Source organism: Halobellus ordinarius (assembly GCF_031823395.1).
GTDB lineage: Archaea > Halobacteriota > Halobacteria > Halobacteriales > Haloferacaceae > Haloquadratum > Haloquadratum ordinarius.
The window spans coordinates 57,672-504,094 of sequence record NZ_JAVQKJ010000003.1 but is presented as its reverse complement, the minus strand read 5'-3'; the positions used below and the strand labels follow the sequence as shown (position 1 = coordinate 504,094).

The following is a 446,423-nucleotide window of genomic DNA, read 5'->3' as shown; positions in this document are numbered from 1 at the left end:
CACCAACGCTGTCGTCGTTCTCGCGCTGCTTGCGGCGGCGCTCGATCAGCCGGGCTTTCTCGACGTGGCGATCGTCTACGGCCTGCTGAACTTCCTGATGAGCATCGCCATCTCGAAGTTCACCGTCGAGCGCGGTGGGGTGATCTGAATGACGATCACGGAACTGCTGGTCCTCTTTTTGGTCGCCTCGGGGACGTTCTTCGCGTTCGTCGCCGTCGTCGGGATCATCCGCCTCCCGGATCTCTACACGCGGGCGCACGCAACGTCGAAGAGTGACACGCTCGGGATCCTCCTGACGCTGGGCGGTGTCGCGCTCGTCTTCGGCGCGGATCTCGCGGTCCTGAAGACGGTCCTGCTCGCTCTCCTGCTCTTCGTGACGAATCCGACGGCCGCACACGCGATCACGCGGGCCGCGTACGACCAGGAGATCACCCCCTGGACGACCGACGACGCCACACCGACAACGGAGGGAGAAGAGTGACGCCGGAGTCGCTTGCACTGTACGCCACGCTCACCTTCTCGGTCCTCGCGGCCGTGGCTGCGACGCTCCTCCGCGACGTCCTGAATTCGATCATCGCCTTCGCCGCGTTCAGTTTCGGGATCGCCGTCGCGTGGATCCTGCTTGCGGCGCCGGACGTCGCGCTGACCGAGGCCGCGGTGGGTGCAGGCATTACGACGGTTTTCTTCCTCGTGACGATCGCCCAGACCGTCCGCCCGCCCGGCGAACGGTTGCTCGAACGGATCGAGTGGCGCTCGGTCGCGATCGTCGCCGTCCTGATGGGGTCGCTGCTTGCGACCGTCCGGTCGCTTCCGGCGGTCGGTTCGGCCGACTCGCCTGTGGCGACGTCGCCGATCACGGCGTACTACCTGGATAACGCTTACACCGAAACCGGCGTCGAAAACGCCGTAACCGCTGTGCTGGCTGCCTACCGCGGGTTCGACACGCTCGGGGAGGCGACGGTCGTCATCGCTGCCGGTGTCGCGGTGCTGCTCGTTCTTCGACAGGAGGCTTACGTATGAGTGGATCAGAGCCGAACGGAACCTACGTAGAGAGTACGATCATCATGACGACGGTCCGCGTGGTCGTCCCGTTCGTCTTCACGTTCGGGCTGTTCGTGATGTTCCACGGCGCGGAGTCGGCCGGCGGCGGCTTCCAGGGCGGCGTCCTCGTCGCCGCGGCGATCCTCCTTCTGGCGTTCGCGTTCGGAATCGAGTCGACGCGGATGTGGCTCGAAGGGCCGGGCGTCCGCACGGCTATCGCGGTCGGCGGCGCGACCTTCGCGTTCGTCGGCATCGGCGCGGTTGTTGCGGACGGCGCGTTCCTGGAATACGCCGCGTACGGGTTCGGGACCAAAGGCGTCAAGTACGGAATCGAACTCGTGGAACTCGCGATCGGAGCGGTGGTCTCCGGCGTCATCGTGGCGCTGTTCTTCAGTCTCGCCAGCGGTGACTTCGAGGGCGTCTCCGGCTCCGAAGCCGAGTCGAGAAGTGACGACGGCGACGCCGATGCCGACACGACGGGAGGTGAGGCCGCGTGATAGACCTGCTTTCGACGCATTACAACTACCTCGTGTTCGTTGCGCTCGTGGGGATCGGCCTCTATGCCGTCACCGCTAGCTCGAATCTCGTGAAGAAGGTCATCGGCCTGAACCTCTTTCAGGTCGGTATCTTCCTGTTTTTCGTCACGAGCGGCTTCGTCGACGGCGCCGCGCCGCCCATCGTCGGCCACGGCTCGGGGCCGTACGCGAGTCCCCTGCCACACGTGCTCATCCTGACTGCCATCGTCGTCGGCGTCAGCCTGACTGCGGTGGCACTCGCGCTCATCGTTCGGATCTACGACGCCTACGGGACCCTCGATGAAGACGCGATTCGGGAGGTGCAACTGAATGACTGACGCGCTCGCGTTGCTCGTCGTCGTGCCGATCGTGCTGGCGCTCGCGCCGATCGCGATCGGTCGCCTCTGGGACCGTTCCGGCTGGGTCGCGGCTGCGGTCGCCGCGGTCGCCCATCTCGGGCTGTCGCTTTCGGTCGCGGGGTCGGTGTTCGCGACCGGCCGATCCTCCTATGCGGTCGGCGACTACACGCCGCCGTTCGGCATCGAACTCGTCGCCGACGGCATCTCGGCGACGCTCGTCCTCCTCGTGTCGGCGGTGACCCTCGGTATCGTCCTCTACGCGCGGACCGCGGGCCCCCACTCCAGCGGCTTCTACAGCGGCCTGCTGTTGCTCACCGCGGGCATCTCCGGCGTGTTCGTGACCGGGGACCTGTTCAATCTGTACGTGTTCATCGAGATCACCGGCCTCGCGACGTACGCCCTGGTCGCGACCGGCCGCTCGCCCGCCGCGGCGATGGCGAGCTTGAAGTACCTCCTCGTGGGCACGATCGGGGCCTCGCTGTATCTGCTCGGTGTCGGCTATCTCTACATCTCGACGGGCTCTTTGAATATGGCCAACCTCGCGGAACTGCTGCCGACCGTCGGCTACGACTCGCCGCTCGTGTTGACCGGCTTCGGGCTGATCGTCGTCGGCCTCGCGGTGAAGACGGCGCTGTTCCCGCTGCACACCTGGCAGCCCGACGCGTACGCCGAATCGCCCGACAGCGTGACGGCGTACATTTCGGCGCTCGTCTCGACCGCCGCGGCGTACGCCCTGTTCCGCATCATCTACGTGGTGTTCACGCCCGCATTCGACGCAGCGGTTCCCTTCGCGCTCGATGCGCTCGTGATCCTCGCGTCGGTCAGCGTCGTGGTCGGCTCGGTACTCGCGGTGCTGCAGTCCGACCTCAAGCGGATGCTCGCGTACTCCTCGGTCGCGCAGTTCGGACTGGTGATCGCCGGCTTCGCGGTCATCAACACGACGGCCGCGACCGGGGGACTCGTTCACCTGGTCGGCCACGCGGTGATGAAGGCGGGCCTCTTCGTCGGCGTCGGCGCGCTCGCGGGGGTCGCGGGCGGCCGCACGGTCGACGATCTCGCCGGCGTCGCAGACCGGGCACCGATCACGAGCGGGGCGGTCGCAGTGCTCGCGTTCGCGCTCGTCGGCGTCCCCCCGGCCGTCGGGTTTGCCGGCAAGTGGCACATCGTCCTCGGGGCGGTCGAGGGGGGCCGCCCGATCGTCGCCGCCGTTGCGGTCGTGAGCACGCTCCTGACGCTCGCGTACTTCGCGCGGGTGATAGAGCGGATGTACTTCCGCGACGCGCCCGCGCCCGCCGAGGTGGCTGAGGACGCGGCCGAGACCGCCGTGGCCGACGGTGGATCGCAGTCGGAACCGGACGCCGGCGACGGAGCCGAGTCGTCTATCGAGGACGACCCGCCGTCCGAGATCCCGAGCGTCTCCGTCGAGGCCCGCCTCGTGGTCGTCGCTGCCGCCGTCGGCGCGGTACTGCTCGGGCTGTTCGCGTCCGATCTGATCGCCTTCGTCGACCCCGTGCTGGAGGTGTACTTCCAATGACCGAAATCGACTCTCTCAGGCCGCTTCTGGCGGTGCTCATCCCCGCCGTCGGCGTTCTCGCTATCCTCGCATCGCACCGGAGACCGAACGTCCGCGAGGGCGTTACGATCCTCACGGCGCTCGCGACGCTGGGGACCGTCGCGAGCCTCCTGCCTGCGGCGCTCGCGGGCGACGTCCTCGTCTCGCGGCTGGGGACGTTCGTCCCCGGCATCGAACTGGCGCTCCGCGGCGACCCGCTGGGAATGATCTTCGCGCTGCTCGCGAGCGTGCTCTGGCTCGTCACGAGCTTCTACAGCATCGGGTATATGCGCGGTCTCGACGAGCACTCACAGACGCGGTACTTCGCCGCGTTCGCGGGCAGCGTCGGCGCGGCGATCGGCGTCGCGCTCGCGTCGAACCTCGTCGCGCTATACGTCTTCTACGAACTCCTGACGGTGGCGACGTACCCGCTGGTCGCCCACGACGAGAGCGACACCGCGCGGCGGGCGGGCCGGAAGTACCTCACCTACACCTTCGGCGGCGGCGTCGCGGTGCTCGCCGGGACGGTGCTCGTCTTCTGGACGACCGGAACGGTCGCGTTCACGCCGGGCGGCATCGCCGATCTGGCGACCGCGGATCCGATTCTGGCGCGTGCGGCGTTCGCGCTCCTCGCCGGCGGTTTCGGCGTGAAGGCGGCGCTCATTCCGGTCCACTCGTGGCTCCCGGACGCGATGGTCGCGCCGACGCCCGTCTCGGGGCTCCTGCACGCGGTCGCGGTCGTCAAGAGCGGCGTCTTCGGGATCGCGCGGGTCGTCCTCGACGTCTTCGGGCCGGAGACGGTCTCGCAACTCGGCGTCGGGCTCCCCCTTGCGGCGGTGGCCGCGGTTACCATCCTCGTCTCCAGTATCATCGCGCTCAGGCAGGACAACCTGAAGCGCCGGCTCGCGTACTCGACGATCAGCCAGCTCTCCTACATCGTGCTGGGACTCGGGCTGCTCTCACCGGCGGCGCTGATCGGCGGGCTGCTCCACATCCCGGCGCACGCGTTTATGAAGCTCACCCTGTTCTTCTGTGCGGGCGCGATCCACGTGGAGACCCACACCGACGACATCAGCGATATGGCCGGGATCGGCCGGCGGATGCCGCTGACGATGGCCGCCTTCGGCGTCGCCAGCCTCGGGATGGCGGGCCTGCCGCTGCTGGCCGGTTTCGTGAGCAAGTGGTATCTCCTGATCGGCAGCATCGACGCCGGCAACGCGGTCTTCGCGCTCGTTCTCCTGACATCGGGACTGTTGAACATCGCCTACTTCTGGCCGATCGTCTACCAGGCGTTCTTCCAGACCGCCGAGGACGCGGATCAAAAGCCCCTCGTCGAGTTCCCGATCGGCGGCCGGCCGCTCCGCGCCGACGGCGGTGAACGGACCGACCGGAGGGACGAGGAGACCGGCGACGCGTCCGACGACGTGGAAAGTGACGAACCCGGCGACGCGTCCGACGACGTGGAAAGTGACGAACCCGGCGACGCGTCCAACGATATCGAGGACGTCGAGATCCGCGACGTGTCTGCCGATGCGCCTGCGGACGAATCCCACAGCGCGGACGACGGTGACTCCGACGGCTGGTCCGATCCCGTGGCCGCCGTGGATTCGGTCGGGGGTCCGGACGTGCCGGTCGACGGCGTCGATCGGGTCGAACCCGACATCGAACCGTCCGAGGGGGAGAGTCAAGTCGAGATCGAAGCCCGGATCGAGGGCGACTACGCGGTGGATAGACATCCGAGCGATCACCTCGACGACACGGAGGAGCCAACGTCGGAACCGGACGCCGACGGGCACTCGACCGTAGAGACGGCTGTCGAGGCCGACGAGCACGACAACCACGATCACCACGGCGGCCCGCCGCCGTCCGGGTGGGAGCGCCGCGGACTCGGCGCCGAGAGCACGTGGTTTATGCTCGGGCCGATCACCGCCGCCGCGGCCGGGGCAGTCGCGCTCGGCCTCGCGCCGCGCGGGATGGTCTTCCTCGCGCTCATCGAGCGGGTGGTCTTCGAGGTCACGGGGGTGGTGTTCTGATGAGCGCCGCTTCACTCCCGGCTATAGCGATCCTCGCCGCCGAGAGTTCGGTGTCGCTGCCGACCGCCGACGTGCCGACCGTCGTGCCGCCCGCTTTCGTCGTGCTGGCGGTCGCGCTCGTCGCGCCGCTGCTCTCGCGCCGCCTGGGCCACGCCCTGGGCGTCCTCGCGACCGGCGGCGTGGCCGTCTGGTCGCTCGTCGTCCCCGCCGGCGTGTATCTGGAGACCTCGTTCCTCGGTTTCGATGCGGTGCTGCTCAACGTCGACCCCTTCTCGCGGCTGATGGGCGTCATCTTCGGGCTCATCGGGGCGGCGGCGGTGCTGTACTCCTACTCGTCGGACGCGGAGAACCGCCAGACCGCCTTCGCGCTCGGCTACGTCGGGACCAGCCTCGGCGCTGTCTACGCGGGCGACTGGCTGACGCTCGTGTTCTTCTGGGAGCTGATGGCCGTCACCAGCACGCTCTTAGTGTGGGACTACGGCGGCGAGGCTGTCCGGGCGGGCTTCCGGTACGCCATCTACCACGGCCTCGGCGGGAGCCTGCTGATGGCGGCGGTGGTCTGGCAGTACACGGTGGTCGGCTCGTTCCTCTTCACCGCCGCGGACGGCATCGTCGCCGGCGTGCCGGCCGTCCTCGCGGCGATCGGGATCGGCGTCAACGTCGGCTTCGTGGGCCTGCACACCTGGCTGCCCGACACCTACCCGCGGCCGCACGTCGCGGCGAGCGTCTTCCTGTCGGTGTACACCACGAAGACGGGCGTCTACGGCCTCGCCCGGGCGTTCCCCGACGGCAACCTCGCGATCGCCTATATGGGCGCGGCGATGGCGCTCGTCGGCGTCGTCTACGCCCTCCTGCAGAACGATATGCGGCGGCTCCTGTCGTATCACATCCAGTCGCAGGTCGGCTATATGGTCGCGGGGGTCGGCGTCGGCACGGCGCTCGCGACTGCGGGCGCGTTCGCGCACGTGTTCAACCACATCCTCTACAAGGCGCTGCTGTTCATGACTGCGGGCGTCGTGATCGCGCGGACGGGCAACCAGAGCCTGAAGTACCTCGGCGGCCTGGGGCGGGTGCTGCCGGTGACCGCGCTGGCGTTCACTGCGGCGGCGCTGTCGATCAGCGGCTTCCCCGGGTTCAACGGCTTCGTCAGCAAGGGGATGATCACCGCGGCCGCCCACAAGGAGCACCTCGACGGGATCTTCTACATCCTGCTGGCCGCGGGCGTGGGAACGTTTATGTCCTTCATCAAGTTCGGCTACTACGCGTTCCTGAAGGAGGGGACCGGGACCTGGACGCTCCAGCCCTCGGCCACCGGCCAGCGCGTGGCGATGCTCGGCGTCGCCGCACTGTGTGTCATCCTCGGGCTCTATCCCGACGCGCTCTTTGCGCTTCTGCCCGGCAGCACCGCCGACGCGCATCCCTTCACGCTCAGCCACCTCGGCGAGGGATTCCTCCTCGCCGCCCTCGGCGTCGTCGGCTTTGCGGCCCTGAAAACACCGCTCTCGAAGATCGGGACGGGCATCGACGTCGACGTCGTCGTCGAACCGGCCGCCTTCTACGGCACGCGCGGCCTCGTCCGCGGCGTCACTGAACTCTTCGCGGCCGTCGACCGACTCGTCGTCATCGGGACGACGGCCGCGGTCGACGTCGCATCCGATCCGTATACCGTCGCCCGCGGGACGGTGGGGCGGTTGTTCGGGATCACGGACGACGACATCCGCGACGGGAGCTTCCGTGCGGGTATCGCCACGAGCATACTGCTCGTTCTCGCCGTGCTCGCGGCCACGCTGGTCGGGTTACTCTGAGCCGGTCGTTTTCGCCGATCGCGACACCACTGACAACCGTCGGAGACGACAATGGGCCGAGATGGCACGTTCCGGCGTCACCTCCCCGCGAGCCGTGCCCACCGGTAACGTTCGCGGAGCGAAGCGGTGCTCTCGCTTTCGACACGCGGAGTGAGTACTCGCTTTGCCGCTTTTCTGACTACGAACGGATGACGGATTAATAATTAATATAGATCTCAAGGACAGTTCCGCATCTAAACGAAGTATTTATGCCATTCTGTCCTTTTCTTTCTAGTAGACAATTGTACCGAGTACGACACGAGACACACCGATGATCGACGCACACGTACTGGTCTTCGGCGGGGGACAGGTCGGGCGCCGCCTGGCGGAGGACCTGATCAAAGACGGCGGGGACGGGGTGACGGTCGGGTTCCTCGACGGCGACGAGGCGGCCGTCGAACGGGCGATCGGGGCCGGTGTTCGGGCCGCGCAGGCGCCCGTGTCGGACGCGGACTCGACCGTCGTTGCCGCGACGGCCCGTGCCGACCGCGCGTACCTCGCGAGCGGGAGCGACAGCACGAACCTGCTTTTGGCACAGCGGATTCGGCTCTCGGAGGCGGACATCGAGACCGTCGTCGTGATCAACGACCCCCGGAACCGCGAGGCGTTCGAGGCGCTGGGTGTCGAGACCGTGTGCCTGGCAGCGATCCTCTCGGACGGGATCCGCGAGCAGGTCTCCGAAGGCCTCACGGCCGCTCCCGGACGGTCGGGAGGAGAGGGCGACGCTCGATCAACTCAGGACCGGTCCCCCGACCGGAGGGACTGCTGACGTGCCGAAAGCACTCGAACGCGACCTCGGTCTGCCCGCGGTGTTGGCGATCAGCATCGGTGCGATGGTCGGCAGCGGCATCTTCATTCTCCCGGCACTCGCGATCAAGATTGCCGGACCGGCCGTCATCTTCGCGTACGTTCTCGCGGGTGTTCTCGTCGTCCCGGCCGCCCTCTCGAAGGCGGAGATGGCAACAGCGATGCCCGAGGCCGGCGGCACCTACCTGTACATCGAACGCGGGATGGGCCCGCTTTTGGGCACCGTCGCCGGCATCGGCACGTGGTTCGCGCTGTCGTTCAAAGGCGCCCTGGCGCTCGTCGGCGGCGTCCCGTACCTGCTTCTGTTGTTCGACGTGCCGCCGGGCGTCACGACGCCGGTCGCGCTCGGGCTGGCTGTCCTGCTCGTCCTCGTGAACGTGTTCGGTGCCAAACAGACGGGTCGGTTGCAGGTCGTCATCGTCGTCGTGATGCTCGCTGCGCTCGTCTGGTTCGTGATCGGCGGCGTCCCCGCCGTCCGGCAGCCGAACTACACACCCTTCTTCGAGGGTGGCATCGGTGGACTGCTGGCGGCGACGGGGCTGGTCTTCGTCTCCTACGCCGGGGTGACGAAGGTGGCAAGCGTCGCCGAGGAGGTGTCGAATCCCGACCGCAACATTCCGCTCGGAATCCTCGGCTCGCTGGCCTTCACGACCCTCCTCTATGCCCTCATCGTCACGGTGATGATCGGCGTGACCGACCCGACGAACATCGCCGAGAGCGCGACGCCGATGGCCGTCGCCGCCGAGGCGACGCTCGGTTCCGCGGGCGTCGGCGCTGTCATCCTCGCTGCGCTCTTGGCCCTCGTGAGCACTGCGAACGCCGGTATCCTCTCCTCGTCGCGGTACCCCTTCGCGATGGCCCGGGATCGTCTGGTTCCCGACTCGATGGCGTCGGTGAGCGAGCGGTTCGGGACGCCCTCGAACTCCATTACCCTCACCGGGGTCGTCCTCCTGATTCTGATCGCGTTCGTCCCGATCCTCGAGATCGCAAAGCTCGCGAGCGCCTTCCAGATCCTCGTCTTCGTCCTGGTCAACGTCGCTGTCGTGGCGTTCCGGAACGGCAGCACGACCTACGAGCCGTCCTTCACCGGGCCGTGGTATCCGTGGGTTCAGGTCTTCGGCGTCGTCAGTGGTCTGGTGTTGCTGACGCAGATGGGGGTTGTTCCGCTTGTCGGTGCCGTGGTCCTGACCGTCGCCGGCGTCGGCTGGTTCCTCGTCTACGGCCGGAACCGCGTGGACCGCGAGGGTGCGGCGGTCGACGCGGTCCGTCGGCAGGTCGGCCGCAACGCCGTCGATCGGACACGCAGGGTGATCAACGACGGCGGGGTCGATTACCGGGTTCTCGTCGCGCTCGATCACGAGGTCTCGAAGGCGGAGGAGCGCCCCTTCGTCCGCGCCGCGGCCGCCGTCGCCCGCGCCAACGACGGTGAGGTCGTCGTTACCCGGTTCGAGCAGGTGCCCGATCAGGTGTCGCTGACGTACGCCTCCGAGACGGAATCGCCGGCAGACGTCCAGTTCGAGACGCAGACGGGCGAACTCGACGACGAGTTCGACGTCCCGGTCAGCAGCGGTACGATCGTCTGTCACGACGTCCGCCACGCAGTCGTCAACTACGCCGACCACGCGGACGCGGATCTGCTCCTGATGGAGGACGCCGCACCGTCCCGGGGGCTTCGCGGGCTCCTGTTCGGTTCGGACGTGGAGTGGGTGCTCCGTCACGCGCCCTGCGACGTCGGCCTCCTGAACGTGGGCCCGGAGGGGCTGGGCGACCTCGATATCGTCGGTGTGCTCTCCGACGAGGGCCCCTACGATCCGGCGAAGATCGCCGTCGCCGACGCGCTGGCGGTCGCCGGGAACGGGTCGATCACGCTGGCGTACGCCGGCCGCCCGGACGCCTCGGAGATCGAAGAACAGACGCTGCAGGACTACCACGCCGAGGTCGCCGCGCTCTGTTCGGTGCCGGTCGAGAGCTGTGTCCCGTTCGGGGACACGGAGAACGCCGAGGCCTTCACCGACGCGGACCTGGTCGTCGTCAGTGCCAAAGAGCGGACGAACGACGCGATCGCCGCGTATCTCACGGGTACTGACCGTCCAGTGCTGGTCGTCCACCAGCAGGAGTCCGAAGTACACGGCCGACTCGTCCGTGCGATCGAGCGGCGGCTCTTTTGAGCCGCTCTGCCTGCAAGCGGCGTTGCTTCCGTCTCGAAGCGCGGATACGGCAGAACATAACACATATTTAGTGTACGATATGCACACAGTGTATGGCCGCAGTCGACCTCGACGACCTCGACCGATACATTGTCTACGCGCTCCAGCGTGACGCGCGACATACCTCCAGCAGCGACATCGCCGAGGCGAAGGGCGTCTCGGCCAGCACGGTCCGCAACCGGCTCTCGAAGCTCGAATCGGCGGGGATCATCCGCGGCACCCACGTCGACGTCGACTACGAGCGGATGGGCTATCAGCTCTACACGATCATCTTCTGTACCGCTCCCATCCCCGAGCGCGAACGGCTGGCGGAAGAAGCACTCGACGTCGAGGGCGTGATCTCCGTCCGGGAGATTATGACCGGCGAGGAGAACGTCCACATCACCGCCGTCGGCCGCGACAGCGACGACCTGAGCCGGATCGGCCGCGAACTCAGTTCGCTCGGCTTCGAGATCGTCGAGGAGGAGATCATCCGCAACGAGTACACCAACCCCTACAGCCCGTTCGCCGAGGGCGTCGGCGACGCTGACAACGATCAATAGAATCTCTGCGGAGCGATCGCGGTGGAGACCCACCTCCACCGGCAAATAGAATTGTGATAATACGTAACACAGTTCTATGCGTGGAACCGAACGACACGATCCGACAGACGCCGACGCGGTCACGCTCTCGACGGGGCAGACCCTCGAATTCCCGGTCCCGATCGACAGTACGATCAGCAGCGTCATCCTGCCGGCAGACTGGGATGCCGCCGCCGGACTGTTGCCGCCGGGACTGTCGCCCGTCCGCGCGGGCCTCGGGACCGCAGCGGTCTGGCTGATGGGTGCCCAGCACCGAAATGTCGGCGGCGGCGCACTGGCGGACTACGACGAGTTCGCGCTGATGATAAGCGCGACCGCGGGCGATCCGGCGGGGATCCCCTACGTCTCGCCGCTCCTGCGGACCGAGACCTACGTGTGGTATATGCCGGTAACGACAGAGTCCGCCCGGGCGTTCGGCGACGAACTGTGGGGGTATCCGAAGGTGGTCGCCGACATCGATATCGAGGAGCGAGACGGACGGCGACGAACGCGGGTGACGGTCGACGGCGACCACCTGCTCACGTTCGCGGTCGAGCGGCCGCCGATGATCCCTCGCGACGACACCCTGATCACGTACGCCGTGCAGGACGAGACGCTCCTGCGGATCGAAGCCGATATGGTCGGTGAAATGGGCCTGTGGCCCTACACGACCGCATTCTCGCTCACGCTGGGTGAGCACCCGAAGGCCGAGACACTCCGAAGCCTCGACCTCGGCGACAGGGCGTTTGCCCGGCTCTTTGGCGAGGGGCGCTTGCGGTTTCCGGCCGGCAAACCAGTGGGGGCCAGCTGATGAGCGCTGTCACTGCGCGCGAGGCGCTCGCGTACGCCCTCAGCCGGGAACTGGCGATCCTCTACGCTGTCGTGCTCGGCGGCTACGTGGCGCTGCTTTTGGCCGGGTGGTTCGCGTCGGGGCTGGCCCTCCGCGGGGGCGGCGGCGGGTTCCTCGGGCAACTGCTCGCGGCGGGTCTGTTCCTCGTCGGGTTCGTGGCGGTTCTGGGCGGCCTCATCGGGTTCGTCTACAAGGTGATCGCGGACGCAAACCGGGCCGCACGGACCTGATCCGTCTCATACTGATTTCGCTCGTCTCTTCCCCCCGAGCGTCGCCAACGGGGATGGCGCTCGGCGGTAAAACGTGAGAGTAAGCAGTCTCAACGGTCGAGCGTCGCGGCCAACCGTGCGGCGATCTCAGCGCCGAGTTCGGTCTTCGTCCCCGCGAAGTCGACGGCGTCGTCGGCGTCGACGAACAGCGTCCGCGTCTCCTCTTTGCCCATCACCGAGGCGTCGTTGGCGACGACGAAGGCGAGGTCGGTCCGGTGCAAAATCCCGCGTGCGGCCTCGATCATCGCGTCGTCGTCGCCCGACGTCTCGGCTTTGAAGCCCACGATCGGGAGGTCGGGATGAGTCTCCCGGACGTCGTCGAGGAGTTTCGGCGTCGGTTCGAGCGTGAGCGTCCGCTCCTCGCCCGAGCGGAGCTTCTCCGCGGCGGCCTCGACGGTGTAATCCGAGATGGCGGCCGCCGACACGAGCGCATCGGCCCGCTCCCGGTCGTTGATCGCGGCCCGCTCCCGGTCGTCGACGTCGCCCTGCTCTTGCTCGTCGCCCTCGCCTCGGCCGACGGCCGCCAGCGTCGCATCGTGCATCTCGGCGGCCGATTCGACCGTGACCGTCTCCGCGTAGTGGACGTCGCCGCCGTCGTGGACGAGCGTGACGTCGGCGCCGCGGACGTGACACGCGCGGGCGACGGCGCGGCCGGTCTTCCCCGAGGCGCGGTTCGTGATGATCCGCACGGGGTCGATCGACTCGGCGGTCGCCCCCGAGGTGACGACGACCCGCCGTCCCGCGAGCGTGTCGTCGGTCGTCGCGCGGGCGACCGCGGTCACGATCGCTTCCTCGCTTGCGATCTTCGCCTTCCCCTCTTCGATCCGGGGGTCGACGAAGTCGACGCCCCACGATTCGACGCGCTCGATGGCGTCCAGCACGCCCGGGTGGTCGTACATCGGCTCGTGCATCGCGGGCGCGACGACCACGGGCACGTCCGCGCCGAGGGCGGTCGTCGCACAGGTCGTGACTGGCGTGTCGTCGACTGCGCTCGCGACCTTTCCGACGGTGTTCGCCGTCGCGGGCGCGACCAGGAGGACGTCCGCCCAGCCGTCCCGGCCGCAGAGTTCCACGTGCTCGACCCGGCCGGTGAGTTCCGTCACGACCTCCCCGTCGGTCGCGAACTCGACGGCCCAGGGGTGGATGATCCCCTGTGCGCTCTCGGTCATCACCCCGCGAACCGTGGCACCGTGGCGCCGCAGCTCGTGGGCGAGTTCGACCACCTTCACGGCGGCGATACTCCCCGAGATCCCGAGTGCGACGTTGACGCCGTCTAACATCGATCGCAGTTCGGCGCGGGCGGTGTAAAACTCCCCGGTGTCCCATCGGCGGGGGATCTCGCGTCTACACGGCGCCCGTCAGCTGCACCCAGTACGCACCGGTCGCTGCGGGGGATATGTATACCGTCCGGCCGATTATCACATACTGGAACTGAACACCTGCGATATCAAGGGACGGTGTCTACGCCAGGTTACCGGGTAGACCGCTTTGAGAGAGCTCCGGACGGAGAGTTGCCGGCGTACAAAGAACACTGTAACACGAACCTATCAGATCTTGTAATGGACCTCAAACCGTGGCGCAATCCGCTCGTCGTCGTCGGTGGCGTGATTCTGTTTGCGACAGTCGTCGCCAGCCTCGTTGCGACGGCGTCACTCCGGGCCAGCCTCGCCCAGACGACCGTTCCGTGTCTCATCGGCGTGAGCCTGATCGCCTACGGTCGGTACGCGGCCGACGAGCGAACGGATCGATTCGGGCGCACCATCCTCCGATGGACGGGCTACGGGCTCCTCACGTTCCTCGTCGTCGGGTTCTGGTTCGGGGTGCTCAGCCGGACGTTCGACACGTCGTTCCTGCTCGCGATCGTGGCGTCGCTGGGAACTGGCGCCGCCGTCGGCGCACTCGTCGGACTCTACTCTGCGCGGCTGAAGCGCGCGAACGAGGATCTCGCCGCGAAGAACGAACAGCTGGACCAGTTCCTCAGCGTCGTCAGCCACGACCTGCGGAACCCGCTCAACGTCGCCGAGGGCCGACTCGAACTGGCCGCCGAGGAGTGTGATAGCGAACATCTCGAACCGATCGACCGGTCGCTCGACCGGATGGACACGCTGATCGACGATCTCCTGACGCTCGCCCGGCAGGGCGAGGAGATCGAGGAGATCGAACCTGTCGACCTCGCGACCGTGAGCGAGCGGTGCTGGGACAACGTCGCGACGGCCGACGCCTCCCTGGTCGTGGATGCGGACCGGACGATCGAGGCCGACCGGAGCCGGCTGCAACAGTTGCTGGAGAACCTCTTCAGAAACGCCATCGAGCACGGTGGCGACGACGTCAGGATCACCGTGGGCGAACTGGCGGATGGCTTCTACGTCGCCGACGACGGCCCCGGAATCTCCCAGGACAAGCGCGGGGACGTGTTCGAGAGCGGCTACACCACCGCAAGCGACGGGACGGGGTTCGGACTCGCCATCGTGGCCGAAATCGTGGGCGCCCACGGCTGGGAGGTCGACGTCACCGAGAGCGACGAGGGGGGCGCGCGGTTCGAGATCACCGGCGTCGGCTCGTGAGCGGGACCCAGTTCGGAACTCGGTCCCCGAGAATACGTCCGAACTCCAGCCAGTCAGTACTCCGATCCGGGCTCGTAGAGCCGCTCGTCGTCGGTGGCGTCGACCGAGGCGAGCCCGCCCGGTTGGCCGCCGGTTTCGACGGTGAGTTGCCAGCGACGGTCGCCGAGCGGGGTCGCCGACGCGAACCGGAAGGTCGTCTCCGGCAGCCTGCGGGCGATCGCGATCGACAGCGGGAGCGTGGGCAGCCGCCCCGTCCGCTCGGCGAGAGCGTAGTCGCCGAGCGTGACCGTCCAGCCGTCGCCGTCGGCCGCGGGCGTGACAGTCCCGGACCCGACGAACCCGACGGTTTCGAGGCTCTCGATCGCCGCGCGGATGCCTTCCTCGGGGCGGAGCGACGCCCGCCCGTCGGCGCAGCGGAGCGATGCGGCAGCGACCTCGACAACCGGGACCTGTTCGGCACGGTCTGTGCGCGCTGCAAGTTCGCTCGTCAGGCTCCACAGCATCGTGAGACAGAAGTCGTCGCGGTCGGCGACGACCTCCGCGAGCGTGAGGTACGTCTCCATCGCCGCCGACTCGACCTCCCGAAGCCCGACCTCCGAGAACGCTTCGAGAGTTGCGCCAGCCACGTCGTGACAGAAGGAGAGGTAGCGGAGCCGCGTGTCCGCGTCCGCGGCGGTTGCGACACCGTTCGGCCCGTTGGCGACGTCGTGGACCAGCGGTTCGTAGAAGGGGACCTGCGGGTCGTACTGCCGGAGCGTCGCGCGGTACTCGGTCGCTGCGTCCGCTGCTTCTGCGGCCGTGTCCCGCTCGCCGAACCGGAGTCCGGACACCGGTGAGGGTTCACAGCCCGTCCGCCCGCAGACCACCGCATACGGTCCTTCGGGCGCTGCCAGCCCGTCGACGTGCCGGCGGATATCCAGAAGCGTCGTCCCAACCATCGTCTGTGATATGATCGCTCTGCGACAAGTACGTTCCGATCGGCGACAACGCTTTTTAACCGTACCTCCCAGGGGCCGGTGTGGACGAACTCGTCGTGAGCACGGTGGTCTATTTACCGGCCAGAGAGGTCTACGACTTTCTCGTCGATTTCCCGCGCTACACCAAATACTCGAAGCACCTGCGGAACGTCGTGCGGCGGCAGGGGGACGGCGGCGCGGGCACGCGCTACGCGCTGCGGTTTGCGTGGTGGAAACTCACTTACACCGTCGAATCGGCGGTCACCGAGGTCGACCCGCCCGAACGCATCGAGTGGGAGATCGTGAAGAACCTCGACGCCGGCGGCCGCTGGCGGATCGAGGCACTCGACGAACTCCCCGACGACGCCCCCGACGAGGCCGAGGCTGCCTCGCGGGTCTCCTTCGAGGTCACCTACGATCCCGGATCGGCAAACGAGAGGAGCGTCGATCTCCCGCGGTTTGTCTCCCTCGGGTGGGTTGTCGATCGGATCAAACCCGCGATCACGAGCGAGGCCGAGCGCCTCGTCGAGCGCGTCGTCGCGGACCTCGAAGGATCCCCCCGTCCCGTCGATCTGACCGTCGAGCGGCGATCCTGAGCGACGCGACAGCGGATTCACCCGTCGACCGTGTGGGGCCGACACACGGTGCTGGCCCGATGCCGAAAGATGGATACCCCCTCGGCGGGCAGCATGCAAAAGAATGAATCCGGGTGAGTCTCCGTGCGCGTGATCATTGTCGGCGCGGGGCAGGTCGGATCGAGTATCGCCGCCGATCTGGCCGACGAACACGACGTGATCGTCGTCGACTGCGACGGCGACCGGGTCGAGGAGTTGAACTACTCGCTCGACGTCCTGGCTGTCACCGGCGACGGCACGTCGGTGTCGACACTCGAGGAGGCCGGCATCGACGACGCGGACATGGTGATCGCTTCGACCGACGACGACGAGACGAATCTGGTGATCTGTTCGACGGTGAAGGCGGTCTCCGGGGCGTTCACGATCGCCCGGGTCAAACAGACCGAGTACCTCCGGACCTGGGAGGGCTCCGAGCGGGCTTTCGGCGTCGACTTTATGGTCTGTACGAACTTGCTCGCGGCGGAGTCGATCGTCCGGATGATCGGCCTCCCCGCCGCCCGCGACGTCGATCCGTTTGCGGGCGGGAAGGTGCAGATGGCCGAGTTCGAGGTCGACGAGGGCAGTCCGATCGCGGGCCAGACCGTCGAGGAAGCCGACCGGTTCGACTCGCTGACGTTCGTCGCCATCCTGCGGAACGGGTGTGTGGAGATCGCCCGCGGGAAGACCGTCGTCGAGGCCGGCGACCGCGCGGTCGTCATCGGCTCTCCGGAGAGCGTCCAGGAGTTCGCCCGCTCGGTCGATCCCGAGGAGACCGCCGGTGCCGCCGAAGAGGTGGTCATCATCGGCGGCTCGGAGATCGGCTACCACATCGCGCGCCTGCTGGAGGAACGGGGCTTCAAGCCGCGACTCGTCGAACGGGACGAGGAGCGCGCCCGCGAACTCGCCGAGGAGTTGCCCGGGACCGTCGTGATGAAATCGGACGCCACCGACATCGAGTTCCTGGAGCGCGAACACGTCGGCGACGCCGACATCGTCGTCTCGACGCTGGACTCCGACGAGAAGAACTTGCTGGTCTCCCTTCTGGCCGAGCGGATGGGCGTCGAGCGGACGATCGCCATCATCGACACCGGCGAGTACGTCGACCTCTTCGAGACCGTCGGCGTCGACGTGGGCGTGAGCCCCCGGGGCGTCGTCGCCGAGGAGATCTCGCGATTCACCCGCGAGGACGACGCCGAGAACATCGCCCTCATCGAATCGGACAAGGCGGAAGTCCTCGAAATCGAGATCGGCGAGGAGAGCGTCCTCGCCGGGCGGCCGATCCGCGAGTCGATGGGTGATCTCCCCGACGGCATCGTCATCGGCGCCATCACGCGCGACCGGGAGTACGTCACTCCCCGTGGCGATACCGTCATCGAAGTCGGTGATCACGTGGTGCTCTTCGGCGGGATCGACGTGCTGGACGGCGTCACCGCACAACTATGAACGCGCTCCGTGTCGACGTCCGGGCGAGCCTCAGCCTCGTCGGCTCAGTCCTGAAGTATCTCGCCGTCCCGCTGTGTCTCCCGCTCGTGGTCGCGCTCTACTACGGGGAGACGGTCGTGCCGTTCGTCGCGACGATGGTCCTGACCATCGCCCTCGGTGTGGGCCTCGAACGGCTGGAGCCCGACCCGGACCTCCGCGCCCGCGAGGGCTTTCTGATGGTGGCGGTGACCTGGGGTGCCGTCGCCGTCGTGGGGGCGGTCCCCTACCTGATCGAGGCCCACGGCGTCCCGCCGCTCGTGGCCCCGATCCACCCCGAATCGACGCTCGCGAACCCGGCGAACGCGCTCTTCGAGACGATGAGCGGGTTCACCACCACCGGGGCGACGGTGCTGGGCGACATCTCCTTCGAGTCCCATACGCGATCAATTATGCTGTGGCGGCAACTCACCCAGTGGCTCGGCGGGATGGGAATCGTCGTCCTCGCGGTCGCGATCCTCCCGGAACTCTCGGTGGGCGGGGCCCAGTTGATGGACGCGGAGGCGCCAGGGCCCGGCATCGAGAAACTCACGCCACGCATCGCCGAGACCGCGCGGGCGCTGTGGGGGGCGTACCTCGCGCTCACGCTGCTCGAAATCTTCCTTTTGTACTCGCTATCCGTGGTCGGGATCGACCCCGCGATGACGCTGTACAACGCGGTTGCTCACGGGCTGACGACGATGCCGACGGGCGGGTTCTCCCCCGAAGCGCGGAGCATCGAGGCGTTCAGCGCGACCGCCCAGTGGATCATCATTCCCTTCATGGTCGCCGCGGGGACGAACTTCGCGCTCTTCTGGCACGTGCTCACCGGCGACTCGGGGAAGATGATCCGCGACTCGGAGTTCAAATTCTACCTGGGGGCCCTGGCCGTCGTCACGGCCATCGTGGCTGCGGTCCTCTTCGGGGGCAGCGGCTTCGTCAGTACCGCCCCTGTCGAGGGGACGTTCGACACGGCGTATCTCGAAACGTTCAGTTCGCAGATCTCCGGCCAACTGGAGCCGTCGCTCCGCTATGCCGCCTTCCAGGCGGTCTCGATCGTGACGACCACCGGCTACGCGAATATGGACTTCAACACGTGGGGTGCACCCGCGCAGTATCTGCTCTTCTTCGCGATGTTCATCGGCGGCTCGGCGGGATCGACGGGCGGAGCGGTGAAGATCGTCCGCTGGTACGTCATCCTCAAATCGATCCGGCGTGAGCTTTTCACCACCGCGCACCCCGAAGCCATCCGCCCGGTCCGCCTCGGCGGCCACACGATCGACGAACGCGCGATCCGGGGGATCTACGCCTTCACGCTCCTGTATCTCGTGCTCTTTTTCGTCGCGGCCGGGCTGTTGTTCCTCGATTCGCTGCGGGTCGGTCTGGAACTCACTGTGTTAGAGCTGATGTCCGCGACGGCCGCCACCCTCGGGAACGTCGGGCCGGGCTTCGGTGTCGTCGGGCCGATGGGGAGCTATCTCGCCTTTTCGGACGCCGGGAAGCTCTTCATGTTCGTGCTGATGTGGATCGGGCGACTGGAGATCATCCCCGTGTTGGTGTTGCTGACGCCCGAGTACTGGCGACGCTGACCGTCGCTCCCGCTTCCGTTCCTCGCCATCGCTCCCGAACGAGGAGCAACGGGTCCTGCGCGGGCTGACGGGTCGTGGTACCGCGACTCTCGGAAGGGTTATCCCGCGTCCGGCACTATGTTTGTTTGCAATGGCAAACGGAAAGGTTGATTTCTTCAACGACACTGGCGGCTACGGTTTCATTTCGACTGACGACGGCGACCTCGACGACGACGAAGACGTGTTCTTCCACATGGAAGACGTTGGCGGCGAGGACCTCACGGAAGGTACTGAGGTCGAGTTCGAGATCGAGTCCTCTCCCAAGGGGCCTCGCGCAGCGAACGTCGTTCGGCAGTAACTACCGAGATATCCCGTCGTTCATAGCGACGACCTAACTCGATTTTCACGAAGCTACGACCGAGAGCCGACGGCTCTGCATTCTCTGTTCTGACCGACTGATACCTTGATCTCTCCTGGGAGTGGCAACTGCTCTCTGACGCTTCGGCTGCCGATTTCCCACCACGGAGTGTCGACAGCGATCAGAAACCTCACCCGAGATCCCGGACTGGTGCCCTCCCGGGATCCCGGACTGGTGACACCGCCAGAACGCCCGCTCGACAGTCCCGATCGCGGGTCACGGATCGAGTCCGTAGAGGAGCGCGCGGGCGAAGACGAGGATCGGGATGATCTCCAGGCGGCCGATCCACATGTTCAGCAGGAACATCGCCTCGGCGACGGGGGGCATCGTCGGGCCGGTAATTCCCGTCGAGAGCCCCACGTTACCCTGCGCAGAGGCGACCTCGAAGAGCGCGTCGGCGTAGCCGAAGTCGGCGCCGACGAGGTTGACCAAGACGAGACTCGACGCCACCAACACGACGAGCCACAGGATCGTCACGATAGCCGCCTCGGAGAACTCCCGTTCCATTTCCTCTCGGTCCAGTCGGCGGCCGTTCAACCGGACGCCCACGACGGCGCTGGCCGGCAGGAACACGCGGCGGAACTGCCACTTGATACCGCGCCCGATCACGTAGCCGCGGATGATCTTGATGCCGCCGACGGTCGATCCGGCGGCGCCGCCGAGGACCATCGCCCCCGACACGAGCACTTTCCCGCCTGCGGACCACCGGCCGATCGGCGCGGACTGGAAGCCGGTACAGGTGAGTGCGCTGACCCACTGGAACGTCGAATCGCGCGTGGCGTCGACCGTGAGCGAGTCGAGGCCGAATCCCGCCGTGGTACCGTCGAATGCCCCCTGCGTGGCCGGCAGCGAACTGATGTTCTGCACGGAGAGCGCGACCACGCCCGCACCGAGGAGGAGAAGCAGCCACCGCGTCTGGACGTCCGTCCCGAACAGGCCGATCTCGCGGTCCTTCAGGACCGCGTAGTGGACGGGGAAGGCGATGGCACCGAGGCTCATCACCGGCAGCAGGACCCCCTCGATGAGCGGCGAGTCGTACGTCGCGATCGAGTTGTCGGTGACGGAGAATCCGCCGGTCGAGAGGCCGGTCATCGCGTGATTGAGCGCCTGCCAGGCCGCCTCTCCGAGCGGGAGGGTCGAGCCGTAGGCCGAAAGTCGGATCGCGACGAAGAGGACGAAAATCGAGAGGAGCGTGTAGCCGAGAAAGATCTTCCAGACGGTCCGGACCGTCGAGACGATGCTCGGGTGGATCTTCTTCTCGCGGGCTTCCGATCGGTAGAGCGCGTAACTGCCGCTGCCCGGCCGGGCGAGGATCGAGACCGTGAGGACGATCACGCCGACGCCGCCGACCCACTGGATGAGCGAGCGCCACCACTGGATCCCGCGCGGGAGCGACGGCTCGTGGACGGCCATCGTCAGGCCGCTGCCGGTCCAGCCGCTCATACTCTCGAAGAAGGCGTGCAGCGGATTCGCGAAGTACGTGAGACTCGATTGCGCGTACGTCGCTCCCTGGGGGACGTACGCGGCGGCGACGTCCGGGGGAACGAAGAGTGCGGACAGCAGGAAGGGAAGCGACCCGAAGACGGCGGTCATCAGCCACCCGCCGGCCGCGATGATCATCCCGTGTTTCATCAGCGGGTTGGGGGCGTCCGCGAACGCGCGGCGCGCACCGAGTCCGACCACCGCCGTGATCCCACCCGAGACGAGGAACGCGGCCGCGACGTACCACTCACGGAAGACGGCCGCGACGAGCACAGAGACCGTCATCAGGGTGGCTTCCATCGTCAGCAACGAGCCGACGTCCCGGGCGATCGTGGCGATATCCGTACGCCAACGGGGCGATCGTCGGGTGGCCGGCGACGACATCAGTGGTCCTCGAAGTGCCCGAACACGTCAGTCACCTCGGGTGTCACCCCCTCCGCGGAATAGACGGTCAGGAGATCACCCCCCTTCACAGTCGTCGCGCCGCGCGGCGTGATCGGGTCTCCCTCGCCGTCGCGTTCGATCGCGACGATGAGCATATCGCCCTGGAGATGGCCCGACTGTGCGGCCTGATCGATGGTCATCCCGGTAACAGGCGCGTCTTCCTCGACGCGGATCTCGAAGACCTCCGCCTCCTCGCCGATCCGCATGTAGTCCTCGATGGAGGGGTTTTTGACCGCGCGGTAGAGATACTCCGCGATCAGCCGCTGTGGGTTCTCCATCGTATTCACGCCGATCTGCCGGTAGAGATTCATATGCTCGGGGTTTGCGACCACGGAGACCACGGTCGGTATTTCGAGTTCCTTCGAGAGGAGACAGATCATAATGTTCGTCGCATCGACGTCGGTCGTCGAGATGATCGCATCCGCGCGGTCGGCCCCGGCGTCGACGAGCGTCTCCTTTTCGGTCGCGTCGTCGTTCAAGACGAGACAGTCGAACTCGCTTGCGGCAGCCTCGGCTTTCTCGGGGTCCCGCTCGATGACGACGACCTCGTTGCCGCCCTCGGTGGCGATCTCCGCGAGTGGCGTGCCGGTGCTTCCGGCACCGACGACGATGATGTACATTCGGACCTGTCGACGATCCGACCGCCGCCGTTGAAAACGTACCGTTCCTGTGGTGTTCGGATCGCGACATCGGTTACGGCGGACCGAGCGGGAAGGGACCGCGGTCAGAATCGAGGCCGGAGAATCATTCGACCGTCGTGCCGCCCGCACGGTCGCCTATTCGACCGCCGACGCCGTCCATAGAATCGTCTATTCGACCGCCGACGCCGCCCGCACGATCGCCGCTTCGCCGAATTTCGGTCCGATGAGCTGCAGCCCCACGGGGAGTCCGTCGGCGTCCCCGGCGGGGACGGAGATCGCGGGCAGGTTCGCGAGGTTGACCGGGACGGTGTTCGCGTCCATCAGGTACAGTTGCAGCGGGTCGTCGAGGCTCTCTCCCAGCCGCGGCGGGAGCACGGGCATCGTCGGCGTCGCGAGCACGTCCGCGCGCTCGAAGGCGGCATCGAAGTCCTGTTTCACCCACGCGCGAGCGTCCTGGGCCTTCTTGTAGTACTTGTCGTGATAGCCCGCCGAGAGTGCGTACGTCCCGAGCAGGATGCGGCGCTTGACCTCCTCGCCGAATCCATCCTCTCGGGCCCGGGCGAAGGCGTCGTTCCAGTTGCCCTCGTAGCCCCCGGAGGTTCCATAGCGGACGCCATCGAAGCGGGCGAGGTTCGAGGAGGCCTCCGACATCGCGATGACGTAGTACGCCTGCACGGCGTGTTCGACGGAGTCCAGCGACACCTCGACTGTCTCTGCGCCCTGTGACCGCAGATCGTCGAGGGCGGCCTCGAACGTCTCGACGACTCGGTCGTCCGCGCCGTCGAGCAGGTCGGTGATGACGCCGATCGTCGTGCCCTCCACGTCGCCGTCGGCCGCCGCGGCGTAGGACGCCTCGGTCGCGGGGTGAGTCGAGTTGCCGTCAGATTCTTCGCCTGTCCCACCACCGCTGTCGAAGCGGGTCGTCGCGTCGTTCGGGTCGGGGCCGGCGATGACGTCGAGGAGCGCGGCGGCGTCCTCGACCGTTCCTGCGAGCGGTCCGATCTGTTCGAGGGAGTTCGCGTAGGCGACGAGGCCGTAGCGGGACACCAGCCCGTAGGTGGGCTTGATGCCGACGACGCCGCAGAACGCCGCCGGGTTGCGGACGGAGCCGCCCGTGTCCGACCCCAAAGCGAGGTCGGCCTCGCCCGCGGCAACGGCGGCCGCCGACCCACCCGAGGAGCCGCCGGGGACGTGCGCTTCGTCGACGGGATTTTTCACCGGGCCGTACGCTGAAGTCTCGGTCGTTCCGCCCATCCCGAACTCGTCCATATTCGCCTTGCCGACGATCGTCGCGCCGGCGGCTTTCAGATGCTCGACGACCGTCGCGTCGTAGGGCGGGACATACGACTCCAGCATCGCCGACCCGCAGGTCGTCCGGACGCCCTCGGTGCTGATGTTGTCCTTCACCGCGACCGTCTTGCCAGCCAGCGGGCCCTCCTCGTCGCCTTCGATTGTCGTCTCGGTGATGAACGCGTTCAGGCTCATCACGACACCCGCGGCCCCTTGAAGAAGCCGTCCTCGGTCTCGGCGGCGTTTTCGAGGGCCTCGTCCTGATCGAGGCTCTCCTCGACTTCGTCGGTCCGCATCACGTTCACCAGGTCCGCCTCGGCCTCGACTTCGGGCACCTCGTCGAGGGCCTCGAAGTACTCTAAGATCTCCGCGAACTGCGCCGTGAACGCGTCGACCTCGTCGTCCTCGAGGTCGACACGCGCCAAGTCGGCAACGCGCTTGACCTCCTCGCTGTCGACGGACGTCTCGCTCATACCCGACAGGAACCGTGGCCCGGGAGTAAGGGTTTCGGTGCGCTCTCGACCCCCGAAGCGGTGTTATGGTCTCGTGGCGAACGCGACGCCTGTGATCCCGTACCCTCCTCACGTTCGCAGGTAGTCGTTCAACTCTTGACGAGCAGTATCGACGGTCTGCTCGGTCGCTTCCGCCGGCTGTTGGCTGACCATCGTCTCCTTGAGCGTCGTGACGGACCACGGTGAGACGTATGACTGCCGCGGGAGCTGCCCCCGCTTGATCCGCTCTGGAGTCAGTTCGATCGCTTCGTCCCGAGCCGTCGTCGTTATCACGGCCGCGACGTACTCCTCGCCGTGGAACGGGTGGGTACTGTTCGACAGAATCAGATACGGACGCGTCGCTGTCTGTCCGAACGGGTCAGTCGCGAGGACGATCGCTCCCTGTGAGTACGCCATTCGATCACGCCTCGTCGCTCAGGTCGGGGAGGTCGTCTTCCCACCCTTCGTTGTTCGCGTACCAGTCGTCCTTGTATCGGGAGGCGATCGTCTGAAGTCCGATGACTGAGGCTGCCGCCGCAGCGAGGCGGTCGTCTTCGGCTGCCGCCCAGTACGGCTCTTTGTGACGGACGAGGCCGGCGTCTTCGAGTCGCTGGAGCGTCGGGCCGATACTCCCCCGTGGGATGTCGGTCTCCTCGGCTAACTCCCGGGGAGTGTAGCCGATTCCCCTGTTCTCGAGAAGGAACTCGAGGATAACCCGGGCGTTCGTTCCCTCCGAGAGATCTACCCGCGAATCGCCAGGTGTGTGCGTCTCGAAGTCTACCGGCATAGTACGACTACTGTATTCAAACTGCATTAGTATTTCGGAACCCCATTTACCCACTTGGAGTCCTCCTGGTCGGTCGTTCTCTCTGGAGCAGCGAACGCAGACAGTAAGAGACACGTCACTGCCGCGGGACACCCGTGTATGGAGACGACCCGTCACTTCACGGCGACGGTCTACATCGTTGAGAGCGGAGCGGTCGCCCTGCACCGACACGATCGGCTCGGCATCCGGATTCCACCTGGGGGGCACATCGACCGGGACGAACTCCCCCACGAGGCCGGCCTGCGCGAGGTCCGCGAGGAGACGGGACTCGATCCGACACTGCTCGATGAGACAACACCCGTCGGCGCACCGGCCGGCCGAACGCTCCCGCAGCCTCGAAAGCAGATGCTGTACGACGTCAACGTTCACGACGACGGCACCGCCGGTCACCAGCACATCGACCACGTCTACTACGCCCGGGTCGATTCCCGTGAGATCGACCCCGACGGCGACGACGAGGCCGACCCCGAGGCCTGGACGTGGTACGACGAGACGGACCTGCGGGCGAGCGACATCGATCCCGACACGGTGCAGTTTGCGCTGGAGGCAATCGATGCGGCAGAAACCCTGGCGGACGCCGATTCCGGAGCCGACGCTGACTAGTCGATTTCGGGCTCGCCGCCGTCGACGAGCGAGCGGACGTACCGCTCGACGTGGTTCTCCATCCGGCGTTTGAACCCGGCCTGTCGGGCCAATCGGTCCAGTTCGCGGGAGACGTACGTCCCGTACTGGACGGCCTTCTTGTCGGCCGTCCGAACCGAGTCGGGAACGACGCCGCGAGCCGCTTCTCTGAGGGCGACCTTCCGCCGGTCGCCGTCGACGAGGAGGTCCCCCGGGAGTGCCAGCGCCGCGGCGACGACGTCGTCGTGGAGCAGCGGCGTGACGGGTTCGACGCCCGCGGATCGGAGCGCGAGCACGTCGCGCTCGGCCTGGTCCGGGATCGTCCCGAGCAGTTCGCGGCGTGCGCCGCGGACGGTGTCCGCTTCGACGCGCGGGTCCTCCGGGGCCTTGCTCACCTTCGCGTAGCCGCCGAACAGTTCGTCCGCTCCCTGGCCGAGTGCGAGGCGGTCGAAGCCGTCGGCGGCGGCGCGCCCGGCGACGCGGACCAGCGGGAGCGCGATCGAGAGGTCCATCGGGTTCGTCCGACCCAGGACGTCGACGAGTTCCGGCACCCCCTCCCGGATGTCGTCGTGAGTGAGTTCGACCACGCGGAGATCCCGATTCATCGCTGCCGCGGCGTTGCGGGCGGCCGCGACGTCGTGACAGCCCTCGAAGCCGGCGACGTAGCAGGGGGCGTCCGGGACGCCCGCGGCGACCACTGCCGAGTCGATGCCGCCGGAGAAGGCGACGGCGACGTCGTCGGATTGGCTGCCGTCGCTTTCGCCACTGGCTCCGATCGCCCGAGTCCGATCGAGCACCGCTGCCCGGACTGCGGCGACTGCGTCGTCGGCGTCCGACACTGGATCGGGACTCGGCAGCGCCCAGAAGCAGTCCTCGGGGGCGCTATATTCGGACCCACTGCTCTCTTCGAATCCATCGAGCGCGCGCACGGTCCCCGGGGACACGGATTTCGGATCCCCGAGCGTCCGGCGTTCGAACGCCCACTCGCCGGGGTCGTCGGCGTCGACGAAGAGCGGACGGCGACCGAGGACGTCGCGAACGAACTGACCGTCGACGACACCCGCGAACCCGGCCGTCCCCGGTAGCGGATCGCGGGTCTCGATCGCGTCGCGGACTGTTCCGGGATCTGTCCCGTCGATCGTCTCGCCCGATCCCGCTGCAGGGCCGGCCTCCCGGGACATCTACAGGAATTCCGAGACCGTGCGCTCGATCCGTCGTCTGATGCCGCCGCCGAACTGCCGAAAGGAGATCCGCCAGGGGGTCCGGCTCCCGACCACGCTCGTCTTCCCCTCGACGATCGCATCGAGGATTCCTTCGACCGACCGGTCGTCGGTTCCCACCTCGGTGACGGCCTGTCCGACCATCTCTCCGATGTGGGCGTCGCTACCGGCGGTCTTCGGGAGTCCTCGGGCGGTCGCAAAGCGCTCGGCTTTTCGATTCGCCCAGCCGGTGAAGAGCCGGGAATTGTACACCTCGATCGCGTCCGCTTCGGCGAGCTGATCGCGGCTGATCTGCGCCGCGACGCCGTGTCGCGACGACTGAAACGGATGCGGGACGACCGCGATCCCGCCCTGCTCGTGAATGCGCGTGAGTGTCTCGTCGTAGGAGAGACCGGCTGGCACGAGTTCGTCGATCCCGAACGCGAGAACGTGTCCCGCCGCCGACGTCACCTCCATCCCTGGAATGCCGACGAGCCCGTATTCAGGGGCCAGCTCGGCGGCTTCGAGGCTCGCGTCGATCTCGTCGTGGTCGGTCACCGCGAGCGCGTCGAGGCCGACCGCCTCCGCCTGCGCTAACAGTAGCTCGACGGGGTCGCGACCGTCGTACGAGAGCGACGAGTGGGCGTGCAGCTCGACCGATAGCACGGGCGTCCGTTCTCACCGTGATTAAAAAAGCGGTCCGATCCGCCCCGTCCGATCGCCTCCGGTCGGCCTTCCGTCCCCACCGCCAGCGGAATGCACGTCCGTGCACACAGAAAAGCATTAATCGAACCTTCCTGAACAGGGAAGTGAATGAGCCTGCCGGATTCCGATCGCGAACTCGTGACGGCCGAACTCGGGCGCGACCCCACCCCGACTGAGGCCGCGCTGTTCGAGAACCTCTGGAGCGAACACTGTGCGTACCGTTCGTCGCGACCTCTCCTCTCTGCCTTCTCCTCGGAGGGCGAGCAGGTCGTCGTCGGCCCCGGCGACGACGCCGCCGTCGTCCGCGTCCCGGACAACGACGGCGACTCCGAGACGGAGACGTACGTCACGATGGGGATCGAGAGCCACAATCACCCCTCGTACGTCGACCCCTACGACGGCGCGGCGACGGGCGTCGGCGGCATCGTCCGCGACACCCTCTCGATGGGCGCCTACCCGATCGCGCTCGAAGACAGCCTCTACTTCGGCGGGTTCGACCGCGAGCACACCCGCTATCTCTTCGAGGGCGTCGTCGAGGGGATCGCCGACTACGGCAACGCGATCGGCGTCCCAACGGTCGGCGGGAGCGTCGAGTTCCACGACGGCTACGAGGGGAACCCGCTGGTCAACGTCGCCTGCGTCGGCCTGCTCGACGAGGAGCGCCTCGTGACGGCGGAGGCCCAGGCCGCCGGCAACAAACTCGTGCTCGTCGGCAACGCGACCGGCCGCGACGGGCTCGGCGGCGCCTCCTTCGCCAGCGAGGACCTCGCGGAGGATGCCGAAACCGAGGACCGCCCGGCCGTCCAGGTCGGCGACCCCTACTCGGAGAAGCTACTCATCGAGGCCAACGAGGATCTCGTCGAAGCGGATCTCGTTCAGTCAGCCCGGGACCTCGGCGCCGCAGGTCTGGGCGGCGCCTCCTCGGAACTGGTCGCGAAGGGCGGCTTCGGCGCGCGGATCGAACTCGACGCCGTCCACCAGCGCGAGCCGAATATGAACGCCTTGGAGATCATCCTCGCGGAGTCTCAAGAGCGGATGTGCTACGAGGTCCGTCCGGAGGACGTCGACGCCGTCGCCGAGATCGCCGACAGGTACGATCTCGGCTGTTCCGTCATCGGCGAGGTGAGCGAGGGGAACTACGTCTGCACCTTCGAGGGAAGCGAGGCGCAGGGCGCCTCCGAGGACCCGAGCGGCGAGGGGCGTGAACCGCGAGGGCGCGAGACGGTCGTCGACGTGCCGGCGGAGTTCCTCGCAGACGGTGCGCCGATGAACGACCTCGACGCTATCGAACCCACGCAGCCGGACCGCGACCGGCCCGAGATCGACCTCGATACTGCATTCGAAGCCGTCGTCGGCGCGCCGAACACCGCCTCCAAGCGGTGGGTCTACCGGCAGTACGACCACGAGGTGGGCGCGCGGACCGCGCTCCGTCCCGGCGACGACGCGGCGCTGCTGGCGATCCGCGAGGCCGGTACCGGCCTCGCACTCTCCGCTGGCGCGGTCCCCGCGTGGACCGACTGCGCTCCGTACGACGGCGCGCGCGCGGTGGCCCTGGAGAACGCGACGAACATCGCCGCGAAGGGCGCGACGCCGCTGGCCGCCGTCGACTGTCTGAACGGCGGCAACCCGGAGAAACCGGACGTCTACGGCGGGTTCAAGGCGGTCGTCGACGGCCTCGCGGATATGTGCCGGGACCTCTCGGTGCCGGTCGTCGGCGGGAACGTCTCGCTGTACAACGACTCCGCTGCCGGCCCGATTCCGCCGACGCCGACACTGGCGATGGTGGGCACGAAGCCTGGTTACGACGCGCCGCCCGCCAGTTTCGCCGGGGAGGGGACGCTCCTCCTCGTCGGCGACAGCAGCGACGCCCTCGGCGGATCGGAGTTACTCGCACAGCTTGGCGGCTCCGACCGGTTCCCCGCCCTTCCGGAGAACGCCGACGAGATCGTCTCGACGCTCGCGACGGTCGCCAACCGGGACTCGACGCTCGCCGTACACGACGTGAGCAACGGCGGCCTCGCGGTGACGCTCGCGGAGATGCTCACCGCGGAGACCGGCGCGGACGTCGCCGTCGACGACGCTGTCGCGCTGTTCGAGGAGACGCCCGGTCGCGCGGTCGTCGAGACGACCGACCCCGACGCGGTCGAGGCGGCCTTCGCGGACGTTGCTTCCGTGACGAGGCTCGGCGAGGCGACCGCCGACGGGACGCTGTCGCTGTCGGTCGACGGCACGAACCTGGCGATCGACGCCGAGACGGTCGCGTCGCTCCGGGACGTTCTCACGACGGAACTCGACTGAGACTATCGTCTCGCTCCGGGACGTTCTCACGACGGAACTCGACCGAGGCGGACCGAGCCTGAGAAGCGGTGGTTTCGACGGGCGGATCGATTCTGCACCGCTGATTCAGACGAGGAGCGGAACCCCGAAGACGACGACGAGTCCCACGAGGAGGATCACGAGCCCCGTCGTGACCTGACTCGTCCCGAACGATTGCATCGGCGACGTGACGCGTTCCTCGCCGGCGTCGCTGTCGTGGTGGCTGTCGTCGTGGCCGTGGTCGTCGGTCATACGCGAGAGGTCGGGCGCCCGCACTTTAACGCTCCCGGATCTGCTGTCGGGGGTCGACCGGCTTCGATGCGGTGCGAACGTAGCCGTGGATGGCTGGGTTGCGAACAGGCGACACACTCTCTGCGGAGCCGAGGCTCCGCGTATCCGCGACGCGTCGTGTCGCACACCCGCAGGCGCGTCGCGGCCGCTTTCAGGTCACGGGCTGGCTGGCCGCGGTATCGTATATAAACGCCCGGCCGACGGGTGCCGGATTCCCGACGCGCTCGGGCCGCCCGTCAGTCGAAGATATCGCTGTCCGTCGGCGTCGCCCGTCGTTTCCTGTGGAGGTAATACAGGAAGAACCCGGAGATTCCCGTCGTGTATGGCGTGATGATCGCCGCGCGCGAGAGGACGTCCGCCGGCAGGCCGGGAGCGATCCCGGCCACGCCGCCGACGAAGATCAGCACGGAGACCACGATGACGGCGCCGAAGACGACCTCCGCGGCTCGGAGCAACTGCGGACGGGAGCCGGCGGGTTGATAGCCGCAGATCGGACAGCGCGTCGCGTCCACCGGGATCGGCTCTTCACACCGGCCGCAGGGTGCGGTCGCGTCGGTGTCGCCCTCCTCCGCCATAGCCGGCGGTGAGGATTCCTCGCGGTTCATACTGTCGGCCATCCGGCGGGGCGAACAGCGTTCCGGACCTGCCTCCGACAGTACCAGGCGCTCGACAGCATCGGCTACCCACCGGGGGTCGGACTCCTTTTGAGGACGGAGGTAGTACCCCGAGCCATCTATGTTAACGAAGCGGATCATCCCCTGTATCGACGTCGACCTCGACGACGACGGGAACCCCGCGGTCTACACGGGCGTCAACTTCGAGGACCTGCAGTACACCGGCGATCCAGTCGAGATGGCAAAGCGGTACAACGAGGCCGGCGCCGACGAGTTCGTCTTCCTCGACATCACGGCCTCCGCGGCGGGCCGACAGACGATGCTGGAGACTGTCTCACGCGTCGCCGACGAGGTGTTCATCCCGCTGACGGTCGGCGGCGGCATCCGGACACGGGAGGACATCAAGGAGACGCTCCGGGCCGGCGCCGACAAGGTCTCGATCAACACCGCGGCGCTCGAGAACCCCGACCTGATCGACGAGGGGGCACGCGCCTTCGGCTCGCAGTGTATCGTCATCTCCGTCGACGCGCGGCGGCGCTTCGACGAGGCGGGCGAACACTACGTCGAGGTCGACGGCGAGTCCTGCTGGTTCGAGTGTACTGTCAAGGGCGGCCGCGAGGGGACGGACGTCGACGTCGTCGAGTGGGCAACCGAGGCCGCAGATCGCGGCGCGGGGGAACTCTTCGTCAACTCGATCGACGCCGACGGCACGAAGGACGGCTACGACATCCCGCTGACGAAGGCAGTCTGTGATACGGTCCCGACACCCGTCATCGCCTCCTCCGGCTGTGGCGGCCCGGAGGATATGTACGAGGTGTTCGAGGAAGCAGGCGCCGACGCCGGACTGGCCGCCTCGATCTTCCACTTCGGCGAGTACAGCATCCAGGAGACCAAAGAGTATCTCGACGAACGCGGCGTGCCGGTCCGACTGTAGCAGGTAGACGGGTGGCCGGAGAAAGCGCTCGCGTCCGCGGCATCCGCAATCGAATCTACCGGCGGGACAAGGTGAGTGCCTCGGGGGCTGTCCCCGAGGTACTTCACTGCGCGGCGGCCTCGAACGCCGCCGAGAAGTCGTCAACAGTGTCCTGAACGTTCCGTGACGCCTCGCCGAGGGCGTCCAGCGGGTCGACGCCGGCTTCGGTCTTGATCGAGAGAATCGGCTCGGTCTGGCCGCCAGACTGCTCCGGATTCATATCGTAGGTGGCGGCCGCGACACCCTCGGTTTCCAAAAGCGCACCTTTGATCACGTTCATGAACGTGTGGTCCTCCCCGGCGACCTCGATGCGGAGTTCCTCGTCGGTCTTGTCGATGACCCGCAGTTCCATACCCCTCCATTACCGGTGACGGCGTTTCAGTATTTCGTCTTCGGGAACAACTCCGAGACGTCCGGATCGGACTCGATCAGCCGGTACTCGTCGCCGTCGCGCTCGACGACGCCGGCGTGCGCCAGGTGATCGAGGTGCGCGAACGCTTCGCCGGGGCCGTGCAGGATGTGAATGTTTTCGAGTTCCCCGAAGAGGTGCGCGCTGACCGTCCAGGCGTCCGCGGGGCCGTGCTCGCGGAGGACGTCGACGACGCGCCGCGTCCGCTCGACGTGGTGGGCCCGGATGACCCGCGCCCGCGCTGCGGGGTCCCCGATCGGGTCGCGGTGCCCCGGCCACACACGGTCGAAGTCGCAGTCGATGAGCCGATCGAGGCTCTCGACGTACTGTTTGAGGGGGCGATCGACTCGCAGGTCCGCGCCGCCGACGTTCGGGGTGTACTGCGGCAGGATCGCGTCACCGACGAAGGCCTCCCTGCTCGGGTCCGTCGCGTCCCCGTCGGGCGCTCGCTCGAACGTGAATCCGACCTGTCCCGCGGCGTGTCCCGGCAGGTGGAGCACCCCGAGTTCGCCGTCCCCGGCGGCGACTCGGTCGCCCTCCCTGAGCGATTCGACCCTCTCCACCTCGCCGGTCATCGTCTCGAACTTCGCGCGGAACTCGTCGAGTTCCGCGAGTTTCTCCCCGGGGATGCCCCACTCCCGGAACCGCCGCTCTCTGAGCTCCTCGACGGCCGCTTTCGCGTCCTCGTCGCCGGCGATGAGCGGAACGTCCGCCTCGTGGGCGAACACGGCCGCGCCCGTCTCCGCCTGGAGTTCGCCCGCGAGGCCGCAGTGGTCAGTGTGCCAGTGCGTCAGGAGAATCCGATCGAGGTCCGAAAGCGCCACATCCGCCGCTGCGAGCCCATCGAGCAGGTCAGCGCGTACCGCCGGCATCGACGCCCCGACGTCGATCAGGGTCGTCACCTCGCCATCGAGGAGGTACGCGTTGTTCTGCCCCTCGAAGATGTTGTTCCCCAGCGGAATCCGGTGGACGTCCATACGACCTGAAGGGGAACGAACGACTATGAGAATTGCCATCCCGTTTGCCGAATTCCGCCTTCGATCGGCAGGGGTTCACAGCCCTGCGTCAGAGGATGAATCCAGTCCCGGCGTCGGCGAGGCGGGCCACCCCGGGGTTCGGTCGCCCGTCGATACGTTCAATCCGGACCGTCTCGAACGGGGTGCCAGGGGATGGACGACTTCTACGAGCTACTGGAGGTATCGGAGGATGCCTCGACGGCGGAGATCAACCAGGCCTGGCGCGAAAAGGTCCGGACGTACCACCCGGACCTCAACGACGATACGCGCGCGAACGCGCAGTTCAAGACGCTCAAGAAGGCTCACGAGGTGCTTTCAGACGAAACCGAACGCGCCGCCTACGACCGAATGGGGCACGCGACGTACGTGCAGAAACGGCTCGACGGGCTGCCGACGATGAATCTGTCGCGACCGGCAGATCGCGTCTCGGACGACGAATCCGCCGATCCTTCCGAGCGCGCGGGATCCACCACGGGAAAATCGCCATCGGGCGACAGGCGCGGATCGGCTTCCGACGACAGGGACAGATCGGCATCGGGCGACAGGCGCGGATCGGCTTCCAACGACAGGAATAGATCGGCATCCGGCCACAGCGATCGGTCGCGGGGACGGAATACGTGGCAGACAGCGGGAACGTCGCAAACAGCGGGAACGTCGGCTTCGTCGAACGCGGAGAGGGAACCGGGCGGAGATCCTGCCGAGCGGCGGGCCCGAGTGCGACGCCCGCTTTTGTACGGATGGGTCGGCGTCCTCCTCGCGGGAGCGCTCTATCTCGCCGGTCTCGAACGCTACCTCCGCGCGAACGGCGCCGCGGTGGCGGATCTGTGGGTCGCTGTCGGCGCCGACCCGGTGGCTGGACTGACCGCGACACACGGGCTCCTCGCCCCGGGCACGTTCGTCCTGCGGACTGCGACGGTCGCGGCGCCACCCTCGCTTCTGTTCCCGGCCGGTATCGGGGCACTGGCGCTGGCTTTCACGGCTGTGGTCCTGGCATTCGGTCGGGGAACTGCGTACCTCTATCTATTGGGTGCGGTCGCGCCACTGGCCGGACTCGCGGTCGGCCCGGCGCTTTCGCTCCCGGATGGGGCTGTGATCGCACTCCTCGTCGCGTGTCCGCTCGGCGCGACGGTCGTGTTTCTCGTCGACGCAGGCCGGGTGCTCTTTGGAAGCAATTAAACGGCTCGCGGTGGCACCCTCCGAAGAAGGGGCCACGGTGGCCCCTGACTGACCAAGCCACTGCGGAGAGCACCAGTCTCGCAGGTCCTTCTGTGACGCGCCTGGTGGAGTCGACCACGCGCGTCAAAGCTAGATTTGATAGATGGGCTCAAAAATACTTGGATAGAGCCAATATCGACCACTATTACTACTAGAAGTATCTGAATCTGATGATCTTATGCGGATATGATTCTTGTATTCAAATTCAAATCCTGAAACAGGGTGATCATCGGACGTTTCGGCTCCTTGGCAATCGACCGTGAGGATACCGGGCAGCGTGGGCGACGCTGCGGCGTTGTGTGATCTCCCTCACCGGACGAGATACGGGTCGTTGCCTGCGCTGAACCGGCCGAGATCGGCCTCTCGGCGAAAGTCCGTCTTCTGGAGGGCGGTGAGGGATTCGACGAGTCGATCGTGGTCTGCGTCGTCCCATTCCGCGGGATCCTTGATCGGATAGACGAGGAAACCGCTGCCGCGGATCTCCGTGGCGTGCAGTGTCTCCATATCGATCTCGGTTTTCCACGCCTGGGCAGTGTAGGTCTCGAGCACGTGCGCCGTCGCCCTTGCGCCCACCGGAAGGAGAACGTGGGCGGCGATCGCACGGAGTTCCGCATCGAAGAACCGTTCGAGGTCGTCGTAGGACGCCTCGGACGGCTCGCCGTCCTCGGGCGCGCACATATGTATGTACGAGAGATACGTCCGCGGCGATTCGGGCTGTTCCCCGGCGGTTTCGAGGAGCCCCGCCTCCACCAAGGTCTCCTGCAACCGGCGCCCTGCGTCGTTGGTAAACGGCACGCCAGACTCGACGCCGCCGTGAACCCCGGGGTGATCGCCGACCACGTGGAAATCCGCGTTAGCGTCGCCGTATCCCGGAACGAACCGCTCACACGGCGGCTGCATATCGAAGGGATTGCTTATCCGGTCAGTTACGTTCTCCACGATGGGATCGATAACAGCGGAGGCGTTAAATCGATACTGGGTCGTCACCCCGGCAATCCCGGCGGCTGCTACAGTTCGACGCCCGAGGGGATGAGGCTGTGTGACCGCAGGAGGTTGCCGTCGGCGTCGTAGACGAGGAACGTCTCTTTCTCGTAGACGACCGCCTCCTCGCCGTCGATCCGCACCTCGACGCGGTAGCGGCCGTCGTCGGCGTCGGCGGCGTTCCGCCCGTACTCCCGGGCGGCCCGGATGAAGGTGAGGACGTCGTCGGCGGATTCGTTGAGCTCGAAGACGAAATCACCGGTAATGCGGTTCGTGACGCTGACGACGCCGGTCGCGTCCGATTCATCGACCGGGTCCTGGAGTCGGAATGCGACGTCTGTCTCGCCCGCGTCGAGATACGACCCTGACGGATCCGAAAGCTGCCGCTCCAGTACGCCGCTGGGGCCGTGGAAATCGATCCGGACCAGCGGCTTCTCGGGGTCGCCGTCGTTTTTGACCCACTCGACGTTTTCGACGTCCAACTCGAAGTAGTCACGCCTCATTCCGTACTACGAGATTAGACGTCATCGGGTATGAACGTAACGCCCGCGTCAGACGGGACGTCGCCACGAATGCGAGTGTCCGATCCGACAACGTGTTTTTCGCTCCGGCGCTTGGGTCGGATATGGTCGAGCGATCGATCGCGATCGTCGGCGGCGCCGTCGCGGGACTCGCCGCAGCCGAACGGCTCGCGCCGCACGCCCAGGTGACGCTCTTCGAACGCTAGCCGTACGACGGGAAACGAGTCAACTGCGGGGAAGCGATCAACGACGCGTCGGTCGTTCCGCTGGCGAAGACGCCGGCGAACGGCTTCCGGAACGATGTCGACGGTTTCGATCTCCGGATCTACCGCGACCGGACCCACGGGCCAAGCGATGAACCGATCGCCACGGCCCGGTTCGACTGTCCGCTAGGGTATATCACCGACCGCGACCTCCTCGAACAGCAGTGGGCCGAGCGATTGGCCGACAAGGGTGCCGAGATTCGGGCCGACGAGGCGGTCAGTCCCGACGAGTTCCGGGAGCTGTGTCGGACCCACGACTACGTGATCGACGCCACCGGGCAGCCCTCGCTGTCGGTCCGGACGTTCGCCGATGCCGGCGCATACACGGGCAACATAGTCGCGCTCAACGCCGACGTTGAGGGCGACTTCGCCGGACTGGTCTCGCACCCGCGGACTTTCTTCGAGGGATACGTCGGCTACGCGTGGCTCTTTCCGAAGTCGGAGACACGAGCCAACGTCGGGATCGGGTGGGCCGGCGAGGAGCGACCCGACGACTACTTCGCGGCGCTCTCGGCCGCCTGTCGCCGCAACGGCATTCCCGTTCCGGACCGCGCCGAGACGAACGTCTACACCATCCCCCGGGTCCCAAGTCTCGATCCCGCAGAGACCTACCGTCCCGAGCGGAACGTGCTCCTCGTCGGCGACGCCGCCGGGATCGCAAACCGGTATCAGGGCGAGGGAATCGTCCAGGCGATCAGATCCGCCTACTGTGCCGCCGCCGCCATCATCGAGGGGCGGCCGGAGACGTACCCCGACCGTCTGTACGAGCTGATGCAACCGGAGTACCGGTTGGCACACCTGATGCGCGGCGCGTGGGTCGAACACGAGGATCCGGAGCTGCTCGCGGCCATCACCCGGACCCTCGACGGCCTGACGGTCGAGGCACTCACTCGGTCGCCCCGTCGCGTCGCTGTGCGACTCCTCCGTCACCCGACTGTCGTGTCCGTCGCTCCTGGCCGCGGGATGCTCTCACGCCTCCACGAGGCGTACACCGACAACTGGGAGTACACACGTAACGGCGTGATCCCCTGATTCGGGAAGTTGAGACTACAGTGGGTTTAGCGGGGCTGTGATGCGTGGTTTCGACCGAATTCGCGGCGAGAAACTACGTCAGATCGACTCTCAAGCGGCCTTCCTGTCGTGCTATCAACTATATCCGTGAATTTCTGAGATCACCGGCAGCGTTGCCACTTAGAAAGTCGGCATTAGCCCGGGATGAGCGGCTATCTACCCGATTCCGGTCTCCTTCTTCAGCAGCGTGAGCGTATTGTCGGCCGTCACGATTGGCGCATGTTCGTACTCGCCAGTCAGTTCGACCTGGACGAGCAGGTCAACAGCACGCCAGATCGAGTACAGGAGACACGCGAACGCGAAGTAGAAGAACCGAAGCACGAAATTCTTCGACGTGGTGGCAGCCATGAAGCGTTTGATCGACTTGTAGCCGCTTTCGATTTCCCACCGATAGCCGTACTCAGTGAGGTGTCCACTCCCTCTATTCGTCATGAACACCGAGTACTGCCGGTGATCGTCGTGTTCGGAGTTCTCTTTCCGACGGTAGATCAGCGTCGTCTCGTGCCATTCGTTCTTGCCCAGATGGAGCTTGCGGTCGGTTTCATACCGGTCCTGGTCGCGCTGGAGCAACCGCTTAGCCTGAGCCTTTTCGCTGGTCTGCATCCGCTTCGGAACGACGTAAGAGAGCCCGCGTTGGCTGATCATCTCTAAGACGTGCTGGCTATCGAACTCCCGGTCCATCAGCACGTTATCGACGTGAACGAGGTCCTCAGCCGAATCGAGCAAGTCTTCGACGATCTCCAGTCGTGCCTCCCCCTTTCGGACGGGGCGCGCGTCCAGCACGATTGGGACGGCATTGCCGACCAGCTGGACCGTCGCCCATTGATAGGCGTATTCGTCAGTTTGCTCTTTTGTCCCGATGATTTCGTCCTTGTGGCCCGTTCTATCGCCCGTGAAAGGGTCGGCTTCAGTAATGTCGATGGCGACGATACCGGCGCGGAAGAACTCCTCTGTCTCTGCGACCTCGTCGAGGAGGTACCGGATCGCCTGCCGGTACATCTCTCGAATCCGTTCAATAGAGAAATCTCGAATGTGGTCGCGGTGAGCGTGCCCGAGTGGTGTCCGCTCCCGCGTTGACTCGTGGACGAAACTGCGAGCACCCTCGTTTGCAGCCAGCCGCTCGCGCAGTCCGAGATACGTCTGTAGGTCCCAAAAAGCGTGCTCGTGGACCTCACAGCCCTCGCCACGATTGAGCGAGAACGCAGGGAACACGACACGGCTGACGTGCTCGGTGACTCTATCGGCGTTGTCCAGAATGGCTCGGTCGTCTGGAACCGATTCGTCCACGTCATCGCAACGAGCCGGGAGGATCTGCTCTGGTTCGCGGGGGACGGTGACGTCGGCGTTCTGCGCTTTGATGAGAATCGTTCGAGCCGCTTTCTGGACCGTCTCGCGAAGCTCATCGTTGAAGCGCGTGTGCCAGGTGCGCCAGAGTGTCGATTGGTCGGGAACGGCACCCAGCCCAAGACATTCACAGAGTTCGAGATGGCTTTCGAGGTACTCGCAGAGTGCGGTCTCGTGCTCCCACCCGTGGAGTTCCTTCAGAACGAATAACCGAAATAGTGTGTCAATCTCGTAGCGAGTTGGTCCCACGTAGCGGTCGTGTACGTTGAACTGAAAATACGCTAGCGGAAGTGAGCAAACGAACTTCTCAACTGACTCGTGGTGGACGTGATCGAACCAAGCTCCTGCGACGGCGCGAATATCCGACTCTAATCCGGCAAGTGAAGCGCGGTCATACAGCGGGTTTGAAGTATAGACTGGCCACTTGATAGTCGGTTGGCGAGCAATTCGACGGAAGACAGTCCGGCGTGACTCACGCGTCACACCCACATCAGGAGATAGCTGGAGAGGCTAAAGAGTCCGTCTAATCGGTGAACGAAATCAGTCTATGAAAGCCACCTCAGACCTCTGAAAAATTGATTCGAACTCAGGTCTGGCTCTGATAGAGGAGAACTAGGATGGCAAGTCCGATGAAGAAGTCCGGGAGAAACACGAAAGCGCCGATATTTGGGCGAGGGCGGAAGCCGAAGACGTTGTGTACTACTGGATTTGACGTACCCGCGTATAGGAGCAGCGCGAGGCTTAGCACAAGCAGGCTTGCTGTGTACTTGTTCGGAAGATCGCGATAAAGCTGCACGTAGATGACTGCGAGTGCCACCAGTAACACGAGGTTCAGGGTGGTAAAGAAAACCTCCATCCGAATGAGCAGTTCAACCTGGGAGGACAGAGCCCTCGACGGAGGGCCATGGGACGGAACTGATGTGAATAGTGCGACTAAGAGTGCGATACCACTCGCGGCGGTCGCACTCGCTACTGTCGTTCCAAGTGGACCCTTGATCCAGTTACGAATCATCATCAACTCCGGCCTGTTCCGCCACGTCTTCCATGATGTCGAGGTTGTTCATCATTCTGTCTGAGAGGAAGTACATCTGCCCGTAATTGTCACCCTCCGTGGTCACAATATTGCTCTCCTCGAGGACTTCGAGATGGTGCTGCACTGTTTTGTAGTTCAAACCTAGGTCATTCGACAATTGATTGGTGTTTCGTGGCTGGTCGTTGAGTGCGCGGAGGATACGAAGCCGATTTCGGCCTCCACGAGACCCACCAATGAGCCACCAGAGCAACTGCCGCATCTATCGAGTATTCATTTGGTCGGTGCAAATACATTCTGTCTCGGGCCGAACGATACTACGGCCTCAAATCAGTCACTAATCCAGGAGATAATCCGATCAGCGATTTCACCGTTATTGTCGTCTTGCATCATGAGATGTGTATTTCCGGATATCCCTTCGTCCGGAAGGCTAAGCAGCGTCGATGCGGGACTTGTCTCTCCTGCGAGCTCTGCAGTTGTCTGGGTCGCTTCCTTGCGACCAGTCTGCCCACGCTCGTCGACATAATCGCCATACACGCCCATGAACGGTGCATCACCACCCATCTCCGCCACAGTTTGCGGGTCAGTCGGCGCACCGACCGGCTCAACTGCGACGATCCGTTCAACGAGGTCCGGCGCAGCTTGTGCAACTGTGAATCCGGAACTACCGCCCGCTGAGTGAACGAGCAGCACTGCCGGACCAACACGGTTGAGAAGCGCCTCTAGGGCGGCAGTCTCTTGGGGTGGTGCGAACCGACTCCCACCGCCACCTCCGGTAGTCGACCCAGTCTGGGTTCCAGCTGCTGTCTCAGTGGAATCCGCAGGTGTGGAGTTCTGGTCGCCGCCACGTCCACCCGTCTGGCCCCCACTTTGTCTACCGCCACCTCCGCCACCAGTGCTAACGTATGCGGGGAATGACGCAACGAGTTGGTCGACCGACTCAACCGGGTATCGAACGTCCTCGTATGGGTCACCGACTTCAGGTCCGAACCCCCACGTCGGCCATGCTCGATCGATAGACCACCGAGAGAGTGACGCGGAGTCAGAGTTCTGGAGGGCAGCAGTGTCTAAGCCACCTGAATCGACGTTTCGAGGCGGGTTGAATACATACACTGGATGGCCAGCTTCGGCAAAGTACTCCACCCAGCCGCGTCGACCGTCAGGTGTCGTCCGGTAAATGTACGGTGACAATCCGAGGCCAGGCACCATTACGACGGGTGACTTGTCGGTGGCCGTATCGGGCCGTGTATATACGACTTCAGCACGTCCGTCGATGACTGTACTACTGCTTGTGTTTGCGTTGCCGACGTAGAAATTTCCGAACGTCGGAGAGTCGTCATTCTGTTGTTCGGATTGCGGAGAAGTCTCAGGAGAGGTCTGTGTATTGGTGTTCGGTCCGCTGTTGTCTGTTGTGCTATTGCACCCTGCGATAGTCGCAGCAAGTGCGACTCCAGTTGCGCGAAGAAACGCTTTCCGAGAGATGCCCGATGACATACAGATCGTACTGACCGGGGAACTGACTTAGTCGATTGCCGAAATCGGCCACAGGTTAGGCACAAATTCATTCCAGTTCATGCAGAACGCCCGATATTGACAAATGATGTTGGATTGGGATAATACTGTATCGCCCAGAGCGTATGCATTGAGAGCGCCAGTCTCAACTACTGCCTGATTCGATTTCATATTGCACTATGTAGTTTATTCCACCCAACGATAGTCGAGACCGGCCATTCCCCGGAGGCGCGCTCGGAAGAAGCTATCCGTGGTCGCGGACCGTCTCGAATTCGCCGGCAGCGACGCTGTCGGCGACGCTGTCAGCGTCGATATCGGGGATCTCTGCGGGGTATTTTCGTCTGAAGTACGAAATGATGTTCTCGACGTCCCGCGCGAGCAGTTCCCGGGCGTTTTCGTGATCGGTTGTGACTGCCTGCGGCCAATCGAAGATCGTCACGCCCCCTTCGCCAACGGCGACGTTGTACCCGCTCATATCAGCGTGGACGTACCCCGCATCGTAGGCGGTCGCCATCTCGTCGAGGATGAGATCCAAGACGCCGACGGCCTGTTCTTCCTGCAGTTTCGCCCGCTCCAGTTCGACGCCGTCGAGTTTCGCCATCACGATCGCGTGGCGGTTCTGATCGATCGGTCGAGGGACGGAGACGTCCGGATAGAGCGCTTCCAGGGCCTCGTACTCCCGTTCGGCAGCCTTTCGCGCGGTGTAGAGCCACGAGACGTGCTGGTTGTCGGCCGTGTAGTCGCGCTCCCGCATCACTTCCCGGAAGTTCGTGTACCCCTCGCGGTGAAACTTCAGCGCGAGCGGGCGGTAGGACTGCACCTCCAGCACGTCGCTCTCTTTGCCGACACCCAGGGGTGCGCCGACGCCTTCGATCGTTTCGCGTTCGGAGAAGGTCCGCAACGCGAGGGCGTCGTACCCTTCGGCAGTGAGGGTGTACCCCTCGTATTGAATCGTCTTTCGCTCGATCAACCCCCGGGTGGCACACCGATCGAGCCGATACTCGACTTCCTCGGGTGTGAGATTCGAGAGATCGGGAAGTTTCTCCCGGTTGACCCACTCCGAGAAGCGCATCCCCTGCTCGACGCCGGACAGCACGTAGAAATCCTCGGGTTCGAGTTCGGCCATTATGCCGGCGACGTTCCGCACCATACAGCAGGACAGGGTAGCGACGCGTAAAAGGGCCGCGAGTCCGGCTGCCGACGGAATGTATCGTATACCGCTATATCAAATCTACTCTCGCGTAGATGAGACTAGCATACCGCTCAGTCAGCGTCTCTGCTGGTAAACAGAGGAATGATGACAGGTCTTATTGCCCCCTCGCTCACAACATAGTATTGTGGAAAGCACACAAAACAATTCGGCGAGTCGGATCGGATCACTCACGCAACTCCAGTGGCTGGCAGTTGCGTTAGTCGTTATCACCGGGGCTCTCCACGTGTATGCTGGCGTCGTCGAGGGACGCATCCCCGTTGCACTCGCAGGCGTCGGCTATGCTGGTGCGCTTGTGCTATTTTTCCTCGACTTTCGGCGGCGACTGCTCTCTCTCGTTGGGATTCCGTATACCGCTGTCCAGATCCCGCTCTGGATCGTGGCCAAATCGGAGTATGGGGTGGTCGACTACGTCGATAAGGCCGTTCAGGTCGTCTTGATCCTCGTGTTGCTCTATCTCTACCTGAACACACCGTCCGAATCGGCCGGACACACGCGAACAGCAGCGAACTGAAGGGTCGATAGCGCTCTCAGTTCCAAAATACCGGAGTCGGATTCAGCTGCTTTCCGAAAATCGAGGTTCCGGTACCCGGCCGAAAGCGCGGACTGATTCTGTCGAGTAGCTATCTGTCCCTCCTCAGCACTCCGGTATACCGACGCCAGAGAACGGATGTCCGACAGTATGAACAAGCGAATGACGGTGTCCGAACCGTAGGTGAGGATCCACCGGACGATAGCACGGCTGGATCGTTCGTCGGCCGACGAAACCGCTTTTACACGCCGGCCGTAGCGTCGAGTATGGCTGACACAAGGGCTGGACCGCTCGCCGATCGGGAGTGGCGGCTGATTCGCGAGGATGCACGTAACGGGCCGATGCAGATGGCGCTCGACGAGATCGCCGCCGAGACCGCCGCCGACGGCGGGCCACGTACGGTCCGGGTCTATCGCTGGCAGCCCAGCACCCTCTCTTTGGGCTACGGCCAGGATCCAGAGACCGTCGACTGGGACCACTGCGCGGACGCCGGGATTTCGGTCACGCGGAGACAGACCGGCGGCGGCGGCATCTACCACGACGTCGACGGCGACGTCTCCTATTCGATCGTCGCGCCGAAGGCCGAACTCCCGGGCGATCTGCTCGACGCGTATCACCTGCTCTGTGAACCGATTCTCAATGCGTTCGATCGGCTCGGGATCGACGCCGACTACGTCCCGGAGTCGATTCCGGAGATCTGGTCGCCGGCGTGTTACCTCCGCGCGCTCCATCCCGCCCACGATATCGTCGCCGAGGGCCGGAAGATCAGCGGCAACGCGCAGTATCGTCGCCGCGAGGCGGTCATCCAGCACGGATCGCTGACGTACTCCGTCGGAGCGGCCGCCCACCTCGCGGTGTTCGACGGCCACGACGTCGACCCCGCGGAGTTCCGCGAACGGGTCGTCGGCGTCGACGAACTCGCCGACGTCTCGCGGCCCGAGATGGTCGACGCGGTCGAATCTGCGCTCGGCGAGTGGGCCGACGCCGCAGACGGATCGTGGACCGACGACGAACTCGAACGGGCACGCGAGCGGGCCGACGAGAAGTACGCCACCGACGAGTGGGTCCGGCGTCGGCCGGAAGACCGCTCCTGATCGGTCCGTCGACGGGTCGCTGCCGACTCCGAAGTCGCTTTACTCCCGGGGCGACTGTGACGCGGTATGCGAGTTGGAGCACACGAGTCGATCGCCGGCGGCGTCGCAAAGGCCGTGGATCGACAACTCGACGACGGCGGCAACTGCGGACAGATCTTCACCCACTCTCCCCAGGTCTGGCAGAATCCCGACCTCGACGAGGACGACGCGGCGACGTTCCGCGAACGTAGCGCCGAACACGACGTCGGCCCCTGGGTCATCCACTCCTCGTACCTCGTGAACCTCTGTACGCCCAAAGACGGCCTGCGGGAGAAGTCGATCGATTCGATGCAGCGGGAGGTCGACGCCGCGGCGGCGCTCGAGATCCCGTACGTGAACGTCCACCTCGGAGCGCACACCGGCGCTGGCGAACAGCAGGGACTCGACAACGCGGTGTCGGCGCTCGACGAACTCGACATCCCCGACGACGTCACCGTCCTCGTCGAGTCCGACGCCGGATCGGGCACGAAACTCGGCGACGACTTCGCCCACCTGGGGTACGTGCTCGAAGAGAGCACCCAGGATCTGGAAACCTGTCTGGACACCGCTCACGCCTTCGCCGCGGGCTACGACCTCTCGACGCCCGAGGGCGTCGACGAAACCTTCGAGGAGTTCCACGCGGAGGTCGGCCTCGACAACCTGGCCTGCGTCCACCTCAACGACTCCAAACACGAATGTGGAACCAACAAGGACGAACACGCCCACATCGGCGAGGGGCTGATCGGCGAGCCCGGGATGCGCGCGTTCGTCAACCACTCCGCGGTCGACGACGTGCCGCTGGTGCTGGAGACGCCGAACGAGGACGACAAGGGCTTCGCCTGGAACATCGAGCGGACCCGCGACCTACGCGAGGAGTAGCGCGCGTGCGGCAGTTCTCGCCGGAGTATCTGCGGCGGACGCGTCAAGGACTGTGGGACGGCTCCCGTGAGGCACTCGACCCCCTGTCGCTCGCCGACCGAAAGCGGATTCTCGACGCCGGCGCCGGAACCGGCGAACTCGCGCGCGTCCTCGATGCCGAATCGCCGGGGCAGGTGGTCTGTCTCGACGCCGACCCGGACCTGCTCTCGGTGGCCCACGGGGAGACCGGCCTCGACGTCGTTGTCGGTGACGCCACACGGCCGCCCTTCTTTCGAGACGCCTTCGATCTGGTCGTCTGTCAGGCCCTCCTGGTCAACCTCCCGGACCCGGTGGCTGCGCTTCGTGCGTTCCGGGAGTGCTCGACGGACCTCGTGGCCGCCATCGAACCCGACAATTCGGACGTCGGCGTCGACTCGACCGTCGCCGCGGAAGTCACGCTGGAGCAGCGCGTCCGCGAGGCCTACATCGCGGGCGTCGAAACCGACGTCGCGCTCGGCGATCAGCTCCCCTCGCTGTTCCGCGAGGCGGGGCTGACCCCGGTCGCGACCCGCCGGCACTACCACCGGAAGGTGATCGAACCGCCATACGACGAGGAATCGATGGCGGCGGCCGCCCGGAAGGCACGCGGCGACGCGCTCGTCGAACACGAGACGGAACTCCGGCGGGCGCTATCGCCCGACGAGTACGACGTCCTCCGCGACGAATGGCGGGAGATGGGCCGTGCCGTCGTCGAGGCGATGCGCGAGGGAACGTACCGCCGCGCCGAGGTGGTCCCCTTCGACGTCGTCGTCGGCCGCGTCGACGGCGGGGCGTAGCCCTGACGGCGCGCGGAACGAAGCGCAGACGGGAGACCGTCAGACCACGTCGCCGCGAACGGTCCGCCCGGACTGTGTCGCGCGGTACTCGCGAAGCGTCTCGGCGGCCTCGTCGGCGACCTCGGAATCCAGCCCCAGCATCGACAGCGACTCCGAGAGGGTCGGGAAAACGAGTTCGCCGCCGCGGAGCTTTTTTAATGCCGAGTCCGAATGCTGTCCCTCGGCGTACAGACAGACGCCGCGAGGGTCCAGAATCTCCTCGTAGGCGTCGCGGGCGACGGCGCCTTTCAGCCGCTGTCGCACGTTGTCCTCGAATGAGGCGTTGCACACTTCCAGGTGGATCGGCTCGTCGTCCGGCAGGAGATGCGCGGCGAGACACTTCTCGGGTGCGGCGTGGCCGCTGCCGTTCGTCCGCACGCGGTCGGGGTACGCCTCGGCCCACGCCGCGGAGACGCTCTGGCCGATGCCTTTCACGCCGTGCGTCGCCTCGAACTCGGCGCCGGCCTCGCTGTCCCCGCCGAGGAGTAGATCCTTCGTTACGTACACGTTCAGGCGCTCGACGGGGTCGAGCCCCAGGGCGACGTCGCCGTAGACCCAGACCTCGCGGACGGGCACCGGAAGCGGCTCCGAATCGACGGCGTCGAGAATCGCTTCGACCCGATCCAGCGCGTTCGCACGGTCCATACCCGGGTGTCGCCCCGTGTAGAGGAATGCGTTTCGGCGGCGGCAGGGAGGTTCCCCGTGCATCGTCAGCGCGCAGTTCCGGAGGTGTTTTTACTGACCTTTCCTTAGCCCTACTCGGCACCTCGGGGGTGTCGATCGATCACCGTTTCGGTGACCTCTCGGGGCAACACAGCCCGGGGTGCCTTCCCCCATCCCCCTCTCCCCCCTTTGGTGGGTGTCACACGTTCCCTTTGTCGGATAGACACCCTTTCCGAGACGAAACCGGTATCCTCCCGCGTCGCCAACGCCGAATCGATGGAGTGCGACAAATGCGGCCGCGACGCCGTAATGCACGCCGGCTACTCGGGTGCACACCTCTGTGAGGAGCACTTCCGCGCGTCGGTGGAAAAGCGAGTGCGCCGGCGGATCCGGCGGGACGGACTCGTGCCGCAGGACGCCTCGCCCGACGACCCCGAACAGTGGGTGCTCGGCCTCTCCGGCGGCAAAGACAGCGTCGTGCTCGCACAGATTCTCGACGAGACGTTCGGCCGCGACCCCCGGATCGAACTCCTCGCCCTGACGATCCACGAGGGGATCGAGGGCTACCGCGACGAGAGCGTCGACGCCTGCGTCGAACTCGCAGCGGAGCTGGACCTCCGCCACGAACTCGTCTCCTACGAGGAGGAGTTCGGCGTCCGGATGGACGACGTCGTCGAGGACGACCCCGAGGGGATGGCGCCCTGCGCATACTGTGGAGTGTTCCGCCGCGACCTCTTGGAGACCTACGCCGCGGAGTTCGACGCCGACATCCTCCTGACCGGCCACAACCTCGACGACGAGGCCCAGACGGCGCTGATGAACGTCTTGGAGGGCGACGTCAAGCAGATGGCCAAACACTTCGATGCGAGCCTCGGGCCGTTCGACGAGCGCACCGACGACGCGGGCTTCGTCCCGCGGGCGAAGCCGCTCCGCGACGTGCCGGAAAAGGAAGTCGCGCTGTACGCACAGCTGCGGGAGTTGCCGGCGCACATCACCGAGTGTCCGCACGCCTCGGAGGCGTTCCGCGGCGAGATCCAGGAACTGCTCTTGAAACTGGAGGAGAACCACCCCGGAACGAGACACTCGATCGTCTCCGGCTACGAGGAACTGGCGTCGATGGCGGCCGATCGGTACCGCGGCGAGTCGACGCCGGAGATGGAAGCGTGCGACCGCTGCGGCTCACAGACGACCGGGGACGTCTGTCGGAAGTGTCGACTGCTCGAATCGCTCGCGGCGACCTGAGCGGTTCCGGCAGCAACGTCGGGGACGCTCGCGACGATTTACCCGACGCTGGCGGCGACGGAGACGTCACTCACGACGAGCGGTGCCGAAGAATCCGCGTTGCGACAGCACGAACGGAGTGACCGACTGGAGACAACGGGCCGGATTGCGGTGTCCGTTCGGGGCGTCTCGGATCGTTAGCGGATGACGTCGAGTCCGTGCTGTTTTTCGCGCTTCTGTTCCCCGCCGTCGGACTGCCAGGAGCGACCCGATGCGGTCGAGCCGCCGGAGCCGTTACCCGGCACTTCGACCTCCTTGCCGCCGTCGAACTCCGAAGCCTCGAGGCTCTGTCGGGATTTGTCCGCCTGCTTCTGCGTCGACGGCCCGAGCACCTGCGCCGACTGGACGCCGGTCATGATCGCCATCACACGGACTTTCCCCTTGTACTCGTCCTGGATGCGGGCGCCCCAGATGACGTTGGCGCGAGCTTCGAGCCGTTCCGTGATGTTGTTCGCGATGCCCTCGGCCTCCTTCAGCGTCAGGTCCGGTCCGCCCGTGATGTGGACGAGACCCCCGGATGCGCCCCGGTAGTCCACGTCCAAGAGCGGGTGGTTCATCGCGTCGTTGACGACCTCCTGGGTCTTGTTTTTGTCCTGGGTCTCGCCGACGAGCATCACCGCGACGCCGCCCTGGTCCATAATCGTGGACATGTCGGCGTAGTCCAGATTGATGAGCGAGGGCTGGGTGATGGTCTCGGAGATCCCCTTGACCGTCTCGGCGATGATCTGATCCATCACCGAGAAGGCCTTGCCGATCGGGAGGTTCGGGACGTAGTCGAGCAGCCGGTTGTTGTCGAGGACGATGATCGAGTCGGCCTCGTTGCGGAGCTTCTCGAGCCCCTCCTCGGCTTTGACTGTCCGGGCGCGCTCGACGTTGAACGGCGTCGACACCATCCCGACGACGATCGCACCCTGCTCTTTGGCGATCTTCGAGACGACCGGCGCAGCACCGGTGCCGGTGCCGCCGCCCATCCCGGCGGTGACGAACACGAGGTCGGCCCCGTCGAGGACCTCCTTGATCGTCCCCTGGGCCATCTCGGTCGCCCGCTCGCCCATCGAGGGGTCGCCGCCGGCGCCGAGCCCCTGCGTCAGGGACTTGCCGACGAGGATCTTCGTGTCCGCCTCGACCATCTTGAGGTGCTGTTTGTCGGTGTTGATCGCGACCGTGTCGGCGCCGTCGACGCCGATGTTGTACAGGCGGTTGACGGTGTTGTTGCCGGCGCCGCCGGCGCCGACGATGACGATTCGGGGGCTCCCGAACTCGTCGTCGTTCCCGGCCTCGGCGGCGGTGTCACGCTCCTCCTCGTCGCGCTGCATGGCCTCTCTGACAATATCTTGCATCGTCTTACACCTTGGCCCACGTTCGTTTCGCCGCCGAGTCGCGTCCCTCGGTCTGTTGTTCGTTGAGCATTTCACGGACGGCCGAGCGGATCGCTTCCGATCGGTTCGGGAACTCCCCCGTCTCGACCATCTGTTCGACCTCCTCGATCTGCTGCTTCGGAATTCGTAGTGTCACACGCTCCATTGTTGCATTCCCCCGGTAAGACGGCGCGCACGTCCCGTGCGAACGTCCTACACCTCCGAAAACGGAAGACAGCGGACCTTTCCCCCGCTTCCGTCGGATCTGTAAGACGACCGTCTTACGCAGCAGATACCACAGACCGATGGCTTATAAAGCTAACGACAGTTGTAAGACAAAACCCCGCGACCGGCGCATACGGGAGTTTCAACCCTGTTTACGTCCGTTCCAGGACGTCGGCAGCGGAGGTCCGGCGCCCACAGCTGGGGCAGAACGCCCAGTCGGACCGGAGCTCGTCCCCGCATTCACAGAACACGCGGTGTGACGCTTTCTCCCCGCAGTTCGGACAGTATACGTGGTCGGCGGAAACCGTCTCACCACACTTGTCGCACGTCTTTGATCCGCCCGCAGACGGTTCCGCTTCTGGCGGCGTCTTACGCTCAGGCTCCTGCGCCGTCGACTCCTCGACGGCGGCGTTTTCGTCGGTTTCAGCCGCGTTTACGCCATCGACGGTGACGTTGACGTTGAGATCCCGGGTTTCCGGCGGGCGCCGCCTGGCGACGGGTTCGTCGAGGCGCTCGCTGACGAGTTCATCAAGGCGCTCGCCGACGAGTTCGTCGACGCGCTCCCGTATGACCTCGTCGATGGTGTCGGTCCCGCCGAGGGCCGACTGGTCGGACGGGCCGGGGTCGCCATCACGGTCCGCGCCGTCGAGGTACTCCCGAAGGGCCTCGCGCATCGCCTCGCTTTTCGAGGCGTCGAGCGACTCCAGTCGCTCAACGAGATCATCGTCGGCGCGGAACGTGATCTTGCTCATCGACCGTACCATATGCAACCTACCATATCAATCTTCCCCTCGTGTCTGACAGTTGTCATCCGCGCTGTCGGACAGCCGCGACCCCGTCTGTTTCGCTTGGTTGCCCCCCGTCGACTCCGGCAAATTCAAGTCGGCTTTCGCCGATTCAATCGTCGTGGCAGTAACGTTCGATCTCTTCGGTACCCTCGTCGACGTCGACCGGCCGGAGGACCCCGCGGCCGCAGTAGCGTCCGCGCTCCGCGACCGCGGGGTCGAGGTGCCCAGTGACTGGCAGGCAGCGTACACCGAGCAGCACATCGACGCGCCCGACGGTGCCGAGGTGCTGCTCCCAGTGCACGTCGCCGCCGCGCTCAGGTCCCGGGGCGTCGACACGCCTGATAGCGCTGTCCGGAACGCTGTGGTCGCCGCGTTCGATCCTGCCGTCGACACACGAGCGGGCGCGGTCGACGCCATCGCGGCCGCGGCGGAGGCGGGGCCAGTCGGGCTCCTCTCGAACTGTGCGGTCCCGGAGCTCGTCGGCCGCACTCTGATCCGGTCGACGCTCGATCGGGACGCCTTCGACGCCATCGTGACGAGCAGCGGCTGCGGCTGGCGCAAACCCCACCCGAACATCTTCAGGACGGCCGCCGACGAACTCGGCGTGGCGCCCGAAGCGCTGTGTCACGTCGGCGACGACCCCGCGACCGACGGTGGGATCACGTCCCTCGACGGGACCTTCCTGGACGTGAGCGAGCGGAACCTCGAAGCGCTGGCAACACAACTCAGAAGGGAAGGAGTGCCGGAGGAATGACAGTCGGTGAGACGGCCAGCGACAGAAGGCCGGGCACCGACGGGGGCGAGTCCGGATGCCGGTGACGGCGACAGTCGCCATCGCCCTCGCGGCCGGCTTCGACGCTGTCTTGGGAGAACCGCCGACGCGAGTCCATCCGGTCGCGCTGCTCGGCCGTCTCGTTGCGCGTGTCGACCGCGGCGACGGGGGTGGCGAGAGAAACGACGGAATGGAGAGCGACGGCGACAGACCCGGTGGCGATCCCGTGTGGTCACGCCCGCGACTCGTCGGGCTTCTTGTCGCCTTCGTCCTCCCGCTTTCTTTCGCCGCCATCGCGGCTGGTTTCGTCGCGGTCGGCGCGTGGATAAACCACTGGCTCGGGGCGGTCGTCGCCGCCGGTGTGCTCTTTTCGACGACCAGCCTGCGATTGCTCCTCGCCGAAGCGCGGACGGTGATCAGCGAGAGTGACGCGGACCTCGCGGCCGCCCGCGTCGACCTCCGCGCGCTCGCTGGTCGCGATTCTGATGACCTGAACCCCGCGCACGTCCGCTCGGCAGCCGTCGAGAGCCTCGCGGAGAACCTCGCCGACGGGTTCGTCGCCCCGCTTTTCGCGTTCGCGCTCGGCGCCGTGGCGGCCGCCACGCTCGTCGGTCCCGGCGTCTCCCTCCCACTCGCCGCAGCGGCGGCAGCCTGGGTGAAAGGCGTCAACACGCTCGATTCGATGCTGGGGTATCGCTCGAAGCCGGTCGGCTGGGCGTCCGCGCGACTCGACGACGCCGTGATCTGGCTCCCGGCGCGGCTCACGGCACTGCTCATAGCTGTCGCTGCCGGGGCACCGACGCTCGTCCTCCGGCGTCGAGTTCGCGGGCTCGCTCGTCGCCCCGCGTCGCCCAACTCCGGGTGGCCGATGGCGACGATGGCCGCGCTGTTGCCCGCGCGACTGCACAAACCAGGCGTGTACGACCTCGATCCGCGGGACTCGGCCCCGCTTCCGGACGTCGCGACGGCGGCGCGTGCAGTTCGGATGACGCGGCGCGCGGGGATCATCGCGGTCGGCGCCGCGGGGGTGCTCGCGTGGTTCTGACCGCGCTCCGCGGCGCGCTCGGCTTCCTCACCCGGCTGCCGGTCGGCGGCGACGAACGGTCCTGGGAAGCGTTCCGGCGCACGCCGGTCTCGATCGTCTTGGCGGGCTACGTCGTCGGCACCCTCGCCGCGCTCCCGCTCTTGCTCCCGATTCCCGTGCCCAGCGCGGCCGCGCTGTACCTCGTGACGCTCGTTCTCCTCACGGGCGTCACCCACGCCGACGGCCTGGCGGATCTCGGCGACGCTGCGGCGGTCCACGGCGGCGTCGACGTCGCTCGCCGCCGGGAAGTGCTCAAAGACGCGGCGACGGGTGTCGGCGGCGCGCTCGCGGTCTCGCTCGCCTTCGTGACGCTCGGCCTCGGTGCACTGGGGCTGGCTGGCACCCGACCCCGCGTCGCGTTCGCCCTCGCGCTATCGATCGAGGTTGGTGCAAAAGCGGGCGTCGCGACCCTCGTCTGCGGCGGAGAGGCCGCCCACGAGGGACTCGGGAGCGCGCTGACCGAGGCAGCGACGCCGACCGCCCTGTTGCCGGTCACCGTCGCCGTCCTCCCGCTCTTCGCGCTGGCCTCTCTCACGACGGTCGGCGCGCCGGCCATCGCCGCCGCACTCCTCGCGCCCGTCGCAGTCGCGTGGCTCGTCGGCCGCTGGGCCGCGGGCGCGCTCGGCGGGATCTCCGGCGACGTTCTCGGCGCGGCGAACGAACTCGGTCGGGTCGCGGGGATCCACGCGGGGGTGATCGTGTGGACGCTCTCGTGATGTGCGGCGGGCGCGGGACGCGGCTCCGCGAGGGAGTCGACGGCGATCGATCTGGCGAGGGCGCCAGTGACGGCGAGGGGGGGCACCCGACTGACGACGAGAAACCACTCGTCGAAGTGGCGGGCCAGTCGATGCTCTCGCGGGTCGTCGAGGCGCTACGAGGGAGCCGGGTCGGCGAGTCCGGAACCGTCCACGCGGTCGTCTCGCCGCAGGCGCCGCAGACCGCCGAGCGCGCTCGCGATCTGTCGCTCTCGGTCGTCGAGACGCCGGGCGACGGCTACGTCTCGGACCTCGGTACCGCCCTCGACGCGGTCGGCCGTCCGGCGCTCACCGTTCCCGCGGATCTCCCGCTGCTCGCACCGGAACACGTCGACGACGCCATAGCGCGGGCGCACGAAAGGAGTTCAGGGGGCGGGCCGTCCGCGACGGAACCAACGAAGGGGCACCCAACCTCACTCACCGTCTGCGTCCCGGCCGCGCTGAAACGCCGTCTCGGCGCCTCTGTCGACACCGCCTTCGAGCACGACGGCCGGGAAGTCGCCCCGACGGGGCTGAACGTCGTCGCGGCCGACGACGACACCGTGGCGTTGACGTACGACGCGCGCCTCGCGGTCAACGTGAACCGGCCCGCCGACAGAGCGCTCGCGGAGGCCCTATGCGGGTGATCCTCGTCGCGGGGACGACCCGTACGGCCGAGGTCGACGGCATCAGCGCCGCCGGTGCCTCGCGCGACCTGCTCGTCCACACCCCGAGCGCCGACGCCGAGATCATCACGTACGGCGACACCGTCCGCGCGCCCGTCACGCCAGTGAGTCCGTCAGGATGTCCGACGCCCGCGGTCGTGACGCGCGCTGTCCGGGAACTACTGGGATTCGAGGTGACCGTCGTCGACGGCGGCCTCGCCCGCCCGACGGGCGCGCCGACAGTGTCAGTGGGCGCGCGGCCCGGCCGCGACATCCGCGAGGCAGATCCTGTCCGGACGGCGCCCGGAGCGTTCACCGCCGCCCGGCGGTTCGGTCGAGCGCTCCCGGACGACCGGATCGTCATCGGCGAGACGATCCCTGGCGGAACTACCACGGCGATGGCGGTGCTGCGCGCGCTCGGCGAAGACGTCGTCCCGTCGACGTCCTCTTCGCTGCCGGAGAACCCGGTGGACCTGAAAGAGCGCGTCGTCGCGGCGGCGTTCGACGCCTCCGACATCGAACCTGGCCGGGGCGGCCACACGCCCGAACTGGCTGTCAGATTTGTCGGCGATCCGGTGCTGGCCACTGCGGCAGGGCTCGCCGCCGGGGCGCTCGAATCCGGCACGGCGGTGGTCTTCGGCGGCGGGACCCAGTTGCTCGCGGTCGCCGCGCTCGTCCGCCACGCGGGCGTCCCTGACCGCGCGACCCTCGCGACGACGTCGTACCTGGCCGCGGACGTTCCGGAACTCGCGGACGCCGCGGCGGCGCTGAATCTCGATCTCGTGGTCTCCGATCCGGGCTTCGACGCGCCCGCCGCGGGACCGCTCTCGGCCTACGCCGACGGCGTCGCGAAGGAGGGCGCGGCGATGGGCGGCGCACTCCGCCTCGCCGACGAGGCGGGTCGACTGGGCGACGTGACCGACGCGGCGCGGACGGTCTTAGACCGAGTCGACGGCGACCGGCCGGAGGGAGAGGGGCCGGATCGAGTCGACGGCGATCGACCGGAACGGGAGGAACCCGACCGTGGACCCTGACCGCGTCGCCGCCGTCGACCGCGTGCCCCACGGCGGCAGCGGCGACGCGGACCTCGTGGACTTCAGCGCGAACACGAATCCAGTCCGGCCGGCGGGCGTCGCCGACGTCTACGAGGCGGCGCTGGCAGATGCGACGCGCTACGCCGACGACTTTGCGGCGTACCGCGCGGCAGCGGCTGATTACGTCGACTGCGATCCCGGCGACGTGGTCCCGACGTCCGGCGGCCTCGCGGCGCTGCGGCTGGCCTTCGGCGTCACCGTCGCGCCCGGCGATCGCGTGCTGGTTCCGGAGCCGAGCTTCGGCGAGTACGCCCGTGAGATCCGACTGCAGGGCGGCGACCCCGTCGGCGTCGCCCACGAGGACCTCCTCGCGGCGGATCCGGAGGAGTACGCCGCGGTCGTCGTCTGCACGCCGAACAACCCGACCGGCGACCTCGTCGACCCCGACACGCTCCGGGGGTTCCTGGACGACTGTTGCGCGGCGAACACCCCGCTGATCGCCGACGAGGCATTCCTCGATTTCACTACTGCGCCGAGTCTCGCCGGCGAACCGGGCGCCATCGTCGCCCGCTCGCTGACCAAGATGTTCGGCCTGCCGGGGATCCGCGCGGGCTTCGCCGTCGCGGTCGGCGACCTCGGCGAGCGCCTTCGGGCGGCCAGTCCCCCGTGGGCGCTCTCGACGCCCGCCGCTGCTGTCGGCGAGCACTGTCTCCGCCAGGAGTCTTTCGTCGAGCGAACGCGGGACCGAGTCGACCGCGAGCGCGCCCGGATGCGCGAGGCGCTGTCGGCCGCCTACGACGTCGATCCCTCGGACGCGCCCTTCCTGTTGCTCGACGTCGGGGACGAGTCGGTGGATACCGTGATCGACCGCGCACGCGAGGGCGGCGTCGCGATCCGTGACGCCCGGACCTTTTCAGGATTGGATTCGCACGTGCGCGTGGCCGTGCGCCGCCCGCACGAGAACGATCTGTTGCTCGATGCTTTGGTAGACAGATGATGTGGCTCGACACGCTGGTGGACCGATGACCGACTCCACCGACGCGGATGGACCTGACGGTGACCCGATCTTCGAGTCGACCGTTCGCTCGGAGGTCTGCCGCCTCGCTCGACCTGGCACCCGCTGGCTCTCGACGGGTCACGACGGCGGCGAATCGCGTGCGGACGCCGCCTACCTCGTGTCGGTCCCCGACGGCTGGGACGACGTCGACGTGTCCGACTACGTCCGACGCCGTCGGCGGGAGGCCGGGTTCGACGGGCTCGACGGATCGACCGAACCCCCTCCCGACGTCCCGGTCGACGCCGCTCCGGCGCTCCTGACCGGCGTTTCGATGCGGCACGCCCACCGTGCGCGACTCGGTCCCGCCGAAGCGGTCGTCACCGCGGGACTGAACAACCCCGCGGCGCTCCCGATTCCGGACGCGGCCCGAGCGTCGTCCTCGGACGGCATCCGGAACTCCGCCACCGACGGCGAGGGAACGGGGGAATACCGAGGTGAGGGTGCTGCCGGTGACACAGACCGGCCGCGCCCGGGGACCGTCAACGTCGTCGTCGGGACGACCCGCTCGATGGCACCGGGGGCGCTCGCGAACCTGGTCGCCGTGGCTGCGGAGGCGAAGGCGGCGACGCTGCTTGCGCGGACCGGCTTCCCCGGGACGACCTCGGATGCTGTCCTGGTCGGTTCTGATCCCGCGGGCGAGCAGGCCGGGTTCTCGGGGAGTGCGACCGCAGTGGGTGCAGCTACCCGAGCCTGCGTCCGCGACGCGCTGCTCGCGGCACTGGACTCGCGGTACGTCGAGGAGTCGCCGCCGTCGTCCGTCGAGGCGGCCGCGTACGGCGTCGTGACCGACGAGCGCGCACGAGTGGAACGGGTCGCCGACGGCGAGGTGGAGTCCGCTGTCGGCGAGACAGCGGGCACCGTCGGCGACGCGGACGAAACGACTTAACCGATAGCGCTGCCGATATGTCTCCGATGACGACCGATGCGGTGCCCTCGGACCTCCCTGGCGTCGTCCTCGCCGGGACGGCCTCGGGGGTGGGCAAGACGGTCGCGACGCTCGCGGTCTGCCGCGCGCTCGAACGCGCCGGTCGGACGCCGGTCGCGGCGAAAGCCGGGCCGGATTTTATCGATCCGAGTCACCACGCCGCCGTCCTGGGCCGCCCATCGCGGACGCTCGATCCGTGGCTGTCGGGGGAGGCGGGCGCCCAGCGGAGCTACGCCCGCGGCGCCGAGGACGGCGACGTCTGTGTCGTCGAGGGGACGATGGGGCTCTACGACGGCGACGTGAGCACCGCTGCCGTCGCCGACGCCCTGGACCTGCCGGTAGTGCTCGTGGTGGACGCGACGACAGGAATCGAGAGCGTCGCCGCCACGGCGCTCGGATTCCAGCAGTACGCCGAGCGCGCGGGCCACGACATCGACGTCGTCGGCCTCCTCGCTGCCCGGGCGCGCGGCGGTCGACACGAACGGGGGATCCGCGACGCGGTCGAGGGGCTCCGGTACGTGGGGCGGACGCCCCCGCTGGACGGCCTTGCGGTTCCAGACCAGTACATCGATCCCCGGTTCGACGACGACCCGCCGCTCTCGGACGATCTGGTCGACGCCGCGGCGCGGGGCATCCAGACGGGGACGTTGCTGGATCTCGTTCACGCACCCAGTCTCGACACCGCGCCGTCGCTTCGGGCGGACGACGAGACCGGCCTCACGGTCGCCGTCGCGGCCGACGCGGCCTTCCGGTTCGTCTATCCGAGCACGCGCCAGCGGCTCGCTTCCCGCGCCGCTGTTACGCCGTTCTCGCCCGTCGCCGGGGATCCCGTCCCCGAGTGCGACGTGGTCTACCTACCGGGAGGGTATCCGGAGGACCACGCCGCCCGGCTCTCGGCGTCGGGGACGCTGCTCGAACTCGCGACGCGCGCGGCGGACGGCCTCCCCGTGTTCGGCGAGTGCGGCGGGATGCTCGCCCTGGGGGAATCGCTGACCACGACGGACGGCGACACCCACGGGATGGCCGGGATTCTCCCGATCGAGGCGCGGATGCGGGAGCGACCGGTGGGGCTGGACCACGTCGGGATCCGGGCTCGCGAGGATTGCTTGGTCGCGCCCGCCGGGGAGACGCGTCGCGGACACGAGTTCCACCACTCCTCGGCGACGGCCGCGCCGGACGCAAACTACGCCTTCGAGATGGTTCGTGGGGCCGGACTCGACGGCGTCAACGACGGCGTCTGCGAGTACCGGACGCTCGGGACCTACGCGCACTTTCACGTCGGCTCCGGCGCGTTCGACTACCTGCTGGAAACCGTCTGACACCGGCATCCTGCTGAAGACCGTCTGACATCAGCGTCCTGCAGAGAATTGTCTGATATCAGCGTCCTGCAGAGAATCGCCTGATATCAGCGTCCTGCAGAGAATTGTCTGACTGGGGTCGGAAGTCCCCTACCAGCCGAGTGCATCTCGCAGGGTTTATCCCGCCGCCACGGCTACGTCGCGGTACTATGGCCGACAACAAAGCGCGCTCGACCGGCAGTGCCGGGCGCTTCGGCGCGCGCTACGGGCGTGTGGCCCGCAGACGCGTCAAAGAGATCGAAGCGGAGATGCGGGATGCGACGGTCGACGACGACAGCGTCACCCGTCTGGAACCCGGCATCTGGAAGAACGACGAGACCGGCGAGGTCTTCACCGGCGGCACCTACCGCCCGCAGACCCCGGGCGGCACGCAGGTCCGCCGCTCCATCCGCGCCGCGCTCGGCGAGAGCGAAGAGCAATAACCGAGACCGCTAACGATGAGCTACAAGTGTTCCCGGTGTAAGCGCGACGTCGAACTGGACGAGTACGGCGGCGTGCGCTGTCCGTACTGCGGCCACCGCGTCCTGCTGAAGGAGCGCGCGCCGGACGTCAAAGAAGTCCCGGTCGAGTAACTTTCTTTTCGACGCCGATGGCGACCCCCGAACCCGCGGATTCCGGGGTCGAACACACTGCGGCGGTCGACTTCGAGTACGACACAGAGCGACGCGCACGCGCAGTCGCCGAGAGCATCGCGGTCGAGGTCGACGAGATCGACGACGCCCGCTCCGGTGCCGACATCGTCCGTGACGGTCGCGTCGTCCGTGTCGACGTCGCTGCCGCGGACCTCGTCGCGCTTCGCGCCGGGCTGAATACGTGGTTGCGGCTGGTCGCGGTCGCCGAAGAAGTCGTCGGCCTCGGAGAAAAGTCCGTTTCGAGTAGCGTCCATACCGACGCGACGGCCGAACCTCCGACGAACGATTCCCGGGACGACGAGTCGCCGACGGATGACCCTCCGACGAACGATCCCCCGGACACCGATCCACCGTCGGACGATCCCGCCGGAACGGGCGACTCCGGTCCCGACACGCCCGAACGACAGTAATCACCCCGCGGCGGGAGAATACGGGCCTTTTTCACTCCGCGTCCCCTCGCCGTGAGTATGCAGGGTAATTTACCGCCGGAAGCACAGGAGAAACTCGAGGAACTGCAGGATCTTCAGGAGACCGCCCAGAAGGTCGCCGCCCAGAAGGAGCAGGCCGAGTCGACGCTCAACGAGTCGAAGACCGCGCTCGAAGCGCTCGGGGACATCGACGAGGAAACCACGATGTACCGCGAGATCGGGGAACTCCTCGTCGAGACCGAGTACGACGACGCCCACGATGAACTCGAAGAGAAGGTCGACAGCCTCGAGGTCCGCGTCGAGCAGCTCGGAAAGCAGGAGGAACGCGTCGAAGAGCAGTTCGAGGACCTCCAGCAGGAACTCCAGCAGATGCTCCAGGGCGGCGGTGCCGGCGGCCCCGGCGGCGGTCCGATGGGTCCCGGCGGCGCCGGCGGCGCATAGATCGATGCCGACTGACGAGGAGGTCGTCCAGACGGCCGCCGAGGCCGCGGAGGGCGTGATCCTCGCTAATTACAAGCAATCGGAGCTGACCGACTTCGACGTGACCGTCACGTTCGAAGACGACGTGCTCGACGTCGACGTGTACGTCAACGCCCCCGACGAGGGGGACGATGCTCCGGATGCCGACGCCGTCGCCGACGAGGCCGCGCGGGCGGCCGCCGACGCCGTCGACGAACTGTTCGCGGCCGGCGCGGACGGTTCCGACTAACGGCCGACGGACGACGCGTCCGCGTGGCCGGGGTCACCAGGACTCCGAGGGAGTGCCGTTTGGCCTTCCGGTGGACTCCTGTGACAGAACACCATCGAGCCGCAGGTATCCCCTGGCGTGTTTGGTTCACTACTGCGAGGCGAACGAGTGGGCGTACGCGACGCCGACGGGCGAGTCCGCTCACGCGAAGAGGAAGATGAGGACGCTCACGGCGACCGCAGCGAGGATGACCGAGAGGGCGAACGCCCCGCCCATCGCGACCACCGCGTTCGCGTGGCTGGCGAGGCTCTCTGTCCGATCGTTGCCGAAGACGGTAACCGTCGCGCGTTCGACCGCCACGCCGGCCTCGACGGGTTCGAGATCCGCCCGGGCGTCGTCGACCAGTCCGCAGACGAGCGTCCGGAGGTCGTCCCGGTCGATCGCCGCGCCGACTTGGTTGTCGGCCTCGACGCTGTTGACGATGTGGGTGTCTGTCGTCATCACCTCCGCGGCGTCGACGGGGCCGTCGTCGGCCATCGCCTCGACGAGTTCGCCACGGAGCCCCGGCTCCATATTGTTCCCGTCGACGAGGACGTACGCCGTCTCGCGGCCGTCGACTGCCGTGACAGCGACGCGGACGCCGAGGGGGCCGATACCGTCGGTCGGCGTCCACGGTGTTTCGTCCCACGCGACGCCGAGTTCGAGCGGACCCGAGTCGGACGCCGCGAGCCGTTCTCCGGCGATGCCGGCCGCGCCGATCAGATCGAACGCGCGCGCCGACCCGGGCGTGACGTGGCCCAGGTCCGGGCCGTCGAGCCCGTCGTTGGAGTTGTGGGCGTCGACGAGCACGACGTCGTCGAGGCCGCTCGTGCGGGCCTCCGCCGCCGCCGAGAGCCCGACGCCGTACTCGATGTCGTCGGCGAACCCCGGCGCGTACGTCGACACCAGGAGGGCGTCGTCGCCGAACGCCTGCCCGAGAATCGACGCCTCGCCGGAGTGCGTCCGGACGCTCCGCGTCGCCGCCCTGCCGTAGGTGATCCGGTCTGCGGCCGTCCGCGCCGCATCGAGGATCGTGTCGACCTCCCGCTCGGTCACGAGGTTGAAGTCGTGGCCCGCGGTGGCGTGCGGGGGGAAGACGAGCCCCGGGCAGTCGCGGGCGACGCGCTCGGGGAAGTTGCCGCCGCCGATCTCGCCCATCGGCCCGGGGTGGATCATCGGCAGGACGAAGCGGGCTTTCTCGTCGGGATCGGCTCCAGGCTCGTCGCGGTCGGATCCGGGGTCGACGCTCCCGCCGTCACTCCTGGGACCGTCGTCCGCACCGCCGTCGATCGTCCGGAACGACAGGACCGACACGGGCACGATGGCCTCCTCGCCGAGCTGCTGGAAGAACTCCTCGAGTTCACGGGAGCCCTCCGCGACGTGGCCGACGAACCCGCGGAGGAAATCCAGGAGCGAGACGCCGAGACTCCGCCGCCACGGCCGGTCGACGCCGACGATGAAGGCGTAGACCGCGAGCGCATAGAGGACGCAAGTGACACCGAGGAGGAGGAAATGCTCGATGGAAATCGCCGACAGCTCGGCCGGCGCGCTCTGCGAGCGCGCCAGGTACTCCGTCAGGTAGACGTCGACGAGGGGGCCGCCCACAGACAGCAGTCGGAGAACCCCGCCGTAGACGAAAAGCAGGACGGCCGCGGCGGCCGTCTGGAGGCTCGCCGGCACTGACGCGACCAGCACCGACGACCCGGAGACCGCCATCACGACGAGCAGCCGGAAGGCGAACACCGAGGCGAGACCGACGATCAGCGCGTCGAAGACGAACCGCTGGCCGAGGCCGGTGAACACCGTCACGATCCCAGCGGCCGTGACGATCGCCACCAGGATGATCTCCGAGATCAGGGCCAGAAGCGACGATCGGTTGTGCGTGAGTTTGCCGCCGACGAGCCGGTCGACTCCGGTCGTGCCGAAGGCGGCGACGACCGTCGGGATGCCGATGAAGAAGATCCCCTCCCACGCGTCGCGGCCGAGGAAGAACAGGCCGCGCCACGTGCGAGCGTACGCGCCGGAGTCGAAGGCGGCGACGCCCGCGACGGCCGCAAGCAGGAGCGCGAAGGCGAGACTGGTGTACCAGCTGGGCGCGCGGAAAATGAACCGCGAGAGGTCCGCGAGGTCGCTTTGTGTCGAAGTCATCGTGAGGAGCGGGAAGACGTGGAACGACGGAGGGCTGTCGGGAACGGCGCTACTCGCAGACGGCGACGAAGTTGTGGAACACTTCCTCGCCGCGCTCGGTGTGGGCGACTTCGGGGTGCCATTGCACGCCGTACAGGTCCCGATCGGTGTCGCTCATCGCCTCGACGTCACAGACGTCGGAGGTGGCCGTCCGGGCGAATCCCTCGGGAACCTCCTTGACCTCGTCGGCGTGGCTCGCCCACACGCGCGTTTTGGGTGCGAGCGACCCCACGAGCGGGTCCCCGCCGTCGAGGATGTCTACGTCGACGTCCGCGTAGCCGCCGTAGTCGCCGGCGCCGACCGTGCCCCCGAGTTCCGAAGCGATGAACTGCATTCCGAGACAGATGCCGAAGACCGGGATATCGAGGTCGAGGTACTCGGCGCAGTTGCCGACGCGGTCCATATCGGGCCCCCCCGAGAGGACGAGTCCGTCGGCGTCGATGTCTTCGGGTGGCGTCGTGTTGTCGCGGATCTCGACGTCGACGCCGATATCGCGGAGCGTCCGGTGTTCGAGATGGGTGAACTGACCGTGGTTGTCGATGACGACGATGCGGGTCATCAGTTAGGGTCTCTTACACCGAACGGACGCAAAAAGCGCCCGGTCTGTGGCGGGTCTCCCGGAGTTTGTATCCCGTTTTCGATGACAGGTCTTTGGCCGTCCTGGTGTCCCGGATTGCCGAAATATCCCGATTCGGCCGAGAGTAGTAGCACAGGCTCACAGAATACCGAACAGCTCCGACACGACCCAACCGATTAATACATTAGATACAAATGATACAGTACGGATGCCAATCAGTGCTGATCAGTTTGACTCGATAGACGAGACGGACGACGGTCCGACGCCGGGGACGAACGCCCACGAGATCCTTTCGTTCTTGGAAGCGCACGCTGCGGAAGCGTTCACGCAGAGCGAGATCGCGGAAGCCACCGGGATCAACAAAGGGTCTGTCGGGCCGACGCTCAGTCGGTTGCGGGACAGCGGACGTGTCGATCACAAGGGAATCTACTGGCGGGTGAGCGACCACGTCAGAAGTCTCGATTCCGCGGCAGGCCACGCAGACAACGTCGCCGCGAGTTACGAGGACGAGCCGATGGCGTACGACGACTGGCAGGAACACGCCGTTGACCCCCGCGAGGACCGTGAGTGACGGCTATCAGCGCGGTGACGTCTTCTGGGCTCCCGACCCGTTCAGAGGCGGATCGAACCCCCGGCTCTGGTTGGTCTTGGCGGCCGAGGACCTGCCGTATCCTGGTGAAGAATACATCTGTGCGGCACTCACGACCAGCGACCTGCCCGCGAACTACGAGGTGGGGGACGACTGGGAAATGGGGCGTGATCCGGACAAAACGTCGTACTGTTCCCCGTGGGTCATCGGCACCATCAAACACCGGACAGTCGCGAACCCGCAAGGACGGATTTCGGCGGCGTTCACGGAACGGATGGCCGGGCAGTGCCGAACATTTTTAGCGGATAACTGACTGACCGATCTCGAGCGACCGACACCCACGCCACTCCCGATGTCGACAATCCCTGTCACTCCTCCTCACCATCCCGCCGCTCGCGCGCGGTGGTGAAATCGAGTTCGGCCTGCTCCTTCGCGCGGCGCTCCTCGCGAGCGGCGAACGCCTCGGGGTCGGGTTCGACGTCGTCGTCGATCCGGGCGAACGAGCGGTGGATCTTCGCGTGACACCACCGACACAGCGCGACCGTGATCTCGTGGTTCGGCTCGCCTTCCCCGGCCTCGCTATCGGGCGTGCCGTCGCCCCCATAAGAGAGGTGGTGCTCTTCGAGCAGCGGCCGCGACGCCTCGTGGGCGATCCGGACGGCTTCGAGCCCACAGCGGACGCACTCGCGGCCGTCGGTGGTCGAGCGGTAGTGGGGGCAGTCGCGGAACGCCCGGTCGTCGTCGGCCGCGACGCACTCGTAGTCGGCAGCGCGGCGAGCGGCCGTGAACTCCGGGTCGTGGCCCGCTCGATCGAGCGCGAACCGGCACCGGCCGTCGTCCGTGAGATGATCGCAGACGCCGGCGTGTTCGTAGGGGTCGTCGACGCCGACCGGTGTGCCGGTTGGTGTCTCGCGCACAGACGAGGATGGGTCACGACGCAGTTGATACTATCGGCTGCAAGTCCGTGAAGAATTGCGCGACCCCGGATCGCGAACCTTCTCGAATAGCTACAGCCGACAGTAGGCCAGACTGTCTGGGCCCACCGCTCCTGCCGCGACCGGCTTCGCCGTGAACGCTCGGAGCGGTCACCGATCGGTGAACAGACGTCTCTCAAATCTGTCTTTCAGTCATCAGGACGTCTATATTCCCGGCCGATAGAACGTTCAGCGTACGTATGGACTTGCAGGAGTTCACGCAATCGAACACGCCGTCCGAAGAGGGCACCGGATTTCGGAAAGTGAACAACAGGCTCCTCGATATTCCGGTCGACGGAACGGTGATGGTCAAAGCCGGGTCGATGGTCGCCTACACCGGCGAGATGACGTTCACCGGCCGGTCGTCGGCGGAAGGTGGTATCACCGGATTCGTGAAAGAGGCCGTGAGCGGCGAGGGAACACCGGTTATGGAAGCTGAGGGACGCGGGCATCTGTACGTGGCCGAACAGGGCAAGAAAGTCCAGGTGCTCGATCTCGACCGCGAGGAGTCGATCTCGATCAACGGCGACGACGTGCTCGCATTCGAGTCCAGCGTCGAGTACGAGATCAACACCGTCGGCAGTCTGTCGGGGATGGCTGCCGGCGGCCTGACGAACGTCTACCTCACGGGCCCCGGCGAAATCGCGGTGACGACGCACGGCGATCCGGTCGTCCTGACACCGCCCGTCTTTACCGATCCCGACGCGACCGTCGCCTGGAGTGCGAATCTCTCGCCGTCCATCGAGATGAACAAGAAACTCGAGATCGGACAGACGTCCGGCGAATCGATCCAGATGGCGTTCACCGGCTCCGACGGCTTCGTCGTCGTGCAACCGAACGAGGAGGGTTCCGTCACCCAGAGTCAGAATCAGTAGGGACCAATCCGATTCGTGTACTGATCAATCGCCCCCGCCGGCCACACCACTTCCGATCGCGGCGCCGCAGTTGTTGCAGGCGACGACGTAGAACCGTTTTGACGACCTGAAGAGGCCTGACATTTTGGCGTCCAGATCGATGAATTCGACGTCCGATTCCGCCGCGATTTCTCCCTCACAGTCGGGACAGTGTACCATACGACCGAACAGAGGCGGGGATTCGGAAAGTAGCTTTCCGAAGGTCAAACTCGCGTCGAACCCATCCGGTAGCGCCTCCAGTCGCTCGCACGGCCAGTCGAGTCTTTTAAGAAACCGACCGCCGACCGGCGACGTATGCGGCTCGAACACGTCCGAGACGGCACCCAGCAGACGCTCGCCAGCGACGTCGAGGTCGCCGATACGTTCCTCTCGCGGGCGCGGGGGCTGATGTTCCGGCGGTCGATCCCGGACGACTACGCGCTGGTGTTCGAGTTTCCGGAGGCCGGCGAACGCGACCTGCATATGGTCTTCGTCCCCTTCGCCCTCGACGCGCTGTGGCTGGTCGACGACGAGGTGGTGGCCAAGAAACGCCTCCCCGCGTGGCGCGGACTCGCGGCCGCCACCGCCGACACGGTCGTCGAACTGCCGGCGGGGGCCGCGGCGGACGTCGAGCCGGGTGATACCGTACGGCTCGTAGAGTGATACTGACTGTTGTAACTTTTTACCGGTGCTCGCCACCTCTCGGGCCGGTGAGCACCGGTAAGAGACTACAACAGTCATTATGAGATGACGGCGTACAGTCCTTCTCGATACGACTCAGCTCCGGTGCGGCAGACGGTTCCACGGCGCCAAGATGCGTCAATTTAAATAGCTGCACGATCAGAGGTCCGTGTGAGCACATGACTCGTGGTCGATTTATTCGGGGGTAACCCCGACAACCCCCTAGCATCCATCGTGGATTCTGACGACTCCGTACAGCTTCTGGATACGACACTGCGCGACGGCGAACAAGCCCCGGGTGTGTCGCTGACGCCCGACGAGAAGGCCGACATCGCCCGCGCGCTCGACCGGGCCGAGATCGAGTTCATCGAGGCCGGCAGCGCCTGCACCGGCGAGGGCGAGCGTGAGACCATCCGGCAGGTGACCGCGCTCAACCTCGACGCGACGGTGACGAGTTTCGCCCGCGGCGTCCAGCAGGACATCGACCTCGCGCTCGACTGCGGGGTCGACGGCGTCACCATCGTCGTCCCCGGCAGCGACAAGCACATCGAGCGCAAGGTCGGGACCACCCACGACGAGGTGGTCGAGAAGACCGGCGACCTCGTCGCGTACGCGAAGGATCACGACCTCTGGGTCGAGGTCATCGGCGAGGACGGCTCCCGCGCGGACCTGGACTTCCTCGAACGCCTGATGCGCGAGGCGCTCGACGCCGGCGCCGACCGATCGTGTTACGCCGACACCGTCGGGCACGCCACCCCGGAGACCACCTACGAGTATGTCTCCCGGCTCGCGGAGCTCGGTCCGGTGTCGACGCACACCCACGACGACCTCGGGCTGGGAATGACGAACGTCTGGGCCAGCCTCGCGGCCGGCGCGGATCTGGTGCACGGCACGATCAACGGGATCGGCGAGCGCGCCGGCAACGTCGCACTCGAGGAGGTCGCCATCGCCTTAGCGCACGGCTACGGCGTCGAGACGCTGGCGCTCGATCAGGTGTACGACCTCGCACAGAAGGTCTCCCACGCGACGGGCGTCCCGCTGCCGCCGAACAAGGCGGTCGTCGGCGAGAACGCGTTCACCCACGAGAGCGGCATCCACACCGACGGGACGCTCAAGGACGACGCGATGTACGAGCCGTACCCGCCAGAGATGGTCGGGCGCGAGCGACGGCTCGTCCTCGGGAAACACGCCGGCCGGGCGGGCGTCCGCGCCGCGCTCGACGAACACGACGTCGACGTGAGCGAGGAGGAACTCGCGGACATCGTCGCGCGCGTCAAGCGCCTCGGCGACCGCGACAAGCGCGTCACCGACGCCGACCTGCTGGCCATCGCGGAGGACGTCCAGGGCAGAGAGCGCGACCGGTACGTCGAACTCCTGGACCTGACGGCGGCGTCGGGGGCCGGCACCCCGACCGCCTCGGTCCGCCTCCGCGTCGGCGACGACGAGCGCGTCGCCTCGGGCACCGGCAGCGGGCCCGTCGACGCCGCCGTCGAGGCCGTCCGGGCCGCGCTCGGTACCGAGGCCGACGCGCAACTGGACTCCTACCACGTCGACGCCATCACCGGCGGCACCGACGCCGTCGTGACCGTCGAGGTGGAGATGTCCCGCGGCGACCGGACGGTCACCGTCGCCACCTCCGATTCGGACATCACACGCTGCAGCGTCGACGCGATGGTCGAGGCGCTCGATCGGCTCCTCGCGGCCGACAAAGACGCCCGAACCGAACTCGAATCCGGGGATGCGACACTGGCCGACGACTGATCGTCGGAACGACCGGTATCCGCTGAAAACTCATAATGATTACTCTCACTTTTTACCGCCGAGCGTCACCCCCGGTGGCGGCGCTCGGCGGGAAGAGACGAGAGTAATCATTATCAGGCGCTTCAGCGCTCTTCGATCAGGTACGTCCATCCGCCGCGCCGCTCGAACCGGACGTCGCCGTCGGCCCGGCTCTCGGCGTACTCGGCGACCCGGGCGGTCGAGACGTCCGTGACGTCGATCCGCTGCGTTCCTCCCGTGCGGTCCGCCGTCGGTGTCTCGAGTGCTGTTGCGTGCATACCTGGACATCGATCGGAATCGGTATGTAAGCCAGCCTAGCGGAGTGAAAGTGAAACTGATAGACAGCGGCGGAGGGTGAGAGTAGGTACCACGGACTATCCGCCGCAGTTCGCTTTGTCTGGGCGCACCGCTGGAGAATCGTCGGAAACAGCGCCGAGGGTGAGATTTGAACTCACGTGTCCGAATGGACAGCAGATCTCGAATCTGCCGCCTTGGCCGGGCTAGGCTACCTCGGCTACACAACCACGTCGGCGACGATGCGTTTAATCGGTTTCGGTTTTCCCGGGACTGTCGGGCGGTGGGTGTCGGAGGCAGTCGAGTAGGCCCTGGACGCACATCGCGCGTGCGCCCGGTTCGTGATCGGAGATCCGCGCCGCGATTCCCGCGGTGACGATACTGCCTGCGGGAGCGACTGACACGCTCTACGTATCCAATCCAAAATCGTTCTCAGGAAGCTCACAAGAGGATTAGCGCGACTTTTCCGAGCAGACGGGCGGTAAGATTGAACAGGAACACCGAGACGAGCAGCCCAATTATCCCAATAGGGACAGCAATCACTGCTTCAGCCAACGTATCGATCGTCCAGATACCGAGTTCGATCCCCGTACTGGGAATCGTATAGATGAAGGGTGCCAACAGCAGGCCGACAGAAACACCCAGAGACACAGCGAGTAGACCGAACACTACGATCCCGAGCGGAAGCTTCAACACTAAATAGACCAGCCCCGTCCACGTCGAACGAGCAACTACCCGTGCCCGTATCTGCGGCCAGAGGGCCGTCTCGTCTGTGAGTGCGTCCTCGGGAGGCTGAACGTTGAGCTTCAGCAGTTTGTTCGTGAGTTCTCGCTCGAAGGCACAGAGATAGCGGCTCCCGAGAAGTACGCCGATCAACAGCGGAACTCCCACCAGAACCACTGTCAACCCGACGCCGAGGGCAGTCCCGACAGTCAACAAAACGAAATACGCTACTCCAAGCGGAAACATCACTAATAAATACAGGAAATTCCGATACGTCTGTCCCTGAGTGAGTGGCCTGATTGCGGAGAGTACCGGCGAGCCGTCCCGTTTGGAATCAGTCGTCGTGACTGCTCGATTCATTTCTGAACACCGAGTTCGTCGATAGGCGTGCTTGCAGGCTGGCGGTGCGGACCGCGTCTCGCCCGTCGGTCTTGCCAGAGAAGCCATACTCCGATCGCTCCGGCGAGCAGTACGAACCCGATTGAAATCAGTTCGTAGACCACTGACGTCGTCGCTGCCAGTGAGCCGGTCACATCAACTGCGAAGTGCCAGACGATGAGCGGCCAGAGGCTCTCCAGCCGGAGTGCAATCGCACCGAGACCGATACCTAACGGGATGATGAGCAGCATCTGCGGGAGCCACTCGGCCAGCGAGTTCCCGAGAATGACCTGTGAGATGTGGGCCAGACCGAACATCGTGGCGGGTAATACGACAGCAAGCAGGCGGCTGCGAGGCTCAAGCGCACGGAGCAACACACCGCGGTAGATGAGCTCTTCAGAGATGGCCGCCCCGAGTGCCACCCCCACGATGATCACGAAGAGTGCCGCCCACGGCGGAAGTGTTTGGCCCTGAATGAGCGAGATCTCGGGGATAGCGAGCCCGAACGCAACCGGGACAAAGACGACGGCTGCGAAGGGGAGCAGATAGACAACTGCACGCCGATTGACTGGTGCCGTGAGCCGAATTCTCTCCCACCACCCGAGCCAGGTGACGAGGCCGATACTGACCGCCACGATAAGCCAATTGAGGACGAGCCCGATTCCGTGGAGCGTTAGCTCTGGCACGGCAGCTTCGAGGACAGATCGTGTGAGTAGTGTCAGGACTACAAGTGCGGCTGTGAGTCCGAGCGCAAATCCGACTGGGCGACGTTCGACGAGCGATACCATACAGCCTGTACGTTAGCCTACTATATATAGACGCATTGACATAGTTGACACGATAACTTGTGTCGAGGGGGAAGTCCCGAATACCGTCCGTAATAAGGATTTTTGGAGTCTCTTCCGGCTGTCCACGACCCCCGGTGGCGGCGAGCATCGGGAAAGGTTACAGCAATCAGTATCAGAAGTGTCTCAAGGTAGCCCGAGAGTCATCGCGGAGAGGTTGTACAGCGGCTGAGTGATCGCCGAACCGACTGCTCACTCGTCGCCGCCGTCGGTGACGATCCGGACGTCCTCGGCTTTCTCCATCTCGACGAAGCCGGGTTCGGTTTCTTCTTCCCCTCCTGTCGTGTGCTCATCGGGGAGTGCTTCGAGTCGGTCGTGAGTCGGTTCGCGTGGGTGATCTCTGTCGTGGCACATCGCGGAATCCGACCGTTCGATAGGACCGAGAACAGTTAACAGTGGATACGGTCCGGACCAGACAGGCGACGGCGACCAGTATTCGGAGAGACACCGAGCGGTGCAGAGGCCTCTTCGGCGAGATTGATACTGTCGGCTGTACCTGTTTTAGCTATTCACTACCTGGAGTCGCGAATAGCTTGTCCCTCAGTGACACCGACCCGAATCATCCGCTGGACTGCCGCCCAAAGCCACTTATAAATATCCGTCGATAGTCACGTCTCCGGCAGTGACGGATGAGATGGAGTACCACACAGTCAGCGGATATAACGGGGAATTCAAGCGATTTTAGGCGTTTCAGTTGATCTCGCTGCCAAGCCACGAACACCGACATAGCAAAGGGTTTATATAGAATCACAAACAATCAGACGATGTCTATGAGTCAGCGAATGCAGGGTCAGCCGATGATCATTATGGGCGAGGACGCCCAGCGTGTGAAAGATAAAGACGCTCAAGAATACAACATTCAGGCCGCTCGCGCGGTCTCGGAGGCCGTACGCTCCACTCTCGGACCGAAGGGGATGGACAAGATGCTCGTCGATTCGATGGGCGACGTCACCATCACGAACGACGGCGTCACGATCCTCCAGGAGATGGACATCGACAACCCGACGGCCGAGATGATCGTCGAGGTCGCCGAGACCCAGGAGGACGAGGCCGGCGACGGCACGACGACGGCCGTCGCGATCGCGGGTGAACTCCTGAAGAATGCCAAGGATCTTCTCGAACAGGACATCCACCCGACGGCGATCATCAAGGGCTTCCACCTGGCGAGCCAGGAGGCCCGTTCGCAGGTCGACGAGATCGCAGAGCGTGTCGAACCCGACGACACCGACCTCCTCCAGAAGGTCGCCGAGACGTCGATGACCGGCAAAAGCTCCGAGCTCAACAAGGAGCAGCTCGCGGAACTGGTCGTCGCCACCGTCGAGGCCGTCACCGTCGAGGCCGAGGACGGCTCCCACGTGGTCGACCTCCACAACGCCAACATCGAGACGCAGACCGGCCGCGCGACCGGGGAGTCCGAACTCCTCAACGGGGCGGTCATCGACAAAGACCCCGTCAAGGACGATATGCCGACGGCCTTCGACGAGTCGGACATCCTGCTGCTCGACGAGGCCATCGAGATCGAAGAGGCCGACGTCGACACCCAGGTCAACATCGAGTCTCCCGACCAGCTTCAGCAGTTCCTCGATCAGGAGGAAAAACAGCTCAGGGAGAAGGTCGACAACATCGTCGAGTCCGGTGCCGACGTCGTCTTCTGTCAGAAGGGCATCGACGATATGGCCCAGCACTACCTCTCGAAGGAGGGCATCCTCGCCGTCCGCCGCGTGAAGAAGTCCGATATGGGCTTCCTCCGCGACGTCGTCGGCGCCAACATCGTCTCCGATCTCGACAGCCTGACTGCCGCCGACCTCGGCTCCGGTTCGATCCGTCGCGACGGCGACGACGAACTGTTCTACGTCGAGGGGCTCGGCGACGAGACTCACGGCGTCACCCTGCTGCTCCGTGGCTCTACCGACCACGTCGTCGACGAGATCGAGCGCGGCGTCGAGGACGCACTCGACGTCGTCTCCTCGACCGTCTCCGACGGCCGCGTCCTGGCCGGCGGCGGTGCGATCGAGGTCGAACTCGCCCGTCGGCTCCGCAGCTACGCCGGCTCCGTCGGCGGCCGCGAGCAGCTCGCCGTCGAAGCCTTCGCCGATGCGGTCGAACTCGTCCCGCGTGTGCTCGCGGAGAACGCCGGACTCGACTCCATCGACACGCTGGTTAGCCTGCGTGAGGCCCACGAGAACGGCGACACCCGCGCCGGCCTGAACGTCTTCAGCGGCGACGTCGAGGACACCTTCGAGGCTGGCGTCGTCGAGCCGGCCCACGCGAAAGAGCAGGCGCTCTCCTCGGCTACGGAGGCCGCGAACCTCGTGCTGAAGATCGACGACATCATCGCCGCCGACGAGCTGAGCACCAGCGGTGACGGCGAGGAAGGCGGCGCGCCCGGCGGCGCCGGCGGTATGGGCGGAATGGGCGGTATGGGCGGAATGGGCGGCGCGATGTGACGATCGGGTAACGTCACGCGCTCCGTTTCCACGACCCGCGCTGTACCGCTTGCTCGACGCCGCTCGATTTCCACGCTCGGGCACTTCGGACGACCGACCCATTTTTCGCGTTGTTTCCCGGCGAGCATCGCGTCCGCGCTGCCGCCCAGAACTTCGGGAAAAAGACTTTTTGTTACATACAAATCTCGATTCATCGAGGATTTTGATATCTGATCCGATAATGGTATGAATTAAGTGTGTGACGCGGAATCGTCCGGTATGGAGACGCTCCTTCTCAACGGATCGGACGTCAGAGAGAACGCGGCGATGGCGGAACTGGTCCCCGCCATCGAGGAGGCGTTCGGCGCGTTCGAGCGGGGGGACGCGCAGATGCCGGCGAAGTCCTACATCGATCTCCCGCAGTACAACGGCGATTTCCGGTCGATGCCGGCGTATCTTGCGACCGACGAGTGGGACGCCGCGGGCGTCAAGTGGGTGAACTCCCACCCGGACAACCCCGAGCGGTTCGACCTCCCGACGGTCCTCGGGACGATGATCTACTCCGACCCCGAGACCGCGCTCCCGCTCGCGATTATGGACGGCCGGGAGCTGACTGGACTCCGGACCGGCGCGGCCGCGGCCGTCGCGACCGACCATCTCGCCGCGGCGGACGCCACCTCCCTCGGCATCGTCGGCGCGGGCGCGCAGTCGTACACGCAACTACGCGCCATCTCGCAGGTTCGGGACATCGAGACGGTCGTCGTCGCTGATCGGGACGCCGCACGCGTCGCTGACTTCGTCGAGACCTTCGAAGGCGAATACGACGTCCGCGGCGGGTCGATCGCGGAAGCTGCCGCCTGCGACGTCCTCTCGACTGTGACGCCCGTCGAAGAGCCGATCGTCCCGCGGGACGCCGTCGGCGAGCAAACCCACATCAACGCGATGGGCGCCGACGCCGCGGGCAAACACGAACTCGAAGACGAGATTCTACTCGATTCGAAACTCGTCATCGACGACTACGAGCAGACGACTCACTCCGGGGAGATCAACGTTCCCTGGAGCGCGGGCACGCTGACCGACGACGACATCTACGGCTCGCTCGGTGAGATCGTCGTGGGGAAAAAAGCGGGACGGACTGACGACGACGGGCTCTCCGTGTTCGACTCGACCGGGCTGGCCATCCAGGATGTCGCGGCCGCCCACGTCGTCTACGAGCACGCGACCGAGAACGACGCCGGCTACGCGTTCGATCTGCTCGGCGTGGCGTAGCCGAAACGCGCGGAACGTTCATCGGAGACCGGGTCGCCCGAGGCGTCTCCGGTAGCTTTTACAGAATCGCCGACGCGGCCAACGTATGGTCTGGGTACGCGCCGAGTACGCGGGGCCGCTCGCGGTCGTCTCGACGTGGCTGGCCGCCTTCGTCCCCTGGAACGTCACCTACTCGCCCGACATCGCCGGCGGGTCGGTGCTTTTCGTCCGCTTTCCCTTCTTCCAGGTGCGGTATGCCTTCGACGTGGCCGCCGCTCGGCGCGTTGCGGTGTCCGATCCCCTGTCGGCGACCGCGCTGCAGGCCGGGCAGACGATTCAGGCCGCGTATCAGGCGTGGACGGTCGGCGCCGCGATTCTCGCCGTCGCGGTCGTCCTCGCAGTCGCCTACTACCGCGACGAGGAGTCCGTCGAGTCGTGGCCGGTCGACCCGGTACGGCTGCTCGGGGCGCTGCTGACGCTTTCGGGACTCGTGCTCGTCGTCGCGACGTACCTGCTCGCGACGCGAGGGTTTCCCGGCGTCCCACTGCCGATCGGCGTCGTTTTCCTGCTGCTTTTCGGAGGCATCCTGTTGACTGTCGATCGGACGCCGCCGTCGTCCGCGCCAGAGTCCGAGGCGTGAGCATCCGTTTTCGGCTGTGCGGGCGACAGTATAAGTCGCTCCGCCCAGAATAACCGGTAACGCGACACCCACACGAGATGGCAGGGATCGATTCGGAGCAAGAACGGGGTGGGGGAGCCGAGGCGGAAGCGACAGCTACGGGCGCGGAGGCGGCCGCCGATGGGTCTTCGAGCGGGGACGAAAGCGTCCTCGAGAACCTCCAGCGGCGGATGCAGCGTCTCGCTGAAGTCCTCCGGGGCTCGTCGCTCGAGGTCAGGCCATATCGGCCGGAGGATGGGATTTTCGCCGACTTTGCGGCACCGTCGGGCGAGGAGATCGTCGACCGGTACTGGGTGAACGCGCCGTACGCCTACGTCGTGATCACGTACGACGACGAGGACAGTGAACACTACTACTACGCGGTCGAGCCGGAACTCGACGACTTCGAGGCCGAACTCCTCTCGCGGGTCAAAGTCGACATCCGCGACCCGCTCCTCTACCGGACGAACGAGGAACCGACCGCAGAGGAGACGCTGCGGGACGAACTGCAGACGCTTTTCGAACAGTACGGCGTCGAGGTCTCGATGCGGACCTTCCACGCGATTCTGTACTATCTCTCGCGCGACTTCCGGGACCTCGGCCGGATCGATCCGCTGATGTCGGATCCGCACATCGAGGACATCTCCTGTGACGGGTACGATCTCCCGATCTTCGTCTACCACGACGAGTACACCGATATCGAGACCAACATCGCCTACGCCGCCGACAACCTCGACGACTTCGTCATCCGACTCGCCCAGGAGTCCGGCCGGCACGTCAGCGTCGGCGACCCCGTCGTGGGGACGACGCTGCCCGACGGGTCACGGATCGAACTCGCGCTCGGCGAGGAGGTGACGCCGCGCGGGTCGGCCTTTACCATCCGGAAGTACGCCGACGAGCCCTTTACCCCGATCGACCTCATCAAGTACGGAACCTTCTCGATCGAGCAGATGGCGTACCTCTGGCTCTGCATCGAGAACAACCGGAGCCTGATCTTCGCCGGCGGGACCGCCTCGGGGAAGACGACGTCGATGAACGCCGTCTCGATGTTCATCCCGCCGCGCGCGAAGGTCCTGACTATCGAGGACACCCGCGAACTGTCTCTGTACCACGACAACTGGCTGGCGTCGGTGACGCGGGAGCGACTCCACGAGGGCAGCGACATCGATATGTACGACCTGCTGCGATCTGCGCTCCGCCATCGCCCGGAGTTCATCATCGTCGGCGAGGTGCGGGGTAACGAGGCGGTGACCCTGTTCCAGGCGATGAACACGGGCCACACGACCTTCTCGACGATGCACGCCGACAGCATCGAGACGGTGATCAATCGCTTAGAGAACGAGCCGATCAACGTGCCGCGGGCGATGGTCCAGTCTTTGGATCTGCTCTGCGTCCAGACGCTCACGCGCGTCGACGGCGAGCGCGTCCGCCGCTCGAAGGCGATCGGGGAGGTCGGCGAGATCGATCAGCGGACGGGCGAACTCGACTACTCGCGGGCGTTCAACTGGGATCCGGGCTCTGATACCATCGAGCGCTCTGATCTGAACCTCCTAGAGGAGATCCAGCGGGACCGCGGGTGGACCCGAACGGAGCGGAAAGAGGAGATGAACCGTCGAAAGCGGTTCCTTCAGCGGCTCGTGGAGCTAGACACGACCGACTTCCGCCAGTTCACGGCGCTCGTCAACGAATACTACTCGAATCCCGAGAAGGTGATGAACCGACTCGAGGCTGCCGAGAACCCGTCGAGTGACCTGAGCGACGCCGACGTCTCCGAGGCGGCGGCGTTTGACGGCGACGAGGTCGAGGTCGATGGCGACGATTGATCTCATCGTCGGCTATCTGCCGCTCGTCGTCGTGACACTGCTTGCGGTACCGGTTGCGCTGTTTCCCGTCAGCCGACGCGCCCGGCTGATCGTCTCCCGGGTCGGGCTCCACGTCTTCGGGCAGTACGTCGCAGAGCGGAGTCAGAACCGGGAGGACCAGATTAGGCGGATGCGGGCCGCGTTCGTCGGAGAGAGCCACCGCGTGTTCGCCTCCGAGACGCTCGTCATCGCCGCCGTCTCGGGCGTCGCCGGGAGCGTCTACGGGGTCTATCTCGGGGCGATGGTCCTCCGCTCGCTCGCGCTCGATCCGGAGGTTCTCCGGGAGATTCTGCCGGGACCGGCTGAGTTCCTCGCGACGGTGGCTGGGGTGCCGAACCTCTCGCCGGTGCAGTTGTTCGCGGTGCTTCTGGTCACCAGCGCGACGTTCGGGACGGCGCTCGCCGCGGGCACCTACTGGGGCCGCTGGACGTATCTCGACCAGAAGGCGCGGGCCCGCGGGATCGAAATCGACGCGACGCTCCCGCGGACGGTCGCCTTCGTCTACGCGCTCTCCCGGTCGGGAATCCCGTTTCAGGCGGTCTTGCGGACGCTCTCGCACAACCAGGACGTCTACGGCGAGGCCGCGCGCGAACTCGGCGTCGCGGTGCGGGATATGGACGCGTTCGGGACCGACATCCTGACCGCGCTGGGGGAGACGGCCGAACGGACGCCGAGCGAGAACCTCGAGGAGTTCACCGAGAACCTCGCGAGCGTGCTCTCGTCGGGACAGAGCGTCTCGACGTACCTCCACGATCAGTACGATCGGTTCCAGGAGGAAGCAGAGGCACAACAGCGACGGTATCTGGATCTCCTAGCGACGTTCGCGGAGGGGTACGTCACGGTTCTTGTCGCCGGCCCGCTGTTTTTCATCACGATCCTCGTCGTCATCGGGCTGGTGATGCAGGATACGCTCACCTTAGTCAGGCTCATCAGCTACCTCGCGATTCCGCTTTTGACGTTCGGATTCATCGTTTACGTCGACAGCATCACGGAGGGACTCACCGCACCGGGCGGGGAAACGGAGGACGACACCACCCGGCTCCGGATAACGAAGGGCGCCGGACTGGTCTCTCCGGGCGGGGGCGATGACGCATCGCCGGTAACGGACGGCGGCACAGCCTCCGGGGGGCGGTTGTCGGACCGAGCAAACAGGGAGCGACTCGCGGTGTACGACCGGATCGGGACGGTCCGGGAGACGCTCTCCGATCCCGTCGAGACGATCCTGCGGCAGCCGGTGTACTCGCTTTTCGTCACGGGACCGCTCGGACTGCTGGTGTTTTGGCTTTCGCTGGACGAGGCGGCTCTGGCGGCGGCCGCTGCGTTTCTGTCGGGCCCGTCGTCGACGGAGGCGGTCTGGGAACTGATCGCGGCGATCGACGGCCCGATCGTCCGCGTGGCGCTTTTCGTGCTCGGCGGGATCGCGCTCTCCCACGAGGTTCAAAAGCGGCGGCTCCGCCGCATCGAGGCGGAGGTCCCCGACTTCCTCGAACGGATGGCCAGCATCAACGAGGCGGGCGTGACGATCGTCGGGAGCCTCGAGCGGCTATCGAACGCGGAACTGGGACGCCTCGGCGACGAGATCGACCGGGTCTGGCGGGACATCCACTGGGGATCGAACGTCGAATCGGCGCTCGCCCGGATGGAATACCGGACGGGGAGCCCGATGGTGTCGCGGTCGATGACGTTGATCCGCAACGCGATGGCCGCGAGCGGTAACATCGGCCCCGTGCTCCACATCGCGGCCGACGAGGCACAGGAGACACGGCGGCTCCGCCGCGAGCGGCGCCAGGAGATGCTCACCTACCTCATCGTCATCTACATCTCGTTTTTCGTCTTCCTGGGTATCGTCACCGCCCTGACGGTTTCGTTCATCCCCGCGATCGAAGCGGCAGGCCAGTCCGGCGGCGTCGCTTCCGGGGACGTCGGCGGCGTCGACACCGGGGTATTGGGGGGACTCCAGACCGTCGACACCGAGGCCTACAAACTGCTCTTTTTCCACACCGCGGCGATTCAGGGCGTCTGTTCCGGCACCGTCGCCGGCCAACTCGGCGAGGGGAGCGTCGCCGACGGGGTGAAACACGCGACGATCCTGCTCGGCATCGCATACGTCGTCTTTGCGTTCCTGTGATCGACGCTGTCCGCCTGGGTCGTCTTTGCGTTCCTGTGATCGACGCTGTCCGCCTGGGTCGTCTTTGCGTTCCTGTCATCGACGCTGTCTGCTCGCCTACGTCGCCTCCACGCCCCTGTGATCGTCACTCGGACCGCCGCGGCTTTGTGCGGTCGCCGTCTCCGGGCGACTATGGACGACGAGGCGACACCCCCGCCGGTCGGGGAGACGTACGACCGGATCGCGACGCACTTCGCGTCGACGCGTGAGTACCCCTGGCCGGAGGTGGTCGCGTTCCTCGGGGGCGACGCGGGGGACGGTCTCGCCGACGAGGCGGCATCGATCCTGTCCGGTGCGGCGACGCCCGAAGCGAGCCCGGATAGAGGTACTGACACGTCGACCAGAGGAACTGACCGCGGCGACGACTCCGATACGCCCGCAGATCAGGCCGCACGCGTCGGGCTCGATCTCGGCTGCGGCAACGGCCGCCACGCCGAGGTGCTGGCCGACAGGGTCGAGACCGTCGTCGGTGCCGACGTCAGCGGCGGACTCCTCCGGACTGCCAGGGAGCGGGCACTCGACCGCGGATTTGACGGCGCCCTGGCGCTGCTACAGGCCGACGCCGCGTCGCTTCCGCTTGCGACAGACGCTGTCGACGTTGCCGTCTACGTCGCGACGATCCACCACCTCCGCCCGCGAGACCGTCGCGTCGCCAGCCTCTCGGAGTTAGCCCGCGTCCTCGCGCCGGGCGGCCGCGGGCTCGTGAGCGCGTGGTCGACGGCCCACGACCGGTTCGACGCTGAGGCGGGCTTCGACACGACGATCCCGTGGACGCTTCCTGGCGGCGAACGGGTTCCGCGATACTACCACATCTACGACCCTGCGGAGTTCGAGGCGGATCTCCGCGACAGCGACCTCCGGATCGTCGATACCGTCGTCTCCAGCGGCAACTGTTATGCGGTCGTCGCGCCGGGCGGGTCGGCGTAGCGGGCTGCGGTCCTATGACGATCCGACGGGTGGCCGGTGGGTGCGCACGCGAACTCTGGGCTTAAGTCCGCGCGGTGGATAGTAGGGGTTGAATGAGCGAGACAGCGGACACATCCGAGTACGAGGTGGTCGTCGTCGGGGGCGGGCCGGCCGGCCTGCAGACGGCGCTGTACACGACGCGGCTGGGCCACGACACGGCGGTCGTCGACCGCGGCGGCGGCCGCGCGGCGATGATGCTCGACACCCACAACGTGATCGGCGTCACCGAGGAGACGTCGGGCAACGAGTTCCTCGCGACGGCGCGGGAGCAGGTGGAGTCCTACGGCGGCGACGTCGTCCGCGACTTCGTTACCGAGGCCGACGAGACGGACGACGGCCGTTTCCGGCTCGTCGGCAACGAACGGACGTACCTCGCCGAGCGGGTCGTTCTCGGCGTCGGCTTCAGCGACGAGCGGCCGGAGCCGCCGCTCCCCCGGACAGGCAAGGGTCTGCACTACTGCCTCCACTGTGACGCGTACATGTTCATCGACCGGCCGGTGTACGTGATGGGGACCGGCGAGGCCGCCGCCCACGTCGCGATGATTATGCTCAACTTCACCGACGACGTGGACATTCTGCTCCGCGGGGCAGAGCCCGAGTGGAGCGCAGAGACGGACGAACAGCTCCGCGGACACCCGATCGGGATCGTCGAATCGGAGATCACGGGAATGCAAAAGAGCGACGACGGTTGGCTCGAAGCATTCGAGTTCGAGGACGGCAGCGTCCGCAACTACCGCGGCGGCTTCCCGATGTACGGGTCGGACTACAACACCGACCTCCCCGAGCAACTCGGCTGTGAACTGAACGACGACGGTACGGTCGCTGTCGGCGAGTCGGGGGAGACGAGCGTCGACGGCGTCTACGCCGTCGGCGACCTCACGCCCGGCCACAACCAGATTCCGGCCGCGATGGGCGAGGGCGTCCAGGCCGGTATCGACATCCACTACGGGCTCCGGGAGTTCCCGCGGGATCTCGAATCGATCCGCGCGGACGGCCCCGTCGACGCCGATGCCGTCCCGGGCATCGGCGAGCGCGTCCACGCCGCTGCCGATGACTTCGAGGAGGCGAGCGCGCCGCCGATCGAGCGGCCAGAGGCCGAATCCGCCGCTGACGACTGATACTGATCACTCTTACTTTTTTGCCGCAGAGCGTAGCCCCGTCGACGGTGCTCGGTGGGAAGAGACCGGAGAGACGATATGCGGTCTTCTGATTCGGCACCCAGTCTGACAGCCCGAAAGGGTAAGGTCCTTATTCGGGGACCGGAAAGTGACAGGTGACGGCCGACACCGCTCCGAGTGGTGATCGCCCGTAGCGCGCCGGTGGTCTAGTGGTAGGACCTGAGCCTTCCAAGCTCATGGCCCGGGTTCAAATCCCGGCCGGCGCACTCCTTTCAGTCGTGCACCGGCCGATGTCCCGTTCGCGCTGCTCACGGGACTCCCGGCCGGCGCATTTCTTCTGCGAACGGAGTGAGCAGAGAAATCGCCCTGCCGGCGATTTGAATCAGGGAGCGGCGCGAACGCAGTGAGCAGAGCGACCGTGGTTCACAATCCCGGCCGGCGCAGTTCCCGAACGAGCGTGAGCGGCATCGAAGACGGATTTGATCCCTCGAAGTCCCGGCCGAGGTTGTGATTCGATCGCCCGTGCGATGGTTTTTGTCCGTTCCCACCAATAGGTAGCCGTGTCAGCCTTCGATGCCGTGTTATTCGACCTTGACGGGACACTCTGTCACCGGACACAGGATACGGCGGCTGTGTACGCGGCAGCGTTCGAGCACGTCGGTGCGACACCCTTCGGCGAACCGGCAGACCTCTGGGCCGCGCTCGACGGCTCGCCGGATCACGACGACTGGACGGGGTATATCGGCGCAGGATTTGCCCGTCTCGCCGCCCAAAACAGTCGTACCGACGTCGACCCGCTGGCCCTCGCTGCAGCGCTCCGTGAATTCGTCGACGACTCCGCAGTTGCGTTCACCGAGGGAGCAAAAGCGGCGCTGGACAGCGCCGCTACCTGCGGTGCGGTCGGCGTCGTGACCAATGGGCCGAGACAGCGTCAGGAGCCGAAACTCCGCGCACTGGGTGTCGCCGACCGCTTCGATTCCGTGGTGTACGCCGCCGACTTGCGCCGAAAGAAGCCACACGCGCTGCCGTTCCACCGCGCGCTCGCCGAACTCGAGACGTCGGCCGAACGGGCGCTGTACGTCGGCAACTCACTCGCATACGACGTTGCTGGCGCACAAAATGCCGGACTCCCGGTCGCGTGGCTGCGTAGCGAGGAGAGCGCTGCAGCCCCCTACGAACCCGAATACGTGATCGACTCGCTGTCGGAGTTGCCGACGATACTCGAGGGGCAGCGATGACCGGGAAGCCACCTGGGGGAGCCCTCGGGGACGAGCGACTGCGGGCCGGTGCACGAGCGGCACTCCGAACGCTGGAAGCGACCGTAACTGCCGTGGAGCCGATCCCTCGTGGCAACAGAAAGCGGACCGCGATCGCTCGGTTCGAGAGGCGGGGGCCGGCTGTCGTGCAGGTATGCGCGGAGGTGAGGTGGCTGCGGACCGAGGCGACGCTTTTGTCCCTGATCCGCGACCGGACGGGGGTACCGGTGCCGCCCGTGCTGGCAGCGGGTGAACACGATGGTGTCGCGTATCTACTGACCGCCTACGTCGCTGGGGACGATCTCCACGAGCAGTTTACCGCGGCGGATCCCGAGGTGAGAACGCTGCTCGCGCGCTCGTTCGGAAGTTACCTGGCGCAACTTCACGACGTGTTTCCGTTCGACGGCTACGGCCGGCTCGAATCACCGGGTGAGTTCTCGCCGCCCGGTGACGTGCTTTCGCCAGCGTGCGAGGACTGGGAGGAGTGGTTCCGGGAGTACGGCCTGGGGGCAGTTGACCGCCTTCCGCAGGAGTTCGACCCCCTGCGATCCGATCTGCGAGAACTGTTCGAGCAGCCGGCGATCGACGGGAGCCCACAGGCGCGACTCTATCCGTGGGACTTCCGGCCCGGGAACGCCCTCGTTGCCGACGACCGGGTGACGGCCGTGCTGGACTGGGAAGCTCCGCTGGCCGCTCCAGCAACGCTTTCGGTCGCGAAAGCGGAGTATCTCGTCGCCGATTGGTACGTGAGCGAGCCTGCGCCCCTCCGGGCGGCGTTTCGGACTGGCTACGAACGTGTGCGGCCCTACCCAGACGTCCCCACGGCCCACCGCGTTGCCGCAATCGCCGATAGCGCCGTCGACTCCGCACGGCGAGTGACCAACCCGCGGTATCCGGAGCGAGACCGCGAGGGTGCCGTCGCTTTCCATCGCAACTCACTCGAAGCAGCGCTCGCAGGAACGCACGACGCGGACTGGTGATACCCCACGGGCGCCGCTCTGTTGCTGTCCCTTGCGGCGACGAGTCCCCCAACAGTGTTAATCGTTCTCAATCCCTGGTGATAATATGGCTATCGCACGACACGAAAGTAGTGTCAGTGCGGATGTCCGGGCGCTGCTCTCCCAGATCCATCCCGTATTTATGCTGCCGCCGCTTGCTGCCTCCTGGTTCGGTGCTGCTGTCGCTGGCCAGTTCGCGATCGCCATCGGCGCACTCCATATGACCGCGATGTTCTTCGCCGTGTACACTGCCCACGTGAAGGACGGCTACGTCGACTTCTATCGGCGAGGGGAAGACGACGACCACCCGATGTCGATGCGTGGTTGTCGATTCGCACTCTTCGGTGCAGCCCTCGGGTTCGCAGCCTGTACCCTCTCACTTGGGGTGATCGTGGGGCCGGGAGCGACACTCATCACACTCCCGACCTGGTTCATCGGCTATCTCCACGCGCCACAGTTAGACACGAACCCAGTCACGACGACCCTGGGCTATCCGACCGGAATCGCGCTTGCGATCCTCGGTGGCTTCTACGTCCAGACCGGGACTCTCACTCCGGCGGCGATCGGATTCGCCCTCGTCTTTCTTGTGACCTTGGCCGGTGTCAAGATCATCGACGACGAGCAGGATTACGCGTACGACCGGTCGATCGACAAACGGACCGTCTCCGTGCTACTCGGCCCCCGGCCGGCACGGCGAGTGGCTGCCGCGCTCCTGTTTTTCGGTCTCGTAGGTGTGCTCTGGGGAACGCTCGGCGGGGCCTTTCCACCGGCCTCACCGCTTGCCGCACTCGCGTTTGTAACGATCGCGGTGATCGCGATCCGTGCAGAGCCGACGATCGCGACGATGCTACTGATTCGGGGTGCGTACGTCTTTCTGGCGCTTCTGTTCGTGGCTGTCTGGTTCCGTCCGCTCTCCGGAATCGTGCTCCCGGATATTACGGTACTCGGGCCGTACACCTATCTCACAACGGAGATTTTCTTCGGCGCAATTGCGCTTGGACTGCTGTCCTACGCCGACGCGCTTCGCCGTGCTGCTTTCACGATCGCTGCCCTGTATCCCATCGCGTACGTCTGGGACTGGTACACGCTGGAAGTGGGGGTCTTCGAGATTACACTGCGGACGGGGCACGAACTGTTCGGCATTCCGATCGAGGAACATCTGTTTATGATCGTCGTTCCGGCCCTCGTTTTGGGCATTCACGAGACGATTCGAACTGTGTCCGCGGACTCGACGGTTGCAGACAGCGACGCAACAGCGGACAGTTCGGGCACCGACTCGACAACGGACAACTCCGCCTAAGTATCGACCGCAACCTGGCCGAACAGAGAGTCGGTTTTGTACTTCCGCGCCCTGTGTTCCGATCATATCTCTCTGTTCTATCGGGGCGTCAGATCCAAGAGGGACGTCAGGGCGACCTGTCGCGGTCGTTGCGTTTCCGATACCGGTCGCCTGTCTCGTATCCTCGATCCGCTCGCGTCTTCGACTGCCAAGTGACCGTCACGATCGTTCTTTCCGTTCGTCGCCTGTCGAACGGTAATTCACTCACATTTGTATTGTATTAATGCCCTTATATGTGGTTAGTGTACCCTTATTGTTTGAGGAGAAGACCCTTTAGGACCCACCCCGATTGAGACGTATGACCAAGCCACAGAGAGACACGACCGACGAGTCCGTCGGTCTCGCGGATCCGACGGACGAACGGTCGAACTGCGGTGTCGGCGCCGTCATCGATCTCGACGGCGGTCGATCGCACGAGACTGTTGCAGACGGGATCGAACTGCTGGAGAACCTCGAACATCGCGGGACGACCGGTGCGGAGGAGAACACCGGCGACGGGGCCGGGATTATGGTACAGCGCCCCGACGAGTTCTTCGATGCGGTCGTCGACGCCGATCTCCCCGAGGAGTATGCGGTCGGCTCGATCTTTATGCCGCAGGACGACGCCGCCCGGACCGGCCTCGTCACGATCTTCGAACGCGTTCTCGGTGAACACGGCCTCGACGTCGTTCACTGGCGAGACGTACCGACCGACAATTCGGATCTCGGTGCGACGGCGCTGAACTCCGAACCCGACGTCTGGCAGGCGTTTGTCGTCCCCGAAGAGGACCTCGACGCCGACGCCTTCGATCGCGCGCTGTACGTCTCGCGACGGGCTGTCGAAAACGAGGTCGGGGAACTGGATTCGGAGGCCTCGGCGCGCTTCTACATCTGTTCGCTCTCGCGGAAGACGCTCACCTACAAGGGACTGCTGAAGGGCGAGCAACTCGCGGACTACTACCCGGATCTGAACGACGAGCGGCTGCGGACCACGCTGACGCTTGTGCACGCGCGCTTCTCGACGAACACGCTGGGCGCGTGGCACCTCGCGCACCCCTACCGCCACATCATCCACAACGGCGAGATCAACACCATCCAGGGGAACATCAACTGGATGCGGAGCCGGGAGACGGACCTCGAACACGAGGCCTTCGGCGACGACCTCGAAACGCTGAAGCCGATCATCAACGATCCGAACCAGTCCGACACCGCGTCGGTCGACAACGCGGTCGAACTCCTGCTGCAGGGCGGCCGCGACCTCCCGCACGTCCTCCGGATGCTGATCCCGGAGGCGTTCCGCGGCGACGAGCGGATGAACGACGACCGCCGCGCGTGGTACGACTACCACGCCTCGCTGATCGAGCCGTGGGACGGCCCCGCGCTCGTGGCCGCCACCGACGGCGACCGCGTCGCCGCCGTCCTCGACCGGAACGGTCTCCGGCCGTGCCGGTACGACGTGACGACGGACAACACGCTCGTGATGGCCAGCGAGGTCGGCGCCCTCGACACCGACCCCAGCGAGATCCGCGAACGCGGCCGGCTCCAGCCGGGCCAACTGTTCGTGGCCGACCCCGAGGAGGGGCGCGTCATTCCCGACGAGGAGGTTTTCGAGTCGCTGACCGACGACAAGTACGGCGAGTGGGTCGACGAGGAGCAACGACAGCTCGAAGCGATGGTCGACACCGACGACTACGCCCCCCGCGACGAGTTCGAGCACCTCCGGGCGGCGCAGGCCGCGTTCGGCTACACCCACGACCAGTTGAGCCACCTCATCGAACCGATGGCCAAAGACGGCAAGGACCCCGTCGGATCGATGGGCGACGACACGCCGCTTTCGGTGCTATCGGACTTCAACCGGCCGCTTTTCACCTACTTCAAGCAGCTGTTCGCGCAGGTCACCAACCCGCCGCTGGATTACATCCGCGAGGAACTGGTCACGTCGCTGGAATCCAGACTCGGCGCCCAGCGGAACCTCCTCGACGAGACGCCGGCGCACGCCCGCCAACTCGTGCTCGACTCGCCCGTGCTGACAGACGCGCAGACGGCGGGCATCAGATCCCTGGGCGAGGCCGACGGCGACGCGATGTCATCGACGATCGTCGACATCACCTACGATCGTGAGCGCTCCCTCGAGGCGGCCGTCGAGCGCGTCCGCGAGGACGCCGCCGCGGCCATCGAGTCGGGCGCCGACGTCGTCGTCCTCTCGGACCGAAACCTCGGTCCGGACCGGGTCGCGATCCCCAGCCTGCTCGTCACGGGCGCGGTCCATCACAGCCTCGTCCGCAACGGGCTTCGGAACCACACGGGCCTCGTCGTCGAATCGGGCGACCCCCGCGAGGTCCACCACATCGCGACCCTCGTCGGCTACGGCGCCGACGCCGTCAACCCCTACCTCGCCTACCAGACGATCGCCGACGTCGTCGCCGGTCCCGACGGGGCCGACGAGTCCGAAGCGATCGCGGCGTACAAGAAGGCGCTGGAGGACGGCCTGCTGAAGACGATGGCCAAGATGGGCATCTCGACGGTCGAGTCTTACCAGGGCGCCCAGATCTTCGAGGCGGTCGGCCTCGACTCCGAGTTCGTCGCCGAGTACTTCGAGGGGACGGAGATCCGCACGGAGGGCATCGGCATCGACGTGATCGAGGAGGACGTCCGCACGCGACACACCGTGGCGTTCGGCGACGACCCGCAACTGGAACGCCAGGGCGAGTACGAACACCGCTCGGACGGCATCCACCACCAGTGGAACCCCAAGACTGTCGGGACGATCCAGCAGGCGGTCCGATCGGGCGACTACGAGAAGTACCAGGAGTTCGCGGAGCTGATCAACGACCAGACCGAGGAACTGCAGACGCTCCGCGGGCTGCTCGAGTTCGACTCCGACCGGGAGTCGGTCCCGATCGAGGAGGTCGAGCCGGTCGAGGAGATCGTCCAGCGGTTCTCGACGGCCGCGATGTCGCTCGGCAGCCTCTCGCCGGAGGCCCACGAGAACAACTCGATGGCGATGAACCGCCTCGGCGGCAAATCCAACACCGGCGAGGGCGGCGAACCGCCCGAGCGGTTCGGCACGGAAAAGGAGTGCAACGTCAAGCAGGTCGCCTCCGGGCGCTTCGGCGTCACCTCCGAGTACCTCACGAACGCCGACGAACTGCAGATCAAGATGGCGCAGGGCTCGAAGCCCGGCGAGGGCGGGCACCTCCCGGGCAAGAAGGTCAACGAGATGATCGCCCACGTCCGTTTTGCGACGCCGGGCGTCGGCCTCATCTCCCCGCCGCCGCTGCACGACATCTACTCGATCGAGGATCTCAAACAGCTCATCCACGACCTGAAGGCGGCCAACCCCGAGGCCGACATCAACGTCAAACTCGTCTCGGAGGCCGGCATCGGCACCATCGCGGCCGGCGTCGCGAAGGCCAACGCCGACGTGGTCCACATCTCCGGCCACGACGGCGGGACCGGGGCGTCGCCGAAGACGTCGATCAAGAACGCCGGCCTGCCGTGGGAACTCGGCCTGGCGGAGGCGAACCAGATGCTGCGGGCGACGGACCTGCGCTCGCGGATCCGCGTCACGGTCGACGGCGGAATGAAGACCGGCCGCGACGTCGCGGTCGCGGCGCTGCTCGGCGGCGAGGAGTACGTCTTCGGGACGGCCTCGCTCGTCACCTCCGGCTGTGTGATGGCGCGGCAGTGTCACGAGAACACCTGTCCGGTCGGCGTCGCCACCCAGCGCGAGAAGCTCCGGGACCGCTTCCCCGGCCAGCCCGACCACGTCATCAACTACCTGACGTTCATCGCCCAGGAGCTCCGAGAGATCATGGCGGAACTGGGCTTCCGCTCGCTGGAGGAGATGATCGGCCGTCCCTCCTTGCTCACCCAGCGGGAGACCGACCACGAGAAGGCCAGACACCTGGATCTCTCGGACGTCATCGCCGAGCCCGCCGGCGACGCGCGGCAGAAGACCGAGGAACAGATCCACGCCGGGGTCGCCGCCCAGCTGGATCACGAACTCATCGAGCGCGCCGAACCGGCGCTCGAAGGCGGCGAGCCCGTCGCGATCGACTCGGCGGTCTCGAACGTCGACCGCGCGGTCGGCGCGATGCTGTCGAACCGCATCTCCGCGACGTACGGCGGCGACGGGCTCCCGGACGATACGATCCGCTGTGACTTCGACGGCATCGCCGGCCAGTCTTTCGGCGCCTTCCTCGCCGGCGGGGTGACGATGCACCTCACCGGGGCGGCCAACGACTACATCGGCAAGGGCCTCTCCGGCGGCAAGCTGATCGTCCAGACGCCCGAGAACGCCGCCTACGAGGCCGACGAGAACGTCCTGGTCGGCAACGTGGCACTCTACGGCGCGACGCAGGGCGAGATGTACGTCAACGGCGTCGCCGGCGAGCGCTTCGCCGTCCGCAACTCCGGCGTGAAGGCCGTCGTCGAGGGCGTCGGCGACCACGGTTGTGAGTACATGACCGGCGGTGTCGTCGCCGTGCTCGGCGACACGGGCCGGAACTTCGCGGCCGGGATGTCCGGCGGCGTGGCCTACGTCTACGACCCCGACGACGAGTTCGCAGCGTTGACCAACACCGGGATGGTCTCGCTGTCGGGGACGCTTGAGGACCTCGACAGACAGATGCTTCGCCGGCTCGTCGAGAACCACGCGACCTACACCGACAGCGACCGCGCGGCGTGGATGCTCGACGACTGGGCAAACGTTGTCTCCGACTTCGTGAAGGTGATGCCCGACGCCTACGCGGAGGTCATCGCGGAGCGCGCCCGCGACGACGTCCGGAAGGAGCTTCCGCCCGCGGCGGGGGCGACGCCCGCCGGCGACGACAGCGACGCGGTCGCCCAGACCAGCGACGACTGAGCCGGATTCCGGACGCGTTTTCTCGGTTTCCCCCCGCTCCCGTTCGTCCACGGAGGCACGCGGGAGGGCCGAGCCGCGAACCGATCGTTCGCGCGTCCACAAGGGAAGCGGTATACCTTCGCCAGGGCTAGCTCCGGTATGGTGCGGCGATCCCGGGCTATCTCCTATGTTATTGCTACTATACTTCTAGTTGGCATCGTCGTAATTCTCGCAGCGACGATATCCACCGTGATGTTCGGATTCACCGACGAACTTCGAGAACCTGCGCCGAACGTCGCACAGTCAGACGGAGAGTTCCTCCCGCAGGACGGAAACAGCGGTGGGATCGTCAAGATCACACACGTTTCCGGTGATCCACTCACGATATCGGAGATCGAAATCTCGGTGCGGGCCGAATGCAGCGACGGGACAAGACGGGGGCGGATCGTCAACCTCCCGGCGGGATCGGGGAACGCGATCCGCGAATCCGACGGCCAAATCGAGGGCGACAATATTTTCGACGAACGATCGTTAAACCTGATCGACAATAACGTGGCGGGCGTCGACAACGGTGGGGCGCTGCTCCAGGGTGGACAGTTCACCGCCGGTGACGTCATCCTCTTTCGGATACCGGACAGCAAGTGTTCGCTGACGCAGGGAAGCGAGGTATCAGTAGAGATCGTCCACAAACCGTCTCAGGCGGTCGTTGTCGACAAAGAACTGACCGCGTGACCGTCGCTGACGGCCGCGATAACGACACCTGCTCGTCGGCGTGGCCGGTGGTGCCGAGTTGCCCCTCGCGTGTTCCGATTACAGCAGTCCTCGTGTTGCGATCAAGTATGCGGCTCCCGTCAGCGCACCCCACACGACCGCAGCGGCTATGCCAACGGTCAGCAACGGGCCAGCACCGAAAAATCCGGCGACGATCCAGATCAACACACCAACCCCCGCGAGAGCCTGTATCTGCAGCCCATCGACGGGTGGAGAGCGGTTCGTCACTGTCAGTGCCATTCCGTAGCCGCCGAAAAACAGTGCCAGTAGATAGAACGCCCCTCCGAGTATGCCCCAGGTCGAGTTCAGGCTACCGAGTAGTGTCGGTGCCGAATCCGCCGGTGGTGTCGTTCCCGGCGTTGTGGCTGTGGCCGACGGTGTCGGTGACGTCCCCGTCTCGGCTGCTGACGACGCTGTCGGCGTCGCAGTTGTCGTTGCTGTTCCCGGTTCGATCGTGATCGAGGTAGTGTTGCTGTCGATTCCCAGGTTGTCTTCGACGACGAGGCTCACCTCGACCGGTTCGTCCGGCATCTGGAAACTGTCCGTCGGGCGATCGGTAACCGATTGCGTGTCCCCGTTGACGCTGAACCGGTACCGGACGATCGACCCCTGCTCGCTTGCCGAGCCACTCGCGGAGAGTCGGATGTCATCTCCCGGCCGAGGGTTCATCGGGGCGTCGATCGTCGCAGTCGGACGGGTGTATTCGGTGTCAGGCGGCGTTTCCCGGAACGGAACGAAATCGACCCAGCCACGTTTCGTGACGACCGGATTCCCATCTCCTTCCGGGAGAATTGACGAGTGATACGGGCCACGGCGACTCCCCCAGTAATTGGATTCAGCGTGGACTGTCCGGCTCGATTCGGGGATGATAAGCGCCGTCGTGTTGGCCGTGATGAGCGGCGCGATATCGACTGTCAGGCCGCGGTCTTGCCCGTAGAGGCCGTTGTCCGTGAACCGGTAGCTCCTGTTCGTCGAGCCGGTTTTTTCGATCCCTATTCCGGTGGGGATGTCGCCGCTCACTCGTCGGAGTGTGAGGGCACTCCGCTCGGCGGTCCGGGTTTCACTGGGTCCGTCCGTGCGTAAGACAGCCACCGTTCCTTCCCAGAGCCGCACAGCTCTGAGATCCTCGGTGATTGCTGGATCCGAGATGAGTTCCGAGAGCGGGACGTCGGACTGCGCCTGATTGACGATCACACCGGCAGCGCCTTCAGCGACGTAGCTTCCCGTCCCTGGCTGGACGTCCGGCATCTCGACCGGATCAGCAAAGCGGTTCGTGTTGAACACGATGTCGTTGTCGCGAACCGTCGTCTCCATCACTCCCCGGAGGACCATCCCGTAGGTGTTTGCAGCGATCACGTTGTTCGCAACGGAGAGATTCCCGCGATGAGTGATGGGGCTGGACACAACGAGTCCGGCGCCGGCGTTATTCGTGAGTTGATTTCCACTCACCGTGCTTCCGTGAACGAGGAGGTCCGACTGAACCGTGACCCCGTGTTCGCCACTGTTTTTCACCGTATTGTTGTGGACGTCGAGCGCACGTGCTGCGGCATCGGTACGAATCGCCACACCGTCGGCGGCATTATCTCCGATAGTATTATCGTAGAGCGACAGTTTTGAAACGACGGTGCCATCTATCGCAATACCGTCGTCACCGTTGTCAGCGACCTCGTTACCGCTGATCTCCCCCCGGCGAAGTATCCATCCGAAGACGTGTACGCCGTCACGGCCGTTCTCCCGAACAGTGTTGTTGGAGAGATCGACCGCAAGTTCGAGGCTCCGGGTGCTTATGCCGATGCCGTGGACGACGTTGTTGGTGAGCGTATTTTCCCGCAGTGTGACGTCTCCGGTTCGGTAACTATCCGTCTCAGACTGCCGTATCCGGATTCCAGTTCGGCTGTTGTGAATCCGATTCCCGTGGGCCGTCATCGACGTGGCAGTACGGGTACCGATCCGGATACCGTCATTCGCGGCCGTGATCGTGTTGTACCAGAAGTAGCTCTCGCTTTCCTCTGCACGAACCACGACACCACTGCCGTCTACTCCGTCGATCCGGTTTCGCGAAGCCTGAAAGCGCCGGACGCGATCGGCCGCGACGAAGATGCCGGATCCGTCGACCTCACTGAACGCCGAGTCGACGACGGTAAGCCCCTTCACTCGTGTCGTCGGCTGTTCGGCCTCCGGGCTTCCGTCGGCTGGAGACGTCACATCTCCGACGACAAATGGTGCTTCGACACCGGCGGCGATCTGCGATATTCCCCCTTTTTGCAGCGTGACCGCAACCGGATAGATCCCGCGTGTCGTCGGGTTCACCGCATCCTCGTATTCGACAATCAGCTGTCCGTCGTCCGGGATGTGGACGGACTCGGACAGCGCTATCTGCAGTTGGGCGTCCGTCGACGAAACCGAAGCCACCGAATCGGCAAACGATCGTTCGATGCTGCCGTTTCGGTTCCGGTCGAGACCGATGCGTTCGATACTGTCTGCTCCCACTGATGCGACGGAACCGTCCGAACGATAGTCGAGCTGGATCGAGTCCAGCGAGACACCAACACCGGGCTGATATGCGAACGTATGCTCCGCAGCATCATCTGTCGTGTCCGGTGTGGCCGTCAACGAGACGCGGTCAGTCGGACCAGCGTTCGGACTCGCCTGAATTGCGTGGCTTCCGATGTCGCGAAACGTCGTCCTCCTGACCGTGATCGGTGGTGCTGCCGTCGTCTCATCGATCGCGAGGCCGGCACTGGTGAAATCACGCAGCCTCGAATTGACGACCTCGACTGTCCCCGCATCGCTCGCCACGGTAATCCCCGCGGTGCCGCCTTCGAGGGTCGTATTCCGGATGCGAAGGCTGCTCCTTTCGGTCCCGTTGTACTCGAGGCTTGCCCAGCGACGGTCCGCCGCTGCGCCGTCGGATCGTGTGATCTCCACCGGGCGGGCGGCCGTCCCCCGTGTCTGGAGTGAACCACTCACGGTGACGGTGATATCCTCGGCGAATTCGATCTCCGTCCCCGGTTCCACCGTCAGTGTCGCCCCCGGGGCGATTTCGATGTCCTGAATCACCCGATACGGCCCATCGGCCGGTGTCCAGGTAGTATCTGTCGTAATCTGTGACTCGACGAACGTCACGTCTGCACTCGGTTCCGCAGCCGCGGCTGCAGGCGCGATTAGCGACATCACCAATAATACGCCTACGAACGCGACCCCAACCGCCTGCAGCCAGTCGTCAGTCCCCCGTGTCAATAGTGTCACCCAGCTGCCCCACAACCTGTAACCATTCTCCTCCTATTTATAAAAACACCGGGGCCACGGTTGGATGCATATCTGCAGCGACCCGTATCGATCCGCTACGCGATGATCGGCTCCGCCCCGATATGGGCGTGAATTTCCCCAGCTACCATCCGACGGGAGATGGACACTGTCGGCTGTTCCTATAGTAGCGTTTGCAACTGATTGCTCATCCGATTGCACGCTGTCGTGCGATCGTGTGAGCGAAGACTTGCAAACGCTACGATATTGCAAGATATTTGCGACCCCTGGGTCGCGAGAGTCTTCATAGATTACAGCCGACAGTATGAGCAGCCAGCGCTCGATAGTCGGGAAAGCAATGGACAGCGACGAGGCGCCAGTTTCCTGTACGAACTGTCGCGACGAAGGAACGAAGTTGATGGACCGGACCGGAGAGTTCGTCGCACGGGCGTGTCCCAAGTGTGGACAGGAGACGCTCGGGATATCGAAGCTCTGACCGCCAGTCCCCTTTCACCGAGCGACCGACGCCGAAAAGCGGACGCGTCCCGCCGGGTCGGCGGCTCGTCCGGCAGTATCCTTAACTCCCTCACCGCAAAACCGGAAGTATGAGACGCGACGGCGACGGTGGCTGGCGTACGCCCGCGCGCACCGACCGTGCGGTCAGCGAGACAATCAGCTTCGTCCTGGTCTTCTCGCTCATCGTCGCCTCCGTCGGCGCCGTCTACGCGATCGGCGTCTCGGAACTCGAAGCCACACGCGACGCAGAGCGGATCGAGAACGCCCAGCGCGCGTTCGACGTGCTCGCGGACAACGTCGACGACGTCCTGGAGGGCGCGCCGAGCCGGGGTACCGAGGTCAAACTCGCGGAGGCGACCCTGCGCTCCGCCGACGACGCTTCGATGAACGTGACCGTCGACCCGGCGGGTGGCGGAACCCCCCGAAACTGGGAGTTTTCCCTGTCGCCGCTGGTGTACAATATCGAGGCGGGCGGGGAGATACGCCTCAGCAACGGTGCGGTCCTCCGAGACAGTGCCGGCGGCGGCGCCGCGATGATTCGCGGCCCACCCGTGGTCGTCGACGACGACCACATTCAGCTCACGCTGATCAGACAGGAGCACTCCGGGCCGGTCGCCGTCGGTGGCTCACAGACAGTCCGGATCCGGACGGCCGCGTCGCGTTCCCGGCTGTTCTACGACGACGCTGGCGGCCACGATCTGGTCCGCGTGAACGTCACAACGCCGTATCCGGACGCGTGGGGGCGCCACTACGAGTCGGTCGGCTTCGACTGTTCGGTCGTCGACGCGGCCACCCCCGGAAGCTCCGGGACGGTATCCTGCAACGCCACCGACGTCGACCGCGTCACGATCGTCTGGAGCCGCGTGCGGACCTCCTTCGAGTAGTCCACTTGGCGCCGTCGTGAATCGCCTCGGGGCATTCTCCTTGCAATCTGTAAACCTGTTTCAGGACCGCGTCCAGCCACGAGGCAACGTCGTCGGGCGGACAGTCAAAGAGGGCTTTGAGCCTAAGTTAGGTATTTGACGTTTCTGAGTGAACGCGTAGGTATGTCCCCGAAGCAAGCGAAGCGGCGACGCGGCGGAACCGACGGCGAGGCGACTGGCGCGAGAACGGTCCACGTCCACAGCGAAGACCTCCACATCCGCAGTTACGCCCACAGGGAAGCGTACGACCTTCGGCTCGAAGTCACGACGCTCGACGGCGACACCGTCTTTCAGGACTCATATTACCTGCAGCCCGGCGCGACAGAAAGCGAACTCGACGCGGTTCCGGCCGGCGAGTACGAGATTCGGGCGACCCTGGATGGGCAGCGAACGGAGACTCTCCGCTGTCGACTCGGTCCGCAACCCGACCGAACTGCCCTCATCGAGGTCGGCAACGGCATCCTCAGCCTCACTGAAGGCCTCCGCGCGCGGTAAGATCCAATAGAATCTCTCCGCGTGCAGCAAGCATCCCTGAAGGCCTCCGCGTTCGGTGAGCGCGATACTCCCCCTCAGTTCAGTTCGACGCTCACGTTGTTCTCGGTGACGTGCAGGTAGGTGATGTACGCGCCGCCGCTGGCCCGGTCGTACCGGAGCGTCCCGCCCGATCCGGTCGTGTCGATCTGCGTCGTTCCGCGGTCGCCCGGCCCGTGGAACACCCGGAGATCGAAGTCCTCGCCGAACATCGCGAAGTAGTGGCGGGTGAGGATCCGGACGTTCTGTTCGTCGCCGTAGGTGTACGTGGTGTCCTCGCCGTCATCGCCTATGTGGGCGAACGTGGTCGGATCGGGCTTTGTGGTCGCCGAGTCGTTGAGCGCATCCCAGTCGATGGCGGTCTCTTCAGTGACGTTGCTGCCGCCGTACGTCAAATTCTGCTCCGTGCCGGTGAAGTCGATCCGGATCACCGTGTCGTCGTCCTCGGTGCAGTCCAACTGGACGTCTCCCGAGTCCGAGGGGATGCTGTCGTTCGACCACCGGTGGACGCCCTCCGACGTCCCGTTGTCGTAGTAGTAGACGTCCATCGTCAGCTCCGCGGAGCCGGGCTCGCCGTCCTGACAGTAGCTGTTCCCGATCCCGCTCGGGACCTCGACGCCTGCCTCGTAGGCCGTGTCGCCCCTCTCGGCGTAGAAAGAGACGTAGATGTTGTTGAACGTCCCGCTGTCTTTCTTGACCGATGTCTCGAAGTCCGTGAGCGAGTGACCGGACTGGACACGGCGGACGGGCACCTCCCCGCCCTTCTCGGGGAACTCGAAGGGACCGGCGATGTCTGCGGTCTCCAGAACGACAGTCGCGGTCCGGTTTCCGTCGTCGACGGAGACGTTCCCGGTGGTACGGGCTCGGAAGTAGTCGGCCCACCCCTTGTAATACCGACTGTGGACGGTCACCGATGCGGTTCCGTCCCGGATCGGATTCACGTACGGCTCGCCCGTCACGTCGTACGATTCGGCCTCGTTCGGGAAGATCCGGACCATCTCCCCGTCGCGGCGGATCCTCGCGGTCGCATCTCCAGTCGCGGCGTCGTTCGAGCGGATCCGCAGCACTGGTAGCGTCAGCGTCGTCCCGCGGTAGTGGAACTCCGGCGGCGACACCATCGACGTCCCGCCGTCCTGATGGCGCCAGACGCCGCCACCCTGGTAAGCGATCTCGGTTCCGGCGGTCTGGTAGGTGATCGAGCCGAGGCTGGCGTTGTAGATCGTTTCGTTCTCGTTTGCGGTGTAGTTCTGATGGTCGATCCGCAACCAGCCGGTCTCCGACTCGACGGTGTAGTCGCCGCTGTCGGCGCGGCCGAGTCGGACAGTCTGGACCGAGTTTTCGCCCAGTCCGACGGTTGCCACTCGGGCGTCGAGCAGCGTCATCGAGTGCTCCGCACGGGTAAGCGACGTCTGCTCTTGGACGTCTCCGAGCGCCGAGGAGCCGACCGCGACGATGACTCCCGCCCCGGTGATCGTCAGGGCTAAGAGCAGAATGAAGCCGATATTCGACGACTGTGCCCGGTTGGTCATATCGTAGCTCCCCCCATGTTCGGTTGGCGTAGCGACGGCAACCCTGTCGAGTCGCCCGCCTCGATGACGAGCACCGGTCCGGCCGTGTCCAGTCGGACGACGACCGGCCCCCCTGTCACTGTTCCTTCCTGAATCGGTACGAGCGTCGAGAGGGTAAGCGTGACGCTCACGTCCGACCGCGCCGATCGCAGCGTGAGTTCGTACTGGGCCGGTTGGTCGGGCGGGTTCGCGAGTTCCGTGATTCGGAGCTGATAGGACTCGCCCGCCACCCGCCGCGGGAGATCGACGCCCACACGCACGGAGCGGGACTCTGCGTCCGCCCGCGAGAGCCGGTCGGCGTCGTCGATGCCGGCAGCGAGCCCCTGGCTGATGACGTCGAGTTCCTCACGGACGACGCGGTCGCGCTGACTCTCGACGTACGCGCTGGCGCCGATGAGGAGCCCCGAGATGAGGACGGCGGTGATGCTCAGCGCGATGACGTAGTTCACCGTAATCGACACCGCGCGGTCGGCCCGGGCGCCGTGATCCTCACTCTGCGACCGTCCGCGTCGTTCCGTCACGGCGGCTGCACCTCGATTCGGGCCTCGTAGTCCAGTTCCGGCGTGCGGTAGCGCACCGAGAGATCCGCGCTGTAGATCGCCGGAGTGTCGTAGGGCTGTCCCGTCCCGGCGTCGGCGAGTCCCGGCAGCGTCAGCGCCGACGGTGGCTCGTCGACGACCATCGTGTACGTGCCGCCCGCTTGGTCACCGTACCGGTATCTGATCGCGGCGTCGGTGCCGAGGTCGTCGACGTCGCCGAGCGCCGCACACGGCGCGCCGCCGACGGACTCGTTCGGCACGTCGATTACGAACGTATCGTCAGTGACCGACGCGGCCGGACACTGTGCGACCTCGCTCCCGTCGTCGAACACGCGCACTTCGGGCCCACTGCCGGTATCGTAGACGTAGACGCTCCAGGTTCCCTCGGTGGAGGAGACGTTGACGTGGAAGACGTCGTCGGCGAAGCCGCTGGGGAGCGTCGATTCGTCGACTTCCAGCCGCAGCGACCTGACGCCGGAGAGATCCGTGTCGGCTGCGACCGTCCAGTTCGCCGCGCCGCTCTCGTCGGTGTAGTCCCGCGTGGCGTTGTCCTGCTGGATCCGCGTGCCGTTCTCGACGGCGACGACGCTGGCCGCCGCGCCGTCCCCGGCGACTGCGCGGTGGTGGGATGCCAGGTCGTCCCACCGATCTATCGACGCGTTGAACGCCGAGTTCAGCGCATCCGTCGAGGTGTTGTTCAGGCGGTTCACTGATCGGATGGTGTCGACGCCGGCCGTCCGGGTTTCCCCGACGTACTCGACGGCCGGGACGGCGTCGGCGCCGGTCTCTCTCGTGGCCAGATTGCCGGTGTAGATTGCCGTGTTCAGGAGCAACGCCAGCGCGACGAAAAGCACTGCGAGTGCGAGCGCACCGACCAGAAGCAACTGGGCGCGGTCGTGGTCTGGGGAACGCCCCCCACCTTCACCGTCCCGAGCGGTCACATCCGCCATACGACGATCTCCACCTCCATAACCGAGTACAGGTTCCCCTCCGCGTGCCCATCGTCAACTATGTAGGACGCGTTCGAAAGCGTCGTCGACGAGCGGGTGCCGTCCGCGTTGACGAGGTGATCGTCGTCGGCGAGCGTGACCAGCTGTCGCGCCGTCGAGGCGTGATCGCTCGGCTCGCCGAGGTCGACGATCGCTCGGCTCTGGCGGGTCCCGTCCTCGTCGATATAGTAGACCGTCAGGTCGAAGGCGATGCCCCGTTCGATGAACGTGTCGTTCAATACGCCGCCAAACGTCGTCGGGGGGCCGCCGCGGACATACCCCTCCCGGGTCGCCCCGTGCCAGTTGCTGGCGGACTCGTTCCAGTACAGGATCGTCTCAGCCAACGTTCCGTTCTCTTCGGCCGACGCGAGGACGCCCTCGGCGACGGCTGCCTGCTGGTTTTCGATGTGCTGACTCGAGGTGCTGCCGGTCAACGGCGTGACGGCCGTCACCTGGAGTGCGAACACGAGACTGGATATCAAGATCATCGCGGCGGTGATCGCCTCCAGCGTGTGCGCCTGTGCCCGGTCCATCACCACGTCCTCACGAGCAGCCTGTGTGGTTCGCCGTTGACGTACACGACGCGCGTCGCGGCCGTCACCGAAGTCGTCTCCGTGACCGGCGGTCCTGCCGTGTACTGCACGCCGTCGGTGACGACCGTCCCGTCGAGCGTCCGGATCGAGACGTTGACGTCCCGCGTCGCGCCCGGCGTGAACATCTCGTCGGTCGTGTCAGCAGTCGTGTCGAACCCACACGACGTCGGGGCGTCGGCGCCGCCGTTCAACTGGTCGAAAAAGGCGTTCGTGCAGGTGTCGTTCAGCACGTACGGCGTCGCGGGATCGCCGAGTCGGTCCGTCGACAGCGACGTCGCGATCCGGTCTGCGGTCCCCGGCCCTTCGGCGCTCTGAAACGGGGTGAAGATCGTCGGGACGAAGGCGACGACGAAGGCGACGACGAGCAGGAACACGCCGATGCCGATCGCGAAATCGATCGTCGTCTGCGCCCGATGGCCGACCCGTCCCCGCTCTCGGTTCCGCCGCTTTGCGGCACGCATCACCCGACCACCATCCACACGATCAGCGCGATCGTCTGCAGGATGACCACGAACTTCACTCCCGAGATGATGTCGGCGTTACGGATGTAGCCGCTGATGAAGCCCGACAGCGCCGCCTGGAGCGTCACGGCGTGGAAGAAAAGCACCGACAGCAGGTCGATGTTGATGCCGCCGCCGAAGTTCAGGCCGCCTGCGGCTTCGCCGCCCCCTGACCCGGCCTCGGTGGCGAGTCCAGCCATCACGTCGAGGAACTGCGTCTTCAGGATTGCCATCACGCCGAGCAGCGTCAGATACGTCATCAGAATGATCGCCACCTGCATCCGGGTCCGGGATTTCCGTTCGCGCTCGATGTCGTCCTGGTTTTCGGATGCCTGCGCCGCCGTCGTCAGGACCTCCGTGATCTGACTCGAGGCCTCCTGTGCCTTCGAGATGAGTTTGACTGTTCGTGCGAGTCTGGGAATGTGGTACTTGTTGTTGAACTCCACGAGGGCGCTCCGGAGGCTCATCCCGTAGTTCACCTTCGCGTGCATCACCTCGAACTCGTCGGCGAGCTTCCCCGAGGAGGTCGCTGCGACCGTCTCGATCGATTCCAGCAGGGTCTGGCCGGTGTCGTTGGCGCTCGACAGTTTCCGGAGGTTATCGGAGAGTTTGCCGACGATCGCGTTCCGCGAGCGCACGTTCCAGGTGTGAAAGATCGCGAGCGGGATCCCGATGATGTACACCGGCACGTACCACCAGATGAACGTGCCCCAGATGGGGTTGTTCAGCATCCCTTCCCAGCCCAGCGGCGCCGCCCCGCTCGTGATGGCGACGCCAAGGAGTGCAAGCGACGCCGGCACGGTCAGGATGAGCGTGTACAGCGGGTGATCCCGGAAGAACAGATGCGGTTGCCGAAGCAACTGTTTCGTCTTGTACGTCCCCTCCCGCGCCCGGATGTGTTCGAAGACCCCGAATTCGCCGATGAAGCTCTCTATCAACCCCATGTGGATCAACCCCTCGCGGTTGACCTGTTCCAGCCGATCGGTGCTGTTCGACGGTTGGAGGTAGCCGTCGCCTGGCTCGTCCTGTTTGACGGTCGAAACGAGCACGAGGAATCCAACGCCCGTCAGCGGAATGAGGCCGTAGACGGTCCCGTAGAGGAGCGAGTCCTGGGCCTGCCCCAGCATACTCATGATGACGAGGATGATGATGAGAAGCAGGGGAAACAGAGACAGCGTCATATACATCTCGCCGAACAGTTCCAGCGTCTCCAAAACGGTCTCCTGTTCCTGTTTGGCCGTCCGCAGGTGCTTTTCCTTCTTGTCGTCGAGGAAGCGCTCCATATCGCCGCCGGAGTTGACGATCGACAGCATATCGGTCAGAAACTGCGACAGCTCCTCGGAGGGCGTGGTCATCGCGCCCTCGCGGATCGCGTTCCGGTAGTCGGTGCCGAAGTACTCGGTCTCGCGGACGATGCTCCGGAACTCCTTTGCGACCTCGCCGTAGGTGTCGTCGGCGCGGCCCATCGCTTCCAGGATCTCCAGTTGGTTCAGCCCGCCGACCGAGAGGGCGTACATAAACGAGATCGCGTCGGGCAGCAGCATATTGATCTCGCGCCTGCGCCCCGACGCTTTCGAGTACGGGACTGCCACGAGCGTGCCGAACCCGAGGGCGAACCCGATCGACCCGAACACGAGTCCGGAGACGATCGTGACCGCCGGCACGGTGAGCGCATTCAGTGCTGCCGCCGTCGCGGCGTCGCCCACTGGCAGGCCGATACTGAACACTTCGGGCGCGACCAGGCCGAACTCGAAGATCGCCCAGCCGATGAACGTCCCGAGCAGCCAGAGCGCACCACCCGAGATGACGCCGATCGCCAGCGCGTTCGAGAGATACAGTTCTACCGTTGCCGGCATCCGCGCCTGTTCGAGCTTCCGACCGACGTCCGCGACGAAATCACCCTCCTCGTCGAAGAGAAACTGGAACAGGGGATAGAACGCGTCGCCGAGCGTGTCGGTGCTCCGGTCGAGTTCGCCGCCGTCGCCCTCGCCGACGTCGAGGCTCATTCCTCCGACCCCCGCTCGCCGTCGGTGCTTTCTTCGGCCCCGTCACCGTCGCTCCCCGCCGATCGGGCTTCGTCTCCGCCGTCCGGGCTGATACCCGTCTCGTCGGACTCGTCGCCCTCGTCGGGATCGACCTGCTCGAACTCGCCGAAGTCCCACTCCCCGTCGTCTGTCTCTTCGTCGCTCGGTTCCTCGAGCAGATCCTCGATGCCGAACTCGCCGTCCTCCGCAGCGTCCTCAGCGGCGCTAACCGTCGAATCCGCGCCGAGATCGTTCTCATCTTCGCCGCTGGGGAGGTCATCCTCGGAGTCTGCCTCCTGCTGGGTGTTGCTCTCGTCGACGATGTCGGCGTCTATTGTGCCGGAGGACGCTTCCGCGTCCGTTGGGTCCGGAGACACGTCCGCATCAGCCGAACCGGGTGAGACGTCCGCATCAGCCGAACCGGGTGAGACGTCCGCATCAGCCGAACCGGGTGAGACGTCCGCATCCGCCGAACCGGGTGAGACGTCCGCATCCGCCGAACCAGGTGAGACGTCCGCATCAGCCGAACCGGGTGGGATGTCCGCGTCAGCTGTCGCCTCGGACTGGTCGGCGTTGTCGGGTTCCGCTCCGGTCCCGAACTCGTCGGAGTCGTCGGTCCCCGCGGAGACGCCATCCTCCACGGTGTCGGACGGCTCCTCGTCGACGACTCCATCGAGCGCCGGCGCAGAGGACTCGCCGCTGTCGAGTTCACTGTCGCTCTCGTCCGGCCCGGCATCGAGCGCCGGGGCGTCCGCTTCCGCCGCCAGCGAGTCCAGCTCCGAGTGTTCGCCCGCAGCGGGCGTGACGTCAGGTGCCGGTTCGACGTCGACCAAGGCGTCGGCGACGTCGACGTCTTCCAGGTCGCGGTACTCGGGCCACAGCCTCTCTGCGGCCTCCTCGAGGATCTCCTTACACAGCGCACTGACCTCCTCGCCGGGGTCGGGACGCGGGACCATCTTCTCCTTCTCGGGGTCGACGTCGATCTGCACCGACTCCATCTCCCGGAGGTCCTCGAGGCTGCGTTCCAGTTCCTCGCGGGCCATCAACGCGAGGATCGTCTCCTGGTCGTTGATGAACGCCTGCAGCGTCGCTGCCACCTGCGTGTACGTGTTGAACCCGCGGTCGATCAGGTACGCGAGGACGACGCGCCGCTTGAACAGTTCCTCGTCGAGTTCCTCTCGGGTCCACCCGCGGTCGAACCGGACGTCCTCTAAGGTGTTCGAAGACCCCATCTTGAGGAACTCGTCGCCCTCGGCCTGCCACTGATAGACGTCCTGGACGTTGATCTCGTCGTTCTCGGCGTCGTAGTGGTTGATCTCGGTCAGGGACTTGTTCCGCCTGACCTTGTCGCCCTTGACGCGGGTGGAGGTCTGGATCGACACCAGATCCAGCGCCGTGAACATCGTCTTCGAGACGTTGATCGGGTCGGTGGTGAAGCGCTTGAGCACCTCGCCGACGCTGTCGGCGTGGAAGGTCGTGTAGGTGGTGTGGCCCGTCGACATCACCTGGAAGAGGGTCCGCCCCTCCTCGCCGCGGATCTCGCCCATCACGATGTAGTCGGGGCGTTGTCGCAGTGCGGCCTCCAGGAGGTCGAACTCGTCGACGTCGCCGCGGTCGTCGTCGCTGAACGACGGCCGGGTGACCGAGGCGACCCAGTTCCGCTGGGGGAGTTCGACCTCGCGGGTGTCCTCGATGGAGACGATCTTCGCGTTCGAGGGGATGAAAAGCGACACCGCGTTCAAAGAGGTCGTCTTCCCGGACGCCGTCCCGCCCGCGAAGATCAGGCTCTTGTCGTTCTCGATGCAGAGCCACAGGAACGCCATCTCCTCTAAGGAGAATGTCTTCCAGTTGATGAGGTCGATCGGCGTGTGCGGGACGTCCTTGAACTGCCGGATCGTGTAGTTCGTCCCGTGATCGGAGACCTCCCGGCCCAGCGTCAACTGGGCACGCGAACCGTCGGGAAGTGTCGCGTCGACCTGCGGCCGCCGCTTGGAGATACCCTTCCCGGAGCGCTGGGCGAGTTTCACGACGAAGTCGTCGAGTTCGTCCTCGCCGTGCTCGACGTTCGAGATGATCTGCTCGTAGTCGGAGTGGTAGACGAACACCCGGGAGTTGTACCCGTCACACGAGATGTCCTCGACGTTGACGTCGTGTTTGATCGGGTCGATCCGCTCGTAGCCGATGAAGTCCCGCCGAAGGACGTACAAAAGTTTCTCCACCTGATAGTCGCTCAGTTCGGTCGGATCCTCCGCGAGCACCGCCGGCTCCGGGCGCGCGGCGAGTCCCTCGAGTCCGTCCTCCTCGGCATCGCTCGCGGTCTCGAAGAGCCAGTCGAGTCGTCCGCCGAACGAGCCCTCGTGGAGCCCGAGTTGGCGGGCGTAGGCGGCCATCCGCCGTTCGGACGGCGGCGCTTCCGACTCCCCGGAGTCGTCCTCGTCGTCGCCACCGATCCCGAGGTTCACATCGAGACCGGAGAGCAGGCCTTCCTCCTCCTCGGCCTCGACGGTTCGTTTCGGGAGTATCGACAGCCCCGCGGCCCGCGGATCGTCGGGGGGCTCATAGAGGCCGTACCGTTCGAGGAGTTCCAGCGACTGCTGTTCGATCACGCTCCGTCGGGTGTCCGGCCCCTCCGCTGTGACGCTGTCGTCGTCGTATTTGATCGCCGTCCGGAGCTTCCCCGTGAGGAACTCCGCGAGTTCGCCCTCGATCCGGTTCTGGTGGGGCTGGATCGCGTAGTACTTCTTCTCGTTTTCCTTCCGGGAGTGGAAGATGATCACAAAGGAGTGGGGCTTGTTGACCCAGTAGCGTTCGACCTCCCGGAAGTGCGTCTTCTTCTCGAAGGGGACGGCCTTCTCGAGGTCGTAGCGGTTGACGACGGTCGTCATCCCGCGTGCGTCGGTGAAAAAGGCGTCCTCGTCGAACTCGGGGGCGACATCGACGGTTCGCTCGTCGACGATCTCTTTCAGTTCCGACGCGCGCGTCCCGCCGTGGGCGAGCGTCTCCTCGATCGCGTCCGGATCGAATCCCAGGGCCGCGGCCGGGTCGAACCGTTCGATCTCGCCTTCGTCGTCGCGCGGCCGCGAGCCGTCGTCCTCGTAGTAGTACTGCCGTTTGTAGTGTTCCCAGAGCCAGACGTCCTTGACGACGGGCGTCGTCTCGGGGTCGCAGAACGACTCGAAGGACTGCGACAGGCGGGCCGCAGTTTCCGCGGCCGACTCGACCTCGTCGTCGGCGTCGACGGGGTGAAAGTTCAGATACGACTCGGGGTCGACGCTCACCGAGTCCCAGTCCGCGCGGGTCGGCGTCGGGATCGCCACCTCCTCGCCGTCGTCCCAGCGGCCGCCGCTATCGTCTTCCTCGTCGTGCTCCCGGGGATCGTACCCCCGGTACAGCGACTCGACGTCGCCGTCGCCGCCGTATTCGTCGAGGAAATCCGCCCAGGTGTACTCGCCGACGGCGACCGTCGGTCCCTCGTCGGTGGTCGCACCCGGCGACGCTGCTCCCGCCTCCCCGGCGGCCCCATCGACATTCCCCTCGAGGGTAGACGGCGGTTGCTCCCCGTCCCCCTCTAACGCGTCACCGCCCTCCCCATTGGCGGGGGACGCGTCGTCGTCGGTTGCCATCGTTCAGCAGTGGTCTCCACCACGGAAAAAGACTTCCGCCGCTTCGGCCGTTCAGACGGTCGTCATTCGCCGGTAAACATCCTGAGGGGTTGACACGAGAGGCGCTCAAATCAGAAAAAAAGCAGCGAGAGGACGCCGTAGGCCGCTCCCAGAAGGAGCATCGCCGCGATCAGCACCGCGAACCACGTCCGGCCGTTCCCCGGTACCTCGGGAACGTCCCCGGGGTAGTACGGCGAGAGCGGATCCTTCTGTGGACTATCGTCGTCGGACATCAGCCGGAAGATTCGATCGCCCGCTGCATTATAGTAACGTTTGCAAGTCTTCGCTCATCCGATCACACGACTACGTGCGATCGGATGCGCAATCAGGTGCAAACGCTACGATACCGTTTCACTCACAACCCCCGCAGACGGGGGGTGGTAGTATCACGAACGGTATTTTGCCCGGTTGTTTTATGTGATCAGTTCAGGTAAGGTGGCCTATGAGCAACGAGTCCGACGCCGATCAGACGATCGTCGTGGCGGACGACGACATCCACGTCGAGAAATCGTTCGCGGGCGAGGAGTTCCCCGTGCCGGCGATCAAGTTCCGGCTTCTGTCCGAGAGCGACGAACCGGTCCACATCCGCCTCGTCGATGGGATCCCCGAGGATTTCCCGATGGAAGGAGTCGGGTTCCACCCCGACTACGAGAGCGACAACTGGACCGCCTACAAGGATCACCGCGTCGAATACGAGCGCACACTGGAACCGGGTGAGGCGACGACGACGGTGTACGGGATCCGGATCGAGGACACCTCGGACCTCGAGGGGTTCCTCGGCGAGCCGATCATCGAACGCCCGCCCGTACCCGAAGGGCCCCAAGAGACGCCGGACGGCGCGGACGTCGAGGACATCCTGGGTGCGGATCGCAGTCAACTGGTCCGCGATGCGCTGCAGGGGAACGGCAGGCTCGTCGACGAGGCCGGCGGGGAGGACGTGCCGTCGGACGTCCCTGCGTCGACGGACCCGGACGCCGAACCCGTCGCCCCGGCGGCCGAGGCTGACGATCCCGAGCCGACCGCAGCCGATCCCGACGAGCCCGCGTCGGAACTCGACGAGGAGTCCACCACGACCGAGGACGGCGCCGCCGCGTCCGAGGAGCCAGACTCCGCCGCTGACGATATCGCGGCGGCGACCGAAGACACGCCCGAGACGGAGGCGCCGGCCGAATCGTCCGACGACGAACTGGCCGACGCCGCCGCTGCCGCGGAGGAAGCGATCTCCCCGCGCGAACTCGACGCCGATCTCTCCTCCGCAACGCGGCGGACCGGGGCGGAGGACCCCGCTGTCGAACCACAGTCCGACGAGGACGTCGGAACGGACGCAGCCGACTCGGCGGCTGCAGACGACGCGGACGAGGACGCCCCGACCAGTGAAGTTACCGCAGCTACCGCTGACGAACCCACTGATGAGCCGGCGGATGCGGCCGATGAATCCACTTCGGAACCGACAGATGCCGCCGACGAATCAACTGAGACCGCCGACGAACCCGCCGATACCGCCGACGAACCCGCCGATACCGCCGACGAACCGACTGCGGAGCCGACGCATACTGCCGACGAACCCGCTGCTGCCGAAGCGGACGCGGCTGCCACGGCGGATGCAGACGAGTACGTCGACATCGGAGCCGAGGCCGATGTAGAAGCCAGCGGCTCCCCCGAGGCAGCCGACGACGGGACCACGACGCCGGCGGCCGCTGCCGCCGGTACCGGAGACGCCGCGGAGGACGGACTCGCAGCCACGCTTGCCGCGGAGATTCGCGCGGGTGAGGTTTCCGAGTCCGATCTCGAAACCCTCCGCGACGAACTCGACGCCGGACTGCCCCGGAGTGCCGACGTCCGTATCCGCCGGTTACAGGCGCAGATGGAGGATCTCAACGCCTACGCCGACGCCATCGCGGAGTTCATCGACGAGGAGGGCACCGGCGCGGAACTGGTCGAACGGCTCGATTCGGAACTGGCGGAGATCACAGACGAACTCGCGGACGTGCAGTCGTCGCTCGCCGCCGCCGGCGCGGACCGCGAGGAACTCCGGGACGACGTTCGGGCGGCGCAGGCTGACGTCGACGACGTCGCCGAACGGACCGACGCGATCGAGGACCGAACCGCGGCGACCGAAGACCGCGTCGATCGCGTGGAGGGAGACGTCAAGGACGTCGACGAGAGCCTCGACGATGCGTTCGACGAGATCGATGCGATCGCCGCCGACGTCGACAGCGTCGCCGAGGAAATCGAGACGGTCGCCGACGATGTCGACGCCGTCGTCGAGGAGGTCGAGAACGTGGCCGTAGACGTCGACGAGACCGACGCCCACGTCTCCCGGCTCGACGACGAGATGGGCGAGGTGCGGGAGGATATCGCGGCGCTCGACGGCGACGTCGTCGATGTCCGCGACTCGCTGGAAGCCGAGATCGACGATCTCAGGGCCGACCTGTCGACGCTTTCCGAAGAGCTCGACCGCTTCGAGTCGATCGAGCGCGACATCGAGGAGCTACAGACGTTCCGCGACCGCCTCAACGACGCGTTCGGGCCGACAGGGGAGTAAAGGTGGGCGCTCTGCGGTCGAAGATCGAGCCTGAGCGGCATCAGGCCGAAGCGCAACCGGTTTAGCGCCCCATCATCTTGTTCCAGTAATGACCGAGACGGAGGCGATTCGCGTCGCCGTCCCCCGAAAGGGCCGCCCGCTCGAAGCCGTCCTCGAACGCGTCGCCGACGTCGCGGACGCCGAGGCCGTCGCCGACGAGATCATCTCCACGCTCCGCCACGAGAAGGCGATCACGAAGGACGAACTCGATCCCGACGCGGACGTCTACGATCGGCTCGCGGGGTACTCGGATCTCGACGACGACTACGCGCCGGAGTTTTCGCTCCTCCGTGACGACCGATCGGGGATGCCGCGACGGATCGTCTTCGACAGCCTGACCGTCGACGTGGCCGGCGTTCCCGTCCAGTTCGTCGGCCGCGAGGAGCCGTTCCGTGCGCTCCGCACCCACGAGTTCGGGCTCGGCTTCGACAGCGCCGACCTCGTCTTAGAGGAAGTCGTCGAACTCGAACCCGACGGGATCGGGTCGATTGCCGACGTCAACGCACGGATCGATCCGATGAACACCGACGTCCGCGTCGTCTCAGGGATGGGCGATACGGTGTACCACACGCTGATGGCTCGGCCGGAGATCCTCCCGCCCGGGGCGGAACTCGACCGGGGGTTCGTCGAGGGTTACGAGGGGCCGCTGTGCATCTCCCCGCGCTATGAGCGCCTGGTGGAGGCGGTACTCGGGACGCGGTCGCTCGACGGCATCGACTTCGTGTACCCCGACGGGGAACGCGAGGAGGAAGCCGCAATCGCGGACGCCGGCCTCGGCGTCTATCTGACGATGACCGGCTCGACCGCTCGGAACCACGGGCTGGTCCTCGGCGAGCATCTCTTCCCCTCCGAGACAGTCCTGATGGAGAACGTCGCGGAGACGGAGGGGGCCGCCCCCGATGCCCGCGTTCGTGAGGCGCTCGCGGCGGCGACAGAAGAGACAGAAATCGCGGTTTAGCTCTCCTCGGAGGCGGCGCGCTTCCGCTCATAGTGTTTACTCTCGTCTCTTACCGCCGGGTGCCGCCAACGGGGGTGGCGCCCGGCGGTACACAGTGAGAGCAAACACTATCAGTCGGCGTCGGCTTGCCACTTCCGGACGGTGTCGGGACCGACGCCATCGACGCGATCCGCGAGCGTGTCCGGTTCAGCTTCCTTCAGCGACGCGACGTCGTCGACGCCGGCGTCTTTCAGCTTCGCGGCGGTCTTCTCGCCGATGCCGTCGACGCTCTCCAGTTCGGAGCCGCTCTCGCTCTCTTCGGCCTGGTACTCCCGGTAGTTGCAGATCGGACAGCCGAGTTCCCACGGCTCGCGGTCGTCCTCGTAGGTGATCCGGAGTTCCGGGAGGTCGTGTTCCTCGCAGATTTCCTCTGTCACCTCGACCTCGCCGCGCCGGGGCATCGGCAGCGAGTACTCGCAGTCGGGGTAGCGGGTGCAGCCGACGAGCCGCGATCCCGAGCGGAGGCGCTTGATCGCGAGTTCGCCGCCCGCTTCGGCGGCTTCACCGCCTTCGCCTCGCGACGTCTCCGACGTCGCGCCCTCCTCGGAACCGCAGTCCGGACACGGACCGATCACGAGATCCTCCTGGGCGTCGGCCTCCTCGGCCTTGCAGAGCGGACAGCCGTGCACGAAGGTCTTCCGCCCGGCGAGCATCTTGATGTGGCTGAGGCCGTGTTCCTCGCACTCCTCTTCGAGGATGAGCGGCTTGCCGGTCGACGGCAACGGCAGCGTGTAGGTGCAGTCCGGGTAGGCGTCACAGCCGATGAAGTACGATCCCCCGCGGCTCTTTCTGATCACGAGGTCGCTGCCGCACTCCGGACACTCGCCGACGGTCTTGTCGGCCTTCAGCGACTTCCGCAGGTGTTCGCCGACCTCGTCGCCGGATTCCATCAATCCCTCGAACACCTTTTCGAGGATCTCTCTGGACTCCTCGGTCACTTCAGAAAGGGAGGCCTCGCCGCGTGCGATCGCCTGCATATCCTGCTCCAGTTGTGCGGTCATCTCCTCGCTGACGATCCGGTCTGCGAACTCTTCGGACGCCTCGACGACCGCGCGGGCGAGTCGGGTCGGCCGCGGGGGGTCGCTCTCGATGTACCCGCGGTCGTACAGCTTCTGGATGACATCGTGGCGGGTAGAGTTGTGAACGATGACGCCGCCATCGACGGCGAAGTTGGGTGCCTCGTCGGTAACCGAGAGGTCATACACTGGACCGTCGTAGTCGCGTTCAGTGACCGAACGGACTGTTGCCAGCGATGGACATCCGAGTACTGCCGCGTAGATCGATCTATCGAACCCCGACGCGACGTATCGAATAGTCCGGTTGTCGTCGATGCTCCTGTTGCTCCCATCGATCTCTCTGTTCAAGTATCCGTCCTCGCGTAACTCGCGTATGATCGCGTTCGTTCGGCCTCGTGTGAGGTTGATCTCGGCGGCAAGTTCGTCCGAAGTCTGCGGACGCTCCGCAGTGGATTCCAGGATGTGGGCCTTATGATGGGTGACGTCGTACTCGCGGAGCCCATCGAGTGCCCTGTGGAACTTCTCGTCGGAAGCGACCGGCACGACATCGAAGAACCGCTCCACGTTTCTCCGTCCTCGGATGTGTAGTTTGTGTTGAGCGGGAGATAGCTTCGATTCGATGCCGAACTCGTCGAGCATCCTCCCGACGCCAGCGAGCAGATCGTGGTCGACGTTCGATATAAACGCCTTTCGTTCGCGCGAGATGTGCCCCTCGTCGTCGAAGAGCGCGCCGATGAACGCCGGCGCGAACTCGGTTGGGAGGTCCGGACAGCCGTCGGTTTGGACGGATTTCAGCAGATGATGCAGGACGCGACCGATGCTCGCCGGAACGTTGACTTGATACTTCGTTCTGTGGTATTCCTCGTGTCCGGGATGAGCACTGACCGAAGGAGCCACGCCGAACAGGGTCTCGATATCCGACGTGAACCGATCGATGAGACTCGTGTTGGTGTTGTGATACCGGACATCGACGACGTTCTCTCTCTCGTTGACGTGGACGGAGCCGTCCCCGAGGAGATTACCCAAGACCCGTGCGAGCACAGACGACCATCGTAGCGGAAACGGGTTGCGGAAGCAGACTTCCTGGTTCAGTCCGCGGAGTTCGGTCGGCCGGGTACCGAGTTTGCCGAGAACCCACACTGGAACACCGCGTTTACCGGTTTCCATCGCGGATACCCGTGCCTGGGTTGTGCCCAGTCGCGTCGCGAGTTCCGTCTGCGTTTCCTCCGTGTCCGACCGGATCCGAGCGACCACATCGCCACACTCGACCCCGAAGAGCTTCGTCGACTCGTCCGCGGTCGCCGCGAACTCCTCCCAGGAGAGGACGACCGGTGCGTCACCTCGGTCAGCGGTGGAATCCGACGGCGATGCTCGGGTGGCCAAGAGTTCATCACTGGGCTCGATTTCGGCGGCGGGAACGACACGCCGCGTTCCACCCCTGTTGATGTACAGTGGGTGTTCTTCGGTGACGGAGAACCCTCCGAACTCGGTTTCGATTTCCAACACTCGTTCGTTCGGCCCCAGTGGGCGTTTACTGACGAGTTCGCTCTCGGGTTCGATCGTCCGCCCTGCGCTCTCGGAGAACGAAACCGTTCGTGGACCGCCGGTAGTCGTTCCGATGTCCGTATCGCCGTCCGCGATGACGATCTGTTCCTCCTCGAAGAGTGTGTCGACAGAAGTACGTTTGATCTCCCCGCTTTCCGTCCGGACGAGAACATTCGTATCTTCTGTCAGACACTTTGTCCCGATCTCCATCTCTTCCATCGTCTCGATGAGCCTTGATTGGCCGTAGCGCCGCGGCGGCTGGGTCTGCTTGGCCTCGATACTCGTGTCGGTGACGGTCAGGGTCTCTCCTTCGGTCACGTCGGGCACGAACGACTCGCTGGCGTTCGAGTACGGGTAGACCGCGTGATAGCCCGGCTCGACCAGGCGCTTGCCGTTGGCTTTCAACGAGAGGTCCTCGTCGTCGCCGACGGTCGCGACGACACGGAGGTGCTCCCAGGTCGCCGACTCGGCGACGGTCGCGAAGAAGCGCCGCACCACCAGTTCGTAGACCTCCCACTCGTCTTCTGAGAGCTCGGTGCGGCTCGGCAGTTCCCCCGTCGGGTGGATCGGCGGGTGGTCGGTCGTCTCCTCGTCGCCCTCGGTCGGCTCGATCGACTCCTGTTCGAGCAGCGCCGAGGCGTCGTCGTCGAACGCACGCGTGCCGACGAACGCGTCCAGGAGGTCGCGCGGGTCGAGGTCGTCGGGGTAGACGGTGTTGTCCGTCCGCGGGTAGGTGAGGTAGCCGGCGGTGTAGAGATCCTCGGCGATGCTCATCGCGCGCTGGGCCGAGTAGCCGAGCGACCCCGCCGCGCGGATGAACTGGGTCGTGTTGAACGGGGCCGGCGGGTCGTCGGTTCGGGTCCGGCGGTGGACGGAGTCGACGGTGGCTGCGGTCGCCGCTTCCAGCGTCTCGTACGCAGTCTCGGCGGCCTCTTCGTCCCAGACGCGTTCGGCCTCGTTCCCGTCCTCGTCGAGATAGAAGTACTGCGCCTGGAAGGCGCCCGCGTCGGCGCCGTCGCTGCCGGTCGCGCCCGCATCCTTCGCCAGATCCGCGAACAGCTCCCAGTAGTCCTCGGGGTCGAACGCCTCGATCTCGCGTTCGCGGTCGACGATGAGCTTCAGCGTCGGCCCCTGCACCCGGCCGACGGAGATGAAGTCGTCGCCGAGTTGTCGGGCCGAAAGCGAGAGAAAGCGCGTCAGGGCGGCGCCCCACACGAGGTCGACGATCTGCCGCGCCTCGCCCGCGGCCGCGAGGTCGAAGTCGAGTTCGTCGGGGTTCTCGAACGCCTCGGTCACCTCCCGCTCGGTGATCGACGAGAAGCGCACGCGGTCGACCGGGACGTCCTCGTTGACCTCCCGGACCAGTTCGTAGGCCTCCTTGCCGATGAGTTCGCCCTCGCGGTCGTAGTCAGTCGCGATTGCGACACGCCCGGCCTTCCGGGCGAGTCGGCGCAGCGCCGCGACGATGTTCTCCTGGGTGGCGTGCTTGTCGATCGGCGCGTCGATCAGTTCGACCGGTTCGACGTCGCGCCAGTCGTTGTACTCCGGCGGGAAGTCGACGCCGACGACGTGCCCCGACAGGCCGATGCAGCGTTTGCCGCCCCACTTGTAGACGTTGACGCCGTTGAGACGGTCGGCCTCGGCGGACCCGCCGCTGAGGATGTCGGCGATCCGCCGGGCGGCGTTGTCCTTCTCGGTGACGATGAGTTCCGGGCCCTGGCTCATTGGCCGCCGGTAAGCGAGGGGTCGGCCTAAACCTTTCGCGCCGCGTCGGGGGAAATCGCCGGACAGCGCGCGTGTGCGCGCGGAACGACCGTATAGCGTCTCGGCGTCTCGGTTTCGTCTCGGCGTCGCGGCCGCCCGCCTCGCTCCGCCGCTACTCCTCGAGCCGTTCGCGGAGCAGGCGGTTCACGTCGCCCGGGTCGGCGCTGCCGCCGGTCTTGCTCATCACCTGCCCGACCAGGAAGTTGATCGCGCCTCCTTCGCCGGCGTGGTAGTCCTCGACTGCGTCGGGGTGCTCGTCGATGGCCTCCGCGACGGCGTCGGTGACCTCGTCGTCGTCGGCGGTGCCGAGTCCCTCCGATTCGATGACGGTGTCGGGATCCGTTCCCTCGTCGAGCATCGTCCGGAGGACGACCTCCTCGGCGTTCTTCGTGGTGATCTCCTCGGCGTCGACCAACTCGACGAGGCGGGTGAACTCGTCGAGTCGGTGGTCGACGTCGGTGATCGCCATATCGCGGTAGTTGAGTTCGCCGAGGAGGTTGTCGGCGACCCACGTCGCCGCCAGGTCGGGATCGAACTGCGCGGCGACGTCCTCGAAGAAGTCCGCGACCTCCTTCGTGGAGGTGAGTTTCGACGCCGACTCGGCATCGAGGTCGTACTCCTCGCGGAAGCGCTCGCGGCGCGCGTCCGGGAGTTCCGGGATGTCGATTTTGGCTTTCCAATCCGAGACTTCCAGCGGCGGCAGGTCTGCCTCCCGGAAGTACCGGTAGTCCTTCTCCTCTTCCTTCGAGCGCATCGAGACGGTAATGCCGCGGGACTCGTCCCAGTGGCGCGTCTCCTGTTCGACCGCGCGGCCGCGCTGGACGGCGTTTTTCTGCCGCGTCACTTCGTAGGCGAGCGCCTGCTCGGCGTTCTTGTGACTCGAGATGTTCTTGACCTCAGTCCGGTTCGCAGATTCGAGTGTCTCCGATCCGATCGCGCCCTCGTCGTCGACCGCCTCGGCGGGGACGAGCGAGATGTTGGCGTCGACGCGGAGCGATCCGTCGCGCGTGGAGTCGAAGACGCCGAGATACTCCAGGACTTCCTCCAGTTTCGCGAGGAACGCGCGGGTCTCTGCGGGGCTGCGAAAGTCGGGTTCGGTGACGATCTCCATCAGCGGCGTTCCGGCGCGGTTGTAGTCGACGAGCGTGTAATCGGCGGTGTCGATGCTGCCGCCCTTGTGCTGGAGGCTGCCGGGGTCCTCCTCCAGGTGGGCGCGCTCGATACCGATCTCGCGGCGTTCGCCCTCGACGGAGACTTCGAGCGTCCCCCCTGCGCAGATCGGCGCGTCGTACTGCGTGATCTGGAAGTTCTTCGGCAGATCGGGGTAGTAGTAGTTCTTGCGGTGGAATCGCGTATGGGCCGCGACCTCGGCGCCGAGCGCCTTGCCGACCTTGACGGCGGCCTCGACGGCGCCCTCGTTCAGGACAGGCAGGGCGCCGGGCAGCCCCAGACAGACCGGACAGGTGCGGCTGTTCGGTTCCTCGTCGTCGGCCGGTTCGGTCGAACACCCACAGAAGATCTTCGTGTCCGTCTCCAGTTGGACGTGGACCTCCAGGCCGATGACGGTGACGAGGTCCCCCTCCGAGAGCGCCTTCGCAGTCATTGGCTGCGTTTCGACACAGCGCGGCTAAAGGCTAACGGGAACGGCGGGGCGGACCGCGATCTCCCTGCACCCGCCCGATTCCCCGGGGAGAGTATAAGGAGCTGACGGGGGATAGTGCTCGTACCTGCGGTCCCCCACCGAATTATGGACCTCCCCGACTCCCTCCGACGGCCGCTGGTCAATCACTCCGAGAAGGGCGCACGGGCAGTGATGCTGTTTGCGATCTGGTGGGGCTATCGCGCCTACGACCGCAATTTCAACCCCGAGTGGTTCGGGTGGGCGTGGAATCCCGGCGGCAACGTGGGCGCCAACTTCCGCACCTACCAGTACGCCGCGGAACTGGCGCTGGAGGGGCAGTCCTTCTACGGCGTCGCCCCGCCGGGGCTGGCCGAATGGGCGGTGTACCTCTACCCGCCGATCACCGTCACCGCGTACTACCCCTTCACGGGGCTGGAGTGGATGACCGGCTACTGGCTCCTGGTCGGGCTGAACGCACTCGCCGGGGTCGGTGTGGCGGCCGCGATCGTTCGCTTTCTGGACCGCGTCGACCGGCGGCTCGGGTGGGTCGACGTCGCTCTGATCGTCGGACTATTTCTCGCCTCGCCGTTCACCTTCGGGACGATCTACTACGGTAACATCAACCTCCTCGTCGCCGCAGCGTTCGTTTCCGGCTTTCTCGCGCTCGATGACGGCCGGGAGACGGTCGCCGGGACGGCGTTTGGGCTTGCGGCACTGTTCAAACTCTTTCCGGCCCTCGTCGGGGCGTGGCTGCTTCGGCGTCGTTCCTGGCGGTCAATCGCGGCCGCGACGGTCGTCGGAGTCGGTGGCATCCTCGCGGGCGTGGTCGCGTACGGGTGGGAGCCGACAGCGACGTTCTTTTCGGATGTGGTTGTCGACCGCACCGAGACCGCGGCCTTCGCCGGCGGCTACCCCGTCGACAGCACGTTCTACGTGACGTTCCAGCGGCCGCTGTCGCACCTCCTGTGGGGCGTGTTCCCGGACGCTCCGCCGGAACTGCTGACGCCCCTCGCGGCGCTGCTCGGTGCGGCCGTCCTCGCGGTCTTCTACGTCGACGTCGAAACCCGTCAGGACCGACTCCTCGCCATCTTCGCGACGCTCGTGGTGACGGTCACGGTCGTTCCGGCGCTGCAGTGGTATCTCGTGTTGCTTTTCTTCCCGATGGTTCCGCTCTGGTACGTCTGGGACGGGCCGGGGCGGCGGCTCTTTCTCGTCGGCGGGGTAGTGATGTTCGCGAACGCGACGCCCGGAGGACTGGTGTCGGGGATCCGCGAGTACGGCCTCCCGAACCTCCTCGAATCCGCGCTCGTCTCCGTCGTCACCTTCGCGTCGGTCCCGCTGTACGGGATCGCGATTATGCTGCTCGCCGGCGCGCTCGCGAAGTACGGGCTCCGTCCCGACCGGACGGCACTCCGGGCAGTCGGTCGGATCCGGCGGGCAGTTTCCGGCCAGCAGTCGGGTCGGTCTCGGTGACTCTTCCGGTATGCTGAGGACGGGGCTCTCACCGCGACAAAGTTCTTGTGAGCTGACAGCCTACGCCCGGATGAGATGTCGAACGGGAGTTCGAGTCTAGACTGGCCGAGTGACTTCGCCCGGACGGATCCGGCCGACCGAGAGCCGTATCCGCACAACTTCCGGGTCGACCTCCGGGAGGCGTTCAGGAACGTTCTCGCGGAACTGAACCACAGAGACGTCGAGAACGCTCGCGTCGAGAGCGCGGCGAACCACCTCGCGAACGATCCGAATATACCCTACACGGACGCGAACCCCGACGATCCTGGCGTCGTGGCTTACTACAGCAAGGGCGGCCAGGAGTTCGCCGTGCCCTGTGACCGCTGGGACAATTTGCGGGACAACGCCCAGGCGATCGCGAAGTATCTGAACGCGAAGCGGGCGCTCGAACGATACGGCGTCGAGACGGTCTCCGGCACGTCGGAGATGGTGACGCAGGTGTACTCTTCGGGGTGACTGTCCGCGCGCCCAGTCGACTGCTGGCGTCCCGAGAGTCCGGATTCTCCGGGGCCTCGCTCACCCGTCGATCACCAGCCGTCCCGTGACCCACGCCGCGTCGTTGACTCGGGCGCTGACGTCGTACTCGCCGGCGGAATCGGGATTCTCGGCCGCGCCGTACCGGAGGTGAACCCGGTCGTCGGCCCGGAGTTCGTATCCCGTCTCGAAGGTGACCGTGAGGACGCTGTCGTCGTCGTTCGTGTTCACGCCGCTTATATCGCCTTCCCCGAACGTCTCTTCGAGGTCGCCGTCGGCGTCGGTGTCGACGCCGACCGTCAGGATCTCCTCGTGTTTCGCGGTGTCGAGGTCGACCGCCTCCTTTGGGTACTCGACGGTCACCGACTCGAGTTCCTCGCCCTCGGCGTCCTCGGCGTTCAGGACGGTCGCGTGGACGACGTCGTCGGCCCCTGCGGTGGGGTCTTCAGCGACGACAAGATCCTCCTGAAGGGCTGCGTCATCCCCGAGGTCTCCCTCTACGACGTCGTTCGCGGCCGATTGCGGCAGATCGACGGAGAGGCCGGCCGCAATCACTGTCGCGAGCAACAGCGTGAGAACGATCATCAGCACCGCTCCCACGACGGGGCTGATCCCGCGGTCGGTACGCTCCGCGGTGATGTCGGAGAACGGAACCGTGAGGTCGCCCGTGATATCGATCACGCGACGACCCACTGTCTGGATTCGGTCACTCCCGGCGATAGATCCCGGGGTGAATTGAACCCTCTGATGACGAGCACTATCGAAGGAGTCGTCGCGACTGTCGATTTGCCTTCGAAACGCTTTTTTATATACTGGGCGTCGCTTCGATTGCGCGCCGCCTTAGCTCAGACTGGGAGAGCACTCGACTGAAGATCGAGCTGTCCCCGGTTCAAATCCGGGAGGCGGCACTTCTCTGAACCCGACCGCCGAGCGGAGCGAGCGCGGCGGGTTCTGTCAGTGCGACCCGAACGGATTTGAACGAGACGAGTCACAGCCCGCGCAGCGATGCGAGCAGGAATGTCTCGGCGTGGTTCACAATCCGGGAGGCGGCATTATACTCACAGTTCAAATGCCGGCGGGCGTAGCGTACGCGCAGTAAATGCTAACCGGTTACTCCTCCCTCTCGAATCACGGTGTTCTGGTGAACGAATCTCTGTGTCTCTCAATCGAGGTCGTCCAGCCGATCGCCGAGCGCGTCCATCATCTCCCACAGAAGTCCGGTGACTGAGCGTGCGCCGAACGAGACTAGTTCGTACGTGTACGCGTCGTTCGCGTCCTCCCGTTTCTGGTAGTGGAGCAACCCATCCACGTGCGGATTCGGTTCACAGTGGAACCCGCAGTCGAGCCCGTCCGGTTCGCTGTAATGGAGGGTGTAGTACGCACGAATCGGGGTTCGTATCCAAGTGTCGTTCGCGCGGTCGGATGCTTCGGGGCCGGGTGTCGGATCCGGGATCCACGTTACCCGGAGCGACGCCGTCTCTGTACCGCGACCGAACCACGACGGGTCGAGGGCGGCTCGGAGTTCCCGGTACTCGTCCGACGGTTCCCCTTCGACGGATCGAACAGCGGGATGTCGTACCAACTCGCTGCGTACCTCGCGTAAGATGCGGTGACGATCCCGGCCCGAATTCGCACCTCCATCGGAGCGAACACGTTCCCCACGGGAACCAGAACAAGGGTGGCTGGTTCGGTGATTACCGGTGTCAGGTGAGTTCTCTGGCGTGTCCCGTTCGCTCGTCATACCGTGATCGACGACGGATCCGACGTCCAGGTGTCGTAGTTCTCGATGGCGTCCTGCACGAGCGAGAGCCGATACCGGGCGAGTTCCCAGTCGCTCGCAATCCGTACGAACTCGTACGCTTGCTCGGCGGAAACGTCGTCAGCAGTCGCCCGCTCGCGTAACACGTCAGGCGAGTGGACATCGTACTCTGTCTCCCAGGCCGCGATGTCGTTTTTCAAATCAGCGGCCTGTTCTGAGAGTTCCTGCTTTGTCGTCCCTCGGAGTAACTCTCGAACATCCCGAAGCCGGGTGTACAGTGGGTCCGGATAGTAGCGACGGGTCCCGTCGTTCTCGGTCACCGTTACGACGCCGAGATCGATGAGTCGGTGGAGGTGATCCCGAGCCGTATTCGGGGAGACGGCAGCCTCCTTGGCGATCCACGGGGCGGGCTGTGGCTCCGAGAGCGTCATCGTGACTGACTTCACCCGATCGAACGCCGACGCGTGCTTCTTCCACGTCCCTACCCACTCGGGTTCGTCGTTGGACGCCTCTTCGGGTGACATACGCGATAGTACCCACTCGAACGTAATAGTTCTATTCCTCCGCAAATTATTGCGTACGGATGGCTGCAAGTGAAGACGGAGAGATCGAAGGTCTGCGAGGCGAACTCGAAGACCGTGTCGATGACCTCACAAGATCACGTACCGGATCACAGTTGCAGAACTGAATCGTCTCACCGCTTAATGCTTAGTAGTAATAAAACACTTCGAATGCTGGGAGGCGGCATTTTCCACAGGAAAATATGAGCAGTGAAATAGGGTGGTTACCGTGCCGCCCTTCGACCGAGGATGAACACGAGCAGGGCGAGCATCACTGCCCCAAGAGCCGTCTCAAGCGTTGTCAACAGTCGGCCGAAGCCAACAGGCTGGAAGTCGACAAAGCCGAGAGCAGTGTACGTCAACGTTGAGTAATAAATCGCATTCAGAATTTCGGCGGGATTAGCTGCAATCTGCGCGTAGGTAATCGGGTTTCCGTCGGTCGGTTTCATCCATCCGCCGAGCGGATACAGGAGTGCAAACGAGAAGATGATACCGAGGCTCCACGCAATGACGCGCCACGGACTCTCACCGTACAGGAGTGTCCCACGTGCTACTTTCGCTCTGCTCCACCGAGCGCCTGCTATCAGCCGTTCCTCCCACGAATTCCGCTCCTTAGCAGCTTGCTTATACTCGTTTTTTTGGAGGTCTTGGCGCCGGACGAACGAGCGGGCCTGCAACCGAGGGCGGGCGTGCTTTCCGCCAAGCTCTTCCAAAGATCGGTAGACGCTTTTCGCCTTGTCCACGTCCTGGTCTTCGTTGTCTTCTCCATACGCCGGGTCGTAGATACAGGTCGGTCGAGAGCGGATAGCAACGACTGTATGCGGCGAGATACCGGAGTCATCTGATGGGTGGCCGAGGAATTGCGTCCCTTCATTGATCCGAACATCACCGAGGACTGCTCCATTGAGCTTTGCGCCGCGCAGGTCTGCATCGAACAGTGTTGCTCGGCTCAACAGGGTTGATTCGAAGTTCGCATTCCGGAGACTCGCCCCCGTAAATGTCGAGTCAGTCAAGTCCCCTCCATCGAATTGAACCGCATCGAGAGTCAGGTCTTCGAAAATGGGACCCTCCTCAAACTCTACATCACTAAATACGAGACGATCTCCCGTGAACGCTGCTTCCCTGAAATCGCTCTTTTTCCGGAACTCTGCTCCCCTGAAATCGGCCTTTTCTCCGAACTCTGCTTCCCAGAATTTAGCCTTTCCCCGGAACTCTGCCGAGACGAAGCTGGCCTCTCCCTCGAACTCTGCTTTCCAGAAGCTGGCCCTTCCTCCGAACCCTGCACTTGGGAAGTTGGCCCATCCTCCGAACTCTGCTTCCCTGAAGTAGACCCGTTCTCCGAACGCTGCTCCTCTGAAATCGGCTTCTCCGTTGAACTCCGCTTCCTTGAAGTCGGCCTCTCCTCCGAACTCTGCCCATCTGAAGTCGGCCATCTTCCCGAACTCTCCCCGTTCGAAGGTAGTTTCTCCTCCGAACTGCGTCCTGTGGAAGCGAGTTTCGTCGTCACATTTGATCCCGTTCAGGGTGATTTTTTGGACAGCAAGGACGGTCTCAGACCAGTCTAATACACCAGTAACCGTTGCGTAGTCCAATGCAACCCTCCCGTCCTCAACTGTGAGGGTGGATTCCTCGCGCAGATCGAACATACCAAACTTCGCACCGACGAACTCCAGTTGTCGCGTCTCGGTGTCGTCGCTGGGCGAAGTTTCGTCGACTGCGTCCAGAAAGGCGTCAACGCCTTCATCGTCGGCTTTCTCTTCGATGGGGAGATGGAAAATACACCGGTCCTTGTCCGCCTCCGCATCGTGAGGACAGGCCCAGACACCGTCTTCGTCCAGGATTTCATCATCAATCAAACAATTCTCATCCGCTTTCCCACCCCACGTCTCGGGGTCATTTGGGTCAAGCACGTATTCGCAGGTTCCCTCCGCGTCTGACATACCTCTGCCAAGTACTGAAGTCTTCTTTAAACTGGGTGCCAAAGTGTCGGAGTGTCCCTGTGATTTTGGTGTTGCCTTACGTGCTCCCTGCTTTTTTTCACGCGGAAGCTGGTCGGCGGATTGAGGATGCCCGCGACGGTCCCCATCGAATGGATGATAATCACGAGCGGGGCCAGCGGCAGCGGCAGCGCCCAGCCGATGCTGTCGACGCCGTAGTACTGCACCCCCCGGAGATACCAGAACAGGGTCAAAAGCCCCAGCGAGAACGAGGCGGCGGCGAACAGCCCGCCGGCCCCGACGCCGATACCGAGAAGCGCAAGCGGCACGACGATCAGCGTCACGATCGGCGAGAGCGCCCACGCGTAGTTGCGGACGCGGGTCAGCACTTGATAGCCGAACGGTAACGCGGAGGCAGCCTCGATGTTGCCGGCCGACCAGCGGCGGCGCTGCTGGGTGATCTCGGTCAAGGACGGCGGCGCTTCGTTCCGGCAGGTCGCCGTCGCGAGCTCGAATGAGAAGTCCTCGAGTTTCTGGGCGGCCGCCCACACGAACGCGGTGTCCTCGACGATCGTCTCGCGGTCCCAAGTCACCTCGTCTTCGACGGTTTGCTTGACCGCGATACCGCCACCCCAGGCGAAAAGCGGGATCGAGAGGCGGGCGAACGCGCGCTGCTCGATCTGGACGCCCATCCGGTAGACGTCAGCCAGATACGAGAGCACCGAATCGGTGCGACGGGGCTGTTCGCGAAATTGGACGATATCCGCGTCTGGAAGTCCCTCGAACGACTCGAGGTGGCTGTCCTCGTCGAGGTAGAGGACGAACTCCCGGTCGTTCGTGAGCGTCTGGTGGGCCCACTCGAGCGCCCGTCCTTTCCGGACGGCCGCACACGAGAAATTATCGGGAACGACCTGGACGGTCGCGCCAGCGACGTCGATATCGGCCTCGGCGACGACGTGGACGTCGTCGAACTCGGCCGCAGCGAGTCCACGGTGGCCTGCACGACGTCTTCGGCGTCGACGGTGAGGATGCGAACCTGTATTTCGCTGCCCCCGTAGATAGGAGCCGGCGGTTCGTAAATCACGCCGACGACGTATGTGAGGACGATCCAGACGAACGCGGTAGCGGTAAACAGTATCGTCGTCCCCCAAAGACGGAGCTCGAAGGTGTTGTGCCAATCGACGAAACCGAGGGTCAAAGACGGTGCGAGCACCGCGATCGCGGTGAGAACGAGCACCGCGACGACCCCGGTCAGCGAGAGGCGTTCTGCTGTCATCGTACTTCGGTCGAGAGGTCGGAGCTATTTAGGGCGGCAACACCGTGAGCACGTCTTGCCTGTGAATCGGGCCCATTCAGCCCGAAATGTCCCGACTGGTTTCGGACCAGACGCTAGTTGACCGTTTTGATCCGTAATCGAGTGTCCGTCGTCTGGACGGTTCCGCGGCCGCGCAAGATCCTGGGGAGCGACGATCGAGAACGTGAGCCGCTGTGGGCGCCGTTCAGGCCATCGCCTCTTTCGCGACTGTCTCTACGGTGGAACAGAACGCTTCGATGCAGCCTGCGTGCACCAGTGGGACTGTGTATATGTCCGATACACCGAGAAAGCCGTCCTTACTGTCGATCGACTCACCGCACACGAGACAGGAGACGTCACGGACCGTCGACCTGCTGTCGGACGGTCCTCCGAAGCACTTGAGTTCGATCTCTCTCCGGAAGACCTCTCCCTCGACGGCGGCGATACGTACCGGTTCTGTCTCCTCGAACGACACCCGTTCCAGATCACGGCAGAGCGTCTCGACACCATCGATCGAGACGTAGAAACTCTCTGCCGCATCGTTGGATCGGATCCGCACCGCTTTGGTGCCTCCGGAGAGGTCTTTTCCCGTCACGAAGCACTCGGCACCGTAGACCGCGTTGTCTCCGGTTGCTTCTTCGAGGACGATCGTCCCGCGTTCCGAGAATGTCTGTGTTCCCATATCTTCTGTCTCTGATCGGGGGATCGAACCTGTCGATACGAGGGAGAAAGCCCCGATGAGCGCAGTCATCGCGCGGTGTGAGTGTGTCGCCTTCGATCCGCCCTTCACAACAAATACGAGCGAGAGGCGTCGGATTAACTGCTACTATGAGTGGTATAGACCGCACTGATCGTTATATAGAGGAATATAGACAGGGAGTCATCTCGCGTGACGATCGACCGTGGAAGTGAAGCGTCCGTCGTGGTACAGAGAGCACTCAGTTCACATAGCACCCGATCGCGGCCAGTGGTACCGGTCACCGCGTATTTCGGACTGAACGCTGTCAGTCTCGGACTGGTCACCGTGGGTGTCGTACTGATAGCCGCGGGTGACGATCTGAACCCCGTCCGTCCTGTCTCGGACCTCGTCTAGCCGGACTCCTCGAACTCGAATCGTGCCCCCCCGTCGGTCCCCGCCGTCGCGGAGACGGTCCAGCCGTGTGCCTTTGCAATGTCGGCCACGATCGAGAGGCCGAAGCCGGTTCCGCCGGTGCTATACGTCACGCCGTGATCGAATACGTCCTCCCGCTTTTCGGGTGGAATGCCGTCACCGTCGTCCTCGACGTAGAATCCTGGGGCCCGTTGCAGTTGCCCGACGGTGACCGTGACCTCGTCGCCACCGTGCTCGATGGCGTTTCTGAAGAGGTTCTCGAAGAGTTGCGTCAACCGCCCTTCCTCCCCGGCAACCGTCGGAACCGGATCCTCGACCGTCAGCGTGGCTTCGTCGGTATCGACGTATCCCCACGCTTCCGTCGCGATCGTCCTGAGATCGACCTGTTCCGGATCTTCGATTGTCGTGTCCCCGCGAGCCAATGTGAGAAGATCCGCGATGAGCCGTTCCATCCGGCTGTGTGCCGACTCGACTTTCCCGAAGTGCTGTGCGTTCCCCGTCTCCTCGGCGAGTTCGAGAAACCCTGCCGCCACCGTGAGGGGGTTCCGGAGGTCGTGTGCGACGACGCTCGCGAACTGATCGAGTCGCTCGTTCTGTCGCTGCAGCCTGCGCTCCCGTCGGACACGCGCGAGGGCCGCCTCGACAGTCGCCCCGAGAATTCGGAAGAGATCGGTGTCGGTGTCGGTAAAGGTCTGCTGCGACTGCGAACTCGCGACGAGCAGTCCGTACTCGCCCAGCGGCAGCAGAATCTCGCTTCGGAGATCCGTCTCGGGGTTGTGGAGCGTCTGCTGGGAGTGGATGTCGTCGTACAGTTGCAGTTCGCCGGACTCGAAGGCCTCCCACGCGAGACTGTCCCCGGGCGTGAACCGTGGCGACTCGCCGAACAGTTCCCGGCCTCCTTCCGTCTCCGTGATGGGTACAAGCGCCGTTTGCTGTTCGTCGTACTCCCAGATTCCGGCGATCTCGAACTCGAGTATGTCCTCGGCAGCGGCAACGGCGATATCGCCGACCTCTTCGCTCGACACTGCTCGGCTGAGTTCCTGTGCCGTCTCCTGGAGGTCACGGAGGGTCTTCTCCAACTGTTTCTGTTCGGTGATGTCTTCGAGGACGGCGAGGACGCTCGTCACCGTTCCGTCCGTGTTCGTGAGCGGCGCAACAGACAGCAGTAAATCCAACTGCGCACCGTCTTTTGTCTCTCGCTGAACTTCTTTTCCACGTATCCGTTCACCGCTCAGCGCACGCTGCCGGTGTGTTTTGAACTCGCCTCGCTGATCGTCAGGAATCATCGGATTGAATTCGCCGATGACCTCCTCCGGCGACCACCCGAACATCTCCTCGGCTCCGTCGTTCCAGAGGACCACGGTGCCGTCACTGTCGATCTCCATAATCGTGAGCGGGACCGCCTCGATGAGCGACTCCAGTCGCTGATTCGTGGCCTCGAGTTCCTGTTGTCGTTCGACCTGTTCCGTGATGTTCCGCGCGATGCCGACGATCCGTACGATCTCGTCATCGACGATGACGGGCGCGAGGCTCGTCTCCCAGAACCGCGCGTCGGGAGCGACGTCCAACTCCTCGCGGTACGAGATCGGTTCACGGTTCTCGACACAGCGACTGTAGTTCGCTTCGAGTTCTGCGCCGCGGTCCGCGCCGAAGACGTCCCGCGGTGTCCGGCCGCGAACCGCCTCGGTCGTGAGCCCGGTCTGGTCCTCGTATCCGGGACTGAGCCGGGCGAACTCGAATGTCTCTCCCTCCCCGGTCGAGTCGACGTCGAGAAGGAATATCGCATCTCCCGAGCTATCCAGCAGTGCTTCGTATTCCTCCGCGAGTTCCTGATACTCGCGTCGCTGGGCTTTCCGCACTGTGATGTCCTGGAAGACCCCACGGAGCACGGAGTCCCGCTTTTCTGTCTCGTCGACGCGCTCTCCCCACGCACGCACGTCACGGACTTCCCCATCAGCCCGGACCAGGCGGAGATCGAGATCGTAGGGCTCTCCGTCTTGGATCGCTCGCTCGACTGCGTCCGCCACTGTCTCTCTATCGTCGGGGTGGTAGAATTCGATCGCCTCGTCCAGGGTCGGCTCGTAGTCGTCTTCGACGCCGTGGATCCGACGAACCCCGTCCGACCACTCGAGGTCGCCCCTCGATGGGTAATACTCCCAGACGCCGATCTCTGCGATGTCCTGAATCCGATCGAAGAGGAAATCCTGCCGCTTGAGTTCGGTCCGGTCCCGATCTCGCGAAATCTCTGCGCTCACGAGCTCCGCCAACAGTTCGATGAAGGTTTGTTCGAGCGCGCCGAACGGTGCTGTTCGTGTCGTTGGGCTCGAGAAATTGACCGTTCCGTACCGCTCGCCGTCGACGACGAGTGGCGTGCCGATGTACGATTCCAGCCCGAGTTCACGGTAGGCTGGGTGTGTCGATTTCCCGTCGGCAACCGCATTCGCGAAGGAATAGACACCCTCAGTTTCGACGACGTCCTCGCAGTACGTCGATTCGAGGTCGAACTGGTCTCCGGATTCGATGTCGGCAGCCGGTGCGTGGACGGCCCTGACTGTGTAGTCGCCTTCCTGAATGTGCGAGACGATCCCGACCTCCAGATCCAGCGTCTGACAGCCGACGTCCAGCAGCTGCTGGAGGCGCGTCTCGGCGGAGATGTCGCTCGCTGCCATCGCGGCCTGCAGTCCCCGAAGCGCATCCCGTTCCCGCTCTAACTGTCGTTTGACCTCGGTGTGTTCGGTGACGTCCCGTGCGACGACGAGCACCCGTTGCTTTTCGCTGCTCCGAAACGGGGTGAGACGGACGTCGAACGTCCCCTCTTTCTCCCCGCTCGTCTCGAGATCGAGTTGTAGGTCCGTCTCGTAGAGGTCGGGAAGGCCATCGTCGGCCTCGATACCATCGAGCGTCGAGTCGACTGCCGTCGAGAATCGGTCTCGGTCTTCCTCGGCAACGCGGTCATCGACGACCGTTTCCAGCGACTGTCCCTCGAGTGCCGCCGACTCCTCACCGACGATCAGCCGTTTTGCGGCTCGATTCGCAAACTCCACTACGCCCTCGTCGTCGAGGACGAACACTATGTCGTGGATGTTTTGCAGGATGGTTTCGCTGCGCTCCAGTTCCAGTTCTCGCTCCCGCTCGGCCGTGATCTCCCGTGAAAAGACGGTCAGACCGTCGTCATCCGGGAACACCCGCACTTCGACCCAGTAGTCGAACGGCGGCCCCAGATGCTGTTCGAAGGCCATTGTTTCACCGGTCTCCATCGCGGTTCGATATCGCTCTTCGAGCGCCGTTCCGACGATCGACGGGAACGACTCCCAGAGTGTGGTCCCCACCACAGTTTCCGGGGCCCGGCCGACACGCTCGGCCATCTTCTCGTTCATATACTCGATGCGCCAGTCCTCGTCGACGGCGTAGATCGCGTCAGTCGCGCGCTCCAGCGTCCGCTGGAACCGATCCGACATCCGCTGGGCGACTTGCTCTTTGCGGGCCGCTTCGACGAGTGTCTGAATTCGGTGTGCGAGGCGCTCGAAACTGTTCCCTTCCGAGTGGATCGGAAGATAATCCGATACGCCTGCCTGCGTCGCTTCGCTCGCGATCTGTTCGCTTCCCCGCCCTGTGAACAGGATCGTCGGTACGTCGTGCCCTTCCGCTCGCAACCGGTCCAGCAGGTCGAGGCCCGTTCCGTCCGGCAGCGAATAGGAGGTGACGACACAATCGATCGCAGCGGTCGCGAGCGCCTCGAAGGCATCGTCGGCTGTCTCGACGACCGTGATCTCGAATTCGGGGTCGCTATTCCGGAGCTTTGCCCGGGCCAATTCGGCAAAATCGCTGTCGCCGTTTACATATAAGACGTGAATCGACGAGACAGTTATGGCATTCGACTGAGACATTACTATCCCTAAACAGTGCAACCATATTAATCGGTTGTAGCGGTTCTTACGGGTGACCTTTCGATCCCGATATTGTCATTGGACTTATGATCTGATACTACGGCGAAGTGCGATTCGGCGCTTGCCGTCGAACGTGCGCGAGGAATGACCGCACGAGGAGTCCACGAGCGTGGGACGTCGCTCCCGGCCGGTACTACTCGGCGTCGACAGTCGGTTCAGCGCAGCTTTATATCACTGTCACAACAATCGCGTCCCGTGCCGGTGACCCGCCGAGAACTGCTGGCCGCGCTCGGCTCGGCAACGACAGCGTCAGCCGGCTGTGCGGGATCCCCGGGCGCAGCGACCCATACTGGCACGCCGACTGTGCCGCCCACGGAAGCGAGCTACGCGTACACGCACCTGCAGCCCAGCGGTAACCGGTTTATCCCAGGGCGTAGCTCGATCGCGGACGCCGATCCAGTCGATATCGCTGTCGACGGCCGACCGGCGTGGCTGCTTGCGTTCGGGAACGATGCGAGCTACTGGACGATCGTCACGACGGACGGTACGGCGACGACCCACCGGGTCAGCGAGGGGCGCAGCGAGCGCGTCGGGACACACGACCGCGTGCCGCAACCGCCGCTGGCGTTCCGGGCAGATGGGGACATTGCATTCGTCGACAGGCCCGCAGACTGCGCCGATTTCACCCATCCAGTCGTGAGCGAGGACAGGCTGGTGTACGTCGCGGCGGACGGCGACCTCGTGATCCGCCGGGCGGACGGGAACAGGAGGCTGTCCGCGAACGCGCCGGTGGACGCTCGCCTCGTCGCGGTCGACGCTGACCGGTACGCCCTCTACGGTGCGCAAACCGACCGCTACAGACACGGTGCACTGGGGGACAGCACGGAGGGCGGCAGCCTGCTCGTCGTCGACGCTGCAAGCGGGACTGTCGACGTCGAAGTCACGCTCGATCCGCCGGCGGTGTTCGAGGGGCTGTGGCCGCTCGTGGCCGACGTCGACGGCGACGGCGACAGCGAACTGGTGACGACCGTCTCGGATTCGACCGCCGGCGCGCGTATCAGGGTGTACGGAGCCGACGGACGCGAACTCGCGACCGGTCCCGTCTACGGATCGGGCTGGCGCCACCAGCTCTGTGTCGCGCCGTTCGGCCCGGACGGGCGACCGGAACTGGCGGTGGTCAGGAAGCCCCACGTCGACCGGACGGTCGAGTTCTACCGACTCGCCGACGGCGAACTGACCGTCACCGCGACCGCTCGGGGGTACGCCAGCCACACATACGGATCCAGGAACGTCGACGGCGCGCTCGCTGCTGATCTGGACGACGATGGCCGCCGTGAACTACTGGTTCCGACGACAGACCGACGGACGCTGGCGACAGTGCGCCGCACCGACACCGGCATCGAGACGCCGTGGTCGCTCGCTCTCGGCGGATCGCTCGCGACGAACGTGACCGGTGTCGCACTCGAGGGAGACCGGCTCGCGGTCGGCGCCGGAACACCCGACGGCGTTCGCGTCTGGCAGGGCTGACGAGCGGCCGCGGCCCGCTGAAGTCATCGCCGGTTCAAAGCCCCGTAGACGGCAGGGATCGCCCTTGCACATCATTTAAGCACCGGATGGCTATACTAACCACATATGTTAGACCGGAGTACTATAAGGGACCACCCCGAGGAGGTCAGAGCGTCCCTGGAGAAACGCGGCGACGAGGACGTCGACCTCGACGCGTATCTGGAACTCGACGACGAGTGGCGGGAGCTGAAACAGCGCGGCGACGACCTCCGGCACCGCCGCAACGAGATCAGCGACCGGATCGGCACCCTCCAGCAGGAGGGCAAATCCGACGAGGCCGAGGAACTCATAGAGGAGTCCAAGGAGCTGAAAAGCGAGATCGAGGAGATCGAGGAGCGTGCAGAGGAACTCGAAGCCGAACTGGAGGACCGGCGGCTCCGCATCCCGCAGATTCCCCACGAGAGCGTCCCCGTCGGCGAGGACGAAACCGACAACGTCGAGGGGCGACGCGAGGGGTTCGACGACCTGCGTGACCTCCCAGCGGAGGTCGTTCCCCACTACGAACTCGGCGAGGAACTGGGCATTATTGACGAGGCGCGCGCGCGAAAGACCTCCGGCAGCGGTTTCTACTTTCTGAAGGGCGACGGCTCCCGACTGGAGCACGCGCTGATCCAGTTTATGATGGACATCCATCGGGAGCAGGACTACGTCGACGTCTTCCCGCCGATACTGACGGACTCCGACTCGATGACGGGGACCGGACAGCTCCCGAAGTTCGACGAGGACGCCTACAAGGTCGAGGGTGAGGACCTGTGGCTGTGTCCCACCGCGGAGGTGCCGGTGACGAACATGCACCGCGACGAGATCCTCCTCTCGGAGGACCTCCCGCTCAAGTACCAGGCGTACACCCCGAACTTCCGGCGCGAGGCGGGCGAACACGGGACTGCGACCCGCGGAATCGTCCGCGTTCACCAGTTCAACAAAGTCGAGATGGTGAACTTCGTGACGCCGGAGGACAGCTACGACGACTTCGATCGGCTGCTCGACGAGGCCGAGGAGGTGCTCCGACGCCTCGAGCTCCCCTACCGAACGCTGGACCTCTGTACCGGCGACCTCGGGTTCAAGGCGGCAAAGCAGGTCGATCTCGAAGTCTGGGCTCCCGGCGACGATATGGACGAGGGCCCCGAACAGGGCGGCCGCTGGCTCGAAGTGTCGTCGGTTTCGAACTTCGAGGCATTCCAGGCGCGGCGGGCGGGGATCCAGTACCGGCCGGAACACCACGAATCCGCGGAGTACCTCCACACGCTGAACGGCTCGGGGCTGGCGCTGCCGCGCGTGATGGTCGCGATCATCGAATATTACCAGAACGCGGACGGCACCGTGACCGTTCCGGAAGCCCTCCGCCCGTATCTCGGCGGGCAGGAAGTCATCGAAGGCCGCGGGGACGTCGGCGAGTCGTCGCTGGGCGAGGATTGAACCGATCGAGACTATTCGCGGTCGAATCGAGGTGAGCGCCGTCGAACTTGCATCCGTGTGTCCGACCGCCGCGCCGCCGAACTTGCATCCGTGCGTCCGACCGCCGCGCCGCCGAACCTGCATCTGTGCGTCCCACCGCCGCGCCGCCGATCCAGACGAACAGATTAAGGGCGCAGCAGGCGCCTTCTCGGAATGGTGACCACATATGGGGGATCTGCCGGATCAGTTCAACTGCACGATCACTAACTGGGAGTACATCTACGGGCTCTGCCGCGACGTCAGCGACCAGGTGAAAGAAGCGGACTTCGAGCCGGACGTCGTCGTCGCGCTCGCCCGCGGCGGCTGGTTCGCGGGCCGGTGTCTCTGTGACTTCCTCGGGCTGGACGATCTGACCAGCCTGAAGATGGAACACTACGTCGGCACCGCCCAGAAGTCGGGCGAACCGGAGGTCCGCTACCCGATGCCGGAGGGCAGCGTCGCGGGCAAGGACGTTCTCGTCATCGACGACATCGCCGACACCGGCGGGTCGATCGAGCGCGCCCACGAGTACGTGACCGACCGCGACGCCGACGAGGTGCGGACGGCGACCCTGCAACTGCTGGGAACGAGCGAGTTCGATCCCGACTTCGTCGGCGAGCGGCTGGAGGAGTGGGCCTGGATCGTCTACCCGTGGAACTTCATCGAGGATCTGATCGACCTGACCGCGGGCGTGATGGAGAAAGCCGACGCCGACACCGTCGACACCGAGGAGATCAGACACCTCCTCTCGGAGTACCACAACATCGACCGGATCGAGATGGAGATCGCCCAGCCCGATCGGATGCAGGAGGTACTGACCGAAATGGAGCGTCGCGGGCACATCGAGCAGGTCGACGGCGACGCTTGGCGGCTTCACGACAGCGACGGCGTCGGGACCTGACAGGGCTGGGAACCTGGCGGACCTGCCGTCCCGAGTTCCCGCCGGCTATCGAAGCGTTTGAGTATCGACTCCAAGTCCCTCCGGTGTGGTCTCTCTGGTCTCCGTCTTCGCGACTGCGATCCTCCCGATCGTCGCCGTCGGCGGCGTGGGCTATCTCCTCGGGCGGTTCCGCGAGATCGACACCGACGGCCTGAACACGGTCATCGTCTACGTCCTCGCGCCGGCGCTCGTCTTTCACAGCCTCGCGACGACGACGCTCGCGGGATCGACGCTCACGAAGATCACGCTCGCGGTCGTCGCGTTCCACGCCTTCGCGATCGTCACCGCCGAGGCCGCCGGCCGCCTGTTCGGCGCGTCGGAGACGGCGCTCGTGGCAGTGATCCTCGTGACCGCGTTCCCCAACTCGGGGAACTACGGCGTGCCGGTCTCGAACTTCGCGTTCGGCGACACCGGGCGGGCGACTGCCGTCGTCTACCTCTCCGTGCAGGCCGTCCTCATCTGGACAGTCGGGGTGTACATCGCCTCCCGCGGGAGCACCGACAGCAGACTCGACGGCGTCCGGCGCGTGTTCAGCGTTCCCCTCGTGTACGCCGTTCTTGTCGCGCTCCTCGCGCGCGCGCTGGACGTTGTTCCGCCGGCCGACTCGACCGCGATGTCGACGCTGCAGCTCGTCGGCGACTCGGCGATTCCGGTGATGTTGCTCCTTGTGGGTATTCAACTCGCCCGGACGGACGTCGGCTCGACGCTCTCGGCCGTCGGCGGCGTCGTCGGCCTGAAGATGGTCGTCGCGCCGATCATCGGGCTCGGCATCGCGCTGGTCGCCGGGTTCGGCGATCCCGCGGTGGCGCGGACGTTCGTCCTCGAATCCGCGATGCCCTCCGCGGTGACGCCGATGATCCTCGTCGGGGAGTTCACCGAGGGGGAGGTCGCGGGCGTCCCGATCGTGGAGTTCGTCTCGACGGCCATCTTCGCGACGACCCTCGTCTCCGTCGTCACGCTGACCGTTCTCATCGCCGTCCTGCAGAGCGGCGTCGTGATCTGAGCGTCGGTCCGTCTCGGTCGGGCTGCGGTGCTGCGCCGGTGACGGCTACCCGCCACGTTTTAGCGCCGTCGCGTGCAGACTCCCACTATGACCATCGGATTCATCGGCGGCAGCGGCATCTACGAGGCCCTGCCGCTCCGGGAGACGCGCGACGTCGACGTCGAGACGCCGTTCGGCGAGCCCTCCGCGCCGCTGACGGTCGGGGAGTTCGGCGACACCGGCCGCGAGGTGGCGTTCGTGCCGCGGCACGGCCCCGATCACAGCTACTCGCCGACCACGCTGCCCTACCGCGCGAATATTTTCGCACTGAAACAGCTCGGCGTCACACACATCATCGCCTCGAACGCGGTCGGGAGCCTGCGCGAGGACCTCCCGCCGCAGACGCTCGTGATCCCGGATCAAATTTATGACCGGACGAAACACCGCGAGCTGACGTTCTTCGACGAGGACGTCGTCGTCCACCAGCCGTTCGCGGATCCGTACTGTTCGGAACTCGCCGAGATCCTCGCCGACGCCGCCGAGTCGGCAACCGACGCCGACGTCGCCCGCGAGGGCACCTACGTCTGCATCGAGGGGCCGCAGTTCTCGACGCGCGCCGAGAGCGAGTTCTACCGCGCGCAGGGGTGGGACGTCATCGGGATGACGACGATCCCCGAGGCGAAACTCGCCCGCGAGGCGGAGATAGCCTACGCTACGGTCGCCGGCGTCACCGACTACGACGTCTGGAAGGAGGACAGTCAAGTTACACTCGAGGAGGTGCTGGAGAACGCCGAGAAGAACGAGGTCGCGATCAAGGAGACGGTCGAGGCGGCGATCCGGGCGATCCCGGACGACCACGACTGCGACTGCCACGACGCGCTTTCGGGCACGATCAACACGCCCGACGCGGCGATCCCCGAGTCGACGAAGGCCGATCTGGCGCCGCTGCTCGGGGACTATCTCGGGTAGGAGGACGGCGAGGATGTCATAGAAGACTTCCCACACCCACACAGGAATCGCTCACTACAGCCCACCTTTTTGCTGCGTCGGGTCGCGCTGCGCGCGACCACTCCTTGCAAAAATCTGGACCAAAAAGTGACCGACTCCGCCGCCTTCGGCGGCTTCGTCGGTGAACCGCTCGCTCACTACGTTCGCTCGCGGATGCTCAACTCGCACACAGACGCTTACGGCTGATTCGGTTTCCAGACTGTGAAATAACCATCGCGCCAAGAGTTCCATAACACCCTGAGACGGTGTCAAGATGATTGAATTCGAGTAGACGTCGGCGTCGACCGCGCTCAGTCGTCGTCCGCAGCGGGGATGGGCTCTTCTTTCTCCCCTTCGAGCCTCTCTCCCGCTTCTCCGTCTGCTTCTTCCGTCTCCGCCGCTGCTCCCGCTACGGGGACCTCGTCGTCGCCGTCCTCGGTCACGGCGTCGGGATCCCGGATCCACAGATCGCCGAAGAGGTCGTCCTGGTGGAGGTGCACTTCGCCCCGGTGCGAGAGGAAAAGCAGTGCGAGGTACGTTGTCACAGGTGTTTCGGCGGCCTCGCGGACCTCCGCGAACAGGACCTCCCTGCGGCCGTTGTCGTAGTGGACGTCGATCGCCTCCTCGACGGCCGCGATCGAGCTTTCGATGTCCTCGGCGTGGGTGGTCCCCGTGACGTCGTGGGCGGTCGGCTCGTCGTCCTCGCGGAACTCGTCGGCCGACCGGTAATCCAGCGTCTGCGTCCCGCGGCTGTGGCCGTGGGGCGACTCCGAGGTGTCGTACTCGCGGCGGCGCTTCCACCACGACTCCCGCTCGGCCTCCCGGAGTTCCCGGACGAGTTCGTCCAGCGTCTCCGGCGATCCCCGGGCGGTTTTGCGATCCAGGCGGCGGTCCATCTCCGCCTCGAGGGCGTCGACGGGGTCGAAAGCGGACGCCTCGCCGTTCTCGGCGGCGCCTCCGTGGCTGCCGGCTTCGGCGATCGGATCGCCGCCTTCTAGGGCGGCCTCCCACGGTTCCAGTTCCTCCTCGGCCTCGTCGTCGGGCTCCAACAGCGCGTCGCTTTTCATCCGCAGGAGGACCGCGGCGTAGAACAGCGCGCGCCCGGAGGTCCGCAGGTCCGTCTCGTCGAGTCGGTCGAGGAATGCGTCCGTGGCCTCCACGAGGTCGACGTCCCAGGGGTCGATCTCGCCCTCCTCGGCCAGTTGCACGAGGAGCTCGACGGGTTCGACCTCGTCGTCGTCCGCTGTCCCCTGTCCGGGGGTCGCGCCGTCCCGTGTCGGGAGCGGGTCGTCGTCGGCGGCAGGGTGTCCACCCGGTGCGGAACCTGCGGGATCAGTCATCCGCGGGCACCTCCGGTTCTTCGCCGTCACCGAGTTGAATTCCGGTGACCGCGCTGACGTTGTCGCCCTGCATCGTCACGCCGATGGCGCGTTCGGAGCGTTCGAGCAGCGCAGAGCGGTGGGAGACGACGACGAACTGCGCGTCCGCCGACAGGTCGTCGACCATCTCCCCGACGCGTTCGGCGTTGGCGGCGTCGAGGAAGGCGTCGATCTCATCGAGCGCGTAGAACGGCGCGGGGTTGTGGCGCTGGATGGCGAAGATGAACGCCAGCGCCGTCAGCGACTTCTCGCCGCCGGACATCGCGTTCAGCCGCTGGATCGGCTTGTCCCCGGGCTGGGCTTTCATCGTCAGGCCGCCCTCGAAGGGATCGTCGGGATCCTCCAGGTGGAGTTCGCCCGTCCCATCGGAGAGTCGCTCGAAGATGTCGGTGAAGTTCTCGTTGATCGCGTCGAACGCCCGCATAAACGTCTCCTTCTTCTGCGCCTCGAAGCGGTCGATCCGCTCTTCGATCGCCTCGCGCTCCTCCACGAGGATGTCTCGGCGCTCCTGGAGGTCGTCGAGTTCCGCGCTCACCTCGTCGTACTCGTCGATCGCGAGCATGTTCACCGGTTCGAGTGCCTCCATCTCCTCGGTGAGTCGCTCGATCGCTGACTCGACCTCGTCGTGGTCGGGAATCTCCTCGGGATCGTACTCGCCGACGGCCGCTTCGAGTTCGTCGATCTCCCACGAGAGCCGTTCGGCCTCCTCCCGCAGCGATTCGAGTTTCGCCTCGATCCGGTCGACCTCGTCGCGCTTCTCGTCGCGCTCGCTTTTCGCGGCCCGCAGCGTCGCCTGCAGATCCTCGCGGTCGGATTTCAGCTCCGCGAGCTCCTCCTCCAGTTCTTCGACGGCCTCGCGCTTCTCTTCGAGCGTCGCCTCGCGGTCTTCGATCGCCGCCTCCTTCTCGCGGATGACGTCCCGGGCGTCGGCCTTCTTCTCCTGGGCGGACTCGATTGTCGCTTCGAGGTCCTCGACCGCATCCTCGGCGTACTGCCGCTCTAGCTGGAGTTCGTTCAGTCGGCCGTCGAGGTCGTCCATCCGGGATTCCTTGTCCTCGATGGTCTCGCGGATCTCGTCGGCCTCGGCGGTGAGTTCGGGGATCTTCGAGTCGGCGAGTTCGGCTTCGAGGTCGTCGATCTCCGCCTGGACGGTCCCGATCTGTTCGTCGAGGTCCGCGATCTCTTCGTCGAGGTCCTGCATCTCCGCGTCGACCTCCGCGCGCTTCTCGCGGAGTTCCTCGATCTCGTCCTCGCGGGCGTCAATCTCCGCTTCGGCCTCCTCGATGTCGGCCTCCGCGTCCTCGATTTCGGCTTCGATGGACCGGACCCGGTCGCGGGCGTCGGTAGCGCGGCTTCGAGCGTCCTCGATGTCCTCCTCGAGTTCGCGGATCTCCGCCTGGAGGCTCCGGCGGCGGTCCTCAAGGTCTTCGATCTCCGCCGCGAGGCGCTCGAGCCGCCCGTCGCCGGACTTCGAGAAGGAGTAGCGCGAGCCGCCGCCGGAGCCGCCGGTCATCGCGCCGGAGCGCTCGACCAGGTCGCCGTCGAGCGTCACCATCCGGTAGTCGCCCATCAGGTCGCGGGCGGTCTCCATATCCTCGACGACGAGCGTCGAGCCCAGCACATAGGAGAACACCGACTCGTACTCGGCGTCGTACTCGACGAGGTTCCGCGCGAAGTCGACGACGCCGGGGTAGTCCGGCAGCGACGGGAGCCCGCGGTCCTCCATCTCCGTGATCGGGAGGAACGTCGCCCGCCCGGCGTTGCGGGACTTCAGGTAGTCGATACACGAGGAGCCGACGCCGTCGTCGTCGACGACGACGTGGGCGAGCCGGCCGCCCGCGGCGGTCTCGCAGGCGCTCGCGAACTCGCCTTCGACGGCGCCTAGTTGGCCGACGGTGCCGTGCACGCCGGAGCGGTCGGCGTTGAGGACGGTCGTGACCGCCCGTGGCCAGGAGTTGTCGCCGTCGTCACCCGCGCGGGCTTCGAGGGTGGCGTATTCGGACTGTTTCGACTGGATCTCCTCGACGACCTCGTCGAGTTTCTCCTTCCGTTCGGCCTTCTCGGCCCGGAGGTCTTCCACGACGTCTTCGATCTTCGATTCGTTCTTCTCGGCTTTGTCGAGTTCCGAGTGAAGATCCGAGAGTTCGGCCTTCAGATCGGGGAGTTTCTCGCGGAGCTCTTCGATCTCGGCCTCGGCCTCGGAGATCTCCGTCGCCCGCCGCCGCGTGTCGTCGAGCAGCCGGTCCTTCTCGCGCTGGCGGTCGTTTTTCTCGGTTTTCAGCTCTTCGAGGCGCTCTTTCTTCTCTGCGAGGTCCGCCTTGAGTTCGTCGTACTCGGTGTCGACGTCGTCGATCTCGGCCTGGACTTCGGCGAGGTCCGTCTCCAGGGAGCCGATGTCGGATTTCACCGACGCCTTCTCGACTTTCACCTCCCGGATCTCCCCGTCGAGTTCGTCGATCTCCTCGTTCTTCCGGTCGAGTTGGACGAACGCGTTCCGGCGCTCGCTTTCGGCGTCCTCGATCCGCTCTTCTGCGGCCTCGATCGCGTTCTCCAAGCGATCGATCTCGCCTTTGACCTCCTCGATCTCGGATTTGATCCGGAGCTGTTCGTCCTCGCCCTTCCGCTCGATCTCCCGGGTCAGGTCGTCGAGTTCGTCCTCCAGCCGGCTGACGCGTCCCTGCCGCCGGTCCAGTTCCTCGCGGTGGGCTTCCAGCTTCGATTCGGTCTCGTCGATTCGGCCTTGGGTCGTTTCGAGGTCGTCGCGTTTGTCTTCGAGTTCGGCCGCCTTCTGGTAGCTCTCGTATTCCTCCCGTTCCTCGCGGAGGTCGCGGTACTCGAGGGCAGTCTCGCGTTCGTCGGCCAACTGGTCGAGTCGTGTCTCCTTCTCCTCGATCCGGAGGTCGGCCTCCTCGATTCGGCCCTCGACGGCGTCGAGTTCCTCGAAGGCGTCCTCCTTCTTCGCGTCGAACTCTGCGACGCCGGCGATCTCGTCGATGATCCCCCGGCGCTGGTGGGCGGTCATGTTGATGATCTCGGTCACGTCGCCCTGCATCACGACGTTATAGCCCTCGGGGGTGATCCCCGCCTGCGCCAGGAGGTCCTGGATGTCCGAGAGGTTGCACGCGCGGTCGTTGAGATAGTAATACGAGTAGTAGTTGTCCTCGGTCTCCTTCACGCGGCGCTTGACCGTGATCTCGGAGACGTCGCCGACGTCCTCGCTGCCGGCGGCGTTGACCACTTGCGAGCGGTCCAGCGTCCCGTCGCCGTTGTCGAGGATGACCGTGACCGAGGCTTCTTTCGGGCCGCCGGCCCTGCCGCTTTCCCCGTCTTCGTCGTCGGCGTGGCCGGGATTGTAGATGAGATCTGTGAGTTTCTCGGCGCGGATGCCGCGCGTGCGGGCCAGTCCCAGCGCGAACAGCACGCCGTCGATGATGTTCGACTTCCCGGAGCCGTTCGGCCCGGTGACGACAGTGAAGTCCTCGTAGAACGGAATCCGCGTCGTCCGCCCGAAGCTTTTGAATCCGTCAAGGACGAGCTCTTTGATGTGCATAGGTTGCTCGTAGCGGGCGGACGCCCCGGTTATGCGACGATTATATCGTCGTCTTCGGTCGCCGCCTCGTCGTCACCGTCGGCCTCGTCCCCCTTATCCCCGTCGGCGTCGCTCGCCTCGCTGGGGACGTGATCCTCGGCGTCGGCGTCGATGAAGTCGGCGTCGTCCGCGTGCTGGGCGGAGGCCTCCCGGCGCGACTCCGCCTGTGCCGCCGACTCCCGGTGGGGATCGTCGACGACCGTCTCCGCCTCGGGATCGGCGTCTGTCGCCGCCTCATCGGCCGTGGCGTCGTCAGCCGTCGCGTCCTCGGACCTGTCGGTCCCGTATCCGACCGGTCGGCTGCCCGCGGTGAGGTCGACCTCGACCTCCTCCTCGAGGAGTCGGACGCGTTCTTTCGTCTCGACGAGCTCTTCGGTCAGCCCGTTGACGGCGGCTTGTAGCTCCGCGACCTTCGACTCGAGTTCCTCCACGCGGTTGCTCATAGGGAATATAGCCCGCCTCCGGCCACATAAACGTACGTCAGACATCTACCCGGGATGTGACAGGAGTACGGAACGTCCGCCCGACGGCGAGGGTGGTAGCGATGAGACGATTAGGACCGCCTTACCGGAGGTGTTTGTCGAAGAACCCCTCGGTCCACCCGAACGCGAACGACCGCTGTGTCCGGTGGACGTCGTGGCCCGCTCCAGTGGCGACGACACACTCCGCAGGGACGTCGTTTTCCGCCAGCCGATCGTGGAAGAACTCCGAGGCCATCGCGGGGACGACGTCGTCGTCCTCCCCGTGGAGCAACAGGAGCGGTGGGACGCCGGTCCTTCCGGACCCGCCTCCCGCCCGCTCCCGCAGATACGTCGACGGCGACGCCTGCTTCCAGGCCTCCGGCGCCGACTCGCGATCGCCGCCGAGGAACGCCACGAGCGCGTCGGTTTCCGGCTGATGTTCGAGCGCGTACGTGCCCGCGACGCCGACGACCGCCGCGAGCGCATCGCTCACGTCGATGGCGACACGCTCCGCCACGTCCACAACGACCTCGGGTTGTGGCGCGAACGCCTCGTCGTCCGCCGTCAGCGCCGCGAGCACGGCGAGATGCGCGCCCGCGTCGTGCCCGAACGCCCCGATCCGCCCGGGGGCGACGCCGAGATCGGCCGCGTGCGCCCGGAGCCACCGGATCGCGGCCTTCAGATCGCGGATCTGCGCCGGGAAAGCGGCGACGTTGCTGCCGCGGTACGACGGGACGGCACAGACGTACCCCCGCTCGGCGAGGTCGAGCGCGTACCGCGCCAGTTCTCCCCGGTCGCACGTCCGCCACTGGGCGCCGGGCACGAGCGCGACCGCGGCGCGGCGGGCGGCGGGTTCGGCCGACTTCCGGGGCGACTCCGCCGACGCTGGCGCCGGCCGATAGAGGTCGAGCAGCAGGGTCTCGTCCGGGCGGGCCGCGAAGGGCACTCCGCGGTGGACGTCGATCTCGACGGCGTCGGCGAGCCCCCCGGGCATCGACCGTGGTCTCGACGGCCTCGCCGGAATAGGTTTCGTTCCCGTGCCGTGTGGTCCGTGCGTCCGAGATCGAATCGACGGTGACGGAGCCTTCCGGGTAACTAGCCCATCCGTTCGAGGATTTCTTCTTCGAGCGCCTTCCTGAACTGAATCTCGTGCGGGGTGATTTGCCCGTGCTCGGACTCGATAGCCCGGAACTCGACTGTTGCCCTGTACTCGTCGAGCAGTTCCTCGTCGTCCATCTCGGAGATCTCTTTCATCTACTGGGTGGCCACTCCTGAATCGGGGTTCGATCCGCCGCTCGGAAAATCCTCGGGCTGAGTGGGCTCGGGCGGGATCGAACCGCCGACCTCTTCCTTGTAAGGGAAGCGTCATTACCACTAGACCACGAGCCCGCACCTCGACGGAGACTATACACGGGTAAAACGGTTTCCAATCCCGAGGAGCGGAACCCTTACCACTGCACGCCCGAACGCCCGGTATGGCCGACCGGACGCGACTCGCCGCCCTCGCGGTCGCGGTCGTCATCCTCCTTGCGATCGGGTTCGTTGCCGTCGCCAGCAATCCGGGACTGCTCCCGACTGGCGAGTACGAGCGGACGACCGTCACCGTCGTCGACAACGACTCCGGCGAGCAGCTCGCGGCGGTCGACGTCCGCGTCGCCGACAGCACCGCGAAACGCTACACGGGACTCAGCGAGACCGAGTCACTGGGCGCAGACGAGGGGATGCTCTTCGTCCACGATTCCGAAGACGAGTACGAGTACGTGATGCGCGGGATGTCGTTCCCGATCGACATCGTCTTCGTCGACAGCGACGGGCGGATCACGGCGATCCACCACGCCGAACTCCCGGCGGACGGCGCCGACTCACCCCGGTACTCCGGTCGCGGCCGATACGTCCTCGAAGCCCCGTACGAGTACACCGACGACCACAACATCACCGTCGGCGACCGCGTCCGAATCGCCGGCGACTGGGGACCGACGGCGGAGTAGCCTCCTGTGGCGGGATGCCGACGGCTCCGATCCGAAAAGCCGAGGACCGGGGGGACCGTTCGGCCCGTATGGACGACCGCACCGCCGAACTCGACGCCCTCGAAGGGTGGCACGCCGAAGGGTACGCCGCCCGGGTCCACTACCACGGCGCGGGCGATCGCTACAGCATCGAGTTCTACGGCCCCTCCGAATGTGTCCTCTACTGGAAAGTCAAGGGCGACGGCGAAACCGCCGTGCCCGTCGGTCGCGAGACCGTCCCGGAGCCGCTCCGCGAGCGGATCCGCGAGGATCTCGACACGGCCGGGATCGATCCGGAAATCGAACGACAGTCGCTGTGAGTCGCGTCTTCGCTCTCCATCCCGCACCCTCGGAGAACGAGCGACAGTTACTCTAAGGACTTCCCGCGGTTCTGGAACTCCCCGCCGCAGGCACAGGTCCCCGGGTGTGTCATCGACTCGGTCAGTCTCCCGCACTTGAGACATTCGTACGTCGACTCGGATTCGGGGCTGTTTGCGTCCTCGACATCTTGGTCGTGTGGCATAATTGTATTTGTTTTTCGTGCGAACTATATAAAACATCATAGTTAGTTATATACGCCAGGGGACAGTCGGATCGCCCGTCTTTCCCCGGGACCATATTCCTGTCTTGACTGCGCTGCTGTCACGGGAGCGTTTCACAACTAGTTGCCGTCAGGACGCTCGGCAAACGGCGTTCGATACCGACTGCCTCCACCCAACATCGAAAGCTCCGTTCAGCGGATATCGCCGAAGTCTTTGGCCGGATGGAACCCTTTAGTACCGACGAGCCCCGAACGTCGGTGATGGCGGCCCCCGTCGACGAGGACGACCCGTTCGAGCGCCAGCGTGAGCGTGCGGAGAACCCGATGCGCCGGCTCTTCGGCGAGTATGGCCGCGAGAACGTCCTCGCCTTCGTCGTCGGCGTCACGTCGAGCGTCGTCGCGCGACTGCTGGACCTGCTGCCACCGGTCCTGCTGACGGTCGCGGTCGACTCCATCTTCTTCGACGAACGGCCCTTCTCGCTTTGGCTCGTGCCCGACGCGTGGCTCCCCGCAACACAGACCGGGCAGCTCTATCTGTCGGTGGCGTTGATCGCCGTTGCTTTCTTCGGCGGCGCGGCGTTCCACTGGACGCGCAACTGGGGGTGGAACTCATTCGCCCAGCACATCCAGCACGCGATCCGGACCGATACTTACGACAAGATGCAGCGGCTGAATATGGACTTCTTCGCCGACAAGCAGACCGGCGAGATGATGTCGATCCTCTCGAACGACGTCAACCGCCTCGAGCGGTTCCTCAACGACGGAATGAACTCGGCGTTCCGCCTCGGGGTGATGGTGCTCGGAATCGCGGCGATCCTGCTGTACTGGAACTGGCAACTGGCGGTCGTCACGCTCACCGTCGTGCCGCTGATCGGCTACTTCACGTACCGGTTCGTGCAGACGATCCAGCCGAAGTACGCCGAGGTGCGCTCGTCGGTCGGGCAACTGAACTCGCGGCTGGAGAACAACCTCGGCGGGATCCAGGTGATCAAATCCTCGAACACGGAGACGTTCGAGTCCGACCGCGTCGACGATGCGTCCCAGGACTACTTCGACGCCAACTGGGACGCGATCGGCACGCGAATCAAGTTCTTCCCTGGGCTCAGGCTGCTGTCGGGGATCAGCTTCGTCGTCACGTTCCTCATCGGCGGCGTGTGGGTGCTAACGTACCAGCAGACCGGCACGGCGCCGCTGTTTTTCACCGGCCGGCTCACGCCCGGGCAGTTCGTCGGGTTCATCCTCTTCACCCAGCGGTTCATCTGGCCGATGGCACAGTTCGGGCAGATCATCAATATGTACCAGCGCGCGTACGCCTCCGCCTCGCGGATCTTCGGGTTGATGGACGAACCCGCCCGGATCGCCGAGGATCCGGACGCGGACGACCTCGTCGTCGAGGACGGACGCGTCGTCTACGACGACGTGAGTTTCGGCTACGACGCCGAGGAGACGATCGTCGAGGACGTCTCCTTCACCGTCGACGGCGGGGAGACGCTCGCCTTGGTCGGTCCCACCGGATCGGGAAAATCCACCGTACTGAAGCTCCTGCTCCGGATGTACGACGTTGACGAGGGCGCGATCACGGTCGACGGGACAGATATCCGCGACGTCACGATTCCGAGCCTCCGCCGATCGATCGGCTACGTGAGCCAGGACACGTTTATGTTCTACGGCACGGTCGAGGAGAACATCCGCTACGGGACGTTCGGTGCCGACCACGACGAGGTCGTCGCGGCCGCGAAGGCCGCCGAGGCCCACGAATTCATCCGGAACCTCCCCGACGGCTACGACACCGAGATCGGCGAACGCGGCGTGAAGCTCTCCGGCGGTCAAAGGCAGCGGCTCTCGATCGCCCGGGCGGTGCTCAGGGATCCGGAGATCCTCGTGCTCGACGAGGCGACCTCCGACGTCGACACCGAGACGGAGATGCTGATCCAGCGCTCGCTGGACCGACTCACGGCGGACCGAACGACGTTCAGCATCGCCCATCGCCTCTCGACGATCAAGGACGCCGACAAGATCGTCGTCCTGGAAGACGGGCGTATCGTCGAACGCGGCGACCACGATGAGCTTCTCGCCAACGACGGACTCTACGCGCACCTGTGGGGAGTCCAGGCGGGCGAGATCGAGGAACTCCCCGAGGAGTTCGTCGAGCGCGCCAGTCGCCGGGCATCGCGCCGGGGCGTCGAATCCGACGCCGACGACTGACACCGGTGCCTTCGATGCGCCACTAGGGCCGAAACTGCGCCGGGACCGCTGTGATATCGCTCCGGAGTAGCGATCGAATAGACCGTCTACTCCATCTTGGAATTCCTATGGGTAATAATCAGGTATAGTAAATATTATTTACCTACATCTCGCAGTGGGTAACACGAATGAGCACCACCGAGGTATTCGCCAACGAAGAGGAATCGACGGACCGCTGGGAACCGGTTCGTGAGATGCCGCCGAGCGCGAAACTCGTCGCGAAGGTACTCGACTACAACGACACGCTCACGCAGAGCCAACTGGCCGAGGAGACCCTGCTGCCGCCGCGGACAGTTCGGTACGCGCTGTCCAGACTCGAAGATGCAAACGTCGTCGACTCGCGTTTCTCGTTCACTGACGCGCGCAAGCGCCTGTACACGCTGAATCTCTGACGGCTCGGTCTCTGACGGCTTGGCCTCTGACGGCTCGGTCTCTGACGGCTCGGTCTCTGACGGCTCGGTCTCTGACGGCTCGGTCTCTGACGGCTCGGTCTCTGACGGTCCGGCCACCCGTTTCTGACGACCTGCCGTTCGTACTGTGGGGGACTCCAAGTATCCAGACGTTCAAGTAGGAAGACGGAACCAGGGTCTCCGTGACCGAACAGCCGTCCGCACCTGCCCCGGAATCGCCCTCGACCGAGGCGGTTCGTCGCTCACTGCGCGCACTCGCGACGTCGACCGCGGGCGCGGCGCGTCCGGCGTCGACGACGTCACTCGACGAGCAGCGGCGTGATCGCGGTACGTGCGAGGGATCTGAACGCGATGCCGACCCAACTGGTGAACCTGGACACGCCGTCCGTGATCCCGATCGCGTCGTTCACGACGCCGAACGCGCCGTCTCCGCTGCAACCGCGGCCGCAGCTTACCTCGCTGCGGGTCGCCTCCCGAACCTGTCGGCCGCGATCGAAGCCGCCGACCGCCGGGGCGCGGTCGAGGTTGCCGAACGGGGTCGAGACGCGCGGGCGACGCTCCGCCGGCTGGAGGCTGCACTGTCTGGAGAACAGGCCGAACCGAGGGTTGGGACTGACCGAGCACCGACGGACCCACAATCGCCGTGAGGGCCACGATCCACTTCCGCCGCGCTCGCGGAACCGTTTTACCCCATAGCGATCAACACGCCGATAGATGACACGGGTGATCCACACCGGCGACACCCACATCGGGTACCGGCAGTACCACTCGCCTGAGCGCCGGGCGGACTTCCTCGCGGCGTTCGAGCGGGTGATCGACGACGCGGTCGAGATGGACGTCGACGCCGTCGTCCACGCGGGCGATCTGTTCCACGACCGCCGCCCGGACCTCCGGGACCTGCTGGGTACGATCCGCGCTCTCCGTCGCCTCCGGGAGGCGGACATCCCGTTTCTGGCGGTCGTCGGCAACCACGAGTCGACCCGCGGCGGACAGTGGCTCGATCTCTTTGCGGATCTGAACCTCGGCGAACGGCTCGGCGCCGATCCCCGACGGATCGGCGAGACGGCCTTTTACGGGCTCGACCACGTGCCGAAATCCCGCCGTGCCGATCTCGACTACGACTTCGCGGCCCACGAGGCCGACCACGCGGCGCTCGTCAGCCACGGCCTGTTCACGCCCTTCGCCCACGCCGACTGGGACACGGAGACCGTGCTCGACCGGTCGAACGTCGACTTCGACGCCCTGCTGCTCGGCGACAACCACGCGCCGGGCGTCGAGACCGTCGACGGGACGTGGGTCACCTACTGCGGGTCGACCGAGCGCGCGAGTGCGGCCGAGGAGGAACCGCGCGGCTACAACCTCGTGACGTTCGACGACGCGGTCGACATCCGCCGTCGGACCCTCGAAACGCGCCCGTTCGTCTTCGTCTCGGTGTCTTTGGCGCCGGGTGAGGGCGAAGCGCGGGTCCGCGAGCAGACCCGCCAACACGAGGTGACCGACGCGGTCGTTATCGTCGAGGTGACTGGCGAGGGGGAACCCGTCTCTCCCGCCGCGATCGAGGAGTCGCTGTCGGAGCGCGGTGCACTCGTCGCCCGCGTGACCGACCGCCGCGATCGCGAAACGGATGGGACGGTCGACGTTTCCTTCGCCGACCCCGACGACGCCGTCGCGGAACGCGTCCGCGATCTCGGACTTTCTTCAGCTGCGCTCGAAGTCGACGACACGGTGCGCGAGAGCGCGATCCCCGACTCGAACGTCCGGGAGACGGTCGAACAGCGCGTGTCGGACCTGCTTTCGGAGGGCGGCGACGCCTTCGAGACCGCGGCGGACGTAGACGACGAGGGCGAGGGCGCTGGTTCGGATGCCGATGAGGAAGCCGAGGCCGCTGATTCGGACGCGGACGAAGATCCGGACGCGGACGAAGATCCGGACGCGGACGAAGATCCGGACGCAGGCGACGACACTCCCGCGGAAGCCGGTGAGGAACCGGAAGACGATTCCCAAGGCGAGGAACCGGACGCTGATCCGACAGACGGGATAGTCGGAGCTGACACTGACGCCCCCGACGGCCAGGTCACGATGGAGGACTTCTGATGCGCTTCGACCGAATTCAGCTCCGGAACTTCAAACCGTACGCCGACGCGGATCTCGACCTCCGCGACGGGGTGACCGTCATCCACGGCCTGAACGGCAGCGGCAAGTCCTCGCTGCTCGAGGCGTGCTTCTTCGCGCTCTACGGCGCCCGCGCGCTCGACGAGACGCTTGACGACGTTGTGACGACCGGCGAGGACGAGGCAGCGGTGACGCTGTCGTTCACTCACGACGGTGCCTCCTACCGGATCGAACGCGAACTCCGCCGCTCGGGCGAGCGGATGCAGACCGCCAGCTGTACGCTCGACGGCCCGGACGTCGAGATCGACGGCGCCACCGACGTGCGGGCGTTCGTTGCCGACCTCCTCCGGATGGACGCCGAGGCGTTCGTCAACTGCGCGTACGTCCGCCAGGGCGAGGTGAACAAGCTCATCAACGCCACCCCCGCGGAGCGACAGGATACCATCGACGACCTCCTGCAGCTGGGCAAACTGGAGGAGTACCGCGAGCGGGCGAGCAGGGCGCGGTTGGGTGTCGAGGACGTCCTCTCGGAGCAGCGCGGCGCCCTCTCCAAACTCGATTCCCAGATCGAAGCTAAGGAAGATGCCGGGCTTCACGAGCGCCTGAACGACCTCGAAACGGAACTCTCGGAGGTCGACGCCGAGATCGACCGCTTCGAGGAGAACCAGGCGCGCGCCGAGGAGACGAAAGCGGACGCCGAGGAGGTCCTCGACGCCTACGAGGAGACGAAGGCGGAACTCGACGACCTCGATGCCGACATCGCGGAGTTGCGCGAGACGATCAGCGACGACGAATCCGCGCGCGAGGACCTCCGCGAGGAGGTGCTCGACGCCCGCGAGCGACTCGACGATCTCGAAGCCGAACTGGACGAGGCGCTCTCGGCGACTGATCTGGCGACCGACGGCGTAGGCAGCGGTGGCGACGCACTCGACGACGAAACCATCGAAGCCCACCGCGACACGCTCGACGAACGAGAGGGGGGAGTCCGCGAGGGACTACAGGACGCGCGGCAACGGGAGACGATGCTGTCGAATCAGGCCGAGAAGCTGGACGAACGCGCCGACGAGTTGGCGTCCCGCGCCGAGTCGACCCGCGAACGGGCCGCAGACGCCGACGAGTCGGCGACGGAGGCCGACGAGCGGATCGAAGAGCGGATCGACGAGCGCGACGCGGTCGACGAGGAGATCGAATCACTCCGCGAGCGGTTCGCCGATTCCCCGATCGATGTCGGCGGCGCGGACGAACACCGCCAGTCGGTGCAAGCGGAGTTACAGGAGGTGCGCGAGGACCTCGCCGACGCTCGCGCCGAACTCGAATCTGTCCGCGAGCGACTCACGGAGGCGAAAGAACTCCGCGCTGAGGGGAAGTGTCCGGAGTGTGGCCAGCCGGTCGAGGAGTCGCCGCACGTCGACGCGATCGGCGAGTACGAGGCACGGATCGACGACCTCGAAGCCGAGGTCGAAGAGCTCACCGACCGGCGCGAGGAGCTGTCGTCGACTCTGGAGATAGCCGAGTCGCTCGCGGCGGCCGAGAGCCGCCTCGACGCGCTGCGGGAGAAGCGCTCCCTGATCGAAGATCGGATCGAAGATGCGCGGACCGCCGCCGACGAACACCGATCGGAGGCGGAGTCCCTCCGGGAGGAAGCAGCGGACCTCGAAGCCGAGGCCGAAGAGAAGCGTGATGCGGCGGAGACTCAGGCGGAGGCGGCCGCCGAGGCGGAAGCGCGCGTCGAGTCCCTGGAAGACGACCTCTCGGACGTCGAGGCGGCGCACGACCGGCTCGATCGCGTCGTGGACCTCCGGTCGGAGCTCAGGGAGGTCGACGCCGAGATCGACCGGCTCCGGGAACGTCGCGAGGCGATCGCCGACCGGAACGACGAACGAAGGGAGTTCCTCAAGGAGAAGCGGGACCGACGCGCAGAACTCGCCGAGGCGATCGACGAATCCCGGATCGAGGAAGCACGGACGAACAAGGCCGAAGCCGAGGAGTATCTGGAAAACGTCGCGGTCAAACTCGACGAACTCCGCGAGCGGCGCGACGACCTCCAAAGCGAGATCGGGAGCGTGAACGGCGAACTCTCCCAACTGGAAGAACTCCGATCGGACAGGGACGCGGTCGCGGCGCGGGTCGCGGATCTGGAGTCGCTCCACGGGGAGATCTCGACGCTGGAGTCGACCTACGGCGACCTCCGGGCGGAACTGCGGCAACGCAACGTCGAGACGCTCGAACGGATGCTCAACGAGACCTTCGAGTTGGTGTACGGCAACGACGCCTACTCGCGGATCCGCCTCGACGGCGAGTACGAACTGACGGTCTTCCAGAAGGACGGCACCGCGCTGGACCCAGAACAGCTCTCCGGCGGCGAACGGGCGCTGTTCAACCTCTCGCTGCGGTGTGCGATCTACCGGCTGCTCGCGGAAGGGATCGAGGGGTCGGCGCCGATGCCGCCGCTCATCCTCGACGAGCCGACGGTGTTCCTCGACTCGGGGCACGTCTCCCGGCTCGTCGACTTGGTGGAGAAGATGCGGAGCCTGGGCGTCAACCAGATCCTGATCGTGAGCCACGACGACGAACTCGTCGCCGCCGCCGACGACCTGGTGACCGTCGAGAAAGATCCCACGAGCAACCGCTCGACGGTCACGCGCGCCGACGACGCGTCGCTGGCGGCTGTGGAATCGAGCGCGGACGACTGATCGGCCGCGGTCGGGGGAGCGGCTACTGCCGCCGCCGGCCACACTGACGGAAAGCCGATAGCATCATCAACCACGACGACCACGCCGAGATATGGGCACGCCGCGTTCCGACCGAAAAGCGCAGACTGCGGAGGTTCTCGACCGCCTCACGGCGGAGTATCCGGACTCGACGATTTCGCTGAACTTCTCGAACCGCCTGGAACTGCTCGTCGCCGTCGTCCTCTCCGCGCAGTGCACCGACGAGCGGGTCAACGAGGTGACCGCGGACCTGTTCGAGAAGCACCAGACCCCGGCGGATTACGCCGCGGCCGACGAGGAAGAACTCGCCGAGGACATCTACGGCATCACGTTCCACAACAACAAGGCGGGCTACCTCAAATCGATCGGGGAGACGCTCGTCGCCGAACACGACGGCGAGGTCCCCGACACGATGGCCGAACTCACGGACCTCTCCGGCGTCGGTCGCAAGACGGCGAACGTCGTCCTCCAGCACGGCCACGACGTGGTCGAGGGCGTCGTCGTCGACACGCACGTCCAGCGCATCTCCAGACGACTCGGACTCACCGAAGAGAAGCGTCCCGAAAAGATCGAAGAAGAACTGATGGAACTCGTCCCGGAATCGGAGTGGCAGCAGTGCACCCACCTGTTCATCAGTCACGGCCGCGAGACCTGTACCGCGCGGAATCCCGACTGTGCCGACTGCGTACTCGAAGACATCTGTCCGTCCTCGAAACTCGACAGCGACGTCGACCTCGCATCCGGCGAGCCGTGGGACGGGAATTGATCCCGATTCGAAGCGACCGGATGGCGTGAGGTACGCTTGTGAGACTCGAATTTTCGCCACTACTTAGTGAACGCCGCTGCACTGCCCGATTAATGTCAGACGTCTGTAAAACGTGCGGACTGCCTCGGGATCTCTGTGTCTGTGAGCAGCCTGCCGATGATGCGGGCGCACTCACTGTCGAGATCGAAGAGCGACGCTACGGAAAGGAGGTCACAGTCATCCGGGGATTCGACTCCAGATACGTGGATACGGACGCGCTGGTTGCAGATTTCCGATCGACCTTGGGCTGTGGGGTGACTGCGGAGGACGACACCATAGAGCTTCAGGGCAACCACGCGGGGCGGGCGACAGCATTTCTCCGGGATAAGGGGTTTGCCGTTACTGACGACCCCGCGACCGATGCGGACCCGGAACGTAGCCAGGGAAGCACGGATACGGAAATATATCGGGTCTGTTCGAACTGCGGGAGCGACCTTTCCGACAGCGGAGAGCCAAATTTCTGTCCCGAATGCGGGCAGCGGGACCCGGTTTAGTCCGTTGGAGAGGGTGGCAGCGCGGTCAGAAGCAAGCTGCGGTCGCTATCGGACCGAAAGCCGTCCAAAGCACTCACCCGAGCACGTAGCGCCCGACGAACTGATACAGGCCCAGCAGCCACGCGAGGAACCAGAAGATCACGTAGCCGAAGACGCCGACGCGGAGGCGTCCCCGCCACGCGCCCATATTCGGGTGGAGGTCGTTCAGATCGACGTCCTGCGTGGGGTCCTCGTAGAGGTCGGCCTCCCGTTTGACCTGCAAGATCCGGACGATGCCGGTCAGCGCGAACGCGAGCAGCGCGTAGGCCTGGAGTCCGAGGATGGCGTGGACCACGAGCACGCCGCTGAGTTGGTCCAGCAGGCGGGGGAGCATCCACGCGACCACCGGGATGGTGTTGAGGATCAACCCGGGGACGATGAACCACAGGTGATACACGAGAACGTCCCAGGTCACGACCTCGGCGTCGATCATAATCCACGCGCCGTAGAGGTAAAACGGCAGACTCGCAGTGACCATCAGCGCAGCGATCGTCGCGATGGTCGATTCGGATGCCATCGCCGGGAGTTAGGATCCTCCGCGGGTAAAGTGCCCGACTCGCGGCGGCAGCTCCGGGTCGGGAACCGTTACCCTAAGAAGCGTGCCGCCCCAACCCCCGCACGATGACGGAGTCTCCCAAGGGGTCGTCGGCGGGCGAGGACCGACCGGATTCCGCCGGCGACGACATCGACGCGCTCCGCGAGGAGGTCGAGGAGACCTACGACTTCGAGGACTTCGGCCCCGCGGAGATGGCGGAGATGAGCCTCGAAGAGTGGGAGGCGGCGTTCGACCCGGACACCTGGATCGTCGGGGAGGAACTGCTCGACCGGGTCGAGCAGGAACTGAACGCGCGGGTCGCGATCCGTGAGATCTTCGCGATCATCGAGCGGATCGACGACGACGGGGAGGATCGCGTGGTCGCCTACTCCGACGAGGGCTATGCGGTCATCCGCCCCGACGGGAGCGTCGAGGGTGAGGGAACGGTACTCCGCGACGTCAAACCGACGGTTGCACTCTGCTCGATGGAGGACTACGAGCTGATGGACGCCCCGGCGGACGCCTCCCTCCCCGACCCGGAGGACATCATCGAGGGCAGCGGCGCGCTCGGCAATCTGATGTTGCAGATCGTCGCTGGCGTGCAGATTCTTGCGGGCCTGGGACTGCTGATCGCCTGGATCGCACTGCCCTCACTATCGACGGTCGTCGCGCCCGTCGCCGCGTTCGGCTTCCTCGCGATCGGCGTCTTCCTGTTCGTAGTGGTGGCGAACGCCCGCCTTTCGGATCGGTTCCGGGCGGCGGAGTTCCGCAACCGGCTCCGAGCGCTCGACCTCGTCGACGAGGAGGATCCGGATGTCCTCCCCGAGGCCGTCCGAATGGCGGGACAGGAAACCGCCGCCGCCGCCGACGACGAGGGCGACGAACGAGGCAGTTCGGGAGACCGGTAACACCGTCCACAGGGGGGAGTCGGTGGGTTTAAGCGCGTTCCATCCTGAGATCAGCCTGTATGAAGAGGCGGGACTTTCTGCGCGCAGCAAGCGTCCCTGCTGCCGCCACGACGGCCTCTGCCACCGCCGGACTCGGCGCCGCTCAGGAGACGGAGACGTCGGGCGGGACAGCCACTGGCACGGCAACCGAGACTGGAACCGGCACGGCAACCGGAACTGGGACCGGAACCGAGGCCGGAGGCGGCGGCGGAGGCGGCGAGACCGTAACGGTGACCGTCGGGCCTGGCGGTTCCCTGGTGTACGAACCCGGAACTGAAGAGCCGCTGGAGATCGCCCCCGGAACGACGGTGGAGTTCGTCTGGGACTCCGACAACCACAACATCGTGGTCGACAGCCAACCCGAGGACGCGAACTGGGGCGGCCACGAGCCGATCGAGAACACGGGCTTCGAGTACAGCCACACGTTCGAGACGCTCGGCACCTACGAGTACTACTGTGACCCACACCGCAGCGCCGGGATGGAGGCGACCATCGAGGTCGTCGAGAACCCCAGCTCGGGCGGTGGCGGCGGTGGCGGGGGCGGCGAGAAGGAACTCCACGAGTTCGGCGTCCCGATTCACGCCCACTGGGTCGGCGCGGCCACGATCCTCGGGATCATCGTGACGATCATCTTCACCTTCTACATCCTGAAATACGGTGAATCCCCGCATACGGGCACCGGGAGGAACGGATAATGTCATCGAGTGGCAGCACCTACGGCGATATCCATCGGTACGAACCGGCACGCGAAAGCACGGCAGCAGCCATCGCGATCATCCTGCTGACGATCATCGAGGTCGTGTTCGCGTTCCTGTTCACCTACGGTCTCATCTCCGGCTGGGGCCTGAGCGACACGGGCAATATGTACCTCGGTGCGGTGTTGGCCGTTATTTTCATCGACCTGGCGTTCATCCTTGCACTGTACCGCAAGGAGTTCCTGCCGGACGTCGTGATCGTCAAGAAGCGACGTCGCAAGTGGGAGGACCTCTACGTCCGCGAGGAGGACGTCGACGGCACGCCGTTCGCTGACGGCGCGTGGGACCACGTCAAGCGCGCGATCTACCCGTACTACAAGCGATAACAATGAGCCTCGAAAAGAAAGACGAATACGATCACAAAGGCTGGATGAAGGAGAAGGATCTGACGCCGATCGAGTCGGCCTTCCTCACCACCCTCATCTGGCTCGACACGCGGCTCCGCATCGTCGACTATCTGGAGCTTCTGGAGACCCTCTACTACCGGGTCAACCTCCAGATGCCGAAGAGCCACACCGAACAGTACAACCTCGACAACAAGTTCTGGTACTGGTACCCGCTGTACACGCTGGGGCTGTTCTCGACATTAGCGTACGTCGTCGCCGCCATCTCCGGCGCGCTCCTGGGCTTTTATTACAGCCCCTCGACCGCCGCCGCAGCGGAAGCGACTGTGGCCTACGACAGCATCGCGTTCATTATGCGCGATCTCCAGTTCGGCTTCATGCTCCGGTCGATCCACCGCTGGTCGGCGCAGGTGATGGTCGCCGCGGTGTTCCTCCACATGCTCCGGGTGTACTTCACCGGCGCGTACAAGGAGCCCCGCGAGTTGAACTGGCTGATCGGCATCGTACTGATCAGCCTGACGATGGTGTTCGGGTACACTGGCTACCTGCTCCCGTGGGACCAGCTCGCCTTCTGGGCCGGCCAGATCGGCGTCGAAATGTCGCTTTCGATCCCGCTCGCCGGCGAGTGGGTGGCCCAGCTCCTGTTCGGCGGCTTCTCGCTGAGTCAGGCGACACTGCAACGAATGTACATCCTCCACGTGTTCCTGCTCCCATTCGTGGTGACGACGCTCATCGCGATCCACATCGGCATCGTCTGGGTGCAGGGCATCGCGGAACCCCACTAAACAATGACCGAAGACGACACCACCGACGACGTTCGCACCGACGGTAGCGGCATCGTCGCGCCCGACGACGAGACGCCGACGTGGCGTGAGCGCAAGGAGCGCACGCAGGGGCTCTCGCAGCTCACCTACGAGTACTTCGAGCGCGCACGCCGAGAAGATCAGGATCTCCGACAAGAATCCGACTACGTCGAACGCGACGTGCTGGCGTTCCCGACGTGGCCCCACGAGGTCATCCGGAACCTCGCGATCGCGAGCTTCTTCACGGGAATGTTGCTGTTCCTGTCGGCGACGCTGCCGCCGCACATCGGCGCGCCGGCCAACCCCTCGAGTACGCCCGCGATCATCCTGCCGGACTGGTACCTCTACTGGTCGTTCGGCCTGCTCAAGCTCGGGCCGCTGAACCCCGAGCTGTCGATCCTGGGCGGACAGAAGCTGATGGCCGACCGGACGTACGGCGTCCTCGCGAACCTCGTCGTCGTCGGGATCGTGGCCATCGTTCCGTTCCTCAACAAGGGCAGCGCCCGACGCCCGGTCGAACAGCCCTTCTGGGCGGCGGTCGGCGTCGGCGGCGTGATCTTCGCGTTCACGATCAGCGTCTACTCCGCGAAGAACCTGCTGCCGATGAACACCCACCTGGCCTTTGACCTGACGTTCATCCTCCCGCTGGTGGGCGGCTTCATCACGTGGGCGGTCCTGAAGACGATGCGGGAAGGCTACATGTACGACCTCAACCGCCGGTACTACCGGCTGCGGCCGCCGAAATAGTCGGACCGAGGTCGATTTTTCGATGACCGACGACGACGTAGGTGCCTCTCGCGACGAGCCGACTGACGCCGAGGTTTCCGATTCTGACGCGACTGATTCTGAGGTTTCTCGGGACGAGGAGACCGATAGAGATGGTTCCCGAGACGACGGATCCGATAGTGAGGGTCCCCGAGACGACGAGACCGATACGGACGATTTCCGAGACGACGAGACCGGAACAGCTCCCGCGTCCGACGAGCGGACGGACGCGTCCCACGAAACGACGGCTGATTCGAAATCGCCCAGCGACGAGTCGGCCGAAGACAGCGGCCGCCGCGGCCGCGACGTCGTCGTGCCGATGCCGATCTACAAGGTCGTGACGGTGTTCTCGACGCTGATTGCGGTCGTCGGCGTCGTCTTCGGATTTATGCTCCTCGACGCCGCCACGCTCAACGTGAGCTTTCTGGGCAACGCCGTCCGTGGGGCGTTCACGCTCTTCGGAATCAGCGTGGCCGACGGACTGTTGAGCGCCGTCTTCGCTGCAGTCGGGCTAACGATGATCGCGTTCGGCGCCGGCGTGTACGTGCTCGGCACGCGGTTCCGCGCCCGCGGAATGGGAAACGCTCAAGAGGGCTCCGACGAAGATTCGAACAACGATGGCTGACGAGTTCATCAAGGGACTGGGCATCTTCACCGGCGCAGGGCTCGCGTGGATGGTACTCGCGGGCTGGTACCGGACGCCGAGCTTCGAGAGCCAGCAGCAACTCGTCGCACCGATCGAACTCAGCGACTCGGCGACGATGTTCGACTCCCTCGGCGTCCTGCTGATGGATGCGTTCTTCTGGTTCGCGATCCTCGGCGCCCTGACGTTCTGGGTGCTCATCCCGGTCGTCCGACAGGCCAGCGAGGCCATCGAAGAGCGAGCAGGCTAACCGCGATACTTCTCCCGGCCCCGTTTTCCGCCGATCCCTGCCGCGCCGGATTGGAAAAACTCTAATGAGTCCTGTACGCATCTCCGAGTATGCAACCGTTACAGTTCCTCGTCCCACTTGATGCGCTGGAGGCGGTCGGTCCGATCCTCCCGTTCGTCGTGCTCGCTTTCGCGGTCGCTAACATCGTCACACGCCTGCTCCAGCATAGCCGTCACCGCGATCAGGCTGACGACGACGACGGGACGCCGAGCCGGTGGCTGCCGCACACCCTGACGACGCTCGGGCTCGTGTTCGGGTCGTTTCTCTTTATGATCGTCGAGCCCCACGGCGGGATGGTGATGTCCGTGCTGGCGCTTGCGGTGTTCGTCTCGGACTTCTTCGAGCTCGAATCCCGCCGCGTGGAGGCCCGCTCGAAGAGCAAGGAACTCGAACGACCGACTGCGGCGATCGGCGCGTCGATCTTCGCGCTGCTGTACGCTGGCTACCAGAGCCTCTTTTTCGTCATCGAACCGCTCTGGAGCGCTCTCGTGTAGGCAACGGCTATTCGCGGATCGTTTGCGGGGGGACGAACTGCAGTTCGTGACCGACCCGAACGGTGAGCCGCTCCCCTGTCGGCACCGGCCGAACGACGTCCCCGTCTAACCGGAGCGACACTGCCGCCTCGTCGCGTTCGACCGAAAGCGAGATCGGCGGCCGGAGCACCCACGGGTGGGCGTGCATCGTATAGGGGGAGATCGGGACCGTGACAAGCCCCGTCCCGGGGGCGAGCTGTGGCCCGCCCGCCGCCCGAGCGTAGCCCGTACTCCCGATCGGCGTGGCCGTGACGATCCCGTCGGCCCGGACCGTGTCGAGCCACCCGTCCGGCGTGCCCACGGCGTACTCCGAGATGCGCGCCGGCTCGGTCGTCAGGAGCGTCACGTCGGCGATCGAACGGCCGGCCGTCTCACCTGCGATGTCGACATGGAGGACGGGATGTGCGACGGTCACGACGTCGCCCGTTGCGCAGGCCTCGGCGGCAGCGGCGAGGGACGCAGCCGGAGTCCCGTACCGGTCGCCGTCGATCGCGATCGGAAACACCGGGGCCTCGCTCCCGGCGGGCCACTGCGCGAGTGCGTGGAGCCCGGACTGACCGACGGCGAAGACGAAATCAGGGTCGTCGGTATCGTCGTCCCAGGGCCGGTCTCCGGGTGCGGCCGACTCGGCGACGATATCTTCCGTCTCGACGAGCCTCTCGACGACTTCCGCTCGGGTGGCGGTTGGGTCCCCGATCACGAGCCCGCGCGTGCTGCTCACGGTTCCGCCTCCGTCCCGCCGGTCGACCGTGTGCGTCCGTGGGACCGAAAGAGCATACACTCGGGTAGACCACTGGGGGAAAAAGACCCAGCGGTTCGGCGCAGCCGGCGGCGATCGCTTTCGCGCCAGCAGTCGGACGGACCGCAGCGCGTCACTCGCCCGCGTCGAAAGCGTCGTGAACGACGTCGACGAACTGGCCGGGGAACTCGACGTGGGGGAGGAGTTTCGCGTCGTCGATGACCACGAGTCGGCGGTCGGCCGCCGTGGCCAGCTCGCGCCCCCGCTTCAGTGGGGTGATATCCGCCTCTCGTCCCCACACCAGCGTGACGTCGTCGACGTCGGACAGCGTCGCTTCGAGGTCGCTGTCGGCGTTGAGGTAGCCGCTGACGAACGACGCGGGCGCGTAGCGGGCGTTCGGCTGGTGGGCCGTCTGCCACTCGTAGTCCATCCACTCGTCGGTCACGCGGTCCATATCGTAGTAGCCGTGGTCGGCGTTGAAATAGCGGATCGAGGGCTTCGAGGAGAGGAGGTTAAACAGTCCCTCGCCGACGACCGGCGCCCGGAGGAGTTCCCGCGCGAAGAGGTTGCGATCGGGCCCGCCGCGTTCCGTGGGACAGATCAGGACCACGGACCCGAGATCGAGATCGGGGGCGGCCTCGAGGAGGTAGGCCGCAGTCAGCGAGGAGGCGATCACGTCCGGCGTTTCGGGGACGACCGAGAGGAAGTCCCGGACGAACTCCGTGTAGAACGTCGCCGAATAGCGCAGCGGCGGTCGATCCGAGGTGCCGAACCCGGGGAGATCCGGCGCGAGCACGTGGTGTTCGGTCGCGAGGTCCTCGAACACTTCGCGGAACTCCCCGTTCGATCCCGCCGCGTTGATACCGTGGAGGAGTACGAGATCGTCGTCGTCGGGATCGCCCGCTTCGGCGTAGTTGACGTCGATTCCGCGCCACTCGAACGTCCGGGTCTCGCCGTCGAGTGCGGGCGAAAGCGGCGGCGCGCGTCGCTTGACCGCGGCGTTCGCGAGCGCGACGGCGCCGACGCCCGCGGTGAGGCCGGCCAGAGCCGATCTAACTCTCATACCGAACCGTACGACCGCGACGGTCTTGAGGCTGCTGGGCGCGCTGTCGACGGAACGGTTCACTCCGCTTCGCGATCCTCGCCGGCGGACGAGTCCGGTGGTGTGGCATCCTCCCCTTCGGCCCGTTTCCCCCGGAGACACTCCCGCAGCGGGTCGACGATCGACGCCGCCACGGCGTAGGGGTCGGTTTCGCGATCCCGGATCCGTCGGGCGATCGAGTCCATCCCGCCACGCCGGCCGATCTCGGCTTCGAGGAGTTCGTTCGCGTCGGCTCGGACGAGCCGTCGCACTTCCTCGGCGTAGCGCGACAGGGCACGCTCCTCGCGGAGCCCGGTCTGCCGGAGGTAGTCGGCGTGGGCGTCGAACGCCGCGACGAGGTCGTCGATGCCCTCACCCGCCGTCGCCACCGTCTCGACGACGGTCGGCTCCCAGTCGTCGGTCCGGGTCTGTCCGCCGCTCTGGTTCCGTCCGTCGGTCCGAGTCTGTCCGTCGGTCTGATTCCCTCCGTCGGTCCCGTCCTGCTCGTCGGTCTCAGCTGCGGAGGCTGCCGAATCGCTCCCGTCGCCGAGTCCGATACCGCCGTGGTGGCCGGGCGGCACCCGGGAGACGTCCGCGTCCCGCTCGCGGATCATCTCCTGTAGCTCCGCGACGGTGCGCTCGGTGCCGTCCATATCGGCCTTGTTGACCACGAAGACGTCGCCGATCTCCAAGATCCCGGCTTTCAGCATCTGGACGTCGTCGCCGCTGCCGGGCTGGACGAGGACCGCGACGGTGTCGGCGGTCCGGACGATGTCGACCTCGCTTTGGCCGGCGCCGACCGTCTCGACCACGACGACGTCCTTCCCGAAGGCATCGAGGGCCTTCACCGCGTCCGCGGTCGCGTTCGAAATCCCGCCGAGGCGACCGCGCGCGCTCATCGATCGGAAGAAGACGTCCATGTCGCCGACAGTCGAGGCCATCCGGATCCGGTCGCCGAGGACGGACCCGCCGGAGTACGGCGACGCGGGATCGACGGCGACGACGCCGACGGTGTCGCCGCGGGCGCGGTACGCCTCCGCCAGTTTGTCGACGAGCGTCGATTTCCCCGCGCCGGGGCTGCCGGTGATCCCGACCACGTCGGCCCCGCCGGTGTGCCCGTGCAGCCGGGAGACGAGATCGCGGTGGCCGGGCGCGCGATCCTCGATCAGTGAGATGACCCGCGCCAGCGCCCGGTGTTCGCCCGCGAGGAGAGCCTCGAGGAGTCGCTCGTTGCGCGCTGCCGTCTCCGGCGATGCTTCGGCTTTGGCGTCGGTGACGTCGTCGGCCGACCCTGTCCCGTTCCGGACCATCAGTCGCGTCTGGGGGCGTTCTCGCGGACGAACTCCACGGTCTCTTCCATCGGCGTCCCCGGGCCGAAGATGGCCGCGACGCCCATCTCCCGAAGACCCTCGCGGTCGGCTTCCGGGATGATCCCGCCGACCACTAACAGCGTGTCCTCGAAGGCGTTGTATTCCTTCAGTCCCTCGACGACCTTCGGGACGAGCGTGTTGTGTGCGCCCGAGAGAATCGAGATTCCCAGGACGTCGACGTCCTCCTGGACGGCGGCCTGGACGACCTCCTCCGGCGCCCGGTGGAGGCCGGAGTAGACGACCTCGAAGCCGGCGTCGCGGAACGCCCGGGCGATGACGTGGGCGCCCCGGTCGTGGCCGTCGAGCCCGACCTTCGCGATGAGACACCGGATCGGTCGTTGCGTGCGCCCCTGCTCGGCGTCGGCGCTCATACCCGTATATTCGCCGGGCGACCGTTTGATTCTACCGGACGGATCGCTCGCAGGAGAGGCCGTCTACTGGACAGGTCGCTCGCAGGAGAGGCCGCATTACCGGGCGGATCGCTCGCAGTAGAGCCCGTAGACGCACTCGCGTGCCCCCGGCGGCGCGGCTGGGACGAGATTGAGCGAGAATGTCTGCGACGAGCCGTCTTCACCCGCCCGCTCGACGGTCTCCACAGAGCGTTCGCGGGTTTCGACGGCTCGCTCGTACTGCCGGCGCTCTACGTCCGACACCGCCTCCGCGAGCGGCTGAAAGACTCCGACCTCGTCGAACTGCTCCGTGTAGGCCTCGTTGACCTCCTCGATTTTGGCGTCGCCGTCCCGCCACTCGACACAGAGCGCCGGCATCGGGAGTTCCTCGAAGAAGGTGTGCAGGCGGTCGCGCTCCTCCCGGAGCGTCACCTCGCGTTTGATCCGGGCTAGTGCCTCCTTCGTGTAGCCGGCGAGGATTTCGAGAAACTCCAGATCGCGGGTTTCGAATGCGCCCTGGCGGTCGGAGACGACTTGGATCACGCCCTCGTCGCCGATCGGTACCGCCACCGTCGCGTGCCGACCGTCGTCTTTGTTGACGGCGTCCGGATCGGTCTGCATATCGTCGACGAGCTGTGGTTCGCCGGTTCGGTACGCGCGACCCGCGATGCCCTCCTTGATGCTGATCGGATCCAGACCCGGTTCGGGCAGGGTCGATGCATGCGATACGAGTCGGCCGTCGTGGACGAGTCCGACGACACAGACCTTGAACGCCAGGGCGTCTGTCGTCGCTTCGAGCGTCCGCTCCATTATGGTGTCGACGGTCTCGCAGGCGGTGATATCTCTCGCGTACCGGCTCAGCGCGGTCAGCCGTGCGTTCGACTCCCGCAGTTTGCTCTGATTCCTGTTCGCCCGCATCTCCGAGCAGATTCGGGCTGCGAGTTCGTCGGCGACGTTTTCCTCGGGAACGCTGGCGTCGCTCACCGCGATCACGGTCGAGTCGTAGACGATAATCGGGATCTCTGCCGCTTGGACGAGATCGCGGAACAGGTCCGTGTCGTCGCCGAGGATGACGATACAGTCGAGCGTCGGGCCGAGTTCCGAGACGTACTCCACGGCCGTCCCCGCGCACCGAACGATGAGGTCGGCGTCGATCTGCGCCCGGAGGTCGTCGACGATCGGCGGCTCGTACCCTTGCTCCTGTCGGCCCCATCCGTCGGCGCTCTCGCTGTCGGCCTGTCCCGACCCGTCGCTGGCGGTGCGACTCGCGGCGTCGTCTTCGCCAGCCGAGGTGGTTCCCGCGACCCCATCGCCGACATCCTCTGTTACCCCCCCGCCCTGATCATCTATCGGTACGACGAGAATTCGCCCCCCTCCGGCGTCTCCCGTCATACCACTCGGATTGAGCGTTAAATGCTTAAGACGTTTGGTCGTCTGATGGATATCGAAAACATTCCAGCTTGTTGTGGATCAACGAATGTGACAATTCGTCAGACGATACGTAGCACCCAACCCTCCCCCGTCCCGTGTAGTTCGTAAATCGAATCCTAAACGAAACTGTTTCTCCCGCTCAGTTGACGTGTTCTGCCAGGAACTCGACGATTGCCTCGTAGGCCTCGATTCGGTTCTCCAGTTTCGTGAGGCCGTGGCCCTCGTCTTCGAAGAGCAGTTCCCGGACCGGGACGTGGTCACTTGCGGCCTCGACGAGCTGGTGGGCCTCCGAGACCGGCACGCGGGGGTCGTTTTCGCCGTGCAGCACGAAAAGCGGCGCCCCGATCGACTCGATGGTGTTGAGCGGGGAGATCGACTCGAGGAACTCGCGGTCCTCGGCCAGGGAGCCGTACTCGGCCTCGCGGAGTTCACGCCGCCACTCGCCGGTGTTTTCGAGGAACGTCACGAAGTCGGCGATGCCGACGATGTCGACGCCCGCAGCCCACAGATCCGGGTACGTCGTCATCGCGGCGAGTACCATAAACCCGCCGTAGGAGCCGCCCATCGCCACGATCCGGTCGGGATCGACCGCGGGGTGGTCCTGCAGCCACTCGACGCCGGCCTCGACGTCGGCGACGGCGTCCATCCGGTTTTCGACGTCGTCGAGGTGGCTGTAGGCCTTGCCGTACCCCGCCGACCCGCGGACGTTCGGCTCGAAGACGGCGTAACCGCTGGCGAGGAAGTACTGCGTGACCGCGCTGAAGGAGGGGCGACGCTGTGATTCGGGGCCGCCGTGGATGTCGACGATGACAGGGGTCTCGCCCGTCCCGGCGTCGGTCTCCGGCAGCGAGAAGAACGCGGGAATCTCGCGGCCGTCGAACGTCGGGTAGTGGACGAGTTCGGGCTCGACGAAAGAGTCCCGCGGAATACCGGCGGTCGACGCGTTCGTCCACCGCTCGGCCGCGCCAGTGTCGCTGTCGACGACGTAGACGTTCGCCGGATCGCCGCGCCGGGTGACCGTGACCGCGAACCGGTCGCCGGAGGGGGAAAACGAGACCCCGCCCGCGACGCCCCGCGGGAGATCCGGTGTCGCGGTCGCCGTCACCTCGCCGTCGGCGAGTTCGCCGACGGTCAGTTCGGTGTAGCCGTCGACGTTCGTCGAGTAGACGAGTCGGCCGCCCTCATCGTCGACGGCGACGCCGTCGATCTCCCACTCCGCATCCGATGCGACGAGCGAGAACTCGCTGCCGTCGGCGTCGACCCGCCAGAGGTCGAGCGTGTCGCCCTCGCGGTCGGAGACGAGGTAGACTGCCTCGCCGTCCGGGCCCCACTCGGCGCTCTGAAAGCGGACGGTGCCCTCGTGGGGCGTCAGGTGGGCCCGCTCGCCGGTCGCGACGTCCAGCACCCAGACGTCCTGATCGAAGTTCGAGTACGCTTCCGAGACGATCACCCGCGAGTCGTCGGGCGACCAGCCGCCGAGCGTCAGCCAGCCGTCGCCCTCGAACACCAGTTCGGCGTCCGCGCCCGTCTCATCACGGCCTTGGACGTAAACGTCGAACACCGACTCGTCGCGCCGGTTCGCGGTGAACGCGAAGCGCTCGCCGTCGTGACTCCAGCCGCCCCAGCGGTGTTTCGCCTCGGGCGTCGCCGTGAGAGGCGTGATCTCCCCCGTCGGGAGATTGTAGCGGAACAACTGGCCGCGCTCGTCGCCGCCCTCGTCCATTCCGAAGACGAACTCCGGCCGCTCGGGCGAGAAGGAGACGAACGTGACCCGTTCGTCGAAGAAGGTGCGCTGTTCGGGCCAGCCGCCGGGGTCGGTGACTGTCCACACCTGCGGGACGCCGGTCGTGTCCATCAGGAACGCGACTCGGTCGCCGTCGGGACCGACGGAGGCGCCGTAGGCGCTCCGAACGTTGAGATACCGTTCGATGTCGTGTGGCACACCCCGATTTCGACGGACGAAGAGGAAAGCGTTCGGGTCGTCGTGGTGGGTCGCCGGCCCCGCTCAGATCATTTCCTCGGCCTTGAGCCCCTCGATGACGTCTTCGACGAGCGACTCGACGTCCTCGTAGGGGAAGTCCTGGTGGGGACCGAGTTTCGCCGCCATCTCCATGGCGGTGAGCGTCACGCCGTCGGCCTCGAACGTCGTTCCGGGGCCGTCCGGGAGCGCGGGGACGAGGTCCATCTGGCTGTCGATCGGATAGTCGGCGCCACTGAACGCCTCGGTGAACTGCTGGCGGAGGTCCGCCTCTACGTCTGCCATAGACTGGACGTGCGGGACGATCCGCAAAAACGTTCCGGAAGGCTCACCTGGCGATCCGCAGACCACAGAGCGACTGCGGAGCGCCCGCTGCCGCCCATAGCCCGGCTGTATATCCGTGCATTCATACCCGCCCGTCGGATACCCTCGCGTAATGGGCAACGAGGAGTACGGGGGAGCGATGTCGAAGCCCGAGATCGCGGCGTTTCTCGAACGACAGGGGCACGGGGTGCTCTCTTTGGGCGGCGAGATCCCGTACAGTCTGCCGATCTCGTTCGGCTACGACGTGTTCGAGAACCGCTGTATCTTCCAGCTTCTGTTCCCCACAGACAGCCGAAAACGGGACCGCCTCGAGGACACCACGGGCGTCTCGCTCGTCAGCTACGAGTGGAACGACATCGACGACTGGCGGAGCGTCGTCATCACGGGGCCGCTCTGTCGGATCGACGACGAGAGCCCGGCAGTGATGGGGGCCTCGGAGGTGTTCGCCGAACACGCCTCGGTGGCCGGGCTCTCGGGATTCAATCGACCGATGGAGGAACTCGACGCCGAGTGGTACGAACTGGACATCGAGGAGATGTCCGGCCGGCACTCGCCGCCCGTGGAATGAGCGACGGTGAAGCGGGGTTTCGTTTCAGGTGGTCGGTCTTGGCTGCCGGGACTCGAAGAGCGAAACCAAAGTATTCACTACAGCGGGTTCCCAAGCCCCGAGTATGACTGACGGCAACGCGGAGATGTCCCGTCGCGCCTTCCTCACGACGGCCGCCGGAACCGCGGCAGCTGCCGGTGTGGCCGGCACCGCGACGGCTCAGGAGGGCGGAACCGAGGAGGTAGTCGTCGGCCCGGGCGGCTCCCTGGTCTTCGAGCCGGGCACGGAGGAACCGCTACAGATCACCCCCGGAACGACCGTCAATTTCGTCTGGGACTCCGACAACCACAACATCGTGGTCGACAGCCAGCCCGAGGACGCAGACTGGGGCGGTCACGAGCCGATCGAGAACACGGGCTTCGAGTACAGCCACACCTTCGAGACGCTCGGCACCTACGAGTACTACTGTGAGCCGCACCTGAGCGCCGGGATGGAGGCGACCATCGAGGTCGTCGAGTCGATCTCGACGCCGGAACCCGCGAGCGTCCCGTCGGTACCCGACTCCGCGAAGACGCTGGGTGTCGCGACCACGTTCGCGATGGTCGCCACGCTGGGCCTCGCCTTTTTCTTCCTGAAGTACGGCGGCGACTACGAGGTCGACGAGGAGTAACCGGCGGTCGGCTTGTTCCCGTCCCCACACACGAACCGTTGACGTCGGTTCGAGTCAGAAGAGCCCGTAGTCGTCGCGTTCGGCGGCGTAGAGGTCCTCGTAGGTCTCCATCACGGGGTCGTGGTCGTAGCGGGCGAACGAGCGGTTGATCGACGCCCGCGCGTGGTCGGCGGCGGCGACGACCTCGTCGGCCAACTCCTGGGGGCTCGTCACCCGCACCCCGCGGTCACAGTTCTCCACCAGTTCGTGGGCGCTCGATCGGGCCTGATACTCGACGATGCCGACACAGCCACAGGCCAGCGCCCACAGGAGTTTGCGGGCGAACGGCTGGTCCGTCGCGGTCTGGGCGAACACGTGTGCGCCCTTCAGGATCGGGACGAACTCGGCCGGCGGGAGGTCGCCGAGGAAGGACACCCGGTCGTCGATCCGGAGTTCGGCGGCCGTCTCTTCTGCGGCCTCGCGCTGAGGGCCGCCGCCGATGACGGCCGCGCGCCAGTCGCGGTCGCGGAGTTCCGCAAGCGCGAGGAGAAAGGACTCCACGTTGGCGTGTTCGTCGAGTCGGCGGGCGTAGACGAGGTCCGCGCGGTTGTCGATTTCGGCCTCCGAGACGAGATCGAAGTCGATCGACGACGGCACGACCGTGACGTCGGCCTCCGCCGCACCGTACTCACGGACGTCGGTCTTGACGAGTTCCGAGGGCGCGACCACGCGGTCGGCCTTCCGCACCGCCCGGCGGCGCATCCCCTCGGTGTCGTCGTCGCGGACCGCCCACCAGTCGACGATCACCGGCACCCGAAGGAAGCGGGCGGCGGTCTTCGCGGCGACGACCTGCGAGGGCGGGCTGTTGGCCGCGTGGATCACGTCCGGCTTGGCCCGCCGGAGCGCGAAGGGGAGCTTCGAGGCGAACGTCCGAACCGAAAGGTTCCGGGTGACTGCCACGTACTCGACGCCGTTCTGCTCGAAGGCGTCGAGCGGGCCCTCCCACCACTGCGCACAGAGGACGACGACCTCGTGGCCGTGGGCGGCGAGGCGTTCGGCGATTCGCCGCGTCCGTCTCGTGGCGCCGTCGGACCGGCGCTGATCGGTGTACAGGGAGACGAACGCGAGGCGCATACGCGAGGATTTCGTCGCGGTGATAAAAACCCTCGACATCCGGCCCGTCTCCCTGGGGCCGCTATCGTCTCCTTGGGGTCGCTATCGTCTCCTTGGGGGATCGCGTCCGACTACGCAGGGCAGAAACCGCCGTGACGATCTCAGAAGAGAAGCAGGACCGCCGCGGCGGACTCGACGTATTCCCAGTCGTAGGCGTGATTCAGGAGGAGATACGTCACCACGCCGAGGGCGAGCGAGAGCAGCCACGCGCTCGCGGCGATCCGGCCGACACGGCGGTGGGGCGTCTCCGTTCGCAGTTCCGTCGGCGAGTGGGTGGCGCCGAGGACGAGCGCGTACAGCACCACCGGCACCGCGACGATCGAGAGGATGATGTGGATCGCAAGCATCGCCAGGTACGGATAGTACGCGACTGCCGGGCCGACGAACTCCTTGGTCCCGCCGCCGCCGATCTTCGTCAGATACAGCACGAGGAAGAGTAGGATGAGGACGAACGACGTGACCATCGCGGCGGCGTGTCGCTTCACCTCGTCGCGGCGGATCCACCGCCAGCCGGCGGCGATCACGACGACGTTCACGGCGTTCACCAGCGCGATCGCGTCCGCGAGCCGGTTCACCTGCGACAGCGAGAGGTCGGGGAAGACCCGCGCCGGCACGACCCCGAGAAACGTTCCGATCACGACGGCGTAGCCGACGATCGAGAGGACGATGGTCGCCGCAAGCGGATGCCGCTTGACGGCGTTGTCGGCGCTCGAAGTTGCCATACGCCGCGGTTGGGATGCCGTCCTATTCCGTCTTCGGATCGTGGCTGGGGGACGCCTCGGCGCCTGTCGATGAGGCGAGGCGACGCTCAGATCACGTCGGTGAACGTCGTCGCTTCGCTGGCAGCCGCCTCGCTGACGCCGTCGCCGACGCTTCTCAGATCACGCCGGTGAACGTCGCAGCCTCGCGGGCGGCCGCCTCGCTGACGCCGTCGCCGAGGATCGTATACCGGTCGCGGATCGTGTGCGCAGTCGTCAACGCCTCCAGGAACGTCTCCTCGTCGATCCCGAGTTCCGCGGCAGTCGTGGGCGCGCCGACGTCGTCGAGCGCGTCGCGGATGTCGGCCCACTCGCCGCGCTCGCCCGAGTGGAGATATTCGGTGACGATGGCCGCGACGCCGACCTGGTGGCCGTGGAGCGCGCCGTCGGGGACCAGCCGGTCGAGCTGGTGGGAGATGAGGTGTTCTGCGCCGGAGGCCGGCCGCGAGGAGCCCGCGATCGACATTGCCACGCCCGAGGAGACCAGCGCCTTCGCGACCAGCCACGCCGACTCCTCGAAGCCGGGTTTGATCGCCGCGGAGCTCTCGACGAGCATCTCCGCGGTCATCTGCGAGAGCGCCCCCGCGTACTCGCTGTATTCGACGTTCTTCAGCCGGTGGGCGAGCTGCCAGTCTTTCACCGCGGTGTAGTTCGAGATGATGTCCGCACAGCCGGCGGTCGTCAGTTCCCAGGGCGCCTCCGCCAGCAGTTCGGTGTCGGCGACGACCGCAAGCGGCGGATCCGCGGCGACCGAGTGGCGGGTGTCGCCCTCCGGGATCGAGGAGCGCCCCGAGACGATCCCGTCGTGGCTCGCGGCGGTCGGGACCGAGACGAACCCACAGCCCAGTCGGTCAGAGGCCATCTTCGCGGTGTCGATCGGCTTCCCGCCGCCGAGTGCGACCAGATAGCCCGCGTCCATCTCCTCGGCGGCGTCGACGACGCGCTCGACCGCGTCGAAGCCCGCCGTCTCGACGGTGATGGTCGCCGGATCGTCGAACTGCGAGCGGACCCGGTCGCCGACCAGGCGATCCGGCGACGGACTCGTCACCACGAGCGGGCGGCCGGAGAGATAGAGATCCGCGACTGCCGCCGAGAGGTCCTCGATGACGCCGTGGCCGACGACGACGTTCCGTGGGAGTTTGATCCACGTCGTCTTCTCGAACATACGTTCCCCACGCGGTGGCTGGCTGATAATGATTACTCTCGCTGTTTCCCGCCGAGCGCCACCCCCTTCTTCGGCGCTCGGCGGGAAGAGACGAGAGTGATCATTATGAAAGGGTTTCCCGTTTCGGGGATCCCGAAGCGGACCCGCGCGTTCACCCCAGGAACGTCCCGGCGCTCTGTGCCAGGAAGACGACACCGAAGCCGGCGAGGACGAGGGCGCTGAGCCCCGCGACGATCGGTGCGAACGCGTCGACCCGCCGCTCGGCGCCGACGAGCGCTGCCGGAAAGCCGGTGATCCAGACGACGATGCCGCCGAAGAAGCCCGCCACGAGCGCGGGCGACCCCGTGTCGACGACGACCAGCCCCGCAAGCGACTCGCCGACGTAGGGGGTCTCTGCGAGGACGTCGAGCGTGCCCGGCTGGAGCAGGCCGACGCCGATCGTGAGCCAAAACAGGATCTGGTAGGGATTCGTCAACGCCAACACGAACGCTTTCCGGAACCCGGTGCCGACGCGCGGGTCCGACTCGTCGGGGGCGCCGCTCCCGGCCGTGAACGACGAGCGGACGTCGGTGGCGGCGCCGTACGCGAAGTACAGCATCAGGAAACCGCCGACGCCGATCATCGCCGCACGGACCAGCGGAAACCGCTCGACGAAGGCGACGACACCGAGCGCCGCCAGCACGAAGAAGATCGCGTCGGCGCTCATCGCGCCGAGTCCAGCCTTGAATCCGGCAAGCCAGCCTCTGAGGACGCTTTCCTCGGCGATTATCGCGTTCATCGGCCCGGGCGGGGCGGCCAGCGCGATCCCGAAAAGAACGCCCGCAGAGAGCGTCACGAGCAGATTCGTCATCGTTCACGCCGTGGGTTGGCGGCGAGAAAAAAGGTCCGAAGCGTGTCGGTCGGGCGCTACAGGGCTCCCGCAACGACGACGCCGATCGTCTCGACGATCGTCTCCCAGACCGAAAAGCCGGTCACGATCGACAGGGCCGTGTCGATCCCGAAGAACGCGAAGACGGCCGCAGAGGCGAAGTGCGCTTTCCGCATATCGACCCGATGGGCGAACGCGTGGAAGAAGTACGCGTTCGCGAGGCTGATCGGAATGATCGCGAGCATCTCCCCGAACCAGATCGCGGAGGTCGCCCCGTACTGGACTGCCAGTCCGATCGTGACCAGTTGCGTCTTGTCGCCGAACTCCCCGGTCGCCATCATCACGAAGATCGGGAGAAATCCACCGAACGACTCGGAGAACCGATCCAGCCGCCCCGGGAGACGGACGTCCGTGAGCTCCGCGAAGCCGCCGTCGGTCTCGGTTGCGACCGCCTCGCCCGACGCCGCGCCGGTCGATGGTGCCGACCGGTACAGGAGGACGGCGAAGACGAGAAACAGCGCGGCCGTCACGGCGTCGAGGACGACCGGCGGCAGCGCAGACTGGAGTGCCCGGCCGAACAGGATCTCGACCGCGGTCCAGCCGGCGAAGGCGGACCCCGCGGCGGCGACGACTACTTTCGGATCGAACCGCGTCGAGAGCCCGGCGATGATGAACTGTACTTTTTCGCCGGGGAGGACGGCTAGCTGCGCCAAGAACGCGACGATCAGGATCTCGGCGTAGGAACTCACGCGTCACTCACCCCGCCGGGTTCGTCCGATGACGCCTCGCTGCCGGGCGGCCGGACGGAGATCGCCTCGGCGATCGACGCCGGGAGGCTCTGTTCGTCGCCCGAAGCGGTCCGGACTGTATACATCCCGAACGGCGCGATGTCGACGATGTCGAGTTCCGTTCCGGGTGTGATTCCCGCGTCGGCCAGGTACGCCAGTTCGTCGCGACTCCGGTCGCTGACGCGGGCGACGGTGACGCAATCGCCCACATCGTGCGCTGTCAGCGGCGTGGTCCCCTCGCTTTCGATCGGCGAGAGGTCCGCGGAGGGAATCGGGTCACCGTGGGGGTCGACGACAGGATCGTCGAGCAGTTCCGCGACCCGGCGCTCGAACTCCTCGCTGATGTGGTGTTCGAGCGCGTCGGCCTCGTCGTGAACTTCCTCCCAGGAGTAGTTCAGATGTTCCGCGAGATACGCCTCAAGCAGTCGATGGTGCCGAATGACCTCGAGGGCCACGGTCTCCCCTTCGGCGGTGAGTTCGACACCCTTGTACTTCTCCCGAGTCACCAGGCCGCGCTCTGCCAAGGTGCCCACCATACTCGTCACCGTCGCGGGCGTCTTGTCCAATGCGTCCGCGATTGCAGACGTAGAGACGGGAGGCCCCGAACGGGTCTGGATCCGATAGATCGCCTTCAGGTAGTCCTCCATCACTTCGCTCAACATACCCGGATTAGATTTGTCTAAATTAATAATCTGTTGGTGACAACAATCGACCGAATCGTTCAGACGTGAGGGCGCGGCCCGATCAGATGCCCTTGCCCATCAGGTGGCTCCGGAGGACATCGGCGGTCTTTGTGCCCGACTCCGTGTTGACGACGACGACGTGATCGTCCGGGCCGACGATGCCGTCAGTGGCGAGTTCGCCGGCGGCGGCGACGGCGACGCCCCCAGCGGGACCCACTTCGAGTCCTGCGTGCTGGGCAGCGACGACGGCACTCTCCAGTGCGTCCTCGTCGTCGACAGTACGGATCTCGCCACCGGTCTCCGCGACGGCCGACAGCGCCGCTTGGTCGCCCTTCGGCTCGGGGATCTCCAGTTCGCCGACGATCGTGTCGGGCGACTGCCAGGGCTCTGCGGCGTCGGCGCCGCGCTCGAACGCGGCCGCGAGCGGCGCACAGCCGGACGGCTGCGCGGCGTACACTGGTGGAAGTGCATCGATCAGGCCGATCTCGCGGAGTTCGTGGAAGCCCTTGACGACCCCCGCGACGACCTCGCCGGTCCCCGCCGGGACGACGACGGCGTCCGGCCGGGACCACGAACACGACTCCGCGATCTCGAAGGCGACGGTCTTGATCCCGTCGTGGCGGTGGGGGTTTTCGAACTCTTGGAGCGTGTACCACTCGGATTCCAGTTGCTCGTGGAGGGCGGTCTCCGCCTCGGGATAGCGTCCGCCGGCGACGCGCATATCCCCGCCGTGAACGTTCACCATCGCCTTGTTCGAGAACGGCGCTCGCGACGGGACGAACGCGTACGAGCGGAGATCCGCGATCCCGGCGTAGGAGGCCGCAGACTGGCCCGCGTTCCCCGGCGTCGCGAGCGCGACGAGGTCCGCATCGGCCGCCTGCGCGGCCGTCACCGCCGGAGAGAGGCCCCGGTCGAGGACCGTCCCCGTCGGGTTCCGACTCTCGTCTTTGATCGAGAGCCGACCGATGCCGACCTCCTCAGCGAGGGTGGGTGTCGGCACGAGCGGCGTGCCGCCCTCGTCGGCGGTGACTGGGTCCGCGAAGGCGAGCAGGTCCGCGTAGCGCCACATCGACCGCGGGGCGCCGTCGAGCCTACCGTCTCCCCAGTCGACGGCGTCGTAGTCGTAGGCGGCTTCGAGTCGCGCGCCAGCGTCGCTCGTCCCCGTCGCGGTCGCATCGTAGCGCTCGTCTGTCGCGGTACAGACCAGCCCGCGGAAGGAGTCAGTCGTCGTCATACCTGCTGTAACGCTCCGACCGACTAATCCCTATTCACTTCGCGCTGGCGCAGAGGACTTCTTCTGAGTGTCATCCGTCTAAGAGGATCGGTCTTGCGCGTACCGACGCTCCGTCGGGCACTATTTGTGCCTCTCGGTCGAACAGGCGTTTATGAACGGAGATTCCGTCGTCGTCGCGGGCGCGGGGCTGGCAGGGCTCGTGGCCGCGCGCCGACTCGCGGACGCGGGGGCCGAGGTCACCGTGTTCGAACGCCGAGCGACCGTCGGGGGCCGCGTGCGGACGGAGACCCACGAAGGGTTCACGCTCGACCGCGGATTCCAGGTGCTTTTTACGGCCTATCCCGCGGTCCGACGCGAACTGGATCTGGGTGCGCTCGATCTCCGGTACTTCAGACCGGGCGCGGTCATCGCCCGTCCCGGGTCCCTGTCAGTCCTCTCGGATCCCCTGCGAGATCCACGAGCAGCGCTGGCGTCGCTCCGGAACGACGAGGTCACGACGACAGACAAACTGCGGACGCTGTTGCTCCGCCAGCACGTGGGGAGCCGAACCGAAGCAGAGATCTTCCGGAGCACGGACCGGTCGATCCGGTCGTTCCTCCGGGAGTGGGGGTTCTCGGAGTCGTACATCGAGCACTTCGTCGCGCCGTTCTACGGTGGGATCACGCTCGACCGGTCGCTTTCGACCTCCAAACGCGTGTTCGAGTACACGTTCAAGGCGCTCTCGGCGGGCGGGATCGCGGTCCCCGCCACCGGGATGGGCGCGATTCCCGAGCAGCTCGCCAGCGCAGCCCGGGAGGCGGGCGCGTCGATCCAGCTCTCGGAGGGCGTGGAATCGGTCGCGGACCACGGCGACAGCGTCACCGTCGAGACCGCGGCGACGACGAAAGAGGCCGACGCCGTGGTCGTCGCGACCGACCCGAAAGAGGCGCAGCGGCTCACTGACATCGGGGCCATTCCGACCGACGCGCGGGGCTGTGTGACGCAGTCGTATCGGCTGCCCGAGTCGGCAGCCCCGACGACCCGACGGAAGATCCTGCTCAACGCGAAGGACCCGTCGCCGAACACGGTCGTCCCGATGTCGGAGGTGTCTCCGGAGTACGCGCCCGGGAGCGAGGCACTGTTCGTCGCCACCTTCCTGGGCGACGCCGCGCTGGAACGGGACGCATCGGCGCTTGCCGAGGAGACCCGGCTGACGTTAGAGGCGTGGTATCCCGGCCGCGACTTCGCGGACCTGGAGCCGGTTCGGACCCACCGGATCGAGTTCGCTCAGTTCGATCAGCCGCCCGGCATCCACGAGGGGCTCCCCGACCATCGTGCGCCGGGCGGGCGGACCTATCTGGCGGGCGATTACACGGCGTGGTCGTCTATCCAGGGAGCGATGCGGAGCGGCCGCGAGGCTGCACAGGCCGTCGTGCGGGACCTTTGATATGGCCGACTCCCCGATCTGTGGGCAAGACGCCAGCTACAGGTGCCGCCGCAACTCGCCCAGCGGCGGGAACGTGAGCGGCTCCTCGGCCGCCTCGTCGTAGACGACAGGCCGGGCGTCGTCGAGTCGGTCGAAAAGCGGCGACTGGAGATCACCACCACGGGTGTCGTTGATCTCGACGCCGGCAGCGACCCGCGAGAAGGCCGGCAGCATCACTACGTCCGCACCGCGGTAGGCGTCGGCGGCGACCAGCACACAGGGCCGTCGCTGCCCCTCGATCGTGATCGCCGGGTGGTCGTGGCCGATCACGTACCGTTCGGCGTCTGTATCTGGCTCTTCGTGGCCGTGACAGACGACGACCTGTGGCTCTTCTGCGACCACGTACGCGTCGCGAACGTCGTCGCGGACGGCATCGAGCGCCGTATCGTGGTTCCCGCGGACGAAAACGGCCGCACAGCCAGCCTCGTCGCAGACGTCCACGAGCGCCCCGACCGTCTTTCGGGCCCGCTCGGTGACCGCATCGAACCGGTGGAGCACGTCGCCCGCGAAGATCACCGTCGCGGGGTCGGCCTCGGCGACGAGGTCGCGGAGCCGCGCCAGCAGGTCGCGACGCTCGCCGAGGGGGAAGGCGACGTCGGACGCCGCCGCACGCCCGACGTGGAGGTCGGCGACGACGAGCGCCTCCGCGCGCGGGAGAAACACGCTCCGCGGATGGAACTGGAGGCCGTCCACACCGATCGTAGGTCGGTGGCGGACATATCGGTGACGGCTGGGCTCCCGGCCCACGGACGGTACAGGCGATGACCGACGGGATCACTCAGTGAGGACGAACAGGTGACACCTCGGTTGCGGCCGCGCGCCAGCGCGACCGCGCTCCCACGACGCGCGGTGTCACACACCCGCGAACGCGCCGTGGACAGTCGTCAGCGCACACGCGGCCTGGCCTCGGTTTCGGATAAAAAGGCTCGCGTCACCTCGCCCGGTCAGCCGCGTGTTCCCGCGCCGTCGCGTACGCCTCCTGCAGCCGTTTGAACTCCTCCTGGGAGCCGCCGTGGTCGGGATGGGCGGTCTTCACGCGGTCGCGGTAGGTGGCTTTGACCTCCTCGGGGCTCGCAGCTCGGCTGAGATTCAGGTGGTCGAACGCCGCATCGACGGGGTCCGACCCGCGGCCGACCCCGGAGTCGACTCCCACGTTCGGGACGTCGAACGGCAGTCGGCGGCCCAGCGCGTGGACCGGCATCTCGTGTTCGCACAGCACCGTGTACGTCCCCGCGCGTTCGAGCCTGAAGTACGCCTGCGCATCGAAAGTGAGCGCGACGTCCCGACGCGGCAGATAGAACTCCACGGTCTCTCCTCGAACCGTGTGATCCTCGGCGAAGGGCTCGGAGATCGCCCGGAGGTACTCGCGCATCTCCGCACGTCGGCGGCCCGATCCGTCGATCCGCCCGGCTGACGGCGTCGGTTCGTCCGGGAACAGGCGCCCGCCGACGAGGAAGACACCCGCAACGAGGACGGAGGCGAAACCGCCGCCGATGAGCCCGAAGACGAGCCACGGCGGTAACAGGGAGACCCACTCCGGAAGCACAAACGTAGGGACGGGGCCGTCACTAAAGAATTTCTCGCTCTCCGTACCTGTAGCCGATGCTCACTTCGGGGCGACGTCGTGGCCGACGAGCCACACTGGCCGGCAATCGCATACTCGCTTTCGAGTACCTTTTATTCATCGTTGCGTGCTTCGGAAAGTACTTTAGGGATATCTGTGGATATCTACACGCTAATGGCTGTAGCTTGGCTGGACGACGTGCGGTCCGCCGACATCGACCACGTCGGCGGGAAGGCGGCCTCACTCGGCGAACTTACGGCGGCAGGCCTCCCTGTGCCGGCCGGATTCGTCGTGACCGCCGGAACCTACCGCGAGTTCATCGAGGACGCGGGCATCGACGAGGAACTGTTCGCTGCCGTCGACGTCGATCACGAGGACACCGAGGCGCTCCGTGAGGCACACGAGCGTGCCCACGAACTCATTATGGAGACGCCGGTCCCCGACGACGTCAGGGAGGGAATCGTCTCGGCGTACCGGGACCTCGGCGACGGCGAGCGGTTCGTCGCCGTGCGTTCCTCGGCGACCGCCGAAGACCTGCCGGATGCCTCGTTCGCCGGCCAGCAGGAGACGTTCCTGAACGTCCAGGAGGACGCCCTGGTCGATCGCGTCAAGGAGTGCTGGGCGTCGCTTTTCTCCCAGCGGGCGATCTACTACCGGAACCGACAGGGGTTCCCCCACGACGCGGTCGACATCGCCGTGGTCGTCCAGGAGATGGTCCCCGCCGAGAAGTCGGGCGTGCTCTTCACCTCCCATCCCTCGACCGGCGAATCGCAGATCATCATCGAGGCCGCCTGGGGCCTCGGCGAGGCGGTCGTCTCGGGGTCGGTCTCCCCCGACAACTACGTCATCGACCGGGAGAGCGGCGAGGTCGAGACCATCACGGTCGCCGACAAGAAGGTGATGATGGAGAAAGACGAAGAGACCGGCGAGACCGTCGAACGGGAAGTCCCGGAGGAAAAGCGGAGCAAACGGGTCCTCGAAGACGAGGAGATCGACGAACTGGTCGAACTCGGCGAACGCGTCGAGGACCACTACGGAACCCCGCAGGACGTCGAGTGGGCGGTCTACGACGGCGACGTGTACATGCTCCAGTCCCGGCCGATCACCACGATCTCGGATGCCGACGACGACGAGCGTGAAACGGCCGTCGCCGGCACCAACGGCGGCGGATCGGACGGACCCGAGGTCGACTCCTCGAACTCCGGCGACGTCCTCTTCCGCGGGCTGGGGTCGAGCCCCGGGATCGCCTCCGGAAAGGCCCGCATCATCACGAAACTCGACCACCTCGACCAGGTCGGCGACGGCGACATCATCGTGACCGAGATGACGATGCCGGACATGGTCCCGGCGATGAAACGCGCGTCGGGCATCGTCACCGACGAGGGCGGGATGACCTCACACGCCGCGATCATCTCCCGCGAACTCGGCGTCCCGGCGGTCGTCGGCACGGGGTCGGCGACGCGGGAACTCGAAGACGGCCAGCAGATCACCATCGACGGCGACAAGGGCACGGTCCGCGAGGGGGCCGAACCCGAAGAGGAGCAGCACGAGCCCATCGAGGAGGCCCGCCCGAAGACGCCGGTGAAGCCGATGACGGCCACGGAGGTGAAAGTCAACGTCTCCATCCCCGAAGCAGCAGAGCGGGCCGCTGCGACCGGTGCCGACGGGGTCGGGCTCCTCCGCATCGAGCATATGGTGCTGTCGCTCGGACAGACGCCCTCGAAGTTCATCGCCGAGAACGGCGAGCGCGCGTACGTCGACGAACTGGTCGACGGCATCCAGACCGCCGCCGAGGAGTTCTACCCCCGGCCGGTTCGCGTCCGGACGCTGGATGCGCCGACCGACGAGTTCCGCCAACTCGAGGGCGGCGACGACGAGCCGAAAGAGCACAACCCGATGCTCGGCTACCGGGGGATCCGGCGCTCGCTCGACAACCCAGACCTCTTCGAGCACGAACTCGAGGCCTTCCGCCGAATCTACGAGATGGGCTACGACAACGTCGAAGTGATGTTCCCGCTCGTCAACGACGCCGAGGACGTCTCCCGCGCCCGTGAGTTGATGCGCCGGGCGGGCGTCGATCCGGAGAAGCGCGAGTGGGGCGTGATGGTCGAGACGCCTGCATCCGCCCTGGAGGTCGAGTCGATGGCCAAGGAGGGCATCGACTTCGTCTCCTTCGGGACGAACGACCTCACCCAGTACACCCTCGCGGTCGATCGGAACAACGAGCGGGTCGCCGACCGCTTCGACGAACTCCACCCGGCCGTGCTGAAACTCATCGGCGACACCATCGAGACCTGCCGCGAACTCGACGTCAAGACGAGCATCTGCGGGCAGGCCGCCTCCAAGCCGAGGATGGTCCAGTTCCTCGTCGAGAAGGGCGTCTCGTCGGTCTCGGCGAACATCGACGCCGTTCGCGACGTCCAACACGAGGCAAAGCGGATCGAACAGCGGCTCATCCTCGATTCGGTCCGCTGATCGGTCAAGGGGACGGCGCTGTCCGTTCCAGCCAGCCACCAGCCCGGAGCCGTCGTCCGTGTTTCCGACGGGAGAAATGCCTCGAACCGGAGAACAGAACCCCTAAACGCAACCGGAAAGTACAGACCGATATGCAGCGTGCGGCCCCACAGGAGTTCGACCGCGTGCTCTCTTCGATGTGCACGGTGCCGCACCCCGACGCCAGGGCGGCCGCGGAGCGATTTCTCGCCGTCAATCCCGGCGACCCGGCGACGTACGCCGACGTCTCCGAACTCGAAGCGCAAGCAGTCGCGACGCTCGGCGAACTGACCGGACTCGACGAAGTCGTTGAGGACGTCGACGGTGACGCCGGATCCGACGCCGACGGAGTCGGTGCGGCGCACGGCTACATCACGAGCGGCGGCACCGAGGCGAACCTCCAGGCGGTCAGGGCCGCACGCAATCGCTGCGACGTCGAGGACCCGAACATCGTCGTCCCCGACAGCGCCCACTTTTCGTTTTCCAAGGCCGCGGACGTCCTCGACGTGACGCTGCGGCGGGTGCCGACCGACGACGACCACCGGACGGATCCCGCGGCGGTCGCCGCCGCGGTCGACGAGCGGACGGTACTGGTCGTCGCCGTCGCCGGCAGCACCGAGTACGGCCGCGTCGATCCGATCCCCGAACTCGCTGCGATCGCACACGAGGCCGATTCGTACTGTCACGTCGACGCCGCGTGGGGCGGCTTTCTGCTTCCTTTCACCGACCACCAGTGGAACTTCGCGCACGCGCCGATCGATTCGCTGACGATCGACCCCCACAAGTGCGGCCGAGCGGTCATCCCCGCCGGCGGCCTGCTGTTCAGAGAGCGCGCCGGGATGGACGCCCTCGCCGTCGACACGCCGTATCTGGAGTCGACGTCGCAGGCGTCGCTGACGGGTACCCGGAGCGGCGCCGGGGTCGCGAGCGCCGCCGCCGCCCTGGAGACGCTGTGGCCCGACGGCTACCGCCGCGAGTACGAACGCGCCGCTCGGGTCTCACGATGGTTCGCCGACGAACTCCGCGAGCGGGGATACGAGGTCCCAGCCGTCGACCTCCCGATCGTCGTCGCCGACCTCTCGGCTGCGACGTTCGAGGCGCTCCGCGGGCGGGGCTGGCGGCTCTCCCGGACGGAATCGGGGCTGGTCCGGGTCGTCGTGATGCCGCACGTCACCCGGGAGATGCTCACCGGGGTCCTGGCCGACCTCGACGACGTGCGGTAGCCGGGAGGGCTGACGCCGAAACTCAAGACTTACCATCCCGCCCCCGTCAGTCACGAGTAGACGTGTCATTCGTCCCCGTGGCAGCCGCGCTCGATTCGCTCGCTCCCACGATCAGCATCTTCGGTCCCGCGGTGGCAGCGGACTTCCTCCCCGATTTCGGCTGGCTGTCCTCGGCCGTCGAGACGGCGACCGGCTGGCCCGGCGTGGGCATCATCTTCGTGTACTCGTTTCTCATCGCGTTCGCGCTCCCGGGCGTCAGCGAGGTCGTCCTCGCCGCGCCGCTGGATCTCGGCCTCTCTGAGTACGGCCGCCTGACGGTCATCATCCTCACGAGCGGCATCGGGAAGGCAGCCGGCAGCGTCTTCGCGTTCCACATCGGCCAGGAAGCAAAGCAGGCCGGCCCCGTCATCCGCTTTCTCCGCCGCTCCCGGTTCGACGTGATCGAGTGGTCCGAACGGCGGACGGTCGATGTCGCCCAGAAGTACGGGTACGCCGGCCTCGCGGCCGCGCTGTCGGTGCCCTTTTTCCCCGATACGATCTCGATCTACGCCTTCGCCGTCCTCGAGGAGGACTACGTGAAGTTCGCCGCGGCGACGTTCGTCGGCAGCGTCGGCCGCCTCCTCGTCACCCTGGTCGGCATCGGGACGTTCCTCAGACTGACCTGATACTGATTACTCTCACGTTTTACCGCCGAGTGCCATCCCAGTTGGCGGCGATCGGCGGGAAGAGACGAGCGTAATCAGTATGAGTGGCGGGAGGCGGCGCACCCGCCGACTCCGAACCAGCGGGATTTTGGTGTCCCCGGTTTGACTGTCCCCTATGAGCCACGAGGACTTCCCGACTGCGGACCCGGCGGTGGTGACCTGCGGGCTGCCGTACGCCAACGGCGACCTGCACATCGGTCACCTCCGGACGTACGTCGGCGGCGATATCTACAGCCGCGCGCTGAAGCGACTCGGACAGGAGACGGCGTTCGTCTGCGGGTCGGATATGCACGGCACGCCGGTCGCCGTCAACGCCGCCGAGGAAGGCGTCACGCCCGAGGCGTTCGCACTCCGCCACCACGAACAGTACGAGGAGACGTTCCCGAAGTTCGACGTCGACTTCGACAACTACGGCCACACCCACGACGAGACGAACGTCGAGACGACGCAGGAGATCGTCCGGGCGCTGGAGGAAGCGGGGTACGTCTACGAGAAGGAGATCCCCGTCGCCTACGACCCCGAGGCCGACCACTGGCTCCCGGACCGCTTCGTCGAGGGCGCGTGTCCGTACTGCGGCGAGCACGCCCGCGGCGACGAGTGCGACGAGGGCTGCGGCCGCCACCTCGAACCCGGCGAGATCGAAGACCCCGTCTCGACGATCACGGGCAATCCAGCGGAGTACCGCGAGCGCCGCCACAAGTTCTTCGCCGTCTCCGACCTCCAGGAGTATCTCGGCGAGTTCATCGACCGTCTCGAGGGCACCGCGAACGCACAGAACCAGCCCAGAGAGTGGATCGAGGGCGAACTCAAAGACTGGTGTATCACCCGGGATATGGACTGGGGCGTCGACTACCCCGGCGACGAGGACCTCGTGCTCTACGTCTGGGTCGACGCGCCGATCGAGTACATCTCCTCGACGAAGCAGTACACCGAGCGCGTCGGTCCCGACGTCTTCGACTGGGCGGACGTCTGGCGGGGCGAGGGCGGCGAGATCGTCCACATCATCGGCCGCGACATCATCCAGCACCACACCGTCTTCTGGCCGGCGATGCTCCGCGGGTCGGGCTACGCCGAACCGCGCGCGGTGATGGCCTCGGGATTCATCACGCTCGAAGGCAAGGGCTTCTCGACGTCCCGGAACCGCGCGGTCTGGGCCGACGAGTACCTCGACGAGGGCTTCCGGCCGGACCTGCTGCGCTACTATCTCGCGACCAACGGCGGGTTCCAGCAGGACGTCGACTTCTCGTGGGGCCGGTTCCGCGAGCGCGTGAACAACGAACTCGTCGGGACCGTCGGCAACTTCGTCTACCGCTCTCTGCTCTTCGCCGCCCGCGAGTTCGGCGGCGCGCCCGACGTCGACCTCTCGCCCGAGGTCCGCGAGCGGATCGAGACCGCAATCGAGGAGTTCCAGGCCGGCGTCAACGACTACTCCGTCCGCGAAGTCGGCGACGCCGCGGTCCGACTCGCGCAGTTCGGCAACGAGTACATCCAGCGGAACGAGCCCTGGAAACTCGACGACGACGACCCCGAGAAGGCGCAGGTCATCCGCGACTGCGTCCAGATCGCGAAGGCCGTCGCCGTGCTGTTCGAGCCGATCACCCCGGAAGCCGCCGAACACATCTGGGCGGACTTAAACGAGGCGGGCGACGTCCACGCCGTCGCGGTCGAGGCCGCGCTCGAACCGCCGGCCGGCGAGTTCGCCGAACCCGACGAACTGTTCGAGAAGATCCCCGAGGAGCGCGTCGAGGAACTGAACGCGAAACTCGAAGACCGGGTCGCCGAAGCGAGCGACGACGAGGGTGAAAAAGCGGACGGGGACGCTGAGAAGGGCGCTGACAGCGACGACGCGGCCGACGATACCGGCGAGTCGGCGCTGGACCTCGAACCGGTCGCCGACGGGCGGATCAGCTTCGACGACTTCCAGGAACTCGACATCCGCGTCGGCGAGATCCTCGAAGCCGAAGGCGTCGAAGACGCGGACAAGCTCGCGAAGCTGACGGTCGACATCGGCGTCGAGGAGCGACAGATCGTCGCCGGGATCAAACAGCTCCACGACATCGACTCGCTGCCCGGCACGAAGATCGTCGTCGTCGCCAACTTAGAGAAGGCCGAACTGTTCGGCATCGAATCCAACGGGATGTTGCTCGCGGCGGGCGAGCAGGCCGACCTCCTGACGACCCACGGCGACGCCGAGCCCGGGACGAAGATCAGGTAACGGATCCTCTCCGGACGTTCAACCGGGAAATGCCGCTGTTTTCCCCACGCCTCGCGGCACCGTCGGTCTTTTTAACTCGATCCCGAGTATTGGTTGCTATGAGACGAGCGAAGATCGTCTGCACGCTCGGCCCGGCGTCGGACGACGAATCCACGATTCGGGCCCTCGCGGACGCTGGGATGAGCGTCGCGCGGCTCAACGCGAGCCACGGGACGTCGGAGCACCGCCGCGAGATCATCGACCGGATCCGCTCGGTCGACAACGTGGTCGACCGCCCGGTGGCGGCGATGGTCGACCTCCAGGGACCGGAGGTCAGGACCGCCCCGCTCGAGGAATCGATCCATTTGGAGACCGGTAGCGAGGTTCGCTTCCGCGAGGGCGAGGACGCGACCCCGGAGACTGTCGGCCTCTCGTATTCGATCGCCGCGGCCGAGCCCGGCGACGTGATCCTGCTGGACGACGGGCGGATCGAAGCGACCGTTACGTCGGTCGAGGGCGACACCGTCGTCGCGCGGATCGACTCCGGCGGGGAACTCGCCGGACGAAAGGGCGTCAACCTCCCCGGCGTCGACCTCGGGATCGACCTCATCACCGAACGGGACCGGACGGAACTCGCACTGGCCGCCGAGACTGAGGCGGACTTCGTCGCGGCCTCCTTCGTCCGGTCGGCGGCGGACGTCTACACCATCAGCGACGCGCTCGACGAACTCGGCGCCGACATCCCGGTGGTCGCGAAGATCGAACGCGCGGGCGCCGTCGAGAACTTAGACGAGATCATCGACGCCGCCTACGCCGTGATGGTCGCCCGCGGGGACCTCGGCGTCGAGATGCCCTTAGAGGACGTGCCGATCATCCAGAAGCGCATCATCCGCAAGTGTCACGCCACCGGCACGCCGGTCATCACCGCCACGGAGATGCTCGACTCGATGGTCCACGCCCGGCGGCCGACGCGCGCGGAGGCCTCCGACGTCGCCAACGCGGTGCTCGACGGCACCGACGCCGTGATGCTCTCCGGGGAGACGGCGATCGGCGACGATCCCGTCCGGGTCGTAGAGACGATGGATCGGATCGTCCGGCAGGTCGAAGCCAGCGACGAGTACGCCGAGGGACGAGAGAGACGGATCCCGGCCGCCGACGAGGACTCGCGGACCGAGGCGCTGGCGCGATCCGCGCGGTATCTCGCGCGCGACGTCGGCGCCAGCGCGGTGGTCACCGCCTCGGAGTCCGGCTACACGGCGCGGAAGACTGCGAAGTTCCGCCCCGGGGTGCCGGTGGTCGCGACGACGCCGACCGATCGGGTCCGCCGCCAACTCGCGCTCTCGTGGGGCGTCATCCCGATGTACTCCTCGTACCGGGAGGACATCGATCAGATGATGGACGACGCCGTCGAAGCAGCCCTCGGCGCCGGAGTCGCGCGCTCCGGCGACACGCTGGTGGTCCTCTCGGGGATGATGACCGAACTCGAGGGGACGAACACGACGAATATGCTGAAACTCCACGTCGCCGCCGAGACCGTCGCCACGGGGCGGAAGGTCGTCGCCGGACGCGCTGCGGGGCCCCTCGCCGTCTCCGAGGACGGTGACCTCTCCGCAGTTCCGGAGGGGGCGATCCTGTCGCTGCCGGCGACCTTCGAGGGTGAGTTCCACGGCGACACGTCGAAGATTGCGGGCATCGTCGACGCACGACCCGGGATGACGGGCTATCCCGCGATCATCGCCCGGGAACTCGGCATTCCGATGGTCTCCGGGGCGCCGCTCCCGAAACGGCTGTCTCCGGGGACGACCCTGACCCTGCTCGCCGGCCGGGGCGTGGTCTACGAGGGCGACCTCATCAGTCACCGCGAGCGCGAGATAGCGAATCCGTAGCCGCGAGCGGCAGGCCTTTTTCCGTTGCGGACGTACAGTCGGTAATGACCGATTCCGACGACATCGATCCTGCCTCCGACAGCAGTTTGGCCGGCCGCGGTGACGACTCCGAGAACTCCGCGGACGATGTCGCTCCCCGCCCTATCCCTCACGTGAAGGGGGATTCTGCGGCTGACACTCGCGATGGCGCAGAATCCGACAGCGGGATGGTCGACGACGAGGAGCTCCCGTTCCCCCGCGAGCCGATCGAACCGGAGACGCCCACCGCCGAGAACGCCCTGTTCGTCGTGCTCGGCGTTCTCGGAACGGTGGGGCTGCTGGCGACTGCGATCGTTCCCGGCGTGCTCTGATAGGGATCATCGTAACTATCCATAGATTCTCGTCGGACCGGTCGGCGAGAAATCTATGAGGACTTACGATGATCCCTATGAGTTCCGTTCTCACGGCTCCGTCCCCGCGTTCGGATCGCTCGACGGCCGCCCGAACGGTTATCAGTTCTGATGCTGTGACCGTAGCGCTTTATGTGAGACCGCGGGTAGCGTAGCGTAACGACCGTCTCGCCGATGGCCCACGTCCACACCTTCGTCACTCTCGTGGTGATCGTCGCCCTCCTCGTCAGCGGCGCGGCTCCGGTGTCAGGACTCGTCAGTCGACCGACCGGCGCAACCGACGTCGGCGCCGACCGCCCGGCGCAGGTGGACGACGCCTCCGCGTCCTTCGGCGAGCAGAACGTAAGCGTCACCCGCGGCGACGAGGTGACGATCACCGTCAGCCACTCCGAGGCCACGAACCTCACCGTTGGCGGCCCCGAGTACGGCTTCCACCTCTCGGTCGCTCTGGGCGGGAGCGGTACCACGGAAGTCGTCATCGACACCCGCCGGACGACTGCGGCCGATCCCAACGAGTTCGTCGAGGGCGGGTCGCCGACGCTCCATTCCCGCCCCATCGACGAACCACTCGAACCGGAAGACTACCTGATGCGGGTCGAGATCGACGGCGTCGAGTACGATCTCGGGACGCTCACCGTCGAACCGCGCGGCGAGACGACCGTCGAGCGGTACCGCGCTCCCGGCGCGTTCTCGCCCGAGGAGTACGTCGGCGGCGGCGAGGACGGCGACGCCGACGTGGGGGAACTACAGGGGACGATGACCGAGGGATCGACCGTCGCTCGCGGCGACTACGCCGTCATCCGCATCGAAGAGAGCGGGCTGGAGACGGCGGTGAACGGGAGTGACCTCACCGGGAGCGCGGCCGCAAACGGCCTCAAGGTCAACTTCACCCAGACCGACCCCGGCCCAAACCACCAGCCGCGGGAGTACGTCGCGACCGACGCCGCGGACGTCGCGGTGCTGCCGAACCTCGAAGAGGACGAGATCTACGTCCTCTGGAACACCTCGGGGGTCGACATCGAATCCCAGGCCGAACGGAACCGCTACCGGGCGGAGTTCTCGCTCACCGCCGAGAGCGGCTTCGTCGACTCGACGACCACGCTCGCGGCGACGACGTTCCAACTGGAGCGACAGACCGTGTCGCTGTCGCCCGCAAACGACTCCACGCACTACCCCTGGGAGGACGACGCCTTCGCCGTGACCGGACAGACGAACCGCGCGCCGAACACGGCACTCGAAGTCCGCCTCCGTTCGCCCGATCCGAACGCCTTCCTCCAGTTGCGCGAGGTGACTGTCGGTCCCGACGGCGGCTTCGAGACCTCCTTCGACCTCGCCTCCGTCTCACGGGGGACGAACGCGACGCTTTGGGTCCGCAATCACTTCCTCGAAACCGCACAGGAGGTCCACCTCGTCGCGCCCGATCCGAGCGTTCGACTCGAAAACCAGACCGTGAACGGGACCGCCGTCACTGTCGCCAGCGCCGAAGTCCCCGCGGGCGGATTCGTCCGGCTCGTAGACGAGAACGGCTCACCGGTCGGTCGGAGTGAGTACCTCGACCCGGGGCGCCACGACGACATCGCCGCGGAACTGGGGGGACCGTTGTTCGAGACACAGACGCTCCGCGCGGAACTCGTCCGGGCCGGTGAGGACGGGTCCTACGACGCCGACGCGGAGGCGTACACCGCCAACGGGTCAGTCGTGAGCGACAGCGCCAGAATCGAGTTCCCGCAGGCGCCGACGGAGACTGCGACCGCGACGCGGTCGGCGACGGCCACGGCCACGGCAACTCCGACGGCGACGCCGTACCCCGTGGAGACGCGGACACCGCTGCCGCCGTCGGGGGTCTCCCAGTCCAGCCTCCCGCTGTCGCCGGGTGCCGCGATCGCGGCGCTCCTCGGCGCCGGTGCGCTCCTCGCACGACGGGGTGGTTCGCCGTGATTCCGGAACTCGAACCCGAGGAGTTCGTCTCGTTCCTCGCGGACCTGTGGAGCGAGCGCGGGTGGGAGGTGTCGGTCAAGGAGCGGGCCGACGAGACGCGGTTCGTCGTCGGGAAGCGCGGCGACGGCAAACGCGGGGTGATCTACGTCTTCCCGACGACGACGGCCACCGTGACCGAACGGCATCTGAAGCAGTTCGTCCGCTTCTGCCGGAAGCGGAGCATCGACGTCGCCGTCGTCGCGACGCAGGGTGCGTTCGCGGAGGGTGCCCAGCGGGTCGCCGCCCAGCGGAGCGTCCACCTCCTCGACCGCTCGAAGCTGGCAGACACGGTCGAGGAGGGCGACCTGCAGGAAGTCCTGCAGCGCTACACGGAGACGAGTCGACTCGATGCCCTCACACAGCGGCTCCGGGATCTCGGCGTGCCGGTGTCGACTGACGCGCTCCCGGGTGGGGTCTCGGGCATCGTCGCGACAGTCGCGTCGCTCGTCACTGCCGCCGTCGCGTGGGCGAGCACGAAGATCAGCGGCGACGTGGGCGTCACGTACACGGGGAACGATGACGATGCGGACGAATCCGGGGCCAGATCGCTCGCCTCGCGGTCGGTTCCGCTGGCGGTCGTTCCGGTCGTCCTGATCGTCGCGCTCGTGATCGGCGCGATGGTCGGTCCGGCCGTCGGCCTGGGGGCTGTCAGTCCGTTCGGAGCGGGCAGCGACGGCGGTGTCGAGGTCTCCTCGGTGTCGACGGCCGGCGCGAACGCGACGCTCGATGCCTACTGGAACGCGCGGATCACCGACTCGCTGACGGTAAACGGGACGACGTACGACGCCCCGGAGGGGCAGACGTTCGTCCTCGTGCGGATGAACGTCACCAACGGCGCCGACTCCCCGACGCAGTTCGACCAGACGGCGCTTTCGATCGAGGTCAGCGGCGAGCGCTACGGGCACCAGCCACTCGACGGGGCGACCGGATTCCCGAGCGCCGGACTCTTCGAGCCGGGCGAGAACCGCGAGGTGTGGACCGTCTTCAGCGTCCCGGCGGACACCGAGAGCGCGACCCTGCTGTACGAGGGCGACGGCGGCGTGCGCTTCGAGCGGTCGACGTCGTTGACGCCGGAGGCCACGATGGCGGACAAAAGCGGCTAATCGCCGAGCCGGTAGATTCCTGTGCGGATCCGACGGGCCCACCGTAATTTTTTATCGGTCAGGGTTCTCCCCCGGAGTGTCCGTGTTACACTCGCTCCCGTGGCTGGCGATTGCGGCGCTGGCGTCGGGCGCCATCTCCCTGTGGTTCCTCCGCTACCTCTGGCCGTACCGGAACCGGCTCGGTGGCCGCTTTTTCCTCGCGACGATCGGGTGTGAGGCGCTGTGGTCGCTGTCCTACGGCGTCGCGCTGTTCGTCTTCGATCCGGCGCTCCGGGCGGCGTTCGAGATCCCGATCTGGCTTTCGATCAACTTCATCGGCGTGTTCTTTCTCGCCTTTGCCTTCGAGTACACCGGCCGGGCGGCGCTCCTCCGGTCGAAGGTGATGGCCGGCGTCGTCTCCCTGCAGGTTCTCCATACCCTCATCGTCGTCACGAACCCGATCCACGGCATCGCCTGGAGCAACTACCGGATTGAGCCCGTCTTCGGGCTGGCGACGGTCGCGTACACCCACCAGCCGTGGCTGTTCGTGAACGCGGCGGGCTTCGTCCTGATGATCGCCGTCGCGTCGTTCCTCCTCGCAGATACGGTCTTCAGTTACGGGCCGCTGTACCGGACGCAGGCGGCAGCGATCGCGATCTCGCCGGTGTTTCCGGGGTTGCCCTTCCTGCTCTGGTTGGTCGAGACCGGGACGATGCCGCCGCTGAACCTCACGCCGCTTCTGTTTCCGATCCATCTTGCGTTCGATATGTACGCCTTCTTCTCCCGGGATATGTTCGAGATGGTCCCGGCGGCCCGGCGGGTCGCAGACCACGCCGCGATCGGCAACCTCGGCACTGCGGTCGTGATCGTCGATACCGGGACGCGGATCATCGAACTCAACGACGAGGCGGCGGAGATCCTCGGTGTCGACGCGAGCGACGCGCTCGGCCGACAGCTCTCGGCACACCTGCCCGATATCGACCTCGATGGCGACGCGGAGACACTTGCACGCACCGTCGATGGCCGTCGCCGCGAGTACGCGGTCACGACGTCGCCACTCACGGATTCCTCGGGCACCGCCGTCGGCGACACCATCGTCCTGCAGGACATCACCGAGGAACGGCGGCGCGAACAGCGGCTGGCGGTGCTCAACCGGGTGCTACGACACAATCTGCGGAACGATCTGAACGTCGTCCACGGATATCTGGAGATGGCCGAGGAGCGCGTCGGCGACGAGGGACTGCAGGAAATGCTCCAGACTGCCGAACGCAACACTGCGGCGGTACTGGCGCTGGGCGAGAAGGCGAGAGACATCGAGCGCGCCCTCGTCACCGACGACGATCCCGAACCGGTCGCGCTCCGGCCCATCGTCGCAGGAGTTGCCGCCGAACTCGCCGGCGAGGACTCGCCGGAAGCGATCACAGTCGACCTACCCGCCGACCTCCGCGTGCGGGCGAGTCCGTCGCTTCTGGAGATCGTCTTCGCGAACCTTCTGGAGAACGCCCTCGAACACAACCCGAGCGGTTCCCCGACAGCGACCGTCCGGGTCTCGGCGGTCGACCGGGCCGGGGATCGAGTGACGATCGAGATCCGCGACGACGGACCGGGGATACCCGAGCACGAACTCGGCGTGCTCGACGAAACCGAGGAGACGGCACTCGAACACGGCAGCGGACTCGGCCTGTGGATCGTGAAGTGGGGCGTCGTCTCCCTGGGTGGGGCCGTCAACTTCGACGTCTCGACCGAGGGAACGAGCGTCTTTCTCGACTTCCCGAACGCCAGCGTCGGCGCCGGCTCCGAGGCGTCGGCAGATGTGCCACCCTCCCGTGACAACGCTTAATCGTCCGCCAGCCCTACAGGATGTATGCTCGATGGAGCGCTCTCGGCCGCCCTACAGCTCTCGATTCCCCCGGAGACGCTGCCGCTTTTACTCGTCACTGCGGGGGTCGGAATCAGTGTCCTCGAGGCGCTGGCGCCCGGAGCGCACTTCATCGTCCTCGGGATCGCGCTCCTCGCTGCGGGGCTCGTCGGACTCCTCATCGGCCCACTGGCGTCGCCGATCGTCCTCGGCGCCCTGGTTTTGGTCTTCGGCGCCTTGGCGCTCTACGGCTACCGCGAGTTCGATCTCTACGGCGGGAAAGGCTCCGGTCAGACCAGCGACTCGGCGAGCCTCCAGGGGCGGACTGGCCGCGTCACGGAACGCGTCACGCCCACCGGCGGCGAAGTCAAACTCGACGATGGCGGCTTCAACCCCTACTACTCCGCGCGCTCCGTCGACGGCGAGATCCCGGTCGACACCGAGGTGGTCGTCCTCGACCCCGGCGGTGGGAACGTGGTAACGGTCGAATCGATGTCGGGCGGCTACGACCAGATCGATCGCGAACTGGATCGCGGACGCGAGGCGGAGGCCGCGGATAGTAGTGAAACGACGAATGGACACACTGACGACGAAACCACCTCCGAGCGCGAGGACGAAACCGAGACCGAAACGGAACGGAACTGACCGCTGCGAGGTCGCTGTCACACCGGTTCACTCTCGGATCCACCCCCCTCGCTTTTGCTCTCGCTGATTCCGTGAACGCGGCGTTACCCCCTGACAGGCCAACGCTTATGAGCGCGACAGCCTAACTCCGGGTATGGCATTTGGTCCCGTTCCGCTACAGCCGGCGTTCGGTATTCCAACAGTCGGGATACTCGTGCTCCTCCTGGCGATCGTCACCGTCTACCAGATGGTCGAGATCGTCGATGCCTACGAGAAAAAGGCGCTCACGGTGTTCGGCGAGTACCGGAAACTGCTGCAACCGGGGATCAGCTTCATTCCCCCGTTCGTTTCGCGGACGTACGCCTTCGATATGCGGACCCAGACGCTCGACGTCCCCAGGCAGGAAGCGATCACGCGGGACAACTCGCCGGTCACCGCCGACGCCGTCGTCTACATCAAGGTGATGGACGCCAAGAAGGCGTTCCTGGAGGTCGACGACTACAAGCGCGCGGTCTCGAACCTCGCACAGACCACGCTGCGGGCCGTCATCGGCGACATGGAACTCGACGACACGCTCAACAAGCGACAGGAGATCAACGGCCGGATCCGTCGCGAACTCGACGAGCCGACCGACGAGTGGGGGGTCCGCGTCGAGTCAGTCGAGGTCCGCGAGGTCAACCCCTCGAAGGACGTCCAGCAGGCGATGGAGCAGCAGACGTCCGCCGAGCGTCGTCGCCGGGCGATGATCCTCGAAGCGCAGGGCGAACGGCGCTCTGCGGTCGAGCAGGCCGAGGGTGAAAAGCAGTCGAACATCATCCGCGCACAGGGTGAAAAGCAGAGCCAGATCCTCGAAGCGCAGGGTGACGCCATCTCGACGGTCCTCCGTGCGAAGTCCGCCGAATCGATGGGCGAGCGGGCGATCATCGAGAAGGGGATGGAGAGCCTAGAGACGATCGGGCAGGGCGAGTCGACGACGTTCGTCCTCCCGCAGGAGCTCACGAGCTTGCTGGGGCGCTACGGCCGGCAGCTGACCGACTCCGACGTGCAGGAGTCCGCCGGGCTGGACAGCCTCGAGTTCGATGCGGAGACGCGAGAACTGCTCGGGCTCGACGACATCGAGGAGATTCTGGGCCAGATCGACGCCGCGACCGAGATGGACGTCGAGGAACTCGAACAGGAGGCCGAGGCGATCAAACGCGGCGCGGGGACGGACATCAAAGACGCCGACGACGTCATCACCGAAGTCGACGAGGAGACGACGATGTCCGGTTCCGAAGCCGTCGGGGACGGCACGGTCCCACCGGAGGACAGCGACGACGAGTCCGAGGAGGCAGAGCCGGCTGTCGAAAAGGAACGGGAGTAATCTCCGACGGCCCGCCGGAGCGACGCAGCGGCCCGCCGGCAGGGTCAACCCGAACGAAGCGCTTTTGACTGGTTCACGCCCTACGGGTACCCACTGAATGTCGGGTCAACGTATCGACGAGGACAAGCGGGCGACGCTCCGACGCTTTGCGGCGTTCGGAGCGGCCTCGCCGCTCGTCGGGCTCGGTGCCAGCGAGGGCGCCGACGCCGAATCCGACACCACGAGCGACGCGCGCGACGCCATCGTCGGGTACGTTGCATCGACGCCGGGCGCGCACTTCTCGAAGATCCGTGACGATCTCGGGCTCGGCACCGGCGAGACCCAACACCATCTCCGGACGCTTCTGGACGACGAGGTGCTCGTCTACCGGCGCGACGGCGATTACAAGCGCTTTTTCCCGGCCGATCGGTTCTCGGCGTTCGAGCAGGTCGCGCTGGGCTATCTCCGCCGCCGGACGCCCCGGGGAATGCTCGTCGAACTCCTCCGGACTCCAGGCGCCAGCGGCTCGGCGCTCGCCGATCGGCTCGACGTCTCGCGGGCGACTATCAGCGGCTACGCGCGCGAACTCGACGAGGCGGGCGTGCTCTCACGAGAGGGCGCCTACGCCGTGGAACGCCCGGAAACGCTCCTGACGCTCGTCGTCAGATACGCGGACTCGTTCGGCCCGGACGCGGCAGCCCTGGCCGACGACGCCGACTCGCTGCTCGAATACGATCCGTAGCGGTCGAGAGTTCGGAAACACGCCGACTCGGCCACCCGCCCGACTGTACTCAGTGCCCTTCGAGAACCTCAGCCCTGCGTTTCCGTCCCGGTTCCGACGCTCTCCTCGACGTCAGCGGTCGACACGAGCGCCCTCACGGATTCTGCGTTGACTAGACTCAGGAGGGCGGCCGGCTCACCCGAGACGATGACGGCGCCGAACGATCGGTACTCCTCGTCGACATCCGCGCCCGACGTCTCCGCGACGGCGCCGGTGAGAGCGTCGATCGCCTCGTTCAGGTACTCCTCGCGGATCTCGGCGAACTCCTCTTGGGCCTCCTCCTGGGTGATGTTCCCGTTCTGGAGTTCCTCCTGGAGTGCGACCTGTTCCTCCTGCAGTGCTTTCTGGTCGACGTTCGCGATGGCGGCGACGCTTCCGACGCTCGCGTCGTCGCCGTCGTTCTGTGCGGCAGTGCCGCTCTCGCCGCCGAGGTCGAGTTGGTCCGTACAGCCCGCCAGCAGCATCCCGCCGCCGACGCTAATGCCTTCCAGAAACCGTCGCCGTTTCGGGGTCGTCTCGTCCATTAACGCTGCAAAATTGCCGCTCCGAACGGATAAGACTGTGTTTTGCGTCCGATCGGACCGCTCAGCGTGTTACTTTCCACGTCGTTCCCGAGGAATAGCCCCACTTCTCGACGGTGATGTCGACGTTGCCGTCGATGATCGCACGCATATTGGCGCCGACCTCCTTGGCGGAGAGTTCCAGATGCTCGGCGATGAGCCGTGATTTGAAGTACGTCCGCTCGTCGACGTTGGCACGGAGGTACTGGAGGATCCGGCGCTGCTTCTCGGTGAGATCCGTCGTGGGTGGCGTCGCGGCGGTCGTGCTCATACCTCCCTCTACAGACTGCCGCCGTATGAGGGGTTTGGTACACGAGGTTAACACCGCGCTGTCGTGCGATTCTTGCCGCGAGAGCAGCCCGACCGGCCTCGTAGGCCCCGCCGCTGGGTACGGTCACCTAACTCGTTGAGATTCCGGGGGCAGTAGCCACGCGAAGGCAGAAAGTTGATACCGCCGCCACGGCCATCGTCGGGTAATGGACGGTCGCCGGGAGGACACGGAACCCGACTCGACGCGCGGCGGTAGCGCCGCCGAGGCCGACGTCGAAGTGAGCGTCGTCCTCCCGGCCTACAACGAAGCGGAGACGATCGAAGAGACGGTGGAGACGACGCTCCGGACGCTCGCCGCGTTTCTCCCGGCCGGCACGTTCGAGGTCATCGTCGCCGAAGACGGCTGTGAGGACCGGACGCCTGAGATCGCCGACCGGCTCGCAGCCGCCGACGAGCGGATCCGACACGTCCACAGCGACGAGCGACTGGGGCGTGGCGGGGCGCTGGAACGCGCCTTCGCGGCCGCCGAGGGCGAGACGCTCGTCTACTTCGACACGGATCTCGCGACCGATATGCGGCATCTCGAAGAGCTCGTCGACCGCGTTCGCTCCGGCGCCGCGGATGTGGCGACCGGATCCCGGTGGCTCCCCGGCAACCGGGCCGACCGGCCGGCGAAACGCGGCGTTCCGAGTCGCGTGTACAACGGACTCGTTCGGGCCGTCCTCCGCTCGGATCTCAGAGACCACCAGTGCGGCTTCAAGGCGTTCAGCCGGGACGCGTTCGAGGATCTCCGGACTGACGTCGAGGACGACCACTGGTTCTGGGACACGGAGATGCTCGTGCGTGCCCAGCGGGCCGGTTACGAGGTCGCGGAGTTCCCCGTCGAGTGGACGCCGAAGGGCGATACGAAGGTCGACCTCGTCCGCGACGTCCTGGGGATGGGCAGCCAGATTCTCCGGACGTTCTGGCAGCTTTCGGTCCGGCCGCGGCTCTCGCGACGTGTCAGCATCGGCGCCGGCGCGGTGCTGGCGGTGCTTGCTCTCGCCTTGATGACACAGTATATCGATTTCGGCACGGTGTTCGCCGAGATGCGCGAGGCCGATCCCCTCCTGGTCGGAATCGCCACCTTCGTGTACGTGCTGTCGTGGCCGTTGCGCGGTCAGCGCTACCGTGACATCCTCGCGGAACTCGGGTTCCACGAGAAACTCGGCTTCCTCACTGGCGCAGTGTTCATCAGCCAGACCGGAAACCTGGTCTTCCCCGCCCGCGCGGGCGATCTGATCCGGGCCTACGTGGTGAAGGCCAGACGCGGCATCCCGTATCCGACCGGGTTCGCGTCGCTCGCGGCCGAGCGGGTGTTCGACCTGCTCACCATCGCCTCGATGGCCGGCGTCGTCCTCATCGGCTACACGGCCACGGGACAGACTGCCGAACTCGCCCGGACCGTCGTCGGGGCGGAGGGTGCCGGCCGCGTGGCTGTCCTCGTCGCGACGGCCGTGGGGCTCGCCGCCGTCGCGGCCGTCGTCGTCATCGCGCTCTCGGCGCGGAGCGACCGCGACTACGTCACCGCGCTCGTGTACCGGGTAAGCACCGACTCTTATGCCGACTTCGTCGCGGGCGTCATCAGCCGGTTCGTCAGCGACCTCCAGGCAGTCGCCGGCACCCGGGGCGGCTTCGCTCGCGTCGGCGTGACGAGCGTCGCGATCTGGACGCTCGACGTCGTGACCGCGCTCCTGGTGCTGGCGGCCTTTTCACCCGGTCTCCCGTTCGTCGAACTCGTGGCGGTCTCCTTCTTCGCGGTGAGCGTCGGCAACCTCGCGAAAGTGCTCCCGCTCTCGCCCGGCGGCGTCGGCCTCTACGAGGGCGCGTTCACGCTGCTCGTGGTCGGTTTGACGCCGCTTGGTGCCGAACTCGCCCTCGGCGCAGCCGTGCTCGACCACGCCGTGAAGAACTTGGTCACAGTCATCGGCGGCTACGGCTCGATGCTCGCGCTCAACGTCTCGCTGACGACAGCCGTCGAGGAGACCCGCGAGGTTCGCGAGGCGGGGGACGAGGCGCCAGAACTCGACTGATCGGGTTGCCGGGAGAGAACGTCCGGTCTCCGGCTCAGTAGAGGTCGCTCAGGAACGGCGACGCTGCGGCTGCCACGGCCGCCGCCAGCGCATCCGTCCGCGTCAACTGGCCCGCTGTGAACGCGCCCGCGGCACCCTGTTTCTTCGCGACGTCGGATTCCCCGAGCACGTCGTCCATCACCGGTCCCAGTTCCTCGCCATCGCGGACTCGCTCGCCGATCGAGGCGGGCAGCGGCAGGCTCGGTCCGGAGCCGACGCCCCATCGGTCGCCGTCGGTGACCGCGGCCCACATCACGAGGTGAAGCGCGTCGGCGTCGGTCTCGCGGTCGACCGCGTCGTCCGCTCCGGCCCCGACCCCAGCGACGCCCCCCTCGATGCCGACGCCGAGGTCGGAGGCGGCAGCGTCGGTGTCTGTCCCTCCCACGTCGGCGTCCAGCGCCGCTTCCGCTCGGTTTCTCGCGCCCGCTCGCGTCTCGCTGTGGCCGATCGGCTGTTCACTCACGCCGGACGGAACCGGCGCTGAAACGACCGTCGCGTCCGGGAACACGCGGACCGTCGCGTCGCGTTTCACCGGGTTCCCGCTGCCGACTGCGATTCGCATACCCGCGTGTGGACGGTCCCAGGCGTTACGTGTGTCGCTTCTGGCCGGCGATCTGCCGTGTGAGAATCGTAGCGAACAGTCGACACACTGGCAGATCCCGCGTCGACGTGCCGAGCAACCGCTTCCCGACGCGGGTCAATTTCTACGGCATACGCCCGCTGGCCTCGGCTTCGTATATAAACGTCCGCTCGATCCCGGGAGACCGGTTCCGGGGGCTCACTCGCTCTCGCCGTGTAGCAGGCCCGCGAGCGTCTCGATCCCCTCGACGAGCGCTGGACTCGGCTGGTTCAGGAGGTCGTCGTCGAGCACGTGGACGGCGCTGTCGACGTCCCAGCCGCGGTCGGCGAGGAGGCTCGGATCGGCGCGGTCGCCGTGTCCGCAGTGGTGGATGACGACGTGGTCGGGATCGACGCCTTCGACCCGCTCGCGGGACACTTCCTGGGACCGGTCACCGGGATCGCAGAACGGGTATCGGCCCCCGGCTGTTTCCACCGCCTCGGGGACCCAGTTTCCGGCGGCCATCGGCGGATCGCCCCACTCCTCGCAGTAGACGACCGGGCGCGGCTCGTCCGCAGTGGGTTCGTCCGGTGTGACCCGCGCTTCGACCGAATCGAGCCGCTCGCGACAGTCCTCGGCCAACTGCTCGCCTGCGTCTGGCCGACCGACTGCACGGCCGAGTGTCCCAAAGGAGTCGACGACCGCATCGAGGGAGTCGGGTTCGACGTGGCAGACGTCGTAGCCGCGCTCGCGGAGTTCGGCGGCAATCTCCGCCTGCAACCCGTCGGCCGTGCAGACGAGGTCGGGAGCGAGTTCGGCCAGACGGTCGTACTCCGGGTTCAGCCAGCCGCCGACGACCGGACGGTCGAGCCCACAGTGGGTTGTGACGCCGACGATCAGGTCGCCGGCACCCATCGCTGACAGCGTCGCAGTCGCACTCGGGGCCAGGGAGACAACGCGTCCGATCTCTCGTTCGCCGGCGCCGGACGGTTCCATACCCGCCACTCGAACGGCGACGACAAGTGCGTTGCGGGCTGGCGGACGCGAGCCGCCGTAACCCCTATATAAACTATCACGGTCGTTGTCGATGGACCGCTCGATCGGGGGCTGTGCGCGCGTTTCGGGCGACCGATTCCGAACGCTTTTTATATTCTCCGTCGGTGGAGTTGGTACGGACCGCTCCGGGCCTCTCACATCCGTATCCCTGGCACGGGGCATTCGTCGTATACCGATGAGCGAGAAGAGTACCTACACTCGCGTGAACGCGAGCACGAGAGACGAGTCGCGAACGAACGACGGCCGAGGCGGCGATTCGGCCGGTCAGCGCTGGGTTCGGCCCGGAGAAGAGGAAGAAGAGAGCGAAACCGAGAGCGAAACCGAGGAGCTTCGGTGTCCGGAGTGTGGCGGCAACGTCGTCGCGGACGACGAGCACGGCGAAACCGTCTGTGACGACTGCGGACTGGTCATCACCGAGGACTCCGTCGACCGCGGCCCCGAATGGCGCGCGTTCGACTCCAAAGAAAAGGACCAGAAGTCCCGCGTCGGCGCGCCGACGACGAACACGATGCACGACAAGGGGCTGTCGACGAACATCGACTGGCGCGACCGCGACGCCTACGGCAACTCCCTGTCGTCGAACCAGCGCCAGAAGATGCAACGGCTCCGGAAGTGGAACGAGCGGTTCCGCACCCGCGACTCGAAAGAGCGGAACCTCAAGCAGGCCCTCGGCGAGATCGACCGGATGGCCTCCGCGCTCGGCCTCCCCGAGAACGTCCGCGAGACGGCGTCGGTCATCTACCGCCGCGCGCTCGACGAGGACCTCCTGCCCGGTCGCTCCATCGAGGGCGTCGCTACCTCGTGTGTCTACGCCGCAGCGCGGATGGCGGGCGTCCCCCGCTCGCTGGACGAGATCGCGGAGGTCTCCCGCGTCCCGAAGAGCGAGGTCGCACGGACCTACCGGTACATCGCCCGCGAGCTCTCGCTGGAGGTCAAGCCCGCGGATCCCGAACAGTACGTCCCGCGCTTCGCCTCGGAACTCGGCCTCTCCGACGAGGCCAAGATGCGCGCCCGACAGCTGCTGAAGAACGCCAAGGAAAAGGGCGTCCACTCGGGGAAGTCGCCGGTCGGCCTCGCGGCCGCCGCGGTGTACGCCGCTGCGCTTCTCACCAACGAGAAGACCACGCAGGCGGCCGTCAGCGAAGTCGCGGACATCTCCGAGGTCACGATCCGCAACCGCTACCACGAACTGCTGGAAGCCGAGGAGAGCATCGGAATCGCCTAAAGACGCCGATTTCGCCGCGCTGCTACGGTGACGCGATCGTCACGCTTTTTCCGGACGTTTAAGAGTCGTGACGGTGTCGACTACTGACGTGACCGGAACTCGTCGCCGCGCGCTGATCGCGACGCTCGTTGCTGTCCTCGGTGCCAGCCTCGGCATCGCCGGGGCCGGACACCTGTATCTCCGGCGGTGGCGGCGGGCCGCCGCCTGGTTCACGTTCGTCGTGGGCGCGATGCTCGTGTTGCTCTCGGTCTTCGCCGACCCGGCGATCTTGAGCCTCTCGGATCCTGGCGCGCTCGCGGCGCTGGAACCGTCCGACCTCCCTGCTACCGTCACCGTGCCGCTCTTCGGCCTGTTGCTGCTCAGCGCGTTCGACGCCTATCGACTGGCCGCCGTCGGCCCGCGGACGACTGACGAGCCGCAGTGTCCGAACTGCGGCGGCGAACTCGACACCGAGATCGACTTCTGTCCGTGGTGTACCGTCGAGTTGGAGTGGGAAGACCCCCAGCCCGAAAACTGATACCGAGTACTCTCACTTTTTTCCCGCCAAGGCTACCCCCGTTGGCGGCGCTCGGTGGGCAGAGACGAGAGAATTAATCTGAGCCCTACTTCTCGATGATGCTCTCTTCGACGGCCTCGCCGAAGTGCCGCGCGGTCTGCTCGTAGTATAGCCGGATCTCGTCGCCCTCCGCCAGATCAGTGACGGCCGTCCGGCCCTCGCGAGTGTGGACCTTGATCGTCTCGGCGTTCTGCAGCAGGGTCTCGACGCGGTCGCCGTCGACCTCGGCCTCGATCCGGAACATCGGGCGCTTCTCGATCTTCACGCGGCCGACGACCGCTTCCCGGGTCTTGCCGTCGCTGTCGACGACCTGCACCTCGTCGCCGCTCTTGAGCTCCGAGAGGTACTTCGTGCCGCCGTCGGGCGTCCGGACGTAGGCGTGGACAGCCCCGGCGTTGACCCGGAACGGCCGGGAGGCGACGTACGGCGATTCGGCGGTCTCGGCGTGGACGAAGAAGAGGCCGCGGCTCATACTGCCGACGAGCATCCCCTCGTCGTGGTCCATCAGGTTCCCCGTGTCGACGCAGACGCGGTCGGCCATCCCGGTGCGTTCGACGGCCGTCACGGTCGCCCACTGGAGGTCCAGCGTCTCCCGTTCGGCCTCGTCGCGGATCTCGACGGTCCGTCTGATCTCGTCGGGGTCGTCCGAGTCCAAGAGCACGCCGTCGGCGCCGAGTTCCAGCGTCTCGAAGGCGGTCTTCGCTTCCTCGGCCGTCGTCACGCCGGCGATCAGGTCGGTCTCCTCGCCGATCCGCGCGATGAGGTTCTCCAGCGGGATGATCGTCCAGTCCTCGCCGACGACGATGGTGTACTCGGCCTCGCCGGCGGCCTCCTCGGCGAACGCTTCGTACTCCTCGGAGAAGATCCGGACGTAGGCGCCCTGTGCGCGCTCGTCCTCCCGGCGGAGGGTCGTGAGATCCGCAGAGCCGGAGAAGTCACCGGGGAGGTCGACCGTGCCGTCGCCCTCGCCGTTCTTGCCGACGACGTACGCGTCGGGCTCCCCGCCGAACTCGTCGTCGTAGACGTCCGTGTCCGCCTCGCCGTCGTCGTCGCTCACGTCGTCGATGAGGCTCGTCTCGGCGTTCGTGCGGAACGCGGCCACCGAGACGTCCCCCAACGACTGCACGCGGTCGACGTCGCCCTCGTCGACGAGCACCCAGTCGACCCCGGCTTCCAGTCCCGCGGTGATCCGCCGTTTCCGTGTCTCCCAGTCGCCGACTGTATCGTCGGCTTTGAGCCAGACGCTTCGTGTCATCGTTGTCGGTCCAACTCGGCCGGCGCGCTTGAACGTGGCGACTCTGGGGAGGTTTGCCGCGGGGGTCCTACCCGTCGTCGATCGGCGGGACCGACTCGACGGCCGAGACGGGGCGTGGCTCCGCCGGGTTCGCGTCTCCCGCCCGCAACCGACGGTGATACCAGACGACGTCGTGCCACTCGCCGAGTTTGAACCCGGCGGCGGGGAACCGACCGACCCGCTCGAACCCGTGTCGCTCGTGGAACTGTTCGCTCTCCGGGTTCGGCATCCCGAGCGCTGCGTAGGCCGAACAGTAGCCCTGTCGGCGGAGCGTCCCGAGCAGGCGGTCGTAGAGTGCCGTCCCGACGCCCGCGCGGTGACGCTCCGGATCGACGTAGATCGACGTCTCGACCGCCCAGCGGTACGCCGGGCGTTCGCGGAGTTGGCTGCCGAATGCGTAGCCGACGACGGTGCCGCCGGACTCGTCCGCTTTGCCGCCATCGGTCTCCCCCTCGACCGCGACGTACCACGGATACTCGTCGTGCTCGCGCTTCTCGCGGATGTCGGCCTCGACGGTCGCGACCGACGGAACCTCGGTGCGGAACGTCGCGGGCGACTCCCGAACGAAGGGCGCGTAGATGTCGCGGACGGCCTCGGCGTCGGCCGGGCGGGCGGCCCGGAGGGGCACCTCCGTCTCGGGGCCGGAGTCCGAGTCGGGGTTCGGTGGCTCGCTCATACACGCGGCTCCGCCTCGCTGCCTAACCGATCTTGCGGTCGCGGCGGGGCGGACCGCGCGCGACGATCACCGCCGCCGACCGCGGAGAGTGAGCGTTTTACCGCTCGGCCGTCTGTGTCCGTGTATGACCGATCCGGCCGACCTCGCTGTCACCATCGTCGACGGGTACGTCGACGAGCCGGCACATTTCGGCGTGCCGCCGTACCTCTCCACGTACCCCCGATTCACGGCCGGTGCCCTCGTCGACGCGGGCGTCCCCGAGTCGAATATCACCTACCACACCATCGACGAACTCCGCGAGGAGCGGCGCAAGTGGGCCGACGTCGCCGACGCGGACCTGTTCGTCTATCTGGGGGGGATGACCGTCCCCGGCAGTTACGTCGGCGGGACGCCCGCAGAGCCCGACGAAGTGCGTGAACTCGCGTGGGTCGCGGAGGGCGTCTCCGTGATGGGCGGGCCGATCCGCTTCGGCGTCGGGGAGGAGAACGCCGGCGCCCAGGAGATGCGGCGGCAGGACCTCGATTACGACTTCCTCGCGATGGGCGACGTCGAGGCCGCGGCCTACGACCTCGTCGACAGCGGGCTGGAAGGTTTCGAGAACCGCTACCGCGACAACGACGAACTCGACCGCTGGGCCGCGAAGGGCGCGTTCGTCGTCGAGCAGCACCCGAACCACCCCGACTACCTCATCTGTGAACTGGAGACCTCCCGCGGCTGTGCCTACCGGTGTTCGTTCTGCACGGAGCCGATGTACGGCGATCCGTCGTTCCGCTCGCCGCCGTCGGTCGTCGGCGAAGTCGAGAGTCTGTACGACCGCGGCGTGCGACACTTCCGGATCGGCCGCCAGGCCGACATCCTCGCGTACGGCGGCGACGGCGAGGCGCCGAACCCCGACGCGCTCCGGGAACTCTACGGCGGCATCCGCGAGGTCGCGCCCGACCTCGGGACGCTGCACCTGGACAATATGAACCCGATCACGGTCGTGAAGTGGCCCGAGAAGGCCCGCGAGGGGATCCGGATCATCGCCGAGCACAACACTCCCGGCGACACCGCGGCGTTCGGCCTGGAGTCGGCCGATCCGGTCGTCCAGGAGGAGAACCACCTGAACGTCACCGCCGACGAGTGCTTCGAGGCGGTGAAGATCGTCAACGAGGAGGCGGGATGGCGCCCCGGCGACGATCGCGACGACGCGCCGACACACGGCGACGCCGCCGCGAACCGACTGCCGAAACTCCTCCCCGGCATCAACCTCCTCCACGGGCTGAAAGGCGAACGGGCGGAGACGTTCGAGCACAACAAGGCCTTCCTCCAGCGTATCTACGACGCCGGGCTGATGGTCCGCCGGATCAACATCCGGCAGGTGATGGCCTTCGAGGGTACCGAGATGGCAGACGAGGGCGCCGCCATCGCGACGGAGCACAAAAAACGGTTCAAGCGGTACAAACGCGAGGTCCGCGAGGAGATCGACCAGCCGATGTTGCGACGGCTCGCACCGGTCGGGACGGTCCTGCCGGACGTCCACCTGGAGTACCGAAAGGACGGGCGGACGTTCGGCCGACAGCTCGGGACCTATCCCCTCCTGGTCGGGATCCCGGGCGAACGCGACCTCGGGCAGACGATCGACGTCGCGGTCGTCGACCACGGCTACCGTTCGGTCACCGCGGTCCCGCACCCGCTCGACCCGAACGCGGCCACGATGGACGAACTCACCGCGATCCCCGGCATCGGCGACCGGACGGCCGGCGACATCGTCGTGAACCGTCCCTACGACTCGCCGGCGGCGGTCCCGAGCCCCGAGATCGACTTCGGCACCTTCACCGGCGGCTACCCGGGCGACGAACGGCCGAGCGCGGAATGACGGCGGACGGAAGACGGAGGGCCTCGACGGGTCGAGTGTAGACTGACGACGACACGGGCGCGGAGGGCGGACGACGGCTGGTGGGCGGGAACCCGCTTACAGTTCCTCTTCGATCACTTCGCCGACTGCGAAGTTGGACTTGACCTCGGTGACTTCGATCTTCACCCGGTCGCCAACTTCCGTGTCGGGGACGATGATGACGTAGCCACGTTCGACGCGGGCGATCCCGTCGCCTTGCTTGCCGATGTCCTCGATCTCGACGTAGCGCAGTTCGCCGGGTTCGACCGGTGGCTGCGGCTCCGAGGTGGGCCGATCCGACTCCGTCGAATCGCTTTCGGAGTCGACTGTTCGGGAGATGAGAGCCACGCGGTACGTTTCGCCGGGGTCGATCGAACCGGTCTCGACCTCACGTTTCGGTACTTCGACGACGTACCGGTCCTCTTCGGAACGAACGTCCGCGTTGAACAGACACAGGAGTTTATCTGAGATTTCCACCGTGTAGACCTCCGGTGGTACGTCGAGTCGGATCGTTAAAGTAGTACCGCCCGGACGCCGCCGCGGCGGGCCGGTTCCGGCCGGTGGAGGGACGGTCGCTGCCCCGATAGCCCGCGACGATCACCCGAAGTCCCCGAACGTCGTCTGGAGGCCCGCGGCCATCGTCGACTTCCTGCGGAGCGTCGGGAGCGAGACCGGGAGGTGCTCGGCGACCCCGCGGAGGGCGCCGCCGAAGGTTTCGGCGGTCGCGCGCTCGTCGTCGAAGGCGTCGCGGACGGCCTCCCGTAACTGCCAGACGCCCACCGGCCCCCAGTAGTCCTCCGAGACGTGTCGGAGGACGAGCGCCTTCGCCTGCCGCCCCCGGTCGTCGAGGTGTTCCAGGACGCCGAGGCGCGCGGCGTGGTACGCGCCGGCCGTCTCCGCGACGTAGCCCGTCCGCCCCTCCTGTCCCTCCCAGTCGGCGGCGAGATACATCCCCGCCTCGGGGTCGGGGTTCCAGACGCTCCCCGGCGCCTTCATCTCGACGAGTTCGTACTCCCACTCGCCGGGTGCGAGGATCACCCAGAAGGCGTTGCCGAGGAACTCGTTGCGGTGGACCTCCACGCGGTCGATCCCGGGGTTCGTCCGGATCCGCCCCCGGAGGTACTGGCCGACGGTGTCGTCGACGGCGGTGATCGACCACCGCGTGGGGACCAGTCGCCGCTGGTCGGTCTGCCCGAGCGCGCCCGCCGAGAGGATCGTGTTGACCTCGTAGACGTCGAAGCCGCGGCGGTAGAGGTAGTTGATCGCACCCTCAGCGTTCCAGTCGTCGTCCTCCAGGGTCTTCTTGACCGGTCGCGGGACGTGGGGGTTCTCGGCGAGTTCCGCAGAGCGGGCGCGGGCACGGGGCCCGACGGGCGTGGCCACGTCCTCGACGCCGACGTCGAGGTCGACCTCCGGGCGCTCGTCGAGGCCGATCTCGACCGTCACGGGCCGGTCCGCGATCGCCACCTCCCGCTGGGTGCCGAGGAAGCCGTCCCAGGAGTCGGCGACGTTCGTGACCTCCTGTGCGGTGTTGGAGTTCAGAAGCGACGTCCGCCGGGCGAAGACGTCGGAGATGGAGACCCCCTCGTCGTACCACGCGCCCGAGGTCTCGAAGCGTTCGGCGTCCTCGTCGTGGCCGACCGGCGAGAGCAGTCCCGTCGAGACCCGCGGGTAGTTCGACGTGCCGACGAATATCGACGGCGAGACGCCGCCGTACAGGGAGTCGCCCTGGATCGTCTCCTCGAAGCGGTCCTGGAACGTCTCCAGGTGATCGAGGATGTCGTAGGACTTGTCCGCAGCGAGTCGCCGACGCTCCGCGCGCTCGTTGCGTTCGAGGTCGACGTACTCGTCCAGTTTCATTACTCCCAGTTGGGGCGCGAACCGATATGAACGTTCGGCGTTCGTCGCTCTCCAGCGACGCCTCCGGTGGGGAACGTCCCCCTCAGCTGTGGATGCCCATCGCTTCGATCTGCTCCTGGTAGCGGTTGCGGATGGTGACCTCGGTCACCTGTGCGACGTCGGCGACCTCGCGTTGGGTCTTCTTCTCGTTACACAGAAGCGACGCCGCGTAGATCGCCGCCGCGGCGAAGCCCGTCGGCGACTTCCCGGAGAGCAGTCCCTTCTCGGCCGTCGTCTCGATGATCTCGTCGGCCTTCGACTGGACCTCCTTCGAGAGGTCGAGTTCCGAGCAGAACCGCGGGACGTACTTCTTCGGGTCGACGGGCCGCATCTCCAGGCCCAACTCCTGTGAGATGTAGCGGTACGTGCGTCCGATCTCCTTGCGTTCGACGCGGGAGACCTCGGAAATCTCTTCGAGCGAGCGGGGGATGCCCTCCTTTCGACAGGCGGCATAGAGTGCGGAGGTGGCGACACCCTCGATGGAGCGCCCGCGGATCAGATCCTCGTTGAGCGCCCGCCGGTAGATGACGGAGGCGACCTCCCGAACCGAGCGGGGGACCCCGAGCGCCGAGGCCATCCGATCGATTTCCGACAGGGCGAACTGCAGATTACGCTCGCCCGCGTCCTTCGTGCGGATGCGCTCCTGCCACTTCCGCAGTCGGTGCATCTGCGAACGCTTCTCCGAGGAGAGCGATCGCCCGTAGGCGTCTTTGTCCTTCCAGTCGATCGTCGTCGTCAGCCCCTTGTCGTGCATCGTCTGCGTCGTCGGCGCGCCGACGCGGGACTTCTCCTGTCGCTCGGAGTGGTTGAACGCCCGCCACTCCGGCCCCGGGTCGATCTGTTCTTCCTCGACGACGATCCCGGTTGGCTCGTGGATGAGTTCCCCGTCTCCCGTCCGGACGAGGTCTTCCTCGTCCATGTCCTCGATGTCGATGTCGTCTTCAGCTTCGTCCGCCTCCTCCTCGCGTTCTCCCTGCCATCGCGTCCGGTCGACGTCCTGTTCCCGCTGGCGGGTGGGCCGTGTCATCGCATTTTTATATTCGCTATCTCGACAAACTTAAACCCTCGTTCCAGCCGGGTGATAGTGTTTGGTTAGGAGCATTGAGCCAGGCAGTAAATGCTTGGAGCCAATTTTTGGCAGTTTGTGGCCCACCGTGGCTGAAACAGTTCGAGAACGAGGGAGTTCGGCGTTTAACTTCTCGAAAAATCCGTTCGATGGCGTTCCGATTTCCATCGCGTTCAGTTTGACATCGGAGGCTTGCTCTGGCCAGCGCAGTTTGGAGGTGTTGAGCGCTATCAACCAGAAACACGGCGGATTCGACGTCGTGTTTCTGACGAAGTTCTCGCAGGAAGATTTCATTTAACGCGGTCGTTGTCGTCGAAAACAGCCTGAGATGCAGCAAATTGGTTGCCTCGGGATCAGCCGCGGCGTACAGCCAGAATTGCTGATCGTTGATTCGAATCACGGTCTCGTCGAGCGCAACGTGATTCGGGCTTCGACCCTCTGTGGGCTATAGGTCGGCCTTTTGGACCCACTCGTGGATTGCCTTACGTGACGCTCGACACTCACTTCTTCGAGGATAGAGACGGTATTCGACGGCGCCACCCTCCGCTATAGTAGCGTTTGCAAGTCTTCTCTCACAGGATCGCACGACAGCGTGCGATCAGATGAGTAATCAGTTGCAAACGCTACTATAACTGCAGTTGAATACTGAGCTTCATCGCACGCTCGGGTGTCCGCTGTCGGTCCACTAAATCCAGTCAGTGAACCCTCTGATACGGGCGATTTCTGGAATAGAGCACCAAGAAATCATCTCGCCTCTCTCTTCATCCGTAACTAAACACGACCGATGTATGCTATGCTTAACTAAACACGACCGGTGTATGACATGCTTAACTAAACACGACCAGGTAGGCAAACCAAATTATGAAAGGAGACAATACAAACAAGCTCCGTGCGGTATTTCTCGCGGTGCTTATGACAGTCAGCGTCTTCGCTGGCACCGTGGCGTTCGCGGGAAGTGCTGCTGCGCAAGAATATGCTGGCGGTGCTGTTGAGTATCAGAACAGCTCCGGCAGTTGGATTATCGAAGTCCCGCTTGAAAGCGGGTCGATCCCGAGCCCTAGCGCTACGAAGAGTAACATTACTCTGCTAAACGACGGTAATTCCGCCAATTCAGCGGTCAATAATATCCGTACTGAAGCCGGGGGATCGAGAGTCATTCTGAACTTGAACGGTGAATACGCGTCCGAAGATCTTGAAGTCGAATTCGGCGACTCGTTCGTTGATTCGCTTCGAGGGACGTACTCGGTCGCGTTCGCCGGAACGACGTACACACACAGCGGTAATGGCGGTCTCGGCGGAGACAAGAGCGTGCTCCCAGGCGAGAAAATCGCTGTCGTCGGCGCACCCGGTGAGGTCCGACTTGATGGCGCTGACGATAGCAATAGCGACTACTTCCAGACTTTCTCGAACGGCACCAACAGCCAGGTCTTCTACATCAACACAGACGATCTGTCTGGCGATTACGAGTATGACCTCAGTGGTGACATCATCACCGTCCGCGACCTCGGCCTGAGTGTCAGTGTCGACGAAACGACCGTGACTAACGAGGCAGGTAATACTATTGAAGGGACAGTCACTGCCGTAGACGCGAGTCGTTCCATTACCGTCGAATTACTTGATAACGGGGGCAACACGGTTGCGACCGACCAAGGCCAGTTCGATGGCCAAGGCGAGTACGACTTCTCGTTCTCAGCCGACCGTGAGCCGGGTAGTTACACCGTCGAAGTGACGGACGACGATACCCAAGATGAGGTCGAATCCTCGACAATTACTGTCACCGACGCTCAGGCCGCTGCCGCCAGTTTTGCCACCTCGACAGTTAGCGATCAGCGTGGTGACATCGTTTCGATCACCGTCCAGATGGAGGGTACGGACCACGCCTCGATTACAGTCGGTGCTCCGGATCAAGGCGTCTTAGCAAATGTGACTCTTCAAGACGGGAACGATGACGGTCAGGCGACTGTATACCTCAACACATACGAACTCGGTCCGCCTGCCGGGAGCGGAACGAACCCGTTCGATGTTGACGATGACAGCGATGACAGTATCGAGCACTGGACGGTTACCAGTCACACGTCGAACCTGATCGACGCTGGCGAGTACGACCTCGAAGTCAGAGCTGGTGACCAGACGTACGGAGAGAACTCCGATAGCGTCGCAGTCCTCGCGCTTGAGGAGCGGAGCACTCAGAGCATCAAGATGTGGACTGGTGCCGCTTCGCTTAGTCCGACCGACCTCAGTGAGGTAAACGAGGCTCTTGGGAATAACGAAATAACTCAATCATCTCAAATTGCCGTGGGCGACTACGCAGTACACCAACTCAAGGCTACAGGCTTAGAGGGTCTGCTTGAAGCCCGCGCCAACGAGGATGTCACCAGTCAGTTTGCGACTGCTGTCAGTAGCGGCCCGCTCGACTTGACTATCGAAGAAGCAAACCAGGATGCGTCTGCGCTCGATCTTGACCTCAGTGGCTCCGATGCGAACGTGAGAGTCATCGCTGACGGCGCGGACGATACTTATTACATCATCGTCGATACCAGCGCGATCAACTTCGAGCCGAGTTCGCCGCGCGGCGCTGAGGCGCTCCCGAAGGACGAAGACACGGCGCTGGAGACGAACTTCACCGTCTTACAGGATGATGCTGGGTTCGACTTCACGCCTGATGCCGAATACGACGACGATGAGAACTCCGAGACGCTTGTCACCTACACAGCCGCGGAGCCCGATATCTCCGTTGACGAGCCGTACAACGTCTCGCAGGCCTCCGGCCAGACGATCCGCGGTGATACGAATATCGCTCCTGGTACGGAAATGAACGTTCGAATCCGTTCTAAGAGCAGTACGAGCCCGAGTTTCCTGAAAACGGCGTCACCAACCGTCCAGCCGGACGGTACGTTCAAGGCGACGGTCGACTTCAGCAGCCAGAACGTCGGCGACGAATACGATATCAACGTTGATGCTCCCATCCACTCCGGTGATGTGACCGAATCCGGCACCGTCGTCCAATCGATGATGACGCCAACCACGGGCGATATGACGGATACGACGACGGCGACGCCCGAACCGGACACAGCAACGCCGACGCCAGATACGATGACTGAAGCGCCAAGCACGACGTCGACGACCGAGACCTCGACGCCGACCACCACGCCTGGCTTCGGTGTGGTCGTCGCGCTGACTGCGCTCATCGCCGCGGCCCTGCTCGCCATCCGGCGAGACTAACGGCCTGGTAAACATTACTCTCGTCTCTTCCCGCCGAGCGCCGTCGACGGGGGTGGCGCTCGGCGATAAAAAGTGAGAGTAACCACTATGAACCACCGGATCTGATCCGATTCTTCGCGGTCCTCTTTCATCACCACGAACTCAGTGAACTGCCTCGGGGTCAAGCCCCGAGGCTTCCCGTGGGTTAGTCGGACACTCCCACCTGACCATCGGCCTGATAGCCTCGGGCGATCGGGTGGGTCACGGTCGGGGCGTCCACAGCCCCCGATGCCTGCTGTCGCACCTTCCGAACTTGGGGAAGGCTGTTGAGAGCAGGCACATTCCAATCGAGTTTCTGCATCCCTTTCACGGCGATACTAACGCTTGCACCACGGTCACTGTGGTCTTGATGTTCACAGTCTTTACACTTGAACCGCTTCTTGTGACGGTTCGCTCTTTCCGTATGTCCGCACATCGGACACCGTTGAGTCGTGTACTCGGGATTAATCCACGCGGTCGGAATACCTTCAAACGACGCCTTGTACGACGTATAGAACTGAAGGGCACGGAACGGGAGGTGGTGCAAACGTCGGTTCATCCGCGTGCCGTAGTCGATACTGTCGCGCATCTCTTTGAGGTCTTCAAAGACGATACACGGCTTCTCGAACTGACGGCTCCACTCCACGATGTGTCGAGACATCTTGTGGAGTCGGTCACGGACAAACCGTTCCTCGCGCCCTTCCAGCACGTCGTGCATACTCGACTTCCCCCCGTTCTGGACGCGCTTTCGCATCGTGAAGTAGACACAGGTATGAGCCAGGAAGACGCCGAGGAGATTCTCACCGTTGACGAGTTGGCGGACGTCCTCACCGACGCGACGGACTCGACATCCACTTCTTCGAGGATAGAGACGGTATTCGAAAGCGACACTCCCCGCTAACTGCAGTTGAATACCGAGCTTCTTCGCACACTCGGGTGTCCGCTGTCGCTCCACAAAATCCACAACAATCCAGTCCGTGCACCCTCTGTGGCGGGCGATTTCTGGCATAGAGCACCAAGAAACCATCCCGCCTCACTCTTCGTCCGTAACTAAACACGACCAGCAGAGGGAAAATATCCGCACGGGCCGGAGACCGAACCCTTCTTTCGTCCGCTCACCATCCCTCCACTATGCCGAGTATCGAGTGTGACCCAGACGTCGCCCGCGACCGACTGGAAGCCGCGGGCGTGAACGTCGAGCCGGGAAACACCGACTACGAGCGGTGGCGGGCCGAACGCGGCGAGGCCACGGCCGTCGCCTACGACGATACGGTCGTGGTGCAGGGCTCGCGGCCGACGGATCTCCTGCCGATGCTTCGTGCCGACGAGGGCGGGCGGGCGCACGTCTACTTCGACGGCGCGAGCCGCGGCAATCCGGGTCCGGCAGCGATCGGGTGGGTGCTCGTCACGAGCGACGGCATCGTCGCCGAGGGCGGCGAGCGGATCGGCGAGACGACGAACAACCGCGCCGAGTACGAGGCGCTCGAACGCGCGCTCGCGGCCGCCCGCGACTACGGCTTCGACGAGGCCGACGTCCGCGGGGACTCCGAGTTGATCGTCCGGCAGATCCGCGGCGAGTACGACACGAACAACCCGGAACTGCGCGAGCGGCGCGTGCGGGTACTCGAACTCCTGGACGCCTTCGATCGATGGACGATCGAGCACGTACCGAGAGAGGTAAACGACCGCGCCGACTCACTGGCAAACGAGGCGCTCGACGATGGCTGAGGAACACGGCGGCGATTCAGAAGGGTCGGGACACGGCTCCGAACCGGCGGCGACGGCAGAGCGCGGGACGAACGCGGGAGACGGGAACGTCGTGGAGGACGCCGACGGGCGTGCGGCGGATGTCTCCGAAGAGCGTGCAGCAGACGTCCCCGAAGAGACCGTCTCGGAGGCCGAACGCCTGACACGGCTGGCCGATGAGGCCGCGGAGGCGGCCGCCGCGGAGGCGTATCGGGAACGGCGCGACGAACTCGTCGCAGACCACGACTACACCGCGCGCGTCCGCGAGGAGGACGACACGCTGGTGCTGCACCCCGACGAGTGGGTCGACGACGGCACGGTCCAGTTCGATCGTATCGAGGACACAGACCGGGCGGTCGAGATATCGTTGTCGGGACCGGACCAGAGTGCCGAGTGGGAGGCGGTCGAAGCGAGAAACGAGGCGATCATCGAGGCTGTGGAAGAAGCGTACGGCCCGGCGCACGCGGCGAACGTCCGCGCCTTTGCGGATTTTATGGGGAACCACTATCTGAAGTCCGTCGCCGACGCGACGGCGGACGAGAGAGAGGAGTTCCTCACGGAGTATTATCCACGGAACGTGTGGCCGTCAGCCGAACAGGAATCCATCGTCGCCGAGAGCGTCGACATCGTTGCCGACGTCGCCGACGACGTGCCCGGAACCTGATCGGCGGACGACCTAACGAGCTGTTACCGGTAGGATTCGACGAGGTCGACGACTTCGTCGGCGCGTTCGTCGTCGCTGACGAATCTCGCGAGCATCCAGTCGAACTGATCGATGAGGGCGTCGTGGCCCGCCTCGGTCAGTTCGTACTGGTTGGTCCGCTTGTCGAGTTCGCTCTTCTCGACGAGTCCCATCTCGACGAGGTCGTCGAGGTTGGGGTAGAGTCGACCGTGGTTCACTTCGGTCCCGTAGTACTCCTCGAGACGCCGTTTGATCGCGAGTCCGTACATCGGCTCCTCTGAGAGGATGACGAGGATGTTCTGTTGAAACGCGGTAAGGTCGCGTACCACGCTCACTTCGCCAGCAACTGCTTGTGCCTCTGACATACCTGGTAGGATGGTGCCGGGATATTTAACCTTTCTCACCGATATTCAGAAATGAAATTCTACCGCCAAGCGGCACTCTCACGGCTATTAGACGTCTTTTACGCAGTCTCAGGTCATCAATTCACCACCGAACGGTGACAGCTGTTCTTCTCTGAGGATTCCCCGGAGAATAGCGCGGGACTATCCAAAGAGAAACGGTGGCAGTCTCTTCCTGCCGGTCCAGTTGTCCCGAGAAATCCTTCGGGTCAGCGCCGATGCGAAAGGATTTTTTGCTCGTTCGGAAACAGACGAGGTATGACGAACCTCTGGGAAGAGATGGAGACGGGCCCGGACGCGCCGGACATCGTCTATGCGGTCATCGAGTGTCTGAAAGGCGAACGGAACAAATACGAGTACGACAAGGACGTCCCCGGCGTCGTGTTGGACCGCGTCCTGCACTCGAACGTGCATTACCCCTCCGACTACGGGTTCCTGCCGCAGACGTACTACGACGACGGCGACCCGTTCGACATCCTCGTGCTGGTCGAAGATCAGACGTTCCCGGGCTGTATCATCGAGGCGCGCCCGGTCGCGATGATGAAGATGGACGACGACGGCGAGAAAGACGACAAGGTCATCGCCGTCCCCGACGAGGACCCGCGCTACGACCACGTCCAGGACGTCGACGACCTCACCGACCAGCAGAAGGCCGAGATCTCGGAGTTCTTCGAGACCTACAAGAACCTCGAAGCGGGCAAGGAGACGGAGACGCTCGGGTGGGAAGACGCCGCCGCGGCGAAAGACGCCATCGAGCACGCGATGGATCTCTACGAGGAAGAGTTCGCGTAACCGTCTCGCGACGCGTGTTATTCGACTCCGGCTTATTTTTCCCAGTAATCACGGCTGCGTCGCGGGATACCTTATGCGTATGGGTAATTATTTGCGTGTGGACTGCCTACGTCTAACTGAGTATGGCCGCAAGCACCACTACGCACCTCGGCGTCGCGCATCCGACGGTCGTCCCCGAGAACTTCCGCCGGGCGGACGACGACGAGGTCACGGCCGAGGAGTCCGGGGAAGACGGGTCGACTCCGGAGTCGGCATCGCAGTGATCGAAGCGCGGCCGAACCCCCGTCGGGATTCGGGGACAGCCCGGCAAACACTGTTTTCCGGACCGCTGTGGACGGACGATCAAACGACACTTCCCCTGTCGGCCGGACGCGCGGAGGGAACCGCTTTTACTCCCGCCGTCACTACAGTCGGTGATGGCTACCTGCGACGAGTGCGGGGCACACGAGAATATGCCGTACCAGTGCAGTCGGTGCGGGCAGACGTTCTGTGCCGAACACCGTCTCCCGGAGAACCACGACTGTCCGGGTCTCGACGACTGGAACGATCCCTCCGGCGTCTTCGACAGCGGGTTCGACGACAGCGTAAGTAACCGCAGCAGCACGTCGGATTCCCGCAGTCTCCTCGATCGAGTCACCGGAACCGGCGGGCCGCTCGGATACTTCCGGGGGAATATGAGCTACGTCTTCCTCGGGGCGATGTGGGTGACCTTCGGGCTACAGTTCTTCGTCTTCCCCCTCCTGCTCGGCGCTTCACCCCGGAGCGAACTCTGGCAGGCGGTGTTCGTACTCTCGCCCGGTCAGATCGGCTACGTCTGGACGTGGTTCACCTCGATCTTCGCGCACGGCGGCTTTACCCACATCGCGTTCAACAGTATCGCGCTGTACTTCTTCGGCCCGGTCGTCGAGCAGTACCTGGATACGAGGCGCTTTACGGCGCTTTTCTTCGGCGCCGGTATCGTCGCGGGGCTCGCACAGGTGCTTTCGACGCTCCTGACGGCCGGGCCCTTCGGGGCGGGCGTCGTGGGCGCCTCCGGTGCGATTATGGGCGTGTTGGGCGTGCTCACCGTGTTGAACCCGAACCTGAAAGTGTACCTGTACTTCATCATCCCGATGCCGCTGTGGGTGCTCACGTTCGGCTTCGCCGCGTTCAGCATCGTCGCGGGCTTCGGGGTCGCCGGCGGCGGCGGCGCAATTGGCGGCAACGTCGCCCACCTCGCACACCTCGCTGGCCTGCTCGTGGGGCTCGCGTACGGCGTGCGCGTGAAAGGCCGCGTCGGCGTCCCGGAGTCCCTCCAGTTCGGCGGCGGTGGCGGCGGCAGAGGCGGCCCGGGTGGCCCCGGCGGCCCGGGCGGCCCCGGCCGGTTCTGACCCCCGATGCGTCCGGTCCGCCCCGAGTTCGTCCCCGACGCGACGGCGACTCGCGAGGAGATGGAATCGCTCCAGCGCGACGTGGCCGCGGCAGCGACGTGGACCGACGAGTTCGCGTTCGATCCGGCCGCAGTCTCGCGGTCTGAAGGCGAACAACTCACAGAGTGGATCGACGGACCGGACGACGCCCCCGCGTCGCCGTCGGCCGAGGTACCGCTCGTCGCCGGCGTCGATCAGGCCTTCCTCGACGAGCGAGCGGTGAGCGTCGTCGTCGTCCGTCGCGGGGAGACGGTCGTCGAGCGGGCCCACGCCGTTACCGAACTCGAGATCCCGTACATACCCGGCCTGCTGGCCTTCCGCGAAGGCGGGTCGATCCTCGCCGCGTTTGCGGCACTGGATTGCCACCCCGACCTCGTCGTCTTCGACGGCAGCGGTCGGATCCACTACCGCCAGGCGGGGCTGGCAACCCACATCGGCGTGACACTCGACGTCCCCAGCGTCGGGGTCGCAAAGGGGCTGCTCTGCGGGACGCCGGCGTCGGACGTGGACGGTCGGCCGGAAGGCTGGCGAACGGAGATCCTGGCCGACGACGACATCGAAAACGCCGCGGCGGGGACGCCGATCGGCCACGCGTTCCAGTCGCGGCAGTACGATTCTCGACCGGTCGTCAACCCGATCTACGTCAGCCCCGGCCACCGGGTGAGTGTGGGGACCGCGACGGATCTGGTCGAGAGCCTGTGTGCCGGCTACAAGCTCCCGGAGCCGACCCGCCTCGCGGACGCGTACGCGGACGAGGTGAAAAGCGAGTATGCGGACGGCGCCGACGGCTCGACCGACTGATGCTGATTCCGCTCACTGTTTCCCGCCGAGCGCCACCCCGCCTTCGGCACTCGAGGAGAAGAGACGAGAGGAACGTGAGGTCGGATTCTTCGCGAGGAGTGTCTCACCCGATCGTCCGTGGGGCGCGGACCGGCCTCGCTAGTAGATTTTCTTTCCACACCCCGGACACCACTCCGGGAGCCCGTAGTCGTCGAGGTCTTTCCCGCAGGACGCACAGACGGGATCCTCCCGGCTGTCGAACCGCGGATCGCTCCGGATCGGGGCCGCCTCGATCCGGTGGAGGGCGCTCGCGACCCGGTCTCGGACGTACCTTCCCGCTCCGAGTTCTCCCTCGTCGGCCTCGGCGTAGAGGTCACAGAGCGGTTCGACCGCCTCCGGGGCGTCGAGGTGACCGAGGGCCGTCGCCGCGGCGCCGACGATCGTGTAATGGAACCGCTCGAAGTCCAGGAGGGCGATCAGGTCCGAGATCGACGAAGAGAGCAGTTCGGGATCCGACCCGGAGAGTTCGGCCGCGGCTTTCGCCATCGTCTCCAGATACGGGCCGTTCTCCGACCGCAACCCCTCGGTGATCGGCGCCGGTTCCATCGCCCCTCGGCTGACGAGCGTCGCCAGGAGTTCCGCAACGGTTTCCCGAACCCGTGGATAGAACGAGCCGATTTTGGTCGACGTGGGCCGAATCGGCAGTCCGCCGTTTCTGGCCACCCGAAGGTACGCCTCCCGTCCGGCGGCGACGTCGTCCGGGGAGTGCTCCGAGAGCGTGAGCAGCAGCTCCGAGACGGTCCGATCGCAGTCACACCCGATAACCCCGGAGTCGGTGGGCGCTTCGTCCGGATCCAGCACCTCGATCAGCGGCGGAATCGCGGGGCTCACCGCTTCGGGCTCTTCCTCGACGTAGGCGGTGAGAAACTCCGCGACCGGCTCGACGACCGTCACACGATCCAGTTCGTGACGCTTTCCACACATTTCACACTCCGTGCTTTCCGCCGGCACGTCCTCGCGGTCGAGTTCCCGCTCCAGCGCGGCGATCACCTCGGGAAGCGCGGGGCGGACCCGCTCGGGGGCCACCGCCGAGAGTTCTTCGAGTATGCGAAGGAATCCGTGTTCCTCGCGTCGGCCGTATTCGTCCGGAATAAACTCGTCGCCCTCCGCCTCCTCCGAGGCGCCGTCGAACAGTTCCATCACGTCGGTCACGAGATCTGCTCCATCGGGTCGTTCGGGACCGTTGAACGCCGTCTCGACGACGGTGAGAACCGCACTCAGCTCCGCCTCACACGCCCACGGCTGGGTATGTATCCGTTCGATCAGCGTCGGGAGCGCGTCGATCGCCGACCCTAACTGGTCCGGTTCCCCCTGCCACCCGGAGAACGGATATTCGGCCAGCGCGTGTGCGGCATACGTCCGTACATCGTCGTTTGCCACTTCCAGAAGGGCGACTAACTCCTCGAACTCCGCCGCCGAAAGCGGGTGGTCCCTGTCGAACTGAAACGACTGCTCCGGTCTAGAGACGACGGCCCCCCACCACTTCGCCCCCCGGAGCGCCATCTCTTCGGTCGCGACCTTCGATCCGCACTGCGGGCAGTACTTCGGATTCTCGTACCGATCCAGGTCCGCGTGACATTCCGAACAGAACCGCGGGAACGACTCCGATCTGTCGCTTGTGGAATCCGTCGATTCTCCCTCGTCGGCGCCCGGAGACGCCGGGGTCATCGACACGCGCGGCGACTCGGCGTGTCGGCTGGGATCCCACCGGAGAGTCGTCGACTCCTCGGCGTCCGGCGGCGTAACGGTCAGTTCCAGCGGATCGGGCGCCTCGGCCTCGGTCGTCTCGGGATACGGCGACGCGACCGGGGCGGTGTCGTCGCCGGAAAAGAGCCCGAAGGCGTACGTGTGCGTCAGCAGTCCGCGGACTGTCTCCCCTTCATTGAGGCGGTCCCGCTCTTCGAACAGCCGCAACAGGCTCGTCCGCGTCTCGCCGCGGTGGGTGTAGTGGTGTTCGATTGCGTCCTGTCGGTCGTAGAGACTCGGGAGGTCGAGATCCGCCGGATCCGGGAGTGACATTGCCGACTCCGCGGTGTTGCGCAGCACGACCACGAGGTGTTTCACACCGACACCGGTGTAGCCCTCGACCTTCCGTTCGCCGAGTCTCGGCGGATTCACCCTCTTGCTCGAAAAGAGCCCGGCTTCCGGCGCTGCGACCGTAACGTGCGCCCCGTCGACCGCGACCGTCTTCCCGATCTGATAGGCGTCTGATGTGTCCATACCGGGGCGTCGGTCCAGGGTAGTATAATTACTCCTCATTTTCGATCGTGAGGACGTTCCGGGCGCCGATCGTGAAAGACGAGAGCCGGCGGGATGGGTGAAAAGCGGAAGGTGCTTCACTGGCCCCGTTCGGCGACTCGAAAACACTTATTCGTGCGCTCGCACTCCCAACGCGTATGAGCGAAATCGTTGTCAGCCTCCCCGACGGCTCGGAACTGTCCGTCGCGGAGGACGCGACGGTCGAGGACGTCGCCTACGAGATCGGACCCGGCCTCGGACGCGACACGGTCGCAGGTGTCGTCGACGGCGAACTCGTCGACAAGGCAGCCCCCGTCCACGACGGCGCTGAGATCGTGATCGTGACCGAGGATAGCGACGAGTACCTCCGGGTGCTCAGACACTCGGCGGCGCACGTGTTCGCCCAGGCGCTGCAGCGACTCTCCCCCGAGGCGAAACTCGCGATCGGCCCGCCGACCGACGAGGGCTTCTACTACGACGTCGCGGGCGTCGACCTCGACGCGGACGACTTAGCGGAGATCGAAGCCGAGATGGAGACGATCCTCGATGAGGACCTCCCGATCGAGCGCGAACTCCGGCCGCGCGAGGAGGCGCTTGCGACCTACGAGGACAACCGCTACAAGCGGGAGATTCTCGAAGACGAGGCTGCGGGCGAGGATCCCGTCTCCTTCTACGTCCAGGGCGACTTCGAGGATCTCTGTCAGGGCCCCCACGTCGACTCCACCGGCGAGATCGGCGCGGTGAAACTGCTCAACATCTCCTCGGCGTACTGGCGCGGTGACGAGGACAACGACACGCTGACGCGCGTCTACGGAACGGCCTTCGAGTCCGAATCGGACCTCGAAGAGTACCTGACGCTCCGGGAGGAGGCCAAAGAACGCGACCACCGAAAGCTCGGACAGGAACTCGACCTGTTTTCGATCCCCGACGTCACCGGTCCGGGACTCCCGCTGTATCACCCCAACGGCAAGAAGATCCTCGACGAACTGTCGTCGTACGCCCGCTCGCTCAACGTCGACGCCGGCTACGACCCCGTCGAGACGCCGCACCTCTTCCGGACGGAACTGTGGAAGAAGTCGGGTCACTACGACAACTACGTCGACGACATGTTCCTCCTCGACGTCAACGACGAGGAGTACGGCCTGAAGCCGATGAACTGTCCGGGTCACGCGACCATCTTCGACGAGAAATCGTGGTCCTACCGCGACCTGCCCGTCCGGTACTTCGAGGACGGCAAGGTGTATCGCAAAGAGCAGCGCGGCGAACTCTCGGGGCTCTCGCGGGTCTGGTCGTTCACCATCGACGACGGCCACCTGTTCTGTCGCCCCGATCAGATCGAACGCGAGGTCAACCAGGTGATGGACGCCATCTACGACGTCCTCGACACCTTCGACCTCGACGCCCACGTCGCCTTGGCGACCCGCCCGGAGAAGTCCGTCGGCGGCGACGAGATCTGGGAGCGGGCGGAGGCGGACCTCCGTACGGTGCTCGAGAACCAGGGCATCGACTACGACCTCGAACCCGGCGACGGCGCCTTCTACGGGCCGAAGATCGACTTCGCGTTCGAGGACGCCCTCGGCCGCAAGTGGGACGGTCCGACGGTCCAACTCGACTTCAATATGCCCGAGCGGTTCGAGCTCTCCTACACGGGCGAGGACAACGAGGACCACCGACCGGTGATGATCCACCGGGCGCTGTACGGCTCCTACGAGCGGTTCTTCATGGTGCTGATCGAACATTTCGACGGGAAGTTCCCCTTCTGGCTCGCGCCCGAGCAGGTCCGCATCCTCCCGATCAGCGACGATCAACTGGGCTACGCTCACCGCGTGAAGAACGAACTCGACGGCTTCCGGGTGTCCGTCGAGGACCGCTCGTGGACGCTCGGCCGGAAGATCCGCGAGGCCCAGGAGGACCGCGTCCCGTATATGGTGATCGTCGGCGGCGACGAACAGGAGGCCGGGACCATCTCAGTGCGCGACCGGAAGGAACGCGAGCGCGGCGACGTCGACGTCGAAACGTTCCGCGCGCACCTCGAATCCGAGTACGACGAAAAGCGGCTGGAGCCGGATTTCATCGACAGCTAGCGTTTTTCGACTGCCGAGCCGTCTCGATCAGTCGGCGTCCTGTCCGAACCCCACCGCTGCAGTGGCGGTGTCGTTGCAGTCAGGATCGTGGCCGTAGTACACTGCGCGGCCGTTGCAGCGCAGCCATCGGAGCCGACGCTCGAAGCTGACCTGCAGTGCGAACGGTCCAGGGGACTGTACGCCAGCGACCCCGACCCGAGCCCGGACGGTCTCGTGTTTGACCAGCAGGAACCCGGCGAAGATGCCGAGAAAGCCCGCGACCGTCGTGGGGGTCACCGTCTGTCCGAGGAGGGCCCAACCACCGAATGCGGCCACGATCGGCTGGAAGTAGCTGACCAGGTTGCTCTCGGCCGGGCCGATCCGCTCGTGGAGCGCGAAGTACACGAGGAAGCCGACGACGCCCGAAAAGAGCGTCAGGTACGCGAGCGCCGCCAGTGCCGCGCCGGTCCACTCGACGGCGGCGGGCGACTCCTCGCGCGCCAGCGACCCGGCGAAGAGCGCGGCCGCGCCGAGGAGCATCGCCCAGCCCTGCATCGAGACGTCGGCGAGGGCCGTCCGCAGCGGCGTCGACAGCACTGATCCCAGCGCGAAGGCCGCGGCGGCGACGAAGAGGAGGCCGATCCCGTAGACGTCGGCCGCAAGCAGGTTCGAGAGATCCAGGTCGGCGACGACCGCGACACCGAGGAGGCCGACGAGGAAGCCGCCGGCCACGACCGCATCAAGCGAGTCGTCCAAGAGCGTCGCAGCGAAGGCCGCGGTGAGGATCGGCGAGAGGCTGACGACGACCGCGGCGACCGGCCCGGGGACGGATAGCTGGCCGACGTACAGCAGCGCGTGGTACCCGAAGACCAGAAAGAGGCCGACGACGGCGACGTTCAGCCACTCGGTTCGGCCGTGAGGCCGCACGCGATCGGTCGTTGCGGCAGCGTACCCGAGAACCAGCACCCCGGCGAGGGCGTAGCGTACTGATGCAAAGTACAGCGGCGGGACGTGTCGGAGCCCGGCCTCGATCGCCACGAACGACAGCCCCCAGACGGTCGCGAGAACGAGAAAGAGGGTCGCGTCGGACGGAAGAAACCGGGAACGAATTCGGCGTGTCATAGAGATATCTTCGTTATGAGTCGGTACTTTTTAAACTTCACTACAAGAGATAGATCGAAAGCAGTTTTTAATTCCACTAATATGGAGTATATTAAGTAGAAATCGATAATGATGGACTTGTTTGAAGATAGTTACCAACCTACCTGACAACCGAGGGTCGGCTGGGCACCCACCCCCGCGGACAGCGTTCAAGTGGTTCGGCCACCTACCCACGGGTAGACAGTGCAGGTGAACACCCCCGAGACCGCCGCTGCCGTGGTGCACGTATGAGCGAAGACAGCCCGGTCGTCGTCGCAAAGCGGGTCGACGGCGGCGAGACCGCCGACCTGAGTGAGATCGCCGATCTGGCGCGAGCCGCCGGCTACGACGTCGTCGGCCGCCTCTCACAGTCCCGGACGGAGGACGCCGCCTACCACTTCGGCGAGGGCAAAGTCGAGGAACTCGCGGACCTGGTGCGCGCGACCGACGCTCAGGCGGTCGTCGTCGACAACCGGCTGGGACCCTATCAGACCTTCAACATCGGCGGGAAACTTCCAACGGGGGTCGAGGTGATCGACCGCTTCACGTTGATTCTGGAAATCTTCGGGCAGCGGGCCAACACCCGGAAGGCGCAACTCCAGGTCGAACTCGCGGAACTCCGCTACGAACTCCCGCGCGCCGAGGCGAAAGCCTCGCTCGCAAAGCGCGACGAACGCCCCGGATTTATGGGGCTCGGCGAGTACGACGAGAGCCGCGAACGGGACATCAAAGCGCAGATCTCGCGCATCAAAGAGGAACTCGACGCGATCGCCGACAAGGAGGAGACCCGTCGCGAGCAGCGCCGGGAGTCGGGCTTCGACCTCGTCGCGCTCGCGGGCTACACCAACGCCGGGAAGTCGACCCTGATGCGCCGACTCGCAGACGACCTCGACGTCACCGAAAACGAGGACCTCCACCCCGACCTCGACCCAACCGCCGAGTCCGAGGATCGGCTGTTCACCACGCTCGGGACGACGACGCGTCGAGCCGACACGGGGACACGGGACATCCTGCTGACGGACACCGTCGGGTTCATCTCCGATCTGCCCCACTGGCTCGTGGAGTCCTTCGAGTCCACGCTGGATTCGGTCTATCGTGCGGATCTCGTCTTGCTCGTCGTCGACGCATCCGAGTCGATCGAGGAGATGCGCGAGAAACTCGTGACCTGCCACGACACACTCTACGAGCGCAACGAGGCACCGATCGTCACCGTCCTCAACAAGATCGACCGCGTCGACGACGCGGAACTCGAAAAAAAGCGATCGGCGCTGGACGCCCTCGCGCCGAACCCCGTCGCCGTCTCGGGGCTCACCGGGGAGAACATCGACGCGTTGACCGAACGGATCGAGGCGGAACTCCCCGATTGGCGCGAGGAACGGCTGTTGCTCCCGCTGTCGGACGACGCGATGAGTCTCGTCTCGTGGCTCTACGACCACGGGGACGTCGAGCGCGAGGAGTATACCGGTGAGGAGGTGCTCGTCGAGTTCTCCGCCCGCCCGGCAGTGGTGGAAAAGGCGCGCTCGAAGGCTGCGGACGTTCGCGCGCCGGCAGCAGCGGGAGAGAGGCCGGAGGCCGACTCCGAGGCCAGCATCGACGGGCGGTAGTCGACGCGTCGCCGCCTTTTTGATCCCGAGTTACGAGTTCCCGTCGACGCGACGCTTCTCCTTCGAGACCACCTCGACGTCGGTGATCGCCGTCCCGGGATACTGCCCCTCGTCGTCCTTTTCGGCGGCTTTCACCATGTCCCAGACGACGTTCAGCCCGGTCGTCACGCCCTCCAGTGCCTCCATCTCGCAGCCGGTCTTGCCGGTCGTCTCGACGGCGACGGTCAGGGTCACGTGGTCCGCCCGGACGTCGAAGTCAGTGTCGACGTTCGTAATCGGAATCTGGTGACACATCGGGATCGTCTCCCAGGTGTGTTTGACTGCCTGGATCGCGCCGATCCGTGCGGTCGCGAGCACGTCTCCCTTGTCGATGCCGTCCGCCCGGATCGCATCGATAGTCGACGACGAGAGGTGGATCGTCCCGCGTGCGACCGCGCGGCGGTTCGTGTCGGGCTTCTCGCCGACGTCGACCATCTGGACGTCGCCCGAGTCGTCGACGTGGGTGAGGTCGGCGTCGGCGGCGTCTCCTGTTTCCTCGCGCTGTGCATCGGCCGTCGCGTCGTCGTCGGTTTCGTTCGTGGTCATTGTCCGTCCTCCCAGAGCGCCGCGGGGAGTCGATCGATCAGATCCGTCGCCAGCAGGCCGTGCCCCGCGTCCTCGACGGCGGCGTCCCCGGCGCGGCCGTTCGCGTAGGCCCCGACGGCTGCCGCCTGCAACGGTGGGAGCACGCACGCGAGCGCGCCGGTGGCGCCCGCGAGTACGTCACCGGTGCCACCGACGGTCATCCCCGGGTTGCCGGTCCGGTTCACGCGTGTCGTCTCGCCGTCGGAGATCACGTCGTATGGGCCTTTCACCAGCAGGACGTCTCCGAGGTCCGCCGCGAACCGGGCGACCGAATCGGCCCGGCGTCGCCAGTCATCGTCAGCCTCGCCGCCCATTCGCCGGAACTCACCCCGGTGTGGGGTGCAGATCAGCGTCGCCTCGGTCTCGACGTCCGGGACGACCGACAGCGCGTCCGCGTCGACGACCGCGGTCCCGTCGTACGCCTCCAGAAGGTCACCCACCGCCGCGAGGGTCTCTTCGTGGCTCCCTAGTCCGGGGCCGAGGACGACGACGTCGTGGTCGGCGGCGAGCGATGTGACCTCGGGTACCTGCGCCGAGGTGAGACGCTCACCGTCGTACGGCCGCAGGATGAGGTTCTCGCTGAACCCTTGGATCTCACGGGCGACGGTATCGGGACAAGCGACGCGGACGAGATCCGCGCCCGCCCGCAGCGCCGCCTGGGCCGCGAGCGCGGGCGCTCCCGTGTACGGGCCGCCCCCCACGACCAGCACCTCCCCGAAGTCGCCCTTGTGACTCTCCGCGGGCCGGTCGAGCGTCAGCAGGTCGCCCGGTCCGGTGAACTGTTCCGCGGCTGCGGGGATGCCGATGTCCGCGACGGTCACCGCGGCATCCAGATCGGCCAGCCCCGGCTTCTCGTTGTGGAACGTCACGACGTGGTCGGCTTCGACCGCGACGCCCGGCGCGTCGCCGGTGTCGGCGTCGACGCCCGACGGGACGTCGACCGAGAGAATCGTGGCATCGAGATCGTTCATCGCCCGCGCGGCCGTCGCTGCGGGCTCGCGCAGCGCGCCGGTCACGCCCGTGCCGAGCATCGCGTCGACGACGACGTCCGGGTCGTCCAGAGCGAGGTCGGCCGAGTCGGTCACCGCGCGCGTGTCGTACTCGGCCGCCTGCAGCGCCTCCCAGTTTTCCCGGGCGATGTCGGTGGTGATCGTCGCCGGCCGGCCGAGCAGGTGGACCGCGACGTCGTACCCGTCGAGGAACCGGGCCGCAACGAGCGCGTCGCCGCCGTTGTTGCCACGGCCAGCCACGATAGCAACCGTCGCGTCCGGATCCGCCAGCCGTCGAACCTCGCGGGCGACGGCGTTGCCGCTCGACTCCATCAGTTGCTTCCGCGGGACGCCGAGCGCCTCGGCGTTGCGATCGACCGCGGCCATCCGCTCGCTCGTTATCATCGTCCGTAGTTGGGCCCGACGCGGCCTAAAATCCGGTGGGTGTCGGCGCCTCCGTGCTGCTCACTGCCCCAGGTGAACGCTAATCGACAGACAGAAAGGTGTGACTGGACCGATCACGCGTGACCGAGGTTGTATCAGATATCCGAAATTTTTAGGTAGACGAGGCCGAAACCGATGGATATGTCGGGGCTGTTACCGTCGGAGACCAACCGACGTGTCGGCGACGAGGACGGGGAGGTCCGAGTCCTCCCCCTGGAAGACGAGGAAGCGGCGCAACTGATCGACTGTCTCGCCGTCGACACCGCCCGCGCGACACTCGCCGCCCTGCAGGACGAGGCGGCGACCGCCTCCGAACTCGCAGACGTGGTCAACACCTCGCTGCAGAACGTCAGACACCACCTCGAGAAGCTCCGGGAGGCCGGACTCGTCCGGGTGATCGGCACGAAGTACTCGGTGAAAGGCCGGGAGATGAAGGTGTACGCGCCGACCCGGGATTCGCTTGTGGTCTGTGTCGGGGGCGCCACGGACCGGTTCGCCTCGGCCGAGTAGCGGCCCCGTACTCTATCGATTATCACACAGTCCCTCTTATAGAGAGCAAGGAGAATACCCGCGCCTTTAGGCGCGGGATGAATCCGACAACCCACTCCAAAGTCCCCCACCGATAGCAGGGCCGGATATTCCACCGCCATCAAACACCAAATTTTACAAACATGGTGAGTATAAGAGATTATACAGACGTTCACAATGCTGGAAGTCCACCGGACCTATCGGGCGAACATCCGCAACCACTCGCAGGTCGCGGAGTCGCTCGACCGGCACGGGTGGAGTGCCAGTAAACTCTGGAACGTCGCCAACTACCACTCCCGAGAAGTCTGGGAGGAGACGGGCGAAATTCCCGATCACAAGGAGTTGAAAGACGAGTTGAAGACCCATCCGAAGTACAAGGGACTGCATAGTCAGTCCAGTCAGCGGGTTCTGGAAGAACTCGCTGAAGCCTTCAACTCATGGTACTCTTCGGACGACGAACGGGATAATCCGCCCGGCTACCGCAAAGAAAACTACTACGACGATCAAGGCCGTCGTGTCCACGAAGAACACCCTCGTTCGACGGTGACGTGGAAACAGAACGGTATCCGGCACGACACCAATAACAACCGTGTCAGGCTGTCAAAAGGTGCGAATCACAAGGAACACCCGAAAGCGTGGGAATACATCCTTGTCGAATACGAGACACGATCCGGTGTGGAGGTTGAGAACCTGCAACAAGTCAGGGCCGTCTACGACCAACAAACTGAGCGATGGGAGCTGCACCTCGTCTGCACAGACGAAATCGAGACACCTACCGCTCCCGGCACCGAGACAGTGGGTATCGACCTCGGCATCAGCAACTTCGCCGCCGTCGCATACAGCACCGATGACGCCGACCTGTATCCCGGCAACCGTCTGAAACAGGACGGCTACTACTTCCCGAAGGAAATCGCTAAATGCGACGACTCGGGTGGTGACAGAGCCACGCGACTCCACAGCAAGTGGTCTGAGCGCCGCACCCACTTCTTCCACTCCTTAGCGAAACACATCGTCCAACGGTGTGTCGAGAAGGGTGTTGGCAAGATCAACGTCGGAGACTTGGATGGCGTGCGCGAGGACGAGAACGGCGACTCGAAGAGCTGGGGCAGGCACGGCAATCTCGACTTGCACGGGTGGGCGTTCGACCGCTTCAGCAACATTCTCGAATACAAGGCAAAAGTTGAGGGTATTGAGGTCGTAGATGTGGACGAACGAGATACGAGTAAGACGTGTTGCGTGTGCGGTCGGGAAGACGACAGTCAGCGTGTCGAACGTGGCTTGTACGTCTGCGAGGAGTGCGATGCGGCGTTCAACGCTGACGTGAACGGGGCGGAGAACATCCGTCTCAACATCAACGACGAAAGTAACTCTGAGTCCTCCGGGCAGTTGTCCGGGGATAGGAGTACCGGCTGGTTGGCACAGCCCGGAGTCTACCTTCATGACTTGTCCAGTGGATTCCAACCGCAGGCACAAGTGGTAGACTGCAAACCGTAATATCCCAACCTCGGGATTCCTCCGCCTTCAGGCGGAGGAGGATGTCAACGGACACCGAGATACCTGGCGGCCGCTTCTGCGATCTGCTCCGTCGTCGTTTCGACGAGGCGACCTTCTTCGTTCTCGATGTCTGCGTGACGGATCACGACGACGGTCCAGGGGTTCACGTAGCTCTCCTGCGGGAGGCCACCGGACACGAAGTCCTCGTCACCGAGTGGGATGGCGACTGCGCGGCGTGTCGTTGTGCCGGCCGCGTAGAGCGCTTCCTCGCCGTGAAACGGGTGCGAATCGTCACTCAGACACACGTACGGCCGGTAGTCGTGGTCGCCGAGCAGATCGGGTCCTTTCACCACTGCCCCCCGTGTGTACTCCGTCGTCATTCCTCGCCGTAGTAGTCGTCTGTCGTTGACGCCGAGCTCGCCCCGAGCTGTGCAGCGTAAGATGCTAAGCGATCGTCCGCTGCGATAGCCCAGTACCGCCCCCGATGCCGAACGAGGCCTCGATCCTCTAGGCGGGATAACGCGGCGCCGACACTCCCACGCTTGATGTTCGTCGCCTCGTGAATCTCAGTCTGTGTGAATGCCTGGTCGCTGTTTTCGGCGAGGAACTGAAGGATCCGATAGGGCTGAGTTCCCTCCTGAAGGTCAAGAACGTCTGCGGGCTCTTCGTCGAAACGATCGATGCTGATAGGCATACGTAATAGAACGCAATAGATAGCAATAAGTCTGGGGGAGATCGTAGCGTTAGCGATTCTTCGCTCACCCGATCACACGACGGCCGGCGATCAGATGGGCAATCAGTTGCAAACGCTACTGTAGCAAACCGACGCTTTTTCGAAGGTTGAACTGCGTGAAAATCCGTCGATTCCGCTTCTGTCGCATATTTTCGACGGAGCAGATTCTCTGTCGTTTCTGCCGGACGTTTTTATCCGAAGCCGCGGCCACTCACCGACACCGATATGAGCGCGGCGACGTCACTGACGGACGTGAGTTGGCAGGCGGTCTTCGGCCACGACGAACCGTACCCCGAACAAGCCGACGGCATCGACGCCGCCATCGACGCGGCGGAGGGGAACGGCTTTCTGGTCGTCGAGGGCGCCTGCGGGACCGGGAAGACGATGCTCGCGCTCACGGCAGGGATCGACCGCGTCCGTGATCCCGACTCCGACTACGAGCGCGTGCTCGTGCTGACGAGCGTCAAGCAGCAGCTCCGGCAGTTCGAGGACGACCTCGGCACGATCAACGCGAACCTTCCCGAGGAGTGGTCGCCTATCTCCGGACTGACGCTCCTCGGGAAGGCGGACGTCTGCCCGTACAGCCGCGTGGGCGTCGCCGGCATCGACGACGAGACCGTCTACGACCGCTGTGAGGGACTGCGCGAGCGCACCCGGAACCTCGTTGGAGAGGGCGGCGAGACGTCGACCGGAACGCTGGTCTCGGAGGCACGAGCGGCCCAGACGGGGCTTTTGGACTCGGGGGCGACGGACGGCCCGGACTACCTCTCGACGGCCGGGGAGCCGACGCCGTACCTCCCCGAGACCGCCGAGTACGGCGACACGGAGTACTGTCCGTTCTACGCGACGTTCCTCGACGACGTTCCCGAGGACGGCGATCCGGTCGAAGCAGTTCCGTTCGACGTCACCGAGCGCGGGCACATCGATGCCGAGGAACTCGTGCGGCTGAGCGCGGGCTACGGGACCTGCCCGCACTCGGTGATGGGTGCGCTCCTCCCGCACGTCGAGGTCGTGTTGGGCAACTACTACCACGCGTTCGACCCTCAGACGGTGGGGTCGTTCACGGGCGCGCTGCTCGACGAGGAGACGTTCGTCGTCTGCGACGAGGCCCATATGCTCGAACCGCGCGTGCGCGACCTGGTGAGCGACGGCGTGGGAGAGACGACGCTCCGGGACGCCGAGAACGAACTGACCCGGGTGATCCAACCCGTCGAGTTCGCCGACGCGGGCAAGTCGGCGTCGACGGGCGATGCCGGCAGCGCCGACGCCGACCTGGTTCGCGGGGAACTCGCAGACTCTGACGTGACGCTGCGTGAACTCCGCGAGACCCGGGCGTTCGTCTCGGACCTCCGCTCGGAGATCGATCGGCGCGTTCGTGCCCACCTCGACCGGACGCTGCCGGACTGGCGTGCGGACCTCACGCGACTCAACGACGCGGAGATGCCGCTGCGGGATCCCGAAACCCCCGGCGTCGACGAACTGACCGAGTGGGCCGAGAGCGAGGGCTACGACGAGGCGGCGTGGCTGCGCGCCGAGTCGGTCGGGGCCGTCGTCGCGCGCATCCTCAACGAAGCCGAGGACGAGGACGTCCGCCGGGCCGCCCCGGCCGTCGGGCGGACGCTCGCAAACTGGGCGCGGGCCGACCACGTGGCGTACTTCCGCGCGCTCGAATTAGAGCGGACCTGGGACGAGACCGAGGGGCCGAACTCCTGGCGGCGCGCATACAACGCCCGCCTCGCGCTCCACAACTGCGTCCCCGGCGAAGCGATCGCCGACCGCCTCGGGGAGTTCGGCGGCGGCGTGCTGATGTCTGCGACCCTCGAACCGATGGACATCTTCCGGGAGGTCACAGGATTGGACGCCCTCGCGGCCGCGGGCCGGCCGATCGAAGAGCGGACCTACGGCCTGTCGTTCCCGGAGGGGAACCGCGCCTCCTTCGCGGTCGACACCCCGAAGTTCACCCACGAGAACCGCGGCGCGCCCGGGGAATCGAACCCCACCCGCCGCGCGTACGTCGACGCAGTCGCGGAGATCGCACAGTCGCCGGGGAACGTCCTCGTGGGGATGCCGAACTACGCGGAGGCGGCGTGGATGGCCGAGGCGCTGACAGCGCGTCTCGACCGGCCGGTGCTGCTGGATGAATCCTCAGGCGACGACACGACCGAAGCGCTGAAAGCGGAGTTCTTCGACGGCGAGCCGAAGGTACTCGTGACCAGCCTTCGGGGGACGCTCACCGAAGGCGTCGACTACCGCGGCGACCGGCTCGCGGCCGCGGCGGTCTGCGGCGTTCCCATCATCGACACGTCGAGCCCGCGGACGCGCGCGGTGAAGACTGCGTACGACCGCCGGTTCGGGTCCGACGGCGAGGGCGGTCGCAGCGGCTTCGAGACGGCGCTGACCGTCCCCGCAGTACGGAAGGCGCGCCAGGCGATCGGCCGCGTTATCCGCGGGCCGGGGGAAGTCGGGATCCGGGCGCTCGTCGACGCGCGCTACGCTCGCGAGTCGTGGGACAGCGTCCGCGAGTACCTCCCGCCGGCCGAGCGCGCGGAGTTCGGTCCGGTGACTCCGGACCTGCTCGACCACGGCGTCGATCGGTTCTGGTCGGCTGTCGATAGTGAGTAAGGCGACAGCCGCAGATCGGCCGTCGATGGCGAGTAGCGACAGCTGCAGATCGGCCGTCGATGGCGAGTAGCGACAGCCGCAGGTCGGTGCGACGCCGCTATCCGTCGTACGCCGCTTTACACTCGTCGGAACAGAAGTGCCGGTGCCGGGCACGCCCGTCGTCGACCCAGGTGACGACGCGGTGTGTCGGCGACTGGACAATCGTCTCCTCGCAGGTCGCACAGACCGGGGCATCGTCCTCGTCGACGTCCTCTCCGAGGTCCGAAGTCGGATCTACCATCTCCCCGGATGTGTCGTGTGCGTCCACTTTAGTCCGTCCCAGCCGGCGGAACTTGCCTGCCAACGGCAGGGATATAGCCTCCGGACGATTCGATCCGACTGTGGGTGCCGATGTCAGACTCTCCCGCTGATACTCCGCGTCGCTCGCCGCCCCAGAGCGCCGACAACGAGGACGCGCCTCGCGAGATCGACCTCCGCAGCGTCGTCGTCCGGTTTGACGGACAGCCGGACCGATGCACTGTCTACCCCGTGCGGGAGTGTTGCTGTACACGCACCGATGCCTGGCTGACGGCCGACGCCGACGCCTTCATCGCGCTCGATGCGATGCGATGAGGCGGCGATTCACACTCTCCTTAGACGTTGATGTCCTCGAACTCCTCGTTGACGATGAACCGGCCCTGCGGCGTGAGATCGACCGGCGGGTCCTCGTCGGTGACGAGGTCGTCCTCGTGGAGCGACTCCAGCCGGGCGTCCAGTTCGGCCTCGTCGATATCGAGCAGCGAGGCCAGATCGATCTCCTCGCTGGTCGAGTACAGCCCCACCAGCACCTCGAGTTCGTGCTCCTCGACGTCGACGTCGCGGACGTCGCTTTTGATCCAGTGGTAGATCAGCCGCAAGTAGCGGCCGAGGATATTCATCTTCCGTCGCGAGCCCATCGTGATCTCGGAGGTGACGGTCTGTCCCTCCTGGACGTGCTGGACCGAGAGCACCAGGTTCGTCTCGCCGTCGGCGTCGGTCCGCTCCATCACCTCGAAGAAGATGACCGACGCGAGGTCGATCGAGACCGGATCGTCCGTCTCCAGCAAGTCGCCGCCGGTGAACGAAACCGACTCGTAGTCTAGGTGCAGGCCCGCCCGCCGCTGGGGTGTGTCCATCACCCGACCGCCCACCTTCGCGGGATGCGTCACGAGCGCGGTCGAACCGTTGAGCGTCGCCCGGAAGAGCAGAAGCGAGAACTTTTCGATGGTCTCGCGGTCGCCGCCGATGACGGTCGTCCGGCGGTAGTCGCCGTCGACGTACCCCACCATCACGGTGTAGTCGAAGAACTCCTCGACCTCCGGGGGCACCTGCCCGACCGCGATGTCGAAGATGGCCGCGATCGGGATCGTCGTCTTCGCCTCGGAGGTCGCAAGCACGAGCCGGCGTTCGCTCATCAACACCCGGCCCTTCGTCGGATCGAAGGCGGCGTCGCCGCCGGCGACGAAGTTCGCGATGAAGTCGACGACGATCGACTCCCCGCCGACGGTGCGAGCCGAGTCGGCCCCGTCTCCGCTCTCGGACCCCGACTTCGACTCCCCACGAGACCCCGACTCCGCGTCGCCGTCGCCGTTCTGTTCCCGGTAGGCTTCGAGGAGCTCCGATCGTTTGCTGGCCGCTTCACCGTGCTCGGAGGTCCCGCCGTCTCCGCCCTCTGAATCTGTCGAGGTCATACACTGATCAGCGCTCCTGCGAGTGAGCTCGTCAGTACTGCGCTTCCGGCACCGATCCACACGAGGACGACGAAGTGGAGGTAGGCGTTGACCTTGTGCCCGCCGTCGACCATCCGAATCATCAACGCCGACAGGACGGCGTTGAACAGGATGATCATCGAGAGCAGGTACTCGATCACCGGGATGTTGTAGACGCCCGCGTAGATGATCTGGCCGAACTCGAACTGCGCGAGGTTCAGATCCGAGGAGAACGTCGCGAGGATCTCGACGACCTCCAGTCCGATGAAGAAGGCAAAGGACGCCGAGGCGGTGATGCCGTAGAGGACCCCGATCAGCGTCACTGTCGCTTGGTCACGCTGGCGCCGGAGTTTGATCACCTCGTTCATATTCTGTGAGATCAGCTCTCCCAGCTGCTTGGGCGTTCCACCCATCTGCCGTCCGACCAAATACATCTCGGAGAACTTCTGGATGAGGTAGGAACTGGTCTCGGCGGTGAAAAAGAACCACGAGCGGTCCGGTGCGATCCGCATATTTAGCCGGCCGTAGAGCCGGTCGATCTCGCGGGAGAGGATGCCGAAGTCCTTCTCCCGAAGCGTCTCTAAGACCGCCCGCGTCGTCGACTGCTTCGCGCTCTCTGAGGCACCCAGCGCCCGGATGAAGCCCGGATACTCCTCGTCGCGCTCTTTGATACCGTTCTCGTGGTGGCGGGCCACGAGCCCCGGGACTGCAAGCGGCGTCAGCGGCGCCGCAATCAGGATCGGGATCGGCATATCCAACATAACAGCCTGCACCGCCTGTCCGACGGGCGTCCAGCCCACGGTGCCGGTCCCGAGGAGGACGATGAAAAATAGCGCCAGCGCCACCGACCCGTAGAGGGCAATGTCGATCTGGCGATCCATCTTCGTGCGGTACTCGTCCTGCTGGTACCACAGCGGGTCGTGCGGCGAGATCGTCCTGATGACGAAATAGAAACCCAGCTGCACGAAGATGAAGAGCACGATGACCGCCGCTATTGTCATCGTCGCGTCCGTGCCGGTGAGGATGGGCAGAACGATGGCGTTGATGATTCCGAACGTCATCGACAGGATCATCGAGAGATAGAGGTCCTTCATCACCTCCAGGTTCCCCAGCGCGCCCTCGTAGACGGTGATGTACCGCTGGATCATCGTCTGTTGTTCGCCGAGGAGAAAGTCGTCCAGGCTCTGGCCGGCGTTCAGCGAGTAGGCGAGCCGATCGAAGAAGTCGCTGAGTTCCTTCGAGGGGACGGCGCGGGACCGCCGCTTCAGGGCGTCGTCGAGCGACTGGTTCCACGTGTCGACCAGTTCGGTTACCCGCCGCATCTCGACGGCCAGTTCGCCGTATTCGTCTTGGCGGCCGAGCTGTCTGAACACTGCCACTCGATCGATGTTCGTCGTCGACAGCACCGTCAGGTGCGTGATGACGAGGTGGAGTTGGTTCTCCAGGCCGCGCCGCTGGTCCTCCACGAGCAACCGCGGGTACAGCATTCCGGCCAAAAGCATCAGCGCACCGAGGAGGAAGATCGGAATCCTGACCAACACCGGCAGCGGGAGCGCGATGGCCCCGGCAACGCCGAGGAGGAAAAGCAGGATCGTCGGCGCCAGGACCGTGATGATGTACTTCCGGTTGTCCATCGGCATCCGCTCGTAGGCGTCGAGGACAGACGACGCGAACTGGCGCAGCTGCCGCTTTTGTGCCCCGAATCCGACGTCCGGCTCCGGTTCGGTCCCTGTTTCGCTCATCAGTCGACCCTCGTCATATCGAAGGGAATGCCCTCCGTGCCGTCGCGCTGGAAGTCCTCGATGAACTCGTTGACCTCGTGGTAGCCGACGATGTTCTCCTGGATCGCCCGCCGGATGAGTTCCGAGCGGAACTCGATGTCGTCGTAGATCTGCCGCGTGTCGTCGTAGCCGAGCAGCGTCGCGATCTTCTCCTCCATAATGTAGGAGTTGTTCCGGCCCTGAAAGACGATCTCGTCCTCGACGGGGTCCCAGTAGAACGCCTCACGGGTGACGACGCCGCCCATCTCCTTGGAGTACCCCTCGATCTCCTGGACCGAGGTGACGCGGCGGAGCGTCTCGTCGCCCCGCTTGACGCGGTTCTGGAACAGCGCGATGTCGGCGTTCGACATGAACGTCTCGGGGACGTTGATCGGGTCACCCGTGAACCGCTGGATCATCGAGACGATGTCCGAGGCGTGGAACGTCAGCATCACTGGATGGCCGGTCTGGGCGGCCTGGAACGCCATCCGCCCCTCCTCGCCACGGACCTCCCCCACGATGATGTAGTCCGGGCGGGACCGCAGGGCGGCGGCGACGAGGTCGAACATATCGACCTCCGAGTCCGCGCCGCGCCCCTCGCGGGTGAGGAGTTGCTGCCAGGTGTTGTGCGGCGGCAGGACCTCCGCGGTGTCCTCCGCGGTGTAGATCTTCGAGTCCCGCGGGATGAACGACGTGATGGCGTTCAGCGTCGTCGTCTTCCCGGACGCCGTCTCGCCGACGACGAACACCGTCCGCTCGTTCTCTAAGGCGATCCAGAGATACGCGGCCAACTCCGGCGAGAGTGTGCCCCACTTCGTGATCTGGAAGATCGACAGTGGCACGTCGTCGCCCTGCCGGATCGTCAACGACGAGCCTTTCAGCGAGACGTCGTCGGAGTAGATGATGTTGATACGCGACCCGTCCGGCAGCGTCGAGTCGACGATGGGGTGCGCGTCAGAGACGGGGTCGCCGATCCGTTCGCCCATATTCCGGAGCCAGTTGTCGTACTGCTCCGCGGAGTCGAACTCGACGGTGGTTTCGAGCAGCCCGAACTCCCCGTGGTCGACGTCGACCTGCCGGGGCCCGATGACGTGAATGTCCTCGTTGGCGGGGTCGCGCATAATCGGTTCGAGCGGGCCGAGACCGACGATATCGCGGATGAGCCGGTACCGGACCTTCTCGTAGGTCTCCTCGGTGATCTCCAGGGGCCCGAGTTCGAGCCGCTGGACGAGTTCGGCGAGTCGCCCGTTGCGTTCGTCTTCCAGAACGACGATCTCCTCTAAGAGTTCGCGGATCCGATCCTCGTACTCGGTGTCGTCGGTCGGCGCGGGCTTCGTCACCGACCGCTCGAGCAGTTTGTCCTTGACCTGCCCGAAGACTTCCCGTTCGCCGTCTTCGAGTTCCGGCTCGATGGTGTAGTACTTGGTCGTCTCGCCGAAGTTCCCGTACACCTGCGAGTAGATCGGCCCGCCGAGGTGGTAGATGATGTTCGGCCGGCGCGACTCGTAGCCGTCCGGCTCGTCGACGAGCATCGGGAACTCCCCGGTGATCTGTCGGAAGCGCTTGAGATGCTCGCGCAGGTGCTTCCACCGCTGGGCGTGCTGCTTCAGTTCGCTGTCGATCTTCGCTGAGCCGTGTTCGGTAGCCATCAGGCAACACTCCTGGATTCGATGACGATTCCGATGCCCGATCGGACCGAGAAGCCGATCCGGTCACCGACCTGTTCGCCCATCCCGGCGAACCGCTTGACGAAGATGTTCCGTCGCACGTCGTTGCCGACCTCGACCATCTCTAATTCGAGATAGACGTCCGCGATCGACCGGAAGGGGCCGATCGCCTCCTCGTCGACCGTCGAGGGGTCGACCGTGAGGACGATCGTCTTGCCCTTGGTGGTCAGATCGCGGAAGAACGAGATGATCTCCAGGGCGGCCTGCCGTTCCTCGTTCTGCCGGACCAGCGCCTCGAACTTGGGGTCGTTCCGCAGGATCGCGTCGAACGTGTCGACGAGGATGACGTCGGCGTCCCACATCGTCTCGGCCTCCATCATCCGCTTGAGGAGCTGTTTGCGCTCGTCGTCGGATTCGCTGCCGGTCAGCGTCCCCGAAGCGTCGATCTCGGCTGGGATGAAGAGCATCTCCTCGTCGAGCATCGGCTTCACCATATCGTACGTCAGCGAGTGCATCTGGTCCAGGAAGCCACGAACGCCCAACTCCGTCGATACGAGCGTCGTGACGATATCCTCCTGGGTGAACCCGTAGGTGAACCGCTGGGAGAGAACGCTCTTGCCGGCCCCGTAGTCGCCCTCGATGAGGACGATCGAGCCGACTGGGAGCCCCCCGCCGAGCTCCTTCTCCAGTCGATCGTGCTCCTGCAGTCCGATCGAGTACTGATTCGAGCTCATCGGTTGAAACGGAACACCTCCTCGTCGCCGTCGACGGTCAGCGTCACCCGGTGATCGCCCGAACCCAAATCGAGGTCGCCGATCGTGACTTCGACGACTCCGTGCGGAGTCCAGTCGTCGCCGCTGCCGTCGGCGACGGAGACGGATACGTTCGTGCGGTACTGCGCGTCGACGATGACGTCGAACGTCTCGCCAGTCGCCGGCAACGTCCGGTCACCCGTGTTCTTGACGTACAGCGTGACCGTGTTCGTGTCGCTGTCGTAGACGCCGCTCTCGGAGTCGCTGATCACCTCGATATCGGTCCGGATGTTCTCTGCGACGTCCGCGCCCCGGTCGTCGAGCGCGCCGCTGATCCCGGTGACGGTGTCGATGAGGACGCCCGCCACGCCCGCCGCGATGACGATGCTCGCGATGAACAGGATCAGACTCGGCACCGAGACGTCGGCCATTCAGATCACCTCGACGGTCGTGTTGCTGGCTGCGACCCCGTTCTCGGCGACCACCTTGACGCGGTCGGGCTGATCGATACCGCTGACGTGGAGCACGAGGGAGCTATCGGGCGCCCACACGTCCGTCGAGCCGTCCTCGTCGACGGTGGTCGAATCCGGCTGGACCAGCGCGTTGTCGACGAGGAGACTCGTTTCGGTGACCGACAGCGTCGTCGTCCCCGTGTTGGTCACGGTGATATCCAGATTCGATTCGCTATCGTTGTAGACCACTTCCGTCACCCCGATTTCGGTGTTCTGACGGTCGAGGAGGTCCTCTCTGTCCTCCTCTTGGGCTTCGGTGATCTGCTCTGCGGTCCCTGCACCGGCCGAGTACAGCGTCCCCGTCGCGACGAGCACCCCGAGGAAGATGATCGCCGTCGAGCCGCTAACGCCGAATCCCACGGGAACCCCCTCCGAGCGTCGACAGTTCCTCCAGAAGGCGGGACTCGTCGACATCACCGGCCAGCCGGCTGATGTAGGTCAGGCTCTCCCTGTGGTGCTCGACGCGCAGTTCTTCGGGCCGTTCCCTCTCGCCAGCCGTAGCGGCGTTGCGGACGTGTTCGCTCATCGTCCGCTCGACCTGCCGGGTGATCCAGCCCTGTGTCCGGTACTGGCGCAAGGCGCGTGCGGCGCCGATCGCTCCGCCGACGTCGACCAGGAACCGCGCCCACTCGAGCACGACTGACTCGGCGGTGTACCGGGCCGGAAGTGCAGTCAGGTACGCGTCGGTGTCGGCGGGCTGCTGTGCGTCTCGCCGATTCGTCGCCGCGCCGTTCCGAGCCGCATTCGCCTCGGCTGCGTCCGCTGCGGCGTTCGTCTGCGCAGCCGGCTTGGCAACACCATTCGTCGCCTCGCCGGTTTCTTCGGTCTCGAAGAGAGAGTCGTCGGGTTCGACTTCCTCGGCGCTCTCGGCTTCGACGACCGTCTCGGTTTCGTCTTCGACGGCGTCTGCCTCGGCGTCGGCGTCCGCTCCGTCGATATCCTCGGCGAACGCTCCATCGATGTCGCCGTCGAACTCCTCGTCGAGATCCTCGCCGGTCAGGGCGTCTTCGATTTCGTCTTCGGCAGACTCCTCGGCGGCCGCTTCGTCGTCTTCGGCGGCCGCTTCGTCGTCTTCGGCGGCCGCTTCGTCGTCATCCTCGTCCTCGAAGCCGCCTTCCTCCTCGTATTGGGACTTCAGTTCGTCGAAGCTCGCACCCCCGCCGCCACTGTCGCCTTCCTCGTCGTCGCCTTCCTCGTCCCCACTGTCGAGTGCTGCCGCAGGGTCGCCGCCGTCGTCGGCGTCGGTGAGTTCGTCCTCGGCGGCGAGTTCGGCCTCGTCCTCCTCGGCCTCGAGGTCCCCGAAGTCCTCGTCGAAGAACTCCTCGGCGTCGGCGCTCGCGACGTCGGGGTCGAGGCTCTCCTCTTCTTCCTCTTCCATATCGAAGAGGCCGAACGCGCCGTCGCTTTCGAGGCCGCCCATCTCGCGGGCGTCGTCCACGAAGGGGTTGATTCCACGGGTCACCATCTCGTAGATGTCCAGCAGCTTCCGGATGGTGTCGTCGAGTTCCTCGACGGTCTCGCCGATCTGTTTGTTCTCCTCGCGGACCGTGTTCATCCCCGAGGAGATGGAACTGACTTCGTTTTCCATCTCCGAGAGGCGGTCTTCGATCTCCGCGACCCGGTCGGCGTCGACGCCGGAGCCGCCGAGGTCGCCGCCGTCGTCGAATCCCCCCATCTCGCTGCCGTCGTCGAACCCCTCCATTTCGCCGTCGAAATCGTCCATCTCGTCGTCGAAGTCGTCGCCTTCGCCGTCGAAGTCGTCGATGCCGCCGTCGAGGCCGCCCATATCGTCGTCGAGGTCCTCGTCGAATCCGAGTCCGTCAGTAGCGATAGTGTCCGACTCCTCGTCGCCGTCGCCGTCCATCCAGTCCATCACGCCCATCCATCGACCCTCCTGTCACTGCTGTCCCTCGCTCCGCCGCGCGACCGGCGGGAATCCGAACTGCGCCCCCACAGACGCCCCGAACGCGCGGTATGACCGGTCCGACCGTCCGGCCTCGGTGGAACTGGTCTCATTACCAGAATCGTACCGTTATCGGTACAAGAAGTTTCCCTCCAAATTATCGATCGTGATACCGGAAAACCCCACTACTGAGTCGAGTTGATCCGGGATACGAATACGTTGTGGCCGAGTTACTCGGATCCGGCCGTTTCGTCGATCGTGCCGCTGTCCCGGTTACTGAGCCGAAGAATTATCCCACTGCGGGACGGATCTCGCATCCGAAACCCACGGAAGTGTCCTCATATATGCCAGAATTCGTCAAAACAGGTATCGACGGCCTCGATTCCATCCTCAACGGCGGTATCGTCGAGAACGCCGCGGTACTCGTCAGCGGCAACCCCGGCACCGGCAAGAGCATCTTCGGCCTCCAGTTTCTCCACAACGGCGTCGATATGTACGACGAAGGGGGAATCTATCTCACCTTCGAGGAGACCGCAGACGACATCAGCGAGGCCGCGGCCTCGATCGGCTTCGATCGCTGGGACGAGTTCGTCGAGTCCGGCCGGATCAAAGTCTACGACAAGCGGACGCTGCTCCGCAGCGGCGACTTCTCCTCGACACTCGATACGATCCTCGAAGACCTCCAGGACACCCAGTACGACCGGCTCGTCCTCGACTCGCTGACGATGTTTCAGCTCTTCTTCGACGACGAGAAGGAACAACGCCAGTATCTTCTGAAGTTCATCGACATCCTGAAAGACAGCGGTCTCACGTCGATCCTGACGATGGAGCAGTCGGCGATGTTCCCCGATACCGAGATCGGCCTGGAGAACTTCCTGACCGACGGCAACATCTATCTCGTTCAGTCACCCGCCGGGTCGACGTCGAACCGGTACATCTGGGTCGCGAAGATGCGCAAGCAGCCGATCAAGAACTCGATGTTCCCCATAGAGATAGATCACGGCGGAATCAAAGTCTACGAGCAGGCCGCGGGCTTCTCGATGATGGGCGATTCGGCGCCGATGTTCGGCGAGGACGACGGCGGCGGGTTGGAGTAGCTTCTGGAGCTATAGTAGCGTTTGCAACTGATTGCACATCCGATCGCACGACTGCGTGCGATCGTGTGAGTGAAGACTTGCAAACGCTACTATAACTTGGTTGTATTGTCGCACGTCTGTCTTCTGATCGCATTTTAAAGAATGAGTGTCTAAAAGGACTCGATCTGACCGTCGTTACTTTTTCTGCCTTATTTACGTTTGCTAGATCTGTCGCTTTTGAAGTAGCGGTCGGAAAAGAGGAATTCAGTTAGCTCAGGAAAGTGAGCCGAGATTGTTTACAGCCTAACGGGTTCGCCGACGCTTTTTCCGGCGAGTTGCTGAGGCATCGTGAGGATGACTTGGGTCGTGCCACCAGTTTGGCTCGTGATGTCCAGTTGGACTTGGTAGCCCGTCTCGAGGCCGCTAGTTTCGGACTCGATCGCTTCTGTGTCGATCTTCACTTCGTACCGATCGTCGCCATTATTGAGCACACCGTAGGAGTTATCTTCGAACTGTTCATCCCGGTTGACTGCTGAGAGGTTGAAGGTCGTGCTGGTTCCGTCGTTTTCATTCGCATCAACGTCGTTGGAGAATTCGGTGTGGTTGGTGAGGGTAGTAACTTCGGTGTCACTGAGGTATTTGATCGAAGTCTGATTCATATCTACGGCACTGGAGCCGGCAGCGAGCCGGACGGTCAACGTGATGTTGGCGATTTTATTGCCGGGACCGACGGTGCCGTGCTGGTTGACGACTTCCACGCGGTTGGTGACCTTGTCGACGCTTTCCTGGCCGGCTTCTTCGGCGGTCGCCTGCAGGAAGCCGGCGGTGTTCACCAGAACACCGGCGGCGATAGCGGCGACGAGGACCATCGCGATGAACACGATGAGGGTGCCGATCCCGACCTGCCCGCGGTTCCTGTCCGAATTATCGTTGTGATTGAATAGTTGTTTCATTGTCCTGTCTTAGAGTGGAACGGGATCATTGTTGTTTTGACCGGAAAGTTGCTGGGGCATCGAGAGGATGACCTGCGTTGAACCGCCGTCGCGACTGGTGATGTCCAGTTCGACAGTATCACCTGTTTCGAGCCCTTTCTGGTTCTCTTCGACGACCGACGTGTTGATGACGATCTCGAATCGGTCGGACTGTCCGTTCAGCACTGGGTAGGACTTATCACCATCGTCATCAATCGCGTATGCCGTATATTCTGTTGAATTCAGGCCTTCAAGGTCACCCGCGTCGGAGAATTTTGTTACGTTTCGTAATTCGGTTCCGTGGCTTGTGGTTTCGTTTTTGAAGACGAGATTTTCGGCAGTGGTTTCACTTGTATACTTGATGGTAGTATCTTCAAGTGAGACACTGCCAGAGCCGGCTGCGAGCCGAACCGTGAGGTTCAGACTATCGACGGCTTTGCCGTCGCCGGTGTCGTTGACGATGCCGTGTTGGCTGACGACATCGAGTCTGTTCGTGACCTTGTCGACGCTCTCCTGGCCAGCGTCTTCGGCAGTCGCTTGCAGGAAGCCGGCGGTGTTGACGAGTACACCGGCGGCGATAGCGGCGACAAGGACCATCGCGATGAACACGATGAGCGTCCCAATGCCGACCTGCCCACGGTCGGCGTCCGAGTCGTTGTCTTCGAGCATATGTATTGTCTCCAGTCTGGCCCCGCCCCGCGTGACGGTCGGCCGTCATCTTGGGGAAACAATCCCTTGAATAAAACGCTACGGTAGCAAATATCAGATCTGATTCTGATCGTCTTTGCCCAAGTGATTGGTCGCGTCGCAAAGCGGTCTAGAGTTTGCCTCTGGTGCTCTCAATTGAGAGGTCACAGCTCATTGCTGTTTTGGTCGATTGCTGGAGTAGTTTGTCAAGGAACGACTGGTATGCTCTGGATCAGCGTATTTCACCAGCCGAAGCTGGAGGATCGCCTCTAATCCTCCCGTTGTCCAGCGCATCCACTGGTTCTTGCACCGCTTGCTGACTTCACCCATCAGCCGTTCGACGGGGTTCGAGGTCCACGGCACCTCGAACCCCTCGATAGCCTGCTCGGCAAACGTCACGATCGACGGCAGCCACCGCCGTAGATACCCCGCAGCCTTCTCTGACCCGTACTGCTCCAACTGCCACGCTATCTTCTCGATACGCTCGGTCGTTCGCGCGATCCGCTGGCGGATCGCCGCGAACTCCTCGTTGGGACGGTGCTTGGCGACAGAGTTCTTCAGATGGAATACCTCGTCGATCACCTCCGAGACGATCTCGTTCCGCCGATCCAAGGAGAACATACCGTCGTCCCAGAGGTTGTAGTCAAGCGTCCGAATGACGTGGACGAGATCAAGTTGGTGATTGCGATTTTCATCGGTAAAGGCCGTGACGATACCCTCATCAGCGTCACTGACGACCGTCGCGTCGTCAGTGACTGCGTCGATATCGTCGATATCGGCTGCTGTCTCGTCCCAATCAGCGTTGACCGAGAGATCCAGCAGAGAGCGTGATTCCTCAGCAGTATCTTCGGCGAGCGTGGCCTAGACGGAGTGGTACGAGCCGTCGTCGTCTTGATTGTGACACTTCGTGCCGTCAGGAGTAACCGCATCAGCGTCTGTGTCAGCGACACAGTCTGGAAGGAACTGCTTGAGCTTGCTGCCGTATTCTCTGGCGCGACGATTGATGGTGGTCGGCGACGGCATCTCCGAGAGGATGCCGTCGCCGTGGTCAGCAGCGTCACGATAGCTGAGCGAGGTGTCGAGATCGACGCTCTTGGCCGCAATACCCTGCTGATAGCGGTTTTGCCCGTCGAAGCTGAGAACATCTTCGACGGGGCGGAAGTAGCTGGGTTCGTCGTGGTCAGCGGCGGTATCTTCGACGTAGTGAAGGTCGAAGTCGTGTTCACCGGCGGTTGTGACGGCTGTGCGAGTGTCGGTACCTGCTCGTTGGAAGCGACGGTCACCGTTGCCAGTAGTGTGTTTCTCGCCGCAGAGCGCCACGACGTGGGCCGCGTCGAGGCACTCAACCAGTCCTTCGAGAAGAACTGATTCGACGTTCTGGCCAGTGATGAACTCGGCAAGCGTGGCCAGCGATATCGTTTTATCGTCGTCGATGCTATCGGTCAACCGCACGTAGATTGTGGCGTGTATGGGACACCTCCTGGTGGACACCAGAGGCGTCCCGTTCCTCACGGGAGCCAGTTGCTACTGAACTCTACAGGACTTTGCGACACGACCGAAAAAGTGGACTCCAGTTATTACAGTCTGACAGGTTCGCCGATGCTTGAGCCGGCGAGTTGCTGGGGCATCGTGACGATGACCTGAGTCGTGCCACCAGTTTGGCTCGTGATGTCCAGTCGGACTTGGCTACCCGTATCGAGGCCACTAGTATCAGACTCGATCGCTTCTGTGTCGATCGTCACTTCGTATCGATCGTCGCCATCATTGAGTACACCGTAAGAGTTGTCGTCGAACTGTTCCTCCCGGTCGACTGCTGAGAGGTTGAAGGTCGTGCTGGTTCCGTCGTTTTCATTCGCATCAACGTCGTTGGAGAATTCGGTGTGATTGGTGAGGGTAGTGACCTCAGTGTCGCTGAGGTATTTGATCGAGGTTTGATTCATATCCACGGCACTGGAGCCGGCAGCGAGTCGGACGGTGAACGTGATGTTGGCAATTTTATTGCCGGGACCGACGGTGCCGTGCTGGTTGACGACTTCCACGCGGTTGGTGACCTTGTCGACGCTTTCCTGGCCGGCTTCTTCGGCGGTCGCCTGCAGGAAGCCGGCGGTGTTGACTAACACACCGGCAGCGATGGCGGCGACGAGGACCATCGCGATGAATACGATGAGGGTACCGATACCGACTTGCCCCCGATTACTGTCCGAATTATCGTTGTGATTGAATAGTTGTTTCATTGTCCTGTCTTAGAGTGGAACGGGTGAATTGTCATCTTGACCGGAAAGTTGCTGGGGCATCGAGAGGATGACCTGCGTTGAACCGCCGTCGCGGCTGGTGATGTCCAGTTCGACAGTATCACCTGTTTCGAGCCCTTTCTGGTTCTCTTCGACGACCGACGTGTTGATGACAATCTCGAACCGGTCAGACTGACCGTTCAGCACTGGGAAGGAATTGTCGCCATCGTCATCAATCGCGTACGCCGTATATTCTGTTGAATTCAGGCCGCTGCCATTAATATAGTCTTTGCTCTTGTCGTACTTACTCACATCACCAAGCGTCTCCCCGTTCGAGGTATTATCTTTGAAGACGAGGTTTTTGGCAGTGGTTTCACTTGTATACTTGATGGTAGTATCTTCAAGTGAGACACTGCCAGAGCCGGCTGCGAGCCGAACCGTGAGGTTCAGACTATCGACGGTTTTCTCGTTGCTGCTGGATACGTTGACGATGCCGTGTTGGCTGACGATATCGAGTCTGTTCGTGACCTTGTCGACACTTTCCTGGCCAGCGTCTTCGGCAGTCGCTTGCAGGAAGCCGGCGGTGTTGACGAGGACACCGGCGGCGATAGCGGCGACAAGGACCATCGCGATGAACACGATGAGGGTGCCAATACCGACCTGCCCACGGTCGGCGTCCGAGTCGTTGTCTTCGAACATATGTTGTCTCCAGTCTGGCCCCGCCCCGCGTGACGGTCGGCCGTCAGTTCGGACAAACGACCCCCCAAATAAAACGCTACGGGCCCAGATATTGATTGTGATAATGATGATTTTCGGCGGAAAAAGCGATATAGCGCCGAATCAGCACCTGAATCTCGTCTTTTCGGACTTCGACTGCCGGCTATCGCCGCTGGCTCGGATGGACGGCTTCGACTAGATCAAAAATTACCTTTCCTGACAGGACAGGGGATTCGAGTGGGGTAACTGTGTGTGGGCAGGTCGAAATCGCTGGCCGAACATCGGCCTGCTGTCCGACCGAAACTACGCTCTCCCGCGCTCGCTACCGTTCCTCGACTCTCTCGTTTTCGCTGGGGTATCCGGCCGCCTGGTCGTTCGGAAGCTGCCAGCCTCCCCGCTGCCACCTGCCGGAACCTAATCCTGAGAGATCCGTCGCCAGACGTCGTCGAGTTTGTTTTTTACCTCGGGACGTTCCTCGACCTTGATGTTGAGATCGTTGCCCTCGAAACTGATGACGACCTCGTCGATATCCCGGCGGTAGACGTTCGTCCGGCGGTGCTCATCCGAGAGGACGCGGTCGTGTAGTTCGAGCAGTCCGGCCCCGGTGAGTTCTTCGATCCGGCGGTAACAGGTCGCGATCGGAATGTCGAGCATCTCGCTGAACTCCTGTGCCGAGTGAGGCTCGTCTGCGGCGCGGAGGATGTCGGGGTTGTATTCGTTCCCGAGAGCTGAGAGCGTCCTGTCAGACTCCATAGACAGCTGCCCCTTCTAACCGGAATTACCTGAATGTGACGGTCGATCGAGGTCGGCTATCGATCGTGAAAACGCGAGCCAGGTCGGTCGGCACTGCGGGGCTGCTCCGGTTCGGCGGTGTACCCCGACTACCCAGCCCTGCGATGGGCTTATTATCGCTCCGGCGGCACCACGAAGTATGGCCCCGGCGGACCCTCCCGAAGACACTCCGCGATCCGCGCGCGGCGAGGAGGGTGTCATCAGGCCCGAAGAGCTCGATTATACGGCCTCCGAACGGGTCGCAGAGCTCGACGAGGGACGGTACGTCGTCGCGACCGACGAGGAGGATTCGCCATCCGTCGACGGCGACGGGGACGTCGAGGAAGACGACGAGCGGGGGCAGCTGGCCAGACAGCAGATGGCGCGATACGTCTCTGAACGGGGGGCAGACTACGGAGTTGCCCTCACAGCAGCATTCGATGGGGACGTCGCACAGCACGAACACTTCTCCGACGACGTGGCGACTGCCTTCGGGGAGTTTGCATCCTGGTACGTCTCACAGATCGATACCGAGACGTCCCCGGCGGAAGCGCTCGGGATCCTCCTTTTGGCCTCGGAGACGCCGGTCTCCTATCCGGCCAAGGCACTCGCCCCGATCCTCCGCGAGCACGACCTCAGCCTGGACGACTCGATCGGCGATCTCGTCGAAGCGATCGCCGACGAGGGACTCCGGATTCCGGAGGAGTAGCTTCGACTCGCTGCCGGTTCGTATCAGCCCTGATAATGGGGGCGATGCGTTTATACAGCGTTTGCCGGAAGTGAGAATATGGCAACGACGGTACTGGTCGTCGACGACTCGGCGTTTATGCGGAACCTCCTGAAGCAGTTGCTCGAGGACGAACACGAGGTCGTCGGGGAGGCCGAAAACGGCGTCGAGGCGGTTGAGATGTACGACGAACTCGATCCGGACGTCGTGACGATGGACGTCGTGATGCCCATCCGAGATGGGATCGAAGCGACAGAGGAGATCAAATCGACGGATCCCAACTCGTCGGTGATTATGTGCACGTCAGTCGGCCAAGAAGAGAAGATGCGGGAGGCGGTCAAGGCCGGTGCGGACGGCTACATCACAAAACCGTTCCAGAAGCCGAACGTGCTCGAGGCCATCGACGACGTGGTGAGCGTCGAAGCATGAATCTCGACGTCCAGTCGCTCCGGACGTTCAGCCGGCTTGCGCGCTCCGGAGCCGAACAAGCGGCGGGATCGCTGGCGACGATGACCGGCTTCGACGCCCGTGTCGCGGTCACAAAAGTCGAGATGGCGACGCGGTCGGACGTCGAACGGGAGTTCCGCGAGCGCGATCTGGTCACCGTCCACGTCGATTTCTCGGGGGCGATCGACGGTCGAACCGTCCTCGCGTTCGACCGAGAGCGTGCCGCGTCACTCGTCGATGCGCTCGTCCCCGGCGAGTCGGCCGACCCGGGCAGCGACCTCGCGACGAGCGGGCTGAAAGAGTTGGGGAACATTATGCTCGGCGGGTTCATCGACGGCTGGGCCGACTTCCTCGGGGAGGGCATCGAGTTCACGACGCCGACGTACGTCGAACTGGACGCCGGCCGCTCGCTGGAGGACGTCACGGCCGACTCGGAGTTCGCAAACGGGGAGTTCGGCGCTGACATCGACGCGGGGGCGGAGTTCGGTTCCGGACTCGATACCGAGCACGTGCTGGCGTTCCGGAACCACCTGGAGACGCCCGACGAGGAGGCGGGCTTCTACATCTACATGCTCCCGACGACCGATTCGGTCGGAACGATCGTCGACGCGGCCGGCGACGGCGAGGAGACGATCCCCGTCGAGAGTTTCACCTCCTTCTCGCAGATGATCACGGAGGGCGCCGGGCAGGCCTCCGAGGACCTGACGGCGATGACCGGCATCGACACCACCGTCGACGTGAGTCGGCTGAGCTTCGTCCCCGTCGAGGGGGTCCCGATGGAACTGACCGACGACGCCCGGCGCGGGGTGGTCCTCGAGTTCACCGGCACACCCTCGGGCTACATCGCGATCCTCTTCGATCCCGAGTCGGCCGAAAGCGTCGCCGACGCGCTGATGCCGGGGATGGACGCCGACCCGGAGATGCAGAAGAGCGCGATCCAGGAAATCGGCAACATCGTCACCTCGGGCTTCCTCGACGGGTGGGCCGATTCCCTGGGGACGACGATCGACATCTCGCCGCCGCGGTACGTCGACGACATCGCCTCAGCGATCGTCGATCCGCTGGTGGCGGAACTGGCGCGGACGCAGGATTACGCGTTTCTCATCGACTCGGCCATCGTCACTCCCGACGGGGCGATCACCTGCGACATCTACGCGCTACCGGACGAGCAGGAACTGCGGACGGCTTTCGATCAGCTCACGCCGGGGCCGAACTGATTACAGCGGAGATGCAAGGGTGATCGGCCAAGACGAAACGGCGGTCGACGGCGGCCCACTGGGAGAGAGCTACCGTCCGATTCGCCACCGAACCTACGAATGAAAGTATACACGAGCGATCGATCGCGCCCCGAACGAGTCAAGGTCGGCGTCGCCGAGTACGCCGTCGCCGAGTCGGAGGCAACGCTCGTCACCAGCGGGCTCGGCTCCTGCGTCGGCATCGCGATTATCGACCCGGACGCCGGCGTCGCCGGGCTCGCACACGCAATGTTGCCGACAGCCGGAGCAAACAGCGGTGCTGACCCGAGTACCGCGAGCGGGACGGATCCGCAGACCGGCACTGAGGGCCACGCGGACGGCGGCCGTCCGGACGAGGCGAAGTACGTCGACACCGCGGTTCCGGGGCTGCTCCGATCGATGGCCGCCTCGGGCGCGGACCGCTCGAATCTCGAAGCGCGAATCGCGGGCGGGAGCGCGATGTTCGAGTTCGGCGCCGAGGGCGATGGGGTCGGCAAGCGAAACGTCGCCGCTGCGGAGGAAGTTCTCGCAGTACACGACATCCCGATCGTCGGGCGCGACGTCGGCGGCGATTACGGCCGGTCGCTGGAGTTCGACGTCGCCAGCGGCGATCTCTCCGTCAGGCGGGCGCACGGGGAGACGCAGGTTCTCTGATCTCTCCGGCAGGCGTTCCGACTTCTGCGGGTCCGACTCCTGCGGGGACTATCCCGATACCCACAGTTCGGCTCGGTTACTCCCGCAGCGGCCGGTTGATTCTCCGAGTTGATTATCCGAGCTGATAATTTCAGGGGGACGTTTATGAATCCGGTCACGAATGGTCGACACACTACGGTAGCGGCGACGGTCGCCGTATCACGAGAGAGTGTCTATGACCATCGATCCCGACGACTACGACCTCCGAGAGCTCAGACGTATCGCGGACGAACGACGGGGGGCGGGGCGCTCAGCGGACGAGGGTGACCGCCGACACGCCGATGACGATCGCCGACGCGCCGAGGAGGACCGCGACGAGGGGGGCGGCCGTCGGTCGACACGAGGTGGCGGCGAGCGCCGCCGGAGTCGTGCCGACCGACGACGAGGCGGCGACCGCGACGACGACCGACAGCGACGGGAGGGGCGTCGGAGCGGCCGTTCAGAGAGCGGACGAGGCCGATCCCGCGCGGACGACCGTCGCCGCAACGGCCGTGGCGAACAAGACAGTCGTTCTACCGACCGGCAAGGCGGGGACGACGGGGCCACGATTCGTCCCCGGAACGACGTCAGCCGTCCTCGACACGGCGAATCGGACCACGCGGAGGGGCACGACGAGGTCCGCCGCGCCGATCGGATCGCGCGCGACCTCGGATTCGGCGGCGAGGACCGCGACCGCAGAGAAGCGGAATCTCGCCACGCCGATCGACGGACCGGCGGGAGGCGGCGCCGCGACGACGCCGGCCGCGGAAGATCAGTTCGCGACCGCGCCGACGATGTCGGCCGGTTCCAGTTCGACACCGAGGTTCGCGAGCGACCGCGTGGGCGGGCGGGCGAGGCGCTCCGCCAGAACCAACTCGAACAGTTACTCGTCCACGAGACTGCCGCGGCCGGTGAGGGCCTCTCGAAGCCGTATCTCACGTCGCTCCCCGACGAGTACGCCGCCGAACGAACCGTCTTCGACTGGCTGGAGTTCCTCGTCCTCAAGGGTGGATTCAAGCGGACGATGGACGCCCTCCGGTATTACCACACTGTCGATTGGCTGACCGAGGACGTCGAGGCCGAACTCCAGGATTATCTCGTCGGCTTCTCGGGCGAGGTATCGAACACCGCCGAGTTCGACGTCGACGACCACCACCTGAGTCTGGTGTACATCGCGCGGCTGTCGTCGATGGAGTGACGCCGGGGCGATACGTCCGCCGCGTTTCGATTCACGCGGCACACCAACAGGGCTTTTTGTGCCTTCTGTCTATTCTGACGTATGACAGACGACCCGGATGAATCCGCCGCCACGGATAATGACGACACAGCGACAGAAGAGAACGAAGCCGAGGAGTCGGCGGGACCGACCCCAGTGGGTGTCAAACTTGGAAGTACTCGGACTGTCCTCCAGTACGTTCGGGGCGGCGAGGTCGAGACCGTCCGGACGCTCACGTGTCTCGCGACCTACGAGGACCCCCTGACGGGCGACGAGCAGGTCCTGTTCGGCGAACAGGCCGCCCAGGAGTATCCGGACACGGTGAAGTATATGCTCCGGTCGGGGCTCCCCCAGGACGACGAGAGCGCCGACCTCGCCGCGAAGTTTTTCGAGGAGGTCGTTTCCGCGGAAGGACTGGACGAAGACAGCGCGGTCGTCTACGCGATTCCGACGATCGACAACGAGCCGGGACTTCGGAACCTCAACCGTGTGATAGAACAGAGTTCCGTCGGCGACGCCTTGGTACGGAGCTTTCCGGAGTCGCTCTGTGGATCGATCCCGGCGTTCGGCGATGACCTCGAGGCGATCGACGAGGTGTTCGCGGCGGTCAATATGGGGTCGACGAACCTGGAGGCGTCCGCCTATCGACACGGCGAACAGCTCTCACCGTTCGTCTCGGGCGCGGTCACCGGCAACGAGGTGGACCGCAAGATCGCAAACGCCGTCGAGGAGGAGACGCAGGGCCGCGTCAACATCGACCTGACGACCGCCCGGGAGTACAAAGAGACGCACGCCGACTTCGACGCCTTCGAGCCGTTCACGGACGTCATCCAGCAGCCCGGCGGCGGCGCCCACGAGTTCACGATCGAGCGGTCGGTGATGGAGCCGCTCGACGACTACGTCGACGACGCGGTCGACGAGGTCGCCAACAACTTCCTCTCACAGTTGGCGAACGACCACATGAAGCCCTACCAGCTCGCGCTCTCGAAGCCGATCGTTCTCACCGGCGGGATGGCCTGTATTCCGGGCATCGTCGACGTCTTCGAGGACCGGCTCTCGGCGGAACTCGATCGCGACGTCACCTGTATCGCCGCGGATCGGCCGGATCTCGCTCCTGCCGAGGGAGCCCGCCGGATCGCCGAACGGCTGATCGAGTGAGCGCGTCGACAGCGGAGCCCGCTTCGCGATGGAACGGCCGCGCCCGCGGAATATCCCAAACGACTAATCAGGGGTCGGCGTACCTTCGTGTATGTACGATCGGATTCTCGTTCCGACGGACGGCAGCGAATGTGCGGATCGAGCCGTCGAGCACGCGATCGATCTTGCGGCACAGTACGACGCCGAACTGCGCGTCCTCTCGGTGATCGACGCAAGGGACGTCAGCCACAGCGCGCCCGCAATCAGCGTCGATCAGGTCGAAGACACGCTCCGGGAGCGGGCGGAGTCCGTCGTCGAGGCCGTCGCCGACCGCGCCGCGGAGGCGGGCGTCGACGTCGAAACGGCCGTCGAACCCGGAATCCCGGACGACGTCATTACTGAATACGCCGGCGAGAATGACTGCGATCTCGTCGTGATGGGGACCCACGGTCGGACCGGTCTGGAACGGTACCTCCTCGGAAGCGTGACCGAGCGCACCGTTCGGCGGTCGCCGGTGCCTGTGCTGACGGTTCGGGACACCGAGTAAGCGCGGCATAGCGGTGTCGGTGGACACCCTATGCGTCCACTGTTCGGGTGATTGGTGCTCACCGCAATGTACCGTGGCCGATAGTATATACGCCCGCAGACCGTTCTCGCGGGTATGGCACTGCGTCGGCTTCTCCGGGGACGCGTCGAGTGGTCCCGACTGGAGGCTGTCGCACGCGAAATCCGCGACCGCTACGACCGCGAGGAGGTCTCCGTTCGGTTTCTGGAGGCCGACAACTGGCTGTCGACCCCGATGGTCGTCGACGAGCGCTGGTTCGTGAAGGTGATCTCGCGACAGAACTCGATCGTCCACGCGCTCTTTACTACCGGCCGCAATCTGGGCGCCTTTTCGACGGGAACCGAGGGCTTTTTCGAGCACTTTTCGACGCCCGCGGAGATGGCCGAACACGAACTCGAAGCGACCCAGCGGATGCGGGAGATCGGCCTCAACGCGCCGGAACCGATCGAGACGTTCGAGGTCGACGGCCTCGGAGTTCTGGTCCTCGAATACCTCCCGGAGTTCCGGACGCTCGACGAACTCGACGAGGCAGCCGAGGCCGACCTCGCGCCCGCACTCTTCGAGTCGTTGCGGACGATGCACGAACACGAGTTGCTCCACGGCGACCTTCGGGCGGAGAACGTGCTGATCCTCGACGGGGAGATCTATTTCATCGACGCGACCAACGTCCGGGACACGGGCGCCGAGGACGCAAAGTCCTACGACGTCGCCTGTGCGCTCGGGGCACTCGAACCGCTTATCGGGGCGGATCGGACGGCTGAAGCCGCTCTGACCGCGTTTTCGACGGAAGAACTGCTCGCGGCGGCCCGCTTTCTGGACTTCGTCAACATCCGGCCCGACCACGACTTCGACGCCGCGAAACTGCAGGGCGAGATCGAAAAGCGGGCCTCGTCGCCGTAGTCGGGACTACGGGCGGCGATTCGAGGAAACGCGGACGGCGATAGCCGACGGCACGAGCGACAGTGTATGCGAAAGGAGCGAAGGTGGGAGCGGACGGCCTCCGGCGGGAGAGAGGCCGGACGCCGAGAGGCGTGGTATCCGCAGCGGACCCCGAACACTGCGGCGTTGTGTGGCGGATTAGTGCCGACTTCGACGAGAAAAGCGTCGTCCGTCGGCAGTGACCGGTAGCCACCCGAGACGAATAAACCCACCGGCACGCGCTCGGACCGGCCTGGGTCTTCGGTAGATCACGTGCCCGATTCGACCGACCGTCTGAGCGCGCGTTCCAGATTTTCGAGCTCCCCGTCGAGGTTACGCTCGAAGAACCGTTCGACTCCCGGGACCCGTCCGTCGACGACGAACTCGTTGATGAGGCGGGTTCCCGTCTCGGTCTCCTCGACCGTGTGCTCGCCGGTGACCTGAAAGACCGAGGACCGACCCAGGAACTTGACGTACTCCGGCGGTTCCCGCGCGATGTCTTCGGTTTCGACGCGCGCGGTCGATTTGACGAAGGGGATCGGCAGGCGGACGTGCCAGGTCGCCGCCCCCGTCGCCTCGTCGACCTCGTAGCTGTCGACGACGCTTATCGCGTCCGCGCGTTCGGATGGATCGGCAATGAAGTCCCAGACTCTCTCGGGCGGGGCGTCGAACTCGAAGACCCGCCGGACGCGTATCGTCATATCTCCCCGTTCGGATGCGAGATAAAAAAGCTCCCCAATCGCGCCGATGCGCCGAGTACCCGCTGTCGTCAGTCAGCTACGAGTGACGCGCCAGGTCGTCGACCGCGCGCGCCCCCACTTTTCGATCTCGACGTCTTCCGACTTCTCCGCGAGGCGGGGCAGACGGGATCCCACCTGCTTCGCGGAGAGGCCGATCGCGTCTGCGATGTTCTTCGCCCGGAAGTACCGCTCTCCGGCGGCGACACTCTCCCGGAGGTACGAGACGATCCGTTTTTCCTCCTCGGTGAAATCACTCATTTTGCGACCGGTACGGGCGGTTCGGCCTTAAGCTTCTCGTCCGATGTTCACTCGAAAAGGTGAGTCGCCGATACGGCCAGCGAGCCGGCGATGATGGCGATGGCGAAGCCGACCGCCGCGAGCAGCTGATCGCCGCTCAGCCCCGCGGCGAACATCCCGCCGACACCCAGGAGCGCGACGAGCGCAAACAGGATAGTCAGGCCGATTCCCTTGTCTGACGAGGCAGATGCAGTCTCCATACTCGGATCTCGCCTGTGCTCGACTTAGTTCATACGGATGCGCTCGGTCGGCCTCGGTTACGCCCCTGGCTACCGGACGCCTATCCGATCGTGACGTGATCGGACTCCTCGTTCAGCGCCAGATTAGCGGCGATTTCGGCGTTTCGCATCGCGTACTGTGCGGTCTGCTGCAGGCTGACAAGCACTTCCCGGACCTGGAGTAGTTCCTCGTTGCCCATTTCCGGGAGGTCGCTCAGGATCTCCTGTTCGCGGTCGCGGAGTTGGCGGAACAGCGTGCGGCACTCGACGGTTTTGTCGTAGTCGCGTTCGACGACTGACTGGACCGCAGTTTTGGTCAGTTCGTCGACCTGATCGGTGAACTCGCGGATCCGTCGCATCGTCGCGCTGTCGACGTCGAGGGTGTGCCCGTCGGCGTCCATCGCGATGTTGGCGATGTCCTCGGCGTTGTCCGCGGTCAACTCCAGGTTCTTCGCGACAGAGCGATAGCCGATGAGCGGGAATCCCTCCTCCAGACCGACGGCACGGGCGAGATTGGGGTTCTGGTAGGCGGTGAAGATCAGCCGGAGGAGGAGCACGAAGATCTTGTTGGCCTGTCGCTCCCGGTTCAGCGCGCGCTGTGCGAGATCTGTGTTGCCGTGGGCGAGCGCCTTGATCGCTTCCCCGCGCATCGTACTCCCGGTGTTTTCGAGGCGTTCGAGGAGGTTGTCCAGCGTGAAATCCTCGGGGTCGACCGAACACCGGATGGCGATCCGTTCGGGCGTCTCCTCGATCACGCCGAGTCCCATCAGTTGGGTCTCTGCTTTGTAGACCGCGTTGATGTGATCGGAATCGAGCGCGCCGTCGCTCTTCTCGATGTGGATCACCCGACGACCGAGGACGTACTGGGCGACGATTGCCCGTTCCAAGGAGTCCGCGTTGAGGTTGTCCGCGCGGATCGTCGCCGAGGAATCCTCCTGGCTCGCAGATTCCGGCAGCACCGTCAGCGTTCCCTTGCCACCCATCCGAAGCGACACCTCGTCTCCCTTGTTGACGTTGTGCTCCGATGCCCACTCGGCGGGGAGCGTCATCGCCAGCGTCGAGGGACCGAGTCGCTGTACCTTACGAGTCTCCATATCACACCCCTGGATTGGCGTGACCTTAATCTTCACTATACACACCTTATATGTGTTATTACGGTTTGGAGATCTTGTTGTCTCCCGGGCAGCGACGGACTCCGGTCCCAGCGGACTGGTGGGCGCCCAGCAGAAGAGGGCGAGGGGTGACGATCGGACGCTATCGCAGGGTATCGGGGCTCACACGATCCGCATCATCCGCCGCTCGACGCGGCCGATCCGGACCTTCGTCCACCCGCGGAGGTCCTCGTCGAGGTCGGGGTCGTCGGTGTCGACGCGGAGTTCGCCGATCGTGTCGAGTTTCGCCCGCGAGGCGACGATCTCGACGTCGCACTGCCGGATCACTGCGGGCGATAACTGGGGGTTCCCGCGGCCGAAGACGAACCCCTGGCCCCCGATCGGGGAGACGACGACGACGTTTCGCCCGTCGGGATCGAGGGCCTCGAGGAGTTCCGACTCGCTGGCGTCGCGGGCGAGTACTTCGCCGTCGTGCCAGACGTCGACACCGAGCGGCGAGCCCTCGAACCCGAGTTCCTCTTTGATGGCCCCGACGGTGCTCCCGGGACCGAGCAGGAACGTCTTGTCGCTGTCCCGGATGTCGTCTGCGACGCCAGCGGCGAGCGCCTCGACGCTGCCACCCCCGAGCTGTTTCGAGGACTGCAGTTCCTCGGCGACGGGGACTTTCGCGACTGCCCGGAGTTCCGGGTTGACCTCGCCTTCCCGGTACTCGTCCTCGTCGATGTCCATCACCTCGCGGCGCTCGGTGCGCTCGAACGTCCGGAGGACGTGTGCGGCGTCCTCGGGCGAGACGGCGAATACCGACGAGTACACCTTCACGCCCGCGGGGACACCCAGAATCGGCGTGTCTGTGCCCTCGACTGTCTCTGCGACGTCCGCGGCGGTTCCGTCGCCGCCGACGAAGACGACGAGATCGACGTCGGCGTCGAGGAAGCGCTCGACCGCACGGACGGTGTCCGCTGCGGTGGTCTCGTCGCCGTCGGGCGAACCGAGTACCTCCGGCTCGAAGCCCGCTGCCGTCGCCGCGTCCGCTCCCATTGCCCCGCCCCAAGTGAGCAACTCGATGCCGTTCTCGCTGTTCTGCTCGGCAAGTGCGTCGAGCGCCCGACGAGCGCGATCCGGCGCACGCGGCTCTGCGCCGAGTTCACGCGCTTCCTCGACCTTGTCGTCGGTCCCCTTCAGGCCGACACGGCCGCCCATCCCCGCGATGGGGTTGACGACGAAGCCTACTCGCATACGCGAACCCAGCGGCGGTGTGAGGAAAAGCCCGCCGGTGCAGGGCAGGGCAGCGCCGCTGTGTCGGTGACAACAAGAACTGAACGTTTAAGAATCGTCCGGCGAAAGCCGGGCGTATGCTCACACTCGCAACCGAGGGCGCAGCCCTCCCGATCGCTGAGACCGGCGCGGTGGTCCTGCTCGCGAGCGTCGCGATGGTCGTCGTCTGGCTCTATCTCCTCTACCGGTAGCCTCGCGCCCGCTACTCCGAGGATGCGTTCTCTGTTGCCACATCCTCGTCGACGAGTTCGACTCGGGCTTCCAGCCACTCCGTGGCCGCCGCAAGTTCTCCTTCGTCGGTCGCGATAAGCTTCACCCGCACGGCGTCGCCGGGGTAACTCCCGACGGCGACGTCGAACCGCTCCTGCAGATCGGCGAGGCGATCGACCAGTTCGCTCTCGGGTTCGTCGACGGCGACGACCGCCGTGTGCGTCTCCTCCCCGGCGAACTCCTCGGCGACGTGCTCGAACATCGCCTTCATCTCTTCGGGGACGCCCGGCAGGACGTAGATGCTCTCGACGACGGCCCCGGGGGCGACGCCCGCCTCGTTCGGCAGCATCCGCGCGCCCGCCGGAAGGTGCGTCGTCCCGTCGACGAGGTCGGCGGCGGCGTAGCCACCCTCCTCGGTCAGCCACTCGTGGGCCGCGTCGTGGGGTTCGACGTCGCGGCCGACGGCGGCGGCGACGCCTTCCATCGTCACGTCGTCGTGCGTGGGTCCGAGCCCGCCAGTGACGAGGACGGCGTCGTACTCGGCGCGGTACTCGTTGACGACGCGGGCGATCTCTCCGACGTCGTCCGGGATAGTGGTGACGCGAGCGACGTCGACGCCGCGGTCGGTCAACTGTTCGCAGAGCCACGCGGCGTTCGTGTTCACGGTGTCACCGGAGAGGAGTTCGTCCCCGACGGTGACGACTGCGACTCGCATACGTTCCGTAGTCCCGAGGCGAACAAAAGGTCAGCGCATCCTCGCCCCGACCGACAACAGGTCAGCGCATCCTCGCCCCGACCGACAACAGGTCAGCGCATCCTCGCCCCGACCGACAACAGGTCAGCGCATCCTCGTCCTGGCCGGCAAAGGACCAGCGTTCGCCCAGGTCGATAATAGGTCAGCGCATCCCCGGCGGCGGGCCGTCGTCGAACTCGTCGTCGTCGGTCTCGACGTCGATGCCCATCTCCTCGCGCTGCTTGCGCAACTGCTCGATCTTCCGGCGGTAGTAGAAGAGCCCCCCGATGCCGATCACGCCGACGAGGGCGACGATCCCGCCGAAGATGTAGAGGTCCCGCTCCAGATAGTAGCGGACGGAGATGGTGTCAGCCGTGACTGATTCCGTCCAGATGACGTGGACCTGCCCGTTGTCGTCGATATCAGTCTCGTAGCCGCCCGGAGAGACCTGCCCGAAGATCGGGAAGTCGATGCCCCGGTCGGGTGGCAGGACGACCTCGTAGGTCCCCTCGACGTACGTCGGGAGCGTGAACCGCTTCGGCGTGCCCTCGCTGGTGAACGCGAGCGCGCTGCCGTCGGGCGGATCCTCGCGTGGCAGTTCGACGATCGTCTCGTCGCGGGTCCGCCGGACCTCGCCGCCTCGCTCGCGGATATCGGTCCCGTTGAGGACCGTCCCGTTGGGGTAGCGGTAGCGCACCGACTCGACCGACAGCGGGTTCGTCCCGCCGAAGCCGTCGCGTCTGAACAGCTCGATCGTGGACTCGTTCGTGGTCATCACCGTACGGAACTGCGTGTTCTCCTCGACGGTGATGTGGACCGTGCGGTCGCTCTCCCACTCGTACGGCGCTGCGGGGTCGCTGTCGAGCCGCTCGCCGTCGACCGGCCCGGTGCCGATGCCGAGGCAGCCGCTCGTGACGGCGAGCAAGGCGAGACAGCCGGCGGCGAGCAGGAGTCGGCGGTTCATAGGTAGATGTTCTGCCGTCGCGTTCTCACGTCAGGACGCACTTCAGTTCCGAGCGCAGGTACGAGCCGATGCTCGCGAGCAGCCCCGGCGGATCGGTTCCCTCGGGGCAGACGATACTCTGTTCGAGGAGTCCCAGTCGTTCGACGGTCACGATGTCCGAGGCGTGACCGGCGCGGTTGACCGTCGCCCGGACCTCCCCGCGCGTGGCGCTGTTGACGTTGACGCGACCGCTGCCCTCCTCGCGGGTCCAGTCGTAGAGGCGGTCGCGCGTCGCGTCCGCGAGCCGGGGGGTCTCGCCCGCGACGAACTGCAGCGGCGTGTGCTGGACGACGCCGAAGCGGTCGCGGATCTGCGACGGCGTGCCGGTCCCCAGGCCGAGTTCGTCCGTGGGGATCCGGACCCGCTCGCCGTTGCCCGCATCGAGGACCCAGCCCTCGTCGTCCCACGAATCGAGCGTCGCGACGTAGGTCTCGCCCTCGACGAACTCGGGCGTAATTTCGCCCCACGTCTCCGCGAGGAGGTTATCCGCGACTGTCGCGTCCTCGCCGTCGAACTCGACGGCGACGAACGCGTCGTCGCGGACGTCGATGGACCACGTCGCGTCCAGTTCCCCGACGTCGTTGTCGATCAGCGAGCCCAGGCTGTCGAGCGCCCGCTCTCTGGCGTCGCCCTCGACGTAGCACTTCGTGGCGAGAACGACCATCAGTCGTCCCGACCCACGTCGACGTTGAGTTCGTCGCGGAGCTCTTCGATCCGGCGCTCCATCGTCTCGACCATCTCGTCGTTCTCCATCGGTTCCAGCGGCGCGCCGGTCTCGGGACACTGGAAACCCTGCTCCATCGCCTCGGAGAACTCGAAGCGGATGCCCGCCGGCTCCGAGAGGTAGAACTCGTGGGTCCGCTCGTACTCTAGGCGCTCTTCGAGCGCCTCCAGCAGGCGATACATCTCCTCGCGGAGGTTCTCCGGGATGTTCTCGTAGTGGAACGTCCAGAGGTAGGTGAGCCACCCGGAGTCCTCGTCGCGGACCCGGCGATACTCGGCCAGATCGTTCTCATAGAGGATAAAGAGCGCACGCCGGACGTCGTTGAGCTCGAGGCCCAGTTCCTCGGCGAGTTCCTCGTCGGTCACCTCGCCGTCGGGCGGGGCCGCGGCCACCGGCATCCCCGTCGGTCCGACCAGTTCGTGGAGGTATTTCTGGATGACAGGGTCGTTCAGCAGCTCCTCAAAAGCCATTACCCACAGTTGCGCCGCTCAGTCGTTTTAAAGTTGCGGAAGTGGGGTGTCGGTCGGTGCTGATCGGCACTCACCATCGATCAGTACGTCTCGATATCGACGCCGAGCTCCTCGAAGTCGTCGACGTTTCGCGTCAAAACGGGCTCATCCGCTCGCTCGGCGACAGCAGCGATCGCTGCGTCACCCTTGCCGACGTCAGTTCCTGTCTCGCCGACCATACGACCCGCACGGCGGGAGAGTTGGAGATCCATCGGAACAAATGGCACTGATTCGATAATTCCTCGAATTCGTCGTTCCTCGCGTTCGTTGGCTACTCCCGTCCCAACACCAATATACAGTTCAGTCACGGCCATCGCGGGCATTTTCATCGCTACTCCCGACACCTCCAACTCTTCGGCTTTCTCTGTCGCCCCCTCGTCGCCGGCGAGCAGATCAAGCACGAACGCCGTATCAAGAATCACGGAACCGCTCCTTCAGCACGCGGGCTTCGTCAACGTCCCGCTCGTCGGCCTCGTCGATTGCATTCCGCATCGTCTCGACGTCTTCCGAGTCGAGTAGCCCGGCGAGATCGCTGATCGACGGCCGACGAGTCAGCCGGTCGACCGCCTCCGAGAATGTCTCGTCCTCGCGCCTCCGCGCTTCGATATACGCGTAGGTGTCCTCGTCGAGCTGGACTGATTTCGTCCCCATATGTGGAGTAACAGCGGTATCCGGTTTGAATCTGATGCCGTGTACCCTGTTCCGATCACTCGGTGTCGCCGTCGACGACCCGCTTGCCGCACGCCTGCGGGATCACCCGCCGCTCCGCGTCCGGCCACTCCTGTTCGAGTTCTCTGCCCTCGAACAGCCGATCCAGGAAGACGGCCAGCCCCGCGACCTCCGAGTGGGGCTGGTTCGTGACGCCGACGTTCCAGTCGGCCTCGTCGTACACCTCGAACGGGACCTTCTCGCCGCCGACGACAACGAGAATCGGTTCCTCGCGATGCGCCTCGCGGATCTCGCCCGCGACGTCCTGCACGCGCTCGCCGTACATCGTGAGGTGGACGACGCGCCCGGTCCACTCGCGGATCGTCGCGTCCAGTTCGTCGGTCCGCTCTACGGTGAACGGCCCGCCGAAGCGGTCGGTGATATCGGCGACCGTCTCCTCCGACTGGCTCGCGTTGTCCGGGAAGAGCACCCGATCAGCGCCGAGCGCCCGCGCGGTCAGGCCGACGTGGGTCGTCATCCGGTCGTCCCGCCCGGGGCGGTGGCCGTACCGGAGGACAGCCACCTCTGGTTCGTCCTGCATAGCCGTCCCGAGGCGGGGTGGGCGCTAAGGGGCTTCGCTTCCCGTTCGGCCGAGGTGACCGAGAGCCCGGCCCCCACGTCGCGGCCGGAAGGAGAACGCACTTACTCCCTGCCGGCGCACACCCGGTATGAATCTGACAGGACAGCGGATCGTCGTCACCGGGGGTGCGGGCCTCGTCGGCTCGCACCTCGCGCGTCGGCTTCGCGGGGACAACGACGTCGTCGTCGCCGACGACCTCTCGAAGGGGACGCGCGATCGCATCCCCGCGGGCGTCGCGTTCGCCGAGGCGGATATGACTGACCCCGACGACGTCGCCGACGTGATCACCGCCGACGTCGACGTCGTCTTCCATCTCGCGGCCTACACCGACACGAACTTCGCCGAGCCGCGGAAGCTCTTCGAGGAGAACACGGAGATGACCTACAACGTCCTCGAACGGATGGAGGAGGTGGGCGTCTCGAACCTCGCCTTCACCTCCTCGTCGACCGTGTACGGCGAGGCGCCGCGGCCGACGCCCGAGGACTTCGCCCCGCTCGAACCGATCAGCGTCTACGGCGCCGCGAAACTCGCCGACGAGGGCCTCTTGTCCACGTACGCCCACGCGAAGGACTTCACCGTCTGGTGCTTCCGATTCGCCAACATCGTCGGTCCCAACCAGCGCGGCAACGTCATCCCCGACTTCATCGAGAAACTGGTGGACGATCCGGAGACGCTGACGATCCTCGGCGACGGCCGCCAGGAGAAGTCCTACCTGCACGTCACCGAATGTGTCGACGCCATCTGCCACGTCGTCGAGCACGCCGACGACGCGATGAATATCTACAACCTCGGGACGCGGACGACGACCTCGGTCACGCGGATCGCCGACATCGTCGCGGACGTGATGGACCTCGATCCCGACTACGAGTACACCGGCGGCGACCGCGGCTGGGAGGGCGACGTCCCGCGGATGCGCCTCTCGGTCGAGAAACTGTCGGGGCTCGGCTGGGAAGCCGACTCTTCGAGCGACGACGCCGTCCGTCGTGCGGCCGAGGAACTGTACGAGGAACTGCGGGACGAACACGACGCCGACGCGTAGCCGGTCGTCCCCGCTACCGGAACGGCACGGCTTTGATCCCTCGTCTCTTACCGACGGCCGTGCAGTTCGTCGGCTACGATACGGGCGCGCCCGGACTCCTGGTGAGTCGTCCCGCCGGCGATCGCGACGTCACAGAGCGCGAGTCGTCCGCTGACGGTCCCGAAGACGCCGCGGAGTCGTCGCGGGAGGTCGACCTCGTCTCGCTCGAACCGGGCACGGAACTCGCCTATACGCTCGCCGACCGTCACTGTGCAGGCGCGGTCACTGCCGACGGCCACATCCCCTGTACGAATCCGACGGCCCCCTACTGCCCGGAGCACCGCTCGACGTGGGTGTGCGCGAAGTGCACCGGCACTTGCCTGAAAGACGAGATGGACTGTCACGAGGCCCACGCGATCTACCTCGCGGCCTTCGCACCCGATACTTTCAAAGTAGGCGTCACCCGGGAGTGGCGGCTGCAGACGCGCCTCCGCGAGCAGGGCGCCGACCGCGGGGCGCTGTTGCAAGTCGTCCCGGATGGCAGGATCGCCCGCGAGCGGGAGGCCGAGATCGCCGAGTCGATCACCGACCGGGTCCGGGTGCCACAGAAGCGCGCGGGCCTCCACCGCGACGTCGACGGGGCGGCGTGGGAGGCGCTTCTCGGGACCTTCGACGTCGATTCCGGAGATCGCTTTTCGTACGAGTACGGCCTCGACCTCCGCGATCGACCCGTCGCCGAGACGATCGCGACGGGGACTGTTCGGGGCGTGAAGGGGCGGCTGCTGGTGCTCGACCGCGGCGGCAGTACATACGCTGTCGACCTCCGGGAGCTCGTCGGCTACGAGGCCACGCCCGAGGCGTCGACGCGGGATCTCCAGGCGAGTCTCGGCGCGTGGGGGTGACGCGTCGTCGGCTGGTGGCTGCGATCTTTCATACTGATTACTCTCGTCTCTTCCCGCCGAGCGCCGTCAGCGGGGGCGGCGCTCGTCGGTGAAAAGTGAGAGTAACCAGTATCAGTCGTCTGCGGGCGTGATCTCTTCGAATCCCGCGACGGTGAGTTCCCCACCGAGCGTCCGGTTGGGGTACGGGATGTCGATTCCCTCCTCGTCGAACCGCTGTTTGACGCTCTGGACGTACTCCGCACGCGTCTTCACGAAATCAGACCGGTTAGGGTCCGCAATCCAGACGCGCGAAGTGAGCGTCACCGACGAGTCGCCCAGTTCGGTCAATCGCACCGACGGGGCAGGATCTTCGAGGATCTCCTCGTGGGCCTCCGCCTCCTCGACGATGATCTCGGTGGCCTTCTCGGTGTCGTCGTCGTAGCCGATTCCGAAGGGGACCTGCAGGCGGAGTTTGTCCTTCGCGACCGGGTTCTTGATCACGCCGTCGGTGAGATTCGAGTTCGGGACCGTCAGCAGTTCGTTGTCGAAGGTCCGGACGCGCGTGACGCGGAAGCTGATGTCCTCGACGACGCCCGAGTTGCCGTCCCACTGGATCCAGTCGCCGATCTTGAACGGCTTGTCGGTGTAGATGAAGATCCCCGCGACGAAGTTCTGCAGGACGTCCTGCATCGCAAAGCCGATCGCCAGCGTCGCTGCGGCGGCGATCGTCGCCAGAGAGCGCAGGAAGTCGGGGAAGCCCGCTGCACCGAAGGCAGCGGTGATCCCGATGAAGACGACGACGACCAAGAGGATCCGCCGGAGCGGTCGCCGGGCGTGCGCCTCCAGCCCCCGGGAGTTCATCATCCGATTCACGACCGGGATCAGTACGCTCCGGCCGACCACGTACACGACGGTGAAGACGACGAGGAACGCCAGCACCTGGCCGAGCAACCCGGCGATCGCGTCGGGGATCCCGATACTGGTGAGGATGCGGGCGATCGATCCGCTCAGGCCGACGCCGACCTGCAGAGCGGCGCCCGCGATCATCGGTAGAGAACCCCCGTGTTACCCCGTGTCTCGATCACGCTTGCGTCGGTGCGATCGGCCAGTTCGTCGGCCAGTTCCTCGACGGTCGTCCCCCCGCGGGCCGCCCGGAGGAACTTCACCTTGATCAGGTCGCGGTCGGCGAGTTGATCGGACGCCTCCTCGACGACCGGATCGATTCCCCCCTTGCCCACCCAGACGGTCACGTCCAGATCGTGGGCCTGTTTCCGCAACTCCTCTTCGTCCATACGAACCCGCTACGGGGGCATACGGTTTGAAACTTAAGACTGCCGACGGGTCGGAATCGGTCGCTCGTCGTCTTCGCTACGGAAAACCGAGGAGACAGCCCTGCGCTTCAGCGCGGAGAGCAAATCAAGCGTCGTAGGGGTACCGCTTCGTCGCGCCACACTCCAGACACCTGACGACGACGTGCCCGGACTGGAGACGCACCCGGGCGGTCGCTCCCGGCCTGAGGTACGCGTCGCAGTCGTCGCAGGCGAACCGGCGGAACCGACGCGGGAGGCCGGATCGGTTTCGCTCGGCGATCCGGCGCGCGAGGCGGACGTACTCCCGACCGCGGTCGACGTCGCCATCGGCCGTCGCGGCCCGAGCGAGCGCGTGCAGTCGCTCGATACGTTCGGCCGGGATGTCCATACCGGGAGACCAACACGGGCGAGTAAAGACGTTCCGGATCGTCGGCTGTCTCATATTATTGGGATTATCGCACAATATTAAGCCTTCGAGCACGAAGCGGACGTATGCGCGTTGTATTCGCCACCGACCTCTCGGACGCGAACGAGGCAGCGATCCGGTCGCGGACCTGTCTCGACTGTCTCGACAACATCGGCGTGACCAAGGTCCACCTGGTGACAGTCGTTCCGGACAACGTCTCCAGCGGCCTCCCGGGGATGGACACCGCGGCGGACGCACGAAAGGCGCTGAAACCACAGCGCGAGGTCTTCGAATCCGCCGGGTTCGCCGTCGAGACGCACGTCGCCCGCGGGACGCCACACCGACGAATCACCGGATTCGCAGACCGGCTGGACGCCGATATGGTGATCGTCGGCTCCCGCGGCGAGAGTGCGCTCTCGAACCGGCTCGTCGGCAGCACGACCCGGAACGTCGCCCGAACCACGAGGCGGCCGCTGCTCGTCGAACGCATCGCGCCGCCGGAGTCGGACAAGGCGGTCGTGAAAGAACACCTCTTCGAGCACGTCCTCGTGGCGACCGACTTCTCCGAGAACGCTCGACGGGCGTTCGAGTACCTGCCGCGGCTCGAAGGCGCCACCCAGGCTGTCGATCTCCTGTACGTCAAGTCCGGAAAGAGTCAGACGTCGGTGTCGGACGCCACGGCACAGCTCGAAGACCTCGCCGTCGAAGTCAAATCGGAGATGGGCATCGAGGCGGGCATCAGCGTCCGCGAGGGCGATCCCGCAGAGGAGATCCGCGCGGAGGAGACCCGGGTAGACGCGACGACGACGCTCCTTGGAACGCGCGGGCAGAGCCCCCTCCGTCGCCTGCTTCTCGGCAGCGTCTCGGAGTCAGTGGTCGCCCGCGGCAACAACAACGTTCTCCTGATCCCACCGGGCGCCGCTCGGGGACGCTGATCGCGGCGGTCTATCCGGTCGGGGATCCGTCGACGGCCGCACGTTGGGGGTCGGCCGCAGACCTCCCGTCGCCGCGAAGGCAACGGTATATATAGGTTCACGCAGAACGCCCTACGACGTGTCTCTCCGCGTCCTCAACTACCTCGAACTCGAATCCCACCTCCAGCGGAGCGGCATCGGCACCGCCGCGGACCAACAGCGGGCCGCACTCGACGGGACCGACGTCGAGGTCGTCACCTCGCCGTGGCAGGGCGGTGCGCCGCTCTCGGCGTTCCGCGCTCTGGCGACCGGCGGCGGCGTCTTCCGGGAGTACGACGTCGCCCACTGCAACCTCGTCGGGCCGGGGTCGCTCGCGGTCGCCAGACACGCAAAGCGGAACGGGATCCCGCTCGTGCTCCACACGCACGTCACCCGCGAGGACTTCGCGGAGTCGTTCCGCGGGTCGACCACGGTCGCTCCCGCGCTGGGTCGCTATCTCCGGTGGTTCTACTCGCAGGCGGATCTGGTGCTGTGTCCCTCGGCGTACACCAAACGCGTGCTGGAATCGTACCCCGTCGATGCCCCGATCCGCCCGATCACGAACGGCGTCGACGTCGACGCCCTCGCGGGGTTCGCGGACCTCCGCGAGGAGTACCGGGAGCGCTACGACCTCTCTGGAACGGTCGTGTTTCTCGTGGGCAACGTCTTCGAGCGGAAGGGACTGACGACGTTCTGCCGCGTCGCGGAGGCGACGCCCTACGATTTCGCGTGGTTCGGGCCCTACGACACCGGGCCGCACGCCTCGACGGCCGTGCGCCGATGGACCAGCGATCCGCCCGAGAACGTCACCTTCACCGGCTGGATCGACGACATCCGCGGCGCCTACGGCGCCGGCGACGTCTACCTCTTCCCGACGAAGAACGAAAACCAGGGGATCGCCGTTCTCGAAGCGATGGCCTGCGGGAAGGCGGTCGTCCTCCGCGACATCCCGGTGTTCGAGGAGTTCTACACCGACGGCCACGACTGTCTCAAATGCGACACGACCGCGGAGTTCCGCGATGCGGTCGAACGGCTGGCCGAGGACGACGACCTCCGGGAACGGCTCGGCGAGAATGCCCGGGAAACAGCGCTGGAGCACAGTCTTGACCGCGTCGGCGACCAGCTCGCCGCCCTGTACCGCGAGGTGCACGACGCCGTGCAGGCCGGCCGGTCGGTCGACCTCGACACCGTTTGGGACGGCCGGTAGACCTGACACCATGCAGGCCGGCCGGTCGATCCCGACGCCATACGGGACGGCCGCACCGTCGACTCCGACGCCGGTTCCGCAACTGATTAACCCCGCGTCCGTGAATCGCCGCCGATGGCACCCGTCTCGGTCGCCGCGTTCACCGACACCTATCTCCCGACGGTCAACGGCGTCTCCTACACCGTCCAGACGTGGCGCGACCGTTGGGAGGACCGCGGCGGGACGATGCGAGTCGTCTACCCCGCGAGCGACGACTACGATCCCGATGAGGGGGAGTATCCGGTCCGGAGCCTCCCGTTTCCGATGTACGAGGGCTTCCGGCTCGGAACACCCCATATTCCGTCTGCGGCGACGGACGTCGACCTCGTCCACGCGCACACGCCCTTCGCGGTCGGCCTCGGCGGCGTCCGGCTCGCCCGCCGGAAGGACCTGCCGCTCGTGACCTCCTATCACACCCCGACCGCCGAGTACGCGGATTACCTCACCTCCCGCCCGCGCGTCGAGCGTGGCATCGAACGGCTTGCCGAGCGGTACGAGCAGTGGTTCCTCTCCCGTGCCGACGCGGTCGTCTGCCCCAGCGAGGACACGAGAGCCCGGGTCGCCGACGGACTCGACCCCGACACGCCAGCGGTCGTCGTTCCGAACGGCGTCGATATCGACTTCTTCGGCCCGACGGATCCGGAGCCGTTCCGGGATCGCCACAACCTCCCTGCGGGACCGCTGATCGGCTATACCGGCCGGCACGGGTACGAGAAGAACCTCTCGGAGTTTCTGCGAGCCGCCGCCGGGATCGATGCCACGGTCGTCGTCGGCGGTGACGGCCCTGCGCGGGACGACCTCGAAGCGCTCGCGGCCGACCTCGACCTCGACGCACGCTTCCTCGGCTTCCTGCCGCGCGAGGAGTTGCCCGCGTTTTACTCCGCGCTCGATGCGTTCGTCTTCCCGAGTCCGGTCGAGACGCAGGGGCTCGTCGCCCTGGAGGCGAACGCCTGCGGGACGCCCGTCATCGCTGTCGACGCCGGGGCGCTCTCGAACACGGTCGAATCCGGCGTTACGGGCTACCACTACGACCCCGGCGACGTCGCGGCCTGTCGCGAGGCGATCGATCGCGTGCTCGACGAACGGGCAGCGCTTTCGGCGGCCTGTCTGGATCGTCGCGAGGAAATGAGCGTCGAACACGCGGTCGACGAATTGTCGGCACTCTACGAGCGGGTCGTCGGCAAAAACCGCACTCGGCCGGTCGCCGAGTAGTCAGCGGACGGGCAGAAGACGGGAGCGGAACTTAGTCGTCGAGGTCCTCGACCGCCTGCGCGATCCGCTGGAGCTGCCGCGTCGCGTCGCGGACCTCGTCACGGAGCTGTCGGACCTCGCGAACGAGTTCTTCGTTGTCAGCGCCGCTTTCCTCCTGGCCGCCTCGCCCCGGCGGGCCGCCCCCCATTCCCGGCGGACCGCCACCGCCGCCCATCCCCGGCGGGCCGCCACCGCCGCCCATCATTCCGCTCATCATCTGTGCGAAGGGGTTGCCGCCGCCACCGCCGCCCATCATCTCCTCGGGGTCGGGGCGGTCGCCTTCTTCGCGTTCCTCCTCGCGCCGTTCGCGGATCTCCTCGACGCGTTCGCGGAAGGATTTCTCCTCGGCTTCGGATTCGGCGTCCGACGGCTTCTCGGCGTCCGGCGTTTCCTCGGCATCGTTCCCCTCGGCGGGGTCGTCTGTGTCGTCCGACATACCCCTGGATTCAGTCTCCCCCCGCAAATGGCTGTTGGTCGGCGGTGGAAGGGGGATCGATCAGCCGCGAGAAGAGACAGTCCCGGAAGCCAGGACGGGGACGAGCCGGTTACGCGACCGCGGAGTCCTCGTCGGGGTCGCCGACTGGTCCGGACATCTCCTCGATGACGTCGTGGAGGGTAACGTCGTTGACGAGGATGACGTCGCCGACGGCGCGGACCCAGCGATACGGGAGAATGACACCCTTTTCGGTGGTTACAAGATCGCCGAACAGTTCGCTGTTGACCTGCGTGAGCGCGAGTCCGGTGACTGCCTGTCGATCGACGAGATCGAGTCGGACGTCGGCGACCTCGCCGACGAAGACACCTTCGTTCGAGTACACCTCGCGACCGACGAGGTTGGTCATCTTCTGTGGGGTTTCGTCCATATGCCGATGGTCGGGAGCGTGCATCTTAATTGTTCGCTGTGAACGACCCCGGAGCTGCCGCGATGGGATCGGTGACGGCTGACAGGCGTCAGACGGGACAAATAGCCCGGTGTCGTTGGTCAAAACGGCGACGGCAACCCGACGTCAGACGGGACAAATAGCCCGGTTTCGTTGGTCAAAACGACGACGGCAACCCGACGTCAGACGGCGTCGAACTCCGCTTCGGTCACGCGGACGACGACCGTCTCCTCGACCGGGCGGAGATCGTAGGCGGGGACAGTGCCGTCGGGGCGCCGCGTGACGTACATCGGCTCGACCGGGCGGCCGCTCTCCAGCCCGTAGACTGCGAGCAGCTCGCCGGTCTCCTCGGGTTGGACGTCGCCATCGCGGATCGCCGTCGCGAGCGAGCGGCTCAGCCACTCGTCGGCCGCGACGCTCGGCTCGCGGACGAGCGTGAGATCGACGAACCGAACGAGATACCAGTTCAGGTCGTTACACAGCGACACGGCCGCACCCAGACTCACCGTATCGACGGCAAGCGAGTTCTCGAAGGGTGTGTGCCGCTCGTACGTGGAGAGCGCCTCGCGGGCCGTCTCCCGGGAGAGCAGTTCGTACTGGACGTTGACGTCCGGCGCCCCGACGAAACAGACCCGCGTCACGCTTGTGCTGGAGGGAGGAAATCATATATCGGTTGCGGTGCGGGAGCAGAGACGGCGGAGAACTGCGGGACTCATACTGATTACTCTCGTCTCTTCCCGCCGAGCGCCATCCCCGTTGGCGGTGCTCGGCGGTAACAAGTGAGAGTAATCAGTATCAGGGGCTCGCGGCACTGTCGAGCCACGCTGTCGCACAGGCCTCATCGCAGAAGGAGAGCAGTCGCCGCTCTCGCGTGAGTTTCATTTCCTGTCCGGGCGTCCGCTCGCGGTCGAGTTCGACCTGATAGTGCGACTCGCGGAGATCGACGTCGTCGCCGCAGGTGGGGCACGGCTCGACAGCGGCGTCCCAGTCGGAGCGCGGGACCACTTGCCTCACAGTCCACTCCGCGTCGACGGTCGACGGGGAGGGACGGCACGTCTTTGACATCAAACAAACGTAGGGTCTGGAAGTACGTAAATCCATTTCAACCCGGTCTTTCACACAGATAGTATCGATCATTAACGATTTCGCGAGGTAAGGTAAACAGACACACAATATCTCTCGGCACACGTTCACACGACCCGGGGCGACGGCAGGCAAACGCGGCTGATGAGGAACGGTTCGTCCGGTCGCACCCGAAAACGGGTCAGTCGGACGCGATCGCAGCCTGGCGACCGGCCGTCCGCGCCAGTTCGAGGAGATCGTCGGGTTCGGCCTCACGGACGGCAGCGAGGGTCGCGTTGGTCTCTGGGTGCGCCGGCGCGATTCGATCGCAACCCACCGGCAGGGTCGCATCCGCGTAAGTCCCGAGATCACGCGCCTCCGCGACGATTTCCGGCTTGTCGGCGGTCAAAAGCGGCCGGTGAACGGGAAGCGAGACGGCGGCCTCGGTGACCGCGAGGTTCGGGCCGGTCTGACTGGACTTCTGGCCGAGCGCTTCGCCCGTCGCGAGGCTGTGAACATCCTCTGCTTCGGCGACACTCTCGGCGGCCGCGAGCATCGCTCGCCGGAGCGAGAGCATCCGCGTGTCCGTCGTAGATTCGACGACCCGCTCGACCAGATCGGCGCCGTCGACGACCCGGGGCCGGAGGTCCGCTCGTGGGGCCCGCTCGGCGAGCGTGTCGATCACCTCCACCGCTCGCGCCCGGTGATCGGCCCCGCCGTACTCGCCGAGATCGACGTAGACGGGGATCGCGACACAGCCGCGGCGGAGCAGCCGCCACATCGCCACCGGGGAGTCGATCCCGCCGCTGACGAGGACTGCGACGCGCCCCTGCGTCCCGACCGGCAGCCCACCCGGGCCGTCGAATCGACGGACGGAGACGAACGCCTCCGTCTCCCGTGCCTCGATCCGATACGTCCGGTCCGGGTCGTCGAGATCGACCGATGCACCGGTGGCCTCGCCGACGATCCGTCCCACCTCGACCTTCAGGTCGCGGTTCGAAAAGTCGTGTGTCGCCGCTGGGCCGATCCGGTCGCTGTCGATCGCATAGGACTCTTCGGGCGGGTGTGCGTCCGCCGCCAGCCGCCGGGCCGCCGCGCTGATCGCCGGCAATCGCGGGTCGACGGCGACCGCCGGGCGCGCAAAGGAGACACCGGGGAGTCTGGCGGCCGTTCGGGCGGCCTCGGTGGGCCGATCGGTCCGTATCACGACCCGTGACCACGGCCGCTCGACCGTCGCGTCGATCCCGGCGGCGGCGAGCGCAGCCTCGACGTCGCCCGCGACGCGTTCGGCCATCCTCGCGCGGACCCCGCTGCTCTTCGCTCCGAAGTCGCCGTACCCGACGAGGACCGCGTTCGGGCCGTTCGCGTCCGGAGTGGCGTCCGAAGAGTTCGTCACACTCGACGTTGGAGCCCGAGTCGCATCATACTGACTGTTGTCCCTTTTTCCCGGTGCTCGCCACCCCCGGTAGCGGCGAGCACCGCGGAGAGACGACAGCAGTCAGTATCAGAACGTCGAAAGGTCGCCGTCGATCACGCGGCGCGTCACGTCGGTGACGTTGGCCAGCCGGTCGTCGATGATCGCGTGGATCTCCGGTTCGATCGCTGCCAGGTCGACGCCCGGTTCGGTGACGATCTTCGCGTCGGCGACGTGCGGTTCGTCGATGGGACGACCGATCTGTGAGAGGAGCCGGACCTGCAGGTCGCGGATGCCGTCGACCTCCGCGACGACGGCCTCGGCGATGTCGGTCGAAAGCAGGTTGTAGATCTTCCCGATGTGGTTGACGGGGTTTTTCCCCGAGGTCGCCTCCATACTCATCGGCCGGTTGGGCGTGATGAGCCCGTTGGCGCGGTTGCCGCGGCCGACGGAGCCGTCGTCGCCCATCTCCGCGCTGGTCCCCGTCACCGTGAGGTAGATCGATCCCTCGTCGTAGTCGTCGGCGGTGTTGACGTCGACGTGGACCTCGCGGTCGGTCAGCCCCCGGGCGACGTCGCCGACGTGCGAGCGGACCCGCTCGACGGCGTCGTCGTATTCATCAAGATCCGCGATGTGCGTGTCGATCATCGCTGCCGCGACCGTGATGTCGATCTGGTCGCCTTCGCGCTTGCCCATCACCTTCACGTCGGGGCCGAGTTCCGGGTTGTCGGCCGCGTAGGGACCGTTGAGGTCGGTTTCGACCGTCCGGACGATCTCCTCGGTCTCGGTGAGCGGCGCGTGACCCACGCCGTAGGATGTGTCGTTCGACATCGGGACCTCCGCGCTTTCCTCGCTGAAGACGTCCTGGAGGTCGCCGGAGCCCTCGCCGATGCGGGTGTCGACGACGATGTCGGTTCCAACATCCAGTTCGGGGACATGCTCGTTGAGATATTCGCGGGCGGCCGAGAGGGCAGTCGCGTCGACCGGAAGCCGCTGCTCATCGTAACTCTTCGTCGCGCGGCCGACGATCAGGATGTAGATCGGCTCGACGACCTCGCCGCCGCCGAAGCGGGGCGCCGACTCCCCGGCGACGAGCTGGGTTTCGTCGGTGTTGTAGTGGAGGACGCGGCCGATCCGGTCGAGATAGAGCTGTGAGAGCGCCCGCGAGACGTGCTCTGCGATCCCGTCGCAGATCGAATCCGGGTGGCCGATCCCCTTCCGCTCGACGATCTCCACCGCCTGATCCTCGACGGCGTCCCGGTCTGCAGCCTCGATCGTAATGTTCCGCTCAGTCATTGTGCTGGCCTTCTGTCCCGCGTGTTCTATAACTTGCGGAAAAGTTCGATCCAGATATTATAACCCGAGTGTATCCGAGAGTCGCCTCCCGGCCAGCGGGGTCGACTCACTCGCCGCCCGGTGACTCCGAGTTCTCGCCGTCGAGCAGCAGACCGAGGTACGAGGTCCTGATCTGATCGGCCGGTTCCAGCCCGAGCCGTCTGAGGACGCCCGCCGCGCCATCTCTGACGGCGGCGACGTCCGCGCTTTCCTCGGCGTGCCCTTCGATCTCGACGAACTCGCCGAGATCGGCGACGCTGTCGAGCGTGACCGTGTAGCCGTCGAGGGCGAAGAACTCCCGCTCCTTCTCGACGACGGCCGCCGGCTCGAAGCCCAGACCGTCGAACACCGCCGCGGCGCCGTCGCCGTCGGCGACGACCGTCTCGTGTTCCTCCCGCGTCTTCGAGTCCGCGTCGACCAGCGGGCCCTTGTAGGTGAGTATCGTAGTTTCGGCGTCGCCTTCGGACGAGTCACCGGAGTCTGGACCCGGTTCACGTGTCTCCCGACGTAGCCGGAGCGCCTCGTCGGTCTCGGCGAAATCGCGGTGGGGAGCGTCGTAGTAGGTGTCTACCTGTCTGACCCGCTCGATCAGTTCGGCGTCCGCGTCGGAGAGGGCCGAACGGACGGCATCGTGGGATGCGGGGACCTTGATCTCGACCTCGTACATACCCGCCTGCTCGGGGGGCCACGACAAAAGAGGTCCGCTGCAGGGCGAAACGTGATTCTTAAGAGTCGCACGGGTGATGATTCGGGTATGAGTGACGAACCGCGGGAAGACACCGACGAATCGCAGGCTGACGCCGACGCTCCAGCGGAGGAGACAGAAGTGTACGACGACGCCGAAGAAGACGTCGCCGAAGCGGAAGACGTCGAAGACGGAATCAGCGACGGTGACTTCGTCCGCCTCGCCTACACGCTTCGAACCGCGGACGACGACACGGTTGTCGATACGACTGACGAGGAGACGGCCGAGGAAGCGGAAATCGACACCGAGGAGTACGAGTTCGAGCCGCGGGTCGTCGTCGTCGGCGCCGGTCACGTGTTCGAAAGCGTCGACGAGGCGCTCCTCGGCGCGGAAGTCGGCGATTCCGGCACGGTCGAGGTCCCAGCAGCCGAGGCGTTCGGCGAGTACGACGACGACGAGGTCCGGACGGTCAGCGCAAACAAGATCGACGAGGACGAGCGCTATCCGGGCGCCCAGATCCAGATCGACGGCGATCAGGGCCGGATCGTGACGATGGTCGGCGGCCGCGCCCGCGTCGACTTCAATCACCCGCTCGCGGGAGAGGACCTCGAATACGAATACGAGATTCTCGAAGTGGTCGAGGACCGCGAGGAGCAGGCCGCCAGTATGCTGGAGATGTACCTCCAGGAGGCCCCCGAAGTTTGGATCGAGACCGACACAGTCGAAGAAGAGCAGGTCGTCGAGCCCGACGAGGACGAAGAGGAAGACGAAGAGGCCGAACCTGAGACCGAAACGGTCGAGGTCGAAAAGGAGACGCTGTACATCGAGGCGACGCCGCAGATGACGATGAACCAGCAGTGGATGTTCTCGAAGCAGCAGATCGCCCAGGACGTGATGGACCGCCTGGATCTCGATCGCGTCATCGTCCAGGAGACCATCGAAGGGATGGGCGGGATGATGGGCGGCCTCGGCGGAATGATGGGCGGCGCCGGCGGCGCCGCGCCCGAAGACCTCGAAGAAGCGATCGAGGACGTCGACGTCGACGCCGACGAACTCGCCGACGAACTCGACGCGGATCTCGACGAGTAACGGCGGACTGACACTGCTTACGTCACTGTTTCCGCCGAGCGCCACCCCCGTCGACGGCGCTCGGCGAGAAGAGACGGGAGTAATCAGTATGAGAGGAGCGGTCCCGTTTCCCGACCTGCAGACCGCTTCTGGGGGTCTCAGGCGGGTGCACACTCGCCAGCCATCCTGTAATGTCCGAAGAATCCACCGACTCCACGCTCGCGGACGAGACGCTCGCCGCGACCGACGACCTGCGGGTCGCAGCCGTCGCTGCGGTCTGTACCGTGGCGCTGACGCTCGGACTCCAGTATGGGCTCGGCCGCGAGATCGCCGCGCTTCCCCGGTTGCTGCCGCTCGGGCCGTACTTTCTGTCGCTTTTCACGAGCCGACTCGACCTCGGCGGACTAGATACGCCCCGTAACTGGTCGCTTCTGACCGTCGCGGTCACGCTCGCGGCGTTCGGTTACTTCGGGTTCGTCGCCTGAGCGGTTCCGATCCCGGTTGAATGGACGCCGCCGAAGGTCCGTTTCCCTCTATGCGATGTCCCGGCTCGTGTCGACGGTGACGCGGTCGCTGAGGCGGAGTTTGATGGTCTCCTCCGGGGGCTGGCCGCCGCGGAACTTCGGAACCGCGAGGCGATTCTCGATGTCCGACCCTTTGACTTCCGTTCGGAGGTCGAAGACGACGTCGGTCATGTGCTTTGTGAAGCCCCGGTTGCGCGGGTCCTCGCTGTTTTTCATCCCGTGGAGGACGGCGAGCCCGCCGGTGTTGACCATATGCGTCTGGAGTTCGTTCAGGAACTGGCGGTAGCGTGCCGGCTCGGTCTCCTCTAAGACGTCGACGACGTCGATAATCAGGTTCGCGCCCTCCGGCAGATCCCGCACGAAGCGGTTCGCCGTATCCAGCGGCGCGTTGCCGCCGACGTCCCGGACCGTCGGGTCGCCGACGCGGCCGGGCGTCCTATCGACCGCGTCGAGAATGGCCTGATCCGACCGGATCGTCGTGAGATACAGCGTCGCGCGGACCGCAGTGAGTTCGTAGAGAAACAGCTCCGACTGGCTGGCGGGATCGGCCGTGAGGAGCACGATGCTCCCCGGCGGGATCCCCCCGTCGAGTTGGCGGTCGAGGACGTTCACGCCGGTCGAGAGCCTGTCTGCCACAGCGGGAATTAGAGGCCGATCGGCTTAGCTTTTCGGTCGCTCGCGGAGCGCGTCGGCGAGATTGTCGTACGCGCGTCTGACGGACGGGTCCGAAAGCGGAGTGGCGGCATTCCCGTCGGCAGCCCTCGGGATCGTTTCGAGCACGGGACAGCCGAGCAGGTCGTCGACGCCGGTTGGAGCGAGTCGCGCTCTCGTCAGCACGACGCCGATCAGCGGCGTGCCGACCGCGCGGGCCATCGCCGCCGTCTTCGCTGCGTCCCGGAGCGCGGCGATACAGGGTGTCGAGACGACGAGCACGCCGTCTGCGATCCGGAGCGGCACTGTCGCGTCCGGCCCTGCGCCAGCGGGGCAGTCGACGAGAACGCTCGGAGTATCGTCGGCATCTTCGGCATCGTGCAGCCGACGGAGCCGTTCGCCGACGCCGTCCGGTTCGTCAAACCGTGCCGGCAGAATTCGCGTCTCTGTTCCCCTCGCATCCGGATCCGGATGACCGTAGGTGCCGGTCGGCGGATCGCGCGGCACGCCCGCAAGGCGATGGAGGTTCGGGAGATCCGAGTCGGCGTCGACGGCGAGGGTCGGAGCGTCGATCGATCGCGCCAGGCCGAGTGTCGTTGTCGTCTTGCCGCTGCCGCCCTTGCCGCCGGCGATCGCGAGCATACCGGGCGTGGCCGCGGCTTCGTATATGAAGGCTCGGCGCTCGCTCGGTGGATGAAAAAAAGCAGGTGGCGACGACGCGCCCGACATCGGAGCGCAGCGATTGCCGCCGCGGAATCACTGGCGCGGGTCAGTCGTGACAGCAGCCGCCGGCTTCACCGCCGAAATCGACCGCAAGCGGGTCGGAGATCGCCTCGTTGACGGCTTCGAGGCGGTCCTGTAACTCCTCTTGGGCGTCGAGGAATTCGGCCATCTTCGGCTTCGCGTGCAGTTCCTCCTGTGCCGACTGGACCTCCCGGAGGTCCTCCTCGGTCGCGTTGCCGGTCTGTCTGGCGTGCATGAACTGATCGCGGAGGTCGTGGAACGCCGAGATCTTCTCTTGGATCTCGTCGTCGGCCTCGACCGCCGCTTTCGCCTCCTCGAACGCCTCGTATTCGTCGGTCTCGGCGATCGCCTCGCCGAGTTCCTGCCCGAGTTCTTCGAGTCGATCTGTCTGAACGCTCATCAGCGGGACTACGGCCGCCTCGCGTTTCAAACTGCCGGACGCCGCGACGCCGCCGACTCGTCTTCGAGACTCCGTCTCGGGGCCGTTTTCCGGAGTCTCGGAACCGCCGGCGTTATGCGTCTCGGTCGGCAATGACGGTGTAATGAGCCAGGACGCCACGGAGGGAGACCTCCGAAACACCGGGATGTCGCTGAAGCACGACCGGGAGTGGGACTACGAACTCGACCGCATCGTCGAAGCGGTCGAGGAACGGGACGCAAAACGAGTCGGACTGCAGTTCCCCGAGGGACTGAAGCGTCGCGGCCCGGCGGTCGCCGACGACCTCCGGGAACTGTGTGACGACAACGTGACCTTCCTGCTCTCCGGACAGCCCTGCTACGGCGCCTGTGACCTCGATACGTATCTGATGCGCCGGACGGACGTCTTCGTCCACTTCGGCCACTCGCCGATGAAGGAGTCCGACAAGATCATCTACGTGCCGCTGTTCTCGAACGTCGACCCGTTCCCGATCCTAGAGGAGGCCGTCGAGGACCTCCCCGAGGAGGACGTCGGCCTCGTGACGACCGCCCAGCACATGAACCGCTTCGGCGAGATGGTCGAGTGGCTGGAAGACCGCGACTACAACGTCCACACGCGCCGCGGGGACGAACGGTTGACCTACGAGGGGCAGGTGCTCGGGTGTAACTACGCCTCCGCGGACATCGACGCCGACCAGGTGCTGTACGTCGGCGGCGGGAAGTTCCACCCGCTCGGGCTGGCGATGGAGCATCCCGAGAAGAAGGTCCTGATCGCCGACCCGGTCAACAACGTCGTGACCGTCGCCGACACGGAGAAGTTTATGAAGCAGCGTTACGGCGCGGTTCACCGGGCGATGGACGCCCAGAAGTGGGGCGTCATCTTCTGTACGAAGATCGGGCAGGGCCGGATGGAGATCGCCGAGGAGATCATCGCGGACAACGACGACGCCTACCTCATCACGATGGACGAGGTGACGCCGGACCGCCTGCGGAACTTCGATATGGACGCGTTCGTCAACACCGGCTGTCCCCGAATCACGACCGACGACGGCCCGCAGTTCCACAAGCCGATGCTCACGCCCGGCGAGTACCGGATCGCCGTCGGCGACAAGCCGCTCGATTCCTTGGAGTTCGACACCTTCCACGGCACCTGGTGACGTAACGAGGACGTCATAGACCGTGGCTCGGTGTTCGTTTCAGGTAGCAAGCAAGCGGACCAGTCCGTAGAGTCGACGTGCTGATTATCCGATTTTCGGGAGATGAATATGGAAAATAGTCCCGGCAGGAGTATTATCTGTAACCTGTATTTCACCTTCGTATTGCTCTACTAACGTCTGAACAATCGTCAATCCCATTCCTGTTCCTGAACTGCTCATCCCTTTTTCTCCCTCGTCGAACAGAGACCCCTCTACATCGGACGAAATTCCTGGCCCGTTATCTGCGATCCGTACAATTACCTCATCACTTAGCGATTCGATCTCAATCTCAACAACAGGTTCGTCCTTATCGTTATGCTGCACAGCATTATTCAGTAGATTTCGAAAAACCGAGGAGAGCATTTCATTTGCCTTCACTTCGACCTGCGGGATCTCATCTGGAAGGTGGAACTCTGCGTGTGGAAACATTTCTTTTCGAAGGTCAACCTCATCCTGCAAGACGGAGGAAAGAGACACGGGCTTCACATCCATATCAGACCGATGTACTACTGCCTCAGCATACTCACGAGCCACTTTTGTGAGGTCAATCACATTATTCGCGGCTGAGAGGATTTTCTCTAACGGCCCTTGCTCACCCTCGTCGAGATACTCTTCCAGTAACTCTCCCCAACCGATGATTATGTTCATATCATTGCGAATGTCGTGCCGAAGAATCCGGTTCAGCGCGTCAAGTTCCTGTTCGCGTTCCTTTTGTTCTGTAATATCCGTACAGATCCCTATGATATGGCGTAGTTCACCATCATCATCTCGAACAGGAATCTGTCGGTTCAACACCCATCGGACTGTTCCATCTGGGTGGACAGCCCGGCCTTCATACACTTGCTCTTCTATTCGTTCGGGAGGTGTCGCCATCTCGGAGCGAATCCGGTCTCGATCATCGGGATGGGTTGCTTCAATCAATCGAGTTGGGTCTTCCTGTAATCCTTCAGCGGGGATTCCCCAAATATCCTCGGCGCCAGAACTAACATACTCGAATTCACCAGGATCAGACACAACCCAGATAGCAATTCCATCGAGATAATCGATCAGCGAACGAAAATCATCCTTATCGAGCGATTGGGACGGACTCATTTGTTCTTCCTACTGTCGATAGGTAGCACACAAAAAATTACGTACAGAGGCGCAATGCCGGGAGTCAAGGTAAATTCTCTGTATTGTCTGATTCCAACCTCATATTTCACGGTCTCCCCACCGAATCAGTCTAGAGAACTAATTGCGCACCTTTTTTCCGCTCGGGTCGGCTTCGCCGACCACTCGCGCAAAAAATCTGCACCAAAAAGCCCGACAGTGACCGCCGGTCGCCGTCGAAGAACCGATCGCTCACCCCCTTCGAATCCGGATGCTATCGTACGGTAAACGCACTGAACTGAGCGGTTCCTATTCGATGTGGGAGGCCTTCTGAATCTCCTCGGAGTAACTGCAGGCGCCCCAGTCCGTCGCGGTATGCTCGAACTGCTTCCTCGCGACGCGTCATTTCGACCGTCGAAACCGGCCTACCCGCCATTTTCGACCGCGTCCTCGACGTACTCGACAGCCGCTTCCGCCGTCTCGACCGGTTCGATATGTGCCGCGTCGTGGGTCCCGATTCCCGCGACTGGCCGATCGTAGACGGCGGCGTAGCCGAGTTCCGAGAGCGTGCCGCCGCCGCCGTCGATAGCGACGACCGCGTCGCCGTTCATAACCACGAGCGCGTTGCGCGCGTGACCGAGTCCCGTCGCGATGGCCTCGTCGACGAAGGCGTTGGCGTCGTTCCGGCGGTCGCCGGGTAGAATCCCAATGGTGTGGCCATCGGCCTCGGCAGCGCCCCGACAGACCGCCTCCATCACGCCGCCGAGGCCGCCGCAGACGACCGTGTGACCGCGCCGGGCGAGGTGCCGGCCGAGCGCGGCCGCGGTTTCGGCCTCCGCCTCGTCGATCGTACTGCCACCGATGACGCTGACTCGCATAGCGGCGCGTCGTCGGGCGAGGTAGTAGTGGTTTCGGGTTTTGACGAGGGGGTGCGAGTCGCCCGCGAGGAAAGCGTTACGACAGAACCTCGACTGCCTCGATCCGGCCGACCTCCGTGGACCTGTCCTGACCGTCGCTCGGGCCGGATCCCTGTCGCTGACGCGCCCGAAGGGGTGTGACCGTTTCGTCTCCCACGACCGGACTCCGCGTTTCGACCACGTACCCCTCGTGGCGGTCGTCCGCCGGCAGCGGCGCCAACTGGAGGACCCGGCGGTCGACGATCCCCTCGACGTCGACGTCTTTCTGTCTCGCGTCTACCGTCTCCTCGTCAACGGCTGTGACCCGGGTGACGATCGGCTGATCAAAGTCGAAACCCCAAACATCGGGATCGTCCGTCGCCGGCGTGATCTGAACCTCGTCACCTTCGTTCACCGCCGCGATTTGCTCGAAGAGCCCGGCAGTCATCTTACCGGCCGTTGAGTCCTCGCCGACAAGAAGTCCACGCACCGCTGGAGCACAGAGCGGACTCGGAGAAGCAGCAGTCATTCTCCGCGACGGTCAACGTCGACGGGCGATCCGTCGGGTCGCTTTGCCCCCTCGGAGTCGTGGACGACCACGCCGTCGACGTCCTGCGGCTCGTAGTTGTCGCGGACGGCGATCGCTTCGGTCAGTTCCCGGACTGCCCGCTCTTTCAGCGCGGCGGCCAACTCCTCGGCGTCCTCGCGGTCGATCTCGCGGCCCAGTCCCTCACACTCGTGGGCGCGGACGATCCCCGCCTCGTCGACGGCCTCGCCCATCGGCTGGCTCGTCCCGCCGAGCGAGACGCTGAACGGGTACGTCTCACAGATGAGCGGCCGGTCCTCGTGGACGCCGCAGGCGCCTTTCGGGCTGCCGTCGGCGCGCTCACCGACCTCCTCGTAGAAGACGCAGTCGCCGCAGGCGTCGGTCTGCAGCGCCCACTCGAACGTCTCGCCCTCGGGGCCCTCGTCGCCCCCGACGAGGCCGTACGGCATCGGCCGGGCGACGTCCCGCCAGTCGTAAGTCTCCGCCGCCTCGCTCGTTCCAGTCTCGCTGCCGTCCGTCGTCTCACTCGCGGCGTCCTGCAACCGCCGCACTTCGTCCGGGAACACTGTCGCCGTGTGGGGTTCGTGGTCGTCGCCGTCCTCGCTCGGATGGCCCCGACAGCACGCACCACAGCGCGTGCACTCGAACCCGATCGACTCGATCGCGTCCGCCAGCGTCGCCACCGACAGGTCGCGGGCGCGGGCGAGTTCCGTCTCGAGCGTCGGGGCGTCGCTCATAGCCGTCTCTCGCAGCGGCGCGGACAAAACCCTCCCGGTCGGGGCGGCCCGTCCCCGGCAGGGACGGCCGGCGTGCTCACCGCAGCCTGACGGTTTCCCCCTCGCGATCGAATGCCACGTGCCTCTCCGCGTCAAGTTTCTCCAGGTGGGCGACGACCGCCGCGCGGGCGAACCTTCGAACGCCCGTGAGGTCGCGATCGTAGACCGCATCGAGGATGGCATCGACCTCGTCAACGCCGTCACGGACCGCAGCCAGGATCTCCCGTTCGCGGTCGAGGCGTCGGCGAAGGAGCCGCTCGCAGGTCGCCCGCGGGTCGTCGATAACCGGTCCGTGACCGGGGTAGAGTCGCGGCGGATCCCGGGCGTAGAGCCGCCGGAGCGCAACGAGGTACGCCCGGACGTCACCCTCGGGGGCGCCGACGGCGACGCTGCCCTCGGCGATTGCGACGTCCCCGCAGAACGTCCCGGCGTCGGTCTCGAACGCGACGTGGTCAGGTGCGTGGCCAGGGACGTCGATCACGCCCACCCCGCCGGCGATCGGCAGTTCGCTCCCCTCGAGAAACGTCCGGTCGGGCGCGACCGCCGCCGTCTCCGCAAATCGGTCCTCGCGGCCGCGGCGACACCAGACGGTTGCACCAGTCTCTGCGGCGTACGTCGCGACGCCGCCGACGTGGTCGGGGTGGGCGTGTGTAGCCGCAATGTGTTCGACGTTCGCGGCCGTGACAGCCTCGTCGAGGTCGTCAGTTCGGCCTGCTGGGTCGATCAGGAGTGCCGGGTCCTTGCCCGCGAGATACGCGTTCGTCGAACCGGACGGGACTGATGCGGAAACCGGAACAGAAACCCGGCGGATCGGAATCGCGGCGCGAGGAGAGCCAGTCACGGCTCATCGTTGCGTGTGTCGGGAAAAAACGCTGTCGTCGCGCAGTCGTCCATCGGTAGCGACCTCGACGGATTGATGGGGGCAGCACCCGCTCCAGTGCTATTCGACCACGACCAGCGTGGTCAGGTGTTGAGGAAGTAGACCTGCTTGCGGGCGTCCTGGAAGCTGTAGCGCGAACCCACGAGTTCCGCATCCTCCAGACGGTTGAGTGCGTAGCGGACGGTCCGATCCGGGAGGAGCGACTCCTCGGCGAGCTGGCCCTGCGAGAGCGGCGCGTCGCTTTCGAGTACTTTCGCGACGAGCTTCGCGCTCGGCGGCAGTTCGCGGAGGCGGTCGCGGTACTCCGATTCCGAGAGGAGGTCATCCCCGTCGAGGTCTGCGGTACTGGTGCTCATAGGACCACAGATCCATCCCCAATTGGTAAAGGTTGCCTACAAGTGTGACAATACAATCCGTAGACCTTATACTCATATAAGGTCGTGACCAGGGGCGAATAGGAAAGTCGCCGGGAACCGCGAGCGGCCGGGTGTGACCGACGCGTATCCAGTACGGTTTTAATCCGCGGGCGAGGACGGACAGGTAGTGAAAGGAAAGGAGTGGTATCAGGCCGACGACGTCGCCCAGCAGTACGACTCGAAGCGGTTCTCCCGCGGCGGCAGACTTATCGACAGCCGCGAGAAGCGAGCCGTTATCGAGGCGCTGGGTCCGGTCGACGACCTGGACGTGCTCGAAATCGCGTGTGGGACCGGCCGGTTCACAGCGCTGCTGGCCGACCGCGGGGCGAACATCGTCGGGCTCGACATCTCCGCGGCGATGCTGTCCCAGGGGCGGGAGAAGGCCCGTGACGCGGGTGTCGCGGATCACATCGAATTCCTCCGCGGCGACGCCGCCCGACTCCCGTTTCCCGACGACCACTTCGATGCGGTGTTTGCGATGCGGTTTTTCCACCTCGCGGAGACACCGACGAAGTTCCTCGCGGAGATGGCTCGCGTCTCGAAAGACATCGTCTTCTTCGATACGTTCAACGGACGGAGCGCCCGCGTCGTCTACAACTGGCTGCTCCCGATGGGATCGCACCTGTACTCCAGAGAGCAGATCGATCGGCTGCTCGACGATGCCGGGCTACGGCTCGTAAACGCCGAACACGACTTCCTCCTCCCGTATGGGTTCTATCGGAAGATTCCCAACAACGTCGCCCAGGAGTTCCGCGACCTCGACACAACCATCGGGTCGACCGCGGTCGGCGACGCGCTGGCGTCGGTCTCCTACTGGACGGCGTCTGTCGACGCTGACGAAGCGGACTGAGACGTTGCTTCCGGGAGTGACAAAGCGGACTGAGACGTTGCTTCCGGGAGTGACAAAGCGGACTGAGACGTTGCTTCCGGGAGTGACAAAGCGGACTGAGACGTTGCTTCCAGGAGTCGTGAACCTTTTCGCGGCGGGTTCGGCGTGGAACTGGCGAGGTGCGACATTTAAGTTCTCGTGCACCGACCGAAAAATATGGAGCTCTCGGTAGTGATCCCGACACTGAACGGGCGGGATCACCTCGCGGGCACGCTCGACGTCCTCGCCGACCGTGCCCCCGACGCGGAGATCGTGGTGGTCAACGGCCCGTCGGCCGACGGGACCACCGGGATGGTCCGCGACCGGGACGATATCGACGTGCTCGTCGAGGTCTCGGATCGGACACTCAACGTCTCCCGAAACGCGGGGATTCGCGCCGCTTCGGGCGACGTCATCGCGTTCCTCCGGCACGACCTCGCGATCGAAGGGACGTGGCCGGAGGCCATCGAGACGGGGCTTTCGGACGCCGCGGTCGCGACAGGACCGGTCCACGAGACCCTGCCGGCCGGGATGACGACAACCGAACCGGAGAGCCGTGAGATTCGCGGGCGATCGATCACGTACTTCAACGGCGGCAACGTGGCGTTCCGGGCGGACGTTTTGGATGAACTCGACGGGTTCGACGAGTATCTCGAAACGGGCGGTGCCCGCGACGCCGCTCACCGGCTCGCGGGGGCCGGGTACGACGTTTCCTGGCAAGCGGAGATGTGCGTCCAGACCGAATACGAGGCCGACGGCGGCGTCAGCGAGCGCGACCACGGCTGGAAATATCGTGCGCTGGCCTACCGGCTCGTGAAGAACTACGGCCTCCGTCCGACGATCGTCCGGCGCATCGTCACACACGCCGGTGCGGACGCCCTCGCCGCCGCCCGGGAGGTGCTCGCGGGCGATGCGACGCCGTCGGGCTGGGTCGGGACGGGACGGGACGTCGTCGTCGGGATCGCCACCGGCTGGTCCGACGGCCTCGTCGCCCGAGCGCGGGACCGGACGACCGCGCGGAACCCGCACGGGTGCTCGAAGCGCGCGGATCGGGCGGTCGCGATGTACGACTGGCGGTAATCCCGGCGATTTTCGATCGCGGATCGGACAGCGGTGTCCCGACCCACCGGTCGACGCTAATCCGCCCGATCGGGCTCCGGCAGCGGCGTCCCCCGGATGTTGGCCACAGTGAGTTTCCCGAGTCGGCGGAGCGAGCGGCGACGGGCGAAGAGCAGTCCGGCGCCGAGCACCAGGTAGACGGCCGTGTACGCCAGCAGCAGATAGATCGAGTACTGCTCGGCGATCGCTGCCGGATAAATCCGGATCAGCGTGAACTCGAAGATCACCTGCGAGAGGAAGAGCACGAGCAGGGTGACCGCTTCGCGGACGCTGATCCGGAAGTTCACGAGGATCGCGATCGCGAAGAAGCTCTGTGCGGCGGTGAGCCAGATCTCGGCGGCCTGTTTGAAGTCGAACGGCAGAACGCCGTACGCGCCCAAAGAGAGGCTATACACCACAGAAAGCGTCCCGATCAGGAGCGTCCACTGGTTCAGTTTCGAGGAAATCAACGCGTTGAACGCCGCCGTCGACCGCGCCTTGTTCACGAGGTAGGCGGTGATGACGAGTTCCGGACTCTCGGAGGCCAGCGGTGCGATCCACTGGATCATAAAGAACTCCGGGATCCCGAACTGCAGTCCCAGATCCTCCAGCCCGTGTGCGAACGGTTCGACGGCGGTGAAGATGAGAAATCCCGAGTAGACGAACAGCGCGAGGACGATCGGCACGCGGACCCGCCGTGCGGTCGCCTGGAAGTACGCCGGGACGCCGATCTGATCCTCGATCTCCTCGACGTCGCCCCGGATGATGATCGCGATGTAGGTGACGTACAGCCCAACGAGCACGATCGTGTCGATGGCGTCGATCCCGCCGTTCAGCGGGACGAAGAAGGCGAAGACGGTCGCGAGGAACAGAAAGAGGATCTCCGTGGAGATATCCGGGTCGAGTTTCACCGCGTCACGGAGTCTCCCGTCGTTGTCGACGACGCTCGTATCGGCCCGGGAGCCGGTGGTCGCCTTGTAGATGGAAAAGAGCGCGATGCCCGACCACCCGAGGCCGATCAGAATGCGGTTCGCGCCGGTCATATTGGCGACTGCGAGATTCGCTTTCGAGGGATCGGTCGCCGCCTGCCACGCGTAGAGGGCGTCGACAGCGTACTCCGGGGCGACAGCGAGCACCGCCAGGACCGCGATCGCGAACGCCCGCGGGACGTCCTTTTCGGCGGTTTCGGCGCCCCACGCGAGAAGAAAGGACGCCCCCAGGACCGCCAGACCGCTGACGCCGACGACTGTCGTCGGGCCGAAGCCGAGCGAAACCCCGCTCGCCCACGAGGAGACCCAGGGAAGCGTCAACGCGACACTGGCGACGACGGCTGCGAGCGGGTGGCGCAGACGCGAGGTCATCACCGATGGTCGGCCCTTGTGTGGCCTATCTCTTGCGGTTCGACGGCGACCATAGCCCTGCCACGGGCACCACCCGAGGCCCCGAGAGACTGGCCGCCGAACCACCCTTTAATTCGGTCGCGGGTTGACGCGTTCGTATGCAGGTATTCGGACTACTCGGAAATCCCGTCGAACACTCCCTGTCGCCGCCGATGCACGAGGCGGCCTACGAGGCGCTCGGGCTCGACGCACGCTACGTCACCTTCGAGCCCGCACCCGACGCCGCCGCCGAGGCGGTGGAAAGCGCGGCCACGCTCGGGATCGCGGGGCTGAACGTCACGATCCCGTTCAAGCAGGACGTTCTCGACGCGGTCGACCCGGACGACGTCGCCCGTCGCGTCGGCGCCGTGAACACGATCGATTTCTCGGGGGCGACGCCCAAAGGGTACAACACCGACGTCGCGGGCGTCGAGCGGGCGCTGACTCATCACGACGTCGTGATCGACGGCCACGACGCCGTCGTTGTCGGCGCGGGCGGCGCAGGCCGCGGGGCGGCGTTCGCCCTCGCCGACGCCGGGGCGTCCGTCCACATCGCGAACCGGACGGTCGAGCGCGCGGAGTCGCTCGCCGCCGACGTGCCCGGCGCGACAGCCGGAGGACTCGATACGCTCGGCCGAGTCGCCGAGACTGACCTCCTCGTCAACGCGACGAGCGTCGGGATGGAACCGAACGACGACGAGACGCCGGTGCCGGCCGAGCACCTCCACGCGGGGCTGGCCGTGCTGGACGCCGTCTACACCCCGATCGAAACGCGGCTCCTCAGGGAGGCCGAATCAGCCGGCGCGACCACTGTCGACGGGGCCTGGATGCTGCTGTTCCAGGGCGTCGAGGCGTTCGAGCGGTGGACCGGTCGCGATGCGCCGGTCGACGCGATGAACGAGGCGCTCCGTGCGCAACTCGACTGAGTGCGGAAGGAAGAATCGCGCCCTGGCTACGTCGGCGTCGTAACGCCCCACGAGATGTGATCCCAGGCCCGCTCGTAGACGTAGTAGGTGCCGGTCTTGACCACGTTGGCGACGAGGCCGATGTTCACCGCGTCGCCGAGGTCGCCGACGACGACCCACGCGACGATGACGGTGATGAAGACCATCACCAGCCGGTAGCAGAGCGTCTTGACGACCGCCCGCTTCCGTGCCTGCAACGCGGACCGCGAGAACCACTCGCTACGCATACGGCTACTGCGGAATGTGCGGATAAGTAACCACCGGGGGACGTAGTGGATAGATTATCGTGCACAGTCCTGTTTGGTGAAAAAAGTGCATAATTTTTTATTTAGGAAGAGTCGTTGCAGCGTATGGGAGACACACTGGACGGCCGTCAACGAGACGATCGAGTGGGAGACGAAAATCTCCCGCCACGATTGGCTGAAGATCAGTTCTACCGGGCGCTGGCGGCATCCCAGCGTCGACGTCTCCTCTATTATTTGCTTGCGGAGGAAGAAAGCAGCGTCGTCGAACTCGCTACTGTTCTCGGCGGATGGAACACGACGACAACAGGGACGATGCACACGTCAGCGGATCGGTCGGAACTTCGCCTCACCCTGGTCCACAATCACTTGCCGCTCCTCGCCGAGGCGGGACTGATCGACTACAATCCGCAGGACGGATCCGTCCAGATTGCACCGCTGCACCCGCGCGTCGCCGATATCATTCGCTGGAGTATCGAGGCAGAGCAGCGTCCAGAACCGTAAGGATGCTCGACTCTTTGATTGCCGAACTTCGAGATCGCGAGCATCAGTTCACCATCTACCGGAGTGGTACCCAACCCGAAATCGAAGCGTGGCTCGCAGACCACGGCGTCGCCGTTGAGTCTCGCTCACTGCCACCTGGGGGTCCGGAGCCGTACCTCGAAATCGAAACCGCCGGCGAGGTCGTGGGGATCATCGGGATCGACGCGATCGAGGGGCTGGTTGAACCGCCGATCCGCCGCCCTGGCGACAGAGACGGGATCTCCGAGGGCTACCGGGTGCTCTTTGACGTCCTCGAGCAGACGGTGGTTTCCGGGATGCACCGCCGCGAACTCCTCGCGGTCAGCCGGGAGATCGAAGACCGCGCCTATCGCGTGGGGGAGGGAACGCTGCGGGTGAGTCTCCAGACCCTCTCGACGTTCAGGTCCCAGATAGACCTCTATCGGACACTCGCAGCGGAAACAACGCTGGATATCCACATCTACGGCCGCGACGATTGGACCCCACCAACGACCACTGGGGTCAGCTATCACACTGAGGAGGCCGAACGGTTCGAACCCTACTGGGCTCTCGCGTACGACGGCGGGCCGACTGACAGCCAAGCCTGCGGGCTGGTCGCCCGAGAGCACTCGAACGGCTACACTGGATTCTGGATGAATGATCCAGCGCTTGTCGAGGAGGTCGTCACGGCGCTTACCGCAGGGGGAGCCGGCTCCAGAGAGGCGGATGCTGGCTTCTAACTGTACTGGGATGCTGGCTTCTAGCCGTACTGCCTACACGCTCCGTATTCAACACGCGGTTTGTCTCAGTCGCGAAGGGATTCGACAGGGTCACAGATTCGTCCATTCGTCCGATCCGACACGACGTCCGGCAACTGACTGGGCCGTCGTGCGACCGCCGACCGTCGTTCAGGCTAACCGTTCGGCTGCCAGGTCCGCACCCTCGACGAGCGCTTCGAGTTTCTTCCAGGCGATCGCCGGATGGACCGCGTTCGCGCCCTCGACGACCGTCTCGAAGCCGCAGTCCGCGCCGGCGACGATCCGCTCGGGGTCACCGACCGCGTCGGCGAACCGTTCGAGGCGGTCGGCGACGACCTCCGGGTGTTCGACGATGTTCGTCTTCACGTCGATCACGCCCGGGATCAGGCGCCAGTCGTCCGGGAGCGGATGTTCCGCGAAGGTGCGGTACTCGTGTTGGTGCCGGGGGTTCGCTCCCTCGACCACCAGGCCGCCGACCTCGGCCTCGTAGAACGCGCCGATCACCTCGTCGAGTTCGACGTCCCGATGGTGTGGTCCCGGATAGTTCCCCCAGCAGCCGTGGAGGCGGATCTGTTCGTCCGGGATATCGGAGATAGCCCGGTTCAGCGCCTCGATGTGCGTCCGCACGCGCTCGCGGAACTCGTCGACCGAGTCGTCCTTGTACGTGAGCGTAAAGCCCGCCAGCAGGTCGGGCGCGTCGATCTGGAGGATCGCCCCCGTCTCGGCGATCACTTCGTACTCGGTCTGGAGTGCGTCCGCGAGATCGAAGAGGTACGCCTCGTCGGAGTCGTGGTAGGCCGTCTCCGTGAACCGAAGGACGGCCCCCGGCGACGGGGCCGTATGGAAGCGCCTCGGGAATTCGACGTCCTCGGCCGCGACTGCCTCGTCGAACCGGGACAGTTCCCGGCGGAGCGCGTCCTCGCCGACGTACTCGATTGGTTCCTGTGCGACGGGACCGCCGATGTTCTCCGTATCGCCCAGGAGCTCCTCGGCGTAGTCCGGGAAGTCATCGAGGTCCGAGGGCCACTCGCGCTCGACGGTCCCCTCGCCGAACCCGCGGAGACGGTTGGTGACGTCGACCGAGTAGGCGATCCGGCTCTGCTCGCCGTCGTTGGCGATGTCGATACCGACCTCGGCCTGCCGGCGGACCACGTCCCGGATCGACTCGGCGACGGCCGCCTCGAACGCGGCGCCGTCCCGGTCGTCCGAGTCGGTCAAAAGAGCGCGAAGCCGCTCGGAGCGCGGAAGGCTCCCGACGTGGGTGGTCTCGATCGTGAGTTCGGCCATTGATCGTGTCCAGACGGCCGGGTCACAAAGTGGTGTCGGAGGCAGCCCTCACCAGTGAAGCCACACGAGAAGTGCGAACCCGATCGCGAGGGCGGTCGGAACGAGCATCACCAGTACTTCGGCGCGGGCCAGTGTTTCTACCGAGACCAGTGCGGCGAGGTCGGACAGGAGCCACAGACTGACGGCAAAGATGATCACCCCGACAGCGGCGACAATCGTTTTGTTCTTCATAACACGCGGATCGATGGCCGCGATTGCGGCGCGGCGATTGTAAGCGTTGCTCCGGTCGAGGTGGGACATTCACCGCCCCGGCGACAACCAGCGTACGGACCCCACAACGGGTCCCGCGCGAACGTCGACGACCACCCCAATTATTTGTCGGGTTCCGGAATATGGGACGTATGCGCCACCGAACAGGCAGGTCGCAGACGATATGCTCCCCGTACATCGACTCGAAGCGGGCCAGGCGGGGAACTCGGACGGGAGGAAACGCAGATGGGTGAGTGGACCGGGTACAGGGGCGGCCCGACACGGACTGCCGCAGTCGCCGATGGCCGGCCCGTTCGAGACGCCCACTCCGGAGAGCGGTGGGCCGTCGGACTGGCCGGCGGCGACGTGCTCTCGAACGGGATTCGGGTCGCAGACGGACAGGTGTACGTCGGCCGGACCGACGGCCTCTCGGTGCTCGACGCCGCGACTGGCCAGCAGGTGTGGCGGTACACGGAGGCCGCGCCAGCGTGTGGGTTCTTCGTGGACTCGGTCGAATACGAGGACGACGACAGGTACGTCGTCCTCGCGACCCCGGACGGCGTTGTCCAACTGAAGGCGACACCCAGGGGGACTCGCCCGTACACAGTCGATTCTACGGTCGACTGCGAGATCGACGCCGACATCGGGGCCGGGGGCGCGCTCTGCAACCCACCGGAGGCCGGGTGTTACTACGTGACGACCGGGGTGGAGGGCGAGCGCGACCTCAGAGCCGTCCAGTACGAGGTCCACCCCGACGACCCGGTGATATGGGCACCCGATCTCGACGGCTCCGTCGTCCCGCCGCTCAGCGCGGACTACCGGTCGCTCGTCTCGTCGAAGATTCCGTCGTCGAACGTCTACATCGCCACGAGCGAGCAGTTTCCCGAACACATGGCGGACACCGTCACCATCACGGAGGGCGTGGGGGCGCTCGACCCCGCGTACGAGATCCCGATCCACTTCGATCTGTCGCCGCCGATCGTCCCGACGTCCGCGGGCATCTACATCTGGGACTGCGTGGCGGACTCGACGGTACTGTACGAAGAACAGAGTTACCAGCGGATCGAACTGGGCCCCGACGGCGCGTTCGAGAGTGCCGGCATCAGCGACTACTTGCCGGACGCGCCGCCGGTCGTCACGGACGACGGCATCTACTGCACCGCAGAGCACGGCGCGAAGCTGACCGCCACGACGCTCGAGGGGGCGCTCCGTTGGGAGACCGAGATTCCGGGTCGGTCCCGCGATGTGACCGGTCCCGTCGCCGTCGGCGACGTGGTCTATCTCGGGACCGAGAACAGACTCCTGGGCTACGATACGGCTCGGAATCGGGTCGTCGACCGGCGGTTCGACTCGCAGATCACGGCCCTCGCAGGGGCAGCCACCGGCGTCTACGTCGGGACGGAGGGGGCCGTCTACGCCTTGACCGACACGGAGACGAGCGTATACGACGGGGCAGACTGAGCCGAGGAACCGCGGTCCGGCAGCGCTCCACCCCGCCCATCCCCACTTCAGCGGGAGATATCGAGTAAGTGGATACGTTTCCACGTCCGGATCGTCGTAACGGGTCTGGAACGCAAATCGCAATACGGCGTTTTCGCCCCGTTCCCAAAAACCTAACTCAGTCGAAATAGTTCCTCCCAGTAGCGAGTATGTGTCGGGAAATGAATCGGGAGCCTGCATGGGTGGCGGCGATCCGGCTTGCGATGCTCACGGGGCGCGTCGACGTCGATGCCGTCATCGAGGAAGCGAACCTGGTCGAGGGGCGGGAACGGACCGTCCGCGACGTGCTGTCCACGCTCGCGGAACGTGGGGTGTTACGGGCGGCCGGCGACGGCACGTACCGGCCGGGTGAGACTCTGTTGAACTCCAATCGGTACAACCTGGACTTCGAGAAGGCCTCCGACGGGGGCGCCCACCGCTGGAAGTCCTCGGTATAGTCCGGCCGGTCGTGGGTACTTGCCACCGATCCGCGCGTGGGACATAGCGTAAACTATGTATGAACTACGGGATATGGGAGACTATGGGCAATCTAACCGATACGAAAGTCTCCGAGAAGAACCTGACGACGGTCCCCAAGCCCGTCCGGAACTTCCTCGACGTCGGCGCCGGCGATCGCATCGAGTGGCACGTCGAGGACGGCCGGATCATCGTCGAAAAACTCGAGCCCGAAAGCGAGTGAGCGAGTCGCCGAACCAGACACGACCGCGTTCGCTCGCCGTCGGGTCCCGACGCAAAATTGCGCCGCTCATCGACTACGGCAGATCCGTCGGCTCGTCGATATCGTGGCGAACTCCCTCGTCCGACACTGCCACGCACGCGCTGTCGTCGCTCTCAAGCAGGATTTTGCGCCCGCCGACGTCGCCCTCGACGTCGGTGAGGTCGGCGAAGAAGCGACGATCGAACAGGACCGGGTTACCGCGAACGCCGTCGTAGGCGGCCGCGAGGGCGTCGCCGACGCCGGCCTCGTAGGCGGCGACGAGCGCCTCGACAGTCGCGGGGTCGACGAACGGCATATCTCCGAGAGCGAGTACTGCAGCGTCGACACTCGTCGATCGGTCTTCGAGGGCAGTGATCCCGACGCGCACCGACGAGGACTGTCCCTGCGCGTACGCGGGATTGGGGACCGTCTCGACGTCGAGTCCGCCCAGCGCGGCAGTCACGTCCTCGGCGTCGTGGCCGACGACCGCGACGATCGGATCGACGCCTGCGTCGACGAGTGTCCGCGCCGCGTGCCGGACCAGCGCGTCGCCGTCGACGGTCGCGAGCAGTTTGTTCCGGTCGCCGAAGCGATCGCTCGTGCCCGCGGCGAGGAGAACACCCCCGACGCGGGCGTGGTCACCTCCCTTCCGTTCTTCGAACGGCGGCGCGACGATCGGCAGCCCCTCGTCGGTCGTCGCGTGATCGGGGCCCTCGTCGGTCGTCGCGTGATCGGGGCCCTCGTCGGTCGTCGCGTGATCGGGGCCCTCGTCGGTCGTCGCGTGATCGGGGCCCTCGTCGGTCGTCGCGTGATCGGGCCCCTCGCTCATCGCCGAGTTGGCGACCGGGTCGCCACTGTCCGGATCATCGTTCCACGACGGGATAGGGGACCACCTCGACCGTCTCGTCGCGATCGACGCCGGATTCGGTGAGCACGAAGCCGTCCGCCCGAGTCGCGCGGGTGCTCGACGAGAGGACGCTCGGATCGAAGGCCGTCTCGTAGACCGAAAGCTGCGAGTCCGCGTGCCCGAGGGGCATCGCCGTCCCGTCGTCGAGCGTGACCGGGATGGCGTACGCGAACCCGGGGGTCGTGATGTCCACGTCCCGAGCCATCTCCGCGTCGATCGTCGACAGCGACGCGGTGCCCGTGAAGAAGGGACGGGCGACGAGCGACGTGACCGCGTGGGCGCCGACGGGCTTGCCGGGGATCGCGAAGGCGACCGCGTCGTGGGCTTCGAGTTCCGCGACCGCGATCGGTTTGCCGGGGCGGAGCCGCACGCGGTGGAAGAGCACCTCGCCGAGCGACTCCAGCGCCCGGATCACGTAGTCCTTGTCGCCGACGCTCGTCCCGCCGGTCGTCACGACCACGTCGTACTCGCGGGCCAGTTCCTCGATCCTTGACTCGACGCGGTCGTACTCGTCCGGAACGGTCCCCTCGTAGGTGGCGTCGTGGCCCCACGACCGGACAAGTCCCGCGAGCATCGGCGAGTCGAGGTCCGTGTGTCGCCCCTCGTGGATCTCCGTGCCGGTCGCAAGCAGGCCGACGTCGAACCGCTCGCGGACCGTGACGCGCTCGATACCGAGATCACCCAGGAGGATCGCGTCCTTCGGGCCGAGCCGCTCGCCGGCCGCAAACAGCCGTTCGCCCTCGGCGACGTTGCTCCCGCGCTCGTAGACGTACGTCCCGGGGTCGAGGTCGGTCCCGGTGAGTTGCCCGTCCTCGACCGAGGCTTCCTCGCGTTTGAGCACCGCGTTCGCCGACGGCGGGAGCGGCGCGCCGGTCGCGATCCGGACCGCCTCCCCGGACTCGATCCTCGGCGGATCGTCCTCCGGGAACACGTCGGCCTCGACAACCGAAAGCGGGTACTCCTCGGTCGCGTCGAACGCGAACCCGTCCATCGTCGAGTGGCTCCACGCCGGGACGTCGGTCGGCGCGTCGATCGGTTCCGCGAGGGCACGCCCGGCGATCTCGCCGAGGCCGACAGTCTCGGTCCCTAAGCGTGGTAACCACCGGTCACGGAGTTCCTGCACCCGCTGGGCGCCGTCGTCCCAGCCGATCAGATCGTCGTGGTCGTGGCCGCCCGCGCCGGTCATCGCCGCGCACCCGTCGTGTCAGTCGGTCGCACCGAGCCAATAACACAAACATTTATTGGGGATCTATCTGTAACCATCGTACGCGTTAATAGTGTGCACATAGTGCAGTCACTTAAAAGATAGCGACCGACGATCGACTGACCGGACACAGCGACACACAACACAACGATGGAATTTGACGGAGAATTCGAGTTAGACGGCGTACCGCCCGAGAAAGCCTGGATCGTCCTCTCGGACCCGATGGCGGTCCGGGACTCCCTGAAGGGGTGTCGATACATCACCCCGATGGACGACGACTTCAACTTCGACGAGTACGAGCCCGAAGAGGACGTCGAGATGCTGCCGGACGCGGATCCGGAGACGGTCGCCGACCGCGCGTTCGTCGAGGGCCAGAAGTACGCGGCCCTGATGCAGGTCGGAGTCGGTAGCGTGAAGCCGCGGTTCGAGACGACGGTCACGATCGACGAGCGCGACGACGAGAACTTCAAGATGGTCGCCTCCGGGGGCGGCGACGCCTCAGGGAGCAGTTTCAGTATGAACTCCGGAATGACCATCTACCCGACGGAGGACGGTGAGAGTTCCAGAATCGAGTGGTGGACCGAAGCGGACATCTCCGGACGGATCGCACAGCTCGGGTCGCGGGTGATCAAGCCGGTCGCCAACAAGATTGTGAACAACTTCTTCAGCAGTATCGAAAAGCAGATGACAGACGTCGACGAGACCAGCTCCGGCGTCACAGACCGGATTCGAGGAATGCTATGAAAGCCGCACCGTTCGAACACCACGAACCCGAGACGGTGGAAAAGGCGGTGAGCCTGCTGGAAAGCCTCCACGAGCCGACGATCATCGCCGGGGGCCAGAGCCTCGTGCCGATGCTGCGGTTCCGACTCGCCCGCCCGGACACGGTCGTCGACATCAACGGCATCGACGCACTCGACTACCTCGAGGAGGAAGACGGCTACCTCAAGATGGGCGCGCTCGCCCGGCACGCCGACGTCGAGGACGCCGACGTGATCGACGAAGACGACTACGGGAGCTTCGCCGACGCGGCGCCGCTGATCGCGGACCCGCAGATCCGCAACCGCGGCACCATCGTCGGCTCGATGGCGCAGGCCGACCCGAAGGGCGACTGGGGCAGCGTCCTCATCGCCCACGACGGCGAGGTCGTCGCCCGCGGCCCGGACGGCGAACGCGTCATCCCGGCGGACGAACTGTTCCTGCTGCCGTACGACACCTCCCTCGGGGAGAACGAACTCATCACCGAGGCGCGGGTCCCGACTCCCGCAGCCCACGAGGGCAGCGCGTACCACAAGCTGAAGCGCAAGACCGGCGACTACGCGATGGTCGGCGTCGCGGCCCGGCTGATCCTCGACGACGAGGGGCGGATCGAGGACGCCGGCATCGGGATGACTGCGGTCGACATCACCAACGCGCGCGCCGCGGAGGCAGAAGCACATCTCGAAGGTGAACGGCCGAGCGCCGACCTCTTCGAGAAAGCCGGGGAACTCGCCGCCGAGGAGTCGAACCCCGAATCAGACGAACACGGCGACGCCTCGTACAAGGAACGAATGGTAGACGTACTGGCCCAGCGGGCGCTCGGCGACGCCGCCGAACGCGCGGGCGCGGTCAAACGGAGGGTTACACAGTGACAGACGAACGTGAAATCACGCTGACGATAAACGGCACCGAACATTCCGTCGAGGTCGAACCGCGACGACTGCTCGTCCACGTCATCCGCGAGGATCTGGACATGACCGGGACGCACATCGGTTGCGACACCGGCAACTGCGGGGCCTGTACGGTGCTGAAGGACGGCGAACCGATCAAGTCGTGCCTGATGTTCGCCGCCCAGGCGGACGGCAGCGAACTGATGACCGTCGAGGGGATGGAAGAGCTCCCGGAGGCGGAGGGCGAACTCCACCCGCTGCAGGAGGGCTTCCGCGAGGAGCACGGCCTGCAGTGCGGCTACTGTACGCCCGGGATGTTGATGTCCGGCAAGGCACTCCTCGATGAGAACCCCGACCCCGACGAAGCGGAGATCCGCGAGGCGATCAGCGGCAACCTCTGTCGGTGCACCGGCTACCAGAACATCGTCAGTTCGATCGAGTATGCTGCCGAGAAACTCGAGGGCGAGCCGGCGGCCGCCGACGGCGGAACCGTCACCGCAGAACAGCAGTTCGACTGCGGCGTCGAGGACTGCTGTGGCGGCCCGTCGACGGAGTACGACCACCTCGAGGGAGCGGACCCACAGTTCGAGAACGTCGACACGGAGGGAGACACACAATGAGCAGCGAATCCGACAACGTCACCGAACCGGCGGAGTACCAGCACGACGACGATGGCGGGCCGCAGCCGGAGAAACACTGCGGCCACGGCCGCGGCGGAATGGGCGAGGAAGTCACCCGCAAGGAGGACAAACGCTTCATCACCGGCCGCGGCAACTACGTCGACGACATCAAGAAGCCGGGGATGCTCCACTGTGAGATCGTTCGCAGCCCCCACGCACACGCCCGGGTCGAAGACATCGACGGGTCGCGCGCGATGGAACTCGACGGCGTCGTCGCAGTCCTGACCGCCGACGACTTACTGGAGCACGACCTGGCGACGATGCCGACGCTGATGGACGACACCCAGGACGTCCTGGTCAACGACAAGGTGAAATTCCAGTCCCAGGAGGTCGCCGCCGTCATCGCCGAGGACCGCTACACCGCGAAGGACGGCGCCGAGAAGGTCGAAGTCGAGTACGACGTCCTCGAACCGGTCGTCGACGCCGAGGAGGCCCTCGAGAAGGACGCCCCCCTCATCCGCGACGAACTGGACGACCAGGAGGACAACCACATCTTCGATTGGGAGACCGGCGACAAGGAGGCCACCGAAGCGGCGTTTGCGGAGGCGGACGTCACCGTCGAAGAGCAGATGGAGTACCAGCGCCTCCACCCGGCCCCGATCGAGACCTGCGGCGCGGTCGCAGACTGGGATCCCGGGAAGGACAAGATGACGGTCCACATGACCTCCCAGGCGCCGCACGCCCACCGGACCCTGTTCTCGCAGGTGTCGGGCATCCCCGAGCACAAGGTCCGGATCGTGAGCCCGGACGTCGGCGGCGGCTTCGGGAACAAGGTCCCGATCTATCCGGGGTACGTCGTCGCCGCCGCGGCGTCGTACGTCCTCGAACAGCCGGTCAAGTGGATCGAAGAACGCTCCGAGAACATCCAGACCACCGGCTTCGCCCGCGACTACGATATGACGGGCGAGATCGCCGCCACCGAGGACGGCGTGATCCAGGGCGTGAAGGTCGACGTGCTCGCCAACCACGGCGCGTACAACGCGGCGGCCCAGCCCTCGAAGTTCCCGGCCGGCTTCTTCAACATCTTCACCGGCTCCTACGACATCGAGGCGGCCTACGGGTCGCTGACAGGAGTGTTCACCAACACCGCGCCCGGCGGCGTCGCCTACCGGTGTTCGTTCCGCGTCACGGAAGCGGTCTACCTCATCGAGCGGATGGTGAAGGTACTCGCGGACGAACTCGACGTCGATCCCGCGGAGATCCGGCGGCGGAACTTCATCCCCTCGGACGCGTTCCCCTACGAGAGCGCGACCGGGTGGAACTACGACTCCGGCGACTACGAGAAGGCGCTGGACAAGGCCTTAGAGATGGCCGACTACGAGGAGTACCGCGAGGAGCAACGTCGCCGCATCGAGGAGGACGCAGACAAACTCCTCGGGATCGGCATCTCCTCGTTCACCGAAATCGTCGGTGCGGGCCCCGGCAAGCAGTGTGACATCGCCGGGATCGAGATGTTCGACTCCGCGGAGTTGCGGGTGAACCCGACCGGCAGCGCGGTCCTCCGGGTCGGCGTCCAGACGCAGGGTCAGGGTCACGAGACCACCTTCGCCCAGATCGTCGCCGAGGAACTCGGGATGGACGTAGACAACATTACCGTCGAGCACGGCGACACCGACACGGAGCCTTACGGGCTGGGTACGTACGGTTCGCGCTCGACGCCCGTCGCGGGCGCGGCAACCGCAGTCGCCGCCCGGAAGGTTCGTGACAAGGCCAAGTCGATCGCGGCCAACGAACTTGAGGCCGCAGAGGAAGACATCGAGTGGGATCGCGAGTCCGGCGAATTCCACGTCGCTGGCGCGCCCGAGCGCTCGATCACGATCACGGAGATCGCGGCCGGCGCCTATATGAACCACCCCGGAACCGAGGAGCCGGGACTGGAGGCGGTGAACTACTACGACCCGCCGGAGATGACGTACCCGTTCGGGTCCTACATCGTCATCGTCGAAGTCGACCGGGAGACCGGCGAAGTCGACTTCGAGAAGTTCGTCGCGGTCGACGACTGTGGCAACCGCATCAACCCGATGGTCATCGAGGGCCAGATCCACGGCGGTCTCGCACAGGGGATCGGCACCGCGATGATGGAGCACGTCACCTACGACGACAACGGCAACGTCACGGGCGGGGACTTCATGAACTACCTGCTGCCGACGGCCAAGGAGATCCCCAACTTCGAGACGGGCCACACCGTCACGCCGTCGCCGCACCACCCGATCGGCGCGAAGGGCGTCGGCGAATCGCCCACGGTCGGGTCGCCGCCGGCCATCGTCAACGCCGTGGTCGACGCCATGTCCCACGGAGGCGTCTCGCACGTCGAGATGCCGATGACGCCCGACACCGTCTGGGAGAAACTCGACGAGGCCGACCTCGCGATCAAGCCGGCCCAGAACGTCAGTTTCGACTTCGAGGGCGGCAGCGAAGAACCGGCTGACGACTGATAATGACAGTTGTAGTCTCTGCGCGGTGCTCGCCGGTACCAGGGGTAGCGAGCACCGATAAACAGCTACAACAGTCACTGTGAACGGCCGCCGCAGACGCGATCCCCATTTGGGGCGCCGCCACCTATGCTCATCTAGAGATGACACAGAACGAGACTGACGACGACGGAGCGACAGACGACTCTCCTCGACCACCCGACGGCGACATCGCGGGACTCGAACGCGAACTGGCCGAGCGGGGCGAGACGTACGCCCGAATCACGGTCGTTCGCCGGGAGGCCCCGGTGTCGGCCAACGTCGGCGATCGCGCAGTCGTGACTGCCGACGGAACCCTCCACGGCTGGATCGGCGGCGTCGCCTGCGCGCAGACGACAGCGATCAGCCAGGCGACGGAGGCGCTCGCGGACGGCGAACCGCGGCTCGTGGGAATCGCCCCCGACCCCGACGACGTCGCCCGTCCCGGACTGGAGGCCTTCCCGATGCACTGCCACAGCGAGGGCGTCCTCGAACTGTTCATCGAACCGGTGAACACGGCGCCTGCGCTCCTCATCGTCGGCGGATCGCCGATCGCCCGTTCGCTTTCGCGCCTCTCGGCCGAACTCGATATCGACGTGACGGTCGTCGATCCGGACGGCGCCGACGACCTCCCGGTCGAGCGGACGCTCACGACGACCGATCCCGAGACGATCGTCGAGGCAGTCGGCACCGGGCCGCTGGTCGTGGTCGCCTCGGTCGGGCAGTACGACGCCCGCGGCGTCGCCGCCGGCATCCGCGCGGATGCGCCCTACATCGGGCTGGTCGCCAGCAGCGCCCGCAACGAGGAGGTGATCGACCGGGTCGCCGACCGCCTGGAGACGGACAGGGAGTCGGTAGCGGCAGCGGTGACCAATCCAGCGGGGATCGATATTACGGCGCATACGCCGGGCGAAATCGCGACGAGCATTCTCGCGGAAGTCGTCGACGCGCGGGCCGGTTCCGTGGAGGCCGCTCCGCGAGCGGAAGTAACCGGCGCGGATTCGTCGGCTGCCGGCGACGACACCACAACCGCGGCTGACGACGACGCGGTGGAGGAGGCAGTGACTGACGATCACGGCGAAGACGACGGCGAACGCGCGGGGCTCGCGACCGATCCCGTCTGCGGGATGACCGCCGACCCGGAGACCGCCCCGGCGGTCGACCACGGCGGGACGACCTACTACTTCTGCTGTGAGGGCTGTGCCGGCTCGTTCCGGGACGATCCGGAAGCGTATCTCGACGAGGGACAGGGAGTGGTGTCGCCGTGACCCGGAACGCCTTCGAGGGACTGTCGGCGTCGGACCTGCGGTCGCGGTTCGAATCCGCCGACTACGTCGCCGACGACCGAACGGTGACGACAGTCCAGTTGGCGCTCACGATGGGCCGGCCGCTGCTCGTCGAGGGACCGCCGGGCAGCGGGAAGACCGAACTCGGGAAGGTGCTCGCGAAGTCCTTCGACACCGAACTCATCCGGTTGCAGTGCTACGAGGGGCTGACGGCCGAGAACGCGCTCTACGAGTGGAATTACACGAAGCAACTGCTCGCCGTCCAGGCCAACGAGGGAACGGTCGCCGGGGAGTCGACGGCCGGGAGCGGCGATCGGCAGGGGTCGGTGTTCGACGAGGACTTCCTGCTCGAACGGCCGCTGCTCCGGGCGCTGACGGCCGGTAACGGGACGCCGCCGGTTCTCCTCGTCGACGAGATCGACCGGGCAGACGAGGAGTTCGAGGCGTTCCTGCTGGAGATGCTGTCGGACTTCCAGGTGTCGATCCCCGAGTTCGGCACGGTCAGGGCCGAGCAGCCCCCGATCGTCGTCCTCACGTCGAACCGGACGCGTGGTCTCTCGGACGCGCTGAAACGGCGCTGTCTGTACCTCCACGTGGAACCCCCCTCGTTCGAGACCGAATACGAGATCGTCCGGCGGAAGGTGCCCGAACTCGACGTCGCTGTGGCCGCGGAGGTCTGCGCCGTCGTCGATCGGCTGCGCGAGGAGTCGTTCCTCAAACAGCCCGGCGTCTCTGAGACGCTCGATTGGGCGCGGGCGGTCGCACAACTCCGCCACGACGACGAGGACCGATCGCTCTCGACCGAGGAGATCGAACGCACACTGGGCTGTCTGATCAAGGAAGCGGAGGACCTCGACCGGATCGACACCGACCTGCTCGAACAGCTGCGGCTCGCCGCGGCGGCCGCAGAGGACCGACTCGAAGCGTGAAGCCCATATCGGCTCCGGCGCGTAGGGGACGAGTGAACGCTACGGTCCGGAGTGCACGAACCGATGAATGCCGCGAACACCACTGACCAATGACCGGCGACGGGACCCAGGACACACCACGCGCGGACGAGCCGAGAGACGGGCTCGACAGCGATGCAGGCAGCGACGGCGTGCCGGACTTCCCGGCAGCCCGCCGGCATACGCTGATCGAACTCCTCCGACTCGCGGCCGAGCTCCGGAGCGAAGGCGTTTCGATCCCCGCGAACGCGTGTCTCGAATCGGCCCGGTCGCTCGCGGTCGTCGGACTCGGTGACCGCGACAGGGTCGCAGACGCGCTGCGGGCGACGTTGCTCTCGGAGGCGACCGACCGCGACGCGTTCGAGTCGGCGTTTCCGACGTTCTGGCACCGGCTCCGCTCCGGGCTCGACGCTATCGGCACGGATCACGACGGACCGACCGCCGGCGAGGAGGACGACGACGAGCGGGAATTCGGCGGTCCGGAGGACGCCGCAGACGAGGTCCCCGAGAACCTCGAGGACGCGGACACGCCGGATGTCGATCCTGACGGCGACGGGGACGTGGAGGTCCGGATTCCGACGGAGCGGCAGCAGGCGACCGGCGACCGTCCCACAGATACCGGCGACGACGACGCACGACGGTACAGCAGCGTGGGCGGCCGCGAACGGGTCGAGGTCGACACGATGCCGCTGACGAGCGGCGAACGCGCGGCGATCGACCGGTTCGTGGACGCGCTGTCGACGCTTCCGGGGCGACGGCGGCAACGCTCCTCGGCCGGCGACCGCGTGGAAGCCAGGCGAGCGCTCCGGGCGAGCCTGGAAACCGGGGGTGCGCCGATGGATCTCCCGCAGTCCGAACCCGTCCCGAACGAGCTCAGGTGCTGCCTGCTCGTCGACGTCAGCGGCTCCGTCCTCGATACTATCGATCGCAGCGTCCTGCTCTCCTTTGCCGAGGAGTTGCACGACAGCGCCCGTCAGGCCCGGGTGTTCCTGTTCGACACCGAACTGGTCGACGTCACCGAGCAGTTCGCCCGCGCCGGCGGTGATCCGGCAGCGGCACTCCGTGAGGCCGAAGTGGAGTGGGGCGGCGGCACGCAGATCGGCGGCGCCTTCGAGACGCTCCGGCGGCGATACCCGTACGCCGTCGATCGGCGCACGGTCGTGATCGTCGTCAGCGACGGCCTCGACGTCGGCGACCAAGACCTCCTCGCCGACGGGATCACGTGGCTGTCCGGGCGGAGCGACGCCCTCATCTGGCTGAACCCCCTCGCGGTCTCGCCGGAGTTCGAGCCGCGATCCCGCGGGATGTCGACGGTCGAACCGTACATCGACGCCCTGTTCGGCTTCGCGGGGCCGTCTGATCTCGCGGCGGCGGCAAAACAGATCGAACAGCGGGGGCTCGGAGCGAGCGTCGGCTACGAACACGATCCCCGGCGACGCGCCGCAGAACGGAGGACCGAGAGCGATGACTGAGCCGCTCCCGGAGGCCAGGAATCGCCTTCGTTCGGCGCTCTCGCCCGCGACGACCGTAGAGCGGATCACCGTCGGCGATCGGGTGGTGCTCGTCGAGGTGGCGGGGTCGGCGGGGAAGACCGCTGGCCTCGCCCACCGGCCCGAAGGAGAGCCACCGTCCACCGAGCAACTCGACGTGGAACGGCTGTTGGAGGCGGCGACCAGGGACCCCGAGAGCGCGGTCGACCGTCTCGAACGCGCACTCGGGATCGCGGCGATGAACGCGCTGTCGGCGCCGGCGATCGACTGGCAGACCGGCGACCCGATGGCCCTGCTCGACGACGACGTCGACCGGATCGTCACCGTCGGACTGTTCGGCCCCGCCTTCCGGAAGTTCGACGACGTCGAGGTCCGCGTGATCGAGCGCGAACCGCTCGACGACGTCTCGGTGCAGACGCCGGAGGGAGTACGCGTCCGGACGTTCACCCCTGCGGAGACCGACGCGGCGATGGCAGACGCGGAAGTCGTCTTCGTAACGGGATCTGCGTTCATCTACGGCGGCGTCGGACGGTATCTGGCTGCCGCGCCGGCCGACGCGACGGTGATCGTCATCGGCGCGACAGCGTCGTTCCTGCCGGCGCCGCTTTTCGCCGCGGGCGTCGACGTCGTCGCGGGGGCGTCGGTGACCGACGTCGCCAGCGTGCGCGAAGCGGTCGAGGCGGGAGCGTGCGGGACGGATCTGCACGACGCGGGGGTCGCGAAAGTGTACGTCGCCGCCGAACGCACGGCCGGCGTCCGACTCGAAACCACGATCGAAGACGAACCCACAAACCTATGACTCAAAGCGACTGGAGTGTTCCCGAAACGGCGGTCGTACAGCGAATCCGTGACCGACTCGATGCCGACGAAACCGACGTGCTTGCGACAATCGTCGACGTCGAGGGGAACGCCTACCGCAGGCCGGGGGCGAAGATGCTCCTCGACGAGGGCGGGACGGGCGTCGGCAGCATCACCGCCGGCTGTCTCGAGGACGAACTCGTCGCCGTGGGTGAGGAAGTCCGCGAGACCGGCCGCCCCAAACTCGTCACCTACGATCTGATGGAAGACGACGAGGAGGACACGTGGGGGCTGGGCGTCGGCTGCAACGGCATCATCAAGGTACTGCTCGAACCGCTGAACCGGACATATCGGCCGGCCGTCGAGGCGTTCTTCGACGGGCGCGACGTCGGCATCGTCACGGTCCTCGACGGTGAGGGGACCGCATTCGAGCAGGGCGACCGCGCCTACTACCACCCGGCTGACGGAGCGTTGCGGACGCCGGAGGGAGACGCGGCCACCGGGTGGCCGTCGGCGTCACTCAGCGGCCCTGCCGGGGAACTGGCGGAGCGCGGCAGCGCCGACACCGTCACCGTCGACACCGATGACGGCGAGTTGACGGTGTTCATCGACGGACTGGCGGCACCGCCGGAGTTGGTGGTCTTCGGAACCGGGCACGACGTCGGGCCCGTCACCGAGTTCGCGGCGAAGAACGACTTCCGAGTGACCGTGGTCGGCTTCCGCGGCGCGGTCGACCTCGAAGAGCGGTTCCCGGCCGCAGATCGGGTCGTGACGACCGCACCCGGGACCGTCGGGGACGATCTCGACCTCGACGACAGCACGTATGCGGTGGTGATGACCCACAACTTCGTCGACGATCGGCTGACGGTCGAGGCGCTACTGGCGGCGGACGTCCCGTATGTGGGACTGATGGGTCCCCGCGACCGGTTCGAGGAGATGCTCGACGACTTCGAGGCGGAGGGCACCTCCTTCAGTGAGGACGCGCTGTCGTCGTTGTACACGCCGGTTGGCCTCGATCTCGGCGGCGGCTCACCGTTCCAGATCGCCCACAGCATCGTCGCGGAGGCGCTGGCTGTCTCGAACGACCGGACGCCCCAGCATCTCAAATCGCGAGAGGGCGCGATTCACGACCGCGTCGACGTCGACTCCGACGCTGACGCGCCGGCGCAGTAGCTCAGGTCGGATCGACATCGCGAAAAGAGGGTATCGACAGAAAGCGGGACGGAACGTCGGCCGATTCTACATATAGCCGAGGTCGCGGAGCCGTTCCATCAGGTCCTCTTTGTCCTGGGCGCGGCCCGCGCGCTCGGTCGTGTTCTCGATGTCCTGCAGCCACGCCGGTTCCTCGGTGGTCTTGTCGGTAGAGACCTCGCTGCCGAGCGAGCGGAAGCCGGCGAAGTACTTGGGCGAGATCGGGATGTCGGCCATCGTCAGGCCGTTCGGCAGATCGTCGGCGCTCTCCGGGACGTAGCCCTCCTCGGGGTACCCCTCGACGGTCTCCGGCACCACGAAGTTCCAGAAGGCCTCCCAGACCGCCGCCTCGTCGAACTGGAGGATGGGCTGGATGCGGTCGTGCGGCGGGTAGATGTCGGGGTCGTGCCGCGGCGAGAAGAACGTCTCGTCGGCGCGGGCCTCCTGTTCGTCCCAGCGGACGCCGGAGATGACGCCGTCGATGTCGTATTCCTCTAAGGCGTCGTTGAGTGCGACCGTCTTCAGCAGGTGGTTGCCGACGTAGGTGTCGAGCAGGAACGGGAAGGTGTCCTCCTCGTATTCCAGCAGGTTGCGGATGTGGTGCTGATTGTGCTCAGAGAGCTCCGAGACGGGGATATCGTCGCCGGGTTCGAGGTCGTGTTCGTCGACGTAGCTGCCCACGTCCTCGTTGCGGGCGTAGACGACGTCGAGGTCCCACTCCTCGGCCCAGTGATCGACAAAGTCGTGGATCTCATCGAAGTGCTGGAAGTGGTCGATGAAGACCGCCGGCGGCGTCTCCAGGTCGTACTTCTCTGCGACCTCCTTGATGAAGTACAGCGTGAGCGTCGAGTCCTTGCCGCCGGTCCACATCACGGCCGGGTTCTTGTACTGTTCGAGACCGCGTTTCGTGACCGCGATCGCCTTCTCGATCTTGTCCTGGATCGAGGGGTAATCTTCGGGGTTCTCGCCTTCACCGTCGGTGTAATCGACGTCGAGGTAGTCGGGGAAGTCGTCTGGCATTGTGTAATTATATCTAATTACCGGAGAGTAAATGTCTTTTGCAATAGCGCGGCCCCAAGACGAATATAACAGCTATCACTATATTGTGAGATAGTAAAACATACAATACGTACAGTAAAGAGGATTTAGGTCGTGATCAAAGGTATTTAGGACTATATTACCCGGAATTCTATTAAATGCGTTTTATATTCTATTCACCAAGTATTAATATTTTATTTACATATCTATTTTGAGATTATGGGTGCATAGATATCCTACCGCGTTTTCTCGGAGCGGGCCACAGGGGATAGCGAAGTCAGCGGGTGGCGAATTCGCACACCAGAGGATCACTCACTCCGCTGGCTTCCCGTTGGCTCCCATCATCAAGTACTAATATATACGATGGTGTCGTTTTGTGCGTGTCTACGAGATGTGTCGCCTGTGGTGGAAATCCACACCAGCAGAGACTGACTGAGTACTCCCGACGAACCCAGCACCGACACACATGAGCCTCACTATCGACGAAATCGAGACAGTATCGTTCACATATCCTGTCGACGACGCCAGGATGGACCCAAGCGCGGGGAAACTGATGTACTCGCCGGGCGAGACCTACGAGCGGACGGCCCACGGCGTCCGAATTACCACGGAGAACGGGCTCCGAGGGGAGTATATCGGCGCTACGGGCGTCGGGTTGACGCAGATCGATCTCTGTGCGGAGTACCTCCTCGGCAGGAACCCGCTGAAACGCGAGAAACACTGGGACGCGATGCAGCAGATCCTCCGGAAGTACGACCAGATGGGCCTGGGACCGATCGATATCGCGCTGTGGGACCTCGCCGGCAAGTACTACGACGCGCCGATCCACGAACTGCTCGGGACGTACCGGGAGCGCCTGCCTGCGTACGCGTCGACGTATTTCGCCGAACGCGGCCGCGGCTTCGACTCGCCGGAAGCGTTCGCGGACTTCGCCGAAACGTGCCTCGATCACGGCTATCCGGCGTTCAAGACGCACACCTGGAGTGACGAAGCCCCTTCTGATATCCAACAGGAGATAGAACTGATCCGCGCAGTCGGCGAGCGCGTCGGCGACCGGATGCAGTTGATGCACGACCCGGTCTGCTCGTACGAGACGTTCGCCGATGCCGTCAGGGTCGGACGGGAGTGCGACAAATACGATTATTTCTGGTACGAGGATCCGTTCAAGGACGGTGGACGCTCCCAACACGCCCACAAACGACTGGCGCAGCGGATCGATACGCCGCTCCTGCAGACCGAACTCGTCCGGGGACTGGAACCGACAGTTGACTTCCTCGCGAGCGGGGGGACCGATTTCGCCCGAGCGGACCCCGACTGGGACGGCGGTATCACCGGAGCAATGAAACTCGCTCGCGCCGCAGAGGGGCACGGACTCGATATCGAGTATCACCTCGCCGGACCGGCCCAGCGGCACTGTATGGCTGCGACACGAAATTCGAACTACTACGAACTCGGACTGGTACATCCGGACTCTCCGCTCCCCCACACGGAAGCGCCCATCTATCAGGGCGGGTACACGGACCGGATCGATTCGATCGACGAGGACGGTACCGTCGGCGTCCCGGAGGGGCCGGGACTCGGTGTCGAGTACGACTGGGAGTACGTACGAGAAAACGAGACTGGAAAGACCGTATACAGCCGATAAGGGTCCGCTGAAAAAAGCTGCCGCTGAGCCTCAAATATACAGATGGATCACCGCATAGCCGACCCAGACGGCGACCAACCCGAGTAGATACGGGACAATGGCCCGCGCAACCCTGATGTAGTCCAACTCGGCGATCCCGCTGATGATGTAGAGGTTCAGCCCGTACGGCGGGGTGATGAAGCCGACGGTGTCGCCCATTATGAAGATCATTCCCCAGATGACGGGCCCCCGGCACCCCTCGATATGTTCGGGTAATCTGTGGTCGAAGTCCTTGTTTTCGGACCGAACTGGGCTGATATTGATGGACCGAACGAGGCCGATGTTGAGGGACCGCAACGTCGGCAGGCGCATCAAGAAGGCCCCGACGCCGAGGAAGTCGTACATCAGGTCAAACTTTGGCGAGTTCCCGATCGATGCATTCCCAACTTTGACAGATCACTGATGAATTATCACTGACTGATTTTTTGACCGGCGATTTACTAGCAGCTGATTCATATGAGCAAAGGTATTAATAGTATCATTCTGGAACAGGGGAGTGATGAAGACGACCGCCATCGTGATGGACGAGCCAGGATCAGTTTCCGAACGCGAGATCGAGCTCCCGGACCCGGGACCGGACGATGTTCTCCTCCGTGTGGAACTCTCCGGCATCTGCGGGACGGACGTGCACATGTACAACGGCGGAATGGACCTCGAGTTCCCTGTTATTCCGGGACACGAGTTCGCCGGTGAGATAGAACACGTCGGCGAGAACGTCGAAGAAGATTCGAAGGGGGCCGAAATCGAGGTGGGCGACAACCTGGCCGTGGTGCCCGCGATGCCGGGCGGCAGCGACGACTGGTATGCCCGGAATATGCCGGGGCGACCGCGATTGAGCAAGAATCCTGATCGGTTCGGCTTCGACAACGTCGGCAAGCAGTACACCGGCGGAATGAGCAAATACAACGTACTGCCGTCCAAAGCGGCGTACTACAAACTGCCGGACGATATGGACGGCGAACTCGGTGCGCTGGTCGAACCGCTGTCGGTCGGAATGCACGCGTTCGAACGGTCGATGCAACCCGGGCTGCCGCATATGCGTGAAGGGTTCGGTGTCGGCCGGAGCGTCGCAGTACAGGGTGCAGGACCCATCGGACTGTTCGCGATCTGTTCGGCAAAGGCCGCCGGTGCGGGGCAGATCATCGCGATCGACGCGCTGGAGGAGCGTTTGGACCTGGCCGAACAGTTCGGCGCGACGGACCTGATCGACCTGACAGAGTACGACGGGGACGAACTCGTCACAGCCGTCAAAGAACTCACGAACGGAAACGTCGGCCCGGATGTCGTGATCGAAGCGGCGGGTGTGCCACAGGCGGTCGAGCAGGGGCTGGAACTCCCCCACGACGGCGGTACGTACGTCGAAGCCGGTCACTTCGCCTACAACGGCGAGAGCGAGATCAATCCGACACGGATCGTTCAAAAGGAGCTGAACATCTACGGGAGCCTGGCGTATCCGCCGACGCAGTTCGAGTCGGCGATCGAACTGATGGACCAACTGAAAGACGAGGTGCCGTTCAGGAAGCTCTTCAATTTCAAAACGACGCTGGACGACGCGGAGGAGGCGTACAAGGCACAGGAGTCGGGCGAAGCGTACCGCGCCACGATACATCCGCACGGAATCTAACGCGGCGCAAAGGAGTCCCGCTTTCAGACAGAAGTCCCGTCCGCGGACCCGCTTGGACGGACTGCTGCAGTCTCGTACCGCTGCTTACAGCACCGGATCGTGTGACCCGGACACCGACACAGCAGTCCTCTCACCGCAGGACGCTGTCGGCTACGCGTTCGTTCCCTCGTGGAAGCCAACCAGCTTCTCCCGGCTGAAGTGTTCGGTGGCGTATTTGATCCCCTCCTTTCCCATCCCGCTGTCTTTGAATCCGCCGTAGGGCATATGATCGGTCCGGTACCCGCTGACGGTGTTGATGTTGACTCCACCGGCGTCGATTCGGTCCGCCGCCCGCTTGGCCCGGTCGATATCCTGCGTGAACAGGCCCGCTTCCAGCCCGTACTCGGTGTTGTTTGCCTCTTCGATCGCCGCCTCGAAGTCGGGGACCGGGATCACCGGAATCACCGGACCGAACACCTCCTGTGTCGCTGCTGGCATCTCCGGTGTGACATCGGAGAGGACCGTGGGTTCGAAAACGCGGTCGCCGAGGTCCCCGCCGTACCGGCCACCGTATTCGACCGTCGCCCCCTGTTCGACGGTCTCCTCGAACAGGTCGACGGTACTCTCGAATTCGTCGTCGTTCACCATCGCGCCGATATCGGTCGCAGCGTCGTGTGGATCACCGACTGAAACGTCCGCGACGGAGTCGACCAGCGCCGCCACGAACTCCGCTTCGATTTCCTCCGCGACGAGGACGCGCTCGACGCTGTTGCAGACCTGACCGGCGTTGGAACAGGCGCCACCGACGACCTGTTCTGCGGCCCACTCGAGGTCGGTGTCGTGCCAGACGATCGTCGGATCGTTGCCGCCGAGTTCCAGGGTGAGCTCTTTCATCCCGCTGTTGTTGGCGAGGTGTTTCCCGACGGCAGTGGAGCCGGTAAACGATATCGCTTCGACCGCGTCGTGTTCGAGGAACGCGTCGCCGACAGTCGATCCGCTGCCGGTTACGACGTTGATCAGCCCGTCGGGAGCCCCAACCTCCTCTGCGGCTTCGTCGAGACACTCGAAGAGTGCTATCGAGGAAAGCGGCGTGTCGGTCGCCGGCTTCCCGACGACGGCATTCCCCGCTGCTAGCGCGGGACCGACCTTGTGAGCCATCAACATAATCGGGAAATTGAACGGGGTAATCGCGGCGACGACACCCAGCGGTTCGCGCTGGGTGAAACAGTGATCTCGGGGAGTCCCTTTCTGCGGATCCATCGGAACGTACTCTCCGAACTGCCGCTTTGCTTCCTCGGCCGACAGCCGCAGCGTCTGTGCAGTTCTGTCGACCTCGTTTCTGGCCTCCGTGATCGGTTTCCCCTCTTCGCTCGTGACGATCTGGGCGAGTTCTTCGAGGCGGGTTTCCACGCGATCCGCGGCCGTCGAGAGTAGTTCGTAGCGCTCGTACGCCGAGAGCGTAGAAGTCTCGACAGCGGCAGCAGCCGCGTCGATGGCGCCGACGACACGGGCTTTCTCGACGACTGGGACGGACCCGACGACAGTGTTCCGATACGGGTGACGAACGTCCGTTCGATCCTCGGCGCCGCTCCATTCACCGTCGACAAGGATGTCTTTGTCTAACCGATCGAGTTGGTCTACCGACATAGGAACAGTCGGCACCTTATCGGATTTAAAATTTTCCCTGAATCCGCTATAGTAGCGTTCGCAACTGATTGCTCATCTGATCGCACGACTGCGTGCGATCGTATGAGCGAAGATTTGCGAACGCTACTATAGCACTCGGAGGTGATTGCACTCGGGAGAACGCCAACTGGGGGCCAGCAGGCTCAGGGTTTGTTCGAGTAGTTCGAACAAGATTGCTCTTTGCACGCAACTGCTCCGGATCAGCACGCCCTTTCTAATCGCCCTTGGTTCCGTAAGCGCCGCTGCCCCGGCTGCTACGCAAACGGATCTGTTCGAATCACCCGAACATTTATTCTCCAAAGGAATCCTATACCGAATATGGCATCAGGTTCGTCCGAACAGGAACAGCCGTCCACCCTTCTGGACATTGTCTCCGTATTGGATCGGGAGGGAGCGATGGGGGTGACGGAGTTGGCGAACGAGCTCGGGATCGCAAAGAGTACCGCGCACTATCATCTCAGCACGCTCCGGCGGAACGGGTTCGTGATCAAGGATGGGACCCAGTACGAACTGGGCCTTTCCTTTCTCAAGATGGGCCTGCAAACGCGCCGTCGGGAACCGCTCTTCGAGGCGGCCAAAGACGAGATCGACAAGCTCGCCGCGGAAACGGGCGAGCTGGCGATTCTCTCGGTCGAACAGCGAGGTCTGGGCGTATATCTCTACAAAAGTGGGGGCTCCGACGCCCTCGATATCGATGCACCGATCGGCGGTTCCGCGACTCTGCACAATCGTGCCCTCGGGAAGGCGATGCTCTCGGAGTTTACCGAGGAGCGAGTCGACGAGATCATCAGCCGTCACGGTCTCTCCAAGACGGCCGACCAGACAATTACGACACGGGAGGAACTGGAGCAGGAACTACAGGCAGTTCAGTCGGAGGGGGTCGCGTTCAATCGAGAGGAGTCGATCACCGGCATCCACGGGGTCGGGGTGCCGATCACCAGCGCAGAGGGGGACGTCCTCGGCGCGGTGAGCGTCGCTGGACCCGCAAAACGCCTCAACGGGAGTACGTTCACCGACGACCTGCCTGATCTCCTGTCCAGGGCTCGAAACGTCATCGAACTCAACTACCAACACGGTCAGGAATACTGACAGGTTTCGGGACAACGCTGGGAGACTGGTTACTGTCACAATAGCGACCTCCGCCGTCCAACTCGTTCTATTAATTCGAACAAATTTGCGCACGGTCAGTAGCGAGTGATTCGCTGGTCAGTCCCTTGCTTGTCCGAATCCCCCAGATCCGTTGCTTTGATTGATCACGCTACGATTACCGGCAGGACCCAATCCATTACTAAAGAGAATCCCGTCAGATTCAGTTCGAGGACGCCGGCCAGATAGTAACGAGTGTACTTCTGTTATACGTCCTGAGCCGCCTCGGAACCAGTTGCCAGATGACTTGCATACTGTTGAAGCTCTCCACGGCGACGTTATCGAGTCAGCCCGGCGGAATTTGCAAAAGAGATTATACCGCTATAGTAGCGTTTGCAACTGATTGCACATCCGATCGCACGACCGCGTGCGATCGTGTGAGTGAAGACTTGCAAACGCTACTATATCATCGATTTGCGTCTATCGATAGCAACTGAAAAGAGTCTGTGACGGGTCCGTACGGCGAGGCGGAGAAGGCGATTCGATCCGCGTTCGGCGGAGCGAGGACATCCCGACCGACTCCAAAGAAATTTCACGACACGCGGACGATGGTACGGCGATGACCGACACACCGTCCGTCTACGTCACGCGGGAGATCCCCGAGGTGGGGCTCGAACGGCTGCGAGCCGAGTACGACGTCGCCGTCTGGGACGGGAAGCTCCCGCCGGCGAAAGCACACATCGAGCAGCGACTGGCTGATCTCTCTGCCGACGGTCTCGTCTGTCTGCTCTCCGACGAGATCGACGGCGACGTCCTCGACGCCTCCGGCGACCTGTCCGTAGTGAGCACCTTCTCCGTCGGGTACGACCACATCGACCTCGCCGCGGCCGCGGAACGCGACATCGCGGTCGGCCACACGCCCGGCGTCCTGACCGAGACCACCGCCGATCTGACCTGGTCGCTTCTGACCGCCTGCGCCCGGCGGGTCGTCGAGGGGCAGGCGTACGTCGACGCCGACGAGTGGGAGACGTGGGGACCGCGCCTGCTCACCGGGCCGGATATCCACGGCGCGACGCTCGGCATCGTCGGCCTCGGGAACATCGGGACGGCCGTCGCGCGGCGGGCCGCCGGGTTCGAGATGGACGTGCTGTACACCGGGCGGAGTCGGAAGCCCGATCGGGAGCAGGAACTGACCGAGGTCGGCGTCGACGCGACCTACGTAACCCGAGACGAACTCCTGGCCGAGAGCGACTTCGTGTCCCTGCACGTTCCGCTCACGGACGCGACGGAGGGGCTCATCAGCACGGACGAACTCCAGCAGATGTCCGAGGAGGCCATCCTGCTCAACACGAGCCGCGGCGGGGTAATCGATACCGACGCGCTCGACGCCGCGCTCGAAGACGGGTGGATCACCCGCGCGGGACTCGACGTCACGGATCCCGAGCCGTTGCCGGCCGACCACCCGATTCTGCGGCACGCTCCGGAGCGGCTCGTGGTAACCCCGCACATCGGCAGCGCGAGCATCGGCACGCGGAACCGGATGGCCGAGATGGCCGCCGAGAACGTCATCGCCGGCATCGAGCGGGAACCCCTCCCCCACTCGGCGCTCGCGGATGCCGGCCTGGAGTGAAAGCAGGGACTCGCCTCGGCCCAAACCGCCGCTCACTCCGGAACGAGCAACACGCGGAGGTCGTTGACGTTCGTGCCCGTCTGCCCGGTCTGCACGAGCGCGCCCCGGTCGGCGAGGTAGTCGTAGACGTCGTGCTCTGCGAGCAGCGACCGCGCGTGCTGGATATTCTCGACCGTGTCGCCGTCCACGACTGCCCCGGCCGCGTCGGTCGGCCCGTCGATCCCGTCGGTGTCGACGGCGCAGAGCACCGGCCCCTCGCCGAGTTCGAGCGCCGCACTCATCGCGAACTCCTGGTTCGGGCCGCCTGTCCCCGGGTCACCACGTCGGATCGTGACGGTCGTCTCGCCCCCGGAGAGAACCGCGGCGGGCGGTTCGACCGGGTTGCCGCTGCGCTCGATCTCCTCGGCGATCGCGACCTGGGTCTTCGCGGCCTCTCGGGCCTCCCCGCGGACGGACGACGAGAGAATCACGGGATCGTAGCCGGCCGCGGCACAGACCTCACGCGCGGCAGCCAGCGCCGTGAAGTTGTCCGCGACGACGTGGACCGAGACGGTCTCGAAGGCCGGATCGTCGGGGCCAGGTGTCTCGGAAATTTCGCCCGCGACACCCCGCCGGAGGTGTCGCACCACCGATGCGGGCGCATCGATCTCGTACTCCGAGACGACGGCACGGGCGTCCTCGTAGGTCGTCGGATCCGGCGACAGCGGGCCGCTGGCGACGACCGACGGGTCCCCGGACGTGACGTCGCTGAAGACGAGGCCGACCGTCGTCGCCGGGGCGAGTTCGCGCGCCAGGTGGCCGCCCTTCAGCGCGGAGACGTGCTTCCGGACGGCATTGATCCGATCGATCGGGGCGCCGCTCCGGAGCAGTTCCCCGGTGAGTGCCTGTAGATCGGGGAGTGGGACCTCCTCGACGGGCGCCGAGAGTAACGCGCTGCCGCCGCCGGTCACCGCGACGAGCACGAGCGTGTCCGCATCGCTCTCCCGCGCCCGTGCCAGCAGGCGGCGCGTGCCCTCGACGTTGGCGTCGCTTGGGACGGGGTGTGTCCCGTCGACGACCTCGATCGGGCCGGCGGGCGCCGGGTCGTCGGTTACGACGACACCGCCCGACAGCGACGCCCCCAGCAGGTCCGAGAGGTGAGTCGCAATCTCGCCGGCGGCGTTGCCGCCGCCCAGGACGAGAACCTCGTCGTATGCGGAGAGATCGTATCGCTCGCCGTCGATGCGCAGGTCGTGGTTGTCCAGTTCGACGGCGGTTTCCAACACCGTCTCCGGACGGGCGGCCTCGATCCCGGCCTCGACGGCGTCGAGCGCGAGGCCGACATCGGGGTCGTCTCCGAAACCGCTCCGATCGATCATATCCTCAACTCGTTGTGCTGTATCTAAAAGCTCCCGGAGCAGCGGGGACACCGGGATCGAGTGGTCCCTCGTTCTGCACAGCGAGTAACGACGATATCGGGAACCTGTCCACAACGAGAGGACGGTGCGGTGATATAGTGGCGTTCGCAAGTCTTCGCTCATACGATCGCACGCAGTCGTGCGATCAGATGAGCAATCAGTTGCGAACGCTACTATAGGAGAGACGAGGTCGAAGCTGAGAAAGAGACCCCGTTCCCCGGCGACGGCGCGGAACTGGTCGAGATCCGCGAAAACAGAGTTCGGCGGCCGCAACCGCCTCATCGTCTCCCACGGCGACGAAGGGCACTTCGGTGGCGTCCCGGACCTCCTCGAAGCATTCGATCCGGAACTCCCCGTGCCGAGTGGCGCCCGCGGGTGCTACCACGCGCTCGACGTCGAAGCCGACGGCTATCTGGCCGGTGGCGGTCTCCTGCAAGGCGATCTGAAGGTCATCCAAATCCCGGGCCACACGGTCTCCAATGGTGCGTTCCTCCGGGAAGCCGACGGCGTGCTCATCGCCGGAGACGTCCTCGGAGGTTCCGCGGCGCGGACTGCCGGCCGGCTATCTGGTCCCACCTGCGGAGCAGTGCAACGACCACAGTCACGCGGAGGCCGAGCGCACCCTCGGGAAGTTGTTCGAGTACGACATCTCGACGATCCTGGCCAGCCACGGGAGCCACGTCACGGAGGACCCGCTCGGTGAAGTACCTCGGGGTCAAGTCCCGCCGCATTCGCCTTGCGATTCTGTAAACGCCACGACTGGCTGCTGAATCGTGAGTGGTCGCTGCTGCACGAGTAGTGAGTTCCTATGACGGGGGGACCCAGCACTATATTATAAGATATATTTGTATCACATAAATTTGTTATTTTATTTTCTACCGTAGGTATCTCTATTTATTAATTGATTTCTATTTTTTCAGGTAAATACTGAAACTTACTCTGCTATATCGCCAAATTTAATCTGCTAAAACTTACAGAAATCAGTTTCTTTTTACTGACAAATAATATACTTTTTCGAGTAACTATAATCTCAATATAATATCGTATTTTGATACACCGGCCGTATCCAAGGGCCACCTCCCCGTCACGGGAGCGTCGCACCGATGAGCAAATTTATAACCGGGAGAGTGCTATCGAGTCACATGAATATCGACGACTTCGCCCTCGCCGCCACGACAAACGACCTGACACGGGAGGGGCGAGCCCGCGCAGCGGCGGACCTCGTCGAGTTTCGGATGGACAAAGCCGAGGACCCGATCGAGCAACTGGAGGCGTACGACGGCGAGTTGCCGATTATCGCGACGAACCGAAATCAGTGGTTCGGCGGTAAGGCGAAGGACACGGGACGACTGGATACGCTCTTTGCGGCGTCGCGGTTCGACTCGGTAGCGTACGTCGATATCGAACTCGAAACGGCACGGGCCAAAGAGTGGCTCCTAGAGGAGTTCCGCGCGAACGACGTTCGGCTCATCATCTCTCATCACGACTTCGAATCGACGCCCGAGAAGGACGTGCTGACGGCGATCATCGACCAGTGTGCGAGTTACGGTGACATCGCGAAGGTCGCGACCTACCCCCAGGACCTCTCGGAGACGCTCACGCTCCTGCAGACGCTCCACGAGGCCACGCAGGCCGGCATCGACGCCGCCGGGATCGCGATGGGCGAGACGGGAAGTCACACGCGGGTGATCGGGCACATCTACGGCTCGAAACTCGGATACGCGCCACTTCTGGACGACGACAGCGAGTACGCGCCCGGACAGATTCCGCTGGAGAAACTCGCCGCGCTCGTCGAATCGACGCGGATCGACGGGACGAACATCGAGCGGATCGAGGCGGTCGAAGACGAGGCGACCGCCCCCTCCGAACTGACCCTCCCGAACTGATTCTGCCGCGCGTCGGTTCCGACCGGCGTGTGTAGCCGTCTCCGAGCGAAATTCAGGCCGGTGTCCCGCCCGCCAGGGGTTCGATGAGCGTCAGATCCTTTTCGGCGGCGACGTCCCGAAGCCGCTCGATGACCACGTCCGCAGCGCCCGCTTCGGCGGCGATCCCGATCCGAGCGCTGGAGACGTTAGAGGTGCCTTCAGGCGCCGCAAGCGACAGGTCCGTCACGGAGGCGTTCGACGACTCCTGGATTCGTGAGAGCGTATCGGAGACGTCGGTGTCGATGACGTGCCCCGAGAGGATGACGGTCAGTCCCTCGCTGTACCGCTCGGTGCCTGCCTGAATCACGTTGATGCCGGCGTCGCGCAACCCCTCGATAATCTTCTCGAACCGATCCGGCGGAGCCTCCATATCGACCTCGACCGGGATATGCCCGCGCGGCGTCACGTTCCCTCGCTCGTGAAAGATCGAGAGGAGATTACCGCCGTTCTCCGCGATCGGGCGGAGGGCCCGGAGCAACTCCCCCGGCTCGTCAACCAGTTCGAGTCGTAGCGTGTATGCACGAACGTCCGTCTGTACGTCACTCATCGATCGACCACCACACGCGGGTCCCGTTCATACTGGCCCCTGTTCGGGCACGAAAATAAGTATACTGTCGGGGCCATCAAGTCAGTACTCCGGCACCGGAGCGGGCCCCACCGCGCTCGCGGTACTTGACCTCCTCAACCAACTCGCGCATAAAGGCTGCTACGGGGAGGCCCGGCTCCGGTCACGTCGCTATCGATCGCCGACCGCCGAAAAGAGTTCGTTCCCGGCCGTCGCGCTCGTCTCTGGGCCGTCCGCTGTCGTCGTCCGCGGTTCGATCACTCATAATGAGTACTCTCCCTGTTTACCGCCGAGATCCACCCCCGTTGGCGGTTCTCGACGGTAAGAGACGAGAGTAATCATTATCTCAGTGACTGCCGGTCGTCCACTCCGGATCGACCACACGTCGGTGTGCGTCGTGTCGGTAACCCGTTACAGCAGACTGTCAGTCACTGATGAACTTGTTGTCGCGCCAGTTCACGCCGTTGGAGCCACCTTCGCCCTTCGAGGGGTTCTCGACGACCTCGATGCTCGCCGGGCGCTCTTCGCCCTCGACGATCCGGTGGGCAGTGAGTTCGCCGTCGACCTCGACGATCGCAGTGAGCGTGCCCTTCTCGGCGCGGAGTGCGATCTCTCGGAGGACCAAAAACATCGGATACTGCAGCGCGGTGTTCTGCAGGACGGTCTCGCGGTCGCCTTTGAAACAGGCGAACTCGACGAGTTCCGAGGGAATCTCCTCCTCTTCTTCCTCCCAGCGCGGTGCGCCCGCGCGCGGCGGTTCCTCCTCGTAGACGCGGTTTTCCGTGATGCTCGCTTTCAGCTGTGCGGTCGGCGTGTACTTGCTGAGGTCGTCCTCCGCAGCGACGGCTTTGAGAATGAGCGTGTTGTTCCGACGGTTCACCTCCACGTTCTCGACCTCGGGCGGCAGGTCCGGGTCACCGTTCAGATACGCTTCGACATCTTCGAGGGGCAGTTCCAGTGTCGAGTGTAGTCGGTATACGCGGCCTGACATAGTTAATTTGGGAGGTACTCGTACGAGACGGACGCGACGACGGTACCTGCTTGGATGTACGCACCGGGACCTTATAAAGAACACGAGGCAGCTACAGGACAGATCAGGCGGAAGGCCGCCGTGGCTGTTGCTTCCTCCGCGCGGGTGCGTTGGCGGGGTCCGGAACCGAACGGGTACGACGCTGCCGACCAGCGAGCCTACGCCTGCAGCGTCTCCTCGAGCTCGCCGCGTTCGTCGAGTTCCGCCAGAATGTCGCTGCCGCCGACGAACTCGCCGTCGACGAAGGTCTGTGGGATGGTCTCCCACCCGCTATGTTCCTCCAGGGCGCTCCGGTAGCCGTCGAGTGCCGGCAGCACGTCGATCGTCTCGAACCCCTCGACGTACTGGGAGATGAGGTTCACCGCGCGCTGGGAGTAGCCACACTGCGGCATCAGCCGGTTGCCCTTCATAAACAGGACGACGTCGTTGGACTCGATCGCCTCGTCGACGCGCTGCGTTACCTCCTCCTCGCTCAGTTCGGATTCGGGCTGAAACGTCATAGAATCCCATATGCGGTCGGGAGGCATATGGGTTGCGTCGAACGGATTATCGCTCGTCGTTGCCGACGCGAACGACGTCGATGAGCGAGTACACCGGGACCCCCTCGATTGATTCGACGCCCTGCTTGTCGACGATGACGACACAGGCGACGGGGTCGCCGCCCTCCTCGCGGATCGAGGCCACCGTCTCGCGCATCGTCGTCCCCGAGGTGATCGTATCGTCGACGACGTAGCATTCCCGGCCGCGGATCCCCGCGAAGTTCCGCGAAAAGGAGCCGCCGAGTTCGTCGATATCGCCTTCGTCCCACTGGTGTTTCGCTGGCGCGTACGACCCCAGATCCGTGTCGAGCTCCTGGGAGACGACCGTCGCCAGCGGCGCGCCGGCCTTTTCGATGCCGATCGTCAGATCGACTGCCTCGCCTTCTTTCACCAGCAGATCGGCCATCGCCCGCCCCACCTGGGTGAGTCGGGCCGAGTCGCGACCGATCGCGCTCCAGTCCACGTGGATGTCGTGGGGGCCGCCGACGTCGTCGGTTCCGTCGAGCGAGTCTGGTTTCTCTACACTCCCGGCGGAATCGCCACGCTCGACCAGCCAACTCGCCGTCTCTCGGGAGACGTTGAGTTCGTCCGCGATCTCGCCTTTCGAGAGGCCGCGCGAAGCCAACTCGGCCGCGCTCGAGATCAGATCATCGACGTTCTTCATACGAACTGAATTGCACGGCCGTTTTTATAGTGGTGTCGTCGTCGTCGAACGCCGCCTCGAAGTTGTCGAGATCGTACACCCCGGTAACGAGCGCGTCGAGAAACCGTTCGGGGAACGACGGGAGCGCCTCGGCAGCGGCCTCGAAGTGTCGGACGTTCGAGTTGACACTACCGACGAGCGCCTTGTTCTCCAAAACAAGCTCGCGATGCAGGCGGCCGCCGTCGACCTCGAACTCCCAGTTTTCGGGGACGCCGAGGAGCGCGCCCACGCCGTTCGGCGCCAGCGCCTCGATCGTTCCGAACGCGTGTTTGGCGTAGCCGGTCGCCTCGAAGACGAGATCCATCGGCTCGTGTTCGGCCGCCACGGCGTCGACCGGCGTCTCCCGCGAGTCGACGTACGTCGCATCGAGGTCCTCGATGATATCGATCGTCGGATCCGGCCGGTCGCGACGACCCAGACAGTAGAGGCGGTCGTAGTCGTAGGCGTCGTCCAAAAGCGCGAGCGTGAGCAGCCCCAGTCCGCCGTTGCCGAGCACGAGCGCCGATTCGGGGGCCCAGTCGAACGACGACCGGGATGCGTACGCGAGATCGATCGCCTTCTCCGCGACCGAGAGCGGTTCGACCAGAAAGCCCACCTCGGCGATCGATTCGGGGACGGCGACGAGAAAATCCTCGGGACTGGTGAAGTACTCGGCCATAAATCCGTGCTCGCCGAGGATCCCGCGTTCGTGGTACGCCCCGGACGGCGCCATATCGGGCTCGCCGCGCTCGAAGTACTCGTTTGACTCCCCGGGCGGCCGGCGGACCGTCGGTACGACGACGTCGCCCGGAGAGAAGCGGGTCTCGCCGGCGTCCTCGACCACGCCCACCGCTTCGTGACCGAGCACGAAGTGGTCCGCTCCCTCCGGAGAGCTCCCGTGAGCGCCGGCGATGACCTCGTGGTCCGTCCCGTCGACGCCCACTCGGAGTGTCCGGACGAGCGCCTCGCCGGCAGCAGGGGTCGGCCGTTCCCGCTCGACGACGACCGGCCGGTCTCCCTCACGCTCGACTGCGATGGCCTTCATACCGAACCGTAGCGCGCGAGGCGCTAAAAGATTTACTTCGCTTCGAGTTAATAATTAGCCCCGATCGTCGGGATCGAGTTCGTCGACGAGTTCGTCGCCGACCCCGACGTACTCGGCCGGCGAGAGCGCTCGCAACTCGGCACGGACGTCCTCGTCGACGTCCAGTTCCCCGAAGAGGTCCCGGAAGTCCGCGAGCGTGACGTCCCGGCCGCGCGTGAGTTCCTTGACGCGTTCGTACGCCTCCGTGTCGCCCTCCCGCCGGAGGATGGTCTGGACCGCCTCGCCGATCAGTTCGGGGTGAGCGTCGAGGTCCTCGCGCATCACCTGCTCGTTGGGGACGACCTTGCCGAGTCCGGTCTCGGTCTTCCCGTAGCCGATCAGACAGTGGGCGAACGCGGCGCCGATGTTCCGTTTGACCGTCGAATCCGAGAGGTCCCGCTGGAGCCGCGATGTGGTGACGTAGTCAGCCAGGAACTGCAGGTCCGAATTCGCCTTCGAGAGGTTCCCCTCGGAGTTCTCGAAGTCGATCGGGTTGACCTTGTGCGGCATCGTCGAGGAGCCGGTCTCGCCCTCTGAGGCCTCCTGGCCCAGATAGCGGTCGGAGACGTACAGCCAGACGTCGCGGTCGAGATCGAGCAGGACGTTGTTGACCCCGCGGAGCGCATCGAAGAGCGCCGCGAGGTCGTCGCAGGGGTTCACCTGCGTCGAAAGCGCCGTGTGTTCGAAGCCGAGGTCGGTGACGAACGATTCCGAGAACGCCCGCCAGTCGACGTCCGGATAGGCCGCGACGTGGGCGGCGTAGGTCCCCGAGGCGCCGGCGAGTTTCCCGGAGAGGCCGGCCGCGGCGTCGGCGACCCGACCCATCGCCGTCCCCAGCCGCGCGGCGTAGACAGCCATCTCCTTGCCGAACGTCGTCGGCGTCGCGGGCTGGCCGTGCGTCCGCGCGAGCATCGGCGTGGCCCGGTACTCGTGTGCGAGTTCGACCAGTTCCTCGCGGACGTCGGTCAACGCCGGCAGCAACACGTCCTCGACCGCCGGCTGGACGAGCAGCCGGTGGGCGAGGTTGTTCACGTCCTCGGACGTGAGCCCGAAGTGGATCCAGGGGTGGACGCGCTCGTCGGTCTCGGTCCGGAGGAAGTACTCGACCGCTTTGACGTCGTGGTTGGTGGCGCTGTAGCCCGCCGCGCCCTCGGTCTCCAGTCGCTTGATCAGCCGGGCGTCGTCGGCGTCGAACTCGGCGACGACGGCCCGCAGCGACTCGCGCTCGGCGTCGGTCAGCGACAGCGGCGTGGCGTCCAGGTCGGCCAAAGCGAGGAGATATTCGACTTCGACGCGGAGCCGTGCCCGCATCAGCGCCGCCTCGCTGGCGTAGGGGACCAGCGGTTCGGTCCGGCCCGCATAGCGCCCGTCGAGCGGGGAAACCGCCGCGAGCGGATCGGAACGGGAGAGGTCGTCCATACGCGGATGCTCCGCCGTTCGCTAAAAAAGCGTGTCGATGGGAAGTCCACCTCCGTGCATAGATCGGAAGGAGAGAGGCCTCAGTGGCCGAATCGCTATCCGCGATCGTGGATAGATCACCGGCGAGACCGCAACTGACTTACTGCCCGCGCGAGGGGCCACGAGTATGACCACCATCGCCGGCCTGGCGAGCAACCGCGGACGGAACCTGCTGCACATCGACGATCGACGGCCCGGGGGCGCGGAACTCGGCGTGGTACTCTCGAACCACGAGGACGCGCCGGTGCTCGACGCCGCCAGCGAGCGCGGCATTCCCACGGAGGTCGTCGAGCGCGGCGACGACGAGTCCCGCGAGGCCCACGAGCAGCGCGTGCTGGACGCCCTATCGAGTTACGATTTCGATCTCGTCTGTCTCGACGGGTATATGCGGGTTCTCACGGACACGTTCCTCGGTGCGACCCCGACGGCGCTCAACGTTCATCCCTCCTTGCTGCCGTCGTTCCCGGGGATGGACGCCCACGAGCAGGTGCTCGACGCCGGCGTGAGCGTGACTGGCTGTACCGTTCACGTCGTCACCGAGGAGGTCGACGCGGGCCCGATCGTCACCCAGGAGTCCGTCCCCGTCTACGCCGACGACGACGCGGACGCGCTGAAATCGCGTGTTCTCTCCGACGCGGAGTTCAGTGCGTACCCGCGCGCAGTGCGGTGGTTCGCCGAGGATCGACTCCACGTCGAGGGCGACCGGACGGACGCGGATGGCGACCTCACCGTGACCGTCGACGGCGACGACGGCGGTGACTTCCCGGAACGCCGCGTCGTCGCCGACGACCGCTCGGCGACCCTGCGCTACGGCGAGAACCCCCACCAAGATGCGGCCGTATATGCGGACGCCGCCGTCTCGGAAGCCAGTGTCGTCGAGGCCCCACAGTTGAACGAGGGCGCGAAAGCCCTGTCGTACAACAACTACAACGACGCCGACGCCGCCCTGAACCTGATCAAGGAGTTCGAGGCGCCCGCGGCGGCGGTGATCAAACACACGAACCCCGCCGGCTGTGCGACGGCCGACACCCTCGCCGACGCGTACGCCGACGCGCTCGCGACGGATCCGATGAGCGCCTTCGGCGGCATCGTGGCGCTCAACCGCGAGTGCGACGCCGCGACCGCGGAAGCGATCGTCGACTCGTTCAAGGAAGTCGTGGTTGCGCCCGGGTACACGGACGCCGCGCTCGACGTGCTCACCGGGACCGAGAACCTGCGCGTCCTCGACGTCGGTCCTCTCGACGAGCGGACGGACCGGCTGACCGAAAAGCCGCTCGTCGGCGGCCGCCTCGTCCAGGAGCGGGACCTCTGGGCGCCCGACCGCACGGATCTCGACATCGTCACCGAGACCGAACCGACCGACGCGCAACTGGAGACGATGCTGTTCGCCTGGAAGGTGCTGAAACACGTGAAGTCAAACGGCATCGTCCTCGCAGACGGCACCGAGACCGTCGGCGTCGGGATGGGACAGGTCTCCCGGGTCGACGCCGTCCGCCTGGCCGCGATGAAGGCCGACGAACACGCCGAAGGCAAGGGTCCGGAAGGGACCGTGATGGCGTCGGACGCCTTCTTCCCGTTCCCGGACGGCGTCGAGGAAGCGGCGGAATCCGGCATCGAGGCGGTCATCCAGCCCGGCGGCTCCGTCAACGACGAGGACGTCATCGCCGCCTGCGACGAACGGGATATCCCGATGGCGTTCACCGGGCGGCGGTGCTTCCGGCACGACTGAAAAGGTGAGCGAAATCCGTCTGAAGCTTGCGGCACGCCGGAGAAACAGACCTCTGAGAATCACTCAGATCGACGCGCCTCGAACGAGAGCGCCGTCGCGGTGACGGCGAAAAACACCGTCGGGAGGAAGAAGTACCAGCCGATACTGAACACACCGACGACGGTCACGACAGCACCGACGGCGACGGTCGCCCACGCCACCCACGGCCGCGCAGTCACCCCAGCGTACCCGCCGATACTGACGAGAGCAAGCAACACGACCGCCCAGAAGAACAGCGTCTGCGCGTTACCACCGCCTGCCGGTCCACCCGCCCCGAGCAGAACATCGATCCCGGACTCGCAGCCGCGAGTGACAGTCGGCGTGGTCGTTGTCGCGGTTCCGTTCTGCGAGGCGGATCCGCTGCTGGAGTAGCTCACCCAACAGGAAACGGGGCCGAACGCCCCCATCAACTCGAGAACGTTGTACGTGCCGACGAGTACGGCGAGCGCTGTGGCCCCGTACCGCACGCGGCGGAGGAACGGACCAGCGGTATCCATACAATCAGCTCCGCTCGGCGGGGGCTTTACGATACCCGTCGACACGTGTGACAGGCAGTGGCCTTCACGCCTCAGTCGTGCACGATCTGGCGGAAGGCGGACCAACGTACGCGGTCCGTGCCGACCATGATACTTTTCCCGTCGGTCCGGCTACTGTTTCCTATGCCCGCTGACGACGCTCGGTTTCTCGCGAATTCCGACGACCGGTTGGCGCTGCTTTCGGAACTCGCTGCAGGGCCAGCGTCACCGAGCGAACTCGCCGCCGAGCACGACGCTTCACGGCGGAGCGTCCAACGGAATCTCGCAGAACTCGCCGAGCGGGGATGGGTCGAGAGCAGCGGCGGAACCTACCGACTCACCGTGACCGGGGAACTCGTCGCCGAAGAACACGCCGAGTACGTGGGCTCGCTCTCCCGAATCGACGACTTCGCTCCGTTCTTCCGGCACCTCCCCGACCGGGACCACGCGCCCGATCCGGCGTGGCTCGACGACGCCGAATTGACCGTCTCGACCGAGGAAGATCCACACGCACCCGTTCACCACTACGTCCGATCGGTTGAGACGTTCGATGACGACCGGGTCCGGATGCTCTCGCCGATACTGAGTCGCCTTTTTCACGACGTCCACGCCTCGCTGGGACTCCGCGGTGTTCACACCGAATTAGTGATGCCGACTCGAATGGTTGAACGGGCCCGGGAACGCAATCCTATCGAGTTCGATATCGTCACTGCCACCGACGTTCTCTCGCTTTATCGGTACCCCGATTCGTTCGAAATCGGGCTCACGCTCGGCGACGAACAGGTCCTGATGGGCGCCTACGACGACCAGAGACGACTCCGGGCGATCGTCGAATCCGACGAGTCACGGTTTCACACGTGGGCATCGAAACTGTTCGATCGATACCGCGAGCGGGCGGGCAGTTCCGACACTGACCGCGAAATACGGAAGTGAGGAGTCGGACGGTCGATCGGATCGCTGAAACCGAGCCGACACGGCGATGACGCGTTACTCCGATCCCATCCGAACCACGAGAATCGGCGTCTCGGTGTTCTCGACGACGCGTTCGGTGACGCTGCCGAGATTCGCGAGTTTGTCCCGGCCCGAGCGGCCGTGCGTTCCCATCACGATGAGGTCGACAGGGGTCTCGGCCGCGTAATCGAGGATCGCTCGGTAGGGGATGCCGTCCTGTACCGTCGTGGTACACTCGACGCCGGCGTCTTCGGCCGCCTCGGCCACGCGCTCGACCGCAGCCTCTGCGTTCTCTGTCATCGTCTCCTTCAGTTCCGGCTTCTGCTCCTCGCCGGCGGCCAGATACAGCCGCTTGTCGACGACCGAGAGGCCGTGAATGGTTGCCCCGCGCTCGGCCGCGATGTCGAGCGCGTGATCGAGCGCCTGCATCGTCCCGTCGCTTCCGTCGGTGGGAACGAGGATGTCCTGATACATCTCGTCTCGGCGTTCGCCCGGCACCCTCTTGATAATGACTGCTCTCGTCTTCCCGGCCATCGCCGCGAACCGGATGGCGATCGCCGCTAAACAGCGAGAGTAGTCAGTATGAACGATCCCCCGGTTGTCGGATCGCGAAAGCGACAGGCAGAGTGCAGCCACGGACGTCCGCCGCTCGGGATCGCCCACAGTATATAAATGCTAAAGACGCCTCAATGAGGAAGAGTAGAATGGTGGACGTAGACGTCAGCGAGGTTTTCACGTGGTTGTACCGGGCGGCGCTTTTCCTCATCGGGCTGTGGATCGGACTCATCGCTCTCTCGCTCGTCTCAGCCAGCGCCGATCTCGGGGACGCCGGGGCGGTGCTGCTCATCGGCGGTTTCGGGATCATCGTTCCCCTCCTCGCGTATGGACTCCGCCAGGTGATGTTCCCGAATTGATCGAGCGCCGGTCGCCCTATCGACGTTGACCCCGAGGCGGGAGGTATATCCTCCCGACCGCCGTACGCCACGGCGTGTGCACACTGACACTCGCCTGGCGCGCGTTCGACGAAGCGCCGGTCGTCGTGGCCGCAAACCGCGACGAGTTGCTAGAGCGGGATGCCGACCTCCCGACCGTCGAGGCGGGCGATCCTTCCTTCGTCGCGCCCCGTGACGCCGAGGCGGGCGGCACCTGGATCGGCTACAACGAGTCCGGCGTGTTCGCCGGGATCACGAACCGCTGGGTCGAGGTTGCCGAGGGCGGCGAGCGGTCCCGTGGACTGCTCGTCCGGGATGTGCTTCGCGCGGAGAGCGCCGCGGCAGCGCGAGCAACGGTCGAAGCGGCGGTCGAGACGGATACCTACGACGGATTCAATCTCGTCGTCGCCGAACGGGGCGACGGTTCGACGGACGAGGCGCCGGCGGCGTATCTCTTCGAGTGGGACGGCGACCTCGAGATCCGTCGGCTGGAGCCCGGCGTCCACGTTGTCGTCAACGTCGGCGTCGACGGCGAGTACGTCGAACCCGAGAGAGAGCCCAGCCGCGGTCGCGAGCAGGCTCAGAACGCCGAACGAGTCCGCGAGGCGCTCGATCCGGAGGCCTTCGAGTCGGCCGCGGCGTGGCGGGATGCCGCAGCCGAGGTTCTCGGCGACCACGACTACGGCGTCTGCATCCACGAACCCGAGCGAGGGTTCGGCACCCGATCGTCCTCTCTCATCACCCTTTATGTCGACGGCAGCACCGACTTCGCCTTCGCCGATGGGCCGCCGTGTGAGACCCCGTTCCGTCGGGTCGAAAGTCAACTTTAAACGACTCGCGGGCGTCCCTCGGGGTATGAGCGCAGGAGCCGCCGAAGCGGAACTCTCGGAGGACGAACTCGAAGGGCTGGAACTCATCCGGGAGACGGGGGGGATCCACCAGAGCGACTTCTGGAAGGAACTCGACATTTCCTCGCGGAAGGGCAGCCGGATCGCCGACCAGCTCGCCTCCCTCGGTCTCATAGAGCGCGAGGAGACAGTCTACAACGGTCACAACACGTACCACCTCGAACCCGCCGCCCGCGACCTCGACTTCTCGCTTCTGATGGCGGGCGATATGCTCTCGCCGTTCATCGGCGAAGAGGAGGTCAACCACAACAGCGACGCCTTCTCGCAGTGGCTGATGAACCTCGCCTACGAGGAGTACTGAGTTTTTCAGACGCGGCAGTTTCTCGATCGTCGTCACCCCGGAGTGGCGGGGTTCTGCAGTCGCGTGTCTCCTAGGTGTAGTTCGCTCCGTACTCCGATCGGACGTGCTAACGACGGACAGCACCGTGGAGTCGACGGATCGAACCCACGGCCCTGAAAAATCGACGCAGGGTAGTTCCCGCACGCGATGTGCGCTGGCGAGGGATCGTCTCGCCCGCACCGACGGGGCGTTACTCCTCGTCTTCCTCGCCTTCGTCGGCTTCGTCTTCGGACGGTTCGAGGTCGTTCTCGGCGATGTACTCGGCGATCTCGTCGTTGTCGAGTTCGACGAACGCCTCCGACTCCGTCGAGACCGTGGCCACGTCGACGCCGTTTGCGGCGAGTTCGTCGTCGTTCGCCGTCGCGATGGCGCGCAGCGCCAGGCCGACGCCCTCATCGAGCGTCAGGTCGTCCTCGTAGTTCTCCTCCAGATAGTCCTGAAGGTCGTTGCGGTCGGCGCCGATCGAGACGGCCTTCCACTCGTAGGGCGTCCCCGAGGGGTCCGTCTCGTAGAGCCGCGGCGTGCCGTTCTCGATCCCGCCGATGAGGAGGGCGACACCGAACGGCCGTGCGCCGCCGACCTGCGTGTACTGCTGGATGTGGTCGGTGACGTTCTTCGTCAGCGTCTCGATCCCGACCGCCTCGCCGTACCGCAGCCGGTTGACCTGCGCCTGCCGCCGCGCGAAGTCGATGAGCTGTCGGGCGTCGGCGACGTGGCCGGCCGAGGCGATCCCGGCGTGGTCGTCGGCCTTGTGGATCTTCTCGACGCTCGTCGGCTCCATCAGCGGGGAGCGCGATCGCTTGTCGGCCGCGAGCACGACGCCGTCAGGCGTCCTGACGCCGACGCTCGCTGTCCCTCGCTTCACCGCCTCCCGGGCGTACTCTACCTGGTAGAGACGACCGTCCGGCGAGAAGATCGTGATTCCACGGTCGTATGCCTGCTGTTGGGCTTGTCCCTGCATAGTATCACTCGAAATCGAGCCGCGTCGCGCCCGCGAACCCGTCTGCTCCCGCGACGTCGACGCGCCTGTCGCGAACGACGGCGGAGTGAGGTTCGTCCTCGAACACGACGTCTCTCTGTTCTTCACCTCCGGCCCGACCGTTCAAATACCTTTCCTCACAGGCACGAACGGTCCCCGAGATTCCGCGGACGCGGATGCCCACTGGCTGGCCGTCGATACTGTCCAAGGAGGCGATCGCCGCCCGGGCCCGGTCTTCTTTGCCCCGGTACGCCCGGACGATCGCCTCGCCGTCGCCGTCGGCGAACGCAAAGGAGATCACGGTCAGATCCGTCTCGGCGCTGCCGACGTCGCCGTAGAGATTCTGTGCGGCGTACCAGAGGTCCCGCTGGAACGTCCCGCGGTCGACCGTCGCGTCGGGCCACGCCTCCAGCTCGACGGCCAGATAGCGCCACCGCGGCTGGAGGTGTTTCGGGAGGTGCTTCATTCGTCCTCGGTCGGGATGGAGACCCGCTCGCTCGCCGTCCCGTACCGCTCGGCGACCAGGACGCCGACCTGCTCGTGGACCCGCTCGACGCCGGTGAGGACGAAGCCCTCGTCGGTCAGCGCGTCCACGAGCAGCCCGACCGTCGCGGGATCGTCGACCTCGGGGCTGTAGAAGGGCTCGTCGGGATCCGGTTCGCCGAAGAACATCACGTCGCCGAGGACGAACCGGTCGGGGTCGAGGTCGGCGATGATCGCGATCGCCTCGCGCTTTTCGTCGTCCGAGAGGTGATGCATCGCGAAGTTCGAGGTGACGATGTCGACCTCGCCCTCGTAGTTCGGCTCCCGGAAGCTTCCCTCGCCGAACTCGACGTTGTCGATACCGGCGTCTTCGGCCTTCGAGCGGGCCTCGGCCAGCATTCCCTCGCTGATGTCGCGGCCGACGACGCGCTTTGCGTCCGGTGCCAGCGCGAGCGCGATTGCGCCCGTTCCCGTCCCGAGATCCAGGACGACGTCGTCGCCGGCGGGCGCCGCGTTCTCGACGACGAGATCCGCACACGCGAGATACTCAGTGGAGTCCTGCTCGTCGTCGTACGACGAAGCCGCCGCGGAAAAGCGCGCCGCGTGTTCGTCAATCGTCTTCTTCATACCGGCCACATTCGACGCCCGGGGCAATGAACGACTCGGACAGTCGCCGACGGTTGCGATCGACGAGTCGCCCCCACGCTTCGAGGCCGTCGCGGATCCACCCCGCGCCGAGGCCGATCTCTGCGCCGACTGCGGCCAGTTCCCGGTGGGCCCGTACCTCCAGGTGCGAACCGGGATTCGCGCTGACGACGTACGGCGCGTCGTAATGATCGAGCAGGCGCTTCAGCCGCCGGAGTTTCTCGAGGTGGCGGACGCGACCGCCCCCGCGGGCCCGCAGCGCCGGGCCCAGGTTCACCTCGATCCGGACGTCGTTGTCGCGGGCGGCCTTCGCGAGCACGTGGTTGACGTCGCCGTCGCCGCCGACCGCCCCGTCGTCCCGTGCTGTCCCCTCGAACGGACGCGTGAGCACGTCGACGCGCGCCTGTTCGACGGCGAAGCGGTTCAGCGCGTCCGTCCCGCCGGCGACCAGAACGAGCGTGTGATCCGTGCGGGCGTTTCCGACTGCGCCGCTGGCGTGTTGGGGGTCGGGGGCGACGATCTCGGCGGCGTCGACGACGTCGACCGGATACGCCTCGCGCAGGCGCTCGTAGTCGGGGGCGGCCTCGTTCGCGCGGACGACCACACCCTCGTACCCGTAGCGGTCGACCGTCGTCGCGAACCGGGCGGCCGTGCTGCGTCCGTCGGGGTGGGCGTGGACCGCCTCGTACATAGCCGCGAGAACGCGGCGGGGGCGTATGGGGGTTACGGATCAGCGGGCGTTCGGGCAGGAACGGCGAGGGTGCCTCGCCGGCGTGTTACTGCCGTGACTGCAGGGCCGCCACGCCAGCCACGAACGCCGAGAGGGCTGCGAGGATCCCGAATCCAGGCGTCGAGGTCGCGGAGCCGGAATCTGTTGCTGTGGCCGCGTCGTCACGGATCGGAACGTCGAAATCCGCGGACTGGTCGCCGTCGGCCACGCTTACCGAGACGGTAACCGAGTCGTGTGTCTCCACCGCGGAGAGATCGAACGTCGCGTTCCAGGCACCGTCCGGACCGACGGTGGTCGACGTGGTCTGCAGGAACTGCGGGCTCGTCTCGCCGGCGGAACTGACTCGCACGCGGATTTCCGTCCCGGAGTCGAGGCTCGTCGTTCCCTCGATCGTCGCGTTAGCCGTCGAATGGACGGATTCCGTCTCTACCTCGAAGATCGATCCATCCGACTGTCCGACGGCAGGACCGACAGCCACCGCCGAGAGCACGAGCAACGCGGCGATACCGAGCGCGATGGTCGAGCGGGCGGGTCGCAGTTTGTTCAGTTTATCGAGACAGTCGGGTGGAGGGCTCACAGTCATCTGCCTTCGGGAGAACGAGCGTGCACGACAAGTACCCAGGGAATACTTAAATCGCCGCTTTAACCGTTCTGAGGGCGGTTATTCCACCAACCGCCGAGTCGCATCCGTCAGCGCCGCGGCCGCGCGCTCGACGTCGGCGACGTCGACGTACTCGCGTTCGGCGTGGGCGACCGCGCCCTCCTCGTCTGCGAGGACGCCCGGGCCGAACACGACGACCGGCGCGGGCGAGAAGTACGACGCCTCGGTCGCGGCGGTGAAGGGGCGGACGGTCCCGGAGCCACCTGCCCGCTCGGCGGCGGCCGCGAGCGTCCGGACGAGTTCGTGGTCCCCGTCGGTCGCAAAGGCCGCCAGAAACGGCGTCGGCCGGTCCGTCAGCGCGAAGTCGACGCCGACCGGATCGGCGACCGACTCGCGGACGGCGGTTTCCAGTTCCCGCCGGAACTCTTCGGCGGTCTCCGGCGGGACACTCCGGCGGTCGAGAACGAGTTCACAGCGCGCCGGGACCTGGTTCGTCGCCGCGCCGCCGGTCACCGTCGTCGGCGTCAGCGTCGCCGGCCCCAGTTGGGGGTGAGGCTCGCGGTCTGCATCGAACGACCGGATCGCCGCAAGCGCCCCTTCGAGGCCGGCAACGGCGTTGACTCCGGAGTCTGGTTCGGCTGCGTGGGCGGCCGATCCCGAGAGCGTGAGCGTGCCCTGGAAGCGACCCTTCGCGGCCGAGCAGACGTCCAGCCCGGTCGGTTCGCCGACGATATACATATTGCCGTCGAGGTCGAGCGCGGCCGCGCCGGTCGATAGCGCCTCCTCGTCGGGCGTCACCGCGAGCGTGACGCGGGCGTCGGCGGCCGGATCGACCGCGAAGAAGGCCGTGAGGATGGCCGCGAGCGGGCCCTTCGCGTCGCAAGAGCCACGCCCGTGGATCCGGAGCAGGTCGTCGTCGTCCGCGTCTGCCTGCTCAGTCTCGCCGGCAAACTCGCGCTCGAACGGGACGTGCGGCGAGACGGTGTCGATGTGCGTGTTGAAGACGAGATGCGCCCCCGCAGTCGCGGCGTCAGCGCCCTTCGAGGCAAGCGTGTTGCCGGCGTCGTCTACGTGAACGTCGACCCCCTGTGTCTCCAAAGTCTCGACCAGCAGGTCCCGCATCTCACCGACGCCCTCGTTCGAGGCGACGGGGACGGCGCGTTCGAGAAAGGCGATCGGATCGAAGTCGTCGCCGACAGTCTCGGCCACAGCGTCGCCGCCGTCAGTGCGTGCTGCGCCGGGGGCGCCCACTCCCTCGTTCATCTACCTCGACCGGACGACCAGTGCCAGGTCGTCGGCGAACTCCCGTTCGGCGGGGCCGGCGAGCGTCGCCGGGCCGTCGTCCGGCACGGTGATCCGCAGGTCGCCGCCCGGCGGACTGACGATCACTGGATCGTCGCCGTCGATCTGTCCGAGTCGCTTCGCGACAGCTGCGACGGCGACCGCACCCGTGCCACAGGAGCGCGTCTCGCCCTCGACGCCGCGCTCGTACGTCCGCTGGCGGAAACGGGGCAAGTCTCCGATGTTCTCATCGGCACCCGCCGCGCCGCCGCTTTCGTCCGCCGAATCGACCCGAGACGCGACCGTGACGTTCGCACCCTCTGGGAAGATGTCGGCGTAGCGGACGGCGGGCGCGATCGCGTCGAGATCGACGTCGTCGACGTCGTCGACGAGGGCGACGGCGTGGGGAACGCCGGTGTTCACCGCGGTGACGGCGAGTCCCTCAACCTCGGACTCGATCAGTTCGGCGTCGCGTGCGAGCGGCACCTCCTTCGGCGCGAAGGAGGGCCGCCCCATCTCGATCGTGACGTCGTCGCCGTCGACGACCGCGTGGCGCGTGCCCGCGGGCGTATCGATCATCAGTTCCGTGGCGCCGGTCCGCTCGGCCGCCCACGCTGCAGCGACGCGGGCGCCGTTGCCGCACATCGCCGCAACGGACCCGTCGGGTTGCACGAGGGTCATCACGACGCGGGGTGGCGAGTAGCGTTCTTCCAAGGCGAGAAAGAGCACGCCGTCGGCGCCGGTTCGTTCCGAGGACTCGTGGCTTACGCCGGTCTCCCGGTCGCAGTGGGCCGCCGCAAAGGCCGGCCGGTCGGGAATCGACTCGGCGGCGTCGACGACGATGAAGTCGTTGCCGGTGCCGTGGTACTTCTCCACGGCGACGTGGTCGTGCTGTAGGCTCATTGTTCGAGTGCTGTGAGGTCAGTCAGGGACTCCCGCCGCCGCGCGAGTCGGACGGTCGTGCCGGAGCGGACGACTTCCGCCGGCCGGGGTCGCGAATTGTAGGTGCTGGACATCTCGTATCCGTACGCGCCCGCGTTCCCCACCGCGAGGATATCCCCCCGTCGAGGCCGCGAGAGCGGTCTGTGTTCACACAGTACGTCCGCGGACTCACAAATAGGTCCCGCTACGGTCGTATCGACCGTTTCGGCGTCCTCTGACGCTGTGACGTTCGAAATCGCGTGATACGCGTCGTACATCGCCGGACGGAGGAGCGTCGTCATCCCGGCGTCGACGCCGACGACGGTCGCGTCGCGCGCCCGCTTCACTGTGTTGACCCGGGTGAGGAGGACGCCCGCGTCGGCCACGACGTAGCGGCCGGGTTCGACTGCGAGCGCGGCGTCGACGGTCCCGAGGGCCTCACGCGTCGCTTCCGCCACCGCGTCGAGGTCCAGCGGCGGTTCGTCCTCGCGGTACGGGACGCCGAAGCCGCCGCCGACGTCGACGAACTCCAGGGAGCCGGTCCGCGATTCGATCTCCCGCGTCAGGTCGCCCATCCGCCGGACGAGTTCGCGGTGCGCCGAGAGGTCCTCGCCGGAGATGCCGCTGCCGGCGTGGGCGTGGACGCCGACGAGGTCGAACTCGGCGGCCCACTGGTCGGCGAGTTCCGCGACGCGCTCGATCGGAATGCCGAACTTCGCGTTCGCGCCGGTCCGGACCTTCTCGTGGTGGCCGGCACCGACGCCGGGGTTCGCGCGGATGCAGAGCCGCCCGTCGAAACCGCGGTCCCGCAGTCGGTCGGCCGTGTCGGCCGCTCCGACCGTGACCGTGAGTCCGGGGTGGTCGCGCCAGCGGTCGACGACGTGGTCGAGGTCGCGTCCCGGCGGATTGACCGCTGTATACTGGATTCGGTCGCCCGTGAAGCCGGCCGCGAGCGCGCGCTCGACCTCGCCCGCGGAGGCGCACTCGACGTCGAGCCCGGCCTCGCGGACGGTCTGCAGGACGGGTCGGCCGATGTGGGCCTTCGCGGCGTAGCGGACGTCCGCGTCGGGAAACGCCGCCTGCAGCCGTGTGCAGTTCTCATCGACCCGATCGAGGTCGACGACGTAGAGCGGGGTCTCGAACTCCTCGGCGAGCGCCCCGAGGTCGCCCTCGTCCCACTCGGCGAGGCGACGGACCGCCGGCCCTCCGCCGTCGACGTCTGTCATTCCCGCAGCGCCTCCTCGCGTCTGGTGTTGTCGAGGGTATCGTCCTCGATGTCGAGCGCGACCACCGCGGGCTTGTACGCGCCGGACTCGAAGAGGTCGTGGTCGCCGAGCGACGACTCCACGTACCGGGTGAACGCGCGGCGGTCCGACGGCAGGTGGCCGTAGATGACTTCCTCCTCGACGAGGTCGTACACCGGGATCCGCGGGCTGAGCAGCGTGTTCTCCCCGACGACGGTGTTCTCCCCGACGTGGAACCCGGAAGTGACGCGACAGCCCGCGCCCAGTGAGACGCCGTCCTCGATGATCACCGGGGCGTCCTCGACGGGTTCGAGCACGCCGCCGATCAGCGTGTTGGCGCCGAGCTTGACGTTCTCGCCCAGCTGAGCGCAGGAGCCGACGGTGTCGCAGGAGTCGACGAGCGTCCCGTCACCGACGTAGGCGCCGACGTTGACAAAGGAGGGCGACATCATAATGCAGTCCGAGCCGAGGTACGCGCCGCGGCGGATGGCAGTCCCGTCCGGCGTGTTTCGGGTCCCCCGGCGGCCGAGGTCGGTCGTCGAGCGCAGCGGCAGCACGTCGTAGTACGTGACGCCGCCGTACTCGCGGGGCTCCGTCTCGCGGAGGCCGAAGTTCAGCAGGATGCCGCGCTTGACCCACTCGTTGACGACCCAGCCGTCCGGGCCGCTGCCGCCCGTCTGTTCGGCCGCGCGGATCTCGCCCGCTTCGAGCGCGTCGATGAAGGCTTCGAGGGTCGACTGCGCCGCCGAGCCGGCGGTCGCGGCGTCGACGTCGTCGTTCTGGTAGCGCTGCCACAGGTCGCTGATTTCGGATTCCAGTGTCATCGTGTGTTCCCTCCCGCGTCGCCGCCATCCAAGACTTCGTCGAAATCGTATCGGCCCGCCTCGCGCCCGGCGAGCCAGGCCGCGGCGTCGAGCGCCCCGTTGGCGAAGATGCGCCGCGAGCCGGCGCGGTGTGTCAGCTCTACGACCTCGTCGTTGCCGGCGAGCAGGATCTCGTGCTCGCCGGTGATGTCACCGGCTCGCCGCGCGTGGACGCCGATCTCGTCGCCCTCGCGCGGTTGGTCGCCGACGCGCCCGTGGACGCGATCGGCGCTTTCGGCGCTTTCGTCGTCCGCACTCGACGCCCGTGCGTCGTCGATGTCGTCGAGGATCGTCAGCGCGGTCCCCGAGGGCGCGTCCAGCTTGCCGTTGTGATGCGTCTCCGTCATTTCGATATCGTACCCGGGTAGCGCGGCGACGGCCTCGCGGACCGCCCGCCGGAGTGCCCCGATCCCGCGTGAGAAGTTCGAGGCCCGCAGGAACGGGACCGCTGCCGCGACGGAATCGAGCGTCGCTACCTGCCCGTCGTCGTACCCGGTCGTGCCGACGACGACGGCGATGTCGTTGTCGGCGGCGGTCCGGAGGTAGCCGACGCTCGCGTCCGGGACGGTGAAGTCGACGAGGACGTCGACGTCGTATTCGGCGAGCGCCGAACCGAGTTCGTCGGCGGCGACGACGGCATCCGGTGCGGCGGGAGCGTCGCCGCTCGGAACGGCTCCGGGATTTCGGCTCGCCGCGAGAACGTGGTCGACGGTGTCGCTGTCGGCCGCGGCGGCGAGGAGTTCGCCGCCCATCCGGCCGCTCGCCCCGGTGATCGCGACGCGGAGACCGCCGGCCATCACACCGCCTCCGTCTGCTCGCGGCCCGGGCCGTCTGCCGCTTCGAGTTCCGCGAGGATGCGTTCGAGTTCCTCGCGGGGCTCCTCAGAGAGGTCCGTCAGCGGCGAGCGCACCGTGTCGGCGCTGTGGCCGCGGATCTCCATTGCGGCCTTGACCGGGATGGGGTTCGTCTCGGCGAACAGCTGGCGGAACAGCGGCGAGAGCTCGTAGTGGAGTTCGCGGGCGCGCTCCATCTCGCCGGCGAGCGCGGCGTCGACCAGGGCGACGGCCCGCTCGGGCTCGACGTTGCCGGCGACGGAGATGACGCCGCGGCCGCCGAGCGCACAGATGGGCAGCGTCAACGCGTCGTCACCGGAGAGCACCGCGAGGTCCTCGTCGCGGGTGTACTCGATGACCTCCGAGATCTGCGCGATGTCGCCGCTTGCGGCCTTGTACGCTCTAATGTTCTCGTGGGACGCGAGTTCGGCGACCGTCTCGGGTTCGATGTTCTGTCCCGTCCGCCCCGGGACGTTGTAGACGATCTGCGGGAGGTCGACCGCGTCGGCGATCGCCCGGAAATGTTCGCGGAGGCCCGCCTGCTCGGGCATATTGTAGTACGGCGAGATGAGCAGCAGGCCGTCGGCGCCCGCCTCGGCCGCGCGTCGGGAGAGGGCCAGCGCCTCGTGGGTCGAGTTCGAACCGGAGCCGGCGATCACCGGCACGTCGTCGACGGCCTCGACGACCGTCTCGACGACCTCGATGTGTTCGTCGTGCGTCAGTGTCGCGCTCTCGCCGGTCGAGCCGGCGGGAACGAGGCCGGCGACGCCGGCGTCTTCGAGCCGCTGAGCGTCGGCAGCGAGCGTTTCGTGGTCGATCTCTCCGTCGGGTGTAAAGGGCGTGGTCATCGCGGGGAACACGCCGGTGAAGTCGAGTTCTGTCATAGGTTGTGTGTACTGTTGTCTGCGGTCGGTGATATGTCGATCCGGGTCGGTCGAAAACCGGTGCGAGCCCGTCGAAAGTCGCCAGGGACGGGGATGCCACTCCCGCCCAGAGCGTCAGGGCGCGCGTTTTTTACCACGGAAAAGAGTGCCACGCGCCGCTATCGGACGCGGCAGGTCCGAGGTCGAGAGCGTGGCTCGTCTCACGTACGGGCAACTGTTCGCCGGTATAATATACGTTTCGACGTCCGACCGCCAGCAGGATCCAGTGCCGCGTCGGCGACGCCGGCGGGCGCGCGACCGGACATTCATGTAGGATGCCGCCCCCACGTTGTATATGACCGAAATCCACTCGAACCAGCGGGTGGCGATGCTCGCCGACGCGCAGAACCTCTATCACACCGCCCAGAGCCTCTACTCGCGGAACATCGACTACTCCGCGCTCTTGGAGAAGGGCGTCGCGGGCCGGGAACTCACCCGGGCCATCGCGTACGTCATCCGCGCCGACTCCCCGGAGGAGGAGAGCTTCTTCGAGGCCCTCGTCGACATCGGCTTCGAGCCGAAGATCAAGGAGATCAAGACGTTCGGCGACGGGTCGAAGAAGGCCGACTGGGACGTCGGGATGAGCCTCGACGCCGTCACGCTCGCGAACCACGTCGACACGGTCGTCCTCTGTACCGGCGACGGCGACTTCTCCAGGCTGTGTTCGCACCTCCGCCACGAGGGCGTCCGCGTCGAGGTAATGGCGTTCGGAGAGTCGACGGCAGAGGAACTGATCGAGGCCGCCGACACGTTCCTCGATCTCTCGGAGCGACAGGAGACGTTCCTGTTGTGAGCGCGGGCCCCGAGAGTGCCAGCAATCGCCGGCCGCGTCGACAGCAGACGAACCGCGAGCGTCTTGTAAGTCAGGACGGAAGGCCGCAGTATGAGTGACACGGGGAACCAGGAGACGATCGCTGACTTGCGGACGATCGCCGACTACCAGTTCGGCGCGGGCGCCGGCGAAGCGCTGTTCCCACCCGACGCGAGCGGGGCGCTCACCGTCCACCGCTCGACGGGCGGCCGCCCGCGACAGATCGTCGCCGCCAACGGGCGGATCGTCTCCTTCGGTACCGACGGGCGGTTCACCCTGGGACTCGTCGGGGGACGTCGCCTCGTGGACGCGCTCGACGCCCCGGCGTACCGCGTCGTCGTCGGCGAGGAGAGCGATCCGTTCGTCCGCGACGGCAAGAACGCGTTCGCGAAGTTCGTCCGCGAGGTCGACCCCGCCGTCAGGCCGGGCGACGAAGTCGCGGTCGTGCTGGGAGACGACACCGTCCTCGCGGTCGGCCGCGCGGAGCTTTCGGCCGACGCGATGGCCGACTTCGAGACGGGGATGGCCGTGCACGTTCGGGAGGGCGCCGGCGCCGACGAGGACGGCACCGAGCAAGCAAACGACGGGGACTGATCAGAGGCCGAGCGCCGTCAGGAGCGGAACGCCGCTGGCGAGCGCCCCGAGGAGGTAGCCGAGGATCGCCCCGCCGTTCAGAAGCGGGAGCCCCGCGTGGGCCCGCCCTTTCAGCACCATCCACAGCAGCGCGAACAGGCCCGCGAACGTCCCGATCATCGCCGTCAGCGCGGGGAGCGTCAGCGCGGGGAGCCCTGGGACGCCGAGGGAGGGCGTCAACGACGACGGGAGGAAGAAGGCTGCGCTCGCGATCAATACGGTCGGGATGACGGCGTCGCCGAGACCGATGAAGAACGCGTCGCGGACGTCGTCCTCCTCGTCGCTCGCGGCAGTCTCCGCGTCGTCAGCCACGGTAGCGTTTCCGTCTTCCTCCAGGTCGCTCCTTGCCCCGTCGTCACCAGCCACGTTCGCGTCCTCGTCGTCGTCGGTGGCGGCCTCGCCGTCGTCGATGGCGTCCTCGCTGTCGTCGCTGTCGGCCTCGCCCTCGATCGCTTCCGAGCGAGCGTCCGCGAGCGAGTACGACAGCGTCGTCGGGACGACCAACACGACCGGGAGGTTCAGATCCATCACGCCCTCCGCGAGATCGAGCATATGCTCGGTGCCGTAGACGCTGATCGCGTCGTAGACGGCCAGTACGGAGAGCAAAAGGAGTGCAGGCAGGAGGCCGAAACTGATCCCGAACAGCCCCGCTGCGCCCGCGCCCATCACGACGCCCGCGGCGTCGATGACGTACCACTCGGGGTGGACGACGAGGAGGGCCGCCAGTGCGACCGACGCCCCGACCGCGGCCAGCGGCGGCAGCAACACCGAGAAGACGTACCACGCGACCGAAGCGGCCGCGAGGACGACGAACCCGCGGACGATCCAATCGAGGTCGAACTTGAACGCTGCCAGCATCAGCGCGGTTGCGACGAGGATCGCGCCGATGTAGACGAGGCTGTTCGTCGGATCCGAGGGGTCCTCGACGGTCTGGTACCCCTGTTCGTAGAACGTCGGCACGAGCGCCAGCGCACCGAGTTGGACCAGAAGAAACAGCAGGGCGGCGAACCCGACGCCGGCCGCGACGCGTTTTCGCATACGCCCGGAGTTGCGTCTGCCCCACCAAGGGGGTTGTGTTTCGGCGCGTTCGATGCGGGTCCTGCCTCTCGACGCGTCAGAAGCCGGCCCTGGCGTCGTTACCGAGCGTACAGTCGCTCGCCGACGAGCGTCGCTTCCCGGACGTTTGCTTCGGGCGTGATAGCCACGAACGGGCGGGTGACGGGGCCGAAGACGTCGACGACGCGGCCGACCGTCGACAGCGACTCGTCGACGGCTTCGGCACCGATATCGGGGTGGTCGGGCCCGTCACAGCGAACCACGAGGAGACCCTGTGCCATCCGTGAGACGGTTCCGAGGCGTTGCATCGATCAGTCCCGGAGGATGCCGACGTAGGCGGCAACCGCCTGCAGGAGATCGTTCTTCGTGGAGTCGTCGGCACCTTTCACGAGGACTCGACCCCGTGCGTCCCACTCCCGCGGGTGGGTCACGTCGCGTTCGATGACCGCGTCGTAGCCGATCTGCTGGACAGCCTGGGCGATCTCGTCGACCGTGGGCTCGTCGACGGCGTCGTCGAGCGGGACCCGCCGTCCGTCGTCCCGGGAGACGGATGCATCGAGGTAGCGCGGCCAGATGACGTTCTCGACAGCCATAGTCCAACGACCGCGTCGCGCCCGTAATACGGTTGTGATCCGGACGCGGCGAGGGAGGTCCGGTCGAATCACCGAAGCGACGGGGGCCACCGGTCCCGGTCGATGCGTGGAACTTTATTCGATCGCAGCCCACGCGTCGGTATGGATCCAGATCTCACTCGGCTCGACGAGTTCCTCGCAGACGGGGGGTTCGACGGCTATCTCGTCGACGCAGACGAGACAGACTCGACGCAGCGGTATCTCTCGGGCTTCGGCGCGCCCGATCCGTTCGTCACGGTCTACACGCCCGAGACGATCGCGATTCTCGTCTCGACGCTGGAGTACGGCCGCGCACGGACAGAGAGCCGGGCCGACGAGGTGGCGCGGCTGGCCGACTACGACTACCGATCGGTAGCCGACAAATACGGCTCGACCGAGGCGAGAGCACGCGTCGTCGCCGCGTGGCTCGACGACGTAGGCGTCGAGCGCGTCGCGACACCGGAGCGCTTCCCGCTCGGACCCGCGGATCGCCTGCGCGAGCAGGACCTCACGGTCGAACCCGAACGCGAAAACGTCGTCACCGAGATCCGGGCGGTGAAGACCGACGAGGAAATCGAGCACATCCGCGAGGCACAGACAGCCAACGAGGCGGCGATGGAAGCGGCCGAGGAGCTCCTGCAGGCGGCCGAAATCGTCGAGGACGGCGACGACGTCCGCCGGCTCCACCACGAAGGGGAGCCCCTGACGAGCGAGCGTCTCAAGGAAGAAATCGAGGTGACGCTGCTCCGACACGGCTGTGCGCTCGACGAGACCATCGTCGCCTGCGGGGCCGCCGCCGCCGACCCACACGACCGCGGGAGCGGGCCGCTGACCGCCGGCGAGACGATCATCGTCGACATCTTCCCGCAGTCGAAGGCGACGAAGTATCACGCGGATATGACGCGGACGTTCGTGAAAGGCGAACCCACATCGACGATCCGGGAGTGGTACGACCTGACCCACGAGGCACTCGATGCTGCTATCGATGCCGTCGAACCGGGCGCGACCGGTCAGGCCGTCCACGACGCCGTCTGCGACGTCTACGAGGACGCCGACGTCCCCACGCTGCGTTCGGATCCGACCGCCGAGACCGGATTCATCCACTCGACGGGTCACGGCGTCGGCCTGGACGTCCACGAACTCCCGCGGCTCTCCCCGGACGGCGGCGAGTTGCAATCGGGCCACGTCGTGACTGTCGAACCCGGGCTGTACGACCCGGCCGTCGGCGGCATCCGAATCGAGGATCTCGTGGTGGTTACCGAGGACGGCTGTGAGAACTTGACCGAGTATCCGATTCAGCTGCAGGTATCGGACTGAACGGACCGGAGACGACCCGACGAGTGGCCGCTAACTCGACGATTCGCCGGGGCTGGCAGCCCCGCCCGAGCGTCCTTTTTCATCCCGGTACGCCCGCAGCAGCGATTCGAGTGCGTCACCAGTCGCGGGAGTGAGAACACCCGCTTCCTGGCGGACCACACGGTCGCCCTCGAGCAGGAACGCGTAAATCGTCTCCTCGTCGATGATGCCAAGGCGGCGGCGGAACGCCTGTTTGTCGACCGAGAGCAGCAGCGTGTTCTTGTGCCGGGACGTGCGTGCATTGGTCGGCGTCATTCCCCCCGACGACGAGGGTGGTAACATCCCCCTTCGGCTCCCGACGACGACGAGTTCGTAGTACGCGAAATGCTCGAAGCGGTCACACAGGTCGGACGAGAGTCCCCGCCAGGAACCCACGAGCGACCGTTGTCGCTGGTGAAAACTGACGACCAGAAGCGTCTGTTCACCGTCGAGGTCGTCGGGTAGTTTCAGCTTGCGACCGTTCGTGTCTTTCCCGGGGACCGTGGGAAACTTCATCTGTGAGTGTATCCGTATTATGTCTGTTCGTACGGGCGTCCGATCGCGGACTGACTAGTGCGACGAACCCCCTGCTGGGGCTTTGTGAAACGAGCGGTCGGGCAGCCTCGGAGCGGTCGGTGCATCCCCCGTGCGGATACGCTGCCGACCAGAAAATTAAATCTACTGCTCCAAAAATCACACTTGATACTGGTCGTCCCAGTGGAGTACCGGACGAGGTGGACGCGATCACGGCACCGAACCCCTTTTGATTGCGGCGGCGCGTAGTCGGCGGCAATGGAGGTACTCGTCGTCGGTGCCGGCGCGATGGGCCGCTGGGCCGGCGAGACGCTCAGGGCCGAATTCAGCGTCGCGTTCACCGACCGGGACCGGGCGGTCGCCGACTCCGCCGCAACCGCGGTCAGCGGACGATCCGTACCGCTCGAGACCACGGAGACGTTCGCGGCGGTCTGTCTCGCCGTGCCGATCAGCGTCGTCGGGGAGGCGATCGAAGCGCACGCCGGGAAGGCGTCCCGGGCGATGATCGACGTGACCGGCGTGATGGCCAAGCCCGTAGAGGCGATGCGCGAGCACGTCCCGACGTGTGAGCGAGCGAGCCTGCACCCGCTCTTTGCACCCGAGAACGCCCCCGGCAACGTCGCCGTCGTCGTCGACGAGTCAGGTCCGGTCGTCGACCGCGCGCTGGATGCCATCGCCGAGGCCGGCAACGACATCTTCGAGACCGGGCCCGCGGAACACGACACCGCGATGGAGACGGTACAGGCGGGCGCCCACACCGCGATTCTCGCGTACGCGCTCGCGGCCGAGGACGTCCGCGAGGAGTTTGCGACGCCGGTCTCCCGAACGCTCTCCGAACTCGTCGGGACGGTCACCGGCGGCACCCCGCGCGTCTACCGGGAGATCCAGGAATCCTTCGAGGGCGCCGACGCCGTCGCTGACGCCGCACGACGCATCGCGGACGCCGACGGTGAGACGTTCGAGCAGTTGTACGAGGCCGCCGGCGAACATCCCGACCCGTCGGCAGCGGACGACCAACCCGCCCACACGTCCGAGAGCAGCCACACGTCCGAGAACGACCATCGAACCGCCGACCGGTCGCAGTCCGGCGGGGGCGAGTGATGATCGACCGCGAGGCCGTCCGCGCGAACGCGAAGTACCTGCGGGAAGTCCGGCCGATCGACCCGGAGGAGATCCACGAGTACATCGAGGGGACGCCGCATCCCGCCGTCGTCCGCGAGACGCTCCGCGAGGAGGCGTACGACCTCGGTCTCTACGAGCGGGCGGACGGAACCTTCGTCCCGGTCACCGACGACCCAGTACCGTTGCCGGGGTGGTCGCCCGACGCCTTCCCCGAGGAGTACGCCTTCGCCCTCGAGGACCAACTGGTCGAGCGCTACGGCCCCGACTGGCACCGCGGCGAGAGCGGCGACCGGCTGCGGGACACGATCCGGCGGCTGAAGGAGGACTACTACCGCGGTAACCCGGTCGAGTACGACGCGGAGGCCGCCCTGGCCTACGCGATCTACCACCTGCCGGACTACTACGCGGCAATCGGTTACGTGCTCGACGATCTTGCCGAGCGAGAGCGACTGCCCCGGACGCTCCAAGTGCTCGACGTCGGTGCAGGGGCCGGTGGACCCGCGCTCGGTCTTCACGACTACCTGCCGGACGACGCCGTCGTCGACTACCACGCCGTGGAGCCCTCGGCGGCAGCCGACGTGCTCGAGGAGATGCTCGGCGAGACCGACCGGAACTTCCGACCGACGATCCACCGCGAGACGGCCGAGGCGTTCGATCCCGCATCCCTCGGCAGCGAGGGGATCGACCTCGTCCTCTTCGCGAACGTCCTGAGCGAACTCGGCGAGCCGGCGGCCGTCGCCGCCCGGTATCTCGCCGCCGTCGCCGCCGACGGCTCGTTCGTCGCGATCGCGCCCGCCGATCGGGAGACGTCGATCGGCCTCCGCGAGGTCGAGCGTGCGCTTTCGCCGGTGGAGTCGGACGTGGCCGTCTACTCCCCGACGCTCCGGCTGTGGCCGGACGCGGCGCCGTCGGACCGCGGCTGGTCGTTCGACCGCCGGGACGACATCACTGCGCCGGGGTTTCAGCAGCGACTCGACGAGGCGGGGGCGGCGGACGCGGACCCGACGGGACCGCGCGAGGGTCGCAGCCCCGGCGACGGCACCTTCCGCAACGAGACGGTGCAGTTCTCGTATGCGGTCCTCCGACCGGACGGCGCCCGGCGTGCCGACGTCCGCGCTGACCCCGACCGCCACGCGAAGATGGCAGAGATGGAACGCCACGTCACCAACCGGATCGATCTACTGGCGGTCAAGCTGAGTCGCGATCTGACCGACGCTCCCGACGCCAACCCGCTTTTCAAGATCGGCGACGGCAGCGAGGCGGTCGAACAGTACGCTGTCTCGACCGTCCAGGATCCGCTGACCGAACCCCTGTTGACGGCGGACTACGGCGCCGTCCTGGCCTTCGAGAACGTCCTCTGTCTGTGGAACGACGACGAGGGCGCCTACAACCTCGTGGTCGACGGCGAGACGGTCGTCGAGTTCGTCGCGTGAGCGCCGCTCGCCGCCTGCGGGCCGCGGCGGCCGGAAAGAGGTCCGGCGGACCGGTCGCAGTCCGCCGAGCGGTACACATTTCCCCGATCCACCGAAGTAGGGGGTATGAGTGAATCGCTCTCCGTCCTCCTGACGAACGACGATGGGATCGACGCCGTCGGGTTCCGGGCGCTCTACGATGCGATTTCGGAATTCGCCGAGGTGATCGCCGTCGCGCCGGCGAACGACCAGAGCGCCGTCGGCCGACAGCTCTCCTCGGACGTCGCGGTCCGCGAACACGAACTCGGGTACGCCATCGACGGCACGCCGGCCGACTGCGTCGTCGCCGGACTCGAATCCCTCTGTCCCGACGTCGACGTCGTCGTCGCGGGTTGTAACAAGGGCGCCAACCTCGGAGAGTACGTGCTAGGTCGCTCGGGTACTGTCAGCGCGGCCGTCGAAGCGGCGTTCTTCGACGTGCCGGCGATCGCGGTCTCGCTGTACGTCCCCGGCGACGGCGAGGTTCCCTGGCACGAACAGGCAGACGATACCGACGACTTCCGCGAAGCCAAGCGCGCGACCTCGTATCTGCTCCGCCACGCGCTCGGCGCGGGTGTCTTCGAGCAGGCGGATTATTTGAACGTCAACGCCCCGATCGCCGACGGCGACGGCCCCGCGCCGCTTGCGATCACCCGGCCGTCCCGACTGTACGATATGACGGCCGAACACGACGGCAACGGGACGATCACCCTGTACGATCGCATCTGGGAGCGGATGCGCGTCGACGACATTCCCGATCCCGACGGAACCGACCGGCGCGCCGTCGTCGAGGGGAAGGTGTCGGTCTCGCCGCTGACTGCGCCGCACACCACAGAGCACCACGAAGCGCTCGACGGCCTCGCGGAGGCGTACCTCGATACGATCTGAGCGGGCCCGTTTGTCGCTTCGTCGTCACTGCTCTACCGCTGCAGGACCGCGACCATCCGAAGCCGTCGGTAGTCGGCGGTCCACGTCCCGTCGTCGTAGAGATTCTCACGGAGCCGATCCTCGACGGCTGAAATCACGTCGGGGCGCTCCGATTCCGGGACAGTGTCAAGCAGGCGATCGCCGAACATTTCGAGCCAGGCGGCCATCCCCGCCTCGCCGTCGTCGAGTTCGGTCGGCCGGTCGAACAGCCGCGCGTAGCGGACCTCGAAGCCGTGGGCTTCCAGCCTCGTCGCGTGTTCGCCCACGCTCGGAAAGTACCACGGTTCAGTTAGCGGCTCGTAGCCGCGGGCCGCCAGTTCCTCGCCCACCGCCTCGACGACGGTGCTGACGTTTCCCTGCCCACCTATAGTAGCGTTTGCAACTGATTACTCATCCGATCGCACGCTGTCGTGCGATCGTGTGAGCGAAGACTTGCAAACGCTACGATAGTTCGGCGACGAACCGCCCGCCAGGCCGGAGCACGTCGGTGACGCTGTCGAGGACCGCCTCCTGGTCGTCAATCCAGTGGAGCACCGCATTGGAGAACACGGCGTCGAAGGGCTCCGCGAACGCGAAATCGCGGGCATCAGCCTGCACGAACCGATGGTCGGGGAACCGCTCGCGGGCGGTCTCGATCATCTCCGCGGAGCGGTCCAGTCCGACCACCTCGGCGTCCGAGTCCGCGATCCGGGCAGTCAGGTGCCCGGTGCCGCAGCCCAGATCGAGGATCCGCTCGTCCGCATCGGGATCGAGCAGGTCGACGACATCGGAGCCGTACTCGTAGACGAACGAGTGAGAACCGTCGTACGCCGCCGCGTCCCAGTCGTTCCGCCTGTCCTCGCTGGGAGCAGTCATCGCTCCGAGTTGGACGCTCGATCGTATATAAACTCCCGTTCGGACGCGACGCAGAGCCGAAGGGAAACGCTCTTTTCGGGTACGGACGGATATCAGGCATATGAGCGACGGGGACGACGACACGGCCGCCGATTCCGAGGCGGAGACGCCAGCGGAGTCGACAGACGCGACGCCCGAGACCCTGAACGAACGCCTCGACTCCGTCGAGTCCGCCCTCGAGGCGGCGGAGACGGAGGCTGACCTCGATGACGCCGAGGCCGATCTCGAAGAGATCGAGGCAGATATCGAGGGGGCCGACCTCCCGGAACCGGAGGAGGACGACGAGGACGCCGAGGATCCGGGCGAGGCGCTCGAATCGCGCATCGGGGACCTCCGCGACGACCTCGATGCCCAGCGCGGCCCCTACGCGAGCGACGTGCTCGACGATATCGACGCGGCGCAGTCGACGGTGACCGACACCCGCTGGACTGACGCCGGGTTCCCGGCGGTCGTCGATGCGGTCTCGGCGTTCGCCGACGCCGTCTCGGAGACGCTCGACGCCGACGTCGCGGTCGGCGAGGACGACGAGGGCGCCGACGCGCTCGATGCGGTGCTTTCGGACGCGGCGACCGCGATCGAGGACGCCGACCTCGATGCCGACGACGACGCGGAGACGATCGAGACACTCGTCGCGGCGACTGACGACCTGCAAGCCGGCCTCGACGACGCCGAAGAGTGGGACGACCTGGAGACGAACGAACAGTTGATGGCCGAAGGCTTCTACGACGTCCTGGGCCACTACAAGGACTACCCGCCGGAGCTGTCGGCGCTGAAGGAGTGGGAGAAGCGCGGCCGCGTGGATATGGTCCTGCTCGCGAAAGACAGCCTCCAGTCGGACTTTATGGAAGAACACTGTATGGACGCGCTGGTCCGGATGGCCAACGCCGACGCGTTCGAGGAGATGCACGGCCTCGCCGAGCGGCGGGACAAAAAGGCCATCAAGGCGCTCGGTCGGATGGGCGCGGGCGCCGAGGGGGCCGTCGAGACCCTCGTCGAGTACGTCGACGCCGACTCGGATCCCGGACTGCAGAAGGTGACGCTCCGCGCGCTGGGCGAGATCGGCTCGACGGACGCGACGCAGGCGATCGCTGACAAACTGGAGATGGACAACGACAACGTCCGGCCGTACGTCGCTCGCGCGCTGGGACTCATCGGCGACACGCGCGCGATCGACCCGCTCGCCGACACCCTCGCCGAGGACGACAGCGACACCGTCCGCGCCGCCGCCGCCTGGGCGCTCCGCCAGATCGGTACCGAATCGGCCCTGGAAACCGTCGCGGAGTACACCGACGAGCGGTCCTACCTCGTCCAGCACGAGGCCGACCTCGCCGCCGCGGCGCTCGGAGACGGCGACACCGACGCGGAAGCGCCGACGGCGTAGCGCTGAACTTTTTGTAGGATCGGCGGGCCAGACGCCCCGTGCCAGAACGGGATCGCCCCGTCCGACTCGTCTGCCTGCTGCTCGTGGTGAGCGTCGCCCTCGGAAGTGTCCCAGCCGTAGTGGGCGGCAGCAGCCAACAGGCGGAATTCGGTGCGCCAACCGACAGAGCCGGCGCGCAAACCAACAGAGCGGCGGTCTCCCCAAACACGACACAGACACCAACCACTGACGCAAACACGTCGACGCCGACAGAGTCGCCGCGTATCGTCGCCGTCTTTCCGGATCCGGTGGCCGACGGCGATACCGGCGAGTACGTCGTTGTCGATCCGGGAAACGCGTCGAACCTGACGCTTTCGGATGGGGAAACCACAGTGAGCGTGCCGCCCGACGCTCCCGTCGCGCTCTCGGCGACGCCGAACGCCACTCGCTCGCTCGTCGATGTTCAGGTCGTCGAGGCGAACCTCCGCCTGTCGAATGCGGGCGAGCGCCTCCGGCTCCGCCGCGATGGCGAGGTAGTCGACCGACTTTCGTACGAGGAAACCGACGAGGGCGAGCGGCTGAACGCGACGACCGGCCGGTGGACGCCGCGGGGGCTGACCCCCCGGTCGGTCGTCGAGACCGGCCCGGCCACCGCGACGGCGTTCGTCCTCCCCGACGCGCCGGACGTGCCGATCGCAACCATCCGCGATGCGGACGAGCGGATCCTCCTCGCCGGCTACACCTTCACCTCGGCCCGCGCGACCGACGCCCTGGTGGCTGCGGTCGAGCGCGGCGTCCGCGTCCGAGTGCTGCTCGAAGGGAGTCCGATCGGTGGGATGACGACCGCTCAGCGCGACCGCCTCGACCGACTCGTCGCGGACGGCGTCGACGTGCGTGTGATCGCGGGTCCGCACGATCGCTTCGCGTACCATCACCCGAAATACGTCGTCGCAGATGACGACGCGCTCGTACTGACCGAAAACTGGAAACCGGCGGGGACCGGCGGGCGGGACAGCCGCGGCTGGGGTGTGCGGGTGCACTCGGTAGCGACGGCCGAGGAACTCGCCGCCGTCTTCGCGCACGACGCCGACGGAATCGACGCCGTCCCGTGGCGCCACCACCGGCGAAACGCATCCTTCGTCGACGGGGAGGCCGCTACCGGTTCCTACAGCCCGAATTTCGAACCTTCGAGGGTCGATATCGCTGGGGTGCGCGTGCTGACGACGCCGGGGAACGCCGGGAGTGGAGTTCGTGAATCGATCGCGGCCGCCGAGGCGAACCTCAGCGTGCTCGTCCCGCGGATCGATCCGGACGGCCCCTACTTCGCCGCGCTCGTCGCCGCCGCCGAGCGTGGCGTCCGCGTTCGAGTGCTGCTCTCGAACGCTCGGTACGACGCAGAGTCGAACCGCGCCGTCGTCGACCGTGTCGATCAACTCCGCGACCGCGGGCTCCCGATCGAGGCACGGATTGCCACTCCAGCCGGTCGCTTCGGGAAGGTCCACGCGAAGGGCGCCATCATCGACGGCGAAACCGTGCTGCTCGGCAGCCTCAATTGGAACGAGGTGTCGGCGTCCGAAAACCGGGAGGTGGTCCTCGCTCTCGACTCGACGGAGGCCGCGGCGTACTACGGCGAAACGTTTCGCGCCGACTGGGAAGCCGCCGGGTCAGGTCGTAGCGACGGTGACGTCCGGGTGAGGCTGACGCTGGCTCTCGGTGCGCTCGCCGCAGTCGTGCTCGCAGGGTTCGTTCTGCGGCGGACAGTCGAATTCGAGTGAGGAAAGGCGCTGTCGGAGGCGTGCCGGTATTCAGATTTCGGTGTCTACGATCGCCTGCGAGGAGAGTTCCTCGTCGAGTTCGGCATCGCCCATCTTCTCGACGAGGCTGTCGATGACCGTCTCGCGCATCCCCTTGACGAACTTGATCGAGCCGACGACGAGGTGGCCGCCGCCGGAGACGCCGCCGCCGACGACCTCCTCGTTGAGCTCCTCGACCATCCGCGGGATGTCGAGGCGGACGCCGTCCGAGCGGAGCACCGCGAAGTCGGGGCCGTAGCCGATCGTGATCACCGGCTCCCCGTGCTCGCGGACCTGCCGGTCGTGGAGTTTCCCGGTCGTCTTCCCCGGCGCGGGGTACGTAAAGCGGTGGGCCCACTCGTCGAGGTCGGCGGTGTAGAGGTGGGCGCCGGAGTCGAGCCGCTCGTGTTCGAGGTGCGGCGCTGCCGCGTCCATCTGTCGCTCGATGTCGCGCTCGGCACGCGTCGCGAGGAACTCGACGAGTTCGCGGTGCCGTTCCTCGTCGTCACAGCCGACGTTCAGGACGTCGTTGACGAGCGACTGGCCGTCGTTGTAGCGCAGCCAGTGGGCGGCGTAATCGAGCGCCTCGCCGACGTCGAGGAGCCGCTCCCGGCCGTAGCCTTCGGACTCCGCAAGCGCGATGTAGTCCTCCATCGCATCGGCCTTCGAGCGATCCGCGAGGCCGGCGACGGCGGGGACGTGTCGCAGTTCGTCGGTCACAGCGGGGTCGATCATCCGCGCGAGTTCGACGCACATCATCCCCGTCGTGATCCGGTAGTCCTCGTCGTAGAGGTACGGGTTGACGTGGGCGTCGAGCAGGTCCTCGACCGCGTCCGGGTCGGGATGGTGGTGGTCGACGACGGCAATCGGCACGTCGTAGTGTGCGAGGTTCTCGTAAGCGGGGACGTCCTCCTCGGTCGAGCCGTTGTCGAGCATCAGGAGGAAGGGGAGCCGCTGGCCGTGTCGGGCGCGGCCCTCGAGTGCGAAGTTCAGATCGCGCGTGACGTCCTCCATCTCGTAGTACGGCGCTTTCGAGGGCAGTCGCTTGATGAGGTGTCGAGAGGCATCCTCGTCGTCGTGGACCGACTCGATGAAATTCGAGAGTGCGAGCTGAACCGGCACCGACGCGCACATTCCGTCACCGTCGGCGTGGTGACGCACGCGAATCGGCCGTCCCTCGAGGACCGTCCGGCGAAGGAGCGCTGCGAGTTCCTGCAGGTCCGCGCGGAGTTTCTCGAAGGCGGGCCACTCGACGAGCGGTTCGACGCTCGCGGGCTCGGCCCGCTCGTCGAACGCCGTATCGAGTCGCTCGCGCGCCTCGGCGAGTTCCTCGTCGGCGAGTCGGGTCATCGAGTCGACCTCCAACTGGAGCGACCCCTCGTGGGCTTCGACGTCGCCGCCGATCCGGACGACGTCGTCGAGATCGACAGCCGGAAACGCGCGGACGCCCGCCTCACGGAACGCGGCCGCGGAGACGATTCCCGTCTCGTCGGCGATCCGGAAGACCGTCGGGCCCCCGGTCTGTTTGATCTGCGCCACCTGGCCCTCGATGTGGACGGCGTCGCCCGCGTTCAGCCCCGCGATCGGGGTGATATCCGGTTCGTGGTCGACGACGACCGTCTGGTAGGTCGACCCGGTGAACACGTCGAAAGCGAGATCGCCGTTCTCCTTGATCTCCTCGAGCGTCACCGTCAGGCGGTCGCCGACCTCGTAGGATCGATCCAGGTTCGATTCGTGGACGAGCCCCGAGACTTCGTCGGAGATGTCGACGAAGACGCCGTACTCGACGACGCCGTTGACGACGGCGTGGTAACGATCGCCCTCCGCGACATCTTCGAGCGTACAGTTCGGTGCGAGATCGTAGACGACAGGTCGCGAGTCGGCCTCCGAATCCGGAGAAGACTCGCCGCCGGAATCCCCGGCGTTATCGGCGTTCATATGGTCTGACAGTGGTGCGCCGCGGTTAAGACTTTACAATCGGCGCGCGCCGGACGTCAGTTTGCAGTTGCTCGGTTTCGCCCCCCGACCGGAACCCTTAGAAGGCGACCACCCCGAATTTCGGCTATGCGACTCTTCCGGTCGAGCGAGGTACTCGGCATCGCCGCCGACGCCCTCGACTTCGCACGGGAGGCCGCCGGCGAGACTCACCCGGACGAGTATATGGGACTGCTCCGGGGCGAGGACGCCGAGGGCCTCGGCCTCGATCGCTCGGGGACCGTCATCACCGACGTGCTGATCATCCCGGGAACGCGCTCGAACCCGGTGAGTGCGACGGTCGACTCCAATATGATCCCGAACGACAGCCGGTCGGTCGGATCGATCCACTCCCACCCGAACGGGGTCCTCCGGCCGAGCGACGCCGACCTGGACACCTTCGGGCAGGGCGACGTGCACATCATCCTCGGGCATCCCTACGGGCCGGACGACTGGCAGGCGTTCGACCAACACGGCGACATCCGCAAACTGGACGTTCTCGACGTCGACCTCCCGGATCCCGAGGACTTCTTCGACTTCACTGAAGAAGACCTCGACGTCGACTACTCCGAGGACTACCGGAGTTCTGGGGGGCGTTTCCAGTGAGAGAGCGCGTCGTCGCGCAGGGCACGTTCGACCTCATCCATCCCGGCCACGTCCATTACCTCTCGGAGGCGGCGTCGATGGGGGAAGAACTGCACGTCATCGTCGCCCGCCGAGAGAACGTCACACACAAAGCGCCGCCAGTGCTACCCGATCGACAGCGCCGCGACGTCGTCGGCGCCCTCGACGTGGTGACGGCGGCGCACCTCGGCCACGAGGAGGACATCTTCGTGCCGATCGAACGGATCGACCCGGACGTCATCGTCCTCGGTCACGACCAGCATCACGACGACGAGGCGCTCGCGGAGGCACTCGCCGCCCGCGGAATCGACTGCGAGGTCGCCCGAGCGTCGGCGCGCGAACCGCGGTACGACGAGGAGCTGCTCTCGACGGGCCGCATCGTCGATCGGATTCTCGCAGAGCGCGGCGGCGGCGACGCGGACGCCGAAGTCGAGATCTCGGACGTCGACGGCGGATGACCGGCCGCGTGTCACCGACGTCGGGGTAACGTAGCCGCTGGCGAAACAGCGGAACGAAGTGTGCACGGATTCCGACGAGTCAACCGACTGCCCGGACGGGATCGAGAGGACACCTGCTCGTCAAAATCAGCGAGCGGAGTCGGATCGGTCGCGGGAGAGAAAACTGGGCTACTCGTCGCTCTTCTGCTCGTCAAGCCACTGCTGGTACTCCTCCTCGGAGACGACTTCGACGGTGAAGTACATCTGCGAGTGGGAGACACCGCAGTACTCCGTACAGTATCCCTGGTAGGTGCCCTGTTCGTAGGGTACCGTCTTGATGGTGTTCACCTGGCCGGGCATCGCGTCTTTCTTCAGCGCCATCTCCGGCACGTGGAAGCCGTGAATTACGTCCCGTGAAGTGACGCGGATGTGGACGGGGCGGTCCTCGGGGATCACGATCTCAGTGCCGGTTGTGATGTTGCCCTCTTCGGGGTAGGACATCTCCCAGCCCCACTGGAACGCTTCGGCCTCGACGACGACCGGATCGCCCGCGGCGTCTTCGACCTGCGGCTGGTACGTGACGTTGTCGTTGGCGAGCACGCCGTACGAGGAGACGCCGACGAAAAGCAGGATGATCGCCGTCGCGATCGTCCAGGTGATCTCCAGCCGACGGTTCTCCTTCGTCGGCGAGGGATCGTCGTTGTTCCGGAACTTCACCACGGTGTAGATCAGGATTACCTCCACCAGGATCGTGATCGGGATCGCGATGTACAACAGTTTCCCGTTCAGCCCGTTGATGAGCTCCGCGCTGGCCGACGTCTGTGCGGCGACCGGGTCCGCGAGGAGAACCACCGCTACCACCGAGAGCAGTGAAGCGAGTGCGGAACGCGTCTTTCGCATCAATCCGGGCTTAGGAAGAGTAACGTAAATAGTTGCTGATAGGGGCGGGCGAGGGGGTCCCTGCCGGGGGAATAGAGTGGCAAAGCGGGGGGCCTAAATATGGGGACTTCCAAGTCGAAATCAATGAGTCCCGTGGCGCCGGAAACGACACACACGCGCTTTCACGGCCTGCTTGCCGCGACGGCGATCGGCGTCTATCTGCTCTTGCTCGTCGGCGCGACGACGGCGCTGACCGACGCCGCAGCGTCGTGTGCGGCCTGGCCAGTCTGCGGGGACGGATGGACGACGCCGACGTCGATCGCCGGCTGGATCGCGGTGGGTCACCGGCTCGCGGCAGTCGCTGTCGGCGTCCTCGGGTTGGTGACCCTCGTGACCGCCATCCGCGTCGACGTCGAACGACGCGTGCTGGGTGCGGTCGCGGTCGCGAGCGTCCTCTATCCGATCCAGGCGGGCCTGGGTGCCGTCGTCGCAGTCGGCGGCGGCAACACGACCCTCTCGGCCGCCCACCTGACGCTCGGGATGGGGATTTTCGCCTCGCTGCTCGCGGCACTCGCGTGGACGCTGGAACAGGAGACAGGCGACCCCACCGAGGAGCCGGCGGAGAGCGTCGATCTCGACCCACCGGTCGAAGGGGAGCACAATCCGACGCTTCCCGAGGGGCGCCGGGAACGCCTGATCGCGACCGCGCGGGCGTATGTCCGGCTGACGAAACCGCGCCTGATGTGGCTGCTCTGTCTCGTCGCCGCCGCCGGGATGGCGCTGGCGGCGACGACGAACGGCGGCCTCACGGTCGGCGTCGTTCTCGCGACGCTCGGGGGTGGCGTCCTCTCGATCGGCGCCTCCGGGACGTTCAACCACGTGTTCGAGCGCGACATCGACAGGCGGATGCAGCGGACCAGCGATCGGCCGCTGGCGACGGACCTCGTCCCGGTCCGGAACGCACTCGCCTTCGGCGTGCTGTTGGCCATCGGATCGATCGCGCTGTTCGCCTGGGTGAACCTCCTCGCGGCCGTTCTCGGCGTCGCCGCGATCGTCTTCTACAGCGTCGTCTACACGCTGCTTCTGAAACCGAACACCGTCCAAAACACCGTTCTCGGCGGGGCCGCTGGCGCGCTCCCGGCGCTCATCGGCTGGGTCGCCGTCGCCGGCGAAATCGGGCTCGCCGGCCTCGCGCTCGCGGCGCTCATCTTCCTGTGGACGCCGGCGCACTTCTACAACCTCGCGTTGGCGTACAAAGACGACTACGAGCGCGGCGGCTTCCCGATGATGCCGGTCGTCCGCGGGGAGACGACCACGCGGAAACACGTGCTGTGGTACCTCGCCGCGACGCTCGTCGCCGCGGGTGCGCTGGCGTCGATGGAAGCACTCGGCGTCCTGTACGCGCTCACGAGCGTCGTCTTCGGCGGACTGTTCCTCTACTTCGCCGTGCGGCTACACTACGAACAGACTGAGACGGCCGCGTTCCGCTCGTTCCACGCGTCGAACGCCTACCTCGGGGCGCTGTTGCTCGCGATGGTCGTCGACGCGCTCGTGGTGTGACGATGTCGGTTCCCTCCGTCTCTGCCCGGATCGATCCCCGGCAACTCCTCTACGGCGTGCTCGTGGGCAACACACTCGTTGTACTCACTGTCCTCTACCTGCTTCTCGCCGGAATCACGATCAGCGAGCCCCGATATACAGTCTACGGGCTGATCTGGGTCGTCGTCGGCCTGTTCGTGCTGTGGCGGACCGACCCGGCCCCGACCGACGACCGGACGCGCCGCCGGGCAGTCGCGGTCGCGGTCGTGTACTTCCTCGTCCTGGCGGTCGCCGGTGGCGTCGTCGTGGCCGCGATGCAGTTCGGCGAGGGCGAGTTCGGCGTCAGGGTCGCGACGCTCGCGCCGGGGTGGGGGCCCGCACCGATCATCTCGACGCCGTGGGCCGCCCTGGTGCTGATGCCCGCCCGCGTCGTGGGCTACCTCGCTCTGGCGTATCTCGTGTACGCGACCGTCATCGATGCCGCGGGAGCGGCCGTATCGGGCGTGCTCGGCTTGCTCTCGTGTGTCTCCTGCACGTGGCCGATCCTGGCGTCGCTGCTCTCCGGCCTGCTTGGCGGCGGGTCGGCCATCGCGGCCGCGACGTTCGATCTGTCCTACGACATCTCGACGGTCGTCTTTCTCGTGACGGTCGCACTTCTCTACTGGCGGCCGCTGGTGGGTGGGACTCTCGACACGAGCGAGTAGTGAAATGGACGCGGCGACGGGGACTCGACACCGCGGCCCCGTTCCGTATCGGGACTCATATCGATTACTCTCACTGTTTCCCGCCGAGCGCCGCCCCCGTTGACGGCGCTCGGCGGGAAGAGACGAGAGTAATATTATCAAGCGAATCCGAGCGGTTTCGGTTCCCCGTCGACCGCGTCCGGTTCGTCGGGACTGTGCTCCTCGACGACGTCCTCGTCGTGAGGCGCGTCCGCTTCCTCCTCGGCCCCCTCCTCCCACACAGTCGGCGCCGCTTTCCGCGGGGTATGATAACACATACCAATACAAGTGTACACCATTAACGCACAAAAACTTACCCCTGCATCGACCGGGAAAACCCGGACAACGCACTTAACCGACGGCGCAGCCAACCTGCACCGATGTCGACGATCGAGATCGAATACTGCGTCCCGTGTGGATTCCTGGACCGCGCCGAGGAGATCCAGCACGCGCTTTTGAAACAGTTCGGCGACCGACTCGATCGGGTCGCACTGGTGACCGGCGACCACGGGGTTCTGACGGTTGCGATCGACGGCGAAATCGTCTGGGACAAAGCCGACGACGACTACGACGTCGACGAAATCGTCCGCCGGGTTCGCGGGGCGATATAAGGAGCGTCTCTCAGCCTCCCAAATCAATCCCGGTGGCCCCACCGCCGCCCCTCGTCGTCGTAGCGAGCGTCGAAGATCCGCTCCCACTGCGCCGCGGAGAGATCGACGTCGGCCGCGCCGAGGTTCTCGTCGAGCTGGTCGGTCGTCCGCGCACCGACGATGGGGACGACGGTCGCCTCGGGGTAGTCCATCAGCCACCGGAGCGCGACCTGCGCGGGCGAGGCGTCGACTTCGTCGGCGACCGCGCGGATCGCATCGAGGACGTGCCAGCCGCGCTCGGAGAGGTAGTACTCGTCGAACTGGTCGTCCATCGACCCGCGGGAGCCGTCGGGGGCGAGGACCTGCGTCGGATCGTCCGGGTCGGCCCGCTCGTACTTGCCGGTGAGAAAGCCGCCCGCCAGCGGGGAGTACGGGCAGACCGCGAGGTCCTGATCTGCACAGACGTCGAGGTATCCCTCGATATCCTCGTAGTAGCCGGCGTGAAACAGCGGCTGCGTGACCTCGAATCGCTCCCAGTCGTTGACGTCGGACCTCCACAGCGCCTTGGTGAGCTGCCACGCCGCCATCGTCGACGCTCCGAGGTAGTTCACTTTCCCCTCCTCGACCAGCCGATCCAGCGTGGAGAGCGTCTCCTCGATCGGCGTCTCCTCGTCCCAGCGGTGGATGTAGTAGAGGTCGAGGTAGTCGGTACCGAGGCGGTCGAGCGTCCCCTCGATCTGATTCCGGATGTGCGTCCGCGACAGGCCGGAGCCGTTCGGGTTGTCGGGATCGAACCCGAAGTACACCTTCGAGGCGATGACGAAGTCCGCGCGGTCCCGCCCGGAGAGCCAATCGCCGATCCAGGATTCGCTGCGACCGTTCGGATCGCCGTAGACGTTTGCGGTATCGATGAAGTTCCCGCCCGCCGCCGCGAACGCGTCGAGCAGTTCGTGTGCCTCCTGTTTGGTCGTCTCGACGACGCCGTCCGTCTCGCGGCCGAAGCGCCACGTGCCGAAGCAGAGTTCCGAAACCTTCGTGCCCGTCGATCCGAGCCGCCTGTAGTCGAGGCTCATATCCGTTCGATTCGGGCCGTCGGCAAAAAGCGTCCGTGTCTGCGTCGCCGGATCACTCGGTCGGCTCGAACCGGAAGCCGTCCCACTCCTGGCTCGCCGGATCACTCGGTCGGCTCGAACCGGAAGCCGTCCCACTCCTGGCTCGCCGGATCACTCGGTCGGCTCGAACCGGAAGCCGTCCCACTCCTGGCTCGCCGGTTCCCGGATGCCCGCCTCGGGATCGCGCAGTTCCGGACAGTAGACGGGGCGGACCTCGTCGCCGACCTCGACGTCCTCGTTCGTCACCTGGCCGATCGCGCGGACAGGCTCGCCGTCGACGTCGAACTCGACGATTGCGATCGTGTTTGGCTCCCGCACGCCGGGCGGCGTCGCGGTCGACGTCGTCCACGTCACGACTTCGGCACCGTACTCGCTCAGGTCGACCGTCCCGACAGGTTCCCGGCCGCCCGGGCCGTACGGGTGGCCGGGGTAGGTGATGCTCCCGTCGGGGTAGCGGGACGCTTCCATCGTGTGCTCGGTGTCGTTCTCGCGGGTCTGCCCCTCGGTGTCGCTCTGGTCGTCGTCGCCGATCGATTCGCCGTCTTCAGTGCGCTCGTCGCTCATTGTGCTCCCTCCAGGATGGTCGTGGTCACGCAGTTGCCGAATCCGCCGACGTTGCAGGCGAGGCCGATTCCGGCGTCGACCTGCCGCGGTCCCGCGTCGCCGATGACCTGTTTGTAGATCTCGTACACCTGTGCGACGCCGGAGGCGCCGAGGGGATGGCCCTTCGACTTCAGGCCGCCGGAGGTGTTGATCGGCAGGTCGCCGTCGCGGTCGGTGACGCCCTCCTCGACCGCCTTCCAGCCCTCGCCCTTCTCGAAGAAGCCGAGGTCCTCCGACTGGAGGAACTCCAGGATCGTGAACATATCGTGGAGTTCCGCGACGTCGACGTCGTCGGGACCGATATCCGCCATCTCGTAGGCCTCCTCGGCGGAGTTGACGACGCCGCCCATCGTCGTCGGGTCCGCGCGCTCGTGGACGACGTGGGTGTCGGTCGCGCCGCCGATTCCGGAGACGACCGCGTACTCGTCGGCGTACTCGCGGGCGACCGACTCCGGACAGAACAAAAGCGCCGCCGACCCGTCCGTGATCGGACAGAAGTCGTAGAGCCGCAGCGGATCGGCCACGATGGGCGATTCCAGGATCGTCTCGAGGTCGACCTCCTTCTGAAACTGCGCGTGGGGGTTGTCGACGCCGTTCCGGTGGTTCTTGACGGCGACTTTGCCCAGCGACTCCCGCGGGGCGTCGTATATATTTAGGTAGTGGCGTGCGGTCAGCCCTGCGAATGAGGGAAGCGTCACGCCGTGTTTGTACTCCACCGGGTGGGTGAGCGACGCGATGATGTCCGTCGCCTCCGCGGTCGTCCGGTGGGTCATCTTCTCGCCGCCGACGAGCAGGGTCATATCGGAGGCGCCGGAGGCGACCGACTGCCAGGCCGCGTACACGCCCGCGCCGCCCGACGAGGACGTCTGATCGATGCGGGCGGTGTAGGCGGGCACCGCCGAGAGGTCGTGTGCGAGGGCGTTCGGGACGCCCGTCTGTCCCTCGAACTCCCCGCTTGCCATATTCGAGACGTACAGGTGGTCGACGGCGTCGGCCGACACGCCCGCGTCCGAGAGACAGGCGCCGCCGGCCTCCGCGAGCAACTCGCGGATCCACGCCTCGCGCTGCCCGAACTGGGTCATCGACGCGCCGATGATCGCTACGCGCTCCATACTCGGTAACGCGAGGGCGGTGGCTTACCGGTTTCCCTTCGATACGATGGCCCAGGGGCCAGTCCCGGTCGCGAACGTCGCCGGGGCGCCGCGATCCTGTTCGCCGATCGCGTCGCCTGCGACGACTCTCGAAGCGCTTACACCCCCGCCGGTTCGACAGGAGCATATGGACACGGATTCGAGTTCGTTCGCCGCCCGGATCGGCGCGATCGTGTCGCTGTTGCTCGCGGCCGTCGTCTTCGTCCCGGCACTGGTCGTCACGGCCCCTGGGACCGGCGTCGGTGATTACTACGCGTCCGGGCCGCTCGGCGTTTCGATCGTCGGGTTCCTCGCGCTGCTCGGTGTCGTGGTCTTCCTGGCGGGCGCACAGGAGCGTTCGGACCCGGTGACCCTCTCGGGTATCGCGCTGGTGTCGGGCCTCGCGATGCTCCTGTTTTCGCTTCTCTGGGCCGTCTCGATCGACCAGACGCTGCTTTTCAGTTTCCCCGCGGAGTACGCGTGGATGGAGAACCACCGCTGGGCAGTCGTCGCGGTCGCGCTGGTGGTCGCCGCCACGGGCGGCGGCTACGCCCGGACCGTACTGAATCCGTGACAGGCACGCGGCCACCAACGAATACCGCCCGGCAGGCGATACCCGAGAACACTGCACAGCGCGCGATACCTGACCGCAGCACGCCCTCCAGACACGTTCGTCCCCGCGGCGGCCCCACGGCGTCCTGCGATCGCGGGGTCAGTGAGTCGAAAGCCCCTTATGTGGCCCCGCTGTACTCTGTAGTGGACTAGGTCGGGCAGTTAGGCCCTGCTCTTCACCCGTACTTTCGGCCTTCAACGGGGACCGAAGCCGGGGGCGTCCGTTCAGACCGACGCGGGCCCCGGAAGCCAACGTAGAAACCTCGTCCTTCGGGGACGGCGGTTCGCGAACGCCGGCCGCAGGGTCGGTCAGACGCGATTCGCCGCTGGTACCCCGCCAGGCGCGGAAGCGAGCAACGGACCAGTGGACGTTCGTCGCTCGAAGGATCGCGGGGTGGAGGAGGCAACCGGGATTCCCCGTGCCGGAACGCCGGGCAATCCCGCTGTCCACCATTCATACCGACTTTCCGCCGACAGCGGCGGCACTCGCGAGTGCTCCGAGAAGGCGTCTCGATCAGAACCGCCCGCGACGTTGCGGCCGACGGTGGTCAGCGAAAAAATGCCTGCGCTCGTCCGGTATTCAGGCGGCCGCTGTCTCGGTTCCGTCCGTCTCGTCCGCCCCGGCCGCCTCTTCGTCCGACTGTTCGTCGTCCGCGGCCGCTTGCTCTTCGTCCTCCTCGAACTCGACTTCCAGTTCAGTCTCCGCGTCCTCGTACGTGACTGTCACCTCAAGTTCCTCGGCGTCCTCGGGCACCTGGACGACGAGTTCACCGTTCGCGTCGGTAGTTCCGACGGCTGTCTCGTCGACCGAGACGGTCGCGTTGGCGACGGCGCTCCCGTTCTGCGTGACGACGAGCGTCGCGTTCTCGCCGGGAGCCACGTCGTCGCTGAACGTCGCGTTCAGCGCCGATTCGGCCCGCTCTTCACGCTCTTCCGCGGCGTCCTCGGCGTCTTCGCCGTCCGTTTCGTCGTCATCCGCGTCGTCCTCGTCGACGCTTTCGATCTCGACGTCCGTCCCGGATTCCGAGATCACCGGCTTGAGGATGTACTTCCCACTGTTCCCGGCTTTCACCGCGGTGATGTCGAACACGAAGTCGACGGATTCGCCGTTTCCGACGGTGAACTCCGAGTTCAGCTGCAGTTTCCCGCTCGGCAGTTTCACGCGCTGGTCGCTGCCGTCTTTGAGCGTCCCGTTCACCTCGGAGACGTAGACGAAGACCTTCTCGTAGGACCCGTTCGGGACATCGAGCGAAGAGAGCTTCGTGGCGTTTGCGCCCTTTAGTTCCGTCAGGTCGACGGTTCGGTTGTCGACCTCGTACTCGACCCACTCGCCGTCACCGGATTCGTCTTCCTCGTCTGCCTCCGGTTTGTCGGTCTCTTCATCCGACTCGTCGTCCGCGGCGTCCGTCTCGTTGATGTCGTCTTCGTCGTCGACCTCCGTCTCGTTGATGTCGTCTTCGTCGTCGACCTCCGTCTCGTTGATGTCGTCTTCGTCGTCGACCTCCGTCTCGTTGCCGTCGTCGACATCGTCAGTCTCGTTCTCGTCGCTGTCGTCGGTCTCGTTTTCGGTTGATTCGTCACCGTCTTCCATCTCTCCGCCGTCGGCCGTGCGCTTGAACCCGACGCGCGTGATCGTGACGTTCAGGTGCTCGAAGTCGCTGATCGCGTTCTCCTCGTCGCTGATGTAGAGATTCACTGTCCCGCTGTCGCCGTCCAACTCACCCTGCACCGATCCCGCTTCGGTCGTCGTCCTGTCCGTCCCAGAGCTATCTGTCGCAGGGCTGTCCGGCGAGCCCGTGATCCCGCCGCTACACCCGGCCAGAAGCACCAGGGCGGCGACCAGCAGCGTCGCGATTGGTTTTCGATTCATCGTGGTCGCTGCCAGGACCCGAACGGGTATTTAAACAGGACATAGTGAGGCCGGATTCAATCGGATTACGACCGTTTAATTCGGATACTGATACTGGTTACTCTCACTTTTTACCGCCGAGCGCTGCCAACGGGGGTAGCGCTCGGCGGGAAGAGACGAGAGTAATTATTATGAGGCGGCCCGTCCTTTCCCGTCCGCTCACAGTTCGATCCGTTCGACCAGTCGGTCCTCGGCCTTCGTGTTGACCGCGACGATTCGAATGTGGTTTTCGAGCCCGGAGCCGTCGAGTTTCGCCTTCAGTAGATTGTCGACCTGATAGACGCCTGCAGCGTTTACCATCTCGATCTCGACGAGGACCGGACTGCCGTCACCAGGTCTGAGTGAGACGCTCTCGATCGCCTGACTCGACAGGGTGTTGATGCCGCGACCGCCCTTCTCGTAGGGGATACGCGAGCGGCCGCGCTCCATATCGAGGGCGTCGGCGACCCGGATGACTCCGGCCTCGGTCGTCAGCGGGTCCTCCTCGGTGTGGTGACAGAGGATCGCGTGAAGCACCTCCGCCTTCATCCGGACGGCCTCGCTCGCGTCGTAGAAGCCGAACTCCGGGAGCAGCCGATCCAGCAGATCCGCTGCCAGTGGAATCGAGTAGTAGACGTGCTCGTCGCGGTGAACCACGTGGCCGATGTCGTGCAGCGTCGCCGCCAGTGCGATGATCACCGGTTCGTCTGCCTCGTCGAGATCCTGGTCGATCGCGCCGTTGAACCCGACGTCGCCGCCTTTCAGCAGGTCGTACAGGTTCAGCGCGCGGTTGCGGACGATCTCGACGTGCTTCGTGCCGTGGTCGTTGTAGCCCTTTCTGGTGACAGCGTTGACGTTCTGTGCCTCCAGGTAGGTCGTGATTTCGGGGTCCGAGAGGAGGTCCGGGAGAATCGCGTTGAGGCGTTCGTCCGGGAAGTTGTGCGTTGCCGCCGGATCGTACTTGCGGCCGCCGCTTTCGCCAGTTTCGGTCATACCCTCAGCTACCCCGGCGACGGCAAAGAGGGTGCCGCCGCGATCCGACGGCTTCGCGGATTTCGGGATCAGCCCTCACTCCCCGTCGCTCGACGCGAGCGACGAAATATCGTCTATTTCCGAGCGTCTTCTGCCGCCTCGGCGACGGCCTCGTAGTCCGGTTCGACGCCGGGGTCGTCGCTCACCCACTCGTAGGTGACCGTGCCGTCACCGTCGACGACGAAGACCGCCCGCTTTGCGACGTTGCGGACGCCGAGATCAGCGAAGTCCATCGAGACGTCGTAGGCGTCGACGAGTTCGCGGTTGGTGTCGCTAATCAGGCCGAAGTTCAGGTCGTTCTGGTCGCGGAACTCGTTGAGCGTAAACGGCGTGTCGATGCTGATGCCGTAGACCGTCGCGCCGATGTCCTCGAAGTTGGCCATCCGATCGCGGAACGTGCACATCTCCGTCGTGCAGGTGCCGGTGAACGCCGCCGGGAAGAACGCGAGCACGAGCGGTGCCTCGTCGAGGTGTTCCGAGAGGGTGAACGAGTTGACTGAACCGTCTGCGAGCGGTGCGGTAAAATCGGGTGCGTCGTCGCCGACTGAAACCATACTCCCGCTTCGGGGGCATCCGGGTTCAGTGTTGCTGTTTCGGCCGATGTCGCGGAGACAAACTCGATCGCCGCGGTCCCGACCGCCGCGGTCGGATGGCTCGACGCGCCCGCGATGTTCCCAGCGCGATGGAGCCGACGGAATCGTTATAATGGTCTGATCGATACGCGCTCGTAGCGGATGACACTGCCGACGTACCCCGATGATTGGGACGCCCGCCGAAAACGCGTGTACGAACGCGACAACTACACCTGTCAGAACTGCGGCACCCAAGGCGGTCGCCGCGGGGACTCCGAACTACACGCCCACCACGTTCGACCGCGTTCCGCCGGGGGTTCACACGACGAGAGGAATCTCGTCACACTCTGTCGGGACTGTCACAACCGACAGCACTCTCACGATATTACGCGGAATCCCGGCTACGAGGGAACGGACGACACCGGGAGTGGCCACGGGTTTGCGCCGGTCTCCAGCGAGCGCTCCCAACCGACCGGACCCGACAGCCAACCGCAACAGACAGCAGCGAGGGCTCGACGACAGGCCTTCGATCCGTACGACCTTCCCGCTATATTGCTCTCTTTCCCGGTCAAACACCTCGCTTTGCCCGTCGCTTCCACCGTGGGTTATCTCTATGTGATACGGACTGTCGTGGACCTCGTCAGCGGTATCCACTGGACGCTCTCTGTCCTCGCACCGGTCGGTATTGCACTCGCTGTCGGCGTTCTCGGACTCGCCTACCCCCTCGTCGTCGCCGAAGGATACGTCCTTACCGGCGGGGTAGTGGCGTGGTACCTGCTCTCGGAGAACCGTCTCGACGCCGTTTCGGAGGCCGCGCTGTCAGTACTCGCGGGAGGGCGGCCGCTCGTTGTCGCTTTCGTCGTGCCCTCGGTGTTGTTCGGACTGTTCGGTCCGCTGTTGATTGTCGGTAGCGCCTGGATGGGCGGACTATCGCTCTCGACGCCATCGGAACAGTCCGGATGACGGCCTGATGCGCCGCGTCGACAGATAGTCGTCCGCTACGATCGAGCGGTAACGACAGGGAGCGGTCGAAAATCGGCGGATAGACGCCGTATGAAACTCGAACTGGGATTTATTACCGGCCTGAGCAAGGCAAAAAGCCTATAATCGCGACTGGGTTAGGTGCTGGTAGCAATGTTCGGAACTATCACCCCACTGTTCCCGGGGCTGCCGGGTGGGCCGGAGGTGCTCGTCGTGCTGCTCATACTGGTGTTGCTGTTCGGCGCAAACAAGATCCCGAAACTCGCCCGGTCGACAGGGCAAGCGATGGGAGAGTTCAAGCGCGGACGCGAGGAGATCGAAGACGAACTCAGCGAACTGGAAGAGGACGAGGAATCCGAGGACGCCGAGACCGAGGCCGAAACCGAGACCACGACGTCGACCGAATCCAACTGAGCCGTTCTCCCGCCCGTCTCACTTTCTCCCGCGCGGCGGTGTTCCGGGAACCGTATCTGTTTAACCGCTGGCCTCGCTACCCCGCGGTGGGACGTGTGGCCTAGTGGATCAGGGCGAGGGGTTCCTAACCCCTAGAGCGCGGGTTCGAATCCCGTCACGTCCGTTCGCTCCGCTCACTTCCGTGACGACTCCCCGATCGCATCGCTCGCGGGGATCCCGTCACGTCCGTTTTCCGCCGAGCGACAGCGAGGCGTGAAAACGACACTGCGAGATTCGAATCAGGGAGGTCGCGCGCAGCGGAGCGAGCACGTCCGACCGTGGTTCGAATCCCGTCACGTCCGTTCGCTCCGCTCACTTCCGTGACGACTCCCCGCTCGCATCGCTCGCGGGGATCCCGTCACGTCCGTTCCATTCCCCAGCGACGGCCGTTCCGACTACAGGTCCACGCGGTCGCCGATTTCGACGATTTCGAGCGTCTCCGGGTACGCGTAGCTCCGTGCGTGGTGGTGCAGTACCTTCGGATCGGCGGTCAGCCCCTTCCACATGTCCCAGTGACTCGGGAGGAACCGATCGAACTGCAGATCCGACGCCATCTCGATCGCCTCGTTCTCGGTCGCATACCAGCGGGTTCGCTTCGGTTCGCCCGTCTCCTTGTCGTCGATGTTGCCGATCGCGCCGAACGCGAGCACGCCGAGGTCGATGTCGTAGCGCTCGCCGACGGTGTCGAACTCCTCGTGGGGCTTCGTGTCGCCGCCGTGGAAGAACGTGCCCGTGTCGTGCTCGAAAACGTACGAGACCGGATGCGTCGAATCCGGGTCGTTCGAGATCTCGACGTGGACGGTGAACTCCCCGATATCGACTGTTTCGCCCTCGGCGACCTCGTGGAACTGTGACTCCTCGACGTGGTACTCTTCGACCCACACCTCCTCGTCGAGCGCCACGGACAGGGAGTCGTCGGGGGCGTAGAAGGGCGCCCCGGTGTTCTCTAAAATCGGCGCCTGACTCGGGCCGTGGGTGTGGTCGGTGTGCTCGTGGGTGGCGAAGACGGCGTCCATCTCCGTGATGTCTTCCGGGGTAAACGGGACCGGGATCATCCGGACCGTCCGCGGCGGATCGCCCGTCCCGAGGTAGGGGTCAATCGCAACCGTCGTTCCGTCGTGACCCTTCAGGATGAACCCGTTACAGCCGAGATACCAGATCGCCACGGTGTCCGGATCCGCCGATTCGACCGCACGCGGCAGCCAGTCGCTCCAGTCGCTCTGCGTCATAGGTTCGGGTGCGGCCGGCCGGGGACTAAGTGTTCCGGAGACGGCTGCAGCGGTCATTCGAGGGGTCTCCCCCGGTTGCTGATCGTGAATCTCTCGTGCGAAGACTGGATATATACACATATAATGTGTACGGAGACGACCAAAGACAGGAAGCTCGGCCTAGGAACGTGACGTCCTTCCACAGAAGATATTTATGTCAGAGCACTCTCCGATTAATTGCTATGTCATCCCATAACAGGGAAACCGCCACGTTCTCACAGATGGATGCCGCGATGCGGCAGTGCAGCTCGTGGCGCCCCGGGTCAAACGCCGATTCCGCCTGAGTTGATGGTTCCTCGCCCCGCTACTCGGCGTCGAGGTTCCCGAACGCCTGGTCGACTAACTCGCCGGTGTCAGCGATAATTTCTGCCATCGTCTCGTCGTCCGGCGCCATCCCGGCGAGTCGTGCGATGCGCATAATGCTCACGTGATAGACGGTCTGGACGCCCGGCTCCTCCTGCCAGATCACGACGTTACACGGGAACAGTGCGCCGATTCGCTTTTCGCTCGCGTCGAGGGCGCGGTCCGCCATCGTGGGATTGCACGCGCCGAGGACGTAGTACGGGTCACGGCCGGCGTCGACCTTCTCGTTGAGCATCTCCGACGCCGAAAACTCGGTCGCGACGCCGAATCCGGCGTCCGTGAACGCCTCGCGAACGTGTTCGACTGCCGCCTCGTGCTCCATATGGAGCATCGCGCGCTCCTCGCCGATATCTCCCGCAGCAACTGCCTCCGGATCGATGGGTAGTGTCATCACCGGATAGTTCGGGCTCCACCGGTGAAAACCTGAGGGGCTGGACCGGAGACCGGACGAGAGTAATCAGTATCAGAGCGGTACCGGCAGCCAGCGCAGTGCCGCGAGGACCCGCTCCGGCGGCACAACCGGATCGTGGAGGACGAGCCAATCGAGCAGCGTCAGGCCGAGTCCGTGGGCGACGACCGACGGCAGTAGCGACTGGCTGTGGTAATCGAAGGCGCCGAAGAGGACGTCCGTCGGGGACGAAAGTAGCAGTTCGATCGGCGGCTTCCCGACGTGATGGAGGGCGTAGACCACCGGACTGATGAAGACGCTCTTGAAGCCGAGTTCCTCGCTGACGCCGACACACAACAGACCCCGGTAGTACGTCTCGGCGGCGATCACGACGATCAGTTGCTGGATCGTATGCGGGAGAAACGCGGTCAGCGCCGTCGTCGTTTCCCACATCGGATAGTACGCCCGGATGCTCGGTAGCGACGACCCGACAAGGTAGAAGGGGACGACGAACGCGGCGAGAACGAGCGTATCGCGGAGCGCCCGCCGGTCGACGTGGAAGCCCAGATCACGGCCGTGCGTGACTGCGAGCGCACCGGGAACGACGAGAAACAACACTACGTCGCGGACGACACGAGCAGTGAGGTCGGTCGGCGGGACCGTCCACGTGCTCCACAACGCCGAGAGAACGAGGCCGACGATAAGCGACCGCTGGAGCCAGCTGGTACCGACGGCGACGTCGCGGATTCGAGTGTGGGCGGACACCGTCCTCGCCGGCCCCTTACTCCGTTTTGACGGGACCGTCGCCGACGACGTCTTCGAGGAGATCGACGAACGACTGCCGGGAGTCGATGTACGTCTCGTCGATCTCGTCGAGGACGTCCGCGAGCGTCTGCGGGCCGGACGGCGTCCGGATCACACTGTCGCCTTCCTGTTCTTCGATCCGGCTCACTTCGTGGGGCCAGGTCAGCCGAGCGGCGACGCGCGCGAGCGGCTGGCCCTCGACGGATGTCTCCTCGCCGAGTTCGACGACCGGTCCCTCGGCTTCTTCCTCGTCTGTCATACCCGCGAGTTGGCAATCCCAGCCAATAATCCCTTCGACCCGGCTATCGTAGCGGTTGCACGTCTTCGTTCACACGATCGCACGAAAACAAGCGATCGGATGGCCAATCAGTTGCAAACGCGGCTATTCGTCGTGCATCTGTCTGACGTACCGTTTTGTGTCGCGGGTCCGAAGGACCCGTATGACCAGTCTCTCGGAGGTCTACGAGGGGAAACAAAGGGGGCCGAGCCTCCGGCGACTGCTCTTCGGGTTGGCGCTGTTTCTCGCCGGGGCGATACTGGTCGTCGCCGGGATGGTCGTCGCCACGACCGACGTCCTCTACGGGAGCGAACTGGCGGCGCTGACGGCCAAACGACAGCTCGGCGGCGTCCTCGCTGGCGTCGGCGTCCCCGCGGTATTCCTGGGCATCTTCGCCGTCCTCCCCTCGGGGCGACTCACCAAGGCGGCTGGGGTCGTCGGCGCTGGCATCGCCGTGATGGGCGTCGCGCTCTTCACCTACGCGTACCCGTGCCGCTGGTCGGGATCGCTCTGCGGGGCCGGCAAGCCGGATCTGACGCTTTTGACCGTCGGCATCTACTTCATCGGCGCGATGCTCACCTTCTGGGTGCTGTTCGTCGGCGTTGCGAACTTCAAAACACGAAACGACCCCGGCGGCACCGCGAAAGTGAACGTCACGCGGAAACACGAGACGAAGTACGTCCCCGTCGAGCGCTCCCGCGGCGGGTTCGGCGGCATCGGCTTCTTCGGCGGGACGCCGGACGGCGAGGTCGAAACCCAGACCGGCGGTGGCTCGAAGCCAAAAGGTGCGTCCAGTCGAGCCTCCGACGGCGGCACCGACGCCGAATCCATCACGTCGCCGCTCGACGGGTCGAGTACTGGCGCGAGCGGCGGCGCACCGGCAACAGCGAACGGCGGTACGCGGTCGCCCCGTTCCTCGCGCTCGTCGGCCGGCGCTTCGACCACCACCGGCGCCTCCGAATCGCGCGCTGCGGCCGGTGACGGGGCCCGCGATTCCGCGGGGGCACCGTCTCCCGGTGACACCTACTGCGGCAACTGCGCGCACTTCGAGTACGTCCGCACGGACGCGGGTATCCAGCCCTACTGTGGTGCGCACGAGGAACTGATGGACGATATGGATCCCTGCGAAGACTGGGCTTCGCGGCGGAAGAACCGTCGCTGATCGTCGGCTCGCCCTTCCCGCTGATCCCCTCCTGTTTCGCCGTTATCGTCGCTGATCGTCGGTTCGTCCCTAAATCTCCGCGAGCGTCGCCGCCACGTCGTCCCAGTGACTCCCCTGCCAGAATACCTGTCCGCACGCTCGACAGCGCCAGCAGTCGGTCTCGGCCGGGTCGGGCGCGTACTGTGGCAGCGACTCCTCGGGGTCGACTGCGCGGAGTTCACCGTTGCAGGCGCCGCATCTGACCGGCGGGTCAGCCAGTGAGAGATCGTAGCCGGCCTCGCGGACCTCCCGGAGTTGCTCACGGAGGTCGCGCGACGACAGGAGGACAGCGTCCGCGGCGCGGTCCGCGAGGTCGACGTCGCGGGTAACGAGCGTTCGGCCGGTCTCCCGCGCCCACTGCAGGATCTCGTCGTCGCTCGGATCGTTTTGAGGCGGCGGAGTCGCCTCCTCACGTCCCTCTTCTCGTGCATCCAAGACATACGCCGCGTCGTAGCCGCACATCCGGAGATACGTCGCCAGTTTGCCGAGCATCGCATCGAGGAGGAGTCGATCGGTGTCGGACACGGGTCAGTGGAGGAACGAGCCGAGCGCCTCGGCGTCCCACGCGTTCAGCACGTCGTCGGGTTCGCACCATCCGCGACGGGCCGTGTGGACACCGTACCGTGCGTAATCGAGAGAATCTGGCGCGTGTGCGTCGGTGTCGACGGCGATTATCGCGCCGGCCTCGGTGGCGGCGCGGACGGGGCCCCCGTGGAGGTCCAGGCGCGCGGGATCGGCGTTTATCTCCAGGGCGGTTCCCGCCTCGGCGGCGGCCGCAGCGAGTCGCTCGATGTCGAGCTCCAGTCCCTCGCGCTCGTTGATCCGCCGGCCGGTGGGATGGCCGAGAATGTCGACGCTCGGATGTTCGACGGCCCGGATCAGCCGCTTCGTCGCTGTTTCGCGGTCCTGCCGCAGCGCGGCGTGCGGCGACGCGACCACGACATCGAGTTCCGCGAGGAGGTCGTCGTCCGTCGAGAGGTCCCCGTCGGCGCCGATGTTCGTCTCGACGCCGTGCAGCAGCCTCAGACCCGGGTCGATCTCCCGGCGAATCTCATCGATCGCGTCCATCTGCTCTCGTAGATCCTCGTCGTCCAGACCGACGCCACCGACCATCCCCGGGCCTGTGGCGTGGTCTGTTACGGCGTAGTAGTCGTATGCGCGTTCATCGGCGGCAGCGACCATCTCGGCGAGTTCGGCACGGCCGTCGGACCAGTCCGTATGCGTGTGGAGGTCGCCGCGGAGGCCGCCCGGCTCGATCAGGTCGGGAAGCGTTCCCTCGCGGGCGGCCTCGATTTCGCCGTTCCCTTCGCGGAGTTCCGGTGGGACGAGCGGGAGATCGAGCGCCGCGTACATCGATGCCTCCGTCTCGCCGGCGATTCGTTCGCCGACGCGCTGGCCGGCGTCCGGATCATCGACGTCGGACACGTCGAAGACGCCGTATTCGTTCATCTTCAGATCCCGTTCGATTGCGACGTTTCGGAGTTCCACGTTGTGGTCCTTGCTGCCGGTGAAATACTGCAGCGCCGCGCCGAACTCCTCGGGCACGACCACGCGGAGGTCCACGCGGATGCCGTCGACGCGGACGCTCGCTTTGTGCTCCCCGGCCTCGATGGTGTCTGTCGCGGCCGGCCACGCGACGAACGCGTCGACGACGCGCTCGCTGGCCTCGGAAGCCACGAGGACGTCCACGTCGCCGATGGTGTCGCGCCAGCGTCGGATCGACCCGGCAACCGACGCCTCCGCGACGGCGTCGACGTCTCGGAGGTACGCGAGCAGGTCGTCCGCGAGCGGCCGCGCATCGCCCAGCCGTTCCCGTTCCCCCGCTTCCCGAGCGAATTCGACGTTCTCCCGGATGTTTTTCTCCGTCTTTGCGCCGAAGCCCGTGACCTCTCGGATCTCCCCGTTCTCGGCTGCCTCGGCCAGTTCGTCCAGGGTCGTGATTCCGAGTGCGTCGTAGAGTTTCCCGACCGTCTTCGGACCGACCCCCTCGACGCGCGTCAGCGCCGCCATATCGACCGGCAGGTCCTCGCGGAGCGCTTCCAGTTCCTCGATCGCCCCCGTTTCGACGTACTCGACGATCTTCGAGGAGATCGCGTCGCCGACGCCGTCGATCCGCTCGACCGCTTCGGCGCCCTCCTCGGCTAGGCCTTCGATCGGTTCCGGATGCTCGCTGACGTTCTCGGCGGCCCGCCGGTAGACGTTCGGCTTGTACTCGACGCCGTCGGCTTCGAGCAGATCCGCGAACGCTTCGAGTTGCCGCGCGACCTCGTCGTTGCGGCTCACAGCCGGCCTCCGCCCGCCGTGCTGTTGACGTCCTCGTGGCCCAGCGCCTGCTGGAGGAAGTTCATCCAGCGCTTGCGGTCGGCAGTCTCTTGGACCTCTGACTCCTGTTCGAGATCGACGGGTCGGAGCTGTTCGAGCGCGTTCAGCGCGCGGTCGATACCGATGATACTCTCGGCGAGGCGTTCGCCCTCCTCGTAGGACACCTCGCCGTCCTCGATCTTTCCGAGGCGCTCCAGTCGCTCGCGGCGGAGGTTCTTCTTCGCGCGGTCGACCCGGTCGCGTTCGCCCGCCGGGACGGTGTCGCGCCGTTTGATCTCGAAGACGAACTCGCGGAGTTCGACCTCTTCGCCCTGTACCTCGATCGCGTCGGGGATCTCCGCGCCGACCGTCGCGGCCTCGCGGTTGACGCGCTCCAGCAGTTGCTTTCGCTCGAACTCCTTCACGGCTTCGTCGCCCCTTGGGCCGGCGACCACTTCGCTCCTTCGCCGTGGAGGCCGAAGCGACCGGGAGGTACCCTTCGGCCAGCCGGGGCGTCCGAGACGCCGGCAGATGGCGCGGAGACGAAACTTCTTATGCCGCTCCCCCGGAAACGGACGGTATGGGATTGTTCGACCGACTGCGCGGATCGGATCAACCGCGCGTCGCTTTCATCGGTATCGACGGCGTCCCCTACAGTCTCCTCGCCGAGCACCCCGATCGGTTCCCCAACTTCGCGGCCATCGCCGAGGAAGGGAGCGCGGGTCCGATCGAGAGCATCGTGCCGCCGGAGTCGTCGGCGTGTTGGCCCTCGCTGACGACCGGCGTGAATCCGGGCGAGACCGGCGTCTACGGCTTCCAGGACCGCGAGAACGGCTCCTACGACACGTACGTGCCGATGGGTCGGGACGTCCAGGCGACGCGCCTGTGGGACCGCGTGACCGACGCGGGCCGGAAGGCGAGCGTGCTGAACGTCCCCGTGACCTTCCCGCCACAGCGGAACGTCCAGCGGATGGTCTCCGGCTTCCTCTCGCCGGGGGTCAAGAAGGCGGCCCACCCCGAGAAATTCCGGGACGAACTCCAGGCGCTGAACTACCGGATCGACGTCAACGCCAAACTCGGCCACGACGACGACAAAACCGAGTTCGTCGAGAACGCCCACGAGACGCTCGACCGGCGCTACGAGGCCTTCTCGGACGTGATCGGCCGCGACGACTGGGACCTCTTTTTCGGCGTCTTTATGACGACCGACCGGGTGAACCACTTCCTGTTCAAGGACTACGAGGAGGACGGTGAAAACAGAGAGGCGTTCTTCGAGTTCTACGAGGCGGTCGACGAGTACGTCGGCGAACTCCGCGAGTCGCTGCCCGAGGACGTGACGCTCGTCGTCGCCTCCGACCACGGCTTTACCTCCTTGGACCACGAGGTCCACTGCAACGCCTGGCTCGAAGAGCAGGGGTGGCTCTCCTACGAGGACGACGACCACGAGGAACTCGGCGATATCGACGACGACACTCGGGCGTACTCGCTGATTCCCGGGCGCTTCTACATCAACCTCGAAGGGCGCGAGCCGCGCGGCAGCGTCCCGCAAGAGGAGTACGAGGCGACGCGCGCGGAACTCAAAGCCGAACTCGAAGCCCTCGAAGGTCCCGAGGGCCGCAAGGTGGCCGACCGCGTCGTCGAGAAGGAGGAGGCGTTCCGCGGCGACCACGACGACATCGCGCCGGATCTGGTCGTCGTCCCGAACCACGGCTTCGACCTCAAATCCGGGTTCAAGGGCCACGACGACGTGTTCGGCTCCGGCCCGCGCAACGGAATGCACAGCTTCGACAACGCCTCGCTGTACGTCGACGATCCGGACGTCGACATCGAGGGCGTCACGCCCGACCTCTACGACATCGCGCCGACGATCCTCGATCTGATGGACGTCGACTACTCCCGCGCGGAGTTCGACGGCGCGAGCCTTCTCAAGGGGTAGTCCGCGCTTTACTCCCCTCGTCGACCCGCTGACGACTACTCGTCGACCCGCTAACGACTACTCGTCGACCCGCTGACGACTACTCGTCGACCCGCTGACGACTACTCGTCGACCCGCTGACGACTACAGTAGATCGTCGAGGTCGTCGTTTGCCCACTGCTCGGCGGGGTCGTCGTCGCGTCGCTCACCGATCTCGGTCTCGGCCGCCTGTGCCTCCTCCGCGCGCTCCATAAACGCCTCCAGTCGCTCCGAGCGCTCGACCCCGCCGAGCAGGACCAGCGTCGCCAGCCGATCGCTCGACAGCGGAAAGTCGCCGCCGCGGACCTGGAGGCTCCCGGTCTCCTCTTCGACCCAGCGTCTGGCCCGCTCGACCCCCTTCCGCGGGATGCTGTCGTTGTCGCCGGCCACGATCAGCAGGGCCGCGTCCGCGTCGGTGGCGTCGGGCAGGCTCGATCCAGTCAGGAGGGCACGTCTGGCGTTGCTCATCACGGTGTTGATGTTCTCCTCCGGATCAGGAGCCGCTTCCGCGGAGGCGTAGCCGAGAGCCGCGATGCCGCCGTCCCGGAGAGTGTTGATGATCTCCGAGGAGTCGACGACGCTCTCGGCGACGCCGTCGACGACTTCCCCGGACGCGAGCAGCAGGCCGACTCGCTTGGCGATCTCCTCGTTGATCGCATCGAAGCCCTCAGTGAGGCTCTCGCCCGCCGAGCGGAAGGCGTCGTTGTCGACCAGGAGGAGGGCGTCGGCCTCGCGGGCGAAGGTCTTCAGCGACCGGCCCGCGTTGACCTGGTACATCGCGCCCTCGTCGCGCCCGGGGAGGATCCCGAGGCCGTAGACGGGGACGTCGTAGATCCGCTTCAGTTCCTTCGTGAGGACGGGAGCGCCACCGCTGCCGGTGCCGCCGCCGAGTCCGGCGACCACGAAGATCGATTCGGTGCCGGCCGTGATATCGCCCTCGAGCGCGGAGAGCACCTCGCGGCTGTCGGACTGCATCACTTCGGCGCCGAGTTCGTTGTCGCCGCCGACACCCTGGCCTTTCACGCGGTCCTGTCCGATCAGGACGGTCTCGAAGGGCAGATCACGGAGGTCGTTTTTCGCGGTGTTGACCGCGACGGCGCCGCGGACGGCGTCGAATCCCATCCGCTCGTCGTATTCGACCAGTTCGCGGGCGAGTTTCCCGCCGGCCTGGCCGACGCCGATCAGGACGGACTTCATATCTTGTGAGAGAACGAGACGCACCTTCAACGTTGGTGCCGCCGGAGGTTTATAAATAAAGCCGCGGCCACGGCCGGTATGCCGACCGATTCCCCGGGGACGGACGCATTCGCAGCCAGTCTCGACTCGGTCGAACGCGCAGCCCACGACGCCCGGACTTCCGAGAGGGAACAGTCACAACCGACCCAGACAGCCGAGCAATCGACTGCCGGTGATCAGATGAACTCGGGGCAACAGCTGTCGACTGCCGGTGATCAGATGAACTCGGGGCAACAGCTGTCGACTGCTGGTGATCAGATGAACTCGAGCCAGCAGGCGTCGGCTGCTGACTCCCAGATGGACGACGCCCAGACAGACCAAACCAAAGACGACACCAGGGCTCACGAGGAGCGGCTCTCGGAACTCGAACGTCGCGTGACCGCCATCGAAGCCGAACTCGAATCAGTGCGCGGGATGCTGGACGGCGTCAACGCCATCGACGAAGCCGTCGAGCGCCGAGCGTCGGTCGCCCTTGCGAAGGTCGAGACGCTCGAACGGGCGTTCGACGACGGGCGAAAAGGCGACCCGCGATCCGCAACTGCAGCCACCCAACGCGACGGATCCGCCCCGAGTGAGCAAACACGCCGGACAGAGCGGGAAGACACACGACCGCCGGATTCCGGCGGGCGACAGCCAGCACGGGATACTGATGAGGAACACGCCGCAGGTGCGGGTCGCGGCCGAGGGGTGTCTGCGGACGGGCATCCTCGGGTGAGGGACAGTAGCAGTCACAGCAGCGGAGCGTCGGTCGGTGGGGGATCCGATTCCCAACCACAGGAAGATAGCGAGAGCGACTCCCTCGCGTCGCGGCTGCGCAGCGCCTTCCAGTGATCCGGCTGGTAATCGCCGCAGTCCTGACGCTGGCGACGGTCGCTGCCGCGACACCGGCAGTCGATCACGCGCGGGCCACTCGCACCGACACAATGATCCAGGGTACCGTCGATCGACTCGAACGGGCGGGAGCGCGTCTCGCCGCCGGCTCGGACGCGATACCGACCCGGCGACGGGCCGCGGTCCGGCGCGTCAGCGTTCGACTCCCGTCCGGATCACTGACGGCCGCGGGACCGGCCTTTCTCGCTGTGGGGGGCCGACCCGGAGGGCCGGGGAACCGCTCAGTCGTCGCCTACGCGCTGGAGTCATCGCCGACGCGCCGCCGGACGCTCTCGTTTCCGGTGCCGATCCGGACCCCGGACGGGCCCGTGGTCTTCCGGGACGACGGACGCCATTCGGTCTCGATCGCGCTCGTCGCCGAGGCGGGTCGCCCGACGCTCGTCGTCTCGCGCTCGGAATCGCCGTAGCTCCGTGGTGGTCGGCACGGATCGCAGCGGGCCGAACCCGCCGGAGGTTTATATACGAGTACGCGGCCAGCCGCGGTATGCTTCCGAACAGCGATGGTCCCTCGAACGACGAGGGAACGGCGACAATTTCGGATGTGCGGGGCGTTCTGGCAGCCGTCACATCGTCGCTCGCGGGCGTCGACTCCGTGGTTGGCAGTCCGGACCGAAAAGCAGGGAATCCATCCCCGGACGGCGGCGTCCCGGCCGACGCGTGTAAGTGTCAGCCCTCCATCGAGCGGCCGCAGGGAACCGGGATCACGGATCGCCGGGAACTCGTCGTCGACTCGTCTGCTTGCCCAGGCGACGGCGACCTCGCGTCCGCCCCCGCCTGTCGATCGACCGTGATATCGGCGCTCGCAGACCGTGACGCGGACGTCGTTCGGACGCGGAGCGACGGCCGGGAGCGGACGTACGCCGAGGAGTCATTGGGGCTCCTCCTCGCCGCGGGTCGCTTCGTCGAGCGTGTCCGGTTCCACGATGAATCGCTGGCCGAGCGGGCGCGCCGAGATCCCGTCGCCGCAGCGCACAGAGCAACCGGGCGAGCCGGAGCTGTCAGTCGCATCGCGGCCGAAACCGGCCTCGCGGAGGGTGCCGCCCGCGCCGTCAGAGAGGCGATGGCGACCGGGAGGACCGACTCTACGCCGACCGGCGACGACGCCTCCGTCGACCACCTGTCGCCGGGATACGCAAACGCCTCCGTCGATTACGACGATGTCCTGCGCGCCTACGTCGGACCGACGCTATCCCGATGTCGGGTATCCCGCCGGCCACCGGAAGCCCCGATCCGTGAGACCCGCGATCTCGAAACCGGCGCGACGGTCCGGATCGTCGAAGCGACGGATGGCCCCCGATATCACCTTGCTCCGGTTGCCCACGAGCTCGACGCCGACGCGACGGCGACACTCGCGGCCGCCTACGATGTCCTCGCGAACGGCTCCGTCGGCGGCGGCGACCGGGCCGCGGGACGGGCGATCAGGCGCGTTGCTGACACGGATGATCCGATGGAGACGCTAACTGCGGTCCTCGAACGGCACACCCGCGGGTTGGGCGTCCTCGAACACCTCTTCGCCGATGCACGCGTCTCCGATGTCGTGGTCTCGGCGCCGGTGACGGACTCCCCAGTCAGAGTCGTTATCGACGGCGACCGCGTTCCGACGAACGTCCGGCTGACGCCCGACGGCGCCGCGTCGCTCGCCTCGCGCTTTCGACGGGAGAGCGGCCGCGCCTTCTCCCGCAGTTCACCGACGCTCGATGCCGCGGTCGTCGCCGAGACCGGTCGCCAGGTCCGTGTCGCGAGCGTGACGGCGCCAGCCAGTGACGGAGTCGGATTCGCGTTCCGCGTCCGCAACGAGACGGCCTGGACGCTCGCGAGACTCGTGGCTGTCGGGTCGCTATCGTCCGCGGCGGCGGGTTTCCTTTCGCTCGTCGTCGAGCGCGGTGCGGCGACGATCGTCGCCGGCACGCGCGGCGCCGGCAAGACGACCCTCCTGGGGGCGCTCCTCTGGGAACTCCCCGAGTCGACGCGTCTGGTGAGCATCGAGGACACCCCGGAACTTCCGATCGAGGCACTCCGCGAGCACGGGCGTGACGTTCAGGCGCTTCATACTGATGTCGGGGAGGGAATCGAAGCGGCTGACAGCGCGGCCGGAGACGGGCGCGCGTTTTCACCAACCGACGCTCTTCGGACAGCGCTCAGACTCGGGGACGGCGCGCTCGCAATCGGCGAAGTCAGGGGCGAAGAGGCCGCCTCCCTCTACGAGGCGATGCGGATCGGTGCCCACGGCCACGCCGTCCTCGGGACGATCCACGGCGACTCCGCGGCGGCGGTCCGGGAGCGGGTCGTCTCAGATCTCGGCGTGCCGCCAGCGTCCTTCGCTGCGACGGACCTCGTCGTCACCTGCGCCCACGACGGGGACTCCCGCCACGTCGCTGCGATCGAGGAGGTCCGTTCGACCGACGACGGGACGATCTTCGTCCCGCTGTACGAACGCGAGAACGCGAAGCTTCACCCGACAGGCGTGGTGGATCGCGGAGACAGCGCGGTCCTGGAACGGCTCCGTGCGAGCGGGGAATCATACGGCGATCTCCTCTCGCTACTGGAAGGGCAACGAAGGCGTTTCGAGCGGCTCGCGAGCGTCGGGCTGACCGCTCCCGGGGATCTCGACCGCTCGCACAGCGAGAGCCGATGACTGGATCGCACGCCCGCATCCACCGGGTCGCACGCAGGCTGGCGAAGTGGTATCCGAGGCCAGTCGAGCCGACGACGGAGCTTCGCCGCTCGCTTTCCTTTCTCGAAAGCGACCTCCGGGCGGAGACTGTCGTCCGCGCGGGCTACGTAGCCGCCCTCCCGAGCGCGCTACTGGTTATCTGCGCCCTGTCGGTCGCTCTCCCCTCGCTTCCGCTCGCGGCCACGCTCCCGGCAGCCGCCGGGGTCGGCCTCGGGACCACGCACGTCCTGCATCGACTGCCGGTCGCGGCTGCGACGCTCCGGCGGACCCGGGCGCTCGGTGACGCCCCCGGACTCGTCGCCCGCGCTGCGCTCCGGCTCAGACTCGATGCGACCCCCGAGCGCGCAGCGATATTTGCCGCCAGGACCGGTGATGGCCCGCTTGCCCGCAGCCTCGCGGCGCACGCGGATCGAACTCGCCTCGGCCCGGCAGCCGGGTTCGAGGCCTTCGCCGACGAGTGGCAGCCGTGGTTCCCCGCGCTCGAACGCTCGGTTTCGCTGCTTTCTGCCGCCGTCGAGGCGCCGACCGGTGAGCGGGAGAGCGCACTCGATCGCGCACTGGAGACGATCCTCGACGGCGCCCGGAGCGAGATGGCCGACTTCGCCGGCAACGTCCGCGGACCGGCGAGTGGGATCTATGCGTTCGGGGTTCTCCTGCCCCTCGCGCTCGTCGGCGTGTTGCCCGCGGCCCGTGCCGCTGGCGTGGTCGTCCCTGCGACAGTGTTCATCGTACTCTACGACGTCGTCCTGCCGGTCGCACTCGTCGCTGCTGGCGTGTGGCTCCTCCTGCGCCGTCCGATTGCCGTGCCCCCGCCGCGGGTGACGAGGGCGCATCCCGACGTTCCATCGGGAGTGGCGCGCGGCATCGGCGCCGGGATCTGCGGGCTCGGCGTCGGGGCCATAGCTGGCTCGCTGGTCGCGACTTGGGCCACGCCGGTCGCCGCTGCGGGCCTTGGAACTGGCGCCGCGCTCGCGGTTCATTACCGTCCGATGCGGGCGGTACGTCGGGAGGTTCGGAAGATCGAATCCGGGCTCGCTGACGCGACGGCGGTGGTCGGCCGGCGCGTGGGCGCCGGAGAATCAGTCGAGACGGCCATCGGAGCGGCTGCCGAGGCGACGACGGGACGGACTGCGGAACTCTTCGAATCCGCGGCTGGCGTCCAGCGTCGGCTGCGTGTCCCCATCTCCCGGGCGTTCCTCGGCGATCACGGCGCGCTCAGCGAGGTACCGAGCCCCAGGGCCCGCGCGACCGCCGAACTCTTTTCTGTCGCTGCCAGGGAGGGCCGTCCGTCCGGGCCGACGCTCGTTGCCCTGGCGGATCACCTGACAGAGCTCCGGCGAGTCCAGGCCGATGCACGCCGGGAGCTTGCGGCGATTACTGGCACACTCGCCCATACGGCGGCGCTTTTCGGGCCGCTCGTCGGTGGCGCGACCGTCGCGATGGCGACTCAGATGGCCGCGACGGAACCGACAGCCGTCGAGAGCGCCTCGCTAGGTGGCACTGCTGCACCGGGAGCCGCAACGCTCGCGCCGTCGACGCTCGGAACGGCCGTCGGCGTCTACGTTCTCGCGCTCGCGGTGATCCTCACCGCGGTGGCGACGGGCCTCGATCGCGGTCTCGATCGCTCGCTCGTCGGGTATCGCGTCGGGGTGGCGCTGTGTTCGGCGACCGCGACGTATCTCGTGGCTTTCCTGGGTGCCTCGCTGTTGTTCTGACGGCGGTCTCCCGCTCAGGAGCCAGCATCGCCCGAGTGTTTATATACGGAAACGCGACCAACCGTCCTATGTTCGACCTGCCGCTCGAAGCGTGGTACGGCTGGATCGGGCTGTCGCTGGCGGGCGTCGCGCTCGTCGGTGCGGCAGCCGGGCTCCCGACAACACCGCCCCCGGACGCCGGGGCCGCCGCGGGGACAGTCGACCGTGTTGCCGCCGCCGAGTACACTGCGACTGCGGAACACCCACTGGAGGCCGACGAGATCCGGCTCGGGACTCGTCGGATCGGCCTCCGATCGGATGCAGGCACCGCGCACGCGACGCTCGCGTTCGGCCCCGTAACGCCGGTTCCCGACGGCGATTCGCCGCTCCGGGACGTTCTGTATGGCACGCCCCCGAGCCGGGTCTTTGACTCACCACAGGCGTTCCGGGAAGCGATCGTCGCGGCGCGGGCCGATGGTCAGGACGCCACCTGGCGAGAGATCGATCGAACGCTGATCGTCCGACGCGTCACCTGGGAGGGAGTGGATGTCGTCCTCGTCGATGCGTGAGACAGCTCCGCGGGGACTCTGCAGGTCCTCCCGCGCCTTCTCCACCTGCTCCCGAGCACAGACGACACCGATCGTGGCGCTGATCGCTCTCCTTGCGGTCTGTACCGGTGTCTCGCTGTATGCTACCTCACTCGGGGCTGTGGTGCCCACGGGGACCGACAACGCGCTCGCCGAGCCGACGCTCGATCGCGTGTACGATGCTGTGAGTGAGGGCGGGGTGGTCTCGCCGGTCGGCCTCTCCCGCGCCGAGACCGTCGCGCCCGATGGGCATCATCTCGCAGTCGTTGTCACGACGCCCGATGGTCGCTGGACGAACGGACGGGTTCCCCCCGCAGGAGGAGGGTCTACCGAGACCGCTGTCGATACTGCCGACCGCCCGGTGAGCGTCGCAGTCGGCGACGGCAGCGTCGTCTGGGGTCGGCTCCGCGTTTACGTGTGGCGATGAACGCGGCGATCGATGCGGTGCTGTGCCTGCTTCTCATCTCGGCGGCTGTCGTCGGACTCGTCGGGGTCGACAGCCCGTCGACGGAAGAGCCCGGACGGGCCGACGCTGTCGCGGCGACGCTCGCGACCACGACTGCGCAGGTCAACTACTCACTCGCGCCCGGACTCGAAGGCGTACGGGACTCCGGGAGGAGACTGGGCAACCGGAGCAGCGCAGCGAGGAGTGGCCCACGGACCGGTGGGGCCGACTCGCCCGAACTTGATCGGACGGCACACGGTAGCCTCGCCGGACTCCTCGCGCGCGCCGCAACCGCAAACAGCGGCCTCGCGGGGAGTCGGATCACAGATGCGAACGGAACGTCCACTGTGTCGGAATGGACGCCACTCACGCGAACCCGGATCGACTTCCGTCGCGCTGTTCGCGACGCGGTACGAGCGCGAACCGGCGCGCGGATCCGCATCGATGCGATCTGGCGACCGTATCCGGGGGCCCCAGTCGGCGGCACAGCCAGCGTCGGCCCCGAGCCCCCGTCCACCGGGGTGCACGCCGCGACGCTCACGGTTCCCACTCGCGCCGATCCGGTCTCCGAGTCGGCGACGACCGATTTCGATGCGCTCGGGGCCGCGGTCGCAAACCGGACCGTTGCCGTCCTCGTGCCGCCCGGTCCCGCGCGGATCACGCTTCGAGGCGATGATCCGGCTGCCGTCCTGGTTCGACATCGATACGACCGGCTTGGAGCCGTGACGAATACCTCGCTCTCGACGCCGCTTGCGACTGAAGATACGACCGCGGCGAACGCTCGGCTCGCAGACGCGCTCGCGCCGCGGATGGCCGCGGACCTTCGGAATCGGTACGACGGCCCAACGGCGGCGGCCGAGAACGTCTCCGTCTCGTCGGTTCGGATCGTCGTTCGAACGTGGGACGCCGGTGAGGAGGCCCGCTGATGCGCTTCGCTGACGACGACCGGGGGCGGGTCCCGTTCGCGCTGATCGGCGTGTTGCTTCTGGTCGGTAGTTCGACCTTCGCAGCCTCGCTTGCGACGACAGGCCCCGCTCCGGTCGATCGATCGGCTGACGTCGCGGCCGATCGCGTGGACGCCGAAGCGACGGCGGCACTCAGAGCGGCCGCCCGGGACGCTGCTCGGGCCGCTGCCCGGGAACCGGTCACTGCCGCCGCGGAAAGCGAGGCTGGCGGGGCGCTTGCGGGAGCAAACACCTTTCGTCGATATCTCCGGCTCCGAATTTTCCTCGCCGCGCGGGACGCGATGGCAACCGTCGAACACCGGCGCGGGACGGCCCGGACGTACGCCTCGTTCGGAGAGTCCGTTGATACCGTCCCGGAGGCGATCCGCCGCGTCTCGATTTCGAGCGTCGACGACGGGACGGCGCTCCGCGTGACGATCCGCAATCTGACGATGACAGTCGAGGAGAATGGCCGGGTGATCGGCAGAGAACGCGTGAATCGGACTGTCACCGTCGGTGTACCCGTCCTGGCGCTGCACGACCGCACCGAGCGGTTTCAGTCCCGCCTCGACGCCGATCCGATCGAGGCGCCCGGACTCGCACGCAGGATGACCGTGGGTGTGACTGCGATCGCACAGGCGCGAGGACTCGGACAGTACGGCGGGCTTCCGATCGAGAACGTCCTCGCCAACCGGCACGTCGCGCTCTCGACGAATGCGGGGCTCCTCGACGCCCAGCGGGCCGCGTTCGGTCGGAGCGACCCCGACGCGGCGGCCGGTGTGCGCAGGGCGACGCTCCAGACCGGCGTCACGGACGTGCTCGATCCGCGGACGAACTCCCAGGTCGTGTCCGCAGCGACGGGGCAACTACCCGATCCCAACGCGGCGGAGCGGCGCGACGACGCCGACGGTGGAGCCCTTCCAGCAACACGGACGATCTCCGTGGGCGTCAACGGGACCGCTGACGAGGCGTTTCTGGGACTGCTCCGCGGTGAGAACGGCGGACAGAGCCTCGAATCGATCCAGCGCGACGGCTACACCGCGACTGTCTCCGTCGGCGCCGACGTCGAAACTCTCCACACCGGCCGCCGGCCCTCGCCACGGGAGCCCGGCGAAAACTGGACGCTCGTCTACTCTGACGTCACGGCCGACGTGTCAGTCGATGGCGCTGGGAGCCGGACCGGCATCATTCGCACGGGGCTCGGAGAGAGACGCCTCTACACCGCAACCCGACGGGTCGTCGAGCGTCACACCGTCGAACGGACGTGGGTGAAGGTCAACGAGACGCCGCAGACGACGACCGCATCCTGGCGCGACATCTCCCGTGTCCGGGTGACTGCCCAGGGTCGCCTCAGTGGCGTTCCGGGCCCGTCTGAACCTGTCCGCCCGGTTTTCGAGTCTGGCGGATCGCTGGCCGGCCCCAATCTCAGGGAGGGGGATGCAGCGAGTCGCCGTCTGGTGTCGGACCTCGGCGGCGCCGACGCCATCGCCCGGCGGGCAGTGACCGGTGGGCGAACGAGTGCGTCGACGACAGTCACTGGGGATCGACCGCGGGATCTCAAACCGTGGGTCTACGAGGATCTCACGGATCTCCGCGACCGCGTCAGAGAACTCTCCGTCGAGGTGCCCGCCAGCGACGCAGCAACCGGCCGCGTCAACGGTGCAGCCCGGCTCGCGGCGCTTGTTCGCGAGCAGCGTGCAGAACTGATCGATGCGCCATCCCGGTACGACGGCGTCGCCGATCGAACCCGCGTGGCTGCCCGGGCGGCGTATCTCGACCGGGTCATCGATCGCCTCGATGCCCGCGCCGAACAGACGGGCGAGCAGAACGCCGGCATCGGTCGCGCCCTCGACGCGAAGGGGATCGCCGCCTCGCGAGCGAACGAACTTGCGGATCTCACACCCGAGCCGCCGTCGCCGGAAAAAGAGTTCGGTAGTCGATCGGGCGTGCGCGGGGAGACCACGCTGGTCCCGGACGGTGATCCGGCGTACCTCTCTCCGGAGCCGGTCGACGGCGCACTCGTCGACGGCATCGCGGACGACGAGCAGTACGTCGGACTCGCAGTCCGGAACGTGAACCTCTTCGCCGTCCCCTACGGCGACACCGCCGACATCGTCACCCGGACGCTTCTCGGCGATCCCGGGCGCGTCTCCCTGCACACCGCCGGACAGTCGCTCATCGCCGCCGATCGGGCGCTTGAGTCGTCGACGAACGCGACGCTTCGGGCCCGCAGAGATCACCTGCGGGCGAAAGTCGACGACTCGCTGGGTCCGGTTCGCCGCCGAGCGAAGCGAACCCTGGCAACTGAAACGTCGCTTTCGCGGTCCGAGCGCGACTCGGTCGTCGACCGGGCGTTCTCGCGGTGGGGCGGCCCCGGACCGCAGGCCGTTGCGGCCGCAAACGGGTCGCTGGCGCGGACGATGGCGTCGCTTGCGGTCGACGAGTCGGCAGCGGATGGCCGCGGGGGCGGCTCGGTTGCGGAAGATCGCATCCGAACGGCGCTCCGCGTCGATCTCCGGCGTGTAGCAACCTCCGAGTCGGTCCGCGTCTCGCAGGCTGCGGTCGAGGATGCCGTCTCCGCGACCCGCAAAGCCGCCGAGAAGCAAGCGGAGAAGACCGCCAAGCGCGCGACTGAGAAGGGAATCGACCGTGCGGCGGGCGGCCGCGTCGGCGGTATCCCGGCCGGATTACCGATCTCTCCGACGCTCAGTCCGTGGATCGCGACGACGAACGTCTGGATCGTCGAGTCCCGGGGCGCCTACGGCCGCTTTGCGGTGACGACCGCCTCCGGCGAGACGACGTACGTTCGCGACGGCACGTCGGTCTCGCTCGATGTCGACGACGATGGCGAGGCGGAGCCGCTGGGGCGAAACGAGCGAATCGATTTCCGCGTCCGGACGGTCGCGGTCGTGGCCGTTCCCTCGGGCGGACTCGGCGTCGGCGACACTGACGGCAACGTCGACGAGCGCTCGGTCGCCTGGCGCGATCCCGAGCCCGGACCGCGATGTGTCACGCCGACTGGTCGCTGTTCGCGGGAGTGAAGCAAAAAGCCGAAAAAGTGAGGAAAAGCGCTGCTACCGCAGTCGATCGGCGATGAGGCCTTCGAGGTCGTCGCGGAACTCCTCGACCTCGATCTCCTCTAAGACGGGCACGAAGAAGCCCTCGACGAGCATATTCCGGGCCTGCTCCGGCGGAACCGACCGCGAGGTCATATAGAACAGGTCCTCCTGGTCGACCTGTCCGACCGTCGCGGAGTGGGAGGCCTCGGTGTCGTGGTTGTTGATGATCAGCTTCGGCGAGGCGTCGGCCTCGCTCTCGTCTGAGAGCATCAGCGTGTTCTCACGCTGGTAGGAACTGGTGTTCCACGCCTCGCGACCGACGTCCTGGACGCCCTCGTAGACCGACCGGGCCTGGTCGTCGAGGACGCCGCGGGTGACCAGATCCGCGGTCGTGTTCTCGGCCTGGTGCCAGACGCGGGCGTTGACGTCGAAGTGCTGGCCGCCGTGACCGAAGAACGCGCCGACGATCTTCGTCTCCGCGGAGTCGCCGTTGAGTTCCGACTCGACGTCGCTTCTGGTCAGCCGGGAGCCGAGGTTGCCCTCGATCCAGTTGACCGTCCCGTAGGTGTCGATGTCCGCACGCTTGAGCGTGTAACTGTAGGTGTCCTCTTCGAGGTCCTGTAGCGAGCCGTACTGGACGTAGGAGTTCTCGCCGGCGTCGATCTCGACGAGGTTCGAGAAGTACCGCGATTCGGCGTCGACGGCGTCTCGCGGGCTCTGCCCGCTCGACGATTCGGAGGCGCTTCGCGCCTCCCCCTCCCCGGACTCGATGCTCTCTAAGATCGTGACCGACGAGGACTTCTCGGTGACGACGAGCGTGTGGCTGAACAACGAGCGGGAGTTCATCTCCGCGCGGATCGTCACGTCCTCGGCGTCGACGCCCTCGGGGACGTAGACGACTGTGCCGGTGGTGAAAAGCGCCGCCGACAGCGCGGTGAGGTAGTTTTCCTGGGGGTCGATCGTCGACCCGAAGGCGGATTCGACGAGATCCGGATGTTCCTCCAGCGCTTCGGCGAGGGTGAGCACCTCGATGCCCTCGTCGGACGTCCGCTCGGTCTCGTCGGCCTGGTCGAGCGGATCGACCAGCGCCTCGAAGTCGAGCGCCTCGAGGTTCGTCCAGCGACGGCCGGGCGTCTGGATGACGTCCGGCAGGTCGAGCGTCTCGAGCGCCTCAAGGGCGTCGAGGCGGGCTTCGAGGAGCCACTCGGGCTCCTCGCGCCGCTCGGAGATCTCCCCGACCGTCTCCGGGGAGAGGTTCGCGGGTAGTTGTGTGCCGCTCATACTATCCGAGGCTCCCCTCCATCTCGAGTTCGACGAGGCGGTTGAGTTCGACCGCGTACTCGATGGGCAGTTCCTCCGTGATCGGCTCGATGAAGCCCGAGACGATCATCTGCTTTGCGTCGTCGTCGTCGAGGCCGCGCGACTGGAGGTAGAAGACGTCCTCGTCGCCGATCTTCCCGACAGTGGCCTCGTGGGCGACGTCGACCTTCGACTCGTTGATCTCCATGTACGGCATCGTGTCCGACGTCGACTCGTTGTCGAACATCAGCGCGTCACACTCGACGGACGTCGAGGAGTTCTCGGCGCCGTCGGCGATGTGGACTAGTCCCCGGTAGTTGGTGCGGCCGCCGTCCTTCGAGATCGACTTCGACTCGATCGTCGATTTCGTGTCGGGGGCGTTGTGGTAGACCTTCGCGCCGGTGTCGATGTTCTGTCCCTCGCCCGCGAAGGCGATGGTGATGTGGTTGTCGGAGGCGCCGCGACCCTTCAGGACCGTCGAGGGGTACAGCATCGTCGCCTTCGAGCCCATCGAGCCGGAGATCCACTCCATCCGACCGCCGGCTTCGACCAAGGCGCGCTTGGTGTTGAGGTTGTAGGTGTTCTTCGACCAGTTCTGCACCGTGGAGTACTGGACGTGAGCGTCTTCGCCGACGAACACTTCGACACCGCCGGAGTGGAGGTTGAAGGCGGAGTACTTCGGGGCCGAACAGCCCTCGATGTAGTGGACCTCCGAACCCTCCTCGGCGACGATGAGCGTGTGCTCGAACTGGCCCATCCCTTCGGAGTTCATCCGGAAGTACGCCTGGACGGGCATCTCGACGGTGACGTCCTCGGGGACGTAGACGAACGAGCCGCCGGACCAGACCGCACCGTGCAGGGCGGCGAACTTGTTGTCGCTCGGGGGGACGCACTTCGTCATGAAGTGCTCTTTGACGATCTCTCCGTGCTCCTGGACGGCCTTGTCCATGTTGCAGAAGATGACGCCCTTCTCCTCCCAGCGTTCCTGCATGTTCTGGTAGACGACCTCCGACTCGTACTGGGCGCCGACGCCCGAGAGGGCGTTCTTTTCGGCTTCGGGGATGCCCAGTTTGTCGAAGGTGTCTTTGATCTCGTCGGGGAGTTCCGTCCAGTCGTCGACGCCCGCGCGGACGTCGACGTCGGGCCGGATGTACGGGACGATCTCGGCGATGTCGACCTCAGAGAGGTCGGGCTGGCCGGGCCAGTCTGTCGGCATCGGCATCGCCTGGAACTGTTCGAGGGCCCGGAGACGGCGGTTCAGCATCCACTCGGGCTCGTCTTTGTCCTCGGAGATGACCCGGACGGTCTCCTCCGTCAGGCCCTTTTCGGTCTGGAACGCCGAGGCTTCCTCCTTCTTGAAGTCGAAGCGCGCCTCGGTGTCCGTGTCTTTGAGGTGGTCTTGTTCTGAGCTCATTGTGTGTAGTGTGTATTTACGATTCGTTGCTTATGAGTCTGTGCGTAATCAAACATAGTTACGCCGTCTCGTAGACTTCCTCGCGAACCCAGTCGTACCCCTCGTCTTCGAGATCCTCGGCGAGCGATGCGTCGCCGCTCTTTGCGATCTTGCCGTCGAGCATCACGTGGACGTGATCGGGTTCGACGTAATCGAGGATCCGCTGGTAGTGCGTGATCTGGAGGACGCCAGTTCCCTGTTCGTCGCGGAGGGCGTTGATGCCGTCGGCGACGTCCTGCAGCCGGTCGATGTCCAGCCCGGAGTCGATCTCGTCGAGGACCGCGATCGACGGTTCGAGAATGGCTGCCTGCAGCACCTCGTTTTGCTTCTTCTCGCCGCCGGAGAAGCCCGCGTTGAGGTACCGCTGCATAAACTTCTCGTCCATATCCAGGAGATCCATCTTCTCTTTGAGGAGCGACTGGAACTCCGCGACGCCGATCTCGTCGTCGTCTGCCGGCCCCTCCATGGGAGAGGTCTCGTAGCCAGCGTCGTCTTCGTCGTCCTCGTCGGCGTCGGCTTCGTCGTCCTCGAAGAGTTCCTCGCGCTCTTCGAGTTTGGCGTTCAGCGCCGTTCGGAGGAAGTTCGTCATCGTGACGCCCTCGATCTCCGCCGGATACTGGAAACCGAGGAAGATACCGAGCGCCGCGCGCTCGTTCGGCTCCAGATCGAGCAGGTCCCAGGTGCGTTTGTCGGCCGGGATGTCGATGTCGTCGCCGAACTCCCCTTCCTCGAGGTGGAGCAGTACTTCGCCCTCAGTTACCTCGTAGGCCGGGTGTCCGGCGATGATCTTCGCCGTTGTCGATTTCCCGGACCCGTTGGGCCCCATCAGGGCGTGAATCTCGCCGGAGTTGACCTCCAGGTCGACGCCGCGAAGAATCTGTTCGCCACCGTCCTCCGCCACGCTCGCGTGGAGGTTTTTGATTTCGAGTGTAGCCATGTGTTTCGTTGCCTCGTACCTGTCGAGTGGGCCGTGACACCCATAATGGTTACGCATTCACCAGTAGACGCTTTACTGTATGGAAAATTTGTTTTCGTTTCGCGAAACTCCGCCGGAACCGACGCCGGTCGAAGCGGCCTATGTGAAGCTCCCGAGCCCGGTCTGTTCCTGGCCGGATTTCACTTCCTCCCAGGACATCCCCAGCGCCTCGATGATCCGTGCGATCGGTCCCTTCAGCGTCTTTTCGAGCATCTTCTCCCAGTCGACCTCGAACGCCTCCGGGAGCTGGTCGTCGTACTCGATGCAGATCACGTCGGGGTCGCGTTTGAACTCGCCGTACAGTTCGTCGCGCTGCGGATCGAAGCCTTCCTCGCTCTCCATCCGGCGGAACCACGAGGGGTGGACCTTCCGCAGGTAGAGGCGCTTGGGCTTGGAACCGCGGCCGAAGTTCGTCCCGAGGAACTCGTTTGCGTACTTCGCGCCGCGGACCTGCGCGGTGTCGGTGTCGTAGGCGTCGAGGCGCTTGCCGATCCCGCCAGGGATGCCGATGTCTTCGACGGGGACCTCGCCGGACTCGAAGTCGGTGATGACCTCGTGGAGGTACTCTTTGATGTCGTCGGTCGCCTCGCCGTGGACGATCATCTCGATCACGCGCTTTTGCACCTCCTTCGTGATCGGCGCGATGTCCGACCGCTTGTACTCGAAGCCCGTGATGTCGATGTCGTCGACGTCTTTGCCCTCCTTCCAGACGATGTGACCGGCGTAGCGCTTCTTTTTGCCCGCCTGGAAGAAACGCCGGTAGAGTTTCTCGAACTCGATCTGGAACCGGTGGTGGGCGGCGTCGAGTTCCCGGAGCGCGAACTCGTCGTAGGAGTCGTTGATGTACTCCTCCAGCTCGAAGGACTGCTCGATAGCCTCCTCCTTTGTGACGTCGCCGCCGAGTTCCAACATGACTGAGTCGGTGTTGTGGAGGACGACGCCGCCGACGCCGTCGACGAAGTTCTCGTTCTCCGCGACGCTGAGGTCGTAGACGTATCCGGCGTGGTCGATCTCCGTTAGGATCGGGTCGCGGCCCCTACCGTACGAATCGACGGTTCGAATCGTGTACGTTCCCTTCGCCTCCCGGTATTTCAGCGAATGCTTCGTGTCGCGTTGCGTGAGCAACATCGAGAGCCCGGCGGCGAGTTCGCGGCTCACCGTCTCGAAGTCGAAGTTCCGCTCCGCGTACTCGTCGGCGTATCGCGGGAACTCACGTGATCCGTCGCCCTCGACGAGCACGTCGAGGAACAACTGCTGTGCCGCCTCCGGGAGATGATACACGAACGAGGGGATTCGCTTGCCCCTCGACGTTTGACCGGCGAGCTGCCTGAAGAAGACCGCCGCAAGCTCGTTCATCATCTGGAGCTTGAGCGTCCCGTCGTCGTACTCGACGGAGTCGTCCCTGCTCGCTGTGGTATACTCCACCTTTCGCCGCTCCCGGGTGTCGCTGGCGATGATGCTCGCCGTCGCGTTCTCGAACAGACGATGGTAGTCGTCTTGAAGCTGTTCGAGCCATTCCCGACGGGACTCAGCGATGCTCGCACCGAACCTCGAGGTGGTGGTCTCGACGGTCGAAGCGCTTCCCTCCGGAACGTACGCCCCGAGGAGCCGGATCAGCGCGCGTCCCGCTTCGCTATCGACGTCGACGTATCGCTGTACTTTGACCGTCGAGTCGAGTTCGTCGTAATGTTCGTGGCCGAACCAGACGTACTCGTCGTTGGCGTGGACACGTTTCGTTTTGACTGTCGTTCCGCCGGTGCCACGCCCGTCCTCGTATTCGCGTTCGTACCCGTGGAGTACTTCATAGACATCGATCGTCTCGACGGGTTCTACCTCCGGAACACCCGGAACTCTCAGCGGTTCGTCGACTTCCGCCGGGGTCGCCTCCACGAAGTCCGGCCCGTCCTCGACGACGTAGGAGTGATCCCGTGTCGTCGTCGATTCCCCGACCTTGTGCTGGAGGTTAACGACATCCGAATCGGTCTCGTGACGGATGACCTGTTCGATCGGCTGCCACTCCGCTTCGCCGGTGTCACTCAGCGAAAGCGCTTCCCACCCGTCGATAATCCGCCGTTCTTTGGGGAGTCCGGCGGAACCGACCGGTGCCCCATCGGCCGTCACGAGTTCCGCGGATCGGGTGACGGTCGCCCGCTCGAACAACTCCTCGATCGGAATGATCCGCATCCGTCCCTCCGGATCGCGGACGACCACTGGACGATCACCGGTAACGCTGTCCCCGTATATCACTTCGTTGCCAAGTTCGTTCGCGGCGTCTGCCGTGTGCTCGATCACCTCGCGACCCGTCGCAGTGACGGCAGCGCCCATCTCCTTGTCGTACAGGCGGAAGCGATCCCAGCCAAGAACGCCGTACAACGAGTTCCCAGTCCACTGGAACTTTCCATTGCGACCCGCCAGCAGCGTGTGATTGTCTGCGACCGTCACGCAGTAGACGCCGTCGTCGGCCGTACTCCGGCTGCCGCTGCGATGCATCCGAATCGAGTTCTCCGCGTCCTCGGTGCAGTAGATCCGCCACGAGCCGCTATCGCGGTTGTAACTCGCCGTCTTGCCGAGGTGAGTGCAGAGTCGGAGTACGTCGTCGCGGAGTTGCTCGCTCGACGTCGTGTACCGCCAGGAGTTCGGCTGTCGGTCGCCGTCGCCCGCGACGAGCGTATCGAGGAACTGGCGTTTCTGTTCTTTTGCGGCCTCGAAGACGAGGTCGGGAATCCGTTTCTCGAAGCTCCCGTCCCCGGCTATGCGTTCGAGGAGGTCACCCAGGAGGTTGGAGGTGAACTGGTAGGATCGATCGTCGACGTAGTAATCGAAGCCGAGACGGTCGAGGAGGTCACCGATCCGGGCGTGGTCGTCGCAGCCGACTGTTTCCGTTCCGCCGTCCGGAATCGCCTCCTGGGCGAGCTTGACAGTCGTTGCAGATCCACGGAGTTGATCCCCGAACTCCCGCTCCTCGGAGGTGTAGACGTTCCCCTCCGTGATGTACCACGCCAGGAGTTCGAGGAAGTCGTCGGCGTCGAACGTCCGGGGAATCCACTTTCGGCCCGATTCGCGATGGACGAAACTCCGCTCACAGACCGATTCGATGTACTCGCGGTGCGCTTCGAACTCCTCGGCGGTGAAGACGTATCCGGTCTCTCCGACGTCGGCCTTCGGGACGCGCCGCGGCGTCCAGCCGAGTTTGGCGGTGAACGTGTGGCCGTGGACACTGGGTCGGACCCAGACCTCGTAGTCGCCGTGGATCAACTCGGTCAGGTCGATCTCGTCGATCCGCTCGCCGCTGTCAACCGACCAGTCGTGCGGCAGTTCGTAGTGGGAGTAGTCGTCCAGGTCACCGGCCTCGACGAACCGGAAGTCGTCCCACGTCGCGCCGTTTTTCGCGTTCTTCCGAACCAGCATCCGGTGGTTCGGCGTCACGCGGAAGTCGGTCTTGCTGGTCTGGATATCGACGAGTTCCCCGCGGTAGTCGGGGTACTCGTGCGTCTCCTCGACCGGCTTGACCTCCATCTGGTTTGTGTCCGGATCCAAGGAGTAGACCTCGTCGCCGACGTCGAGGTCGCGAATGTTCCGGACGCCGTCGGGCGTGAGCACGTCGGTGTCCGGCGTGAAGCAGTTCATTATGACCTTGACAGCCGCCTGCTGTCGGTCGTACTGCTCGTAGGTGGCGGTGTCGGGCTGGTGGTCGTTCCGCAGGGACTTCTTCTCCTCGCGCTCCGCGAGGAGGTCGTCGATCATCTCGCGGATGATGCCGTCGGGGTCCCGGCGGAAGTGCGTCCCGTTCGGCGCGTGAAAAGTGTCGTCGTCGTACTCGTCGGGGTCGACCTTCGTCTCCGGGGATGCGTTAATCGTTACCATACACATCGGATAGAGCGATTTTAAGTCCAGTACGGTGACATTTTCCTTCACCCCCGTGATCGGGTCGAAGACCGCCCCGCCCTCGTAGTCCTCGGCGTCGGCCTGGCCCTTGGAGGGGAGCGCGAACCGGCCGTGAGCCTCGTGGAGGATGTAGACGTCGACGGTGTCGCCCGGCGTCGTCGCGTCTTCGAGTTTGCACCCGACGAAGGTCCGGACCTCGTCCCAGAAGGCGATCACGTCCTGCTTGCGGTCGATCTCGACGCAGAGCTCCACGTCGCGGACGTTGTATTCAAGCAGTCGTTCCGGGTCCTGCTCCCAGAGGTCGCCGATATCGCCCGCGTAGCGCTCCTTGCCGACGTCGAGTTCGAGTTCGCCGACGGCGTCGAGGCGGTAGGACTCCAGTTCGGTGAACTGCGTGCGCTTGTACGCGTAGAGGAGGTCGAAGACGACGCGACCCTTCACGTTCGGGCCGCCCCAGCCGCTGCGCCATACCTCGCCGATGCGGGAGAACCGCTCCGGATCGAGGTCGTAGTCGGAAGTGGGGTCGAGCACGTCCATCCGGTCGAGGAGGTACGGCATATCGAAATCCTCGAAATTCCAACCTGTCAAAATATCTACACAAGTGTCTTGGATATATGACACGAACGCGTCGAGCATCGCGCCCTCCTCTTCGAAGGTGCGGATGTCGATCTCGGTGTCGTCGCGGAGCGTCTCGTAGTCGTCGAGTGTGTCGGGGCTGTCGACGCCGTCGCCGGCCTCGGGGGCGTCGTAGAGCCACGCGATGTACTCGTCACGGTAGGAGTCGTGACTCGTGAGGCAGACGATCGGCTCCTCGCCGTCCTCGGGAAAGCCCGAGCGGTCGTCGACCTCGATGTCGAAGGTGTTCACCCGGAGGTCGGCCTCGACGTCGACCGGTTCGATCTCGTCGTGGGGGATCTGGATCGTGTCGTTTGCAGCCCCCTGCGTGTTGTCACCCTTCCCGAGGCGCCGGGTGGGCACGCGGATGCCGCTCTTGATGTCCTTGTCGATGAGCAGCCGGTTCGGGAAGAGGATGTCCGCCTCGTAGTGGTCGAACTCGTCGCGGATCTGCCCGACGTCGCGGGGCGTGCGGGTGCAGATCTTCGTCAGTTCGTCCCCGCGGATGCTCTGGTATCCGTCCTCGGTGCGCGTGATGACGTCCTTGTCGAGTTTCTCGTCGTCGAGAGAGTCCGTCGGCGCGTAGAAGTACGGCTCGAACCCGAGGACGCGGACGTGTTCGGTGTCGTTGTCGGCGGTCCGCCCGAAGACGTGGAGGACGGGGTACTCCCGGCGGCCGCTTCCCTCGATGGTGTAGTTCACCTGCGTGACCATCAGTTCGACCGTGCCGTCGGCGTCGGGAAAGCGGATGTCCTCGGCGTCGACGACCTCCGAGACGTGCTGGCTACCGTTGCCCGCCACCGCGATCGCCTCCGCGTCGGGCCGGGCATCAGCGGCGGTGTCGTCTCCACCGCCGCCCCAATCGTCCGTGAGCCCTGCCTGTTTCATAGCAACGCGTTCGGCGGTCCCGAGTAAAAGGTTCGGCATTCCGGTGGATCGGTGCGGCCGAAGTGTCGCAGCCGCTGGCGAGGACTGTTCGCCACCGACGAGGCGAACGTTGGGACGGACGCAAGACCTATAGTGTGTTACTTCTTACCAAATCTCACGATGACCGACCGAGCTGACACAGAGCGGACGAATCGGTCGTCAGCCGCGCCGACGCGGCTGGGTGAAGCGAGCGCTCTCGAGGACGTCGAATCCTACGAGGTCGACGGCGGGATCGTCTTCTACGACCCGCAGAACCCGCTCGCGTGGGTCGAAACGTCGGAGACGGTGATGCTCACCGAGCACTGCTGATCGGTGGCAGACTGCTCGTCGACGGCCCATTCCTGACCGCGCGGCGGACTGCTCGTCGACGGCTCATTCTCTCTCGCGTCGCGACCGTCCGAGAACGAACTGCTTTTGCGAACGCCGGCCCTCCACAGACGTGTGCCGTCGGATTTCGACAAGTGGCCCGACGAACCTGACGAACCCGATCCCGAGGGACGCTGGGACGCGCCCGAGGAGGACCTCGTCTCGGTCCCGTCGGTCGAGATTCCCGGCGACGCCGACGAGGCTGAGGACCTCGGCGTCGAGATCGACGGCGACCTGGCGAAGTTCTTCTGGGCGACCGTCGTCTACGCCAACGTCGCTCTCGCCGGGATCAGCATCGGGCTGCTACTCGTCGGCTTCCGGGGGCAGTGGGCCTGGGGCGGTGGCGCCATCGCCGTCGGGGTTTTTGCGCTCTACCGTACGTACGATCTCTATCGGACGTACCAGCGAGAAGTCGCCGCCGACGAGAACGACGCAGCCGCGTCCGACGGAACGGCCCCGAAGAGGACCGACACTCCCAACGCCGACACTCCAGACACCGACACTCCTGACACCGACACTCCAGACACCGACACTCCTGACACCGACACTCCCAACGCCGACACTCCAGACACCGACACTCCTGACACCGACACTCCTGACACCGACACTCCAGACACCGACACTCCTGAAACCGACACTCCCAACGCCGACACCACCGACGTATGACACGGGGTCCCCTGTTCTGCAGGCACAATCTCTATGCAGCCCCCGGCCCTCCGGCCCACTATGCGGACCGTTCGCGACGCGTCCGGTGACCGGTATCTCCTGGTCAAACGCTCCGGTGATTCGAGCCGGGTTCGGGACCCGAGGACCGGCGAGGAGCAGTATCTGCCGAACGCGGAACTGACGTTCGACGGGACCGACGAGGCGCCGCTTTCGGTCGCAGCGACGGGCGTTCCCGAACCGGTCCGCCGCGTCGTGAGCGCCGCCCACGACGACCGTTCGCTCGGCCTGCTCGTGGAACTTGCCGACCGAGGGCCGCTGTCGGCCGTCGAACTACTCGACGCCTACGATCTCTGTGAGTCAGATCTCCACGGCCTGCTCACGGAGTTCCGGGCCGCGGGACTCCTCGTCGAGACGACCGTCCACGGCGAGCGCGGCTACGACGCCACCGACGTGACACGGCGCGCGGTGGCGTCGCTCAGAGAACGCGAGTAAGTCGAAAACAGCCGACAAGCGGTCGACCGAAACGGGGCGACGGTGCCGTTAGCCAGGCCGGCCGAAACGGGTCGACGGTCTTTTCAGGCAAACGCCCTGCTGGCTTCGCCGTCCGTCGCAGCGTCCGCCCGGATCTTCTCCCACGCCGAGAGGAAGTCCGCCATCGTGATCTCCGTCCGGTCCTCGCGGATGGCGAACATCCCTGCCTCCGTGCACATCGCTTTGATGTCCGCGCCCGAGGCGTCGTCGGCGAGGTCGGCGAGGTGCTCGAAGTCGACGTCGTCGGCGACGTTCATATCCCGGGTGTGGATCTTGAAGATGATCGCACGCCCCTCTCGGCCGGGCTTCGGCACCTCGATGAGGCGGTCGAAGCGGCCAGGGCGGAGGATCGCCTCGTCGAGCATGTCGAAGCGGTTCGTTGCGGCGATGATGCGCACCTCGCCGCGCTCGTCGAAGCCGTCCATCTCCGAGAGCAGCTGCATCATCGTCCGCTGGACCTCCGCGTCGCCGGAGGTCTTCGAGTCCGTCCGCTTCGAGGCGATGGCGTCGATCTCGTCGATGAAGAGCACCGCCGGCTCGTTCTCGCGGGCGACCTCGAAGAGGTCGCGGACCAGCTTCGCGCCCTCGCCGATGAACTTGTGGACCAGTTCCGAACCGGCCATCTTGATGAAGGTGGCATCGGTCTGGTTCGCGACGGCCTTCGCGAGCATCGTCTTCCCCGTCCCGGGCGGCCCATACAGGAGGACGCCCGAGGGGGGCTGGATGCCCACCTTCTCGAACATCTCCGGTGACTCCAGCGGCATCTCGACGGTCTCCCGCACCTCCTGCATCTGGTCTTCGAGCCCGCCGATGTCCTCGTAGGTGACGTCGGGGCTGTGGTCGACCTGCATCACCCGGGCGCGGACGTCGGTCTCGTTGTCGAGGCGCTTGACGATCGACAGGGAGTTGTTGACGGCCACGCGCGCGTCCGGTTCGAGGTCCTCGCGCATCTCCTCGGTGACCTCGGTGAGCGCCTCCTGGTTGTTGCCGTGCTGTTTGATCACGACGCCGTCCTCGCCGATCTCCTGGACGGTCGCGACGAACAGCGGCGACTGCTTGAGCTTCTTGTTTTCGTGGGTCAGCCGTTCGAGCTTCTGCTGGTACTTGTTGTTCTCCGCGTTCGCGTCCAGCAGCTTGTCCCGCATCTCTTCGTTTTGGGACTCGAGAACGTCCAGACGCTCTCTGAGCGCCCGGATCTTCTCCTGCTGCGACGCCGACTCGTCGTACGGGAGTTCGACGTCGTCCACAGTATCAGTCATCACTGTTCGTAAGGTGGGACTTCTTAAGAGACTTCGGGTCAGCGAAGTCTCGGCGGTGCCGACAGCGCACTTCTACGCTGTCTGCGAGGCGCCTGTCTTCGCCGGTGGGCCTCGTTCGACCCCTCGTTCGTCGATACCGACACCCGTCGCTGCCGGTCTGAAAAATTGAAGGAATACGCTATTCAGTTCGGCGCGCTGCTTTCAGCGAGAGTCGATGAGGAGCCACCCTCGGGGTCTTCCCAGACGAGGCGGACCGTTTCGCCCGAGTCGTAGGGCCCCTTTGCAATCTGATCGCCGGCAGTGTACGGAGAGTTCTCGTCACTGTAATTCGCCCCACTGAAACTGGACGTGGAGTCTGAGGTAGCGACCCTAATTGAACTGTTTTCGAGCTGGTCGCCCGAAGCGTGAACGAGCGTCACGTTCCCGTCGCCGCTGGTTGGCGAGGCGCTCTCGTTGTAATTGAAGTCAATGGTCGCCTGTGGCGCCGTATTCTGCAGACTGCCACCGAGGTTCAGCACGAAGGAACCGATGACAGCGGCCAGAATAACGGTTATTGCGACCATCAGTATCACGCCGATGACCGGCGACACTGCCGAATCGTCTGTGAAGAGTTGTCGTACTTGCATTGTCTTGGATGCGACACCAGCCCAACCTCTGGGTCCCCCCTAGTGGCGCTGGTTGCCCCGGCCGGGCTTTTCCCACTCGATTATATAAAACATCGCATCTCAGAGTCAGATTTGATAATCAGAGCGGCTAACACGCCGGTTTCCTGGATATTAGCTCGTTTGAGGGCCCGACCGATCAGACCGGTGAGTTGCTTCGCTACAGTGAAACTCATAACTGAGAACTGGCCGCATCAGAAATCGAGTCCCCGAGTACGAGCACCGTTCGCGGACGCACTGGGTCGACGCCGAGTGCTGTGGAGTACTGTCCGGCGCATCGATCCGCCGTTGTAAAACTCACAGCTGGGATGCGACACGTCTGACGAATCGTTGTGTGCACCTCGATCCCTGATCACGACGGAAGAATACTGATGGACTCGCCGGGATTTGAACCCGGGGCCTCTCCCATGCCAAGGGAGTGATCTACCTCTGATCTACGAGCCCGCGTCGGCATTCCTCCGTATTCCGTTTTCGCTCTTAAGCGCTTCGACTTGGCGAACGACAGCCGCGGGTCGCAATCCTTTTGTCGCCGTCGCTGGTGGAGATAGGTGGGAACAGCACGGCCGCAAGTCCGACTCGCCGCCCCGCGCGGCTTGGGATTGCGGAAGTGCGACGAGCCGACACCCGTCGGACTCGTCATATCGCATCTTCTGCGGTCTGTGCCGTTCCAATCGATAACAATGGCACGAATGCACACCCGCCGCCGTGGCTCGTCCGGTTCGGACAAGCCGGTGGCAGACGACCCCCCGGAGTGGAGCGACGTCGACGCAGACGAGATCGAAGAGCGCGTCGTCGAACTGGCGGAACAGGGCCACGAGCCCAGCCAGATCGGCCTGAAACTGCGCGACGAGGGCGTCAAGGGCGTTCCGGTCCCTGACGTCAAAGCCGCGACGGGCAAGAAGGTCACCACGATCCTCGAGGAGCACGACGCCGCACCCGAGCTCCCGGAGGACCTCAAGAACCTGATGGAGCGCGCCGTGCGCCTCCGCCGCCACGTCGACGAGAACCAGCAGGATATGCAGAACAAGCGCGCGCTGCAGAACACCGAGTCGAAGATCCGTCGCCTCGTCAACTACTACCGCGGCGACGAACTCGACGAGGACTTCACCTACACCCACGACCTCGCGGTCACACTCCTCGAAGACTAACGTCCGATGGCCTCCCGATCCGACGCCGGCGCGGACGCGGACGCCCCCTCCGAGAGCGTCGCCGCCGCACTCGCGTCGGCCGGGTTCGTTCGGATCGTCCCCTGCGCCGACGGCGACGCGCTCGCTGCTGGCGGACTCCTTGCCAGAGCACTTCGGGACGTCGGCGTCGCGTTTCAGGTGCGCGTGGCTCCGTTCGGTGCCGACGTGTCGCCGGTCGAGGACGGCCTCGCCGTCGCGGTCGGGGCAGCGCCGTCAGGTGCAGACGTGACTCTCGCCGCCGCGGGAGCGCCGTCGAGTCTCCGCGCGTACGAGATCGCAGAGGCGCTCGCAGCGCGGCACGGGGGTGCGGCTCCCGATCCGGTGTTGGCGCTCGCTGGGGTCGTCGCCGCGGGCGCACACCCCGGTTCGGCCGCCGGATCGCTCCTCGAGGTTGCTGAAGCCGCTGGATCGATCGAGCGCCGCCCCGGCGTGGCGATCCCGGTCGACGACGTCGTCGACGGGTTGGCCCATTCGACGCTCGTCCGCGCGCCCTTCTCGGGCGATACAGATGCCGCGGCCGCAGAACTCGCGGGGCTCACCGGCACCGATTCCGACGAGCGCGACGCAGACGGGCGGCGGTCGATCGCGTCGCATCTCGCGCTCGGCGTCGCGGCCGACGAGGAGGCGACGCCGCGAGCGGCGACCGCCGTCGAGCGGGCATTGCGCCCCTATGCGACGCCTCAAGCGCCGTTCGAGACGCTGGGCGGCTTCGCCGACGTGCTGAACGCCACCGCTCGGGAACGACCCGGAACGGGCGTCGCAGTCGCGCTCGGTCACGGCGGCCACGGCGCCGCGGTGGACGCCTGGCGGACACACGGGCGAGCGGTTCATCGCGCAGTTCGGTCGGCGCACACCGGGCGCTACGACGGCGTGTTCGTCGTCCGCCCGAACGTTCGCGATGCGGACGCCAGTGGACGGGCCAACGACCCCGTAGTCCCGGGTCGGCTGGCGACCGTCGCGCGACTCGTTCGTGACTTCCGTTCGCCCGAACCGGTCGTCCTCGCGCTCGAAGACGGGGTTGCTGCGCTCGCCGCAGTCGACGGTGGCGCCGACGACGCCGCAAGGGCGCTCGCATCGGAGTTCGTCGCGGGCGATTCGACGACTGCGACCTGGACGGCCGGTCCGACGGCAGCGCTCGCTCGATTCGACGCCGAAACCGCCGACGCCGACGTCATCGCCGCGGTGAGAGAGGCGCTCCAAGACAGCACGGACGACTCCGGCAGGGAGGTACCGGAATGACGACCGACAGGACAGTAGACGAACGACAGACGGACGCGGCGCGTGACGCGTCGCGAACGGCCCGCCTGCGGACGCAGCACGCCGACGCCGAGACGGTGGCGGCGGCGCTCCGGCCGGACAACACCGACGCGATGGAGATGGTCGTCGAGGGCAACACCCTCGTGACGACGATCTCCCGCGCGACCACGGGCGGGCTGCAGTCCACGGTGGACGACACCGTGGTCAACCTGACGGTGGCGGACGCCATCGTCGACACGACACAGACATACTATGAGTGAACGATCAGTTTCGAAGCAGAAGAGCGGGAAGCGATGGTACACCCTCATCGCGCCGGAGCAGTTCGACCGGACCGAACTCGGCTCGACCTTCGCGGACGAGCCCGAGAAGGTCGAGGGTCGAACCGTCGAGGTCACTCTCGGCGACATCACCGGCGACCAGGGTGAAAACAACACGAAGCTCACCTTCAAGGTGCGAGACGTCGGCAGCGACGCCGCCTACACCGAGTTCATCAAACACGAACTCGCGCGGGACTACGTCCGCAGCCTCGTCCGACGCGGGGCCTCGAAAGTCGACGTCGCGATCACGGTGCGGACGACGGACGATTACCGCGTCCAGCTGCAGCCCGTGGCCTTCACGACCAAGAAGGCCGACCGCAGCCAGGAGAAGGCGATCCGGCGCGTGATGATCGACCTCGTCGAGGACGCCGCCGCCGAGCGCACCTTCGACGAACTCGTCGACAGCGTCATCGAGGGACGGCTCTCCTCGGCGATCTACGGCGAGGCGAAGACCATCTACCCGCTCCGGCGGGTCGAGGTCCAGAAGCTCACCCTCGAAGCGCGACCCGAAGAGGTCGCCGCCGAGGAAGAGGCCGCCGTCGACGTCGACGAAGAGGACGTCGCGGTCGACGACGCCTGATTCGGATCGTCGCGACTTTCAGTCGCTCGTTTCTTTCGGACTCCGTCGAGCCGCCGCTACTGACACAATCGCGGCAGCGTTGGTACAGTACCACAGGCGTGAAAAACTGGCACCAGCCCTCACTCTTCGACGACGACCGTCCCGACCATCCCCGCCTGCTCGTGGGGGATACAGAAGTACCCGTACTCGCCGGGCACCTCGAACGTGTGCGACCACGTCTCCCCGCTGTCGATGGCGCCGCCGAACTCCGAGCGGAATCCCTCGCGAGCGGCTTCCGTGGAGTCGTAGCCGCCGCTGGCGAAGAACGCCGCGTCCGCCGGAATCGCGTCGTCGTAGGCGGTGACAGTGTGGCCGCGCGAACTCGTGTTTTTCCAGACGACCGTCTCACCGACCGAGATGGTCACCGTGACCGGATCGAACGCGACCGCCGTCATCCCGACGTCGTAGTCGCTTTGTGCGCCCGCCCCGGCACACCCTGCGAGTCCCGCAGCGGTCGTCGCGCCGATGCCGACGAGCACGCGACGACGGGAGAGGCGCCGGGTGGCCGCGCTCCGCTCTCGTTCCATAGTTGCTCCTCGGGACGGGAGCGATAAATGTGGCCCGGTCCGGACGGAAAGCGCCCGGTCCGGATGTAAAGAGGTAAACCGATCCTCCGAGTCGCCCGAGGTATGAAGCCGCGGTTCGTCGGTCGACTGGGCCTCGCCGACGCGGTGACGATATCCAACGCCGCCCTCGGATTCGTCGCTGCCGTCGCCACGACCGTCGATGTCGAACTCGCGGCGCGGATCCTCCTGCTTGCGGCGATTGCGGACGCGCTCGACGGCGTCGTCGCGCGGCGGCGCGGCGGGACGACCGTCGGCCCGTACCTCGACTCGCTGGCCGACGTGGCTTCGTTCGGCGTGACGCCCGCGCTCCTTGTCGCGATGGCCGTCGCCGAGGCGTGGGGACTCGGCGGCACGCGCGGCCTCGTTGCGCTCGCCGGCTGTGCGCTTTTCGTCGCCGCGGCAGTGACGCGACTCGGGCTCTACACCGCCTACGACAGCGACGCCGCCGAGACGGAGGGGGTCCAGACCACGCTCGCGGCGACGATTCTGGCCGCCGCCGTCCTCGCAGGGTTCACGAGTCCGATCGTACTCGTCCCGCTGGTATTCCTGCTCGCCGGGCTGATGCTCGCGCCGATCACCTACCCCGACCTCCACGCGCAGGACGCGGTTGTGATGGGTATCGTGCAGGCCGCAGCGATCCTCCTCGCTGGTCGGATGGGGCGACGGCTCGTCGGCGAGATCGGCGAGGGCTTCGCCTTCGGCCTGCTGTTTCTGTCGCTCGCGTACCTCTTTTTCGGCCCGCGGTTCTACTGGCGGCGGGACTGAGCGGCCTCGCGATCGGACACCGTGGCTGACGTCGGCCTACATCCCCATATCAGCGGCGGCCTCGGGAACCGGGAGGTCGTTCGGCGAGACGCCGAGCAGTTCGGCGACGTGATCGAGTGCCATATCGAACCCGTAGTAGCGTTCGAGTTCGTCGCCGTCGGCACTCGGGCGGACTTTCAGCATCGCATAGCCCTCGGTGTTCTGTGCGATCGCGGCCGTTTGCCCGTCAGCATCGAACGTCAACAGCCGCTCGGTGTCGGTCTCTCGATAGCGCGCCGTGATCCCGGTTGCGGTCGCCTCGCGGTTAGCCATACCCCACGTTGGAACTTGGGAAAGTCGAACCTACCGGTTCGGCGCGGGAAGCGAAACTGACGTAGGCTTCCCGTCCGACGACCCGACGATGCGATGGCTTCAGAGCGGTCGGCGGCGGGATCTGTGTGCGCTACTCTACGAAGCGGGGTCGCTCCGGAGACAACAACTGAAGACGGCACTCGAACGCCACTACGAGACGCGGATCGAGCCGCAATCGTTCGCCGGGAGCGTCGACGCGCTCGTCGACCGCGGCCTCGTCGCCCGTGATACCGAGGGGATCCACGACGTCTATCAGCTTACCGATGAAGGCGTCGCTGCCGTCGAAGCGTACCACCAGTGGCTCACGGAGCGTTTACACAGCGGAGCCGACGGGGGATCCGAGACCGGCGGGGACGATTCGACCCGGCGCTAGTTTGAACCATACCGCCGTCGGCTGCGAGGGTAGACGCCTGGTGAAAGCGCAGTTCCGAGCGACTCGCAGGTGTTAGGTGGGATGCCCGGCGGGACTATCCCACGAAACGCTGTTCCGATACGCTATGCAGCAACCGGCCGCGTTCCTCCACCATCGGCCGCCTCGTGCCACGAAGCTTTTTATGCCGCCCATCGTAGTGACTCACATTCCGAATGTCTCAGCAGGATGACCGCCCCCGAGTCGACCGGGCCGACCTCCAGTGGTGCCACGAGTCGGTCCAGGGGGTTTCTCGTACCTTTGCGCTCACGGTGGACGTGCTCGATGAACCGATGTCGTCGTACATCTGTCTCGGGTATCTCGTCTGCCGGATCGCAGACACTGTCGAAGACGCCTCGCACATCCCTCCCGCCGACCAAGCGGCGCTCCTCCGGACCTACGACGCCGTCCTCGACCCCGAGGACGACACCGAGGCCGAGGAGTTTGCAACCGCCGTAGAACCATACCTCCCCGCCGACGAGTCGATGACCGACGACTGGGCGGTCGTCCGCGACTCCCCCCGCGTGCTCCGGACGTTCAGCAGTCTCCCTGCCGACGTCCAGCGAGCGGTCGTCCCGCCGGCACGGGAACTGGTCCAGGGGATGGCCGAATTCGTCGAACGGTACAGCGACGACGGCGGTCTCCGGATCCAGACGCGAAACGAACTGGAGGAGTACTGCTACTACGCTGCCGGTACTGTCGGCAACCTCATCACGAACCTCGTGACCCGGCACGACGTCGCCGCAGACCGCAGCCGCCGGCTGTACGAGACCGCAGAGCAGTTCGGCCTGCTGCTGCAACTCGTGAACATCTCCAAGGACGTCTACGACGACTACACCGCCGAGGACAACGTCTACCTCCCGGCGGAGTGGCTCGAGGACGCCGGCGTCCCACAGGAGGAAGTCGTCGCGGACAAACACGAGGCGAAGGCGGCGTCGGTCGTCCGCCGCACCGCCGAGTTCGCCGGCTCCTTTATCGACGACGCGCAGACGTACCTCGAAGCAGTTCCCCTCCGCGACGGCAACACCCTCGAAGCCTGGGCGATCCCCTTCGTGCTTGCGGTCGGGACGCTCAGGGAACTGCTCTCACGACCCGAGGACGCGCTTTCCTCGACGGGCGTGAAGATCTCCCGACAGGAGGTGCTCGCCGTCGTCTCGGAGATGAGCGGGGGCGCAGACAGGGATTCGCTCGGCGAACTCCGCCGTGAGGTTGCCGCGGAGCCGTACCACCGGACTGTTTCGCAGACGAACTGATCGGTCGGCCCCAGCGGCGTCGGTGCTGTGGCACCGCTCGTTTTGGGAGGGTTTTTAGTCGTCGGATCGAAACGGGCGGTTATGGGAACCGAAGAAGCACACGACGACCACGGACACCACCTCCCGGCCGTCGAGGACTGGCCGCGCGGGTTCGGCGAGGCTAGCTGGTGGCCGTTCGTCACCGCGATCGGGGCGGCGGGCGTGTACGTCGCCGCTGCACTGTACATTCTGGGTCGGGGCGACAGCGCGATCATCTCACCGGTGGCCGGCCCCGCGGCGCTCGTCGCCACGGTCGGCATCTTCCTCGTCGGACTGTACGGTTGGGTGTATCACGCCTTCGTGAGTACGTTTTGGTCCCGGGATGCGGACCACCAGAGCGCGAACAAGCTCCGGTGGGGAATGCTCGCGTTCCTCGGGTCGGAACTGGCGACGTTCGGCGGCCTGTTCGGCTACTACTTCTACGTCCGCGCGGGCGACTGGGAGTCGATCTTCGTCGGCATTCCGAAGCTGACGGGCTCGCTCGTCATCATCAACACGGCGATTCTGGTCCTCTCCTCGATCACGCTTCACTTCGGTCACGTCGCCATTCGCGAGGACAACCGGCGGAAATTCGTCGGGTGGCTCGCGGTGACGCTCCTGCTCGGCGTGATCTTCATCGGCGGGCAGGTCTACGAGTACTACGAGTTCATCATCCACGAGGGCTTCACCCTCTCTTCCGGCGTCTTCGCGTCGGCCTTCTTCGGACTGACGGGCCTGCACGGCCTCCACGTCAGTCTCGGCGCGGTGCTCCTCGGCATCGTCTTCGTCCGCGGGCTGCTCGGACAGTACTCCGCCGAGCGGCACGTCTCGGTCAGCACCGCCTCGATGTACTGGCACTTCGTCGACGTCGTCTGGATCTTCCTCGTCGTCGTGCTCTACGTCGGCGCGGAAGTCGGCGCCTGATCGGCGTCGTCGGGAGCCCGTTTTCCACAGTTCGAGTCGATGCGTCCTGACCGACTTGCCGGCCCGGCGGGTGCCGCGGTCGCCCTGGGCGGTGTTGCCGCTGCGATCGTTCGTTCGCCGACGTTCTCCTGGACGACCAGTGCGCTCTCGGATCTCGGCATCGCCGCCGAGACCGCGCTTCTGTTCAACGGGGGCCTCGTCGCCGGTGGGGTGATCGCTCTCGGCTACGGGCGTGCGCTCCGTCGACATTCCACGTCGGTTGCGATCGGGTACGCGCTCTCGATAGCCGCGATGATTTTCGTCGGCGTGTTTCCGTCCGGGACGGCGCCGCACTTTCCGGTCGCTGTCGCCTTCTTTCTCTCTTCGACGGCGACGGTCGCCCTCGACGGGTGGCAGCGACGGACGGTGTTCGTCGGACGACTCGCGATCGCCGGTGCCGCGGTCCACCTCTTCGGCTGGGTCCTGTGGGGTGCTGGGATCCGCCCGGGACCGGGACTCGCGCTTCCGGAACTGGGTGGCGTCGCCCTGTTTGCCGGCTGGGTCCTCTTTCTCGCCCCACCGGTTTCGACCTGACCGGCATCCGCTCGACTCCGGAAAACCGGACCAGTTTTCACACTCGTCGCGAGACTGTCGCGTATGGCCGACGAGGAGACCGACGAGCCGACGGTGCCGATCGTCTGTGAGGCCTGCGGGACGGACACGCGGGTACCGCTCTCGGAGCTCCGAGAGACACTCGAGACGCACAACGAACACCGACACGACGGCGAGGAAATCGCCCAGATCGACCCCGTCATCGCCGACGAACTGGCCAACGCCGTCGCGGCGGATCTCGGGCTCTACGGTGCCGAAGACGACGGCTGACGCCCTGCTCCGGCGCGGCATCGTCGCCTCGGACGGAACCCGTTTCACGCGTTTTATAGTCGCTGCCAGTCCATCCCGCGTATGCTCACGTTCATCGGTCTCGGTCTCTACGACGAACGCTCGATCACCGTCGAGGGCCGGGATGCGCTCGCCGACGCCGACCGGGCCGTCGCGGAGTTCTACACGAGCCACCTGATCGGAACCTCCGTCGAGGAACTGTCCGCATATCACGACATCGACATCGACGTCCGGGACCGCGCGGGCGTCGAACAGCATCCCGACGACATCCTCGATGCCGCCGAGGACGAGCACGTGGCCTTCCTCACGGCCGGGGACACGATGATCTCGACGACCCACGTGGATCTGCGACTCCGCGCGATCGAGCGGGGAATCGACACGCGCGTGATCCACGGGGTGACCGCCCAGACTGCCGCCAGCGGGCTCACGGGCCTGCAGAACTACCGGTTCGGGAAGGCCGTCACGCTGCCGTTCCCGTACGCCCACGGCGCCGAGGGCGTCCCGGAGAGCGTTATCGAATCGATCGAGGCGAACCGCGAGCGGGGTCTCCACACCGTGGTCTACCTCGACATCAAGGCCGAGCGCGGGGAGTATATGACCGCCGACGCCGCCGCGGAGATGCTCGCCGCCGACTGGGCCGACGTCCTCGGCGTCGCCGTCGCCCGGGCCGGAAGTCCGGATCCCACCGTCGCGGCCGATCGGCTCTCTGCGCTCGCCGAGCGCGACTTCGGTGACCCGCTGCACCTGCTCGTCGTCCCCGGCGACCTCCATCACATCGAGTCCGACGCCCTCGCGACACTCGGCGAGGCTCCCGCGGAGCTACTGGCCGCAAACGAGCGGTAAGTGGGGCGGGGTCTTGCTGCTGTGTGGGGTCCAGTTTCGACCTCACAGGAGCTCTCTCCGCTGCCGGAACTCGACGACCGACCGCAGTGCGAGGAGATACCCCGCAGTTGCGAACACCACCGCGAGGATGAGGTTGCCGACCCACAGTCGGACCAGCACGTCGGGGCCGGCCGCGAGGATGTTGCCGTCGAAGGCGAGCGGGACCGGGCCGAGCAGCCGCTGGCCGAGCCAGTAGCTGCTCGCGTACACGCCCCACTTCACGAACGGATTCAACACGAGCACGGAGGCCAGCATTGCGAGTTCGCTCAACTGCTTAAATAGATACACCAGCACAGCAAACATCAGCAGGCCGGTCCCGAGCGTGGGCAAGGCAGTAATAAAGAGTCCGATGCTGAAGCTGATCGCGACCTCCTGTGACGTGTAGTCCTCGATGAACGCGGACTCCAGTTCCTCCCGAATCCGCCGGCGCGCCCGGCGGATCCGCACTCTCATCATCCCCTGCGTAGACGCTAGCAGTCGATATGAACACTTCGGCGATCAGGTGTCGGCAGTCCGCGTGTCGCCGTGGACGGTCTCCTCTCTCATACTGATTACTCTCGTTTCTTCCCGCCGAGCGCCGTCAACGGGGGTGGCGCTCGGCGGTAAAAAGTGAGAGTAACCATTATCACACGCCCGGTCGATTCAGCCCGAGTTCGGATTCGAGGTCGTACTCGTCGCCGGTCACCACGAAGAGGACGTCCTCGATGATCGTCAGCAGTTCGGGCAGTTCCCGGACGACCAGGTAGGTGATCCCCACGAGGACGACGACCGCGAGCAGCTGGCTGATGATCCGATCGGAGATGAAAAACGAGACCATATACGGGTCGGAGGCGCCGAACAGAAAGAGGATCTCGTCGACGAACCACTGCATATACTGCTTGCCGAAGGCGATGGTGATGAACGTCGTTCGCAGGAGGTTCAAGGCGTAGATGATCGGGACCGCGATCGCCATCGCGCGGAGCTTGCGGCGAAGCGGAGCCTTCACTGCGCTGATGAGGCCGGCGAAGATGGCGATGCTACCGAGCCCGGTACACGCGAGGACGACCTCGACGGTCAGCCGGTGGTCGCCGTCGAAGAAGAGGAACGTGTTGAGATAGCCCTGGTCGCCGACGATGAGTTCCGGGTGGTAGCCGAACGCGTTCACGAGAAACCCGGTCTGGGCGGCGACGGTCTCCATCAGGACGCCGCGGGGGGCCGGGACCGCGATGCCCAAAAGCGTGAACGCCGGAATCGTCTCGAAGGGGAGGTAGATCACGCCCATCGCTGCGACTGCCCGCGAGAGCACGTACAGGGAGTCGCGGCCGTCGAAGAGCAGGTACCCGACGTACAGCGACGCCGGCACCGCGATCACGGCGAGGATCCCCTCGACGTAGCTCTTGTGGACGAACGCGAAGTGCGGGACCAACTGGAGCCAGAAGACGGCGAAGCCGACCCACGCGGCGACCGTGAGATACCGCGCGGCCCGCTCGTTCCGGCGGCGCGAGAACACTCCGACGACGAACGTGAGGATCACGGCCCACGCGAGCGCATCGGAGAGGACACCTGGCATATCCGACCGAACGAGGTTGACGGATAAATCCCTTGTCGTTCCGTGTGTCGGGAACGCGGAACCGTGGTCGGGACTGAACCTCCGTTTGGACGCCGGACGGGGCCGACCTGTCACAACTTTTACCCCGCAGAACTCTGTCCCTCGTCGTATGAGAGAGCGTGTGCAGTGTCCTTCCTGCGGCGATGACGTCGAGGTGTTCGTCTCCGGAACCATCGTCGACGTCACCCTGAAGGACTCCGTCACCGAGGAAAGCGCGGCGAGTCAGATTCTATCGGGCTTCGCAGACGGGATGGACGGCAAAGAATACCACGAGGAGCGGTGTCCGCACTGTTCGGCGCTGCTCCGGGTCACTACCCAGTAGTACGGTCGGCGTCGATTCGGGTGACCCGGTCGCTGCGGCCGTTCAGGGCTCCAGGATCTCGATCTCGTGGCCGTCCTGGTCTTTCGTGAAGGCGTAGCGGTTGTCGCAGGATTCGGGGTCGCGGTAGTCCTCGGCCTCCCGTTCCATCAGCGTCGCCCAGTAGTCGTGGAGGTCGTCCGCGCGGACGCAGAGGTGGCCCCAGGCGTCGCCCATCGTGTACGAGCGGCCGTCGTAGTTGTACGTGAGTTCGACGGTCATCGCGGCGTCGGAGGCGCCCGCCGGCTTCATAAAGTAGTTCGCGAAGGTGTCCGACTCCCAGCGGCGGGTGTGTTCGTACTCGAACTTTCGGGTCCAGAAGCCGAGTGCCTCGTCGGCGTCCTCGACGCGGATCATCGTGTGATCCAGGCTCCACGTCGACAGGTCGGGATCCCGCTGGACGATCTCGACCTCGTGGCCGTCGGGGTCTCTCACGAACGCGTAGCGGCCCCCGCAGGATTCGGGGTCGCGGTAGTCCTCGACGCCCTCCTCGATCAGTTGCTCGTAGTGGGCTTCGAGTTCGCCCTCGGGGACGCGAACGGCGATGTGTCCCCAGGCGTCGCCCATCTCGTACGTTCGGTCGTCGTGGTTGTACGTCAGTTCGAGCATCGCCCCCTCCTCGTGCATCTCCTCGGGGCCGAGGTAGACGTTCGTGAAGGTGTCGGCCTCCCAGCGGCCCTTCTCCTCGTAGTTCAGGTGCGTCGTGTACCAATCGAGCGACGCATCGAGGTCTTCGACGCGCATCATCACGTGGTCGAGTACTCCGGACATAGGCGACCGAACGGGCGCCGCGATGAAAAAGGATCTGACCGAGGGACGGCCCAGTCGTCGGGAGGGACCGACCCGCTATGATCGCCGCATCGTGCGAACTCGCGGCCAGTAGTACCACCACGCCACCGCCAGCACCGCAACGGTCCCGATTGGCCACGCGATCCGGCCCGGCTGGAGCGAAAAGCCCCACGCGAGCCGGAGTTGGGCGATCCCGACCAGGACGAGGAGGCCGCCGGTGACCCGCGGATCCTCGCGGTCGACTCGCCAGCCGACGGCGGCGCTTGCGACCGCGGCCGCGTAGAATGCGACCGAAAGCGGCCACGCAAGGATGTACTCCGGGAGGCCGCGCGTGTACACGAAGAGAAAGTCCGGCAACGTGGTCACCGAGAGCGGGTTCGTGTTGACGAGCCCCCACGCGAACAGGAACGTCGCGTCGCCCGCGGCAAACACTTGCAGGGACCACGGGAGGAACAGAAGCGAGAGGAGCGCCAGCACGGTCCGCCTGGTGGACGACGTTTCGGGGTTATCGTGGGAGGAAGGCACAGTCTTCGGCACCGTGTCACTTCCGGGCGACGACCCGGAGAACGTCCTCGTCCTGCAGTTCGTGGTCGCGGCCGACCTGCTGTTCGTCGTGTTTCGCGCTCGGCCCGGTGACGCGGGCAAAGCGGAACCGCTCTTCGAGGGTGCCGCCGAGCTTTCGGAGCGCGTCGTCGACGGTGTTTTCGCCCTCCATCAGAATCAGCGGTTCCTCGTAGTCGACGCCGCGGCCCGGTTTGTCCATATAGATCCGGATGAGCCCGAGGTTCTCCCAGAGCCGTTCCTTCAGCGCGTCGAGGCCCTTCTCGGCCTCGGCGCTGATGAACGTCGCTTCTTCGGGGTCGACGCCGACCTCCCGGAGGTTCTCCTCGACCGTCGGCAGGTAGTCGCGGTCGATCAGGTCGGCCTTGTTGACGGCGACGATCGAGGGGAGGTAGACGCGGTTGTCCATGATCCCGTCGATGAGTTCGTCGATCGTGATGTCGCCGCGGACGGTCACGTCGGCGTTGACGTAGCCGTGTTCCCGGAGGACGCTCGCGATCGTGTCCTCGTCGAGGGAGACGTCGTCGGAGGTCGTCACCTGGAGGCCTCCCTTGCCACGCTTCGAGATGGTGATGTTCGGTGGCGACGTGTCGATGCGGATCTTGTTCTTGTAGAGTTCCCGCTTGAGCCGCTCGTAGCGTTCGATCTCGAAGACCGAGAGGAGAAAGACCACCAGATCTGCCGTGCGGACGACCGACAGGACCGCCTTCCCGTCGCCGCGGCCGCCGGCGGCGCCCTCGATGAGCCCCGGGACGTCGAGGATCTGGATGTTCGCGCCGTTGTACTTCAGCATTCCTGGGTTGACGTCGAGCGTCGTGAACTCGTATTCGCCGACCTCGCTGTCGGCGTTGGTGAGGGCGTTGATCAGGGTCGACTTGCCGACGCTCGGAAAGCCCACGAGCGCGACGGTGGCATCCCCGGTCTTCTCGACCGCGTAGCCGTGGCCGCCGCCACTGCCGGACTGGTTCTCGAGTTTCTCTTTTTTCTCCGCGAGTTTCGCCTTCAGCCGACCGATGTGCTGTTCGGTGGCCTTGTTGTACGGCGTGTTCGCGATCTCCTCGCGGAGTTCTTCGATCTCTTCCTCCAGTCCCATCGGGTATGAGTCAACCATCTGCGTCGAAAAAGGTGTTCTTTCCGTCCGGGGCGCAGTTGGCAGAATCGAAGCGCTTTGTACGCTCCGGCGCGTACTGTGGGATAATGGATGCAGAACCGGGGCTCTCGGAGCAGTATCGCACGGCGAGTCCGTGGCCGCTTTTCGTCGCGCTCGGCATTCCGATCTCGGAACTCGGAATCCTCTTCGGCCTGTTTCCGCTGGCCGTCGGTGGCCTCCTCCTGTTCGGCGGCAGCGTCGCCGGCCTGGCGACCGAATCGAGCTACGCGCGGACGCCCTGGCGCGCCCTGTTCGCGGTGTCGGTGCCGCTTTTCGCCCTCGGGGCCGCGTTTATGTACACCGCCATCGACCTCCCGGATCGGGGGCTCGCGATCGTCGCTGCGGGCGTGATTCTCGTGGCTGCGGGCCTCGCGGGAACGTTGTTCACACCGGACGGCGAGCCGGCGTACTGAGCGTGAGGGAGTAGAGCAGAGGGGCAGACGCCGCAGAACGGGCTGACGTAGTGATACTGATCACTCTCACTTTTTCCGCCGAGCACTAACCCCGTTTCCGCCGAGCACCACCCCCGTTGACGGCGTTCGGCGGGAAGCGACGAGAGTAATCAGTATGAGTCCCGGCACAGCGGCGGCGACGTCACCTGCGTCCTCGAAGACGAATCAACAACCTATTTCATTCTCCACCGGAAGAGTCACCTATGGCCAACAAGATCTTCGACCGGGATACCCTGCTGGATCTCACGGTCAACGTGGTCCCGCTTTTTATTATGGGCTTCTTCGTCGTCGCCTTCGCCCTGTTCTCGCCGTTCGGGATCGACCCGCTCACCTCGTCGGTCCAGTTCGGACTGCTGGCGGTTCCCTTCGTCCTGCTCGCGGTCCTGACGTACTTCGCCGGGCGGGCGGTCGCCGGCAGCGAGAAGTCCGGAGACGTCTACCTGCCGGGACAGGCCAGCGTCGAGGGAGCAACGCCCATCGAGGAGGAACACGGCGAGACCGACGCCGCAGTCGACGACGAGGGCGGCGACGCCGAACTCGAAGACGACGGAAGCGACGCCGAACTCGACGGGGCAGACGAAGCCGACGCGGAGACGGATGCGGGTTCAGCGGACGACGGTGAGGGCGACGACGGAGACAGTGCGGACGCCGACAGCGACGACGAGACCGATTCCTGATTTCCCGCCACTACCTCGCGGTCGCAACCGGGCAGATCACTGCTGGTGACGAGGCAGCCTGCCGGTTCGTGGCGAGCCGGTTGAGACATCCCGAACCTTTCATTACCTTCCGTTCCTCAAGGACGGATATGCAGGTCAACGGGCAGTTAGCACTGACGGTCCTTATGGGGCTCTTCCTCGTGGCCGTCGCCGCGTGGCTCGCGCGGGTGGAAAACTGGCGGTCGTACACCCCGATTGCGGGTGGCGGCGGTTACGGGCAGGGGGAAAGCTACGTCTCCGAGAAGCCATCCGGCATCATCCGCTGGCTGACGACGGTCGATCACAAGGATATCGGGATCCTCTACGGCGCGTACGCGCTCGTGGCGTTCGTCGTCGGCGGCCTGATGGTCGTCGCGATGCGGATCGAGTTGCTCTTCCCGGAGATGACGCTGCTTTCGAACACGTTCTACAACTCGCTTCTGACGAGCCACGGCATCACGATGCTGTTCCTGTTCGGGACGCCGATCATCGCGGCCTTCGCGAACTATCTCGTGCCGCTTCTGATCGGCGCGGACGACATGGCGTTCCCGCGGATCAACGCCATCGCCTTCTGGCTTTTGCCGCCGGGCGCGATTCTCATCTGGGCGGGCTTCTTCCCGATCCCGGATCTCATCCCGGCACAGACGGCCTGGACGATGTACACGCCGCTGTCTGCGGGTGAGGGCGTCGGCAACCAGGCGAACGCCGGTGTCGACCTGATGCTGCTCGGGCTCCACCTCACGGGTGTGTCGGCGACGATGGGATCGATCAACTTCATCGCCACCATCTTCACCGAACGCAACGAGAAGACCTCCTGGGCCAACCTCGACATCTTCTCGTGGACGGTCCTCACCCAGTCGGGGCTGATCCTCTTTGCGTTCCCGCTTCTGGGCAGCGCGCTCGTGATGTTGCTCTTCGACCGGAACTTCGGTACGACCTTCTTCGCCGGGGAGGGCGGGACGATGCTGTGGCAGCATCTGTTCTGGTTCTTCGGGCATCCCGAGGTCTACATCCTGGTGTTGCCGCCGATGGGCATCGTGAGCTACGTCATCCCGCGGTTCTCGGGCCGGCGGCTCTTCGGCTTCAAGTTCGTCGTCTACTCGACGCTTGCGATCGGCGTGCTCTCCTTCGGCGTCTGGGCGCACCACATGTTCGCGACCGGAATGGACCCCCGGCTCAGCGCCTCGTTCATGGCGGTCTCACTGGCGATTGCGATACCGAGCGCGGTGAAGACGTTCAACTGGATCACGACGATGTGGAACGGCCGGGTCCGGTTGACCACGCCGATGCTGTTCAGTATCGGCTTCGTCGCGAACTTCATCATCGGCGGCGTCACGGGCGTGTTCCTCGCGAGCATCCCGGTGGACCTGATCCTCCACGACACCTACTACGTCGTCGGGCACTTCCACTACGTGATTATGGGGGCGATCGCCTTCGCCGTGTTCTCGGGGCTGTACTACTGGTACCCGCTGTACACCGGCCGGATGTACCAGCGCACCCTCGGCAAGGCCCACTTCTGGCTCACGATGGTCGGGACGAACGTGACCTTCTTCGCGATGATCCTGCTGGGCTACGGCGGGATGCCGCGCCGGTACGCCACGTACCTGCCGCAGTTCGCGACGCTCCACCAACTCGCGACCGTCGGCGCGGTCATCCTGCTCGCCGGCCAGATCATCTTCGTCTGGAACTTCGTCGCTTCGTGGCTCGAAGGGCCGGAAGTCACCGACGGCGATCCGTGGGACCTCCGGGAGTCGGGCCTGTACACGGGTGAGTGGGACTGGTACGAACGGAAAATCGAGACGGCGATCACGGACGGCGGCGAGGAAGAGGGGGCCGTCCTGCCCGATGGCGGCACCCCCGACGAGGAGTAGGGGAGTCGAGGCCGGATTTTCGCTGTTATAGTAGCGTTTGCAAGTTTTTACTTACTCGATCGCACGACTGCGTGCGATCGGATATGCAATCAGTTGCAAACGCTACTATATTCTGTCGACGGCTGTTCTGACGACGACTTTCCTGCCCACTTCGTCAGATAGCGAGCGCGATCCCGGTGAGAAACATAAGCGTTGCGACCGTTCCGAGGACGACGCCGAGGAGGTCTCTATCGCTCATAACCGTTCTTCGGCACCGACAAGCAAAGGTGCGTCGGTCCTGGCGGTCGAAGTAATCGGCTGGCAAGCGGGTCGCTTAACCGACTGCACCACCGAAATCGACCCGTGAACGGACGCGAGGGGACAAGAGAGTCTGACTCCGACGTCGCAGGAGAGACAGAGGGCCGCAGCGGGCAGCGGTTCGTGCTCTTCCTGTACGTCGCGCTCGTGGGCGTCGCGACCGCCGCGGGCCTGCTGACCGGGACGTTCGTCGACGGGCTTCGGTCGCCGCGGTTCCTGTTTCTGATTCCCTTCCCGGCGTCGCCGCTGGGCTTCGCCGCCTACGGAGGACTGACCATCGCGCTCGTGCTCGGGATTCCGCTGGCGCTCGTGAGCTACGTCTCGCGGAACATCGACGAGTAGGCGACGCCGTCGGCGACCCTTTTTATTCCAGGCGGCTGTAGACACACCGACGATGGACGTAGACGACCACGCCGAGGAGCTCGCCTCCACCCTCGGTGTAGACAAATCGGAGGTCGAATCGGACCTTGAGAACCTGCTTTCGTACAGCGTCCCGATCGACGAGGCAAAGCAGAGCATCCGCCGCAAGTACGGAGGTGATGGCGGCGGCGACGCGACCCCGACGACGAAGGACCTCGCGGACGTCACTACCGAGGACGGGAACGTCACGGTGACGGTTCGCGTGCTCACCGTCGGCCGGCGCTCGATCCGGTATCAGGGCGACGAGCAGACGATCCACGAGGGCGAGTTCGCCGACGAGACGGGCCGGATCTCCTACACCGCCTGGGAGGACTTCGGCTTCGAGCCCGGCGACTCGATCACCGTCGGCAACGCCGGCGTCCGCGAGTGGGACGGCGAACCAGAACTGAACATCGGCCAGTCCTCGACGGTCGCCATCGAGACGACGCCCGTGGAGGTCCCCCACGAGATCGGCGGCGACACGGACCTCGTCGACCTCCGGGCGGGCGACCGGGGACGGAACGTCGAGGTCCAGGTACTCGAATCCGAAGAGCGCGTCATCGACGGCCGCGACGGCGAGACGACGATCCGGTCGGGGATCGTCGCCGACGAGACCGGGCGCCTGCCCTTCACCGACTGGGAGGCGCGCTCGGAACTCCGCGAGGGCCACGACTTCCGCTTCGAGGAGGTGTACGTCCGGGAGTTCCGGGGCGTCCCGCAGGTGAACCTCTCGGAGTACACGACCGTCACGCCGCTCGCCCGCGACGTCGAGGTCGACGACGAAGCCCCGCAGATGGACGTCGCGGAAGCGATCGGTTCCGGCGGCCTCTTCGACGTCGAACTCGTCGGGAACGTCCTCGAAGTCCGCGACGGCTCCGGGCTCATCGAGCGCTGCCCCGACTGCGGCCGCGTGCTCCAGAACAGTCAGTGCCGCGTCCACGGCGACGTCGACGGCGAGGACGATATGCGCGTGAAGGCGATCCTCGACGACGGGACCGGGACGGTGACGGTCGTCCTCGACCGCGACCTGACGGAGGAACTGTACGGCGGCACGATGGACGACGCGATGGCCGCCGCTCGCGAGGCGATGGACAAGGAGGTCGTCGCCGACGAGATCCGCGAGGCGGTCGTCGGCCGGGAGTACCGCGTCCGCGGGAACCTCTCGGTCGACGACTACGGCGCGAACGTCGAGGCCAGCGAGTTCGAGCGCTCGACGGACGATCCGGCGACCCGTGCCGCGGCGCTGCTCGGGGAGGTGCGCTCGTGAGCGACGCTCCCCAGGGTCGGGAGGTAGCTCGCAGGCTCTTCGCGGCCGAATTCGAGGACGCGACGCTCTCGTACTCGGAGGGCGAGGAGGAACGCGCACCCAACTACGTGGTCACGCCGACGGGTGCGCGGACGAACCGACTGTTCGCCGTCGGCGCCCTCACCGAGGTCGAGTCCGTCAGCGAGGACGTCCTCCGGGGGCGAGTCGTCGATCCGACCGGCGCGTTCGTCACGTACGCGGGGCAGTACCAGCCGGACGCCGCGGCCTTCCTCGAACGCGCCGCCCCGCCGTGTTTCGTCTCTCTCACCGGCAAGGCACGGACGTACCAGCCGGACGACTCCGATCGGATCTTCACCTCCGTGCGCCCCGAGAGCCTCAACGAGGTCGACGCCGACACCCGGGACCGCTGGGTCGTTGCCGCGGCGGAGGCGACGCTGTACCGGGTCGCCACGACCGCCGCCGCGCTGGCACTGGACGTCCGCGGCGAGGATCTCCGTGCGACACTCGAATCCCGCGGCGTCGACAGCGCGCTCGCACAGGGGGTCGCCCTCGCCGTCGACCACTACGAGCCGACCGAACATTACCTCGAAGCCGTCAGGCGGATGGCGGTCGAGGCGCTGGAACTCGTCGCCGACGAGCGCGACGCCGTCACTGCGCCGAGCGTCGGGCCGAGCGAGTCGGGACCGGACGAACTGGGGCCGCTGCCGACGGTACCGGCGACGTCTTCGGCTGCAACCGCCGAGGCGCCGACACCGGCGGAATCAGAACCCTCCCCATCGGCGGATACCGCTCCGTCGCCGGAATCGACCCCCGAAACTGACGTAGCGGGGGCGGGTGAGGAGACGGCGTCGTCGACAGATGAGGAGGCGCTGTCGTCGACAGATGAGGAGGCGCTGTCGTCGTCAGGTGAGGAGGCGCCGTCCGCGGACGATGTGACCACAGCGGACGCCGACACGTCACCCGCACCGTCTGACACCACTGCTTCGGCGGAGGCGACGGACGCAGTCGCGGCCGACGACGGGGAAAAAGTGCCCAAAACGGAACCGGAGGCAGAACCCGAGTCGGAACCCGCAGATACTAGTGCGGACGCCGGTCTCGGAGCAGCCGGCGACGGCGAAGGCGGGACCGACGCCGCCGCGCCGGAATCGAATACCGCCACAGACGACCTGGGAGACTTCGAGGCGGAACCCTCGGCCGGGTCCGACGACGGATCCGCCGAGGCTACCGACGACGGACTGGATGCCCCACTCGACGAGGAGGGGATGTACGAACTCGACGAGGAGGAGCGCGAGGAGATCGAATCCGAGTACGGGACCGAGTTCTCGACCGGCAACGAGGTCGACGAACCGGGCGAGGCGGACATCGACGTCCCGGACCCCGAGGAACTCGAATCGATGGCCGAAGAGACCGCGGGCGCGGCCGAGCCGGCGGATACCAGCACGACTCCGGAGCCGACCCCCGAGTCAGGGGAACCGGAAGCGGCGGATGCGACAGGCTCGCAATCGGACGCGACTCCCGAATCTGCCGCTGGCACCGACACGGCCGGCGGGGACGATGCCGCCCCGGCGGCCGGAGCGGACGACTCGGCCGACGGCAGCGACTCGGCAGCCGAGAGTGACTCGGCGGCGGATGTCGACCTCGAAGACGCGGCGGTCTCCGTGATGGCGGACCTCGACGACGGCGACGGCGCCGAGCGCGAGGCGGTCGTCGCGGCAGTCGTCGAGGAGTACGGCGCGGATCCCGACGACGTCGAAGACGCCATCCAGGAGGCGTTGATGGGCGGGAAGTGCTACGAGCCGGCCGAGGGAATGCTGAAGGCGATCTGACCGTGTCGGTGCCCGAAGGCGACGGTTCGGCTGCGTCGGGATCGCTTGTCGAACCCGTTCCCGGGGCGCCCGCCGCAGTTGCCCGACTGGACAGCGAGACCGCGCTTGTCGTCGCCGACTACCACGCGGGCATCGAAATCGGGCTCCGGTACGAGCGCGGCGTCGAACTCGACAGCAACGCGGCAGTCCGCCGGACGCGACTTCAGGGCCTCCTCGACCGCGTCGATCCCGACCGGCTGGTCGTTCTCGGCGATCTGATCCACCGGATCGGCGCGCCCGACGGCGCGGAGGCCGAGGAACTCGACGATCTGCTCGATTCGCTCCCGCGCCTGCCGATCACGATCGTCGCCGGCAACCACGACGGGGGGCTGGCGGCCCGCTTCGAGGACGACGTCCGCGTCACAGTCGAACCGACAGATGGCGTCAGGCTGGGTCGTGTCGGCTTCGTTCACGGTCACACGTGGCCGTCCCGGGCGGTCGTCGAGAGCGACGTGGTCTGCATCGGCCACGAGCATCCCGCGGTCCGTCTGGCCGACAGCGTCGGCGGCGGGCGCAAGGAGCGTGCGTGGCTCCGCGGGCCGCTCCGGCCGGCGCCCTTCGCTGACCACCTCGGCGTCGACGTCGCCGACCTCGATTGGCGGGAGCCGGAGATCGTGGTCTTTCCGGCGTTCAACGCCCGATCGGGCGGCACGTGGGTGAACGTCGAGGGGCAGGGCTTTTTGTCGCCGTTCCTGCCGGACGCGCTCGTGGAGGCGGAGACCGAGGCGTACTTGCTTGACGGCACTAGGCTCGGCCCCTTCCGGTCGGTGTAGGCTGGGACGTAGTCGTTGCTTCCGGTCGGTGTAGGCCGGGGTCCCCGTCGCTTCGGGAGGTCAAGCGGGCGAACGCTGCCCTTAATCCGTTCGCGCCGGTAGAGATGGCGATGCCTGACGGGACGTCCGCCCGGGGAATGGACGCCTTCACGGCGCTCGGGGAGTCGGTGCGGGCGGCGCTGTCCGACCGCGGCTTCGAGACGCCGACGGAGCCCCAGCGCCGGGCGATCCCGCCGCTCGCGGCCGGGAAGAACGCCCTCGTCCTCGCGCCGACCGGGACCGGGAAGACCGAGACGGCGATGCTGCCGGTCTTCGACGCGATCGTCCGGGCCGATCCAGAGGAACGCGAGGGGCTTTCGGCGCTCTACATCACCCCGCTGCGCGCGTTGAACCGGGATATGCGCGAGCGACTGGAGTGGTGGGGGCAGACCCTGGACGTCGAGATCGACGTCCGTCACGGCGACACGACGCAGTACCAGCGGGGGAAACAGGCCGACGATCCGCCGGACGTGCTGGTCACGACGCCCGAGACGCTGCAGGCGATGCTGACGGGGAAGAAACTCCGTCGGGCGCTCTCGGACGTCCGCCACGTCGTCGTCGACGAGGTCCACGAACTCGCCTCCGCGAAGCGCGGCGCACAGTTGACGATTGCGCTGGAGCGATTACGGGCGCTCGCGGGGTCCTACCAACGGATCGGCCTCTCCGCGACGGTGGGATCGCCCGCGGAGGTCGGCCGCTTTCTGACCGGCGACCGCGACTTCGAGATCGTCGAGGTCGACGTCGGCAGCGACGTCTCCTTTTCGGTCACGCACCCCGAGGTGACGCCCGAAGACGAGCAGTTGGCGGGCCAACTCGCTACCGATGCCGAGATCGCGAGTCACGTCCGGGTCGTCCGCGACATCGTCCGCGACCACGAGTCGACGCTGGTGTTCGTCAACACGCGACAGACCGCCGAGGCGCTCGGCTCGCGGTTCAAAGCCCTCGGCGAACCGATCGAGGTCCACCACGGCTCGCTCTCGAAGGACGTCCGGATCGACGTCGAAGACCGATTCAAGTCCGGCGACCTCGACGCGCTCGTCTGTACCTCCTCGATGGAACTGGGGATCGACGTCGGCCGCGTCGATCACGTCGTCCAGTACGGCAGCCCGCGGGAGGTCTCGCGGCTCCTCCAGCGCGTCGGCCGCGCCGGCCACCGCCGGGATCAGGTTTCGAGGGGGACGCTCGTCACCTCGTCGCCGGACGATACGCTCGAAGCGCTCGCGATCGCCCGGCGCGCAGAGGCCGGTGAGGTCGAACCCGCGCGGATCCACCACGCCAGCCTCGACACCGTCGCGAACCAGATCGTCGGCATCGTGATGGACGAAGGCGAGGTGTCGGCGCGGCGGGCCTACGAACTCGTGACCGCGGCGTATCCCTTCGCCGACCTCGAGGAGGCGACATTCCGCGAGGTGGTCAGAGAGCTCTCGAAGAACCGGCTGCTGTGGCTGGAGGAAGACGCCGACCGGTTAGAGAAATCCAGCGGGACCTGGCAGTACTTCTACGCCAACCTCTCGATGATCCCCGACGAGGAGACCTACGAAGTGCACGACATCTCCTCACGGGGACAGATCGGCACGCTCGACGAGCGGTTCGTCGTCAACTTCGCCGAACCGGGCGCCGCGTTCGTCCAGCGCGGGGAGATGTGGCGCATCAACGACATCGACGACGACGAGGCGCGGGTGAACGTCACGCCGATCGAGGACCCAAGCGGCGAGGTGCCCTCCTGGACCGGCTCGGAGATCCCCGTCCCCGCCCGCGTTGCCAACGAAGTCGGCGAGATCCGTGCGGTCGCCGCCGGGCAGTTCGAGCGCGGGGCGCCCCGGGAGGCCGTCGCGCGGGACCTCCGCCGGCGGTATCCGACCGACGCCGACACGCTCGCGGCGGCGCTGGATCCGATCGAACGCCAGGTCGAGACCGGGCTGCCGGTCCCGACCGCCGACCGACTCGTCGTCGAGGGGCAGGCCCGGACGGCCGTCCTGAACAGCTGTTACGGCCACCGCGTCAACGAGACGATCGGTCGGCTGCTCGCTGCTCTGGTCGGCCAGCGCACGGGCTCGTCGGTCGGGATGGAGATCAGTCCCTACCGGATCGAACTCGAAGTGCCCTCCCGGGCGTCGATCCGCGACGTCACCGAGGTGCTGGAGACGACCGAACCCGACCACGTCGAGGCGGTGCTCGAACTCGCGCTGAAGAACTCCGACGCGCTGAAGTTCACGCTCGCGCAGGTCGCCGCGAAGTTCGGGGCACTCAAGCGCTATCAGGGTCGGGAGCGGTTCGGCGCGGACCGCCTGCTCGCGGCGCTCGAAGACACGCCCGTCTACGACGAGGCCGTCCGGGAGGTGTTCCACGTCGACCTCGCGGTCGAGGCAACGGCGGACCTGCTCGAACGACTGCACGCCGGGGGCGACCTCGAACTCGCCACCGCCCGCGAGCGGACGCCCATCGGGACCGGCGGCCGATCGAGCGGGCGCGAACTGCTCGTCCCCGAGAACGCCGACGCGAGCGTGATCGAGGCGGTCAAAGAACGCATCCGCAACGACCGGGTCCGGCTCCTCTGTCTGCACTGTCGGGAGTGGGAACACACCACGAAGGTCCGCCGCGTCCGCGACCCGCCCGAGTGTCCCGACTGCGGGGCGACCCGGATCGCCTGCCTGAACCCCTGGGACGAGGAGACCCCCGCCGCGGTCCGGGCTGACGGCGCGGACCGCGACGACGAGGCCGAGCGATTGGTGAAACGCGCCTACCGCTCGGCGAGCCTCGTCCAGAGCCACGGCAAGCAGGCCGTGGTCGCGCTGGCGGCGCGCGGTGTCGGCCCGCAGACGGCCGCTCGGATCATCGGCAAACTCCGAGAGGACGAGGCCGACTTCTACCGCGACATCCTCGAACAGGAGCGGCAGTACGCCCGGACGCAGTCCTTCTGGGACTGAGCGATCCCGTCTTTCTCGGTAGCCCTCACTCCGAGGGCCCAACCGCTGCAAGCGCCGCATCGAAATCTTCAGCTCCGATGACGATCTCGTCGGCGTGCTCGTTGGCCGCCTCGCCCTCGTAGGCGGCGGCCACGGCTTCGATCGCCCGCATCGACGCTTCGCGGACGACCGCCGCGATGTCTGCGCCGGAGTACCCCTCCGTCGCCGCCGCGAGTACGTCGCGGTCGACGTCGTCGCCGAGTGGTTTGCCGTCGAGGTGGACGTCGAAAATCTCCCGGCGGGCCGCCTCGTCGGGCGCGGGGACGAGGACGTGCGTCTCCAGCCGTCCCGGACGGAGGAGCGCGGGATCGAGCGCGGCCTTCCGGTTCGTCGCCGCGAGAACGAGGAGGTTTGGGTGGTCTGCGATCCGGTCGAGTTCGGTCAGCAGTTGGGAGACGACGCGCTCCCCGACGCCAGAGTCGCCCCCGGCAGCGTCGCGGTCGGTCGCGACGGCGTCGATCTCGTCGAAGAAGACGATCGCCGGGGCGGCCTGCCGCGCACGCTCGAACACCTCGCGGACCGCCTTCTCGGACTCGCCGACGTAGCGGTCCAAAAGCTCCGGGCCGGCCACCTGCACGAAGTTGACGCCGCTCTCCCCGGCGATCGCGCGGGCGAGCATCGTCTTGCCGGTTCCGGGCGGTCCGTGTAACAGCACGCCCGTCGGCGGGTCGGTGCCGGCGGCGTCGAACAGCGGGCCGTACGTCAGCGGCCAGGTCACGGCGCGTTCCAGCGTCCGCTTGGCCTCCGTGAGACCGCCGACGTCCGCGAACGTCGTCGTCGGCGACTCCGCGACGTACTCCCGCATCGCCGAGGGCTCGACCGCGGCCATCGCCGTTTCGACGTCCGCCCGCGTGACCGCCAGGTTCGTGATCGGCGCGTCGGCGTCGTCACGACGACCGCGACGGAGCGCAGTCATCGCCGCCTCGGTTGTCAGCGTTTCGAGATCGGCGCCGACGAAGCCGTGCGTCCGGGCGGCGAGGCGATCGAGGTCGACGTCGTCGGCGAGCGGCATCCGCCGGGTGTGAACGTCGAGAATCTCGCGTCGGCCGCGTTCGTTCGGGACGCCGATCTCGATCTCGCGGTCGAAGCGGCCGCCGCGGCGCAGCGCGGGATCGAGCGTGTCGACGCGGTTCGTCGCGCCGATCACGACGACGTCGCCGCGGGCGTCGAGGCCGTCCATCAGCGAGAGCAACTGCCCGACCACGCGGTTCTCGACGTCGCCGCCGTCGTCCCGCTTGCCAGCGATCGAGTCGATCTCGTCGAAGAAGACGATCGCCGGGGCGTTCTCCCGGGCGTCCGCAAATTTCTCCCGGAGTTTCTCCTCGGATTCGCCCTTGTACTTCGACATAATCTCCGGCCCGGAGACGGTGATAAAGGTCGCGTCGACCTCGTTTGCGACCGCCTTCGCGATGAGGGTCTTGCCGGTGCCTGGCGGGCCGTGGAGTAGCACACCCTTCGGCGGATCGATCCCTAGGTGAGCAAACACCTCGGGTTCCGACAGTGGCAGTTCGATCATCTCCCGGACGAGATCCAGTTCCTCGTCGAGCCCGCCGATGTCCTCGTAGGTGACAATCGGGCCCGTCCCGGCGGCGTCTCCCGCAGTACCGCCGACGCCACCGCTGCCGCCGTCGCTCCCGCTGGATTCGCCGCTTCCGGCGATCGAGGAGACCACCCGGCTCACTCGCCCCTCCCGGGAGAGTCGGAGTTTCGTCTCGTCCGTCACGCGGACCATCCCGTCCGGGGTCGTTTCGGCGACGACGAACGGTTCGGCACTGAGTGACTCGAAGTGGATCTGCCCGCCGGGCTGGATCGGCCGATCGCGGATCGCCCGCTTGATGAGTTCGACCGCGCGCTCGTCGTCCTCGAAGGCGACCCCGTCGGGCATCGATAGCGTCACCGACCGTGCGTCCTCGACGTCGACCTGCCGAACGCGGACGGTCTCGCCGATCTTCGCGCCGGCGTTCGCTCGCGTATCGGCGTCGATCAGGACCGTATCGGCGGGCACGTCGCCGCCGGCCGGCCACACCTTCGCTACGGTCTCCTGTCCACCTGCGACGACGACAGTGTCGCCGCTAAGTACCCCGAGTCGTCGCCGTGCCGGTTCCGGGAGCCTGGCGATCCCCCGCCCGGCGTCTCGCTTTTCGGCCCCGCGAACGGTGAGTTCGAGGCCCTCCTCCGCGTTCATACCCTCGCTTTGCTCCGACGGGCCTTTTGTCTTCCCCGGTCGCCGAACCGCCGTCGTAGGCCCAATCGCCGGCCGTTTCCGCGGTCGCCCTTCGCTACTGTTCGGGGGGAAGCGTTTTAGCGTATGGCACCGTCTCTCACGATATGGTGTCGACCGTCACGCGCGACGGACAGACGTGGTACGAGTGTGAGGAGTGCGGGCTGTTGTTGGACGACGAGGACGACGCACACGCCCACGAGGAGCACTGCGACGCGGAGGAGCCTTCGTACCTCCAGTGACCGCGGGTCCCGTTCACTGAAGCAGGAGCCACCCGGCCGTCGCAACGGCAGCGGCGACGATTCCCGCGACGACGAGGCCCAAGAGGAGTTCGCCGACGGCGAGGATCACGGCGCTCCCGACCACGAGCGCGACGACCGCCAGCCCCAGAAACGCCAGTTCCTCCGGGGGCGCAGTCTCTATCAGCGACAGGAGCCGCGAGCGGGGATCGGAGTGACTGCGACCGGCGCGCCGGGTCCGAGACTGCGTTCCGGAACCGAGGCCGCTCGTCACTCCTGCCTGCCGGGAGGGTTTCGTGGTGACGCCCGCGCTCCCGGTGTCGCGGCCACCGTCCGCGTCGGCTGCCCTCGTTTCGGCGGTTTCGGCGCTCGCGCCGCTTTCCCTCGGCGGCTCCGGCGGCTGCTCGACGCTGGCGTCGCGCCGATTCGACCCGCTCTCGGTATCGGGAACGACAGTCACATCCACTTTGGCAGTTTCCGCGCCGTAGCCCGAGATGATCTCGATGCGGCCGCTGACCGGCTCGCGCCCGGGAACGACGCCGACCGGGACCGCGTTCGTGGCTTCGTCCCCGACGTAGTGGTTGACGCCCTCTAGACGGGCCACTTCCGAGAGCCCGTCGGCGAGGCGGAGGTGGACGTGCACCGGGCCGCCCGCGTTCCGGAGTTCGACGTGAAACGGGCCGTGAGCGGTGAACTCCTCGGGCGCGTCGATAGCGTGTACCGCCCCGTCGTTCAATTCTACCTCGAGCGACTCTGACACGTCGGCCACGACGGAGCGAACGTGTAAAAGCGTTCAGGTGGATAGTCCATTCAGCCATTGGTGAGTGACCTGGAGACAGCCGTTACTGCGGCTGTCGCCGCTGGCTGTCCCGGCATCCGACTCTGAATTCCCCCACAGTATATTATCCGGCGCGGGAGAAACGAACACGATGGCCGCTATCGAGGTCCAGGGTCTGACGAAGGCGTACGGCGAGACGCTGGCGAACGACCACCTCGAGTTCTCGATCGAGCGCGGGGAGATTTTCGGCTACCTGGGGCCGAACGGCTCCGGCAAGTCGACGACGATCCGGCAGCTACTGGGATTTCACGCCCCGACGGCGGGGACGGCGACCGTTCTCGGTGCGGATATTCGAGACGAGCAGGCGCTTCGTGAGGTGAAATCCCGAATCGGATTTCTGCCGGGCGAAGCGTCCTTCGACGGTGCTGTGACCGGCGAGGCGTTCCTCGACTATCAGGAACGGCTCAAAGGCGGGGCCCGGAGGGACGAACTCTTGGAGCTGTTTACGCCGCCGCTGAACCGAAAGATCAGAGAGTATTCGACGGGGAACAGACAGATGCTTGGGATCGTCCAGGCGTTTATGCACGATCCTGATCTGGTCATCCTCGATGAGCCGACCTCCGGGCTAGACCCGCTGAAACAGGAGACGTTCAATCAGTTTCTTCGCAACGAGCGCGACGCGGGGACGACTGTGTTCTTCTCCTCGCACGTCCTCGGAGAGGTCCGCCGCGTCTGTGACCGCGTCGGTATCATCCGGGATGGGCGATTGGTCACCGTCGAGAGCGTTGATGATCTCCTCAAACGTGGCGGCAAGCGCGTACGTGTCCACACCGCCGAGCCGCTGGATACGTCTGATCTCGGATTCGACGGCGTCGTCGACTTCGAATCCGAGGGAAAACAGGCGCAGTTCACGTTCACTGGCGATTACGACGACCTCTTCGAGATGCTTTCCTCGTATCAGATACTCGATGTCGAGATCGACGAACCGCCGATAGAGGAGGTGTTTATGCACTTCTATGGGGGAACGGACGATGCGGCTTGAGACCACGCGGTACGACGCCAGACGCCGTGTCCGGAGTGCCGTGGCTCTCACACTCCTTCTCGGGATCTTCGCCCTGCTCATCATCTACATCTACCCCTCGATCGCCGAGTCGACCGCCGACATCGACGCGCTGATCGAAGCGTTCCCCGACTCAGTTCGGGAGGGCCTCGGGGTTGAAGCGTACTCGACGATCGAGGGGTTCGTCGCCGCAGAACTGTATCAGTTCATCTGGATCCTGCTGCTCGGACTGTATATGGCGTACGCCGCGGGTGGCACGTACGCCAGCGATATCGAGTCCAAACGCCTCTATCTGACGCTTGCGACCCCAGTCTCACGGACCCAACTCGTCGTCGAAAAGACTCTCGCGCTGCTCGTGCCGCTCGTCCTCCTCAACCTCTTGCTTCCGCTCGTTGTTTTCGGCGGGACCGTCGCGATCGGTTACCCAATCGACCCGTACTATCTGCTCGCGGTGCACGTCCTCTCGGTCCCCTATCATCTGGTCTGTCTCGGCATCGGACAGGTCCTTTCAGTCACGTTCAGCCGCGGGAACACGGCCCAACTCGGCGGCATCGCCGCTGTGTTTCTTTTGTTTCTCCTGGACTCGGTCACAGCCGGAACCGACTCCGAATGGCTGGGGAACGTCAGCCCCACTCGATACATCGATCCGACGGACATCCTCCTCCACGAGACGATCGCGATCGGGGACGCGGTGCTTCTTCTGGCGGTTGCACTCTCTTTGATCTTCCTCAGCGTGATACGGTTCCGCTCGCGCGACATCTGACACTGTCGGCTATACCGCCTCACGGATTTCGACACGCCGTGCTGTCGCAACGCTTCACGCGCCGACAGCCGACAGTACCGGACGGACCCTTGTCGTCTTGGAGCGGCGCCCGCTGTCGTCGGGAGGGTGAAACGCACCCTCCCAGTTTGCGGTCGGCAGTGTGTCCGTTGCTGACAACCACGCTATAATTTAAATGACCACGGGTCGTTCTTCCAACTAATGGACACAAATCCGGCATCCTCTCTCGCTGTGGCCGTGAGATCCATTCATCGATGGTGAGTCGGCTATGAGGATCCCCCGCTTCACTGCCGCTGTGATCGCCCTCCTTGTCGTTCTCTCGATAGTTCCGATGCCTATCGGTGCCATCGATAGGGTCACCGGATCGCCCGACATCTCGCTGCAAGGGCCACAGAACACGTTCGCTCCCGGACAGGAAGTGTCGCTCCCGGTTTATGTTTCGAACGACGGAAGTATTCAGGAGTCGGGACCACTGCAGTACGTCGAGCGAGTGACAACCGCACGAGCGGTGACGCTGGATGTCCGAAGCGGCAACTCTCCGGTCGAGGTACAGACTGGAACGTATCCGGTCGGCAACGTTCCGGAAGGGACTGCTGGTCCTTTCGAGATTTCGCTTACGATCCCGGAGAACACAACGCCGGGGACGTACCGGCTGCCTGTGCGGGTGAAATACAGCTACACGCCGACAGTAAAGTACGGTTCCGGCACTGACGGTCCCGAGTTCCGGAACACCGACCGGGTCCGCACCCGCTGGCTCAAGGTCGTCGTTCGGGACCAGCCACGATTCGAGGTAACGGACGTGTCGTCGAGTGTGCGTGTCGGCGGCGCCGATACCGTCGCGGTGACAGTGGAAAATCGCGGTACCGAGCCCGCCCGTGAAGCGACGCTCCGACTTCGGTCGGTCGATGACGAGATTTCGCTCGGTACGGGGGCTGTCGAATCGCGAGCGTACAGTCAGCTCTGGCGACCGGGTAAAAACAGGACCTTCGAGTTCCGGACGCGTGTGGCTTCGGACGCGGTCAGACGCGAGTATCCCCTCGTGACTACTGTCTCTTATACTGATATGCAGGGCGTTCCACGGACATCACGGGAGTTGACAGCCGGCGTCGAACCGCTCGAGGAAGTTTCGTTTACGATCGACAACCTCTCGAGTTCGCTGTACGTCGGCGAGCCTGGAACCATCCGGGGAACGGTCACAAACACGGGACCGACAGCGGTCGATAACGCCGTCGTCGTCTATACACCGTCGAACCCACACGTCACGCCGATCACCGCGGAGACCGCTCTGGGGCGTCTCGATCCCGGGGAAACGCGAGATTTCGAGTTCGAAGTCGAGGTGGATAACCGTACGACACCGGGCACACAGCAGCTCAACCTCTCCGTCCAGTATCGTGACTCCCGCCGGAACCGGTATGCGAGCGAGCCGCTTGAGCCGTCTGTGCCCGTGCGTCCCGAACGGGAGTGGCTGTCCGTGACGCCCGAGAACGCGACGTTCGGAATCGACTCGGACAACCGGCTGACGGTTCGTGTACAGAACGTAGAGGATGTCCCCCTCTCGGACGTTCGCGCGCGTTTGCACGTCGACGATCCGTTCTCGTCGGAGTCACGAGGGGCGTACATCGGTGAACTCGAACCCGAAGAAACAACCACGCTCGCGTTCGCGGTGACTGTCTCCGAGGATGCTGTCGTCACACAGTCGTCGGTTTCGATGACTGTCACGGCTGAGCGTCCCGACGGAGAGACGATTACGCTGGACACCTACGTCGTCCCGGTTGTAGTCGCGGAAGATGCGAGCACGGACGATACGATTATCTTCGCAGTCGGCAGTCTCCTCGCAGTCGTGGTTCTCATCCTTGGCTGGTGGTGGTTGCAGAAATAGCGATTGTAGACACTGCCGGCTTGGTACGATTCCGATGCCGGGACGCTACAGGACTCCCCGTTCGGCCGCCGTCGCCCTCACTCGTCGTCGCGCATATCCGGCGGTAGCAGATTCGGGATGCCGTCCTCGATGGGGTACACCTCGCCCGTGACGGTGCCGATCAGGCGTCCCTCGATGATCTCCTCGCCGTCGCGCTCGTCGACTTCGAGTTCCAGGTCGCTCTTGTCGAGGGGGTCACAGAGGATGTCCATCAGTGACTCTTTCATCACGTGAGGGGAGGCAAGCGGCGGTGAAAAGGCTACGGGTTTGCGAGGGCGGGACCCACGGCTACGCCTGTACAGACGGCCGCCGATTCCGTCGCGCGCCGTGCCGCGGACCAGCCTGTCGATGTCGATCGGTTCTGCTCGCACCCCGATTTTGCGCCCCAAGAACGCATCGCCGGGGCGGCGGCCAACTTTATGCGAACGCACAACATACTTCCAGACTCTATGCAACCAGAACCATTCAACAACGAGCTGACAGAACTCACGCACCGACGAAACGGCACGCTCGACGAGTTCCACCGCTCGTTCGAGGAGGCGGTTTCGTCCGTCGAAGCCGAGTTGGGGGGCTCGTATCCGTTGTGGATCGACGGGCAGGAACACGAGACCGAAGAGTACTTCGAGGTGGCGAGTCCGGGAAACCGCGAGCGGACAGTCGGACGGTTCGCCGACGCGGGCACGGATGCGGTCGATCGGGCCGTCGAAGCCGCCGAGAGCGCGTTCGGCGACTGGCGGCGGACCCACTGGAGCGACCGCGTCGAAACGTTCAGGCAGGCGGCCGGGTTGCTGCGTGAACGGAAGTTCGAGTTCGCGGCGGTACTGAGCTTCGAGAACGGAAAGACCCGGAGTGAAGCGATGGCCGACGTCGACGAGGCGATCGACTTCCTCCGCTTCTACAGCCGCGAACTCGAACGCGCGGAGGGCTACGAGTTCGACACCGGCGAACCGACGCCGGGACAGCACTGCCGGAACGCGCTCGAACCGTTCGGCGTCTTCGCCGTGATCGGCCCGTTCAACTTCCCGCTGGCCATCTTTACCGGGATGGTAGCCGGGGCGGCGATCACCGGCAACGCGGTCGTCGCAAAGCCCGCGAGCGCGACGCCGCTCGTCGCGCACAAGGTCGTCGAGGTGCTCTCTGCGGCCGGTGTGCCGGACGGCGTCGTCAACTTGGTCACCGGCGGCGGCAGCGCGGTCGGCCGACCGCTCGTCGAGCACGACAGCGTCGACGGCGTCGCCTTCACCGGTTCCAGGGACGTCGGCCGCAGCATCGAAAAACGGTTCGTCGAACTCGACAAGCGGGGGCCGGTGATCGCCGAACTCGGTGGCAAGAACTCGGTTATCGTGACGGCGAACGCCGACCTGGAGAAGGCCGTCTCGGGCGTCAGGAACGGCGCGTTCGGGTACGCCGGGCAGAAATGTTCGGCGACGTCCCGCGTCTACGTCCACCGGGACGTGATCGAGCCGTTCACCGAGCGACTGACGGCGGCGACCGAGGAGTTGGCCGTCCGCGATCCGCGGGACAGAGCGGCGTTCGTCTCGCCGCTCATCGACGACGACGCCCTCGAACGGTACCGGCGCGTTTGCGAAGCCGCCCGGGAGGAAGGCAAAATAGAGACGGGCGGCGCCGTCGTCTCGGGCGCCGAACTCGAAGATGGGCGGTTCGCGGAGCCGACCGTCGCGACGGGGATCCCACACGACCACGAACTGGCCCGCGAGGAGCATTTCGTCCCCTTCGTGACGATCCATCCGGTCTCGGATCTCGACGAGGCGATCGCGAAGGCGAACGACAGCGAATACGGGTTATGTGCCGGCCTCTTCTCCGAGGACGACGCGGAGATCGACACCTGGTTCGAGCGAATCGAATCGGGGATGTGTTACGTCAATCGAGAACAGAGCGCGACGACTGGGGCGCTCGTGGGGGCCCAGCCGTTCGGCGGGTGGAAATCCTCGGGAACGACGAGCAAATTTGCAGGCGGCTACTGGTATCTCCCGCAGTTTCTGCGCGAACAGAGCCGAACCGTCGTCGGTGAGGCCGGACGTCGCTGAATCGCCAGCCGACGACGTCGGACACGTTGGACGCCGTTGAACTGCGCTTCGACCACGTCGGTGAGGCGGGGCGTCGCTGATTCGCCAGCCGACCACGTCAATGGGCCGTTGCGATCCCGTGGACGACGTCGAACGGGCCGCAGGCGCCAGTGGACGCTCCGTGGACCTTCGGACGACTGCTACAGGAGAGGGAAGACGCGCCTCGCCGCCCGCAACAGGAACTTTGCGGGCCCGACGGTCGCCCTCGAGACGCGGCCTACGCGTCCTCGTTGAAGGGGTTCACCAGCTCGATCGTCTCCGCGCGGTCGGGTCCGACGCCGATGGCGTAGATCGGCGCGCCGACCTCCGCAGAGACGTACTCAAGGTAGGCCTGTGCGTTCTCCGGGATGGCGTCGTAGCCCTCCTCGGCGACGGCCGTCCAGTCGACCTCCGGCCACGGCTCGAACTCGCGGAGGTTCGGTTCACACCGCCCCCAGCGTTCGGTCGTCGCCGGCATCGTGAACAGCTCCTCGCCGTCGAGGTCGTAGGAGTGACCCACTTTTACCTCGTCTAACCCTGCGAGGACGTCGATGTGGTTCACGGCGATGCCGGTGAGGCTGTTCGCCCGGGCTGCGTGCCGGAGCATCGGGACGTCGAGCCAACCGATCCGTCGCGGCCGGCCAGTGACAGTTCCGAACTCGCCGCCCTTCTCGCGGATGTAGTCGGCGAGGTCCTCGTCGTCTCCGGTGAGTTCGGTGGGCAACGGCCCGGTGCCGACGCGGGAGAGATACGCCTTCACGATGCCGACGACCTCCCCGCGACCGACCACCGTCGGGCCGATTCCCGTTCCGGTGGCGGCGCCGCCCGCGGTCGGGTTCGAGGAGGTGACGTACGGGTAGATCCCGTGGTCGATGTCGATCGAGGTCCCCTGGGCACCCTCGAAGAGCACGTCCGCGCCGTCGTCGAGATACGAGCCCAGGAACTCCCCGGCGTTGACGGTCATCGACTCCTCGGTCAGTCGCTCGCCGATCGCGCGGTACTCCTCGAAGAGCGCCTCGACGTCGAACGCCTCCCCGGTATCGACGCCGTAAACGTCCTCGGCCAGCGCCCGCTTCTGCGGGACGACGTACTCGAGCCGATCGCGGAGTACCTCCGGATCCAACAGGTCGCCGATACGGATCCCGCGCCGGCCCGCCTTGTCCTCGTACGTCGGGCCGATCCCGCGGCCGGTGGTCCCCGCGTCGAGATCGGAGTCGGATTTGACCTCCTCTTCGATCCCGTCGAGTCGGCGGTGATACGGCAGAATCACGTGGGCGCGCCGCGCCACCCGGACGTCCGGATCGAGGCCGCGCTTGCGGAGTTCGTCGATCTCCGAAAACAGCGTCTTCGGATTGACGACGCAGCCGTTGCCGAGCACGCCGACCTTACCGCGGACGGCGCCGCTCGGCACCAAAGAGAGTTTGTACTCGTCGCCGTCCTCGACGACGGTGTGACCTGCGTTGTCGCCGCCCTGATACCGGGCGACGACGTCGGCGTCGCCTCCCCACAGGTCGACGAGTGCACCCTTGCCCTCGTCACCCAGCTGGGAGCCGACGATCGTGACGGTCATACACGCCGCTACTCCGCGCCTCGTGAAACCCATTACGGTAGCGTTCGACTCTCCGATCCGAATCGTTAATTAGGAGCACGTCGTAGACCGTGGTAGCCGCTGTCTTGTGGTCCGCCGGTTCGGAGGGCAACATTTAAACCCTGCCCAGACGAGTTAACAGATGACATGATAGACCGACTCGAAAAGGAAGTGGATATGCTCGAACGCCACTTACAGGTCCTGAGAATGGTCATCGACAGCGAACCGATCGGGATCGTGAAGATGTCGAACGAGACCGGCTACCCGCATCACAAGGTTCGCTACTCGCTGCGCGTCCTCGAAGAGGAGAACCTCATCGAACCGTCGAGCCAGGGTGCTCGCACGACCGAACGGACCGAGGAGTTCGTCGACGAACTCGACGAGAAACTCAACGAGATCGTCGCGAAACTCGACGAGATGAAGATCGAAGAGACCGTCGAGATCGAAGGCTGAGTCCGGAATCTCGATCGAAACCGCTCGGACGCCGCGACCGACGGGCCTCGCTTTCGGCCCCGATTCTCCTGACGTTTCTCCGTTCTAGAGGTCCGGGACGTTGAGGTGGAACTCGCCGTCTCGCGCCTCGACGAGACACAGGTGATAGCCGCGCTTTCGGGAGAGTTTCACGTACGAGAGCTTCTTCGAGCGTGTCAACAGCCCGCCGCCGGTTTCCTCGGCGACTGTCTCTAGGGCACCGGGCTCGTAGAAAGACTCGGTGACGTAGAAGCCGGCCGTCAGAGAGTCAGCGTCTGTCGCGACCGTCCCGGTGTTCCCCACGAGTGATCCGACCATCGCTTCGGTCGTCGCGTTGCGGGAATCGTTGAGGTCCGCGACGAACAGCGGATTACCCATCTGATCTCTGAAGATCACGTCGAAGTCACGCTCCTCGCTGCCGTCCTCGACCGCCGTCGTGACGGTTCCGTACAGCTCGATGCGGTCGATCTCCGGGATCGCATCGAAAACGCCACCGAGGCCCGTTCGGTTGCCCGTTTCGCCGATCTCATAGAGGAGATCCGTCACGACCCAGTCCGCAAACGAGTACTCGGTGCTTGCACGGAGGAACTCGTCGTACGGTTGTCCGTCGACGGCCAGTCCGTCGGTCTCGAAGGTCGTGTGGTGTTCCAGCCGGAGGTTCGAGCTGACGTCTTCCCGCGACGCCTCGCCGTCGTGGGCGTGTTCCAGCGTCGCCTCCCCCTTCCGATCGTAGCGGACGAAGAGGTTCGTCCCCGACAGCGCGCGTTCCGGCGACATCGACTCCCCGGCAGTATCGGGATCGGCTGAGCCGGCGACCTCTGTCAGTTCTTCCTCCAGCCGTTCGACCTCCGCCTGTAGTTCGTCCCGCTCGGCTTCCAGTTCCGCGATCCTATCGCGGTGCTCCGAGCGTTCCGTGCGGAGCGATTCGAGTTCCGCCTGCAACTCCTCGTGTTCGGACTGCAGTTCGTCGCGTTCGGACTGCAGCGCCTCGATACGCTCCTGCGTCCGCGCGAGGCGCTGTTTCAACCGTGTCACTTCCGGGCGTTCACCGCCGGTGTTCGGTTCGTCGGGCTCCTGCTCCGGTGACGGGCCAGCGTTCCGAGCGGATCGCTTCCCTGCCTCCCGTCGCGCCGTTCGCTGTCGTTGCATCTGGGCGACTCGCTCGCGGGCCGACTGCCGATCGGTCCGTCCGTCGTCGCCGTCGGCCGTCCCGTCGTCAGTGGATCGGTCGGGATCCAAAGACGGGATGGTCTGAGCCTCCCGCCAGCGCTCCTCGTCTGAAAAGACGTCGGCGGCCGATTCATCGTCCGTCGCGTCCGTCGTGGTCGTTTCGTCCGTCGCGTTCGTCGTGGTCGTTTCGTCCGTCGCGTTCGTCGTGGTCGTTTCGTCCGTCGCGTCCGTCGTGGCCGTCTCGTCCGTCGCGGCCGTCTCGTCCGCCGCGGAGACAGTCGCTTCGGTGGCCGCAGCCGGGTCGGCCCCGACGGCATCCGACCTGTCAGCGCCGGCGTCGCCGCCGCTGGATTCGGGGGTGGCCTCTGGCGGTGGCGCAGCTTCAGTGGCTGCGGTTTCGGCGGCTTCCGCTTCGGCCGCCGGGTCAGCGGCCTCGTCGTCGACGCTCTCGTGATCGCCCGAGCGCGCCTCCTGTGGCCCGTTCGGGGCCTGACCGCGGTCGGGCTCCGCATCGGTCGCGTGCTCCGGGTTCGGTGACTCCGCCTCGTCGGCGGCGTCGGGTGTTTCGTCGTCGACTGTTTCTTCCTCGTCCGCTTGCTCGTCCTCCGTGGACGCCTCGTCGTACACCGCCGTATCGGCGGGCGCATCGGCTTCTCCCTCGGGGTCAGTCGATTGCTCCGCCGCTGCTCCGGCGGACGCGTCCGTCCCGGTTTCGGTGTCGGGGGTTTCCAGTTCGGGGATATCGACGATGTCGACGTCGACGTCGATCACTTCGTAGATCCCGACCTCGTCGGCGGCCGTCTCGAAGGCCTCCTCGCCGGTGATGAGCCGCTCGGAGCTGCCGACGAAGGCGGCGCTCATCGACTTCCCGCCGTGGTAGACGACGTAGTAATCCCCCGAGAGGACGTTCTCCGAGAGTTCGATGTAGCCCGTGAATCCCCCCTCCGAGAGCGTCCGGTCGGCGTCCGACAGCGACGTGTCGTTGGTATAGTATCTCGCTTGCGTTTCGCCGTCCCGTTCCTGCATCGCAAACAGGAGCGGCAGGCTCGAATCCGCCGCACGGTAGGCGGTCAGCTCGGCGTCCTCGAACGCGTCGATGTCGCCCTCGAAGACGCCGACGACGCGGCCGTTCAGGAAGAACGCCCACGTCATCCCGGCGGAGACGGCTCCGCTGAACTCCGTGTCCGCGAGCTGATGGAGCCCCTCGTATCCGTCAGGCGTGGGGACCGTCTCCCAGTCGGTCACCACGTCGATAGTTCGACTGTTCATCCGTGTGTGTATGGCAGAATCCGGATCAAATACTTTCCGGAGACTCACCCGGGCTCAAAGCGACTGCAATCGGTCACCGCAGGAGACGGATCGTGCCCCTCGATCCCGCAGATCGACGTGGTCGGGGGAGGACTGCGCCGAGTTCTGATCGAATGATTGACAAGCGTATGTCCGGATTGTCGCTCTATGTCGTCCGACCCTCCGTTCATCGATCCAGTGACTGGCGAACTGGACACCAGCCAGATCCGCGCGGAAGCGTTCCCGCTCGCCGGTCTCGTCGTGCTGTTCGGCGCGCTGGCACTCCTCCCGTTCGTCCTCGGGTTACTCGCTGGGGGGAGCTACATTCTCGGCGCGTTCTTCACCGTCGTCGGGCAGTTCGTCCTCGCTGTCGGTGCCGGGATCGTGCTTATGTACGTCATCGCTCGTGGTATCCAACTCGCCGATCGGTAGCTGTTTCATACTGATTACTCTCACTTTTCACCGCCGAGCGCCACCCCTGTCGACGGCGCTCGGCGGGAAGAGACGAGAGTAACCAGTATCAGACGTCCACTCGCGGACAGTACTACCGTGGGCAGTCGGTTGCAACACTTCCCGCCGGCGTCTCCCGTCGATCCGTAGCAATCGCGACTGACAGGATCGGCTGAATTCTGACGCAGTCCCAGATCTTATAATCTGAACGGCGAGAACGACACGTATGTCCTCCCGGTATCCGATGACGCTGCCGGCGCTCTTCGAGCGGGTGTTCGCCAAGTATGCAGACCGGGTGGCGCTGGTCGATCGGGATCGATCAGTGACGTTCGGTGAACTGGCCGACCGTTCGGCGCGCTTTGCGACGGCGCTGGGAAACGCCGAAATCGGCATCGAGGATCGAGTCGGCGTGTTACTCCCCAACGGGATCCGTTTCGCGGCGGTCGATCTGGGCATCCTCCGGGCGGGAGCGACGCGTCTCCCGCTCAACCCCCAGCACACGGGAGACGAACTCGCGTATCTTCTCGAGGACGCCGACGCGGAGCTTCTGGTCTGTGCCGACGATACTGTCGATGCCGTCGCGGACGCGTTGAAGGCTCTCCCGGAACCGGACGTGTCTGTGGTCGTCGCCGGTGACCTCCCGGGGTCGCGACCGGCCGACGTCGAGTGGGACAGATACGACGAGTTTCTCGCCCCCGACGGGACTCCCTCGCGCTTCCCGCGCCCGGAGCCGGAACAGGTTGCCGGCCACTTCTACACCGGCGGCACGACGGGGCGGCCGAAGGGCGTCCACTACACCCATCGGTGTCTCGTCGAGAACTTCCAGGCTGTCGTCACGGAGTTCGGCTTTTCCGGAACCGACGTCGGGCTCTTGGCGCCACCGCTGTCGCACTCTGCGGGGACATTCTGCTACGGTGCGCTCTTGGCGGGCGGGGAAGTCCACCTCCGGAACGGCTTCGATTCGCGGGATCTCGTCGACGCGATCGCGCGTCAGGAGGTGACCTGGACGTTCCTCGTCCCGACGATGATCTATCGGCTGCTCGATGCGGAGCCGGCACACGTAGACCTCGCCTCGCTGGAGCGAATCATCTACGGGGCGGCGCCCATCCGGACTGCCCGGCTCGAGGAAGCCATCGAGCTGTTCGGCCCGATCTTCCATCAGTTCTACGGGCAGACGGAGGTCCCCAACCTGATCACGTCGTTCCCGCCGCAGGAACACCAACACGCGCTCGCAGCCGACGACGTCGATCGCCTGGCGTCCGCAGGGACGCCGTGTCTGCGGACAACCGTGTCGGTGCGCGACCGGGAAACTGACGAGGAGTTACCGGCGGGAGAGGTCGGGGAAATCGTCGTCACAGCACCGTACACGTTCGACGGATACCACGACGACCCGGACGCGACGCGCGAGACGCTCCGGGACGGGTGGGTGTACACCGGCGACATCGGCGTCCTCGACGAGGATGGCTACCTGACGCTGCTCGATCGCGAGAGCGACGTCATCGTCACCGGTGGTATGAACGTCTACAGTAAAGCCGTCGAACGCGTCGTGCTGGAGCATCCGGCCGTCGAAGAAGCCGTCGTCGTCGGCGTCCCGCACGAGGAGTGGGGCGAGGCAGTCCACGCAGTAGTCGTCGCCGACGACTCGGTCGACACGGCGGCGATCAGGGAGTTCGTCGGCGAGCGACTCGCCAGCTACAAGAAACCCAAATCTGTCTCGGTCGTGGACGCGCTTCCGGAGACGGCGCTCGGAAAGATCGATCGGACTGCGGTTCGAGAGCGGTACTGGACGGACGAGGATCGGTCGATCGGCTAGCCGCGGGCCTCCCCGGGCGGCGTCTCAGATCTCGGATTCGACCTGCTGGAACGTCGTGTGCATTCGCTCGACAATCTCGTCTGCGGCGTCGCGATCGATAGTGAGCGGCGGCGTGATGAGGGTGTGGTCGCCGCGGTCGCCCGCCACGTGCCCGCCGCTCGGATAGGTGAGCACGCCCGCATCGAGGCCGGCCTCGAAGAGCAGTGACTGGAACTCGCTCCCGGTCGATGCCAGCGGTTCCTTCGTCTCGCGGTCGCCGACGAACTCGACGCCGAGCATCAGCCCCTTGCCGCGGACGTCGCCGACGAAGTCGTACTCGTAGAACTCCTCGCAGCGCTCGCGGAGGTATCCTCCGACGTCGCGGGCGTTCGCGACGAGGTCGTTGTCCGACATATACTGGAGGACGGCCGTCCCGATTGCGGCGGAGGCGGGGTTGAAACAGTAGGTGTGGCCGTGCTGGAACCCGTCCTCGACGTCCTCGAACACCTCGGCGATGCGGCGGTGGGGCATCGTCCCGCCGATGGGCGAGTACCCGCCGCTCATCCCCTTCGCGCTGGTGATGATGTCGGGGGTGACGTCCCAGTGCTCGATGGCGAAGTTCTCGCCGGTGCGACCGAACCCCGCCATCACCTCGTCGACGATGAACAGGACGTCGTACTCGTCGCAGATCTCCCGGATCCGCTCGAAGTACCCGTCGTGCGGCGCGGCCGCGGCGTTGGCCGCACCAGTGACGGGTTCGGCGATGAACGCCGCGACTGTGTCTGGACCCTCTTCGAGGATGGCCGCTTCGAGTTCATCGGCACAGCGGATCCCGCAGGCCCGGCCGCCGTCCCCGTCGCAGTGCGCACACCGATACGGGGTTCCCGCGCTGATCTTCGGCCAGTCGTCGAACAGCGGCTGCATCTTCGTCTTGCGGGCAGGGAAGCCGGAGAGGGCCATCGCGATCCCGGTGTTGCCGTGGTAGCTCGGCTCCCGGGCGATCACCTTGTACTTCTCTGTGTTCCCGCGCTCGTAGTGGTACTGGCGGGCCATCTTGACGGCGCTCTCGTTGGCCTCGGAGCCGCTGGAGACGAGCCATGCGGTCTCGAACTCCGCCGGCGTGAATTCGGCGATCGTCTCCGTGTAGGCCATCGCCGGTTCGTTCGCAAAGAGCATACTGGAGGTGTACTCCAGTCGCTCCAGTTGCTCGCGGGCGGCCGCGGCCACCTCACTGCGCCCGTGGCCGATGTTGACGTTTTGGTTGCCCGCGATGGCGTCGAGATAGCGGTTGCCGTCGGCGTCCCAGACGTAGTGACCCTCGCCTCGGGTGATCGTCACGTACTCTTTCTGGAACGCACGCGGGAACATCCCGCCCAGTTCGGTCCCCGGGATGGTCGTCCGCTCCGGTGTGTCGTCGTCGTGTGACATCTCTCGGTCGGTCATCTGTCGTCCAGCTCCTTCCAGTGTTCCATTACCTGCTCGCTCCACTCATCGAACCCGACTTCGTAGACGTAGTCGCTGCCGCGCAAAACCGTGTCGGTGGGATCGATCGTCCGCAGGACGGCAATCTCGCCCCGCGTCGGCTCCGGTGTCGTCGTAACGTCGTCGTCGACCTGGAGGTCCCACTGGACCTCGTCGCGCACCTCGGGCACGTCGACTCCCGGGTGGGTCGACGTGAGGACCATCTCCCCGTCGTCGTCGAACCGGAAGACGGCCATATCGGTGATGACCGCGTCCGGCCCGTCGCCGCGGAATCCGGCGTCGTCACGGTCCGAACCGCCGCCCAGATGCCCCGGTGCCGTGACGTAGTCGATATCCGTCGTGAACGCCCGCTCCTGTTGTCGCATCATCACGATCGAGCGGCCGCAGGACGTCATAATGTCGTTGCTTCCGCCCGATCCGGGCAGTCTGACCTTCGGTCGACTGTACGTCGTCCCGTCACCGGTCACGACCGTGGAGTTGGTGTTGCCGTGCCGATCGATCTGTCCGGCGCCGATGATGCCCACGTCGAACAGCCCGCGCTGGTTGTCGGTGAAGATCTGCAGCTGGTTCGTCGCGACGAGGGCGTCCACCCCGAGCACGGTGTCGGAGATGGATTGCACCACACCGGGCGGGCGCGAGCCGACGTAGCCCGATTCGGTGACCAGTTGGCACTCGGGCGCGCGCGTGTGCTTCGCGAGCACGCCGGAGATGAGCGACATTCCGACGCCGATGAACGCGAGTTCGCCGTTTTCGATCTCGTGGGCGGCCGTCACCGCCAACAGTTCCGTCAGCGAGTAGTCCTCGCTCGTCTCGTGGGGACGCTCGACGTCGACGGGGTACGAGACGTCCTCGCCGGTCAGCGTCGCCGACTGCTCGTCGAGGCTCATTCTGCTGCCCCCCGTTCACCCTCACCGCGGCCGACGACCGGCGGCACGTCGTTGAGCTCTCCTTCCATCTCTTCGAGCGTGGCGAGTCGGTCGGCGCCGAGCTTCGCCAGATACTCGTCGTGCGGGAGGATCCATTCGTCCGCCCACTCGAGGAACCCCTCCCGTTCCTGCGACTTGAGCCCGTATTCGCGGTAGAACGGCAGATCGGCGTAGTAGTAGCCGTAGCAGTGCCAGGGATGGGAGCCGAAGGGCACCTCGACGACGGCATCGACCGCATAGCACGGGATCCGCGTCGCCTCGGGATGGCGCCGGATCGTCTCCGTGGGGACGACTTCCTCGCAGGTGATCACGACGTGGTCTGCGGCGCGGGCCTTGAGGTGATCGTTGACGACGTTGCCCCAGATCTGGGCGTTCCCCAGCGGGTCTGCACGCTGGACGTGGATGATCGCCACGTCGGGCTGTGCCGCCGGCACGAGCGCCAGGTCGTCGCCCGAACCCAGCGGATCCTCCACGACTTCGACGTCGGGGTTGTGTTTCGGAATGTCGGTCCCGACCATCGACCGCGTCGGGACGAACGGGACGTCCATCGCTCCCGCCAGGAACAAAAGCGAGGAGCCGAAGTTCGAGAGGTCGCGCATCTCCAGGTGGTGCGGCACCGCCTCCTCGACGGCCCGGCGGACGTTGAACCCCTGGGAGATGAGACTCGTGCCGACCCAGGACCCGGTGTAGCGGTCGACGCATCCCGCCCCGACCATAATGTCGAAAAGCGTCGTCCGCGCGTCGTCGAGGACGGTGAGCCCCGTCTTCTCCTGGCGGACGATCTCCCGCGCGGCGGCTTCCGGATCGCGGCCGCCCATCCCGCCGAAGGCGACACTCGCGCCGTCGGCGACGTATTCGTCGATCGCCGTCTCGAGATCGGTCGTCTTGTCGCGTCGGCTCCGCGCGCCGGCCACCGTCCCCGACGGCGGGGTGGCCTGTCTCACGCCGTCGCCCATATCGCCCCGTACGGGGTCCTCGTGGTCGAGGTTGTTCACGGCGACGCCCCCTCGCTGGCCGCAGTCGCGTCCGCCGCGATGTCGTAGCCGCACCAGTCCATCGCGATCAGCGCCAGCGCCGCGATCAGCTGTTCGAGTTCCTCCACCGGGAGGAATTCGTCGGTTCCGTGGATCGCGTGGGCACCCGGGCCGAAGCAGAGCGCGGGCGTGTCCGCGTAGTTGACGAAAAAGCGGGTGTCGATGCCGCCCGGGAAGCCGATCGCCCGCGGCTCGTGATCGACGACCGACGGTGCTACCGACTGGACAGTCTCGACGATCGGCTCCGCCGGGTCGATCCGGGCGGAACTCCCGCGCCACCCGAACCACTCGATCTCCGGCGGGTGGGCTTCGAGCCAGGGGTCCCCCGCGGCCGCGTCCCGAACCCTCGCCTCGACCTGCTCGCGGAGGTCCGCCCTGGTTTCCGCGGGCGCGTGCGACACCCGTCCCTCGAGGACGGCCTCGTCGGGGACGCTCGAGGGCCACTCCCCGGCGCGGACGGTCCCGACGTTCAGCGAGACGGTGTTTTCGGCGGTTCGCTCGAACAGTTCGTCGTGGACGGCGGTCTTCCGCTCGTCGTGAAGGTCAGTCAGCGACTCGAAGATCGGTATCAGTTTGGCTGCGGCGTTGACGCCGCTGTCCGTGTTGGCGGCGTGTGCGCCGCGTCCCTCGACCGTGACGCGGAAGTACGACACGCCGTCGTTGGCGATCCAGCAGTCGAAGTCGGTGGGTTCCGGGATGACGACGGCGTCGGCTTCGGGACCTGCCAGCGCCGTCGCGAGCGACCCGCCGAACCCGCCCGACTCCTCTTCGATCACGGACTGGAGTAAGAGATCACCGCGGAGCGTGACGCCCGCGCGCCGTAGTGCCTCGACGGCGTACACCATCGCTGCGAGTCCGCCCTTCATGTCGGACGCGCCGCGCCCGCGGATCTCCCCGTCGACGACCTCGCCGCCGAACGGGTCGAACGACCACTGGTCTTCGTCCCCCTCCGGGACGACGTCGATGTGCCCGTTGAACAGGAGCGATCTGCCGTCGCCGTCCCCCGGCAGCGTCGCGATCAGGTTCGGCCGACCCTCGTAGGAGTCGCCGGTGTCGGCGAACTCCGGATGGTCCTCGATCCCGGGGACGTCGGTCGCCGTCAGGGTCTCGACGTCGAGTCCGAGAGCTGTCATCTCTTCACGAACCCGCTCCTGTGCGGCGGTCTCGGCTCCCTGGACGCTCCGTTCCCGGACGAGCGCCGCGGTGAACTCCGCTGCGTCCGGCGTAACCGCGGCCGCGGCCTCGCGTACTCGCTGCCGGACGTCCGGATCGATCGATTCCGATCCGGTCATCGTCGGTCCCTCATCGATCCCGTGTTCGTGCGACGGTTTCGCTTGCCCATAGACATACTCTATTTACAACGTTATTCTCACTTGGCTTTTGCTCTACCATAAACTGTACTATATTAGGTTCCTTTACCAATGCTTGAGTTTTTGAGGATATATGGAACCACTGTTACCAAAGCTTATTATACTTGCGGGGTAAGACACCAGTAGACATGATGGATATCCGTGACGTGGCAAGCGGTAACTCCGATGCAGATCAAAACGGGGCGACGGGCGGAAACCAGTGGGGGCGGCCGAGTCGGCGCACGGTACTCGCGGCTTCGGGCGCGGCGATAGCGGGACTCGCCGGCTGTCTCGGCGGTTCGTCCGAGGGTTCGACCGAGACGTCCGGCGGGGAAGACTCCTCGGGCGATAGCACGGAGACCTCCGGTGGAGCGACGACCTCGTCGGGCGACGAGTTGGCCGACACGCTCAATTTCTACTCGTGGGGTGGGTCCACACAGGAGGCGCTGACCGAGCACCTCATCGAGCCGTTCGAGGAGGAGTACGGCGTCACCGTCGAGCAGTCGAGTTTCTCCAGCCAGGACAAGATGCTGGCGAACGTCCGCTCCAGTCCCGAGGGCTCCTACGACGTGATTATGCCGTCGCTGTCGGGGTCGTACAACGCCGTCAAGCAGGATCTCGTCGAACCCCTCCGGCTCGATAACATCGAGACGTGGTCGAACGTCCTGCCGTCGTTCCAGGACTTCAACGTGGTGGCCTCGGCCGACGAGCGGTACGTCGCACCGCTGTACTACGGCACGATCGGGATGGTCTACAACGCCGATGAGGTCTCGGGGTCGCCGCCGTTCTCCTGGGACCTGACCTGGGACGATCAGTACGCCGGCTCCCTGACGCTTGAGGGGTTCGCGTTCGTCCGGGTGTTCACGACGGCACTGCGTCTGGGGATGGACCCGAACGTGATGGAAGGCGACGCCGGCTCCTACGAGGAGGGTATCAAGCAGGTCTACGACGCGATGGCCGAGCAGCACGAGTACGTCACCAAGTACTGGACGAGCGGCCAGGAACAGACGACGCTGTATTCCAACGGCACGGCGGTCCTCGGCGATGGATGGTCCGGTCGCATCCTCTCGCTGCAGGAGGACGGCTACGACAACCTCAACTACACCATCCCGGAGGAGGGCGCCTACGGCTGGTCCGACACCTTCGCGATCGCGAAAGGCTCCGAGCGGCGGTACACCGCGGAGAAATTCCTCGAATTCGCCTACCGGCCGGAGGTTCAGGAGGCGCTGTCGCCCGCCCTTGGGTACCCCCCGGCGACCGACGCGACGTCGAGCGACATCGAGGCACTCCCCGACTTCGACCCGACGGGCGGCGACAGGTTGGTCTTCCAGGACCAGCAGTTCAAGGAGACCCACCAGGAAGACTGGAACTCCACGTTCGAGCAGATCAAGCTCGGCCAGTACTGATAATGAGTACTCTCGTCTCTTCCCGGTGCTCGCCGCCAACGGGGATGGCGAGCACCGGTAAAAAGTGAGAGTACTCATTATGAGCCCCGGATCACTACCACTAAATTCGTCAACCGACTCGATGACAACCAGCAACCACGTATGAGCCACGTCGAAGTAGAACACGTAACGAAGCGGTTCGACGATGTCGTCGCAGTCGACGACGTGTCGTTTACCGCAGCGGAAGGGGAGTTCGTCTCGCTACTCGGCCCGAGCGGCTGCGGCAAGACCACCACGCTGCGGATGATCGCCGGCCTCGAGATGCCGACCGAGGGGACCATCCGGATCGGCGGCGAGGACGTCACCGATCAGCCGGCCTACGAACGGGAGATCGGGATGGTGTTCCAGCACTACGCCCTGTTTCCCCACAAGACAGTCGGCGAGAACGTCGGGTTCCCGCTGAAGATGCGCGGCGTTCCGGCGGAACGGCGTCGGGAGCGCGTCGCCGAGGTCCTCGATCGGGTTCGGCTTCCGGACGTGATGGACCGGTCTCCGGAAGAGCTCTCCGGCGGGCAGCAACAGCGCGTGGCCCTCGCACGGGCGCTGGTGTTCGAACCGGACGTGCTGCTTATGGACGAGCCGCTGTCGGCGCTCGATCGGGTGCTCCGCGAGCAGATGCGGGTCGAGGTCCAGCGCATCCAGCGGGAGTTCGACATCACGACGATCTACGTGACGCACGATCAGGCCGAAGCGTTTGCGATGTCCGACCGCGTGGCAGTCCTCGACGACGGCCACCTCTCCCAGCAGGGACGGCCCCTCGACGTCTACGAGAACCCGACCTCGGAGTTCGTCGCGAGCTTCATCGGCGAGTCGACGAAGCTCTCCGGGCCGGTCGTCGACCGCGAGGGCCGGCGCGTGCTGGAAACGGATGCGGGGGTCACCCTCACGCTCCCCGAACCGGTGCCACCCGCCGGCGATCGACTGACCGTCTATCTCCGGGCGGAGAAGCTTTCGCTCTCGGCGGAACCGACCGGCGCGGCCAACGAGTTCCCGGCGACGATGACGACGACGAACTACCTCGGCGAGAAGACACAGTTCTTCTGTACCCTCGAGGACGGTACCGAACTCGTCGTCGCCGAACAGGGGTTCACCGCGCTCGATCGGTACGACCAGGGTGACACGGTCTACGTGACGATCCCGCCATCGGATCTGGTCGTGGCTCACGCCGATGTCGCCGCTGAACAACCTGCGGTCGACGAGTCCGTCGTATGAGCGAACGATACAGTACCGAGGCCGGGGAGCCACCCCGCACCGGCATCGAACGCTTCCGGTTCCGACTGTGGACGGCGGTGCTCCGCGCGACGCCGGTTTTGCGCGTGATCCAGGCGTTCAAGCGTCGCGAACGGCTGCTCACAGTGACGCAAGCCGGACTCGGAATCGTGTGGATGGTGGCGTTCCTGCTCGCACCGCTTCTGTACATTCTGGCGCTCTCCTTCTGGCAGCGGGGTGCAGGCGGCGTCGTCGTCCAGGAGTTCACGCTGGCGAACTACGAAGCGCTCCTCACAGAGAGCGTCAACCTTCTCGGCTGGCAGATCAACAACGTCTATCTCTTGATCCTCTGGCAGTCGCTCAAGTTCGGTTTCCTGACGACGATCGTCACGCTCGTCTTGGGCTACGTTCCCGGTTACTTCCTCGGGCGGACGGAGAGTCGCTACCGCTCGCTTTTGCTTCTTCTGGTGGTCCTCCCGTTTTGGGTGCCGCTCATCATCCGGTACTACGCGTGGATCCTCGTGTTGGGGAACCAGGGGATGCTCACGACAGTACTCGGCTGGGTCGGCCTCCCCTCGAATGGGTTTCTGTACACTGATCTCGCCGTCGTCACCGGTCTCGTTCAAGTACTGCTGCCGTTTATGATCCTCCCGATCTTCAACAGCGTCTCGAAGATCGACGACGAGTACGTCGAGAGCGCGAAGACGATGGGAGCGACGCCGCTGCGCGCGTTCTACGAAGTGACGCTTCCGCTGTCGCTGCCCGGAATCAGTGCCGGATCGATACTGGTGTTCATCCTCGCGGTCGGGAGCTTTATGGCTCCGGCACTGCTCGGCGGTCCCTCGGATCTGATGGTCGCGAACCTCATCAGCCGGACGTTCGGCGAGAGCTTCGATTGGCCGCTCGCCAGTGCGATGGCGATGATCTATCTGGTCGTCCTGTTCGTTCTGATCACGGTCTTCAACCGGTTCGTCGGCCTGGAGGAGGTGTTCGATCAATGACACTGCTCGGCGAGCGGCTGCGGTGGGACGTCGTCAGGGGCGCGACCGGACTGCTGTTTCTGTTCCTCCTCCTGCCGCTTTTGGTCGTCGTGCTCGTCTCGTTCAACCCCACGCAGTACCCCTCGTTCCCGCCCGATGGATTCAGCCTGACGTGGTATCGCGAGTTCGTCGAAAGCGACCGGCTCTTGGGCGCGCTGTGGAGCAGTTTCATCGTCGCAGGCGGCAGTGCGATCGTCGCCGGCGTCGTCGGACTCGTGTCGGCTCTGGGGTTCGTCCGTCGCGACTTCGAGTACAAGAGTATCCTCTCGAGCGTGCTCTTTTTGCCGATGCTGATCAGTCCGGTGGTCATCGGCGTGGCGCTCACGGCGTTTCTGACCGACATCGGGATGCAGAAGAACTACCTGTTCCTGATCCTCGGCCACTCGACGCTCGTTCTCCCGTACGTTTTCATCACTGTCCGAGCCCAGCTGTTCGGCTTCGATCGCTCGATCGAGGAAGCCGCACTGACGTTGGGAGCCAACGAACTGGAAACCTTCGTGGAGGTGACGCTTCCCGTCATCGCGCCCGGCCTCGGCGCGGGGATGTTGCTCGCGTTCGTCATCAGTTTCGGCGAGTTCACCGCCACACAGTTTTGGGTCCAACCGGAGACGGTCACCGCGCCGATCGAGATTTACACGATGGTCCGGACCAGCCTGACGCCGAAGATCAACGCGATGGCGACGGTCCTGATGTTCATCACCGTCGGTATCCCGCTTTTGCTCGACGTCCTGCTCGGGAAGGAACTGATCTTGAAGACTGCGTAAACTACCCCATCCTACTTCGCTCGGGGTCTATGGACCCACTCGTTCGTTGAGGTGGGGTCTCCGCCTCGATTTAGGTGAGCGTGGGTTCAGACCGTTTTCGGGTCGCGACAGCGATTCGTACTGATCACTCGTCGTCGTGAAGCAGCTCGAAGATTTCGGAGTCGGTCTGGAACTTCAGCAGGTTGTGGACGACGGAGTTGCGGACGTTCGAGACCACAGACCCGTGTGCCTTGTAGAAATCGTGGATCCACTTCGACTCGCTTTCCCGGTCGCGGAACATCATAATCGTCTTCCACTGGTACTCGCCGTTCGAGATGAAGTACATCAGCGTGTGGCGGTCGTCGATGATATCTTCCATCGCCGCGCGCCACTCCTCTTCGAAGTTGTCCGGGTCGAACTTGAACTCGAACAGCGCGAAGTTGAAGAACTGCTCGTTGGGAAGGATGGCTTCGCGAAACACTCCCGACTCCCGCATCCGTCGGATGGTTTCGCTGATCGTTACGTGTGAGACGTCGATATCGTATTTTTCGGCGAGGACGTCGGCGAGCTCCCGCGAAGAGATCTGTGGATCCTCCGAGATCTCCTGAAGGATCTTGATGTCCCGCTCTTTGAAGTTCCAGTCCACGTCGTCGGCTGTCGAATTGGCTGTCATATGATTTCCTCCACCGGTTCACCACGCTGCGGAACCGGTACTGCTTTCGTTTCCACTTAGCAGTGTTATCTCGTATCGGAATAACGGTTACCATACTGTTGTAGAGAGTTCTGAATACCTGACGGATAATGCGTGACCCCGGATAGAATGATTGTGAAATGGGAAACAAATGCCTCCCACCGACGTTCCTGACCTCAGCATCCTCTCCCCGATCAGCCGTTCTTCGAGGCGCTGGACACCGCTTCGCCGCTGGTCATCGTCGGCACGCGCGAGCACGACGAGAGCGTGAACAACCGATCGAAGTCAACAACCAAAACTGGGAAATTCATACGACAGAGAACGATTCCGTTGTCATCGGGTTCCCGTGCATCTCGGGATGGTGGTACACGCCGATTCACTTCCACGACAATATCCGAGAACCCGTCGACGCCCTCCTCGATGGGGACGCTGAGAAGACGAAACTTAGCGTGTGGCGCGAAGGTGACGATTGGCACTGCTCGTTCACCGTCGAATACGACGAGCAACAAGCAGGTGAAGAAACACCCATCGGCGTTGACGTCGGTCATAACTACATTCTCGCCGCCGCCCCGGACGATCCGAGTGCTGAGTCGTTCCTTGTGAGTGGCAAGGAACACACGTTCGTGCGGCGGTACTACCGTTCCCTTCGTGAGTCGCTTCAAGAGGCGGGTGCGCTTCGCGCACGTGTCCACGTTGGTAACAAGGAGTGCCGTCGTATCGAAGATGCAAATCATACCCTCTCGAAACGGTTAGTCGAGTACGCCAGTCAGTTCAGCGATCCCGTCATCAAACTCGAAGACCTCGACAACGTTCGTGACGGCAGCGAGTGGCACGGCGTTCACTCGTGGCCGTTCTACAGGCGGAACAGGCCGAGTTGCACGTCAACGTCACCAACACCGAGCGTACTGTCCGAGAGAAACAGGACTCTCGGACGGTCATCGGCGTGGACGTGAACGAAGACAATGTAGCACTGTCGGCACTGTCAGCAGAAGGCGATGAGGATACGCTGGTCATCGACTTCCCCGAAATCAAGTTCGAGCGTCACCGCTACTTCACGATGCGAAAGCGGGTGCAGAACGCCGAGAAACCGAGTATGCACGATACGCTCGAAGGACGGGAAGAACGGTTCGTCCGTGACCGACTCCACAAGGTAAGTCGTCACATCGTGGAATGGAGCCAACAGTTCGAGACACCGTGCATCGTCTTTGAAAACCTCAGAACGTTAGATCGTGGCTGGTAAGGCTGTCAGTCCGCTGGAAACAGCCGAAAACTGGATGGCTGCCAGGCGAGTCTGACTTTCGCCCCGACCGAATACTCCGAGCAGTCTCGAACGCGGGCACGGAGTTCTCCGACCTCGGTTGCGACGTGGAGGACGCAATCGCCGCCACCGTACCGCTTTTCGGTGACGTCCCCGCTGACCGTGTTCGCACACTCGGCTCCAGCATCGACACGGATGTCCTCGACTTTGATGAAGCCACGAACCTGATCACCCGAGGTCACCGGAGCGCCGCTCGCGACGCCACGAATCGGTGACTCCGTTTTCCCCACCCGTATCCCGACGGATTCGCCGTCATCTGTCGCCGCTGTCCCCTCGATCGTCGAATTGTCACCGAGGAACGTCGCCGCGAAGGGGGTCGTGGGCTCTTCGTACACTGACTCCGGTGTCCCGACCTGTTCGAGAGACCCCGCTGTCATCACTGCCATCCGGTCGGAGATGGCCATCGCGACGTCCTGATCGTGTGTCACGTAAATAAACGTCGTGTCGGTCTGTCGTTGTAAGCGGCGGATGTCCTCGCGAAGCTTCGCCCGAAGATTCGCATCCAACGACGACAGTGGTTCGTCAAGCAGGAGGATCGCAGGTTCGACCGCCAACGACCGAGCGAGGGCGACTCGTTGTCGCTGGCCGCCTGAAAGCGTCTGGACCGATCGTTCCCTTGCTGTGGGCATCTGGACGAGGTCGAGTAACTTTTCGACTTGCTCGTCGATGGCCGTGGGTTCCCAGCCCTGCTTTTTCAGTCCGTAGGCGATGTTCTCGCCGACTGACATATGCGGGAAGAGAGCGAGATCCTGAAACACCGTGGCAGTTGCTCGCTCGGATGGTCGGTCGTTCGTGATATCCTCGCCGTCCAGCCTTATCGTCCCCGAGTCGGGTAATTCGAGTCCGGCGATACACTTCAGTAACGTCGATTTCCCGGCACCGCTCGGGCCGACAACCGAAAACAGCTCTCTCTCGATCGAGAGTGACACCTGATCGACAGCGATGTCGTCGCCGTACGTCTTCTGAAGGTCTGATATCGTCAGGTGGGGCACAGTCGGCGTTGCAATCGTAGGTACTTATGCTATCCTCTCGGTGTTGCAGTCTCTGCCCGCTGCTCGCCGGTATCGAGGGTGGCGAGCACCGGTAAACAGGTACAACAATCATTATCACTCAACGTCGAGCCTCCCTCCAGTCGGCATCGCTCGGGCGGACGCACATCATCTGGTCGTGTCACTGTGGACCCGCTCGTTCCTCTGCTGTCTGGTGTCGGATAGAAGTTGGCCCAGGACGTCGAATCCAGTATCCACGTCCGGCTCACAGGCGCCACTGACGCTTTCGGCCAGTTCGTCGATGGTTTCGACGGCCCGCTTTCGCGCGTACACCGCGTCGGTGAATGCGGGCACTCTGATTTCGACGATGGCTCCCCCCGTCCCTTCTCGTCGAACCGTCACGTACCACGTCGTGGCCATCGCGACCGGATGTTCCATAGCCCCTTTCGATCGTTTGGCGGTGAGAACGCGCTCACCACGTTCGGTGACCTTCCACCCTCTCTCGACGAGCGCGGTTTGCCACTCCACGAGCGGCGGTGCCGTCCGAAATTCGAGGCTTGCGTTCATGACTCTTCCGGGGCAACGACTGCTGTCGTCCCGATGACGAGCGCTTTGGTTCCGAAATCGAGGAACGATCGGAGAGCGTCCCCCGGCGTACAGACGATCGGTTCTCCGTGGACGTTGAACGACGTATTCAGTAGCGTGGGGACTCCTGTTTGCCGCCGATACTCGTCTACCACCGCGTAGTAGAACGGATTCATCCGCTCTTCGAGTATCTGTGGACGCGCCGTTCCGTCGAGATGGACGGCCCCAGGCGACCGTTTCTGCATCGTCTCTGTACAGTCGAACGTTATCGTCATAAACATTGCAGCGGGACAGGCGTCCGGGTCGTAGTTCTCGTAACACTCGTCGGCTTCCTCCGCGAGTGTCACCGGAGCAAATGGCATAAACGCAGTTCGCTCGAGGCGTTCGTTCAACCAAGTGATCGCGGAGGGGTCAGTCGGTTGGTACAGAATCGACCGGTTCCCCAGGGCCCGCGGGCCATACTCCATGCGACCGCGAAACAGATTCACGACGTGCCCATCGGCCAGCAGTCCGGCAGCGAATGCGGCCAGTTCGTCGTCGCTGTCGAAGCGTCGCACCCGGTACCCCTCCGGAAGTTCCGCGGCTTCGATCGCTCTCTGTATCGACGCTTCGTCGTACGAGGGACCCAGATACACGTCGTCTAGCAAGGTTGGGTCCACCGGAGACTCCGACCGGGCCCAGTGGTCGAGGGCTGCGCCGACTGCCAGTCCACCGTCGCCCATATTCTGGTGCACGAAGAGCCGGTCGACGCGGTCGAGTTCGTAGAGACGCTGGTTGAGTTTGACGTTCGCCGTCACACCACCGGCGAGTGCGAGGTTCGCGCACCCAGTCGTCTCGACGGCCGTCTCCGCGAATTCCGTGACGACCTCTTCGGTTCTGCGCTGGAGAGCACTGGCGACCGCTGGAGCGCTATAGTCGCCGACAAGGTCCTTCCAAGCCAGAACGCGCTCCTCGTAACTGTCGTTGGCGTGTGCACGTCTGAATCGGTTCTTCACGGAGAGTCCATCGACCGTGAGCAGTTCGTCGAACGTCGCCCCGAGCCCGGGTGGAACGTCGTCACAGTACGAGGCGAGGCCCATAAACTTCCCCGCGTGTCTGAAGCCCTTGAATCCGAACACGGTCGGGACCTGATTCCAGATCCGGCCGATTGAATCGACGCTGTCGTTCGTCGCGACCTGTTCCAGTGTCCCGTCGCTCCCCGTCCAGACGGCTGACGAGAGCCCGTCACCGCTCGAATCGATCGTCAAGACGGTTGCATCGGCAAAGCCACTCGT

The 446,423-nt window shown here is 65.6% G+C and carries 435 protein-coding genes, 6 tRNA genes, 1 other RNA gene and 9 pseudogenes (2 of these 451 cut by a window edge); 233 read left to right on the top strand and 218 right to left on the bottom strand.

Going from position 1 to position 446,423, the window contains the following annotated elements; genetic code table 11:
* From RJT48_RS05950 to RJT48_RS05890, 13 genes are all read left to right on the top strand, one after another.
* Nucleotides 1–148, top strand: the 3' portion of a protein-coding gene (locus RJT48_RS05950; protein WP_311171323.1) for a cation:proton antiporter. It extends 137 nt beyond the left edge of the window; the window shows 148 of its 285 coding nt (coding positions 138–285); the start codon falls outside the window, past its left edge; its stop codon occupies nt 146–148.
* A complete protein-coding gene (gene mnhG, locus RJT48_RS05945) occupies nt 149–481 on the top strand; it encodes a monovalent cation/H(+) antiporter subunit G (protein ID WP_311171322.1) in 333 nt (110 codons plus the stop codon). It begins immediately after the preceding gene.
* A complete protein-coding gene (locus RJT48_RS05940) occupies nt 478–1,020 on the top strand; it encodes a DUF4040 domain-containing protein (protein ID WP_311171321.1) in 543 nt (180 codons plus the stop codon). Before mnhG ends, RJT48_RS05940 begins: the two co-directional genes overlap by 4 nt.
* Entirely contained in the window at nt 1,017–1,538 is a 522-nt protein-coding gene (locus tag RJT48_RS05935) for an MnhB domain-containing protein (RefSeq protein ID WP_311171320.1), read from the top strand. The genes RJT48_RS05940 and RJT48_RS05935 overlap by 4 nt, the downstream gene beginning before the upstream one ends.
* The gene (locus RJT48_RS05930; RefSeq protein ID WP_311171319.1) at nt 1,535–1,894 is read left to right on the top strand and encodes a cation:proton antiporter subunit C; all 360 of its coding nucleotides are present in this window, start codon (nt 1,535–1,537) and stop codon (nt 1,892–1,894) included. Before RJT48_RS05935 ends, RJT48_RS05930 begins: the two co-directional genes overlap by 4 nt.
* Nucleotides 1,887–3,449 carry a monovalent cation/H+ antiporter subunit D family protein gene (locus RJT48_RS05925; protein WP_311171318.1) on the top strand — a complete coding sequence of 521 codons (1,563 nt, stop codon included), beginning with the start codon at nt 1,887–1,889 and terminating at the stop codon, nt 3,447–3,449. The genes RJT48_RS05930 and RJT48_RS05925 overlap by 8 nt, the downstream gene beginning before the upstream one ends.
* The gene (locus RJT48_RS05920; protein ID WP_311171317.1) at nt 3,446–5,500 is read left to right on the top strand and encodes a cation:proton antiporter; all 2,055 of its coding nucleotides are present in this window, start codon (nt 3,446–3,448) and stop codon (nt 5,498–5,500) included. Before RJT48_RS05925 ends, RJT48_RS05920 begins: the two co-directional genes overlap by 4 nt.
* Nucleotides 5,500–7,305, top strand: a complete 1,806-nt coding sequence (locus RJT48_RS05915; protein WP_311171316.1) for a Na(+)/H(+) antiporter subunit D — start codon at nt 5,500–5,502, stop codon at nt 7,303–7,305. The genes RJT48_RS05920 and RJT48_RS05915 overlap by 1 nt, the downstream gene beginning before the upstream one ends.
* A gap of 310 nt (nt 7,306–7,615) precedes the next feature.
* Entirely contained in the window at nt 7,616–8,113 is a 498-nt protein-coding gene (locus tag RJT48_RS05910) for an NAD-binding protein (protein ID WP_311171315.1), read from the top strand.
* A gap of 1 nt (nt 8,114) precedes the next feature.
* Entirely contained in the window at nt 8,115–10,319 is a 2,205-nt protein-coding gene (locus RJT48_RS05905) for a universal stress protein (RefSeq protein ID WP_311171314.1), read from the top strand.
* Nucleotides 10,320–10,411: 92 nt separating this feature from the next.
* The gene (locus tag RJT48_RS05900; RefSeq protein ID WP_311171313.1) at nt 10,412–10,900 is read left to right on the top strand and encodes an Lrp/AsnC family transcriptional regulator; all 489 of its coding nucleotides are present in this window, start codon (nt 10,412–10,414) and stop codon (nt 10,898–10,900) included.
* A gap of 76 nt (nt 10,901–10,976) precedes the next feature.
* Nucleotides 10,977–11,729 carry an acetoacetate decarboxylase family protein gene (locus RJT48_RS05895; protein WP_311171312.1) on the top strand — a complete coding sequence of 251 codons (753 nt, stop codon included), beginning with the start codon at nt 10,977–10,979 and terminating at the stop codon, nt 11,727–11,729.
* Complete coding sequence (locus tag RJT48_RS05890) at nt 11,729–11,998, top strand: hypothetical protein (RefSeq protein WP_311171311.1); 270 nt, start codon at nt 11,729–11,731, stop codon at nt 11,996–11,998. Before RJT48_RS05895 ends, RJT48_RS05890 begins: the two co-directional genes overlap by 1 nt.
* An 89-nt stretch (nt 11,999–12,087) precedes the next feature.
* On the opposite strand, the gene coaBC is transcribed toward RJT48_RS05890, so the two are convergent.
* Nucleotides 12,088–13,317 carry a bifunctional phosphopantothenoylcysteine decarboxylase/phosphopantothenate--cysteine ligase CoaBC gene (gene coaBC, locus RJT48_RS05885; protein ID WP_311171310.1) on the bottom strand — a complete coding sequence of 410 codons (1,230 nt, stop codon included), beginning with the start codon at nt 13,315–13,317 and terminating at the stop codon, nt 12,088–12,090.
* Nucleotides 13,318–13,596: 279 nt separating this feature from the next.
* Here coaBC and RJT48_RS05880 point away from each other — a divergent pair, with 279 nt between their 5' ends.
* Nucleotides 13,597–14,601, top strand: a complete 1,005-nt coding sequence (locus RJT48_RS05880) for a sensor histidine kinase (protein ID WP_311171309.1) — start codon at nt 13,597–13,599, stop codon at nt 14,599–14,601.
* A gap of 53 nt (nt 14,602–14,654) precedes the next feature.
* Here the strand turns inward: RJT48_RS05880 and RJT48_RS05875 are convergent, their stop codons facing one another.
* Nucleotides 14,655–15,539 (bottom strand): DUF7551 domain-containing protein, encoded by an 885-nt coding sequence (locus RJT48_RS05875; RefSeq protein WP_311171308.1) that lies wholly within the window; start codon nt 15,537–15,539, stop codon nt 14,655–14,657.
* Nucleotides 15,540–15,619: 80 nt separating this feature from the next.
* Here RJT48_RS05875 and RJT48_RS05870 point away from each other — a divergent pair, with 80 nt between their 5' ends.
* The 4 genes from RJT48_RS05870 to RJT48_RS05855 all read left to right on the top strand — a co-directional run bounded on the left by RJT48_RS05870 (nt 15,620) and on the right by RJT48_RS05855 (nt 19,555).
* Nucleotides 15,620–16,153 carry a type II toxin-antitoxin system RatA family toxin gene (locus tag RJT48_RS05870; protein ID WP_311171307.1) on the top strand — a complete coding sequence of 178 codons (534 nt, stop codon included), beginning with the start codon at nt 15,620–15,622 and terminating at the stop codon, nt 16,151–16,153.
* A gap of 123 nt (nt 16,154–16,276) precedes the next feature.
* Nucleotides 16,277–17,614: a Trk system potassium transporter TrkA gene (gene trkA / locus RJT48_RS05865; RefSeq protein WP_311171306.1), complete on the top strand. Its 1,338-nt coding sequence runs from the start codon at nt 16,277–16,279 to the stop codon at nt 17,612–17,614.
* On the top strand, nt 17,611–19,218 hold the full coding sequence (locus RJT48_RS05860) for a TrkH family potassium uptake protein (protein ID WP_311171305.1): 1,608 nt from the start codon (nt 17,611–17,613) through the stop codon (nt 19,216–19,218). Before trkA ends, RJT48_RS05860 begins: the two co-directional genes overlap by 4 nt.
* Nucleotides 19,219–19,348: 130 nt before the next feature.
* Nucleotides 19,349–19,555, top strand: coding sequence for a cold-shock protein (locus tag RJT48_RS05855; protein ID WP_311171304.1), 207 nt, complete (start codon nt 19,349–19,351; stop codon nt 19,553–19,555).
* 276 nt (nt 19,556–19,831) lie between these two features.
* On the opposite strand, the gene RJT48_RS05850 is transcribed toward RJT48_RS05855, so the two are convergent.
* The 6 genes from RJT48_RS05850 to RJT48_RS05825 form a co-directional block, all read right to left on the bottom strand.
* On the bottom strand, nt 19,832–21,481 hold the full coding sequence (locus RJT48_RS05850; protein WP_311171303.1) for a TrkH family potassium uptake protein: 1,650 nt from the start codon (nt 21,479–21,481) through the stop codon (nt 19,832–19,834).
* A complete protein-coding gene (locus tag RJT48_RS05845; protein WP_311171302.1) occupies nt 21,481–22,161 on the bottom strand; it encodes a potassium channel family protein in 681 nt (226 codons plus the stop codon). The genes RJT48_RS05850 and RJT48_RS05845 overlap by 1 nt, the downstream gene beginning before the upstream one ends.
* 189 nt (nt 22,162–22,350) lie before the next feature.
* Nucleotides 22,351–23,667, bottom strand: coding sequence for an Asp-tRNA(Asn)/Glu-tRNA(Gln) amidotransferase subunit GatA (gene gatA, locus RJT48_RS05840; protein WP_311171301.1), 1,317 nt, complete (start codon nt 23,665–23,667; stop codon nt 22,351–22,353).
* On the bottom strand, nt 23,667–23,945 hold the full coding sequence (gatC, locus tag RJT48_RS05835; RefSeq protein WP_311171300.1) for an Asp-tRNA(Asn)/Glu-tRNA(Gln) amidotransferase subunit GatC: 279 nt from the start codon (nt 23,943–23,945) through the stop codon (nt 23,667–23,669). Before gatC ends, gatA begins: the two co-directional genes overlap by 1 nt.
* 108 nt (nt 23,946–24,053) lie before the next feature.
* Nucleotides 24,054–24,380 (bottom strand): type II toxin-antitoxin system PemK/MazF family toxin, encoded by a 327-nt coding sequence (locus RJT48_RS05830; RefSeq protein ID WP_311171299.1) that lies wholly within the window; start codon nt 24,378–24,380, stop codon nt 24,054–24,056.
* A gap of 4 nt (nt 24,381–24,384) precedes the next feature.
* The gene (locus tag RJT48_RS05825; RefSeq protein WP_311171298.1) at nt 24,385–24,750 is read right to left on the bottom strand and encodes a winged helix-turn-helix domain-containing protein; all 366 of its coding nucleotides are present in this window, start codon (nt 24,748–24,750) and stop codon (nt 24,385–24,387) included.
* Between the two features lie 138 nt (nt 24,751–24,888).
* On the opposite strand from RJT48_RS05825, the gene RJT48_RS05820 reads away from it, so the two are divergent.
* On the top strand, nt 24,889–25,392 hold the full coding sequence (locus tag RJT48_RS05820) for an NUDIX hydrolase (RefSeq protein ID WP_311171297.1): 504 nt from the start codon (nt 24,889–24,891) through the stop codon (nt 25,390–25,392).
* Here RJT48_RS05820 and RJT48_RS05815 read toward each other — a convergent pair.
* Both RJT48_RS05815 and RJT48_RS05810 read right to left on the bottom strand, forming a co-directional pair.
* On the bottom strand, nt 25,389–26,549 hold the full coding sequence (locus RJT48_RS05815; protein WP_425604703.1) for an asparagine synthase C-terminal domain-containing protein: 1,161 nt from the start codon (nt 26,547–26,549) through the stop codon (nt 25,389–25,391). The two genes, RJT48_RS05820 and RJT48_RS05815, sit on opposite strands and share 4 nt — an antisense overlap.
* Before the next feature lie 42 nt (nt 26,550–26,591).
* The gene (locus tag RJT48_RS05810; RefSeq protein WP_311171295.1) at nt 26,592–27,275 is read right to left on the bottom strand and encodes a CehA/McbA family metallohydrolase; all 684 of its coding nucleotides are present in this window, start codon (nt 27,273–27,275) and stop codon (nt 26,592–26,594) included.
* Between the two features lie 147 nt (nt 27,276–27,422).
* On the opposite strand from RJT48_RS05810, the gene purL reads away from it, so the two are divergent.
* Nucleotides 27,423–29,612 carry a phosphoribosylformylglycinamidine synthase subunit PurL gene (gene purL, locus RJT48_RS05805; RefSeq protein WP_311171294.1) on the top strand — a complete coding sequence of 730 codons (2,190 nt, stop codon included), beginning with the start codon at nt 27,423–27,425 and terminating at the stop codon, nt 29,610–29,612.
* 105 nt (nt 29,613–29,717) lie between these two features.
* Here the strand turns inward: purL and RJT48_RS05800 are convergent, their stop codons facing one another.
* Nucleotides 29,718–29,882 carry a DUF7550 family protein gene (locus RJT48_RS05800; RefSeq protein WP_311171293.1) on the bottom strand — a complete coding sequence of 55 codons (165 nt, stop codon included), beginning with the start codon at nt 29,880–29,882 and terminating at the stop codon, nt 29,718–29,720.
* Nucleotides 29,883–30,157: 275 nt separating this feature from the next.
* On the bottom strand, nt 30,158–30,676 hold the full coding sequence (locus RJT48_RS05795) for a hypothetical protein (protein ID WP_311171292.1): 519 nt from the start codon (nt 30,674–30,676) through the stop codon (nt 30,158–30,160).
* Between RJT48_RS05795 and hisF the strand changes: the two genes are divergently transcribed.
* Nucleotides 30,657–31,469, top strand: a complete 813-nt coding sequence (gene hisF, locus RJT48_RS05790) for an imidazole glycerol phosphate synthase subunit HisF (RefSeq protein ID WP_311171291.1) — start codon at nt 30,657–30,659, stop codon at nt 31,467–31,469. The two genes, RJT48_RS05795 and hisF, sit on opposite strands and share 20 nt — an antisense overlap.
* Nucleotides 31,470–31,572: 103 nt before the next feature.
* Here hisF and RJT48_RS05785 read toward each other — a convergent pair whose 3' ends face one another.
* A complete protein-coding gene (locus tag RJT48_RS05785; RefSeq protein ID WP_311171290.1) occupies nt 31,573–31,860 on the bottom strand; it encodes a DNA-directed RNA polymerase subunit L in 288 nt (95 codons plus the stop codon).
* A gap of 26 nt (nt 31,861–31,886) precedes the next feature.
* Nucleotides 31,887–32,894 carry an MBL fold metallo-hydrolase gene (locus RJT48_RS05780; RefSeq protein WP_311171289.1) on the bottom strand — a complete coding sequence of 336 codons (1,008 nt, stop codon included), beginning with the start codon at nt 32,892–32,894 and terminating at the stop codon, nt 31,887–31,889.
* Between the two features lie 192 nt (nt 32,895–33,086).
* On the opposite strand from RJT48_RS05780, the gene RJT48_RS05775 reads away from it, so the two are divergent.
* The gene (locus RJT48_RS05775; RefSeq protein WP_311171288.1) at nt 33,087–34,109 is read left to right on the top strand and encodes a DnaJ domain-containing protein; all 1,023 of its coding nucleotides are present in this window, start codon (nt 33,087–33,089) and stop codon (nt 34,107–34,109) included.
* Between the two features lie 348 nt (nt 34,110–34,457).
* Here RJT48_RS05775 and RJT48_RS05770 read toward each other — a convergent pair whose 3' ends face one another.
* Together RJT48_RS05770 and RJT48_RS05765 are read right to left on the bottom strand one after the other, a co-directional pair.
* Nucleotides 34,458–35,087 carry a uracil-DNA glycosylase family protein gene (locus RJT48_RS05770; RefSeq protein ID WP_311171287.1) on the bottom strand — a complete coding sequence of 210 codons (630 nt, stop codon included), beginning with the start codon at nt 35,085–35,087 and terminating at the stop codon, nt 34,458–34,460.
* Nucleotides 35,088–35,155: 68 nt separating this feature from the next.
* Nucleotides 35,156–35,632 carry a DUF5793 family protein gene (locus RJT48_RS05765; protein ID WP_311171286.1) on the bottom strand — a complete coding sequence of 159 codons (477 nt, stop codon included), beginning with the start codon at nt 35,630–35,632 and terminating at the stop codon, nt 35,156–35,158.
* Nucleotides 35,633–35,754: 122 nt separating this feature from the next.
* Here RJT48_RS05765 and RJT48_RS20875 point away from each other — a divergent pair, with 122 nt between their 5' ends.
* The gene (locus RJT48_RS20875; protein WP_486617179.1) at nt 35,755–35,856 is read left to right on the top strand and encodes an NAD(P)-binding protein; all 102 of its coding nucleotides are present in this window, start codon (nt 35,755–35,757) and stop codon (nt 35,854–35,856) included.
* A gap of 234 nt (nt 35,857–36,090) precedes the next feature.
* Complete coding sequence (locus RJT48_RS05760) at nt 36,091–36,945, top strand: geranylgeranyl reductase family protein (RefSeq protein WP_311171285.1); 855 nt, start codon at nt 36,091–36,093, stop codon at nt 36,943–36,945.
* Between the two features lie 195 nt (nt 36,946–37,140).
* Here the strand turns inward: RJT48_RS05760 and RJT48_RS05755 are convergent, their stop codons facing one another.
* The 5 genes from RJT48_RS05755 to RJT48_RS05735 all read right to left on the bottom strand — a co-directional run bounded on the left by RJT48_RS05755 (nt 37,141) and on the right by RJT48_RS05735 (nt 42,020).
* Nucleotides 37,141–38,817, bottom strand: coding sequence for a transposase (locus RJT48_RS05755; RefSeq protein WP_345784731.1), 1,677 nt, complete (start codon nt 38,815–38,817; stop codon nt 37,141–37,143).
* A gap of 97 nt (nt 38,818–38,914) precedes the next feature.
* Nucleotides 38,915–39,184, bottom strand: a complete 270-nt coding sequence (locus RJT48_RS05750; RefSeq protein ID WP_007344095.1) for a DUF8036 family membrane protein — start codon at nt 39,182–39,184, stop codon at nt 38,915–38,917.
* A 145-nt stretch (nt 39,185–39,329) separates the two neighbouring features.
* On the bottom strand, nt 39,330–39,620 hold the full coding sequence (locus RJT48_RS05745; RefSeq protein WP_227133031.1) for an ArsR/SmtB family transcription factor: 291 nt from the start codon (nt 39,618–39,620) through the stop codon (nt 39,330–39,332).
* Nucleotides 39,621–39,688: 68 nt separating this feature from the next.
* Nucleotides 39,689–40,051: an alpha/beta hydrolase family protein gene (locus tag RJT48_RS05740; RefSeq protein ID WP_227133030.1), complete on the bottom strand. Its 363-nt coding sequence runs from the start codon at nt 40,049–40,051 to the stop codon at nt 39,689–39,691.
* A gap of 1,063 nt (nt 40,052–41,114) precedes the next feature.
* Nucleotides 41,115–42,020 (bottom strand): serine/threonine-protein kinase RIO2, encoded by a 906-nt coding sequence (locus RJT48_RS05735; RefSeq protein WP_311171284.1) that lies wholly within the window; start codon nt 42,018–42,020, stop codon nt 41,115–41,117.
* A gap of 187 nt (nt 42,021–42,207) precedes the next feature.
* On the opposite strand from RJT48_RS05735, the gene RJT48_RS05730 reads away from it, so the two are divergent.
* The 4 genes from RJT48_RS05730 (at nt 42,208) to RJT48_RS05715 (ending at nt 45,418) form a co-directional block, all read left to right on the top strand.
* On the top strand, nt 42,208–42,594 hold the full coding sequence (locus RJT48_RS05730) for a hypothetical protein (protein WP_311171283.1): 387 nt from the start codon (nt 42,208–42,210) through the stop codon (nt 42,592–42,594).
* Between the two features lie 284 nt (nt 42,595–42,878).
* Entirely contained in the window at nt 42,879–43,706 is an 828-nt protein-coding gene (locus RJT48_RS05725) for a lipoate--protein ligase family protein (protein ID WP_311171282.1), read from the top strand.
* A gap of 66 nt (nt 43,707–43,772) precedes the next feature.
* A complete protein-coding gene (locus RJT48_RS05720) occupies nt 43,773–44,603 on the top strand; it encodes a deoxyribonuclease IV (protein WP_311171281.1) in 831 nt (276 codons plus the stop codon).
* A gap of 5 nt (nt 44,604–44,608) precedes the next feature.
* Nucleotides 44,609–45,418: a class I SAM-dependent methyltransferase gene (locus RJT48_RS05715; protein ID WP_311171279.1), complete on the top strand. Its 810-nt coding sequence runs from the start codon at nt 44,609–44,611 to the stop codon at nt 45,416–45,418.
* 39 nt (nt 45,419–45,457) lie between these two features.
* On the opposite strand, the gene RJT48_RS05710 is transcribed toward RJT48_RS05715, so the two are convergent.
* Nucleotides 45,458–46,102 (bottom strand): DUF7095 family protein, encoded by a 645-nt coding sequence (locus RJT48_RS05710; RefSeq protein WP_311171278.1) that lies wholly within the window; start codon nt 46,100–46,102, stop codon nt 45,458–45,460.
* A gap of 294 nt (nt 46,103–46,396) precedes the next feature.
* Here RJT48_RS05710 and ncsA point away from each other — a divergent pair, with 294 nt between their 5' ends.
* Nucleotides 46,397–47,362, top strand: a complete 966-nt coding sequence (ncsA, locus tag RJT48_RS05705; RefSeq protein WP_311171276.1) for a tRNA 2-thiolation protein NcsA — start codon at nt 46,397–46,399, stop codon at nt 47,360–47,362.
* A gap of 176 nt (nt 47,363–47,538) precedes the next feature.
* Here the strand turns inward: ncsA and ftsZ are convergent, their stop codons facing one another.
* The 3 genes from ftsZ to RJT48_RS05690 form a co-directional block, all read right to left on the bottom strand.
* Nucleotides 47,539–48,741: a cell division protein FtsZ gene (gene ftsZ, locus RJT48_RS05700; RefSeq protein ID WP_311171275.1), complete on the bottom strand. Its 1,203-nt coding sequence runs from the start codon at nt 48,739–48,741 to the stop codon at nt 47,539–47,541.
* A 4-nt stretch (nt 48,742–48,745) separates the two neighbouring features.
* Nucleotides 48,746–48,925, bottom strand: coding sequence for a ribbon-helix-helix domain-containing protein (locus tag RJT48_RS05695; protein ID WP_311171274.1), 180 nt, complete (start codon nt 48,923–48,925; stop codon nt 48,746–48,748).
* 211 nt (nt 48,926–49,136) lie between these two features.
* The gene (locus RJT48_RS05690; RefSeq protein ID WP_311171273.1) at nt 49,137–49,736 is read right to left on the bottom strand and encodes a double zinc ribbon domain-containing protein; all 600 of its coding nucleotides are present in this window, start codon (nt 49,734–49,736) and stop codon (nt 49,137–49,139) included.
* 154 nt (nt 49,737–49,890) lie between these two features.
* Here RJT48_RS05690 and RJT48_RS05685 point away from each other — a divergent pair, with 154 nt between their 5' ends.
* The 13 genes and pseudogenes from RJT48_RS05685 to RJT48_RS05625 all read left to right on the top strand — a co-directional run bounded on the left by RJT48_RS05685 (nt 49,891) and on the right by RJT48_RS05625 (nt 59,170).
* On the top strand, nt 49,891–50,526 hold the full coding sequence (locus tag RJT48_RS05685) for an HAD family hydrolase (protein WP_311171272.1): 636 nt from the start codon (nt 49,891–49,893) through the stop codon (nt 50,524–50,526).
* A gap of 55 nt (nt 50,527–50,581) precedes the next feature.
* Nucleotides 50,582–51,589 carry a CobD/CbiB family cobalamin biosynthesis protein gene (locus tag RJT48_RS05680; protein WP_311171271.1) on the top strand — a complete coding sequence of 336 codons (1,008 nt, stop codon included), beginning with the start codon at nt 50,582–50,584 and terminating at the stop codon, nt 51,587–51,589.
* On the top strand, nt 51,580–52,344 hold the full coding sequence (cobS, locus tag RJT48_RS05675; RefSeq protein WP_311171270.1) for an adenosylcobinamide-GDP ribazoletransferase: 765 nt from the start codon (nt 51,580–51,582) through the stop codon (nt 52,342–52,344). The genes RJT48_RS05680 and cobS overlap by 10 nt, the downstream gene beginning before the upstream one ends.
* Entirely contained in the window at nt 52,344–53,009 is a 666-nt protein-coding gene (locus RJT48_RS05670; RefSeq protein WP_425604702.1) for an NTP transferase domain-containing protein, read from the top strand. The genes cobS and RJT48_RS05670 overlap by 1 nt, the downstream gene beginning before the upstream one ends.
* Nucleotides 53,000–54,061, top strand: coding sequence for a nicotinate-nucleotide--dimethylbenzimidazole phosphoribosyltransferase (locus RJT48_RS05665; RefSeq protein ID WP_311171268.1), 1,062 nt, complete (start codon nt 53,000–53,002; stop codon nt 54,059–54,061). Before RJT48_RS05670 ends, RJT48_RS05665 begins: the two co-directional genes overlap by 10 nt.
* Nucleotides 54,051–55,058, top strand: coding sequence for a threonine-phosphate decarboxylase (locus RJT48_RS05660; RefSeq protein ID WP_311171267.1), 1,008 nt, complete (start codon nt 54,051–54,053; stop codon nt 55,056–55,058). The genes RJT48_RS05665 and RJT48_RS05660 overlap by 11 nt, the downstream gene beginning before the upstream one ends.
* A gap of 25 nt (nt 55,059–55,083) precedes the next feature.
* Nucleotides 55,084–56,004 carry an adenosylcobinamide amidohydrolase gene (locus tag RJT48_RS05655; protein WP_425604700.1) on the top strand — a complete coding sequence of 307 codons (921 nt, stop codon included), beginning with the start codon at nt 55,084–55,086 and terminating at the stop codon, nt 56,002–56,004.
* Nucleotides 56,005–56,030: 26 nt separating this feature from the next.
* On the top strand, nt 56,031–57,362 hold the full coding sequence (locus RJT48_RS05650; protein WP_311171266.1) for a cobyrinic acid a,c-diamide synthase CobB: 1,332 nt from the start codon (nt 56,031–56,033) through the stop codon (nt 57,360–57,362).
* 188 nt (nt 57,363–57,550) lie between these two features.
* The gene (locus RJT48_RS05645) at nt 57,551–57,823 is read left to right on the top strand and encodes an eL43 family ribosomal protein (protein WP_311171265.1); all 273 of its coding nucleotides are present in this window, start codon (nt 57,551–57,553) and stop codon (nt 57,821–57,823) included.
* A 15-nt stretch (nt 57,824–57,838) separates the two neighbouring features.
* A complete protein-coding gene (locus tag RJT48_RS05640) occupies nt 57,839–57,973 on the top strand; it encodes a DNA-directed RNA polymerase subunit P (RefSeq protein ID WP_089764242.1) in 135 nt (44 codons plus the stop codon).
* A 17-nt stretch (nt 57,974–57,990) separates the two neighbouring features.
* Nucleotides 57,991–58,263, top strand: a pseudogene (locus RJT48_RS05635) (KEOPS complex subunit Pcc1); the annotation flags it as partial.
* A gap of 237 nt (nt 58,264–58,500) precedes the next feature.
* Nucleotides 58,501–58,902, top strand: a complete 402-nt coding sequence (locus RJT48_RS05630) for a prefoldin subunit beta (protein ID WP_311171263.1) — start codon at nt 58,501–58,503, stop codon at nt 58,900–58,902.
* 4 nt (nt 58,903–58,906) lie between these two features.
* Entirely contained in the window at nt 58,907–59,170 is a 264-nt protein-coding gene (locus tag RJT48_RS05625; protein WP_311171262.1) for a DUF3194 domain-containing protein, read from the top strand.
* Nucleotides 59,171–59,350: 180 nt separating this feature from the next.
* Here RJT48_RS05625 and RJT48_RS05620 read toward each other — a convergent pair whose 3' ends face one another.
* Together RJT48_RS05620 and RJT48_RS05615 are read right to left on the bottom strand one after the other, a co-directional pair.
* Nucleotides 59,351–61,336, bottom strand: a complete 1,986-nt coding sequence (locus RJT48_RS05620) for a DUF2070 family protein (RefSeq protein ID WP_311171261.1) — start codon at nt 61,334–61,336, stop codon at nt 59,351–59,353.
* A gap of 49 nt (nt 61,337–61,385) precedes the next feature.
* Nucleotides 61,386–61,934: a GMP synthase subunit A gene (locus RJT48_RS05615; protein WP_311171260.1), complete on the bottom strand. Its 549-nt coding sequence runs from the start codon at nt 61,932–61,934 to the stop codon at nt 61,386–61,388.
* 226 nt (nt 61,935–62,160) lie between these two features.
* On the opposite strand from RJT48_RS05615, the gene RJT48_RS05610 reads away from it, so the two are divergent.
* Entirely contained in the window at nt 62,161–62,523 is a 363-nt protein-coding gene (locus tag RJT48_RS05610; RefSeq protein ID WP_311171259.1) for a winged helix-turn-helix domain-containing protein, read from the top strand.
* Nucleotides 62,516–62,854, top strand: coding sequence for a hypothetical protein (locus tag RJT48_RS05605; RefSeq protein ID WP_311171258.1), 339 nt, complete (start codon nt 62,516–62,518; stop codon nt 62,852–62,854). Before RJT48_RS05610 ends, RJT48_RS05605 begins: the two co-directional genes overlap by 8 nt.
* Before the next feature lie 55 nt (nt 62,855–62,909).
* Here RJT48_RS05605 and RJT48_RS05600 read toward each other — a convergent pair whose 3' ends face one another.
* Nucleotides 62,910–63,458, bottom strand: a complete 549-nt coding sequence (locus RJT48_RS05600; protein WP_311171257.1) for a DUF7097 family protein — start codon at nt 63,456–63,458, stop codon at nt 62,910–62,912.
* A gap of 257 nt (nt 63,459–63,715) precedes the next feature.
* Here RJT48_RS05600 and RJT48_RS05595 point away from each other — a divergent pair, with 257 nt between their 5' ends.
* The gene (locus RJT48_RS05595) at nt 63,716–64,390 is read left to right on the top strand and encodes an AIM24 family protein (RefSeq protein ID WP_311171256.1); all 675 of its coding nucleotides are present in this window, start codon (nt 63,716–63,718) and stop codon (nt 64,388–64,390) included.
* A 24-nt stretch (nt 64,391–64,414) separates the two neighbouring features.
* Here the strand turns inward: RJT48_RS05595 and RJT48_RS05590 are convergent, their stop codons facing one another.
* Nucleotides 64,415–64,588, bottom strand: coding sequence for a hypothetical protein (locus RJT48_RS05590; RefSeq protein WP_311171255.1), 174 nt, complete (start codon nt 64,586–64,588; stop codon nt 64,415–64,417).
* 135 nt (nt 64,589–64,723) lie between these two features.
* Between RJT48_RS05590 and RJT48_RS05585 the strand changes: the two genes are divergently transcribed.
* Together RJT48_RS05585 and RJT48_RS05580 are read left to right on the top strand one after the other, a co-directional pair.
* A complete protein-coding gene (locus tag RJT48_RS05585; RefSeq protein ID WP_311171254.1) occupies nt 64,724–65,071 on the top strand; it encodes a DUF192 domain-containing protein in 348 nt (115 codons plus the stop codon).
* A gap of 204 nt (nt 65,072–65,275) precedes the next feature.
* Entirely contained in the window at nt 65,276–66,850 is a 1,575-nt protein-coding gene (locus RJT48_RS05580) for a (R)-citramalate synthase (RefSeq protein ID WP_311171253.1), read from the top strand.
* A 122-nt stretch (nt 66,851–66,972) separates the two neighbouring features.
* Here RJT48_RS05580 and RJT48_RS05575 read toward each other — a convergent pair whose 3' ends face one another.
* The 5 genes from RJT48_RS05575 to RJT48_RS05555 form a co-directional block, all read right to left on the bottom strand.
* Nucleotides 66,973–67,146, bottom strand: coding sequence for a hypothetical protein (locus RJT48_RS05575; RefSeq protein WP_311171252.1), 174 nt, complete (start codon nt 67,144–67,146; stop codon nt 66,973–66,975).
* Between the two features lie 152 nt (nt 67,147–67,298).
* Nucleotides 67,299–67,383 (bottom strand) — tRNA-Ser (locus tag RJT48_RS05570).
* Nucleotides 67,384–67,603: 220 nt separating this feature from the next.
* Nucleotides 67,604–68,131, bottom strand: coding sequence for a sensor domain-containing protein (locus RJT48_RS05565; protein WP_311171251.1), 528 nt, complete (start codon nt 68,129–68,131; stop codon nt 67,604–67,606).
* A gap of 110 nt (nt 68,132–68,241) precedes the next feature.
* Nucleotides 68,242–69,051, bottom strand: coding sequence for a CPBP family intramembrane glutamic endopeptidase (locus RJT48_RS05560; RefSeq protein ID WP_311171250.1), 810 nt, complete (start codon nt 69,049–69,051; stop codon nt 68,242–68,244).
* 249 nt (nt 69,052–69,300) lie between these two features.
* Nucleotides 69,301–69,462, bottom strand: coding sequence for a hypothetical protein (locus RJT48_RS05555; RefSeq protein WP_311171249.1), 162 nt, complete (start codon nt 69,460–69,462; stop codon nt 69,301–69,303).
* 443 nt (nt 69,463–69,905) lie between these two features.
* On the opposite strand from RJT48_RS05555, the gene thsB reads away from it, so the two are divergent.
* The 13 genes from thsB (at nt 69,906) to RJT48_RS05490 (ending at nt 88,703) form a co-directional block, all read left to right on the top strand.
* Nucleotides 69,906–71,555: a thermosome subunit beta gene (thsB, locus tag RJT48_RS05550; protein ID WP_311171349.1), complete on the top strand. Its 1,650-nt coding sequence runs from the start codon at nt 69,906–69,908 to the stop codon at nt 71,553–71,555.
* A 258-nt stretch (nt 71,556–71,813) separates the two neighbouring features.
* The gene (locus RJT48_RS05545) at nt 71,814–72,803 is read left to right on the top strand and encodes an ornithine cyclodeaminase family protein (protein ID WP_311171248.1); all 990 of its coding nucleotides are present in this window, start codon (nt 71,814–71,816) and stop codon (nt 72,801–72,803) included.
* A gap of 85 nt (nt 72,804–72,888) precedes the next feature.
* Complete coding sequence (locus tag RJT48_RS05540) at nt 72,889–73,422, top strand: DUF7549 family protein (RefSeq protein ID WP_311171247.1); 534 nt, start codon at nt 72,889–72,891, stop codon at nt 73,420–73,422.
* Between the two features lie 77 nt (nt 73,423–73,499).
* On the top strand, nt 73,500–75,263 hold the full coding sequence (locus tag RJT48_RS05535) for a type II/IV secretion system ATPase subunit (protein ID WP_425604699.1): 1,764 nt from the start codon (nt 73,500–73,502) through the stop codon (nt 75,261–75,263).
* A complete protein-coding gene (locus RJT48_RS05530) occupies nt 75,250–77,430 on the top strand; it encodes a type II secretion system F family protein (RefSeq protein WP_311171246.1) in 2,181 nt (726 codons plus the stop codon). The genes RJT48_RS05535 and RJT48_RS05530 overlap by 14 nt, the downstream gene beginning before the upstream one ends.
* Nucleotides 77,431–77,601: 171 nt before the next feature.
* The gene (locus RJT48_RS05525; RefSeq protein ID WP_311171245.1) at nt 77,602–78,396 is read left to right on the top strand and encodes a class I SAM-dependent methyltransferase; all 795 of its coding nucleotides are present in this window, start codon (nt 77,602–77,604) and stop codon (nt 78,394–78,396) included.
* A gap of 92 nt (nt 78,397–78,488) precedes the next feature.
* Complete coding sequence (locus RJT48_RS05520; RefSeq protein WP_311171244.1) at nt 78,489–79,553, top strand: NAD(P)/FAD-dependent oxidoreductase; 1,065 nt, start codon at nt 78,489–78,491, stop codon at nt 79,551–79,553.
* A gap of 195 nt (nt 79,554–79,748) precedes the next feature.
* Nucleotides 79,749–79,819: transfer RNA gene (locus tag RJT48_RS05515), tRNA-Gly, on the top strand.
* Nucleotides 79,820–80,113: 294 nt separating this feature from the next.
* Nucleotides 80,114–80,791, top strand: a complete 678-nt coding sequence (locus RJT48_RS05510; RefSeq protein WP_311171243.1) for an HAD family hydrolase — start codon at nt 80,114–80,116, stop codon at nt 80,789–80,791.
* Nucleotides 80,788–81,789: a phosphotransferase family protein gene (locus RJT48_RS05505; RefSeq protein ID WP_311171242.1), complete on the top strand. Its 1,002-nt coding sequence runs from the start codon at nt 80,788–80,790 to the stop codon at nt 81,787–81,789. Before RJT48_RS05510 ends, RJT48_RS05505 begins: the two co-directional genes overlap by 4 nt.
* Nucleotides 81,790–81,874: 85 nt before the next feature.
* The gene (locus tag RJT48_RS05500; RefSeq protein ID WP_311171241.1) at nt 81,875–83,107 is read left to right on the top strand and encodes a UbiA family prenyltransferase; all 1,233 of its coding nucleotides are present in this window, start codon (nt 81,875–81,877) and stop codon (nt 83,105–83,107) included.
* Nucleotides 83,108–83,444: 337 nt separating this feature from the next.
* Nucleotides 83,445–87,992 (top strand): glutamate synthase large subunit, encoded by a 4,548-nt coding sequence (gene gltB, locus RJT48_RS05495; protein ID WP_311171240.1) that lies wholly within the window; start codon nt 83,445–83,447, stop codon nt 87,990–87,992.
* A gap of 138 nt (nt 87,993–88,130) precedes the next feature.
* Nucleotides 88,131–88,703: a type IV pilin N-terminal domain-containing protein gene (locus RJT48_RS05490; protein ID WP_311171239.1), complete on the top strand. Its 573-nt coding sequence runs from the start codon at nt 88,131–88,133 to the stop codon at nt 88,701–88,703.
* Nucleotides 88,704–88,781: 78 nt separating this feature from the next.
* On the opposite strand, the gene RJT48_RS05485 is transcribed toward RJT48_RS05490, so the two are convergent.
* Nucleotides 88,782–91,916 (bottom strand): right-handed parallel beta-helix repeat-containing protein, encoded by a 3,135-nt coding sequence (locus RJT48_RS05485; protein WP_311171238.1) that lies wholly within the window; start codon nt 91,914–91,916, stop codon nt 88,782–88,784.
* Between the two features lie 397 nt (nt 91,917–92,313).
* Here RJT48_RS05485 and RJT48_RS05480 point away from each other — a divergent pair, with 397 nt between their 5' ends.
* The 3 genes from RJT48_RS05480 (at nt 92,314) to RJT48_RS05470 (ending at nt 93,922) form a co-directional block, all read left to right on the top strand.
* Nucleotides 92,314–92,484 carry a hypothetical protein gene (locus RJT48_RS05480; protein ID WP_311171237.1) on the top strand — a complete coding sequence of 57 codons (171 nt, stop codon included), beginning with the start codon at nt 92,314–92,316 and terminating at the stop codon, nt 92,482–92,484.
* Between the two features lie 109 nt (nt 92,485–92,593).
* Entirely contained in the window at nt 92,594–93,388 is a 795-nt protein-coding gene (locus RJT48_RS05475; RefSeq protein ID WP_311171236.1) for a DUF7289 family protein, read from the top strand.
* 162 nt (nt 93,389–93,550) lie between these two features.
* The gene (locus tag RJT48_RS05470; protein WP_311171235.1) at nt 93,551–93,922 is read left to right on the top strand and encodes an Ig-like domain-containing protein; all 372 of its coding nucleotides are present in this window, start codon (nt 93,551–93,553) and stop codon (nt 93,920–93,922) included.
* Between the two features lie 74 nt (nt 93,923–93,996).
* Here the strand turns inward: RJT48_RS05470 and RJT48_RS05465 are convergent, their stop codons facing one another.
* The 8 genes from RJT48_RS05465 to RJT48_RS05430 form a co-directional block, all read right to left on the bottom strand.
* Nucleotides 93,997–95,487, bottom strand: coding sequence for a DUF7289 family protein (locus RJT48_RS05465; protein WP_311171234.1), 1,491 nt, complete (start codon nt 95,485–95,487; stop codon nt 93,997–93,999).
* Nucleotides 95,484–96,047 carry a DUF7266 family protein gene (locus RJT48_RS05460; protein ID WP_311171233.1) on the bottom strand — a complete coding sequence of 188 codons (564 nt, stop codon included), beginning with the start codon at nt 96,045–96,047 and terminating at the stop codon, nt 95,484–95,486. Before RJT48_RS05460 ends, RJT48_RS05465 begins: the two co-directional genes overlap by 4 nt.
* The gene (locus tag RJT48_RS05455) at nt 96,044–97,015 is read right to left on the bottom strand and encodes a hypothetical protein (RefSeq protein ID WP_311171232.1); all 972 of its coding nucleotides are present in this window, start codon (nt 97,013–97,015) and stop codon (nt 96,044–96,046) included. Before RJT48_RS05455 ends, RJT48_RS05460 begins: the two co-directional genes overlap by 4 nt.
* Nucleotides 97,003–97,587 (bottom strand): DUF7288 family protein, encoded by a 585-nt coding sequence (locus tag RJT48_RS05450; RefSeq protein ID WP_311171231.1) that lies wholly within the window; start codon nt 97,585–97,587, stop codon nt 97,003–97,005. Before RJT48_RS05450 ends, RJT48_RS05455 begins: the two co-directional genes overlap by 13 nt.
* Complete coding sequence (locus tag RJT48_RS05445) at nt 97,587–98,108, bottom strand: DUF7287 family protein (RefSeq protein ID WP_311171230.1); 522 nt, start codon at nt 98,106–98,108, stop codon at nt 97,587–97,589. Before RJT48_RS05445 ends, RJT48_RS05450 begins: the two co-directional genes overlap by 1 nt.
* Nucleotides 98,108–100,153 carry a type II secretion system F family protein gene (locus RJT48_RS05440; RefSeq protein WP_311171229.1) on the bottom strand — a complete coding sequence of 682 codons (2,046 nt, stop codon included), beginning with the start codon at nt 100,151–100,153 and terminating at the stop codon, nt 98,108–98,110. The genes RJT48_RS05445 and RJT48_RS05440 overlap by 1 nt, the downstream gene beginning before the upstream one ends.
* Nucleotides 100,150–103,794, bottom strand: a complete 3,645-nt coding sequence (locus RJT48_RS05435) for an ATPase, T2SS/T4P/T4SS family (protein ID WP_311171228.1) — start codon at nt 103,792–103,794, stop codon at nt 100,150–100,152. Before RJT48_RS05435 ends, RJT48_RS05440 begins: the two co-directional genes overlap by 4 nt.
* Nucleotides 103,795–103,904: 110 nt before the next feature.
* Nucleotides 103,905–104,066 (bottom strand): hypothetical protein, encoded by a 162-nt coding sequence (locus tag RJT48_RS05430; RefSeq protein ID WP_311171227.1) that lies wholly within the window; start codon nt 104,064–104,066, stop codon nt 103,905–103,907.
* A 209-nt stretch (nt 104,067–104,275) separates the two neighbouring features.
* On the opposite strand from RJT48_RS05430, the gene RJT48_RS05425 reads away from it, so the two are divergent.
* Both RJT48_RS05425 and RJT48_RS05420 read left to right on the top strand, forming a co-directional pair.
* Nucleotides 104,276–106,378, top strand: a complete 2,103-nt coding sequence (locus RJT48_RS05425; protein WP_311171226.1) for a hypothetical protein — start codon at nt 104,276–104,278, stop codon at nt 106,376–106,378.
* 88 nt (nt 106,379–106,466) lie between these two features.
* Nucleotides 106,467–107,375 carry a phosphoribosyltransferase HisG-related protein gene (locus RJT48_RS05420; protein WP_311171225.1) on the top strand — a complete coding sequence of 303 codons (909 nt, stop codon included), beginning with the start codon at nt 106,467–106,469 and terminating at the stop codon, nt 107,373–107,375.
* Nucleotides 107,376–107,485: 110 nt separating this feature from the next.
* Here the strand turns inward: RJT48_RS05420 and RJT48_RS05415 are convergent, their stop codons facing one another.
* Both RJT48_RS05415 and gatB read right to left on the bottom strand, forming a co-directional pair.
* Nucleotides 107,486–111,700 carry a DNA topoisomerase I gene (locus RJT48_RS05415; RefSeq protein ID WP_311171224.1) on the bottom strand — a complete coding sequence of 1,405 codons (4,215 nt, stop codon included), beginning with the start codon at nt 111,698–111,700 and terminating at the stop codon, nt 107,486–107,488.
* 151 nt (nt 111,701–111,851) lie between these two features.
* Nucleotides 111,852–113,342, bottom strand: coding sequence for an Asp-tRNA(Asn)/Glu-tRNA(Gln) amidotransferase subunit GatB (gatB, locus tag RJT48_RS05410; RefSeq protein WP_311171223.1), 1,491 nt, complete (start codon nt 113,340–113,342; stop codon nt 111,852–111,854).
* A 114-nt stretch (nt 113,343–113,456) separates the two neighbouring features.
* On the opposite strand from gatB, the gene RJT48_RS05405 reads away from it, so the two are divergent.
* Together RJT48_RS05405 and RJT48_RS05400 are read left to right on the top strand one after the other, a co-directional pair.
* Nucleotides 113,457–114,833 carry a glycosyltransferase family 87 protein gene (locus RJT48_RS05405; protein WP_311171222.1) on the top strand — a complete coding sequence of 459 codons (1,377 nt, stop codon included), beginning with the start codon at nt 113,457–113,459 and terminating at the stop codon, nt 114,831–114,833.
* Nucleotides 114,834–114,908: 75 nt separating this feature from the next.
* Entirely contained in the window at nt 114,909–115,328 is a 420-nt protein-coding gene (locus RJT48_RS05400) for a hypothetical protein (RefSeq protein WP_311171221.1), read from the top strand.
* A gap of 60 nt (nt 115,329–115,388) precedes the next feature.
* Here RJT48_RS05400 and RJT48_RS05395 read toward each other — a convergent pair whose 3' ends face one another.
* On the bottom strand, nt 115,389–116,039 hold the full coding sequence (locus RJT48_RS05395; RefSeq protein WP_311171220.1) for an archaellin/type IV pilin N-terminal domain-containing protein: 651 nt from the start codon (nt 116,037–116,039) through the stop codon (nt 115,389–115,391).
* Between the two features lie 141 nt (nt 116,040–116,180).
* Here RJT48_RS05395 and RJT48_RS05390 point away from each other — a divergent pair.
* Nucleotides 116,181–116,254: transfer RNA gene (locus tag RJT48_RS05390), tRNA-Phe, on the top strand.
* 254 nt (nt 116,255–116,508) lie between these two features.
* Here the strand turns inward: RJT48_RS05390 and RJT48_RS05385 are convergent.
* The 6 genes from RJT48_RS05385 to RJT48_RS05360 all read right to left on the bottom strand — a co-directional run bounded on the left by RJT48_RS05385 (nt 116,509) and on the right by RJT48_RS05360 (nt 125,894).
* Nucleotides 116,509–116,928: a hypothetical protein gene (locus tag RJT48_RS05385; protein ID WP_311171219.1), complete on the bottom strand. Its 420-nt coding sequence runs from the start codon at nt 116,926–116,928 to the stop codon at nt 116,509–116,511.
* Nucleotides 116,929–117,083: 155 nt separating this feature from the next.
* Nucleotides 117,084–117,629 carry a winged helix-turn-helix domain-containing protein gene (locus tag RJT48_RS05380; protein WP_311171218.1) on the bottom strand — a complete coding sequence of 182 codons (546 nt, stop codon included), beginning with the start codon at nt 117,627–117,629 and terminating at the stop codon, nt 117,084–117,086.
* 260 nt (nt 117,630–117,889) lie between these two features.
* Complete coding sequence (locus RJT48_RS05375) at nt 117,890–119,605, bottom strand: pentapeptide repeat-containing protein (RefSeq protein WP_311171217.1); 1,716 nt, start codon at nt 119,603–119,605, stop codon at nt 117,890–117,892.
* A 26-nt stretch (nt 119,606–119,631) separates the two neighbouring features.
* Nucleotides 119,632–120,753, bottom strand: coding sequence for a glycosyltransferase family 2 protein (locus tag RJT48_RS05370; RefSeq protein ID WP_311171216.1), 1,122 nt, complete (start codon nt 120,751–120,753; stop codon nt 119,632–119,634).
* Between the two features lie 348 nt (nt 120,754–121,101).
* Nucleotides 121,102–121,578, bottom strand: a complete 477-nt coding sequence (locus RJT48_RS05365) for a hypothetical protein (RefSeq protein WP_311171215.1) — start codon at nt 121,576–121,578, stop codon at nt 121,102–121,104.
* Nucleotides 121,579–121,985: 407 nt separating this feature from the next.
* The gene (locus tag RJT48_RS05360; RefSeq protein WP_311171214.1) at nt 121,986–125,894 is read right to left on the bottom strand and encodes a PAS domain S-box protein; all 3,909 of its coding nucleotides are present in this window, start codon (nt 125,892–125,894) and stop codon (nt 121,986–121,988) included.
* Nucleotides 125,895–126,149: 255 nt separating this feature from the next.
* Between RJT48_RS05360 and RJT48_RS05355 the strand changes: the two genes are divergently transcribed.
* The 5 genes from RJT48_RS05355 to mtnP all read left to right on the top strand — a co-directional run bounded on the left by RJT48_RS05355 (nt 126,150) and on the right by mtnP (nt 131,785).
* A complete protein-coding gene (locus RJT48_RS05355; RefSeq protein WP_311171213.1) occupies nt 126,150–127,421 on the top strand; it encodes a hypothetical protein in 1,272 nt (423 codons plus the stop codon).
* A gap of 105 nt (nt 127,422–127,526) precedes the next feature.
* Nucleotides 127,527–128,876 carry a serine--tRNA ligase gene (gene serS / locus RJT48_RS05350; RefSeq protein ID WP_311171212.1) on the top strand — a complete coding sequence of 450 codons (1,350 nt, stop codon included), beginning with the start codon at nt 127,527–127,529 and terminating at the stop codon, nt 128,874–128,876.
* A 205-nt stretch (nt 128,877–129,081) separates the two neighbouring features.
* The gene (locus RJT48_RS05345) at nt 129,082–129,795 is read left to right on the top strand and encodes a phosphoribosyltransferase (RefSeq protein WP_311171211.1); all 714 of its coding nucleotides are present in this window, start codon (nt 129,082–129,084) and stop codon (nt 129,793–129,795) included.
* Nucleotides 129,796–129,880: 85 nt separating this feature from the next.
* Nucleotides 129,881–130,837, top strand: coding sequence for an AEC family transporter (locus RJT48_RS05340; RefSeq protein WP_311171210.1), 957 nt, complete (start codon nt 129,881–129,883; stop codon nt 130,835–130,837).
* A gap of 87 nt (nt 130,838–130,924) precedes the next feature.
* Nucleotides 130,925–131,785: an S-methyl-5'-thioadenosine phosphorylase gene (gene mtnP, locus RJT48_RS05335; RefSeq protein ID WP_311171209.1), complete on the top strand. Its 861-nt coding sequence runs from the start codon at nt 130,925–130,927 to the stop codon at nt 131,783–131,785.
* Between the two features lie 329 nt (nt 131,786–132,114).
* Here the strand turns inward: mtnP and RJT48_RS05330 are convergent, their stop codons facing one another.
* The 6 genes from RJT48_RS05330 to RJT48_RS05305 all read right to left on the bottom strand — a co-directional run bounded on the left by RJT48_RS05330 (nt 132,115) and on the right by RJT48_RS05305 (nt 138,621).
* Nucleotides 132,115–133,143, bottom strand: coding sequence for a segregation/condensation protein A (locus RJT48_RS05330; RefSeq protein ID WP_311171208.1), 1,029 nt, complete (start codon nt 133,141–133,143; stop codon nt 132,115–132,117).
* Nucleotides 133,136–136,732, bottom strand: a complete 3,597-nt coding sequence (smc, locus tag RJT48_RS05325) for a chromosome segregation protein SMC (protein ID WP_311171207.1) — start codon at nt 136,730–136,732, stop codon at nt 133,136–133,138. The genes RJT48_RS05330 and smc overlap by 8 nt, the downstream gene beginning before the upstream one ends.
* Nucleotides 136,733–136,761: 29 nt before the next feature.
* Nucleotides 136,762–137,214 carry a DUF7518 family protein gene (locus RJT48_RS05320; RefSeq protein ID WP_311171206.1) on the bottom strand — a complete coding sequence of 151 codons (453 nt, stop codon included), beginning with the start codon at nt 137,212–137,214 and terminating at the stop codon, nt 136,762–136,764.
* 121 nt (nt 137,215–137,335) lie between these two features.
* Nucleotides 137,336–138,226: an alpha/beta hydrolase fold domain-containing protein gene (locus RJT48_RS05315; RefSeq protein ID WP_311171205.1), complete on the bottom strand. Its 891-nt coding sequence runs from the start codon at nt 138,224–138,226 to the stop codon at nt 137,336–137,338.
* 101 nt (nt 138,227–138,327) lie between these two features.
* Complete coding sequence (locus RJT48_RS05310; protein WP_311171204.1) at nt 138,328–138,486, bottom strand: hypothetical protein; 159 nt, start codon at nt 138,484–138,486, stop codon at nt 138,328–138,330.
* A gap of 62 nt (nt 138,487–138,548) precedes the next feature.
* Nucleotides 138,549–138,621 (bottom strand) — tRNA-Val (locus tag RJT48_RS05305).
* A gap of 86 nt (nt 138,622–138,707) precedes the next feature.
* Between RJT48_RS05305 and RJT48_RS05300 the strand changes: the two genes are divergently transcribed.
* The gene (locus RJT48_RS05300; RefSeq protein WP_311171203.1) at nt 138,708–139,220 is read left to right on the top strand and encodes a DUF192 domain-containing protein; all 513 of its coding nucleotides are present in this window, start codon (nt 138,708–138,710) and stop codon (nt 139,218–139,220) included.
* A gap of 68 nt (nt 139,221–139,288) precedes the next feature.
* Nucleotides 139,289–139,558, top strand: coding sequence for a DUF7538 family protein (locus RJT48_RS05295; protein ID WP_311171202.1), 270 nt, complete (start codon nt 139,289–139,291; stop codon nt 139,556–139,558).
* A 47-nt stretch (nt 139,559–139,605) separates the two neighbouring features.
* On the opposite strand, the gene RJT48_RS05290 is transcribed toward RJT48_RS05295, so the two are convergent.
* Nucleotides 139,606–139,761, bottom strand: a complete 156-nt coding sequence (locus tag RJT48_RS05290) for a rubrerythrin-like domain-containing protein (RefSeq protein WP_311171201.1) — start codon at nt 139,759–139,761, stop codon at nt 139,606–139,608.
* Between the two features lie 279 nt (nt 139,762–140,040).
* On the opposite strand from RJT48_RS05290, the gene RJT48_RS05285 reads away from it, so the two are divergent.
* The 7 genes and pseudogenes from RJT48_RS05285 to yciH form a co-directional block, all read left to right on the top strand.
* Nucleotides 140,041–141,984, top strand: a complete 1,944-nt coding sequence (locus RJT48_RS05285; protein ID WP_311171200.1) for an ABC transporter ATP-binding protein — start codon at nt 140,041–140,043, stop codon at nt 141,982–141,984.
* A gap of 167 nt (nt 141,985–142,151) precedes the next feature.
* The gene (locus tag RJT48_RS05280) at nt 142,152–142,415 is read left to right on the top strand and encodes a MarR family transcriptional regulator (protein WP_311171199.1); all 264 of its coding nucleotides are present in this window, start codon (nt 142,152–142,154) and stop codon (nt 142,413–142,415) included.
* Between the two features lie 200 nt (nt 142,416–142,615).
* Nucleotides 142,616–143,080, top strand: coding sequence for a DUF7966 family protein (locus RJT48_RS05275; protein ID WP_311171198.1), 465 nt, complete (start codon nt 142,616–142,618; stop codon nt 143,078–143,080).
* A gap of 67 nt (nt 143,081–143,147) precedes the next feature.
* The gene (mre11, locus tag RJT48_RS05270) at nt 143,148–144,527 is read left to right on the top strand and encodes a DNA double-strand break repair protein Mre11 (RefSeq protein ID WP_311171197.1); all 1,380 of its coding nucleotides are present in this window, start codon (nt 143,148–143,150) and stop codon (nt 144,525–144,527) included.
* Complete coding sequence (gene rad50, locus RJT48_RS05265; protein ID WP_311171196.1) at nt 144,527–147,238, top strand: DNA double-strand break repair ATPase Rad50; 2,712 nt, start codon at nt 144,527–144,529, stop codon at nt 147,236–147,238. Before mre11 ends, rad50 begins: the two co-directional genes overlap by 1 nt.
* 91 nt (nt 147,239–147,329) lie before the next feature.
* Nucleotides 147,330–148,022 carry an endonuclease III gene (gene nth, locus RJT48_RS05260; protein ID WP_311171195.1) on the top strand — a complete coding sequence of 231 codons (693 nt, stop codon included), beginning with the start codon at nt 147,330–147,332 and terminating at the stop codon, nt 148,020–148,022.
* A 92-nt stretch (nt 148,023–148,114) separates the two neighbouring features.
* Nucleotides 148,115–148,402, top strand: a pseudogene (yciH, locus tag RJT48_RS05255) (stress response translation initiation inhibitor YciH); the annotation flags it as partial.
* A 226-nt stretch (nt 148,403–148,628) separates the two neighbouring features.
* On the opposite strand, the gene RJT48_RS05250 reads toward yciH, so the two are convergent.
* Nucleotides 148,629–149,111 (bottom strand): DUF7321 family protein, encoded by a 483-nt coding sequence (locus RJT48_RS05250; RefSeq protein WP_311171194.1) that lies wholly within the window; start codon nt 149,109–149,111, stop codon nt 148,629–148,631.
* A 104-nt stretch (nt 149,112–149,215) separates the two neighbouring features.
* Here RJT48_RS05250 and RJT48_RS05245 point away from each other — a divergent pair, with 104 nt between their 5' ends.
* From RJT48_RS05245 to RJT48_RS05210, 8 genes and pseudogenes are all read left to right on the top strand, one after another.
* Nucleotides 149,216–150,037, top strand: coding sequence for a DUF7319 domain-containing protein (locus tag RJT48_RS05245; RefSeq protein WP_311171193.1), 822 nt, complete (start codon nt 149,216–149,218; stop codon nt 150,035–150,037).
* Between the two features lie 59 nt (nt 150,038–150,096).
* Nucleotides 150,097–150,771, top strand: a complete 675-nt coding sequence (locus RJT48_RS05240; RefSeq protein ID WP_311171192.1) for a plastocyanin/azurin family copper-binding protein — start codon at nt 150,097–150,099, stop codon at nt 150,769–150,771.
* Nucleotides 150,771–151,157 carry a DUF7318 family protein gene (locus RJT48_RS05235; RefSeq protein WP_311171191.1) on the top strand — a complete coding sequence of 129 codons (387 nt, stop codon included), beginning with the start codon at nt 150,771–150,773 and terminating at the stop codon, nt 151,155–151,157. The genes RJT48_RS05240 and RJT48_RS05235 overlap by 1 nt, the downstream gene beginning before the upstream one ends.
* Before the next feature lie 2 nt (nt 151,158–151,159).
* A complete protein-coding gene (locus tag RJT48_RS05230) occupies nt 151,160–151,960 on the top strand; it encodes a cytochrome b (protein WP_311171190.1) in 801 nt (266 codons plus the stop codon).
* A gap of 3 nt (nt 151,961–151,963) precedes the next feature.
* A complete protein-coding gene (locus RJT48_RS05225) occupies nt 151,964–152,725 on the top strand; it encodes a cytochrome b family protein (RefSeq protein WP_311171189.1) in 762 nt (253 codons plus the stop codon).
* Between the two features lie 259 nt (nt 152,726–152,984).
* Nucleotides 152,985–153,368: pseudogene (locus RJT48_RS05220) on the top strand (DUF7315 family membrane protein); the annotation flags it as partial.
* The gene (locus RJT48_RS05215) at nt 153,361–153,636 is read left to right on the top strand and encodes a DUF7314 family protein (protein ID WP_311171188.1); all 276 of its coding nucleotides are present in this window, start codon (nt 153,361–153,363) and stop codon (nt 153,634–153,636) included. The pseudogene RJT48_RS05220 and the gene RJT48_RS05215, both read left to right, overlap by 8 nt.
* Before the next feature lie 89 nt (nt 153,637–153,725).
* Nucleotides 153,726–154,169 (top strand): DUF7313 family protein, encoded by a 444-nt coding sequence (locus tag RJT48_RS05210; RefSeq protein WP_311171186.1) that lies wholly within the window; start codon nt 153,726–153,728, stop codon nt 154,167–154,169.
* Between the two features lie 7 nt (nt 154,170–154,176).
* Here RJT48_RS05210 and RJT48_RS05205 read toward each other — a convergent pair whose 3' ends face one another.
* The 7 genes from RJT48_RS05205 to RJT48_RS05175 form a co-directional block, all read right to left on the bottom strand.
* Entirely contained in the window at nt 154,177–154,929 is a 753-nt protein-coding gene (locus RJT48_RS05205; RefSeq protein ID WP_311171185.1) for an NAD(+)/NADH kinase, read from the bottom strand.
* Nucleotides 154,930–155,080: 151 nt separating this feature from the next.
* Entirely contained in the window at nt 155,081–156,010 is a 930-nt protein-coding gene (locus tag RJT48_RS05200) for an alpha/beta fold hydrolase (protein ID WP_311171184.1), read from the bottom strand.
* Between the two features lie 59 nt (nt 156,011–156,069).
* A complete protein-coding gene (gene meaB / locus RJT48_RS05195; protein ID WP_311171183.1) occupies nt 156,070–157,338 on the bottom strand; it encodes a methylmalonyl Co-A mutase-associated GTPase MeaB in 1,269 nt (422 codons plus the stop codon).
* Nucleotides 157,338–157,769, bottom strand: coding sequence for a cobalamin B12-binding domain-containing protein (locus tag RJT48_RS05190; protein WP_311171182.1), 432 nt, complete (start codon nt 157,767–157,769; stop codon nt 157,338–157,340). Before RJT48_RS05190 ends, meaB begins: the two co-directional genes overlap by 1 nt.
* A 96-nt stretch (nt 157,770–157,865) precedes the next feature.
* A complete protein-coding gene (locus RJT48_RS05185) occupies nt 157,866–159,179 on the bottom strand; it encodes a GAF domain-containing protein (protein ID WP_311171181.1) in 1,314 nt (437 codons plus the stop codon).
* A 178-nt stretch (nt 159,180–159,357) separates the two neighbouring features.
* Complete coding sequence (locus RJT48_RS05180; RefSeq protein ID WP_311171180.1) at nt 159,358–161,160, bottom strand: S9 family peptidase; 1,803 nt, start codon at nt 161,158–161,160, stop codon at nt 159,358–159,360.
* A 63-nt stretch (nt 161,161–161,223) separates the two neighbouring features.
* The gene (locus RJT48_RS05175) at nt 161,224–161,481 is read right to left on the bottom strand and encodes an MTH865 family protein (RefSeq protein ID WP_311171179.1); all 258 of its coding nucleotides are present in this window, start codon (nt 161,479–161,481) and stop codon (nt 161,224–161,226) included.
* Nucleotides 161,482–161,632: 151 nt separating this feature from the next.
* Between RJT48_RS05175 and RJT48_RS05170 the strand changes: the two genes are divergently transcribed.
* Together RJT48_RS05170 and RJT48_RS05165 are read left to right on the top strand one after the other, a co-directional pair.
* Nucleotides 161,633–162,088 carry a pyridoxamine 5'-phosphate oxidase family protein gene (locus tag RJT48_RS05170; protein WP_311171178.1) on the top strand — a complete coding sequence of 152 codons (456 nt, stop codon included), beginning with the start codon at nt 161,633–161,635 and terminating at the stop codon, nt 162,086–162,088.
* A 103-nt stretch (nt 162,089–162,191) separates the two neighbouring features.
* Complete coding sequence (locus RJT48_RS05165; protein ID WP_311171177.1) at nt 162,192–162,737, top strand: plastocyanin/azurin family copper-binding protein; 546 nt, start codon at nt 162,192–162,194, stop codon at nt 162,735–162,737.
* A gap of 54 nt (nt 162,738–162,791) precedes the next feature.
* Here the strand turns inward: RJT48_RS05165 and RJT48_RS05160 are convergent, their stop codons facing one another.
* The 7 genes from RJT48_RS05160 to RJT48_RS05130 form a co-directional block, all read right to left on the bottom strand.
* Nucleotides 162,792–163,850 (bottom strand): glycosyltransferase family 4 protein, encoded by a 1,059-nt coding sequence (locus RJT48_RS05160; RefSeq protein ID WP_311171175.1) that lies wholly within the window; start codon nt 163,848–163,850, stop codon nt 162,792–162,794.
* Nucleotides 163,851–163,990: 140 nt separating this feature from the next.
* A complete protein-coding gene (locus RJT48_RS05155) occupies nt 163,991–164,611 on the bottom strand; it encodes a DUF420 domain-containing protein (protein WP_311171174.1) in 621 nt (206 codons plus the stop codon).
* A 154-nt stretch (nt 164,612–164,765) separates the two neighbouring features.
* Nucleotides 164,766–165,812, bottom strand: a complete 1,047-nt coding sequence (locus RJT48_RS05150) for an NAD(P)-dependent glycerol-1-phosphate dehydrogenase (protein WP_311171173.1) — start codon at nt 165,810–165,812, stop codon at nt 164,766–164,768.
* Between the two features lie 151 nt (nt 165,813–165,963).
* Complete coding sequence (locus tag RJT48_RS05145) at nt 165,964–166,662, bottom strand: LysE family translocator (protein WP_311171172.1); 699 nt, start codon at nt 166,660–166,662, stop codon at nt 165,964–165,966.
* Between the two features lie 56 nt (nt 166,663–166,718).
* Nucleotides 166,719–167,429, bottom strand: a complete 711-nt coding sequence (locus RJT48_RS05140) for a TMEM165/GDT1 family protein (RefSeq protein ID WP_311171171.1) — start codon at nt 167,427–167,429, stop codon at nt 166,719–166,721.
* The gene (locus RJT48_RS05135; RefSeq protein ID WP_311171170.1) at nt 167,426–168,130 is read right to left on the bottom strand and encodes a metal-dependent transcriptional regulator; all 705 of its coding nucleotides are present in this window, start codon (nt 168,128–168,130) and stop codon (nt 167,426–167,428) included. Before RJT48_RS05135 ends, RJT48_RS05140 begins: the two co-directional genes overlap by 4 nt.
* 82 nt (nt 168,131–168,212) lie before the next feature.
* On the bottom strand, nt 168,213–169,385 hold the full coding sequence (locus tag RJT48_RS05130; RefSeq protein ID WP_311171169.1) for a threonine synthase: 1,173 nt from the start codon (nt 169,383–169,385) through the stop codon (nt 168,213–168,215).
* Between the two features lie 151 nt (nt 169,386–169,536).
* Between RJT48_RS05130 and RJT48_RS05125 the strand changes: the two genes are divergently transcribed.
* Complete coding sequence (locus tag RJT48_RS05125) at nt 169,537–170,811, top strand: NAD(P)/FAD-dependent oxidoreductase (RefSeq protein ID WP_311171168.1); 1,275 nt, start codon at nt 169,537–169,539, stop codon at nt 170,809–170,811.
* A 36-nt stretch (nt 170,812–170,847) separates the two neighbouring features.
* Here RJT48_RS05125 and RJT48_RS05120 read toward each other — a convergent pair whose 3' ends face one another.
* Nucleotides 170,848–171,543, bottom strand: coding sequence for a metallophosphoesterase (locus RJT48_RS05120; RefSeq protein WP_311171167.1), 696 nt, complete (start codon nt 171,541–171,543; stop codon nt 170,848–170,850).
* Between the two features lie 238 nt (nt 171,544–171,781).
* Nucleotides 171,782–172,396, bottom strand: a complete 615-nt coding sequence (locus RJT48_RS05115; RefSeq protein WP_311171166.1) for a J domain-containing protein — start codon at nt 172,394–172,396, stop codon at nt 171,782–171,784.
* A gap of 192 nt (nt 172,397–172,588) precedes the next feature.
* On the opposite strand from RJT48_RS05115, the gene ppsA reads away from it, so the two are divergent.
* The 12 genes from ppsA (at nt 172,589) to RJT48_RS05055 (ending at nt 188,928) form a co-directional block, all read left to right on the top strand.
* Nucleotides 172,589–174,889 carry a phosphoenolpyruvate synthase gene (gene ppsA, locus RJT48_RS05110; protein ID WP_311171165.1) on the top strand — a complete coding sequence of 767 codons (2,301 nt, stop codon included), beginning with the start codon at nt 172,589–172,591 and terminating at the stop codon, nt 174,887–174,889.
* A 131-nt stretch (nt 174,890–175,020) separates the two neighbouring features.
* Complete coding sequence (gene mfnA / locus RJT48_RS05105; protein WP_311171164.1) at nt 175,021–176,130, top strand: tyrosine decarboxylase MfnA; 1,110 nt, start codon at nt 175,021–175,023, stop codon at nt 176,128–176,130.
* A 110-nt stretch (nt 176,131–176,240) separates the two neighbouring features.
* Nucleotides 176,241–176,795 carry a YqaA family protein gene (locus RJT48_RS05100; RefSeq protein ID WP_345784732.1) on the top strand — a complete coding sequence of 185 codons (555 nt, stop codon included), beginning with the start codon at nt 176,241–176,243 and terminating at the stop codon, nt 176,793–176,795.
* A 154-nt stretch (nt 176,796–176,949) separates the two neighbouring features.
* A complete protein-coding gene (gene metG, locus RJT48_RS05095; RefSeq protein ID WP_311171163.1) occupies nt 176,950–179,049 on the top strand; it encodes a methionine--tRNA ligase in 2,100 nt (699 codons plus the stop codon).
* Nucleotides 179,050–179,147: 98 nt separating this feature from the next.
* Nucleotides 179,148–180,914, top strand: a complete 1,767-nt coding sequence (gene pyk, locus RJT48_RS05090; RefSeq protein ID WP_311171162.1) for a pyruvate kinase — start codon at nt 179,148–179,150, stop codon at nt 180,912–180,914.
* Between the two features lie 44 nt (nt 180,915–180,958).
* Entirely contained in the window at nt 180,959–181,264 is a 306-nt protein-coding gene (locus RJT48_RS05085) for a DUF7312 domain-containing protein (protein ID WP_311171161.1), read from the top strand.
* Nucleotides 181,265–181,477: 213 nt separating this feature from the next.
* Nucleotides 181,478–183,241 carry a DUF7282 domain-containing protein gene (locus tag RJT48_RS05080; RefSeq protein ID WP_311171160.1) on the top strand — a complete coding sequence of 588 codons (1,764 nt, stop codon included), beginning with the start codon at nt 181,478–181,480 and terminating at the stop codon, nt 183,239–183,241.
* Nucleotides 183,238–184,383 (top strand): restriction endonuclease, encoded by a 1,146-nt coding sequence (locus RJT48_RS05075; RefSeq protein ID WP_311171159.1) that lies wholly within the window; start codon nt 183,238–183,240, stop codon nt 184,381–184,383. The genes RJT48_RS05080 and RJT48_RS05075 overlap by 4 nt, the downstream gene beginning before the upstream one ends.
* Nucleotides 184,384–184,465: 82 nt before the next feature.
* Nucleotides 184,466–186,202: a sensor histidine kinase gene (locus RJT48_RS05070; RefSeq protein ID WP_311171158.1), complete on the top strand. Its 1,737-nt coding sequence runs from the start codon at nt 184,466–184,468 to the stop codon at nt 186,200–186,202.
* A 24-nt stretch (nt 186,203–186,226) separates the two neighbouring features.
* Nucleotides 186,227–186,865 carry an NfeD family protein gene (locus tag RJT48_RS05065; protein ID WP_311171157.1) on the top strand — a complete coding sequence of 213 codons (639 nt, stop codon included), beginning with the start codon at nt 186,227–186,229 and terminating at the stop codon, nt 186,863–186,865.
* A gap of 133 nt (nt 186,866–186,998) precedes the next feature.
* The gene (locus tag RJT48_RS05060; protein WP_311171156.1) at nt 186,999–188,207 is read left to right on the top strand and encodes an SPFH domain-containing protein; all 1,209 of its coding nucleotides are present in this window, start codon (nt 186,999–187,001) and stop codon (nt 188,205–188,207) included.
* A gap of 97 nt (nt 188,208–188,304) precedes the next feature.
* Nucleotides 188,305–188,928: a winged helix-turn-helix transcriptional regulator gene (locus RJT48_RS05055; protein WP_311171155.1), complete on the top strand. Its 624-nt coding sequence runs from the start codon at nt 188,305–188,307 to the stop codon at nt 188,926–188,928.
* A gap of 68 nt (nt 188,929–188,996) precedes the next feature.
* Here RJT48_RS05055 and RJT48_RS05050 read toward each other — a convergent pair whose 3' ends face one another.
* On the bottom strand, nt 188,997–189,491 hold the full coding sequence (locus RJT48_RS05050) for a hypothetical protein (protein WP_311171154.1): 495 nt from the start codon (nt 189,489–189,491) through the stop codon (nt 188,997–188,999).
* Nucleotides 189,492–189,552: 61 nt separating this feature from the next.
* On the bottom strand, nt 189,553–189,798 hold the full coding sequence (locus tag RJT48_RS05045) for a DUF7123 family protein (protein ID WP_311171153.1): 246 nt from the start codon (nt 189,796–189,798) through the stop codon (nt 189,553–189,555).
* 205 nt (nt 189,799–190,003) lie between these two features.
* Between RJT48_RS05045 and RJT48_RS05040 the strand changes: the two genes are divergently transcribed.
* Nucleotides 190,004–191,869 (top strand): flippase-like domain-containing protein, encoded by a 1,866-nt coding sequence (locus RJT48_RS05040; RefSeq protein ID WP_311171152.1) that lies wholly within the window; start codon nt 190,004–190,006, stop codon nt 191,867–191,869.
* 34 nt (nt 191,870–191,903) lie between these two features.
* Here RJT48_RS05040 and RJT48_RS05035 read toward each other — a convergent pair whose 3' ends face one another.
* Together RJT48_RS05035 and RJT48_RS05030 are read right to left on the bottom strand one after the other, a co-directional pair.
* Nucleotides 191,904–192,470 carry a DUF84 family protein gene (locus tag RJT48_RS05035; RefSeq protein WP_311171151.1) on the bottom strand — a complete coding sequence of 189 codons (567 nt, stop codon included), beginning with the start codon at nt 192,468–192,470 and terminating at the stop codon, nt 191,904–191,906.
* Between the two features lie 216 nt (nt 192,471–192,686).
* Nucleotides 192,687–193,463, bottom strand: coding sequence for a helical backbone metal receptor (locus tag RJT48_RS05030; RefSeq protein ID WP_311171150.1), 777 nt, complete (start codon nt 193,461–193,463; stop codon nt 192,687–192,689).
* A 235-nt stretch (nt 193,464–193,698) separates the two neighbouring features.
* Here RJT48_RS05030 and RJT48_RS05025 point away from each other — a divergent pair, with 235 nt between their 5' ends.
* Nucleotides 193,699–194,748 (top strand): transcription initiation factor IIB, encoded by a 1,050-nt coding sequence (locus tag RJT48_RS05025; RefSeq protein WP_311171149.1) that lies wholly within the window; start codon nt 193,699–193,701, stop codon nt 194,746–194,748.
* Nucleotides 194,749–194,836: 88 nt separating this feature from the next.
* A complete protein-coding gene (locus RJT48_RS05020) occupies nt 194,837–195,265 on the top strand; it encodes a DUF7575 domain-containing protein (RefSeq protein ID WP_311171344.1) in 429 nt (142 codons plus the stop codon).
* 85 nt (nt 195,266–195,350) lie between these two features.
* Here RJT48_RS05020 and RJT48_RS05015 read toward each other — a convergent pair whose 3' ends face one another.
* A complete protein-coding gene (locus RJT48_RS05015; protein ID WP_311171147.1) occupies nt 195,351–196,559 on the bottom strand; it encodes a 3-dehydroquinate synthase II in 1,209 nt (402 codons plus the stop codon).
* Nucleotides 196,560–196,626: 67 nt separating this feature from the next.
* On the bottom strand, nt 196,627–197,274 hold the full coding sequence (locus tag RJT48_RS05010) for a GNAT family N-acetyltransferase (RefSeq protein WP_311171146.1): 648 nt from the start codon (nt 197,272–197,274) through the stop codon (nt 196,627–196,629).
* A gap of 124 nt (nt 197,275–197,398) precedes the next feature.
* Between RJT48_RS05010 and RJT48_RS05005 the strand changes: the two genes are divergently transcribed.
* Nucleotides 197,399–199,132, top strand: coding sequence for a radical SAM protein (locus tag RJT48_RS05005; RefSeq protein ID WP_311171145.1), 1,734 nt, complete (start codon nt 197,399–197,401; stop codon nt 199,130–199,132).
* A gap of 96 nt (nt 199,133–199,228) precedes the next feature.
* Here RJT48_RS05005 and RJT48_RS05000 read toward each other — a convergent pair whose 3' ends face one another.
* The 4 genes and pseudogenes from RJT48_RS05000 to RJT48_RS04985 form a co-directional block, all read right to left on the bottom strand.
* On the bottom strand, nt 199,229–199,627 hold the full coding sequence (locus tag RJT48_RS05000) for a TRAM domain-containing protein (protein ID WP_311171144.1): 399 nt from the start codon (nt 199,625–199,627) through the stop codon (nt 199,229–199,231).
* 120 nt (nt 199,628–199,747) lie between these two features.
* On the bottom strand, nt 199,748–201,010 hold the full coding sequence (gene nreA / locus RJT48_RS04995) for a DNA repair protein NreA (protein WP_311171143.1): 1,263 nt from the start codon (nt 201,008–201,010) through the stop codon (nt 199,748–199,750).
* Between the two features lie 82 nt (nt 201,011–201,092).
* The gene (locus RJT48_RS04990; RefSeq protein WP_311171142.1) at nt 201,093–202,076 is read right to left on the bottom strand and encodes a transcription initiation factor IIB; all 984 of its coding nucleotides are present in this window, start codon (nt 202,074–202,076) and stop codon (nt 201,093–201,095) included.
* Between the two features lie 16 nt (nt 202,077–202,092).
* A pseudogene (locus tag RJT48_RS04985) lies at nt 202,093–202,646 on the bottom strand (IS6 family transposase); the annotation flags it as partial.
* A 330-nt stretch (nt 202,647–202,976) separates the two neighbouring features.
* On the opposite strand from RJT48_RS04985, the pseudogene RJT48_RS20760 reads away from it, so the two are divergent.
* Nucleotides 202,977–203,045: pseudogene (locus tag RJT48_RS20760) on the top strand (surface glycoprotein); the annotation flags it as partial.
* Nucleotides 203,046–203,279: 234 nt separating this feature from the next.
* Complete coding sequence (locus tag RJT48_RS04980) at nt 203,280–205,337, top strand: DUF7827 domain-containing protein (protein ID WP_311171141.1); 2,058 nt, start codon at nt 203,280–203,282, stop codon at nt 205,335–205,337.
* Nucleotides 205,338–205,521: 184 nt separating this feature from the next.
* Here RJT48_RS04980 and RJT48_RS04975 read toward each other — a convergent pair.
* Nucleotides 205,522–206,118, bottom strand: a pseudogene (locus RJT48_RS04975) (RNA-guided endonuclease TnpB family protein); the annotation flags it as partial.
* 9 nt (nt 206,119–206,127) lie between these two features.
* Between RJT48_RS04975 and RJT48_RS20755 the strand changes: the two are divergent.
* The 3 genes from RJT48_RS20755 to RJT48_RS04960 all read left to right on the top strand — a co-directional run bounded on the left by RJT48_RS20755 (nt 206,128) and on the right by RJT48_RS04960 (nt 207,765).
* Complete coding sequence (locus RJT48_RS20755) at nt 206,128–206,256, top strand: hypothetical protein (RefSeq protein WP_425604704.1); 129 nt, start codon at nt 206,128–206,130, stop codon at nt 206,254–206,256.
* A 230-nt stretch (nt 206,257–206,486) separates the two neighbouring features.
* Nucleotides 206,487–207,083, top strand: coding sequence for a ribonuclease HI (gene rnhA / locus RJT48_RS04965; protein ID WP_311171140.1), 597 nt, complete (start codon nt 206,487–206,489; stop codon nt 207,081–207,083).
* Complete coding sequence (locus RJT48_RS04960) at nt 207,076–207,765, top strand: DUF7108 domain-containing protein (protein WP_311171139.1); 690 nt, start codon at nt 207,076–207,078, stop codon at nt 207,763–207,765. Before rnhA ends, RJT48_RS04960 begins: the two co-directional genes overlap by 8 nt.
* Nucleotides 207,766–207,788: 23 nt before the next feature.
* Here the strand turns inward: RJT48_RS04960 and RJT48_RS04955 are convergent, their stop codons facing one another.
* The gene (locus tag RJT48_RS04955; RefSeq protein WP_311171138.1) at nt 207,789–208,148 is read right to left on the bottom strand and encodes a PadR family transcriptional regulator; all 360 of its coding nucleotides are present in this window, start codon (nt 208,146–208,148) and stop codon (nt 207,789–207,791) included.
* A gap of 294 nt (nt 208,149–208,442) precedes the next feature.
* Here RJT48_RS04955 and RJT48_RS04950 point away from each other — a divergent pair, with 294 nt between their 5' ends.
* From RJT48_RS04950 to RJT48_RS04935, 4 genes are all read left to right on the top strand, one after another.
* The gene (locus tag RJT48_RS04950) at nt 208,443–208,976 is read left to right on the top strand and encodes an inorganic diphosphatase (RefSeq protein ID WP_311171137.1); all 534 of its coding nucleotides are present in this window, start codon (nt 208,443–208,445) and stop codon (nt 208,974–208,976) included.
* A 122-nt stretch (nt 208,977–209,098) separates the two neighbouring features.
* Nucleotides 209,099–209,239 carry a hypothetical protein gene (locus RJT48_RS04945; RefSeq protein WP_311171136.1) on the top strand — a complete coding sequence of 47 codons (141 nt, stop codon included), beginning with the start codon at nt 209,099–209,101 and terminating at the stop codon, nt 209,237–209,239.
* 153 nt (nt 209,240–209,392) lie between these two features.
* Nucleotides 209,393–210,346 (top strand): rhomboid family intramembrane serine protease, encoded by a 954-nt coding sequence (locus RJT48_RS04940; protein ID WP_311171135.1) that lies wholly within the window; start codon nt 209,393–209,395, stop codon nt 210,344–210,346.
* A gap of 6 nt (nt 210,347–210,352) precedes the next feature.
* A complete protein-coding gene (locus tag RJT48_RS04935; protein WP_311171134.1) occupies nt 210,353–211,186 on the top strand; it encodes an endonuclease V in 834 nt (277 codons plus the stop codon).
* 138 nt (nt 211,187–211,324) lie between these two features.
* On the opposite strand, the gene RJT48_RS04930 is transcribed toward RJT48_RS04935, so the two are convergent.
* A complete protein-coding gene (locus tag RJT48_RS04930) occupies nt 211,325–213,445 on the bottom strand; it encodes a HEAT repeat domain-containing protein (RefSeq protein WP_311171132.1) in 2,121 nt (706 codons plus the stop codon).
* A 176-nt stretch (nt 213,446–213,621) separates the two neighbouring features.
* Here RJT48_RS04930 and thrS point away from each other — a divergent pair, with 176 nt between their 5' ends.
* A complete protein-coding gene (gene thrS / locus RJT48_RS04925) occupies nt 213,622–215,547 on the top strand; it encodes a threonine--tRNA ligase (RefSeq protein WP_311171131.1) in 1,926 nt (641 codons plus the stop codon).
* A 27-nt stretch (nt 215,548–215,574) separates the two neighbouring features.
* Here thrS and RJT48_RS04920 read toward each other — a convergent pair whose 3' ends face one another.
* On the bottom strand, nt 215,575–216,648 hold the full coding sequence (locus RJT48_RS04920; protein ID WP_311171130.1) for a DMT family transporter: 1,074 nt from the start codon (nt 216,646–216,648) through the stop codon (nt 215,575–215,577).
* A gap of 266 nt (nt 216,649–216,914) precedes the next feature.
* Between RJT48_RS04920 and hflX the strand changes: the two genes are divergently transcribed.
* On the top strand, nt 216,915–218,270 hold the full coding sequence (gene hflX, locus RJT48_RS04915; RefSeq protein ID WP_311171129.1) for a GTPase HflX: 1,356 nt from the start codon (nt 216,915–216,917) through the stop codon (nt 218,268–218,270).
* A 30-nt stretch (nt 218,271–218,300) separates the two neighbouring features.
* Here hflX and moaC read toward each other — a convergent pair whose 3' ends face one another.
* The gene (gene moaC, locus RJT48_RS04910; RefSeq protein WP_311171128.1) at nt 218,301–218,855 is read right to left on the bottom strand and encodes a cyclic pyranopterin monophosphate synthase MoaC; all 555 of its coding nucleotides are present in this window, start codon (nt 218,853–218,855) and stop codon (nt 218,301–218,303) included.
* The gene (locus RJT48_RS04905) at nt 218,852–220,288 is read right to left on the bottom strand and encodes an NAD(P)H-hydrate dehydratase (protein WP_311171127.1); all 1,437 of its coding nucleotides are present in this window, start codon (nt 220,286–220,288) and stop codon (nt 218,852–218,854) included. Before RJT48_RS04905 ends, moaC begins: the two co-directional genes overlap by 4 nt.
* 180 nt (nt 220,289–220,468) lie before the next feature.
* Here RJT48_RS04905 and RJT48_RS04900 point away from each other — a divergent pair, with 180 nt between their 5' ends.
* Nucleotides 220,469–220,837 (top strand): ArsR/SmtB family transcription factor, encoded by a 369-nt coding sequence (locus RJT48_RS04900; RefSeq protein ID WP_311171126.1) that lies wholly within the window; start codon nt 220,469–220,471, stop codon nt 220,835–220,837.
* A gap of 195 nt (nt 220,838–221,032) precedes the next feature.
* Nucleotides 221,033–222,349 carry an RNA-guided endonuclease InsQ/TnpB family protein gene (locus tag RJT48_RS04895; RefSeq protein WP_311171125.1) on the top strand — a complete coding sequence of 439 codons (1,317 nt, stop codon included), beginning with the start codon at nt 221,033–221,035 and terminating at the stop codon, nt 222,347–222,349.
* A gap of 44 nt (nt 222,350–222,393) precedes the next feature.
* Here RJT48_RS04895 and RJT48_RS04890 read toward each other — a convergent pair whose 3' ends face one another.
* Entirely contained in the window at nt 222,394–222,729 is a 336-nt protein-coding gene (locus tag RJT48_RS04890; RefSeq protein ID WP_311171124.1) for a hypothetical protein, read from the bottom strand.
* Nucleotides 222,726–223,043, bottom strand: a complete 318-nt coding sequence (locus RJT48_RS04885) for a MarR family transcriptional regulator (protein WP_311171123.1) — start codon at nt 223,041–223,043, stop codon at nt 222,726–222,728. Before RJT48_RS04885 ends, RJT48_RS04890 begins: the two co-directional genes overlap by 4 nt.
* A gap of 264 nt (nt 223,044–223,307) precedes the next feature.
* Here RJT48_RS04885 and RJT48_RS04880 point away from each other — a divergent pair, with 264 nt between their 5' ends.
* On the top strand, nt 223,308–225,704 hold the full coding sequence (locus RJT48_RS04880; protein ID WP_311171122.1) for an ATP-dependent DNA helicase: 2,397 nt from the start codon (nt 223,308–223,310) through the stop codon (nt 225,702–225,704).
* A 97-nt stretch (nt 225,705–225,801) separates the two neighbouring features.
* Here the strand turns inward: RJT48_RS04880 and RJT48_RS04875 are convergent, their stop codons facing one another.
* Entirely contained in the window at nt 225,802–225,984 is a 183-nt protein-coding gene (locus tag RJT48_RS04875; RefSeq protein WP_311171121.1) for a DUF7576 family protein, read from the bottom strand.
* A 110-nt stretch (nt 225,985–226,094) separates the two neighbouring features.
* On the opposite strand from RJT48_RS04875, the gene RJT48_RS04870 reads away from it, so the two are divergent.
* The gene (locus RJT48_RS04870; protein WP_311171120.1) at nt 226,095–226,316 is read left to right on the top strand and encodes a DUF7511 domain-containing protein; all 222 of its coding nucleotides are present in this window, start codon (nt 226,095–226,097) and stop codon (nt 226,314–226,316) included.
* A gap of 20 nt (nt 226,317–226,336) precedes the next feature.
* Here RJT48_RS04870 and RJT48_RS04865 read toward each other — a convergent pair whose 3' ends face one another.
* From RJT48_RS04865 to RJT48_RS04835, 7 genes are read right to left on the bottom strand one after another with little or no spacing between them, the layout of a single operon-like run.
* The gene (locus tag RJT48_RS04865; protein ID WP_311171119.1) at nt 226,337–227,413 is read right to left on the bottom strand and encodes a CheF family chemotaxis protein; all 1,077 of its coding nucleotides are present in this window, start codon (nt 227,411–227,413) and stop codon (nt 226,337–226,339) included.
* Nucleotides 227,410–229,173 (bottom strand): archaellar assembly protein FlaJ, encoded by a 1,764-nt coding sequence (flaJ, locus tag RJT48_RS04860; RefSeq protein WP_311171118.1) that lies wholly within the window; start codon nt 229,171–229,173, stop codon nt 227,410–227,412. The genes RJT48_RS04865 and flaJ overlap by 4 nt, the downstream gene beginning before the upstream one ends.
* Nucleotides 229,173–230,840, bottom strand: coding sequence for a type II/IV secretion system ATPase subunit (locus RJT48_RS04855; protein WP_311171117.1), 1,668 nt, complete (start codon nt 230,838–230,840; stop codon nt 229,173–229,175). Before RJT48_RS04855 ends, flaJ begins: the two co-directional genes overlap by 1 nt.
* The gene (arlH, locus tag RJT48_RS04850; RefSeq protein ID WP_311171116.1) at nt 230,840–231,592 is read right to left on the bottom strand and encodes an archaellum protein ArlH; all 753 of its coding nucleotides are present in this window, start codon (nt 231,590–231,592) and stop codon (nt 230,840–230,842) included. Before arlH ends, RJT48_RS04855 begins: the two co-directional genes overlap by 1 nt.
* Complete coding sequence (gene arlG / locus RJT48_RS04845; RefSeq protein ID WP_311171115.1) at nt 231,589–232,041, bottom strand: archaellum stator protein ArlG; 453 nt, start codon at nt 232,039–232,041, stop codon at nt 231,589–231,591. Before arlG ends, arlH begins: the two co-directional genes overlap by 4 nt.
* Complete coding sequence (gene arlF / locus RJT48_RS04840; RefSeq protein WP_311171114.1) at nt 232,042–232,482, bottom strand: archaellum stator protein ArlF; 441 nt, start codon at nt 232,480–232,482, stop codon at nt 232,042–232,044. It abuts the gene before it with no gap.
* Nucleotides 232,466–234,004, bottom strand: coding sequence for a flagella accessory protein C (locus tag RJT48_RS04835; protein WP_311171113.1), 1,539 nt, complete (start codon nt 234,002–234,004; stop codon nt 232,466–232,468). The genes arlF and RJT48_RS04835 overlap by 17 nt, the downstream gene beginning before the upstream one ends.
* 365 nt (nt 234,005–234,369) lie before the next feature.
* Between RJT48_RS04835 and RJT48_RS04830 the strand changes: the two genes are divergently transcribed.
* Nucleotides 234,370–235,122: an RAD55 family ATPase gene (locus RJT48_RS04830; RefSeq protein ID WP_311171112.1), complete on the top strand. Its 753-nt coding sequence runs from the start codon at nt 234,370–234,372 to the stop codon at nt 235,120–235,122.
* A gap of 275 nt (nt 235,123–235,397) precedes the next feature.
* On the opposite strand, the gene RJT48_RS04825 is transcribed toward RJT48_RS04830, so the two are convergent.
* The 6 genes and pseudogenes from RJT48_RS04825 to RJT48_RS04800 form a co-directional block, all read right to left on the bottom strand.
* Nucleotides 235,398–236,054: an archaellin/type IV pilin N-terminal domain-containing protein gene (locus RJT48_RS04825; protein ID WP_311171111.1), complete on the bottom strand. Its 657-nt coding sequence runs from the start codon at nt 236,052–236,054 to the stop codon at nt 235,398–235,400.
* A gap of 9 nt (nt 236,055–236,063) precedes the next feature.
* Nucleotides 236,064–236,741, bottom strand: a complete 678-nt coding sequence (locus RJT48_RS04820) for an archaellin/type IV pilin N-terminal domain-containing protein (protein ID WP_311171110.1) — start codon at nt 236,739–236,741, stop codon at nt 236,064–236,066.
* A 148-nt stretch (nt 236,742–236,889) separates the two neighbouring features.
* Nucleotides 236,890–238,229, bottom strand: a pseudogene (locus RJT48_RS04815) (ISH6 family transposase).
* A 107-nt stretch (nt 238,230–238,336) separates the two neighbouring features.
* Nucleotides 238,337–238,993, bottom strand: a complete 657-nt coding sequence (locus RJT48_RS04810) for an archaellin/type IV pilin N-terminal domain-containing protein (protein ID WP_311171109.1) — start codon at nt 238,991–238,993, stop codon at nt 238,337–238,339.
* 9 nt (nt 238,994–239,002) lie between these two features.
* On the bottom strand, nt 239,003–239,689 hold the full coding sequence (locus RJT48_RS04805) for an archaellin/type IV pilin N-terminal domain-containing protein (RefSeq protein ID WP_311171108.1): 687 nt from the start codon (nt 239,687–239,689) through the stop codon (nt 239,003–239,005).
* Between the two features lie 432 nt (nt 239,690–240,121).
* The gene (locus RJT48_RS04800) at nt 240,122–240,460 is read right to left on the bottom strand and encodes an ArsR/SmtB family transcription factor (RefSeq protein ID WP_311171107.1); all 339 of its coding nucleotides are present in this window, start codon (nt 240,458–240,460) and stop codon (nt 240,122–240,124) included.
* Nucleotides 240,461–240,638: 178 nt separating this feature from the next.
* Here RJT48_RS04800 and RJT48_RS04795 point away from each other — a divergent pair, with 178 nt between their 5' ends.
* The 8 genes from RJT48_RS04795 to RJT48_RS04760 all read left to right on the top strand — a co-directional run bounded on the left by RJT48_RS04795 (nt 240,639) and on the right by RJT48_RS04760 (nt 247,377).
* Entirely contained in the window at nt 240,639–241,187 is a 549-nt protein-coding gene (locus tag RJT48_RS04795) for a DUF7500 family protein (RefSeq protein ID WP_311171106.1), read from the top strand.
* Nucleotides 241,188–241,265: 78 nt separating this feature from the next.
* Complete coding sequence (gene cheY, locus RJT48_RS04790; RefSeq protein WP_311171105.1) at nt 241,266–241,634, top strand: chemotaxis protein CheY; 369 nt, start codon at nt 241,266–241,268, stop codon at nt 241,632–241,634.
* Nucleotides 241,631–242,869, top strand: a complete 1,239-nt coding sequence (locus RJT48_RS04785; RefSeq protein WP_311171104.1) for a chemotaxis protein CheC — start codon at nt 241,631–241,633, stop codon at nt 242,867–242,869. Before cheY ends, RJT48_RS04785 begins: the two co-directional genes overlap by 4 nt.
* 99 nt (nt 242,870–242,968) lie before the next feature.
* Complete coding sequence (locus RJT48_RS04780; RefSeq protein ID WP_311171103.1) at nt 242,969–243,541, top strand: chemotaxis protein CheD; 573 nt, start codon at nt 242,969–242,971, stop codon at nt 243,539–243,541.
* 214 nt (nt 243,542–243,755) lie between these two features.
* Nucleotides 243,756–244,757 carry a FlaD/FlaE family flagellar protein gene (locus RJT48_RS20750; RefSeq protein WP_425604698.1) on the top strand — a complete coding sequence of 334 codons (1,002 nt, stop codon included), beginning with the start codon at nt 243,756–243,758 and terminating at the stop codon, nt 244,755–244,757.
* An 81-nt stretch (nt 244,758–244,838) separates the two neighbouring features.
* The gene (locus tag RJT48_RS04770; RefSeq protein ID WP_311171102.1) at nt 244,839–245,933 is read left to right on the top strand and encodes an actin-like salactin; all 1,095 of its coding nucleotides are present in this window, start codon (nt 244,839–244,841) and stop codon (nt 245,931–245,933) included.
* A 91-nt stretch (nt 245,934–246,024) separates the two neighbouring features.
* Nucleotides 246,025–246,459, top strand: coding sequence for a universal stress protein (locus RJT48_RS04765; protein WP_311171101.1), 435 nt, complete (start codon nt 246,025–246,027; stop codon nt 246,457–246,459).
* Between the two features lie 114 nt (nt 246,460–246,573).
* Nucleotides 246,574–247,377, top strand: coding sequence for an RIO1 family regulatory kinase/ATPase domain-containing protein (locus RJT48_RS04760; protein WP_311171100.1), 804 nt, complete (start codon nt 246,574–246,576; stop codon nt 247,375–247,377).
* A gap of 287 nt (nt 247,378–247,664) precedes the next feature.
* Here RJT48_RS04760 and RJT48_RS04755 read toward each other — a convergent pair whose 3' ends face one another.
* The 12 genes from RJT48_RS04755 to RJT48_RS04700 form a co-directional block, all read right to left on the bottom strand.
* Nucleotides 247,665–248,096, bottom strand: a complete 432-nt coding sequence (locus tag RJT48_RS04755; RefSeq protein WP_311171099.1) for an SRPBCC family protein — start codon at nt 248,094–248,096, stop codon at nt 247,665–247,667.
* Nucleotides 248,097–248,168: 72 nt separating this feature from the next.
* Nucleotides 248,169–248,393, bottom strand: a complete 225-nt coding sequence (locus RJT48_RS04750; RefSeq protein WP_311171098.1) for a DUF7123 family protein — start codon at nt 248,391–248,393, stop codon at nt 248,169–248,171.
* Between the two features lie 47 nt (nt 248,394–248,440).
* Entirely contained in the window at nt 248,441–248,632 is a 192-nt protein-coding gene (locus tag RJT48_RS04745; RefSeq protein WP_311171097.1) for a DUF7525 family protein, read from the bottom strand.
* A gap of 80 nt (nt 248,633–248,712) precedes the next feature.
* Nucleotides 248,713–249,744 (bottom strand): PhoU domain-containing protein, encoded by a 1,032-nt coding sequence (locus RJT48_RS04740; RefSeq protein WP_311171096.1) that lies wholly within the window; start codon nt 249,742–249,744, stop codon nt 248,713–248,715.
* A gap of 180 nt (nt 249,745–249,924) precedes the next feature.
* Nucleotides 249,925–250,998, bottom strand: a complete 1,074-nt coding sequence (locus RJT48_RS04735; RefSeq protein WP_311171095.1) for an ATP-NAD kinase family protein — start codon at nt 250,996–250,998, stop codon at nt 249,925–249,927.
* Nucleotides 250,999–251,239: 241 nt separating this feature from the next.
* Nucleotides 251,240–251,962, bottom strand: a complete 723-nt coding sequence (locus RJT48_RS04730; RefSeq protein ID WP_311171094.1) for a competence/damage-inducible protein A — start codon at nt 251,960–251,962, stop codon at nt 251,240–251,242.
* A 181-nt stretch (nt 251,963–252,143) separates the two neighbouring features.
* Nucleotides 252,144–252,944 (bottom strand): DUF5803 family protein, encoded by an 801-nt coding sequence (locus RJT48_RS04725; protein WP_311171093.1) that lies wholly within the window; start codon nt 252,942–252,944, stop codon nt 252,144–252,146.
* A gap of 25 nt (nt 252,945–252,969) precedes the next feature.
* Nucleotides 252,970–253,647: a DUF2110 family protein gene (locus tag RJT48_RS04720; RefSeq protein WP_311171092.1), complete on the bottom strand. Its 678-nt coding sequence runs from the start codon at nt 253,645–253,647 to the stop codon at nt 252,970–252,972.
* Nucleotides 253,647–254,177: a transcription factor gene (locus tag RJT48_RS04715; protein ID WP_311171091.1), complete on the bottom strand. Its 531-nt coding sequence runs from the start codon at nt 254,175–254,177 to the stop codon at nt 253,647–253,649. The genes RJT48_RS04720 and RJT48_RS04715 overlap by 1 nt, the downstream gene beginning before the upstream one ends.
* Nucleotides 254,178–254,257: 80 nt before the next feature.
* Nucleotides 254,258–254,638: a PIN domain-containing protein gene (locus RJT48_RS04710; protein WP_311171090.1), complete on the bottom strand. Its 381-nt coding sequence runs from the start codon at nt 254,636–254,638 to the stop codon at nt 254,258–254,260.
* Entirely contained in the window at nt 254,628–254,867 is a 240-nt protein-coding gene (locus tag RJT48_RS04705; protein WP_311171089.1) for an antitoxin VapB family protein, read from the bottom strand. Before RJT48_RS04705 ends, RJT48_RS04710 begins: the two co-directional genes overlap by 11 nt.
* A gap of 55 nt (nt 254,868–254,922) precedes the next feature.
* Nucleotides 254,923–255,465 carry a tRNA (cytidine(56)-2'-O)-methyltransferase gene (locus RJT48_RS04700; protein WP_311171088.1) on the bottom strand — a complete coding sequence of 181 codons (543 nt, stop codon included), beginning with the start codon at nt 255,463–255,465 and terminating at the stop codon, nt 254,923–254,925.
* 127 nt (nt 255,466–255,592) lie between these two features.
* On the opposite strand from RJT48_RS04700, the gene RJT48_RS04695 reads away from it, so the two are divergent.
* Both RJT48_RS04695 and RJT48_RS04690 read left to right on the top strand, forming a co-directional pair.
* A complete protein-coding gene (locus RJT48_RS04695) occupies nt 255,593–256,543 on the top strand; it encodes an NAD-dependent epimerase/dehydratase family protein (protein WP_311171087.1) in 951 nt (316 codons plus the stop codon).
* 59 nt (nt 256,544–256,602) lie between these two features.
* Nucleotides 256,603–257,424 (top strand): DUF2797 domain-containing protein, encoded by an 822-nt coding sequence (locus RJT48_RS04690; RefSeq protein ID WP_311171086.1) that lies wholly within the window; start codon nt 256,603–256,605, stop codon nt 257,422–257,424.
* A 111-nt stretch (nt 257,425–257,535) separates the two neighbouring features.
* On the opposite strand, the gene RJT48_RS04685 is transcribed toward RJT48_RS04690, so the two are convergent.
* From RJT48_RS04685 to RJT48_RS04675, 3 genes are all read right to left on the bottom strand, one after another.
* The gene (locus RJT48_RS04685) at nt 257,536–258,450 is read right to left on the bottom strand and encodes a mechanosensitive ion channel family protein (RefSeq protein WP_311171085.1); all 915 of its coding nucleotides are present in this window, start codon (nt 258,448–258,450) and stop codon (nt 257,536–257,538) included.
* Complete coding sequence (locus RJT48_RS04680; protein WP_311171084.1) at nt 258,447–258,695, bottom strand: YhbY family RNA-binding protein; 249 nt, start codon at nt 258,693–258,695, stop codon at nt 258,447–258,449. Before RJT48_RS04680 ends, RJT48_RS04685 begins: the two co-directional genes overlap by 4 nt.
* A 124-nt stretch (nt 258,696–258,819) precedes the next feature.
* A complete protein-coding gene (locus RJT48_RS04675; protein ID WP_311171083.1) occupies nt 258,820–259,101 on the bottom strand; it encodes a ribonuclease P protein component 4 in 282 nt (93 codons plus the stop codon).
* 104 nt (nt 259,102–259,205) lie between these two features.
* On the opposite strand from RJT48_RS04675, the gene RJT48_RS04670 reads away from it, so the two are divergent.
* The 3 genes from RJT48_RS04670 (at nt 259,206) to RJT48_RS04660 (ending at nt 262,530) form a co-directional block, all read left to right on the top strand.
* Nucleotides 259,206–260,054, top strand: a complete 849-nt coding sequence (locus RJT48_RS04670) for a universal stress protein (protein ID WP_311171082.1) — start codon at nt 259,206–259,208, stop codon at nt 260,052–260,054.
* A gap of 118 nt (nt 260,055–260,172) precedes the next feature.
* On the top strand, nt 260,173–261,279 hold the full coding sequence (locus RJT48_RS04665; protein WP_311171081.1) for a glycosyltransferase family 4 protein: 1,107 nt from the start codon (nt 260,173–260,175) through the stop codon (nt 261,277–261,279).
* 114 nt (nt 261,280–261,393) lie between these two features.
* Nucleotides 261,394–262,530, top strand: coding sequence for a glycosyltransferase (locus RJT48_RS04660; protein WP_311171080.1), 1,137 nt, complete (start codon nt 261,394–261,396; stop codon nt 262,528–262,530).
* Between the two features lie 31 nt (nt 262,531–262,561).
* Here RJT48_RS04660 and RJT48_RS04655 read toward each other — a convergent pair whose 3' ends face one another.
* The 7 genes from RJT48_RS04655 to cyaB all read right to left on the bottom strand — a co-directional run bounded on the left by RJT48_RS04655 (nt 262,562) and on the right by cyaB (nt 267,928).
* A complete protein-coding gene (locus RJT48_RS04655) occupies nt 262,562–263,005 on the bottom strand; it encodes a hypothetical protein (protein ID WP_311171079.1) in 444 nt (147 codons plus the stop codon).
* 109 nt (nt 263,006–263,114) lie between these two features.
* Nucleotides 263,115–263,432 carry a PRC-barrel domain-containing protein gene (locus tag RJT48_RS04650; RefSeq protein ID WP_311171078.1) on the bottom strand — a complete coding sequence of 106 codons (318 nt, stop codon included), beginning with the start codon at nt 263,430–263,432 and terminating at the stop codon, nt 263,115–263,117.
* A gap of 200 nt (nt 263,433–263,632) precedes the next feature.
* Nucleotides 263,633–264,091 carry a DUF5804 family protein gene (locus tag RJT48_RS04645; protein ID WP_311171077.1) on the bottom strand — a complete coding sequence of 153 codons (459 nt, stop codon included), beginning with the start codon at nt 264,089–264,091 and terminating at the stop codon, nt 263,633–263,635.
* A gap of 154 nt (nt 264,092–264,245) precedes the next feature.
* Nucleotides 264,246–264,515, bottom strand: coding sequence for a hypothetical protein (locus RJT48_RS04640; protein WP_311171076.1), 270 nt, complete (start codon nt 264,513–264,515; stop codon nt 264,246–264,248).
* A gap of 199 nt (nt 264,516–264,714) precedes the next feature.
* Nucleotides 264,715–265,908 carry a tRNA sulfurtransferase gene (locus RJT48_RS04635; RefSeq protein ID WP_311171075.1) on the bottom strand — a complete coding sequence of 398 codons (1,194 nt, stop codon included), beginning with the start codon at nt 265,906–265,908 and terminating at the stop codon, nt 264,715–264,717.
* A gap of 108 nt (nt 265,909–266,016) precedes the next feature.
* On the bottom strand, nt 266,017–267,222 hold the full coding sequence (locus tag RJT48_RS04630) for a methionine adenosyltransferase (RefSeq protein WP_311171074.1): 1,206 nt from the start codon (nt 267,220–267,222) through the stop codon (nt 266,017–266,019).
* A 106-nt stretch (nt 267,223–267,328) separates the two neighbouring features.
* Entirely contained in the window at nt 267,329–267,928 is a 600-nt protein-coding gene (cyaB, locus tag RJT48_RS04625; protein WP_311171073.1) for a class IV adenylate cyclase, read from the bottom strand.
* Nucleotides 267,929–268,015: 87 nt separating this feature from the next.
* Here cyaB and RJT48_RS04620 point away from each other — a divergent pair, with 87 nt between their 5' ends.
* Both RJT48_RS04620 and RJT48_RS04615 read left to right on the top strand, forming a co-directional pair.
* Nucleotides 268,016–269,035, top strand: coding sequence for an FKBP-type peptidyl-prolyl cis-trans isomerase (locus tag RJT48_RS04620; protein WP_311171072.1), 1,020 nt, complete (start codon nt 268,016–268,018; stop codon nt 269,033–269,035).
* 170 nt (nt 269,036–269,205) lie between these two features.
* Nucleotides 269,206–269,499, top strand: coding sequence for a DUF8049 family protein (locus RJT48_RS04615; RefSeq protein WP_311171071.1), 294 nt, complete (start codon nt 269,206–269,208; stop codon nt 269,497–269,499).
* A gap of 48 nt (nt 269,500–269,547) precedes the next feature.
* Here RJT48_RS04615 and RJT48_RS04610 read toward each other — a convergent pair whose 3' ends face one another.
* The 3 genes from RJT48_RS04610 to RJT48_RS04600 all read right to left on the bottom strand — a co-directional run bounded on the left by RJT48_RS04610 (nt 269,548) and on the right by RJT48_RS04600 (nt 271,333).
* Complete coding sequence (locus RJT48_RS04610; protein WP_311171070.1) at nt 269,548–270,174, bottom strand: RAD55 family ATPase; 627 nt, start codon at nt 270,172–270,174, stop codon at nt 269,548–269,550.
* A 24-nt stretch (nt 270,175–270,198) separates the two neighbouring features.
* Nucleotides 270,199–270,831, bottom strand: coding sequence for a nucleotide-binding protein (locus tag RJT48_RS04605; protein WP_311171069.1), 633 nt, complete (start codon nt 270,829–270,831; stop codon nt 270,199–270,201).
* Nucleotides 270,832–270,958: 127 nt separating this feature from the next.
* A complete protein-coding gene (locus tag RJT48_RS04600) occupies nt 270,959–271,333 on the bottom strand; it encodes a YlbF/YmcA family competence regulator (protein ID WP_311171068.1) in 375 nt (124 codons plus the stop codon).
* 142 nt (nt 271,334–271,475) lie between these two features.
* Between RJT48_RS04600 and dph2 the strand changes: the two genes are divergently transcribed.
* Nucleotides 271,476–272,507, top strand: a complete 1,032-nt coding sequence (gene dph2, locus RJT48_RS04595) for a diphthamide biosynthesis enzyme Dph2 (protein ID WP_311171067.1) — start codon at nt 271,476–271,478, stop codon at nt 272,505–272,507.
* Nucleotides 272,508–272,591: 84 nt separating this feature from the next.
* On the opposite strand, the gene RJT48_RS04590 is transcribed toward dph2, so the two are convergent.
* The 6 genes from RJT48_RS04590 to RJT48_RS04565 all read right to left on the bottom strand — a co-directional run bounded on the left by RJT48_RS04590 (nt 272,592) and on the right by RJT48_RS04565 (nt 277,090).
* Nucleotides 272,592–273,638, bottom strand: a complete 1,047-nt coding sequence (locus tag RJT48_RS04590) for a PAS domain-containing sensor histidine kinase (RefSeq protein WP_311171066.1) — start codon at nt 273,636–273,638, stop codon at nt 272,592–272,594.
* Between the two features lie 422 nt (nt 273,639–274,060).
* The gene (locus RJT48_RS04585; protein ID WP_311171065.1) at nt 274,061–274,513 is read right to left on the bottom strand and encodes a TIGR00725 family protein; all 453 of its coding nucleotides are present in this window, start codon (nt 274,511–274,513) and stop codon (nt 274,061–274,063) included.
* 76 nt (nt 274,514–274,589) lie between these two features.
* The gene (locus RJT48_RS04580) at nt 274,590–274,979 is read right to left on the bottom strand and encodes a hypothetical protein (protein WP_311171064.1); all 390 of its coding nucleotides are present in this window, start codon (nt 274,977–274,979) and stop codon (nt 274,590–274,592) included.
* 77 nt (nt 274,980–275,056) lie between these two features.
* Nucleotides 275,057–275,815: a YkgJ family cysteine cluster protein gene (locus tag RJT48_RS04575; protein WP_311171063.1), complete on the bottom strand. Its 759-nt coding sequence runs from the start codon at nt 275,813–275,815 to the stop codon at nt 275,057–275,059.
* A 76-nt stretch (nt 275,816–275,891) separates the two neighbouring features.
* A complete protein-coding gene (locus RJT48_RS04570) occupies nt 275,892–276,671 on the bottom strand; it encodes an MBL fold metallo-hydrolase (RefSeq protein WP_311171343.1) in 780 nt (259 codons plus the stop codon).
* Between the two features lie 146 nt (nt 276,672–276,817).
* Entirely contained in the window at nt 276,818–277,090 is a 273-nt protein-coding gene (locus RJT48_RS04565) for a MarR family transcriptional regulator (RefSeq protein WP_311171062.1), read from the bottom strand.
* A 187-nt stretch (nt 277,091–277,277) separates the two neighbouring features.
* On the opposite strand from RJT48_RS04565, the gene RJT48_RS04560 reads away from it, so the two are divergent.
* Nucleotides 277,278–278,000, top strand: coding sequence for a class I SAM-dependent methyltransferase (locus tag RJT48_RS04560; protein ID WP_311171061.1), 723 nt, complete (start codon nt 277,278–277,280; stop codon nt 277,998–278,000).
* A 195-nt stretch (nt 278,001–278,195) separates the two neighbouring features.
* Nucleotides 278,196–279,098 (top strand): glycosyltransferase family 2 protein, encoded by a 903-nt coding sequence (locus RJT48_RS04555; protein WP_311171060.1) that lies wholly within the window; start codon nt 278,196–278,198, stop codon nt 279,096–279,098.
* Nucleotides 279,099–279,154: 56 nt separating this feature from the next.
* Here RJT48_RS04555 and RJT48_RS04550 read toward each other — a convergent pair whose 3' ends face one another.
* On the bottom strand, nt 279,155–280,477 hold the full coding sequence (locus RJT48_RS04550; protein ID WP_311171059.1) for a sodium:calcium antiporter: 1,323 nt from the start codon (nt 280,475–280,477) through the stop codon (nt 279,155–279,157).
* 137 nt (nt 280,478–280,614) lie between these two features.
* Between RJT48_RS04550 and RJT48_RS04545 the strand changes: the two genes are divergently transcribed.
* On the top strand, nt 280,615–281,421 hold the full coding sequence (locus RJT48_RS04545) for a shikimate dehydrogenase (protein WP_311171058.1): 807 nt from the start codon (nt 280,615–280,617) through the stop codon (nt 281,419–281,421).
* Nucleotides 281,422–281,447: 26 nt separating this feature from the next.
* Here RJT48_RS04545 and RJT48_RS04540 read toward each other — a convergent pair whose 3' ends face one another.
* A complete protein-coding gene (locus RJT48_RS04540; protein WP_311171057.1) occupies nt 281,448–281,687 on the bottom strand; it encodes a DUF2061 domain-containing protein in 240 nt (79 codons plus the stop codon).
* Between the two features lie 123 nt (nt 281,688–281,810).
* Here RJT48_RS04540 and RJT48_RS04535 point away from each other — a divergent pair, with 123 nt between their 5' ends.
* A complete protein-coding gene (locus RJT48_RS04535; RefSeq protein WP_311171056.1) occupies nt 281,811–282,206 on the top strand; it encodes a DUF7344 domain-containing protein in 396 nt (131 codons plus the stop codon).
* Between the two features lie 2 nt (nt 282,207–282,208).
* Nucleotides 282,209–282,943: a DICT sensory domain-containing protein gene (locus RJT48_RS04530; protein ID WP_311171055.1), complete on the top strand. Its 735-nt coding sequence runs from the start codon at nt 282,209–282,211 to the stop codon at nt 282,941–282,943.
* A 168-nt stretch (nt 282,944–283,111) separates the two neighbouring features.
* On the opposite strand, the gene RJT48_RS04525 is transcribed toward RJT48_RS04530, so the two are convergent.
* On the bottom strand, nt 283,112–284,248 hold the full coding sequence (locus tag RJT48_RS04525; RefSeq protein WP_311171054.1) for a cobalamin-independent methionine synthase II family protein: 1,137 nt from the start codon (nt 284,246–284,248) through the stop codon (nt 283,112–283,114).
* 48 nt (nt 284,249–284,296) lie between these two features.
* Complete coding sequence (locus RJT48_RS04520; protein ID WP_311171053.1) at nt 284,297–284,548, bottom strand: hypothetical protein; 252 nt, start codon at nt 284,546–284,548, stop codon at nt 284,297–284,299.
* A gap of 195 nt (nt 284,549–284,743) precedes the next feature.
* On the opposite strand from RJT48_RS04520, the gene RJT48_RS04515 reads away from it, so the two are divergent.
* The 3 genes from RJT48_RS04515 (at nt 284,744) to RJT48_RS04505 (ending at nt 286,676) form a co-directional block, all read left to right on the top strand.
* Nucleotides 284,744–285,958, top strand: a complete 1,215-nt coding sequence (locus RJT48_RS04515) for an outer membrane protein assembly factor BamB family protein (protein ID WP_311171052.1) — start codon at nt 284,744–284,746, stop codon at nt 285,956–285,958.
* Nucleotides 285,959–286,158: 200 nt separating this feature from the next.
* Entirely contained in the window at nt 286,159–286,434 is a 276-nt protein-coding gene (locus RJT48_RS04510; protein WP_311171051.1) for a hypothetical protein, read from the top strand.
* An 83-nt stretch (nt 286,435–286,517) separates the two neighbouring features.
* Nucleotides 286,518–286,676 carry an AbrB/MazE/SpoVT family DNA-binding domain-containing protein gene (locus RJT48_RS04505; RefSeq protein ID WP_311171050.1) on the top strand — a complete coding sequence of 53 codons (159 nt, stop codon included), beginning with the start codon at nt 286,518–286,520 and terminating at the stop codon, nt 286,674–286,676.
* 73 nt (nt 286,677–286,749) lie between these two features.
* Here the strand turns inward: RJT48_RS04505 and RJT48_RS04500 are convergent, their stop codons facing one another.
* Both RJT48_RS04500 and RJT48_RS04495 read right to left on the bottom strand, forming a co-directional pair.
* Nucleotides 286,750–287,523: a nucleotidyltransferase family protein gene (locus RJT48_RS04500; RefSeq protein WP_311171049.1), complete on the bottom strand. Its 774-nt coding sequence runs from the start codon at nt 287,521–287,523 to the stop codon at nt 286,750–286,752.
* A gap of 34 nt (nt 287,524–287,557) precedes the next feature.
* On the bottom strand, nt 287,558–288,787 hold the full coding sequence (locus RJT48_RS04495; RefSeq protein ID WP_311171048.1) for a molybdopterin molybdotransferase MoeA: 1,230 nt from the start codon (nt 288,785–288,787) through the stop codon (nt 287,558–287,560).
* Between the two features lie 168 nt (nt 288,788–288,955).
* On the opposite strand from RJT48_RS04495, the gene RJT48_RS04490 reads away from it, so the two are divergent.
* From RJT48_RS04490 to RJT48_RS04450, 9 genes are all read left to right on the top strand, one after another.
* Nucleotides 288,956–289,549, top strand: coding sequence for an SRPBCC family protein (locus RJT48_RS04490; RefSeq protein WP_311171047.1), 594 nt, complete (start codon nt 288,956–288,958; stop codon nt 289,547–289,549).
* On the top strand, nt 289,546–290,436 hold the full coding sequence (locus RJT48_RS04485) for an FAD binding domain-containing protein (protein ID WP_311171046.1): 891 nt from the start codon (nt 289,546–289,548) through the stop codon (nt 290,434–290,436). The genes RJT48_RS04490 and RJT48_RS04485 overlap by 4 nt, the downstream gene beginning before the upstream one ends.
* The gene (locus RJT48_RS04480; RefSeq protein ID WP_311171045.1) at nt 290,433–291,074 is read left to right on the top strand and encodes a (2Fe-2S)-binding protein; all 642 of its coding nucleotides are present in this window, start codon (nt 290,433–290,435) and stop codon (nt 291,072–291,074) included. The genes RJT48_RS04485 and RJT48_RS04480 overlap by 4 nt, the downstream gene beginning before the upstream one ends.
* A complete protein-coding gene (locus RJT48_RS04475) occupies nt 291,071–293,569 on the top strand; it encodes an aerobic carbon-monoxide dehydrogenase large subunit (protein ID WP_311171044.1) in 2,499 nt (832 codons plus the stop codon). The genes RJT48_RS04480 and RJT48_RS04475 overlap by 4 nt, the downstream gene beginning before the upstream one ends.
* Nucleotides 293,570–293,709: 140 nt before the next feature.
* The gene (locus RJT48_RS04470) at nt 293,710–294,852 is read left to right on the top strand and encodes an XdhC family protein (protein WP_311171043.1); all 1,143 of its coding nucleotides are present in this window, start codon (nt 293,710–293,712) and stop codon (nt 294,850–294,852) included.
* Nucleotides 294,849–295,799, top strand: coding sequence for an AAA family ATPase (locus tag RJT48_RS04465; RefSeq protein WP_311171042.1), 951 nt, complete (start codon nt 294,849–294,851; stop codon nt 295,797–295,799). Before RJT48_RS04470 ends, RJT48_RS04465 begins: the two co-directional genes overlap by 4 nt.
* A gap of 89 nt (nt 295,800–295,888) precedes the next feature.
* Nucleotides 295,889–297,289 carry a VWA domain-containing protein gene (locus RJT48_RS04460; RefSeq protein WP_311171041.1) on the top strand — a complete coding sequence of 467 codons (1,401 nt, stop codon included), beginning with the start codon at nt 295,889–295,891 and terminating at the stop codon, nt 297,287–297,289.
* Complete coding sequence (locus tag RJT48_RS04455; RefSeq protein WP_311171040.1) at nt 297,282–298,106, top strand: Rossmann-like domain-containing protein; 825 nt, start codon at nt 297,282–297,284, stop codon at nt 298,104–298,106. Before RJT48_RS04460 ends, RJT48_RS04455 begins: the two co-directional genes overlap by 8 nt.
* Nucleotides 298,103–299,278 carry an XdhC family protein gene (locus RJT48_RS04450; protein ID WP_311171039.1) on the top strand — a complete coding sequence of 392 codons (1,176 nt, stop codon included), beginning with the start codon at nt 298,103–298,105 and terminating at the stop codon, nt 299,276–299,278. Before RJT48_RS04455 ends, RJT48_RS04450 begins: the two co-directional genes overlap by 4 nt.
* Nucleotides 299,279–299,344: 66 nt before the next feature.
* Here RJT48_RS04450 and RJT48_RS04445 read toward each other — a convergent pair whose 3' ends face one another.
* Complete coding sequence (locus tag RJT48_RS04445) at nt 299,345–300,316, bottom strand: phosphoadenosine phosphosulfate reductase family protein (protein WP_311171038.1); 972 nt, start codon at nt 300,314–300,316, stop codon at nt 299,345–299,347.
* A gap of 484 nt (nt 300,317–300,800) precedes the next feature.
* Here RJT48_RS04445 and RJT48_RS04440 point away from each other — a divergent pair, with 484 nt between their 5' ends.
* Complete coding sequence (locus RJT48_RS04440; RefSeq protein ID WP_311171037.1) at nt 300,801–301,979, top strand: enolase C-terminal domain-like protein; 1,179 nt, start codon at nt 300,801–300,803, stop codon at nt 301,977–301,979.
* A gap of 30 nt (nt 301,980–302,009) precedes the next feature.
* Here RJT48_RS04440 and RJT48_RS04435 read toward each other — a convergent pair whose 3' ends face one another.
* Entirely contained in the window at nt 302,010–302,363 is a 354-nt protein-coding gene (locus tag RJT48_RS04435; protein WP_311171036.1) for a TRAP transporter large permease subunit, read from the bottom strand.
* 154 nt (nt 302,364–302,517) lie between these two features.
* Between RJT48_RS04435 and RJT48_RS04430 the strand changes: the two genes are divergently transcribed.
* Complete coding sequence (locus RJT48_RS04430) at nt 302,518–303,642, top strand: zinc-dependent alcohol dehydrogenase (protein WP_311171035.1); 1,125 nt, start codon at nt 302,518–302,520, stop codon at nt 303,640–303,642.
* Nucleotides 303,643–303,792: 150 nt separating this feature from the next.
* Here RJT48_RS04430 and RJT48_RS04425 read toward each other — a convergent pair whose 3' ends face one another.
* Nucleotides 303,793–305,268, bottom strand: a complete 1,476-nt coding sequence (locus tag RJT48_RS04425) for an aldehyde dehydrogenase family protein (protein ID WP_311171034.1) — start codon at nt 305,266–305,268, stop codon at nt 303,793–303,795.
* Between the two features lie 357 nt (nt 305,269–305,625).
* Here RJT48_RS04425 and RJT48_RS04420 point away from each other — a divergent pair, with 357 nt between their 5' ends.
* Complete coding sequence (locus RJT48_RS04420; protein ID WP_311171033.1) at nt 305,626–306,396, top strand: IclR family transcriptional regulator; 771 nt, start codon at nt 305,626–305,628, stop codon at nt 306,394–306,396.
* Nucleotides 306,397–307,012: 616 nt separating this feature from the next.
* The gene (locus RJT48_RS04415) at nt 307,013–308,023 is read left to right on the top strand and encodes a 2-hydroxyacid dehydrogenase (RefSeq protein ID WP_311171032.1); all 1,011 of its coding nucleotides are present in this window, start codon (nt 307,013–307,015) and stop codon (nt 308,021–308,023) included.
* A gap of 32 nt (nt 308,024–308,055) precedes the next feature.
* Here RJT48_RS04415 and RJT48_RS04410 read toward each other — a convergent pair whose 3' ends face one another.
* Nucleotides 308,056–309,381, bottom strand: a complete 1,326-nt coding sequence (locus RJT48_RS04410; RefSeq protein ID WP_311171031.1) for a glycerate kinase type-2 family protein — start codon at nt 309,379–309,381, stop codon at nt 308,056–308,058.
* Nucleotides 309,382–309,559: 178 nt separating this feature from the next.
* Between RJT48_RS04410 and RJT48_RS04405 the strand changes: the two genes are divergently transcribed.
* Together RJT48_RS04405 and RJT48_RS04400 are read left to right on the top strand one after the other, a co-directional pair.
* The gene (locus RJT48_RS04405) at nt 309,560–310,123 is read left to right on the top strand and encodes an MBL fold metallo-hydrolase (protein ID WP_311171030.1); all 564 of its coding nucleotides are present in this window, start codon (nt 309,560–309,562) and stop codon (nt 310,121–310,123) included.
* 532 nt (nt 310,124–310,655) lie between these two features.
* Nucleotides 310,656–311,306, top strand: a complete 651-nt coding sequence (locus RJT48_RS04400) for a type I 3-dehydroquinate dehydratase (protein ID WP_425604701.1) — start codon at nt 310,656–310,658, stop codon at nt 311,304–311,306.
* A gap of 52 nt (nt 311,307–311,358) precedes the next feature.
* Here RJT48_RS04400 and RJT48_RS04395 read toward each other — a convergent pair whose 3' ends face one another.
* From RJT48_RS04395 to purB, 6 genes are all read right to left on the bottom strand, one after another.
* On the bottom strand, nt 311,359–311,892 hold the full coding sequence (locus RJT48_RS04395; RefSeq protein ID WP_311171028.1) for an amino acid-binding protein: 534 nt from the start codon (nt 311,890–311,892) through the stop codon (nt 311,359–311,361).
* A 442-nt stretch (nt 311,893–312,334) separates the two neighbouring features.
* Nucleotides 312,335–312,901 (bottom strand): DUF7110 family protein, encoded by a 567-nt coding sequence (locus tag RJT48_RS04390; protein ID WP_311171027.1) that lies wholly within the window; start codon nt 312,899–312,901, stop codon nt 312,335–312,337.
* Between the two features lie 197 nt (nt 312,902–313,098).
* Nucleotides 313,099–313,440 (bottom strand): glutaredoxin family protein, encoded by a 342-nt coding sequence (locus tag RJT48_RS04385; RefSeq protein ID WP_311171026.1) that lies wholly within the window; start codon nt 313,438–313,440, stop codon nt 313,099–313,101.
* 46 nt (nt 313,441–313,486) lie between these two features.
* Entirely contained in the window at nt 313,487–314,143 is a 657-nt protein-coding gene (gene gfcR, locus RJT48_RS04380) for a transcriptional regulator GfcR (RefSeq protein ID WP_311171025.1), read from the bottom strand.
* Nucleotides 314,127–315,206, bottom strand: coding sequence for a glucose 1-dehydrogenase (locus RJT48_RS04375; RefSeq protein WP_311171024.1), 1,080 nt, complete (start codon nt 315,204–315,206; stop codon nt 314,127–314,129). The genes gfcR and RJT48_RS04375 overlap by 17 nt, the downstream gene beginning before the upstream one ends.
* Nucleotides 315,207–315,260: 54 nt before the next feature.
* Nucleotides 315,261–316,664, bottom strand: a complete 1,404-nt coding sequence (purB, locus tag RJT48_RS04370; RefSeq protein ID WP_311171023.1) for an adenylosuccinate lyase — start codon at nt 316,662–316,664, stop codon at nt 315,261–315,263.
* 166 nt (nt 316,665–316,830) lie between these two features.
* On the opposite strand from purB, the gene purN reads away from it, so the two are divergent.
* On the top strand, nt 316,831–318,432 hold the full coding sequence (gene purN, locus RJT48_RS04365; RefSeq protein WP_311171022.1) for a phosphoribosylglycinamide formyltransferase: 1,602 nt from the start codon (nt 316,831–316,833) through the stop codon (nt 318,430–318,432).
* Between the two features lie 59 nt (nt 318,433–318,491).
* Here the strand turns inward: purN and RJT48_RS04360 are convergent, their stop codons facing one another.
* The gene (locus RJT48_RS04360) at nt 318,492–318,968 is read right to left on the bottom strand and encodes a hypothetical protein (RefSeq protein WP_311171021.1); all 477 of its coding nucleotides are present in this window, start codon (nt 318,966–318,968) and stop codon (nt 318,492–318,494) included.
* 162 nt (nt 318,969–319,130) lie between these two features.
* Between RJT48_RS04360 and RJT48_RS04355 the strand changes: the two genes are divergently transcribed.
* The gene (locus RJT48_RS04355) at nt 319,131–319,919 is read left to right on the top strand and encodes a helix-turn-helix transcriptional regulator (protein ID WP_311171020.1); all 789 of its coding nucleotides are present in this window, start codon (nt 319,131–319,133) and stop codon (nt 319,917–319,919) included.
* A gap of 54 nt (nt 319,920–319,973) precedes the next feature.
* On the opposite strand, the gene RJT48_RS04350 is transcribed toward RJT48_RS04355, so the two are convergent.
* Nucleotides 319,974–320,411 (bottom strand): universal stress protein, encoded by a 438-nt coding sequence (locus RJT48_RS04350; RefSeq protein WP_311171342.1) that lies wholly within the window; start codon nt 320,409–320,411, stop codon nt 319,974–319,976.
* 230 nt (nt 320,412–320,641) lie between these two features.
* Between RJT48_RS04350 and RJT48_RS04345 the strand changes: the two genes are divergently transcribed.
* The 3 genes from RJT48_RS04345 (at nt 320,642) to RJT48_RS04335 (ending at nt 322,078) form a co-directional block, all read left to right on the top strand.
* The gene (locus RJT48_RS04345) at nt 320,642–320,851 is read left to right on the top strand and encodes a hypothetical protein (protein WP_311171019.1); all 210 of its coding nucleotides are present in this window, start codon (nt 320,642–320,644) and stop codon (nt 320,849–320,851) included.
* Between the two features lie 74 nt (nt 320,852–320,925).
* Complete coding sequence (locus RJT48_RS04340; RefSeq protein WP_311171018.1) at nt 320,926–321,699, top strand: NRDE family protein; 774 nt, start codon at nt 320,926–320,928, stop codon at nt 321,697–321,699.
* A gap of 25 nt (nt 321,700–321,724) precedes the next feature.
* Entirely contained in the window at nt 321,725–322,078 is a 354-nt protein-coding gene (locus tag RJT48_RS04335) for a helix-turn-helix transcriptional regulator (protein ID WP_311171017.1), read from the top strand.
* A 229-nt stretch (nt 322,079–322,307) separates the two neighbouring features.
* On the opposite strand, the gene psmA is transcribed toward RJT48_RS04335, so the two are convergent.
* From psmA to dapA, 11 genes are all read right to left on the bottom strand, one after another.
* The gene (gene psmA / locus RJT48_RS04330; RefSeq protein ID WP_311171016.1) at nt 322,308–323,078 is read right to left on the bottom strand and encodes an archaeal proteasome endopeptidase complex subunit alpha; all 771 of its coding nucleotides are present in this window, start codon (nt 323,076–323,078) and stop codon (nt 322,308–322,310) included.
* A gap of 4 nt (nt 323,079–323,082) precedes the next feature.
* Nucleotides 323,083–323,562: an Rpp14/Pop5 family protein gene (locus RJT48_RS04325; protein WP_311171015.1), complete on the bottom strand. Its 480-nt coding sequence runs from the start codon at nt 323,560–323,562 to the stop codon at nt 323,083–323,085.
* Complete coding sequence (locus RJT48_RS04320) at nt 323,559–324,206, bottom strand: class I SAM-dependent methyltransferase (protein ID WP_311171014.1); 648 nt, start codon at nt 324,204–324,206, stop codon at nt 323,559–323,561. Before RJT48_RS04320 ends, RJT48_RS04325 begins: the two co-directional genes overlap by 4 nt.
* On the bottom strand, nt 324,190–324,915 hold the full coding sequence (locus RJT48_RS04315) for an RNase P subunit p30 family protein (RefSeq protein ID WP_311171013.1): 726 nt from the start codon (nt 324,913–324,915) through the stop codon (nt 324,190–324,192). The genes RJT48_RS04320 and RJT48_RS04315 overlap by 17 nt, the downstream gene beginning before the upstream one ends.
* Before the next feature lie 85 nt (nt 324,916–325,000).
* The gene (locus RJT48_RS04310; protein ID WP_311171012.1) at nt 325,001–325,531 is read right to left on the bottom strand and encodes a BGTF surface domain-containing protein; all 531 of its coding nucleotides are present in this window, start codon (nt 325,529–325,531) and stop codon (nt 325,001–325,003) included.
* Between the two features lie 84 nt (nt 325,532–325,615).
* On the bottom strand, nt 325,616–326,818 hold the full coding sequence (locus RJT48_RS04305; protein WP_311171011.1) for a M20 family metallopeptidase: 1,203 nt from the start codon (nt 326,816–326,818) through the stop codon (nt 325,616–325,618).
* Nucleotides 326,819–327,739: a diaminopimelate epimerase gene (gene dapF / locus RJT48_RS04300; protein ID WP_311171010.1), complete on the bottom strand. Its 921-nt coding sequence runs from the start codon at nt 327,737–327,739 to the stop codon at nt 326,819–326,821. It abuts the gene before it with no gap.
* Complete coding sequence (lysA, locus tag RJT48_RS04295; protein ID WP_311171009.1) at nt 327,736–328,983, bottom strand: diaminopimelate decarboxylase; 1,248 nt, start codon at nt 328,981–328,983, stop codon at nt 327,736–327,738. The genes dapF and lysA overlap by 4 nt, the downstream gene beginning before the upstream one ends.
* Nucleotides 328,980–329,825, bottom strand: a complete 846-nt coding sequence (locus tag RJT48_RS04290; RefSeq protein ID WP_311171008.1) for a 2,3,4,5-tetrahydropyridine-2,6-dicarboxylate N-succinyltransferase — start codon at nt 329,823–329,825, stop codon at nt 328,980–328,982. Before RJT48_RS04290 ends, lysA begins: the two co-directional genes overlap by 4 nt.
* Entirely contained in the window at nt 329,822–330,661 is an 840-nt protein-coding gene (gene dapB / locus RJT48_RS04285; protein ID WP_311171007.1) for a 4-hydroxy-tetrahydrodipicolinate reductase, read from the bottom strand. Before dapB ends, RJT48_RS04290 begins: the two co-directional genes overlap by 4 nt.
* Nucleotides 330,661–331,581, bottom strand: coding sequence for a 4-hydroxy-tetrahydrodipicolinate synthase (dapA, locus tag RJT48_RS04280; protein WP_311171006.1), 921 nt, complete (start codon nt 331,579–331,581; stop codon nt 330,661–330,663). Before dapA ends, dapB begins: the two co-directional genes overlap by 1 nt.
* Before the next feature lie 334 nt (nt 331,582–331,915).
* On the opposite strand from dapA, the gene RJT48_RS04275 reads away from it, so the two are divergent.
* Together RJT48_RS04275 and RJT48_RS04270 are read left to right on the top strand one after the other, a co-directional pair.
* Complete coding sequence (locus tag RJT48_RS04275) at nt 331,916–332,413, top strand: LabA-like NYN domain-containing protein (RefSeq protein ID WP_311171005.1); 498 nt, start codon at nt 331,916–331,918, stop codon at nt 332,411–332,413.
* Nucleotides 332,414–332,503: 90 nt separating this feature from the next.
* Nucleotides 332,504–333,025, top strand: a complete 522-nt coding sequence (locus RJT48_RS04270) for a PUA domain-containing protein (protein ID WP_311171004.1) — start codon at nt 332,504–332,506, stop codon at nt 333,023–333,025.
* Here the strand turns inward: RJT48_RS04270 and RJT48_RS04265 are convergent, their stop codons facing one another.
* The 3 genes from RJT48_RS04265 to srp19 all read right to left on the bottom strand — a co-directional run bounded on the left by RJT48_RS04265 (nt 333,026) and on the right by srp19 (nt 334,713).
* Entirely contained in the window at nt 333,026–334,102 is a 1,077-nt protein-coding gene (locus RJT48_RS04265; RefSeq protein WP_311171003.1) for a presenilin family intramembrane aspartyl protease PSH, read from the bottom strand.
* A gap of 98 nt (nt 334,103–334,200) precedes the next feature.
* Entirely contained in the window at nt 334,201–334,428 is a 228-nt protein-coding gene (locus tag RJT48_RS04260) for an H/ACA ribonucleoprotein complex subunit GAR1 (RefSeq protein WP_311171002.1), read from the bottom strand.
* 3 nt (nt 334,429–334,431) lie between these two features.
* Entirely contained in the window at nt 334,432–334,713 is a 282-nt protein-coding gene (srp19, locus tag RJT48_RS04255) for a signal recognition particle subunit SRP19 (protein WP_311171001.1), read from the bottom strand.
* Nucleotides 334,714–334,854: 141 nt separating this feature from the next.
* Between srp19 and RJT48_RS04250 the strand changes: the two genes are divergently transcribed.
* Nucleotides 334,855–336,048 (top strand): M24 family metallopeptidase, encoded by a 1,194-nt coding sequence (locus tag RJT48_RS04250; RefSeq protein ID WP_311171000.1) that lies wholly within the window; start codon nt 334,855–334,857, stop codon nt 336,046–336,048.
* A 30-nt stretch (nt 336,049–336,078) separates the two neighbouring features.
* Here the strand turns inward: RJT48_RS04250 and RJT48_RS04245 are convergent, their stop codons facing one another.
* Entirely contained in the window at nt 336,079–336,582 is a 504-nt protein-coding gene (locus RJT48_RS04245; RefSeq protein ID WP_311170999.1) for a hypothetical protein, read from the bottom strand.
* Between the two features lie 276 nt (nt 336,583–336,858).
* Here RJT48_RS04245 and RJT48_RS04240 point away from each other — a divergent pair, with 276 nt between their 5' ends.
* From RJT48_RS04240 to surE, 3 genes are all read left to right on the top strand, one after another.
* A complete protein-coding gene (locus RJT48_RS04240; RefSeq protein ID WP_311170998.1) occupies nt 336,859–337,701 on the top strand; it encodes a prephenate dehydrogenase/arogenate dehydrogenase family protein in 843 nt (280 codons plus the stop codon).
* Nucleotides 337,701–339,155, top strand: coding sequence for a small ribosomal subunit Rsm22 family protein (locus RJT48_RS04235; RefSeq protein ID WP_311170997.1), 1,455 nt, complete (start codon nt 337,701–337,703; stop codon nt 339,153–339,155). The genes RJT48_RS04240 and RJT48_RS04235 overlap by 1 nt, the downstream gene beginning before the upstream one ends.
* Before the next feature lie 105 nt (nt 339,156–339,260).
* Nucleotides 339,261–340,061 carry a 5'/3'-nucleotidase SurE gene (surE, locus tag RJT48_RS04230; RefSeq protein ID WP_311170996.1) on the top strand — a complete coding sequence of 267 codons (801 nt, stop codon included), beginning with the start codon at nt 339,261–339,263 and terminating at the stop codon, nt 340,059–340,061.
* 32 nt (nt 340,062–340,093) lie between these two features.
* On the opposite strand, the pseudogene RJT48_RS20620 reads toward surE, so the two are convergent.
* Nucleotides 340,094–340,955: pseudogene (locus RJT48_RS20620) on the bottom strand (class I SAM-dependent methyltransferase).
* A 100-nt stretch (nt 340,956–341,055) separates the two neighbouring features.
* Here RJT48_RS20620 and RJT48_RS04215 point away from each other — a divergent pair.
* Nucleotides 341,056–342,375 (top strand): HEAT repeat domain-containing protein, encoded by a 1,320-nt coding sequence (locus RJT48_RS04215; RefSeq protein WP_311170993.1) that lies wholly within the window; start codon nt 341,056–341,058, stop codon nt 342,373–342,375.
* 38 nt (nt 342,376–342,413) lie between these two features.
* Nucleotides 342,414–344,129 (top strand): phospholipase D-like domain-containing protein, encoded by a 1,716-nt coding sequence (locus tag RJT48_RS04210; RefSeq protein WP_311170992.1) that lies wholly within the window; start codon nt 342,414–342,416, stop codon nt 344,127–344,129.
* Between the two features lie 30 nt (nt 344,130–344,159).
* Here RJT48_RS04210 and han read toward each other — a convergent pair whose 3' ends face one another.
* On the bottom strand, nt 344,160–346,085 hold the full coding sequence (gene han, locus RJT48_RS04205; protein WP_311170991.1) for a Hef-associated nuclease: 1,926 nt from the start codon (nt 346,083–346,085) through the stop codon (nt 344,160–344,162).
* A 126-nt stretch (nt 346,086–346,211) separates the two neighbouring features.
* On the opposite strand from han, the gene RJT48_RS04200 reads away from it, so the two are divergent.
* Both RJT48_RS04200 and RJT48_RS04195 read left to right on the top strand, forming a co-directional pair.
* Nucleotides 346,212–346,727, top strand: a complete 516-nt coding sequence (locus RJT48_RS04200) for a Mov34/MPN/PAD-1 family protein (RefSeq protein WP_311170990.1) — start codon at nt 346,212–346,214, stop codon at nt 346,725–346,727.
* On the top strand, nt 346,724–347,203 hold the full coding sequence (locus RJT48_RS04195) for an FAD synthase family protein (protein ID WP_311170989.1): 480 nt from the start codon (nt 346,724–346,726) through the stop codon (nt 347,201–347,203). The genes RJT48_RS04200 and RJT48_RS04195 overlap by 4 nt, the downstream gene beginning before the upstream one ends.
* A 168-nt stretch (nt 347,204–347,371) precedes the next feature.
* Here RJT48_RS04195 and coxB read toward each other — a convergent pair whose 3' ends face one another.
* Entirely contained in the window at nt 347,372–348,082 is a 711-nt protein-coding gene (gene coxB / locus RJT48_RS04190) for a cytochrome c oxidase subunit II (RefSeq protein ID WP_311170988.1), read from the bottom strand.
* A gap of 123 nt (nt 348,083–348,205) precedes the next feature.
* On the opposite strand from coxB, the gene RJT48_RS04185 reads away from it, so the two are divergent.
* Together RJT48_RS04185 and RJT48_RS04180 are read left to right on the top strand one after the other, a co-directional pair.
* Nucleotides 348,206–349,621 carry a heme o synthase gene (locus RJT48_RS04185; RefSeq protein ID WP_311170987.1) on the top strand — a complete coding sequence of 472 codons (1,416 nt, stop codon included), beginning with the start codon at nt 348,206–348,208 and terminating at the stop codon, nt 349,619–349,621.
* Between the two features lie 2 nt (nt 349,622–349,623).
* Complete coding sequence (locus RJT48_RS04180; protein WP_311170986.1) at nt 349,624–350,304, top strand: DUF7546 family protein; 681 nt, start codon at nt 349,624–349,626, stop codon at nt 350,302–350,304.
* A 137-nt stretch (nt 350,305–350,441) separates the two neighbouring features.
* Here RJT48_RS04180 and RJT48_RS04175 read toward each other — a convergent pair whose 3' ends face one another.
* Nucleotides 350,442–350,600: a hypothetical protein gene (locus RJT48_RS04175; RefSeq protein WP_311170985.1), complete on the bottom strand. Its 159-nt coding sequence runs from the start codon at nt 350,598–350,600 to the stop codon at nt 350,442–350,444.
* 102 nt (nt 350,601–350,702) lie between these two features.
* Here RJT48_RS04175 and RJT48_RS04170 point away from each other — a divergent pair, with 102 nt between their 5' ends.
* Nucleotides 350,703–350,933: a SelT/SelW/SelH family protein gene (locus RJT48_RS04170; protein ID WP_311170984.1), complete on the top strand. Its 231-nt coding sequence runs from the start codon at nt 350,703–350,705 to the stop codon at nt 350,931–350,933.
* Nucleotides 350,934–350,956: 23 nt separating this feature from the next.
* Here the strand turns inward: RJT48_RS04170 and RJT48_RS04165 are convergent, their stop codons facing one another.
* From RJT48_RS04165 to RJT48_RS04155, 3 genes are all read right to left on the bottom strand, one after another.
* The gene (locus tag RJT48_RS04165) at nt 350,957–351,985 is read right to left on the bottom strand and encodes an aldo/keto reductase (RefSeq protein WP_311170983.1); all 1,029 of its coding nucleotides are present in this window, start codon (nt 351,983–351,985) and stop codon (nt 350,957–350,959) included.
* A 150-nt stretch (nt 351,986–352,135) separates the two neighbouring features.
* Entirely contained in the window at nt 352,136–352,492 is a 357-nt protein-coding gene (locus RJT48_RS04160; RefSeq protein ID WP_311171341.1) for an OB-fold domain-containing protein, read from the bottom strand.
* Between the two features lie 92 nt (nt 352,493–352,584).
* The gene (locus tag RJT48_RS04155; RefSeq protein ID WP_311170982.1) at nt 352,585–353,739 is read right to left on the bottom strand and encodes a thiolase family protein; all 1,155 of its coding nucleotides are present in this window, start codon (nt 353,737–353,739) and stop codon (nt 352,585–352,587) included.
* 166 nt (nt 353,740–353,905) lie between these two features.
* Here RJT48_RS04155 and RJT48_RS04150 point away from each other — a divergent pair, with 166 nt between their 5' ends.
* Entirely contained in the window at nt 353,906–354,331 is a 426-nt protein-coding gene (locus RJT48_RS04150) for a DUF7548 family protein (protein WP_311170981.1), read from the top strand.
* Between the two features lie 180 nt (nt 354,332–354,511).
* Nucleotides 354,512–354,822, top strand: an RNA gene (gene ffs / locus RJT48_RS04145) — signal recognition particle sRNA.
* Nucleotides 354,823–354,949: 127 nt separating this feature from the next.
* On the opposite strand, the gene RJT48_RS04140 is transcribed toward ffs, so the two are convergent.
* From RJT48_RS04140 to RJT48_RS04130, 3 genes are all read right to left on the bottom strand, one after another.
* The gene (locus tag RJT48_RS04140) at nt 354,950–356,239 is read right to left on the bottom strand and encodes a DUF4382 domain-containing protein (RefSeq protein ID WP_311170980.1); all 1,290 of its coding nucleotides are present in this window, start codon (nt 356,237–356,239) and stop codon (nt 354,950–354,952) included.
* Between the two features lie 198 nt (nt 356,240–356,437).
* The gene (locus tag RJT48_RS04135) at nt 356,438–357,250 is read right to left on the bottom strand and encodes an HD domain-containing protein (protein WP_311170979.1); all 813 of its coding nucleotides are present in this window, start codon (nt 357,248–357,250) and stop codon (nt 356,438–356,440) included.
* A 113-nt stretch (nt 357,251–357,363) separates the two neighbouring features.
* Nucleotides 357,364–357,843: a redoxin domain-containing protein gene (locus tag RJT48_RS04130; RefSeq protein ID WP_311170978.1), complete on the bottom strand. Its 480-nt coding sequence runs from the start codon at nt 357,841–357,843 to the stop codon at nt 357,364–357,366.
* 180 nt (nt 357,844–358,023) lie between these two features.
* Between RJT48_RS04130 and RJT48_RS04125 the strand changes: the two genes are divergently transcribed.
* The 3 genes from RJT48_RS04125 (at nt 358,024) to RJT48_RS04115 (ending at nt 359,419) form a co-directional block, all read left to right on the top strand.
* A complete protein-coding gene (locus RJT48_RS04125; protein WP_311170977.1) occupies nt 358,024–358,824 on the top strand; it encodes an HNH endonuclease in 801 nt (266 codons plus the stop codon).
* A 171-nt stretch (nt 358,825–358,995) separates the two neighbouring features.
* Complete coding sequence (locus tag RJT48_RS04120) at nt 358,996–359,256, top strand: Sec-independent protein translocase subunit TatA/TatB (RefSeq protein ID WP_311170976.1); 261 nt, start codon at nt 358,996–358,998, stop codon at nt 359,254–359,256.
* An 89-nt stretch (nt 359,257–359,345) separates the two neighbouring features.
* Nucleotides 359,346–359,419, top strand: a tRNA-Arg gene (locus tag RJT48_RS04115).
* Between the two features lie 271 nt (nt 359,420–359,690).
* On the opposite strand, the gene RJT48_RS04110 is transcribed toward RJT48_RS04115, so the two are convergent.
* From RJT48_RS04110 to RJT48_RS04095, 4 genes are all read right to left on the bottom strand, one after another.
* On the bottom strand, nt 359,691–360,524 hold the full coding sequence (locus RJT48_RS04110) for an MBL fold metallo-hydrolase (protein ID WP_311170975.1): 834 nt from the start codon (nt 360,522–360,524) through the stop codon (nt 359,691–359,693).
* A 343-nt stretch (nt 360,525–360,867) separates the two neighbouring features.
* Nucleotides 360,868–361,317: a DUF302 domain-containing protein gene (locus RJT48_RS04105; protein ID WP_311170974.1), complete on the bottom strand. Its 450-nt coding sequence runs from the start codon at nt 361,315–361,317 to the stop codon at nt 360,868–360,870.
* Between the two features lie 72 nt (nt 361,318–361,389).
* A complete protein-coding gene (locus RJT48_RS04100; protein WP_311170973.1) occupies nt 361,390–362,079 on the bottom strand; it encodes a CPBP family glutamic-type intramembrane protease in 690 nt (229 codons plus the stop codon).
* Nucleotides 362,080–362,095: 16 nt separating this feature from the next.
* Nucleotides 362,096–362,377 carry a DUF5789 family protein gene (locus RJT48_RS04095; protein ID WP_311170972.1) on the bottom strand — a complete coding sequence of 94 codons (282 nt, stop codon included), beginning with the start codon at nt 362,375–362,377 and terminating at the stop codon, nt 362,096–362,098.
* 181 nt (nt 362,378–362,558) lie between these two features.
* On the opposite strand from RJT48_RS04095, the gene RJT48_RS04090 reads away from it, so the two are divergent.
* Nucleotides 362,559–363,557, top strand: coding sequence for a cell division protein CdpA domain-containing protein (locus RJT48_RS04090; protein ID WP_311170971.1), 999 nt, complete (start codon nt 362,559–362,561; stop codon nt 363,555–363,557).
* Between the two features lie 69 nt (nt 363,558–363,626).
* On the opposite strand, the gene RJT48_RS04085 is transcribed toward RJT48_RS04090, so the two are convergent.
* The 3 genes from RJT48_RS04085 to RJT48_RS04075 are packed head-to-tail and all read right to left on the bottom strand — an operon-like array spanning nt 363,627 to nt 366,322.
* Complete coding sequence (locus tag RJT48_RS04085; protein ID WP_311170970.1) at nt 363,627–364,121, bottom strand: Mut7-C RNAse domain-containing protein; 495 nt, start codon at nt 364,119–364,121, stop codon at nt 363,627–363,629.
* A 3-nt stretch (nt 364,122–364,124) separates the two neighbouring features.
* Nucleotides 364,125–365,879: a DNA polymerase/3'-5' exonuclease PolX gene (gene polX, locus RJT48_RS04080; protein ID WP_311170969.1), complete on the bottom strand. Its 1,755-nt coding sequence runs from the start codon at nt 365,877–365,879 to the stop codon at nt 364,125–364,127.
* Nucleotides 365,876–366,322, bottom strand: a complete 447-nt coding sequence (locus tag RJT48_RS04075; RefSeq protein ID WP_311171340.1) for a DUF5788 family protein — start codon at nt 366,320–366,322, stop codon at nt 365,876–365,878. The genes polX and RJT48_RS04075 overlap by 4 nt, the downstream gene beginning before the upstream one ends.
* A gap of 155 nt (nt 366,323–366,477) precedes the next feature.
* Between RJT48_RS04075 and RJT48_RS04070 the strand changes: the two genes are divergently transcribed.
* Nucleotides 366,478–367,833, top strand: a complete 1,356-nt coding sequence (locus tag RJT48_RS04070) for an alkaline phosphatase family protein (protein ID WP_311170968.1) — start codon at nt 366,478–366,480, stop codon at nt 367,831–367,833.
* Nucleotides 367,834–367,956: 123 nt separating this feature from the next.
* Here RJT48_RS04070 and RJT48_RS04065 read toward each other — a convergent pair whose 3' ends face one another.
* Nucleotides 367,957–369,048 (bottom strand): tubulin/FtsZ family protein, encoded by a 1,092-nt coding sequence (locus tag RJT48_RS04065; protein WP_311170967.1) that lies wholly within the window; start codon nt 369,046–369,048, stop codon nt 367,957–367,959.
* 78 nt (nt 369,049–369,126) lie between these two features.
* Here RJT48_RS04065 and RJT48_RS04060 point away from each other — a divergent pair, with 78 nt between their 5' ends.
* The 8 genes from RJT48_RS04060 to RJT48_RS04025 all read left to right on the top strand — a co-directional run bounded on the left by RJT48_RS04060 (nt 369,127) and on the right by RJT48_RS04025 (nt 379,363).
* Nucleotides 369,127–369,918, top strand: a complete 792-nt coding sequence (locus RJT48_RS04060; RefSeq protein ID WP_311170966.1) for a DUF7310 family coiled-coil domain-containing protein — start codon at nt 369,127–369,129, stop codon at nt 369,916–369,918.
* Nucleotides 369,915–370,385, top strand: coding sequence for a DUF7311 family protein (locus RJT48_RS04055; protein WP_311170965.1), 471 nt, complete (start codon nt 369,915–369,917; stop codon nt 370,383–370,385). The genes RJT48_RS04060 and RJT48_RS04055 overlap by 4 nt, the downstream gene beginning before the upstream one ends.
* A 77-nt stretch (nt 370,386–370,462) precedes the next feature.
* Complete coding sequence (locus RJT48_RS04050) at nt 370,463–372,613, top strand: ATPase, T2SS/T4P/T4SS family (protein WP_311170964.1); 2,151 nt, start codon at nt 370,463–370,465, stop codon at nt 372,611–372,613.
* Nucleotides 372,610–374,367 carry a type II secretion system protein gene (locus RJT48_RS04045; RefSeq protein WP_311170963.1) on the top strand — a complete coding sequence of 586 codons (1,758 nt, stop codon included), beginning with the start codon at nt 372,610–372,612 and terminating at the stop codon, nt 374,365–374,367. Before RJT48_RS04050 ends, RJT48_RS04045 begins: the two co-directional genes overlap by 4 nt.
* Nucleotides 374,368–374,435: 68 nt before the next feature.
* Nucleotides 374,436–374,915 (top strand): DUF7283 family protein, encoded by a 480-nt coding sequence (locus RJT48_RS04040; RefSeq protein ID WP_311170962.1) that lies wholly within the window; start codon nt 374,436–374,438, stop codon nt 374,913–374,915.
* A complete protein-coding gene (locus RJT48_RS04035) occupies nt 374,908–375,360 on the top strand; it encodes a DUF7285 family protein (RefSeq protein ID WP_311170961.1) in 453 nt (150 codons plus the stop codon). Before RJT48_RS04040 ends, RJT48_RS04035 begins: the two co-directional genes overlap by 8 nt.
* The gene (locus RJT48_RS04030) at nt 375,357–376,304 is read left to right on the top strand and encodes a DUF7284 family protein (protein WP_311171339.1); all 948 of its coding nucleotides are present in this window, start codon (nt 375,357–375,359) and stop codon (nt 376,302–376,304) included. Before RJT48_RS04035 ends, RJT48_RS04030 begins: the two co-directional genes overlap by 4 nt.
* Nucleotides 376,304–379,363 (top strand): DUF7286 family protein, encoded by a 3,060-nt coding sequence (locus RJT48_RS04025; RefSeq protein ID WP_311170960.1) that lies wholly within the window; start codon nt 376,304–376,306, stop codon nt 379,361–379,363. The genes RJT48_RS04030 and RJT48_RS04025 overlap by 1 nt, the downstream gene beginning before the upstream one ends.
* A 33-nt stretch (nt 379,364–379,396) precedes the next feature.
* Here RJT48_RS04025 and sufD read toward each other — a convergent pair whose 3' ends face one another.
* The 4 genes from sufD to RJT48_RS04005 all read right to left on the bottom strand — a co-directional run bounded on the left by sufD (nt 379,397) and on the right by RJT48_RS04005 (nt 388,497).
* Complete coding sequence (sufD, locus tag RJT48_RS04020) at nt 379,397–380,662, bottom strand: Fe-S cluster assembly protein SufD (protein WP_311170959.1); 1,266 nt, start codon at nt 380,660–380,662, stop codon at nt 379,397–379,399.
* 1 nt (nt 380,663) lies between these two features.
* Nucleotides 380,664–382,094, bottom strand: a complete 1,431-nt coding sequence (gene sufB / locus RJT48_RS04015) for a Fe-S cluster assembly protein SufB (protein WP_311170958.1) — start codon at nt 382,092–382,094, stop codon at nt 380,664–380,666.
* A 58-nt stretch (nt 382,095–382,152) separates the two neighbouring features.
* On the bottom strand, nt 382,153–383,070 hold the full coding sequence (locus RJT48_RS04010) for an ABC transporter ATP-binding protein (RefSeq protein ID WP_311170957.1): 918 nt from the start codon (nt 383,068–383,070) through the stop codon (nt 382,153–382,155).
* Between the two features lie 138 nt (nt 383,071–383,208).
* Complete coding sequence (locus tag RJT48_RS04005) at nt 383,209–388,497, bottom strand: DNA polymerase domain-containing protein (RefSeq protein WP_311170956.1); 5,289 nt, start codon at nt 388,495–388,497, stop codon at nt 383,209–383,211.
* Between the two features lie 159 nt (nt 388,498–388,656).
* On the opposite strand from RJT48_RS04005, the gene RJT48_RS04000 reads away from it, so the two are divergent.
* The 3 genes from RJT48_RS04000 to RJT48_RS03990 all read left to right on the top strand — a co-directional run bounded on the left by RJT48_RS04000 (nt 388,657) and on the right by RJT48_RS03990 (nt 390,060).
* Entirely contained in the window at nt 388,657–388,845 is a 189-nt protein-coding gene (locus tag RJT48_RS04000; protein ID WP_311170955.1) for a DUF7331 family protein, read from the top strand.
* A gap of 132 nt (nt 388,846–388,977) precedes the next feature.
* Nucleotides 388,978–389,568, top strand: a complete 591-nt coding sequence (locus RJT48_RS03995) for a DUF7322 domain-containing protein (protein ID WP_311170954.1) — start codon at nt 388,978–388,980, stop codon at nt 389,566–389,568.
* 60 nt (nt 389,569–389,628) lie between these two features.
* A complete protein-coding gene (locus RJT48_RS03990) occupies nt 389,629–390,060 on the top strand; it encodes a DUF7346 family protein (RefSeq protein ID WP_311170953.1) in 432 nt (143 codons plus the stop codon).
* A gap of 83 nt (nt 390,061–390,143) precedes the next feature.
* On the opposite strand, the gene pan1 is transcribed toward RJT48_RS03990, so the two are convergent.
* The 3 genes from pan1 to RJT48_RS03975 all read right to left on the bottom strand — a co-directional run bounded on the left by pan1 (nt 390,144) and on the right by RJT48_RS03975 (nt 392,464).
* Nucleotides 390,144–391,358 (bottom strand): proteasome-activating nucleotidase Pan1, encoded by a 1,215-nt coding sequence (gene pan1, locus RJT48_RS03985; protein ID WP_311170952.1) that lies wholly within the window; start codon nt 391,356–391,358, stop codon nt 390,144–390,146.
* A 182-nt stretch (nt 391,359–391,540) separates the two neighbouring features.
* A complete protein-coding gene (locus RJT48_RS03980; RefSeq protein WP_311170951.1) occupies nt 391,541–391,984 on the bottom strand; it encodes a type IV pilin domain-containing protein in 444 nt (147 codons plus the stop codon).
* 408 nt (nt 391,985–392,392) lie between these two features.
* Nucleotides 392,393–392,464 (bottom strand) — tRNA-Ala (locus RJT48_RS03975).
* Between the two features lie 236 nt (nt 392,465–392,700).
* Between RJT48_RS03975 and RJT48_RS03970 the strand changes: the two genes are divergently transcribed.
* The 4 genes from RJT48_RS03970 to RJT48_RS03955 are packed head-to-tail and all read left to right on the top strand — an operon-like array spanning nt 392,701 to nt 395,361.
* Complete coding sequence (locus tag RJT48_RS03970) at nt 392,701–393,168, top strand: 30S ribosomal protein S15 (protein ID WP_311170950.1); 468 nt, start codon at nt 392,701–392,703, stop codon at nt 393,166–393,168.
* 6 nt (nt 393,169–393,174) lie between these two features.
* Nucleotides 393,175–394,446: a hypothetical protein gene (locus RJT48_RS03965; RefSeq protein WP_311170949.1), complete on the top strand. Its 1,272-nt coding sequence runs from the start codon at nt 393,175–393,177 to the stop codon at nt 394,444–394,446.
* A complete protein-coding gene (locus RJT48_RS03960; RefSeq protein ID WP_311170948.1) occupies nt 394,443–394,724 on the top strand; it encodes a KEOPS complex subunit Pcc1 in 282 nt (93 codons plus the stop codon). The genes RJT48_RS03965 and RJT48_RS03960 overlap by 4 nt, the downstream gene beginning before the upstream one ends.
* Entirely contained in the window at nt 394,717–395,361 is a 645-nt protein-coding gene (locus RJT48_RS03955) for a 30S ribosomal protein S3ae (RefSeq protein ID WP_311170947.1), read from the top strand. The genes RJT48_RS03960 and RJT48_RS03955 overlap by 8 nt, the downstream gene beginning before the upstream one ends.
* A 119-nt stretch (nt 395,362–395,480) precedes the next feature.
* Here the strand turns inward: RJT48_RS03955 and RJT48_RS03950 are convergent, their stop codons facing one another.
* Nucleotides 395,481–395,927, bottom strand: coding sequence for a cupredoxin domain-containing protein (locus RJT48_RS03950; protein WP_311170946.1), 447 nt, complete (start codon nt 395,925–395,927; stop codon nt 395,481–395,483).
* A 102-nt stretch (nt 395,928–396,029) separates the two neighbouring features.
* On the opposite strand from RJT48_RS03950, the gene RJT48_RS03945 reads away from it, so the two are divergent.
* Nucleotides 396,030–396,731: a protein sorting system archaetidylserine synthase gene (locus tag RJT48_RS03945; RefSeq protein ID WP_311170945.1), complete on the top strand. Its 702-nt coding sequence runs from the start codon at nt 396,030–396,032 to the stop codon at nt 396,729–396,731.
* A gap of 36 nt (nt 396,732–396,767) precedes the next feature.
* Here RJT48_RS03945 and RJT48_RS03940 read toward each other — a convergent pair whose 3' ends face one another.
* Nucleotides 396,768–397,043: a DUF7111 family protein gene (locus RJT48_RS03940; RefSeq protein ID WP_311170944.1), complete on the bottom strand. Its 276-nt coding sequence runs from the start codon at nt 397,041–397,043 to the stop codon at nt 396,768–396,770.
* Nucleotides 397,044–397,131: 88 nt separating this feature from the next.
* Between RJT48_RS03940 and RJT48_RS03935 the strand changes: the two genes are divergently transcribed.
* The 6 genes from RJT48_RS03935 to dph5 all read left to right on the top strand — a co-directional run bounded on the left by RJT48_RS03935 (nt 397,132) and on the right by dph5 (nt 401,408).
* Nucleotides 397,132–397,455 carry a DNA-binding protein gene (locus RJT48_RS03935; RefSeq protein ID WP_311170943.1) on the top strand — a complete coding sequence of 108 codons (324 nt, stop codon included), beginning with the start codon at nt 397,132–397,134 and terminating at the stop codon, nt 397,453–397,455.
* 212 nt (nt 397,456–397,667) lie between these two features.
* Entirely contained in the window at nt 397,668–398,744 is a 1,077-nt protein-coding gene (locus tag RJT48_RS03930; RefSeq protein WP_311170942.1) for a phytoene/squalene synthase family protein, read from the top strand.
* Nucleotides 398,745–398,825: 81 nt separating this feature from the next.
* Nucleotides 398,826–399,686, top strand: coding sequence for a cytochrome c oxidase subunit 3 (locus tag RJT48_RS03925; RefSeq protein ID WP_311170941.1), 861 nt, complete (start codon nt 398,826–398,828; stop codon nt 399,684–399,686).
* 39 nt (nt 399,687–399,725) lie between these two features.
* A complete protein-coding gene (locus tag RJT48_RS03920) occupies nt 399,726–400,259 on the top strand; it encodes a DUF998 domain-containing protein (protein ID WP_311170940.1) in 534 nt (177 codons plus the stop codon).
* 63 nt (nt 400,260–400,322) lie between these two features.
* The gene (locus tag RJT48_RS03915) at nt 400,323–400,547 is read left to right on the top strand and encodes a DUF8149 family protein (RefSeq protein WP_311170939.1); all 225 of its coding nucleotides are present in this window, start codon (nt 400,323–400,325) and stop codon (nt 400,545–400,547) included.
* Nucleotides 400,548–400,628: 81 nt separating this feature from the next.
* The gene (gene dph5 / locus RJT48_RS03910) at nt 400,629–401,408 is read left to right on the top strand and encodes a diphthine synthase (RefSeq protein ID WP_311170938.1); all 780 of its coding nucleotides are present in this window, start codon (nt 400,629–400,631) and stop codon (nt 401,406–401,408) included.
* Nucleotides 401,409–401,450: 42 nt separating this feature from the next.
* On the opposite strand, the gene RJT48_RS03905 is transcribed toward dph5, so the two are convergent.
* Together RJT48_RS03905 and artA are read right to left on the bottom strand one after the other, a co-directional pair.
* The gene (locus RJT48_RS03905; RefSeq protein WP_311170937.1) at nt 401,451–401,900 is read right to left on the bottom strand and encodes a DUF2062 domain-containing protein; all 450 of its coding nucleotides are present in this window, start codon (nt 401,898–401,900) and stop codon (nt 401,451–401,453) included.
* A gap of 172 nt (nt 401,901–402,072) precedes the next feature.
* Nucleotides 402,073–402,996 (bottom strand): archaeosortase A, encoded by a 924-nt coding sequence (artA, locus tag RJT48_RS03900; protein WP_311170936.1) that lies wholly within the window; start codon nt 402,994–402,996, stop codon nt 402,073–402,075.
* A gap of 148 nt (nt 402,997–403,144) precedes the next feature.
* Between artA and RJT48_RS03895 the strand changes: the two genes are divergently transcribed.
* On the top strand, nt 403,145–403,357 hold the full coding sequence (locus RJT48_RS03895) for a hypothetical protein (RefSeq protein WP_311170935.1): 213 nt from the start codon (nt 403,145–403,147) through the stop codon (nt 403,355–403,357).
* A gap of 42 nt (nt 403,358–403,399) precedes the next feature.
* Here the strand turns inward: RJT48_RS03895 and RJT48_RS03890 are convergent, their stop codons facing one another.
* The 3 genes from RJT48_RS03890 to RJT48_RS03880 all read right to left on the bottom strand — a co-directional run bounded on the left by RJT48_RS03890 (nt 403,400) and on the right by RJT48_RS03880 (nt 405,836).
* A complete protein-coding gene (locus RJT48_RS03890) occupies nt 403,400–404,164 on the bottom strand; it encodes a VOC family protein (RefSeq protein WP_311170934.1) in 765 nt (254 codons plus the stop codon).
* Nucleotides 404,165–404,239: 75 nt separating this feature from the next.
* The gene (locus tag RJT48_RS03885) at nt 404,240–404,719 is read right to left on the bottom strand and encodes a TIGR04206 family protein (RefSeq protein WP_311170933.1); all 480 of its coding nucleotides are present in this window, start codon (nt 404,717–404,719) and stop codon (nt 404,240–404,242) included.
* Nucleotides 404,720–404,723: 4 nt separating this feature from the next.
* Nucleotides 404,724–405,836, bottom strand: coding sequence for an OBG GTPase family GTP-binding protein (locus RJT48_RS03880; protein ID WP_311170932.1), 1,113 nt, complete (start codon nt 405,834–405,836; stop codon nt 404,724–404,726).
* 104 nt (nt 405,837–405,940) lie between these two features.
* Here RJT48_RS03880 and RJT48_RS03875 point away from each other — a divergent pair, with 104 nt between their 5' ends.
* The 8 genes from RJT48_RS03875 to RJT48_RS03840 all read left to right on the top strand — a co-directional run bounded on the left by RJT48_RS03875 (nt 405,941) and on the right by RJT48_RS03840 (nt 416,478).
* Entirely contained in the window at nt 405,941–406,306 is a 366-nt protein-coding gene (locus tag RJT48_RS03875; RefSeq protein ID WP_311170931.1) for a DUF7541 family protein, read from the top strand.
* 242 nt (nt 406,307–406,548) lie between these two features.
* Nucleotides 406,549–407,022, top strand: coding sequence for a DUF6684 family protein (locus tag RJT48_RS03870; protein ID WP_311170930.1), 474 nt, complete (start codon nt 406,549–406,551; stop codon nt 407,020–407,022).
* A 128-nt stretch (nt 407,023–407,150) separates the two neighbouring features.
* Nucleotides 407,151–408,911 carry a cbb3-type cytochrome c oxidase subunit I gene (locus tag RJT48_RS03865; RefSeq protein WP_311170929.1) on the top strand — a complete coding sequence of 587 codons (1,761 nt, stop codon included), beginning with the start codon at nt 407,151–407,153 and terminating at the stop codon, nt 408,909–408,911.
* 342 nt (nt 408,912–409,253) lie between these two features.
* A complete protein-coding gene (locus tag RJT48_RS03860) occupies nt 409,254–409,550 on the top strand; it encodes a DUF7520 family protein (protein ID WP_425604697.1) in 297 nt (98 codons plus the stop codon).
* Between the two features lie 52 nt (nt 409,551–409,602).
* Nucleotides 409,603–410,874 carry a Single-stranded DNA binding protein gene (locus tag RJT48_RS03855; RefSeq protein ID WP_311170928.1) on the top strand — a complete coding sequence of 424 codons (1,272 nt, stop codon included), beginning with the start codon at nt 409,603–409,605 and terminating at the stop codon, nt 410,872–410,874.
* Complete coding sequence (locus RJT48_RS03850) at nt 410,871–412,700, top strand: hypothetical protein (RefSeq protein ID WP_311170927.1); 1,830 nt, start codon at nt 410,871–410,873, stop codon at nt 412,698–412,700. The genes RJT48_RS03855 and RJT48_RS03850 overlap by 4 nt, the downstream gene beginning before the upstream one ends.
* Before the next feature lie 8 nt (nt 412,701–412,708).
* Nucleotides 412,709–413,512, top strand: a complete 804-nt coding sequence (locus RJT48_RS03845) for a metallophosphoesterase (protein WP_311170926.1) — start codon at nt 412,709–412,711, stop codon at nt 413,510–413,512.
* Nucleotides 413,513–413,622: 110 nt separating this feature from the next.
* Nucleotides 413,623–416,478: a DEAD/DEAH box helicase gene (locus tag RJT48_RS03840; RefSeq protein WP_311170925.1), complete on the top strand. Its 2,856-nt coding sequence runs from the start codon at nt 413,623–413,625 to the stop codon at nt 416,476–416,478.
* 25 nt (nt 416,479–416,503) lie between these two features.
* Here the strand turns inward: RJT48_RS03840 and RJT48_RS03835 are convergent, their stop codons facing one another.
* A complete protein-coding gene (locus tag RJT48_RS03835; protein ID WP_311170924.1) occupies nt 416,504–418,702 on the bottom strand; it encodes an AAA family ATPase in 2,199 nt (732 codons plus the stop codon).
* Nucleotides 418,703–418,845: 143 nt separating this feature from the next.
* On the opposite strand from RJT48_RS03835, the gene RJT48_RS03830 reads away from it, so the two are divergent.
* A complete protein-coding gene (locus RJT48_RS03830; RefSeq protein WP_311170923.1) occupies nt 418,846–418,980 on the top strand; it encodes a DUF7128 family protein in 135 nt (44 codons plus the stop codon).
* Between the two features lie 13 nt (nt 418,981–418,993).
* On the opposite strand, the gene RJT48_RS03825 is transcribed toward RJT48_RS03830, so the two are convergent.
* Nucleotides 418,994–419,737 (bottom strand): DUF7524 family protein, encoded by a 744-nt coding sequence (locus RJT48_RS03825; protein ID WP_311170922.1) that lies wholly within the window; start codon nt 419,735–419,737, stop codon nt 418,994–418,996.
* Nucleotides 419,738–419,906: 169 nt separating this feature from the next.
* Here RJT48_RS03825 and RJT48_RS03820 point away from each other — a divergent pair, with 169 nt between their 5' ends.
* The 3 genes from RJT48_RS03820 (at nt 419,907) to RJT48_RS03810 (ending at nt 423,475) form a co-directional block, all read left to right on the top strand.
* Complete coding sequence (locus RJT48_RS03820; RefSeq protein WP_311170921.1) at nt 419,907–420,797, top strand: ABC transporter ATP-binding protein; 891 nt, start codon at nt 419,907–419,909, stop codon at nt 420,795–420,797.
* Nucleotides 420,787–421,578, top strand: a complete 792-nt coding sequence (locus tag RJT48_RS03815) for an ABC transporter permease subunit (protein ID WP_311170920.1) — start codon at nt 420,787–420,789, stop codon at nt 421,576–421,578. Before RJT48_RS03820 ends, RJT48_RS03815 begins: the two co-directional genes overlap by 11 nt.
* Before the next feature lie 286 nt (nt 421,579–421,864).
* On the top strand, nt 421,865–423,475 hold the full coding sequence (locus RJT48_RS03810; RefSeq protein ID WP_311170919.1) for a COG1361 S-layer family protein: 1,611 nt from the start codon (nt 421,865–421,867) through the stop codon (nt 423,473–423,475).
* 77 nt (nt 423,476–423,552) lie between these two features.
* Here the strand turns inward: RJT48_RS03810 and RJT48_RS03805 are convergent, their stop codons facing one another.
* Nucleotides 423,553–423,741: a methytransferase partner Trm112 gene (locus RJT48_RS03805; protein ID WP_311170918.1), complete on the bottom strand. Its 189-nt coding sequence runs from the start codon at nt 423,739–423,741 to the stop codon at nt 423,553–423,555.
* A gap of 222 nt (nt 423,742–423,963) precedes the next feature.
* Between RJT48_RS03805 and RJT48_RS03800 the strand changes: the two genes are divergently transcribed.
* Entirely contained in the window at nt 423,964–425,562 is a 1,599-nt protein-coding gene (locus RJT48_RS03800; RefSeq protein WP_311170917.1) for an aldehyde dehydrogenase family protein, read from the top strand.
* Nucleotides 425,563–425,818: 256 nt separating this feature from the next.
* Here the strand turns inward: RJT48_RS03800 and RJT48_RS03795 are convergent, their stop codons facing one another.
* Nucleotides 425,819–427,150 carry an adenylosuccinate synthase gene (locus RJT48_RS03795; RefSeq protein WP_311170916.1) on the bottom strand — a complete coding sequence of 444 codons (1,332 nt, stop codon included), beginning with the start codon at nt 427,148–427,150 and terminating at the stop codon, nt 425,819–425,821.
* A gap of 165 nt (nt 427,151–427,315) precedes the next feature.
* Between RJT48_RS03795 and RJT48_RS03790 the strand changes: the two genes are divergently transcribed.
* A complete protein-coding gene (locus RJT48_RS03790; RefSeq protein ID WP_311170915.1) occupies nt 427,316–427,621 on the top strand; it encodes a hypothetical protein in 306 nt (101 codons plus the stop codon).
* A gap of 84 nt (nt 427,622–427,705) precedes the next feature.
* On the opposite strand, the gene RJT48_RS03785 is transcribed toward RJT48_RS03790, so the two are convergent.
* Complete coding sequence (locus tag RJT48_RS03785) at nt 427,706–430,078, bottom strand: DUF7527 domain-containing protein (protein ID WP_311170914.1); 2,373 nt, start codon at nt 430,076–430,078, stop codon at nt 427,706–427,708.
* A gap of 186 nt (nt 430,079–430,264) precedes the next feature.
* Here RJT48_RS03785 and RJT48_RS03780 point away from each other — a divergent pair, with 186 nt between their 5' ends.
* Nucleotides 430,265–430,528: a hypothetical protein gene (locus RJT48_RS03780; RefSeq protein WP_311170913.1), complete on the top strand. Its 264-nt coding sequence runs from the start codon at nt 430,265–430,267 to the stop codon at nt 430,526–430,528.
* A gap of 244 nt (nt 430,529–430,772) precedes the next feature.
* Nucleotides 430,773–432,359 (top strand): class I adenylate-forming enzyme family protein, encoded by a 1,587-nt coding sequence (locus tag RJT48_RS03775; protein ID WP_311170912.1) that lies wholly within the window; start codon nt 430,773–430,775, stop codon nt 432,357–432,359.
* 24 nt (nt 432,360–432,383) lie between these two features.
* Here RJT48_RS03775 and RJT48_RS03770 read toward each other — a convergent pair whose 3' ends face one another.
* From RJT48_RS03770 to RJT48_RS03755, 4 genes are read right to left on the bottom strand one after another with little or no spacing between them, the layout of a single operon-like run.
* The gene (locus RJT48_RS03770; RefSeq protein ID WP_311170911.1) at nt 432,384–433,781 is read right to left on the bottom strand and encodes an aminotransferase family protein; all 1,398 of its coding nucleotides are present in this window, start codon (nt 433,779–433,781) and stop codon (nt 432,384–432,386) included.
* Nucleotides 433,778–434,707 carry a CoA-transferase subunit beta gene (locus RJT48_RS03765; RefSeq protein WP_311170910.1) on the bottom strand — a complete coding sequence of 310 codons (930 nt, stop codon included), beginning with the start codon at nt 434,705–434,707 and terminating at the stop codon, nt 433,778–433,780. Before RJT48_RS03765 ends, RJT48_RS03770 begins: the two co-directional genes overlap by 4 nt.
* Nucleotides 434,704–435,741, bottom strand: a complete 1,038-nt coding sequence (locus RJT48_RS03760; RefSeq protein ID WP_311170909.1) for a CoA transferase subunit A — start codon at nt 435,739–435,741, stop codon at nt 434,704–434,706. The genes RJT48_RS03765 and RJT48_RS03760 overlap by 4 nt, the downstream gene beginning before the upstream one ends.
* Nucleotides 435,738–437,072: an ArgE/DapE family deacylase gene (locus tag RJT48_RS03755; protein ID WP_311170908.1), complete on the bottom strand. Its 1,335-nt coding sequence runs from the start codon at nt 437,070–437,072 to the stop codon at nt 435,738–435,740. The genes RJT48_RS03760 and RJT48_RS03755 overlap by 4 nt, the downstream gene beginning before the upstream one ends.
* Before the next feature lie 209 nt (nt 437,073–437,281).
* Between RJT48_RS03755 and RJT48_RS03750 the strand changes: the two genes are divergently transcribed.
* From RJT48_RS03750 to RJT48_RS03735, 4 genes are all read left to right on the top strand, one after another.
* Nucleotides 437,282–438,535 (top strand): ABC transporter substrate-binding protein, encoded by a 1,254-nt coding sequence (locus tag RJT48_RS03750; RefSeq protein ID WP_311170907.1) that lies wholly within the window; start codon nt 437,282–437,284, stop codon nt 438,533–438,535.
* Nucleotides 438,536–438,676: 141 nt separating this feature from the next.
* Nucleotides 438,677–439,786 carry an ABC transporter ATP-binding protein gene (locus RJT48_RS03745; protein WP_311170906.1) on the top strand — a complete coding sequence of 370 codons (1,110 nt, stop codon included), beginning with the start codon at nt 438,677–438,679 and terminating at the stop codon, nt 439,784–439,786.
* The gene (locus RJT48_RS03740; protein WP_311170905.1) at nt 439,783–440,784 is read left to right on the top strand and encodes an ABC transporter permease; all 1,002 of its coding nucleotides are present in this window, start codon (nt 439,783–439,785) and stop codon (nt 440,782–440,784) included. The genes RJT48_RS03745 and RJT48_RS03740 overlap by 4 nt, the downstream gene beginning before the upstream one ends.
* Nucleotides 440,781–441,587, top strand: coding sequence for an ABC transporter permease (locus RJT48_RS03735; protein ID WP_311170904.1), 807 nt, complete (start codon nt 440,781–440,783; stop codon nt 441,585–441,587). The genes RJT48_RS03740 and RJT48_RS03735 overlap by 4 nt, the downstream gene beginning before the upstream one ends.
* A gap of 124 nt (nt 441,588–441,711) precedes the next feature.
* On the opposite strand, the gene RJT48_RS03730 is transcribed toward RJT48_RS03735, so the two are convergent.
* Both RJT48_RS03730 and RJT48_RS03725 read right to left on the bottom strand, forming a co-directional pair.
* Nucleotides 441,712–442,239, bottom strand: coding sequence for an Lrp/AsnC family transcriptional regulator (locus RJT48_RS03730; RefSeq protein ID WP_311170903.1), 528 nt, complete (start codon nt 442,237–442,239; stop codon nt 441,712–441,714).
* 212 nt (nt 442,240–442,451) lie between these two features.
* On the bottom strand, nt 442,452–442,805 hold the full coding sequence (locus RJT48_RS03725) for a hypothetical protein (protein ID WP_311170902.1): 354 nt from the start codon (nt 442,803–442,805) through the stop codon (nt 442,452–442,454).
* A 314-nt stretch (nt 442,806–443,119) separates the two neighbouring features.
* On the opposite strand from RJT48_RS03725, the pseudogene RJT48_RS03720 reads away from it, so the two are divergent.
* Nucleotides 443,120–443,482: pseudogene (locus RJT48_RS03720) on the top strand (RNA-guided endonuclease TnpB family protein); the annotation flags it as partial.
* A gap of 20 nt (nt 443,483–443,502) precedes the next feature.
* Here the strand turns inward: RJT48_RS03720 and RJT48_RS03715 are convergent.
* From RJT48_RS03715 to RJT48_RS03705, 3 genes are all read right to left on the bottom strand, one after another.
* Nucleotides 443,503–444,567, bottom strand: a complete 1,065-nt coding sequence (locus RJT48_RS03715; RefSeq protein ID WP_311170901.1) for an ABC transporter ATP-binding protein — start codon at nt 444,565–444,567, stop codon at nt 443,503–443,505.
* A gap of 165 nt (nt 444,568–444,732) precedes the next feature.
* A complete protein-coding gene (locus RJT48_RS03710; RefSeq protein WP_311170900.1) occupies nt 444,733–445,131 on the bottom strand; it encodes a hypothetical protein in 399 nt (132 codons plus the stop codon).
* On the bottom strand, nt 445,128–446,423 hold the 3' portion of the coding sequence (locus RJT48_RS03705) for a carbamoyltransferase C-terminal domain-containing protein (RefSeq protein ID WP_311170899.1). 435 nt of this gene lie beyond the right edge of the window; the window shows 1,296 of its 1,731 coding nt (coding positions 436–1,731); its start codon lies beyond the right edge, outside the window; the stop codon is at nt 445,128–445,130. Before RJT48_RS03705 ends, RJT48_RS03710 begins: the two co-directional genes overlap by 4 nt.

What these genes read in the sequence shown, in the direction of transcription:
- purN (WP_311171022.1), top strand. Translation starts at nt 316,831, where the DNA reads ATGACCACCATCGCCGGCCTGGCGAGCAACCGCGGACGGAACCTGCTG.
- RJT48_RS05435 (WP_311171228.1), bottom strand. Translation starts at nt 103,794, where the DNA reads ATGGCAACCGACGACGACGCGTCCCCCGCCAATGGGGAGGGCGGTGAC.
- RJT48_RS04355 (WP_311171020.1), top strand. Translation starts at nt 319,131, where the DNA reads ATGCCCGCTGACGACGCTCGGTTTCTCGCGAATTCCGACGACCGGTTG.
- RJT48_RS03870 (WP_311170930.1), top strand. Translation starts at nt 406,549, where the DNA reads ATGGCCAACAAGATCTTCGACCGGGATACCCTGCTGGATCTCACGGTC.
- RJT48_RS04045 (WP_311170963.1), top strand. Translation starts at nt 372,610, where the DNA reads ATGACTGGATCGCACGCCCGCATCCACCGGGTCGCACGCAGGCTGGCG.
- RJT48_RS05915 (WP_311171316.1), top strand. Translation starts at nt 5,500, where the DNA reads ATGAGCGCCGCTTCACTCCCGGCTATAGCGATCCTCGCCGCCGAGAGT.
- RJT48_RS04200 (WP_311170990.1), top strand. Translation starts at nt 346,212, where the DNA reads ATGCGACTCTTCCGGTCGAGCGAGGTACTCGGCATCGCCGCCGACGCC.
- RJT48_RS03770 (WP_311170911.1), bottom strand. Translation starts at nt 433,781, where the DNA reads ATGACCGACCGAGAGATGTCACACGACGACGACACACCGGAGCGGACG.
- RJT48_RS04030 (WP_311171339.1), top strand. Translation starts at nt 375,357, where the DNA reads ATGAACGCGGCGATCGATGCGGTGCTGTGCCTGCTTCTCATCTCGGCG.
- RJT48_RS04685 (WP_311171085.1), bottom strand. Translation starts at nt 258,450, where the DNA reads ATGATCGCGGGCGCCGCTCTGCAGGTCGGCGTCGGCCTGAGCGGATCG.
- RJT48_RS04415 (WP_311171032.1), top strand. Translation starts at nt 307,013, where the DNA reads ATGACCGACACACCGTCCGTCTACGTCACGCGGGAGATCCCCGAGGTG.
- RJT48_RS05565 (WP_311171251.1), bottom strand. Translation starts at nt 68,131, where the DNA reads ATGTTTCCGCTTGGAGTAGCGTATTTCGTTTTGTTGACTGTCGGGACT.
- RJT48_RS03925 (WP_311170941.1), top strand. Translation starts at nt 398,826, where the DNA reads ATGGGAACCGAAGAAGCACACGACGACCACGGACACCACCTCCCGGCC.
- RJT48_RS04110 (WP_311170975.1), bottom strand. Translation starts at nt 360,524, where the DNA reads ATGACGCAGAGCGACTGGAGCGACTGGCTGCCGCGTGCGGTCGAATCG.
- artA (WP_311170936.1), bottom strand. Translation starts at nt 402,996, where the DNA reads ATGCCAGGTGTCCTCTCCGATGCGCTCGCGTGGGCCGTGATCCTCACG.
- RJT48_RS05625 (WP_311171262.1), top strand. Translation starts at nt 58,907, where the DNA reads ATGCCGACTGACGAGGAGGTCGTCCAGACGGCCGCCGAGGCCGCGGAG.
- RJT48_RS04395 (WP_311171028.1), bottom strand. Translation starts at nt 311,892, where the DNA reads ATGAGTGACGTACAGACGGACGTTCGTGCATACACGCTACGACTCGAA.
- RJT48_RS04770 (WP_311171102.1), top strand. Translation starts at nt 244,839, where the DNA reads ATGACAGACGACCCGGATGAATCCGCCGCCACGGATAATGACGACACA.
- RJT48_RS04800 (WP_311171107.1), bottom strand. Translation starts at nt 240,460, where the DNA reads ATGGAGTCTGACAGGACGCTCTCAGCTCTCGGGAACGAATACAACCCC.
- RJT48_RS04955 (WP_311171138.1), bottom strand. Translation starts at nt 208,148, where the DNA reads ATGTCAGAGGCACAAGCAGTTGCTGGCGAAGTGAGCGTGGTACGCGAC.
- RJT48_RS04095 (WP_311170972.1), bottom strand. Translation starts at nt 362,377, where the DNA reads ATGACAGACGAGGAAGAAGCCGAGGGACCGGTCGTCGAACTCGGCGAG.
- RJT48_RS03930 (WP_311170942.1), top strand. Translation starts at nt 397,668, where the DNA reads ATGTCTCAGCAGGATGACCGCCCCCGAGTCGACCGGGCCGACCTCCAG.
- RJT48_RS05690 (WP_311171273.1), bottom strand. Translation starts at nt 49,736, where the DNA reads ATGAGCAAGATCACGTTCCGCGCCGACGATGATCTCGTTGAGCGACTG.
- RJT48_RS03875 (WP_311170931.1), top strand. Translation starts at nt 405,941, where the DNA reads ATGGATGCAGAACCGGGGCTCTCGGAGCAGTATCGCACGGCGAGTCCG.
- RJT48_RS05490 (WP_311171239.1), top strand. Translation starts at nt 88,131, where the DNA reads ATGGTGCGGCGATCCCGGGCTATCTCCTATGTTATTGCTACTATACTT.
- RJT48_RS04120 (WP_311170976.1), top strand. Translation starts at nt 358,996, where the DNA reads ATGTTCGGAACTATCACCCCACTGTTCCCGGGGCTGCCGGGTGGGCCG.
- RJT48_RS05910 (WP_311171315.1), top strand. Translation starts at nt 7,616, where the DNA reads ATGATCGACGCACACGTACTGGTCTTCGGCGGGGGACAGGTCGGGCGC.
- RJT48_RS04580 (WP_311171064.1), bottom strand. Translation starts at nt 274,979, where the DNA reads ATGACTGCCGGGCTCTTCGAGCAAATCGCGGCGGTGAACGAAGGTGAC.
- RJT48_RS04565 (WP_311171062.1), bottom strand. Translation starts at nt 277,090, where the DNA reads ATGAGCACCAGTACCGCAGACCTCGACGGGGATGACCTCCTCTCGGAA.
- RJT48_RS04035 (WP_311170961.1), top strand. Translation starts at nt 374,908, where the DNA reads ATGCGTGAGACAGCTCCGCGGGGACTCTGCAGGTCCTCCCGCGCCTTC.
- RJT48_RS04855 (WP_311171117.1), bottom strand. Translation starts at nt 230,840, where the DNA reads ATGGCTACCGAACACGGCTCAGCGAAGATCGACAGCGAACTGAAGCAG.
- arlG (WP_311171115.1), bottom strand. Translation starts at nt 232,041, where the DNA reads ATGGCCGACGTCTCGGTGCCGAGTCTGATCCTGTTCATCGCGAGCATC.
- RJT48_RS05645 (WP_311171265.1), top strand. Translation starts at nt 57,551, where the DNA reads ATGGCCGACAACAAAGCGCGCTCGACCGGCAGTGCCGGGCGCTTCGGC.
- RJT48_RS04010 (WP_311170957.1), bottom strand. Translation starts at nt 383,070, where the DNA reads ATGGCTACACTCGAAATCAAAAACCTCCACGCGAGCGTGGCGGAGGAC.
- RJT48_RS04335 (WP_311171017.1), top strand. Translation starts at nt 321,725, where the DNA reads ATGAGCGCAGGAGCCGCCGAAGCGGAACTCTCGGAGGACGAACTCGAA.
- RJT48_RS05555 (WP_311171249.1), bottom strand. Translation starts at nt 69,462, where the DNA reads ATGTGCCACGACAGAGATCACCCACGCGAACCGACTCACGACCGACTC.
- RJT48_RS05925 (WP_311171318.1), top strand. Translation starts at nt 1,887, where the DNA reads ATGACTGACGCGCTCGCGTTGCTCGTCGTCGTGCCGATCGTGCTGGCG.
- RJT48_RS04510 (WP_311171051.1), top strand. Translation starts at nt 286,159, where the DNA reads ATGAATCGGGAGCCTGCATGGGTGGCGGCGATCCGGCTTGCGATGCTC.
- RJT48_RS05035 (WP_311171151.1), bottom strand. Translation starts at nt 192,470, where the DNA reads ATGCGAATCGCAGTCGGCAGCGGGAACCCGGTGAAACGCGACGCGACG.
- rad50 (WP_311171196.1), top strand. Translation starts at nt 144,527, where the DNA reads ATGCGCTTCGACCGAATTCAGCTCCGGAACTTCAAACCGTACGCCGAC.
- RJT48_RS04865 (WP_311171119.1), bottom strand. Translation starts at nt 227,413, where the DNA reads ATGACCTCGACAGATTCAGAGGGCGGAGACGGCGGGACCTCCGAGCAC.
- RJT48_RS05165 (WP_311171177.1), top strand. Translation starts at nt 162,192, where the DNA reads ATGACTGACGGCAACGCGGAGATGTCCCGTCGCGCCTTCCTCACGACG.
- RJT48_RS04000 (WP_311170955.1), top strand. Translation starts at nt 388,657, where the DNA reads ATGACCGACCGAGCTGACACAGAGCGGACGAATCGGTCGTCAGCCGCG.
- RJT48_RS05545 (WP_311171248.1), top strand. Translation starts at nt 71,814, where the DNA reads ATGGAGACGCTCCTTCTCAACGGATCGGACGTCAGAGAGAACGCGGCG.
- RJT48_RS03780 (WP_311170913.1), top strand. Translation starts at nt 430,265, where the DNA reads ATGTCGTCCGACCCTCCGTTCATCGATCCAGTGACTGGCGAACTGGAC.
- RJT48_RS03965 (WP_311170949.1), top strand. Translation starts at nt 393,175, where the DNA reads ATGGCCTCCCGATCCGACGCCGGCGCGGACGCGGACGCCCCCTCCGAG.
- RJT48_RS05155 (WP_311171174.1), bottom strand. Translation starts at nt 164,611, where the DNA reads ATGGCAACTTCGAGCGCCGACAACGCCGTCAAGCGGCATCCGCTTGCG.
- RJT48_RS03800 (WP_311170917.1), top strand. Translation starts at nt 423,964, where the DNA reads ATGCAACCAGAACCATTCAACAACGAGCTGACAGAACTCACGCACCGA.
- smc (WP_311171207.1), bottom strand. Translation starts at nt 136,732, where the DNA reads ATGCACATCAAAGAGCTCGTCCTTGACGGATTCAAAAGCTTCGGGCGG.
- RJT48_RS04005 (WP_311170956.1), bottom strand. Translation starts at nt 388,497, where the DNA reads ATGAAACAGGCAGGGCTCACGGACGATTGGGGCGGCGGTGGAGACGAC.
- RJT48_RS04265 (WP_311171003.1), bottom strand. Translation starts at nt 334,102, where the DNA reads ATGCGAAAACGCGTCGCGGCCGGCGTCGGGTTCGCCGCCCTGCTGTTT.
- RJT48_RS04165 (WP_311170983.1), bottom strand. Translation starts at nt 351,985, where the DNA reads ATGAGCCTCGACTACAGGCGGCTCGGATCGACGGGCACGAAGGTTTCG.
- RJT48_RS04050 (WP_311170964.1), top strand. Translation starts at nt 370,463, where the DNA reads ATGCTTCCGAACAGCGATGGTCCCTCGAACGACGAGGGAACGGCGACA.
- RJT48_RS05240 (WP_311171192.1), top strand. Translation starts at nt 150,097, where the DNA reads ATGAAGAGGCGGGACTTTCTGCGCGCAGCAAGCGTCCCTGCTGCCGCC.
- RJT48_RS03790 (WP_311170915.1), top strand. Translation starts at nt 427,316, where the DNA reads ATGATAGACCGACTCGAAAAGGAAGTGGATATGCTCGAACGCCACTTA.
- RJT48_RS04185 (WP_311170987.1), top strand. Translation starts at nt 348,206, where the DNA reads ATGAGTCCCGTGGCGCCGGAAACGACACACACGCGCTTTCACGGCCTG.
- RJT48_RS03775 (WP_311170912.1), top strand. Translation starts at nt 430,773, where the DNA reads ATGTCCTCCCGGTATCCGATGACGCTGCCGGCGCTCTTCGAGCGGGTG.
- RJT48_RS04920 (WP_311171130.1), bottom strand. Translation starts at nt 216,648, where the DNA reads ATGACACGCCGAATTCGTTCCCGGTTTCTTCCGTCCGACGCGACCCTC.
- pan1 (WP_311170952.1), bottom strand. Translation starts at nt 391,358, where the DNA reads ATGACTGATACTGTGGACGACGTCGAACTCCCGTACGACGAGTCGGCG.
- RJT48_RS05080 (WP_311171160.1), top strand. Translation starts at nt 181,478, where the DNA reads ATGGCCCACGTCCACACCTTCGTCACTCTCGTGGTGATCGTCGCCCTC.
- han (WP_311170991.1), bottom strand. Translation starts at nt 346,085, where the DNA reads ATGAACGCCGATAACGCCGGGGATTCCGGCGGCGAGTCTTCTCCGGAT.
- RJT48_RS05560 (WP_311171250.1), bottom strand. Translation starts at nt 69,051, where the DNA reads ATGGTATCGCTCGTCGAACGTCGCCCAGTCGGATTTGCGCTCGGACTC.
- meaB (WP_311171183.1), bottom strand. Translation starts at nt 157,338, where the DNA reads ATGGTCCGGAACGGGACAGGGTCGGCCGACGACGTCACCGACGCCAAA.
- RJT48_RS04725 (WP_311171093.1), bottom strand. Translation starts at nt 252,944, where the DNA reads ATGAACCGCCGACTCCTGCTCGCCGCCGGCTGTCTCGCCTTGCTCGCC.
- RJT48_RS04440 (WP_311171037.1), top strand. Translation starts at nt 300,801, where the DNA reads ATGAGCCTCACTATCGACGAAATCGAGACAGTATCGTTCACATATCCT.
- RJT48_RS03980 (WP_311170951.1), bottom strand. Translation starts at nt 391,984, where the DNA reads ATGCAAGTACGACAACTCTTCACAGACGATTCGGCAGTGTCGCCGGTC.
- coaBC (WP_311171310.1), bottom strand. Translation starts at nt 13,317, where the DNA reads ATGTTAGACGGCGTCAACGTCGCACTCGGGATCTCGGGGAGTATCGCC.
- RJT48_RS04940 (WP_311171135.1), top strand. Translation starts at nt 209,393, where the DNA reads ATGGCTACCTGCGACGAGTGCGGGGCACACGAGAATATGCCGTACCAG.
- dapA (WP_311171006.1), bottom strand. Translation starts at nt 331,581, where the DNA reads ATGACAGAACTCGACTTCACCGGCGTGTTCCCCGCGATGACCACGCCC.
- RJT48_RS04320 (WP_311171014.1), bottom strand. Translation starts at nt 324,206, where the DNA reads ATGAAGAAGACGATTGACGAACACGCGGCGCGCTTTTCCGCGGCGGCT.
- RJT48_RS05710 (WP_311171278.1), bottom strand. Translation starts at nt 46,102, where the DNA reads ATGGACCGTGCGAACGCGCTGGATCGGGTCGAAGCGATTCTCGACGCC.
- RJT48_RS04155 (WP_311170982.1), bottom strand. Translation starts at nt 353,739, where the DNA reads ATGGAGCGCGTAGCGATCATCGGCGCGTCGATGACCCAGTTCGGGCAG.
- RJT48_RS05855 (WP_311171304.1), top strand. Translation starts at nt 19,349, where the DNA reads ATGGCAAACGGAAAGGTTGATTTCTTCAACGACACTGGCGGCTACGGT.
- RJT48_RS05005 (WP_311171145.1), top strand. Translation starts at nt 197,399, where the DNA reads ATGACCGATCCGGCCGACCTCGCTGTCACCATCGTCGACGGGTACGTC.
- RJT48_RS04160 (WP_311171341.1), bottom strand. Translation starts at nt 352,492, where the DNA reads ATGGAAGCGTCCCGCTACCCCGACGGGAGCATCACCTACCCCGGCCAC.
- RJT48_RS05025 (WP_311171149.1), top strand. Translation starts at nt 193,699, where the DNA reads ATGAGCGAGAAGAGTACCTACACTCGCGTGAACGCGAGCACGAGAGAC.
- RJT48_RS05665 (WP_311171268.1), top strand. Translation starts at nt 53,000, where the DNA reads ATGCGGGTGATCCTCGTCGCGGGGACGACCCGTACGGCCGAGGTCGAC.
- RJT48_RS05895 (WP_311171312.1), top strand. Translation starts at nt 10,977, where the DNA reads ATGCGTGGAACCGAACGACACGATCCGACAGACGCCGACGCGGTCACG.
- RJT48_RS04760 (WP_311171100.1), top strand. Translation starts at nt 246,574, where the DNA reads ATGGCACTGCGTCGGCTTCTCCGGGGACGCGTCGAGTGGTCCCGACTG.
- RJT48_RS04450 (WP_311171039.1), top strand. Translation starts at nt 298,103, where the DNA reads ATGACTCAAAGCGACTGGAGTGTTCCCGAAACGGCGGTCGTACAGCGA.
- RJT48_RS04825 (WP_311171111.1), bottom strand. Translation starts at nt 236,054, where the DNA reads ATGAAACAACTATTCAATCACAACGATAATTCGGACAGGAACCGCGGG.
- RJT48_RS04660 (WP_311171080.1), top strand. Translation starts at nt 261,394, where the DNA reads ATGGCACCCGTCTCGGTCGCCGCGTTCACCGACACCTATCTCCCGACG.
- RJT48_RS04125 (WP_311170977.1), top strand. Translation starts at nt 358,024, where the DNA reads ATGACACTGCCGACGTACCCCGATGATTGGGACGCCCGCCGAAAACGC.
- mre11 (WP_311171197.1), top strand. Translation starts at nt 143,148, where the DNA reads ATGACACGGGTGATCCACACCGGCGACACCCACATCGGGTACCGGCAG.
- RJT48_RS04135 (WP_311170979.1), bottom strand. Translation starts at nt 357,250, where the DNA reads ATGACCGAAACTGGCGAAAGCGGCGGCCGCAAGTACGATCCGGCGGCA.
- RJT48_RS05135 (WP_311171170.1), bottom strand. Translation starts at nt 168,130, where the DNA reads ATGTTGAGCGAAGTGATGGAGGACTACCTGAAGGCGATCTATCGGATC.
- metG (WP_311171163.1), top strand. Translation starts at nt 176,950, where the DNA reads ATGAGCCACGAGGACTTCCCGACTGCGGACCCGGCGGTGGTGACCTGC.
- RJT48_RS05365 (WP_311171215.1), bottom strand. Translation starts at nt 121,578, where the DNA reads ATGGGAACACAGACATTCTCGGAACGCGGGACGATCGTCCTCGAAGAA.
- RJT48_RS05650 (WP_311171266.1), top strand. Translation starts at nt 56,031, where the DNA reads ATGACGACCGATGCGGTGCCCTCGGACCTCCCTGGCGTCGTCCTCGCC.
- RJT48_RS04810 (WP_311171109.1), bottom strand. Translation starts at nt 238,993, where the DNA reads ATGAAACAACTATTCAATCACAACGATAATTCGGACAGTAATCGGGGG.
- RJT48_RS03880 (WP_311170932.1), bottom strand. Translation starts at nt 405,836, where the DNA reads ATGGGACTGGAGGAAGAGATCGAAGAACTCCGCGAGGAGATCGCGAAC.
- RJT48_RS04680 (WP_311171084.1), bottom strand. Translation starts at nt 258,695, where the DNA reads ATGGACGAAGAGGAGTTGCGGAAACAGGCCCACGATCTGGACGTGACC.
- ppsA (WP_311171165.1), top strand. Translation starts at nt 172,589, where the DNA reads ATGGCTGTAGCTTGGCTGGACGACGTGCGGTCCGCCGACATCGACCAC.
- RJT48_RS04245 (WP_311170999.1), bottom strand. Translation starts at nt 336,582, where the DNA reads ATGAAGTTTCCCACGGTCCCCGGGAAAGACACGAACGGTCGCAAGCTG.
- RJT48_RS05050 (WP_311171154.1), bottom strand. Translation starts at nt 189,491, where the DNA reads ATGGACGAGACGACCCCGAAACGGCGACGGTTTCTGGAAGGCATTAGC.
- RJT48_RS03855 (WP_311170928.1), top strand. Translation starts at nt 409,603, where the DNA reads ATGGACGTAGACGACCACGCCGAGGAGCTCGCCTCCACCCTCGGTGTA.
- RJT48_RS04040 (WP_311170962.1), top strand. Translation starts at nt 374,436, where the DNA reads ATGTTCGACCTGCCGCTCGAAGCGTGGTACGGCTGGATCGGGCTGTCG.
- RJT48_RS05540 (WP_311171247.1), top strand. Translation starts at nt 72,889, where the DNA reads ATGGTCTGGGTACGCGCCGAGTACGCGGGGCCGCTCGCGGTCGTCTCG.
- RJT48_RS05500 (WP_311171241.1), top strand. Translation starts at nt 81,875, where the DNA reads ATGGCTATCGCACGACACGAAAGTAGTGTCAGTGCGGATGTCCGGGCG.
- RJT48_RS05415 (WP_311171224.1), bottom strand. Translation starts at nt 111,700, where the DNA reads ATGAGCCAGGGCCCGGAACTCATCGTCACCGAGAAGGACAACGCCGCC.
- RJT48_RS03840 (WP_311170925.1), top strand. Translation starts at nt 413,623, where the DNA reads ATGCCTGACGGGACGTCCGCCCGGGGAATGGACGCCTTCACGGCGCTC.
- RJT48_RS04345 (WP_311171019.1), top strand. Translation starts at nt 320,642, where the DNA reads ATGGTGGACGTAGACGTCAGCGAGGTTTTCACGTGGTTGTACCGGGCG.
- gltB (WP_311171240.1), top strand. Translation starts at nt 83,445, where the DNA reads ATGACCAAGCCACAGAGAGACACGACCGACGAGTCCGTCGGTCTCGCG.
- RJT48_RS05055 (WP_311171155.1), top strand. Translation starts at nt 188,305, where the DNA reads ATGTCGGGTCAACGTATCGACGAGGACAAGCGGGCGACGCTCCGACGC.
- gatC (WP_311171300.1), bottom strand. Translation starts at nt 23,945, where the DNA reads ATGAGCGAGACGTCCGTCGACAGCGAGGAGGTCAAGCGCGTTGCCGAC.
- RJT48_RS03890 (WP_311170934.1), bottom strand. Translation starts at nt 404,164, where the DNA reads ATGTCCGGAGTACTCGACCACGTGATGATGCGCGTCGAAGACCTCGAT.
- RJT48_RS05235 (WP_311171191.1), top strand. Translation starts at nt 150,771, where the DNA reads ATGTCATCGAGTGGCAGCACCTACGGCGATATCCATCGGTACGAACCG.
- RJT48_RS05615 (WP_311171260.1), bottom strand. Translation starts at nt 61,934, where the DNA reads ATGACCCGCATCGTCGTCATCGACAACCACGGTCAGTTCACCCATCTC.
- RJT48_RS04870 (WP_311171120.1), top strand. Translation starts at nt 226,095, where the DNA reads ATGTCAGACTCTCCCGCTGATACTCCGCGTCGCTCGCCGCCCCAGAGC.
- serS (WP_311171212.1), top strand. Translation starts at nt 127,527, where the DNA reads ATGTTAGACCGGAGTACTATAAGGGACCACCCCGAGGAGGTCAGAGCG.
- RJT48_RS04520 (WP_311171053.1), bottom strand. Translation starts at nt 284,548, where the DNA reads ATGTCCCACCTCGACCGGAGCAACGCTTACAATCGCCGCGCCGCAATC.
- RJT48_RS03955 (WP_311170947.1), top strand. Translation starts at nt 394,717, where the DNA reads ATGAGTGAACGATCAGTTTCGAAGCAGAAGAGCGGGAAGCGATGGTAC.
- RJT48_RS05015 (WP_311171147.1), bottom strand. Translation starts at nt 196,559, where the DNA reads ATGACACGAAGCGTCTGGCTCAAAGCCGACGATACAGTCGGCGACTGG.
- RJT48_RS03795 (WP_311170916.1), bottom strand. Translation starts at nt 427,150, where the DNA reads ATGACCGTCACGATCGTCGGCTCCCAGCTGGGTGACGAGGGCAAGGGT.
- RJT48_RS04470 (WP_311171043.1), top strand. Translation starts at nt 293,710, where the DNA reads ATGACACAGAACGAGACTGACGACGACGGAGCGACAGACGACTCTCCT.
- RJT48_RS05300 (WP_311171203.1), top strand. Translation starts at nt 138,708, where the DNA reads ATGGCCGACCGGACGCGACTCGCCGCCCTCGCGGTCGCGGTCGTCATC.
- RJT48_RS05745 (WP_227133031.1), bottom strand. Translation starts at nt 39,620, where the DNA reads ATGCGGCAGTTGCTCTGGTGGCTCATTGGTGGGTCTCGTGGAGGCCGA.
- RJT48_RS05670 (WP_425604702.1), top strand. Translation starts at nt 52,344, where the DNA reads ATGTGCGGCGGGCGCGGGACGCGGCTCCGCGAGGGAGTCGACGGCGAT.
- RJT48_RS03990 (WP_311170953.1), top strand. Translation starts at nt 389,629, where the DNA reads ATGCGGACCGTTCGCGACGCGTCCGGTGACCGGTATCTCCTGGTCAAA.
- RJT48_RS04495 (WP_311171048.1), bottom strand. Translation starts at nt 288,787, where the DNA reads ATGACCGGCGCGGGCGGCCACGACCACGACGATCTGATCGGCTGGGAC.
- RJT48_RS03735 (WP_311170904.1), top strand. Translation starts at nt 440,781, where the DNA reads ATGACACTGCTCGGCGAGCGGCTGCGGTGGGACGTCGTCAGGGGCGCG.
- RJT48_RS04780 (WP_311171103.1), top strand. Translation starts at nt 242,969, where the DNA reads ATGAAAGTATACACGAGCGATCGATCGCGCCCCGAACGAGTCAAGGTC.
- RJT48_RS05725 (WP_311171282.1), top strand. Translation starts at nt 42,879, where the DNA reads ATGGCTGACACAAGGGCTGGACCGCTCGCCGATCGGGAGTGGCGGCTG.
- RJT48_RS04755 (WP_311171099.1), bottom strand. Translation starts at nt 248,096, where the DNA reads ATGACGATACGCGTCCGGCGGGTCTTCGAGTTCGACGCCCCGCCCGAG.
- RJT48_RS03730 (WP_311170903.1), bottom strand. Translation starts at nt 442,239, where the DNA reads ATGACAGCCAATTCGACAGCCGACGACGTGGACTGGAACTTCAAAGAG.
- RJT48_RS03950 (WP_311170946.1), bottom strand. Translation starts at nt 395,927, where the DNA reads ATGGAACGAGAGCGGAGCGCGGCCACCCGGCGCCTCTCCCGTCGTCGC.
- hflX (WP_311171129.1), top strand. Translation starts at nt 216,915, where the DNA reads ATGAGCGAAGACAGCCCGGTCGTCGTCGCAAAGCGGGTCGACGGCGGC.
- RJT48_RS04715 (WP_311171091.1), bottom strand. Translation starts at nt 254,177, where the DNA reads ATGGCTTTTGAGGAGCTGCTGAACGACCCTGTCATCCAGAAATACCTC.
- RJT48_RS05225 (WP_311171189.1), top strand. Translation starts at nt 151,964, where the DNA reads ATGACCGAAGACGACACCACCGACGACGTTCGCACCGACGGTAGCGGC.
- RJT48_RS05800 (WP_311171293.1), bottom strand. Translation starts at nt 29,882, where the DNA reads ATGACCGACGACCACGGCCACGACGACAGCCACCACGACAGCGACGCC.
- RJT48_RS05820 (WP_311171297.1), top strand. Translation starts at nt 24,889, where the DNA reads ATGGAGACGACCCGTCACTTCACGGCGACGGTCTACATCGTTGAGAGC.
- sufB (WP_311170958.1), bottom strand. Translation starts at nt 382,094, where the DNA reads ATGAGCTCAGAACAAGACCACCTCAAAGACACGGACACCGAGGCGCGC.
- RJT48_RS05455 (WP_311171232.1), bottom strand. Translation starts at nt 97,015, where the DNA reads ATGGCGGATGTGACCGCTCGGGACGGTGAAGGTGGGGGGCGTTCCCCA.
- RJT48_RS05785 (WP_311171290.1), bottom strand. Translation starts at nt 31,860, where the DNA reads ATGGAACTGCGGGTCATCGACAAGACCGACGAGGAACTCCGCATCGAG.
- RJT48_RS05375 (WP_311171217.1), bottom strand. Translation starts at nt 119,605, where the DNA reads ATGTCAGACGCGGAGGGAACCTGCGAATACGTGCTTGACCCAAATGAC.
- RJT48_RS04325 (WP_311171015.1), bottom strand. Translation starts at nt 323,562, where the DNA reads ATGAAGCACCTCCCGAAACACCTCCAGCCGCGGTGGCGCTATCTGGCC.
- RJT48_RS05520 (WP_311171244.1), top strand. Translation starts at nt 78,489, where the DNA reads ATGAGCGAGACAGCGGACACATCCGAGTACGAGGTGGTCGTCGTCGGG.
- RJT48_RS05210 (WP_311171186.1), top strand. Translation starts at nt 153,726, where the DNA reads ATGCAACCGTTACAGTTCCTCGTCCCACTTGATGCGCTGGAGGCGGTC.
- RJT48_RS05585 (WP_311171254.1), top strand. Translation starts at nt 64,724, where the DNA reads ATGCGGCTCGAACACGTCCGAGACGGCACCCAGCAGACGCTCGCCAGC.
- RJT48_RS05480 (WP_311171237.1), top strand. Translation starts at nt 92,314, where the DNA reads ATGAGCAGCCAGCGCTCGATAGTCGGGAAAGCAATGGACAGCGACGAG.
- RJT48_RS04430 (WP_311171035.1), top strand. Translation starts at nt 302,518, where the DNA reads ATGAAGACGACCGCCATCGTGATGGACGAGCCAGGATCAGTTTCCGAA.
- cheY (WP_311171105.1), top strand. Translation starts at nt 241,266, where the DNA reads ATGGCAACGACGGTACTGGTCGTCGACGACTCGGCGTTTATGCGGAAC.
- RJT48_RS04620 (WP_311171072.1), top strand. Translation starts at nt 268,016, where the DNA reads ATGAGTGACGAACCGCGGGAAGACACCGACGAATCGCAGGCTGACGCC.
- RJT48_RS05345 (WP_311171211.1), top strand. Translation starts at nt 129,082, where the DNA reads ATGGGGGATCTGCCGGATCAGTTCAACTGCACGATCACTAACTGGGAG.
- RJT48_RS05450 (WP_311171231.1), bottom strand. Translation starts at nt 97,587, where the DNA reads ATGGACCGGGCACAGGCGCACACGCTGGAGGCGATCACCGCCGCGATG.
- RJT48_RS04460 (WP_311171041.1), top strand. Translation starts at nt 295,889, where the DNA reads ATGACCGGCGACGGGACCCAGGACACACCACGCGCGGACGAGCCGAGA.
- surE (WP_311170996.1), top strand. Translation starts at nt 339,261, where the DNA reads ATGAGTGAATCGCTCTCCGTCCTCCTGACGAACGACGATGGGATCGAC.
- RJT48_RS04175 (WP_311170985.1), bottom strand. Translation starts at nt 350,600, where the DNA reads ATGTGTTATCATACCCCGCGGAAAGCGGCGCCGACTGTGTGGGAGGAG.
- RJT48_RS05150 (WP_311171173.1), bottom strand. Translation starts at nt 165,812, where the DNA reads ATGTTCGAGAAGACGACGTGGATCAAACTCCCACGGAACGTCGTCGTC.
- RJT48_RS05175 (WP_311171179.1), bottom strand. Translation starts at nt 161,481, where the DNA reads ATGGCAGACGTAGAGGCGGACCTCCGCCAGCAGTTCACCGAGGCGTTC.
- RJT48_RS05525 (WP_311171245.1), top strand. Translation starts at nt 77,602, where the DNA reads ATGGACGACGAGGCGACACCCCCGCCGGTCGGGGAGACGTACGACCGG.
- RJT48_RS03865 (WP_311170929.1), top strand. Translation starts at nt 407,151, where the DNA reads ATGCAGGTCAACGGGCAGTTAGCACTGACGGTCCTTATGGGGCTCTTC.
- RJT48_RS04890 (WP_311171124.1), bottom strand. Translation starts at nt 222,729, where the DNA reads ATGACGACGGAGTACACACGGGGGGCAGTGGTGAAAGGACCCGATCTG.
- thsB (WP_311171349.1), top strand. Translation starts at nt 69,906, where the DNA reads ATGATCATTATGGGCGAGGACGCCCAGCGTGTGAAAGATAAAGACGCT.
- RJT48_RS04290 (WP_311171008.1), bottom strand. Translation starts at nt 329,825, where the DNA reads ATGACACTGGAATCCGAAATCAGCGACCTGTGGCAGCGCTACCAGAAC.
- RJT48_RS05130 (WP_311171169.1), bottom strand. Translation starts at nt 169,385, where the DNA reads ATGACGACGACTGACTCCTTCCGCGGGCTGGTCTGTACCGCGACAGAC.
- RJT48_RS04600 (WP_311171068.1), bottom strand. Translation starts at nt 271,333, where the DNA reads ATGAGCGTTCAGACAGATCGACTCGAAGAACTCGGGCAGGAACTCGGC.
- RJT48_RS04525 (WP_311171054.1), bottom strand. Translation starts at nt 284,248, where the DNA reads ATGGCCGAACTCACGATCGAGACCACCCACGTCGGGAGCCTTCCGCGC.
- RJT48_RS04490 (WP_311171047.1), top strand. Translation starts at nt 288,956, where the DNA reads ATGGAATTTGACGGAGAATTCGAGTTAGACGGCGTACCGCCCGAGAAA.
- RJT48_RS04740 (WP_311171096.1), bottom strand. Translation starts at nt 249,744, where the DNA reads ATGGAGACTCGTAAGGTACAGCGACTCGGTCCCTCGACGCTGGCGATG.
- RJT48_RS05040 (WP_311171152.1), top strand. Translation starts at nt 190,004, where the DNA reads ATGGACGGTCGCCGGGAGGACACGGAACCCGACTCGACGCGCGGCGGT.
- RJT48_RS05850 (WP_311171303.1), bottom strand. Translation starts at nt 21,481, where the DNA reads ATGTCGTCGCCGGCCACCCGACGATCGCCCCGTTGGCGTACGGATATC.
- RJT48_RS04805 (WP_311171108.1), bottom strand. Translation starts at nt 239,689, where the DNA reads ATGTTCGAAGACAACGACTCGGACGCCGACCGTGGGCAGGTCGGTATT.
- RJT48_RS04830 (WP_311171112.1), top strand. Translation starts at nt 234,370, where the DNA reads ATGCCAGAATTCGTCAAAACAGGTATCGACGGCCTCGATTCCATCCTC.
- nreA (WP_311171143.1), bottom strand. Translation starts at nt 201,010, where the DNA reads ATGAAACTGGACGAGTACGTCGACCTCGAACGCAACGAGCGCGCGGAG.
- RJT48_RS04170 (WP_311170984.1), top strand. Translation starts at nt 350,703, where the DNA reads ATGTCGACGATCGAGATCGAATACTGCGTCCCGTGTGGATTCCTGGAC.
- RJT48_RS05290 (WP_311171201.1), bottom strand. Translation starts at nt 139,761, where the DNA reads ATGCCACACGACCAAGATGTCGAGGACGCAAACAGCCCCGAATCCGAG.
- RJT48_RS03960 (WP_311170948.1), top strand. Translation starts at nt 394,443, where the DNA reads ATGACGACCGACAGGACAGTAGACGAACGACAGACGGACGCGGCGCGT.
- RJT48_RS05400 (WP_311171221.1), top strand. Translation starts at nt 114,909, where the DNA reads ATGTCGAACGGGAGTTCGAGTCTAGACTGGCCGAGTGACTTCGCCCGG.
- RJT48_RS05720 (WP_311171281.1), top strand. Translation starts at nt 43,773, where the DNA reads ATGCGAGTTGGAGCACACGAGTCGATCGCCGGCGGCGTCGCAAAGGCC.
- RJT48_RS04930 (WP_311171132.1), bottom strand. Translation starts at nt 213,445, where the DNA reads ATGGACACATCAGACGCCTATCAGATCGGGAAGACGGTCGCGGTCGAC.
- RJT48_RS05145 (WP_311171172.1), bottom strand. Translation starts at nt 166,662, where the DNA reads ATGACGAATCTGCTCGTGACGCTCTCTGCGGGCGTTCTTTTCGGGATC.
- RJT48_RS05425 (WP_311171226.1), top strand. Translation starts at nt 104,276, where the DNA reads ATGAGCAACGAGTCCGACGCCGATCAGACGATCGTCGTGGCGGACGAC.
- dapB (WP_311171007.1), bottom strand. Translation starts at nt 330,661, where the DNA reads ATGGCCGGCGGTCTCCGCGTCGCGATCACCGGGGCGAGCGGCCGGATG.
- RJT48_RS05680 (WP_311171271.1), top strand. Translation starts at nt 50,582, where the DNA reads ATGCCGGTGACGGCGACAGTCGCCATCGCCCTCGCGGCCGGCTTCGAC.
- RJT48_RS05575 (WP_311171252.1), bottom strand. Translation starts at nt 67,146, where the DNA reads ATGCACGCAACAGCACTCGAGACACCGACGGCGGACCGCACGGGAGGA.
- RJT48_RS05765 (WP_311171286.1), bottom strand. Translation starts at nt 35,632, where the DNA reads ATGAGGCGTGACTACTTCGAGTTGGACGTCGAAAACGTCGAGTGGGTC.
- RJT48_RS04605 (WP_311171069.1), bottom strand. Translation starts at nt 270,831, where the DNA reads ATGCTCGCGATCGCCGGCGGCAAGGGCGGCAGCGGCAAGACGACAACG.
- RJT48_RS04745 (WP_311171097.1), bottom strand. Translation starts at nt 248,632, where the DNA reads ATGGAGACTGCATCTGCCTCGTCAGACAAGGGAATCGGCCTGACTATC.
- RJT48_RS04820 (WP_311171110.1), bottom strand. Translation starts at nt 236,741, where the DNA reads ATGCTCGAAGACAACGACTCGGACGCCGACCGTGGGCAGGTCGGCATT.
- RJT48_RS05920 (WP_311171317.1), top strand. Translation starts at nt 3,446, where the DNA reads ATGACCGAAATCGACTCTCTCAGGCCGCTTCTGGCGGTGCTCATCCCC.
- RJT48_RS05250 (WP_311171194.1), bottom strand. Translation starts at nt 149,111, where the DNA reads ATGGCATCCGAATCGACCATCGCGACGATCGCTGCGCTGATGGTCACT.
- thrS (WP_311171131.1), top strand. Translation starts at nt 213,622, where the DNA reads ATGAGCGAAATCGTTGTCAGCCTCCCCGACGGCTCGGAACTGTCCGTC.
- RJT48_RS03810 (WP_311170919.1), top strand. Translation starts at nt 421,865, where the DNA reads ATGAGGATCCCCCGCTTCACTGCCGCTGTGATCGCCCTCCTTGTCGTT.
- RJT48_RS05185 (WP_311171181.1), bottom strand. Translation starts at nt 159,179, where the DNA reads ATGACGGGAGACGCCGGAGGGGGGCGAATTCTCGTCGTACCGATAGAT.
- RJT48_RS04655 (WP_311171079.1), bottom strand. Translation starts at nt 263,005, where the DNA reads ATGTCGGACGACACAGACGACCCCGCCGAGGGGAACGATGCCGAGGAA.
- RJT48_RS05420 (WP_311171225.1), top strand. Translation starts at nt 106,467, where the DNA reads ATGACCGAGACGGAGGCGATTCGCGTCGCCGTCCCCCGAAAGGGCCGC.
- RJT48_RS05125 (WP_311171168.1), top strand. Translation starts at nt 169,537, where the DNA reads ATGAACGGAGATTCCGTCGTCGTCGCGGGCGCGGGGCTGGCAGGGCTC.
- RJT48_RS04485 (WP_311171046.1), top strand. Translation starts at nt 289,546, where the DNA reads ATGAAAGCCGCACCGTTCGAACACCACGAACCCGAGACGGTGGAAAAG.
- cyaB (WP_311171073.1), bottom strand. Translation starts at nt 267,928, where the DNA reads ATGTACGAGGTCGAGATCAAGGTCCCCGCATCCCACGATGCCGTCCGT.
- flaJ (WP_311171118.1), bottom strand. Translation starts at nt 229,173, where the DNA reads ATGAGCGAAACAGGGACCGAACCGGAGCCGGACGTCGGATTCGGGGCA.
- RJT48_RS20755 (WP_425604704.1), top strand. Translation starts at nt 206,128, where the DNA reads ATGAGCCAGGAAGACGCCGAGGAGATTCTCACCGTTGACGAGTTGGCG.
- RJT48_RS05655 (WP_425604700.1), top strand. Translation starts at nt 55,084, where the DNA reads ATGACCGACTCCACCGACGCGGATGGACCTGACGGTGACCCGATCTTC.
- RJT48_RS05590 (WP_311171255.1), bottom strand. Translation starts at nt 64,588, where the DNA reads ATGGTACACTGTCCCGACTGTGAGGGAGAAATCGCGGCGGAATCGGAC.
- RJT48_RS04895 (WP_311171125.1), top strand. Translation starts at nt 221,033, where the DNA reads ATGCTGGAAGTCCACCGGACCTATCGGGCGAACATCCGCAACCACTCG.
- RJT48_RS05875 (WP_311171308.1), bottom strand. Translation starts at nt 15,539, where the DNA reads ATGGTTGGGACGACGCTTCTGGATATCCGCCGGCACGTCGACGGGCTG.
- RJT48_RS20750 (WP_425604698.1), top strand. Translation starts at nt 243,756, where the DNA reads ATGACCATCGATCCCGACGACTACGACCTCCGAGAGCTCAGACGTATC.
- RJT48_RS04700 (WP_311171088.1), bottom strand. Translation starts at nt 255,465, where the DNA reads ATGCAGGACGAACCAGAGGTGGCTGTCCTCCGGTACGGCCACCGCCCC.
- mfnA (WP_311171164.1), top strand. Translation starts at nt 175,021, where the DNA reads ATGCAGCGTGCGGCCCCACAGGAGTTCGACCGCGTGCTCTCTTCGATG.
- RJT48_RS05280 (WP_311171199.1), top strand. Translation starts at nt 142,152, where the DNA reads ATGAGCACCACCGAGGTATTCGCCAACGAAGAGGAATCGACGGACCGC.
- RJT48_RS03945 (WP_311170945.1), top strand. Translation starts at nt 396,030, where the DNA reads ATGAAGCCGCGGTTCGTCGGTCGACTGGGCCTCGCCGACGCGGTGACG.
- RJT48_RS05640 (WP_089764242.1), top strand. Translation starts at nt 57,839, where the DNA reads ATGAGCTACAAGTGTTCCCGGTGTAAGCGCGACGTCGAACTGGACGAG.
- purL (WP_311171294.1), top strand. Translation starts at nt 27,423, where the DNA reads ATGAGCCTGCCGGATTCCGATCGCGAACTCGTGACGGCCGAACTCGGG.
- RJT48_RS05475 (WP_311171236.1), top strand. Translation starts at nt 92,594, where the DNA reads ATGAGACGCGACGGCGACGGTGGCTGGCGTACGCCCGCGCGCACCGAC.
- RJT48_RS04455 (WP_311171040.1), top strand. Translation starts at nt 297,282, where the DNA reads ATGACTGAGCCGCTCCCGGAGGCCAGGAATCGCCTTCGTTCGGCGCTC.
- RJT48_RS05695 (WP_311171274.1), bottom strand. Translation starts at nt 48,925, where the DNA reads ATGGAGCGTGTGACACTACGAATTCCGAAGCAGCAGATCGAGGAGGTC.
- dph2 (WP_311171067.1), top strand. Translation starts at nt 271,476, where the DNA reads ATGAGCCAGGACGCCACGGAGGGAGACCTCCGAAACACCGGGATGTCG.
- RJT48_RS05060 (WP_311171156.1), top strand. Translation starts at nt 186,999, where the DNA reads ATGGCATTTGGTCCCGTTCCGCTACAGCCGGCGTTCGGTATTCCAACA.
- RJT48_RS05530 (WP_311171246.1), top strand. Translation starts at nt 75,250, where the DNA reads ATGGCGACGATTGATCTCATCGTCGGCTATCTGCCGCTCGTCGTCGTG.
- RJT48_RS05190 (WP_311171182.1), bottom strand. Translation starts at nt 157,769, where the DNA reads ATGAGCGCCGACGCCGAGCAGGGGCGCACGCAACGACCGATCCGGTGT.
- srp19 (WP_311171001.1), bottom strand. Translation starts at nt 334,713, where the DNA reads ATGGCTGTCGAGAACGTCATCTGGCCGCGCTACCTCGATGCATCCGTC.
- moaC (WP_311171128.1), bottom strand. Translation starts at nt 218,855, where the DNA reads ATGACCACGAACGAAACCGACGACGACGCGACGGCCGATGCACAGCGC.
- RJT48_RS04140 (WP_311170980.1), bottom strand. Translation starts at nt 356,239, where the DNA reads ATGAATCGAAAACCAATCGCGACGCTGCTGGTCGCCGCCCTGGTGCTT.
- RJT48_RS04150 (WP_311170981.1), top strand. Translation starts at nt 353,906, where the DNA reads ATGGACACGGATTCGAGTTCGTTCGCCGCCCGGATCGGCGCGATCGTG.
- RJT48_RS04765 (WP_311171101.1), top strand. Translation starts at nt 246,025, where the DNA reads ATGTACGATCGGATTCTCGTTCCGACGGACGGCAGCGAATGTGCGGAT.
- RJT48_RS05010 (WP_311171146.1), bottom strand. Translation starts at nt 197,274, where the DNA reads ATGAGCGAGCCACCGAACCCCGACTCGGACTCCGGCCCCGAGACGGAG.
- RJT48_RS04400 (WP_425604701.1), top strand. Translation starts at nt 310,656, where the DNA reads ATGGACAAAGCCGAGGACCCGATCGAGCAACTGGAGGCGTACGACGGC.
- RJT48_RS03765 (WP_311170910.1), bottom strand. Translation starts at nt 434,707, where the DNA reads ATGAGCCTCGACGAGCAGTCGGCGACGCTGACCGGCGAGGACGTCTCG.
- ncsA (WP_311171276.1), top strand. Translation starts at nt 46,397, where the DNA reads ATGGAGTGCGACAAATGCGGCCGCGACGCCGTAATGCACGCCGGCTAC.
- RJT48_RS04950 (WP_311171137.1), top strand. Translation starts at nt 208,443, where the DNA reads ATGACGAACCTCTGGGAAGAGATGGAGACGGGCCCGGACGCGCCGGAC.
- RJT48_RS03940 (WP_311170944.1), bottom strand. Translation starts at nt 397,043, where the DNA reads ATGGCTAACCGCGAGGCGACCGCAACCGGGATCACGGCGCGCTATCGA.
- RJT48_RS05245 (WP_311171193.1), top strand. Translation starts at nt 149,216, where the DNA reads ATGACGGAGTCTCCCAAGGGGTCGTCGGCGGGCGAGGACCGACCGGAT.
- RJT48_RS04435 (WP_311171036.1), bottom strand. Translation starts at nt 302,363, where the DNA reads ATGTACGACTTCCTCGGCGTCGGGGCCTTCTTGATGCGCCTGCCGACG.
- RJT48_RS04500 (WP_311171049.1), bottom strand. Translation starts at nt 287,523, where the DNA reads ATGAGCGAGGGGCCCGATCACGCGACGACCGACGAGGGCCCCGATCAC.
- RJT48_RS04590 (WP_311171066.1), bottom strand. Translation starts at nt 273,638, where the DNA reads ATGAGTCCGTCCCAATCGCTCGATAAGGATGATTTTCGTTCGCTGATC.
- RJT48_RS05610 (WP_311171259.1), top strand. Translation starts at nt 62,161, where the DNA reads ATGCCAATCAGTGCTGATCAGTTTGACTCGATAGACGAGACGGACGAC.
- RJT48_RS04390 (WP_311171027.1), bottom strand. Translation starts at nt 312,901, where the DNA reads ATGTCAGGCCGCGTATACCGACTACACTCGACACTGGAACTGCCCCTC.
- RJT48_RS05295 (WP_311171202.1), top strand. Translation starts at nt 139,289, where the DNA reads ATGGACGACCGCACCGCCGAACTCGACGCCCTCGAAGGGTGGCACGCC.
- RJT48_RS05845 (WP_311171302.1), bottom strand. Translation starts at nt 22,161, where the DNA reads ATGTACATCATCGTCGTCGGTGCCGGAAGCACCGGCACGCCACTCGCG.
- RJT48_RS05320 (WP_311171206.1), bottom strand. Translation starts at nt 137,214, where the DNA reads ATGAGCAACCGCGTGGAGGAACTCGAGTCGAAGGTCGCGGAGCTACAA.
- RJT48_RS04650 (WP_311171078.1), bottom strand. Translation starts at nt 263,432, where the DNA reads ATGGACGAAACCCCACAGAAGATGACCAACCTCGTCGGTCGCGAGGTG.
- RJT48_RS03920 (WP_311170940.1), top strand. Translation starts at nt 399,726, where the DNA reads ATGCGTCCTGACCGACTTGCCGGCCCGGCGGGTGCCGCGGTCGCCCTG.
- RJT48_RS04235 (WP_311170997.1), top strand. Translation starts at nt 337,701, where the DNA reads ATGATCGACCGCGAGGCCGTCCGCGCGAACGCGAAGTACCTGCGGGAA.
- sufD (WP_311170959.1), bottom strand. Translation starts at nt 380,662, where the DNA reads ATGAGCGGCACACAACTACCCGCGAACCTCTCCCCGGAGACGGTCGGG.
- coxB (WP_311170988.1), bottom strand. Translation starts at nt 348,082, where the DNA reads ATGCGAAAGACGCGTTCCGCACTCGCTTCACTGCTCTCGGTGGTAGCG.
- RJT48_RS20875 (WP_486617179.1), top strand. Translation starts at nt 35,755, where the DNA reads ATGGTCGAGCGATCGATCGCGATCGTCGGCGGCGCCGTCGCGGGACTC.
- RJT48_RS05310 (WP_311171204.1), bottom strand. Translation starts at nt 138,486, where the DNA reads ATGAAAGAGATCTCCGAGATGGACGACGAGGAACTGCTCGACGAGTAC.
- RJT48_RS05775 (WP_311171288.1), top strand. Translation starts at nt 33,087, where the DNA reads ATGGACGACTTCTACGAGCTACTGGAGGTATCGGAGGATGCCTCGACG.
- RJT48_RS05170 (WP_311171178.1), top strand. Translation starts at nt 161,633, where the DNA reads ATGGGCAACGAGGAGTACGGGGGAGCGATGTCGAAGCCCGAGATCGCG.
- RJT48_RS03750 (WP_311170907.1), top strand. Translation starts at nt 437,282, where the DNA reads ATGGATATCCGTGACGTGGCAAGCGGTAACTCCGATGCAGATCAAAAC.
- RJT48_RS04065 (WP_311170967.1), bottom strand. Translation starts at nt 369,048, where the DNA reads ATGAAGTCCGTCCTGATCGGCGTCGGCCAGGCCGGCGGGAAACTCGCC.
- RJT48_RS05795 (WP_311171292.1), bottom strand. Translation starts at nt 30,676, where the DNA reads ATGATCCGCTTCGTTAACATAGATGGCTCGGGGTACTACCTCCGTCCT.
- RJT48_RS03895 (WP_311170935.1), top strand. Translation starts at nt 403,145, where the DNA reads ATGAGAGAGCGTGTGCAGTGTCCTTCCTGCGGCGATGACGTCGAGGTG.
- RJT48_RS04475 (WP_311171044.1), top strand. Translation starts at nt 291,071, where the DNA reads ATGAGCAGCGAATCCGACAACGTCACCGAACCGGCGGAGTACCAGCAC.
- RJT48_RS05830 (WP_311171299.1), bottom strand. Translation starts at nt 24,380, where the DNA reads ATGGCGTACTCACAGGGAGCGATCGTCCTCGCGACTGACCCGTTCGGA.
- RJT48_RS04785 (WP_311171104.1), top strand. Translation starts at nt 241,631, where the DNA reads ATGAATCTCGACGTCCAGTCGCTCCGGACGTTCAGCCGGCTTGCGCGC.
- RJT48_RS03815 (WP_311170920.1), top strand. Translation starts at nt 420,787, where the DNA reads ATGCGGCTTGAGACCACGCGGTACGACGCCAGACGCCGTGTCCGGAGT.
- ftsZ (WP_311171275.1), bottom strand. Translation starts at nt 48,741, where the DNA reads ATGCAAGATATTGTCAGAGAGGCCATGCAGCGCGACGAGGAGGAGCGT.
- RJT48_RS04260 (WP_311171002.1), bottom strand. Translation starts at nt 334,428, where the DNA reads ATGCAACGCCTCGGAACCGTCTCACGGATGGCACAGGGTCTCCTCGTG.
- RJT48_RS03915 (WP_311170939.1), top strand. Translation starts at nt 400,323, where the DNA reads ATGGCCGACGAGGAGACCGACGAGCCGACGGTGCCGATCGTCTGTGAG.
- RJT48_RS03970 (WP_311170950.1), top strand. Translation starts at nt 392,701, where the DNA reads ATGGCACGAATGCACACCCGCCGCCGTGGCTCGTCCGGTTCGGACAAG.
- RJT48_RS04270 (WP_311171004.1), top strand. Translation starts at nt 332,504, where the DNA reads ATGAGTGACACGGGGAACCAGGAGACGATCGCTGACTTGCGGACGATC.
- RJT48_RS04540 (WP_311171057.1), bottom strand. Translation starts at nt 281,687, where the DNA reads ATGCGTAGCGAGTGGTTCTCGCGGTCCGCGTTGCAGGCACGGAAGCGG.
- RJT48_RS03935 (WP_311170943.1), top strand. Translation starts at nt 397,132, where the DNA reads ATGCGATGGCTTCAGAGCGGTCGGCGGCGGGATCTGTGTGCGCTACTC.
- dph5 (WP_311170938.1), top strand. Translation starts at nt 400,629, where the DNA reads ATGCTCACGTTCATCGGTCTCGGTCTCTACGACGAACGCTCGATCACC.
- RJT48_RS05085 (WP_311171161.1), top strand. Translation starts at nt 180,959, where the DNA reads ATGACCGATTCCGACGACATCGATCCTGCCTCCGACAGCAGTTTGGCC.
- RJT48_RS03725 (WP_311170902.1), bottom strand. Translation starts at nt 442,805, where the DNA reads ATGACCGACGTCAACGCCGATGGGTGTTTCTTCACCTGCTTGTTGCTC.
- RJT48_RS03905 (WP_311170937.1), bottom strand. Translation starts at nt 401,900, where the DNA reads ATGAGAGTGCGGATCCGCCGGGCGCGCCGGCGGATTCGGGAGGAACTG.
- RJT48_RS04360 (WP_311171021.1), bottom strand. Translation starts at nt 318,968, where the DNA reads ATGGATACCGCTGGTCCGTTCCTCCGCCGCGTGCGGTACGGGGCCACA.
- RJT48_RS05935 (WP_311171320.1), top strand. Translation starts at nt 1,017, where the DNA reads ATGAGTGGATCAGAGCCGAACGGAACCTACGTAGAGAGTACGATCATC.
- RJT48_RS04515 (WP_311171052.1), top strand. Translation starts at nt 284,744, where the DNA reads ATGGGTGAGTGGACCGGGTACAGGGGCGGCCCGACACGGACTGCCGCA.
- RJT48_RS05505 (WP_311171242.1), top strand. Translation starts at nt 80,788, where the DNA reads ATGACCGGGAAGCCACCTGGGGGAGCCCTCGGGGACGAGCGACTGCGG.
- RJT48_RS04990 (WP_311171142.1), bottom strand. Translation starts at nt 202,076, where the DNA reads ATGACACGGCCCACCCGCCAGCGGGAACAGGACGTCGACCGGACGCGA.
- rnhA (WP_311171140.1), top strand. Translation starts at nt 206,487, where the DNA reads ATGCCGAGTATCGAGTGTGACCCAGACGTCGCCCGCGACCGACTGGAA.
- gatB (WP_311171223.1), bottom strand. Translation starts at nt 113,342, where the DNA reads ATGACTGCGAAGGCGCTCTCGGAGGGGGACCTCGTCACCGTCATCGGC.
- RJT48_RS04880 (WP_311171122.1), top strand. Translation starts at nt 223,308, where the DNA reads ATGAGCGCGGCGACGTCACTGACGGACGTGAGTTGGCAGGCGGTCTTC.
- RJT48_RS04670 (WP_311171082.1), top strand. Translation starts at nt 259,206, where the DNA reads ATGCGCGTTGTATTCGCCACCGACCTCTCGGACGCGAACGAGGCAGCG.
- RJT48_RS04060 (WP_311170966.1), top strand. Translation starts at nt 369,127, where the DNA reads ATGCCGACCGATTCCCCGGGGACGGACGCATTCGCAGCCAGTCTCGAC.
- RJT48_RS04550 (WP_311171059.1), bottom strand. Translation starts at nt 280,477, where the DNA reads ATGACCTCGCGTCTGCGCCACCCGCTCGCAGCCGTCGTCGCCAGTGTC.
- RJT48_RS04720 (WP_311171092.1), bottom strand. Translation starts at nt 253,647, where the DNA reads ATGGTCGTTCTCGCCACGAAGTGCTACGTCGAGGGCGACGCCAGAGAG.
- RJT48_RS05465 (WP_311171234.1), bottom strand. Translation starts at nt 95,487, where the DNA reads ATGACCAACCGGGCACAGTCGTCGAATATCGGCTTCATTCTGCTCTTA.
- RJT48_RS04555 (WP_311171060.1), top strand. Translation starts at nt 278,196, where the DNA reads ATGGAGCTCTCGGTAGTGATCCCGACACTGAACGGGCGGGATCACCTC.
- RJT48_RS05330 (WP_311171208.1), bottom strand. Translation starts at nt 133,143, where the DNA reads ATGACTGATCCCGCAGGTTCCGCACCGGGTGGACACCCTGCCGCCGAC.
- RJT48_RS04385 (WP_311171026.1), bottom strand. Translation starts at nt 313,440, where the DNA reads ATGACGTTTCAGCCCGAATCCGAACTGAGCGAGGAGGAGGTAACGCAG.
- RJT48_RS04275 (WP_311171005.1), top strand. Translation starts at nt 331,916, where the DNA reads ATGACCGAAATCCACTCGAACCAGCGGGTGGCGATGCTCGCCGACGCG.
- RJT48_RS05380 (WP_311171218.1), bottom strand. Translation starts at nt 117,629, where the DNA reads ATGTCACCCGAAGAGGCGTCCAACGACGAACCCGAGTGGGTAGGGACG.
- RJT48_RS05890 (WP_311171311.1), top strand. Translation starts at nt 11,729, where the DNA reads ATGAGCGCTGTCACTGCGCGCGAGGCGCTCGCGTACGCCCTCAGCCGG.
- RJT48_RS04695 (WP_311171087.1), top strand. Translation starts at nt 255,593, where the DNA reads ATGAATCTGACAGGACAGCGGATCGTCGTCACCGGGGGTGCGGGCCTC.
- RJT48_RS05065 (WP_311171157.1), top strand. Translation starts at nt 186,227, where the DNA reads ATGCTCGATGGAGCGCTCTCGGCCGCCCTACAGCTCTCGATTCCCCCG.
- RJT48_RS04795 (WP_311171106.1), top strand. Translation starts at nt 240,639, where the DNA reads ATGGCCCCGGCGGACCCTCCCGAAGACACTCCGCGATCCGCGCGCGGC.
- RJT48_RS04705 (WP_311171089.1), bottom strand. Translation starts at nt 254,867, where the DNA reads ATGGGGACGAAATCAGTCCAGCTCGACGAGGACACCTACGCGTATATC.
- gfcR (WP_311171025.1), bottom strand. Translation starts at nt 314,143, where the DNA reads ATGAAGAACGTCGATGATCTGATCTCGAGCGCGGCCGAGTTGGCTTCG.
- RJT48_RS05160 (WP_311171175.1), bottom strand. Translation starts at nt 163,850, where the DNA reads ATGCGCCTCGCGTTCGTCTCCCTGTACACCGATCAGCGCCGGTCCGAC.
- RJT48_RS03745 (WP_311170906.1), top strand. Translation starts at nt 438,677, where the DNA reads ATGAGCCACGTCGAAGTAGAACACGTAACGAAGCGGTTCGACGATGTC.
- RJT48_RS04640 (WP_311171076.1), bottom strand. Translation starts at nt 264,515, where the DNA reads ATGTCAAAGACGTGCCGTCCCTCCCCGTCGACCGTCGACGCGGAGTGG.
- RJT48_RS04070 (WP_311170968.1), top strand. Translation starts at nt 366,478, where the DNA reads ATGGGATTGTTCGACCGACTGCGCGGATCGGATCAACCGCGCGTCGCT.
- RJT48_RS04675 (WP_311171083.1), bottom strand. Translation starts at nt 259,101, where the DNA reads ATGGACATCCCGGCCGAACGTATCGAGCGACTGCACGCGCTCGCTCGG.
- RJT48_RS04105 (WP_311170974.1), bottom strand. Translation starts at nt 361,317, where the DNA reads ATGACACTACCCATCGATCCGGAGGCAGTTGCTGCGGGAGATATCGGC.
- dapF (WP_311171010.1), bottom strand. Translation starts at nt 327,739, where the DNA reads ATGAGCCTACAGCACGACCACGTCGCCGTGGAGAAGTACCACGGCACC.
- RJT48_RS04585 (WP_311171065.1), bottom strand. Translation starts at nt 274,513, where the DNA reads ATGCGAGTCAGCGTCATCGGTGGCAGTACGATCGACGAGGCGGAGGCC.
- mtnP (WP_311171209.1), top strand. Translation starts at nt 130,925, where the DNA reads ATGACCATCGGATTCATCGGCGGCAGCGGCATCTACGAGGCCCTGCCG.
- RJT48_RS04180 (WP_311170986.1), top strand. Translation starts at nt 349,624, where the DNA reads ATGTCGGTTCCCTCCGTCTCTGCCCGGATCGATCCCCGGCAACTCCTC.
- gatA (WP_311171301.1), bottom strand. Translation starts at nt 23,667, where the DNA reads ATGAGCCTGAACGCGTTCATCACCGAGACGACAATCGAAGGCGACGAG.
- nth (WP_311171195.1), top strand. Translation starts at nt 147,330, where the DNA reads ATGGGCACGCCGCGTTCCGACCGAAAAGCGCAGACTGCGGAGGTTCTC.
- RJT48_RS03805 (WP_311170918.1), bottom strand. Translation starts at nt 423,741, where the DNA reads ATGAAAGAGTCACTGATGGACATCCTCTGTGACCCCCTCGACAAGAGC.
- RJT48_RS04835 (WP_311171113.1), bottom strand. Translation starts at nt 234,004, where the DNA reads ATGGGCGTGATGGACTGGATGGACGGCGACGGCGACGAGGAGTCGGAC.
- RJT48_RS03710 (WP_311170900.1), bottom strand. Translation starts at nt 445,131, where the DNA reads ATGAACGCAAGCCTCGAATTTCGGACGGCACCGCCGCTCGTGGAGTGG.
- RJT48_RS04750 (WP_311171098.1), bottom strand. Translation starts at nt 248,393, where the DNA reads ATGAGTGATTTCACCGAGGAGGAAAAACGGATCGTCTCGTACCTCCGG.
- RJT48_RS05595 (WP_311171256.1), top strand. Translation starts at nt 63,716, where the DNA reads ATGGACTTGCAGGAGTTCACGCAATCGAACACGCCGTCCGAAGAGGGC.
- RJT48_RS04735 (WP_311171095.1), bottom strand. Translation starts at nt 250,998, where the DNA reads ATGCGAGTAGGCTTCGTCGTCAACCCCATCGCGGGGATGGGCGGCCGT.
- RJT48_RS04730 (WP_311171094.1), bottom strand. Translation starts at nt 251,962, where the DNA reads ATGCGAGTCGCAGTCGTCACCGTCGGGGACGAACTCCTCTCCGGTGAC.
- purB (WP_311171023.1), bottom strand. Translation starts at nt 316,664, where the DNA reads ATGGACGACCTCTCCCGTTCCGATCCGCTCGCGGCGGTTTCCCCGCTC.
- RJT48_RS05535 (WP_425604699.1), top strand. Translation starts at nt 73,500, where the DNA reads ATGGCAGGGATCGATTCGGAGCAAGAACGGGGTGGGGGAGCCGAGGCG.
- RJT48_RS05030 (WP_311171150.1), bottom strand. Translation starts at nt 193,463, where the DNA reads ATGGAACCGTCCGGCGCCGGCGAACGAGAGATCGGACGCGTTGTCTCC.
- RJT48_RS05230 (WP_311171190.1), top strand. Translation starts at nt 151,160, where the DNA reads ATGAGCCTCGAAAAGAAAGACGAATACGATCACAAAGGCTGGATGAAG.
- RJT48_RS04505 (WP_311171050.1), top strand. Translation starts at nt 286,518, where the DNA reads ATGGGCAATCTAACCGATACGAAAGTCTCCGAGAAGAACCTGACGACG.
- RJT48_RS04875 (WP_311171121.1), bottom strand. Translation starts at nt 225,984, where the DNA reads ATGGTAGATCCGACTTCGGACCTCGGAGAGGACGTCGACGAGGACGAT.
- RJT48_RS05215 (WP_311171188.1), top strand. Translation starts at nt 153,361, where the DNA reads ATGGCTGACGAGTTCATCAAGGGACTGGGCATCTTCACCGGCGCAGGG.
- RJT48_RS04615 (WP_311171071.1), top strand. Translation starts at nt 269,206, where the DNA reads ATGTCCGAAGAATCCACCGACTCCACGCTCGCGGACGAGACGCTCGCC.
- RJT48_RS03830 (WP_311170923.1), top strand. Translation starts at nt 418,846, where the DNA reads ATGGTGTCGACCGTCACGCGCGACGGACAGACGTGGTACGAGTGTGAG.
- RJT48_RS04445 (WP_311171038.1), bottom strand. Translation starts at nt 300,316, where the DNA reads ATGCCAGACGACTTCCCCGACTACCTCGACGTCGATTACACCGACGGT.
- RJT48_RS05620 (WP_311171261.1), bottom strand. Translation starts at nt 61,336, where the DNA reads ATGACTTCGACACAAAGCGACCTCGCGGACCTCTCGCGGTTCATTTTC.
- RJT48_RS04530 (WP_311171055.1), top strand. Translation starts at nt 282,209, where the DNA reads ATGCTCGACTCTTTGATTGCCGAACTTCGAGATCGCGAGCATCAGTTC.
- RJT48_RS04215 (WP_311170993.1), top strand. Translation starts at nt 341,056, where the DNA reads ATGAGCGACGGGGACGACGACACGGCCGCCGATTCCGAGGCGGAGACG.
- mnhG (WP_311171322.1), top strand. Translation starts at nt 149, where the DNA reads ATGACGATCACGGAACTGCTGGTCCTCTTTTTGGTCGCCTCGGGGACG.
- RJT48_RS05630 (WP_311171263.1), top strand. Translation starts at nt 58,501, where the DNA reads ATGCAGGGTAATTTACCGCCGGAAGCACAGGAGAAACTCGAGGAACTG.
- RJT48_RS05735 (WP_311171284.1), bottom strand. Translation starts at nt 42,020, where the DNA reads ATGGTGCGGAACGTCGCCGGCATAATGGCCGAACTCGAACCCGAGGAT.
- hisF (WP_311171291.1), top strand. Translation starts at nt 30,657, where the DNA reads ATGTTAACGAAGCGGATCATCCCCTGTATCGACGTCGACCTCGACGAC.
- arlH (WP_311171116.1), bottom strand. Translation starts at nt 231,592, where the DNA reads ATGAGCTCGAATCAGTACTCGATCGGACTGCAGGAGCACGATCGACTG.
- RJT48_RS05440 (WP_311171229.1), bottom strand. Translation starts at nt 100,153, where the DNA reads ATGAGCCTCGACGTCGGCGAGGGCGACGGCGGCGAACTCGACCGGAGC.
- RJT48_RS05445 (WP_311171230.1), bottom strand. Translation starts at nt 98,108, where the DNA reads ATGCGTGCCGCAAAGCGGCGGAACCGAGAGCGGGGACGGGTCGGCCAT.
- RJT48_RS04630 (WP_311171074.1), bottom strand. Translation starts at nt 267,222, where the DNA reads ATGACTGAGCGGAACATTACGATCGAGGCTGCAGACCGGGACGCCGTC.
- RJT48_RS03820 (WP_311170921.1), top strand. Translation starts at nt 419,907, where the DNA reads ATGGCCGCTATCGAGGTCCAGGGTCTGACGAAGGCGTACGGCGAGACG.
- RJT48_RS04905 (WP_311171127.1), bottom strand. Translation starts at nt 220,288, where the DNA reads ATGATAACGAGCGAGCGGATGGCCGCGGTCGATCGCAACGCCGAGGCG.
- RJT48_RS04410 (WP_311171031.1), bottom strand. Translation starts at nt 309,381, where the DNA reads ATGATCGATCGGAGCGGTTTCGGAGACGACCCCGATGTCGGCCTCGCG.
- RJT48_RS04090 (WP_311170971.1), top strand. Translation starts at nt 362,559, where the DNA reads ATGACCAGTCTCTCGGAGGTCTACGAGGGGAAACAAAGGGGGCCGAGC.
- RJT48_RS05780 (WP_311171289.1), bottom strand. Translation starts at nt 32,894, where the DNA reads ATGGACGTCCACCGGATTCCGCTGGGGAACAACATCTTCGAGGGGCAG.
- RJT48_RS04350 (WP_311171342.1), bottom strand. Translation starts at nt 320,411, where the DNA reads ATGTATCAGGACATCCTCGTTCCCACCGACGGAAGCGACGGGACGATG.
- RJT48_RS05045 (WP_311171153.1), bottom strand. Translation starts at nt 189,798, where the DNA reads ATGAGCACGACCGCCGCGACGCCACCCACGACGGATCTCACCGAGAAG.
- RJT48_RS03740 (WP_311170905.1), top strand. Translation starts at nt 439,783, where the DNA reads ATGAGCGAACGATACAGTACCGAGGCCGGGGAGCCACCCCGCACCGGC.
- RJT48_RS05750 (WP_007344095.1), bottom strand. Translation starts at nt 39,184, where the DNA reads ATGGAGGTTTTCTTTACCACCCTGAACCTCGTGTTACTGGTGGCACTC.
- RJT48_RS05285 (WP_311171200.1), top strand. Translation starts at nt 140,041, where the DNA reads ATGGCGGCCCCCGTCGACGAGGACGACCCGTTCGAGCGCCAGCGTGAG.
- RJT48_RS05360 (WP_311171214.1), bottom strand. Translation starts at nt 125,894, where the DNA reads ATGTCTCAGTCGAATGCCATAACTGTCTCGTCGATTCACGTCTTATAT.
- RJT48_RS03755 (WP_311170908.1), bottom strand. Translation starts at nt 437,072, where the DNA reads ATGACCGGATCGGAATCGATCGATCCGGACGTCCGGCAGCGAGTACGC.
- RJT48_RS04315 (WP_311171013.1), bottom strand. Translation starts at nt 324,915, where the DNA reads ATGTACGAGGCGGTCCACGCCCACCCCGACGGACGCAGCACGGCCGCC.
- RJT48_RS04240 (WP_311170998.1), top strand. Translation starts at nt 336,859, where the DNA reads ATGGAGGTACTCGTCGTCGGTGCCGGCGCGATGGGCCGCTGGGCCGGC.
- RJT48_RS04425 (WP_311171034.1), bottom strand. Translation starts at nt 305,268, where the DNA reads ATGTCGGTAGACCAACTCGATCGGTTAGACAAAGACATCCTTGTCGAC.
- lysA (WP_311171009.1), bottom strand. Translation starts at nt 328,983, where the DNA reads ATGACAGACGTCGACGGCGGAGGGCCGGCGGTCCGTCGCCTCGCCGAG.
- RJT48_RS04250 (WP_311171000.1), top strand. Translation starts at nt 334,855, where the DNA reads ATGGATCCAGATCTCACTCGGCTCGACGAGTTCCTCGCAGACGGGGGG.
- RJT48_RS04900 (WP_311171126.1), top strand. Translation starts at nt 220,469, where the DNA reads ATGTCGGGGCTGTTACCGTCGGAGACCAACCGACGTGTCGGCGACGAG.
- RJT48_RS04960 (WP_311171139.1), top strand. Translation starts at nt 207,076, where the DNA reads ATGGCTGAGGAACACGGCGGCGATTCAGAAGGGTCGGGACACGGCTCC.
- RJT48_RS04575 (WP_311171063.1), bottom strand. Translation starts at nt 275,815, where the DNA reads ATGAGCGACGCCCCGACGCTCGAGACGGAACTCGCCCGCGCCCGCGAC.
- RJT48_RS04375 (WP_311171024.1), bottom strand. Translation starts at nt 315,206, where the DNA reads ATGAAGGCCATCGCAGTCGAGCGTGAGGGAGACCGGCCGGTCGTCGTC.
- RJT48_RS05200 (WP_311171184.1), bottom strand. Translation starts at nt 156,010, where the DNA reads ATGAGAGTTAGATCGGCTCTGGCCGGCCTCACCGCGGGCGTCGGCGCC.
- RJT48_RS05880 (WP_311171309.1), top strand. Translation starts at nt 13,597, where the DNA reads ATGGACCTCAAACCGTGGCGCAATCCGCTCGTCGTCGTCGGTGGCGTG.
- RJT48_RS05430 (WP_311171227.1), bottom strand. Translation starts at nt 104,066, where the DNA reads ATGTCCGACGACGATAGTCCACAGAAGGATCCGCTCTCGCCGTACTAC.
- RJT48_RS05315 (WP_311171205.1), bottom strand. Translation starts at nt 138,226, where the DNA reads ATGCCCGGGGGGCTCGCCGACGCCGTCGAGATCGACGTCCACCGCGGA.
- RJT48_RS04885 (WP_311171123.1), bottom strand. Translation starts at nt 223,043, where the DNA reads ATGCCTATCAGCATCGATCGTTTCGACGAAGAGCCCGCAGACGTTCTT.
- RJT48_RS05860 (WP_311171305.1), top strand. Translation starts at nt 17,611, where the DNA reads ATGAACGCGCTCCGTGTCGACGTCCGGGCGAGCCTCAGCCTCGTCGGC.
- RJT48_RS04535 (WP_311171056.1), top strand. Translation starts at nt 281,811, where the DNA reads ATGGGAGACACACTGGACGGCCGTCAACGAGACGATCGAGTGGGAGAC.
- RJT48_RS05825 (WP_311171298.1), bottom strand. Translation starts at nt 24,750, where the DNA reads ATGCCGGTAGACTTCGAGACGCACACACCTGGCGATTCGCGGGTAGAT.
- RJT48_RS03835 (WP_311170924.1), bottom strand. Translation starts at nt 418,702, where the DNA reads ATGAACGCGGAGGAGGGCCTCGAACTCACCGTTCGCGGGGCCGAAAAG.
- RJT48_RS03785 (WP_311170914.1), bottom strand. Translation starts at nt 430,078, where the DNA reads ATGAACAGTCGAACTATCGACGTGGTGACCGACTGGGAGACGGTCCCC.
- RJT48_RS04025 (WP_311170960.1), top strand. Translation starts at nt 376,304, where the DNA reads ATGCGCTTCGCTGACGACGACCGGGGGCGGGTCCCGTTCGCGCTGATC.
- psmA (WP_311171016.1), bottom strand. Translation starts at nt 323,078, where the DNA reads ATGCAGGGACAAGCCCAACAGCAGGCATACGACCGTGGAATCACGATC.
- RJT48_RS05485 (WP_311171238.1), bottom strand. Translation starts at nt 91,916, where the DNA reads ATGTCGCTAATCGCGCCTGCAGCCGCGGCTGCGGAACCGAGTGCAGAC.
- RJT48_RS04935 (WP_311171134.1), top strand. Translation starts at nt 210,353, where the DNA reads ATGCGTCCGGTCCGCCCCGAGTTCGTCCCCGACGCGACGGCGACTCGC.
- pyk (WP_311171162.1), top strand. Translation starts at nt 179,148, where the DNA reads ATGAGACGAGCGAAGATCGTCTGCACGCTCGGCCCGGCGTCGGACGAC.
- RJT48_RS04420 (WP_311171033.1), top strand. Translation starts at nt 305,626, where the DNA reads ATGGCATCAGGTTCGTCCGAACAGGAACAGCCGTCCACCCTTCTGGAC.
- RJT48_RS04305 (WP_311171011.1), bottom strand. Translation starts at nt 326,818, where the DNA reads ATGAACGAGGGAGTGGGCGCCCCCGGCGCAGCACGCACTGACGGCGGC.
- RJT48_RS04945 (WP_311171136.1), top strand. Translation starts at nt 209,099, where the DNA reads ATGGCCGCAAGCACCACTACGCACCTCGGCGTCGCGCATCCGACGGTC.
- RJT48_RS04545 (WP_311171058.1), top strand. Translation starts at nt 280,615, where the DNA reads ATGCAGGTATTCGGACTACTCGGAAATCCCGTCGAACACTCCCTGTCG.
- RJT48_RS04130 (WP_311170978.1), bottom strand. Translation starts at nt 357,843, where the DNA reads ATGGTTTCAGTCGGCGACGACGCACCCGATTTTACCGCACCGCTCGCA.
- RJT48_RS05900 (WP_311171313.1), top strand. Translation starts at nt 10,412, where the DNA reads ATGGCCGCAGTCGACCTCGACGACCTCGACCGATACATTGTCTACGCG.
- RJT48_RS05470 (WP_311171235.1), top strand. Translation starts at nt 93,551, where the DNA reads ATGTCCCCGAAGCAAGCGAAGCGGCGACGCGGCGGAACCGACGGCGAG.